This is a genomic window from Alkaliphilus metalliredigens QYMF, assembly GCF_000016985.1.
GTDB lineage: Bacteria > Bacillota > Clostridia > Peptostreptococcales > Natronincolaceae > Alkaliphilus_A > Alkaliphilus_A metalliredigens.
On the sequence record NC_009633.1, the window covers coordinates 692,056 to 1,153,428 of the forward strand.

The 461,373-nt window shown below is 36.9% G+C and carries 445 protein-coding genes, 7 tRNA genes, 8 pseudogenes, 9 riboswitches and 2 other annotated features (2 of these 471 cut by a window edge); of the genes and pseudogenes, 382 read left to right on the forward strand and 78 right to left on the reverse strand.

The window, feature by feature from the left end; all coding sequences use genetic code 11:
- The 6 genes from AMET_RS03270 to AMET_RS03295 form a co-directional block, all read left to right on the forward strand.
- Positions 1-548, forward strand: partial view of a response regulator transcription factor gene (locus AMET_RS03270; protein ID WP_011971789.1) — the 3' portion only. The gene continues 142 nt to the left of window position 1, outside the view; only the last 548 of its 690 coding nucleotides appear in the window; its start codon lies beyond the left edge, outside the window; the stop codon is at positions 546-548.
- A 65-nt stretch (positions 549-613) separates the two neighbouring features.
- Positions 614-1,060 carry a CBS domain-containing protein gene (locus AMET_RS03275; RefSeq protein ID WP_011971790.1) on the forward strand — a complete coding sequence of 149 codons (447 nt, stop codon included), beginning with the start codon at positions 614-616 and terminating at the stop codon, positions 1,058-1,060.
- Positions 1,061-1,161: 101 nt separating this feature from the next.
- Complete coding sequence (locus AMET_RS03280; protein WP_011971791.1) at positions 1,162-1,461, forward strand: hypothetical protein; 300 nt, start codon at positions 1,162-1,164, stop codon at positions 1,459-1,461.
- Between the two features lie 248 nt (positions 1,462-1,709).
- A complete protein-coding gene (locus AMET_RS03285) occupies positions 1,710-3,035 on the forward strand; it encodes a methyl-accepting chemotaxis protein (protein ID WP_011971792.1) in 1,326 nt (441 codons plus the stop codon).
- Between the two features lie 456 nt (positions 3,036-3,491).
- Complete coding sequence (locus AMET_RS03290) at positions 3,492-4,715, forward strand: M20 family metallopeptidase (RefSeq protein WP_011971793.1); 1,224 nt, start codon at positions 3,492-3,494, stop codon at positions 4,713-4,715.
- A gap of 24 nt (positions 4,716-4,739) precedes the next feature.
- Positions 4,740-6,128, forward strand: a complete 1,389-nt coding sequence (locus AMET_RS03295) for a YfcC family protein (RefSeq protein WP_011971794.1) — start codon at positions 4,740-4,742, stop codon at positions 6,126-6,128.
- Positions 6,129-6,294: 166 nt separating this feature from the next.
- Here AMET_RS03295 and splB read toward each other — a convergent pair whose 3' ends face one another.
- Entirely contained in the window at positions 6,295-7,305 is a 1,011-nt protein-coding gene (gene splB, locus AMET_RS03300; protein ID WP_011971795.1) for a spore photoproduct lyase, read from the reverse strand.
- 202 nt (positions 7,306-7,507) lie between these two features.
- Between splB and prdR the strand changes: the two genes are divergently transcribed.
- The 10 genes and pseudogenes from prdR to AMET_RS03360 all read left to right on the forward strand — a co-directional run bounded on the left by prdR (position 7,508) and on the right by AMET_RS03360 (position 20,320).
- Positions 7,508-9,271, forward strand: a complete 1,764-nt coding sequence (gene prdR / locus AMET_RS03305; RefSeq protein ID WP_011971796.1) for a sigma-54 dependent transcriptional regulator PrdR — start codon at positions 7,508-7,510, stop codon at positions 9,269-9,271.
- A gap of 379 nt (positions 9,272-9,650) precedes the next feature.
- A complete protein-coding gene (prdC, locus tag AMET_RS03310) occupies positions 9,651-10,937 on the forward strand; it encodes a proline reductase-associated electron transfer protein PrdC (protein WP_198135384.1) in 1,287 nt (428 codons plus the stop codon).
- A 44-nt stretch (positions 10,938-10,981) separates the two neighbouring features.
- Positions 10,982-12,871: a D-proline reductase (dithiol) proprotein PrdA gene (gene prdA, locus AMET_RS03315; RefSeq protein ID WP_011971798.1), complete on the forward strand. Its 1,890-nt coding sequence runs from the start codon at positions 10,982-10,984 to the stop codon at positions 12,869-12,871.
- A gap of 50 nt (positions 12,872-12,921) precedes the next feature.
- Positions 12,922-13,182, forward strand: coding sequence for a CBO2463/CBO2479 domain-containing protein (locus AMET_RS03320; protein WP_011971799.1), 261 nt, complete (start codon positions 12,922-12,924; stop codon positions 13,180-13,182).
- Complete coding sequence (gene prdB / locus AMET_RS24775; RefSeq protein ID WP_242661380.1) at positions 13,179-13,907, forward strand: D-proline reductase (dithiol) protein PrdB; 729 nt, start codon at positions 13,179-13,181, stop codon at positions 13,905-13,907. The genes AMET_RS03320 and prdB overlap by 4 nt, the downstream gene beginning before the upstream one ends.
- 87 nt (positions 13,908-13,994) lie before the next feature.
- Positions 13,995-15,239: pseudogene (gene prdD / locus AMET_RS26415) on the forward strand (proline reductase cluster protein PrdD).
- 2 nt (positions 15,240-15,241) lie between these two features.
- Positions 15,242-16,246: a proline racemase gene (locus tag AMET_RS03345; protein WP_011971804.1), complete on the forward strand. Its 1,005-nt coding sequence runs from the start codon at positions 15,242-15,244 to the stop codon at positions 16,244-16,246.
- 53 nt (positions 16,247-16,299) lie between these two features.
- Positions 16,300-17,175 carry a sulfite exporter TauE/SafE family protein gene (locus tag AMET_RS03350; protein ID WP_011971805.1) on the forward strand — a complete coding sequence of 292 codons (876 nt, stop codon included), beginning with the start codon at positions 16,300-16,302 and terminating at the stop codon, positions 17,173-17,175.
- A 236-nt stretch (positions 17,176-17,411) separates the two neighbouring features.
- Positions 17,412-17,616 (forward strand) — a binding site (T-box leader).
- Positions 17,617-17,667: 51 nt separating this feature from the next.
- Positions 17,668-18,462: a glutamate 5-kinase gene (proB, locus tag AMET_RS03355; protein ID WP_011971806.1), complete on the forward strand. Its 795-nt coding sequence runs from the start codon at positions 17,668-17,670 to the stop codon at positions 18,460-18,462.
- 145 nt (positions 18,463-18,607) lie between these two features.
- The gene (locus tag AMET_RS03360; protein WP_011971807.1) at positions 18,608-20,320 is read left to right on the forward strand and encodes a proline--tRNA ligase; all 1,713 of its coding nucleotides are present in this window, start codon (positions 18,608-18,610) and stop codon (positions 20,318-20,320) included.
- A gap of 149 nt (positions 20,321-20,469) precedes the next feature.
- On the opposite strand, the gene AMET_RS03365 is transcribed toward AMET_RS03360, so the two are convergent.
- Positions 20,470-21,321, reverse strand: a complete 852-nt coding sequence (locus AMET_RS03365; RefSeq protein WP_011971808.1) for a sugar diacid recognition domain-containing protein — start codon at positions 21,319-21,321, stop codon at positions 20,470-20,472.
- Between the two features lie 326 nt (positions 21,322-21,647).
- Here AMET_RS03365 and AMET_RS03370 point away from each other — a divergent pair, with 326 nt between their 5' ends.
- The 19 genes from AMET_RS03370 to AMET_RS03455 all read left to right on the forward strand — a co-directional run bounded on the left by AMET_RS03370 (position 21,648) and on the right by AMET_RS03455 (position 46,577).
- Entirely contained in the window at positions 21,648-23,255 is a 1,608-nt protein-coding gene (locus tag AMET_RS03370; protein WP_011971809.1) for a gamma-glutamyltransferase family protein, read from the forward strand.
- 91 nt (positions 23,256-23,346) lie between these two features.
- Positions 23,347-24,243 (forward strand): fumarylacetoacetate hydrolase family protein, encoded by an 897-nt coding sequence (locus tag AMET_RS03375; RefSeq protein WP_011971810.1) that lies wholly within the window; start codon positions 23,347-23,349, stop codon positions 24,241-24,243.
- Between the two features lie 104 nt (positions 24,244-24,347).
- Positions 24,348-26,579 (forward strand): DUF4147 domain-containing protein, encoded by a 2,232-nt coding sequence (locus AMET_RS27030; RefSeq protein WP_011971811.1) that lies wholly within the window; start codon positions 24,348-24,350, stop codon positions 26,577-26,579.
- 62 nt (positions 26,580-26,641) lie between these two features.
- Positions 26,642-27,877 carry an NAD(P)-dependent oxidoreductase gene (locus AMET_RS03385; RefSeq protein WP_011971812.1) on the forward strand — a complete coding sequence of 412 codons (1,236 nt, stop codon included), beginning with the start codon at positions 26,642-26,644 and terminating at the stop codon, positions 27,875-27,877.
- Positions 27,878-27,971: 94 nt separating this feature from the next.
- Positions 27,972-28,976 (forward strand): zinc-dependent alcohol dehydrogenase family protein, encoded by a 1,005-nt coding sequence (locus tag AMET_RS03390; RefSeq protein ID WP_011971813.1) that lies wholly within the window; start codon positions 27,972-27,974, stop codon positions 28,974-28,976.
- 239 nt (positions 28,977-29,215) lie between these two features.
- Positions 29,216-30,070: an FAD binding domain-containing protein gene (locus AMET_RS03395; RefSeq protein WP_011971814.1), complete on the forward strand. Its 855-nt coding sequence runs from the start codon at positions 29,216-29,218 to the stop codon at positions 30,068-30,070.
- A 12-nt stretch (positions 30,071-30,082) separates the two neighbouring features.
- Complete coding sequence (locus tag AMET_RS03400; RefSeq protein WP_041720300.1) at positions 30,083-30,553, forward strand: (2Fe-2S)-binding protein; 471 nt, start codon at positions 30,083-30,085, stop codon at positions 30,551-30,553.
- 32 nt (positions 30,554-30,585) lie between these two features.
- Positions 30,586-32,901, forward strand: a complete 2,316-nt coding sequence (locus AMET_RS03405; protein ID WP_011971816.1) for a xanthine dehydrogenase family protein molybdopterin-binding subunit — start codon at positions 30,586-30,588, stop codon at positions 32,899-32,901.
- A 158-nt stretch (positions 32,902-33,059) separates the two neighbouring features.
- Positions 33,060-34,301: a uracil-xanthine permease family protein gene (locus AMET_RS03410; RefSeq protein WP_011971817.1), complete on the forward strand. Its 1,242-nt coding sequence runs from the start codon at positions 33,060-33,062 to the stop codon at positions 34,299-34,301.
- Between the two features lie 301 nt (positions 34,302-34,602).
- On the forward strand, positions 34,603-35,838 hold the full coding sequence (locus AMET_RS03415) for a PucR family transcriptional regulator (RefSeq protein ID WP_011971818.1): 1,236 nt from the start codon (positions 34,603-34,605) through the stop codon (positions 35,836-35,838).
- A 182-nt stretch (positions 35,839-36,020) separates the two neighbouring features.
- Positions 36,021-36,971, forward strand: coding sequence for a DUF2877 domain-containing protein (locus AMET_RS03420; RefSeq protein ID WP_011971819.1), 951 nt, complete (start codon positions 36,021-36,023; stop codon positions 36,969-36,971).
- On the forward strand, positions 36,962-38,539 hold the full coding sequence (gene fdrA, locus AMET_RS03425) for an acyl-CoA synthetase FdrA (protein ID WP_012061955.1): 1,578 nt from the start codon (positions 36,962-36,964) through the stop codon (positions 38,537-38,539). The genes AMET_RS03420 and fdrA overlap by 10 nt, the downstream gene beginning before the upstream one ends.
- Positions 38,532-38,702: a hypothetical protein gene (locus AMET_RS24785; RefSeq protein WP_012061956.1), complete on the forward strand. Its 171-nt coding sequence runs from the start codon at positions 38,532-38,534 to the stop codon at positions 38,700-38,702. The genes fdrA and AMET_RS24785 overlap by 8 nt, the downstream gene beginning before the upstream one ends.
- Before the next feature lie 50 nt (positions 38,703-38,752).
- Positions 38,753-40,030 (forward strand): YlbE family protein, encoded by a 1,278-nt coding sequence (locus AMET_RS03430; protein WP_012061957.1) that lies wholly within the window; start codon positions 38,753-38,755, stop codon positions 40,028-40,030.
- 25 nt (positions 40,031-40,055) lie between these two features.
- Positions 40,056-40,859 carry a cyclase family protein gene (locus tag AMET_RS03435; protein ID WP_012061958.1) on the forward strand — a complete coding sequence of 268 codons (804 nt, stop codon included), beginning with the start codon at positions 40,056-40,058 and terminating at the stop codon, positions 40,857-40,859.
- Positions 40,826-41,749, forward strand: a complete 924-nt coding sequence (locus AMET_RS03440; protein WP_242661382.1) for a carbon-nitrogen hydrolase family protein — start codon at positions 40,826-40,828, stop codon at positions 41,747-41,749. The genes AMET_RS03435 and AMET_RS03440 overlap by 34 nt, the downstream gene beginning before the upstream one ends.
- Before the next feature lie 34 nt (positions 41,750-41,783).
- The gene (locus AMET_RS03445; RefSeq protein ID WP_012061960.1) at positions 41,784-42,971 is read left to right on the forward strand and encodes a CaiB/BaiF CoA transferase family protein; all 1,188 of its coding nucleotides are present in this window, start codon (positions 41,784-41,786) and stop codon (positions 42,969-42,971) included.
- Positions 42,972-43,222: 251 nt separating this feature from the next.
- Entirely contained in the window at positions 43,223-44,608 is a 1,386-nt protein-coding gene (locus AMET_RS03450) for a hypothetical protein (protein WP_012061961.1), read from the forward strand.
- A gap of 277 nt (positions 44,609-44,885) precedes the next feature.
- Positions 44,886-46,577, forward strand: a complete 1,692-nt coding sequence (locus AMET_RS03455) for a Na+/H+ antiporter NhaC family protein (protein ID WP_198135387.1) — start codon at positions 44,886-44,888, stop codon at positions 46,575-46,577.
- A gap of 106 nt (positions 46,578-46,683) precedes the next feature.
- Here the strand turns inward: AMET_RS03455 and AMET_RS24095 are convergent, their stop codons facing one another.
- Both AMET_RS24095 and AMET_RS03465 read right to left on the reverse strand, forming a co-directional pair.
- Positions 46,684-47,307, reverse strand: coding sequence for a hypothetical protein (locus AMET_RS24095; protein WP_012061963.1), 624 nt, complete (start codon positions 47,305-47,307; stop codon positions 46,684-46,686).
- Between the two features lie 211 nt (positions 47,308-47,518).
- Positions 47,519-48,979, reverse strand: coding sequence for an SLC13 family permease (locus tag AMET_RS03465; protein ID WP_012061964.1), 1,461 nt, complete (start codon positions 48,977-48,979; stop codon positions 47,519-47,521).
- A 615-nt stretch (positions 48,980-49,594) separates the two neighbouring features.
- On the opposite strand from AMET_RS03465, the gene gabT reads away from it, so the two are divergent.
- From gabT to AMET_RS03480, 3 genes are all read left to right on the forward strand, one after another.
- Positions 49,595-50,920 carry a 4-aminobutyrate--2-oxoglutarate transaminase gene (gene gabT / locus AMET_RS03470; protein WP_012061965.1) on the forward strand — a complete coding sequence of 442 codons (1,326 nt, stop codon included), beginning with the start codon at positions 49,595-49,597 and terminating at the stop codon, positions 50,918-50,920.
- Between the two features lie 111 nt (positions 50,921-51,031).
- Entirely contained in the window at positions 51,032-52,459 is a 1,428-nt protein-coding gene (locus AMET_RS03475; RefSeq protein WP_012061966.1) for an APC family permease, read from the forward strand.
- Entirely contained in the window at positions 52,456-54,147 is a 1,692-nt protein-coding gene (locus AMET_RS03480) for an aldehyde ferredoxin oxidoreductase C-terminal domain-containing protein (RefSeq protein WP_012061967.1), read from the forward strand. Before AMET_RS03475 ends, AMET_RS03480 begins: the two co-directional genes overlap by 4 nt.
- Positions 54,148-54,189: 42 nt before the next feature.
- Here AMET_RS03480 and AMET_RS03485 read toward each other — a convergent pair whose 3' ends face one another.
- Positions 54,190-55,932 (reverse strand): sigma-54 interaction domain-containing protein, encoded by a 1,743-nt coding sequence (locus tag AMET_RS03485; protein WP_012061968.1) that lies wholly within the window; start codon positions 55,930-55,932, stop codon positions 54,190-54,192.
- A 303-nt stretch (positions 55,933-56,235) separates the two neighbouring features.
- Here AMET_RS03485 and AMET_RS03490 point away from each other — a divergent pair, with 303 nt between their 5' ends.
- The 3 genes from AMET_RS03490 to AMET_RS03500 all read left to right on the forward strand — a co-directional run bounded on the left by AMET_RS03490 (position 56,236) and on the right by AMET_RS03500 (position 59,242).
- The gene (locus AMET_RS03490) at positions 56,236-56,982 is read left to right on the forward strand and encodes an undecaprenyl phosphate translocase family protein (protein WP_012061969.1); all 747 of its coding nucleotides are present in this window, start codon (positions 56,236-56,238) and stop codon (positions 56,980-56,982) included.
- A 203-nt stretch (positions 56,983-57,185) separates the two neighbouring features.
- Positions 57,186-58,307, forward strand: a complete 1,122-nt coding sequence (locus AMET_RS03495) for a PfkB family carbohydrate kinase (protein ID WP_012061970.1) — start codon at positions 57,186-57,188, stop codon at positions 58,305-58,307.
- Between the two features lie 11 nt (positions 58,308-58,318).
- Positions 58,319-59,242, forward strand: coding sequence for a pseudouridine-5'-phosphate glycosidase (locus tag AMET_RS03500; RefSeq protein WP_012061971.1), 924 nt, complete (start codon positions 58,319-58,321; stop codon positions 59,240-59,242).
- Positions 59,243-59,297: 55 nt separating this feature from the next.
- Here the strand turns inward: AMET_RS03500 and AMET_RS03505 are convergent, their stop codons facing one another.
- Positions 59,298-60,917, reverse strand: a complete 1,620-nt coding sequence (locus tag AMET_RS03505; protein ID WP_012061972.1) for a sensor histidine kinase — start codon at positions 60,915-60,917, stop codon at positions 59,298-59,300.
- A gap of 218 nt (positions 60,918-61,135) precedes the next feature.
- On the opposite strand from AMET_RS03505, the gene AMET_RS03510 reads away from it, so the two are divergent.
- The 8 genes from AMET_RS03510 (at position 61,136) to AMET_RS24100 (ending at position 70,046) form a co-directional block, all read left to right on the forward strand.
- Positions 61,136-61,531, forward strand: a complete 396-nt coding sequence (locus tag AMET_RS03510) for a DUF1292 domain-containing protein (protein WP_012061973.1) — start codon at positions 61,136-61,138, stop codon at positions 61,529-61,531.
- A 163-nt stretch (positions 61,532-61,694) separates the two neighbouring features.
- Positions 61,695-62,783, forward strand: coding sequence for an HD-GYP domain-containing protein (locus AMET_RS03515; protein ID WP_012061974.1), 1,089 nt, complete (start codon positions 61,695-61,697; stop codon positions 62,781-62,783).
- A 226-nt stretch (positions 62,784-63,009) separates the two neighbouring features.
- Positions 63,010-64,743: a phospho-sugar mutase gene (locus AMET_RS03520; protein ID WP_012061975.1), complete on the forward strand. Its 1,734-nt coding sequence runs from the start codon at positions 63,010-63,012 to the stop codon at positions 64,741-64,743.
- A 114-nt stretch (positions 64,744-64,857) separates the two neighbouring features.
- Positions 64,858-65,532, forward strand: coding sequence for a response regulator transcription factor (locus tag AMET_RS03525; RefSeq protein WP_041721354.1), 675 nt, complete (start codon positions 64,858-64,860; stop codon positions 65,530-65,532).
- A 7-nt stretch (positions 65,533-65,539) separates the two neighbouring features.
- A complete protein-coding gene (locus AMET_RS03530) occupies positions 65,540-66,952 on the forward strand; it encodes a sensor histidine kinase (protein WP_012061977.1) in 1,413 nt (470 codons plus the stop codon).
- Between the two features lie 93 nt (positions 66,953-67,045).
- On the forward strand, positions 67,046-67,606 hold the full coding sequence (locus AMET_RS03535; RefSeq protein ID WP_012061978.1) for a GerMN domain-containing protein: 561 nt from the start codon (positions 67,046-67,048) through the stop codon (positions 67,604-67,606).
- Between the two features lie 217 nt (positions 67,607-67,823).
- Positions 67,824-68,750, forward strand: a complete 927-nt coding sequence (locus AMET_RS03540; RefSeq protein WP_012061979.1) for an AEC family transporter — start codon at positions 67,824-67,826, stop codon at positions 68,748-68,750.
- 66 nt (positions 68,751-68,816) lie between these two features.
- Entirely contained in the window at positions 68,817-70,046 is a 1,230-nt protein-coding gene (locus tag AMET_RS24100; protein WP_012061980.1) for an S-layer homology domain-containing protein, read from the forward strand.
- On the opposite strand, the gene yyaC is transcribed toward AMET_RS24100, so the two are convergent.
- Both yyaC and AMET_RS24790 read right to left on the reverse strand, forming a co-directional pair.
- The gene (yyaC, locus tag AMET_RS03550; protein WP_012061981.1) at positions 69,988-70,521 is read right to left on the reverse strand and encodes a spore protease YyaC; all 534 of its coding nucleotides are present in this window, start codon (positions 70,519-70,521) and stop codon (positions 69,988-69,990) included. The genes AMET_RS24100 and yyaC overlap by 59 nt on opposite strands.
- A gap of 72 nt (positions 70,522-70,593) precedes the next feature.
- Positions 70,594-70,749 (reverse strand): aspartyl-phosphate phosphatase Spo0E family protein, encoded by a 156-nt coding sequence (locus AMET_RS24790; protein ID WP_012061982.1) that lies wholly within the window; start codon positions 70,747-70,749, stop codon positions 70,594-70,596.
- A 288-nt stretch (positions 70,750-71,037) separates the two neighbouring features.
- Here AMET_RS24790 and AMET_RS03555 point away from each other — a divergent pair, with 288 nt between their 5' ends.
- From AMET_RS03555 to AMET_RS26155, 37 genes are all read left to right on the forward strand, one after another.
- On the forward strand, positions 71,038-71,505 hold the full coding sequence (locus tag AMET_RS03555; RefSeq protein WP_012061983.1) for a COG2426 family protein: 468 nt from the start codon (positions 71,038-71,040) through the stop codon (positions 71,503-71,505).
- Between the two features lie 102 nt (positions 71,506-71,607).
- Positions 71,608-71,708: riboswitch (SAM riboswitch) on the forward strand.
- 175 nt (positions 71,709-71,883) lie between these two features.
- The gene (metK, locus tag AMET_RS03560) at positions 71,884-73,068 is read left to right on the forward strand and encodes a methionine adenosyltransferase (RefSeq protein WP_012061984.1); all 1,185 of its coding nucleotides are present in this window, start codon (positions 71,884-71,886) and stop codon (positions 73,066-73,068) included.
- 208 nt (positions 73,069-73,276) lie between these two features.
- On the forward strand, positions 73,277-73,849 hold the full coding sequence (locus tag AMET_RS03565; protein WP_012061985.1) for an RNA polymerase sigma factor: 573 nt from the start codon (positions 73,277-73,279) through the stop codon (positions 73,847-73,849).
- 356 nt (positions 73,850-74,205) lie between these two features.
- Positions 74,206-76,254 (forward strand): methyl-accepting chemotaxis protein, encoded by a 2,049-nt coding sequence (locus AMET_RS03570; RefSeq protein ID WP_012061986.1) that lies wholly within the window; start codon positions 74,206-74,208, stop codon positions 76,252-76,254.
- A 204-nt stretch (positions 76,255-76,458) separates the two neighbouring features.
- Complete coding sequence (locus AMET_RS03575) at positions 76,459-76,680, forward strand: DUF1659 domain-containing protein (RefSeq protein ID WP_012061987.1); 222 nt, start codon at positions 76,459-76,461, stop codon at positions 76,678-76,680.
- Positions 76,681-76,715: 35 nt separating this feature from the next.
- Positions 76,716-76,934 carry a DUF2922 domain-containing protein gene (locus tag AMET_RS03580; protein WP_012061988.1) on the forward strand — a complete coding sequence of 73 codons (219 nt, stop codon included), beginning with the start codon at positions 76,716-76,718 and terminating at the stop codon, positions 76,932-76,934.
- 59 nt (positions 76,935-76,993) lie between these two features.
- Entirely contained in the window at positions 76,994-77,158 is a 165-nt protein-coding gene (locus AMET_RS24795) for a YvrJ family protein (protein ID WP_012061989.1), read from the forward strand.
- 17 nt (positions 77,159-77,175) lie between these two features.
- Positions 77,176-79,440, forward strand: a complete 2,265-nt coding sequence (recD2, locus tag AMET_RS03585; RefSeq protein ID WP_012061990.1) for an SF1B family DNA helicase RecD2 — start codon at positions 77,176-77,178, stop codon at positions 79,438-79,440.
- 98 nt (positions 79,441-79,538) lie between these two features.
- On the forward strand, positions 79,539-80,267 hold the full coding sequence (locus AMET_RS03590; RefSeq protein ID WP_012061991.1) for a ComF family protein: 729 nt from the start codon (positions 79,539-79,541) through the stop codon (positions 80,265-80,267).
- A gap of 17 nt (positions 80,268-80,284) precedes the next feature.
- Positions 80,285-80,698, forward strand: a complete 414-nt coding sequence (locus tag AMET_RS03595) for a TIGR03826 family flagellar region protein (protein ID WP_012061992.1) — start codon at positions 80,285-80,287, stop codon at positions 80,696-80,698.
- 73 nt (positions 80,699-80,771) lie between these two features.
- The gene (flgM, locus tag AMET_RS03600) at positions 80,772-81,065 is read left to right on the forward strand and encodes a flagellar biosynthesis anti-sigma factor FlgM (RefSeq protein ID WP_012061993.1); all 294 of its coding nucleotides are present in this window, start codon (positions 80,772-80,774) and stop codon (positions 81,063-81,065) included.
- Between the two features lie 31 nt (positions 81,066-81,096).
- Entirely contained in the window at positions 81,097-81,591 is a 495-nt protein-coding gene (locus AMET_RS03605; RefSeq protein ID WP_012061994.1) for a flagellar protein FlgN, read from the forward strand.
- Positions 81,592-81,607: 16 nt separating this feature from the next.
- On the forward strand, positions 81,608-83,089 hold the full coding sequence (gene flgK, locus AMET_RS03610) for a flagellar hook-associated protein FlgK (RefSeq protein ID WP_012061995.1): 1,482 nt from the start codon (positions 81,608-81,610) through the stop codon (positions 83,087-83,089).
- 45 nt (positions 83,090-83,134) lie between these two features.
- Positions 83,135-84,091: a flagellar hook-associated protein FlgL gene (gene flgL / locus AMET_RS03615; protein ID WP_012061996.1), complete on the forward strand. Its 957-nt coding sequence runs from the start codon at positions 83,135-83,137 to the stop codon at positions 84,089-84,091.
- A gap of 40 nt (positions 84,092-84,131) precedes the next feature.
- The gene (locus AMET_RS03620) at positions 84,132-84,695 is read left to right on the forward strand and encodes a DUF6470 family protein (RefSeq protein ID WP_012061997.1); all 564 of its coding nucleotides are present in this window, start codon (positions 84,132-84,134) and stop codon (positions 84,693-84,695) included.
- 208 nt (positions 84,696-84,903) lie between these two features.
- A complete protein-coding gene (gene fliW / locus AMET_RS03625) occupies positions 84,904-85,392 on the forward strand; it encodes a flagellar assembly protein FliW (RefSeq protein ID WP_012061998.1) in 489 nt (162 codons plus the stop codon).
- Positions 85,392-85,619, forward strand: a complete 228-nt coding sequence (gene csrA / locus AMET_RS03630; protein WP_012061999.1) for a carbon storage regulator CsrA — start codon at positions 85,392-85,394, stop codon at positions 85,617-85,619. The genes fliW and csrA overlap by 1 nt, the downstream gene beginning before the upstream one ends.
- Before the next feature lie 181 nt (positions 85,620-85,800).
- A complete protein-coding gene (locus AMET_RS03635) occupies positions 85,801-87,000 on the forward strand; it encodes a flagellin N-terminal helical domain-containing protein (protein WP_012062000.1) in 1,200 nt (399 codons plus the stop codon).
- An 80-nt stretch (positions 87,001-87,080) separates the two neighbouring features.
- Positions 87,081-88,850 carry a tetratricopeptide repeat protein gene (locus tag AMET_RS03640; protein ID WP_012062001.1) on the forward strand — a complete coding sequence of 590 codons (1,770 nt, stop codon included), beginning with the start codon at positions 87,081-87,083 and terminating at the stop codon, positions 88,848-88,850.
- Positions 88,851-89,000: 150 nt separating this feature from the next.
- Positions 89,001-89,372, forward strand: a complete 372-nt coding sequence (locus AMET_RS03645; protein ID WP_012062002.1) for a hypothetical protein — start codon at positions 89,001-89,003, stop codon at positions 89,370-89,372.
- Positions 89,373-89,478: 106 nt separating this feature from the next.
- Positions 89,479-89,616, forward strand: coding sequence for a YjfB family protein (locus AMET_RS03650; protein ID WP_278184253.1), 138 nt, complete (start codon positions 89,479-89,481; stop codon positions 89,614-89,616).
- Positions 89,617-89,639: 23 nt separating this feature from the next.
- A complete protein-coding gene (locus AMET_RS03655) occupies positions 89,640-89,873 on the forward strand; it encodes a hypothetical protein (RefSeq protein WP_012062004.1) in 234 nt (77 codons plus the stop codon).
- A 305-nt stretch (positions 89,874-90,178) separates the two neighbouring features.
- Positions 90,179-90,598, forward strand: coding sequence for a hypothetical protein (locus tag AMET_RS03660; RefSeq protein WP_012062005.1), 420 nt, complete (start codon positions 90,179-90,181; stop codon positions 90,596-90,598).
- On the forward strand, positions 90,595-90,750 hold the full coding sequence (locus tag AMET_RS24800; RefSeq protein ID WP_012062006.1) for a YjfB family protein: 156 nt from the start codon (positions 90,595-90,597) through the stop codon (positions 90,748-90,750). Before AMET_RS03660 ends, AMET_RS24800 begins: the two co-directional genes overlap by 4 nt.
- 185 nt (positions 90,751-90,935) lie before the next feature.
- On the forward strand, positions 90,936-91,328 hold the full coding sequence (locus AMET_RS03665; RefSeq protein ID WP_012062007.1) for a nucleotidyltransferase substrate binding protein: 393 nt from the start codon (positions 90,936-90,938) through the stop codon (positions 91,326-91,328).
- Positions 91,328-91,639, forward strand: coding sequence for a nucleotidyltransferase domain-containing protein (locus AMET_RS03670; RefSeq protein WP_012062008.1), 312 nt, complete (start codon positions 91,328-91,330; stop codon positions 91,637-91,639). The genes AMET_RS03665 and AMET_RS03670 overlap by 1 nt, the downstream gene beginning before the upstream one ends.
- Positions 91,640-91,952: 313 nt before the next feature.
- Positions 91,953-92,129 carry a YjfB family protein gene (locus AMET_RS24805; RefSeq protein ID WP_012062009.1) on the forward strand — a complete coding sequence of 59 codons (177 nt, stop codon included), beginning with the start codon at positions 91,953-91,955 and terminating at the stop codon, positions 92,127-92,129.
- A 23-nt stretch (positions 92,130-92,152) separates the two neighbouring features.
- Positions 92,153-92,386, forward strand: coding sequence for a hypothetical protein (locus tag AMET_RS03675; RefSeq protein WP_012062010.1), 234 nt, complete (start codon positions 92,153-92,155; stop codon positions 92,384-92,386).
- 161 nt (positions 92,387-92,547) lie between these two features.
- Positions 92,548-93,408 carry an Rpn family recombination-promoting nuclease/putative transposase gene (locus AMET_RS03680; RefSeq protein WP_041720311.1) on the forward strand — a complete coding sequence of 287 codons (861 nt, stop codon included), beginning with the start codon at positions 92,548-92,550 and terminating at the stop codon, positions 93,406-93,408.
- A 189-nt stretch (positions 93,409-93,597) separates the two neighbouring features.
- Positions 93,598-93,795, forward strand: a complete 198-nt coding sequence (locus tag AMET_RS03685; RefSeq protein WP_012062012.1) for a YjfB family protein — start codon at positions 93,598-93,600, stop codon at positions 93,793-93,795.
- A 23-nt stretch (positions 93,796-93,818) separates the two neighbouring features.
- Positions 93,819-94,013, forward strand: coding sequence for a hypothetical protein (locus AMET_RS03690; protein ID WP_012062013.1), 195 nt, complete (start codon positions 93,819-93,821; stop codon positions 94,011-94,013).
- Positions 94,014-94,111: 98 nt separating this feature from the next.
- On the forward strand, positions 94,112-94,396 hold the full coding sequence (locus AMET_RS03695; protein ID WP_012062014.1) for a type II toxin-antitoxin system Phd/YefM family antitoxin: 285 nt from the start codon (positions 94,112-94,114) through the stop codon (positions 94,394-94,396).
- Positions 94,383-94,697 carry a type II toxin-antitoxin system RelE/ParE family toxin gene (locus tag AMET_RS03700; protein ID WP_041720313.1) on the forward strand — a complete coding sequence of 105 codons (315 nt, stop codon included), beginning with the start codon at positions 94,383-94,385 and terminating at the stop codon, positions 94,695-94,697. The genes AMET_RS03695 and AMET_RS03700 overlap by 14 nt, the downstream gene beginning before the upstream one ends.
- Positions 94,698-94,830: 133 nt before the next feature.
- Positions 94,831-95,595, forward strand: coding sequence for a transposase (locus AMET_RS03705; RefSeq protein ID WP_012062016.1), 765 nt, complete (start codon positions 94,831-94,833; stop codon positions 95,593-95,595).
- A 109-nt stretch (positions 95,596-95,704) separates the two neighbouring features.
- A complete protein-coding gene (locus tag AMET_RS03710; protein WP_012062017.1) occupies positions 95,705-96,154 on the forward strand; it encodes a hypothetical protein in 450 nt (149 codons plus the stop codon).
- A 1-nt stretch (position 96,155) separates the two neighbouring features.
- Positions 96,156-96,587 carry a ferritin-like domain-containing protein gene (locus AMET_RS03715; protein WP_012062018.1) on the forward strand — a complete coding sequence of 144 codons (432 nt, stop codon included), beginning with the start codon at positions 96,156-96,158 and terminating at the stop codon, positions 96,585-96,587.
- A 143-nt stretch (positions 96,588-96,730) separates the two neighbouring features.
- Positions 96,731-96,970 carry a hypothetical protein gene (locus AMET_RS26155; protein ID WP_012062019.1) on the forward strand — a complete coding sequence of 80 codons (240 nt, stop codon included), beginning with the start codon at positions 96,731-96,733 and terminating at the stop codon, positions 96,968-96,970.
- Positions 96,971-96,987: 17 nt separating this feature from the next.
- Here AMET_RS26155 and AMET_RS03720 read toward each other — a convergent pair whose 3' ends face one another.
- Positions 96,988-97,617, reverse strand: a complete 630-nt coding sequence (locus tag AMET_RS03720; protein WP_012062020.1) for an HD-GYP domain-containing protein — start codon at positions 97,615-97,617, stop codon at positions 96,988-96,990.
- 237 nt (positions 97,618-97,854) lie between these two features.
- On the opposite strand from AMET_RS03720, the gene AMET_RS24105 reads away from it, so the two are divergent.
- Positions 97,855-98,223, forward strand: coding sequence for a helix-turn-helix domain-containing protein (locus AMET_RS24105; RefSeq protein ID WP_012062021.1), 369 nt, complete (start codon positions 97,855-97,857; stop codon positions 98,221-98,223).
- A gap of 25 nt (positions 98,224-98,248) precedes the next feature.
- Here the strand turns inward: AMET_RS24105 and AMET_RS25520 are convergent, their stop codons facing one another.
- The gene (locus AMET_RS25520) at positions 98,249-98,398 is read right to left on the reverse strand and encodes a hypothetical protein (protein ID WP_157047142.1); all 150 of its coding nucleotides are present in this window, start codon (positions 98,396-98,398) and stop codon (positions 98,249-98,251) included.
- Positions 98,399-98,758: 360 nt separating this feature from the next.
- Positions 98,759-98,847, forward strand: a riboswitch (cyclic di-GMP riboswitch).
- A gap of 253 nt (positions 98,848-99,100) precedes the next feature.
- On the opposite strand from AMET_RS25520, the gene AMET_RS03730 reads away from it, so the two are divergent.
- The 4 genes from AMET_RS03730 (at position 99,101) to AMET_RS03745 (ending at position 101,552) form a co-directional block, all read left to right on the forward strand.
- On the forward strand, positions 99,101-99,295 hold the full coding sequence (locus AMET_RS03730) for a hypothetical protein (protein WP_012062022.1): 195 nt from the start codon (positions 99,101-99,103) through the stop codon (positions 99,293-99,295).
- A 92-nt stretch (positions 99,296-99,387) separates the two neighbouring features.
- Entirely contained in the window at positions 99,388-99,750 is a 363-nt protein-coding gene (locus tag AMET_RS03735) for a nucleotidyltransferase domain-containing protein (RefSeq protein WP_049765166.1), read from the forward strand.
- Positions 99,722-100,090, forward strand: coding sequence for a HEPN domain-containing protein (locus tag AMET_RS03740; protein WP_242661384.1), 369 nt, complete (start codon positions 99,722-99,724; stop codon positions 100,088-100,090). Before AMET_RS03735 ends, AMET_RS03740 begins: the two co-directional genes overlap by 29 nt.
- Positions 100,091-100,220: 130 nt before the next feature.
- Complete coding sequence (locus tag AMET_RS03745; protein WP_012062025.1) at positions 100,221-101,552, forward strand: YjiH family protein; 1,332 nt, start codon at positions 100,221-100,223, stop codon at positions 101,550-101,552.
- Here the strand turns inward: AMET_RS03745 and AMET_RS03750 are convergent.
- Positions 101,536-101,751: a hypothetical protein gene (locus tag AMET_RS03750; protein WP_157047143.1), complete on the reverse strand. Its 216-nt coding sequence runs from the start codon at positions 101,749-101,751 to the stop codon at positions 101,536-101,538. The two genes, AMET_RS03745 and AMET_RS03750, sit on opposite strands and share 17 nt — an antisense overlap.
- A 180-nt stretch (positions 101,752-101,931) precedes the next feature.
- Between AMET_RS03750 and AMET_RS03755 the strand changes: the two genes are divergently transcribed.
- The 4 genes from AMET_RS03755 to AMET_RS03770 all read left to right on the forward strand — a co-directional run bounded on the left by AMET_RS03755 (position 101,932) and on the right by AMET_RS03770 (position 106,117).
- Complete coding sequence (locus tag AMET_RS03755; protein WP_012062027.1) at positions 101,932-103,713, forward strand: flavocytochrome c; 1,782 nt, start codon at positions 101,932-101,934, stop codon at positions 103,711-103,713.
- 247 nt (positions 103,714-103,960) lie between these two features.
- On the forward strand, positions 103,961-104,464 hold the full coding sequence (locus AMET_RS03760) for a nitroreductase family protein (protein WP_012062028.1): 504 nt from the start codon (positions 103,961-103,963) through the stop codon (positions 104,462-104,464).
- 197 nt (positions 104,465-104,661) lie between these two features.
- A complete protein-coding gene (locus AMET_RS03765; protein WP_012062029.1) occupies positions 104,662-105,504 on the forward strand; it encodes a DegV family protein in 843 nt (280 codons plus the stop codon).
- 196 nt (positions 105,505-105,700) lie between these two features.
- The gene (locus AMET_RS03770) at positions 105,701-106,117 is read left to right on the forward strand and encodes a C-GCAxxG-C-C family protein (RefSeq protein WP_012062030.1); all 417 of its coding nucleotides are present in this window, start codon (positions 105,701-105,703) and stop codon (positions 106,115-106,117) included.
- A 77-nt stretch (positions 106,118-106,194) separates the two neighbouring features.
- Here AMET_RS03770 and AMET_RS03775 read toward each other — a convergent pair whose 3' ends face one another.
- A complete protein-coding gene (locus AMET_RS03775; RefSeq protein ID WP_198135388.1) occupies positions 106,195-106,995 on the reverse strand; it encodes an AraC family transcriptional regulator in 801 nt (266 codons plus the stop codon).
- Positions 106,996-107,187: 192 nt separating this feature from the next.
- On the opposite strand from AMET_RS03775, the gene AMET_RS03780 reads away from it, so the two are divergent.
- From AMET_RS03780 to AMET_RS03805, 6 genes are all read left to right on the forward strand, one after another.
- Positions 107,188-108,813: an FAD-binding oxidoreductase gene (locus AMET_RS03780; protein WP_012062032.1), complete on the forward strand. Its 1,626-nt coding sequence runs from the start codon at positions 107,188-107,190 to the stop codon at positions 108,811-108,813.
- Complete coding sequence (locus tag AMET_RS03785; protein ID WP_012062033.1) at positions 108,773-109,552, forward strand: electron transfer flavoprotein subunit beta/FixA family protein; 780 nt, start codon at positions 108,773-108,775, stop codon at positions 109,550-109,552. Before AMET_RS03780 ends, AMET_RS03785 begins: the two co-directional genes overlap by 41 nt.
- Position 109,553: 1 nt before the next feature.
- Positions 109,554-110,732 carry an electron transfer flavoprotein subunit alpha gene (locus AMET_RS03790; RefSeq protein ID WP_012062034.1) on the forward strand — a complete coding sequence of 393 codons (1,179 nt, stop codon included), beginning with the start codon at positions 109,554-109,556 and terminating at the stop codon, positions 110,730-110,732.
- 54 nt (positions 110,733-110,786) lie between these two features.
- Positions 110,787-112,019, forward strand: a complete 1,233-nt coding sequence (gltS, locus tag AMET_RS03795; RefSeq protein ID WP_012062035.1) for a sodium/glutamate symporter — start codon at positions 110,787-110,789, stop codon at positions 112,017-112,019.
- Positions 112,020-112,236: 217 nt separating this feature from the next.
- Entirely contained in the window at positions 112,237-112,647 is a 411-nt protein-coding gene (locus AMET_RS03800) for a DUF2721 domain-containing protein (protein WP_012062036.1), read from the forward strand.
- Positions 112,648-112,725: 78 nt separating this feature from the next.
- A complete protein-coding gene (locus tag AMET_RS03805) occupies positions 112,726-113,595 on the forward strand; it encodes a GNAT family N-acetyltransferase (RefSeq protein WP_012062037.1) in 870 nt (289 codons plus the stop codon).
- A gap of 144 nt (positions 113,596-113,739) precedes the next feature.
- Here the strand turns inward: AMET_RS03805 and AMET_RS03810 are convergent, their stop codons facing one another.
- Entirely contained in the window at positions 113,740-114,939 is a 1,200-nt protein-coding gene (locus AMET_RS03810; RefSeq protein WP_041720320.1) for an HD-GYP domain-containing protein, read from the reverse strand.
- A gap of 332 nt (positions 114,940-115,271) precedes the next feature.
- Here AMET_RS03810 and AMET_RS03815 point away from each other — a divergent pair, with 332 nt between their 5' ends.
- From AMET_RS03815 to thpR, 4 genes are all read left to right on the forward strand, one after another.
- Positions 115,272-116,126 carry an HDOD domain-containing protein gene (locus AMET_RS03815; protein ID WP_012062039.1) on the forward strand — a complete coding sequence of 285 codons (855 nt, stop codon included), beginning with the start codon at positions 115,272-115,274 and terminating at the stop codon, positions 116,124-116,126.
- A 180-nt stretch (positions 116,127-116,306) separates the two neighbouring features.
- Positions 116,307-116,972: a transporter associated domain-containing protein gene (locus AMET_RS24110; protein WP_012062040.1), complete on the forward strand. Its 666-nt coding sequence runs from the start codon at positions 116,307-116,309 to the stop codon at positions 116,970-116,972.
- Between the two features lie 132 nt (positions 116,973-117,104).
- Positions 117,105-117,671 (forward strand): hypothetical protein, encoded by a 567-nt coding sequence (locus AMET_RS03825; RefSeq protein ID WP_012062042.1) that lies wholly within the window; start codon positions 117,105-117,107, stop codon positions 117,669-117,671.
- A gap of 103 nt (positions 117,672-117,774) precedes the next feature.
- Complete coding sequence (gene thpR / locus AMET_RS03830; protein WP_012062043.1) at positions 117,775-118,323, forward strand: RNA 2',3'-cyclic phosphodiesterase; 549 nt, start codon at positions 117,775-117,777, stop codon at positions 118,321-118,323.
- A gap of 38 nt (positions 118,324-118,361) precedes the next feature.
- Here the strand turns inward: thpR and AMET_RS24115 are convergent, their stop codons facing one another.
- Complete coding sequence (locus AMET_RS24115) at positions 118,362-118,913, reverse strand: VanZ family protein (RefSeq protein ID WP_012062044.1); 552 nt, start codon at positions 118,911-118,913, stop codon at positions 118,362-118,364.
- 55 nt (positions 118,914-118,968) lie between these two features.
- The gene (locus tag AMET_RS03840) at positions 118,969-120,600 is read right to left on the reverse strand and encodes an MBL fold metallo-hydrolase RNA specificity domain-containing protein (protein ID WP_012062045.1); all 1,632 of its coding nucleotides are present in this window, start codon (positions 120,598-120,600) and stop codon (positions 118,969-118,971) included.
- A 375-nt stretch (positions 120,601-120,975) separates the two neighbouring features.
- On the opposite strand from AMET_RS03840, the gene AMET_RS03845 reads away from it, so the two are divergent.
- From AMET_RS03845 to AMET_RS24120, 5 genes are all read left to right on the forward strand, one after another.
- The gene (locus AMET_RS03845) at positions 120,976-121,662 is read left to right on the forward strand and encodes a hypothetical protein (protein WP_012062046.1); all 687 of its coding nucleotides are present in this window, start codon (positions 120,976-120,978) and stop codon (positions 121,660-121,662) included.
- Positions 121,663-122,090: 428 nt separating this feature from the next.
- Positions 122,091-123,074, forward strand: a complete 984-nt coding sequence (locus AMET_RS03850) for a TAXI family TRAP transporter solute-binding subunit (RefSeq protein WP_012062047.1) — start codon at positions 122,091-122,093, stop codon at positions 123,072-123,074.
- Between the two features lie 39 nt (positions 123,075-123,113).
- Positions 123,114-123,599 carry a DUF1850 domain-containing protein gene (locus AMET_RS03855; RefSeq protein WP_012062048.1) on the forward strand — a complete coding sequence of 162 codons (486 nt, stop codon included), beginning with the start codon at positions 123,114-123,116 and terminating at the stop codon, positions 123,597-123,599.
- Positions 123,596-125,551: a TRAP transporter permease gene (locus AMET_RS03860; protein ID WP_408626392.1), complete on the forward strand. Its 1,956-nt coding sequence runs from the start codon at positions 123,596-123,598 to the stop codon at positions 125,549-125,551. Before AMET_RS03855 ends, AMET_RS03860 begins: the two co-directional genes overlap by 4 nt.
- A gap of 233 nt (positions 125,552-125,784) precedes the next feature.
- Entirely contained in the window at positions 125,785-126,129 is a 345-nt protein-coding gene (locus tag AMET_RS24120; protein WP_012062050.1) for a MerR family transcriptional regulator, read from the forward strand.
- A gap of 146 nt (positions 126,130-126,275) precedes the next feature.
- Here the strand turns inward: AMET_RS24120 and AMET_RS03870 are convergent, their stop codons facing one another.
- Complete coding sequence (locus AMET_RS03870; RefSeq protein ID WP_012062051.1) at positions 126,276-127,142, reverse strand: aminotransferase class IV; 867 nt, start codon at positions 127,140-127,142, stop codon at positions 126,276-126,278.
- 155 nt (positions 127,143-127,297) lie between these two features.
- Here AMET_RS03870 and AMET_RS24125 point away from each other — a divergent pair, with 155 nt between their 5' ends.
- The 8 genes from AMET_RS24125 to prfB all read left to right on the forward strand — a co-directional run bounded on the left by AMET_RS24125 (position 127,298) and on the right by prfB (position 136,801).
- A complete protein-coding gene (locus AMET_RS24125; protein WP_242661386.1) occupies positions 127,298-127,723 on the forward strand; it encodes a flagellar protein FlaG in 426 nt (141 codons plus the stop codon).
- A gap of 59 nt (positions 127,724-127,782) precedes the next feature.
- Positions 127,783-129,459 (forward strand): flagellar filament capping protein FliD, encoded by a 1,677-nt coding sequence (fliD, locus tag AMET_RS03880; RefSeq protein WP_012062053.1) that lies wholly within the window; start codon positions 127,783-127,785, stop codon positions 129,457-129,459.
- 27 nt (positions 129,460-129,486) lie between these two features.
- Positions 129,487-129,870, forward strand: a complete 384-nt coding sequence (fliS, locus tag AMET_RS03885; protein ID WP_012062054.1) for a flagellar export chaperone FliS — start codon at positions 129,487-129,489, stop codon at positions 129,868-129,870.
- A 5-nt stretch (positions 129,871-129,875) separates the two neighbouring features.
- Positions 129,876-130,364, forward strand: a complete 489-nt coding sequence (locus AMET_RS03890) for a flagellar protein FlgN (protein ID WP_012062055.1) — start codon at positions 129,876-129,878, stop codon at positions 130,362-130,364.
- A gap of 1,113 nt (positions 130,365-131,477) precedes the next feature.
- Positions 131,478-132,011 (forward strand): ribosome hibernation-promoting factor, HPF/YfiA family, encoded by a 534-nt coding sequence (gene hpf / locus AMET_RS03895; RefSeq protein WP_012062056.1) that lies wholly within the window; start codon positions 131,478-131,480, stop codon positions 132,009-132,011.
- A gap of 228 nt (positions 132,012-132,239) precedes the next feature.
- Positions 132,240-132,851, forward strand: a complete 612-nt coding sequence (locus AMET_RS03900; protein WP_012062057.1) for a DUF5317 domain-containing protein — start codon at positions 132,240-132,242, stop codon at positions 132,849-132,851.
- A 111-nt stretch (positions 132,852-132,962) separates the two neighbouring features.
- Positions 132,963-135,662 (forward strand): preprotein translocase subunit SecA, encoded by a 2,700-nt coding sequence (gene secA / locus AMET_RS03905; protein ID WP_041720323.1) that lies wholly within the window; start codon positions 132,963-132,965, stop codon positions 135,660-135,662.
- Positions 135,663-135,690: 28 nt separating this feature from the next.
- A protein-coding gene (gene prfB, locus AMET_RS03910) for a peptide chain release factor 2 (protein ID WP_157047145.1) occupies positions 135,691-136,801 on the forward strand; the annotation gives its coding sequence in 2 pieces (ribosomal slippage) (positions 135,691-135,765 and positions 135,767-136,801; 1,110 coding nt in all).
- A 94-nt stretch (positions 136,802-136,895) separates the two neighbouring features.
- Here prfB and AMET_RS03915 read toward each other — a convergent pair.
- Positions 136,896-137,345, reverse strand: a complete 450-nt coding sequence (locus AMET_RS03915; protein WP_012062060.1) for a YaaR family protein — start codon at positions 137,343-137,345, stop codon at positions 136,896-136,898.
- Positions 137,346-137,523: 178 nt separating this feature from the next.
- Between AMET_RS03915 and AMET_RS03920 the strand changes: the two genes are divergently transcribed.
- From AMET_RS03920 to AMET_RS03985, 14 genes are all read left to right on the forward strand, one after another.
- A complete protein-coding gene (locus AMET_RS03920; RefSeq protein ID WP_012062061.1) occupies positions 137,524-140,721 on the forward strand; it encodes a DUF6240 domain-containing protein in 3,198 nt (1,065 codons plus the stop codon).
- 11 nt (positions 140,722-140,732) lie between these two features.
- The gene (locus tag AMET_RS03925) at positions 140,733-141,023 is read left to right on the forward strand and encodes an EscU/YscU/HrcU family type III secretion system export apparatus switch protein (protein WP_012062062.1); all 291 of its coding nucleotides are present in this window, start codon (positions 140,733-140,735) and stop codon (positions 141,021-141,023) included.
- A gap of 70 nt (positions 141,024-141,093) precedes the next feature.
- On the forward strand, positions 141,094-141,972 hold the full coding sequence (locus tag AMET_RS03930) for a flagellin N-terminal helical domain-containing protein (RefSeq protein ID WP_012062063.1): 879 nt from the start codon (positions 141,094-141,096) through the stop codon (positions 141,970-141,972).
- A 26-nt stretch (positions 141,973-141,998) separates the two neighbouring features.
- Positions 141,999-142,478: a flagellar export chaperone FliS gene (locus AMET_RS03935; protein WP_012062064.1), complete on the forward strand. Its 480-nt coding sequence runs from the start codon at positions 141,999-142,001 to the stop codon at positions 142,476-142,478.
- A 149-nt stretch (positions 142,479-142,627) separates the two neighbouring features.
- Positions 142,628-144,523: an LTA synthase family protein gene (locus tag AMET_RS03940; RefSeq protein ID WP_012062065.1), complete on the forward strand. Its 1,896-nt coding sequence runs from the start codon at positions 142,628-142,630 to the stop codon at positions 144,521-144,523.
- Between the two features lie 91 nt (positions 144,524-144,614).
- Positions 144,615-145,316, forward strand: coding sequence for a SurA N-terminal domain-containing protein (locus AMET_RS03945; RefSeq protein ID WP_012062066.1), 702 nt, complete (start codon positions 144,615-144,617; stop codon positions 145,314-145,316).
- Between the two features lie 109 nt (positions 145,317-145,425).
- Positions 145,426-147,612, forward strand: a complete 2,187-nt coding sequence (locus AMET_RS03950; RefSeq protein WP_012062067.1) for a Tex family protein — start codon at positions 145,426-145,428, stop codon at positions 147,610-147,612.
- Positions 147,613-147,662: 50 nt separating this feature from the next.
- On the forward strand, positions 147,663-148,967 hold the full coding sequence (locus tag AMET_RS03955; RefSeq protein ID WP_012062068.1) for an MFS transporter: 1,305 nt from the start codon (positions 147,663-147,665) through the stop codon (positions 148,965-148,967).
- Positions 148,968-149,065: 98 nt separating this feature from the next.
- On the forward strand, positions 149,066-149,560 hold the full coding sequence (locus tag AMET_RS03960) for a hypothetical protein (protein ID WP_012062069.1): 495 nt from the start codon (positions 149,066-149,068) through the stop codon (positions 149,558-149,560).
- Between the two features lie 59 nt (positions 149,561-149,619).
- Positions 149,620-149,741, forward strand: a riboswitch (FMN riboswitch).
- A gap of 176 nt (positions 149,742-149,917) precedes the next feature.
- Positions 149,918-150,508 carry an ECF transporter S component gene (locus AMET_RS03965; protein ID WP_012062070.1) on the forward strand — a complete coding sequence of 197 codons (591 nt, stop codon included), beginning with the start codon at positions 149,918-149,920 and terminating at the stop codon, positions 150,506-150,508.
- A 369-nt stretch (positions 150,509-150,877) separates the two neighbouring features.
- Positions 150,878-151,336, forward strand: a complete 459-nt coding sequence (gene tsaE, locus AMET_RS03970; RefSeq protein ID WP_012062071.1) for a tRNA (adenosine(37)-N6)-threonylcarbamoyltransferase complex ATPase subunit type 1 TsaE — start codon at positions 150,878-150,880, stop codon at positions 151,334-151,336.
- On the forward strand, positions 151,333-152,043 hold the full coding sequence (tsaB, locus tag AMET_RS03975) for a tRNA (adenosine(37)-N6)-threonylcarbamoyltransferase complex dimerization subunit type 1 TsaB (RefSeq protein ID WP_012062072.1): 711 nt from the start codon (positions 151,333-151,335) through the stop codon (positions 152,041-152,043). Before tsaE ends, tsaB begins: the two co-directional genes overlap by 4 nt.
- 6 nt (positions 152,044-152,049) lie before the next feature.
- A complete protein-coding gene (gene rimI / locus AMET_RS03980; RefSeq protein WP_012062073.1) occupies positions 152,050-152,496 on the forward strand; it encodes a ribosomal protein S18-alanine N-acetyltransferase in 447 nt (148 codons plus the stop codon).
- 26 nt (positions 152,497-152,522) lie between these two features.
- The gene (locus AMET_RS03985) at positions 152,523-153,149 is read left to right on the forward strand and encodes an ATP-binding cassette domain-containing protein (protein WP_157047146.1); all 627 of its coding nucleotides are present in this window, start codon (positions 152,523-152,525) and stop codon (positions 153,147-153,149) included.
- A gap of 42 nt (positions 153,150-153,191) precedes the next feature.
- Here the strand turns inward: AMET_RS03985 and AMET_RS03990 are convergent, their stop codons facing one another.
- Complete coding sequence (locus AMET_RS03990) at positions 153,192-153,371, reverse strand: hypothetical protein (RefSeq protein ID WP_012062075.1); 180 nt, start codon at positions 153,369-153,371, stop codon at positions 153,192-153,194.
- A gap of 486 nt (positions 153,372-153,857) precedes the next feature.
- On the opposite strand from AMET_RS03990, the gene tsaD reads away from it, so the two are divergent.
- Together tsaD and AMET_RS25525 are read left to right on the forward strand one after the other, a co-directional pair.
- The gene (tsaD, locus tag AMET_RS03995; protein WP_041721372.1) at positions 153,858-154,892 is read left to right on the forward strand and encodes a tRNA (adenosine(37)-N6)-threonylcarbamoyltransferase complex transferase subunit TsaD; all 1,035 of its coding nucleotides are present in this window, start codon (positions 153,858-153,860) and stop codon (positions 154,890-154,892) included.
- A 359-nt stretch (positions 154,893-155,251) separates the two neighbouring features.
- Positions 155,252-155,452, forward strand: coding sequence for a hypothetical protein (locus tag AMET_RS25525; protein WP_157047147.1), 201 nt, complete (start codon positions 155,252-155,254; stop codon positions 155,450-155,452).
- A 295-nt stretch (positions 155,453-155,747) separates the two neighbouring features.
- Here AMET_RS25525 and AMET_RS04000 read toward each other — a convergent pair whose 3' ends face one another.
- The gene (locus AMET_RS04000) at positions 155,748-157,670 is read right to left on the reverse strand and encodes an ABC transporter ATP-binding protein (protein WP_012062078.1); all 1,923 of its coding nucleotides are present in this window, start codon (positions 157,668-157,670) and stop codon (positions 155,748-155,750) included.
- 386 nt (positions 157,671-158,056) lie between these two features.
- Between AMET_RS04000 and AMET_RS04005 the strand changes: the two genes are divergently transcribed.
- Positions 158,057-158,701, forward strand: a complete 645-nt coding sequence (locus tag AMET_RS04005) for a redox-sensing transcriptional repressor Rex (protein WP_012062079.1) — start codon at positions 158,057-158,059, stop codon at positions 158,699-158,701.
- Positions 158,702-158,751: 50 nt separating this feature from the next.
- A complete protein-coding gene (locus tag AMET_RS04010; RefSeq protein ID WP_012062080.1) occupies positions 158,752-159,219 on the forward strand; it encodes a MarR family winged helix-turn-helix transcriptional regulator in 468 nt (155 codons plus the stop codon).
- A 41-nt stretch (positions 159,220-159,260) separates the two neighbouring features.
- Here the strand turns inward: AMET_RS04010 and AMET_RS04015 are convergent, their stop codons facing one another.
- Positions 159,261-159,431: a DUF362 domain-containing protein gene (locus AMET_RS04015; protein ID WP_012062081.1), complete on the reverse strand. Its 171-nt coding sequence runs from the start codon at positions 159,429-159,431 to the stop codon at positions 159,261-159,263.
- A 225-nt stretch (positions 159,432-159,656) separates the two neighbouring features.
- On the opposite strand from AMET_RS04015, the gene AMET_RS04020 reads away from it, so the two are divergent.
- Positions 159,657-160,472 carry an Asp23/Gls24 family envelope stress response protein gene (locus tag AMET_RS04020; protein WP_012062082.1) on the forward strand — a complete coding sequence of 272 codons (816 nt, stop codon included), beginning with the start codon at positions 159,657-159,659 and terminating at the stop codon, positions 160,470-160,472.
- Positions 160,473-160,726: 254 nt separating this feature from the next.
- Positions 160,727-161,980, forward strand: coding sequence for a Glu/Leu/Phe/Val family dehydrogenase (locus tag AMET_RS04025; protein ID WP_012062083.1), 1,254 nt, complete (start codon positions 160,727-160,729; stop codon positions 161,978-161,980).
- Between the two features lie 85 nt (positions 161,981-162,065).
- Here the strand turns inward: AMET_RS04025 and AMET_RS04030 are convergent, their stop codons facing one another.
- The gene (locus AMET_RS04030) at positions 162,066-162,263 is read right to left on the reverse strand and encodes a hypothetical protein (RefSeq protein WP_012062084.1); all 198 of its coding nucleotides are present in this window, start codon (positions 162,261-162,263) and stop codon (positions 162,066-162,068) included.
- Between the two features lie 621 nt (positions 162,264-162,884).
- Here AMET_RS04030 and AMET_RS04035 point away from each other — a divergent pair.
- From AMET_RS04035 to groL, 18 genes are all read left to right on the forward strand, one after another.
- Positions 162,885-164,573: an L-lactate permease gene (locus tag AMET_RS04035; protein ID WP_012062085.1), complete on the forward strand. Its 1,689-nt coding sequence runs from the start codon at positions 162,885-162,887 to the stop codon at positions 164,571-164,573.
- Positions 164,574-164,719: 146 nt separating this feature from the next.
- The gene (locus AMET_RS04040; RefSeq protein ID WP_012062086.1) at positions 164,720-165,433 is read left to right on the forward strand and encodes a FadR/GntR family transcriptional regulator; all 714 of its coding nucleotides are present in this window, start codon (positions 164,720-164,722) and stop codon (positions 165,431-165,433) included.
- Positions 165,434-165,715: 282 nt separating this feature from the next.
- Complete coding sequence (locus tag AMET_RS04045; RefSeq protein ID WP_012062087.1) at positions 165,716-166,504, forward strand: electron transfer flavoprotein subunit beta/FixA family protein; 789 nt, start codon at positions 165,716-165,718, stop codon at positions 166,502-166,504.
- 21 nt (positions 166,505-166,525) lie between these two features.
- Positions 166,526-167,752 carry an electron transfer flavoprotein subunit alpha/FixB family protein gene (locus tag AMET_RS04050; protein WP_012062088.1) on the forward strand — a complete coding sequence of 409 codons (1,227 nt, stop codon included), beginning with the start codon at positions 166,526-166,528 and terminating at the stop codon, positions 167,750-167,752.
- Positions 167,753-167,765: 13 nt separating this feature from the next.
- Positions 167,766-169,160, forward strand: coding sequence for an FAD-binding oxidoreductase (locus AMET_RS04055; RefSeq protein WP_012062089.1), 1,395 nt, complete (start codon positions 167,766-167,768; stop codon positions 169,158-169,160).
- Between the two features lie 162 nt (positions 169,161-169,322).
- Positions 169,323-169,694 carry an MTH1187 family thiamine-binding protein gene (locus tag AMET_RS04060; protein ID WP_012062090.1) on the forward strand — a complete coding sequence of 124 codons (372 nt, stop codon included), beginning with the start codon at positions 169,323-169,325 and terminating at the stop codon, positions 169,692-169,694.
- A 146-nt stretch (positions 169,695-169,840) separates the two neighbouring features.
- On the forward strand, positions 169,841-170,563 hold the full coding sequence (locus AMET_RS04065) for an ABC transporter ATP-binding protein (RefSeq protein ID WP_012062091.1): 723 nt from the start codon (positions 169,841-169,843) through the stop codon (positions 170,561-170,563).
- On the forward strand, positions 170,563-172,245 hold the full coding sequence (locus AMET_RS04070) for a putative ABC transporter permease subunit (RefSeq protein WP_012062092.1): 1,683 nt from the start codon (positions 170,563-170,565) through the stop codon (positions 172,243-172,245). The genes AMET_RS04065 and AMET_RS04070 overlap by 1 nt, the downstream gene beginning before the upstream one ends.
- Before the next feature lie 314 nt (positions 172,246-172,559).
- Positions 172,560-173,318 (forward strand): DeoR/GlpR family DNA-binding transcription regulator, encoded by a 759-nt coding sequence (locus AMET_RS04075; protein ID WP_012062093.1) that lies wholly within the window; start codon positions 172,560-172,562, stop codon positions 173,316-173,318.
- A 22-nt stretch (positions 173,319-173,340) separates the two neighbouring features.
- Positions 173,341-174,270, forward strand: a complete 930-nt coding sequence (gene pfkB, locus AMET_RS04080; protein ID WP_012062094.1) for a 1-phosphofructokinase — start codon at positions 173,341-173,343, stop codon at positions 174,268-174,270.
- A 5-nt stretch (positions 174,271-174,275) separates the two neighbouring features.
- Positions 174,276-174,731: a PTS sugar transporter subunit IIA gene (locus tag AMET_RS04085; RefSeq protein ID WP_012062095.1), complete on the forward strand. Its 456-nt coding sequence runs from the start codon at positions 174,276-174,278 to the stop codon at positions 174,729-174,731.
- 109 nt (positions 174,732-174,840) lie between these two features.
- The gene (locus AMET_RS04090) at positions 174,841-176,247 is read left to right on the forward strand and encodes a PTS fructose transporter subunit IIC (protein WP_012062096.1); all 1,407 of its coding nucleotides are present in this window, start codon (positions 174,841-174,843) and stop codon (positions 176,245-176,247) included.
- A 216-nt stretch (positions 176,248-176,463) separates the two neighbouring features.
- Complete coding sequence (locus AMET_RS04095; RefSeq protein ID WP_012062097.1) at positions 176,464-177,807, forward strand: PepSY domain-containing protein; 1,344 nt, start codon at positions 176,464-176,466, stop codon at positions 177,805-177,807.
- Positions 177,797-178,318, forward strand: coding sequence for a GNAT family N-acetyltransferase (locus AMET_RS04100; protein WP_012062098.1), 522 nt, complete (start codon positions 177,797-177,799; stop codon positions 178,316-178,318). Before AMET_RS04095 ends, AMET_RS04100 begins: the two co-directional genes overlap by 11 nt.
- 27 nt (positions 178,319-178,345) lie before the next feature.
- Entirely contained in the window at positions 178,346-179,236 is an 891-nt protein-coding gene (locus AMET_RS04105; protein ID WP_012062099.1) for a DNA-3-methyladenine glycosylase family protein, read from the forward strand.
- A 37-nt stretch (positions 179,237-179,273) separates the two neighbouring features.
- Positions 179,274-179,990, forward strand: coding sequence for a DUF554 domain-containing protein (locus AMET_RS04110; protein ID WP_012062100.1), 717 nt, complete (start codon positions 179,274-179,276; stop codon positions 179,988-179,990).
- Positions 179,991-180,277: 287 nt separating this feature from the next.
- Positions 180,278-180,562, forward strand: a complete 285-nt coding sequence (gene groES, locus AMET_RS04115; RefSeq protein ID WP_012062101.1) for a co-chaperone GroES — start codon at positions 180,278-180,280, stop codon at positions 180,560-180,562.
- Between the two features lie 82 nt (positions 180,563-180,644).
- A complete protein-coding gene (groL, locus tag AMET_RS04120) occupies positions 180,645-182,288 on the forward strand; it encodes a chaperonin GroEL (protein ID WP_012062102.1) in 1,644 nt (547 codons plus the stop codon).
- Positions 182,289-182,389: 101 nt separating this feature from the next.
- Here the strand turns inward: groL and AMET_RS04125 are convergent, their stop codons facing one another.
- From AMET_RS04125 to AMET_RS04135, 4 genes are read right to left on the reverse strand one after another with little or no spacing between them, the layout of a single operon-like run.
- Positions 182,390-183,538, reverse strand: coding sequence for a site-specific integrase (locus tag AMET_RS04125; protein WP_012062103.1), 1,149 nt, complete (start codon positions 183,536-183,538; stop codon positions 182,390-182,392).
- A 4-nt stretch (positions 183,539-183,542) separates the two neighbouring features.
- Positions 183,543-183,701 carry a hypothetical protein gene (locus tag AMET_RS25530; RefSeq protein WP_012062104.1) on the reverse strand — a complete coding sequence of 53 codons (159 nt, stop codon included), beginning with the start codon at positions 183,699-183,701 and terminating at the stop codon, positions 183,543-183,545.
- Positions 183,702-183,759: 58 nt separating this feature from the next.
- On the reverse strand, positions 183,760-184,218 hold the full coding sequence (locus tag AMET_RS04130; RefSeq protein ID WP_012062105.1) for an ImmA/IrrE family metallo-endopeptidase: 459 nt from the start codon (positions 184,216-184,218) through the stop codon (positions 183,760-183,762).
- Positions 184,219-184,238: 20 nt separating this feature from the next.
- Entirely contained in the window at positions 184,239-184,568 is a 330-nt protein-coding gene (locus AMET_RS04135; protein WP_041720332.1) for a helix-turn-helix domain-containing protein, read from the reverse strand.
- A 219-nt stretch (positions 184,569-184,787) separates the two neighbouring features.
- On the opposite strand from AMET_RS04135, the gene AMET_RS04140 reads away from it, so the two are divergent.
- From AMET_RS04140 to AMET_RS04175, 8 genes are all read left to right on the forward strand, one after another.
- A complete protein-coding gene (locus tag AMET_RS04140) occupies positions 184,788-185,000 on the forward strand; it encodes a helix-turn-helix transcriptional regulator (RefSeq protein ID WP_012062107.1) in 213 nt (70 codons plus the stop codon).
- Between the two features lie 33 nt (positions 185,001-185,033).
- Complete coding sequence (locus tag AMET_RS04145; protein ID WP_012062108.1) at positions 185,034-185,279, forward strand: helix-turn-helix domain-containing protein; 246 nt, start codon at positions 185,034-185,036, stop codon at positions 185,277-185,279.
- A 17-nt stretch (positions 185,280-185,296) separates the two neighbouring features.
- Positions 185,297-186,127, forward strand: coding sequence for a phage antirepressor (locus AMET_RS04150; RefSeq protein ID WP_012062109.1), 831 nt, complete (start codon positions 185,297-185,299; stop codon positions 186,125-186,127).
- Between the two features lie 150 nt (positions 186,128-186,277).
- A complete protein-coding gene (locus tag AMET_RS04155) occupies positions 186,278-187,198 on the forward strand; it encodes a hypothetical protein (protein ID WP_012062110.1) in 921 nt (306 codons plus the stop codon).
- A 5-nt stretch (positions 187,199-187,203) separates the two neighbouring features.
- Positions 187,204-187,458, forward strand: coding sequence for a helix-turn-helix domain-containing protein (locus tag AMET_RS04160; RefSeq protein ID WP_012062111.1), 255 nt, complete (start codon positions 187,204-187,206; stop codon positions 187,456-187,458).
- A 918-nt stretch (positions 187,459-188,376) separates the two neighbouring features.
- The gene (locus AMET_RS04165; protein ID WP_012062112.1) at positions 188,377-189,651 is read left to right on the forward strand and encodes a hypothetical protein; all 1,275 of its coding nucleotides are present in this window, start codon (positions 188,377-188,379) and stop codon (positions 189,649-189,651) included.
- Positions 189,644-190,168: a hypothetical protein gene (locus AMET_RS04170; protein WP_012062113.1), complete on the forward strand. Its 525-nt coding sequence runs from the start codon at positions 189,644-189,646 to the stop codon at positions 190,166-190,168. The genes AMET_RS04165 and AMET_RS04170 overlap by 8 nt, the downstream gene beginning before the upstream one ends.
- A complete protein-coding gene (locus AMET_RS04175) occupies positions 190,156-192,111 on the forward strand; it encodes an AAA family ATPase (RefSeq protein WP_012062114.1) in 1,956 nt (651 codons plus the stop codon). The genes AMET_RS04170 and AMET_RS04175 overlap by 13 nt, the downstream gene beginning before the upstream one ends.
- 906 nt (positions 192,112-193,017) lie before the next feature.
- Here the strand turns inward: AMET_RS04175 and AMET_RS04180 are convergent.
- A complete protein-coding gene (locus AMET_RS04180) occupies positions 193,018-193,452 on the reverse strand; it encodes a hypothetical protein (RefSeq protein WP_041720336.1) in 435 nt (144 codons plus the stop codon).
- 1,636 nt (positions 193,453-195,088) lie between these two features.
- On the opposite strand from AMET_RS04180, the gene hsdR reads away from it, so the two are divergent.
- The 5 genes from hsdR to AMET_RS04205 are packed head-to-tail and all read left to right on the forward strand — an operon-like array spanning position 195,089 to position 203,154.
- Complete coding sequence (hsdR, locus tag AMET_RS04185) at positions 195,089-198,349, forward strand: type I restriction-modification system endonuclease (RefSeq protein WP_012062115.1); 3,261 nt, start codon at positions 195,089-195,091, stop codon at positions 198,347-198,349.
- Complete coding sequence (locus AMET_RS04190; RefSeq protein ID WP_012062116.1) at positions 198,349-199,767, forward strand: class I SAM-dependent DNA methyltransferase; 1,419 nt, start codon at positions 198,349-198,351, stop codon at positions 199,765-199,767. Before hsdR ends, AMET_RS04190 begins: the two co-directional genes overlap by 1 nt.
- Positions 199,767-201,170, forward strand: coding sequence for a restriction endonuclease subunit S (locus AMET_RS04195; RefSeq protein WP_012062117.1), 1,404 nt, complete (start codon positions 199,767-199,769; stop codon positions 201,168-201,170). The genes AMET_RS04190 and AMET_RS04195 overlap by 1 nt, the downstream gene beginning before the upstream one ends.
- Before the next feature lie 2 nt (positions 201,171-201,172).
- Positions 201,173-202,483 carry an ATP-binding protein gene (locus AMET_RS04200; protein WP_207636412.1) on the forward strand — a complete coding sequence of 437 codons (1,311 nt, stop codon included), beginning with the start codon at positions 201,173-201,175 and terminating at the stop codon, positions 202,481-202,483.
- 5 nt (positions 202,484-202,488) lie between these two features.
- On the forward strand, positions 202,489-203,154 hold the full coding sequence (locus tag AMET_RS04205; RefSeq protein WP_012062119.1) for a retron system putative HNH endonuclease: 666 nt from the start codon (positions 202,489-202,491) through the stop codon (positions 203,152-203,154).
- A gap of 11 nt (positions 203,155-203,165) precedes the next feature.
- Here AMET_RS04205 and AMET_RS27265 read toward each other — a convergent pair whose 3' ends face one another.
- On the reverse strand, positions 203,166-203,258 hold the full coding sequence (locus tag AMET_RS27265; RefSeq protein WP_408626393.1) for an IS3 family transposase: 93 nt from the start codon (positions 203,256-203,258) through the stop codon (positions 203,166-203,168).
- Between the two features lie 222 nt (positions 203,259-203,480).
- Here AMET_RS27265 and AMET_RS04215 point away from each other — a divergent pair, with 222 nt between their 5' ends.
- The 7 genes from AMET_RS04215 (at position 203,481) to AMET_RS04240 (ending at position 208,510) form a co-directional block, all read left to right on the forward strand.
- On the forward strand, positions 203,481-204,071 hold the full coding sequence (locus AMET_RS04215; protein WP_012062120.1) for a putative immunity protein: 591 nt from the start codon (positions 203,481-203,483) through the stop codon (positions 204,069-204,071).
- A 705-nt stretch (positions 204,072-204,776) separates the two neighbouring features.
- Positions 204,777-205,733, forward strand: coding sequence for a DUF4268 domain-containing protein (locus AMET_RS04220; protein ID WP_012062121.1), 957 nt, complete (start codon positions 204,777-204,779; stop codon positions 205,731-205,733).
- A gap of 79 nt (positions 205,734-205,812) precedes the next feature.
- The gene (locus AMET_RS04225) at positions 205,813-206,376 is read left to right on the forward strand and encodes a hypothetical protein (protein WP_012062122.1); all 564 of its coding nucleotides are present in this window, start codon (positions 205,813-205,815) and stop codon (positions 206,374-206,376) included.
- Positions 206,377-206,451: 75 nt separating this feature from the next.
- The gene (locus tag AMET_RS26790; protein ID WP_278184233.1) at positions 206,452-206,580 is read left to right on the forward strand and encodes a hypothetical protein; all 129 of its coding nucleotides are present in this window, start codon (positions 206,452-206,454) and stop codon (positions 206,578-206,580) included.
- A 174-nt stretch (positions 206,581-206,754) separates the two neighbouring features.
- The gene (locus tag AMET_RS04230) at positions 206,755-207,141 is read left to right on the forward strand and encodes a helix-turn-helix domain-containing protein (protein WP_012062123.1); all 387 of its coding nucleotides are present in this window, start codon (positions 206,755-206,757) and stop codon (positions 207,139-207,141) included.
- A gap of 5 nt (positions 207,142-207,146) precedes the next feature.
- On the forward strand, positions 207,147-207,938 hold the full coding sequence (locus AMET_RS04235; RefSeq protein ID WP_012062124.1) for an ImmA/IrrE family metallo-endopeptidase: 792 nt from the start codon (positions 207,147-207,149) through the stop codon (positions 207,936-207,938).
- Positions 207,938-208,510 carry a hypothetical protein gene (locus tag AMET_RS04240; RefSeq protein ID WP_012062125.1) on the forward strand — a complete coding sequence of 191 codons (573 nt, stop codon included), beginning with the start codon at positions 207,938-207,940 and terminating at the stop codon, positions 208,508-208,510. Before AMET_RS04235 ends, AMET_RS04240 begins: the two co-directional genes overlap by 1 nt.
- Positions 208,511-209,029: 519 nt before the next feature.
- Here the strand turns inward: AMET_RS04240 and AMET_RS04245 are convergent.
- The 6 genes from AMET_RS04245 to AMET_RS04270 form a co-directional block, all read right to left on the reverse strand.
- Positions 209,030-209,371 carry a hypothetical protein gene (locus AMET_RS04245; protein WP_012062126.1) on the reverse strand — a complete coding sequence of 114 codons (342 nt, stop codon included), beginning with the start codon at positions 209,369-209,371 and terminating at the stop codon, positions 209,030-209,032.
- A gap of 2 nt (positions 209,372-209,373) precedes the next feature.
- Positions 209,374-209,718, reverse strand: a complete 345-nt coding sequence (locus AMET_RS04250) for a hypothetical protein (protein ID WP_041720339.1) — start codon at positions 209,716-209,718, stop codon at positions 209,374-209,376.
- 145 nt (positions 209,719-209,863) lie between these two features.
- Entirely contained in the window at positions 209,864-210,085 is a 222-nt protein-coding gene (locus AMET_RS04255; RefSeq protein WP_012062128.1) for a DUF2922 domain-containing protein, read from the reverse strand.
- Between the two features lie 62 nt (positions 210,086-210,147).
- Positions 210,148-210,372 (reverse strand): DUF1659 domain-containing protein, encoded by a 225-nt coding sequence (locus AMET_RS04260; protein ID WP_012062129.1) that lies wholly within the window; start codon positions 210,370-210,372, stop codon positions 210,148-210,150.
- A gap of 43 nt (positions 210,373-210,415) precedes the next feature.
- Entirely contained in the window at positions 210,416-210,751 is a 336-nt protein-coding gene (locus tag AMET_RS04265) for a hypothetical protein (protein WP_012062130.1), read from the reverse strand.
- A gap of 30 nt (positions 210,752-210,781) precedes the next feature.
- The gene (locus tag AMET_RS04270; RefSeq protein ID WP_012062131.1) at positions 210,782-211,141 is read right to left on the reverse strand and encodes a YcbK family protein; all 360 of its coding nucleotides are present in this window, start codon (positions 211,139-211,141) and stop codon (positions 210,782-210,784) included.
- Positions 211,142-211,295: 154 nt separating this feature from the next.
- Here AMET_RS04270 and AMET_RS04275 point away from each other — a divergent pair, with 154 nt between their 5' ends.
- The 5 genes from AMET_RS04275 to AMET_RS26350 all read left to right on the forward strand — a co-directional run bounded on the left by AMET_RS04275 (position 211,296) and on the right by AMET_RS26350 (position 214,439).
- Entirely contained in the window at positions 211,296-211,586 is a 291-nt protein-coding gene (locus tag AMET_RS04275; RefSeq protein ID WP_012062132.1) for a LexA family protein, read from the forward strand.
- Between the two features lie 216 nt (positions 211,587-211,802).
- Complete coding sequence (locus AMET_RS04280) at positions 211,803-212,105, forward strand: hypothetical protein (protein WP_012062133.1); 303 nt, start codon at positions 211,803-211,805, stop codon at positions 212,103-212,105.
- Between the two features lie 355 nt (positions 212,106-212,460).
- A complete protein-coding gene (locus tag AMET_RS04285) occupies positions 212,461-212,919 on the forward strand; it encodes a hypothetical protein (protein ID WP_012062134.1) in 459 nt (152 codons plus the stop codon).
- A 10-nt stretch (positions 212,920-212,929) separates the two neighbouring features.
- A complete protein-coding gene (locus tag AMET_RS04290) occupies positions 212,930-213,946 on the forward strand; it encodes a type II TA system antitoxin MqsA family protein (RefSeq protein ID WP_012062135.1) in 1,017 nt (338 codons plus the stop codon).
- A 211-nt stretch (positions 213,947-214,157) separates the two neighbouring features.
- Positions 214,158-214,439: a hypothetical protein gene (locus AMET_RS26350; RefSeq protein ID WP_041720341.1), complete on the forward strand. Its 282-nt coding sequence runs from the start codon at positions 214,158-214,160 to the stop codon at positions 214,437-214,439.
- Between the two features lie 191 nt (positions 214,440-214,630).
- On the opposite strand, the gene AMET_RS25535 is transcribed toward AMET_RS26350, so the two are convergent.
- On the reverse strand, positions 214,631-214,771 hold the full coding sequence (locus AMET_RS25535; protein ID WP_157047149.1) for a hypothetical protein: 141 nt from the start codon (positions 214,769-214,771) through the stop codon (positions 214,631-214,633).
- Between the two features lie 1,268 nt (positions 214,772-216,039).
- On the opposite strand from AMET_RS25535, the gene AMET_RS24130 reads away from it, so the two are divergent.
- The 5 genes from AMET_RS24130 to AMET_RS04320 all read left to right on the forward strand — a co-directional run bounded on the left by AMET_RS24130 (position 216,040) and on the right by AMET_RS04320 (position 221,799).
- Complete coding sequence (locus AMET_RS24130; RefSeq protein ID WP_012062136.1) at positions 216,040-217,074, forward strand: dCTP deaminase domain-containing protein; 1,035 nt, start codon at positions 216,040-216,042, stop codon at positions 217,072-217,074.
- A 3-nt stretch (positions 217,075-217,077) separates the two neighbouring features.
- Positions 217,078-217,512 carry a dUTP diphosphatase gene (gene dut / locus AMET_RS04305; RefSeq protein WP_012062137.1) on the forward strand — a complete coding sequence of 145 codons (435 nt, stop codon included), beginning with the start codon at positions 217,078-217,080 and terminating at the stop codon, positions 217,510-217,512.
- A 525-nt stretch (positions 217,513-218,037) separates the two neighbouring features.
- Positions 218,038-219,576 (forward strand): spore germination protein, encoded by a 1,539-nt coding sequence (locus AMET_RS04310; protein ID WP_012062138.1) that lies wholly within the window; start codon positions 218,038-218,040, stop codon positions 219,574-219,576.
- Between the two features lie 17 nt (positions 219,577-219,593).
- Positions 219,594-220,700 (forward strand): GerAB/ArcD/ProY family transporter, encoded by a 1,107-nt coding sequence (locus AMET_RS04315; protein WP_012062139.1) that lies wholly within the window; start codon positions 219,594-219,596, stop codon positions 220,698-220,700.
- Positions 220,684-221,799, forward strand: a complete 1,116-nt coding sequence (locus AMET_RS04320) for a Ger(x)C family spore germination protein (protein WP_012062140.1) — start codon at positions 220,684-220,686, stop codon at positions 221,797-221,799. Before AMET_RS04315 ends, AMET_RS04320 begins: the two co-directional genes overlap by 17 nt.
- 2,069 nt (positions 221,800-223,868) lie before the next feature.
- Here AMET_RS04320 and AMET_RS24815 read toward each other — a convergent pair.
- Together AMET_RS24815 and AMET_RS04330 are read right to left on the reverse strand one after the other, a co-directional pair.
- Positions 223,869-224,135: pseudogene (locus tag AMET_RS24815) on the reverse strand (transposase domain-containing protein); the annotation flags it as partial.
- 114 nt (positions 224,136-224,249) lie between these two features.
- Positions 224,250-224,483: a tyrosine-type recombinase/integrase gene (locus AMET_RS04330; RefSeq protein WP_041720344.1), complete on the reverse strand. Its 234-nt coding sequence runs from the start codon at positions 224,481-224,483 to the stop codon at positions 224,250-224,252.
- Here AMET_RS04330 and AMET_RS04335 point away from each other — a divergent pair, their 5' ends adjacent.
- The 5 genes from AMET_RS04335 to AMET_RS04350 all read left to right on the forward strand — a co-directional run bounded on the left by AMET_RS04335 (position 224,484) and on the right by AMET_RS04350 (position 227,595).
- Complete coding sequence (locus AMET_RS04335) at positions 224,484-224,876, forward strand: type II toxin-antitoxin system RnlA family toxin (protein ID WP_012062141.1); 393 nt, start codon at positions 224,484-224,486, stop codon at positions 224,874-224,876.
- A 29-nt stretch (positions 224,877-224,905) separates the two neighbouring features.
- A complete protein-coding gene (locus AMET_RS04340) occupies positions 224,906-225,295 on the forward strand; it encodes a hypothetical protein (RefSeq protein ID WP_012062142.1) in 390 nt (129 codons plus the stop codon).
- A 246-nt stretch (positions 225,296-225,541) separates the two neighbouring features.
- The gene (locus AMET_RS26795; protein ID WP_012062143.1) at positions 225,542-225,676 is read left to right on the forward strand and encodes a hypothetical protein; all 135 of its coding nucleotides are present in this window, start codon (positions 225,542-225,544) and stop codon (positions 225,674-225,676) included.
- A gap of 322 nt (positions 225,677-225,998) precedes the next feature.
- Positions 225,999-226,955, forward strand: a complete 957-nt coding sequence (locus AMET_RS04345) for a DUF4268 domain-containing protein (RefSeq protein ID WP_012062121.1) — start codon at positions 225,999-226,001, stop codon at positions 226,953-226,955.
- A 79-nt stretch (positions 226,956-227,034) separates the two neighbouring features.
- Entirely contained in the window at positions 227,035-227,595 is a 561-nt protein-coding gene (locus AMET_RS04350; RefSeq protein ID WP_012062144.1) for a hypothetical protein, read from the forward strand.
- 319 nt (positions 227,596-227,914) lie between these two features.
- Here the strand turns inward: AMET_RS04350 and AMET_RS04355 are convergent, their stop codons facing one another.
- Positions 227,915-228,301, reverse strand: coding sequence for a hypothetical protein (locus AMET_RS04355; RefSeq protein WP_012062145.1), 387 nt, complete (start codon positions 228,299-228,301; stop codon positions 227,915-227,917).
- A 210-nt stretch (positions 228,302-228,511) separates the two neighbouring features.
- On the opposite strand from AMET_RS04355, the gene AMET_RS25540 reads away from it, so the two are divergent.
- Positions 228,512-228,685: a hypothetical protein gene (locus tag AMET_RS25540; RefSeq protein WP_157047151.1), complete on the forward strand. Its 174-nt coding sequence runs from the start codon at positions 228,512-228,514 to the stop codon at positions 228,683-228,685.
- 1,095 nt (positions 228,686-229,780) lie between these two features.
- Here AMET_RS25540 and AMET_RS04365 read toward each other — a convergent pair.
- The gene (locus tag AMET_RS04365; RefSeq protein WP_012062150.1) at positions 229,781-230,086 is read right to left on the reverse strand and encodes a helix-turn-helix domain-containing protein; all 306 of its coding nucleotides are present in this window, start codon (positions 230,084-230,086) and stop codon (positions 229,781-229,783) included.
- Positions 230,087-230,580: 494 nt separating this feature from the next.
- Positions 230,581-231,186: a hypothetical protein gene (locus tag AMET_RS04370; protein ID WP_012062151.1), complete on the reverse strand. Its 606-nt coding sequence runs from the start codon at positions 231,184-231,186 to the stop codon at positions 230,581-230,583.
- A gap of 446 nt (positions 231,187-231,632) precedes the next feature.
- On the opposite strand from AMET_RS04370, the gene AMET_RS04375 reads away from it, so the two are divergent.
- From AMET_RS04375 to AMET_RS04455, 17 genes and pseudogenes are all read left to right on the forward strand, one after another.
- On the forward strand, positions 231,633-232,367 hold the full coding sequence (locus AMET_RS04375; RefSeq protein ID WP_012062152.1) for a helix-turn-helix domain-containing protein: 735 nt from the start codon (positions 231,633-231,635) through the stop codon (positions 232,365-232,367).
- Positions 232,368-232,461: 94 nt separating this feature from the next.
- On the forward strand, positions 232,462-233,367 hold the full coding sequence (locus tag AMET_RS04380; RefSeq protein ID WP_012062153.1) for a DMT family transporter: 906 nt from the start codon (positions 232,462-232,464) through the stop codon (positions 233,365-233,367).
- 88 nt (positions 233,368-233,455) lie between these two features.
- Positions 233,456-233,785, forward strand: a complete 330-nt coding sequence (locus tag AMET_RS04385) for a tRNA-binding protein (protein ID WP_012062154.1) — start codon at positions 233,456-233,458, stop codon at positions 233,783-233,785.
- 822 nt (positions 233,786-234,607) lie between these two features.
- Complete coding sequence (locus AMET_RS04390; RefSeq protein ID WP_012062155.1) at positions 234,608-235,387, forward strand: Cof-type HAD-IIB family hydrolase; 780 nt, start codon at positions 234,608-234,610, stop codon at positions 235,385-235,387.
- Between the two features lie 355 nt (positions 235,388-235,742).
- Positions 235,743-236,711, forward strand: a complete 969-nt coding sequence (locus AMET_RS04395) for a sugar kinase (protein ID WP_242661456.1) — start codon at positions 235,743-235,745, stop codon at positions 236,709-236,711.
- Between the two features lie 99 nt (positions 236,712-236,810).
- The gene (locus AMET_RS04400) at positions 236,811-237,206 is read left to right on the forward strand and encodes a VOC family protein (RefSeq protein ID WP_012062157.1); all 396 of its coding nucleotides are present in this window, start codon (positions 236,811-236,813) and stop codon (positions 237,204-237,206) included.
- A 391-nt stretch (positions 237,207-237,597) separates the two neighbouring features.
- A complete protein-coding gene (locus AMET_RS04405; protein WP_012062158.1) occupies positions 237,598-238,713 on the forward strand; it encodes an ABC transporter ATP-binding protein in 1,116 nt (371 codons plus the stop codon).
- A gap of 14 nt (positions 238,714-238,727) precedes the next feature.
- Entirely contained in the window at positions 238,728-239,798 is a 1,071-nt protein-coding gene (locus tag AMET_RS04410) for a glycoside hydrolase family 88/105 protein (RefSeq protein ID WP_012062159.1), read from the forward strand.
- Positions 239,799-239,917: 119 nt separating this feature from the next.
- Positions 239,918-241,243, forward strand: coding sequence for an ABC transporter substrate-binding protein (locus tag AMET_RS04415; protein ID WP_012062160.1), 1,326 nt, complete (start codon positions 239,918-239,920; stop codon positions 241,241-241,243).
- 52 nt (positions 241,244-241,295) lie between these two features.
- On the forward strand, positions 241,296-242,180 hold the full coding sequence (locus AMET_RS04420; protein WP_012062161.1) for a carbohydrate ABC transporter permease: 885 nt from the start codon (positions 241,296-241,298) through the stop codon (positions 242,178-242,180).
- Entirely contained in the window at positions 242,177-243,109 is a 933-nt protein-coding gene (locus AMET_RS04425) for a carbohydrate ABC transporter permease (RefSeq protein ID WP_012062162.1), read from the forward strand. Before AMET_RS04420 ends, AMET_RS04425 begins: the two co-directional genes overlap by 4 nt.
- A 5-nt stretch (positions 243,110-243,114) precedes the next feature.
- Positions 243,115-244,674 (forward strand): glycoside hydrolase family 28 protein, encoded by a 1,560-nt coding sequence (locus tag AMET_RS04430; RefSeq protein ID WP_012062163.1) that lies wholly within the window; start codon positions 243,115-243,117, stop codon positions 244,672-244,674.
- A 25-nt stretch (positions 244,675-244,699) separates the two neighbouring features.
- On the forward strand, positions 244,700-245,533 hold the full coding sequence (kduI, locus tag AMET_RS04435) for a 5-dehydro-4-deoxy-D-glucuronate isomerase (protein WP_012062164.1): 834 nt from the start codon (positions 244,700-244,702) through the stop codon (positions 245,531-245,533).
- Positions 245,534-245,629: 96 nt separating this feature from the next.
- The gene (kduD, locus tag AMET_RS04440) at positions 245,630-246,409 is read left to right on the forward strand and encodes a 2-dehydro-3-deoxy-D-gluconate 5-dehydrogenase KduD (protein WP_012062165.1); all 780 of its coding nucleotides are present in this window, start codon (positions 245,630-245,632) and stop codon (positions 246,407-246,409) included.
- Between the two features lie 101 nt (positions 246,410-246,510).
- Complete coding sequence (locus AMET_RS04445; RefSeq protein ID WP_330368682.1) at positions 246,511-247,548, forward strand: LacI family DNA-binding transcriptional regulator; 1,038 nt, start codon at positions 246,511-246,513, stop codon at positions 247,546-247,548.
- Positions 247,549-247,701: 153 nt separating this feature from the next.
- Positions 247,702-248,150 (forward strand): annotated as a pseudogene (locus AMET_RS27270) (mannitol dehydrogenase family protein).
- A gap of 33 nt (positions 248,151-248,183) precedes the next feature.
- Positions 248,184-249,428, forward strand: coding sequence for a glucuronate isomerase (locus tag AMET_RS04455; RefSeq protein ID WP_012062167.1), 1,245 nt, complete (start codon positions 248,184-248,186; stop codon positions 249,426-249,428).
- Positions 249,429-249,541: 113 nt separating this feature from the next.
- Here AMET_RS04455 and AMET_RS04460 read toward each other — a convergent pair whose 3' ends face one another.
- From AMET_RS04460 to AMET_RS04470, 3 genes are all read right to left on the reverse strand, one after another.
- Positions 249,542-249,826 (reverse strand): spore coat protein, encoded by a 285-nt coding sequence (locus AMET_RS04460; protein WP_012062168.1) that lies wholly within the window; start codon positions 249,824-249,826, stop codon positions 249,542-249,544.
- Positions 249,827-249,884: 58 nt separating this feature from the next.
- On the reverse strand, positions 249,885-250,124 hold the full coding sequence (locus tag AMET_RS04465; protein WP_012062169.1) for a hypothetical protein: 240 nt from the start codon (positions 250,122-250,124) through the stop codon (positions 249,885-249,887).
- Between the two features lie 86 nt (positions 250,125-250,210).
- On the reverse strand, positions 250,211-250,426 hold the full coding sequence (locus tag AMET_RS04470; protein ID WP_041720349.1) for a hypothetical protein: 216 nt from the start codon (positions 250,424-250,426) through the stop codon (positions 250,211-250,213).
- Positions 250,427-250,618: 192 nt separating this feature from the next.
- Between AMET_RS04470 and AMET_RS04475 the strand changes: the two genes are divergently transcribed.
- The 21 genes and pseudogenes from AMET_RS04475 to purD all read left to right on the forward strand — a co-directional run bounded on the left by AMET_RS04475 (position 250,619) and on the right by purD (position 271,632).
- Positions 250,619-251,713 carry an aldo/keto reductase gene (locus AMET_RS04475; RefSeq protein WP_012062170.1) on the forward strand — a complete coding sequence of 365 codons (1,095 nt, stop codon included), beginning with the start codon at positions 250,619-250,621 and terminating at the stop codon, positions 251,711-251,713.
- A gap of 15 nt (positions 251,714-251,728) precedes the next feature.
- On the forward strand, positions 251,729-252,127 hold the full coding sequence (locus AMET_RS04480; RefSeq protein ID WP_012062171.1) for a thioesterase family protein: 399 nt from the start codon (positions 251,729-251,731) through the stop codon (positions 252,125-252,127).
- A gap of 102 nt (positions 252,128-252,229) precedes the next feature.
- A riboswitch (purine riboswitch) is annotated at positions 252,230-252,331 on the forward strand.
- Positions 252,332-252,482: 151 nt separating this feature from the next.
- Positions 252,483-253,940 carry an IMP dehydrogenase gene (gene guaB / locus AMET_RS04485; protein WP_012062172.1) on the forward strand — a complete coding sequence of 486 codons (1,458 nt, stop codon included), beginning with the start codon at positions 252,483-252,485 and terminating at the stop codon, positions 253,938-253,940.
- 16 nt (positions 253,941-253,956) lie between these two features.
- Positions 253,957-255,489 (forward strand): glutamine-hydrolyzing GMP synthase, encoded by a 1,533-nt coding sequence (gene guaA, locus AMET_RS04490; protein ID WP_012062173.1) that lies wholly within the window; start codon positions 253,957-253,959, stop codon positions 255,487-255,489.
- Between the two features lie 150 nt (positions 255,490-255,639).
- Entirely contained in the window at positions 255,640-256,059 is a 420-nt protein-coding gene (locus tag AMET_RS04495) for a phage integrase SAM-like domain-containing protein (RefSeq protein WP_012062174.1), read from the forward strand.
- Between the two features lie 407 nt (positions 256,060-256,466).
- Positions 256,467-256,913, forward strand: coding sequence for a Csac_0668 family 2Fe-2S cluster-binding (seleno)protein (locus tag AMET_RS04500; RefSeq protein WP_012062175.1), 447 nt, complete (start codon positions 256,467-256,469; stop codon positions 256,911-256,913).
- 273 nt (positions 256,914-257,186) lie between these two features.
- Positions 257,187-257,984 carry a potassium channel family protein gene (locus AMET_RS04505; RefSeq protein ID WP_083760834.1) on the forward strand — a complete coding sequence of 266 codons (798 nt, stop codon included), beginning with the start codon at positions 257,187-257,189 and terminating at the stop codon, positions 257,982-257,984.
- 112 nt (positions 257,985-258,096) lie between these two features.
- Positions 258,097-258,771: a stalk domain-containing protein gene (locus AMET_RS24140; RefSeq protein WP_012062177.1), complete on the forward strand. Its 675-nt coding sequence runs from the start codon at positions 258,097-258,099 to the stop codon at positions 258,769-258,771.
- 301 nt (positions 258,772-259,072) lie between these two features.
- Positions 259,073-259,323 (forward strand): annotated as a pseudogene (locus AMET_RS04515) (GMP synthase (glutamine-hydrolyzing)); the annotation flags it as partial.
- 137 nt (positions 259,324-259,460) lie between these two features.
- Positions 259,461-259,562: riboswitch (purine riboswitch) on the forward strand.
- Between the two features lie 249 nt (positions 259,563-259,811).
- On the forward strand, positions 259,812-259,964 hold the full coding sequence (locus AMET_RS25545) for a hypothetical protein (RefSeq protein WP_157047152.1): 153 nt from the start codon (positions 259,812-259,814) through the stop codon (positions 259,962-259,964).
- Between the two features lie 65 nt (positions 259,965-260,029).
- On the forward strand, positions 260,030-261,205 hold the full coding sequence (locus AMET_RS04520) for a 5-(carboxyamino)imidazole ribonucleotide synthase (RefSeq protein WP_012062178.1): 1,176 nt from the start codon (positions 260,030-260,032) through the stop codon (positions 261,203-261,205).
- Between the two features lie 95 nt (positions 261,206-261,300).
- Positions 261,301-261,813: a 5-(carboxyamino)imidazole ribonucleotide mutase gene (gene purE, locus AMET_RS04525; RefSeq protein WP_012062179.1), complete on the forward strand. Its 513-nt coding sequence runs from the start codon at positions 261,301-261,303 to the stop codon at positions 261,811-261,813.
- A gap of 12 nt (positions 261,814-261,825) precedes the next feature.
- Positions 261,826-262,536 (forward strand): phosphoribosylaminoimidazolesuccinocarboxamide synthase, encoded by a 711-nt coding sequence (gene purC / locus AMET_RS04530; RefSeq protein WP_012062180.1) that lies wholly within the window; start codon positions 261,826-261,828, stop codon positions 262,534-262,536.
- Between the two features lie 13 nt (positions 262,537-262,549).
- Positions 262,550-262,792, forward strand: coding sequence for a phosphoribosylformylglycinamidine synthase subunit PurS (gene purS / locus AMET_RS04535; protein ID WP_012062181.1), 243 nt, complete (start codon positions 262,550-262,552; stop codon positions 262,790-262,792).
- Positions 262,793-262,805: 13 nt separating this feature from the next.
- Entirely contained in the window at positions 262,806-263,486 is a 681-nt protein-coding gene (gene purQ, locus AMET_RS04540; protein WP_012062182.1) for a phosphoribosylformylglycinamidine synthase subunit PurQ, read from the forward strand.
- Positions 263,479-265,695 (forward strand): phosphoribosylformylglycinamidine synthase subunit PurL, encoded by a 2,217-nt coding sequence (purL, locus tag AMET_RS04545; protein ID WP_012062183.1) that lies wholly within the window; start codon positions 263,479-263,481, stop codon positions 265,693-265,695. Before purQ ends, purL begins: the two co-directional genes overlap by 8 nt.
- The gene (purF, locus tag AMET_RS04550; protein ID WP_198135390.1) at positions 265,647-267,098 is read left to right on the forward strand and encodes an amidophosphoribosyltransferase; all 1,452 of its coding nucleotides are present in this window, start codon (positions 265,647-265,649) and stop codon (positions 267,096-267,098) included. Before purL ends, purF begins: the two co-directional genes overlap by 49 nt.
- Positions 267,085-268,128, forward strand: a complete 1,044-nt coding sequence (purM, locus tag AMET_RS04555; protein ID WP_012062185.1) for a phosphoribosylformylglycinamidine cyclo-ligase — start codon at positions 267,085-267,087, stop codon at positions 268,126-268,128. Before purF ends, purM begins: the two co-directional genes overlap by 14 nt.
- Complete coding sequence (purN, locus tag AMET_RS04560) at positions 268,116-268,772, forward strand: phosphoribosylglycinamide formyltransferase (RefSeq protein WP_012062186.1); 657 nt, start codon at positions 268,116-268,118, stop codon at positions 268,770-268,772. Before purM ends, purN begins: the two co-directional genes overlap by 13 nt.
- A complete protein-coding gene (gene purH / locus AMET_RS04565; protein WP_012062187.1) occupies positions 268,753-270,279 on the forward strand; it encodes a bifunctional phosphoribosylaminoimidazolecarboxamide formyltransferase/IMP cyclohydrolase in 1,527 nt (508 codons plus the stop codon). Before purN ends, purH begins: the two co-directional genes overlap by 20 nt.
- 93 nt (positions 270,280-270,372) lie before the next feature.
- Positions 270,373-271,632 (forward strand): phosphoribosylamine--glycine ligase, encoded by a 1,260-nt coding sequence (gene purD / locus AMET_RS04570; RefSeq protein WP_012062188.1) that lies wholly within the window; start codon positions 270,373-270,375, stop codon positions 271,630-271,632.
- 49 nt (positions 271,633-271,681) lie between these two features.
- On the opposite strand, the gene AMET_RS04575 is transcribed toward purD, so the two are convergent.
- Together AMET_RS04575 and AMET_RS04580 are read right to left on the reverse strand one after the other, a co-directional pair.
- The gene (locus AMET_RS04575) at positions 271,682-272,776 is read right to left on the reverse strand and encodes an NAD(P)-binding protein (RefSeq protein ID WP_012062189.1); all 1,095 of its coding nucleotides are present in this window, start codon (positions 272,774-272,776) and stop codon (positions 271,682-271,684) included.
- A 21-nt stretch (positions 272,777-272,797) separates the two neighbouring features.
- Positions 272,798-273,031, reverse strand: coding sequence for a hypothetical protein (locus AMET_RS04580; protein ID WP_012062190.1), 234 nt, complete (start codon positions 273,029-273,031; stop codon positions 272,798-272,800).
- Positions 273,032-273,338: 307 nt separating this feature from the next.
- Here AMET_RS04580 and AMET_RS04585 point away from each other — a divergent pair, with 307 nt between their 5' ends.
- Positions 273,339-274,136 carry a methyl-accepting chemotaxis protein gene (locus AMET_RS04585; RefSeq protein ID WP_012062191.1) on the forward strand — a complete coding sequence of 266 codons (798 nt, stop codon included), beginning with the start codon at positions 273,339-273,341 and terminating at the stop codon, positions 274,134-274,136.
- A gap of 209 nt (positions 274,137-274,345) precedes the next feature.
- On the opposite strand, the gene AMET_RS04590 is transcribed toward AMET_RS04585, so the two are convergent.
- The 3 genes from AMET_RS04590 to AMET_RS04600 are packed head-to-tail and all read right to left on the reverse strand — an operon-like array spanning position 274,346 to position 276,628.
- The gene (locus tag AMET_RS04590; RefSeq protein ID WP_012062192.1) at positions 274,346-275,176 is read right to left on the reverse strand and encodes a MetQ/NlpA family ABC transporter substrate-binding protein; all 831 of its coding nucleotides are present in this window, start codon (positions 275,174-275,176) and stop codon (positions 274,346-274,348) included.
- A 4-nt stretch (positions 275,177-275,180) separates the two neighbouring features.
- Positions 275,181-275,831: a methionine ABC transporter permease gene (locus AMET_RS04595; protein WP_012062193.1), complete on the reverse strand. Its 651-nt coding sequence runs from the start codon at positions 275,829-275,831 to the stop codon at positions 275,181-275,183.
- Positions 275,831-276,628: a methionine ABC transporter ATP-binding protein gene (locus tag AMET_RS04600; protein ID WP_012062194.1), complete on the reverse strand. Its 798-nt coding sequence runs from the start codon at positions 276,626-276,628 to the stop codon at positions 275,831-275,833. Before AMET_RS04600 ends, AMET_RS04595 begins: the two co-directional genes overlap by 1 nt.
- A 154-nt stretch (positions 276,629-276,782) precedes the next feature.
- Positions 276,783-276,894: riboswitch (SAM riboswitch) on the reverse strand.
- A gap of 159 nt (positions 276,895-277,053) precedes the next feature.
- Here AMET_RS04600 and AMET_RS04605 point away from each other — a divergent pair.
- Positions 277,054-277,359, forward strand: a complete 306-nt coding sequence (locus tag AMET_RS04605) for a YerC/YecD family TrpR-related protein (protein WP_012062196.1) — start codon at positions 277,054-277,056, stop codon at positions 277,357-277,359.
- Between the two features lie 100 nt (positions 277,360-277,459).
- Here the strand turns inward: AMET_RS04605 and dapG are convergent, their stop codons facing one another.
- Complete coding sequence (dapG, locus tag AMET_RS04610; protein WP_012062197.1) at positions 277,460-278,680, reverse strand: aspartate kinase; 1,221 nt, start codon at positions 278,678-278,680, stop codon at positions 277,460-277,462.
- Between the two features lie 299 nt (positions 278,681-278,979).
- Here dapG and AMET_RS04615 point away from each other — a divergent pair, with 299 nt between their 5' ends.
- The 6 genes from AMET_RS04615 (at position 278,980) to ligA (ending at position 289,166) form a co-directional block, all read left to right on the forward strand.
- Positions 278,980-279,171: a hypothetical protein gene (locus tag AMET_RS04615; RefSeq protein WP_041720358.1), complete on the forward strand. Its 192-nt coding sequence runs from the start codon at positions 278,980-278,982 to the stop codon at positions 279,169-279,171.
- Positions 279,172-279,282: 111 nt separating this feature from the next.
- The gene (locus AMET_RS24825; RefSeq protein ID WP_012062199.1) at positions 279,283-279,474 is read left to right on the forward strand and encodes a hypothetical protein; all 192 of its coding nucleotides are present in this window, start codon (positions 279,283-279,285) and stop codon (positions 279,472-279,474) included.
- Positions 279,475-279,839: 365 nt separating this feature from the next.
- The gene (locus tag AMET_RS24145; RefSeq protein ID WP_012062200.1) at positions 279,840-282,026 is read left to right on the forward strand and encodes a diguanylate cyclase domain-containing protein; all 2,187 of its coding nucleotides are present in this window, start codon (positions 279,840-279,842) and stop codon (positions 282,024-282,026) included.
- 260 nt (positions 282,027-282,286) lie between these two features.
- Positions 282,287-282,376, forward strand: a riboswitch (cyclic di-GMP riboswitch).
- Between the two features lie 214 nt (positions 282,377-282,590).
- Positions 282,591-284,627 (forward strand): methyl-accepting chemotaxis protein, encoded by a 2,037-nt coding sequence (locus AMET_RS24150; RefSeq protein WP_012062202.1) that lies wholly within the window; start codon positions 282,591-282,593, stop codon positions 284,625-284,627.
- A 221-nt stretch (positions 284,628-284,848) separates the two neighbouring features.
- A complete protein-coding gene (gene pcrA, locus AMET_RS04630; protein ID WP_012062203.1) occupies positions 284,849-287,023 on the forward strand; it encodes a DNA helicase PcrA in 2,175 nt (724 codons plus the stop codon).
- A gap of 160 nt (positions 287,024-287,183) precedes the next feature.
- Positions 287,184-289,166: an NAD-dependent DNA ligase LigA gene (ligA, locus tag AMET_RS04635; protein ID WP_012062204.1), complete on the forward strand. Its 1,983-nt coding sequence runs from the start codon at positions 287,184-287,186 to the stop codon at positions 289,164-289,166.
- A 240-nt stretch (positions 289,167-289,406) separates the two neighbouring features.
- Here ligA and AMET_RS26165 read toward each other — a convergent pair whose 3' ends face one another.
- A complete protein-coding gene (locus tag AMET_RS26165; RefSeq protein ID WP_012062205.1) occupies positions 289,407-289,580 on the reverse strand; it encodes a hypothetical protein in 174 nt (57 codons plus the stop codon).
- Between the two features lie 108 nt (positions 289,581-289,688).
- On the opposite strand from AMET_RS26165, the gene AMET_RS04640 reads away from it, so the two are divergent.
- Complete coding sequence (locus AMET_RS04640; RefSeq protein ID WP_012062206.1) at positions 289,689-290,369, forward strand: TIGR01906 family membrane protein; 681 nt, start codon at positions 289,689-289,691, stop codon at positions 290,367-290,369.
- 24 nt (positions 290,370-290,393) lie between these two features.
- On the opposite strand, the gene AMET_RS04645 is transcribed toward AMET_RS04640, so the two are convergent.
- Positions 290,394-290,807 (reverse strand): rubrerythrin family protein, encoded by a 414-nt coding sequence (locus AMET_RS04645; protein WP_012062207.1) that lies wholly within the window; start codon positions 290,805-290,807, stop codon positions 290,394-290,396.
- Positions 290,808-291,113: 306 nt separating this feature from the next.
- Here AMET_RS04645 and AMET_RS04650 point away from each other — a divergent pair, with 306 nt between their 5' ends.
- From AMET_RS04650 to AMET_RS04670, 5 genes are all read left to right on the forward strand, one after another.
- Entirely contained in the window at positions 291,114-291,329 is a 216-nt protein-coding gene (locus AMET_RS04650; RefSeq protein WP_012062208.1) for a FeoA family protein, read from the forward strand.
- A complete protein-coding gene (locus tag AMET_RS04655; protein WP_012062209.1) occupies positions 291,330-293,093 on the forward strand; it encodes a ferrous iron transporter B in 1,764 nt (587 codons plus the stop codon). It abuts the gene before it with no gap.
- 25 nt (positions 293,094-293,118) lie between these two features.
- Positions 293,119-293,766: an MDR/zinc-dependent alcohol dehydrogenase-like family protein gene (locus tag AMET_RS04660; protein WP_012062210.1), complete on the forward strand. Its 648-nt coding sequence runs from the start codon at positions 293,119-293,121 to the stop codon at positions 293,764-293,766.
- Positions 293,729-294,700, forward strand: coding sequence for a lysylphosphatidylglycerol synthase transmembrane domain-containing protein (locus tag AMET_RS04665; protein WP_012062211.1), 972 nt, complete (start codon positions 293,729-293,731; stop codon positions 294,698-294,700). Before AMET_RS04660 ends, AMET_RS04665 begins: the two co-directional genes overlap by 38 nt.
- Before the next feature lie 84 nt (positions 294,701-294,784).
- Positions 294,785-296,170, forward strand: a complete 1,386-nt coding sequence (locus tag AMET_RS04670) for a hypothetical protein (RefSeq protein WP_012062212.1) — start codon at positions 294,785-294,787, stop codon at positions 296,168-296,170.
- Between the two features lie 73 nt (positions 296,171-296,243).
- On the opposite strand, the gene AMET_RS25550 is transcribed toward AMET_RS04670, so the two are convergent.
- A complete protein-coding gene (locus AMET_RS25550) occupies positions 296,244-296,411 on the reverse strand; it encodes a hypothetical protein (RefSeq protein WP_157047154.1) in 168 nt (55 codons plus the stop codon).
- A gap of 95 nt (positions 296,412-296,506) precedes the next feature.
- On the opposite strand from AMET_RS25550, the gene AMET_RS04675 reads away from it, so the two are divergent.
- From AMET_RS04675 to AMET_RS24830, 16 genes are all read left to right on the forward strand, one after another.
- Positions 296,507-297,115 carry a hypothetical protein gene (locus tag AMET_RS04675; RefSeq protein ID WP_012062213.1) on the forward strand — a complete coding sequence of 203 codons (609 nt, stop codon included), beginning with the start codon at positions 296,507-296,509 and terminating at the stop codon, positions 297,113-297,115.
- 28 nt (positions 297,116-297,143) lie between these two features.
- Positions 297,144-298,127: an AIR synthase family protein gene (locus tag AMET_RS04680; RefSeq protein ID WP_012062214.1), complete on the forward strand. Its 984-nt coding sequence runs from the start codon at positions 297,144-297,146 to the stop codon at positions 298,125-298,127.
- A gap of 228 nt (positions 298,128-298,355) precedes the next feature.
- Complete coding sequence (locus tag AMET_RS04685; protein ID WP_012062215.1) at positions 298,356-300,515, forward strand: N-acetylmuramoyl-L-alanine amidase family protein; 2,160 nt, start codon at positions 298,356-298,358, stop codon at positions 300,513-300,515.
- 160 nt (positions 300,516-300,675) lie between these two features.
- Positions 300,676-301,197, forward strand: a complete 522-nt coding sequence (locus AMET_RS04690) for a DUF2179 domain-containing protein (RefSeq protein WP_012062216.1) — start codon at positions 300,676-300,678, stop codon at positions 301,195-301,197.
- Positions 301,198-301,272: 75 nt separating this feature from the next.
- Positions 301,273-302,271 carry a GerMN domain-containing protein gene (locus tag AMET_RS04695; RefSeq protein ID WP_012062217.1) on the forward strand — a complete coding sequence of 333 codons (999 nt, stop codon included), beginning with the start codon at positions 301,273-301,275 and terminating at the stop codon, positions 302,269-302,271.
- A 169-nt stretch (positions 302,272-302,440) separates the two neighbouring features.
- Positions 302,441-303,208, forward strand: coding sequence for a ribonuclease PH (gene rph / locus AMET_RS27275; protein ID WP_012062218.1), 768 nt, complete (start codon positions 302,441-302,443; stop codon positions 303,206-303,208).
- A 23-nt stretch (positions 303,209-303,231) separates the two neighbouring features.
- Positions 303,232-303,843, forward strand: coding sequence for an XTP/dITP diphosphatase (locus AMET_RS27280; RefSeq protein WP_012062219.1), 612 nt, complete (start codon positions 303,232-303,234; stop codon positions 303,841-303,843).
- 1 nt (position 303,844) lies between these two features.
- Entirely contained in the window at positions 303,845-304,318 is a 474-nt protein-coding gene (locus AMET_RS04710) for a YfcE family phosphodiesterase (protein ID WP_041720360.1), read from the forward strand.
- A gap of 269 nt (positions 304,319-304,587) precedes the next feature.
- Positions 304,588-304,661, forward strand: a tRNA-Gly gene (locus AMET_RS04715).
- A gap of 8 nt (positions 304,662-304,669) precedes the next feature.
- Positions 304,670-304,746: transfer RNA gene (locus tag AMET_RS04720), tRNA-Arg, on the forward strand.
- 42 nt (positions 304,747-304,788) lie between these two features.
- Positions 304,789-304,864: transfer RNA gene (locus tag AMET_RS04725), tRNA-His, on the forward strand.
- Positions 304,865-304,900: 36 nt separating this feature from the next.
- Positions 304,901-304,976: transfer RNA gene (locus AMET_RS04730), tRNA-His, on the forward strand.
- 4 nt (positions 304,977-304,980) lie between these two features.
- Positions 304,981-305,056, forward strand: a tRNA-Gln gene (locus AMET_RS04735).
- A 35-nt stretch (positions 305,057-305,091) separates the two neighbouring features.
- A tRNA-Arg gene (locus AMET_RS04740) sits at positions 305,092-305,168 on the forward strand.
- Positions 305,169-305,183: 15 nt separating this feature from the next.
- A tRNA-Arg gene (locus AMET_RS04745) sits at positions 305,184-305,260 on the forward strand.
- Positions 305,261-305,756: 496 nt separating this feature from the next.
- A complete protein-coding gene (locus AMET_RS24830; protein ID WP_157047155.1) occupies positions 305,757-305,912 on the forward strand; it encodes a hypothetical protein in 156 nt (51 codons plus the stop codon).
- A 2-nt stretch (positions 305,913-305,914) separates the two neighbouring features.
- Here AMET_RS24830 and AMET_RS27285 read toward each other — a convergent pair.
- Positions 305,915-306,397, reverse strand: a pseudogene (locus AMET_RS27285) (site-specific integrase); the annotation flags it as partial.
- 48 nt (positions 306,398-306,445) lie between these two features.
- Positions 306,446-306,544 (reverse strand): hypothetical protein, encoded by a 99-nt coding sequence (locus tag AMET_RS27290; RefSeq protein WP_083761087.1) that lies wholly within the window; start codon positions 306,542-306,544, stop codon positions 306,446-306,448.
- Here AMET_RS27290 and AMET_RS04750 point away from each other — a divergent pair, their 5' ends adjacent.
- From AMET_RS04750 to AMET_RS04825, 16 genes are all read left to right on the forward strand, one after another.
- A complete protein-coding gene (locus AMET_RS04750) occupies positions 306,545-306,796 on the forward strand; it encodes a hypothetical protein (protein ID WP_012062221.1) in 252 nt (83 codons plus the stop codon). It begins immediately after the preceding gene.
- 118 nt (positions 306,797-306,914) lie between these two features.
- Complete coding sequence (locus AMET_RS04755) at positions 306,915-307,139, forward strand: hypothetical protein (RefSeq protein ID WP_012062222.1); 225 nt, start codon at positions 306,915-306,917, stop codon at positions 307,137-307,139.
- Positions 307,140-307,303: 164 nt separating this feature from the next.
- Positions 307,304-307,477, forward strand: coding sequence for a hypothetical protein (locus AMET_RS25560; RefSeq protein ID WP_157047156.1), 174 nt, complete (start codon positions 307,304-307,306; stop codon positions 307,475-307,477).
- A 1,406-nt stretch (positions 307,478-308,883) separates the two neighbouring features.
- Positions 308,884-314,730, forward strand: a complete 5,847-nt coding sequence (locus tag AMET_RS04760) for an S-layer homology domain-containing protein (RefSeq protein ID WP_012062223.1) — start codon at positions 308,884-308,886, stop codon at positions 314,728-314,730.
- 481 nt (positions 314,731-315,211) lie between these two features.
- The gene (gene tnpA / locus AMET_RS04765; RefSeq protein ID WP_012062224.1) at positions 315,212-315,613 is read left to right on the forward strand and encodes an IS200/IS605 family transposase; all 402 of its coding nucleotides are present in this window, start codon (positions 315,212-315,214) and stop codon (positions 315,611-315,613) included.
- A complete protein-coding gene (locus tag AMET_RS04770; RefSeq protein WP_012062225.1) occupies positions 315,610-316,731 on the forward strand; it encodes an RNA-guided endonuclease TnpB family protein in 1,122 nt (373 codons plus the stop codon). The genes tnpA and AMET_RS04770 overlap by 4 nt, the downstream gene beginning before the upstream one ends.
- Before the next feature lie 699 nt (positions 316,732-317,430).
- Positions 317,431-320,574 (forward strand): HD domain-containing phosphohydrolase, encoded by a 3,144-nt coding sequence (locus AMET_RS24155; RefSeq protein ID WP_012062226.1) that lies wholly within the window; start codon positions 317,431-317,433, stop codon positions 320,572-320,574.
- Positions 320,575-320,868: 294 nt separating this feature from the next.
- On the forward strand, positions 320,869-321,141 hold the full coding sequence (locus AMET_RS04785) for a hypothetical protein (RefSeq protein WP_012062227.1): 273 nt from the start codon (positions 320,869-320,871) through the stop codon (positions 321,139-321,141).
- A 508-nt stretch (positions 321,142-321,649) separates the two neighbouring features.
- Positions 321,650-322,702 carry a C4-dicarboxylate TRAP transporter substrate-binding protein gene (gene dctP / locus AMET_RS04790; RefSeq protein WP_012062228.1) on the forward strand — a complete coding sequence of 351 codons (1,053 nt, stop codon included), beginning with the start codon at positions 321,650-321,652 and terminating at the stop codon, positions 322,700-322,702.
- Between the two features lie 143 nt (positions 322,703-322,845).
- Positions 322,846-323,334, forward strand: a complete 489-nt coding sequence (locus AMET_RS04795; RefSeq protein ID WP_012062229.1) for a TRAP transporter small permease — start codon at positions 322,846-322,848, stop codon at positions 323,332-323,334.
- A 15-nt stretch (positions 323,335-323,349) separates the two neighbouring features.
- Positions 323,350-324,636: a TRAP transporter large permease gene (locus tag AMET_RS04800; RefSeq protein WP_012062230.1), complete on the forward strand. Its 1,287-nt coding sequence runs from the start codon at positions 323,350-323,352 to the stop codon at positions 324,634-324,636.
- A 27-nt stretch (positions 324,637-324,663) separates the two neighbouring features.
- The gene (locus AMET_RS04805; RefSeq protein WP_012062231.1) at positions 324,664-325,455 is read left to right on the forward strand and encodes an HAD-IIA family hydrolase; all 792 of its coding nucleotides are present in this window, start codon (positions 324,664-324,666) and stop codon (positions 325,453-325,455) included.
- Positions 325,456-325,629: 174 nt separating this feature from the next.
- Positions 325,630-327,060 carry an NAD(P)/FAD-dependent oxidoreductase gene (locus AMET_RS04810; RefSeq protein WP_012062232.1) on the forward strand — a complete coding sequence of 477 codons (1,431 nt, stop codon included), beginning with the start codon at positions 325,630-325,632 and terminating at the stop codon, positions 327,058-327,060.
- A gap of 32 nt (positions 327,061-327,092) precedes the next feature.
- Entirely contained in the window at positions 327,093-328,358 is a 1,266-nt protein-coding gene (locus AMET_RS04815; RefSeq protein WP_012062233.1) for an NAD(P)/FAD-dependent oxidoreductase, read from the forward strand.
- Between the two features lie 2 nt (positions 328,359-328,360).
- A complete protein-coding gene (locus AMET_RS04820; RefSeq protein WP_012062234.1) occupies positions 328,361-328,774 on the forward strand; it encodes a DUF1667 domain-containing protein in 414 nt (137 codons plus the stop codon).
- Positions 328,775-328,813: 39 nt separating this feature from the next.
- Positions 328,814-329,521, forward strand: coding sequence for an MgtC/SapB family protein (locus AMET_RS04825; RefSeq protein WP_012062235.1), 708 nt, complete (start codon positions 328,814-328,816; stop codon positions 329,519-329,521).
- 177 nt (positions 329,522-329,698) lie between these two features.
- Here the strand turns inward: AMET_RS04825 and AMET_RS04830 are convergent, their stop codons facing one another.
- On the reverse strand, positions 329,699-331,696 hold the full coding sequence (locus tag AMET_RS04830) for a fructose-1,6-bisphosphatase (RefSeq protein WP_012062236.1): 1,998 nt from the start codon (positions 331,694-331,696) through the stop codon (positions 329,699-329,701).
- Positions 331,697-332,065: 369 nt separating this feature from the next.
- On the opposite strand from AMET_RS04830, the gene AMET_RS04835 reads away from it, so the two are divergent.
- Positions 332,066-332,866, forward strand: a complete 801-nt coding sequence (locus AMET_RS04835; RefSeq protein ID WP_408626394.1) for a DUF5714 domain-containing protein — start codon at positions 332,066-332,068, stop codon at positions 332,864-332,866.
- A gap of 11 nt (positions 332,867-332,877) precedes the next feature.
- Here AMET_RS04835 and AMET_RS04840 read toward each other — a convergent pair whose 3' ends face one another.
- Positions 332,878-333,795 carry a selenium metabolism-associated LysR family transcriptional regulator gene (locus tag AMET_RS04840; RefSeq protein ID WP_012062238.1) on the reverse strand — a complete coding sequence of 306 codons (918 nt, stop codon included), beginning with the start codon at positions 333,793-333,795 and terminating at the stop codon, positions 332,878-332,880.
- 443 nt (positions 333,796-334,238) lie between these two features.
- On the opposite strand from AMET_RS04840, the gene AMET_RS04845 reads away from it, so the two are divergent.
- The 21 genes and pseudogenes from AMET_RS04845 to fdhD all read left to right on the forward strand — a co-directional run bounded on the left by AMET_RS04845 (position 334,239) and on the right by fdhD (position 351,626).
- Positions 334,239-334,442 (forward strand): DUF1858 domain-containing protein, encoded by a 204-nt coding sequence (locus tag AMET_RS04845; protein WP_012062239.1) that lies wholly within the window; start codon positions 334,239-334,241, stop codon positions 334,440-334,442.
- A gap of 176 nt (positions 334,443-334,618) precedes the next feature.
- Positions 334,619-334,936 carry an ArsR/SmtB family transcription factor gene (locus AMET_RS04850; RefSeq protein WP_012062240.1) on the forward strand — a complete coding sequence of 106 codons (318 nt, stop codon included), beginning with the start codon at positions 334,619-334,621 and terminating at the stop codon, positions 334,934-334,936.
- A 158-nt stretch (positions 334,937-335,094) separates the two neighbouring features.
- Positions 335,095-335,277, forward strand: a pseudogene (locus tag AMET_RS04855) (hypothetical protein); the annotation flags it as partial.
- A gap of 24 nt (positions 335,278-335,301) precedes the next feature.
- Positions 335,302-335,703: an arsenate reductase ArsC gene (locus tag AMET_RS04860; protein WP_012062242.1), complete on the forward strand. Its 402-nt coding sequence runs from the start codon at positions 335,302-335,304 to the stop codon at positions 335,701-335,703.
- Positions 335,704-335,783: 80 nt separating this feature from the next.
- Entirely contained in the window at positions 335,784-336,857 is a 1,074-nt protein-coding gene (gene arsB / locus AMET_RS04865; RefSeq protein ID WP_012062243.1) for an ACR3 family arsenite efflux transporter, read from the forward strand.
- 40 nt (positions 336,858-336,897) lie between these two features.
- A complete protein-coding gene (gene arsD / locus AMET_RS04870) occupies positions 336,898-337,197 on the forward strand; it encodes an arsenite efflux transporter metallochaperone ArsD (RefSeq protein WP_012062244.1) in 300 nt (99 codons plus the stop codon).
- Positions 337,198-337,209: 12 nt separating this feature from the next.
- The gene (locus tag AMET_RS04875; RefSeq protein ID WP_012062245.1) at positions 337,210-338,097 is read left to right on the forward strand and encodes an ArsA family ATPase; all 888 of its coding nucleotides are present in this window, start codon (positions 337,210-337,212) and stop codon (positions 338,095-338,097) included.
- A complete protein-coding gene (locus tag AMET_RS04880) occupies positions 338,090-338,980 on the forward strand; it encodes an ArsA family ATPase (protein WP_012062246.1) in 891 nt (296 codons plus the stop codon). Before AMET_RS04875 ends, AMET_RS04880 begins: the two co-directional genes overlap by 8 nt.
- 78 nt (positions 338,981-339,058) lie before the next feature.
- On the forward strand, positions 339,059-340,135 hold the full coding sequence (locus AMET_RS04885; RefSeq protein ID WP_012062247.1) for a tungsten cofactor oxidoreductase radical SAM maturase: 1,077 nt from the start codon (positions 339,059-339,061) through the stop codon (positions 340,133-340,135).
- A 171-nt stretch (positions 340,136-340,306) separates the two neighbouring features.
- Complete coding sequence (locus tag AMET_RS04890; RefSeq protein ID WP_012062248.1) at positions 340,307-341,023, forward strand: molybdenum cofactor guanylyltransferase; 717 nt, start codon at positions 340,307-340,309, stop codon at positions 341,021-341,023.
- A gap of 366 nt (positions 341,024-341,389) precedes the next feature.
- Positions 341,390-343,951, forward strand: coding sequence for a molybdopterin-dependent oxidoreductase (locus AMET_RS04895; protein ID WP_012062249.1), 2,562 nt, complete (start codon positions 341,390-341,392; stop codon positions 343,949-343,951).
- 26 nt (positions 343,952-343,977) lie between these two features.
- On the forward strand, positions 343,978-344,658 hold the full coding sequence (locus tag AMET_RS04900; protein WP_012062250.1) for a 4Fe-4S dicluster domain-containing protein: 681 nt from the start codon (positions 343,978-343,980) through the stop codon (positions 344,656-344,658).
- Positions 344,659-344,730: 72 nt separating this feature from the next.
- On the forward strand, positions 344,731-345,408 hold the full coding sequence (locus AMET_RS04905; RefSeq protein WP_012062251.1) for a TorD/DmsD family molecular chaperone: 678 nt from the start codon (positions 344,731-344,733) through the stop codon (positions 345,406-345,408).
- 69 nt (positions 345,409-345,477) lie between these two features.
- Complete coding sequence (locus tag AMET_RS04910) at positions 345,478-346,554, forward strand: ATP-binding protein (protein WP_242661457.1); 1,077 nt, start codon at positions 345,478-345,480, stop codon at positions 346,552-346,554.
- 194 nt (positions 346,555-346,748) lie between these two features.
- Positions 346,749-346,958, forward strand: coding sequence for a twin-arginine translocase TatA/TatE family subunit (locus tag AMET_RS04915; RefSeq protein ID WP_012062253.1), 210 nt, complete (start codon positions 346,749-346,751; stop codon positions 346,956-346,958).
- Positions 346,959-347,004: 46 nt separating this feature from the next.
- Positions 347,005-348,027 carry a molybdopterin-binding protein gene (locus tag AMET_RS04920; RefSeq protein WP_012062254.1) on the forward strand — a complete coding sequence of 341 codons (1,023 nt, stop codon included), beginning with the start codon at positions 347,005-347,007 and terminating at the stop codon, positions 348,025-348,027.
- Between the two features lie 11 nt (positions 348,028-348,038).
- The gene (locus AMET_RS04925) at positions 348,039-349,274 is read left to right on the forward strand and encodes a molybdopterin molybdotransferase MoeA (protein ID WP_012062255.1); all 1,236 of its coding nucleotides are present in this window, start codon (positions 348,039-348,041) and stop codon (positions 349,272-349,274) included.
- Positions 349,271-349,762, forward strand: a complete 492-nt coding sequence (gene mobB, locus AMET_RS04930; protein WP_012062256.1) for a molybdopterin-guanine dinucleotide biosynthesis protein B — start codon at positions 349,271-349,273, stop codon at positions 349,760-349,762. The genes AMET_RS04925 and mobB overlap by 4 nt, the downstream gene beginning before the upstream one ends.
- Before the next feature lie 56 nt (positions 349,763-349,818).
- Positions 349,819-349,989, forward strand: a complete 171-nt coding sequence (locus AMET_RS04935; protein ID WP_012062257.1) for a twin-arginine translocase TatA/TatE family subunit — start codon at positions 349,819-349,821, stop codon at positions 349,987-349,989.
- 64 nt (positions 349,990-350,053) lie between these two features.
- Complete coding sequence (tatC, locus tag AMET_RS04940; RefSeq protein ID WP_012062258.1) at positions 350,054-350,773, forward strand: twin-arginine translocase subunit TatC; 720 nt, start codon at positions 350,054-350,056, stop codon at positions 350,771-350,773.
- 67 nt (positions 350,774-350,840) lie between these two features.
- Positions 350,841-351,626, forward strand: coding sequence for a formate dehydrogenase accessory sulfurtransferase FdhD (fdhD, locus tag AMET_RS04945; protein WP_012062259.1), 786 nt, complete (start codon positions 350,841-350,843; stop codon positions 351,624-351,626).
- Between the two features lie 153 nt (positions 351,627-351,779).
- On the opposite strand, the gene AMET_RS04950 is transcribed toward fdhD, so the two are convergent.
- Both AMET_RS04950 and AMET_RS04955 read right to left on the reverse strand, forming a co-directional pair.
- Entirely contained in the window at positions 351,780-353,888 is a 2,109-nt protein-coding gene (locus tag AMET_RS04950; RefSeq protein ID WP_012062260.1) for a polyribonucleotide nucleotidyltransferase, read from the reverse strand.
- A 404-nt stretch (positions 353,889-354,292) separates the two neighbouring features.
- A complete protein-coding gene (locus AMET_RS04955) occupies positions 354,293-354,901 on the reverse strand; it encodes a class I SAM-dependent methyltransferase (protein ID WP_012062261.1) in 609 nt (202 codons plus the stop codon).
- A gap of 297 nt (positions 354,902-355,198) precedes the next feature.
- Here AMET_RS04955 and AMET_RS04960 point away from each other — a divergent pair, with 297 nt between their 5' ends.
- Together AMET_RS04960 and helD are read left to right on the forward strand one after the other, a co-directional pair.
- Entirely contained in the window at positions 355,199-355,399 is a 201-nt protein-coding gene (locus tag AMET_RS04960) for a helix-turn-helix domain-containing protein (RefSeq protein WP_012062262.1), read from the forward strand.
- Positions 355,400-355,569: 170 nt separating this feature from the next.
- The gene (helD, locus tag AMET_RS04965) at positions 355,570-357,879 is read left to right on the forward strand and encodes an RNA polymerase recycling motor HelD (RefSeq protein WP_012062263.1); all 2,310 of its coding nucleotides are present in this window, start codon (positions 355,570-355,572) and stop codon (positions 357,877-357,879) included.
- A 131-nt stretch (positions 357,880-358,010) separates the two neighbouring features.
- Here helD and AMET_RS26800 read toward each other — a convergent pair whose 3' ends face one another.
- The gene (locus tag AMET_RS26800; RefSeq protein ID WP_278184235.1) at positions 358,011-358,145 is read right to left on the reverse strand and encodes a hypothetical protein; all 135 of its coding nucleotides are present in this window, start codon (positions 358,143-358,145) and stop codon (positions 358,011-358,013) included.
- Between the two features lie 288 nt (positions 358,146-358,433).
- Between AMET_RS26800 and AMET_RS04970 the strand changes: the two genes are divergently transcribed.
- On the forward strand, positions 358,434-358,679 hold the full coding sequence (locus AMET_RS04970; RefSeq protein ID WP_012062264.1) for a hypothetical protein: 246 nt from the start codon (positions 358,434-358,436) through the stop codon (positions 358,677-358,679).
- A 148-nt stretch (positions 358,680-358,827) separates the two neighbouring features.
- Here AMET_RS04970 and AMET_RS04975 read toward each other — a convergent pair whose 3' ends face one another.
- Positions 358,828-360,936, reverse strand: coding sequence for a polyribonucleotide nucleotidyltransferase (locus AMET_RS04975; protein WP_012062265.1), 2,109 nt, complete (start codon positions 360,934-360,936; stop codon positions 358,828-358,830).
- A 430-nt stretch (positions 360,937-361,366) separates the two neighbouring features.
- On the opposite strand from AMET_RS04975, the gene AMET_RS04980 reads away from it, so the two are divergent.
- The 10 genes from AMET_RS04980 to AMET_RS05010 all read left to right on the forward strand — a co-directional run bounded on the left by AMET_RS04980 (position 361,367) and on the right by AMET_RS05010 (position 370,519).
- Positions 361,367-361,882: an NUDIX domain-containing protein gene (locus AMET_RS04980; RefSeq protein ID WP_012062266.1), complete on the forward strand. Its 516-nt coding sequence runs from the start codon at positions 361,367-361,369 to the stop codon at positions 361,880-361,882.
- 403 nt (positions 361,883-362,285) lie between these two features.
- A complete protein-coding gene (locus AMET_RS04985; RefSeq protein WP_012062267.1) occupies positions 362,286-362,486 on the forward strand; it encodes a helix-turn-helix domain-containing protein in 201 nt (66 codons plus the stop codon).
- A gap of 104 nt (positions 362,487-362,590) precedes the next feature.
- The gene (locus AMET_RS04990) at positions 362,591-363,898 is read left to right on the forward strand and encodes an MFS transporter (RefSeq protein WP_012062268.1); all 1,308 of its coding nucleotides are present in this window, start codon (positions 362,591-362,593) and stop codon (positions 363,896-363,898) included.
- A gap of 238 nt (positions 363,899-364,136) precedes the next feature.
- Positions 364,137-365,753, forward strand: a complete 1,617-nt coding sequence (locus AMET_RS04995; RefSeq protein WP_012062269.1) for a SulP family inorganic anion transporter — start codon at positions 364,137-364,139, stop codon at positions 365,751-365,753.
- Positions 365,754-365,870: 117 nt separating this feature from the next.
- A complete protein-coding gene (locus AMET_RS26425; RefSeq protein ID WP_242661390.1) occupies positions 365,871-366,017 on the forward strand; it encodes a hypothetical protein in 147 nt (48 codons plus the stop codon).
- Positions 366,018-366,076: 59 nt separating this feature from the next.
- Positions 366,077-366,133, forward strand: a complete 57-nt coding sequence (locus tag AMET_RS27180; protein WP_242661458.1) for a hypothetical protein — start codon at positions 366,077-366,079, stop codon at positions 366,131-366,133.
- A gap of 80 nt (positions 366,134-366,213) precedes the next feature.
- Positions 366,214-366,459 carry a hypothetical protein gene (locus AMET_RS05000; RefSeq protein WP_012062270.1) on the forward strand — a complete coding sequence of 82 codons (246 nt, stop codon included), beginning with the start codon at positions 366,214-366,216 and terminating at the stop codon, positions 366,457-366,459.
- A 185-nt stretch (positions 366,460-366,644) separates the two neighbouring features.
- On the forward strand, positions 366,645-366,821 hold the full coding sequence (locus tag AMET_RS26805; protein WP_157047158.1) for an MEDS domain-containing protein: 177 nt from the start codon (positions 366,645-366,647) through the stop codon (positions 366,819-366,821).
- Positions 366,818-368,539, forward strand: coding sequence for an ATP-binding protein (locus AMET_RS26810; protein ID WP_207636413.1), 1,722 nt, complete (start codon positions 366,818-366,820; stop codon positions 368,537-368,539). The genes AMET_RS26805 and AMET_RS26810 overlap by 4 nt, the downstream gene beginning before the upstream one ends.
- 351 nt (positions 368,540-368,890) lie before the next feature.
- Positions 368,891-370,519, forward strand: coding sequence for an ATP-binding protein (locus AMET_RS05010; RefSeq protein WP_012062272.1), 1,629 nt, complete (start codon positions 368,891-368,893; stop codon positions 370,517-370,519).
- A 16-nt stretch (positions 370,520-370,535) separates the two neighbouring features.
- Here AMET_RS05010 and AMET_RS05015 read toward each other — a convergent pair whose 3' ends face one another.
- On the reverse strand, positions 370,536-371,231 hold the full coding sequence (locus AMET_RS05015; protein WP_012062273.1) for a response regulator transcription factor: 696 nt from the start codon (positions 371,229-371,231) through the stop codon (positions 370,536-370,538).
- A 322-nt stretch (positions 371,232-371,553) separates the two neighbouring features.
- Here AMET_RS05015 and AMET_RS24850 point away from each other — a divergent pair, with 322 nt between their 5' ends.
- The 28 genes from AMET_RS24850 (at position 371,554) to AMET_RS05150 (ending at position 397,711) form a co-directional block, all read left to right on the forward strand.
- Complete coding sequence (locus AMET_RS24850; RefSeq protein WP_012062274.1) at positions 371,554-371,730, forward strand: Spo0E family sporulation regulatory protein-aspartic acid phosphatase; 177 nt, start codon at positions 371,554-371,556, stop codon at positions 371,728-371,730.
- 260 nt (positions 371,731-371,990) lie between these two features.
- The gene (locus AMET_RS05020) at positions 371,991-372,410 is read left to right on the forward strand and encodes a nucleoside recognition domain-containing protein (RefSeq protein ID WP_041721401.1); all 420 of its coding nucleotides are present in this window, start codon (positions 371,991-371,993) and stop codon (positions 372,408-372,410) included.
- Entirely contained in the window at positions 372,407-372,886 is a 480-nt protein-coding gene (locus AMET_RS05025) for a nucleoside recognition domain-containing protein (protein ID WP_041720370.1), read from the forward strand. Before AMET_RS05020 ends, AMET_RS05025 begins: the two co-directional genes overlap by 4 nt.
- A gap of 61 nt (positions 372,887-372,947) precedes the next feature.
- Positions 372,948-373,064, forward strand: a riboswitch (FMN riboswitch).
- Positions 373,065-373,352: 288 nt separating this feature from the next.
- Complete coding sequence (gene ribD, locus AMET_RS05030; protein WP_012062277.1) at positions 373,353-374,453, forward strand: bifunctional diaminohydroxyphosphoribosylaminopyrimidine deaminase/5-amino-6-(5-phosphoribosylamino)uracil reductase RibD; 1,101 nt, start codon at positions 373,353-373,355, stop codon at positions 374,451-374,453.
- Between the two features lie 4 nt (positions 374,454-374,457).
- On the forward strand, positions 374,458-375,114 hold the full coding sequence (locus tag AMET_RS05035; RefSeq protein ID WP_012062278.1) for a riboflavin synthase: 657 nt from the start codon (positions 374,458-374,460) through the stop codon (positions 375,112-375,114).
- A gap of 85 nt (positions 375,115-375,199) precedes the next feature.
- Entirely contained in the window at positions 375,200-376,411 is a 1,212-nt protein-coding gene (locus AMET_RS05040) for a bifunctional 3,4-dihydroxy-2-butanone-4-phosphate synthase/GTP cyclohydrolase II (RefSeq protein WP_012062279.1), read from the forward strand.
- A 1-nt stretch (position 376,412) separates the two neighbouring features.
- Positions 376,413-376,874 carry a 6,7-dimethyl-8-ribityllumazine synthase gene (ribH, locus tag AMET_RS05045; RefSeq protein WP_012062280.1) on the forward strand — a complete coding sequence of 154 codons (462 nt, stop codon included), beginning with the start codon at positions 376,413-376,415 and terminating at the stop codon, positions 376,872-376,874.
- Positions 376,875-377,124: 250 nt separating this feature from the next.
- A riboswitch (molybdenum cofactor riboswitch) is annotated at positions 377,125-377,249 on the forward strand.
- Between the two features lie 125 nt (positions 377,250-377,374).
- Complete coding sequence (locus AMET_RS05050) at positions 377,375-378,238, forward strand: substrate-binding domain-containing protein (RefSeq protein WP_012062281.1); 864 nt, start codon at positions 377,375-377,377, stop codon at positions 378,236-378,238.
- Positions 378,239-378,252: 14 nt separating this feature from the next.
- On the forward strand, positions 378,253-378,945 hold the full coding sequence (locus AMET_RS05055) for an ABC transporter permease (RefSeq protein ID WP_012062282.1): 693 nt from the start codon (positions 378,253-378,255) through the stop codon (positions 378,943-378,945).
- Positions 378,945-379,652, forward strand: coding sequence for an ATP-binding cassette domain-containing protein (locus AMET_RS05060; protein WP_012062283.1), 708 nt, complete (start codon positions 378,945-378,947; stop codon positions 379,650-379,652). The genes AMET_RS05055 and AMET_RS05060 overlap by 1 nt, the downstream gene beginning before the upstream one ends.
- A gap of 91 nt (positions 379,653-379,743) precedes the next feature.
- Positions 379,744-379,950, forward strand: coding sequence for a Spo0E family sporulation regulatory protein-aspartic acid phosphatase (locus tag AMET_RS05065; RefSeq protein WP_012062284.1), 207 nt, complete (start codon positions 379,744-379,746; stop codon positions 379,948-379,950).
- 122 nt (positions 379,951-380,072) lie between these two features.
- Positions 380,073-380,492, forward strand: coding sequence for a CBS domain-containing protein (locus tag AMET_RS05070; RefSeq protein ID WP_012062285.1), 420 nt, complete (start codon positions 380,073-380,075; stop codon positions 380,490-380,492).
- A gap of 132 nt (positions 380,493-380,624) precedes the next feature.
- Positions 380,625-380,756, forward strand: a complete 132-nt coding sequence (locus tag AMET_RS26815) for a hypothetical protein (protein WP_278184236.1) — start codon at positions 380,625-380,627, stop codon at positions 380,754-380,756.
- 47 nt (positions 380,757-380,803) lie between these two features.
- On the forward strand, positions 380,804-381,151 hold the full coding sequence (locus AMET_RS05075; RefSeq protein WP_012062287.1) for a hypothetical protein: 348 nt from the start codon (positions 380,804-380,806) through the stop codon (positions 381,149-381,151).
- 187 nt (positions 381,152-381,338) lie between these two features.
- Positions 381,339-382,277, forward strand: coding sequence for an LCP family protein (locus tag AMET_RS05080; protein ID WP_012062288.1), 939 nt, complete (start codon positions 381,339-381,341; stop codon positions 382,275-382,277).
- 211 nt (positions 382,278-382,488) lie between these two features.
- A complete protein-coding gene (locus tag AMET_RS05085) occupies positions 382,489-384,213 on the forward strand; it encodes an MASE3 domain-containing protein (RefSeq protein ID WP_012062289.1) in 1,725 nt (574 codons plus the stop codon).
- A gap of 133 nt (positions 384,214-384,346) precedes the next feature.
- Positions 384,347-384,724 (forward strand): hypothetical protein, encoded by a 378-nt coding sequence (locus tag AMET_RS05090; RefSeq protein WP_012062290.1) that lies wholly within the window; start codon positions 384,347-384,349, stop codon positions 384,722-384,724.
- A gap of 474 nt (positions 384,725-385,198) precedes the next feature.
- Positions 385,199-387,406 carry a peptidase domain-containing ABC transporter gene (locus AMET_RS05095; protein WP_012062291.1) on the forward strand — a complete coding sequence of 736 codons (2,208 nt, stop codon included), beginning with the start codon at positions 385,199-385,201 and terminating at the stop codon, positions 387,404-387,406.
- Positions 387,403-388,878 (forward strand): HlyD family efflux transporter periplasmic adaptor subunit, encoded by a 1,476-nt coding sequence (locus AMET_RS25575; RefSeq protein WP_012062292.1) that lies wholly within the window; start codon positions 387,403-387,405, stop codon positions 388,876-388,878. The genes AMET_RS05095 and AMET_RS25575 overlap by 4 nt, the downstream gene beginning before the upstream one ends.
- A 295-nt stretch (positions 388,879-389,173) precedes the next feature.
- Positions 389,174-389,452 (forward strand): hypothetical protein, encoded by a 279-nt coding sequence (locus AMET_RS05105; RefSeq protein WP_012062293.1) that lies wholly within the window; start codon positions 389,174-389,176, stop codon positions 389,450-389,452.
- A gap of 1,260 nt (positions 389,453-390,712) precedes the next feature.
- Positions 390,713-391,537, forward strand: a complete 825-nt coding sequence (locus AMET_RS05115) for a type II CAAX endopeptidase family protein (protein ID WP_012062294.1) — start codon at positions 390,713-390,715, stop codon at positions 391,535-391,537.
- A gap of 455 nt (positions 391,538-391,992) precedes the next feature.
- A complete protein-coding gene (locus AMET_RS05120; protein WP_012062295.1) occupies positions 391,993-392,862 on the forward strand; it encodes a CPBP family intramembrane glutamic endopeptidase in 870 nt (289 codons plus the stop codon).
- Positions 392,863-393,068: 206 nt separating this feature from the next.
- Complete coding sequence (locus tag AMET_RS05125; protein ID WP_278184254.1) at positions 393,069-393,416, forward strand: HlyD family efflux transporter periplasmic adaptor subunit; 348 nt, start codon at positions 393,069-393,071, stop codon at positions 393,414-393,416.
- Between the two features lie 253 nt (positions 393,417-393,669).
- A complete protein-coding gene (locus AMET_RS05130; RefSeq protein ID WP_012062296.1) occupies positions 393,670-393,912 on the forward strand; it encodes a hypothetical protein in 243 nt (80 codons plus the stop codon).
- Positions 393,913-394,263: 351 nt separating this feature from the next.
- The gene (locus AMET_RS05135; RefSeq protein ID WP_012062297.1) at positions 394,264-395,805 is read left to right on the forward strand and encodes a radical SAM/SPASM domain-containing protein; all 1,542 of its coding nucleotides are present in this window, start codon (positions 394,264-394,266) and stop codon (positions 395,803-395,805) included.
- A 98-nt stretch (positions 395,806-395,903) separates the two neighbouring features.
- On the forward strand, positions 395,904-396,269 hold the full coding sequence (locus AMET_RS05140) for a response regulator transcription factor (RefSeq protein WP_012062298.1): 366 nt from the start codon (positions 395,904-395,906) through the stop codon (positions 396,267-396,269).
- Between the two features lie 337 nt (positions 396,270-396,606).
- A complete protein-coding gene (locus tag AMET_RS05145; RefSeq protein WP_012062299.1) occupies positions 396,607-396,804 on the forward strand; it encodes a hypothetical protein in 198 nt (65 codons plus the stop codon).
- A 91-nt stretch (positions 396,805-396,895) separates the two neighbouring features.
- Positions 396,896-397,711 carry a CPBP family intramembrane glutamic endopeptidase gene (locus AMET_RS05150; protein ID WP_012062300.1) on the forward strand — a complete coding sequence of 272 codons (816 nt, stop codon included), beginning with the start codon at positions 396,896-396,898 and terminating at the stop codon, positions 397,709-397,711.
- 16 nt (positions 397,712-397,727) lie between these two features.
- Here the strand turns inward: AMET_RS05150 and AMET_RS26170 are convergent, their stop codons facing one another.
- Genes AMET_RS26170 through istA form a run of 4 tightly spaced genes read right to left on the reverse strand, consistent with a single transcriptional unit; the run spans position 397,728 to position 400,561 of the window.
- Positions 397,728-398,000: a transposase domain-containing protein gene (locus AMET_RS26170; protein ID WP_083760840.1), complete on the reverse strand. Its 273-nt coding sequence runs from the start codon at positions 397,998-398,000 to the stop codon at positions 397,728-397,730.
- 48 nt (positions 398,001-398,048) lie between these two features.
- A complete protein-coding gene (locus tag AMET_RS05155; protein ID WP_041720379.1) occupies positions 398,049-398,237 on the reverse strand; it encodes a hypothetical protein in 189 nt (62 codons plus the stop codon).
- Positions 398,238-398,261: 24 nt separating this feature from the next.
- Complete coding sequence (istB, locus tag AMET_RS05160) at positions 398,262-399,005, reverse strand: IS21-like element helper ATPase IstB (RefSeq protein WP_012062302.1); 744 nt, start codon at positions 399,003-399,005, stop codon at positions 398,262-398,264.
- On the reverse strand, positions 398,993-400,561 hold the full coding sequence (gene istA / locus AMET_RS05165) for an IS21 family transposase (RefSeq protein ID WP_049765184.1): 1,569 nt from the start codon (positions 400,559-400,561) through the stop codon (positions 398,993-398,995). Before istA ends, istB begins: the two co-directional genes overlap by 13 nt.
- A 605-nt stretch (positions 400,562-401,166) precedes the next feature.
- On the opposite strand from istA, the pseudogene AMET_RS05170 reads away from it, so the two are divergent.
- The 4 genes and pseudogenes from AMET_RS05170 to AMET_RS05185 all read left to right on the forward strand — a co-directional run bounded on the left by AMET_RS05170 (position 401,167) and on the right by AMET_RS05185 (position 404,541).
- Positions 401,167-402,706 (forward strand): annotated as a pseudogene (locus AMET_RS05170) (IS1182-like element ISAme2 family transposase).
- A 353-nt stretch (positions 402,707-403,059) separates the two neighbouring features.
- Entirely contained in the window at positions 403,060-403,296 is a 237-nt protein-coding gene (locus AMET_RS05175) for a hypothetical protein (protein WP_012062305.1), read from the forward strand.
- 526 nt (positions 403,297-403,822) lie between these two features.
- Complete coding sequence (locus AMET_RS26820; protein WP_278184237.1) at positions 403,823-403,948, forward strand: hypothetical protein; 126 nt, start codon at positions 403,823-403,825, stop codon at positions 403,946-403,948.
- Between the two features lie 89 nt (positions 403,949-404,037).
- Positions 404,038-404,541: a hypothetical protein gene (locus AMET_RS05185; RefSeq protein WP_012062307.1), complete on the forward strand. Its 504-nt coding sequence runs from the start codon at positions 404,038-404,040 to the stop codon at positions 404,539-404,541.
- A gap of 271 nt (positions 404,542-404,812) precedes the next feature.
- Here AMET_RS05185 and AMET_RS05190 read toward each other — a convergent pair whose 3' ends face one another.
- Positions 404,813-405,457 (reverse strand): hypothetical protein, encoded by a 645-nt coding sequence (locus AMET_RS05190; protein ID WP_242661392.1) that lies wholly within the window; start codon positions 405,455-405,457, stop codon positions 404,813-404,815.
- Positions 405,458-405,605: 148 nt separating this feature from the next.
- On the opposite strand from AMET_RS05190, the pseudogene AMET_RS27295 reads away from it, so the two are divergent.
- A pseudogene (locus AMET_RS27295) lies at positions 405,606-405,809 on the forward strand (response regulator transcription factor); the annotation flags it as partial.
- Between the two features lie 340 nt (positions 405,810-406,149).
- Entirely contained in the window at positions 406,150-406,368 is a 219-nt protein-coding gene (locus AMET_RS05195; protein WP_012062308.1) for a hypothetical protein, read from the forward strand.
- A 738-nt stretch (positions 406,369-407,106) separates the two neighbouring features.
- On the opposite strand, the gene AMET_RS27300 is transcribed toward AMET_RS05195, so the two are convergent.
- Positions 407,107-407,316, reverse strand: coding sequence for a DUF6431 domain-containing protein (locus AMET_RS27300; RefSeq protein ID WP_408626399.1), 210 nt, complete (start codon positions 407,314-407,316; stop codon positions 407,107-407,109).
- A 251-nt stretch (positions 407,317-407,567) separates the two neighbouring features.
- On the opposite strand from AMET_RS27300, the gene AMET_RS05200 reads away from it, so the two are divergent.
- Together AMET_RS05200 and AMET_RS05205 are read left to right on the forward strand one after the other, a co-directional pair.
- Positions 407,568-408,110, forward strand: coding sequence for a CPBP family intramembrane glutamic endopeptidase (locus AMET_RS05200; RefSeq protein WP_012062309.1), 543 nt, complete (start codon positions 407,568-407,570; stop codon positions 408,108-408,110).
- Between the two features lie 1,005 nt (positions 408,111-409,115).
- Positions 409,116-409,559, forward strand: coding sequence for a reverse transcriptase N-terminal domain-containing protein (locus AMET_RS05205; RefSeq protein ID WP_012062310.1), 444 nt, complete (start codon positions 409,116-409,118; stop codon positions 409,557-409,559).
- Here the strand turns inward: AMET_RS05205 and AMET_RS05210 are convergent.
- Together AMET_RS05210 and AMET_RS27305 are read right to left on the reverse strand one after the other, a co-directional pair.
- Entirely contained in the window at positions 409,517-411,574 is a 2,058-nt protein-coding gene (locus AMET_RS05210; protein WP_012062311.1) for a recombinase family protein, read from the reverse strand. The two genes, AMET_RS05205 and AMET_RS05210, sit on opposite strands and share 43 nt — an antisense overlap.
- Positions 411,575-411,832: 258 nt before the next feature.
- A complete protein-coding gene (locus AMET_RS27305) occupies positions 411,833-412,186 on the reverse strand; it encodes a DUF5372 family protein (RefSeq protein WP_198135392.1) in 354 nt (117 codons plus the stop codon).
- On the opposite strand from AMET_RS27305, the gene AMET_RS05215 reads away from it, so the two are divergent.
- From AMET_RS05215 to AMET_RS05240, 7 genes are all read left to right on the forward strand, one after another.
- Positions 412,135-412,509, forward strand: a complete 375-nt coding sequence (locus AMET_RS05215) for a reverse transcriptase domain-containing protein (protein WP_049765188.1) — start codon at positions 412,135-412,137, stop codon at positions 412,507-412,509. The genes AMET_RS27305 and AMET_RS05215 overlap by 52 nt on opposite strands.
- 163 nt (positions 412,510-412,672) lie before the next feature.
- Positions 412,673-412,912: a hypothetical protein gene (locus AMET_RS05220; RefSeq protein WP_012062312.1), complete on the forward strand. Its 240-nt coding sequence runs from the start codon at positions 412,673-412,675 to the stop codon at positions 412,910-412,912.
- A gap of 604 nt (positions 412,913-413,516) precedes the next feature.
- A complete protein-coding gene (locus tag AMET_RS05225) occupies positions 413,517-416,822 on the forward strand; it encodes an insulinase family protein (RefSeq protein WP_012062313.1) in 3,306 nt (1,101 codons plus the stop codon).
- A 460-nt stretch (positions 416,823-417,282) separates the two neighbouring features.
- Positions 417,283-418,059 carry a helix-turn-helix domain-containing protein gene (locus AMET_RS05230; RefSeq protein ID WP_012062314.1) on the forward strand — a complete coding sequence of 259 codons (777 nt, stop codon included), beginning with the start codon at positions 417,283-417,285 and terminating at the stop codon, positions 418,057-418,059.
- A 39-nt stretch (positions 418,060-418,098) separates the two neighbouring features.
- On the forward strand, positions 418,099-418,257 hold the full coding sequence (locus AMET_RS25590) for a hypothetical protein (protein WP_012062315.1): 159 nt from the start codon (positions 418,099-418,101) through the stop codon (positions 418,255-418,257).
- Positions 418,258-418,440: 183 nt separating this feature from the next.
- Positions 418,441-418,848, forward strand: a complete 408-nt coding sequence (locus tag AMET_RS05235) for a hypothetical protein (protein WP_012062316.1) — start codon at positions 418,441-418,443, stop codon at positions 418,846-418,848.
- Positions 418,849-419,095: 247 nt separating this feature from the next.
- Positions 419,096-419,305, forward strand: a complete 210-nt coding sequence (locus AMET_RS05240; RefSeq protein ID WP_041720385.1) for a hypothetical protein — start codon at positions 419,096-419,098, stop codon at positions 419,303-419,305.
- A 97-nt stretch (positions 419,306-419,402) separates the two neighbouring features.
- On the opposite strand, the gene AMET_RS05245 is transcribed toward AMET_RS05240, so the two are convergent.
- Together AMET_RS05245 and AMET_RS05250 are read right to left on the reverse strand one after the other, a co-directional pair.
- Positions 419,403-421,172 carry a M3 family oligoendopeptidase gene (locus AMET_RS05245; RefSeq protein WP_012062317.1) on the reverse strand — a complete coding sequence of 590 codons (1,770 nt, stop codon included), beginning with the start codon at positions 421,170-421,172 and terminating at the stop codon, positions 419,403-419,405.
- Between the two features lie 71 nt (positions 421,173-421,243).
- Positions 421,244-422,785 carry a bifunctional GNAT family N-acetyltransferase/carbon-nitrogen hydrolase family protein gene (locus AMET_RS05250; RefSeq protein ID WP_012062318.1) on the reverse strand — a complete coding sequence of 514 codons (1,542 nt, stop codon included), beginning with the start codon at positions 422,783-422,785 and terminating at the stop codon, positions 421,244-421,246.
- 365 nt (positions 422,786-423,150) lie between these two features.
- Here AMET_RS05250 and AMET_RS05255 point away from each other — a divergent pair, with 365 nt between their 5' ends.
- The 4 genes from AMET_RS05255 (at position 423,151) to clpX (ending at position 427,801) form a co-directional block, all read left to right on the forward strand.
- The gene (locus AMET_RS05255) at positions 423,151-424,140 is read left to right on the forward strand and encodes a LacI family DNA-binding transcriptional regulator (protein WP_012062319.1); all 990 of its coding nucleotides are present in this window, start codon (positions 423,151-423,153) and stop codon (positions 424,138-424,140) included.
- A 455-nt stretch (positions 424,141-424,595) separates the two neighbouring features.
- Entirely contained in the window at positions 424,596-425,882 is a 1,287-nt protein-coding gene (tig, locus tag AMET_RS05260) for a trigger factor (RefSeq protein ID WP_012062320.1), read from the forward strand.
- Between the two features lie 47 nt (positions 425,883-425,929).
- Positions 425,930-426,514 (forward strand): ATP-dependent Clp endopeptidase proteolytic subunit ClpP, encoded by a 585-nt coding sequence (clpP, locus tag AMET_RS05265; protein WP_012062321.1) that lies wholly within the window; start codon positions 425,930-425,932, stop codon positions 426,512-426,514.
- A gap of 24 nt (positions 426,515-426,538) precedes the next feature.
- Entirely contained in the window at positions 426,539-427,801 is a 1,263-nt protein-coding gene (gene clpX / locus AMET_RS05270; protein WP_012062322.1) for an ATP-dependent protease ATP-binding subunit ClpX, read from the forward strand.
- A 144-nt stretch (positions 427,802-427,945) separates the two neighbouring features.
- Here the strand turns inward: clpX and AMET_RS05275 are convergent, their stop codons facing one another.
- Both AMET_RS05275 and AMET_RS05280 read right to left on the reverse strand, forming a co-directional pair.
- A complete protein-coding gene (locus tag AMET_RS05275; protein WP_012062323.1) occupies positions 427,946-428,470 on the reverse strand; it encodes a chromate transporter in 525 nt (174 codons plus the stop codon).
- A complete protein-coding gene (locus AMET_RS05280; protein WP_012062324.1) occupies positions 428,457-429,008 on the reverse strand; it encodes a chromate transporter in 552 nt (183 codons plus the stop codon). Before AMET_RS05280 ends, AMET_RS05275 begins: the two co-directional genes overlap by 14 nt.
- A 185-nt stretch (positions 429,009-429,193) precedes the next feature.
- Between AMET_RS05280 and lonB the strand changes: the two genes are divergently transcribed.
- The 5 genes from lonB to AMET_RS05305 all read left to right on the forward strand — a co-directional run bounded on the left by lonB (position 429,194) and on the right by AMET_RS05305 (position 435,576).
- Complete coding sequence (gene lonB / locus AMET_RS05285; protein ID WP_012062325.1) at positions 429,194-430,888, forward strand: ATP-dependent protease LonB; 1,695 nt, start codon at positions 429,194-429,196, stop codon at positions 430,886-430,888.
- A gap of 232 nt (positions 430,889-431,120) precedes the next feature.
- Complete coding sequence (gene lon / locus AMET_RS05290) at positions 431,121-433,472, forward strand: endopeptidase La (RefSeq protein ID WP_012062326.1); 2,352 nt, start codon at positions 431,121-431,123, stop codon at positions 433,470-433,472.
- Positions 433,462-434,088 (forward strand): ribosome biogenesis GTP-binding protein YihA/YsxC, encoded by a 627-nt coding sequence (gene yihA, locus AMET_RS05295; protein WP_012062327.1) that lies wholly within the window; start codon positions 433,462-433,464, stop codon positions 434,086-434,088. The genes lon and yihA overlap by 11 nt, the downstream gene beginning before the upstream one ends.
- Positions 434,089-434,202: 114 nt before the next feature.
- Positions 434,203-434,640 carry a type II 3-dehydroquinate dehydratase gene (gene aroQ / locus AMET_RS05300; protein WP_012062328.1) on the forward strand — a complete coding sequence of 146 codons (438 nt, stop codon included), beginning with the start codon at positions 434,203-434,205 and terminating at the stop codon, positions 434,638-434,640.
- A 75-nt stretch (positions 434,641-434,715) separates the two neighbouring features.
- Positions 434,716-435,576, forward strand: coding sequence for a shikimate dehydrogenase (locus tag AMET_RS05305; protein WP_012062329.1), 861 nt, complete (start codon positions 434,716-434,718; stop codon positions 435,574-435,576).
- A gap of 81 nt (positions 435,577-435,657) precedes the next feature.
- Here AMET_RS05305 and AMET_RS05310 read toward each other — a convergent pair whose 3' ends face one another.
- The gene (locus AMET_RS05310) at positions 435,658-436,542 is read right to left on the reverse strand and encodes a DMT family transporter (protein ID WP_012062330.1); all 885 of its coding nucleotides are present in this window, start codon (positions 436,540-436,542) and stop codon (positions 435,658-435,660) included.
- A gap of 150 nt (positions 436,543-436,692) precedes the next feature.
- Positions 436,693-436,953 (forward strand) — a binding site (T-box leader).
- Positions 436,954-437,138: 185 nt separating this feature from the next.
- Here AMET_RS05310 and trpE point away from each other — a divergent pair.
- The 7 genes from trpE to trpA all read left to right on the forward strand — a co-directional run bounded on the left by trpE (position 437,139) and on the right by trpA (position 443,661).
- The gene (trpE, locus tag AMET_RS05315) at positions 437,139-438,596 is read left to right on the forward strand and encodes an anthranilate synthase component I (RefSeq protein ID WP_041720388.1); all 1,458 of its coding nucleotides are present in this window, start codon (positions 437,139-437,141) and stop codon (positions 438,594-438,596) included.
- An 11-nt stretch (positions 438,597-438,607) separates the two neighbouring features.
- On the forward strand, positions 438,608-439,171 hold the full coding sequence (locus AMET_RS05320) for an anthranilate synthase component II (RefSeq protein ID WP_012062332.1): 564 nt from the start codon (positions 438,608-438,610) through the stop codon (positions 439,169-439,171).
- 89 nt (positions 439,172-439,260) lie between these two features.
- Positions 439,261-440,283 (forward strand): anthranilate phosphoribosyltransferase, encoded by a 1,023-nt coding sequence (gene trpD / locus AMET_RS05325; RefSeq protein WP_012062333.1) that lies wholly within the window; start codon positions 439,261-439,263, stop codon positions 440,281-440,283.
- Positions 440,280-441,065, forward strand: a complete 786-nt coding sequence (gene trpC, locus AMET_RS05330) for an indole-3-glycerol phosphate synthase TrpC (protein WP_012062334.1) — start codon at positions 440,280-440,282, stop codon at positions 441,063-441,065. Before trpD ends, trpC begins: the two co-directional genes overlap by 4 nt.
- Positions 441,058-441,672, forward strand: a complete 615-nt coding sequence (locus AMET_RS05335) for a phosphoribosylanthranilate isomerase (protein ID WP_041720389.1) — start codon at positions 441,058-441,060, stop codon at positions 441,670-441,672. Before trpC ends, AMET_RS05335 begins: the two co-directional genes overlap by 8 nt.
- Positions 441,669-442,871, forward strand: coding sequence for a tryptophan synthase subunit beta (gene trpB, locus AMET_RS05340; RefSeq protein ID WP_012062336.1), 1,203 nt, complete (start codon positions 441,669-441,671; stop codon positions 442,869-442,871). The genes AMET_RS05335 and trpB overlap by 4 nt, the downstream gene beginning before the upstream one ends.
- Positions 442,861-443,661, forward strand: a complete 801-nt coding sequence (gene trpA / locus AMET_RS05345; protein WP_012062337.1) for a tryptophan synthase subunit alpha — start codon at positions 442,861-442,863, stop codon at positions 443,659-443,661. The genes trpB and trpA overlap by 11 nt, the downstream gene beginning before the upstream one ends.
- An 86-nt stretch (positions 443,662-443,747) precedes the next feature.
- Here the strand turns inward: trpA and rd are convergent, their stop codons facing one another.
- Positions 443,748-443,906, reverse strand: coding sequence for a rubredoxin (rd, locus tag AMET_RS05350; RefSeq protein WP_012062338.1), 159 nt, complete (start codon positions 443,904-443,906; stop codon positions 443,748-443,750).
- Between the two features lie 204 nt (positions 443,907-444,110).
- On the opposite strand from rd, the gene AMET_RS05355 reads away from it, so the two are divergent.
- Complete coding sequence (locus tag AMET_RS05355; protein ID WP_012062339.1) at positions 444,111-445,226, forward strand: aminopeptidase; 1,116 nt, start codon at positions 444,111-444,113, stop codon at positions 445,224-445,226.
- Between the two features lie 79 nt (positions 445,227-445,305).
- Here AMET_RS05355 and AMET_RS05360 read toward each other — a convergent pair whose 3' ends face one another.
- Positions 445,306-446,052, reverse strand: coding sequence for an SIMPL domain-containing protein (locus AMET_RS05360; protein ID WP_012062340.1), 747 nt, complete (start codon positions 446,050-446,052; stop codon positions 445,306-445,308).
- Between the two features lie 364 nt (positions 446,053-446,416).
- Between AMET_RS05360 and AMET_RS05365 the strand changes: the two genes are divergently transcribed.
- From AMET_RS05365 to AMET_RS05380, 4 genes are all read left to right on the forward strand, one after another.
- A complete protein-coding gene (locus AMET_RS05365; protein WP_330368696.1) occupies positions 446,417-446,605 on the forward strand; it encodes a (2Fe-2S)-binding protein in 189 nt (62 codons plus the stop codon).
- A gap of 188 nt (positions 446,606-446,793) precedes the next feature.
- A complete protein-coding gene (locus AMET_RS05370) occupies positions 446,794-447,492 on the forward strand; it encodes a YczE/YyaS/YitT family protein (protein WP_012062342.1) in 699 nt (232 codons plus the stop codon).
- A 287-nt stretch (positions 447,493-447,779) separates the two neighbouring features.
- Positions 447,780-449,495, forward strand: coding sequence for a glycosyl hydrolase family 18 protein (locus AMET_RS05375; RefSeq protein ID WP_012062343.1), 1,716 nt, complete (start codon positions 447,780-447,782; stop codon positions 449,493-449,495).
- 105 nt (positions 449,496-449,600) lie between these two features.
- Positions 449,601-451,121, forward strand: a complete 1,521-nt coding sequence (locus tag AMET_RS05380; protein WP_012062344.1) for an ADP-ribosylglycohydrolase family protein — start codon at positions 449,601-449,603, stop codon at positions 451,119-451,121.
- Positions 451,122-451,123: 2 nt separating this feature from the next.
- Here AMET_RS05380 and AMET_RS05385 read toward each other — a convergent pair whose 3' ends face one another.
- Entirely contained in the window at positions 451,124-452,320 is a 1,197-nt protein-coding gene (locus AMET_RS05385; RefSeq protein ID WP_012062345.1) for an MFS transporter, read from the reverse strand.
- Positions 452,321-452,400: 80 nt separating this feature from the next.
- Here AMET_RS05385 and AMET_RS05390 point away from each other — a divergent pair, with 80 nt between their 5' ends.
- The 4 genes from AMET_RS05390 (at position 452,401) to AMET_RS05400 (ending at position 456,409) form a co-directional block, all read left to right on the forward strand.
- Entirely contained in the window at positions 452,401-452,688 is a 288-nt protein-coding gene (locus AMET_RS05390) for a CC/Se motif family (seleno)protein (protein WP_012062346.1), read from the forward strand.
- A gap of 390 nt (positions 452,689-453,078) precedes the next feature.
- Complete coding sequence (locus AMET_RS26180) at positions 453,079-453,225, forward strand: hypothetical protein (RefSeq protein ID WP_012062347.1); 147 nt, start codon at positions 453,079-453,081, stop codon at positions 453,223-453,225.
- Between the two features lie 20 nt (positions 453,226-453,245).
- Entirely contained in the window at positions 453,246-455,729 is a 2,484-nt protein-coding gene (locus AMET_RS05395) for a heavy metal translocating P-type ATPase (protein WP_012062348.1), read from the forward strand.
- A 233-nt stretch (positions 455,730-455,962) separates the two neighbouring features.
- The gene (locus tag AMET_RS05400) at positions 455,963-456,409 is read left to right on the forward strand and encodes a hypothetical protein (protein WP_012062349.1); all 447 of its coding nucleotides are present in this window, start codon (positions 455,963-455,965) and stop codon (positions 456,407-456,409) included.
- A 549-nt stretch (positions 456,410-456,958) separates the two neighbouring features.
- Here the strand turns inward: AMET_RS05400 and AMET_RS05405 are convergent.
- Positions 456,959-457,417: a hypothetical protein gene (locus tag AMET_RS05405; protein ID WP_012062350.1), complete on the reverse strand. Its 459-nt coding sequence runs from the start codon at positions 457,415-457,417 to the stop codon at positions 456,959-456,961.
- A 28-nt stretch (positions 457,418-457,445) separates the two neighbouring features.
- Entirely contained in the window at positions 457,446-458,006 is a 561-nt protein-coding gene (locus AMET_RS05410) for a hypothetical protein (protein ID WP_012062351.1), read from the reverse strand.
- A gap of 1,141 nt (positions 458,007-459,147) precedes the next feature.
- Here AMET_RS05410 and AMET_RS05415 point away from each other — a divergent pair.
- The 3 genes in view from AMET_RS05415 to AMET_RS05425 are tightly spaced (each overlapping or abutting the next) and all read left to right on the forward strand, a layout consistent with a single transcriptional unit that may run on beyond the window.
- A complete protein-coding gene (locus AMET_RS05415) occupies positions 459,148-459,585 on the forward strand; it encodes a hypothetical protein (protein WP_041720398.1) in 438 nt (145 codons plus the stop codon).
- Positions 459,555-460,253, forward strand: coding sequence for a response regulator transcription factor (locus AMET_RS05420; protein WP_012062352.1), 699 nt, complete (start codon positions 459,555-459,557; stop codon positions 460,251-460,253). The genes AMET_RS05415 and AMET_RS05420 overlap by 31 nt, the downstream gene beginning before the upstream one ends.
- Positions 460,250-461,373 carry the 5' portion of a sensor histidine kinase gene (locus AMET_RS05425; RefSeq protein WP_012062353.1) on the forward strand. The gene runs 280 nt beyond the window's last position, so the window shows 1,124 of its 1,404 coding nt (coding positions 1-1,124); it begins with the start codon at positions 460,250-460,252; its stop codon lies off the right edge, out of view. Before AMET_RS05420 ends, AMET_RS05425 begins: the two co-directional genes overlap by 4 nt.

Genomic DNA, 461,373 nt, shown 5'->3' on the forward strand with positions numbered 1-461,373 from the left:
TGATTATATTAGATATTATGTTACCCGGTAAGGATGGTTTTGAGATCTGCAAGGAAATTAGACTCACTAAGAATACGCCTATATTGCTGGTTTCTGCGAAAAAAGAAGATATCGATAAAGTTAGAGGGCTTGGTTTAGGGGCTGATGACTATATGACAAAGCCATTTAGTCCTAATGAACTGGTGGCTAGGGTAAGGGCGCATATTGCTCGCTTTGAAAGACTGACTTCAAATGAAGACATTCATAAAGGACTGATTCAGGTAGGTGAAATATCCATTGAACAATTATCACGGAGCGTTTTTGTCAATCAAAAAGAAACAAACTTAACCACTAAGGAATTTGATTTATTATATTTGCTTGCACAGAACCCACAGCGGGTATTTAGAAAAGAAGAACTCTTTGAAACCATTTGGGGATGGGATTCATTTGGTGATATTTCTACTGTGACAGTGCACATTCGAAGAATTAGAGAAAAAATAGAAAGAGATCCCTCCAATCCTAAATACATTGAAACCATTTGGGGCGTTGGGTATAAATTTAGGGCTTAGTATGGCGACGTTATTGGATCCTTGACTTATGAATTAAGTCTCATTTTATTAGGGAGGAACATGATATGAATATTGCTTTTTTTCTGACACCAAAAAGGGAGACCATTTATTTAACTGAAGATGCCACCATGAGGCAAGCATTAGAAAAAATGGAACACCATCGATACTCAGCAGTTCCAATTGTAGATCAAGCAGGAAGATATATAGAAACCATGACCGAAGGAGATTTGCTTTGGAAGCTAAAAAATACGAAAGACTTAACCCTGAAGGATACAAATAAAGTGAAAATAAAGGAAGTTTCAAAATATATGGATGTGAAACCAGTTTTGATTAATGCTAAGGTAGAAGACTTGGTACATTTAATCATCAATCAAAATTTTGTGCCGGTTGTAGATGATAATGGTGTGTTTATTGGCATTGTAAAAAGAAGCACAATCATCACTTATTTTTCTGATTTGATTGTTGGTAACTTTGATGATAAAATTGCTATGAAGCATTTAGCTTATGGGTAGTCACTAGACCATAGGGTGAATACCGTTGATAGCATCGGATTAGCATGTTATCTTTACATTCGTTTAAGGCGTTATTATTTGGGAAAAAGGAGGGACAATTGATGGATTTCATGATGAGTATGGTAAGAATTATGGTTATATTTTATATGGTCAGAATGATATTTAGTGCATTTTCAAGAAGAAAGAATGGTAGGGCTGAAGTAGAAAAAGAAAAGGATGCAGCTCATATTAATCGTGTCACAGAGGAACAGCAAGAAAAGACCGCCATTGAGACGGTATATGATAAAGTATGTGATGTGTATCTGCCTAAAGACAAGGCATATCAAGTGGTAGAACAAGAGGGGACACAGTATTTTTGTAGCTGGGATTGTCGACAACAGTATATTCATCAGAAAAATTAAAAAGATAAGATAAGACATAAAAAAAACTCTTAAGGGAGAATACATTCCCTTAAGAGGTTTTTTATGCTTTAAATTAAGAAACAGTTAATACTTTGTTTAATAGGAGTTTAGAATTATCCATTATAATTAAATTGTAACAAGATAAAAATAAGTAAAAGATCTGTGGGGAAATTGAACGAGGAGAATAGAGCTAGCCAATTAAATAATAGGTATTGGCTAAACACAAAAATAGTTTGGGGGAGTATAAGATGATAGAGTCAGCTAAGGTAAATCAGGAAGGATTAATTGAAAAGTTAAAAAGCAAAATGAATATTAGAGTTAAATTAATGGCAACGATTGTTGTACTAATTTCCATTGTACTTGTGATATGGACAGTTTTTACCGTAGGCTTTCAAGCCTATTTAATGCAGTATTTTAGTATCGGGATGTTCAACTTTGTTGCAGCTTTAACGAGTATTGCTTTCGGGGCATTGGGTTCTCGTTATATTGTACATAAATTTCTAAAAAAACCATTAGATGAACTCAATGAATTTGCAAATCGATTAACCAATAATGATTTTACAGCCCGAGTTGAACTGCAGTCCAATGATGAATTTCAATCCTTGGCGGAGTCTCTTAATTATGCGATTGATCATAGTAGACTTATTTTAAAGGATTCGGCTGAATATTCAAAGGAGTTAAACGCATCTGGAGAAAAACTATCTAGCATGTCCAATAAAATAGCAGATCAAATTAGAAGTGCTAATAGTAGAGTGCAAAATATCGTAAAGGGAATGGAAGAAAACAATGCCTCTATTGAAGAAGTGACCGCATCAACACACGAAGTTGTAGAAAAAACACGGGTATTTGTTAGAAAAGCCCAGGCGGGGCATCAATTTACCAAAGAAATCTCACAAAGAGCTAATCAATTAAGTAATAATGCTGAGGAGTCAGCAGAAATCACTAAAAAAATGTATGAGGAAAAACAAAGAGACATTGGTCATGCTCTTGAAAAAGGACAGGTGATTTTAGAAATTAATAAAATGTCTAGCGATGTTTCATCTATTGCACAACAGATAAACCTATTGGCACTCAATGCAACCATTGAAGCGGCTCGGGCAGGAGAGCATGGCCGTGGATTTGCAGTGGTAGCTGAAGAGATTCGAAAGCTAGCAGAACAGTCTCAAAACACTGCAGCAGGAATACAAGGGGTAACAGCAGATGTGGAATCATCTTTTCGTTCTATTTCACAGAGTACTGAAGATGCCATGGGTTTTATACTTGAAAAAATCTCTGAAGATTATGAGTTACTTAAACAAACAAGTAAACAGTATACTGAAGATGCCAACATGATGAATCAATTGGTGCAAGATTTTTCAAACAATAGTGAAGATACTTTGGTAGCCTTTGAAAATATTAATCAAGCCGTTGAAGCAGTTGCCACTACCGTAGAAGATGGATTCTTAAGCTCACATGAAATCTCTCAAGATATTGCTCAAGTTAGTGTAGCTACAGATGAAGTGACAATGATTGCCAGTAGTCAAAGAGAGCTGGGGGAATCGTTAAAAAAGATGACAGAGAAGTTTAAAGTATAAAACTGACGAGGAGTGAGCTAAAGGATGTTTTTTGATCCAAGGATGATGACAGTAATTAGAAATAGAAGATAGAAAATAAAAAAGAGAAAAGAGAAAAGAGAAAAGAGAAAAGAGAAAATGGAACAATCCCCTAGTAGTGAAAGGGGATTGTTCCATTTTATATGAAAATTTTAAAGAAAAGCAGCAGGAATGTCCGCCATAGTCCTGGCTATTGGTAGAATTCCTTGGAAGAGAGACATAAGTACTGACTTATATTACATAAGGTTAAGTATAGGGAGAAAACCAGATTTAGCCACTTATACTTTAACTTTTGAGCCAATTACTTAGTTTGTTTTATTCAAAAAGATTAGGGATGATCACCATGAAGTAGGACGTTGTATGTTACATGTGATTATATGTTTACACGTATAAACGCATGTAAGATGTAATCCATGAGATAAGGAGATGAAAAGGGTGATGGCAGTAGAAAAAACAAAGAAATTATCGGAATATTCTAACGCTTTCCAAGGGTTTGTAAGCAGTGCCGAGGTAGTTGAACTGACTAAAACACTAATCAGCATAGAAGGACATAAGGAGGTAGAGACCCAGGAGCTTGAGATTGCACTATGGATCCACCAATATTTTGAAGAACGAGGAATTGAAAGCTTTATGGAAATGGTGGAGACCAACCGACCCAATGTGTATGCATGCATCAATGGAGATGAGGATGAAGTGGCATTGATGCTAAGTGGTCATACGGATACAATTCCTGGATTTCAGATGAACTATGAGCCATTTGAACCATTTGTTAAGGATGGAAAGCTATATGGACGGGGTTCTGTAGATATGAAGGGTGGTATTGCAGCGATGATGGTTGCCCTCTTAGCCATAAAAAGGGGAAAAATACCTTTGAAAAAATCTGTGGTTTTTGCAGGGGTGATTGATGAGGAACAGGCGTCCAAAGGAACAGAGGACATTATCAAATCAGGGAACATGAAACCAGCTTTAGTTGTCATAGGGGAACCCACTCAATTAAATGTTGCCATTGCCCATAAAGGAATGGAGTGGATTGAGGTAACTTTTAAAGGTAAGGCAGGTCATGGGAGTCGTCCCTATGAAGGAATTAATGCTCTTTACACAGCAACATGTTTTATAGAGATGATCAGAAAGGAATTAGCACCAAAAATCGAAAAAAAGACCTATGCACTTTTGAGAAATGGAACGATTAATGTAGGTGTCATTGCCGGTGGAGATGATCCAAATATCATCCCAGATAAATGTGTTGTTAAAATAGATCGTAGGTGGTTGCCAAGTGAGACACTAGAAGGAATTTATGAGGAATTGAAGGAACTAGCAGAAAGAGCGGTAAGTGAAGTTGGAGGAAGTTTTTCTATGAGGAGCATGGAAGAAGAAACAGCTTCTTTAAAGAATACTCCCCATGCTATTGATGAAGCACATCCCTTGGTAATCGAAGCATTAAAGGTAGTAGAGGAAGTGACAGGCAAAAAAACCAAGGCGACTGATTTTCCAGGATGGAGTGACGCAGCACTTCTAAGTAGACACTTAGGGACAGAGGGCATTGTTTTAGGGCCGGGAAATATTCAACAGGCCCATGCAAATGATGAATTCTGTAGTATCGCTGAGATTTATCAGGCTGCAGAAATATATTACCGATTAATCATAAAGTTTTGTTGTGAATAAAAAATATAAAAAGGGGTGTTATCAATGAAAAAATTCACGATACCGCATACCTATGTATTGTTATTTTTTGTGATTGTAGTTGCAGTGGTCATGACCTATATTGTACCGGCTGGACAGTTTGATAGGGCGGAGGACCCCGATACGGGACGTATTTTTGTTGTTACAGATAGCTTTGAATATGTAGAGCAATCACCAGTATCTCCCTTTGGTTTATTTCAAGCGATTCCGAAAGGGATGGTTCAAGCATCCATGATTATTTTCTTTGTTTTAATGATTGGTGGGGCATTTGGAATCATACAATCCACAGGAACCATTGATGCGGGGATTGGGACTGTGGTAAAAACCATGGCGGGTAGGGAGAAACTCATTATCCCCATTGTTATGTTTATCTTCTCACTAGCAGGGGCGATGCTAGGGATCGCCGAGGAGGTACTACCCTTTTATCCAATTATGATTGCCTTAGCCATTGCATTAGGATTTGACTCTATCACGGGAACTGCCATGATCTTATTAGGGGCAGGAGCTGGATTTGCAGGAGCCTTTGCCAATCCCTTTACAGTGGGAATTGCCCAGGGGATTTCTGGACTTCCTTTATTCTCGGGTTTGGCCTTTAGAATTGTGGCCTATGTACTGATATTAGGGTCATCTATTATTTATGTTTACCGATATGCCACAAAGATTCAAGGAAATCCAGAGCTCAGCGCCACCCGAGAGGAAGACCAAAACAGAAGCTATCAGCTGGATTTAAATGATTTGCAAGAGATGACAGGAAAGCATAAGGCAGTAATGGCCGTTCTTGGTGTTGGAATGATCCTATTGGCATTGGGCGTGGGATTGTGGGGATTCTATATTAATGAGTTGACAGCATTATTCTTAGTGATGGGAATCACGGCGGGACTTGTTGGGGGACTCAGCATGAATGGAATCGCAGAAGAGTTTATTAAGGGAGCCCAAGATTTAGTCTATGGGGCATTGATTATTGGATTAGCGACTTCCATTATGGTTGTTATGCAAGAAGGAAATATCTTAGATACAGTCATTTATTCCTTGGCTAATCTTGTGCAAGGATTACCTACTGTATTAAGTGCAATTGGTATGTTTTTTGTTCAAACCCTAATTAATATTTTTGTACCTTCAGGAAGTGGGCAGGCAGCGGTATCGATGCCTATCATGGCTCCAATGGCTGATGTTGTGGGGATTACCAGACAAACAGCAGTGTTAGCATTCCAATTCGGAGATGGATTTACCAATGTCATTAGTCCTACATCGGGATACTTCATGGCAGCACTGGCCATCGGTGGAATCAGATGGGAAAAATGGGCGAAATGGATGTTCCCCCTCTTCTTAATTTGGTCAGCAATTGGAATCGTTCTTATTTCTATAGCAGTTCTGATTGATTATGGACCATTTTAACTTAATAGTATTGAACATAAGTAAATAGGAAATAAAGTAGGCAACCTGTACAAATTTACATCAAGAAGAGTGAGTCTAAACATATTATAGAAATGAAAAAATATTGAAACTCCCAGGACTAAAGTTGTGGGAGTTTCAGTAAATCTATTTATATGTACAACGTTAATTAAGTGAAATATTCAATCCTACCATTGGGAAATAAATCTTTGATGAGTCCTGTTAAATAGTCTCTCATATAATCACTTTTTTCCTTTGGATAAACATACTTAAATTGGCCATAGGGACCCCATTTTAACTTTCGAGATTCCTCATCTAAATTTAACTTCGTGTTAGGGAAACGCTGTAGGATAAGGTCCTTGGCTTTGGAGGTGAATCGATGTTGAATCAGTTCAAAGCCAATGGGCTTTTCATAATCCTTTAAAGCTAAGCTCAGTTCCTCAAGGAGATCCTTGTAGTCCTTTTCCCAATGGTCATAAAGCATAATTGGTGCAATAATAAAGCCTAGGGGATAATTGGCATGGGCAATTTTTTTTGCTCCTTCAACTCGTTCATGTGCGCTGGAAGTATGATGTTCGAAATTTTTAATCACCCATTGGGTGTTGATTGTAAATCGAAAAGTTGTATGACCATTATGAGGGAGCTTTAGGTAAGGATCAACATGATCAAATTTTGTAACCAGCCGTAGGCGTCCATGGGAGCTCTCTCCAAAATACGTAATGCACTTTTCCAAGGCTCTTGTAATATGATCAAGACCTACTGGATCAGTAATGCTGGCGGCCTCGAATGTTGTTATATTAGGCTTATTCCCATCTATATATTCTTGTATATTTTCAAGAATTTCTTCGATATTAACGAAAAGCCGCATATAAGGTTTTTCTCCCTGGGTTGTTTGTAAATAACAATATTCACAATGGCCTGGGCAGGAGCTTGATAAAGCAAATTGATAATCAGCCGATGGTTTACATTGTTGAAGCTTTTTCTGTTTTGACACCGTTAATAAAATTGTCTTTTTTGCTTTAACATAGTTCTTAACTGGGGAGTCGGTATCAATAGAGACCCGATTAGATTCGATAATGGGTACGCCAAGAGATTTTAAATATTGATAGGCTTCATTACCTAAAGGGTGCTTTAAAGCTTGGGGGTTAATGTAAGCAACTTCAGGAATAAATAGGTCCACAGAACAGCCCTCCTTAAAGGATATTGTGTTGAATCTTATTTGATATAATATTATTGTGTAACTTTAAGGAAACTTTATACGAAAAATACCTTGAAGCTTTATAAAATAGTGGTTATCATTGTATTATGAATAAGTATTGTATTTTATAAAAGAAGAGTATAGCCCTAAGAGGTAGATGCTACTTTAATCCTGGAGGGATTCCATGTTTTTTGATCAGTTAGATAATTATACTGTTAGGGATATTATGAGTACCGATGTTTTGAAAATCCATCATAGATCATCTAGAATGGAAGCCATTAGAAAGATGCTAGAACATAATGTAGAGGAGATTATTATATACAACGATGAAGAAAAGGTAGTAGGTGTGCTTACTTTCAAAGATATTATGAGACCTGTAAAATTTGAAAGGGACCTAGAAATCCAATTAGAAAGCCATGAAGTACAAGAAGTGTTGGATATAAGCGAAGGGGCCAAGGCAATTGAAGCGCGGAATTTAATGCGAAGAGAAAAAATAGGACGATTGCCTGTTACAAAAAATGATGAAGTGATTGGGATCGTTAGAACAAAGGATATTTTAGATAAAGTATATTCTAAAATTGATGAAATGCATGAGGCCTTAGGACATATTATACACAATCTTCATGAAGGGGTATGTGTTGTTGACAAGGATGGAATCGTAATGCTGTGGTCGGATACAGCAGAGAAACTTTATAGAGTAAAATCAAAAGAGCTTTTAGGGAAAAAATTGGAGTCGTTTTTTCCCACTGCTTTATTGCTTACAGTACTTAAATCTGAAAAACCGATTAGAAATGTTTATCACAGTCCTAGGGATAAAAGTTATGCGATTATAAGTGCAGTGCCGATATATATTAATGGTGAACTTGTGGCTGCGGTTTCAACTGATCGGGATATAACAGAAACCGCTAACTTATCTGTTGAATTAGAGACAACGAAGGAAAAGCTTGATTATTTACAGATGGAAGTAAATAAAATAAACGAAAATCAGTATTCCTTTGATAAAGTTTTAGGTAAAAGTCAAGTGATAAAAGAAAAAATAGATAAAGCGAAACAAGTAGCTTCTACCAATAGTAGCGTGTTGATTGGTGGCGAGAGTGGAACAGGAAAAGAAGTTTTTGCAAGGGCCATTCATCAGGTCAGTGGAAGAAAGGGACCCTTTGTAGCAATAAATTGCAGTGCCATACCAGAGAATCTTTTTGAAAGTGAAATTTTTGGTTATGAAGGAGGCGCTTTTACAGGTGCTTTGAATAAAGGGAAAATAGGAAAGGTTGAATTAGCTGAGAACGGGACGCTATTTCTAGATGAAATAGGGGACATGCCCTTATATATGCAAGCAAAACTCTTGAGAGTGCTGCAAGAAAAGCAGATTGTACGAGTTGGAGGAGAAAAACCTGTTGACGTAGATGTAAGAATTATTTCTGCCACCCATAGAAACTTGAAAACAATGGTGATGGAGGGTAAATTCAGAGAAGATTTATTTTATAGATTGAATGTGGTCAATATACAATTACCTAGTTTGAAATATAGGGTAGAAGATATACATATATTTTTAAATCAATTCATGGCAGAATTTTGTAAAGAAAATAACCTGTCTATTCCCAAAATTAGTATGGAGGTATTTCATACACTGATGAACTATGATTGGCCAGGAAACATTAGAGAGCTTAAAAATACGGTGGAACATTTAGTGGTATTTTCTAAAAATGGAGAAATAATAATGAGTAGCATACCAGAGCACATATTAGAGAAGATAGGAGATTCACAGTATGTAGATACTCCGGAAAACTATGATCTACAGGAAAATATAAAACATATAGAAACTGTTACAATTAGAAAGGCCATGGAGGTAGTAAATGGGAATAAAATGCAAGCGGCTAAGCTTTTAAATATTCCTAGGAGTACTTTATATTATAAAATAAAATTTTATAATATAAAGGAATATTTATAGATGAATGAGCGTGATGTTGTTTGTGTATAAACAAACTTTCGAGGGAAAGTGTCAGTCAGTTGACGGTAGTCAGCAGGTTGACACTTTTTGATTTTCATATGAAATTAGTATGATTGTTTAAATTTAGGGATTTATGCTGCTGAATTCAATTGATTTAAGTCGAAAATACGGAAAAATGTCAGTGAGCTGACGCATTTGTTAAAATATTATCTTAACGAATTTTTTCGTTGCGAAGCTAGTAGAAAAATGTAGAAAAATGTAATTCAATAATACCAATGGGTTCAGCTGTATCTATAGAAAAAAACAATAGTTGTTTTGGATTCCCATGAAAGTTGGCATAACAGTTGCAAGTATAGAGTGGCAGAAGGAGGTGAGGTAAATGAATATCGTCTTACCATTAAAACAACATGTAGGTGCACCGTGCAAGCCACTGGTGAAAACAGGTGATCTAGTCAAAAAAGGACAATTGATTGCTGTGCCAGAGGGCTTAGGTGCCAACATACATGCCAGTATATATGGAACTGTTGATCGTATTAATGAAGAATGCATTATCATTACTCCTGATAAACAGCAACCAGAAGCATATATAAAGATTAAGGAAACCAAGGACAATCTAAAGGCCATTGAAGAAGCTGGAATTGTAGGAGCTGGAGGCGCAGGGTTTCCTGCCCATATAAAACTGAATACGGATCTGAAGGGTGGATATGTTATTGTCAATGGTGCTGAATGCGAACCACTTTTAGCACATAACTTGAAACTAATGGAGGAAAGCCCAGAGGTCATTATTAGAGGGATTAAATATATCATGGAAATTACCAATGCAGCTAAAGGATATATCGCTGTAAAGTCAAAATATAAAAAGGCAGTCAGGGGACTCAAAAAAGCCTGTACAATTGAAACAGGTATAGAAGTTAAGTTCTTACCTGATATATATCCTTCGGGAGACGAAAGAGTGATTATAAGAGAACTTTTAGGTGTTGTATTAGAGCCTGGGAAGTTGCCATTAGAAGCTGGAGCAGTCGTGCAAAATGTAGAAACCATAAAGCATATTGTGAATGCCATAGAATTGAGAAAACCATTTATTACGAAAGACATTACTGTAGCAGGACGTGTGCAGAGTGGTAGAAAAGGCAAAGTCTTTTTAGATGTGGCATTAGGAGAACCAGTAGGTAAATATATTGAGCTTTGTGGCGGTTATGTAATGCCCTATGGCGAGATAACCCTAGGGGGACCCTTTACAGGTAGTGCCGGCAATGAAAAGACCCCCATTACGAAAACCTTAGGTGGCATTTTAGTTTCTATGCCTTTTCCACAAGAAACAAGAAAGATGGGGATCTTAGCTTGTGAATGCGGCGCTCAGGAAGAAAGATTAAGGGAAATTGCAAATGCTATGGGGGCAGAAGTCATAGCAGCAGAAAAATGCAAACGAATGGTAGAAATAAACGGAAGATATCGTTGTGATAAACCAGGGGAGTGTCCTGGTCAGGCAGAAAAGATTTTAAGTATGAAGAAAAAAGGAATACAAGTATTATTAACTGGAACCTGCGGCGACTGAACTAACACAGTGATGAATGTAGCTCCTAGGTTAGGAGTTCCCACTTACCACAGTACGGATCATGTACTTAGAGCAACAGGCGAAAGACTAATAAGAAGAACTGAAGAGTAAAAAGTAAAAAGTAATTTTAAACATATAGATAGGAGGCGATTTACATGGCAATAACTGTAGAAACTGCAAAGGAACATATGAATGATCTAGCGATCGTATGTTGTAGAACACAAGCAGGAACGATTATTGAAGCAAGTCATTTAGAAGACCCAGCAATTTTTGCTGACTTAGAGGATTCTGGTCTAATCACAATTCCCGACAACTGTTTGAAAATCGGAGAGGTATTGGGTGCAAAATTAGTGAAAACAATTGATTCCTTAGTTCCACTGACACCAGACTTGTTAGAAGATATACAAGTGATGGCAGCAGATGAAAAAAAGGTAGAAGAAAAAGTAGTTGAAGAAGCAAAATCTGTACCAATGGCTCAGGCTGCACCAGTAGTACAGACAATAGGTGGGGTTGTAAAGATTCATATAGGAGAAGGTAAGAATATTAACCTTGAAATACCAATTGGATTAGCCGGAGGTATGGCCACAAATAATCAACCTGCTGTAGCACCTGAAGCAAATACAACTACGGTAAAAGCAGAAGAAATGAATACAGAAGTTGGACAATCACAGGAAGCAAAAGAAATGAGAAGACTTGTTAAAAAGCATTTTAAAATTGACAAGGTGGCCTTTGGTCCTGAAACGAAAATTGATGGAACAACACTTTATATTAGAGAAAATGTGTGTGATGATGCTGTCAAGATCAGTGATCTTGTCACATCTATTAAGATAGATATCATCACTCCTGATGATTATGATAAATATAGTGAAACGATTATGGATGTTCAGCCTATCGCGACTAAAGAACCAGAAAACAAACTAGGTCAAGGGATTACCAGAGTGATCGATGGCGTGGTAGTAGTGGTAACGGGAACAGATGAAGCTGGTGTGCAAATTGGTGAGTTTGGATCCTCTGAGGGTGTCCTAAGCAAAAATATTATGTGGGGAAGACCAGGAGCACCAGATAAAGGTGAGATCTTCATTAAGACTGAAGTTGTGATTAAAAAGAATACAAATATGGAAAGACCTGGTCCATTAGCTGCACACAAGGTAACGGACTTTATCACACAAGAGGTTAGAGAAGCTTTAAAGAATGCTGATGAAAGTTTAGTTACTGAAAAAGAAGAATTAGTGCAATACAGAAGACCAGGAAAGAAAAAAGTAGTGATTGTGAAAGAAATTATGGGTCAGGGTGCAATGCATGACAACTTAATCCTACCAGTAGAGCCTGTAGGCGTTATTGGGTCAAAAGCCAATGTAGACTTAGGGAATCTTCCGATCATGCTTTCACCACTAGAAGTATTAGATGGAGGAATTCATGCACTAACCTGTATAGGGCCTGCTTCTAAAGAGAATTCTAGACATTATTGGAGAGAACCTTTAGTAACAGAAGTAATGAATGATGAAGACGTGGATCTTGCAGGTGTTATATTTGTAGGTTCACCTCAGGTTAACTCAGAGAAATTTTATGTTTCTGAAAGACTAGGAATGACAATCGAAGCCATGGACGTAGACGGTGCATTCATTACAACAGAAGGGTTTGGAAACAATCATATTGATTTTGCTAGTCATCATGAACAAATTGGTATGAGAGACGTTGCTGTAGTTGGTATGTCCTTCAGTGCGCAACAGGGTGCGTTAGTAGTAGGAAACAAATATATGAAGTATATGATCGATCATAATAAATCAGCTCAAGGAATTGAAAATGAAATTCTTTCAAATAATACATTGTGTAAAGAGGACGCAGTTAGAGCACTTGCAATGTTAAAAGCTGTTATGGCAGGTGAGGAAGTAAAAGAGCCTGAAAGAAAGTTTAATCCAAATGTAAAAGAAAACAATGTAGATATGATTGAACAACAAACAGGCAAAGAGCTTGAGTTAGTACCAAATGAGCAAATACTAGAAAAAAGTAAAAAAAGAATGGAAATCTACGAAGTAGAAGCGTAAGCAGCAACAAAGGCGTAAAGTAGTTACTCTATAAATGAAAAGGTGATTTCATGAAGTATGGCGATAAGATCATTTATATGGAAGGTATTATAGTAGAATTACATGATGGTTCTGTATCCATTGATTTTAAAGGTAGACTAGGATTTTTAAAAGTACCGATGCGTATGATCATCAATGATCATCCCTTGAAAATAGGGCAAGAAATAGGGTTGAATATGAGCTTTGTAGAGGTATTAAGTGAAAGCGTAAATGAAGAGTATGTTAGTAATATAGAAAAAAGAAAGAAAAAAGAAGAGGAGGCAAAAGGATGACTAATATGACAGTAGTAAAAGGTCTTCAGTCAGAAATATTTGTACCTATTACGCCGCCACCTGTTTGGACACCGGTAGAAAAAGAACTTAAAGATATGAAGGTGGCCTTGGTAACGGCAGCAGGAGTACACATGAAATCTGACAAGAGGTTTAATTTAGCAGGTGATTTTAGCTTCAGAGTAGTTGCTGGAGACGCACCAATAGAGGATATTATGGTGTCTCATGGTGGATATGATAATGGAGATGTCAACAAAGACATTAACTGCATGTTCCCAATCGATAGAATGAGAGAATTGGCAGAAGAAGGCTTTATTAAAGCGATCTCTTCTGTGAACCACGGTTTCATGGGTGGTGGTGGAGATCAAACGAAATTCAAGGAAGTAACTGGCCCTGAAATTGCGAAACAATTAAATGAAGAAGGTGTAGATGCAGTTCTTCTAACAGCTGGCTGAGGTACCTGCCACCGCTCTGCAGTTATTGTGCAGAGAGCGATAGAGGAATCGGGGATTCCTACAATCATTATTGCTGCTCTACCTCCAGTAGTTAGACAAAATGGTGCGCCAAGGGCAGTTGCTCCGTTGGTACCAATGGGTGCAAATGCTGGAGCACCAAATGACAAAGAAATGCAAAGAGGAATTGTAATGGATTCATTAAAACAGCTGATTGAAATTCCTAGTGCTGGTAAGATCGTACCATTGCCTTACGAATATGTTGCAAAGGTATAATAGATTAAAGTATAAAAAATAACGGGTCTACTACCTATTCTCTCTTTTGAGGGTAGGTAGACTCCCGTAACAAGTAAGGTGATCAATATGTCAACGGAAGAAAAAATTTTCAGAAGACTTGTCATAAAAACATATCATGTGGAAAATATCTGTGTAGCAGATAAAGTGACCATTACTGGAAAGTCCCTCACTATTTCTTTAGATAAGTTTGATAAAAAATTATCAAATTCCTCGTACATCAAGGGATTAGAGATTGAAATTATTGAGCCAGGTCAACATGACAGATGGACAAACAGTATTATGGATATCATTCCCATATCAACTAAGGTTTTAGGAAAACTAGGAGAAGGTACCACCCATACCTTGACGGGGGTATATGTTATGCTGACAGGAATCGATGAAATAGGTAAGCAGGTTGCCGAATTTGGATCTTCTGAGGGAATTTTGAAGGAAAAGCTTTATTTGAATCGAGCGGGGACACCTTCTCAAGGGGATTACATTGTATCTTTTAATGTCACCTTAAAGGCTGGAGAAGGAAGTAACAGAAGGGCAATTATGGAGACTCATAAATTATGTGATGTTTTCATTCAAGAAATAAGGAATGTACTTAAAACAATAGATAGTAAATCCCATACAGAAAAACATGTATTTTATGATAAAAGTCGATTCAATAAGAAAAAGGTTGCTATTGTCAAGCAAGTAGCGGGACAGGGTGCCATGTACGATAATCAAATATTGCCAAATGAACCCAGTGGATATAGTGGTGGAAGGTCGATGATTGATTTAGGCAACACACCCACGATACTGACTCCAAATGAGTATAGAGATGGAGCACTGAGGGCAATGACATAAAGAAGGTGATGAGATATGGGGATTGGACCATCCACAAAAGAAACAACGCTACATCATTTTAGAGATCCACTTTTAGATGTGGTTTCTAATGATGAAGATATCGATTTGTTGGGGGTTATTATCGTTGGAACTCCTCAGAACAATGAAGATAAAGAATTTGTTGGCAAACGGACAGCTACATGGCTAGAGGCTATGAGAGTAGACGGTGCCATTGTGTCGGTAGATGGGTGGGGAAATAGTCATGTTGACTATGCCAACACCATTGAAGAAATTGGTAAAAGAGGCATACCAGTAGTGGGACTGAGCTTTATTGGAACACAGGCAAAATTTGTAGTAGAAAATCAATATATGAATACCATAGTAGATTTCAATAAATCAGAAAAAGGCATAGAAACAGAAGTTGTAGGAGAGAACAATGCAGACTATTTAGATGCTAAAAAAACGTTGGCGTTTTTAAAGCTAAAAATGAGGGAGGGGTAACAATGAAGTTTAGTAATAGTATCCATACTGTTGATTCCCACACGATGGGAGAGCCTACTCGAATTGTAGTAGGAGGATTACCAAGAATCCCTGGTGCAACAATGGCAGATAAGAAATCATATTTAGAGAAAAATTTAGATTATATGAGGACCGCTTTAATGCATGAACCTAGAGGACATAATGATATGTTTGGTTCAATTATTACGACTACTACAGATGAAGAAGCGGACTTTGGTATTATTTTTATGGATGGTGGCGGATATTTAAACATGTGCGGTCATGGGTCCATTGGTGCAGCTACAGTAGCTGTAGAATCTGGTATGGTAGTTGTTGAAGAGCCTTTTACCCATATTACAATGGAATCTCCAGCAGGGTTAATAAAAGGAAAAGTTAAGGTGGAAAATGGAAAAGCCAGGGAAGTATCAATTGTTAATGTACCTTCTTTTCTCTACAAAAGAGATGTAGAAATTGAAGTGCCTCAAATAGGAAAAGTAACACTAGACATATCCTTTGGAGGAAGCTTCTTTGCCATTATAGATGCAAAACAATTAGGTGTTAAGGTAGAAACAAGTCAGTCAGATGTTTTACTAAAACTTGGCTTACAAATACGAGATATTGTTAATAAAACCATTAAGGTACAGCATCCAGAGAAAGCTCATATCAACACAGTGGATTTAGTTGAGATTTATGACGAAGCCTCTCATCCAGAAGCCCATTACAAAAATGTTGTTATCTTTGGACAAGGACAGCTAGACCGTTCCCCATGTGGAACAGGAACAAGTGCTAAATTAGCGACACTTTATGCTAAAGGAATGTTGAAAGAAAATGAAGAGTTTGTTTATGAAAGTATTACTGGAACATTATTTAAGGGAAGAGTATTAGAAACAACAAAGGTAGGAGAAATAGATGCGGTTATTCCAGAGATCACTGGAAGTGCATATATTACTGGATTTAATCATTTTGTAATCGATCCTGAAGATCCATTGAAATACGGCTTTTGTGTATAACTCATAAAGTTTTTTTAAGTAATAATTATAAATAATAAAAGGGGGCTTTAAAAATGTTAGCAAATGTTGTTTTAGGGATATTAGGACTTATGGCTGTATGGTTTTGTTTGGTTTGGTTGAAGGGCCTAAAGAAAGAAGAATCTGTGGCTCCGACACCTCATTTATTTACAGTAGGATTTGTAACGAATTTCTTTGATACCCTAGGGATTGGGTCTTTTGCTCCCACTACCGCTTGGTTTAAAGGAGCAGGACTTGTTAAGGATAGAATTATACCAGGAACATTAAATGTGGGACATACTTTGCCAGTAATTGTAATGTCATTTATTTTCATTCAAAGAGTAGAGGTTGAACCACTAACCCTTGCTTTAATGCTTGCTGCAGCGGTTATCGGAGCATACTTAGGTGCAGATATCGTGTCTGGACTACCTGAGAGAAAAGTACAGCTAGGAATGGGAATTGCACTATTAATTACAGCAGGTTTTATGTTATTAGGAAGACTTGATTTGATGCCAGCTGGTGGCGATGCCATCGGATTAAGTGGTACGCGTTTAATTATTGCAGTGGTTGCAAACTTTTTTCTTGGAGCTTTAATGACTTTAGGAATTGGTCTTTATGCACCTTGTATGGCACTAATTTATGCATTAGGAATGAGTCCAATCGTTGCATTTCCAATCATGATGGGTTCTTGTGCATACCTTATGCCAACGGCTAGTGTGAAATTTGTAAAAAATGGTGCATTAAATACTAAGGCTGCTGTAGGACTTGCACTTGGTGGAATACCAGCAGTATTTATTGCTGCATATCTAGTAACAGGGCTGCCGATGAATGTTCTTACGTGGTTGGTAATTGCTGTTATTTTATATACAGCGGTTACAATGCTTAGATCGGGAATGAAGCCAAGCGTAGAGGCAGAACCAGTAGGAAAATAAATAAGATAGATGTAAATAGAATAAATCATTTTGAGTGATGATCACCCCATTTTACAAATTTAACTTAGACCACCGGTTATTAATTTGTAAAGAGGGGTGATTTCAAAAAAAGAAGTAGATATTTGAATCAGACAGTTAGAAGTATAAATTACAAAAAATAGGATAAAAATTGCTTGACACTTGATATTATATTGTATATAATTTGTTTTAACTATAAAATAGTAAATATAATATGGATAAATACGTTGAAAGAGAATAGTAAAAAGAAGATGTTTCACAGAGAGTAAGGAGACGGTGAGAGCCTTGCAAACTATTTTTTTGAACCCGCTCTGGAGTATATAACTGATAAAGTTATTACGGCTGTAATCCCGTTATGATTATACAGAGTGAGTCTATTTGACTAACTAGGGTGGTACCGCGGGTAAAGTTCTCGTCCCTTCTATGGGATGAGGGCTTTTTTTGTTTTCAAAAAACAGAGAGGAGGGACAAAGGATGATAAGGGATTTAATAGAAAGCAGTAAAAAGATTGTCATAAAAATAGGGACTAATGCATTGGCAAATGATGATGGAACCATAAACATAAATCGTGTATACAACCTCAGTCAACAAATAAGCCATTTAATAAAGGAAGGCAAACAAATCGTGATCATATCCTCAGGAGCAAGGATTGCTGGCCTAGCAACACTAGGTAAATGGAAGCTTAAGGATGACATGCATTATAAACAAGCTCTTTGTGCTATAGGTCAAGTGGAACTAATGAATGCATACAGAAAGACATTTAGGGAACATGATATTCATATAGGACAATTACTGTTAAATAGAGAGGATTTTTATAATTATAAAAGAACGATTAACATAGGAAACACTCTATTTACATTACTAGATGAAGGCGTTATTCCTATTATTGATGAAAATGACACCGTAAGTGTAAAGGAAATCAAAACAGAAGATAATGATACATTAGCAGCGTATACTAGTAAGTTATGGAATGCAGATTTATTAATTTTCTTGGGTGATACTGATGGAATATACAATAAAAACCCAAAGGAATATACTGATGCCAAGCTACTAGAAGAGGTGGAAAATATTGATGAATTAGATAAAATGATACAAACTGGAGAATTAGATGAGATTGGAACCGATGACATAATTTCAAAAATGAATGCAGCGAAAACACTAAATGACTGCAATACTCCAGTGATCATAGCCAACGGCAAGGTAGAAAATATTTTATTAAAGTTATTAGAGGGAAAGGCAAAAGCCACTGTTCTTCGAGATATCAAGTAAAATAGTAAAAAATAGGTCGCAGCTTAAAAAAAGTTTTCCAATTGCATAGATTCGTATATGATAACTGTATGAAAACTAAATTTCCATTGTAATTAATAAATTTAGCTATAAAGACTAATAAATGAAAATAGAGGAGGAAGAAATAATGAGAATGTCTAAACTATACATGCCTACCCTAAGGGAAGTACCTTCGGAGGCTGAATTACCAAGTCATCAATTACTATTAAGAGCAGGGATGATTAGAAAGCTTGTAGCAGGAGTGTACTCGTACCTTCCATTAGGGTACAGAACATTGAAAAAGGTTGAACAAATTGTACGAGAGGAAATGGACCGTGCAGGTGCCCAGGAGGCACTGATGTCTGCATTACAGCCCAAAGAGCTATGGGAGGCAACGGGAAGGTGGCAAGCCATTGGACCAGAGATGATGAGATTAAAGGATCGTCATAACCGAGAATTCTGCTTAGGGCCAACTCATGAGGAAGTTATCACAGATTTAGTTAAGAATGAGTTGAAGTCTTATAAGCAATTACCACTAAATTTATATCAAATTCAAACAAAATATCGTGATGAAAAAAGACCGCGATTTGGATTGATGCGCTCTAGAGAGTTTATTATGAAGGATGCCTACAGCTTTGATAAAGATGAAGAAGGTATGAAGAAATCCTATGAAGACATGTGGAAGGGTTATGAACGTGTCTTCGACCGTTGTGAATTAAAGTATAAAGTGGTTGAAGGAGATGCTGGAGCCATGGGAGATAGTGAGTCCCATGAATTTATGGCCATGTCTCAGTATGGAGAAAGCCTTGTGGCTTACTGTGATCACTGTGATTATGCGGCTACAGACGAAAAAGCGACAGTTGTTTATGATGTAACGGAAAAAGACGAAGGATTATTAGAAACTGAAAAGATACATACTCCTAATACGAAAACCATTGAAGCATTAACAATGTTATTTGATTGTGATGCAAACCATTTTATTAAAACCCTTTTATTTGAAGCTGGAGAAAAGGTTGTGGCGGTAAGTATTCCTGGAGATCGAGATGTGAATGAGACTAAATTGGTTAATATGCTAAATATTCCAGGTCATGAATTAGTAATGGCCAGTGAAGCGACAGTCAAGCGTGTTACCGGAGCTGAAGTGGGTTTTGCTGGACCGATGAATCTAAAGGGCGAAGTCAAGCTCTATGTAGATGCACGGGTAAGTAAAATGAAAAATGTTGTGGTAGGAGCTAACGAAACTGACTATCACATTAAAAATGTCAACTATGGCAGAGACTTTGAGGGAGAGCTTGTGGAAGACTTACTGCTTGTACAAGAAGGAGATCTATGTCCAACCTGTGGAGAAACATTAAAATTAGACCGTGGAATTGAAGTGGGTAATATATTTCAATTGGATATGAAATACAGCAAGGGTTTAAATGCCACATTCCTTGATGAAAATGGTAAGGAACAGTATTTCTACATGGGATCATATGGTATTGGAATTGGAAGAACAATGGCAGCGGTCATTGAGCAATATCATGATGAAAAAGGCATTAAATGGCCATTAGCTTTGGCACCTTATCAGGTTGTTGTCACCATTGTAAATCCAAATAAGGATGAACAAAGAGAGTTAGGTGAAAAAATCTATAGTAAATTACTTTCTAAAGGGGTAGAAGTATTATTAGATGATCGTAAAGAAAGTCCAGGTGTGAAGTTTAAGGATGCAGAACTGATTGGTATTCCAATTCGTGTTGTTGCCGGCAAGAACGCGGGAGAAAACATTGTGGAGTTTGCACTAAGGGCAACGGATGAAAAGAAAGAAGTCGAAGCGGACGAAGTCGTTGAAATGGTCATGGATCAGTTAAAAGGATTATAAGGCGAAGGTGTAAGATGCGCAGCTTGTAAAGAAATAAATTGAATCACTTAGAATAAGTGAGTGATATTAAGTAATAAAAAAGCAGTCTCCTTTGATTAAGGGGCTGCTTTTTTATATAGTAGGAAAGTGGATACTACTAAAGGATAAAACTATGTCAGTTTTTTTACAAATACATCCACTGATGTGGTGATATTTTCAATTTCATGGGACAGAGATTGAATCACAGTAGCTTGTTGATGTGTAGCACTTGAATAGCTTGTAATATTATCAGAAACATTGGTAATTAATTCTTTAAGATTACTTAGAACATCATCCACTTGTCCAACGGAGTTTGCTGTATTGTCTGCAAGCTTCCGTACTTCATTGGCAACAACATTAAAACCCTTTCCTTCAGCTCCAATCCTAGCTGCCTCAATAGAAGCATTGATTCCCAGAATCGTGGTTTGCTTAGAGATTTTATGAATAAAATCAAGGATTTTATTTGTTTCCATAATTTCTTCTTGGGTTTTCTTTACCATTTCACTTAACTCCACAATGGTACTTGATTGCCCTTCTGAAGAGGCGGATAACTCCTCTAATCCAGCAGAAGATTCTTGAAGACTGGTATTAATATTGTTGGCCATTTGATTAAGGTCATCCATAAAGAGTTTACGTTCATATTCTATGACAATCATGTGAGAAGCAATCATAGCAATGGGTCTCATGTCAGTTGGATTACCTGATATGCCAATGGCACCGATACGTTGATTTTCAGTATCAATGGCCACGCTGAACCCTGGGCGGGTACCAGATAACTGCATGGTCATTTCCTCTGTTATAGCGATAAAATCAATTTTACCCGACATAATATCCTTAGCGCCTTCATGAATGGTACCCAGTCTTTCTGGTTGGGTAGTGGCAATGATGATACCCTTCTCTCCAAAAAAGTGAGCATTCTGGTTTGTTTCTTTTTGGATCAACTTCATTAGTTTTTGTGCGAAAATTGGATCAATAATTGACATAATAATAACCCCCCGTTATCATATATTTAATGTCGTGATCATTTCAGATATAATTTAAAAACAAAATTGTCATAAAACGATCATATATAACTTTAAATAGACAAAACATTTAAACTATTGTGTACATTCGACAGAAACATTATAATTCCTCTATTTTATCCTAAAGCAATCGATTTACTATGTGGATGTGAGGGGGGTTGGATAATCGATAAAGATGAAAAATAAAAGACCTTGCAGGAAGTTTGAAGGTATATCAAGAATATAGACCCAAGGTAGAATATTTCGTAGCTATTATTTCCTAGCTATAATTAGGGGAGTGAAAGGATATGCAATATGATGCATTACATTATCCATATCCATCTAAAAGAAATGTGGTCTATGGGAAGAAGGGAATGGTGGCCACATCACAGCCCTTGGCAGCCCAAGCGGGATTAGAAATCTTAAAAAAGGGCGGTAATGCCATTGATGCTGCCATTGCCACCGCAGCTTGTCTAACGGTTGTGGAGCCTACTTCCAATGGAATCGGTGGAGATGCTTTTGCATTAGTTTGGACAAAGGGGAAGCTCCATGGTTTGAATGCCAGTGGGCCTGCTCCTCGGAAACTATCTGTGGAGGCGTTGAAAAAAGATGGATACGAAGAAATTCCAAAGTATGGATGGATTCCAGTAACGGTACCAGGGGCACCATCAGCATGGGGAGAACTATCTCGAAGGTTTGGAAAGTTATCCTTATGTGAGGTGCTGGCTCCTGCAATCCAATATGCCAGAGAAGGCTATGCAGTTTCACCCACAACCAGTGAAGCGTGGCAGCGGGCCTATGACATTTATAAAGAACAGCTAAGGGGAGTTCAATTTAATCATTGGTTTGAAACATTTGCCCCTAAAGGCCAGGCCCCAAATCCAGGAGAAATATGGTCTTCGGAAGGGCATGCCCGTACATTGGAGTCAATTGCTCAAACCAATGGAGAGAGCTTTTATAAAGGAGAATTAGCGGAGGCCATTGTGACATTTTCTAAGGCCTATGGGGGATACTTACGAAGAGAAGACTTGGAGGCCTATCATCCGGAATGGGTAGACCCGATCAAAGTTAATTATCGGGGATATGATGTCTGGGAGATGCCACCTAATGGACATGGGATTGTGGCCTTAATGGCTTTGAACATTGCAAAGGGATTTGATTATCTAGAAAAAGAGTGTGTCGATACCTATCATAAACAAATTGAAGCATTGAAATTGGCCTATGCCGATGGTGAACAATATATTGCCGATGCCAGTAACATGAATGTGAAGGCGGAGGCATTGCTTTCCGAAGGCTATGGACAAGGACGGAGGGCGCTAATCGGTGAAAAGGCCATCCTGCCACAAGCTGGTAAACCGGCCCAGGGGGGGACTGTTTACTTAGCCACCGCCGATGATGAAGGAAATATGGTGTCCTTTATCCAGAGTAACTATATGGGATTTGGATCGGGTTTAGTGGTGCCAGGGACAGGAATTGCCCTACACAATCGAGGACATAACTTTGTATTAGATAAAGCCCATGTGAATTGCTTAGAGGGTGGCAAAAAACCGTATCATACAATTATACCTGGATTCTTAACCCAAGGAGAAAAACCCATTGGACCCTTTGGTGTCATGGGTGGGTTTATGCAGCCCCAGGGGCATATGCAGGTCATCATGAATACAATCGATTTTCATTTGAATCCCCAACAGGCATTAGATGCACCCCGGTGGCAATGGATCCAGGGAAAACGAGTAGATATCGAACCTCATTTTCCTAATCATATTGCACAGCAGTTGGCTAAAAGAGGCCATGAAATCAATATCCAATTAAATACGGGTAGTTTTGGTCGAGGACAAATTATATGGCGAACAGAAGAAGAGACCCTATGTGGTGGAACGGAAGCACGGACAGATGGTGCAGTAGTGGCTTGGTAGCAGAAGTTGATAAGGCAAGACTGAATCAGAGGAATTTTAACAATACAGTGAAGATGAATATAATATAAAATTATAGGGGAGAGGATTAACCATGTATTTCACAACATATATAGAGGATAAGGTAGAAAGAGTAGGAATATTGAATGATGAGAAAAGCAAGGTACTAGACTTAAGTAAAATAACAGTATTTCAAGAATTTGACCAGTTATTAAACTTAATAGAGGGCTGGAACCATGAGCTTAGGGAAGTAGCAAAGGAAGTCATCGACAATAAAAAATTATGGCAAGAACAAGGAACGGACATTTACAAGGTAAAGGTGATTGCACCGATCCCGCGATTGAAGAGAAATGTCATTTGCCTTGGACTCAATTACAAGGCCCATGTGGCAGAATCACAATCAGCTTTATCGGCAGGAATTAAGATGCCTGAGTTTCCTGTGTATTTTACAAAGATGTCTACGCAGGCCATTGGACCTCAGGAAGCAATTAATAGCCATCCACAAATCACCCAGGAGGTAGATTATGAAGTGGAATTGGCAGTGATTATTGGTAAGGGGGGCACTAATATTCCTCCTGAAGAAGTACAAGATCATATATTTGGATATACCATACTAAATGACGTCAGTGCTCGGGACCTACAACGTCGCCATAACCAATGGGTAAAGGGAAAAAGCTTAGATACATTCACGGTCATGGGACCATGGATTATGGAAAAGGAGACAATTTCCCTACCAGTAGAATTAGATCTCTATTCTAAAGTCAATGGAGAGATCAGACAGCACTCCAATACCAAGGATTTTATTTTTGATATTCCTACGGTGATAAGTGAATTATCAAAGGGGTTAACCCTAGAGGCAGGAGATGTGATTGCCACTGGAACGCCAGCCGGTGTTGGAATGGGATTCAATCCTCCAAAATATTTGAAGGCCGGAGATGTAGTAGAATGTTACATCGAAAAGATCGGTAGATTAAGTAATCCTATTATTTAAAAATTTCAAGGAATATTGAGTTGAAAATCTTTGTTTTGCCATATCTTGCTCAAATGAATGATGGAGTAGAAATTATTTGCAAAAGAATATGAGGAGGAATAGGGATGACAAAACCAAAGGTATATGTGACACGACCTTTGCCCACAGAAGCCTTAAGATTACTTAAGGAACGGTGTGATGTCGAAATGAAACGTGATTCAGAGAATCTATCGAAAAAAGAACTACTAGAAAAGCTTAAAAAGTATGATGCTATATTGGTTTCAGGAACAAAAATTGACGAAGAAATATGTGAAGCCATTCAATTTAAATGCAAAATATTAGCAAATTATGGAGTGGGCTATGACAATATAGATGTGGATGCAGCAACTAAGTACGGGATCTATGTTTCCAATAACCCTAATGCTGTAACCGAGGCCACAGCGGATTTAGCATGGGGGCTAATTTTAGCTACTGCAAGGCGGATTGTTGAATGTGACCAGTATATACGTTCTGGACAAAAAAACTGGGGACCTATCAATTTACTTGGTAGCCAAGTAAGTGGAAAAACCATTGGAATTATTGGAGGCGGTCGTATTGGTACGGCTGTAGGACAACGTGCAAAGGGGTTTAATATGAATATTATTTATACTGGCCCAAAGCCTAAAGCTACTTTCGAAGAGGCAACTGGTGGTAAATATGTTGATAAGGAAACGCTCCTAAGAGAAGCTGACTTTGTTTCAATACATGTGCCTTTACTTTCTTCTACCAAGCACCTTATTGGGACTGATGAGTTAAAACTTATGAAAGATACAGCTATATTGATAAACACTTCTCGTGGTTCATTAATTGATGAGAAAGCTTTGGTAAAGGCCCTTCATAATAATGAAATTGGAGGTGCGGGTCTTGATGTGTTTGAGCAAGAACCTGTAGTGGAACGTGATTTACTAGATATCAAAAAGGTTGTACTTACCCCTCATGTGGGTACATCTACTTTAGACACCCGGATAGAGATGGGAGAGACCTGTGCTAGAAATATTTTTTCAGTCCTCGATGGTAAAGCACCGCCAAACTGTGTTGTTTCTATTAAAACTGATGAGCATTCAAATAGCATTAGAGAAGATGCTTTAATTATCGTTGAAGAATCTATAAAAGCTGTCTTGCCAGAAGCCGCCGTGATAAAAGCATTACAAAAAAAGGATTTTACAGGTAATACAGTAGTGGTGGCTATCGGGAAGGCTGCTTGGAATATGGCTAATGCTACGAAAAACACCCTAGGAGATCGAGTTTCAAAGGGTGTTGTCATGACAAAATATGAACATTCCAAGGGACCCATAGAGGGATTTGAAATCATAGAAGCTGGACATCCAGTCCCGGATGAGAATTCGATTAGGGGTACAAATAAAGCGCTAGAATTAGTTGGAAATTTAACGAAAGAGGATGATGTCATCTTTTTAATATCTGGTGGTGGATCCTCTATATTTGAAAAGCCCATGGAGGGAGTAGACCTTGAGGATATTATGGATATCACCAATCAACTTTTAGGCTGTGGGGCAGATATTGTTGAAATTAATACAGTAAGAAAACGTCTTTCAGCAGTAAAGGGAGGGAAATTTGCATCCTTATGTGGGGATGCTAGTATATATGCCATCGTATTATCGGATGTAATAGGAGATCGGTTAGACTCTATTGCTTCTGGTCCAGCCTATCCAGACAGCTCCACCTCAAAAGAGGCCTTGGATATAATCAATCGGTATAAATTGGAAATTTCCGATCATCTAAGAGGGGTATTAAATATAGAAACCCCTAAAACCGTTGATAATTGTGAAACAGTTATTACAGGAAGTGTCAGTGCTCTATGTCAAGGGGCTGTAATAGGTGCCCAAAAGTTAGGATATAAGCCAATGATTCTCTCTTCTACTTTAGATTGTGAGGCAAAGGATGCTGGTAAGTTTATGGCAGCAATTGCTAGAGAAATCAAGTTAAATAATGGAAATCAAACTTTATTCACCCCCCCTTGTGCAATTATTGTAGGTGGAGAAACAGTGGTGCGTTTATTGGGCAATGGGAAAGGTGGAAGAAATCAAGAATTAGCATTATCTGCAGCCCTAGGTATTGAAGGACTTGAAGATGTCGTCATATTTTCCGTGGGATCAGATGGAACCGACGGACCCACAGATGCAGCTGGAGGAATTGTAGAAGGAACAACAGCAGAACGTATGAGGAAGATTAACATATCCCCCGAAATCTATCTAGATAATAATGATTCTTACCATGCACTTAAGGCAAGTGGCGACCTGATTATAACAGGATCTACAGGAACAAATGTCAATGACATAGCTGTTTTACTATGTAGATAATTGTTTTTAAGAGGAGAGACTAAAAGTGAAGAGTTGAAAATATCGAGCCAGGAGATGATTAAATGTCGAAACACGTGGTGGATGAAGCCCAAAGGTGTCTTCAGTGCAAAAAACCAGCATGCCGAAAGGGATGTCCTATAGATACGCCAATACCTGAGTTTATTAATTCATTATTAGGGGGAGATATTCGTGCATCCGGTGAAATGTTATTTAGGAATAATCCTTTATCTGTTATTTGTTCACTAGTCTGTCCCCACGAGAAGCAATGTGAAGGGAATTGTATATTAGGCAAGAAATCTAACCCTGTTCATATAAGCGCAATAGAAAACTATATTTCTGATTACAGCTTAGACATTATGGATTTAAAGCCTAAAGAAAAGCTAGAAGGCAATATCGGAATCATTGGGGCGGGACCTGCAGGAATCACAATTGCATTTATACTGGCTTTAAAAGGATATAACATCACAATTTTTGAAGCAAATGATAGAATCGGTGGGGTTTTAAGATATGGTATTCCGGAATTTAGATTACCTAAAGATATTTTGGAAAGGTTAAAATATAAGCTGGTGAGATTAGGTGTCACAATAAGACCCAACACGCTAATTGGTCCAGTATTGACAGTGGAAGACTTATTTAGGGATGGATTTGATGCTTTATTCATTGGTACTGGTGTATGGAAACCAAAGAAAATCAATATAAAGGGTGAAAGTTTAGGACATGTGCATTATGCCATAGATTATTTAAAGAATCCAGAAGTTTATGATCTGGGGGAAAAAGTATGTATTGTTGGTGCAGGAAATGTTGCCATGGATGTTGCTAGAACAGCATTAAGAAAAGGAGCAAAAGAGGTTTCCATCATGTATAGAAAGGGTACAGAGGATATGCCTGCCAGGGAGTATGAAATTCAGTATGCCAAGATAGATGGGGTCAAATTTGAACTTTTTAAAACACCGGTAGAATTTACCAAGCAAGGGGTGCGCTATGTTAAAACAGAAGAAAATAATGATGAGGGAGAGATCAATAACACACATAACCCAAGGGGAATATTTGAATGTGACTCCGTCATTGTTTCCATCAGCCAAGGTCCCAAGGCTAATGTTGTTTCTAATACCAAGGGAATCGAAATCAGTCATTATGGTTTGGTGATTACAGATGAACATGGAAGAACAACAAGAGAAGGTGTGTTTGCATCGGGAGATGTGGTGACAGGTGCCAAAACAGTAGTAGAGGCGGTTCGTTTCTCAAAAGAGGTTGCGGAAGTGATCCACCAATACGTTGCAAAAAAGTATGATTTATAAATAGACCATGATCGTTATTCACTTAATTGTTTTGCCCTCCCTTACATTGGGCATAAAGTAGATAAGAGTAATGTAAGGGAGGAATGTTTAGGTGATGAAAGCAATGGTAATTAGGGAATTTGGTGGGCCTGAAGTATTTAAGTTAGAAGAGGTATCAAAGCCAACACTGAAGCCAGGACATGTGTTAATTCGTGTGGAAGCTGCCTGTATGAACCCCATAGATGTTAAAATACGCGGTGGATTAGTCAAGGCCGCCACGGAAACACTTCCAGCAATTCTTCATGGAGATGTGGCCGGGGTGGTTGAAGCAGTTGCAGATGATGTAGAGATGTTAACGGTAGGAGATAAAGTCTATGGACTCGGTGGTGGCGTCAAGGGAACGGGAGGTGCATTAGCAGAATATATGCTAGTGGATGCGGATCTATTAGCCATCAAACCTAAAAATCTTTTTATGGATGAAGCAGCCTGTTGCCCAGTGGTGGCATTAACCGCGTGGGATGCTTTGGTTAACCGAGGAAAAGTTCAAGTTGGTCATCGGGTGTTGATTCATGGAGCAACCGGAGGCGTAGGACATATGGCAATTCAAATTGCTAAACATTTAGGGGCAGAAGTGTATGCCACAGCTTCTTCCGATGAAAAAATTAAAATAGCAAACAAATTAGGGGCTCACCATGTGATTAACTACAAAGAAACCTCCGTAGAGGAATATGTCAATCAATATACTGAGGGAAAAGGCTTTGACCTTGTATTTGATACGGTGGGTGGAGAGAATTTAGATCGTTCCTTTGAAGCGGCAGCAATGACGGGAACTGTGATCTCAACCAATACCCGTTCAACCCATGATTTAAGTATGCTTCATGCAAAAGGATTAAACCTTCATGTGGTATTCTTACTGTTACCTCTTTTACATGGAAGTGGCAGAAAAGAGATGGGATATACATTAAGAAGAATTAGTCAGTTGATCGAGCAAGAGATTATTAAACCCTTATTAGATGAAAAAACCTATGGTTTTTCTGAGGTAAGCTTAGCCCATAGACAGTTAGAAAGTGGTCAGGCCATCGGAAAAATAGCCTTGTTCAATGATCTTGCATCAAAATAACAATAACTTATTTGAGTTTTAGTCAACCCATTTTAGTAAGTCGAAACATCATAAACGAAAAGCCTATGCCAGGACAGATATTCTAGTCTATGGTATAGGCTTTTTTTTGGTGGAGAATTTTTGTGAAATTTCACAAAAATATAAGGCTAAAACCTTAAAACTTTATTAGATTATAACAAACCTATATCTTCATTGACAGTAATAAACATGTATCAATAGAGGAAATGGGGGTGAAGGGTATGAAAGCGTTTTCGTATTTCAAACCACAAACACTAAAGGAAGCCAGTGAAACATTACTGCGCTATGGAGAAGAAGCGGTTATTTTAAATGGGGGCTCGGATTTAGTGGTGAGGATGAAGGAAAACCTTGCAGCACCAAAGGCTGTTATTGACATTAAGGGAATTGAATCATTGCATGAAATCAAATATGATCAGCATACAGGATTAAGGGTAGGGGCTTGTGTCACCCTGAATCGAATGGCTCATGATGAAAATGTTGTGACACACTATCCTATTTTGGCAGATGCAGCTGAAATGGTAGGGTCAGGCCAAATTAGAAACATCGCCACAATGGCAGGAAACAATTGTAATGCGTCGCCATTGGCGGATACGGCTACACCACTTCTAGCATTAGATGCTTGGGTAATAATTTATTCAGTAAAAGGGAAACGAGTGGCTTCAATCCACGACTTTTTTAAGGGCGTTCGAAAGACATGCCTACAACCGGGAGAAATTGTGACAGCTCTTTGTATTCCATCATTTGAAAATATGAAGGGGGTTTTTAAAAAGGCTTCCAGAAGAAGGCATGTGGATTTAGCCACAGTCTGTACGTCGGTTGTCAAAGTTCATGATGAAATTCGAATTGCCCTAGGTGCTGTGGCACCCACACCCATACGAGCACGTAGGGCCGAATATCTTGCACGTGGAAAGCGGCTGAGTGATGATGTCATAGAAGAAATTGCTAGACTGGCTGCTACCACAGAAGCAACTCCTATTGATGATGTCAGGGGAACGAAGGATTATCGTGTCCATATGGTGGAGGTCTTAGTTCGTCGGAGCTTACAGGAACTCAGGGAGGAAGTAAAGGAAGGGTAGGAGGTGGATTGCGTGAAATATGAAATTCAATTTATATTAAATGATGAAAAAATAAGGCATGAGGTGAGATCAAACCAAACCCTATTACACATGCTACGAGAGGATTTTGATTTAACTGGCTCAAAGGAAGGCTGTGGACAAGGAGAATGTGGTGCTTGTACTATTTTAATAGATGATAAGCCTGTGAACGCCTGCTTACTCTTAGCCCTGGAGGCTGATGGACGGGTGATAACAACAATTGAAGGTCTATCTCAGGGAGATAGCCTAGATGAGCTCCAAAGTACATTTATCACTAATGGCGCTCTGCAATGTGGCTATTGTACCCCGGGAGTCATTATGATGGCCAAGGGATTACTGAAGGAGAACCCATCTCCCACCATAGAAGAGGTAACCGAGGGGATTAGTGGGAACCTCTGCAGATGTACAGGATATAAGCGGATTATAGAAGCCATCATGGAAGTGGTTGAAGGAAATCAAGAGTGAAGTGAATCAAGAGTGAAGGGAAAGGAGGGACCATGATGAAATATGTTGGAAAAAATGTGCCGCGAGTAGATGGTGTCAAGAAAGCAACTGGGGATTTGAAATATGTGGATGATATCAAAATGTCGAATATGTTGTATGCCGCTGTTAAGAGAAGTCGTTATCCCCATGCAAAAATTATCAATATTGATGTCAGTAAAGCAGAGGCACTACCCGGTGTAAAGGTAGTGACAACGGGAAAGGACTTTCCAAAACGTGTGGGACTATATTTAGCAGACAAAACATTTCTAGCGGTAGATCGTGTGAGATATCGTGGGGAGGCTGTGGCAGCTGTGGCGGCAGAGACTGAAAAAATTGCAAAGGAAGCCATAGAACTTATTGAAGTGGAATACGAGGTCCTGCCAACTGTCAGCTATGTATTAGATGCCATGAAGAAGGATGCACCTTTGATCCATCCAGAACTAGGAGAATACAAACATGTACCCATTTTTCGCACGATTCCCGGCACCAATATTAGTGAACATTTCAAATTGAGAAAGGGCAATGCGGCAGAGGCATTTGAAGCAGCAGATTTTGTCTTTAAAAATGAATTTTATGTGCCACATATTCAGCACTGTCCCATTGAAAATCATGTGGCCATTGCACAAATAGATCGATCTGGACATTTAACAGTCTGGGCAAGCTGCCAATCGCCCTATGCGGTAAGGATGGCCTTGGCCGATGCATTTGAAATTCCATTACATAAACTCAGGGTGATTTCACCAGCCGTAGGGGGAGGCTTTGGATCCAAGGCTGGAACGACCCTAGAGGGGATTATTATCCCATTAGCCATGAAGACCAAGGGGAGACCTGTGAAGCTAAGCTATTCCAGAGAAGATGAATTTAATAGCACCTATGTTAGGCAGGCCATGCATGCCAAATTCAAGACTGGTGTGAAAAAGGATGGTCAAATTGTAGCCATTGAAAATCAATTTGCCTGGGATGGCGGCGCCTATACTGAATATGGGGTGAACATCGCAAAATCTGCTGGATTTGCAGCAACTGGACCCTATGAAGTTCCTAATATTTCCTGTGATTCCTACGCTGTGTATACAAATAATCCAGTGGGGGGACCCTATCGAGGATTCGGCATGGCTGAAATCCATTTTGGTATTGAACAGAATATGGATTATATTGCCCATAGCCTAGGGATGGATCCAATTGAATTAAGAAAAAGGAACGCCCATAGACCAGGAGGAAAAACCGCCACCAATGCAGAGGTGGATGAGGCATGTGGATTAGTGGAATGTATTGACCGGGTGGTAAAGGATATGGAATATTACACACCATCAGAGCAACCGAAGGAATCCTATAAAGTACGGGCTAAGGGCTTGGCCTGTGGAATGAAGTCCCCTTCTATGCCAAACGACGCAGCTTCTTCTGCCATTGTAAGAATTAATGAAGACGGGACTGTCTATTTATCCGTCAGTGCACAGGACATAGGCCAGGGATCTGACACTGCTTTGACACAAATTGCAGCAGAGGTGCTGTCGATACCACCGGAAAAAATTGCGATTACAACTGGAGATACCGCCAATAATCCATATGAATGGCAAACCGTTGCCAGCCGGATTACGTACTCAGCGGGAAATGCCATTATTAAAGCCTGTGAGGATATAGAGGCCCAATTAATTCAACTGGCTAGTATCAAGCTGGGTATTTATCCACGGGATCTAAAGCTGGAGGATGAATGTGTGGTTTCAAGGATTTATCCAGAGCGAAAGATTCTGATTTCGCATCTGGCATTGGGATTAAAAATGCCAGACGGATCAGGAGTTCATGGACCCTTGATTGGGAGGGGATCCTTTGTTCCTGAAAACATCCGAAATTTTGATATGGAAACTGGTTTAGCCGATAATCCCGTGGTTTTTTGGACATATGGATGTTATGGGGTGGAAATTGAGGTGGATATAGAAACAGGAGAGATTAAGGTCTTACAGGTGGCAGCGTGCTTTGACGTAGGAAAGGCGATCAATCCTGATTTAGTCAAGGCACAAATTGAAGGTGCCATTGTACAGGGATTGGGTTCAGCACTTCTGGAAGAAATGCAATTACAAGAGGGTGAATTTTTAAATTCTTCCTTTATGGATTATAAAATTCCCACCTCAGGGGATATGCCTCAAATGAAGGTGAGTTTTATTGAAAACCCCCAAAGTGACGGACCCTTTGGTGCCAGAGGGATGGCAGAACCTGCCATGATACCGGCTGCACCAGCCATCGTCAATGCCTTCTACCATGCCACAGGGGTGAGGGTCAATGAAATTCCATTGACGCCAGAACGGGTGGTCAAAGCCCTAAAGGACTCCAAATGAGGGATCATGGTAAAATCGGAATAAGTTTTTATAAAATATGCAATAATAATTTCAACGAGTTTACCGATGTCTAAGGACATTTGAGATAAAAAAAGGGGGTGTGCCAGGGGATTTAGCTTAGTTTTCTAATTATCTAAGAGACGAAGGGAGGAGATTGTGTGTCGGATCAGGAAAAAAAGAAGGGTAAAAAGGATTTAAATGAATATTCAGCAGGGGAGGACTTATCATATCACTTTAATAAGGGGCAACAGGTATTACTAGGGTTACAGCATACTCTAGCCATGTTTGGAGCCTGTATATTGGTTCCTATTTTAACAGGACTGAGTATTTCTGTCACATTATTTTCAGTAGGTGTCGGAACGTTAATTTTCCATTACTTTACCAAGGGAAAAATTCCAGGGTTTTTAGGGTCTTCATTTGCATTTATATTACCACTGCAACTGGCAGCGGAACGAATGGACCTACAATATGCCCAGGGGGGAATTATTGGAGCAGGAATTGTCTACTTAATTGTTGGTTACTTGGTTCATATAATGGGACCTGAAAAAGTGTCCAGGGTCTTCCCTGCGGTGGTAACGGGACCGATTATCATGGTGATTGGACTGGGCTTGGCTCCGGTAGGAATCGGTATGTCCAGTGAGCATTGGCCCGTGGCATTGATCACCCTAGGCACAGCTATTGTCATTAATATTTGGGGACGAGGACTAATCAAGGTATTGCCCATTGTCATCGGACTTGCCGTTGGATATGTGGCATCCTTAGCCTTTGGCATAGTTGATTTCAGTACCGTTCAAGATGAAGCTCGGATATTAGCAATGCCAGGCTTTACCATGCCGAAGTTTAGTGTGGCAGCGATTCTACTGGTAACACCAGCGGCTATTGTATCGGTATTGGAGCATTTTGGAGATATTTTAGCAATTGGAAGTACCATCGGAAAAGATGTTAAAAAAGACCCAGGATTGCCTTCCACATTTTACGGTGGCGGTGTGGGAACCATCATTTCAGGATTTTTAGGGGGACCCTCCTTAACAACCTATGGAGAGAATATTGGTGTCCTGGCATTGACTAGGATTTACGCAACATTTGTGGTGAGCATGGGGGCTGTTTGGGCCATTGGTCTTGCCTTTATTCCAAAGGTAGAAGCCATCATTTTAACCATCCCTGTAGCTGTAATCGGTGGGATATCCGTATTACTCTACGGAATGATTGCTGGTATTGGTGTGAGAACAGTAGTAGAAAATAGAGTTAATTTTGTGAAGTCCAGAAACTTAATTGTAGCCAGTGTTATTTTAGTGCTAGGTGTTGGCGGGGCTTCCTTCAACGTGTTTGGCGTGGAGATGAGTGGTATGGTTGTGGCAGCACTTTCAGGGGTTGCTTTAAACTTAATCTTACCAGAATAGTGAAGTGAATTAAATCAGTAGTAGAAAAAGATAAAAAAGCAAAGTAAGACTGTTCAAAACCACTTAGATTCAAGGCGCAAGAAAGCCCGGCGACCCCAGCGTATATAATACGTAAGGGTGCAGGGCTTTTGAAGCAACGAAGAAGATAAGAGATTTTCAACAGTTTGAGCGACGTCACTTAGTGGTGTCGCTTTTTTAGTGGGAATATATCAGAGCTTCAAGCGATAAATATATAAAGAGAGAGGGGACAAGCAAGCTTAATAAAGTGAGCTGATGAATCTAAGGGATGAGGGGTGAACTAATGGAGGGATCATCGGGTATGACAGTGGAAGGATTATTGGGTTTGGAAGGAATGGCAGAAGCTAAAATACGAGCGGGTAGGGCTGGGGTACATAAAATGATTACTAAAATCAATGTGATGGAGGTTCCGGATATCATTGATTGGGTGGAGGAAGGAGAGTTTTTATTAACAACTGCGTACTCCATTAAGGATGATTTGCATAAGTTAAGGGATTTAATCTCTCAGCTCTCACAAAAAGGAATTGTGGGATTAGGAATTAAAACGAAGCGCTATATTGAATCAATTCCTGCGGATGTCATAGAAAGGGCCGAGGAATTGAATTTTCCCTTGATCGAAATCCCCTATGAAATTTCATATGCCACCATCATATCCAGGGGGTTAACAGAGATTATCAGCAATCAAAGAAATCTACTCCAACAAACAGAATTTTTTGAAGATCTCCTCTCCCGGGATTTGACCAAACATCAACGGGCTTTAGATCGAGGCACTTATTTTCAATTTGACAGTCAGCTCTCCTATACGGTGATTGTGATTAGCATCAATGAGAGGGCTGGATGCCATCAGTATAGCTTGGAGACCAGTAATGAACAGCATGGTATCAAACTGAAATTACTCAGGATTGTAAAAAATGTTGCGAAAAATCAAAAGAAAAAGGTGATCTGCGGCAATAAAAGAAATCAAATGGTTGTTTTATATGGGGCCAGTCCCAATACAGAGAGCATAATACAAAAAAATGAAGTGATGAATTATGCTGAAGAAGTCATGAAGCATGGTAAATTTGAAGCCATTGGATGTATTTCTATTGGAATCGGAAGAAACTATGATGTGACAAAGGAGATTTGGAAAAGTTATGAGGAGGCCAATAGAGCAGTAGAATGTGGAAGAGGAAGAGAATCTAGACAGGTGGTTCACTATGACGGATTAGGAATTTATCGAATTTTATCCTATGAAAACCTACATCCTGAGTTGATTCAGCTTTATCAGGAAGTATTAGAACCTCTTGTGAAATATGACGAAGATAAAGGAACAGAACTAGTGAAAACTGTTAAGATGTTTTTTAAATATAATGGTAATATCAAACGAATTTCCACAGAAATGTATACCCATTATAATACGATTGTCTATCGAATACAGCGCATTCAGGAAATTACACAAATGGACTTAGAGGATGATGATACACGATTAAATGTCCATCTTGCTTTGAAAATATTAGAAATGCAGTTGACACAGAAGTGAAAGCACATTGTCATATAATGCCCCAAGGGCAAGACTAGGCTAAAGGGAAAGAAGCGTAGTGTAAAAAACAAATATGCTTATGAATAATACACAAATGAGTGCAATGAAATTTAGGAAGTGTCCCTAATGAAAAAGCCATGTAGATCAGCTATCATTTAGGTAAAGAAAAGGGAATGAGATAGATGATTGCAGTAGAAATATGCCAGGAGATGAAAAAATCAATCGAATTAAGAAAGCTTAGGAAAGGTAGCATTCATTCGATTTTTCACCATGGGTTAAATGTGATCACACCCCTACAAGAGGTGATCACATTATTGAGTCATACCCAAGGAATGACTCCCTTGGCCTTAAAGATAAAAGGGAATAGACCATTTACCAGTATCGGTTTTAAAAGAGGTATGGCAGTCGATTTTGATAATGAAAAGCTTGTCTTTTACGATTTACAGCTTACCATCTTGATTAAAGGGGTTGCGGAGTGGAATCCCGCTCCTTGTTTTACCAATGAAGGGGATTCTTTAGCCAATGTGATGGAGAAACAAAGGTGGATTAAAAGCTATATTGATGGTAGAGAGAATGAAGAGGGAATGAGGGGAATCATTCTTGAAATGAGAAGATATATAGCAGGGGAGAAACTAAATCCTCAACTCAATGACTCCCAAGAGTTTATTTTCAAACGATTAATGCCCTTTCTTGAGGCAGTACAAGAAAGAAAGATCACAGAGTTGTCCAGATGTACTAAAAAGATAGTGGGATTTGGGCCGGGATTAACACCAGCTGTGGATGACTTTATTTCTGGAATCATGCTCACATTAATCTATTTACATCACTATTTAAATAAGGATTTACAGGAAGCCTATCAGATAAATGCAGAAGTGATAAAGGGGGTCCTTGGAAGAACAACTGTTGTCAGTGAGAAAATGCTAAAATTATCTGCAAAGGGGCAGACATCAGAAAGTGTGAGACAATTGATGGTTGCCTACCTATCAAAGGATGAGCATGAAATGTTCCACCATTGCATTGAAGAGGTCATGAGCTTGGGGAGTACATCCGGGACGGATTTCCTCTGTGGAATTGAGATAGCAAGTCAAATGATGCTGATGACAAAGGGAGGAGAAGAGGAATCGTGGAATTAAAATATGCTATTCGAAAAAATACATACTATGATTCAGTGACGTTAATGTTGATTACAAAGGAAGTTAAAAAGCTGCCAGGGATTCAAGAGGTGCTGGTGGGAATGGGCACTGAGCTCAATAAAGAGCTGGCAAGTCATTTGAGTCTTTCTAATAAAGAAATTCAAGGATTAAATCCTAATGATTTTTTTGTGACAGCCCTGGCATCAAGTGACCTGAGTATGGAGGCAGTTTTGAAGGAAGTTGACACCCTGCTAACAAAAAAGAAAACACAGGGGGATGGTGATTATAGGCCCCCTACCCTGGGAGCTGCTTTGAAATATCAACTAGATGCGAATTTAGTACTGGTTTCGATACCGGGGGAATATGCCTTCGATGAAGTGGAGAAGGCCTTACACCAGGACATTCATGTGATGCTTTTTAGTGACCAGATGTCCATGGCCGATGAAAGGAGGCTTAAGGAGATTGCTAAAGAAAGACAACTGCTAATGATGGGTCCAGACTGTGGTACTGCAATCATTAACCAAGTGCCATTAGCCTTTGCCAATGTGGTTAGAAAAGGAAATATTGGTATTGTCGGGGCCTCGGGAACGGGAATACAGGAGGTATCAATACTCATCCATAGGCTAGGAGAAGGTGTTTCTCAGGTGATTGGAACAGGAGGACGGGATTTAAAGAAAGAAATTGGTGGCATCATGATGCAGCAAGGCATTGAGGCATTACAAAATGATCCTGAGACCGGGGTCATTGTTCTGATTTCAAAGCCCCCAGATGAAGAAGTGGCAGAAAGGGTGTTGGCCCTGATAGCCCATAGTGAAAAACCAGTGGTTGTGAATTTTATCGGAGGACATTTAAATTTGATTGAAAAATATGGGCGAACCCCCTGCACAACATTAGAGGATGCTGCCCAGAAGGCAGTGGCGCTATTGAAAGGGCAGGCGCCAAGAGATTTTAACGGGTTTACTTTATCCCAAGAGAGAGTGAGCAAAATGGTATGTAATGAAGTCAAGGTATTTCATCATCAGCAAAGCTATATACGAGGCCTATACACTGGAGGAACCCTAGCAAATGAGACCATAAAGCTACTTAGTGAAGAATTAGGAGGCATTTATTCCAATAGTCCCTTGAGGCCGGAATATCAGCTTCTAAATGTTGAAGAGAGTTTTCAACACACCTGTTTAGATTTAGGGGAGGATGGGTTTACCAGGGGCAAACCTCATCCCATGATTGATCCATCTACTCGTCTTCAACGATTTGTAAAGGAAGCAAACGATGAGGAAGTGGCCATGATTTTAATGGATTTTGTATTGGGCTATGGATCCCATGAAGATCCCGTAGGAGAAATGCTACCAGTGATTATTGAAGAAAAAAGAAGACTCAATCAAAGGGGAAGGCATCTCTGTGTGATTGCAAGCATTTGTGGAACAGAGGAGGATCCCCAGGACTTAAAAAAATCTCAGCAACGATTAGAGGAGGCTGGAGTCCTGGTGATGCCCTCCAATGCACAGGCAGCAAGATTAGCATCATTGATCATGAAGAATCAGAACCTCAGGAGGGAAAATCATGTCTAACATTAACAAACTTTTCAAAAAGCAGTTAAAAGTCATTAACATAGGATTGGAATCCTTCCATCAGGATCTAAAAAAACAAGGGGTTCAGTCCATACATGTGGATTGGAGACCTACCGCTGGAGGCAATAAAAAGATGGTGGGTCTATTGGCAAGGCTCAAATAGATCATAGGGTTTGTACATTTTTATAGAAATGGGACATATCTTTAAAAGGGGTGAAGAAGTTGATTGCAGAAAAAATTGCGCAGGCCAATGAAGAGGCCATCAAAAGAATTTTAGCTGCACAGCCCACCTTGGTGGGAATCGGAACAGCGGAAGAAGACATTCCTGGTATGGCGAAAAAAACGATCTTACATGCGGGGCCTCCCGTGGCTTGGCATGACATGACGGGGCCTTTGCGGGGAGCCATTATTGGGGGGATTATCTACGAAGGACTGGCTTCCAATGAAGATGAGGCCATTTCATTGGCAAAATCTGGGGAGATTATTTTTGATGCCTGCCATCATCACCATGCCGTAGGACCCATGGCGGGTGTCATAACAGCTTCCATGCCTGTGTGGATTATTGAAAACAAATCACTTGGCAATAAGGCTTACTGTACTTTAAATGAGGGATTAGGAAAAGTGCTTCGATATGGGGCCTATGGTGTAGATGTGATTGAGCGATTAAATTGGATTGAAAAGACACTGGCCCCGCTACTAAAGGAAGCAATGGCCTTATCCGGGCCTATTGACTTAAAGACCATGATTGCACAGGTGGTACAAATGGGTGATGAAGGTCATAATCGGAATAAGGCCGGCACCTCCCTATTGATTAGGGAATTAGCGCCCTTTATCGTGCAAACTGAATTCAGCAAGGAAGAACAAGTAGATGTATTGAAATTCATCCATAGTAATGATCACTTTTTCTTAAATCTTACCATGCCTGCTTGTAAATGCACCATGGATACCATCGAAAACATTCCCTACTGCACCCTTGTCTATACCATGGCTAGAAATGGGACTGAATTTGGTATCAGAGTGGCGGGCTTAGGGCGGAAGTGGTTTAGTGCACCTGCGGAAATTGTAGAGGGGTTATACTTTCCAGGATTTAGTAAAGAGGATGCCAATCCTGATATTGGAGATAGTGTCATTACTGAAACTACTGGGATTGGGGGATTTGCCATGGCAGCAGCCATTCCAATTGTCCAATTTGTGGGAGGAACCCCAGAGGATGCCTTGAACTTTACAAAAAGTATGTACGAGATTACAGTGGCAGAAAACAATACATACAAAATACCTGTGTTGAATTTCAGAGGAACACCAACGGGAATTGATATTCAAAAAGTAATTGAAACAAGTATTCTACCTATTATTAACACAGGCATTGCCCATAAGGATCCAGGGGTAGGGCAAGTAGGGGCAGGGTTAGTACGACCGCCGATGAAATGCTTTGAAGATGCACTGGAGGCCTTTGTGAAAATGCTAGAGGAAGTTGGAGAACTAGAGTCGTGAACTAAAAATACAAGGGGGATTGACTATGAATATTTTAGATTTATGGAAAGATGTTAAAACCTATGACTTGACACAAAATTTAAGCCACTTGACACCACCTTGGCCAACATATGAGCCATTACAAATTAAATTTTTTAAAAGGTTGTCACCTCATGGTGCCAATGGACAGTTGATTACTACCTCAAACCATGTGGGTACCCATTTAGATGGACCATTACATTTTGACACAGCGGGAAGAGACATTGCATCATTGCCCCTAGATAAGTTAGTTGGGCCTGGGGTTGTGGTTGATTTATCTGATATTGCTGAGGATTATGGTATTTATACACCAAAGGATATTACAGACCGTGTTGAGGTGAAAAAGGGTGACATTCTGATCATTAATACAGGATACCATAAATATGGATGGGATCAGCCTGAGGCCGATGAGCGAAGATATATGCTCAGACATCCAGGACCCTCCATGGATTTTATTGATTGGATTAAGGAAATGGAAATTAAGTGGATCGGCGTAGACTGTGGATCTGCTGATCATCCCATGAATACAAAAATTCGTGAATGGGAGCCAGGGGAAGCCCTACAGGCGGATGCCTATCTGCAAGAAAAATATGGAAAGGCATTAGAGGAAATCTACTCATGGCCACAAACCTATCAGGCAATGCACACAAAGGTATTTCCAAAGCCCTATGAAATTATTCATGCTGAAAATGTAGGGGGACAGCTCAATGAAGTGCTTAACAGACGTCTCATTATCGGATGCTTCCCATGGAAATTTGTAGGGGGCGAATCCAGTATTTGTCGGATTTTGGCCTTCGATACGGAGTCGTAATGAAGGAGCATATTGCAGCCTGCGTTCAAATTGCCATTAAACCCAATGAAATTCAACGGAACATAGAAAAAGCAGCCTATTGGCTTGAGAGAGCTGCTAAAGAATATGAGGCGGAGTTGGTTGTCTTTCCAGAGAGTATTACCACAGGATTTTCACCTAATATGACTGTGGATGCGTTTTATGAAATTCTAGAGCCAATACCTGGGAGGCATACAAGGGACATCCAAAAACTAGCCAAGGAGTTAGGTACACATGTGGTCTTTCCTCTTTATGAAAGAGGAAAAAATAAGCGAGAGGTCTTTAACAGCTCTTTGATGATCGATGATCGGGGAGAAATCATCGGTAAATACCGCAAAACCCATCCCTTTCCAACGGAAAGAAAAGAGGGTGGTGGGTGGACTACACCAGGAAATGAAACTGTGGTGGTGGATACAAAACTTGGTAAAATTGGAATGATAATCTGCTACGATGGGGACTTTCCAGAGCTCAGTAGGGTATTAGCATTAAAGGGAGCTGAGATCATTACAAGACCCTCGGCTTTATTGAGAAGCTTTGAAATATGGGAGATGACCAATAAGGCAAGGGCCTATGACAATCATGTCTATGTTTTAGGGGTCAATGCAATTGGCCCCGATGCTGCTGAGAACTATTACTTTGGACATAGTATGATTGTGAGTCCCATTGCACAAACATTGGCCCAAGCAAGGGGAACTGAAGAGATTATTGCCGCTAAGCTTGATCCAGATCCCATTAAGTATGTAAGCTATGGCACACGCTCCCCCATGATATTTGATCACCTAGAGGACCGAAATGTTAAAGTTTATAGTGAAATATTACAGTCGGGGAAAAGTACATTTGAACCAACACGCCGAATTCCTTATCATAAATGAGAAGTAGAAACCATAATTGAGAGGAGGGTTGTTCATGAGAATGGCTTTAGAAAATATTAAAGTTCTTGATTTAACAAGGGTATTGGCAGGTCCCTATGCCACAATGGTTTTAGCTGATTTAGGAGCGGACATTATAAAAATAGAAATGCCAGAAATCGGAGATGATTCAAGACAATTTGGGCCCCATGTTGAAGGAGAAAGTGCCTACTTCATGAGCCTTAATCGGAACAAACGTAGCATGACCTTAAATCTAAAGACAGCAAAGGGCAGAGAGATATTATTACAGATGATTAAGGAAGTGGATGTCGTTGTGGAAAATTTTAGACCCGGTACCATGGAGAAACTTGGCCTAGGATATGAAGTGTTAAGAGACGTGAATCCAAAACTTGTGTATGCTGTTGCATCGGGATTTGGACATACAGGACCCTATCGTAAACGAGCCGCCTATGATGCCATAGTACAGGCAATGGGAGGACTTATGAGTATTACAGGACATCCAGGGAGAGAACCCACAAGGGTAGGGACTTCCATAGGAGATATTACTGCAGGGCTGTTTACAGCTATTGGAATCTTAACAGCATTAATGAATCGAAATGAAAGTGGAATGGGGCAAAAAGTAGATGTGGCCATGTTGGATTGTCAGGTGGCTATTTTAGAAAATGCCATTGCTAGACACGTGGTCACTGGAGAAATACCAGGCTTAGGAGGAAATCGTCACCCTGCCATCGTTCCCTTTGAAACATTTCAGACATCCGATGGAGAAATTATGATTGCTGCAGGTAATGATATACTTTGGGCAAAGCTCTGCATTGCCATGGAACAACCACGATTAATAGCTGATGAACGATTTAAAACAAATCCCCTAAGAAACCAATATTACGAGGAATTAAAACCTGTAATCAATGGGGTGATCCAGCTGAAGACAACAAAACAATGGCAGGAGATATTGGATGATGCAGGCGTACCCAATGGACCGATTAACCGGATTGATGAAGTGTTAGCAGATCCCCAAGTACAGGCCAGGGAAATGATAGTAGAGGTGGCACATCCTGTGGCAGGGAAATTAAAAATGCCTGGAATCCCCATTAAGCTCAGCGATACAGCAGGCCAAATCAGAAGACCATCTCCGATGCTAGGTCAGCATACAGAAGAAATATTAAAGGAATTATTGAAATATGATGAAGCACAAATCGAAGATCTTAAAGAGCAATCAATATTCTAAGAAGAAGTTGGGTCGTTACAAGGAAAAAGCATCAATCTTTGGTTGATGTTTTTTCTCTGTCTTTGTCTAGATGATGATATATTATGGTACATCATGGATTATAGAGGAAACAGGCGCATCTTTAGGGAGACCAAGGGAAAAATGATCTTTTAAAAGCCTAGGGTTGAAAATCAAGGGAGAGAATGAAGTAGGTAGCTTGTAAAAAACATAGTATTTCGATAAACTAAATAAAAAGAAGTGAGGGGGGGAGATTGTTTATCGATAATGTGATTTCACGACAAAAGGAAAAAGTAAGATCAAGAGAACAACAAGCAGAAATAGAAATATCAATGATGGAGCAGCTTAGGTTCTTTTTGCCCCTGGGGCTGATGCAAATGTTTATTAGCTTCACCCACTCATTGTTTAATGCAGCCTGTGCAAAGCTGCCTAATCCAGAAATTTATCTTTCGGCCTTTGCCATTGGGAAAAATGTCCTATTGTTAATTCAAAATCCTGTCTCAATGATTAAACAAACCGTAACGGCTTTGGTGGATGATGAAGCAAGCTATCTTAAAATAAGGAAATTTTTCTTAATGGCCACCACTGTCATTGTTTTATTTTTTGCTCTTTTTACCCTCTTAGGTGGGGCTCAGTGGATGCTAGCAAATGTCATGGGGATCAAAGGCCAAGTCCTAAAAGAGGCAGTAACAATACTCAAGGTATTTATTATTTTTCCTGTGGTGGTAGGGCTTCGGAATTTTGTCCAGGGTACCTCCATCAAATTCAGGATGACACCGGTGATCACATTAGCCGCCTTTATCAGGGTGATTTATGTGGCATTGCTCTTATTATTCATAGATAAATTACTTTGGATTCCTGGAGGAATATTAATAGCAGGACTATTTTTATCCTCCATCATTGTAGAAACCTTGGTGGTCTGTATCATCATGAAGATCATGGTTAAAAATCCAGCTAAAGAGTTTGAACAGATGAAACTTAATCAGATGCTCGATGGAGAAGAACGGGGAGTCATCAGTACCAGATTAATTATGAGTTTTTTTATTCCCCTGTCGGTCACTGCATTGATAAGAACCCTAGCACTTCCCATTATTGATGGGGGATTGGCCCGGACGGTAGCTCCTGAGGTAGCCATTTCATCCTTTGCTGTGGCATGGGGGCTGGGAATTATTATTTCTGGTACCTTGATGATGTTCCACCAAGTCCCGCTTAACTTTATCAAAAGTGAGGGGCATCGTGGGCAAATTCGTTCTGTAAAAAGATTTGCAGTTTATGTGGCCATGGTATTATCAATAGTAATAGGGATTATCGCATTTACCCCCCTGGGTGTTTATATCACACATGAACTCATTGGTGCCACAGAGGAGATTACGTTCTTAGCAGTGGATGCATTGAAAATTATGACGTTGCTTCCCCTGGTGATGACTGCCCGTCAGTATTATTGGGGTATTCTCATGAGGCAGAAGAGAACAAAGATCATTGGAAAGGGTAAAATCGTTAATGTGATTTCATTGACCACTGCAGTGATAATAGGCGCTTTAATCAACCCTGTTAACCCTGCCATCATTGGGATGATCGGCATGGTTGCAGCTGAATTCTTAGAAAGCTTATATTTATGCTATCAAACAGAAGGAAAATAAACGATTAATGAAAGCTTTCCTTACAGTTAACTAATGTTTAGTTGGTTATCTGTATGACAAAGATGACATGAGTGAGAAAAGCAAAGATACAGTGGATATTGAAATCCATCGTATCTTTTTTTCATTTATTCTAGCCCTTTACGTTAAAAAAACAAGCACTTATTGATTAAAACTGAATATACTAAAAGTGAGCCCTATTATACATAAATGGAGGTGATAAGGATAGGAAAGTCATAGGAGGTAGGGTATGAAATTCAGTATATGAGGAGGGAATCCAGTGAGATTGGACAAGATGCAATTGAAGGGAAAATGGAAGATCATTGGTATCATTGTTTTTGTATTATTACTGACGACCATCGTGACGGCTTCACCGGGAGGGGAAGCAAGAACTCACTATGGTATGCTTTCACTATTGCCACCAATAGTTGCCATTCTGCTGGCAATTATGACTAAGGAAGTGATTCCATCTCTTTTTATTGGCTTATGGGTAGCTGGAACCATGTTGGCCAGTGGTAATCCTATAGTTGGATTTGGTAAAAGCGTGGAAACATTATGGGAAAACCTGGGAGATCCCTGGAGTGCCAGGATCGTTTTAACCAGTTTAACCATGGGAGGATTAGTAGGAGTGATGCGTGTTGGTGGCGGCATCGATGCCGTGGTGCAATGGATTACCTCTAGAATCAAAACTGTGAAGGGTGCCATGATAGCTACACAGCTTGCTGGATTTATTATTTTCTTTGAGGATTATGTGAACACCCTTGTGGTGGGTACAACGATGGGTCCGATCAATGATAAACACAAGATTTCTAAAGAGAAGTTTTCATATATCGTGGACTCTACGGCAGCGCCTATTGCCTGTATTGCAGGGATATCTTCCTGGATTGCCTATATGGTAGGTCAAATTGGATCGCAATTTACCCAGCTGGACATATCCTATTCACCCTATCTAGCTTATTTTAGATCTATCCCATTTATTATATACAACATCATTGCATTGGTATTATTAACCTATGTCATTCTTTCGCAACGGGATATGGGACCTATGCTAGCGGCTGAAAGAAGGGCTAGAAGTACAGGTAAACTATTGCGGGATGGGGCGCAGCCATTGATTAATATGAATAAAGATGAACTTAAACCCGAGGAGAATTGTCCAAAAAGGTTGATTAACTTTATTCTGCCATTGGCATCATTAATCGGTTTGATTCTTGTACTAATGCTGACAACTGGAGGATGGCCTAAGGAATCATTTGCCACAGCCATGGGGGAATCTAGTAGCTCAGTGGCGTTGGTATGGGGTTCCTTTGGGGCCCTAGTGATTACAATTCTTTTTTATTGGGCCCAAGGAGTGGCACCTTTGAAAAGGCTTTTTTCAGGATATATTCAAGGGATGCAATCAATTTTTGTTGGGACATTGATTTTGATATTTGCTTGGGGGATTGGAGCAGCCATTAAACAGGTAGGAACGGCTGCATTTATCGTTGGTGCCACTGAGGGAATTTTATCACCTCAATTCATTCCAATTATCACATTTATAGCAGGAGCTTTGATTTCCTTCTCCACAGGAACTTCCTATGGAACCATGGCGGTATTGATGCCGATTGTTGCACCCTTGGTGCATGGAACCTCTATTTCAGCAGGAATGGATCCAATGACATTTATGATTCCAACCATTGGAGCTGTTTTTGCTGGGGCAGTATTTGGAGATCACTGTAGTCCTATTTCAGATACCACCATTATGTCCTCCATGTTTACAGGAGCCGACCATATTGACCATGTAAACAGCCAGGCACCCTATGCATTGTTAGCAGCAGTAGGGGCATTAGGAGGCTATATTGGTGTTGCCATTGGGCTTCCAGCAGTGGTTAATTTAATCATTGCAGCAGGGATCACATTGGGACTCTTTAGGGTATTGTCAAAGCCAATCATGGAACATGGGCAGGAACAGTTAAAAAGTAATATAAACAGCTAACAAATCTAAAGAGATTTAAAAAATTGAAAAACCAAGGAAATGGCAACTAGGAAATGACCTAGCTGCCATTTTTAATGCATAAAAAATAATCATAAACTAAACTAGATTATTCGTTTTTTTGAGATATAGAAATCAAGACATACAGTAGAACCTCCACTATCATATCAAATCTATGGGCCAATTTTTGATAATCTGCATTTGTAGTAGTGGAATAATACATGGCAGGTTCCTCATGAATTACCTTAGATTGATTGTGATGAAGCTGGGGACTTTCCTGAAGCTTGTCTATCAACTGCGCCTGATGATAACGCTTCATTATTGTGTGACGACAGCTTAGGCAGTGGATTTTGTGGTAATTTAAGTGGATAACAGGCTTTACGTTATCGATTTTTTTAACTTGAAAATAATTAACATAGCCATAGGCTGGGTCCCTCCGAATCCGTGGGATTCTGGTTTTTACAGGAAAAAGCAATAAATTTTTTGCTAAGGGTAATGGAACATAATACGTACAATTTAATCGTTTTTGCTGTTGCGTTCTCAATGATTTAAGGTCAATGGCATAATAACGAGCAATTGAATTTAAAACGGTGTCGATGGACTGTTTGAGTAATAATTCTTGTTGATTACTAAAAATCACCTTGGTACAATTACCGGAATGAAGTTCGTAAACCGGCAACAGGCAAGCAATTTCATGCTGGTTTTTTAAATAGTGATAGATTGATGATGCCAAAGAATCACACCTCCTTTTGTAATTTTGTAATTTAGTGGCACAATATGAAAATTCTATGCAATCATTATAACATAAATCAGAACATATGTTCTTAATATTTTTTAAAAATATTTGGTTGGTTCCTTAAATGAAAAAATAATTGAAAATAACGCAATAAAAATAAAGGAAACCCCTTTTGTAATGGGGTTTCCTTTATTTTTTGTTAAAACACCTAAAAAATAAAAGGTAAAACAAATCCAGATAAAACACCCTGAATCACGATGGAAAAGATAATCATGATTGCGCCGGCCTTAAACATATCTAAGGTCTTAAAGTATCCGGATCCATAGGCCACAGCATTGGGAGCAGCATTAGCAGGGAGTAGGAAGGCGAAGGAACTAGCAAGTCCTGCGGCCACTGCAAAGGCAATGGGATCCCATCCAAAGTTTAAAGCCAGGACGATGGCAATGGGAACGAAGGTAGTGGCTGTACCAGAAAGACTACAAAAGACTGTAATTCCTAAGCCTGTTGCCGCAGTAATAACTGCCATGGCAAGGCCTTCGGGCATCTGGCCCAGGCTTGAAGAGAGTAATCCTGCGATCCAATCTATGGTACCCGTAGCCTTTAATCCTGCCCCCATAGAGAGGCCGCCTCCAACAAGAAAGAGAACCTCCCATCCGATGAGTCCCTGTGCATGCTTCCAAGTCATAAATCCAATCTTTGGCGTCACAAGGATGATGGTTAGGAAGACCGCAACAATATAGATCCAATCCTTGGGAAGGGGAATAAAAGAGTCAAGTAGCCATAGGAATATGGCTGATGAAAATAAAATCATCACCTTCTTCTCTGTATTCTTTAGGGGCCCCATATCCTTCAGCTGTTTTTTCACTGCATCCAATCCACCTTCAACCACTTTAATCTCCAAGGGATAAACCTTCAATAAGACTAACCAGCTTACTGGAAGTAAAACAATGACCAAGGGCAGTGCCCGAACCATCCAGTCTAAAAAGGAAAGCTGAATTCCTGCTAGACTATGGAGTAAGGCAATGGCAATAGGATTGGCAGGGGTACCTGTTGGGGTACCCATCCCGCCAATATTGGCGGAAAAAGCAATGCCAATAAACAAAGCCTTTCCTAAATTACTTTTTAATGGTTTTGCTCCGGCCATGGTTAAAATCCCCGCAGCAATGGGGACCATAATAGCTGTTGTTGCGGTGTTGGACATCCACATAGATAAAAAGGCCGTCACAAACATGATTCCTAGCATTAAGCGACTTGTCTTTTCTCCCATCTTAGAAATGATGGTTAAACTTAATCTCTTATCCATACCAGAGCTTACCAATGCCCCTGCTAAAAGATAGCCAACAAGTACAACAGCATTTACGGGATGGGCAATTAAAGCTAAGCCGTTTGTAAGAGGGGTAATACCATAAAGTGCCTGCAAGAGGATAATCACAAGAGCGGTGACGCCAATGGGAATCGCTTCTGTCATCCAGAGGATGGCAGCGGCCAAAGCAATAAAGAGCATCCTTAATCCCTGGGACTCGAGCCCCTCTGGGGGTGTGATAAAAGAAGATAAAAAGACACCAACCATGATTACGATAAAAATGATCAACTTTTTTGTTTCTTCCGTTAAATGTCTTTGCTTAGATTTTTGTCGTATATCTGCTCTATTGATTTCTTTTGATAACATAAGAATCCTCCATTCATTTTAAGAGAGTCATCGTTCATATAAACTGATTATGCAAAAATAATGCCAGATGACATTTGGAAAAAGAAAAGACTTTGTTAAAAGCTGTACTCGTTGAAATGTAGCTGGTGGATAGTCAATTAAGCTCTGATTGTGTAAAAAGGAAGAAAGGATAGATCTGGTAGATTATACAGATGAAAAATTCCAACTGTTTGAATTGAATTTCTAGAATTCTAAAATTTTAGAAATTATTTTCGGATAAAAACTAAGAAATTCTAAGAGAAGGGACTGTATGTCCCTTTGTGTACATAGAAACTAAATTAATGGAAAACAACCTACTATAAGGGAAAAACAATTGAAAGAGAGGCATGAAGAGATGAATTATATCACTACATAAATATCTTGGCATCCTTCTTGCTTCTGTGGAGGTTAAGATGAAATTGAAATCTAAATGCAAAATAGAATAATCCATGTACAGGTTGAATAGGGATGATTATTATACAGGCAAAGAAAAAATAACAAGATGGTTAAGAAGAGAGGCTCAATGGAGAAGTAAGGTCTAGAACTAGCACATTAAGATATTAATCAATAATCATTAAAATCAAAGGGGGAAATGAAATGAGTGGACTAATTAAACCGGGGGCAAAGTCTCAAGAATTAATGGCATTGAGGGAAAAGTATGTGGCAAGGGGACCATATAACGTCACACCTCTTTTTGCCGAAAGTGCTAAGGGAGCTAGACTTAATGATGTAGATGGAAATGAATTAATTGATTTTGCTGGTGGCATTGGGGTTATAAACGTAGGACATTGTCCAGAGAAACTGGTTAATGCCCTAAAGGATCAATTAGATAAATTTATTCATACCTGCTTCCATGTGGCACCCTATGAGTCCTACATAAGATTGGCAGAAAAGCTAGCACAATTAACACCAGGGGAAGCACCCCAAAAGGTGATGCTAGCCAATAGTGGGGCTGAGGCAGTAGAAAATGCTGTCAAAATCGCACGTAAGTATACAGGAAAACAAGGTATTATCTCTTTTGATAGTGCATTCCACGGAAGAACCCTCATGACCATGTCCTTAACCAGTAAGGTAAGACCTTACAAGCATGGGTTTGGTCCCTTTGCACCAGAAACCTATAAGGTGCCCTATGCCAACTGTTATCGATGTCCTTACAACACAAGCTATCCTGAATGTGGATTTGCCTGTGTTGAAAGTATTGAAAAGTTCTTTGCCAGTGAAGTTGATCCTGATAATGTGGCAGGGATTATTGCGGAGCCGGTACAGGGAGAAGGCGGATTTGTGATACCTCCAATGGATTATTTTAAAGAAATTAAAGGGCTTTGTGATAAACATGGCATCCTATTGATTGCAGATGAAATTCAAACTGGTTTTGGGAGAACAGGAAAGCTTTTTGCAATGGAGCATTTTGATGTCAAGCCTGACCTGACCACCATGTCCAAATCCATGGCAGCAGGAATTCCATTAAGTGGTGTGGTGGGTAAAGCAGAGATCATGGACGCACCAGGAGCCGGTGAAATAGGTGGAACCTTCGCAGGAACGCCTTTAGGCTGTGTGGCATCACTAAAGGTATTGGAAATCATTGAGGAAGAGAATCTTCTGGAAAGAGCAACTTATATTGGCGGAATGATAGAGAAACGATTTGAAGAAATGAAGGAAAGGTATGACATCATAGGTGATGTTCGGTGCCTTGGAGCAATGTGTGCCATGGAATTAGTTAAGGATAGAGTCACAAAGGAGCCGGCTAAAGAAGCTACGGGTCAAGTTGTGACAAAGTGCTGGCAAAATGGAGTCATTGCCTTGGGAGCTGGAGTGCTTGGGAATGTCGTTCGAATTTTACCACCATTAGTCATCAGTGAAGAAGACCTGCATCGTGGACTAGATATTATGGATCGTGTCATTGGAGAGGTCAACAAAGGATAACATAGGTAGAGAGCTAAAAGCCAGGGGAGGCTTTTATCTCTCTGTAATTATCGGAATAGTGAGATAAATAAAAGAAATTTTTGTAAGACTAATAATTAAAGGAGGTAGGGTATGGGACAACAAGATTTTTCAAAGTCACTTTCTAAAAAAGATGTTATTGCATTGGCTTTTGGTGCTATGATTGGTTGGGGATGGGTTGTGTTAGCAGGACAATGGATACAAGCAGCAGGATCATTGGGGGCGATGCTAGCCTTTATGCTAGGGGGAGTTATGGTTGTTTTCGTAGGGTTGGTTTATTCGGAATTGACTTGCGCTATGCCTCAAGTGGGGGGAGAACACGTCTTTGCTTTTAGAGGGATTGGTACAGGAGCATCCTTTATTGCCACATGGGCAATTATTTTGGGATATGTGTCGGTTGTGGCCTTTGAGGCCGTAGCACTGCCGACTGTTATCGAATATTTAGTTCCCAATTACAAGATGGGATATTTATGGACCATAAGTGGTTATGATGTTTACCTGACATGGGTTCTTGTGGGGATGATGGGAACGATTTTTGTTGGATATATTAACTATTTAGGGGTTCAACCTGTGGCCTTTATGCAATCGGTTTTTACAGCTCTGATTGCCATTGTAGGGATCCTTTTCATGGGTGGCGCCTTATTTAATGGATCGACAGAATTAATGGACCCTCTGTTTATCGATGGATCTAAAGGAATTTTTGCAGTATTGGTGATGACACCCTTAATGTTTGTGGGATTTAATGTCATTCCCCAAGCGGTAGAAGAAATCAATTTACCCTATAATGAAATTGGTAAAGTATTAATTCTATCCGTAGTGATGGCAGTGGCTTGGTATGTGCTCATTATTTGGGGAGTGGGAAGAAGTTTAACCCCAGCACAAATGGCCAACTCCACCCTGTCAACTGCCGATGCCATGACAGCAGTTTTTAGAACTGATTGGGGAGGAAAAATATTAGTTTTGGGAGGAATCGGTGGCATTCTCACAAGCTGGAACGCCTTTTATGTAGGGGGAAGCAGAGCGATCTATGCCATGGCTAAATCAAAAATGTTACCGGGATTTTTAGGGCAGCTACATCCTAAGTACAAAACTCCAACCAATGCCATTATACTAATTGGAATTGTTTCTTGTTTCGCACCTTTGTTAGGTCGGCCGATGTTAGTATGGTTGGTGGATGCAGGTGGATTGGCAATTGTGGTAGCTTATTTACTGGTGTCCATCGCCTTTGTTTCATTAAGAAAAAATGAACCAGATATGCCACGGCCCTTTAAAGTAAATAGCGGCATGTTTGTAGGATATACATCTATTGTACTTAGCATTGGTTTCCTTATTTTATTTTTACCAGGAATGCCTGCAGCTTTAGTTTGGCCATATGAATGGATCATGGTAGGTGGATGGGCGGCGCTAGGCGCAATATTCTATTATAAAGCAAAGAAGGATTACGGTCAGGATGCTGCCCATAAATATATGACCAATAGCTTGGATACACTGATTGGCAAAAAGGGGGAAAGTAAAATATGAAAATCCTAAGAATTAATATGACTGCCCTAGAGTATATACCACAGGAAGTCCCTTTAGAATATATAAACCTAGGGGGACGGGGGTTGACCTCTAAGCTTTTATCAGAGGAAGTAGATCCAAAATCCTTTGCCTTAGGCAGGGATAACAAAATTATCATTGCCCCTGGACTATTAAGTGGCAGCATGGCACCTTGTAGTGGCAGGGTATCGGTAGGAGCAAAAAGTCCATTGACCGGGGGCATTAAGGAAAGTAATGCAGGGGGAACCATTAGTCAATATCTGGCAGGTCATGACATTAAGGCCTTGGTGATAGAAGGTCAACCCAGTGGAAAAAATTGGTGGGTTTTAGTGATTAATGGGGATGAAGTGAAGTTTGAAGTCAGAGGGGATTTACAGGGATTAGGAAACTATGAAACCATGAATCGATTAAAGCAGGAATATGACTCTGATTGTGGGATTATGTCTATTGGACCGGCGGGAGAGCAAGGCTGTACCATTGCAAGCTTAGCTGCAACAGATTTAGAGGGTAGACCTACACGTCACGCTGCTCGGGGAGGGCTGGGAGCCGTTCTGGGAAGTAAAGGAATCAAAGCCATCGTTATTGAAAAGCCTGAGAAGATGAATAAAAAAGGTGTTCATCAAGAAGCATTTAGGGAAACTGCAAAGGAACTAGCCAAAAGCCTAGTCAGTGGAAAGGCTGCTTTAACAAAATATGGCACTGCGGTATTGGTCAATGCAATCAATGAAGTGGGAGGACTGCCTACTAATAATTATAGGACTGGATACAACCAAGAGGCAGGACAAATTAGTGGAGAGACACTACATGAATTATGCCAGGAAAGAGGAGGAACCACTGGACATCCATGTCATAGAGGTTGTGCAATCCGCTGCTCCAATGTTTTCCATGATGCCCAAGGAGAATATGTCACAGCTGGATTAGAATATGAAACCATTGCATTACTAGGATCTAATTGTGGTGTCAATAATCTAGATGAAATTGCTTCCTTAGATTATATTTGTGACGATCTTGGATTGGATACCATGGACATGGGTGGTGCATTAGGTGTGGCCATGGAAGCTGGTGTGTTAGAATTTGGAGATTATGAGGCAATGAAAAAGTCCATCTTAAGCATTGTTACTGGAGGAGACACCCTAGGTAAAATACTAGGACACGGTGCTGCATTAACCGGAAGGGTTTTAGGGGTTGAAAGGGTGCCAGTAGTGAAGGGACAGACAATGGCAGCCTATGATCCGAGAACACTGAAGGGAACGGGAGTCACCTATGCGACAACACCCATGGGAGCAGATCATACAGCTGGCAATGCACTTCCTGGAAGAGGTGGAATCGACTGTAAGGACCCACAGGGACAGACGGAATTATCTAAAAAACTACAAATTATTTCAATGGTATGTGACATATTAGGGGTTTGTATTTTTGTCGGTCCCGTGGAGGAAAACATGGCTACATTCGCTTCCTTAACGTCTAGCTTCACAGGAAAGGAAATCTCTGTAGGCGGCCTGCTAGAAGAGGGTCGTAAAATATTGAGGACAGAGGTAGCCTTTAATGAAAAGGCGGGATTAGGTAAGGAAACAAATGATTTGCCAGGGTATTTTAGAACAGAGGCCTTGCCAAACAATGGATTAACCTTTGATGTTTCTTCTCATGAACTCAATGAGTTTAAATATTAGAATCATGTAAAGCATAATTAATTATGAAAACGCTTCAGATCATCATCTGAAGCGTTTTTTATTGATACCATATTGGTTTATTTTATTATAGAGTGTTGCCAAGGAGATCCCAAGCAGTTGAGCAACTTTTTTCTTTCCCTGGACCGTTGCCCCATATTCCAATAGACCCTTAGAAATTTTATCCTTTTCTAATTCGCTTTGAGATTCTCTTAGGGGAGTGATGAAAGACCGTGGCTCATGGGGGGGCTGAGGAGGAACAGCATGATCCAAGATGCGCTCTTTGATTTTTTTGGGTAGACAATCAATTGTGATCACATCTTCATCGATCATAGTAGCAGCAAAAACCAATACATTTTGAAGCTCTCTTATATTACCAGGCCAATGATAGTGCTTTAAAGATGTCACAGTTTCGGGTGTAATGATCAAACGCTTATGTAAACTTGCACTTAATCCCACAAGAAGGGCTTCAACTAAATAAGGTATTTCTTCCTTCCGATCCCGCAGAGGCGGAAGGCGGATTGGTATGATATTCAATCGGAAATATAAGTCAGAACGAAACTCATTTTTTCTGATTTTTTCTTCTAGATCAACATTAGTTGCAGCGATGACACGAACATTTACTTTTATTGTGGTGGATCCCCCAACTCGAGTGATTGCACCATTTTCAAGGGCCCGAAGTAATTTAGATTGTAGATCTAAATCCATATCACCAATTTCATCAAGAAAAAGGGTTCCCTTATTAGCTAATTCAAATAACCCGATTTTCCCACCCTTAGAGGCACCGGTAAAGGCACCGTCTTCATAGCCAAAAAGCTCACTCAAAATCAAAGTAGGAGAAATGGACGCACAGTTGATGGCCACAAAGGGGTGGTTTTTACGATAGCTGTAGTTATGGATGGCTTGTGAAAATATATCCTTCCCAGTGCCACTTTCTCCTCGGATGAGTATGTTAGTATCACTATTGGCAACCTTTTTACCTAGGGTAATGCAGCTTTTCATGGCAGGACTTTTAGCGATAATGTCATCGAAGGTTTTAGCTGCTTTGTGATGAGAGGCCACACTACTTTTCAATTTAGAAAATTGTGTTTTCCACTGGTTTACCTTTTTTGTAAGATGTTGTATTTCAGTGATATCTTTGGCTAACACAACACCTCCTAAAATTTTTCCACCTACAGAAACAGGATAAAGATCCACAAAATATTCTCTGTCCCCTTCCTGACGATAAATATTTTTCATGGCAACCCCTGTATTAACCGCATGAGAAATTTGAGCACCCTTTCTTACGGAATTTACTTTTTTTCCTTCGATTCCATTGGGTGAGACACCAGTTAAATGGGTATAAGCTTTATTAATTTTCTTAACAATGGAATCATGGTCACAAATTAAGACTGCATCGGATATGGAATTAATAAAGTAATCAAAAAAGGGTGTGGTAATTAAACTAAGAAAGTCATTGCTTCCTGAAGTGTTAATAAATCCAGCAATTTCAAAACCATCATTTAACACAATTGTATAGGGACTCAAGTGGTGACCCGATGAGTTAGAAATATTGCTTTCAAAGACAGTTGGGAAATTCTGATTTATCACCAGTTCCACCTCTAGATTTAATGGAATACCTTGGGTAATAATCTTGATAAGGGAGTTTTGGTCAAAGACGCCCATGTAACGATTCTTTGAATCAACCACAGGAAAAAAGGGAAGGTTTCCTTTGTTTAATAATTCCACACCTTTGTGAATTGTACTTTTTGAGCTAAAAACAAATTCATGAAAAGGATGTACGAGCATTTCAAAACCCCCATATTGATAGAATCCCATGATAAATGATAATAGATGCTTGTACTATTATCCTATTCTCTTTTTTCTGAATTATACCGTAAAATAAGTTGAATTTAGTGTGTTTTCAGATAACCTTTTAGTCAGAATTGGATTAGATAAAAATGATATTAACAGAAGGAATCATTAAAAAAAGATATTAAGTAGATCTTAAATTTATTAAGAATAACAGAATAGATTGAGGAGCTTTGCAAAGGATAAGAAAAATGTGCTATATTAAATATAGAAGCATCAACGGGGCAATAGGAGGAAAACATGGAAAGAATTGTACAAGGACTGATATTAGGGTTTGTCATTGTTCTACCAGGCATGAGCGGTGGAACGGTTTTTCTGATTTTTGGATTTTATGAGCAAATGGTTAAAGACTTTGCTAAGTTAAATATCAAACCCTACATGTCATTAATTGCTGCCATGGTGGTAGGGATATTTGTGGGAGGCATGGCTTTTGCATTATTTTTTGAGAGCTATCGAGATGCAACGGCGACGTTCTTGCTAGGATGCCTCTTAGCCTCCATTAGGAGTGTTTTAAAGGGCTCTAGTCGTATGCATCAGAAGGAGTTTATCGCTCTTGCTATTGGATTGGTGGTTGGGTTTTATGTGGGAGCTGAACCCATAGGTGTTTCAGGAACCATGGAGGAAGTGAGTTGGGCAATACTCCTATTGGGAGGAGCACTATCTAGTGCAGCCATGATTATTCCAGGGGTTCCCGGAAGCTCTGTCCTCATTATGTTGGGGATCTATGACAGTATGCTATTTTATATTAAAGAACTAGATATGATCAACCTACTGATCTTCGCTACCGGTGCACTGATGGGGTTATTTCTCTTGATTAATATTCTGGAAAAGCTATATGAAAGATATCGTAATCAAGTATCTTACTTTTTTGCAGGACTGATTGTGGCTTCATCAAGGGCTTTACTCCCCAGTTCATTGAGCATTGGCATTGTTCTATTATTTCTAACTGGATTTGGGATCGTTTGGTATTGGAGCTCGAAAAATTAGGAGTGAAATATGTGTAGGAATATGGGAACGGTTATAGGGTTAAGGGTGTTTTGATCTGATGATACTAAATATAGCTAGAATTCACTAGAGGAAAACCTCTGTGAATTCTAGCTATATTTTGTTTGTGACTTGCGGAAAATAGAAAGATGAGTTACAATAATTATAAACATAAGTTTAAAAAATAAACAAAGGTTGGTGGAAACGTGAAAAAAAACTGTACTGAACGGGAGAAAGAAATAGTAGAAAAAATCCAAAGGGATCCGATGATCTCTCAGCAAAAACTAGCAATGGAACTAGGGATTGCCAGATCTTCCGTGGCAGCTCATATTACAAACTTGATGAAAAAAGGGATTGTATTGGGAAAGGGGTATGTGGTATCTCAAGAACCCTATGTGTGTGTAATTGGAGGAGCCAACATTGACATACAGGGCAAGCCAATAGAGAAGCTGATTGAGAGAACCTCCAACCCAGGCCAGGTGGAAATGTCTGTTGGTGGGGTGGGAAGAAATATTGCCCATAACCTTTCTCTCTTGCAGATCCAAACACAGCTGATTACAGCCCTGGGAAAAGATGCTTATGGAGATCAAATTTTAATAGAAAGTAGAGCCGGTGGGGTGAGGGTAGACCATAGTCTCATACTAGAAGGAGAAAGCTCTGGGGTTTATTTAGCGCTTTTGGATGAGGCTGGTGAGATGAATTTAGCCCTTTCCCAGATGGATATATTTGAAAGACTAAGTCCGGGATTTTTAGAAGAAAAGAGACATGTGTTAGCCCATGCAAAAGTCATTGTAGTGGATACTAATTTAACAAGGAATGCGATTGAATATATCATCGGTGTGGCAGAGCGGGAGGGCATTCCTTTGTTTTTAGATACAGTCTCCATTGCCAAGGCTGAGAAGGTAAAGGATTTGGTTGGGTGCTTTCACACGATTAAACCCAATGTAATGGAGTTAGAAATGCTCACTGGACATCAGATTGAAAATGATGCAGATCTGAAAAAAGGAGCAGAGGCTTTGTTGGCTAAAGGGGTTCAAGAAGTGGTGATCTCTTTAGGAAACAAAGGTGCATTTTATCATGATGGTGAGAATTATGGACAGCTTTCAAGTCCTGAAATCCCAGTGGTTAGTACAACTGGGGCTGGGGATGCATTTGTAGCAGGATTGATTTATGGAACCATAGAAAACAAAAGTCTAAGGGAAAAGGTGTTGTGGGCAATGGGCTGTGGTGCCCTAACGGCTGCGTCACAAAATACGGTTAATCAAGAAATGAGTGTCCAATCAGTTGTTTTAATTAATAAAGAAAACGTCACTGAAAAATATTTTTAAGGAGTGAAGCAATGAAAAATGTAGAGAAATATTTAGAATATGCCCCTGAGGTTAAAAAAGCAATAGCAGAGGGGCGACCCATCGTTGCCCTAGAGTCCACCATTATCTCCCATGGAATGCCCTATCCCCAAAATGTTGAGACGGCAAAAAAGGTGGAAGACATGATCAGAGAAGGTGGTGCTGTGCCAGCCACCATCGCAATAGTAAAGGGAAAGATTAAGGTAGGACTAACAGAAGAAGAACTGATGTTTTTAGGTCAGTCCAAGGATGTTGTTAAGGCCAGTCGCCGAGACTTACCCCTTATTATTGCAAAGGAATTGAATGGTGCCACCACAGTGGCTTCCACCATGATTATAGCAGCCCTAGCAGGGATAAAGGTCTTCGTAACCGGTGGCATTGGAGGGGTTCATCGAGGGGCCCAAGAAACATTAGATATTTCTGCGGATTTAATGGAACTAGCCCAAACAAATGTGGCAGTGGTATGTGCTGGGGTAAAATCAATTTTAGACATCGGATTGACATTAGAAGTGTTAGAAACCCATGGTGTGCCAATCGTAGGCTATCAAACTGAAGATTTCCCAGCCTTTTATACAAGAAAAAGTGGCTATGGAGTGGACTACGCTGTGGCAAACGTTGAGGAACTGGCCCGTGCACTGAAGGCAAAGTGGGACTTAGATCTAAAGGGCGGTGTTGTGGTTGCCAATCCAATACCAGAGGCCTATGCCATGGACGAGGCACTAATCACCCAAGCCATTGATGAGGCAGTACAAGAAGCCGCGGCAAAGGGAATCCAGGGGAAGGAAACAACGCCATTTCTATTAACTAAAATAAAAGAAATAACAGAGGGTAAAAGCCTAGAGTCAAATATTGAATTAGTCTTTAACAATGCCAAAATAGGGGCTGAATTGGCAGTGGCTTTACACCGATTAAGTTAAGAGAAAAAGGAAGACAATAGACTATTGAAAAGCCATCATAATCTCCGATACTTTATTAGCCCTTTTGTGTAAAACTGACAGTAAAGTGATTCCCTTGGGCACTTCGTTTAAAGGAAAAGAGACCATTGTTTTGCTGAACCAGATTATGAACAATATGTAGGCCTAAGCCACTGCCGGTTTCTTTAGTGGTAAATCCCTTCTGGAAGATTTGATTTGCTAAATTGTCATCAATAAGAGGGACGTTATTAATGACTTCAAAAACGATGTCATCAAGTTCTTTTCGAATATTAACTGTTAATTTTTTTTGTGATGCCTCAACGCTCTCTAAAGCTTCAATGGCATTTTTCAAGAGATTGGTTAGGATTTTAGTAAGGGCATATAAAGAGACAGAGGGAACTTCCTCTAGCTTCACAGAGTGAACCTCCACCTCAATACCAGATTGTCTGGCAGTGGTAATGGCATTAAAAAGAGTGGACTCGATTTCAGGGATACCAATTTCATACTGACCATGGATCAGCTTACCCTCTCTACCTACTGTTTTCACATAATCTAAGGCATGGGTAGGATGGTCTAGTTCTAAAAGACCTTGGATAATTTGTAAATGATTTGAGAAATCATGCTTATACATGCGAAGTCTTTCATTCATCTGTTCTGTAAGTGTTAAACGATAATGGGTTACTTCTTTTTCACTTGCCAGCTTAGAAAAGACAATGAATGTCATAATAATCCAGAGTCCCGACAATAGACTAACAAAGGCAAGAAGACGAAAACTGCTACGCAGGCCTCTTTGGGTAGAAACAATTAACTCATCAGCAGGTACGGTGCCTATTAAAATGGCATCCATCTCCCTAACCGGTGAATAGGCAATGGCATGGGGAATTTGATTTAAATCAACCTCCATGACCCCATGTGAAGCATGACTAGAGAAAGCATCCCATACTTCCCCTGGCAACTTCTTTAGGGAAGAAGTAAATAGAGGGAGAGTAGGCTCTTGATAAAGTAAAATTTCACTAGAGGAACCTAGGGAGATATCAGCATAAAGAGATGTAAAAGCTTCCTGATCAATGATAATAAAAAAATAACCGATGACTGAATCTCCTGATATGGGGTAGATGGGTTCCATCATAAATAAAACATGCTCTTGGTCCAAACTGTTAAACAGGGAACCGGCTTCAACATAGTGCCAATTCTCTTGCCTACTAGCGTCTCGCATATATTCATAGTTTGGATCTGTTAAAAACACTGTTTCATCAAAATGTAAGGCTGTGTCAGATTTAATGAGTAGCCCCTCAGCAGAAATGGCAAAGGAGCTGTCGACTAAATAGCTACTTTCGCTGATTTCTAATGACTTTCTTTCAATAAAAGTAACAAAATTTTGACGATAAGAAAGGCCTATATTAGAAAATTCTTGGAACCCCTTTTGTACACCTAGTTGTTTCGTGAACTGATGTGCTAGCTGCTGAATATCATGTAAGTTCAAGTCAATGGATTGAGACACCTGAAAAAGGGTTTGTTCCATGGTTTCAAGCTTTTCTTCAGACACTGTATCCAATGTACGATTATAAATAAAAAATAAGTTCAAGAAAATAGGCGCATAAATTAATAATAAAAATAAAACCAATAAATGAATCGGTAGTTTCTTAACTTTGTTAAAAAAGTTGGCTATTGTGTTCAATATGTCACCTCCACATCTAAATAAAGCGGTTTGCTCTATATGTAATATACCATAGGAACAGGGTGTATACAATTGTTTCAGGTGAATATAGCCAAATCCTACTGGGGTAAAAAAGTTGAGGGTATTAAAAGAGTTTGGGCGTTACCCCTTATATTTAAGCAGAATAAAGTTTATAATAGAGTAGTGGTAAATAAATATTTTGAAAAAGGAGAATGAATATGACTCAAGAACATAATGGAAAAGGAAATTGCTGCGGAGGTGGACATCACCATCATCATGAACATGACCATGAGCCTTGTAATCATGAACATGACCATGAGAATTGTAACCATGACCATGATCATGAGGAGCCTAGAACCCTTTATTTAATGCTTGATGACAACAAAGAACTAGCTTGTACAGTTTTAATGGTATTTGACGTAGGAGAAAAAGAATACATTGCCCTGCTTCCAAAAGAAGAGGGAAAAAGTGATGAAGATCAAGATGTATTGTTATACGAGTTCAAAGAGGATGATGAGGGCCTTGAACTATTTAATATTGAAGATGATGCTGAGTTTGATGCCGTATCTCAAGCTTTTTTCGAGCTGGTTGAAGAAGAAGAGCAAGAAGAATAAGAAGAACAAGCAGAATAGTAGTCTTGCATGCCTTTAAACAAGGGTCCATCCTATGAAAACAGTATATTTGCTAAATTTCGGCAGGTAATATATAATGAAGCAATGAATAATATATTTAATACTGTTCCTATTAGGATAGGGTTTTGTGTAGGAGGGACCATAGGTGAGATATGTACCCATTGAATATGTAACGGAAGGTAGTTTTTTGGCACAGCCGCTTTTAAGTCCTAGTGGACAAGTACTACTGTCTAGAGGTGCTAGACTAACACCAGGAATTGTTGATAAAATCAAACGAGCGGGTTTTTACTCAATTTACATACTAGATAACATTAGTGACCAAGAAATAGAGGACATCATTAGACCAGAGGTAAGACAGCGAGCCATTAGTACATTTAGGCAACTAGCATTGGTTGCTGGACGAGATGGAAAGCAGACCAAGGGACAACAACGGGAGATGGAAAAAAACATTGTAGACTTAAATCAGCTGATGAAATCTGTGGTGGATGATATTTTTAATCAAAAGGATTTAGTCATGAATCTAATTGATATTAAAAATATTGATAGTTATACTTATTCTCATTCGGTGAATGTCATGCTTCATGCTGTCTTATTGGGAGTGGGGATGGATTTAAATCGAAACCAGATATATGATTTGGCAGCGGGGTCCATGCTACATGACATCGGAAAAATTTTTGTACCTGAGGATATTTTGAAAAAGCCCGGGGCCTTAAGCCAAGAAGAATATAAAATTATTCAGGAGCATACCAATCGAGGGTTTTCATTTTTAAAGGAGCATACGGAATTATCTGCTGTGGCACGAATTGTGAGTTTGCAGCATCAAGAGAGAGTGGATGGAACAGGATATCCCTTTAAGCTTAAGGACAAAGAAATCCATACATTTTCTAAAATCACGGCGGTTGCAGACGTTTATGATGCATTGATTTCGAATCGTCATTATCGAAGAGCATTACCTGTTAATGAAGCCTTAGAATATATCATGGGATCTGGTGGTAGTCTTTTTGATATCAAAATGGTGAAGGCCTTTGTGCAAAAGGTAAACCCATATCCCATTGGCACCCTTGTGAAGCTAAGCAATAGTTTAAAGGGAGTTGTGGAAGATGTAAATAGTCCCTTTTATTTACGACCCATTGTCAAGATACTTAGGGAAAATGGCCAAGAGGTTAAACCTTGGTTATCTGACCTGACAAAGGAGTACACACTAGTAATCGAAGACATTATTTATGAATTATAATATGAAGACGATAAATAGCGTAACAAAAAAACTTTGAGATCTCTCGAAGTTTTTTTGTTACGCTATTATGCTAATGATCGTATTGCGTAACTGATTATGGGTTAAACTGAAAAATGGTAGAAGGGATTTTGGAATTTTTGTTGAATTTGATTAGATACACTGATAGGGACATGATACTGAAGAAAAAGATAAATGATAATAAATAAAAAGATAGGGGGAAATTAGGATGGATTTACATACAATTCGAAACTATGAAACGTGGTTAACAGATCCTTATTTTGGAGAAGAAACACGTAAGGAATTACAGGAAATCAAAGGCAATGCAAAGGAGATTGAGGATCGCTTTTATAAAAACCTAGAGTTTGGAACAGCAGGACTCAGGGGAATTATTGGAGCTGGAACCAATCGCATGAATATTTATACTGTCAGAAGGGTCACACAGGGCTTAGCGGACCATATTAAAACCCAGGGGAAGGATGCCATGGCAGGTGGGGTTGTCATTGCCTATGATTGTCGTCATTTTTCAAAGGAATTTACCCAGGAAGCAGCCTTAGTCTTAGCAGCCAACGGTATTAAAGCCTATGTTTTTGAGGATCTACGACCTACGCCAGAGCTTTCCTTTGCGGTGAGACAATGTAAAGCTACTGCTGGAATTGTCATCACTGCCAGCCACAACCCACCAGATTATAATGGCTACAAAGTGTATTGGGATGATGGGGCTCAAATTAATACATTCCTAGCAACAAAGATAATAGACGCCATTGATCAAATACCAGACTTTAATACCATCAAACGGATCGAACAAAAGGAAGCTGAATTTTATGGGCTTTATCATGAATTGGGAAAGGAAATGGATGATCTCTATATAGAGGAAGTGAAGGCCCAATGCCTACGACCTGATCTCATCAAAAAAGAGGGAAAGGATTTCAAGGTGATCTTCACGCCATTACACGGAACGGCTAATTTACATATCCGACAGGTATTGAAGGAAGTAGGCTTTGAACAAGTGATTGTGGTACCAGAGCAGGAATGTCCAGATCCTAACTTTTCAACGGTGAAATCTCCAAACCCAGAAGAACGAGAGGCCTTTGCCTTGGCAATTGAACTGGCTGAAAAAGAAGGGGCTGATTTAATCATTGGAACGGATCCAGATGGGGATCGTGTGGGAGCCGTGGTCAAAAATAAAACAGGCCAATACATTGTACTGACAGGAAATCAAACCGGAGCCCTTTTAATACATTATATCTTGGATAATTTGAAGGATAAGAATGAAATTCCTGTAGACGGTAAAATCATAAAAACCATAGTGACAAGTGAGATGGGAACCAAGATTGCAGCCAATTACGGTGTAGAGATGCTGAACACCCTAACTGGATTTAAGTTCATTGCAGAACAAATAAAGGGATTTGAGTCAACGGGGAAGGGAGCATTTATTTTTGGATATGAGGAGAGCTATGGATACTTAAAAGGAACCTATGCCAGAGATAAGGATGCTGTGGTTGCGGCCATGCTGATTTGTGAAATGGCGGCCAGCTATAGAGAGAAAGACATGAACCTATATGACGGGCTCTTAGCTCTTTATGAGGAATATGGATATTTTGCTGAAGGGTTAAAATCCATTACCCTCAAGGGAAAAGAAGGTTTGGAAAAAATCCAAAGCATAATAGAAAAGCTGAGAAGTCAGCCAATTAAAAAAGTCGGTGACCGCAAAGTCTTAATCCTAGAGGATTATCTATTACAGCAAAGAAAAGACATGGTAACTGGAAAAGTGGAGACCATGATGTTACCACCATCCAATGTTCTCAAACTGAAACTAGAGGGAAATGCTTGGATTACATTGAGACCTTCAGGAACTGAACCCAAGCTGAAAGTATATGGAGCAGTTCAAGAAAAAACATTAGAAGAGAGTCATAAAAAGCTAGAAGAGATCATAGAATATATGTTAGAGGTAATTAAATAAAGCAGATAGAGTACAGAGGGGGAGAAGCGTAGTTTCTCCTTTTCTTTGTCAATACAATGGGAAATCATGGTTTCATATTATTTATGTATTGGAAACCTAGAGGGAGTGAAGACGATGAAAGTACTCATCATTGATGATGAAAAGCTACTGGTGAAGGGCTTGAGAAAGAGCTTCGAACAAGAGGGCTTTGATGTATCCGTGGCCTATGATGGTGAAGAAGCCCTCAGAGTTTTTGAAAGTGGAAGCTTTGATTTTATTATACTAGATTTGATGCTACCTAAAATTGATGGCATCACTCTCTGCAATCGAATACGGCAGCAGTCGGACGTCTTTATTATTATGTTAACCGCAAAGGACGGAGATATTGATAAAATTTTAGGATTAGAATTAGGGGCCGATGACTATATGACGAAGCCCTTTAATACCCGAGAGTTAATTGCTAGAATGCGAACATTGATACGAAGGCAAGAAAAAGGTGAAGTTAAAAAAGATGAATACCAGTTTAGGGATCTAATGGTAGACATCGGATCTCGTACTGTCAATCGGGGAGAAGAAGTGATTAATCTGACACCCAAGGAATTTGATATTTTGGTACTACTCATTAGAAACAAAGGAAGGGTATTTGGCCGAGAAGAAATTTTTCAGCTTGTTTGGGGAGAGCCCTGTTATGATACACGAACCATAGACGTGCATGTGAAAAACCTAAGGGAAAAGTTAAAGGATATTAAAACAAAGGGACCAATGATTGAGACAAAATGGGGCGTAGGTTATTACTTTAGGAAGGACTGATGATGCTGTGTTGTGGTCTTCGATCAAGCAAAAATTAATCGTCATTTATATTGTGTTGATTTTTATTCCCTTAGCATTGATTAATTATTTATCCATCGAGAATATGACAAGGTCTGTTCTACGGGAAATTGAGATTAATTCTCTGAAGACTGCCAATGTTGTCAGTAGTCTTAGTCGAAACTACTTTGATGACGCCATTGAGCTTAAGGGTGCCATTAGGCAATACAGTCCTTCTATAGAGGGACGAATCCTTGTGCTAGATAATCAGAAAAGAGTACTGGTGGACAGCTTTAGCATTTTTGAGAATGAACATATCGATAATGCAGAAATAAGAGCAGCCCTCAAGGGAGAAGAGCAGATTAACTACTATGAAATTGATAAGCGAATTTTACAGGTTGCTGTGCCTATTTTCACAGGAGCCGGGGAGGGACGTGTGGGATTAGGAGTGGTTTTAATCTCCACGGATGTTGAGGATGCATTTGTAAGCATTGATGAGTTTAGGAGACAATTGAGGGCCATTTCCATAGGTGCGGCCATTGTTGGGTTGCTGGTGGCGGCCTTTGCCAGTGTACAAATCGCCAAACCTATTAGTAGTCTCTCCAAGGCAGCGAAAAAAATAGGACAAGGGGAGTTAGGTAAGCAGGTAGAAGTAAAGGGACGAGATGAAATCAGTCGATTAGGTGAGAACTTCAACCAAATGAGTGAAGCCCTTTACCGTATGGATCAAAGTAAAAAACAGTTTATTGGAGATGTCTCCCATGAATTAAAGACGCCACTTGCTTCCATGAAGGCTCTCATTGATTCACTGCTCTATGGAGAAGACGACATCGAGATATATCGTGAATACTTAGGGGATATGGATTCGGAAATCGATCGATTGAGTAATCTGATACGCTCCTTGTTATCCTTAACGAAGATTGAAGGACAGGATTTAAACCTAGACACAGTGAATTTAGAGGCGTTGTTAAGGACTTCTATAAAGATCGTAAAACCCTTAATAGAGAAAGCCCAAGTGGAGATTAAAGTGGACTTCCAGGATGCTCCTATGATCATATGTGATGAAGAACGGATTAAGGAAGTTCTCATCAATTTGATTGATAATGGAATTAAGTATCGTGATGACCAAAAGGAAGTACAATGGATTGTCATTGAGGGACGCAAAGAAAAGGAAAGCTACGTACTTTATATTAAGGATAATGGATTAGGAATTGGAGAAGCACATCTAGAATTAATATTTGATCAATTTTATCGAGTAGACCTTTCACGCTCTAGAGAAACCGGTGGCGCTGGGCTGGGACTTTCCATCGTTAACCGAATTTTAGCTAGACATGACTGGACAATGAGGGCAGAAAGTCAATTAAATCAAGGCACATCCTTGATAATTGAAATACCTAAGACATCATTTAGCGATTCTTTATAATTTCTTTACATTTCTTTAGGGACTCTTCACACTAAAGGGGTATAATAAGAGTAAGTAACCGACAAGGCACTAATTTCAGAGGAGATGATGTAAATGAAAAGGATTTTTATAATACTATCAATTGTTTTACTGGTGATTACATTGGGGGCTTGTGCACAAAGAACAGTTGAGGAACCTCCGACTGATGATCCAAATAATGGAGATGTGGTGGTAGACCCAGATCCTCAAGGCGAGACACAGCTGGTTACTTTGTATTTTATGAACCAAGAGTATGTTTTAACAGGTGATGCGGATTTAGACATGGTAATCCCCGTGGAACGAGAAGTGATCTTTGGTGAGAAACCACTAGAAGAAGTGGTGGTAGCTGAATTACAAAAAGCCCCGGAGGATGAAGACTTAACCACTGTATTAGAAAACATCAGCGTATTAAGTGTTGAGCGAGTAGATGAAATCGCATACGTAAATCTATCCAGTGAAAACCTATCTGGAGGATCCATGACAGAGGTTGGATTGTTACAGCAGGTTATTATGACTTTAACAGAGCTTGAAAATGTAGAACAAGTACAATTTTTAGTAGATGGAAGTAAAAGAGAATCCTTAATGGGACATTTCCTAATCGAAGAACCAATTGGAAGAGAAGATATGGGGCAATAATAAAAAAACGATAGATGTAATGAATAAATATAAGAAGCCTAGTGATTTTACTAGGCTTCTTATATTTATATGCACTATGAGTCGATGCAGTGACATGGGCAAATTATATTTGTGAGAACACCGTAAATCTGATATCATATGATAAGTAGTAGGTGGTGAGGGCTATATAAAATTATCATTCCTTGTGACCTGTTGGAGGACTTTTAGGAGGACAATCATGGCTTTTATAAATACGTTTTATGAAATTTTTATTTTATTTATTTTAATGGCGGTTGGCTATGGAGCTAAGCGATATAATATATTAAACAATCAACTGGGAAAAGGCATTAGTAATCTAATACTAAATGTCACTTTACCTGCATTAATTATTAAATCCATGCAATTTGAGTTTTCTTCTGAGCTCTTAAGAATGAGTATGCAAATTATGTTGATCTCTTTATTAAGCTATGGCATTGCCATTGGAATTTCCTATGCTGCCACTAAAATGATGAAATCAGATGGAACCCAACGAGATGTATTTCAATGCATTCTCATTTTTTCTAATGTAGGATATATGGGTTACCCTGTTGTCAATGCCATATTTGGTGAAATGGGGGTCTTTTATACGGCACTCTTTAACCTACCCTTCAATTTTCTAATGCTAACCCTTGGAGTGGCATTACTTCGTCGTAGTGGTACTGGACATCAGAAAAAAACAGATATAAAGGCTATTCTTTCAAATCCTGCCATTATTGCCGTGGGACTGGGCTTTATTCTCTTTTTATCTCCCTGGACATTACCCTATGTGATCTATGGTGCATTAGATGGGTTAGGGGAGACCACAACACCCCTGGCGATGCTGGTGATTGGGTCGTTGTTGGCAGATATCCCCATAAAGGAAATGTTCAATGAAAAGAAGCTCTTAACTGTTTCTTTTTTTAGATTGGTACTCACCCCAGCAGTAGTCATGCTGGTACTCCACTTATTTGGAGTAGAGGGGATATTGCTAGGGGTACCTGTGGTGATTATGGCCATGCCAGCCGCAGCCAATATACCTGTTTTTGCAACGATTTACGAATCGGATTATTATTTAGCCTCCAAGGGCGTTTTAGTGACAACACTTTTATCACTTCTAACGATCCCCTTGTTGACATTAATGTTATAATGTTTAAAAGACAAAAAGTTAGATTTCAGAAAGTATTAGATCTAAGAAAAGGATAGGAGGGAAAACATGAACAAAAGGATGCTCAGTTTATTTGTCATGATACTTCTAACGGTCCAGTGGGTGACAGTTGGGGTGCAAGTAAATGCAGCAAACCCTAGTCATGAACAAATTAAAGAAATCATTGAAGAGGTGGCCCTGGAAAAAAATATCCCGGCTGTGATATTAAAGGCAATTGCAGACAAGGAAAGTAAATTCCGACAATTTACTGATAGCGGGGCGCCCTTTGTAAGTAATGGAAATACAGGGATTATGCAGGTGAATCGAGTTCACCACGGAACCTATGATGTCCAGCGATTAAGGGAAGATCTGCGTTACAACATAGAAGCTGGGGCAGATATATTACAAAGTAAATGGGATTGGAGTGTTGTCCCTACAATTGGAGATGGGGATCCTAATATTGTTGAAAACTGGTATTTCGCATTGTGGGCATATAATTCGTGGGATGGCAGAAATAACCCAAATATACATGGTAGTGGCGTATATCAAGAGGAGCTATTACAGCTGGTAAGGGAAAAGTACAATCAACCCGTTACTTCTATTGATTGGAGTTTGATTCCTAGAAGTGGCACACCATCAGGAGGAACACAAGTTGCAACCCCTGAAAAACATCACTATGCTGTGGCAGAAGAGAAGAAGGAAGAAAAGATTTTTGTGGTCACACGCTCTGGTGGAAATCGCTCCATCTTTAGAGATGTAGCGGATCATCAACAAGAAATGTACATAGAGTCAATTGTAAAAGAAGAAATTATGTCCGGTGTGGGACAAGAACTTTTTAAGCCCGATGATCTCATTACCCGTGAACAAGTAGCTAAAGTCATTGTAGATGCATTGGACTTAGAAGTGGTGGATGAAACAATGGCGGTATCTAAAATAGTTGACTGGCATGAAGTATCTGGATGGGCTCGAGACTTTATGTCAATAGTTTATCAACTGGAAATTATGACTGGATATGAGGATGGCACATTGAGGCCAAGTGATTTCGTCACCCGAGAACAAGCGGCAGTGATTTTAGCAAGTGGATTAAATACAAATACGATGATCATGACAGCTGAGCCCTATGAGGATCAAGAAAAAATCAGCCCTTGGGCCATAGACAGCATCAATGAATTAAAAACATTGGGAATATTGCAAAGAGATAACAGGCTACGACCTAAGGATTATATCACCCGGGCTGAGTTTAGTAAGTGGATTTATTATCTCCTGCGATATGACAGTGATGCATTAAGACTTCAGTAATTTGTTGCGCTAAATCCATGATTAAGCTGAGTCGGATATGGTGAATGGTTGAATTGATTTTCTCATCGTTTGGAGCAACAATTCCGATTAGTGAAAGATCACCAACAGAAGGTAGGGCTTTACCCACACCCTTGCCTGGAGCAATGGGACCTGGGCGGAGCGTTATGAATCCCACCTGTTCACTGTCACCAAGGCTTGCGTCGATGGCTAGAATAAAAGCATTTGGATGTTTCTGTTTGAGCATCGTAATTGTGTTTTTGAGGTTCAAAGCATGAATAGGCTGACCCAGAGTGCCATAAATGAGATGTGGAAAGTGCTTCTGTAATAGAAGACTACCCACTAAAGGACCTAGGGCATCGCCGATACAGCGATCGGTACCGATACAAAGGACAATAAATTCATCAGGGAGATTCAGGGATAAATAGCGGACAAACTGAGGAATCATCTGTGGATTTTTATAATGATAGCTAACCAAAAGAAACACCCCCTATATATGTTATATATATAGGGGGTGTTTGCAATTTATGACTAAAGGAGGGGGAATAGCTTATTCATTATTCAATAGATAATATTCTACAATCAATTCATCAAGCTCTTGACTCAAATCCACAATGTCATAGGTGGCCCTACCTTCATCTAATGAGCGACTAAGTTGTTCTTTAAGTTCTTCGATGCGATCTTTTAAATTATTAATATGATTCACCTAGTATCACTCCATTCTTATGGTTAAGAGCACCTACGGTGGACTTGGAACCCGCATACCAATATTTTACTGGAATGGTACGCTTGTCCATATTATACCACTAAATAAAGGGATTAAACATTACGTGGAGATTACCATAATATTAAATAAGTATTACAGAAACTTAAAGTAGATGCCTAGGGAAAAACAGTGGTAAATTAAATAGAAAACAGAACATAAAAAAACAAAATATAGGACTAGGACAAGTCTCTCAATGATAAAATATAATGGAGAGATTGAGGTGAAAAAATGGAGAGTGCTTTTCAGTGGATGACAAAGGAGTTGATGGTTCTTTTTATTGCGGCTCTGCCAATTATGGAGCTAAGGGGAGCGATTCCCATAGGGGTTTCCATGGGAATACATCCATTACACGCCACAATTTTAGGGGTTGTGGGGAGTTTACTACCAGTGCCTTTTTTATTATTATTCCTAGAGCCGGTTTTTGAAAAACTAAAAAAGTCCAAGTTTTTTTTCAAGTTTATTCAACGTACTGTGAAAAAAACCAGGAAGAGCAGTGAAAGAATTCGAAAATATAGTACATTAGGACTGGTACTGTTTGTGGCAATACCCTTGCCTACCACTGGGGTATGGAGTGGGTGCTTGGCGGCAAAACTATTGGCGGTTCCATTTAAGTATGCCATGCCTGCCATCGCAGTAGGAGCCTCCATTGCTGGTACGATTATGTTTATTCTGAGTTATATTGCAATAAAAATCTAATCCAGTCTTCAAGTGAAGTTTCATATATGTAAAAAAAATGTTGACATATATAAAACCCAATGGTATTATGTTTTCAGTGAGAAATTAAATAGAAATCTTGATGCCTTATCAAGAGTGATGGAGGGGAAGGGCCCGATGAAATCCGGCAACCATAGAGTGTATGGTGCTAAGTCCCTCAGAATTTTGGTTCTGAAAGATGAGGAAATATTGAAAGACAACCCTCTTCTGATGAGCCCATCATATTAAGAGGGTTTTAATTTTTTATATAGTTTCAGTTGAGTCGGGTATATTAATAGGGACTTGCGAAAGCCTAAGGACAGGGTATATGAATAGGCTACATAGACAACAAAGAAACAAAGAAATAGAGGAGGCTTATAAATGGGAAAAAGATTATTTACTTCAGAGTCTGTTACAGAGGGACATCCAGATAAGATCTGCGATCAAATTTCAGATGCTGTATTAGATGCGATTTTCGAGAAGGATCCAAAGGCAAGAGTTGCTTGTGAAACAAGTGTGTCCACAGGACTTGTATTAGTGGCAGGAGAAATTACAACTGATTGTTATGTGGACATCCCTAAGGTGGTTCGTAGAACCATTGCGGAAATTGGCTACACCCGTGCAAAGTTTGGATTTGACAGTGACACATGCGCTGTATTAACTGCCATCAATGAGCAGTCACCTGACATTGCCCAAGGTGTAAATGAAGCCTTAGAAAATAGAGCTGGAGAAGTGACCGATGGGCTAGAGTCCATCGGTGCTGGAGACCAAGGAATCATGTTTGGATTTGCCTGCAACGAAACACCTGAATTAATGCCCTTACCGATTTCATTAGCCCATAAGCTAGCAAAGCGCTTATCAGATGTCAGAAAGAACGGGACCTTGGATTACTTAAGACCTGATGGAAAAACACAGGTAACTGTAGAATATGATGGAGATAAACCCAAAAGAGTGGACACCATTGTTATTTCTACACAGCATAGCCCTGAAGTAGATCACAAAACAATTGAGAGAGACTTAATCGAGTATGTCATCAACAACATTGTACCAGCGGAATTAATTGATGCAAAAACAAGATATTTAATTAATCCAACTGGACGATTTGTCGTGGGTGGACCCCAAGGAGATGCGGGCTTAACCGGTAGAAAAATTATTGTAGATACCTATGGTGGATATGCCCGTCATGGCGGAGGTGCTTTCTCGGGGAAAGATCCAACAAAGGTAGACAGATCAGCTGCCTATGCTGCTAGATATGTAGCGAAAAACATTGTTGCCGCAGGCCTAGCTGATAAATGTGAAATTGAGCTGGCCTATGCCATTGGAGTGGCGCAACCGGTATCTATTTTAGTTGAAACATTTGGAACAGGAAAAGTAGATGAAGACAAGATGATCGAACTTGTCCACAAATATTTTGACCTAAGACCAGCTGCCATCATTAGAGACTTAGACCTAAGAAGACCAATTTATCGCCAAATTGCAGCCTATGGACACTTTGGACGTACCGATGTAGATTTACCATGGGAAAGAACTGATAAGGCTGAAGCCTTGAGAGCAGAAGTACTTTAATTAAGACATACAAGTAAAAAGCTTATTTCCTTTAGTGATTCACAGAGGAAATAAGCTTTTTTTCGTGATTTAAACTTATTCCATAAGGAATGCCACTGAATCAGTAGGGGAATAAGCCCCGTTCTCTCTTCGCCAAAAACTCACTGCAGCGCTACAATAGAACTACCGGTAATACTTGAAGGTGCACCTTCCAAAAGGAAGGGTTAAAGTGAATCAAGATTTTGAAGCAAGGGTGTTGGAGGCAAAGGCAGGAAACAGACAGGCAAAGGAATGGATTGTTTTTAAATTAAATCCCTTAGTGATCTCACACAGTGGTAGATATGGAGGATGTAAAGGATATGATGAGGATGCCATTCAGGATGGTCGTATGAAGATACTAGAAGCAATAGAGACCTTCGATTTAGAAAAGGGTGTTCCGTTTTTGGGCTATGTTGCATTAGCTGTACAACACTTTTATCAAAACAGGAGAAGGAAACAGCGAATTCATCTATCCCTGGATTCGCCTATAGGAAATGGAGTTGAAGAAGAAAATGGGACTTGGATTGACCTGATTGTAGATGAGTCAGTAGAGATTGAAGAAGATCTCATTAGAAAAGAGACCCATCAATGGATACATGAAAATATGAGTTGTTTAAGCCAAGGTCAGCAACAGGTGGTGAGGGACTTTTATTTTAATAAACATTCTTTAAAAACAATTGCAGCCAAAAGAGGGGTACATCCCATTACTGTGGCAAAGACAAAGGGGCTGGCATTAAGGAAGTTAAGACGTCAGGCTACGTAAAAACTCATTTTCTCTTGATTTTGTCATTCTGAACACAGTGAAGAATCTTGAATTTTAAACCTTCAAGACCCATTCGCTACGCTCAGGGTGACAATTCTTACGCAGTCTGACGTCTCCTAGAGATGTAATTTCATGAAAAAAGCTAAGGTAACTTCTGGGGATGTAAATAAAGGGTGATTTGGTAGAATTAACAATAGTTTGATTTATCTTAATTGACAGATATAACTATGTCTAATATAATTACACTGGCGTTTACGACAAAAATTGACAAATATTTACCAATTTCTACATTTTATCAAAAGAAGCATCGTCTGTGAATGCAACATTCATAAATTTTATGTAAAGGAGCTTACATTATGGAAAGTACAAAAAACGTAAAAAGAATCAGAAAAGGCTCAATCAAGATGAAGCTAGTTGTGATACCATTAATTGTATCATTATTAGCTGTAGGTGCCATTGGTTTTCTTTCTACACATTTCACTAGAGACAGTATGCTAGAACAGATGAGAGAAGATGGGTTTTATACAGCGGAACGGTTGATAGGAAGGATAGAGGACAATAATGACTCCTTGGAAAGCATGGATGAAGTACTAGAGGATCAAATCAGAGGGGTAGCTAATGTTGTCATGGGAAACAGAGCAATTATCAGCAATGAGTATTTGGTGGAGCTAGCAGCACAATTAGATGTACATAGAATTCACTATTGGTCTACTGATACCATGAAAATCGCATATACTGCAACCGATGGTTTTGTGGGTCTAGATGCCCCAGTGGAACATGTACTACATGATTTTCACGCCAGTGGTGCTGCTGAAATCATGGAAGAAGCAAGACAAAGTGCAGAGACAAATGAATCCTTTAAATTTGGCTATGTAAAAACACCAGATGGGGATGTTATACAGGTGGGGATCTCCGCTGATCGCATCCATGAGCTAACGGAAAACTTAAGTTATCAAAGTTTGGTAGAGGATTTAGCTGACAATGAGAAAGTCGTTTATGCACTCTTTATAGATAGAAACCTAGAGGCCCAGGCCCATAGTAATCGGGAGCGAATCGGAATCGAGCTTGACGATGAAGGTAGTATCGCAGCAGCAGTAAATGGGGAGTCCTACGCTTGGGAGTATTTCTATGAGGCAGCAGATTTGAATGTATATGATGTTTTACTGCCCATTGAGATTGAAGGACAGCATCTGGGTGCCATTAACATCGGATTTTCCATGGCGGAGGTTGATTCAGCAATCAGTAGAAATATAATGATGGTTGCAATTACAGGTATTGTTGCATTTATTATCCTTGGGATGGTACTTTTCACCCTATCTAATGATGCAGTAAAAACATTAAATAAGCTAAAGGATCAAATGGCATTGATGGGTAACGGCGACTTCACTAAGGATGTGTCTCAGGATATCATCAATAAAAATGATGAATTTGGAGAAATTGGCCATGCCATAAAAAGCATGCAAACCACCATCAAAGCAATGATTAGCAACATAGCCAACACCTCCCAGCAGCTGGCGTCTTCCTCGGAGGAGCTAACCGCCACCAGTCAACAGTCTGCCACCGCAGCAGATGAAGTGGCTAAAACAATCGAGGAAATCGCTGGAAGTGCAAATGAGCAAGCAAAGGACACGGAGAATGGTGTTTTAAAAACAGATGAACTCAGTAAGATTATAGAAGAAGATTTAAAGGATATGGAAGAAATAAATAACACCATAGAACAGTTAACCATCCTAAAGGATGATGGGATTGGAATCGTAAAAGAATTAACCAATAAAACAAACAATAGTGATCAAGCCATCAAGACAATTTATCAAAGTACTGTGGATACAAATGAAAGTGCAGAAAGAATTGGAGAAGCCAGCAAAATCATTGAAGGAATTGCAGAGCAAACTAATTTGTTAGCCCTAAATGCGGCTATAGAAGCTGCAAGAGCAGGAGAAGCGGGTAAAGGCTTTGCCGTAGTGGCTGAAGAAATCCGTAAGCTAGCTGAACAATCTACAGTTTCCGTAAATGAGATCGATGAGATGCTGAAAAAGCTACAGAGTAACTCTCAAAGTGCTGTAAATGTGATGGAGACCGTGCTATCTACCATTAAAGAGCAAGTAGAGAGTGTTTCCATGACAGAGGGTAAGTTTGACGGGATTGCTGAGCAAGTAGAGCGTGTCAGAGCAGTTGTGAAGAAGTCAACGGACTCCGTCAACGTAATGAACCTCACAAAGGATGAATTGGCAAATATCATGCAGAGCTTGGCCGCCGTTGCAGAGGAAAATGCAGCGGGAACAGAGGAAGCCTCTGCTTCAGTGGAGGAGCAAACAGCCTCTATGGAAGAAATAGCTAGTTCAAGCGAGTCATTGGCTCGATTGGCAGAAGATATGCAAGAGAGTATTAGTAAATTTAATTATTAAAAAACAAAGAGATTCTTAGGATTCACAGGAATAAGCTTATTTCCTTTTGCAACTTGCAAAAGAAGTAAGCTTTTCTTCTGTTTTAAATCCCATTGAAAGGCTTATTAGAACAAAGATAAGAGGTCCTCAATAAAAAAATTCAAAAATCAATGCTAACTTTTCCTTTCTTACGACAGTTACTAAGTAAGAAGGGAGGTGAGCAGGATGCCAATCAATATTATGAATGAAACCTCAAGAGTAAGACTTCGTTTTGTAGATCGAATTGATGAAGAGGGGAGAGAACGATTAGTCACAAGAACCTACAGCAATGTGAAGCCTGAGGCTGCCGATGAAGCTCTCTACAATGCTTCAGCAACCATTGTGGGACTTCAAAGCAAGCCACTGAAAACCATCATTCGAGCAGATGAAAAGGAGTTAGTGGAGTAATCTATCCTTAGGATAGAAATAAGGAGGTGAACTAGATGAATCAGGTATTAGCGTTATCCTTTATGAAGGGTGATGGCACAAAGCTAAGAATGACAGTGCCACATCCAAGGGAAGATGTAACAGGGGCAGAAGTGAAAACTGCCATGGATGAAATCATCGCAAGTGATGTCTTTGCTCCCGGTGGAATTGCCTTGACTGGTGTTGATGAAGCGAGAATTATTTCAACCCAGGAGGATGTATTGGAGTTAGTATAATTAGGAGCCGAGGGAGATTTTCCTCGGCTTTTACATTGTTGTAGAGGGGGTGAGAAAAAATGAATGATGTATTCGGTCATGTGGCCAACCTGGGATTCCCCATCGTTGTGTCGGTGTATTTATTGGTGCAAATCGAGGAGAAACTAGAAGGACTTACCGTGAGTATTCATGAATTAGCCAAGTCTATTGAGCGATTAACAATGAAAAGACCCGAGGGATTGTGATATAATGGAAGGCAAGAATGCGTGTAACAGGAGGAAGTGCTGTGGTTGAGCTAGAAGGACAGTTAGTGGAAATCATTTTTCAAAATGAATCCAATGGATATATGGTAGGGATTTTAGAGGCAAAAGAAGAGATCGCCACAATTGTAGGCTGTTTGCCTGCCATTAAAGAAGGAGAACAATTGGCTGTAAAGGGGAAATGGGCGGTGCATCCTGTCTACGGCAGACAGCTAGAGGTAGGGGAATACCGTCCCATTCAACCCTCCACAAAGGAAGGGATCTTAAATTACTTATCCTCAGGAGTCATCAAAGGCGTGGGAAAAAAGATGGCGGAGCGAATTGTGGATCTATTTGGAATGGATTCTTTGGAGGTGATTCAATATGCCCCAGAACGATTGAGGGAGGTAGAGGGTATTGGGCGAGCTAAGGCGGAGACCATCACCGAGACCTTTAGGGATCAAAAGGAGCTCAGGGAAATCATTCTCTTTCTTTCGGAGTATCATATCACCCCTAATTATGCAGTAAAGATACATAAAAAGTATGGAGATAAAACCATCGCCACTATTCAAGAAAATCCCTATCGGTTGGCGGATGAAATTGTTGGGATTGGTTTTAAAAGAGCCGATGCCATAGCTCGAAATATGGGGGTTCATCCCCATTCAAAATACCGAATTCATTCAGGAATTAAATATATGTTAAACACATTCCAAGGGGAAGGTCATACCTATGCACCGGGTGTTAAGCTAATCCAACGGGCAGAGGAGCTACTCAGGGTAGAAGAAGGTCAGGTAGAAGGCGCCATCCAAGAGCTTGCCCTGAATCAGGAAATACAATTAGAACGAATTGATGATGAGATTATCGTTTATTCTATGCCCTATTATTATGCAGAGTCTAATGTATGTAAAAAGCTCATCAGTTTAGCTCAAGTAGAGTTAGACCCCATCGAAATGGATATTGACGAAGAACTACAGAAGATTGAACAAGCAGAAGAGATGACACTGGCAAAGCAACAAAAAGAAGCCATCAAAGAAGCAATCGAGAATGGAATTTCAGTCATTACTGGAGGTCCGGGAACAGGAAAGACAACAACCATCAATAGTCTGATTAAGGTTTTCGAAAAGTTAGAGTTAAAGATGCTATTGGCAGCCCCCACAGGCAGAGCCTCTAAAAGAATGACAGAGGCCACTGGAAAAGAATCAAAAACCATTCACCGGTTATTGGAATTGGGATTTGGAGATGACCGTGAAGGCATGCTTTTTCAACGAAATGAAGATAATCCCCTAGATTGTCATGTCATCATCATTGATGAAGTGTCCATGGTGGATATTATATTAATGAATAGCCTAATGAAGTCCATTGCTAGGGGGACTCGGGTTGTATTAGTAGGAGATGTAGATCAGCTTCCCTCTGTGGGTGCTGGAAATGTACTTCGAGACATTATTGACAGCAAGGTTGTGAAGACCATTCGACTAACGGAAATTTTCCGTCAAGCCCAGGAGAGCATGATTGTCGTCAATGCCCATCGAATCAACCAGGGGCTCTATCCACAATTAAATGAAAAGCAAAAGGATTTTTATTTTATGAAACGAAATGCCAAGGAGGATGTTTTAGCCACCGTAGTGGAATTGGTGAGAGACCGACTTCCTAAGCACTATCAGTTTGACGCCCTACGTGATATTCAAGTGCTGACACCCATGAAAAAGGGGGAGACTGGAACACTAAATCTGAACAAAGAGCTTCAGGCAGCTTTGAATCCTCCAAATGTATCCAAGGCAGAGAAGGATCTCAAGGAAAAGATCTTCCGAGAGGGAGACAAGGTAATGCAAATTAAAAATAACTATACATTAAAGTGGCGCTGTCTAGATCCCATGGCTGAAGAACAAAAGGGGGAGGGTGTCTTCAATGGAGATATTGGATATGTCCAAAGCATCGATACAGAGGCGGAAGAGTTGGTCATACTATTTGATGACCAAAAACAAGTCAACTACAGCTTTACCCAGCTAGATGAATTGGAACTGGCCTACTCCGTCACCATCCACAAAAGTCAAGGAAGTGAGTTTCCCGTTGTAGTCATTCCCATTACATGGGGACCCCCTATGTTATTAACTCGAAATCTACTCTACACCGCAGTAACCCGAGCCAGATCCCTGGTGGTATTGGTCGGGGTGGAAAGCTATTTAAAAAAAATGGTGGACAACAATAAAATTATTGAGCGGTACTCTGGACTAGGGAGACGTTTGGGGAAATACTTTGAAATGCAGATTAAGGATGAAACTAAAATTTGAATATGATTATCCAGAATCAATGTACTGAGACTATAGATGCATTTCTTAATTAATTTTGTCGAAAAAGCAGGAAAAAAATATTTCAAGGAGAAATAAAGATGAAAGCATATTGGGGGGCCTTAATGGATCTAATGTATCCATTGGATGTCAGCTGCATTGCATGTAAAGAAAACCTATCAAATCAGACAAAGTATTATTTGTGCGATACCTGTTATGGTGAAATTGATTTTTTTCCAGAGCACTGCTGTCATCAATGCGGTAAGATCCTTTCAATGACCGAGGCAGTTGGTCTATGCCAAGCCTGTGAAAGCAAACCGCCTTCCTTTGAAAGAGCAATCGCTGTGTTTCAATACCAGGGGCATATCAAGCGTCTCATCTTTCGATTTAAATACGAACATGAACCCTATCTCAGTCGCATCATGGGGCAGATGCTAGCTGATAGCTATGAAAAAGAAGCCTTAGAGGTTGGTTTAATCATCCCAGTGCCATTGCATTATAAAAGACAAAAACAGCGGGGATTTAACCAAGCTGAGCTCCTAGCTAAATATATGAGTCAACAGGTGAAGCAGCCCTATGATCCAGATGTACTCATACGTAGTCAGGAAACCATCATCATGCATCATTTGACAAGACAACAACGGGAGGAAAATGTGAAACAAGCATTTATGGTAAAGAACCCTGGGTTAATCGTAAACCAAAAGCTCTTATTAATTGATGATATCGTGACCACCGGGGCGACGTTGAAGGCCTGTAGCCGAGTGCTGTTAGAGGCAGGGGCACAATCTGTAACAGCTTTGACTTTGGCACGAGGTGGGGGACAATCCTAGAGAAGGAGGAATAAAGAATGGATTTAAGAAATTGCAAACAATGTGGGAGAGCCTTTTCTTATCAGGGCATGGAAGTTTGTTCCCGATGCGCAAGCGATGATCAATCAGAATTTGCTAAAGTGAAGGAGTATTTATATGAGCATCCTGGAGCCACTGTGTCGGAGGTTTCTGATGAAACAGAGGTAAGTGAGAAGAGTATCCTGCGTTATTTACGTGAGAGTCGTATCGAAATCCGGGAGTCAGATAACTTGTACTTAGATTGCGAACGATGTGGAGCAGGCATTCAATCAGGAAAATACTGCGATTCCTGTGCTGGTGAAATGAAACGCCAGTTCACTGCAGCTATTACACCAAAAACAAAGCCTAAGGAAGAAACGACCACAGAGTCAAAAAATAGAATGTTCATAGCAGAAAGAAAAAGACAAAAATAACTTAAGAAAACCCTCACTTTAGCCGATACTATATGTGAAAGAAGGAAATCGGAAAAAGTCGAGGTGTTTTTTTATGAAAATTCACAGTAATCCAAATGTCATCCAGGCCATGAAGGTATATAATAAAACGGCCACTGAAAAGATTCAAAAGGGACAATCGGTACACCAGCCAAAGGATGAAATTGAAATTTCCACTAAGGGAAAGGAATTTCAAGTGGCATTAAAGGCCTTTAATGCATTGCCTGAAATTCGAGAAGAAAAGGTAAAGCTGGTTAAGGAACAAATGGAACAAGGGAGCTACAGCGTTTCTGGTAAAGAGGTAGCAGATAAAATGATTGATGGACTAATGATTGACCACAAAATTTAAGCGTAAGCTGAAGACGATCGAGGTGAATGGGATGAGTAAATCCATAGAACAGTTAAAAGAAGCTTTAATACAAGAGAACAAAATGTATGAGGCGGTTTTAGAAATGGCAGAAGAGAAAACAGAAGTCATTGTACAGGGTCAGGTGAAAGAGCTAGAAAAAATTACAGAACTTGAACAGCAATACATGGCAAAAATGGGCGCATTTGAAAAAGTGAGGCGTTCGATTTTTGCTAACATGAGTGAAGAATTAGGGATCAAAGAGCCTACCAGTGTTTCAGAGCTACTGCTATTTCTAAAGGAACCTGTTGGGGAGGAAATTGACACCCTAAGAAACAACCTGTTAGAAACCATAGAAGGATTAACAAAGGTGAACGAAAGAAATGAAAAGCTCATTCATCAAAGCTTAGAATATATTCATTTTAATTTAAAAATAATGACCGACTCCAATGGAGACGGCAATGAATACGGTCATAAAGCAAATGAAAAACAAAAAACAAAAACAAACTTCTTTGATATGAGGGTATAGAAAAGGTGGGAAAAGAATGCGTTCAACATTTTCGGGATTTAATACAGCCACATCAGGAATTTTTGCATCACAGCGGTCTTTAGATGTAGTAGGACATAATATTGCAAACGCAAATACACCGGGATATTCAAGACAACGACTAGAACAAGCTGCCAGTACCCCCATGAGTCTATATGGTGGAAAAGGAATGCTGGGAACTGGTGTGGATACCGTAGCTATCAAACAAATGCGAAGTGAATTTCTAGATTTTAAATATAGAGATGAAGTAAATGCATTAGGATATTGGGAAACAAAGGAGTATGGACTTGAGTTTATTGAGAGTATTTTCAATGAACCATCTGATACAAGTGTTGCCACTGTTACTGATGAACTTTTTGCTGGGTTTGAAGAACTGAGCAAAAACCCTGAGAGCATCACTGCAAGAACCGTAGTTCGAGAACGGGGAATCGCTTTTACCAACACAATGAACCAAACCTATAAGCAACTAGAGAAATTAGCTAAGGACGTGAATTCTGATATTAATGCCACTGTAAGTAGCATTAACAGCTATGCAGATCAGATTGCTGAGCTAAATAAGCAAATTTATCGATTCGAAGCAGATGGTAGTAGTGCTAATGATTTAAGAGATCGAAGGAATTTACTGATCGATGATTTGTCTAAGCTTGTAAATGTAGAGGTGCGAGATGTAAATGATGGATATGGTTCATCTAAAATGGTTGTGCAAATAAATGGACAACCCTTGGTAAATCATGATCAAGCCTATAAATTAGATGCCACCGCGACAAAATCCAGTACATTTGATGATGAAATTAACATGACTGAAATCAAATGGGCCAATGGCAGTGTGGTTAACCAAGATTCATTAAAGGGAGAATTAGGGGCTTTATTGACTTTAAGAGATGGAACAACCAAGGATAATAAAGGAATTCCTTTCTATATTGAGCAGCTTAATGATTTTGTCGGGAGTTTTGCAAAAGCAGTTAATGGTATTCATGAAGACGGACTCGACTTAGATGGAGATGAAGGCGTAGCATTTTTTACAGATGGCAATACCGGAGATCAAATTACAGCAAAAAATATTCAAATCTCCTTGGAGATTGATCGGGATCCTAGGAAGATTGCTGCCGCCACCATGGGGGAACTTGGGGAACCAGTAGTAGGAGATGGATCCAACGCTTTAAGGTTGACAGAGCTACGACATGCTCAAATGAGTTTCGATAACGGTGAGTTTAAAGGAACACCAGAGGATTTTATGATTTCCTTAATTGCCAACTTAGGGGTAAATACCCAAGAGGCTACGAGAATGGCTAGCAACCAAAGTATATTAACAAACCAGATAGATCGACAACGGCAATCAATTTCAGGTGTTTCCTTAGATGAAGAAATGGCCAACATGGTTCGTTTTCAACATGCTTACAATGCCTCAGCCAGAATGGTCACAACCATGGACGAAATGATTGACGTGATTATTAATCGAATGGGCACTGTGGGTAGATAAAACGCTTAAAATATGATCGATATATGATAGAAGGTGGAGAAGCTCATGAGGATTACCAATAACATGATGATTAGTAGTATGATGCAAAATCTAAATGGAAATTTACTTCGTATGGATCAGAAACAACTACAGGCGACTACTGGAAAACGCATTCACAAGCCCTCTGATGATCCTATCGGTATTTCCAGAAGTTTGAAGCTACGTTCGGATATCAAAGAACTAGAACAGTACAAAAAAAATGTAGATGACACCATTTCTTGGCTAGAGACCACAGAACTAGCGGTACATAATGTAGGTGCAGCCGTAGAACGACTAAGAGAGCTGACGGTGCAGGCTTCCAATGGGGTATTGACTGAAGACGAAACAAAAAAAATTAAGGCAGAAGTAGTAGAGCTAAAGAATCAAATTATTAGTCTGGGAAACACAACCTATGGCGGAAAATATGTTTTTTCCGGAAAAAAAACGGATCAAAAGCTTTTTAATGATGCTGGAGAGTATAATGTAAGTAATTTATCAATCGATCACGCTCCTGACGCAATAGATGATAAAATCAAATTTAATGTAGGTATGGGAGAAACGATTGAAATCAATGTAGTAGGATTTGAACTCTTCGGTGGAGATGAAGTATCACATGAAGATGATGTGGTAGGGGTAGAGGGTGGTGAACAAGCAGGAATTATTAAAATGATTGAAGACATCGAAGCAAAATTAGAGGCCGGGGATACTGCTGGTCTAACGGATGACCTTCAAAACATAGACATCTACTACGATCAATATTCAACCATACGATCAGAAATTGGAGCCAAAGTAAACCGCATGGAATTGGTTGAAAATCGAATTGTAGATGATCGCCTAAACTTGATGGAACTTCAATCTAAAATAGAAGATGCGGATGTGGCTGAAGTGTACATGCAGCTTATGGCGGAGGAGAATGTGTATCGTTCTTCATTGGCTATTGGCTCAAGGATTATTCAGCCGACATTGATGGATTTCTTAAGATAAAAAGACAAAAGAAGGTCTTAAAAAACCAGGAGGGGATGAAATGAATCTCCGAATTGATATGCAAAATGCTCAAATTGGAATCCAGCAACAAATGGGACAGCTAAACATTCAACAAAATCATTTTCCTATGACATTACAGCAAACAGAGCCTAAATTGAGTCTACAAACAGCTGATGCAGAGTTAACCATTGACCAACAGCGATGTTTTGCAGAGGTTGGGCTAAAAAATGACCGGCAATTGACGGCAACCTATGCACAAAAAGGAAATCGCACAGCACAACAAGCTATAGCTCGAATTGCCCAAGAAGGAAAACAAATGGCAAATATTCAAAATGGTAAGGTCATTGCACGACAGGCAAAGCAGTCACAGGGAACGCAACAAAGACAACTGAACTATGACATGGCACCCAAAAGTCGTCCTGATATCAATGTGACCCCAAAGGAAGTTCAAATTAACTTTCAAAAGGGTGAAGTATCAGTGAATGTCCAAAACCCAGGAGCCCAAATAGACTACCAGCAAGGGGATCTACAGGTCTATTTAAAACAGAAAGACTTTATTAATATCGAATATATCGGACAGAATTTAAATACGCTAGGGGGGTAAGGGGATGAAGCCCTTGCCTTTTTACTTTCTAATAAACGATTAATCTATAAAACTTTTATAGGCGTTAACGTAATCAAATCATTTCCAGAAATCCTTTCAAAGTGTCATCCTGAGCATAGTGAAGGATCTTGCAATAAAATGACAAATTATAGCTTAAGTTAACGCTAACGCTAACGCTAACGCTTTAAAACATAGAGGAGGAAAAAGAATGATATTACAAACAAAGCACTTCGGTGAGATTGAAATAAACCAAGAAGAAATTATCAGATTTCCAGATGGCATCCCAGGTTTTGATGACTACACACAATATATCTTTATTGAAAACCCTGATAAGGAAGTGCCCTTTCATTGGCTACAGGCTGTGGAGGATGGGGCACTGGCCTTTGTCATCACCAACCCTTTTTTATTTAAGCCTGATTATGACTTTGAAATCTCAAAAAATGTGGTAGAAAAGCTTAGCATAGAGGACCAATCAGATTTACAGGTGTACACTATCGTTCGTGTCCCAGAAAATATAAAAGAAATGACAGCGAATCTGAGGGCACCTCTAGTTATTAACACTAAAAACAAAAAAGGAAAACAACTGATGCTAGACAGTGAAGTTTATCATACAAAGCATTACATATTAGAAGAGATCCAAAAGATGCAGGAACAATCTAACCAAACATCTCCAGCAGCAGAGGGAGGTCGAGACTAATGCTAGTCCTATCAAGAAAAAACAATGAAAGTATTATGCTAGGCAAAGACATTGAAATAAAGATCCTGGGCATTGAAGACGGAAAAGTAAAACTAGGGATAGAAGCCCCCAAGGATGTAGAAATCTATCGCAAAGAAATTTACCTAGAAATCCAAGAAGAAAACAAAGCAGCCAGTGAACAAAAACAAGACTGGAGTCAATTGAAGGGATTGTTTACAAAAAAATAAAAAAAGACAAAGTTTTTTCATTTTCCCTATCAAGTTCTATATTTTTAAACCGATAACTATAATAAGAACAAAAACTTCTGATTTCTTACACGCCGGCAAAAAGAAAAAGAAGTTGGAGTATACTTAGTGATCTTATGGCAAGGATGCCAAAGACATAATAAAATTCAAGGAGGAATAACAAATGAGAATTAATAATAACTTAATGGCAATGAACACACATCGTCAGTTGGGTAGTGCACAAGCAAATGGTGCAAAGTCAATGGAAAAATTATCTTCAGGCTTTAGAATCAACAGAGCTGGAGACGATGCAGCAGGTCTTTCTATCAGTGAAAAGATGAGAGGACAGATTCGTGGTTTAGATCAAGCTTCTAGAAATGCACAAGATGGTATTTCTTTAATTCAAACAGCAGAGGGTGCTTTAAACGAGACTCACTCTATTCTACAAAGAATGAGAGAATTATCAGTACAATCTTCCAATGATACAAACGTGCAAGAAGACCGTGATGCACTACAAGCTGAAATGGATCAATTAGCAACAGAAATCACAAGAATTGCTGATAACACAGAGTTTAATACAAAAAACCTATTAGGTGGAGAGTTTGAAGGAAAATTCCATATTGGAGCTAACGAAGGACAAAACATGGAATTAAAGATTGCAGCGATGGATGCAGATTCTTTAAAAGTGCAAGGTGAAGTATATGAAGCACAAGACCTTGATAATGTAGATAATGTACAAATTCAAAGTAGAACGGGAGAAGATGTAACAGTTGAGTTTGCAGCTATACAAGTGGCTGATGGTGCTGCTGTAACGAGCACAACAGCAGCATGGAATACTGATGGAGATGTACTTACGGTTACTTTAGCTCAAGCAGCACCAACGTCTACTGGATCTACTGGTCTTGTTCAAGCAAGTGATCAAGATATTATGAATGCCATCAATGCGGCTGGAGGAGAGTATGGTCTTTCTGCAATAGCCAATGGAACCGTTAGTGGAACTGCTATAACAAATGGTTCAGCTGGTATAGCCGATGTAGATTTGAATAACTGGGAATTAGACGTGGAAGCATCAGCAGCTAGTGGTATTGATATTTCTAGCCAGGCAAAAGCAGATGAAGCAATTACAACCATTAATACAGCGCTAGAAAGAGTATCTAAAGAAAGATCTATGCTTGGTGCGGTTCAAAATAGACTAGAGCATACGATTTCTAACTTAGATAATGTATCTGAAAATCTACAAGCTTCTGAGTCAAGAGTTAGAGACGTAGACATGGCTAAAGAAATGATGGAATTAACTAAGCAAAACATTTTACAACAAGCATCAACAGCTATGTTAGCGCAAGCAAATCAGGCACCGCAGTCAGTTCTTCAATTATTAGGATAAATAAATATATACTAATAACAATCGAGGGTCAGGGGAGTATTTCCTCTGGCTCTTTTATTATTAAAATAGGAGGTGTTAAAATGAAGGAGAAAAGTAAAAATATTAAAGATGGAATTAAGAACTTTATAGAACAGGGCCACTATCAAGAAGCTATGAGTCTGCTACAAAAATATGAAAAAGTAGTACCTACGGATATTGATATATATAATTTAAAAGCCATGATATTTATATTAACAGGAGATCTAGAAAAAGCAAAAGAAATACTAGAAAATGGATTGAAAATAAAACCATTAGATTTTGATATTCTCTACAATCTAGGTTATATATATGAACAAAAAGGAGAATTTTTAGAAGCTTATTATTCATATACCACAGCCCAGTATAATGCTGAAAATCCTCAGCAAATTCAAGATGTTATACAAGCGTTAGAAGGAATAAAAGATTATTTTGCAGGTAGAAGTATTATTATAGAAGAAGATGGAAATAAAAAAATTAAAACGCAAGTACGTTATGGAACAAAAGTATTGGAGATGAAATTTGATCTTCAAAGAATAATAGAAAGAAAAACAATACTAGAGGCTATAACTAAGCATCTAGATATCAGCAATGAAAGAATTCTAGAAATAGAGTTTGGAACCGGCTTGATTAGTAAAAATTTAAATTTCTATGGATTTGATGTTACGGCAATTGATTCTAGAAAACTAGCGTTACTAGAGATCATTAGCAAGGAATGGCAGGACAATCTTTTTAATCCTAGACAGTCTAAAGCACAATTTTATCATAATAAATTAGAAGTAAAACATGTTGCATTGCTATCAGATTATGATGCAATTATATTAGTCCCGGAATCAGAGGCTTGGTATGAGCAATATGATCAAGAAGAACTATTTTATATGATAGAAAATATAATTAATAGAGTAAAGAAACAGGCATTTATTAGAATTCCTGATTTAAATATAGATAAATATAAACAGTTAGAACTTTTGATATTAGAAAAGGCTAGAAAGGCAGAAAAAAAAGTTAGGCTTATTAATATTCATGAAGAAAATGAATCATCAGAAAAAATCTTATTAATTGAGAATAAAGAAGAAAGAAAGTATTTTTCCATACCCATTGCCTTGGAGACCATTAATAGTAAATCTGATGTAATAGAAGTTGAAATAGAAAAATGTAGAGATAAATTTGCATTTGGATATGAAGAACATGGATGGCACCCATTTGTAGCATTAGCGCAGGAATATTTGGAAAAAGAAAATTTAACCTATGAAGAATCTATATTAAAGATGTACTATGAAAAGTTCCAGCCTCAAAATTTACAGCAAGCTCTTTTAGACCCTAAACATAGTCCTCTTAATCCCATAAATAAAGGCTGGATCGGTTATCCTTGGACTTGGAATACACGAAATAAAGTAATTATAGATCAAAAATTTGGAGAGACACGACCAGGAGGAAATCATTTCTTTGGCCCTAACTCCCATGAGTTTGGTAAAAACGAATTTCAAAGAATTATTATCAATTGTGAATTGATTAAATCTGTTGGATATCAGCCTGAAGGCTTTGCTGACGGTTACATTAGTGGGTATATGTTGAAAACTAAGGGGGATTATCGATTCATTGTTACCGAAGGTCAACATAGAATGGCAGCCTTAGTTGCCTTAGGGTATAAAACAATCAAATGTCGCTTTATTCAAAAAGAGGAATACCCAAGGGTTGTGAACATAAAAGATTCAAAACGATGGCCACAGGTTATAAACGGAGCTTACTCAAAGAAAGTGGCTGAGAAAATATTTAATATGTTTTTTGAGAATGATGGTAGGGAGAGAGCTAAAAGGATAGGACTATTAGATTAGGCGGGACAATGGGGACGGTTCGCGGGACAATGGGGACGGTTCGTGTTGTCACCTAAAAAGAATTATGCTAGAACAAGTATAATGAAATACTTTTGTCGCATCATAGAAATCTCGTAGAATAAATAATTAAAAGAGAAAGTTGGTGACCCAATGAAAAAAGAAGAAATAATAGTAATCAAAACCAGCTTAGAGTTACTAGAGACCATGGAAGAAGGCCTCGTCTATATCAAAGGAAAACTAAATGAACTAAAAACAGAGGAAACAATAAATGTTTTGCTAGACCTGACAAATGCCTTTGCCAGCATAGAGCAATCCATTAATCCAATCCTACTTAAATTAGAGAAGAATGATATGCCAATAAAGACAGATGTACTAAGAGATGCCTTAGATGTCATGATTAAGGAATATGAAAATACTAAAGGACAAAGAGCAGTGGAAATCATGCAGTTTACCCTAGAACCAGCCTTTAAGAACTGGAAGCGTGAAGTAGAAGAGACATTAAGACCCTACATTGTTTCCTAATAGTAGAGGCGAATTGATTCTCTGATAAAAGAAAGGAGTTGAACCCATGGACATAGCAGCACTATCAATGGGACTTAATCAAATGAAGATCTAGCAGGAAGCCAGTATATCCGTCATGAAAATGGCAATGGATGCAGGGAATGCCCCAGTAGAGGATTTGGCTAAAATACTAGATGCCAATACAAAGATGATGGAGCAATCCGTGAGTCCCAGTGTGGGAAGTAATCTAGACATCAAGCTATAATTCAAACCAATAGGAATGATAAAATGGAAGACCAAGAACAAGTGAAAAAAGAAATGGAACAGCAGCTAGAAAAGATAAAGTACAGAATCCAAATGTTAGACCTGATAGAAGAAAAGCTTTTTCAAATGAGGGAGCTAGCTCAAAGAGTAATAGATGAAGAATTGTCTAATGAAGAAATCGAAAACATCAATCAACAGGTGAAAACCTTAGAAAAGCAATTTAAACTCCTAAACAGTGAAAGCAATGGAATCTCTTAATATATAATAGAATTATGAATACCTGAAGACTCTGAGTAGGGTCTTTTTTTCTTGTTTTCTACGAAGTGTACCCTGAGTTAGAAGCAGTAGAAAAAAACCATTCTAAAGGCTAACCTAAGCCATCTATTTTCCTACCAGTCATAATGGAAGTACAATGGGGACGGTTCTTGCTGTCAACCTAGTCATGAAAACTGTTTAGAATAAATAATGGAAATAATAGAGTATAATGGGGACGGTTCTCGTTGCTAACCTAGCCGTGAAACCTGTTTAGAATAAATAATGGAAATAAGAAAGTAGGTGCCATAATGAAAGAGCAAGAAATAGAAGTAATCAAAAACACCTTAGAGTTACTAGAGACCATGGAAGAAGGACTTATGTATATCAAAGGAAAACTAAAGGAACTAAAAACAGAAGAAACCATAAATGTACTGCTGGATCTAACAAATGCCTTTGCCAGCATAGAAGGATCACTTAACTCAATTCTACCTAAACTAGAAGACAATAGCATTACAGTAAGGATGGATAAACTTAAGAATGCCTTAAATGTCATGATTAAGGAATATGAAAATACTAAAGGACAAAGAGCAGTGGAAATCATGCAGTTTACCCTAGAACCAGCCTTTAAGAACTGGAAGCGTGAAGTAGAAGAGACATTAAGACCTACATTGTTTCCTAATAGTAGAGGAAATGTATTCTCTGATAAAGGAAAGGAGATGAACCCATGAACATCGCAGCACTATCAATGGGATTTAATCAAATGAATATCCAGCAGGAAGCCAGCGTATCCGTCATGAAAATGGCAATGGATTCTGCGAAAGGACAGTCTGGGGATCTAGCTAAAATACTTGGCTTGATCATGATGGAAATCTTTCATTGATATAGAAGCTACAAATAAAAGATAAATTGTGAAGTTAAGCTTTGTATTCTGGGAACTTATCCATCTAATCGATGTTATGACTTTCTACTTTATGGTAGAATATTAAATAGGACATAGTATAGTAAATTTAGGGAAAATAGTTTGGAGCTTAACTATATAAAAACCTAAAGGATGGTGTTGTAATTATGGATAAAGATATTAGGTGGAAACAAAGATTTTCTAATTTCAAAAAGGCTACAGAACAACTTACTGAATTTATAGAAAAAGAAGAGCTAAATAAGTTTGAGGTTCAGGGACTCATACAGTGTTTTGAGTATACGTTTGAATTAGGATGGAAGACGATGAAGGACTATTTAGAAAGAGAAGGCTTTATTCTAAAAACTCCAAGAAACACAATACAAACAGCTTTTCAGTCTGAGTTAATAACTGATGGTCATACATGGATTGATGCCTTAGAAAAGAGAAATTTGATGGCCCATACATATGATGAAGAAAAAGCAGCAGAGGCTGAAATGCTAATTAAGGAAAGATATTATTATATTATTGTCGAACTTTGCAATAAACTGGAGGAACTGTGATGAATACAGGACTCAAAGAAGATGATTTAAAATATATAATTAATGTAATTAAAGATTTTGATGAAATAGAAAAAGCAGTTGTATTTGGTTCAAGGGCCGAGGGAAGCTATAAAAGGGGATCCGATGTGGATATAGCAATCTATGGAGAAGGGGTTTCGTTTGATACTATATCGACTCTTAAAGCTAAGCTTGAAGAAGAGGGGCCTTTACCATATTTTTTTGATGTTGTAGATTATTACAATTTGGAAAATCAAGATTTGAAGGAACATATCGATAGAGTGGGTAAGGTTATTTTTCCTGTGAACTTCTAGTACCAGGATCTCATGGGAGGTGGGCCAAGTGCCAGACAACCATTAAATACATTACCCGTAGGTTCAAATTCATTCGAGCATAGAATACAATAGAATAGTACAGTACAATAGGGACGGTACAATAGGGTACAATAGGGACGGTTCTCATTGACCATCCACAAATATTATTATCATAAGGGTAATCAATTTGCTTTGATTTTGAATGACCTCGATTGAAATCGAAGTAAGAATGGACAAACCATGAAATGCTACAAAATCAAATTTCGAATGAATTCGAAACTACGATATTTTCTAAAAGAAAGGAGCTAATACCATGGATATCGCAGCATTATCAATGGGACTAAATCAAATGAAAATCCAACAGGAAGCCAGTATATCCGTCATGAAAATGGCAATGGATGCAGGCAAGGCCCCAGTAGAGGAGCTAACAAAGATGATGGAGCAGTCAGTGAGTCCTAATGTAGGCAGCAATCTAGACATCAAGCTATAATTCAAAGCAATAGTAATGATAAAATGGAAGATAAAGAGCAAGTAAAAAAAGAAATGAAACAGGAACTAGAAAAGGTAAAGTACAGAATTAAAATCCTTGATTTGATAGAGGAAAAGCTCTTTGAAATGAGAGAGCTAGCACAAAGGGTCATAGAGGAAGAATTAACCGATGAAGAAATCGAAAACATCAATCAACAGGTAAAAACCTTAGAAAAGCAAGTGAAACTCCTAAACAGTGAAAGCAATGGAATCTCATAATATAGAATAGAATCATGAAAACCTAAAGGCTCTGAGAAAGGGTCTTTTTTGCTGTGCGGAATACCTCGTACCCCTTAGAATAAAAATAGCGATGGTTACAAATGCATGTTTTGTGGTAAAATAGAAATATAGAAGAAATGTTCTGACGGGAAGTGATGAAGATGAAATTATTAAGTCCAATGAATGATTTTGTATTTAAAGCTCTATTTGGAAGAGAAGATGCTACAAGTAAGCAATTACTGATAGAACTACTGAATGACACCTTAAGGGCAAAGGGAGAAGACTTGATTGCAAGTGTAAAGTACCTAAACCCATTTAATTATAAAGAGTACGAATTTGACAAATTGTCTGTACTAGATATTAAAGCTGAGACAGAAAAGGGAGAACGAGTAAACATTGAGGTTCAGGTAAAGCCAGAGGTAAGTTATAGAAAGAGAAGTCTCTATTACTGGGCAAAGACCTATGCAGAAACCATAGGGGAAGCAGAACCCTATGAGGAATTAAAAAAGACAATCGTTATTAATATCATGGATTATGACGCTATCCACGAAAGTAAAAAACTCCATACCCATTTTAAGTTATTAGAAAGAGAAGAACATTTTACCCTAACAGAAGATCTGCAAATTCATTATTTAGAGGTACCTAAGTTAGCAGAAGCAAAACAAATAGAAGCGTTAGAGGGAATAGAATTATGGATTGCTTTCCTAAAAGAAGCTGGGAAAGCAGGTAATGAGGAGAAGATTGAAAGGTTGAAAAGGAGGAGTGAGAGTATGAGTAAAGTAATAGAGTCCTTAGAAACTGTAAGTGCCGATGAAAAGCTGCTAGAAGCCTATAGAGCTAGAGAAAAGGCTAGAAGAGATGAAATTTCTAAGCTTGCTTATGCTAAGAAGCAGGCTAAAATTGAAACAGCGGAAAAAGCTTTCAGGAATGGTGCGGATTTAGATTTTATAGCAGAAATTACAGACATACCATTAGAAGAACTTAGAGAAATAGAAAAAAGAGTTAAATCACAACAAAATTAACTATATATTAGATACTAATAATGATATATATTTTAGAGAAAAATATTGGTAAACCTAGGGCTTATGGCTTTAGGTTTTATTTTTTAGCCTATTGGAAATCGATGGTGCCAGGAACTTAACTTATTACAATGATAATTATCAGTAACAAAATTTGTAGATAATTTAAAGACAATGAAAGGAGCTGAACCCATGGACATAGCAGCACTATCAATGGGACTAAGTCAAATGAAGATCCAGCAGGAAGCCAGCATGTCGGTAATGAAAATGGCAATGGATTCTGCTAAGGCACCAGTAGAGGATCTAGCTAAAATGCTAGATGCCAATACAAAGATGATGGAGCAATCCGTGAGTCCCAGTGTGGGAAGTAATTTAGACATCAAGCTATAATTCAAACCAATAAGAATGATAAAATGGAAGACCAAGAACAAGTGAAAAAAGAAATGGAACAGCAGCTAGAAAAGGTAAAGTACAGAATCCAAATGTTAGACTTGATAGAAGAAAAGCTTTTTCAAATGAGGGAGCTAGCTCAAAGAGTAATAGATGAAGAATTGTCTAATGAAGAAATCGAAAACATCAATCAACAGGTAAAAACCTTAGAAAATTAGGCTTTATAAAGCTTAGTGTATTTTAAATTTTATATTTATAATATATGCAAATAATGATATAATATGAATATATAGAAACGTTAAAAAGGGGTGAGATCATGGAAGCAAATATCAGACCATCATCGGATTTAAGAAATCACTATAACGAAATTGCTAAGCAGTGTAAAGAAACAAGAGAAGCAGTTATTATTACTGTAAATGGTCGTGGAGACACAGCAGTTCTGGGCCTACAGGATTACAAGCAAATGAGAGCTGAATTAGAATTGCTTAAAACACTTACAGATGCAGAAGAAGATGTGGTGAAAGGTAGAATAGGCTCAATGCAGGATTCCTTTGATGATCTTCGCGAATCTTTAATGAAGAGGAATAATGAAGATGTATAAAATTTTAAGAACGGATAAAGCAGAGGATCAGCTTAGAGACATTATATTCTATATTGCAGATGATTCAGGCGATGTGGAAGTTGCTCTTAAGTATCTGGATAAAATAGAAGCTGCTATCAATCGTCTACAGGAGTTCCCTAAATCAGGAAGCATCCCAAGGTATTCTATTTTAAAGAAGCGAGGATATAGAGTAGTAACAGTTGAAAAACACCTAGTCTTTTATAGGATAGACGAAGAGGAAGAAACAGTTATTATCTATGCGATCGTCGATGGAAGAAGAGAATATAGAAATTTAATATAAGGAGCTGAAAAAGCTCCCGGCTCTAGAGCAATTGCTTTAGGGCTTTTCTATGCCCAAAACAGTGAGTGCAATGGGGACGGTTCTCGTTGACGTGTATTTCAGAGCATGATATGTTTAAGTAGGGGTGGTAGATATGCCAAGGGAAGCAAGAGAAAAAAGTAAAACAGGAATTTATCATGTGATGGTACGAGGTATAAACCAACAGGATATTTTTGAAGATGATGATGATAGGCAAAGATACTTAGAAACGATTACAAGATATAAAAATGAGCTTGATTTTGAAGTATATGCATATTGTCTAATGAATAATCACGTTCATTTATTAATTCAAGAAAAAGAAGCAGAACTATCAAAGATATTTAAAAAGATTGGCACAAGCTATGTACATTATTTCAATTGGAAATATGAGAGAAATGGACATTTGTTTCAAGATCGATATAAAAGTGAAGTAGTAGAAACAGACTCATATCTTCACACAGTCATAAGGTATATACATCAGAATCCTGTGAAAGCAAAAATATCAGGTATAAACGAATATAAATGGAGCAGTTACAATGATTATATTGAAGGACATGGCATCAGCGATGTTGAATTTTACTTGGAGATGCTGGGAAAAGAAAAAGATATGGCGACAAGAAGATATATACATTATATGAATGAGCTTAGTGATGACCAATGTCTAGAGATTGTAAATACGTTAAGGATATCTGACGAAAAAGCAAGAGAAAGGATTAAAGAAATTGGCAATTTAAAAAACATATCAGACCTTCAAAAACTTGAAAAAGATATGCGAAATAAGATATTAGGAAAAACCAAGGAAATTGAAGGTATTTCTATCCTTCAGATTTCAAGAATAACAGGGATTACTAGACAAGTAATCAAAAAATCTCAGCAATGAGAATCGTCCCTAGTGCTGCGTAGTGCTGTGCTAGAAAAGGATAGAACATTTTTGTTTAGCAATCAATTGATTCGGGTATTTAGAAATAGCGAAGAAAAGGAGGCTAAGTATGGAAGGGAATATTGATTTTAATGTATTGATTCAAGAAATGGGAAAATGCTGTCTGACAGAAAATGTCTGTGAGACTTGTGATAAGGAGAAATGCTTGGTAGGCTATTGTAAGCAGTCTCTGTTGACTACCTTCAAACAGCAGGATGAATTTATAGACGGAGGAATGGATGACATTCCCTATGATGATTTGAAGGCATTTGATGAAGAGACATTAATCAACGCCATTGTCTTTACGCTAAACCAATGTAAAAATTGTCACTTATATCACGATGAGGACTGTATTATTAATATTATTCGTAGTGCAATGGAAATTGCTTTAATTGGGCAAGAACAGGACTATAAGGGAAGCACCCTTGTATACTTTACAGATTTACAATCTACAAATAAGGTAATAGCAGATAAAATCTACACTGCCTTTAAAGAAATTCAAGGAAAGAAGGAGAATTAAGATGGAAAAAAGAAGTTTAACAATTGAAAGCGTTATTGGAGAAACTAAGGGAACACCTTTAGAAAGAATGGTGAAGCAAAATTTTAATGGAGAAACCAGTGAGGTGGGCATATACATAGCCATGGCAAGACTTGCTCAAAGGGAGGGCTATCCAGAAATTGCAGAGGTATTAAAGACCATTGCGTGGGAGGAAGCTGAGCATGCAGGCAGATTTGCTGAATTAAATGGTGTTATTCAAACAGATTTATTTGAAAATATCAAGCAAATGCTAGAGGGTGAAACCTTTGCAAATCAAGGGAAAAAGGAAGCGGCTGAAAAGGCTGAGGAACTAGGCTTACATACAGCTAGGGATTATTTTAATGAGTCTGCCAAGGATGAAGCAAGACATGCAAGAATGCTAGAGGGGATGTTAGATCGATATCATCGTGAATAATTTTAAAATACTTCTTCGAGGATGAGTTGAAATGATAAAAGCCTACGCGTAGAATTGTTTCTAATACGCATAGGTCTTTTTGATTATTCCGAAGGACAGTGGAGGACAGTGGGAACGGTTCTCGTTGACGCACATTTCAGAGCATGATATGTTTAAGAAGTATATCAGACCTTCAAAAACTAGACAAAGATATGCGTAATAAGATATTAGGAAAAGCCAAGGAAATTAAAGGTGTTTCTATTCTTCAGATTTCAAGAGTAACTGGGATTACCAGACAAGCAATCAAGAAATCAAGAAATCTTAGCAATAAGAACCGTCCCGAATGTACTACGAATGTACTAATCAAGAAATCAAGAAATCTTAGCAATAAAAACCGTCCCTAATGTACTCTAAACCCTCATCAGCTCCAATTGCTGGTGTTTTTCTTGTATTCTTCATTTAGTAAATTGCTAAGCAAATCATAGCTCTTATCAAAAATATAAGGGTCTATTTCTTTACCCTTCATCCTCTTCATTAACTCCATTGTATCTTTAATTTTAAAGGGTCTATAAACCCTAGACTGTGTAATGGCGTCAAATATATCTGCTATTCTTATGATTCGACTATACAAGTGTATGTCCTCACCTGATTTTTCATCGGGGTATCCACTGCCATCCCAATTTTCATGATGATGTCTTAGTATTTTTCCTATTTCTATATTTTCTTTATTTCCTTTATTTTCACATACTATATTTCTAAATAACATTTCCGAGTAGAGAGCATGTTTTTTCATGACTTGCCATTCCTCATTTGTCAATTTATCTTCCTTGTATAAAATCGATTGCGGAATTTTACTTTTGCCCATATCATGAAATAATGCTGCTTTATATAACTTATCTTTGTCAACTTTTACCAATTCTATTGCCGTTGCTATCTTCAAAGATATATTGGCTACATTTACAGAATGTATAAAAATTTCTAAAGAGAAATTATGTTTTGGGATATTGCTATCTATACTTGATATTGATTTCTCTTTTATTTTGCATTGCATAATATGCCCCCCTTAATCATAAAGTAAGTATGAAATAAATTACCTCAATTTCTACTTTTTTAGACAATAAATCTTTTATAATTAACCATTTTCTACAATATTAGCTGTATTATGCCATTAAATACAATTTTAAATCATATTGGCACAGGTGTCAATTCTAAAAGAATTATTTATTAATTCTTTTAGTCCGTAGAAATGCAGATATTATCTGTATAAAGTTATTAATGAGGTGATAATATGTCAATTGATCTTAAATTAATAGGAAATAAAATTCGCAAGGAACGAATCTTGCTAGATCTAACATTAGAAGAATTAGCTGAAATACTAGATCTATCTCCTTCCTATATGGGATTAATTGAGAGGGGACAAAGGGGAGTCAGTATTGAGACTTTATATAAACTCTCAACAACCTTAAATGTGACGACAGATTATTTATTATCTCCTGCTGATGAAAAGGCATGTGATACTCGACTTTCATGTAATGTGCTTTATCAAAAAATATTGACGCATATAAAAAAATACAATACAAAAGAGTTAAAGTTCCTATTGGAGTTTATCGAATTAAAGAATAAGCATGATAGCCAGTTTTTGAAACGAGGGCTATAACGCCCTCCGTTTACTTTTACGTGTTTTACTTTGATTCCATTGATTCGACGAGTTTTTCAAGCACTTGATTTAACTCATATCCTCCACTAGTTATTTCTTCTTTCAGTTGAATCTTTACTTTTGTGTCATTGTGAATAAGCATCTTAAATAATAAGATAACATTTTCGGTCTGCATAGTATCACCTCCTATCAGGTAATACTATAAATTAAAGTTAATATTTACTAAAGTATTTTTCACAAAATACAAGATAGTGGGGACGGTTCTTGTTGACGTAGGCTAACAACGAGAACCGTCCCTGTTGTGTTGTACTGTTGTGTTGTAGTTCCGAGAATTAGTTGTGCTGTGTAGCCTGTATGCGCTTTGCAGAATTTTAATTGTTTTTCTAATTTTTTTGGAAAATAATGAAGGGATTAGTAATGTAATGTCGAATACTGTATTTACGAACAGGTCTACATCACTATTCAAATCATTTTTTACTAGGACCTAACTCCTATTAGATTTGTTCGCAAACTGAAAATTGTATAATATAAATATTGTTGATAAAGGCAAACTTATTGAAAAATAAGGACGCAAAGCTATGGATCTAAGGGAAGTTGTATTCCTATGATTGCCAGGTTGCCGAAATGTGAATTAGAAAGTATGGAAACTAAGTATGTTTTCTGAAAATGCACACATTAAGACACCTGTCTCCTTTATCTAGAGACGGGTGTCTTTTTGTGTGAAAATCAGTGGAAGTATGTATAAATTCAGTTTGTTGTTAGGAGAAAATTTTTGTAGAAAATTTAATATGAAGGTGAGTTAAGGTATTGTAACAAAGAACCGAAAAGAGGGGAGGGAGGATAAGGCTGGATTAAATTTAGCCTATATCCAATTTAAATGTCGTTAGGAACAATAAAGCATCACCAATACGGAAAAGGGCACATTGTAGGCGTTTTAGGATGTAAAGTTATAGTCAAGTTTAAAAATGCACTCGAGACAATAGAAGAAACATATGACATTAACACTTATTTAGAGTTACGAAAAAAAGAAGACAAGCAAAGAGAGCAGACAGTTACTTTGAAGGATAGATAAAGCGCTATATGAAGGGTCTTTTTTTACTGAAAAATATGGTACAATATAGAAAGAGAAATTTCAAATGATTTAGATGTGAAGGAGTGACCCTATTGATTATAGATCAAAGAAAACATATAGACGCACTAAGGAGTATAAGAAAACAGTTAGTGAAAAAATATGATCCTGATAAAATTATTTTGTTTGGATCTTTGGCAAAGGGTGTCATTCATAAAGATAGTGATCTTGATCTATGCGTTATAATCAAAACAAACCATAAGCGTTCTTTATTGCAAGATATGTACGTTAATATTGAGAGTGATATTTCCTTTGATATTGTTCTCTATACAAAAGAAGAATGGGAAGAAAATATAAAAGATCCAACTAGCTTTGCTTATAAAATTCTAGATGAGGGAGAGTTTTTATATGGTGGAGAGCAAGAGGTTTATGGATTGGTTGGAAAAATCTTCAAATGATATTAAAGCAGCTAGAATATTAAAAGAAAATGATTGTGGCTATGAACTAGTGGCATTTCATTCTCAACAAGCAGCAGAAAAGATATTAAAGGCATATATTATTAATAAAGCAGGAGTGATTATTAGCAGTCATAGTTTAGTTTTTTTATGTAAGGAAGCTTCGAAATATGAGGGAAGCTTTAAATATCTGATTAAAGACTGTGCTTTTTTAAATCAATATTATATAGAAACAAGATACCCTGCTGAAGATAATTTGGTTGTATCGGAAGAAGAAGTAGAAGAATGTATAAAAATTGCAGAGAATCTTTATATGAAAGTGAAAAAGGACTTGCATAGCTGAATAAATAATAACTGTTATGCACACTTTTCTAATAATATGATATAATACGATTGTGTAACAATTAACAATTAAGTGATTGCCCTTTAGGTTAAATAGCAAGCTTGTATCATAGTGAAGTGGAGGATTCTCAATGAATACTAATACAAGAACACATGTAGTGGACAGGCTCTATCGTTTATCTAACGTAGTAAAGTTTCTTGGTTGGAGTCTATTGGGAATTTTTATTTTTTTTGTACCCATTACTTTTAGTGGAAATAAAACAATACCGTTAGATCATTTAGTGACTAACATAATGGTGAGGGTTCCAAGTTTTGCACCTATATTTACTTTTGTAATCATCATGATAGGGAGTATACTACCCTTCTATGAAAAAAGCTGGAATAAGGATAAAGCCACTTTTGTATTATCAATTCTAAAACTCCTTGCAATTATACCAGGCTCAATGGTGATCTTTAACTTTGGCCCAGAATGGTTAATGAGGGAGGATATGTTGCCCTTTTTATTTAGAAGGGTGGTTATGCCCGTGGCATTAATTGTACCATTAGGTTCTTTATTTTTGACCTTTATTACTGGATATGGTCTACTAGAATTTTTTGGTGTGTTAATGAAGCCTATTATGAGGCCGGTTTGGAAGGTGCCTGGTGTGGCGGCAGTCAATGTGGTAGCCTCTTTTGTAGGTAGCTTTTCTGTGGGAATTTTTATGACCAATAGGCTTTTTCGAGAAGGTAAATATACAGTAAAAGAAGCGGCAATCATTACAACGGGTTTCTCAACGGTTTCTGCTACATTTATGGTGATTATAGCGAAGACACTGGATTTAATGTTTATGTGGAATGCTTTTTTCTGGAGTGCACTTATTATCACCTTCGTGGTGTCTGCCATAACAATAAGGTTGCACCCTTTAAAATCAATGGAAGATACATATATAACGGGAGCCGAGGCAAATCAATTAGAGTTTAATGAAAAGCTATTCTTAAATGCAATTAGAGAAGCCTTTAAGACTGTTGAAGGCTCCAATTCTATTTTGAAAAATATGATGATTAATTTAAAGGATGGACTTGAGATGTGCTTAAGATTAATCCCTGGTATTGTCTCTATTGGGCTCATATCCCTTATCCTTGTGAAAACAACAAATTTCTTTGATGTGATTGGATATATTTATTATCCACTGACTACTCTGCTAAAGCTCTCAGAGCCAATGCTAATTGCAAAAATAAGTGCCATAGCAGGGGCTGAGGTTTTTATACCCTCTGTTATTGTCGCTGCTGAAGAGGTAGGTTTAGCAACCAGATTTATTGCAGGTGTTGTTTCAATATCATCAATACTGTTTTTCTCTGGATCGATTCCCTGTATTTTAGCAACGGATATTGATTTATCTATAAAGGATATCCTGTTAATACTGGTACAGAGAACAGCCTTAACAATTATTTTAGTCACACCTGTTGCTATGATTTTGTTTTAGAAGGATTGTGATTTTCAAATGACACTAAAAAACCTTTTATAAATATAGACATTGTTTCTTCAAGAGGATAAGCGCCATCATGTAAGCACCAATTGTAAACCAACCCTCTAGCTGCTATAAATATGAATTCTAAAATCTCTTCAGAGGTAAAATCTGCATAATGATTGAAATATTCACCTCTTCGTTTAAAAATTTCCATAAGAATATCATGTAAATGAATGGGTAACTTGTAAATTGAGTCTCTTGTATGCATTAAAAAAATGAAAAGCGTGTTGACAAAAAAATAACATTGAATTATAATAAACTTATTCATTGAACTCGTTCTACGAATTGATTCTATGAATGATTATGATTTAAATATCTATTATAAGGGGGAAAAATGATGAGAAAAACAAAAAAAATGTTAGCAATACTGATGATACTAGCGATGTTTTTTACTGTTGTTGGATGCAGTGAAACAACAGATGCGCCAGCAAGTGGAGAGGGTCTATATACAGCTGGTACATATGTTGGAGAAGGAGAAGGCTTTGCAGGTCTAATTAAGGTAGAGGTGACAGTGGATGAGAATGAGATACAAGAAATTAAAATCTTGGAGCACAATGAATCCGCTGGAATAAGTGATAGTTCAATTGCAAACATTCCTACAAAAATCGTAGAATATCAAAGTCTTAACATTGATACCATATCAGGAGCCACAGGAACAGGTGCAGGAATATTAGAAGCAGTAGAAGCTGCTTTAGTACTGGCTGGTGCTGATATTGAAGCATTAAAGCAGGCTAAGGGCGAAGATACAGCCTCTGGGGAAATCATTGAAAAAGAGGCGGATGTGATTGTTATTGGAGGTGGAGGTGCAGGTCTTGCAGCTGCGGTTTCAGCAAGTGAGGAAGGAGCCTCTGTTATTTTAATTGAAAAGCTGCCTATGCTGGGTGGAAATACGATTCGTTCTGGTGGTGCATTAAATGTTGTCTATCCAGAGAGGCAAGAAAGACAGGGAATTGAAGACTCTGTAGATAAGCATTTTGAAGATACCTATCAGGGTGGAGATGAATTAGGTAACCCTGAACTAATAAGAACTTTAGTGGAAAACGCTTATCCAGCATTAAGATGGTTAGAGGATAAGGGATTAGAGCTTCAAGATGAAGTGTTCACTGTGTTGGGTGCTTTATGGCCAAGAAGTCACGAATCTGTTGATCCTTTAGGGTCAGGCTTTATTAGAGTGTTACAAACTGAGGCTGAAAAAAATGGCGTTGAAATCCTAATGGAAACAGCTGCTGAGGAATTAATTATAGAGGATGGAAGAGTAGTTGGGGTACTGGCTACATCAAAGGGTAACACTGTGACATTGAAGGCTAACAAAGGAGTCATTATGGCTACTGGAGGCTTTGCTGCTAATGTAGATATGAGAGTGAGATACAATCCTGACTTAGGAGCAAATTTACAAACCACCAATAGCCCAGGTGCAACTGGGGATGGAATCATTATGGGAGAAGCTGTAGATGCCAATTTACTAGGCATGGATTATATTCAGTCCTTACCATTGGGTGATCCTGAGACTGGAAGTTTAACTGGATGGGCTGGTAATGACGCTGCAAATTATCTCTTCATTAACAAGGAAGGGAACCGATTTGTAAGTGAAGCAGGCCGTAGAGATGTTATGACCAATGGGTTAATAGAGCAGACCGATAGTTTTATGCATATAGTAGTTGATTCTCAATCGATGCCTGATGGATCCAAGAATCATTTTAATGAGACCATCGAAGATCTAGTGGAACGAGGACAAACATTAAAGGCTATGTCTTTAGAGGAACTAGCTGAAAAAATGAATGTTGATGTTGACAACTTCACAGAAACAATAGCTAAGTACAATGAAGCGGTGGATACCGGCGTTGATGAATTTGAAAAGCATTTACTAGATAAAAAAATAGATCAAGCACCATTCTATGCCAGCCCACGTGTACCAACAGCACATCACACCATGGGTGGATTAGAAATCAATAATGAGGCACAGGTTATTGATATCAATGGGAATGTAATCCCAGGCTTCTACGCTGCCGGTGAGGTAACAGGAGGAATTCATGGTTCAAATAGACTCGGTGGCAATGCAATAACAGATATCATTACATTTGGTAGAATTGCCGGTAAGAACGTTGCTGGGAATTAGTGAGCAAAATAGATTGAAAAGCATCTAAGGTTGTCATGTTGAGAAACACTTAGGTTTGGAATACAAGAAAGTCCAGCATCCGAAGCGTATGTGAAATACGTAGGGGTGCTGGACTTTTGATGTAACGGAAAGATCAACGAATCAACCGTCCCTAGTGCTAAGGCCTAGTGCTAAGGCAAAAACTTTTAGTCCACTGCTAAATAGGGTATAATATAATAATAATCAATAAGAATAGGAGTGTGGCAAAATGAAAGAAATATTTAGTAGAAGAAGTATTAGAAAATATAAGGACCAACCTGTTGAGGAAGAGCAAATACAAAAAATGTTACGAGCAGCGATGTATGCACCTTCTGCGGGGAATGAAAAACCATGGCATTTTGTTATTGTAAAGGATAGAAATAAGTTAAATGATATCACTAGCTTTCATCCCCATACCCAAATGTTAAAGGAGGCACCACTAGGAATCATGGTCTGTGCAGATGTGAGTGATGTTAAATATGATGGGGCATTTTGGGTTCAGGATATTGCTGCCTCTGTACAAAATATCCTTTTGCAGGGAGAAGAATTGGGTCTTGGAACCTGTTGGTGTGGGGTGTATCCTAGGGAAGAACTTGTGGAAAGCTTTTCGAAATTAGCAGAGCTACCAGAACATATCATTCCAGTAGCTGTGATTGCTGTGGGTCATCCAGCAGAAGAAAGAGAAGTGAGGGAACGGTATAATCCAGATAGAGTACATTATGAAACGTGGTAAGAAGAGATTGATACTAAGCTGTAATTGAAACCCACAAACAACTCCTGTTCCCCACCACTGGATTTTACCTAGTGGTGGGTTTTTAAAAATAAAACTGATTCTATTGTTGCAAATACTAATCTTATGTTGCAGGATATATGGAAATGTATGGTATACTATAATCAAGTTTTAAATTATTAATGAACGGAGGGCTATCATTGAATAAAATTGCATTGGTGACTGACAGTACAAGTGATTTAAACTACGAGGAAGTTAAGAAGTACAACATTCATGTACTACCTTTAAAAATTGTTTATAAGGACAGGGAGTATACTGATCGGGTGGACATAACCCCTGATGAGGTTTACAGCAACATGGAGGTTGAGGTACCGACAACTTCACTTCCCTCTATTGAAGTGATTGATCGTCTTTTCGTCAAGCTTAAGGAGGAAGGCTATACCCATGTCATTGCAGTTACAATTTCTGCGGGTTTATCCGGTACATATAATAGTGTTAGACTGGTAAGTGAGAATCATCCTGAATTGAAGTTTGAAATATTTGATTCATTGGCATTAACCCTTGGAGCAGGAGCTATCGTATTAGCCTGTGGGGAAATGCTTAATGAGGGTAAAGAATTTGAAGAAATAGTCAAAGAACTTCCTAGACTCAGGGATAAAATAAGAGTTTACTACGTGTTAGATACTCTTAAGTATCTGATCAGGGGTGGGCGAATTGGAAAAGTGCCAGGAAGTATAGGGGAACTTTTAAATATGAAACCCATTATTTCAATTAATAAAGAGGGCGTTTACTATACACATTTAAAGGTAAGGGGTAGAAAGCAGAGTTTATCAAAGCTTTTTGCTATCGTGAAAGAATCACTTGAAGAACAAAAGGCAAAGGTTTGGGTTCTTCACGGTGGAGGAGAGAAAGAAGCACGGGAGCTTCATAAAAAGGTTTTAGAACTTGCTAATGCTAGCCAAGTGGGCTTTAGTGATATAAGTCCTGTTGCAGGAGTACATACAGGACCAGGTTTAATTGGTGTTACAATCATGACGGAGTAGATAGAAATAGATCCATTAACAGAGACTACCAGAAAGATAAGTGATATAGGGGCAGGTGTGTTGATTAGATATAAATCAATCAACCTGTCCCTAAAATTGTCTTTAAAGGGATAGTGGGGAGGGTCCTCGTTGTTCAGAAGTGTATCGGTATCCTTAGTGGGAATATGATAAAATAGGAATAAAAAGGGTGATAAACGTGCTGAAAGATGTAGCAAAAAAGTATTATCTGAATGGATATAATTGTGCAGAGGCCATGCTTTATGCAGGAGATGAATATTATCAGTTAGGATTAGATAAGAGCATATTTAAAGTAATGGCTGGGTTCGGTGGAGGGGTAAATACTGAAGACCTTTGTGGTGTGGTGAGCGGGTCCGTTGCTCTTTTAGGGGTTTTATTTGTGGAGAAAAATGCATACGGAAGTGAGCATATCAAAGAATTGACAAAAGAATTTATTGAAGCCTTTAAAAAAACAAAGGGAAGTATGAATTGTAAAGAACTAAAAGACCAATATCGAGATGAAAAAGAAAAATGTAGCTGTGTGGTTGAGTCAGGAGCAGCGGTTTTAGAAGAAATTATCAAAGGATTCCAAAAAACAAAGGAAACCACTATGTAAATATGAGTTAAACAAAAATAAGACCTCCGGGTCTTATTTTTGTTTGGGAGACAGTGCATCAATCCCATAGCTTGAAATTACAGTCTGATTCCCTTCTGATACTCCTTTCGATAACGACCAGGAGAAATATTTGAAAGTTTTCCAAAGGTTCGAATAAAATGTGCATTATTATGAAACCCAGCTTGTTCTCCCGCAGCCTGTACACTGCAACCATCCCTAAGAAGTGAACGTGCTTTAAGTATACGGTTACTGATAATATATTGGCCAACTGAAAAACCCGTTGCTGCTTTAAAAATATGGCATAGATGATACTTACTGATATAAAAATTCTCAGCAATAGAATCTAAACTGAGATCCTCAACTAAATTATTCTCGATATGTTTAAGGATAGGGGACACGCGCTTGAAGTCCGAATTGTCGGATGAATCAATTGGGTCATTATCTTCAAGTAGAGACCAAACTTCTAACAAAATATCAACAAAAACCATGTCTCTTTTTAAATCATCTCCAAAAGCATTAGATTTAGAATGACGACATTTTTCAAATCGTGATATCAAAGATGATAATTGATCTTCATTTAATTGGATACAACGGTTTGATTTGCTGAACTGTGAAAGTAGATTCGTCTGATTGGTAGATATAGAATAGAGTGTTTCTCTTGTGAAGTGTAGTACATATCTTTCATAGGATTTACAATTATCTGCAATCGTACGATGTAGTACTGTATCTTTAAGAACTAGCAACGTACCACGTTTCAAAGGGTAAAGATTACTTTCAGCAAAACAGCTTCCAGCATCAGTTAATGAAAGTAGGATTTCATAATTTTCGTGAAAATGATGACTTTGCATATACCATTCATTATCACGATTAAGATTCAAATTATAATCAAAGTTCATGTGGCACCCCTTTTTTGATAGTAGCACATATCTAAATTAATAGCAATATAAGCAAACAATATCTCAAATTATCGATAGAATGTGATTATTAATTGTTATATATTTAGAAGCAAACAGATGCAATTTTCAAAATAGATTGAATATTACGAAAATAATTTATTGGGAAGTGATCATATGGAAAGTAGTCTATTAAAACCTATGGATGAGGAATTAAGTGAATATTTAAGAGATGAATCACGGGTAATAGGAGCTGCAGAAAGTATTTCCTTTCCTAAAAGTCAACAAGAAGTCATCACGATTATAAATGAGTTATATTCAAAAGGAATTCCAATTACTGTACAAGGGACTCGGACTGGATTAGCAGCGGGGGCAGTTCCAAAGGGTGGACACATAATGAATCTTTCTAGGATGGATAGTATGACAGCCATGAGAAGTGATGAAGAGGGTCACTTTCATATAACCCTTCAAGCTGGTATGATCCTTTCACAACTGAGAAAACAGATTGAAGGTAGGAAATTCGATGTAGAAAAATGGAGTGTGGAATCAAGGAAAACGTTGGTAAAATTTCGCGAAGCCCCTGAACAATTTTTCAGTCCTGACCCAACGGAAGGATCTGCTACGATTGGGGGCATGGTTGCATGTAATGCATCGGGAGCACGTAGTTATTTATATGGATCCATAAGAAAACATATTACGGCACTGAAAATTGTCCTATATAATGGACACACCTTGTCAATTCAACGAGGAAATGTATTTGCCAATGGAAGAACACTGAACCTAGTGACTGATCAAGGATATGGATTTACTGTTCTGTTACCTTCCTATGAGATGCCAAAAACAAAAAATGCATCAGGCTATTATATTGAGAAGGATATGGATGCCATAGATTTATTCATAGGTTCCGATGGAACCCTTGGTGTGATTACAGATATTGAAATTAAGCTGTTACCACTTCCTCAAATCATGTGGGGAGTAAGTTGTTTCTTTGAAAAGGAAAAGGATGCAATTGAATTTGTGATAGCACTACGAGAACGACTTGATGATGTTGCTTCTATGGAATTCTTTGATGGAGATTCTTTAGAATTATTACGTAAGCAAAAAAATGAAAACCCAGCATTTTCTAAGCTGCCTGTAGTTGAAAAAAGAATGAATACTGCTATATACATCGAGCTTCATTGCGAAAATGAAAAATTAGCTATTGAAAACCTCACTAATGTTGGTCTATTGATGAGAGAATCAGGTGGATGTGAAAAAGATACTTGGGTTGCACGCAATGATGCAGACAGAGATAGTTTGCTTTTCTTCAGACACGCTGTACCGGAAAGTGTGAACATGCTGATTGATGAAAGAAAGAAAGAAGATCCTATCATAACAAAACTGGGTACCGACATGTCTGTACCCAATCATCACTTACGTCATATAGTGGGCATGTATCGCTCTATGCTAAACGAGCATGGACTACAATCGGCTATCTGGGGACATATCGGAGATAATCATTTGCATGTAAATATACTGCCCCATAATGAAGGGGATTATATAAAGGGAAAAGCGTTATACGCTGAATGGGCAACTGAGGTATCAAAGTTGGGGGGAGCTGTTTCTGCTGAACATGGAGTTGGTAAGCTTAAAGCAAATTTCCTGACAGTCATGTATGGACAAAATCACATTGATGAGATGGCTGAGCTTAAGGAAACATTTGATCCAAAGGGTATTTTGGGTACAGGGAATATGTTTACGCCACAAAAGGAGGTGGTCGTATATGAAAATTGTCGTATGCATAAAACAAGTACCATCGACTAATGAGGTTCGTCTTGACCCTGTGACCAACACGATTATGAGAGATGGACGTCAATCAGTAACAAATCCATTTGACACATATGCAATAGAGCAGGCCGTTCAGATCAAGGAGGAACTTGGTGGAGAGGTAATTGCTCTAAGCATGGGGATTCCAGCTACTGAGAGATTGTTGAGGGATGCAGCAAGTCGGGGAGTAGATAGTGCAATGCTTTTATCAGACAGAAGCTTTGCAGGAGCCGATACTTTGGCAACAGCCTATACATTGTCTCTTGGAATAAGACGGTTTCATGATATTGATTTGATTCTTTGTGGAAAAATGGCAGTGGATGGTGATACTGCCCAGATTGGACCTGAGCTAGCTGAGAATCTTGGCATTCCCCATATAACAGATGTTTCTGAGTTTATCAGTGTTTCTTCAAAGGATATTGTGTGTAAAAAAATAACGGATACTGGACACCAGGTGCTACGGGTTAAGCTGCCTGCACTTCTGACGGTTGTCAAGGATATTAATATGCCTCGTCTACCATCTATTCCAGGGATTATTTTTGGACTAACGGCACCCTTTGAATTGAGAGATGCCGAAGCTCTAAAGGCAGATCCTAAACGTATTGGATTATCAGGATCACCCACCCAAGTCGTAAAAACATATGTACCACAACGTCAAAGTGAGGCACAGCAGATTGAAGGGGATGCTAAAATCCAGGCAGATAGCATTGTAAAACTAATTAAGGAGGTGCAGTAGCATGTCGCAATTAACAATAAACCTGGAAAAATGTACTGGATGTGGTTTATGTATCAAAAGCTGTGCTACTGATGCACTTCATAAGGAGAATAACAAAGCTATGGTAAATGAGAATTGTACCCTGTGCGGAATCTGTATAGACAGTTGTCCCTTTGAAGCCATATCCATAGAGAAGGAAAATTTGGAGGAAGTAGATCTTTCACTATATGAGGGTATTTGGGTATTTGCAGAACAGCAAAAGGGAGAAATATTGCCAGTGGTATATGAGCTATTAGGTAAAGGAAAAGAGCTTTCTCTAGAAAAAGGATGTAAGCTCACAGCCCTAATATTTGCAGATGAAGTGCAATGTAATATACAGAAATTAATCTCCTATGGTGCCGACAGGGTTATCTTTTGTGAAGATGCTGCATTGGCTGAAAAGCTTGATGAAAACTATATTGAGTTATTTGATACACTCATTAATAAACATAAGCCTGACATCTTATTATTCGGTGCAACGGGATTTGGACGATCCCTTGCACCAAGGGTTGCAGCAAGAGTAGGTACGGGTTTAACTGCGGATTGTACCCTATTAGAAATAGATAAAGAAAGTGGATTGCTTCAACAAACAAGACCGGCTTTTGGTGGGAATTTGATGGCAACAATTATTTGTCCCAATCATAGACCACAAATGGCCACGGTACGACCAGGAGTATTGCTGCTACAGGAGGAGAATACATCAAATGAAGGTGAGGTCATAGCTGTTCCTATGCCTACCATAAGGCATAATCATATCGAAATACTTGAGGAAGTTCTGAGTGGAGAGATAAATACCATTGCTGATGCCAAAATAATCGTTTCAGTAGGACGTGGAATCGGGTCTCAAAAAAATATGAGTCTGGTACATAGATTAGCAGAGCTGATTGGTGGAAATGTTGGTGTAACAAGATCCCTAGTGGATATAGGTTGGAGCCAGTATGAAAATCAAATAGGGCAGACCGGATCTACAGTAGCACCTAAGCTTTTGATTGCCTGTGGTATCTCCGGTGCAATCCAACATCTTGCTGGTATCAGTAATGCAGAGACGATTATTGTAATCAATAGTGATCCTGATGCTCCCATATTTTCTGTTGCAGACTATAAAGTAGTTGGTGACTGTGTTGAAGTGATCAAGAAATTGATAGCGACCCTTGAGGACTAAAATGCTTTCTTCTCTATGAAATATTTAAATTTAATTATATAAGGGGGGAATTAAATGTTAACCATCAAGTTTGATATGACCCAAACACTTTTTATCGCTGTACTTCTATTGTTGTCCGGTAATTTTATTAGAAGCAAGGTTACATTTTTACTGAAGTATTGTATTCCAGGGCCTGTGATTGGAGGCCTCATCTTTTCGGTTTTAGCTTTGGTATTGCGGCAATTCGGGATTATTACATTTAGTTTTGATACCACATTACAACAATTCTTCATGAATTTATTCTTTACAGCCAGTGGATTTGGAGCCAGTATGATTTTATTAAAAAAGGGTGGGAGAATGGTAGTGATTTTCTTGGGCTTAGCTGCGGCATTGGCAATTTTTCAAAATATAACTGCTTTAGGTCTGTCTAAAATACTTGGTGTGGAGCCAATGATTGGATTAATGACAGGCTCAATTCCTATGACAGGAGGTCATGGAAATGCCGCTGCCTTTGCTCCTATTGCTGAACAAATGGGATATCAGGGAGCACTAACTGTTGCTGTAGCAGCTGCTACATTTGGTTTGGTTGCTGGTTCGATGCTGGGTGGACCCGTTGCCAATAACTTAATTGAAAAAAAGGGATTATTCGATAAAACAACACAACAAGAAAAAACAGAGGAAGTACATACTGAATCTGGGTCAACGGCAGTTGCAGCTATTTTAGAGAATAAAGCCCATCTATTTGATGCAAAAAGATTATCAAAAGGATTTTATTTAATTTTCATTGGTTTAGGGTTGGGTTCTATCTTGCATATTATTTTTAAAACAGCCCTACCAACGGTTACGTTACCAATTCATGTAATGGGTATGCTAGGGGGCGTCATCATGAGAATTACCTTAGACATAAAGAAAATACAAGTTCCGGAAGAAGAAATTGATACAATCGGAAATGTATGTTTGGGGGTTTTCGTTTCCATGGCTGTCTATACAATGAGATTATGGGAGCTTGCTGAATTGGCATTACCTCTTATCATATTATTATTCGCACAGGTGCTTTTGATATTTTTATTTGTCAGATTTATCACCTTTAATGTGATGGGTAGAAATTACGATGCTGCAGTTATTTGTGCTGGACATATTGGATTCGGAATGGGTGCAGTACCAGTATCTATGGCGAATATGAAAACAGTAAGTGACAAATTCGCATATTCTAAAATTGCATTCTTTGTTGTTCCTATTATAGGGGGGTTGTTTAGTAATTTTACAAATGCAGCCATTATCACATTTTTCATGAACGCCACAGGTTAATTGAAATGGAAGTAGCAGCCATTTAAAAGGTTAAAAACAAAATTTTTTTCACAAATATTCCCCTGAACACGAAGAATTAAACAAGTCGTGTAGGGGAATATTTTATTGAAAATAGAAGAAGCAAAACAAAGGGATATGATTGTTTTATGGTATAATATTAATGAATAAATAAATAGGATGAGGATTAATCTCAAAGAACAAGAATGGGGATGATAATTTGGAACTTACGTTGACAACACCTGCCCTACTTTTTCCAGCAATATCACTTTTAATGCTGGCGTATACAAACAGATTTATTGTTCTTGCACAATTAGCAAGAGATCTATATACCGAGTATAGAAAAGAACCCAATATTATTTTAAGTCAGCAGATAAATAATTTGAGAAGACGAATAAAGATTATCAGAAGCATGCAACTATTTGGTGCATTGAGCTTCTTCTTTTGTGTTATGAGTATGTTTTTAATATTCGCAGGGACCATGATTTTAGCCCATATAACATTTGGACTAAGTTTAATATTACTATTGGCTTCATTAGGGTTTTTACTAGCAGAATTACAAATATCCATTAATGCTTTAGACATTCAATTAAAAGATTTTGAAAGTGATATGAGTGAAAAAGTTAAATAAGTCCCGTAGAAGTTAAGTATGAGAAGGGTTAGATATGCTTAAAAATTTATTGGAAATGAACGGGTGTGAAGATAAGTGATGACTGTAATAACCAGAAATATAAAAAAAGAAGATAAAGAAGAAATTAACAAGTTAATTCAAGTGTTAAATAAGAGGGATGATCTAGGATATTCCATAACTGATGAATGGCTTGACTACGTGATACAGGAAGCAGGAGAAGGTATATTTGTGGCTGTTTATGAGGAAAAGCTGATAGGACTGGCTACCTGTATGATCAATCAAATGGATAAAACCCAGGCTGCAATTAATGTTGTTATTCATCCAGAATATCGAAGCCAAGGCTTTGGTTCTACCCTTTATTATAAAGTAATGAACTATGTAAAGGACAAAAAAATAAAGGCAGTGGAAACATATGTGAAGAAAAGATTGCATAATGCAGTGGGCTTTGCTCAGAAGAGAAATTTTGAAACAGTCCTGTACTCCTGGCATATGGAATTAGAATTGAATGAGGCCAACTTTCAGCTACTAGAGCGACAAAATATAGTATTTAGAAAAGCCATCATGTCAGATGATAAAAGCTATGCCCAAATCATAAACCAATGCTTTGGAGATGGATTAGATAACAGTGCATTAGGGCATCTATTAAGAGACCCTTCTATACGGGTTTACATGCTTGAAGGAGAAGGAGAAGTGATCGGAACAACTACCATGCAGCTGAGGGAAAAGTTATCCCTAGGATATATCTACGATGTGGCAATCATTGAACAGTACAGGGGACAAGGATTAGGAAGTTATATGTTAAAAAATTGTCTTGATGAGTTGAAACATAATCATATCAATAAAGCATCACTACTGGTAGCAGGGGGAAATAAAAATGCCCTAGCATTGTATGAAAGAGTAGGATTTAAAGAGGTAGATACAGATATGATCATGCAAAAAATCATTTAGAAATGAACTGAGGTCACCCATTGTGAGGTGACTTTTTTCAATGCTTTCAATAAATAAAAGTAATGAAACACTAAGCAGGGGAGGTTATATTTTATATCAACACAACCCAAACTTTAAATATGGAATTTCCTCACGTAACTGTCTCTATATAAACTCCACAAGATTATTATGAAACGTTTTAAGGGTAATATGAATAAAACGGTTATCCTCTGTTTTGATCAGCGTGCTAGAATCGATTCGATCGAATAGTACAATATCTCCTGTGAAAATTTCTTCTGTATTCACTCTGACTTTTTGACCAATAAAGTAATCATATATCCTATTTTCAAAAATGTAAAATACATTTAAATCCACTTCTTTTAAATGATTTAAGTGAATGAGATTGATGGCTCTCAATGGATTTTCTTGGTTATTCTGGGTATAGTAACCATATAAATGAGCAATGTAAAGAATTTTAGAAAATAAAGAGATTCTATTTTTCCTATATTGAGAGGGAAACCCTTTTCCATCCATCTGTTCATGGTGGTGAAGAATGGCCTTTTTAGAAAGGTCACTTAAGAAGCTTACATTTTTCAACATTAAATAACTGTGCTTCGCATGTTGACGGTATGCAGCTTGATCCTCCTCGGAAGTAGAATAGGGCTCATATCGAACTTCGGCTGGAACCTTTGAAAGTCCTACATCGGCCATCATACCACAAACAAAGAGCTCTTGATTTTGCTGATCGTCTAGATGTAACCATTTTCCAATCATATAACTGGTTATACCCATTTGATAGCAATGAATATATAAGGAATCTCCTACATTTTTTAGTTTATCCATCACTTGAAACACACTAACAGATTTTTCTATGATCTTCATGCTTTCCAATATTGACTGCTCTAATGTATTGGTTTCTTGATGTGTGTCTTCTGTCAGTGAGGCAAAGACTTCATTAAATCCTTGCTCCCATTGGGGTAAGGTTTTTTTAAAAAAATCCATGTCTTCTATGTCTAAGGAGTCAATAATTTCTCCAAGGGGCTGGTTTTTTTTACTTCTGATCTTGGTAGAGGTATTTTCAGTTGCCTTTTCCCCAAGGGTATCAGCTTGGATATTCATAAGATCAGACAATTGATCTGCTGTTACTTCTTTTTCAATTCTGACACTGATTGTCTCTATATTGTGTTGTTCTAATATTCTTTTCATTCTATCTGCTGTGGCGTTATCCTTTACCTTATAGTTTTTAGGGATAATAATATTTCCTTGAGGATTAAGAATTTCATTGCTAATAATCATATCTGGTTGTATGCTTATTGTGGGTATGGTAAATCCAAGGCTTTGTTGAGTATTAGATTCTTTTGTCACAACAATCATCCTTTCTATTTTGAAAAATTACATCAGAGTGTTACTGTAAATAGATTACATTATAATTTGCTATACTGAACAACTGATTACATTATAATCTTTTTAATGAGTTTATGCCATAGGCATAGAAAATTCAAAAAATAAATAGGTAAATTTCCCTATAATAAAGAACAAGAAGAGTAAAGTAGGGGGCTTATAATTTTCATTCTGACTTTAAAAGATAAGCCCAATAGGCTATATCTATCTTATATAAAGTCCTATACAATGTAGGTAACAATAGTCCTATTCAATTTGGAGAATAAATGGAAGGATTATAAGGGAGGAATACTTTAATGAGTATGAATCATATCGATATAGAAAAAATAGTGAATCATGTAGAAGATATACCGACATTACCTCACATGATTAATAAAATTATGGAGTTAACCGACGACCCTGAATCCACAGTACAGGATATTGAAAATCAAATTATGAAGGATCAAGGACTGACCACAAGGGTATTAAGAAGGGCTAATTCTGCCTACTATGGCTATCCTAGGAGGATTAGTAGCATCTCTCAGGCCACGGTGTTACTAGGATTTGAAACCATTAGGAACATCACCTTGTCCGATGCAGTGAAGGGTATTTTAGCAGAAGAGCTACCAGGCTATGGACTCAAGCAGGAGGACTTGTGGGTACAATCGCAATCCTGCGCCATGATTTCTAGACATATAGCAAAAAAGTTAAAATATAAACAGGCTGATGAGGTGTATATTGCAGGCCTCTTAAGGGATATAGGAAAGGTGATTTTAAGTCACTATTTAGGTGAACGATATCAATTGGTGTCGAAGCAAGTGATAGAAGGGAAAACTTTTTTAGAGGCTGAAGAAGAGGTGTTAGGGTTTCACCATGCTGAAATAGGAGCAAGGGTTGCAGAAAAATGGAATTTACCTGCTGATCTAGTGGATGCCATTGCATACCATCATACTCCTGAAAAAAGTGAAATGAATGCGATAACTACTTCAATCGTACACATTGCAGATGCGGTGACCATGATGATGGGAATTGGATTAGGTGTTGATGGGATGGCATATGGACTATCTCCCTATGCTATTGAAAAGCTAAGTTTAACAGAGGTGCAGGTGCAAGAAATTATAGGAGAGTGCATCGATCTGTTGGTTGATGAGAGTTCTTTTACCATTGATTAAAATGAATAGATCATATAGCTAAAAAGGTAAGGGGTGTCTAGATAGATGAGACACCCCTTATTGATCTTTTGAAGTAATTTCCATCTATAAAAAGATATTTATTCAACCTATTGCCAAACACTTTACAAGGGTCTATAATAAGGTTGCGATAAATATTATATACAGAGAGAAGATGGAGAAATGAGTACAGAAGGATTTAAAAAGAAACTGGTAAAATACGCTATGAATTTGGAGCTTATCATTGCAGTATGTATTGTGGTTGCAGTTATTGCTGGAATTGTAGTCTTAGCTAAACACCTGGCAGTCATAGCAGTAGCAGATGGTTATAACATCTATGAAACATTTAAAAAGTTCTTAAGTATAGCCCTGTTGCTGATCATTGGAGTCGAGATGGTATTAATGCTACTCTCTCATTCCACCAGTAGCATACTAGAATTAGTTCTTTATGCAATCACAAGAAAGATGTTGATTTACAGTGAAACCATGCTTGACTTAATCCTAGGGACAGTGGCCATTGCCATTGTGTTCGTTATCCGTAAATATTTAATGTCTAATAAATATAGAAAAGAAAGTAGCTATGAAGGTGCGATTATTTCTGCTGCATCCCCAATCCATGATTTGAACTTTGATTCAGATTTAGATATTCCTGAAAACAAAGGAACGACTGTAGGTGGATTGATATGCCGACTTTCTGAGGAAACATGTAATCCTGTGGAGGAAGGGGCAAAATATACAGTAGGTAATGTCACCATGAAAATACTCAAAATAAAGGATGGACTTATTGAAAAGGTTTTATTGACTGAGGATGAGGAAAAGGAAACGGAAACGGAAACTTCATCTCATTAATAGCCAGTGGCGTTAAAATTGAAAGATCCTGAAAAGGGTCTTTTTTTATTTTTACACCTAAAAAAAATGCCAATATCTGCCGATAAGAATTATACAAGCATATCAACTGTTGGAACAAAGGAGGTGGAATAGATGAAAATCAATAACATAACGAATAAAAGTCAATTTACGACTTCGACCGTGGCACCTAAAGAAAATAAACAGAAAAAAAGTAATCAAGCGAGTCTGAAAATACAGGATGAATACACGCCAGTTCAAAATGAAGTGAAGGAAGCTACCTATAAAAAACCGATTGTTAAGGTAGATGAATCCACCATTCAAAAGCTTAAGGAAGAAAGTGAAAGCGCACATAATCATCTTAGGGAAATGGTAAAACAGCTTTTAGAAAGACAAGGATTGACATTTAAAGACCTTGCAGGATTAGACGAAGGGGTTAAAATTGATGAGGAAACTCGTTTAGAAGCCCAGGCCATGATTGCAGAAGGTGGACCCTTCAGTCCTGAAAATGTAAGTGATAGACTCATAGCCTTTGCCAAAGCCATTTCGGGAGGAGACAAAGGAAAAATTGACATATTAAGATCGGCAATTGAAAAGGGATTTAAGGAAGCGCAAGAGATGCTAGGAGGAGAACTGCCTGAAATATCCCATACAACCTATGAATTAACCATGGAAAAACTAGATGCCTGGTTAGCAGAATAAGGAGAACAAAAAAAGATCCTGAGGGATCTTTTTTGTGTAAATAAGACTTGAAACTTCATAAAATGAAATTAATAAAGCTATTCTTTGATAACGGAGTGATCCTATGAGGGTTTTTATTGCAATTGAACTTGAAGAAGAAGTAAAGAAAAAGGTAGAAAAGATTCAAAAAAAGCTAAAGAGTTATGCTCAGAAAGGGAAGTTTACTGACCCTGGTAATTTTCATCTAACCCTACGATTCATTGGAGAGGTGGGTGAGGCTGAAATAAAATCAATCAAAAATGCCATTGAAAAAACAGCCACAAAGGAAGGGTTCTTTGAACTGGTCATGGATCAAGTAGGAAGTTTTCCTAAAAAAAACAAAGAAATTGTATGGGTGGGTGTAAAGGGGGAGTTGGATCGTCTGCAGAATCTTTATAAAGACCTTGAGGATGCATTGGAGGGAGAAGGGTTTTTAAAGGAAGGACGTCAATATAATCCACATATTACTTTGGGGCGAGAAATTGTTTTGAATAGACCACTTCCGAGTATTCAGGAGGAAATAAAAGTGATGGAGTCTATCCTTAGTGTGCAAAAGATATCCCTGATGGAGAGTGTAAGGATAAATGGCAAATTGGTTTATCGGCCTATTTACGTGAAGTCTTTAAGAGTATAAGGCGATTTAAATCGTTTTTGATCATAATAAAGGACCCTTTAATGCAAGGGTCCTTTTTCATTTGACCATTTTTTTGTAATAAATATGGCAAAGAGAATTAAAAGTGTGGCAAAGGTAATGCCAATTGCGTCTATGAACACATCAATTAAACTACTGACCCTGCCATCCACAAAGGATTGGCGAAATTCGTCTAGAGCGGCAAATACAGTGGTCAGGATAAAGGCGAATAAAACCGCTGTGGTAGACTTTTTTGTATATTGGTTGAACAAGAAGAAAATAGCGATGGTGAGACAGAAAAAGACAACCATATGAGCGATTTTTCTAAGAATAAACTCAATAATAACGGGATTTGCCTTTGCATAGACATAAAAGTCATTACTGGCAGTTTGAAAGGGTGTCAATTCATTTGAATCCATGGGAAGGCGTTGTGCGATGATTTCTGCCATCCTAATAAAGTAAACATCAAATCTCATGATAAAAGTGTTAAATTCCTTAAGAATTGGTAAAACCCGTAATCCAGGAATAGAAGACAAGTAAAAAATTCCCCCTATTATACCAATAACAATCATCCAAGCCTTCCATTTTTTCATTGGTGCTCCACCTTTCCGACTACTCTTGATCACTTCAAAAAAAGGGGGAATAATCCTATTCCCCTAATAACATGCTAATATCTAGAAGCTCTCTTTGTAAATCGAATAATTTGTTTCTAAGCTCATCATATTCTTTTTTTAATACTTTGTCATCCATAAAACGATCGGTTTTAGAAACCAAGCTTTCAAATTGATTATAAACCTGCTGCAGCTCTTTCTTTATGTTCTCTTTTTGTTGAACTGGCTCTAGCATTTCTCCTGAGAAGGCTTTTAAAACGTCATCCTCTATCTGGAAGGAATATCCCATGTTAGGAATAATGGTTGGGATATCAAACTTTTCTTTAATCAAAGAAGAAAGATTATCTAAGGAGGTGTCCTCACCATGGACCAAGAAAACTCTTTTGGGTTTCTTTTTAAAGTGACCAAGCCATTCAATAAGGTCTGTTTGGTCAGCATGTCCTGAAAAGCCCTCAATACTGTATATTTCAGATAAAACAGCGATTTCTTCCCCAAGAAGCTTTACCTTCTTTGCGCCGTCTTTCAGTATTCGACCCAAGGTCCCCTGAGCTTGATACCCTACGAAAATAAGACTGTTATTAGCCTTCCATAAATTATGCTTTAAATGGTGGCGAATTCGACCACCGGTACACATGCCGCTGGCAGAGATGATCACCTTGGGATAATTGGATTCATTTAATCGCATGGATTCCTTGTGGTCTCGGACAAAATGTAAATTTTCAAAATCCAATGGATTACTGCCACCAAGGATCAGCTTCTTCGTTTCATCATCAAAACAATAGGAATTCTTTTTAAAGACCTCAGTTGCAGAAATAGCCATGGGACTATCAATATAAATCGGGATACGCATAAAAGCATCTAATTCGTTATTGGCTTTGTAGTATTGACTTAATTCATAAATAAGCTCCTGGGTTCTACCTACTGCAAAGGAAGGGATAATAACTGTACCTCCTCTGAGGACAGTTTTATTAATGGTACTCATTAACTCATCCATTCTTTGTTCAACATTTTCATGGACACGATTTCCGTAGGTAGATTCAAGAATAAGGTAGTCCGCATCATCAATGATTTCTGGATCTCGGATCAGAGGCTTGTTTTTCATCCCTAAATCCCCAGAGAAAACAATTTTCACCGTATCTTTTTCTTCAGTAATCCACAGCTCAATAATAGAAGAGCCTAATACATGTCCTGCATCCCGGAATCGAACCGAAATACTTTCATTTAAATTAATCTTTTGGTTATAAAGAACTGAATCAAAATAGCGAAGACTTGAGAGGGCATCCTCTACTGTATATAAAGGCTTAATGGGAGGCTTACCAGATCTTTTACGCTTACGATTTTCCCATTCTACATCGGATTGCTGGATATGTCCACTATCGACGAGCATAATTTCCGACAAGTCCTTGGTTGCCTTTGTACAGAATATTTTACCATTGAAGCCTTCTTTGACTAATTTTGGAATCCGACCACTATGATCAATGTGTGTATGACTGAGTAAAAGAAAGTCGATCTCTTTAGGATCGTACTGAAAGGGCTCATAATTTAAGGCTTCTAATTCATTGCTACCTTGAAACATACCACAGTCTAATAGGATTTTGTGTTTGTCTGTACTAATTAAGACATTGGAGCCGGTCACAACCTTTGCGGCGCCGAAAAATTGTATTTTCAATTGAATTCCCCCTCGAGTTTAAAATATTATGCTTTATTATCTATACCCAAACTTAGGTGTAAACCTTCACAAAGAATGTGAATTTCAAAATATTTTTAACGAAGGGAGATAAAGGATTTTCATAGAAAACATCGAAATTAGAATGTATTATGTAAATACATGTAGAAATTCAGACAACAAACCAAGGTGGAAAAAATAAGAAGACAAAAACAAAAAAGGCTGATTGCCAATGAAAACCATTGACAGTTAGCCTTGTTATTTCTAAAATAAGAAGTAGAGAGAAAGTCTTTAAAATAGAAAATAACCGGCATTCATAGCATATAATAAAGTAGGGAGAAAGAGGATTTATTAAGTTCAAAAAGGGGGATACGATGGATGGTGAAAAATAGAAAGAGAAAAAGAAATAAACGGTTAGTTGCATTGTCCATGGTCGTATTTTTCTCATTATGGACTCTTTTTGTGTTATATCCTAATCCCTATCACCTTTTTGCAAGTGTCTATCGTATGTTCCGGCCGGCGGTTGATGCAGCAGCGGTAGCTGAATTAATGGAACGGGCTCCTGGGGACCCAGAGGAAATAGAGAGGTTTGTTTTGAAGACAATCCCCTATGAGTACAATTGGCAGACATTTGGAATGCCCTTTTACTTTCCTACTACACAGGAGGCAATGACGGTGGGAGCTGGAGATTGTAAGGTTCGATTTATTGTATTGGCATCGCTATTTGAAGCCATGGAGATTCCTTATCAACAAACATTTTCATTAAGTCATTTCTGGGTTTCCTATGAGGGAAAAACACAAAGTGGCATAGAGCAGGATCAAAATGCATTTTTAACACGAACAGAAGAAGGAATAAGGCTACAAATTCCTAAGGAGAATATTAAGGATTCTCTTAATGTACTATGGGAAGGATTTTGGGTATATATGCCTCTTCATAGAAAAATATTGTTCTTAATGGGATTCCCTTTAAGCATATTAGTGGGAGTTTTAACCAATAGAAGAATTGTGAAGAAAGTGAAAATAAAAACGGAAAATAGTGAACTGGGTGAAGCCATAAGCGTATAGTGAAATACCTATGAGTTAAGGGCAGTGATATGAAAATCCAGGGGGAATATAGGGATAATTGATGGAAAAAGAAAGAAAGATGTCATTTCAGTCCATTTTGCAATGAAAACAATTAAAGATATTTTATACATTTAATTGAATAAACATGAAATTTAAAAGATGAATCTTTGATAATTCAAGGAGTGTGAGTGCTGGCATAAAATGCATACCTATGAAGTAGATCTAAAATATTAGCTAATAAAGGGGTGGATTTTCCGACGAGGAAAATTTACCCCTTTTCATAATGCAAGAAATGATATATAATATTGCAAAACAGCAAAAAGTTAAAATGTAATGTAAAAAAAGAAAAATGACATGAATATAGTTACTTTATTAAGAAGAGCTAGTGTAGTCATTTTCACAAAAAACAAACTAATGGAGGGAAAAAAATGAGAAAATTAATCGCAGTACTATTAGTTACACTATTAATGCTGGTTGGGTGCGGACAACAGTCAACGGGAGGAAATGAGGGACAACCCGAAGAGAACTCAAATCAATTCGTGACTGTTGCAACGGGACCAACCAGTGGCGTATATTATCCAATTGGAGGCGCAATTTCAAACATTGTACAGCATGAACTGGGATATAGATCATCTGTACAATCCACTGGAGCATCGGTTGAAAACATCAACCTACTATTAAACAATCGAGCGGAATTGGCCATTACCATGGCTGATGCAGTATTGCAAGCATATCAAGGGTTTGGGGCCTTTGAGGATCAAGAACCAAAGGAAGAATTAAGGGGAATCATGAGCTTGTATCCTAATTATGTACAGCTTGTAACCTTAAAAAGCACAGGTATTGAAACATTTGAAGATCTAGTAGGGAGACGTGTAGGAGTAGGTGCACCAAACTCAGGAGTTGAGTTGAATGCAAGATTAATGTTTGAAGCACATGGGATGACATATGATGATATTCGACCTGACTACTTAAACTATGGGGAAGCCATCGATCAAATTCGAAATGGAATGATCGAAGCAGCCTTTGTTACAAGTGGAATTCCTAACTCAACGGTGATGGATCTTGGAACAACAAATGAAATCAAGATCATTCCAATTGAGGGAGAAGGAATGGAATATTTACAAGAGCACTACCCATTCTTCTCTGCAACGGTGATACCAGCAGGAACCTATGATAACACAGAAGATATTAATACAGGAGCCATTATGAATCTGCTACTGGTTAATGGCAGTTTAGAGGAAGAAGATGTATACAATATGACAAAGGGATTATTTGACCATATGGATATGATACACAATTCTCACAATGCAGCCAAAGAGAATATTAATCTAGAAAGTGCATTAGATGGAATGGTTGTGCCATTACATCCAGGGGCAGAACGATACTTCAGAGAAGTAGGTGCAATTCAGTAATGAAATTGAATCGGAAAGGAGGGGATTCCCTTCTTTTCTATGCTTAAATATAACATAAAAAGAATGTCTGTTATTTTAATCATTGTTCTTGTGATGATCCCAATCCTTTTGGTAGGACGAGGACAGCTTTCGCTTCAATATGAATTGAACATTATGGATCAAGAAAATGAACAAGTACTCAAAAGTAAGTTGGTTAGACAGGGAGATGAAATTGCTTTTTACTGGATTCACTCTGTAGAGCATACCTCGTGGGTAGAAATTTTCACCCTAGAGGGACAACAGTTAAAGCTACAAGAAATTAGACTACAAGGTTTCGGGGCAGGAATTCCTCACGAAAGAGGTCAAGTGACGAGGGTTGAAGGTGGGGAAATAATCATGAGTCAAATTGATGAAGATTATGAAAGTTATCAATGGATCCATTCCCATACTGCTACAGAGAAAATTACAATAAATGGACAAGTGTTTATTAGAGCTGGGTCCTTACCCCATCATGGGTTTATGAAAATGATAATTAAAGAGAGGTGATTATATTGACTGATGTAAATATGGAAGTAAAACAACAGGAGTTGTTAGAGAAGTATGATAGTGAATCGCGGTTTCGTGTTTTTACAAATAAAACAACAGGATTTTTAGTGAGTGCTTTTGCGGTTGCTATTTCCTTATATCATCTATATGTTTCATACTTTGGCACTCCTGTTACATTGAAGCACAGATCCTTACATGTGGCATTAATTGTTGCCCTAGGATTTTTTGTTTTCCCAGGCTTTAAAAAGGCAAGACGAGATAGAATGCCGTGGTATGATTTAGGCTTAGGGCTATTGGCTCTGGCACCGGCAGCATATATTTGGATAGACTATTTAGGGATTGTACATCGAGCGGGTATTCCAAATCAATGGGACTTATTTATGGGTGTAATTTTAATCGCCCTAGTATTAGAATTAGTTAGAAGGGTAACTGGACTGGCGTTACCGATAATGGGAATACTCTTCATGCTATATGCTATTTTCGGACAGCAGATGCCTGGATTTTTTGGACATAGAGGATATCAATGGCAGGAGGTGGTAAACCATCTCTTTGTTTCAACAGATGGGATCTATGGAACGGCTGTAGGGGTGGCCTCCACCTATATTTTCTTATTTATTTTATTTGGTGCCTTTATGGCTAAATCTGGAATGGGTCAATTTTTTAATGATATTGCCTTGGCATTAGCGGGACATACAAAGGGGGGGCCTGCTAAAGTAGCTGTCATCGCCAGTGGGTTTTTAGGGAGTATTAATGGTGCCGCCGTGGCCAATGTTGTGACTACGGGAGCATTTACCATTCCCCTAATGAAAAAAACAGGATATAACGATGAGTTTGCAGGTGCGGTAGAAGCATCGGCTTCTGTTGGCGGGCAGCTGTTACCACCAATTATGGGAGCGGCGGCCTTTATCATGGCAGAGGTACTAGGGGTACAATATCGCGTCATTGTCATGGCAGCCATATTGCCAGCACTACTTTATTATGTAGGTATTATTACTCAGGTTCAAATGAGGGCCAATAAGAAAGGATTGAAAGGGATACCAAAGGATCAATTGCCAAAGGTAAAGGATGTCATGAAGGAGCGAGGACATTTACTAATTCCTCTAGTATTCCTAGTCTATATGCTTTTCTTTAGTGGTAAGACAATTATTTTTTCAGCCTTTCTAACAATTATTGTCACCGTTATGGTAAGTATGCTTCGTTCTACCACACGGATGAATGCAAAGGACATCTTTGAAGCCCTTGATTCCGGAGCAAGATCAGCTGTGCCAGTGGCCGTAGCCTGTGCAGCTGTAGGACCTATTGTGGGAGTTGCCAGTATTACTGGATTTGGTTTGAGTATGGCTTATGCAATTGTTTCACTGGGAGGAACCAGCTTACTCTTTACATTGATCTTCACAATGGTGACCTGTATCATCTTAGGAATGGGGCTACCCAGTATTCCGGCTTACTTGATTACCGCCACCATGGCGGCACCTGCCCTAGTACAATTAGGGATTGAGCCCCTTGTGGCACATTTATTTGTATTTTATTTTGCTATGTTTGCCAATATTACACCACCGGTGGCCTTGGCTTCCTTTGCAGCAGCGGGTATTTCTGGAGGAGACGCCATGAAAACCGGATTTGAGTCCGTGAAACTTTCCATAGCTGGATTCATTGTTCCCTATATGTTTGTCTATAATAGTGGACTGTTACTTCAGAATACGACATTAGCCCAAGGGACAGTCGTGATTGTCACTTCTGTTATAGGAGTCATTATGTTGGGAAGTGCGGCGGAAGGATACTTTTGGGCAACGATATCCATTGTACCACGGGGTATCTTATTTGTAGCTTCATTATTATTAATTAGTGCTAATTTAGCACAGGATGGTGTAGGTTTATTGATCATTGCCCTTGTATTGTTATTTCAATGGAGGAAAGCAAAACAGCAACACCGTGAAGTGATATCAGTTTAGTCTAGTTGCCGTATAATAAACCCAATAATAATTTTTGAAGAACCTGTATAGGAAAGTATTAAGCTTTCTTAGCAGGTTTTTTAGCATAGATAAGAAATGATATCTGAGTTATTATAGAGCCTAATAAAAGCCTATCAACTAAGTAAATTGTGCCCTAGATTAAAGGATTATGAAATATTTGTCGAAATATAAAGATATAGGGATATTATATATAACATAATGGGGTGGATCAGATGGCTTATCATATTTGCAGTGTTTGTGGCAGCTTTTTTGAACAAAATGGGCAAAAAAAATGCTTGAAGTGTCTAAATAAGGATGAGGAGCAATATGAAAAGGTAAGGAGTTATATTTCAAATCACCAAGGAGCCAGTGTTCTAGAAATTGCCTCGGAGACTGGGGTTTCGGCTAAGACCATTTTACGCTTTGTGGATGAGGGTGGATTTATTGTTGTGTCCAATGAGAAAGGGGAAAATAGGGTGATTGCACCAGAAAAAGAACAAGATAAAGGGATGGGCTACTATGCCAGAAGAACCAATGAAAATGGAGGAAGAAGTCGAGGATACGGAAGAAAAAAATAAATTTTACGACGGCTTTCATCGCTTCGAAAATCCAGCATCCATACGTATTCCATATACGCTACGGTGGCTGGATTTTCCTGTACATTAAACCTAGGTTTTTGTAGGATTTTTACGTTGTGGAATTATGTTTTTTATGGTTATCCTAATTATTTGTGACAAGGTTTTGGGTAAAGATAATTCACAATATAAGTCTCAATCAATTGGTCGTATGCCCCTTGAAGCTGTTTCATTAATAGATGTTCTGAGGAGGTATACTTTTTTTCATTTACTGAAGCGATGGGTAAAACCTTTGGGGATGTGCCAGTCAAAAATAGGGCTTCTACCTTATCTAAAAAAGAGAGGGGGATGGGTTGCTCTTTGACAGTAAGCCCTAAGTTTTGCCATAGTGTGATGACACGACTTCTTGTAATGCCTACCAATACATCCTGAGCTGTGGCAGTATAGAGAATACCTCCTTTAATACAAAAGAAATTAGACCGACTGCCCTCGGTGATCTCCCCCTTTTGATTGACTAAGAGAGCCTCATAGGATTTTTGGCCCGCCATGGCTTCGTTGATTTTTTCTCTAAAAGTCTGAGCCACAACCTTTGCATTGGGGTTTTCTCGTTGGGCTTCATATAAAATTGTATGAACACCCTCTGAATAGGCTTGATGAGAGGGATAATGACTGGGAATGAAAAACAAAAATAAATGAGGTTGTTGCCTATCATCATCATTAAAAATGATTTTAATATTTTTATCGGGAAATTGGTTTAGTTCAATTAAGCGATGAATTTCCCTTTGTAGATTTTCTTGGCTATAGGGGAAGTTCAGACCTAGGAGTTCAGCTGAATGAACAAAGCGTTGGAAGTGCTCCTCAAAAAAGAGGGGAACGCCTTGAGCCACTCGTAGGACTTCATAGATTGTAGGGTCATGATGTATCTGTAGGCTCTGAAAGACTTCAATAGGACAAACTTCACCATTATGTAAAAAGTATGCTTCGCTGACTTGGTTTTGAAGTTGATTTGTTTGCATGAATGAATAACACCTCCATTTACTCCTATTATTGTATCATCTCCAGTGGATGGATTACTATGAGTCCAATAAATATTTATAAAACCACTTAAACTTTTTCGAATAATGACCGATATATCCTATATAGAAGGAAATTAGGAAGGAGCCTAATGATAATGAAGATAGAAGGAGTGAACCAGCAACACCATTTTTCAGGGCAGCTAAATACCAATCGACAAGGAAGTCAGCAAAGAGCTGCCATTGCCGTAGAGGAAATACAATCTAGACAAAAAAATCCTATGGATGAAACAAAATCTAAACAAAAAAATGTGATGGATGAAACACAATTTCGAGAAAACCCAATGAAGAAAGAAGTCGATCAAGAAAGGTTAATGCCAATTATTGACCAAGCAAACAAAAGCTTTGAGGCCTTTGATCGACGCTTTGAGTTCTCTTTTCATGAAAAAACAAATGCCATTATGATTAAGGTAATCGATCGTAACAACGATGAAGTCATCCGTGAGATTCCACCGGAAAAGCTAGTGAATATGATGGCAAATATGTTAGAGGTGGCAGGTCTGTTAATTGATGAACGGGCGTAGTGGGGTATTGGTTACAATAGGACTAATGAAGAGTAAGTAAGAGAGGGTGAGACAAAACTATGAGAATTGGTGGAATCGCGTCAGGAATGGATACAGAACAAATGGTTAACGATCTAATGAGAGCTGAAAGAATGAGAATGGATCGATTTTTTCAGCAAGAACAAACAGTGAAATGGCGTCAAGAAGCTTATAATGACGTTAATAAAACAATGGCTAACTTTATTTTAGATACAAGAAAAGCATTTGGTCTGAATACCACAAGCAATACTGGAAGTATTCAGAATCACTCAGCTAAAAGTTTTGATTGGGTAAAGCAGGCTACTGGTACTAATGAAAATATAGTGAAATCTACAGCTACTGCAAATGCCATGAGTGGATCACATAAAGTTGAGGTACAGCAGTTGGCTGAGGTGGCTTCTGTGAGTACTGTGGATTTGAAGGAAGCCGCAGTGGTAGACGATAGTGGCAAATTCATACAGGGTGGAGAAATCACTGTAACCGCAAAAGATGGTAGCAAAACTATTGAAATCACAACAAGTATGACAATGAGTGATTTAGTAAGAGAAATCAACAATGCAACTGCAGATGCAGGAGATTCAGAAGGTAAAAGCTTAGGTTTAAGAGCAGCTTACGATAGTAGTTTGGGACAAATGATGATTACAACTAGGGAAAGTGGGGAAGAACAGACAATTAAAGTCACCTACGATGAAGACGGCCTTTCGTCGAAAATGTTTAAAGTGAAAACTGATGACGCCGATATGCCCATACCAGGAACTAATCCCTTTGAAGATATATCTGGTACGAATGCAAAAATCCTATTTAATGGCGATAAAGTAGACAAAGCCACCAACAACTTCTCCATCTACGGCATCAACCTACAACTTCAATCCGTTAGCGATATAGAGGTCACAATCAACGTCGACACAGATGTAGATGGTATTTTTAATCAAATCAGTGATTTTGTGAACAGCTATAATGAGTTGCTTGATACAATGAATGGAGCCACTGGTGAAAAGCATTATCGAGATTTTCCACCATTAACCAAGGAACAAAAAGAAGGAATGACAGAGAAGGACATTGAGGCGTGGGAAGAAAAGTCCAAAAGTGGTCTCCTAAAAAATGATGAAGTCTTAACCCGAACATCTCAGAGTATGAGAAGTAGCTTATACCAAGATGTTAACTCAGGTATTGACGAAGATGGTAATCAGATCAAGCTATCTGGATATAGTCATATTACCCAAGTAGGGATTACCACTGGGAACTATCAAAGCGGTGGAAAGCTAGAGATTAATGAGGAAAAACTTAGAGCGGCCATTAATGAGAATCCAGAGGGGGTAATGGACCTTTTTTTCAAAAGTCCTTCTCCATTACCTAAAGATGCCACAGCAGAACAGAAAAAACAACACAAATCTGAAACCGGGTTAGTTCAACGAATTTATGATGATATGACTGCTGGTATGAAGGAGGTCATCCGGCACTCAGGTCCCGGTGAGGATTCATCTCTTTATCGGAATGTACAATCCAACATGCTCATTGACTTTGTGACAGAGCATAGTTCCATCAGTCGATTAGATAAAGAACTCACCACTGTTAATCAAAGAATTGCTAGAGAAGAGCAGATATTGGCCAGAAGAGAAGAGAGATATTGGCAGCAATTTACAGCCATGGAAAAGGCAATGTCACAAATGAATCAACAAAGTGATTGGTTAATGGCACAAATGTATGGCGGTCAATAGAGAGAGCGTAAATAGGAGGCAATTTAAATGGCAATGCAAAATCCATATCAACAATACAAACAAAATAGTGTAATGACAGCCAGTCCTCAGGAATTAACCCTAATGCTTTATAATGGGGCATTAAAATTTATTAATGTAAGTAAGAAGAATATAGATGAAAAGAACATTGCCAAAGCCAATGAGTCTATTCAAAGGGTTCAAAGTATTATTCAAGAGTTAAACATTACATTAGATATGAACTATGAAGTTTCCAAAAACCTAAGGTCCCTATATACATATATACTGGAGCGATTAGTGGATGCAAATATGCAAAAAGATATGAATGCATTGGAAGAAGCTGCACAGATGATCACTGAGCTTCGGGATACCTGGAAGGATGCTATGAAACAAGCCAGAGTAGGAAATCGGTGATTGACATGAATGAGGAAATTGTCTCATATCTAATCCGCCTTAGTGAAGGCAAAATGGTGTTGATCCAGAGGTTATTTGACTTAACAGATGAGCAACAGAGGACACTCAAGGAAGAAGAGATGGATAAGCTGAATGATTTGATTTTTCAAAAGAAAGAAATCATGGACAAAATAGATGTGCTAGACCTAGAGTTTATCAATAAACTGGAAAACTTAAAGAAATCCCTAGGAATTCAGTCTTTATCCGATGTGCAAGAGGAGCCTGTTGCGGGATTTAAGGTACTTAAAAGTAAAATTCAACAAGTCTATCTAATGATGGAGAAAATCCAACAACTAGATAAAGGAAACCAACAGTTAATGGAGTTGAATTTAACTAAAGTTAAAAAAGAACTTAAAAACATTAAGGTAGGAAAGAAGGCAACCAAAGAGTATGGAAAAGGGTATGGGAAGGACAGTATGGAGCCTCCTTCGATTTTTATTGATAAAAAGAAGTAAATGAGGTATAATGGATAAGTGCAATCGAAGGTCTGTGGTTGAAAGTCCATGCCAGTCGCAGGCAAAAGGACCCACGTAAGATAGCAAAAAAATGAACTATTGATCATGGTGCGGCTTAGAGGTAAGTCCTGCCGGCTCTTAAGTCGAGAGGGGAAGTAGTGAAAGTAACCCTTGAGCAAAACCTCCAGCAGGCGAGTGTGGGGTCAAAGACCAGGTCAGCTTCTGATGCATTTGAAAAAGCTTCTGATTTATAATCAGAAGCTTTTTTTGATGTCTACTATTCTATCCACATATGTCGTACTAGACAAAATGAGAATTACGTCGAATTCAGGAATTGAAATGAGTGTTGTTTCGACAATAAAATACAAAGAAATAGAAAGGCTAAGGTCAAAAAAGGACTTAAGTCTAATTCAGTAGAAAATCATAAAAACCGTGCAATTTGGGGAAAAAATAGATGTAATAATATTAATGATTGAAGGTTTAAAAAATTTGTATGCCAACTGATATTTTTTCGACAAAAAAACCTTATCCCCCTATTATTCACATCAATATGCACAGCGTATCTCTGTGAAAAGCAAGTTATCAACAGAGTTATCAACATTGTCCACAGGTTTGCTATAAACATATACACAGGCAAAAAAAACCTTGGGGAAAAGAATATCAAGGAGAAAAACCCTAAAAAGAGTAGAATAATTATATAGGACAAGTTATAATTATGCACCAACTGTAATAAAATGTATCAATGTACCCTGTTGTATGCAATGAAAAACATTGATTGGCAAAGAGTTTAGAATGTTGCAAATACTAAGATCTGTCAAGTAGTTGAGGAAGTAAGACTTTTGTCATAGATAAAAAGTATAAAAAAATTACAAAAAAAGAGAATAAATTTACATTGCACCTCCGTTACTATTATATGGGGAACTAAAAAAAATAGTACAAAAAACTGTAAGCTTCGTTTGACAAGCTTGCAACTGGGTAAAATAAAAATATTAACATTAATCAAACACCTTAATAAATCATTATATTTCCTGATATTAAAATATTGGGAGTTTTACAACTTTAAGTTGGTGCAGATCAACTTAAAAGTCTATAGAGGTGAAAGGAGCTGGAGTTATGAAAGTAATTGTAAGCGGGAAAAACGTTCAAGTAACTGATGCGCTTAGGGATATGGTTCAAACTAAGTTGGGGAAGTTGGACAAATATTTCAATAAGGAAGTTGAAGCACAAGCAACACTTTCAGTACAAAAATCAAGACAAATCATAGAAATAACAATTCCATTCGATGGATCTATTTTAAGGGCCGAAGAGAAAACTGAGGATATGTATGCTTCCATTGATGGTGTAGTGAATAAGCTCACTAGCCAACTTAGAAAACATAAAACAAAAATGGAAAATAAAACTAAAAAATATGAAACCATTCGATTCGAAAATATTCCAACCTATGTGGAAGATGTAGATTCTGATGAATCTAAGATTGTAAAAACAAAGCGATTCGCTATGAAGCCCATGCATTCTGAAGAAGCAGTATTGCAAATGGAACTAATTGGACATAATTTCTATATGTTTGCTAATGCTGAAACTGACGAAGTCAATGTAGTTTATAAAAGAAAAGATGGAAACTATGGTTTGATTGAACCAGAGTTTTAAATAAAAAAGTATATAAAAAAGCAACCGGATACATCGGTTGCTTTTTTAATGTTAAATTCTTTAATGAATTTTATTGGAAATTCAAAATAACAGCAGGAAAACAAACAAATATACAGAAAAGTATTATTAATGATAAAATGAGATTTAATTAAGAAGAAGTAAGCGGGAATATTAGCAATACACCGAAGATAAATCATGTTGCAGAAATCATTGGAGGGTGGGTACTAAATGATCGTAGAGGGACTACTTTTAGGCTTATTAGTTGGAAAGTTAAGGGGAGGTCAGTTTAATCGTTTGAATCAAGGTCTTTTTCGCATGCCGTTTTTTGTGTTATTAGCCTTTGCATTACAATTGGCATTGGGGGTGCTGATTTCACTTGGGCAACAATGGGCTATGGATAACCGTTTCTATATGTATATTTTTTCTTATTGCTTACTGTTTTTAGGATTGTTTTTAAATTTAAGCAGACGTTCCATGTGGTTGATTTTAATTGGAGGGATTTTAAATTTTACGGCCATCATGTTTAATCAAGGGAGTATGCCCATTGATGTAGTAGCCTTAGAGACACTAGGCTTTGAAAACATGATACAGTCTATTGAAATTGGTGCTGCGCCTCAATATATTCCCATCAGTCAGGTGCAGGGATTCATCGCCCATTTGGGAAAGGTGTGGACAACACCTAGCTGGTATCCTTTAAAACAAATTTTTAGTATTGGTGATGTCCTAATATCCCTAGGACTGTTTGCTTTTATTCAAGGGGCCATGAATGCACGAGGACGACATTCTTCCTCGATGATCCGTTTTGGGTATAAAGGAAGGCCTAGAAAGGTACAATCCTAAAGGGGAATTAATTTAGCAGGAGGCTTGGCAATGAATCTAGCATAAATAGAATTGTCATTAAATTTAAAGCATGTTACAATAGAACGATAAAATATTTTTTGAGTTGATAATATGATAACAATTGAGGTGGGAAAGTTGAAAAGATTATTTGAAAAAGTTTTTGGTAGTGAAAGTGAAAGAGAGATTAAAAAAATAGATAAGCTAGCAGATCGCGTTGAAGCATTAGATGAAGAATATAAAAAGCTATCTGATCAAGCGCTCCAAAGCAAGACAGCAGAATTGAAGGGCCGTTTGAGCCAAGGGGAAGCACTAGATGACATTTTACCCGAAGCATTTGCCACCATGAGAGAAGCTGCATGGCGTGTGCTAGGAATGAAGCACTATCGTGTTCAAATCTATGGTGCAATCATTCTACATCAAGGAAGGATCTCTGAAATGAAAACAGGTGAAGGGAAAACCTTGATGGCAACACTACCTGTTTATTTAAATGCCCTTGCTGGAAAAGGCGTTCATGTTGTGACTGTAAACGACTACCTAGCCCAACGAGATTGCGAATGGATGGGTAAACTTTATGAATTTTTAGGACTTTCTGTGGGTGTTATTGTCCATGGGATTACAATTGAGCAAAGACGGGCAGCCTATAACGCTGATGTGACCTACGGAACCAACAATGAGTTTGGTTTTGATTACTTAAGGGACAATATGGTGATCTATCAGAAGGATATGGTTCAGCGTGAACAAAACTATGCCATTGTCGATGAAGTAGACAGTATTTTAATTGATGAGGCACGGACACCACTGATTATTTCAGGGCAAGGTGAAAAATCCACTAAGCTGTATCATATTGTGGATCAATTTGTTAAAACCTTAAAAATAGAAGACGACGTGAGCTTAGATGAAAAAGCAAATTCTGTTACCTTGACAGAAGATGGCGGGACTAAGGCAGAAAAAGCCTTTGGGATTGAAAACCTAGCAGATATGAATAATATGGAGCTTTCACATCATATTAACCAAGCCTTGAAGGCCCGTAATTTAATGAGACTAGATAAAGATTATGTGGTTAAGGATGGGGAAATTATCATCGTTGATGACTTTACGGGACGTTTGATGTTTGGACGTCGCTATAGTGATGGGCTTCATCAAGCCATCGAAGCTAAGGAAGGACTACAGATTCAACGGGAATCTAAGACCTTGGCAACCATCACCTTCCAGAACTATTTTAGAATGTACAGGAAATTATCTGGAATGACAGGAACAGCGAAGACGGAAGAAGACGAATTTAGAGCTATTTATAATATGGATGTTGTTGAAATTCCAACCAATAGAGTTATCGTTCGTGATGACCAAGCCGATGGCGTATATAAGGGCGAGCAAGGGAAGTTTGAAGCGCTTGCAAAGGACATTGAAGGACGTTATAAAAAAGGTCAGCCGGTTCTAGTTGGAACGATTTCAATTGAAAAATCTGAAGAATTAGCAACCCTATTAAAGAGAAAAGGAATTCCCTGTGAAGTATTAAATGCAAAGCACCATGAGCGAGAGGCGGAGATTGTGGCCCAAGCCGGAAGAAAGGGAATTATCACCATTGCCACTAATATGGCGGGACGTGGTACGGATATTATTCTTGGAGGAAATCCTGAGTTTTTAGCAAAGCGTGAAATGAAAAAGCGAGGCTATGCAGATGAATTGATTGCCAATGCCACCAGTCATCATGAAACAGATGATGAAGAGCTACAAGCCGCAAGAAAAGTGTATAATGACTTGTTAGAAAAGTTTAAGAAAGAAACAGAACAAGAGCATAAAGATGTGATTGAAGCCGGTGGATTGCATATTATTGGTACGGAAAGACATGAATCAAGAAGAATTGACAACCAATTGAGGGGTCGTGCTGGAAGACAGGGAGATCCTGGCTCTAGTAAGTTTTATATCTCCCTTGAGGACGATTTAATGCGTCTTTTCGGTGGAGATAAGATGTTGAGCATTGTTGAAAAGATGGGTCTAGAGGATGACGAGGCAATTGAGCATGGCATGCTTTCTAGATCAATTGAAAATGCCCAAAAGAAGGTAGAGGGTAGAAACTTCGGTATTCGTAAGCATGTACTACAATATGATGATGTCATGAATAAACAGCGTGAAGTCATTTATGGTGAAAGAAAGAAAGTACTAGCTGGAGAAAGCCTGAAGGATCATGTACTGAACATGGCAAGAAATATTATTAATGAAGCCGTGGCCATCTATACCGCCGATGCTAAATATCCTGAAGAATGGGATTTAGTTGGATTGGGAGAGTACTTGGCAGGTATTTATATGCAAAGAGCAACCCTAAGCTTTGATAATATAGAAGAATTAACCGTTGAAACATTACAAGAACAAATTTATGAGACCAGTGAGAAACTGTATGAGGCCAAGGAAGAAGAAATTGAAGCAGAGCGTATGCGAGAGCTTGAGCGAATCATTGTACTGCAGGTAATTGATACAAAATGGATGGATCACATTGATGCCATGGATCAATTGCGTCAAGGGATTGGACTTCGGGCCATTGGACAGATAGATCCTGTGCGTGCTTATCAGGTTGAGGGATTTGATATGTTCAATGCAATGATCAACAGCATTCAAGAAGATACTGTTAAATATCTATTCAATGTAGAGCCTCAAGCGAAGGTTGAAAGAAAACAAGTGGCAAAGCCTATTGAAGCTAGCCATGGTGATGGGAATAGAAAAAAAGCCCCTGTAGTAAAGGAAAAAGAGGCTGGGAGAAACGACCCATGTCCATGTGGTAGTGGGAAGAAATACAAAAAATGTTGTGGAGAGTAAGGCATCTTCAAAATTAAGAGGTGAATGTATGTTAAATTTAGATATGTATAAGCAACAACTGTCAAAATTGACAGAAACAATAGAAGAAATGAGGGCTTCCCTTTGACATTGAAGGGAGCAGTCTGCTAGTAGAAGAGCTAGAGTCTAAAATGTCCCAGGAAAATTTCTGGGATGACCAAGATAAAGCCCAAGAGATTTTGAAGGAAGCAAAGATGGTTAAAGATCGAATCGAAGATTATCAAAGTGTCATTGATCAAACTGAAGAGGTTCAAATGATGATTACCTTTACTGAAGAGGGAGATCAGACCTTCGAAAAGGAATTAAAAGAAACCATCAATCAACTGGATGTCCGTGTGAAAACCATGAAAACAGCCACATTACTTCAGGGACAGTATGATAGATTCAGCGTAATCCTATCAATTCATGCAGGAACTGGTGGTTTAGATGCTCAGGATTGGGCAAAAATGCTGATGCGTATGTATAGCCGATGGGCAGAAGCTAAGGGATATGGAGTCGAAATCTTGGATTTAATTCAAGATCCAGAGGCGGGCATCAAAAGTGTGACCTTTCTGATTGAAGGAATCAATGCCTATGGATATTTAAAGGGAGAAAAGGGCGTACATCGTCTTGTTCGTATTTCACCCTTTGATTCATCGGGGAAGAGACATACGTCCTTTGCCTCGGTGGATGTCATGCCAGAGCTAGATGATTCCATTGAAGTGGAAATCAACCCAAATGACCTGAAAATAGATACCTATCGGGCCAGTGGAGCCGGCGGACAGCATGTCAATAAAACAGATTCTGCTGTACGGATTACCCATATTCCCACGGGTTTAGTGGTGCAATGTCAAAACCAACGGTCACAGCATAGTAATCGGGAAACTTCGATGAAAATGTTGAAGGCAAAGTTGATCGAACTCAAGGAACGGGAGCAAAAGGAAAAGATTGAAGATCTCCAGGGAGAATATAGCCAAATCGCCTGGGGCAGTCAAATTCGATCCTATGTTTTTAACCCATATAATCTTGCAAAGGATCATCGTACCAATACTGAAATGGGCAACATCCAAAGTGTGATGGATGGTGACATTGATTTATTTATTAATGAATATTTAACCTGGAGCTTAGGGCAATTGTCCTAAGCTCTATTTTTTTCGGTAATATTTCAATCCATGAAAAAACCCCAGGGGATCCAATAAATAGGATCCTGGGGTTTGGCTTGTCAGTATCGTATCACTACATAAACACATCTAATAGCATGCCACGGATATCGTCTAGACGCTTGATAATGGAAAGTCGATCGACTTCCTGCTTTAAGAAGTCCTGGGTAATACTTTCTAGCTCACGATCTACATTTTTCACAATAGAATAGACTCGATGACGACCACGGCGATCTAAAAAGTTCTGTTTTGAAAAGTGATGGGAATTTTTAACGGCTACGTCCATGAATTCCCGGACTAGTTTTTTATATTGAATCACATCGGATAAATGTAATTTATCGCTAATCCGATCTGATTGTACAGTGATTTCGTTGTATAATTTTTGCAGGTGATCTCGAACCTGTTCAGACTTAATGCCTTCCAATTTAGAAATAAATTCTTGCTTGGGAGCAGCCTTTGTTGATCGGGGAGATCCTTCGAGTTTATGTAATAATTCCATTGGATTGACACCATCAATTCGATTCATCTTTTTCGCTCCTTACATGATTCTGCTATAAAAGCTTCTTCTATTATACATTATCGGCTAAAGAGTCGAAAGACATTAGTAAAAATTGTGATCAAAATATGTAGTCCCTTCAATTAAAGAAAGTGACGAAATATGACGATAGAATACATGAGATTACAAAACAAGGAGCGATACAACTATGAATCCTTTTCATTTAGGAAAATCCCCAAACAAATTCATTTCAAATGCGTATCCACGGTCAATGACTCCCTTTAAAATCACGGGGACTTTAGTACAAAAGCAGGATCAGACCGTTACCATAGAATTAGGCAACCGTAAATTAATTGAGCTTCGACTAAAAAACGCCCTAGAGGGTAGGGTGGGAGATCAAGTTTCAATTGAGCGAAGCCAAATTTCAAATTCCAGGATTCTACATCAAGACAAGCAATCATCCCTTGGTAAAACCGAAGGGCATCAATATGGAGAACTGTTAAAGGAAATGAAAGTAGCAGCTACTGAAGAAGCATTGCAGGCAATCAAGAGGCTAGAGCAGCATGGATTGCCGATTAAACGGGATAATGTCCTTGGATTTATGACCACAACAAATCACCTAGATCAAATCGTACAGGGCCTAGATCATCAAACGGCCTTATATTTGATTGAAAAGGAAATGGATCTCGAGAAGGATTCTCTTCAACAAGTCGCCAAAGCCGTAAAGGAAGGGAAGCAGGAGAAGGAGGGATTTTCCTTTTTCAAGTTATTTGATAGGGGTAGAAATTTATCTACTGAGAAGGCTGAATCCATTGCCAAGGAGCTTTATGGAAGCAAGATGGGGAAGGATGTTACGGATATCATTAAAGCCCTTCATCAATCGGGAACTGAAGTGAAGAAAAAGACAATTAACCGGGTAAATGAAATCTTCATGAAGGTAAATGAATTAAAGGCAGGTGGAAGTGAAACCCTTGTGGATGCTGTGAAAAACAAGGTAGACGCATCCATTGATAGTTTATATAAACTGAAAAAAGCAGTGGTAAAAAATCATATACCCAGTGGTGAAAAGGTAGGTGGCGTCGCCACTAATACCTATGGGGCACTGTCTTTTAAGAATGGGCCGGTGAGTGAGCAGGCATTACAGGTAATGGAAGAAGAGATTGGCGGAATTTTAGAAGCAAATGGACTGAAAAATAATGGTGAAAACATAGATTTGGCAAAGAACTTAATCAAAGCCCAAGTACCAGTCACAAAGGAAAACATTGAAAAAATTAAAGACATGCAAAGAGATATTAGAGAAATCAGTGGCAAATTGAATTATGAAAAAACAGCTATTTTACTAGAATCTGGAGTGGATGTGGAAAAAGAAAGTCTAGAAAAACTCACTGAAAAACTTCGGCAGCTAGAAGCACAGATAGAAAGAACACCTGTAGAGCGGGCAGCACTAGAAGCCAAAGCCCATGAGATTATGAAGGATATTCAAGGGCTTCAGAAGCTGGAGGACAAAGACCTCATTCAGTTGTTAAAGCTAGATGCTGATTTCAATCTGGAGGAGTTAAGCCGGCTCTTGGATTCTAAGATGGGAGTAGGGGGCAAGGATTTACCTGAGGGAGTAGAAAAAGGGATGGAACGCATTTTTTCTGCTCATATCAATGTAATGAAGCCCTTACGGGACCTTCAATCTTTGAATTTTAATACCCTTGCCTTTCAAATGAAAAATCAATTGCCCCTCAGTTTAGAAGGATTGGCAAGAAGTCATCGAATGCTACAGGGTGAAGAAGTGACTTCTCTAAAGGAAGAGCAACTTCAAATGCCTCAGGAGATCAACAAAGAGACAATGAAGCAGGTAGAGAGTCATGTTAAGGAAAATGGTAATGAATTGGGTCTTCACGGGAAACTAATGAATATGGATGGAATCCAAGCTTTAATTAAGAACCAGCTCCCTCTCAATCAACAAAATATGCTGAGACTCTATGAAGCACAGCAGCAGTTCCAAGAAATACAAGGAGGACTTACCTCTCAAATGCTAATGAAAGGGGTCCATGCAGGCCTACAAATTGAAGTCATGGAATTACAAGAATTGGCTAGCTTTATACAAGAAAATGCGGTAGAAGCCTTAGGTGCATACTCTTTTATGGATGGATTGAAGCGGGTTCAAGTATTGGATATCCTGCATCAGATTGATATAGAAACACTAAACTTTCATCACAAGAACGCCTTGCCCATGACCATTGAGGCACTGGAGAAGAGTGCTCAATTTTTACGGGGTGAAAACAACCAGCAGGGGTTTATTGACGCATTAAAAGAGATTGGTGTAGAGACCCTTCCAACAAAGGAAATGCTGGATGGATATGAAAAGATGAAGACTTGGGAAATTGAACGGGCACTCAATGATCCTTATGTCAAGGAAGGACAGCAGTATCGGGAAATATTGCGAGCAGAACAGCATTTACATCGAATTACCCAGGGATTAAGTAAAGGCACTGTGGAGATCATGGAGAAGGCAGGTCTACCCTTGGAGAAAATGCCTTTAGAGGAAATTGTACAGCATTTGGAAAAAAATCAGCAGAAAGAAGTGTCCTCTGAAAAGGGTGGATTAAATCAGATGCTTGAAAAGCTCCAGCATGCAGGGGTAAATCGTGAGCATATTGTTTCATTATTATTAAAAAATGCCATCCCTCTGAATTTAAAGGAAGTCCAGAGTCTATCTCTACTCTTAAAGAACCAGGAACAGGTGGGACATCAAATCGGGGCTATGGTTAAGGAACTGGCAGGCAATCAACAAGAAGAAATAAAAGAAATCCATCATAAAATGCAGGATTTACTTCAAGAGATATCCAGTCAGGTTAAATCTGGAAAGGTACAAAATGAAAGACCCTATGAAAAGATTGCAGAGTTGATCAAGGAGCTAGAGGGAAAGCAGCATCTATTAGATGAACAGACAAAGGGACGGCTACAACAGACCAGTGATAAATTGTTAGAATCCTTAGAGATCCAAGGTAGGTTAAATAAAGAGGATATGGTTTTGCAGTTACCATTTTTAATGGAAAATCAATTTAAGAATTTACAGATCTATGTGATGAATCAGAAAAAGGGAAGCAAAAAAATTGATCCCAAGAACATGTCAGTTTTATTAAACTTCGACACAAATCATATGGGTAATATGAATATATATGTGGCAGTGAATGGAAAAAATGTTGTCATGAAGATGGGTGTCATCCAGGGTGAGGACCAGAAGCTAATCGAGGCCTATGAAAAACAGCTTCATGGTTTGTTTGAAGCCTTAGGATATGAATTAAAGGACCTATCCTATCGAGTAGAAAAAGAGCAACACATCTTAACAATGATGGATGAAGTGAATCAGGAGAATGGCGTGCAGCGGAATGCACTTGACATTCGGATATAAGAGGTGAGGGTATGGTAAAGAAAATAAAGGGAAAACAAGCGATTGCCTTGCAATACGATGTTGAACGAGACCATGCCCCTAGAATTACCGCTGCTGGACAGGGAATGATGGCTGAGCGGATACTGGAGAGGGCAGAGGAAAATGATGTTGCCATCTATCATGATGAGAGGCTGGTGAAGGAATTGATTGAATTTAAAGTGGGAACTGAGATTCCTACGGAGCTCTATGAGGTTGTTGCCCAGGTGTTGGTCTTTATTGAAAATGTAGATCAAAAGAAGGGCGCTCAAGGAAAAGATAAATAGCTGATAAATCATCCTAAAGAAAATGCTTTAAGTAGACGATATAGTATATGAAGAAGAGGGGGACGAACAAATGAGAATTAACAATAACATTCCGGCGCTTAGTGCCCATAGATTATTATCTAGAAATTCAGAGTTGAGCTCCAAAACATTGGAAAGGCTTTCTTCAGGAAAGCGAATTAACCGAGCATCTGATGATGCGGCAGGGATGGCGATTTCAGAAAAGATGCGCTCTCAAATTAAAGGTCTACGAATGGCCTCTAAAAATGCATTAGATGGCATTTCATTGATTCAAACCGCAGAGGGAGCCATGAATGAAATCCACTCCATGCTACAAAGAATGCGGGAGCTGGCTGTTCAAGGTGCCAATGGGATTTATGATGGGGATGACGTGAGTGCAATTAAAAATGAAATGAATGAATTAGTTGAAGAAATTGAAAGTATTTCAGAAAATACGAAGTTTAATGATAAAGCGATATTAAAGCATGAAGAAGATGCAGATTCACCAAAGAATAAAGTCCAATTACAAATTGGTGCAAATGAAGGTGAAGTGATGATATTTGACATACCGAATATGACAATTGGAATATTAGAGATAAGAATGGAAGCCGAACTGGATGAAAATGATGTAGAAATTGAAGATAGCATTAAGATAAAATTTACTAATAACGAAGAAGCCGCCAAAGCCATTACAACCATTGAATCTGCCATTAAAATGGTATCAGATGAACGCTCTAAACTTGGTGCCTTCCAAAATCGATTAGAGCATACGATTTCTAATGTAGACAACACAGCTGAAAATCTAACGGCGGCTATGTCACGAATTGAAGATCTGGATATGGCCCTAGAGATGTCTGAGTTTACAAAGCTAAACATCTTAATTCAATCAGGAACAGCCATGTTAGCCCAAGCCAACCAAAGACCACAGTCAATTCTACAACTACTAGGATAGTGGGAGAAGATAGAGGTGTATAAAAAATGATTGAAAAACAATATTTAGCCAACCGAGTTGCCACTGCTAATGATGTTCAGCTCATTGTGATTGTATACGAAGGATTACTAGAAGAGCTATTGGCCGGGGCCAGTGCCGCAGAGACTCAGGACAATCAAAAACTACGAATACATACAGAAAAGAGCCGTGAAATTTTAGCTGAGTTGTTGACGACCCTACAGGGGGATTCTGAGGTTGCCGCTGAACTACGGAAATTATATCTTTATATAAATCAATTGATTACCCAAGGGGTCAATCATCAGGAAAAAAGCTATTTTCAGCAGGCAATTCAGGTGCTGTCACCTCTTTATGAAGGCTGGCAGCAGTTAGCAGAGCCGGGTGTCCAAGAAGTTGATGAAATAAAACAAGAAAAGGGTCCTGCCATCGTATCGGGTATGACCTATGGAAAAGGACAATTAATGGATTATGTAGTGAATGATGAAACCAACCGGTGGAAAAAAGGATAGAATATCGAAGATTTTAAAGCTATTTAGTGAATTTTGCTAAATAGCTTACTTTTTTGGGGATAAGTATATGAGGGGTCTCATATTGAGGAAATAGAATCATGCAAAAAATAATAGAATGTGTTAAAATTCTATTATGGAGGGAAGAGAAAATGAACTTATATCCAATTAATCAGTATCGTGAAATGAAGGAGATGACTTTATTTATAATCTTGACCTTTACTAAAATCTCAGTTTTACATTATTTTATGGACTTAGACCGTGGATTATTTTTGGTGAGCCTGCAAAATCTTTTGCTTATTTTTTTCATTTATGGAATGGTAGCCTTATCTAGTTCGAGCAGACGTAGAAAAATATATTGGTATGTCAATTTCCTATTGTCATCGTTGTTTTTCATTGATGCAATGTACTATAGTCACTTTTATACATTAGTACCAGTACACAGTATTTATCAATTAGGACAATTGGGGCCTGTTTCCGCAAGTATCACTTCTTTAGTCAAACCCTATTACTTCTTGTTTTTTATCGACATCATTGGTATTTACATGGTGGATCGTCGCAAAGAAAAAGTACCATCCTTGAAATGGTCGAAAAAGCAAAGGATTGCCCTGGGTACCTCTGTTTTGATCAGTCTTCTTGCTGTTCTAGGTTTGAACTTCAGAATGGCAGAGGCAACCAATGGATTTTACACACCCCATAGCCTGGGTGTTATTAATTATCACCTTTATGATGGATTTAATTCATTTAGAAGAAATACATTAGATATAGTCAGGGCCAAGGGCGTCATTAAGCAGATTGAACAACAAGTGGTGGCGGAAGCCTCAAGTCCCAAAGGATTTAGACTAGCCCAAGGAAGAAATGTTTTTGTTATTCAAGCGGAGTCTGTTCAGAACTTTGTAATCAATGAAAGTATTAATGGACAACAAATGACCCCGGTGATGAATGAATTGATACAAAATGACAGTATTTACTTTAGTCGATATTATGAGCAGGTAGGATGGGGAAACACATCCGATGCAGAATTTATCTCCCATAATGGATTTTATCCTTCTACTAAAAGCTTTAGTTACCGAGCTTATGAAGAGAATGAATTTATCACATTGCCTAGTATGTTAAAGGACAGAGGATATGAGACTATTGCCTTTCATGGAAATGACGGAGATTTTTGGAACAGGGAGAACATCTATCCTTCCCAGGGGCTCGATGAATTCATTAGTCTAGAAGATTTTAGTGAAGATGAGATGATTGGAATTGGACTGAGTGATGGTGAAATGTTTAGACAATCATTACCCTATTTAAAGGGACGAGACAATCCTTTTTACTCCTTCTATATTACATTGACCTCCCACCATCCCTTTACCATGGAAGGACTTCAGGATCAGCAATATGAAGGATTAAATGTAGGTGCAGCCTATGAAGGTATGGTGCTGGAGGCTTATTTAGAAACGGTACATTATTTAGACTACGAAATAGGTAAATTTATTGAAATGCTCAAGGAAGCTGATTTATATGAGAATTCTATCATCGTCATCCATGGGGATCATCAGGGGTTAGATATGCGTAATGAAGAAGCCAATGAACAACTGACTGACTTCCTAAATCGACCCTATGAAGAAAAAGATATGTTTAACGTTCCTTTTATTGTTCATATTCCAAATGGTGGTATGCAGGAGGAAGTGACAACCGCCGGTGGACAAATCGATTTTTTTCCTACCATGGCCAATCTATTAGGAGTAGAAACTGAAATTCAAACATTGGGAAAGGATTTACTCAACATTACAGATGGATTTGTTGCTAAGCAAGTCCATGTGTCGAGAGGTTCCTTTATTGACAATGAAAAGATATTTATTATGTCCAATGACGGTCTATTTGAAAATAGTCGAGCATGGATGATCGAAACTGGTGAGTCTGTGGATTTAGAAGCATGTCGTGAAGGATATGAAAGAGCCATTGCTGAAATTGAGTTTTCTGAATATGTGATGCAAAACAATTTAATTCCACTGATTCGGGAAAAAGGATTACCATATGTACTTCAGCATCAGCCATAGCCAGTGTATGACAGACTAGATTTGAAATTTTTCAACAGATATGTTACCATAGAGATTATTCAAATAAAGCAAAAAAGAAGGGAGTTTTTCTGTGTTTACTAAAAAGAGTTTACTATTTATTGTTGTAGGGTTGATAGCGCTCCTAGTCATTGGATGTGCCTCAGAAGGAGAAAATTTGTCACAAGATCAAGGTGAAGTGGTGGCTACTGTCAATGGTGCAAGTATTACCCGAGAGGTATTTGAAAACACTGTTGAAAGAACAAAGTTAAACTATCAGCAGCAAGGTATTGAGTTTGAAGGAGAAGAAGGAGAAGCAATGCTAGTGCAGGTTAGAGAACAAGCACTAAACAGTCTACTTCAAGAGGAAGTATTACTTCAGGAAGCAAAGGAAAAAGGGTATGATGTTTCAGAGGAAGCGATAGAAACAGAATTAGAAAGTATGAAGGGACAATTCGAATCAGAAGAAGAGTTTGAAGCAGCCCTAGAATTTAACCAGTTTACAGAGGATGACCTTAGAAATATGTTAGCCAGCGAAATGGCAATTGAACAATTTTTACAAAATGAGTTAGAAGAGGCTCCTGCATCCGATGAAGAGGCACAGGAACTGTACGATCAATATGCAGCACAAATGAAAGAAATTGCAGAAGAAACTGGAGAAACTGAAGAAATGCCAGCATTTGAAGAGGTCAAAGAACAACTAAAGATGCAAATTGCTCAAGAAAACCAACAAGAACTGATGGCTCAATTAATTGATGGATTAATGGAACAAAGTGAAATTGAAATATTCCTGTAAGATCAAAAGCTAGTGTCCAAGGATACTAGCTTTTTTTTTCGTCTATACTCTTCAAGAGACAATCATGTTATAATATCGTTATTGTAGAAAGACATTAGGAGGAATTAAAATGGATATCAATAAACAACTGATGCAAGAGTTTCAATTGAAGCCTTTTCAGGTCAATAATACACTGCAATTGATAGATGAAGGAAATACCATTCCCTTTATTGCCAGATACAGAAAAGAACAAACCGGGGAATTAAGTGATGAAGTCTTACGAGATTTATATGACAGACTGATTTATTTAAGGAATTTAGAATCACGTAAAGGCGAAGTGCTTCGATTGATTGAGGAGCAGGGAAAATTAACGGAAGAATTAAAACTGGAAATAACCAAGGCCACCGTCATGCAAAAGGTTGAGGACTTATATAGACCCTATAAGCAAAAAAGAAGAACACGGGCCACAATGGCCAAGGAAAAGGGACTTGAGCCATTGGCTGAACAAATCTTAAAACAAGAAACCCTGCAGGGAACCATTGAAGCCCTGGCTGAGACATTTATAAATGAGGAACTAGAAGTACATACCATTGAAGATGCCATTAACGGAGCAAAGGACATTATCGCTGAAGTCATATCTGATAATGCCCAATATAGAGAGCGTACTCGGAATATGAGTTTAAGAAAGTCAATCATCAGCAGTGAGGCAGTGGATCCAGAGGAAGAAACCGTGTATGAGAAGTATTATGACTATAAAGAGTCTGTTGCTAAAATTGCAAATCATAGAATTCTAGCGGTTAACAGGGGAGAAAAAGAGAAGAAACTCAAGGTAAAAATGCTAAGTCCAGATGAGGAAATCATCGCCTATCTAAAAGATCAAGTAATCGTCAATACCAAGGCTGTCACTGTATTGTTACTTCAAGAAACCATAGAGGATGCATACAAACGATTGATAAGTCCGTCAATCGAGCGGGAAGTTAGAAACATATTAACTGAGCGGGCAGAAGAAGAAGCCATTAAGGTGTTTGGTAAAAATACAAAACCACTACTTTTAATTGCGCCGGTTAAAAATGTCAGGGTACTAGCCATTGATCCAAGCTTTCGAACTGGATGTAAAATTGCAGTCTTAGATGAGACGGGAAAGCTATTGGATTATACCACCATCTATCCCAATGCACCTCAAAACAAGGTTGAGGAGTCTAAAAAAGTACTAAAGGAATTAATCGAACAATACAACATAAATATCATTCCCATCGGAAATGGGACCGCATCAAGAGAAACAGAGTTTCTTGTGGCTGAATTATTGAAAGAGATTGATCATAAAGTATATTATACAATTGTCAGTGAGGCAGGGGCATCTGTTTATTCAGCATCTAAGATAGCAACAGAGGAATATCCAGATATTAATGTGTCCATAAGAGGGGCTATCTCCATTGGGCGGAGACTCCAGGATCCCTTAGCAGAACTGGTAAAAATTGATCCTAAGAGTATCGGGGTGGGACAATATCAGCATGATCTAAATCAAGGAAAATTAGGAGAATCCTTAAAGAACGTCGTTGAAGATTGTGTAAACAGTGTGGGGGTAGACCTGAATACTGCAACACCGGCATTACTACAATATGTGGCGGGAATTTCTTCTACAGTTGCGAAAAATGTTGTGGAATATAGAGAAGAAAATGGCAGGTTTCAAAATAGAAAGCAGTTAAAAAAGGTGAAGCGATTAGGGGACAAAGTATTTGAACAATGTGCAGGCTTTTTAAGAATTGATGGCGGAGAGAATCCATTGGATAACACTGCTGTTCATCCTGAATCCTACAAAACCACAATGAAATTAATTGAAAAACTCGGCTATACTAAAGAGGATATAGAACAAGGAAAGCTTAGAAACATTGAGGAAAAAGTACTGCAGTATGGAGAAAAGCAATCTCAAAAATTAGAGGATAAAGTAATGGAAATTGCAGGAGAATTAGAGGTGGGACATCTTACATTAAAGGATATTATGCAGGAGGTCAAAAAGCCCGGTAGAGATCCACGAGAAGAAATGCCTATGCCTATTTTTAGAAGCGATGTACTAAAGATGGAGGATCTGAAGCTAGACATGGTGATGACTGGAACAGTGAGAAATGTGGTTGACTTTGGTGCTTTTGTGGATATTGGAGTCAAGCAGGATGGCCTTGTACATGTTTCCCAGCTCAGCAATAAATTTGTCAAAAATCCAATGGATGTGGTTTCAGTGGGAGACGAGGTTGAGGTTAAAATTATTGGCATAGACGTAGAAAGAGGAAAGGTTTCCTTGAGTATGAAATTTGATAAATAATTGAGGAAATTGTATATTCAGAGTTTGAGTTGTGAGGAGGGGTCATCGATATGACTCAGGCAGAAAAAGTGAAAAAATTAGAGCGCTATCGATGGGTTGTTTGGGGCATATTGGTTGTTGCTTATGTGATTGTGTTTTTCCACCGATTGGCATTGGGTGTGGTGAGGCAAGATCTGGTAGATACCTTTAACATTACAGGAACAACTTTTGCAAATTTGGGGTCAATGTACTTTTATCCCTATATGTTTATGCAAATTCCAGCGGGTATTTTAGCGGACTCCCTAGGGGCCAGGAAAACTGTTACCTATGGGACCCTGTTGGCTGGTCTTGGGTCCATTATTTTTGGTTTGGCCCCAAGTATCCTATGGGCCTTTGTAGGAAGATTACTGGTTGGGTTGGGTGTTTCAGTGGTCTTTATTGCCATATTAAAAATTCAATCTCAATGGTTTAAGGAAAGTGAATTTGGAACGATGTCTGGAATGACATCCTTTGTGGGCAATTTAGGGGGTGTGATGGCCCAAACTCCCTTAGCACTGGTTGTGGCTGCTTTCACATGGAGGACAACATTTGTGGGAATTGGTTTGATTAGTTTAGTGGTTGCATTTCTTTGTTATTGGGTTGTGAGGAACACACCAGAAGAAATGGGACTTCCCTCTATTGCAGAGATCGAAGGAAAAGAAAGACCAAGTCAAGCACCACAAAGGCCCCCTATTGGAGAGAGCTTAGTGAGAGTGTTGACAAATCCCAGAACATGGCCAAGTTTTTTTATGTTCACAGGATTTTTTGGGGCATTCATTTCTTTGACTGGCGCTTGGGGACAAAGCTATTTAATAGAGGTTTATGACCTGCCTAGTACAGTAGCCCCTAACTACTTAATGGCTGCAACACTGGGTTTAGCAATAGGGAGCTTTGCTATTGGGAAAATTTCTGATGTCATGAAGAGACGTAAATTACCGATGATTGTCTTTGGGGCAATCTATACAATAACCTGGGGTATTCTTGTTTTTGTTAATGGAGGAAAACCCCCTATTGCCATGCTGTACCCTCTTTTCTTTGTGATGGGCTTTACTTGTTCTGCTTTTGTCTTAAGCTGGGCATGTGGGAAAGAAGTGAATCATCCCAGTATAGCTGGAATCTCCACATCTGTTGTTAATATTGGCGGATTTTTAGGATCAGCCATTTTACCTCCTATATTAGGGCGGGTTTTCGATGCTTATGGAGGCGTTTTAGAACCAACAGCATTGTTTCAGAGAGCCTTTATGTACTGTTTTGCCTTTGTAGCTGTAAGTTTTCTGTTTGCATTTTTGGTGAAAGAGACCCATTGTCGAAATATATACATTGAAAAAAAAGCGTAAAGTAATTTTTTGCTTTTAAAATAAAGGAATTTTATTCCTAATGATAGAATAGAAAAAGAGAGAGAAAAATTTTATGAAGAGTAAAAGGAGAACAAGGAATGGAGACAATGCCTCTTAATGCTATCCTTTTAGGGCTGATCCCCGAGGCCTTATTGTTAATTTATTTGGGGTTAATCTTAATAGGAGTTCGTCCAGATATGAAAAAGCTGATTTTTGCAGCCATAGTACAAGGAATTCTTGTGTACTATATTAGAAGGCATACGATGTTTGGTATCCACTTATTGTTACAATACGTCACATTAATTTTGTTGATATGGGCTGTGCTAAAGGTACATATTTTAGGGGCTGTGCTTTCTGCTTCAATAGGAGGAGGAATCAATATACTTATTCGAGGGCCAATGCTCCTGTTGATTCAAAGTATAACGGGGTTATCTTTAGGAGATATACTTTATAGGCCTTGGTTGCGCATATTTTCTTTTTATCCCCGCTTTATTATTCTTTCTATAATAATTTATTTATGTGTCAAATATAACTGTACCTTGGAAACGGAAATGAACTTCCTGCCAAAAATTAATGGGAAGATAAGGAGTTAAAATGCACATCATACTTGCTTTTTTACAAACAAGAAGGTATAATAATCATAATTAAATAATAAAATCTTCAGGGCAGGGTGAAATTCCCGACCGGCGGTTAGAGTCCGCGACTCAACATAATGTTGATTGATCTGGTGAAATTCCAGTACCGACAGTAAAGTCTGGATGGAAGAAGAGCAAGTTTTTTGCTATGATTTTTGAGCGCCTGAAGTTACTTTAGGCGCTTGTTTGTGTTCTGGAAAGAATCTTCTAGACTATAATCTTCTTCTTAATGATGCTCCTGAACCACAAGAAGCTACTTAGGGTACAAAAAATGAGGAGGCGTTTAAGATTCAAAATACAATCACGACCTTTGGGTTGAAAAAAACAAAATTAGATACAAGAACATTAGTAAAAATCTCCATTCTATCAGTAATGGCCTTTATATTGATGGTATTTGATTTTCCGCTACCTATTTTCCCACTATTTTTAAAGGTTGATTTAAGTGATGTACCAGCATTAATAGGAGGATTTGCATTAGGGCCGGTGGCTGGCGTATTGATTCAACTCATCAAGGTCTTTTTACACTTCATTGTTAAAACTTCTACTGGGGGTGTTGGGGAATTATCTAACTTTATTGTTGGAACAGCATATGTATTACCAGCAGCGATGATTTATCATATGAAAAAGGATCGATTCCATGCCATTGTAGGAGCCTTGGTAGGGACGATTTCAATGACCATTGTTGGCGTGCTTTCTAATTACTTCATTATTATTCCTTTTTATTCAAAAATGATGCCAATAGAAGCCATTGTAGAACTAGGTACAATAGTAAATAGTAGAATTGTAGACGTTTGGACATTAGTGCTTTATGGTATCACTCCTTTTAATATTTTTAAGGGATTACTGATTGCATTGATCACTATGCTAATCTACAAGAAAATTTCAGTGATTTTAAAAAATAACTAAAAGACAGTTGAAGATAACTTTATAATGAAATCCAGCCTATATCAGTGATGATATAGGCTGGATTTTACTTATTTTACCCTTGGGGGCTTTATCGTTATCATATGTTTCTTGAGGTCTTCTTCATCAAAATAGGACAATAGTAGGAGAAGAATTAAGAAAAGTGGAAATTATTATCTGATATAAAAACAAATTATGCTAAAATAGAGTTGAAGTGTTTATTTGTCGAAAATTTCTATGTGAATGGAATATTGCATACAGCAGAATACTGATAATAGAAGGTATCATCGTATTAGTTGATTGGAGAAGTGATTGTTTCTTCCATTGTATATAGGATTGAATATAAAATTTTGAAATAAAGTAGGTGTACAGATGATTTGTAAGGAAATTAAGAGTCTAAAAGAAATGGAAGCCCTAGGAGAAAAAATGGGTGCTGTACTTCGCCCGGGTAAGATTCTCTGTCTAAAGGGAGATTTAGGAGCAGGAAAGACCACATTAACACAGGCACTGGCAAGGGGATTGGAAGTCACGGATTACGTCACCAGTCCAACCTTTACCATCATCCATCAATACGAAGGGCGTCTTCCCCTATATCATTTTGATGTCTACCGAATTAACCATTTCACCGAAATGGAAGATATCGGATATGAAGATTATTTTTATGGAGAAGGGGTCTGTGTCATTGAATGGGCCACATTGATTGAGGAGATTCTTCCTGAGGATTGCTTATGGATAGAAATTCGAGTGGTTGGGGTCCAGGAGAGACAAATATGCTTTTATCCTGCCAATGAAGAGGATCTACAAATGATAGAGGAGTTGTTGAAATCATGAAGATATTAGCCTTAGACACATCATCAATTGTAGGGACAGTAGCCCTGTTAGATGGAGAAAAACTAGCCGGAGAAATTATCGTTAATTATAAAAGAACCCATTCCCAGCAACTGATGCCTATGATTCAAGATTTATTGGAAAGCTGTGCGTTAAAGCCCAAGGATATTGATGTTTTTGCAGTCTCCCTAGGACCAGGATCATTTACAGGTTTAAGGATTGGCGTATCAACCATGAAGGCCATGGCCCAAGCATTAGATAAACCAATAGTGGGAATTTCTACATTAGACGGACTTGCCTTTAATCTCTTATACAGTCAGGGAATTATTTGTCCAATTATTGATGCCCAAAGAGATATGGTTTATACCGCTTCTTATCGTTGGAGTGGAGAGGATTTTCAGCAGGTAAAGGATTATGAAATGATTCACATTGATGAAATGATCCAAAGGTTTGACGGTGAAACAGAGTCTATTATTTTTGTAGGGGATGCAGTGGAAAAATTAAAGGAACGGATTCAGCATTCCTTAAAGAAAAGAGCTGTTTTCCCTCCAGGAATGGTGGCCATGGCAAGAGCCTCAGCCATTGGAGAACTGGCTAGAAGGGCCGTAATAGAGGGAAGGGTACAAAAACCTGAGGATGTCATGCCTATTTATATGAGAAAATCCGAAGCAGAAAAACAGTTTGAGGCAAAAATGAAAGGCAGGGAATAAAATTTCATGAACCCAATCAGTGTTAGAAAAATGAATAGGCAAGATATAGAGCAGGTACTGATTATCGAAACACACTGCTTTGCTATACCCTGGACCAAAGGGGCCTTTGAAAAGGAACTTAAGGAAAACAAGCTAGCCAGATATGTTGTGGCAGAAGTCAATGAGAATGTGGTGGCATATGGGGGGATGTGGTTAATTATAGATGAAGGACACATTACCAATATCGCAGTTCATCCTGAGTACCAGGGACAAAAAATCGGAAAAGAAATTGTTTTGGGATTGATGGAGGTTGCAAAGGAAGCAAATTTATTGCGATTGACCCTAGAGGTACGAAAATCTAATTTAATTGCACAACAGCTCTATAGAGGAATGGGGTTTATTATCTCTGGGATCCGCCCTGGATATTATCATGATAATGGGGAAGATGCCATCATTATGTGGAAGGATTTATAGAGGTGATTCGAAAGGGAGGCAATGTCTTGATTAAATTAGATGGGATGACAATTACCCTTGAAGGACAAAGGGTTTTAAATGATTTTTCAATAGAGATTGCTCAAGGAGAGTGGATTCAACTTCAGGGGCCTCATGTCTGCCAGCTAGTAGTTAAGGCTTTAGAGGGGACTCTCCGCCCCACAGAGGGGCATTTCTATTATGAAGGAGTAGATACCCAATGCTACAGTGCTTCGCAGTGGGCTCACCTTAGAAAAAAACAGCTTATTATAATGAGTCCCAAAAAAGGGCTGATGAATCATTTTGATGTTGAAAAAAACATTCAAATGCAATTGAAATATGGTGGCGTTTATCCCACCAAATGGAAAAGACAAAGCCAAAGAGTGCTGGAGGAGCTAGAAATCCTCTCCCTACGGAATAGAGAGATTGAGACCTTGGGTTCATTGGAAAGGTGGCAGGTTAAGTTGGCTAAGGCCTTGGTGGCTAAGCCTAAATTCATCGTGATAGAAGGGGTGTATGAAGAACTGAAACAAGCAGAAATAAAGGAATTCGTGATTTTCTGCAAAGAAAAGATTCCAGTGGAAATTGGGGTTATATTTTGTACTGAAAACAGAAGTATAGGTGTAGATGAAAGTTTTAGACAGGTGAAACTGTAAAGGAAATCAGAATGATTTCTGACCTCCTTAGGTATTGCTGAATCAAGTTTGTTGATCTTGCCTATCTGTTTGTTCTCCTCGAGCACCTTGTTCAATGGCTAGAATAGCTAAATCGGTTGCATCAATGGCTTCCAGCATACCATCTGGCATCACATTCATTTCTCCTAGTTTTTGACTGTAGGTTTTACGGGTGGGGGCGGGACGACGATGACGACGAGGCATATAATCACCTCCTAAGTGACTGTGACAATAGTTTAAGTCAATGTAGTTAGGCAATCTTATGATTCCTTAGGATTATTACGAAGGAAAGGAATCACAATATTTCTAACTAAGTGACCAACGCGAAAGTTAAAGTATCAACTTTCGGTTGTCTACTTATGGATAAACAAACTAAGTGACTAACATAAAAGTTAAAATCAATGTAGTTAGGCAATCTTATGATTCCTTAGGATTATTATGAAGGAAAGGAATCACAATATTTCTAACTAAGTGACCAACACGAAAGTCAAAATACCAACTTTCGGTTGTCTACTTATATTCTGCTCAAAAAATATGAAAATCATCAACAAAATAATTGTCAAATGGCGGAAGTGATGGTTGCTGTGCGTCGATTAATTAAAAGAAATAGGATATAATAGGGTTACGTATTGGAGGGCAGCCAAAATGTCCTCATCATTAGGTCTCATTTTAATTGAAGGAGCGAAAAAAATGATACAAAAGAAAAATGAAGAGAAGATCATAACATTGGCCATTGAATCTAGCTGTGATGAGACTTCTGTTAGTGTGCTGGAAAATGGACGGACAGTTTTATCAAATGTGATTTCATCACAAATTGAACAACATCAGAAATTTGGTGGTGTTGTACCTGAAGTAGCCTCTAGAAAACATATTGAAAATATTAATCAAGTGATTGAGGATGCTTTAAGGGAGGCGGATATTTCCTTTGATGGGTTATCACATGTAGCCGTGACCCATGGACCTGGATTAGTAGGAGCGCTACTGGTAGGACTCTCTGCGGCGAAAGCAATTGCCTATGCAAGAGAAATTCCCTTAAATGCTGTTAACCATATTGAAGGGCATATCTATGCTAATTTTATCGAACATCCCACCTTGGAGCCACCCTTCATCTGCTTGATTGTATCGGGTGGGCATACACATCTTGTTCATATGACGGATTATGGTCAGTATGAAGTATTGGGTAGAACAAGGGATGATGCAGCAGGGGAAGCCTTTGATAAAATCGCCAGGGCATTAGGACTGGGTTATCCAGGAGGCCCAATCATTGATCAATTAGCCCGAGAGGGAAATGCCCAAGCCATTAATTTTCCAAGGGCTTATTTAGAAGTAGGGAGTTTAGACTTTAGCTTTAGTGGATTGAAGTCCTCTGTATTGAACTACATAAACTCCGAAAAAATGAAGGGCCATGAAATTGTACTGGCTGATGTGGCAGCAAGCTTCCAACAGGCAGTGGTTGATGTTTTGGTTGAAAAAGTCATTCGATGTGCCCTGGACAAGGGGGCAGCTCAGATCGTATTGGCTGGAGGGGTGGCAGCCAACAGTGGATTAAGGAGAGATTTAACAAAGGCCTGTGAAGAAAAGGGAATTAACTTGAAATATCCTTCTCTAGAGCTTTGCACAGATAATGCAGCAATGATTGGATGTGTTGGCTATTATAACTATATAAGAGGCTTAGAATCTAACTTAGATATTAATGCCATTTCTAATTTGAAAATAGGAGAATAGATGGCTGAATTTGCCATTATTACATAACATTGTTTGTATAATCCTTGCAATCCCTATGTTATAATCAAAGTGATAAAACGAGACTTAAGTCAGAGGGAAGCTTTGTTGATGTATAGAAAATTATGGTCTTTAATTTCCTATACATTGGGGAGTACAGAGGGGATTCCCCTCTGTCGTATTAAGGAGGGTGCTCAGGTCGTAAGACCGTCGAAGGGAACCTAGGGTTCCTTAGCGAAAACAAATATTGACGAAGTCAATTTTGTTCCTCTGAGTTATAGTGGCGTTTATTTAGAGGGATGTCGCGCTGAATCCGCCACGTATCATAGTGGGAATTCTAGCAATACACCCAAGATAAACTAATGTTGAAAACTTTAAAGGGGGTTGCCATGATGGAAAAGCTATCTTGGATGAGAAAAGTAGATAAAACCATGGACAATGGAGAATTGTTGGAACTAATGGATCATATGCATGCAGTAATTGATTCTTTATTAAGTGAAAAAGAGGATAATCAAAAAAAGATTAAATCTTTAGAAGCAGCATTACATAGCCTGAAGAAATAATCCATCCATACTTTAAAACCCCTAATTCCATCGAGGAATTGGGGGTTTTATTTAAGTGCGCCATGGGTTGTGAAGAAAGCATAAAGCGAATGCTAACAAGTTGTTAGATAAATAACTGTGTATAGTGTGGAGGGATTGTGAAGAAGTAGCAAATAAGCCAAATGATTCTGTGGATAAACTTGTGGATTCTGTGAATAACTTGTGGATGGATGTGGACAGAAAAAGTCTTATTCAAAATGTATGCACAGATTCCATGAAATATGCCTTTATTGAAAATATAAAAGAAATATTTTCCCTAGTTGTCAACGCTATTTTCCCATTCTTCATAAAGTTTTTCTAAGGATTGTTTCGTGGTTAGGGTTTCTTGGTGAACCTCCCGACTTTTTTGGGGATCCGTATAAATATCCTCTTGGCACATTAGGGATTCAAGGGCGTTAAGACGCTCCTCTAATTCTAAAATGTCGGTTTCTATTTTTTCACGCTGTTGAGTCTCCTGTTTTAACCGGTTGCGTTCATCTCGTTCTTTACGACGAACATCCTTTAAATGGGTCTTGGTCTGTTCTTGATAGGTGGCAGGTTCAGCCATTAGCAGCTGTTCCTTTTTCTTTTCTATATAATAATCATAATTACCATGGAAAACCTCGATCCCATTAGTAGAAAGCTCAATGACCTTAGTGGCGACGCGATTAAGAAAATAACGGTCGTGGGAGATGGCAAATACGGTACCATCATAGTCAACTAATGACTCCTCTAACACTTCCTTAGAGTCAATATCTAAATGATTTGTAGGTTCATCTAGAAGTAAGAAATTTGATTTAGATAAAATGAGCTTTAAAAGAGAAATACGAGAACGTTCACCACCACTTAATGTATCGACGGGCTTAAAGACATCGTCCCCATGAAACAGAAAGGAGCCTAAAAGGGTACGTACTTCTGTTTGGTCCAGTTTTTTGTGCTCATCCCAAATTTCATCTATAACGATTTTATCTAAATGTAAATTTCGTTGTTCTTGGTCATAGTAGCCAATATGCACCTGATGGCCCAATTTGAAATCACCAGCGCTTGGTACTGTTTCTTCTGTTAAGATTTTGAACAGTGTGGTTTTACCCACACCATTAGGGCCAATCAACGCCACTTTTTCCCCTCGGTAAAGATCAAAGGTTAGGTTTTCAAACAAGAGGTGTTCATCAAAGGATTTACATAAATTTTCAACAGTTAATACATCGTTACCACTTTTTATCTGGGTTTCAAACCTCATTTTAGCACGTTTTTGAAAGGCCTGAGGTTTTTCTACCTCTTCGATTTTTTCTAACTGTTTCTCGCGACTATGAGCCCGTTTAGCCAGCTTTTCCGTACCATGCTGTCTAAATCTCCGTACAATATCTTTTTGGCGGGAGACCTCCTCTAGATGGGCTTGATAGACCCTGTGTTGCTGTTCTTGTTCTTGGGCTTTCTTTTTTGTAAAGGTAGAATAATTACCAGTGTAGGTTTTTAAGCCTTGGTGTTCAATTTCAAATACCCGATTGACCAACTGATCTAAAAAATAGCGGTCGTGGGAAATCATTAAAAGTGTGCCATCGTAGTCTCTTAAAAAGCCTTCTAACCATTCCACAGCTCCAATGTCTAAATGGTTGGTGGGTTCATCCAATAATAGAATATCTGGCTTTGAAAGTAATAATTTCGCTAAAGCAGCTCGGGTTTTTTGTCCACCGCTCAATTGATAAATTGGTTGTTCAAATTCATCCTCGGTAAAGCCCAATCCTCGTAGAACACCCCTCACAGTACTGCGAAATCCATAACCATTTTCTCGGTTGAAATCATCTAAAAGTGTTGCGTATTGTGACATTGTTTTTTCTAACAGAGTAGATTGGCTAGGGTCATCCCCTAAGGACGCGATCTCCAGTTCCAAGGATCTGAGATGGTTTTCCATGTCAATTAAATAAGTGAAAACCGATAAACCTTCTGCTAAAATGGTATTTTGCTCATCTAATTGGTCACTTTGCTCTAAATGTCCAATTACCTTTGATTTTCCCAAATACAAATTTCCGTCATCGTAGGCAAGTTGACCAGTCAAAATTTTAAACAAAGTAGACTTTCCAGCACCATTGATGCCAACTAAGCCAATTTTATCTCCAGTATTAATGCTAAAGCTAATGTCTTTCAATATTACATCAATTCCAAATGATTTGGTTATATTATTACAAGATAAAATAATCATAATTTTTCCTCCTTAGTAAAATTCTCAGTGTATTGCTCAGACTCATATGAGTTAAGTTGGATTATATATCAATTGCGTACGTTTTATTTTAGCAAAAAATAAACATTCCTTAAAGTGTAATTGTAACACAATCATTGAGGTTGCATTGACACTTTAGGGAAATGTTGCTATAATAAGTGAAAAAACGTTAAAAGTCCAACGTAGTAAAATCACAATTGAGCTTCAGGACGGTGTGGGGCGCGGAAAAAGAAAGAATCATTTAGGTGATTGTTAAATGTCATAACATGATATACTGATATCAATAAACTAATGGTGAATAGTTTGAATATTTTAATATTAAAACATTAAAACATTTCAATAAAAAAATAATAGTGGGAGTAGATAATATGACTAGAGAATATAGCAACATTTCCATGGCGGTGATCCGTCGCTTACCTAAATACCATAGGTATCTAAAGGATTTACTAGATCAAGAAACTTATCGGATTTCATCAAAGGAACTAAGTAAACTAATAGGATTCACAGCCTCACAAATCCGACAAGACTTAAACTGTTTTGGTGGATTTGGCCAGCAGGGATATGGCTACAATGTAGAGGAATTATACAATGAGATCGGAAAAATTTTAGGACTGTATCAAAGTTACCCTACTGTTATTGTAGGTGCTGGAAATTTAGGGCAGGCAATTGCCAACTACACTAACTTTGATAAATTTGGGTTTAGTACTTTAGCGCTATTTGATTCAAATCCTAAAATGATTGGGATGCGGATACGAGACATTGCAGTACATGATGTGGATCAATTAGAGGAGTTTATTAAGAAAAACCAAGTGAGGATTGGTGTAATTTGTACGCCAAAGAAAGTAGCACAAGATGTGGCAACGAAACTAAGTGAGGCTGGAGTGCAAGGAATTTGGAACTTTGCTCCAATTGATATAAAGGTGCCTGAGGAAATTATTGTGGAAAATGTCCATTTAAGTGAAAGTTTATTTACACTTTCATTTTTATTAAGCCAAGAATTTGACCAAGAATAAAACCCAAAAACCTGGGTTTTTTATTGCATATTATAATAAAGGGTGATGAAATGGGAAGTTATTACTCGCAAATTTATGAATATACTGAGAAGGCAGTGAAGACTGTTTTGTCCTTGGATAGAAAAGGAATTAAGAATGATGGTGATCAGCTGACGATTAGTGAGCTTCTTTTGCTTAAGGAGATTGGTGAACAGAAAGAGGGGAAGATGGCAGAGGTAATGGAAGCGTTAGCCTTGGACCGGAATGTTTTCGCAACCATGCTAGGGAGAGTTCAATCTAGCCGGTATGTGACGAAAAAGAGGTGTCGATATGATGGAAGAGTGTATTTACTTATGTTAACAGATAAAGGAAAAGACACTGTCTATCAGATTTTTGAGAGGGAAAAAGGAAATTTATTTCATTTGCTTGGAGATTTTACATTTAATGAAGAAAAGGCGATTTTAAAATTTTTAGTAAAGCTAGATATGCTCCATAAGGAAAAGAGTAGCAATGGGACAGAAATAAAAATAACCCCTTGAGCAATTAGGTCATGGGGTTATTAATTACTTGTATTTAGAAATTATTGTGGTTGAGGTGCGTCTGTAGGACAAACGTTGGCACAAGCACCACAATCGATACATCCATCTTCTTCGATTACATAAATGTCATCTCCTGCTGTGATTACATCTACTGGACATTCTGGTTCACATGCGCCACAATTGATACATGATTCATTGATTTTATAAGCCATTATAATAGCCTCCCTATGTATATTTTATTTGGAACTTTAATTGTATTATAGCCATAAAAATGAGGACAGACAATAGAGAAACTCATTTTTTTATAAAAAAGGGCTAATTTATAATGATTATCAGTGTAAATTTTGTTATTTCAGAAAAGACTATGGTATGATAGAAGTGAACTCGTTATAGTCAAAAGATAAAATCTTTATAAGAAAAGAACAGGAGGTGGATTCATGGAAGTAATCGTTCTAGTGGGGTCCAGTGGTACGGGAAAGAGCTATAGGGCAATTCATTTAGCAAAGGAAAAGAAGATTAATTACATCATTGATGATGGCTTATTGATTAGTGGCAATAAAGTATTAGGTGGATTTTCAGCTAAAAGAGAACGGTCCAGGCTAGCAGCTATTAAAAGAGCTTTGTTTTTAGATGAGAAGCATCGAGATGAAATCATAAAGATCATAAAAAAAGAACAACCTAAAAGTATATTAATACTGGGTACTTCAGATAAAATGGTGGAAGCAATTGTTAAAACCCTAAGTTTTGGAACAATAAAAGAGCGGGTCTATATTCATGATATTTCTACAGAGGAAGAAATAAAAATTGCAATAAAACATCGGAAGTATGAAGGAAAACATGTGATTCCAGCGCCTACATTTGAGATTAAAAAACACTTTTCCGGTTATTTTCTCAATCCATTGAAAGTTTTCAGGAATTTCGGTAAAGAAGAACAACAGGAGTTGGAAGAAAAGTCTGTTGTGAGACCTACATTTAGTTATTTGGGAAAATATACAATTTCTGACCGCGTAATTGAAGAATTGATCTATTATGCATCTAGAAAAGTAATTGGAGTCTATCAAGTGCAAAGGATTGATATAAAAAACACAAACTCAGGACTGTTGATTTATGCAGATATTAAAGGGGTTTATGGGAATCCCATTAAATCTTTAGCGGAGTTAGTACAGAGTCAGATTAAGTATGAAATTGAGGAGATGACTTCCTTTCACGTACTTGCAGTCAATATTCATGTGAAAAGCTTGGTGATCCTATAGAAAAGGTTTACAAGCTTTCTTAGGATATGGTATAATGCTAGTGTGAGCTTCTGAAAGGGTTGTAGCCATCTGAATTAGCTGAAATAAGCAAATTTTTTTGTGTTTTTCCCATTAAATAGTTATTTTTTTAACACTACTTAAGATTTAGAATATTCATATTTGATTTTAAGGAAGCTTGGCTTTTTTAAAATAGAGTAACATCTAAGGTTATGCTTTGGTTTTAGAATTCACATATCTATAGGAGGTTATAGAAAATGTCTGAAAAAACACTTAATCCGTTTGAAATTGCACAGCAACAAGTAAAAGGTGCATGTGACAAGCTAGGGGTAGAGGATGCTGTTTATGAAATCCTGAAAAACCCAATGAGAGTAATGGAAGTGGCTATTCCAGTAAAGATGGACGATGGAAGTTTGAAATCCTTTGTTGGTTACAGGTCTCAGCATAATGATGCTGTAGGTCCTTTTAAAGGTGGCGTAAGATTTCATCAAGATGTAAACAGAGATGAAGTGAAGGCTCTTTCTACATGGATGACATTCAAATGTGGCGTTGTAGGTGTGCCATATGGTGGAGGAAAAGGTGGAATCACAGTAGACCCTAGAGATTTATCTCAAGGTGAGTTACAAAGATTGTCAAGAGGATATGCAAGAGCGATTGCACCAATCATTGGTGAAAAAGTTGATATTCCAGCACCAGATGTTGGAACAAATGGACAGGTTATGTCTTGGTTTATAGATGAATATCAAAAAACCACTGGTGAGTTTGCACCGGGCGTATTTACAGGAAAGCCTGTGGACTTTTATGGTTCCCTTGCTAGAAATGAAGCAACTGGTTTTGGTGTTGCGATTATGGCAAGAGATGCTGCTAAAAAAATTGGTCTATCATTAAATGGTGCGACTGTAGCAATTCAAGGATTCGGAAATGTAGGAAGCTTCGCAGCTATATACATGGTTGGTATGGGAGCAAAGGTAACGGCAATTTCTGATCATACTGCATGTATTTTCGATGAAAATGGATTAGATATTGATGCCCTGATTGAGTACGTAAAAGGAAACAAACAAGTACAAGGATTCCCAGGAGCACAAAAGGAATTGCATAGAGATGAATTATTTGGAATGGATGTAGATATCTTAATGCCATGTGCATTAGAAAACCAAATTACTTTGAAAAATGTAAACGATATCAAAGCTAAAATTGTAAGTGAAGGTGCAAATGGACCAACGACACCAGAAGCTGACAAAATTATGTATGATAAAGGAATCATTGTTGTACCAGATATTTTAGCAAATGCTGGTGGGGTTACGGTATCTTACTTTGAGTGGGTACAAAATCTAATGAGATACTCTTGGTCCTTTGAAGAAGTCCAAGAAAAACAAGAAAAATTAATGGTTAAATCATTCGATGATATTTGGACATTAATGCATGAGCATAATGTTGACATGAGAACTGCTGGATACATGATGTCAATTAAGCGAATTGCCACTGCTATGAAGTACAGAGGATGGTATTAGTATTATCGCTTCTAATGAATAAAATAAATTGAGGATATCATTTCCTTGAACCAATAAAAGAAGAGTAGACTGTCATTTTGACGGTCTACTCTTCTTTTATATTTTTTTTGTCTTTTGTACTTTTCTTGTCTTTTTTCTTTAGATGTTGAAACTTATCCTTATCTTCATGATATTCAATGGCTAACTTTCCGATCCGTTGACCGATTAATACTGAAATCCGATACACAAAGGGAATCAGTACAATGATTATCACAATGAGCAGTAGATACAAAAGTATGAGCATAGGGTAACTCCTTTCGAAATCATTGATTGGTATGTATTAAATTATAACATACTAAATTAATAGAAAATCATCGGTTTATGAAGATTCTACTTTGGGGGATCAGACCCTCATTAGTTTTTCTGATGTTTCAAATTTCCTAAGCCGGTGCACTAGAAATAAGGGGAAGTAGTGGGAAAACAAACAAATGCAAGAACAAATAAAAATCCTGCATATTATAGTTAAAAAAATAACGGGAAATAGTACCAACTAAATGGAAATTGCCAAGAATACATCAATTACAATGAAGTGATTGGAAAGTGTGTAACTATATAGAAGATTTCAGTGGAATATATGTAAATTTTCTGAACTAAGCAAGAATATTAAAAGAAGAGTTGAAATGAGTAGAATTATATAGTAAGATAGAGCGGTAAGACCATAGGATGACCCTACGAGATTACCAATAAATACCGCTTGAGAGATGTCACAAATTCAAGAAGGGAGGCTGCTATAAAAGAGATTAAGTGGTTGTGGAAGTCATTATTTAATTAAAAAGAACTATGTAAGAAAAAAATAATGGGTGTGAAATCATAGGGGAGACATAATACGCAAACGAAATAACAAAATGAATAAGGGGGATTTCAAATGTTACATGCAATACTCGCAGCACTACCAATCATATTAACCGTGGTTTTAATGGTGAAGTTTGCTTGGCCGGCTAAGAAGGTAATGCCAGTGGCTTGGGGAGTAGCAGCATTATTAGCACTTGGGGTGTGGGGAATGCCTTTTCAATGGTTAGCTGGAGCCACTGTATTTGGCGGACTAAGTGCCTTTAATATTTTAATTATTGTATTTGGAGCCATTTTATTAATGAATACACTACAAAATAGTGGAGCGATGAAAGTAATTAGTCAGGGCTTTTATGGTATTACCCCAGATAGAAGGATACAAGCAATCATTATTGCTTTCTTATTTACTGCTTTTATAGAAGGGGCAGCAGGATTTGGAACACCAGCAGCTCTAGCAGGACCATTACTAGTCGGGTTAGGCTTCCCACCGCTGGCGGCGGCCATGGTGGCATTGGTAGGAAATAGTACACCGGTTAGTTTCGGTGCAGTAGGAACACCAGTTATCGGTGGAGTCACATCTGTATTGGGCTCACCTGAAACCGTAGCTCAAATAGAAGCAGCAGGAATGACCACCGGAGAATTTATCCATCAAGTGGGAATCTGGTCGGCTCTGCCTCATGGAATCATGGGTGTTTTGATGCCATTAATCATCGTCATGATGCTAACAAAGCTATTTGGTGAGAAAAAGTCCTTTAAGGATGCATTTGAAGTAGCACCATTTGCTATTTTTGCAGGTCTTGCCTTTGTGGTACCATACATTTCAATCGCGGTATTATTTGGACCTGAATTACCATCTCTAGCGGGGGCACTCATCGCACTGATTATTGTGGTTCCTGCCACCAAGAAAGGTTTTTTATGTCCTAAAAACGTATGGGATTTTCCTAAAAAAGATAAATGGGATGCTTCATGGACGGGAACCGAAGAACTGGCAGCGACATCAGAATCAGAACCAGAAGATAAAAAACAAATGGGACTTATTACAGCATGGATGCCATATATCTTAGTATCGGTCATTTTAGTTGTCACAAGAATTCCAGCCTTTGGATTAAAGGATATCCTAACAAGCTATACACTTGGATGGCAAGGAATATTAGGGACAAGCTTGAATTACTCATTGCAATACTTGTATTTACCAGGAACAATTCCGTTTATTTTAGTAGCAATTATCACAATATTCATGCACGGTATGAAAACGGAAGAGGTTAAGGAAACTTGGGGAAAATCTATGAAACAGGTAGGTCCAGCGGCAATTGCACTTGGATTTGCCATTGCAATGGTTCAAGTAATGCTAAATTCAGGAAACAATGTTTCGGGGATGGCGGGTATGACTGTGACAATGTCGGTGGCGGCAGCATCTTTATTCCAAGGAGTATGGCCTTTATTTGCACCGTTTATTGGAATATTAGGGGCATTTATGTCCGGTAGTAATACAACATCTAATATCTTGTTCTCTGCTTTTCAATATAATGTAGCAGATCAAATTGGCGTTTCAAGACTAGTCATTTTAGGGCTACAAGTAGTTGGTGGCGCTGCTGGTAATATGATTTGTGTTCATAATGTCGTGGCAGCCTGTACCACCGTGGGGGTACTTGGTAAAGAAGGAGAGATTATCAAGATCAATGCAATTCCGGCATTTATTTATGCCATCGTAACAGGTCTATTTGCCTATGCTGTGATTCTGCTCTTTGGACCAACATTGTTTTAATTGCGATAAAGTGGAAAACGTTTACAGACAGAGAGCAGGAAAAAATCTTTCTCCTTAAAATTATATGTATTGTGTAAATATATAGTATAATACTACTAAAGGCATAAATTATACTATATATTTTAAGTAGATAGAGGAGTGAAGTAATGTTTCGACCGATCAAAAGTACAAAAGTATACGAACAAGTGGCAGAACAGATTCAAGATATGATTGTAAATGGTGAATTGCAAAAAGGTGACAAGCTTCCTTCGGAAAGACATTTAGCAGAAGAATTACAAGTGAGTAGGGCTTCTATTCGTGAGGCACTACGTGCATTGCAAATCATAGGATTAATTGACGTAAGACAAGGCGAGGGCAGTTATATTAACCATAGTTTTGAGAAATGTTTATTTCAGCCACTCTCCATTATGTTTATGCTACAGCAAAGTAAGCCAGAGGAAATTATTGAGCTAAGAAAGATCATAGAGGTAGAAGCCGCATATTTAGCAGCCAAAAGAGCTGATGATGAAGAAATAGAACAACTTAGAAGTCTCATTGAACAGTTGAAGATTTTAAAGGACCTGGATGACGAAGAGACCAGCGTCTCTGTTGATAAACAATTTCATTATTTGATTGCTAAATCTTCCAAAAACCAATTACTTGTAAATGTACTGAATGTCATTTCTGAGTTGATGGATAAGTTTATTAAAGACGCCCGAGGTATGATTTTAATCCGTGAGGAAAACAAGGAAGTATTAATTAACCAGCATGAAGCCATATTCAAAGGATTGGAAAACCGGGATCCTGATGCGACTGCCGGGGCTATGCAAGCACATATTAAATTTATTATGAAAGAATATTTAAATAGTCCAGTCGCATAAACAAATGAATCGATTTCAACCATAAAACAAAGCCCACTCCATATGCTATGTTTTGCCTTGAGGATGGAAGGAAAAAGCCATGCAAAAGTTGTTAAAAATTAAACTTATATTGCAATATTTAAAACATTGTGATAATTTAAGTTCATGGGAACTGGTATGACCACACTACCACGAGAGAGAAAACAGATAGAGTATAAAAAACATAAGTGAATCAATTAAAAGAAAACATTTCTCAACTCTATCGGTAAGACCATCATACCAAAATACGCAAGGAGGGATATTATGAATATTTTAGTCTGTATTAAGCAAGTTCCAGGTACGACAAAGGTAGAAGTAGATGAAAAAACAGGGGTTTTAAAAAGAGATGGAATTGATTCTAAGATGAATCCCTACGACTTATATGCTTTAGAGAGCGCGATGTACATTAAGGAGAAAGCTGGTGGTAAGGTCAATGTCATCAGCATGGGACCACCACAATCAATGGAAATAATTAGAGAAGCCTTCACAATGGGTGCTGACGATGGGATGCTTTTATCTGATAGAAAGTTTGCCGGTGCAGATGTATTAGCAACGGCGTATACGCTTTCCCAGGGGGCAAAGAAATTTGGGAATACGGATTTAATCATCTGCGGGAAGCAAACAACTGATGGAGACACAGCTCAGGTAGGACCTGAAATGGCAGAATACCTCGGCATTGCTCACGTAGCCAATGTGAGAAAAGTTCTTGAATTAAAGGAAAAATCAATTGTTGTAGAGGTGGATTTACCAGAGTCAGTTGAATTGGTTGAAGTGACATATCCATGTTTGATCACAGTAGAAAAAGGAATTTTTGAGCCTAGACTGCCATCTTTTAAGAGAAAACTAGCTACTCGAGACAAAGAAATTCAAGTGATTTCTATTAAGGATTTTGAAGACCAAAATGAAAAAAGGTATGGATTAAGTGGGTCTCCAACTCAAGTGGAGCGGATATTCCCTCCGGAGTCCAACGATGATCAGGAAATATGGAATGGATCAGGTCAAGAATTAGCAACTAAGATGCTGGATAAATTAGTAGAATTAAAATTTGTATAGAAAAAGGATAGGAGGGATCATATGGGACGATTGATTGTCAATCAAGAAAAGATAAAAAATGTAGAAGAGGCTATTAAGCTATGTCCTTTTAATGCCATTGAATCTATCAATGGGAAGGTGGAAATCAATGGAGCCTGTAAAATGTGTAAAATTTGTGTGAAAAAAGGTTATGACGGTGCTTTTGTATTTGTAGAAGATGACATGCCTAAGGTTGATAAGGATTTATGGAAGGGAATTGCAGTCTATGTAGAGCACACTGAAGGAGTCATCCACCCTGTGACCATAGAGTTGATCGGCAAAGCAAAAGAGCTTGCTGGAAAACTAAATTATCCTGTATATGCAGTTTTCATTGGTGCGGATATTCGTGATAAAGCAGAAGAATTATTGCATTATGGCGTTGATGAAGTTTTCACCTATGATCATAAAGCGCTAAAGCACTTTAGAATTGAACCCTATACTGCAGCCTTTGAAGATTTTGTAAACAAAGTAAGTCCTTCAACTGTTTTAGTAGGAGCAACAACAGTGGGTAGGTCATTAGCTCCTAGGGTGGCTGCTAGATTCAAAACAGGACTAACGGCTGACTGTACAGTGTTAGATGTAAAGGAAAATTCGGATTTAGTACAGATTCGACCAGCATTTGGTGGAAATATTATGGCCCAGATCATTACACCTAATCACAGACCACAATTTGCAACTGTAAGATATAAGGTAATGTCTATGGCAGAAAGAGTGAGGCAAGCATCTGGAAAGGTAACCCTATGCAAAATTGATGAAGAGAAGCTTGTTTCAGGCATTACGGTATTAGGAGTGGAGAAGAAAGAAGCAGAAACCAGTATCTCAGATGCTGAGGTCATTGTTGTAGCGGGCAGAGGAATCAAAGCTCAAAAGGACTTGCAAATGATTTATGACCTTGCGGATGCATTAGGTGGTCAAGTAGCTGTCACAAGACCTCTAATTGAAGCTGGCTGGGGAGATCCTAGAAGACAAATTGGACTCAGTGGACGAACAGTTAGGCCTAAATTAATTATTACTTGTGGCGTATCTGGTGCAGTTCAATTTACAGCGGGAATGAATAACTCTGAATGCATTATGGCAATTAATGAGGATGAAAATGCGTCAATTTGTAAGATAGCTCATTACAGTATTGTGGGAGATATTTACGATATCATACCTAAACTAATGGATAAACTAAAGAATTCTACTCAAGAAGGACTTGGAGTATTAATACAGGATATCAAAGCTGTTTAAGGAGGGATAATGGATGAGTTATAAAAAAGTTGATGAAAAAGACGTTGCTTTTTTCAAATCGATATGTGGTGAGGAACGAGTGTTTTTCGGAAAAGAAATCAATGAAGATTTTGGACGAGATGAGCTAGCAGAGGAACGGGTGATGCCAGAGGTATTGGTAGAACCTAGTTCAACTGAAGAAGTATCGGGAATTATGAGATATGCCAATGAAAACAACATCCCTGTGACACCAAGAGGGCAAGGGACAGGATTAGTTGGTGGAGCAGTGGCCATTCACGGGGGAATTATGCTTAATATGAGTAGAATGAATCAAATATTAGAGATAGATGAGGATAACTTGACATTAACCGTTGAACCCGGGGTATTGTTGATGGAAATCAGTAAATTTGTTGAGGAGCATGATTTGTTTTATCCACCGGATCCAGGTGAAAAGAGTGCCACCATTGCAGGGAACATCAACACAAATGCTGGTGGGATGAGAGCTGTAAAATATGGTGTAACCAGAGATTTTGTTCGAGGACTAGAGGTTGTTTTGCCAAATGGTGAAGTACTAGAAATTGGTGGTAAGGTTGTTAAGAATAGCTCGGGCTATAGTCTGAAGGATCTGATCGTGGGCTCCGAGGGAACCCTGGGAATTGTAACAAAGGCTATTTTAAAGTTATTACCGCTACCAAAAAAGGCCATCAGTTTATTGGTACCTTTTCCTAATTTGGAGTTGGCCATTGAAACGGTTCCTAAGATCATCAAGTCAAAATCTACACCTACAGCAGTTGAATTTATGGTTCGAGATACAATTATTGCAGCTGAAGAGTTTTTGGGGAAGAAATTTCCTGACAATTCAGCCGACGCTTACTTACTATTGACATTTGATGGCAATAGTAAAGAAGAAGTAGAGAGAGCCTATGAAGGCGTTGCCCACATTTGTTTAGAGGCAGGGGCTTTAGACGTGTATATCTCTGAAACTCAAGAAAGACAAGAGGCAATTTGGTCAGCAAGGGGTGCATTCCTAGAAGCCATTAAAGCATCAACCACACAAATCGACGAATGTGATGTTGTTGTTCCAAGAAATCATGTGGCAAAGTTTATCAGGTATACCAATGAGCTTCAAAAAGAATTTGATATTAGGATTCGAAGCTTTGGTCATGCAGGAGATGGTAACCTACATGTTTATATTTTAAGGGATGAACTGACCCAAGAAGTGTGGAAGGAAAAATTAAATGCAGTAATGGATTGTATGTATAGTCGTGCTAAGGAACTTAATGGACAGGTTTCTGGAGAACATGGCATCGGAATCGCAAAAAAAGCCTATTTAAGTGAATCACTAGGAGCAACACCATTGGCTATCATGGCTGGAATTAAAGCATCTTTTGATCCACGAGGGATACTAAATCCAGGCAAGGTATGTTAATCATAACGCATATAAAAGTCATCATGATGATGATAGAATAATAAGAAACAAATGACAGAGGACGCCTAACGATTGAATCGTTAGGCGTTTTTTGAGTGTCATAACAGTATCTATCCTTATGGAATTGTATTGAATCATTTTGATTACAGTGGAGGTGACTCCATGAAGTTGTATAAAGAAGGGAAAGTCGATATAATGGATATAATAAATGTAGAGGAAAAAGGAGGAAAGCAAATGGCAATTATGGAAATTACAGTGGTTCCCCTGGGAACAGGGTCTACTAGTATCAGTCAATATGTGGCATCCTGTCACCGGTTATTAGAAATAGAAGAAGGGATTAAATATCAATTAACACCTATGTCAACTGTGATTGAGGGAGATATAGAAAAGCTTTTTCAAGTGGCACAAAAACTACACCAGGTTCCTGCGGGAGAAGGAGCACAGCGGATATCAACCAGTATTAAAATTGATGACCGTAAAGACAAAGTGAGCACAATGGATGGAAAAATTGCTTCAGTACAATCAAAGCTGTAAAGGAATGATAGAGGGCATCTATGAGATGTCCTCTGTTTGCTTTTAAAGGGATTGGGAAAAGCTAGAAAATATAGAGCAGTCATAGTATACTATAAGAGGAATTGACAAGAATTGAGTAAGGGACAATGGAAGGAACGGTGACATTAATGTTGAAATTAGAAAAGGTGAGTAAAGCCTATCAAAAAGGGACTGTGAAGGCAGTTGATGATATTAGCTTTGAAGTGAAGCCTGGAGAGATTTTTGGTTTTCTTGGGCCCAATGGAGCAGGTAAAACCACGACATTGAAGATGATTGTTGGGCTCTTGAAGCCCGATGAGGGAAACATTTATATAGATGGAATGGATAATCAAGAAGAATCATTAGAAACAAAAAAAATCATTAGCTATGTGCCAGACACCCATGAGGTATATGAGCGGCTGACGGGTATTGAGTATTTAAATTTTATAGCAGATATGTACGCTGTTTCCAGGGAGGAACGGGTACAGCGAATCCAATATTATTTAGAAGTCTTTCAATTAAAGGAGGCAGTTAATGACCTCATTAAAAGCTACTCCCATGGAATGAAACAAAAAATTGTTTTAATCGGTGCGTTGATCCATGATCCTAAAATATTCATATTAGATGAACCAATGGTGGGATTAGACCCAAAGGCATCCTTTCAATTGAAGGAAATTATGCGGCTAAGATGTCAAGAGGGCAAGTCTGTTTTCTTTTCAACCCATGTTCTAGAAGTGGCGGAGAAGCTGTGTGATCGAATTGCCATCATCCGAAAGGGCGAGATTATCGCCTGCGGCACCATGGAAGAAATAAGGGGACAGCGGAAGCAACAAGAGTCCCTGGAAAATATATTCTTGGAGTTGACGGAGTAATGAATCAGTTTATTTCCTTATTGAAAATGCATATGAATGTGAATTTTAGTATTTCTGCCCTTAAATATAAATATTTCAAACAAAAAAATGATTTATGGCAGCCCTTGGCATTTATTGTACTATTTTTAGCTCTACTGCCACTTTACATCACATTGATACGATTCATTCAAGTGGCTTACACTATCTTTGATGAAATCAATCAATCCGGTGTGCTTTTGGTCATGGGTTTTTTAGGGGCTCAGATGCTTTTATTTATCTTTGGAATTTCTCATATCTTTGCTAAGTTTTACTATGCAGAAGATATTCAAAGGCTCATTCCACTACCTATTAAACCGATTCAGTTATTAACTGCTCGTTTTTTTACGGTAATGGTAAATGAGTACCTAACTGTACTTCCCTTTGTGCTGCCAATTTTAATTGTATTTGGAAGCAGAAGTGGAGGTGGGGTTCTTTATTGGCTTTATGCCCTGTTACTCTTTGTTACTTTGCCTATTATCCCCTTAGCGCTTTCAACTATTCTTGTGATGCTCTTTATGAGATATACAAATATCAAAGGAAATCGCGATTTGCTACGGGCGGCAGGTGGTATTCTAATGGTTATTTTCATATTAGGGATTCAAGTGATGATCCGATCCATGACAATTGATGTGCCCGTAGGAGATGAAGTGACCTATCTAGCGGAGCTCATGAAGCAGAATAATGTACTCATCAGACAAATGGGACTTGTGTTTCCACCGGCTATGTGGGCAGCCTATGCCTTGACAACAGTGGGAACAATCACAGGATTTCTTTACTTATTATTATTCATTGGTGTATCTGCCATTATATTTTATTTTATGCTGGTCTTTACCAGAAATTTCTTTTATGAAGGATTAATTGAAGGTCAAGAAATAGCAGTAAAGAAGAAAAAGTTGTCTGATGAAGGTATTCATAAGAAGCTAGGGAAGTTGTCACATCCAATTGTGGCAATGTTTGTAAAAGAGATGAGGCTCTTAGTTCGGACGCCTATTTTTCTGATGAATTCTATTGGGACTGTGATTGTGATTCCCTTTGCCATGGGGATTTCTCTATACATGTCTGGGGATATACTAGGGCAAATCTCTAGCTATTATACACCTGAAAACTTTCTAATCATTCATTTGTTAATGGCGGGATTCATTATTTTTATCAGTGCTTCTAATGGCCTTGCCCCAACATTATTTTCTAGGGAAGGAAAACAGTTTTGGATTGTGAGAATCCTTCCTGTAAAGATTGAGCACCAGCTAATTGGCAAAATTTTAAGTAATTTAGCTGTACAGCTTCTTGCGATTGTACTGCTATTGGGAGCCGCTTCCATTGTGGTTAATTTACAGGTACAAACTGTGATCATTGTCCTCCTACTAGGTATATTGGGGAGCATACCCATTACCCAATTGAGTATGTTCATTGATATTACAAGACCTGTACTAGACTGGGATAACCCTCAGCAGGCAATGAAACAAAATATGAATGTGTTTATATCATTATTGGCGGGAATGGCCTATCTAATTGGGCTAGGTATCATTGCGCGGATTCTGATTGCAATAAACCTAATGCCAATGATTGTATACCTTATATTTGCGGTTGGACTTATTGTATTATCAGGGATTTTATTCAAAAATCTGACAAATCTTACGTACAAAAGATATCGAGAGATATCGTGAAAGATAAAAAGATAAAAAGATAAGGCCAGCTATCCAGAGATAAAATGATGGATAGCTGGTCTTTTTTATATGAAAATTGAAGTTTGTAGGAGGAAATCATTTCTATCTCACAATATTGAGAATAAGGGATTATTAGGGAGTAAACTATAGAAAACGAAAACAAACAAAAATTGAAACGAAAATAAAAAAACATATTGACAGAAAAATCTGAAGGATATACAATTAAATAAACATAAAGAAACCGAAAACGAACATAAAAGTACATGCAAAATAATCCTAACAAAAAATAATGACAAACTAAAAGGGTGAAGCTTATGTTTGCTGAAGAGCGTAAAAAAAATATTGTAGAAGCCATTAACCAGGATGGTAGTGTTAAAGTTGGGAAGCTAGCGGACGTCTATGGTGTCACAGAGGCCACCATTAGAAGAGACCTACAGGAGTTAGAAGAAAAGAAGATGCTCCAACGTACTCATGGTGGAGCTGTTGCTATGGATAGTACAAAATATGAGCTGACAGTACTAGAGAGAAAAGATAGCTATTATCAACAAAAACTCCAAATTGGAATGAAGGCCGCTGAAATGGTTGAGGATGGTGACTCTATTATCATTGATGCGGGAACCACAACACTTCAGATGGCAAGGCACTTGAATAGAAAAAATATTACTGTAGTGACAAACTCTATGACAATTGCTGCAGAACTAGAGGGGAAGCCTGAAATTGAATTAATTATGATTGGAGGCATGGTTAGATGGAGCACCCATGCCTTTGTAGGACCTTTAGCGGAAGAAATGCTTGAAAAAATTAGGGTAGATAAAGTTTTTCTTGGCACCAATGGCATTACTTTGGATGATGGGCTTACCACACCAAATATGCTTGAAGCTAAAATAAAACAAATCATGCTAGCTGTATCTACAGAAAAAATTCTTTTGTGTGATAGCTCGAAGTTTAGTAGGAGATCCTTTTCAAAGATCTGTAAGGTACAAGAAATTGATATGATCATTAGCGATGGCATGGAAGTAATCAGAGACCAGAACAAATATAAGGAACTAGGAATAAAGCTATCAATCGTTTAGCTGTAGGTGTGGAGGTAAAATAATGATTATTACTGTAACAATGAATCCGGCAATTGACCGAACCATAGAAATCGCGGACTTTACCGTAGGAAAAGTAAATAGAATCGAAACCAGTAAAATTGACGTGGGAGGAAAGGGAATCAATGTCTCTAAGGTGATCCAAGAGCTAGGTGGACATAGCATGGCCACGGGATTTGTTGGGGGTGCCACAGGAGAAGAGATAAAGAAGCATCTTAAAGATAAAGGGATTCAATTTAAATTTATTGATGTAGCAGAAGAAACCAGAACAAATATAAAAATGGTAGATAGTCTAAAGGGTATTCAAACGGACTTTAATGAATCAGGAGCTCCGGTAGCAGAAAAAAATATAGTGGCTTTAAAAAAATGTATTGAAGAACTATGTAATCCTGGGGATCTGGTCATCATCGCTGGTAGTACTCCTTGTAATGTAAACCATGATATTTACTTGGAATTAACCCAACTCATTAAAAACAAAGGAGGAAAAGTATTACTAGATGCAGATGCAAATTATCTAATGGAAGGCATAAAGGCAACACCGTTTTTGATTAAACCCAACCTTGAGGAACTACAAAGAGCAATAGGAACCACATTAGAAGGTGTTGAAGCCATAGCCAAAGCAGGAAAAGACATTGTTAAAAGAGGCATCACACATGTCGTTATTTCCATGGGGGAAGAAGGGGCTTTGTTTATTAGAGAAGAAGGAACCATATGGGCTCAAGGGATTCAAGTTCCTGTGGGTAGCACAGTTGGGGCTGGTGATGCAATGGTGGCTGCAATGGCTTATGGGTTAGAGCAGGAGTATGACTATGAGAAGCTGGTACGTCTTTCAATGGCAGCTGGAACGGCGGCGGTTATGACCAAGGGAACTGAGTCAGCAGCACGAGAGAAAATAATTGAAATAGAGAAGCAGGTACAATTAATATCACTATAAGGAGTGTGTTTAAAATAAAAATTGTAGATTTGTTAAATGAAAAAGGAATTCAATTGAATTTGAAGGCAAAAAATAAAGAGGAAGTACTGAAGGAACTTATTGATATATTAGAAGCATCGGGACAATTATCCAATCGAGATGATTTTGAAAGGGCAGTTTTAGAGAGGGAGAATAACTTCTCAACGGGAATCGGCATGGGAGTAGCCATTCCCCATGGAAAGAGTAATGGGGTGAAAGAAGCATCTATTATATTTGGAAGATCAGAAAAAGGAATTGATTATCAATCAATGGATGAAGCACCGGCGTATATATTTTTCTTAATTGCCGTACCAGCGGATTCTAATAATGAACATTTAAATGTGTTAAGTCAGCTCTCTCGTTCATTAATGCACAGTGAAATTCGTGAAGGATTAAAAAATGCTAAAACAGCTCAAGATGTGATTGGTATATTTGAACAGTAAATAAATGAAGTATAGGGTAACAAGTAATATCTGAATTGTAAGGGAAAATGGGGTTGGATTTTATTCAAGTAAAAGATTTTCTTATAATATATTTTAAGGGGGAAGGGAAATGAGGAAAATAGTAGCTGTTACATCTTGTCCTACAGGAATTGCCCATACTTATATGGCGGCTGAAGCTTTACAAATTGCTGCCAAGGAGATGAATGTAGGAATCAAAGTGGAAACAAGGGGATCTGTTGGGGTGGAAAATGAGCTTACAGAAGTAGATATTGCTGAAGCGAACGCTGTCATTTTAGCTGCCGATGCTAATGTCCAACCAGAACGTTTTCATGGTAAGGCCATAATTGAGGTGGGTGTTCAAGATGCAATAAAGGATGCTAAGGGTATTATTGAAGCAGCTTTAGAAGCAGAAGCGCCAAAGGAAAGCTATAAGCAGCAAGTGAGTCAGGCCAAATCTAAACGGAGTCGTTCTAGAAAAGGACCCTATAAGCATTTAATGACAGGGGTATCCCATATGATTCCATTTGTTGTGGCAGGCGGAATTGCAATCGCATTATCCTTTGCTTTTGGGATCGAAGCCTTTCAAGAAGAAGGGACCTTAGCCGCAGCATTGATGAACATAGGTGGTGGTGGTGCCTTTGCTTTGATGGTTCCTATATTAGCAGGCTTTATCGCTTACTCTATTGCTGACCGACCAGGACTGGTACCAGGTATGGTCGGGGGAATGGTGGCAATACAAGTGGAGGCTGGATTTTTAGGGGGGATATTAGCTGGTTTTATGGCAGGGTATACTGTTAATTTCCTTAAACAACATATAAAGCTACCTAAGTCGATGGAAGGTTTAATGCCAGTACTTGTTTTGCCTTTATTTTCAACATTAATTGTAGGATTATTAATGATTTATGTTGTTGGAAAACCGGTGAATGCCCTCAATACAACAATGGAAAATTGGTTGCAGGCCATGTCTGGGACAAATGCAATTTTATTAGGATTGATTTTAGGATTAATGATGGCTTTTGATATGGGTGGGCCAATTAACAAGGCAGCCTATGCCTTTGCCACAGGATTGATTGCATCTGGTATAACAGCTCCCATGGCGGCGGTAATGGGAGCCGGTATGACACCACCTTTGGGTTTGGCATTGGCGACTTTGATTGCTAAAAATAAATTTACTACAGATGAGCGGGAAGCTGGAAAAGCAGCATGGGCATTAGGTGCATCCTTCATCACTGAAGGTGCGATTCCTTTTGCAGCAGCAGATCCTTTCCGAGTCATTCCATCAATCATGGCAGGATCCGCTGTAACCGGAGCATTATCAATGATGTTTAATGTTCAGTTGGCTGTTCCTCATGGGGGTATATTTGTTTTGCCGATACCAAATGCTGTTACTAATTTGATGGGATATATCATTGCTATTGTTGCGGGTACAGTGGTTACGGCCTTGACTGTTAGTGTATTAAAGCCTAGCATGAATGATGAAAATATGGAAAGTCCAGAGACTGGAAAAGCAGCATAGTATAGAAAAAAGTAAGTTAAGGCAGGATGTAAAAAAAAGGAAGCCATGAGAGCTTTCTTTTTTTGCGTGGAGGTAAAATGCCCTATGTATATATATAAATACAATATGCTACCTACAGGCAGAAAATATCAATTCAAGTCGAAAGAACACAATTGCAGAAATAAAAAGATTTGTGGTATGATATACAGTAGGAAAGCAAGGTAGGAGGAAAGACTAATGAATAAATTAAGCAAAGTAAAGAAGGCTGCATTGGTGACATTAGTCATAGCTAGTATTGCTGCAAATTTAATATTTTATAGTCAAGTTAATGTGCTGCAGTCAAAGGTTACCCAGGTTAATGCAGCTATTTCTGGACAGGTTGAGAGAAACATTCGAAGAAGCATGCGTTACACACAGGAATTAAGGGAAACTGAGAGTCCTGAAGCAATGGAAAATCTAAAAAGATCATTAGAAGAGCTTGGCCTAGGCTATACCCATTGGCTGGAGTTAAATCAGACAGAGAGAAGACCAAATACGAGAATGGCCAGGGGATTTGCTGGAGTAGAAGCATTAAGAAATACATTGGCACATCATTTGTACAATCAATATGTTCTCCAGGAAAATACACTAAGTGACTACGATTTTGAGGTACTAGATAGATCTCATGATCTCCTTGATCGCTTACTTTTGGCATATCACAATATCGAAAACAGATTAGACGAGTTGCAGGATCCTGAAATCAGTGATGGGGGATTAGGTCAAATCGTCAATAATATTGAGGAGATGGCAAAATTATACAGACATAGTCGTAGCCCAAACACACACCTTCAGTATCAAACATATGAAGAAATCGTAGAAATAGCAGAGGAATTTTTACCAATGTTAAAGGAGCATACATTACTAGAAGAAAATCAAGAAGTGAAAATACGAGAGGGTGTTCATTTTTATAAATTAGACTACACTGATGGCGATGAAATTGTGTATACCCTATGGATGGATGCTGTGGATGGAAAGATTAGAAATTATGAGCTAAAGCGTTTAGGCGATAAAAATGAAAATCTGACAAAAATAGAAGCACTACAGATGGCAGAAGAATTTTTAAACACTTTTTATACAGAAAATTTTTTAACGGAAGTATTTGAGATGAAGAATGGACAAGAGGATAAATTGATCTATGCCTTCCGATTTACAGCCATTCGAGAAGATGTAGAGATGATCAGTGATGCCTTAGACATACACATTAATGCGAAAACAGGTGAAATCGTTAAACTTAGTAATGACTTTATAGATTCCAATATACCTTATTACTGGATTGATGTTGCTCCTGAGGAAATCATAGAAAGTGAGGAAGAAAAGGAAGAATTGTCTATAATCGAATATAGAGGAAAGGCTCTTATTCGTTCCTTTGAAACTCGGTATCACCCTAGGGTCGTACACAGCTTTTTAGTCATTGAAAGAGAGCAGCCGATGCTGGCATTCTATGATTTGACCACCGGGAGACGCGTGTATCAGATGCATTACATTTATGAGGCAATGCAGAATGGAAATGGGAATAATGAGGAGAATCGTAATGAAAATTAGAGAGTTTCTTCCAGGGGACAGAGAAGTTATTCAAAGGACTCCATGTGAATATGTTTCGGAAGTATACTTTCACCTTACGAAGGACGGATGGAACTATTTCCTAGAAGAACGGCTATTAGATGAAAAAATACAAAAGGAATACACACCTTACTCAATTGGAAAGAATAATGAAGGGCAAATGACTTTTATTATAGAAGAGCAAGATCAATTAATAGGATACATGGAAATGGCCTATGATCAACATAGGAAGCTTTTGCAAATCTTAAATATCTATGTGACAAAAGAACAGCGTAAAAAAGGCCGAGGAAAGACATTGCTAAAGGCATCTAAGGGATATGCACGCTTTAACAAAGCCCGAGGTATTTTAATGGAAATACCCAATGATAATTATCCAGCTATTCAATTAGCCCTAAAGGCGGGATTTGAATTTACTGGTATTGACGAAATTTGCTACCGGAGAGATGGACACAAATCACAAGAGGTAGGACTTCGCTTTACCTTTCATTTCTAGCGCCAGGATTAAGTAGAGGAGCGCCGAATGAATCTAGATATTGTTTATGAAAAAGATCATGTGATTATTAAAGAAATTCATACATTTGAACCTAAACATACATTTGAATGTGGACAATGCTTTCGTTGGGAACGTGAAGAAGACGGCAGTTATACTGGTGTGGTGTATGATAAAGTGCTCAATGTAAAAAAAATAGGAAATGATGTCATACTTTATCCAACCAATCAATTAGATTTTGAAAACATTTGGATAGAGTATTTTGACTTGCATACGGACTATCAAATGATTCAAGAACATTTACAGGCAATAGATCCCGTGATGAAAAAGGCCATTGGGTTTGGACGTGGGATCCGAATTTTACGACAGGATCCATGGGAAACAATCATTTCCTTTATTATTTCGGCAAACAACAATATACCACGAATTAAAAGGGCAATCGACTTAATGAGCCGAGGATATGGACAGCCTGTTGAAGATTTTAGGGGAGGGGCAAATTATACATTTCCTGATGCAGCTACCCTCTCAAAGAGAACTGTAGAGGAGCTGTTGGCCTGTAATACAGGATATCGGGCACCCTATATTTTGAAAACTGCCCAACAGGTTAGCACTGCAAATATAGAATTTCAAAATCTAAAAAAACTAGATAGAGAGTCCTGTCAAAGGCAATTAATGACATTTAATGGTATTGGTCCAAAGGTGGCTAATTGCGTTCTCTTTTTTTCAATGGGAAAATTTGACGCTTTTCCTGTGGATGTATGGGTGAAACGTGTGATGGAAGCCTTATACTTTGAACAGAAAACCTCCCATGAGAAAATACAAGCCTTTGCTGAAAAAAGCTTTGGTGAGTACGCTGGATATGCTCAACAATATTTGTTTTACTACGCAAGAGAGCTGGGAATTGGGAAATCCAAAGCATAGGAAAGAGTATATACAAAAGAATATAGGGGGACTCAAAATGTTAGGGACGATTTATAATGTAATCGCAATCATTGTAGGGGCTTTGCTGGGTGTAATCTTAAGAAAAGGAATACCAGAGGGACACAAAAAAACAATTATGCAAGGGATCGGCCTCAGTGTAATGGTCATTGGGCTATCAGGTGCCCTGAAAACCGAAAATATCTTGTTGATGGTTTTTAGCATTGTAATTGGTGGCGTCATCGGAGAGGCATTGTGTATTGAAAAAAGGCTAGATGGGGTAGGAGACTGGTTAGAGTCAAAGGTAGGACAAAGAGGTGGTTCCGTTGCAAAGGCATTTGTCACTACAAGCTTGATTTATTGTGTAGGTGCTATGGCAATTGTGGGGGCATTAGAGAGCGGATTGACAGGCAACCATCAAACTCTTTATGCCAAATCATTGATTGACGGTGTTTCTTCTATTATATTTGCATCAACTTTGGGGATTGGTGTTATATTTTCTGCTGTGCCTGTGTTTTTGTATCAAGGGTTTATTGCCACTACAGCGGGATTGATTGAACCATTGCTAACAAATGCAGTGATTAATGAAATGTCTGCCATCGGTGGATTGTTAATTGTGGGAATTGCATTTAATATACTAGAGATCAAAAAAATACATGTGGGGAATCTGCTACCAGCTATTTTTATTCCTATTTTTTATGCAATATTACAACCTTATATGGTGCAGATTTCTTCTGTGGTACAGAATTTGTTCTAGGTCCATAACACTAAGAAAGATTTTATTTAGAAATCTTTCTTAGTGTTTTTTTTCTTTTGTTTTTTGAAATTTTTGTAAAATTTCCGAAAAACAATGATAATCAAAGAAATATTGACATAAAATGATTATATGGGGTGTAATGGGATATAATTACACATAGAGCAACTTGATTCATTATTACATTTTAGATACCATTGTAAATGTAATAATTAGCACTCGACTTTAGTGAGTGCTAATAACAAGTAAATTATAAAATAAAAATAAAATTTTTCTAAGGAGGGTTACTCATGAACATTAAACCATTAGGAGACAAAGTTGTTATTAAAAAGGTTGAAGCTGAAGACAAGACGAAAAGTGGGATTGTACTACCAGGAAGTGCAAAGGAACAACCACAAATGGCGGAGGTTGTTGCAGTAGGACCAGGCGGTGTGGTAGAAGGTAAGGAAATTATTATGGAATTAAAAGTAGGAGATAAAGTTATTTTCTCTAAGTACGCTGGAACAGAAGTGAAGCTTGATGGAGAAGAATACACTATTCTAAGACAAAATGATATTTTAGCAGTTGTAGAATAGACTACATAAAAAGTCAACTCGCTTCAGCAAGCTGAAGCATCGGGCAATATAAAAATGAAATTTTTTTGAGGAGGGTTTTAGTATGGCAAAAGAAATTAGATTTGGAGAAAAAGCACGTCGTTCTTTAGAGGCAGGTGTTAATAAACTAGCAGATACAGTGAAAGTAACATTAGGACCAAAGGGAAGAAATGTTGTTATTGATAAGAAATTTGGTTCTCCACTAATCACAAATGATGGTGTGACCATTGCAAGGGAAATTGAGTTGGAAGATGCCTATGAAAACATGGGGGCACAACTGGTTAAGGAAGTTGCCACTAAAACCAATGATGTTGCTGGAGACGGAACAACAACAGCCACACTATTAGCCCAAGCAATTATTCGTGAAGGCTTAAAGAACGTTGCAGCAGGTGCGAACCCTATGATTATTAAAAAGGGAATCCACAAGGCTGTAGACGCTGCTGTAGCAGAATTAAAGGCAGTTTCTAAGTCCATTGAAAGCAAGGAAGCCATCGCACAGGTGGGTGCTATTTCAGCAGCTGATGAGGAAATTGGACAGTTAATTGCAGATGCAATGGATAAAGTAGGAAAAGATGGTGTCATTACAGTAGAAGAATCTAAATCTATGGGAACGACACTTGATGTTGTAGAAGGAATGCAATTTGACAGAGGATACTTATCTCCATACATGGTAACGGATACTGAAAAGATGGAAGCTGTATTCAATGATGCCTATATACTAGTAACAGATAAAAAGATTTCCAATATCCAAGAAATCTTACCAATTCTTGAGCAAATTGTACAACAGGGTAAAAAGCTTGTGATTATTGCTGAAGATATCGAAGGAGAAGCATTAGCAACATTAGTGGTCAATAAATTAAGAGGTACATTTGAATGTGTTGCTGTTAAGGCACCTGGATTTGGGGATAGACGAAAGTCTATGTTAGATGACATTGCAGTTTTAACTGGGGCAACAGTGATTTCTGAAGAATTAGGCTATGACTTAAAAACAGCTACAGTTGATATGCTAGGAACTGCTAGAACTGTTAAAGTAGACAAAGAAAACACAACAATTGTTGAAGGTGCAGGAAATCAACAACTAATCAAAGATCGTGTATCTCAAATTAAAAAGCAAATTGAAGAAACAACTTCTGATTTTGACAAAGAGAAGCTTCAAGAAAGACTAGCAAAACTTTCTGGTGGCGTAGCTGTTATCCAAGTAGGGGCTGCTACAGAAACAGAATTAAAGGAAAGAAAGCTAAGAATTGAAGATGCTTTAAATGCAACAAGAGCCGCAGTAGAAGAAGGCATTGTAGCAGGTGGTGGTACTGCCCTAGTTAATGTGATACCAGCAGTAGAGGCATTACTAGAAGGATCACAGGGAGATGAAAAGACAGGTATTCAAATCATTAGAAGAGCATTAGAAGAGCCATTGAGACAAATCGCTGAAAATGCTGGATTAGAAGGTTCTGTCATTGTTAATAAAGTGATGAGTTCAGATAAAGGAATTGGATATGACGTATTAAACAATAAGTATGTGAATATGATTGAAGCGGGTATTGTTGACCCAACCAAGGTGACAAGATCAGCTTTACAAAATGCAGCTTCTATCTCAGCCATGCTATTGACAACAGAAAGTGCCGTTGTTGATATTGCATCAGAAGAGCCAGGAATGCCAGGCGGCATGGGTGGTATGGGAGGCATGGGTGGCGGCATGCCAATGATGTAATCACCTACAAAATTAAATAAGTTAAACACTAGCTTTGACGGTACTTCGGACCATGTAAAATAGTGTTTTGCCCACGGATTGCCCACGGATTTCAAAAAGTATTAACTTTCGTGGGCGATCTTAATTTTTTGTAAATACTTTTCATATTCCAGTACGGCTGTTTTCTGAAATTCAATTGTGATATGGGAATAAGTATCTAAGGTGATGGATACTGTGGAGTGGCCTAATCTTTCCTGTACTACCTTAGGATTGATACCAGCTTCAAGTAGCATTGTTGCATGTGTATGTCTCAGCATATGAAAATTAAAGTCAATTTTCACATCCCTTATTATTATTTCACTCACACGGCCTATGGCTTTAGTTATCACAACTTCTCCGTTTTCAAAAGTACAAATAAAATCATTTTCAGTATAATGCTTTCCATACTTTAATTTGTTCTTTTTTTGATTAATACTATGAGATTTTAAAATAGTAATCAATTCATTACCGATTGCGATTGTTCGATTACTAGACCTAGTCTTTGGAGGTTTAAACTCCCAGTTCTCTTTGCTAGCAGAATAATCAAGTCGTTTTGTAACGGATAACATCTGATTATCAAAGTCTATATCAGACCACTGTAGGGCAGATACTTCTCCTGCTCGTAGGCCAGTATGAAAAGCAATCATAAAAGGAATATAGTGGTGGGTTCCTTGGAGTCTTTCTGCACAACGATTGACTTCCTCTGGAGATAATGTTTTAATCTCTTTATCCATTTCTTGATCATCTCGCTTAGGTACTTTAACCCTAGTCATTGGATTGATTCTGATGAATTCCCATTCTACAGCCATCTTAAAAGCGGTAGATAATGTTGCATGAATCATAGAAATATAGTTTTTAGAATACGCTTTAGATTTTTTGGTTATAAAGTTTTGCAGGGCTTGAGATGTGATTTGCATGATCTTGTAATTCCCAAATGCAGGTCTAATGTGATTTTTAATGATATGCTGCCTAGCTCGTTGAGAGTTTTCTCGTAGATGAATTTCGATATAGTTTTCAATAAAATAGTTGAGATAATCAGAAAATGAAATCGTAGTAGGTTCAAATACACCTCCTGTATTTTCTAGTTCATCGATCGCTTTTCTTAGTGCAGAATGTGCTTCTGATTTCTTCTTAAATCCACCTGTTTCCTTCTGCTTACGGCTTCCATCTACTATACCTAAATCAATACGGTAAGACCATGTATTGCCTCTTTTTCTAACACTACCATTCACTTTTTTAACTCCTTTCGACTTTATATTTGTCTTGAATAAAGCGAATAAACTTTGAAACCTCCTCTGCAGCCTCTTCAGTAAGTTCAGCCCCTGGCTTTAGGTTGATGTGTAGTTCCTTTGAATCAACTAGTCTCTTTACTTCTTCCTTTTGCGTTAGACTCATTTTAAAATCACCTCCTTTCAAGAATGTATGTTCGTCATGATGGGTAAAAAAAATGCCATTAAAATTTTTTAAATATAACTAAAGGATCGAAATAAACAGTATAATTATCAATTTGATAATATAATCCGTATTTGTCCTTATAATGATTCAAAGCATCACTTATGTAATCCTCGGTTACATCTAGGTACTCAGCTAATTCGAATCGATTTCTAATACCATTTTCATAAGCACTAATTAAATCCATCATGCCAACTAGCTGTTCATATCCCCAAGCACGAGCTCTTTTTTCTTTCTGTACATTTTCTACCCTGGTTTTATCTCTTATGTCTCCAAATGTAGTAAAATAATGTCCTAACTCCTCTGCAAGAACCCCCTTTTTATCCTGAGCCGTTTTAATAGAAGTATTCAGGGTTATTGTATCATCAACATTTAACCCCTTAAGCCTTCCAATGCGAGTGTTTTCAAAAAGCTCTATATTCTCTTCTTCAACCATCTTTAATAAATCCTTATATTCCATTGGTGCCCCCCTTAAGATTATTACTTCTTTCGTCTAGACAATAAGAAGTCTATGTATTTATTTAAATCTTCTTCTTCATCGGCAGTCAGATCTACTCCATCTAAGTGTGCTGCAATCGTTGAAGCTTCCCTCTGGCTTCTGGCTTCCCCACTCACCATAGAATCCAATTCTTCAACTGTTATTCCAATTGTTTTGCATATCTTCATGACATTGTCAACAGACGCGTTTCCAATACCTCTATCAAGAATTGAACGCAATGTTGTATATGGAATATCTGCCTTTGCACTAAATGCTTTTATACTTAATCCTGTCTCTTCTATTAGACTTCGTAATATCTTTGCTCTTTCCACTAAAATTCCTCCTAAATATACGATGAACCGTATTCTTAATAACATCATACTATATTCCAAATTCTTTGTAAACATAAAAATGTACGAAATGTGGTGTTTTTTAAATTGATTTATATTGACAAAGTACGAAACTGAGTTTATAATCTAGGTAGCATATACGAAATTGAGTAATAAAATGAGGTGATGAATACGAAATTGAATTTGGAAGGAGGTGTTGAGATGTATAGAAATTTAGAAGCGGAAATGGTTAGAGAAGGGATATCGAGAAAAGACTTAGCAGAGTTACTAGAGGTTAGATATGCAACGATTATAGATAAGTTAAAGGGTAAATTTGGCTTTACACTTGATGAAGCCTTTAAGATAAGAAACAGTTTTTTCTCAGATCTAAGCTTTGAATATTTATTTGAAGTCACAACAACATCCGCTTCGTAAAATAGCTAAGGGAGAAGGAAGGGAGGTCTATCAATGGCAACGAAGAAGAAGGATCCAGATCGAGTTGTACCAATTAAAGCACTTTATACCGTAGAGGAAGTGTCCCATATTATTCAAACAAATCCCAACTATGTAAGTGAATTGTTTAAAGCAAAGCTACTGACACCACTTAAATTAGGTAGATATAAGGTAAGACATGAGGAGTTAATGACATTTTTAGAAAAGTGGCAGGGGCACGACTTAACAGATCCATTTAATATTAAAAATTTAGATTATTAATGAAGGAGGGGGAAAATATGAATAAACAGCTGCAGGTTTTTGAAAAAGAAGAATTTGGACAAGTAAGGGTTTTGAGGCAAGATGGACAGCCTTGGTTTGTAGGAAAAGACATAGCAGATAGCTTGGGGTATAAAAATCCAAGCGATGCACTTTTAAAGCATGTTGATGAGGAAGACAAGGCACTCGCGAAATGCGATACCCTTGGTGGCACACAACAAATGACGATTATAAATGAAAGTGGGTTGTACGGTTTAATTTTAAGTTCTAAGCTGCCAAATGCCAAAAGGTTTAAGAGGTGGGTGACATCTGAAGTGCTACCCTCTATACAAAGGCATGGCGTTTATATGACGCCAGACAAGATAGAAGAAGTGTTATTGAATCCAGATATGATAATAGGCCTTGCCACTAAGCTCAAGGTAGAGCAAGAGCTCAGTAAAAAACAGCAACAGATCATAGGGGAGTTAAAGCCTAAAGCGGATTATATGGATAAAATCTTGAAAAATAAAGGACTTGTCACAATCACACAAATCGCTAAGGATTATGGAATGAGTGGACAAGCAATGAATGATTTATTACATAGCTTGAGGGTTCAGTATAAGCAAAGTGGGCAATGGCTTTTATATAGAGCTCATCATGGAAGGGGCTATACCCACTCTGAAACCATTGACATATTAAGAAGTGATGGGAATTTAGATATCAAGATGAACACAAAGTGGACCCAGAAAGGACGATTGTTTTTATATGACTTGTTGAGAGAACATAATATATTGCCAACAATTGAAAAAGCCCCATTGGCTGCAACCAATAGGGGCATAGAAAAACAATTCATAGTTAGTATATCAATTTGAAATGAGAGAGGCAAAGGATTTCTATCGATTTAATGCTATCGAATGATGAAACTGACATAGCCCTAATAAAATGAAAACACTTACAAAAGAAATAGCGTTTTTAGAAGTCTAGCCAATGAATAAGTCGGAAGTTGAAAGGAAGGCGGTGACATGAACAGCAAAGGATGGATTAGTTTACATAGGCAGATGCAAAATCATTGGTTGTGGGATGATAAACCATTTTCCAAAGGGCAAGCATGGATGGATTTATTGATGATGGCCAATCATCAGGAAAATAAATTCTTACTAGGCAATGAGTTAATCAAGGTGGAAAGAGGCAGCTTTGTCACCTCTGAGTTAAAGATGATCAAGCGTTGGGGATGGTCAAAGACAAAGCTTAGAAACTTTTTTAAATTGCTTGAAGAAGATGAAATGATCATGAAAAAAACCGACAAAAAAAAGACCATATTAACCATATGTAATTACAATGAATACCAGACTTCGGAAAACCACAAAGAGACCATGAGAGAACCACAGGAAAACCAAGTCAAAACCACTAAAAAACCTCAAGAAAACACAAACAATAATGATAATAATGAGAACAAGGATAATAAGGATAGATCTATCTGTCAAGAAAATGAAGCCCAGAGAGAATCACAATTAAAATTCCCATTAGATTCTATTGAATATCGACTGGCTGATTTTCTTAGGAAGTGGATTAAGAAAAACAATGAATTAGCTAAGGTACCAGGGGATAGCCATATGGATAAATGGTCACAGCATATAGATTACATGCTTAGGCTAGATAATAGATCAGCAGAGGATATCAAAGAAGTGATTGAGTTTTGCCAGAAGGATGAATTTTGGATGACGAATATCTTAAGTACCGCAAAGCTTAGAAATAAATTTGACCAGTTATATCTTAAAAGTAGGCAGAAAAACCAACCAGCTATACATCCAGTGAATACTGAGGCGAAAATAAAAACGAAATTTCATCTTTCTAAAAGCAGAGGAGATAAATACACAGCAGATGAATTAGAGGAACGGGTTTTAGGGAATCAAAAGGAACGGCTAGTCAAGGTAGGGGAGTGATGCATATGGATGATTTGATCTATAACTATATGGCTCTACTAGAGGCCATTCTATCCACCGAAGAAGTGTTGCCGGATCTTATTCTTCATAAATATGGATTGTTGGAACTAAGCCCAAGAGAATTAAGGGAGCTGGAGGCCATGGAGATGAAAAGGTTATATAAGGAGAAGTGGACCTATAAGCAGATTGCTGAGAAGTTTGATATGACCGATAGTGGGGTTTATCGGAGGATGAAGGGGTTTAGGGGAGATTGTGAATAAAACAGACTAATATTAGAGAGAGAAGTTTTAAGTCAGAGATTGAAGGACTTAGAACTTTTTTATTTGATTGTTTTGTTGGATTTACTGTTTTATAGAAGGAATTGGTAAATTTATGTAGAAAGTTTGAGTAATAGTAGAAATAATTATGTGTTTAATGGCAAAGATTGGAGTTGAAAAATGAAAAATTAAACAGCAGATTTACTGGAAATGATTCTTTTCAACGGGGCAAAAGCAAATCGTTCTACTAGTTTATGATTTGAAGATAAGTAAATGTTACTGAACTTAAGTTTGTGAAGACTACTAAATATGGTATGAAAAGTGAACTTGTGTCGGTAATGCATCGTTAGCTGAAATTAGAGTATTTAATGTTAGAGCAGAATATGCTAGGAGAGATATATTATTGGAAAATAAAATTGATATAATTATTGAAATTTGAAAGTTTTGGGGAGATTTAACGGTAGATCGAATTTTCTATGATGTAGACAAAAGAGTTTTGGAACGGAGGAAGCAAGCAAATAACGAGTAATAATAAGTGCTTTTGAAAATACTGTTTAAATTTTTATATAAACGATTAAACAGTATATTTATTATCAATATCATAGGCGTTAGTGTAACTCAATCATTTCTAGAAATCCTTTCAAAGTGTCATCTGACTACTTGCAACCTAGACTTTTGAAATATTCTCAAGGGTATTCCTTTTTAGTCATAGATCCTTCGACTTCATTTCACTCCACTCAGGATGACAAATTATGGCTTAAGTTAACCCTAATGATATCAATATCAAACTTTTAAAGCTATGTGTTATCTGTTAGAATGAAAGTATCGGGCATAAACTACGCATAGTTTTTAATAATGGAAGTAAATTAATTTGTATTAAAAAAAAATTATGCACGAGAGAAAGAGAGAGGTACTATGCAAATGATTAATGAATCGTTTAACACAAATATCATTGATAGTAATGCAGATTCACCTATAAGAGGAATAGTTTTACAGAAACTTCGTGCTTTTAATAAGTTACTGGATGCATTATCTGAGAAAAATTTTGGAATAATGTGTGCTATTGAATATATAGATGACGTTATCGAGGTAGATAGTTCTGAACAACGGACTAAAATTACTGCTGAACAAGATAAATTAAATGTAAAATCCTTTTCTATGAATAGTCATCAAGTTATTAATTCAATTAGGATTTTCTTTGATAATTGGCGAGAAAAAACTATGAACTCAGAGAGTATAAAATTTGTTTTTTATACCAATACAGTTATTGCAAAAGAGAGAATGACAGCACTTTTAACGGAAAATAGTGTGAAACTACCAGAGAGACCAATTCTTAAATTGCTTATTGAAAAAGAGTATGACAAGGCACTTCCCGTATTTAAGATTATATTTAAAGATTATTATATTTCTCAACACGAACAAAATTTAAAAAAAGAAGAGAAAGAAAAAATTGAAATATTTCAACAAATAATTAATCAAGTTACTGATGAAGAATGGAAGTTATTTCTTAATTTAATTGATTGGAACTTTGAACAGGAAGATGAGAAGATCTTAATCGCAAGTGTTAAAGATAAAATTGGCAAGCTGTGTGATGAATATGATGTGAAACTTAGATACATAGATAGCATATTTAATGAAATTATGTCAATGATAGAAATGGGCACTTTTCAAGATGATTTTCTTAATAAAGTTGTTCATGTAGCTCAGTTAAAAGTTTTGTTTTTAGAAAAAGCTAGGATTGTACAAAGTGAAGAATATCTTGATCCAGCACACCAAAAATGGGATGATATTTGTTGTGAAGATATTAGAAATCTTAAGGAAAAGGTTGAATCAGTTTGTAATCAATACGGTGAGGATATTGAGGACTTACAAGATGATTATGTAGAAGGAGCATACGAACAAGAACACCATAATAATTTAAAAGCTGTTAAAGCCTTTAAATATAGGATATATAAATTGTGTGAAAGAGAAATTAGAAAAGCGATGAAGGTTTCAGATACTACTGATATGAGTAAAATCCAAATTGATAATTTTGTTAGTACAATGACTGATAAATGTGAAACTTTGATATCAGATAAAGCCAAAACGTATAATACTATTCCTTTTAAAGACCGAGATATGATAAGAAAGACAATTCTAATTTTATTTGAAGAGTGCTATTTAGCCTTTGATAAAGGAGGTACTGTGAATGGATAGCAAAAAAAGGTTGATGTTTTCCTTAGAAGAAGATTATTATTATATTACACTTAAAATATTACTTATTTTAAAGCACTATGAGTGCGACAAGAATCCATTCATTGATTATAGAAAGCTAAGTATCTTATTTGAAATTATTAAAGATGAAAAAACAAACCACTTTGTAGATGGTCTAATTAAGAAGAATTTTTCTGATATTAATTTGGTGGATAATGATCGAATTGTTGATATCGTTTGTAATTCCAAATTAAATGTTCCTGTAATAAAGAGGATACTACTTTTTCTTGAGTCAAAGGGAATTATTCAATTATTTAAGAATAGTAAAAAGAATAGTATAGATGTCAAGCTGATAAAAAATAGTGATGCTTTTGAAATGCTGGAGAGTGAAAATTTTAGTAATGATATGGAAAGAATCAGAATGATTAAAGAACATGTTCCTAATGCAAGATGGGTTAAATTTAGAACTTTAAAAGAAAAATTATTCGGTGGTAATGAGGTGATTAAATGGGACGATTAGCTATTAGAAAAGTTATATATAGTGGGGATAATTATTATTTTGAATCACCTCATTTAGATGATGGATTAGTAATTCTAGAAGGTCCAAATGGACATGGTAAAAGTACATTTATGGATTTGATTTATTATGGACTTGGTGGAAAAGTAATTGGCTTTGATAAGTCAGATAAAAATGCTAAAAAAAAGCATACTGAAATCTTTAACGATCAAAATAACTACATAGAGCTTTTAATTGAAATTGATGGTAAAGAATTTGAATTAACAAGATATATTGGTAATAATCAAATTACTGTTGTAGATTTTAATGAGACAGTAATACAGACTTCCATATCTCGTTTGCATCAAATCGAGCAACCAGTATTTTCGGATTGGATATTAGATAAATTAGGTATTAGTGTATTTGACATAGTACAAGGTACTAATGAGTTTAAATTAAATCTTTCGGATTTAATGAGATTAATATATCATGATCAATCAACTGATATTGACAAAGTATATAAAGACCCTGATAATTCAAATTTTATAACTGATTCATTAGAAATTCGTAAAGCTATATTTGAGGTGCTAATTGGAAAAAATTATAATGATTACTATGAAAGTTTAGGGAAATATAAAATTAAGTTTAAAGAATATGAAGAAGCAAAAGCTGTATTGGATAGTTATAATCACTTCCTTGATGAAATTAAGAATGATGATTTAGAAAATGTTATTCACATTGAAGAGAGAATTAAAGAGAATAATGATAGGATCAAGAAAATTGAAGCGGAACGAGAATTAGCATATGCATCAAAAAATAGTGTGAGTAAAACATTTGAAATAATTGATGACCAGAAAAAGCTTCTGTTTTCATACGAAGATGAAAAAGCATATTTAGTAAGAAATAAATTTGATATTAATAAGTTTGTAGATAAAATCATGTACTTAATAAATGAATCTCAAAAAGAATTAGAAGAGATTCAAAAAATAAGATTTGTCGATAAAAAACTCAAATTATTTAACCCTGATACATGTCCATATTGCCTTCATGAGGTTAAGAGACAAGAAAATAAATGTATATGCGGTAGTGAAATTGAAGAATCGGAATATGAAAAATTCTTTTATACAGATAGTGAATACTTGGAGATTATGCAGATTAAGCAAAAATCTATAAAGTCATTAATTGATTTATTGGAAAAGAAAAAAAATAGAATGGATTTTCTTGAAAGTCAAATACTGATTATGAGTAATAAAATTACTGAGGTAAGAGAGTACATAAATTTATTAAATAGAGATGTTCAATTCAACTATAACATTGCATTTATTAAAGAGTTAAATAAAAAAGAAAATGAAATAGAATCAGACATTATTGAGTTAAAACAAGCAAAAGAACTATCGTTTAAGAAAGAAAACTTGGCTAGCAAATGTAATACCTTACGAGTTCAAGTTGATTCTTTAAAGAATCAAACTGATAGATTATTAGCGTTGGCAAATGAGGATATTATTACAAAGCTAAATAGTTTTAGCGAACAGTATCTTGCTTTAATGAAACAAGCTGATGATAAGTGTTACAATGCGTATCTTGGGCAAGACTATATGCCAGTAATAAATCATAGTGAATATAGAGAACGAAGTTCTCAAGTATCAAAAAGATTAATGTACTTTGTTACACTATTACTTGAAAGTCTATCGAGTGATACGAATTTCCCACAACTTTTGTTAATTGATACACCAAGAAAAGAAGGAATTGACTTGGAGAACTTAATAAAGTGTATCTCTTTATTTTCTACTGCAGATGATGTTGATAAAAAGAAGAATAAGGGATATCAAATAATTTTAACAACTGGAATTGATGCATATCCTGAAGACGATAAGAAAAAAGTATTTTTGACGTTAGTGAAGGAGAAGAAATACTTATTGTCTGAAAAACAAATTGAGATTGAAGATAATGACAATATGAACACGTAAAACCGCTAAAAATCAACAAAAAACACGAGATACAAATCTATTGTTATTAGACAAGAGCAAATCAACCCCAGGGATCCTTTAAAAGTTTACGGATCTCAGCTATATGCTTCAAAGAACGCCCCAGCGACTGGAACAGTCTGTAGTATACCTAGGAGATCACTAAATTTATACAGTGAGTAAAACAGTGGCTTTTATGGACGTATGGGAATAATAAGCCACTGTTTTTTTGATGAAAAGATAATCTATGGTAAGAAATATTAGCTGCAGTCTGTGGAAGGAGCTAAGTAAGCGTAAATCCTAGCATACATTGCATTTTCTATCACAAGAAGTTTTGATATAATCATCACATGAATTGTGAAATGAGGTGATTATAATAAAGTCTAGTGTGCGAGAATAAAGAAAAATGCAGATACTTATAAATGCTCAAATTTCTAGCGGCAGACACAAATTCTGTGATATGACGAACAAGGTGTAATCTTACATAGCTTCAGATACTAGAAGAACCGCTTACAGGTTAAGCCACCATCGAAATCGACGATGATGTAGATTCTATACTTCTCAGCTCAGTGATAAGAGTACTTACAGATTATGTTTAATTCCCATTCATAACAGTGTTGAAGATGTGGTTCGGGTGGTGTGTCGTGCTCATGTTCGCCCGGCAAAAGTACACCGACGCGATTGAAGCGCTTCTCTGCGAAGGGGCAGATATAAAACAGAAAAAATGATTAAAGATAGGCCTTTTATCTTAACTGGGTAAGCGGCATTTTTATGGTAGCAAACTTTACTACACTTAACCATGTGCGTTGGCTATTATGCATTACGTCATTAATGCATATTTTAGTGTGGCAGATGAGTATATTATGCATTAAGGTTGTAAGGTTTACAATGTATGGGCACTAAACCAGACTAGAGGATGGCATCACAGGACCATAGATCTGCAAGGGAAGTGATTTTATTCTCTTGCTTTTTTAATACTTCAGAAAACTGAGGATGTCGAAAACAGTCTTCCCACACTGAAGATAGACAATAAGTAAGGGAAGTCTGTGGAAAGAGAAGAGATGCTGGGCAAGACAAGACCTGAGAGATAAGCTCCGATAGGCATGTGGGCAACAGTACAATAAAACAAAACAGAATAAGTTGTCCATCATGCCCCGACCCGAAAACGTCACTTTCACCAGTAGGAGTAGCAGTAGTCATTAACTTTGTGGGTATGTGGTCAGGCTCACAAGAAAACAACTGAAAAGGGCTGTCCATCATATCCACAATGTAAGTAGGGCTGGGAGCAGCCCAACCAATTGAACCACGGAGATAGACCTGTGCTAGATCTTTACAGACCCGCAAGATAGCCAGCCCACAACTATTCACTAAGTGTCGATTTCAGGAAAGGGGAGCGTTAGTTGCCGACCTTCAGGGGAAGCGTAATGGTGGCAACTATTTCTGAAATTCTGTACATTTAGGGAAAGTGGAATAGGGGTAGATTGCTCATAAGATAGACCCTAGGTAAAACTACCTCTATGTAACGTTAGTTGTGGGGCATGGGACCCCAGAGATGTCCTGGCTGGTACAGTCTACCGGTCCCCCTATTCATGCTACAAAAGAGGTAGTCTGTGCCAGTAAAGACCTAAAAGAATAACTAAAAATAGATACCCAAAAGAATGACCCAGTGACTGGAATAATCTTTTTTGCTCCATAGCTTAACTTTCATAGAAAAAGTTTATGGAAGGAACGGTAGTTATTGAGAGACCCTAAAGAGCAATCTTTTGAAGGATTAGACTCGATTAAATCAACCCTAAGGATCCTTTGAAAGTTTGCAGACCCCAGCTCTTTGCTACAAAGAACGGCCCAGCGACTGGAACAGTCTGCAGCGTACCCAGGAGATCACTAAATCAATACAATGAGTAAAACAGTGGTTTTTATGGACGTATGGGAATAACAAGCCACTGTTTTATTGAAGCCTAAATGAAATATAGGATAGGACATTAGCTGCAGTCTGTGGAAGGAGCGGAGAGAGTAGCCTGGAAGATAGACTGAGTGACTAGAAGAGTGAAGTGAGGTTCTTCGCTCTGAAGGAGTAATAAGAAAGACCGAAAATGTTTAATCGTAGATTAATAAAGTAAAACACCACATAAATCATGTGAAATAGATTTCTAAGGTGTTTATTATCACATTTCAGTATTATAAATGTAGAAGATATAAATATCTTCATTAAATAAAAAGAGCAAATTAAAAACCTTCATCTTGGTCTAAATTTCCTATAGTTTTTTCGTTATACGAAGTGAGAATATGATTTATTGTGTTGATGTTACAACTTTCTTCAATACATTTATAAATTATCACATCGCGCTGGTTTCTTAGATATAATTCATTATATCCAGCACACTTTAAGAATAAGTTTGTTTCTATCTCATTCAATTTAAAGCATATAGATATTCCAAGGACTGAATCCCTAGAAGGTTTTCGTCTACCGCCATATGTATGGCGTTGATAGAGAAGAAGTAAGTTGCAATCAGAGGGCTAGAGAAATCTGGTCCTTTTTTCGTGGTTTATTTATGCTTCTTCAAAATAAAGAAGTATTCAGAAAACGGGCCATGGGGGTACATAAATACGCAAAATTCGAATAGATGTGCCAAACAAAGAAGGAGTTTCGTGTATTTGTATGGAATTATATGAGTTAAAGATTTTCTAATTGATTTAAATGGTTCCGAGGGCTATATTATATCGGGAATCTAGTTAAATTGAAAAAATACTGCTTAAAGCTTTGAAAAATCAGAGTTGTTTCTTATTGGGAAATGTTTTTGTTATTATATGAGAATGCATATGCGAATATGTTTATTTTAGTATGTTTTAAGTACACTGTGAGGGTATATTATGTGCAAAATTAATATAATAACATGGAAGTACTGGTTAAGATATTTAGAGTTCTGAAATGCAATATAGGTGATATTGTATATTATGTCAAAGCAGAGGTGGATGTTTGATGAAATCAAATTTTGAGTTCTTGAATAAAACCTTCCCTGTATTAGCTAATTTGGGAAGCACAGCTGAAAGTTATCTCTACTCAGATGCAAATTCCAGTTTAATCAAGCTGGGATTATTCGGGGAAACTATTGTTAATCTAATGTTGAAGCTTGATCAGATGGAACCTCCGGAATATGACAATACACATGCGAACAGAATCAAGCTCTTAAAAAAGGAAGGCTTGATATCTCAAAATATTGACGATATAATCTACTCACTTCGAATAGCAAGAAATAAAGCTGTCCATTCAGGATATGATTCTTTTGAAGATTGTGTGATACTCCTTGAGATGGGACATAATCTTGCTATTTGGTTTATGCAGACCTATGGTGACTGGCAGTATGCTCCTGCTGAGTTTGTTCTGCCTGAAGATAATAGTCAGCAAGCAGATTTTGAAGCATTGCTAAAAGAAAAAGAAGAGCTTATTGCAGTTTTGACAGAAAAAGTTCTAAAGCAAAAACCTAGTAAGACCCTATCAAGTAAAGAAAGGTTGAAAAGGGCTGCTTCAGCATCTGAAATGATGAAGCTCTCTGAAAAAGAAACGCGTTATCTCATAGATGCACAACTTCGCAAAGTCGGTTGGGAAGTTGATACTGTCAATCTAAGGTATTCAAAAGGCACTAGACCTCAAAAAGGAAAAAATATTGCTATTGCAGAGTGGCCTACAAATTCAAGTGTGGGTGATCATGGATATGCAGATTATGTTTTATTTATAGGGCTTAAACTTGTTGGTATTATTGAAGCCAAGCGTATGTTTCTTGATATTCCATCGGTATTAGATTATCAGTGCAAAGATTATGCTAAGAATATTAAAGATGAGCATGCAGAATATATGATTGATAGCTGGGGCGAGTATAAAGCACCATTGCTATTCGCAACAAATGGCAGAAAATATCTAAAACAATTGGAAACGAAATCCGGCATTTGGTTTCTTGATGTGAGAAAACCAGCTAATATTCCAAAAGCACAGCAGGGTTGGATGAGCCCTGACGGTATTTTGGAATTGCTGGAAAAGGACATAGAGGCTGCAAATGCATCCCTCGAAGAGTTACCCTATGATCTTTTAAGGGATAAAGATGGGCTTAATCTTAGGGAATATCAGATTGATGCTATTGAAGCTGCTGAGAAAGCTATTATTGAAGGTAAACAAACAGCTCTTTTATCCATGGCTACAGGAACAGGAAAAACTCGCACTGTCCTTGGTATGATTTATCGTTTTTTGAAAACAGGAAGGTTTAAACGAATTCTATTCTTAGTAGATCGGTCTGCCCTTGGTGAACAGGCACAGGATGTGTTTAAAGAAGTTAAGCTTGAAGATTTGATGACACTTGATGAGATTTATAATATTAAAAATCTTGAAGACAGAATGATTGATAAAGAAACAAAAATTCAGGTGGCAACAGTTCAAAGCCTTGTGAAACGTATTTTAGATAACCAAGATGAAACAATGCCATCGATTATTGACTATGATTTGATTGTGATAGACGAAGCCCATAGAGGATATATCCTTGATAAAGAAATGGATGAAGATGAAATATTGTACCGCAATCAGGATGATTATATCAGCAAATACAGGGCGGTTATAGAATATTTTGACTCTGTAAAAATAGCGTTGACAGCAACACCGGCTCTTCATACCAGTGAAATATTCGGAAAACCTGTATACAACTATACTTATAGGGAAGCAGTCGTCGAGGGATATTTGGTGGATCATGATGCGCCACATACCATCGTTACAAAGCTCAGCAAGGAAGGTATCAACTATGAGAAGGGTGAGACGGTAGCCATTTATGACCCGGTCACTGGCGAAATCATGAATAGTGATGAATTGGAAGATGAGCTCAAGTTTGATGTGGAAAAATTCAATCGTCAGGTTATCACGGAGAGCTTCAATAGAACTGTTTTAATCGAAATATCAAAGGAGCTGGATCCTGAGGGAGAGGGGAAGACACTCATTTATGCCGTTGATGATAGCCATGCAGATTTAATTGTAAAGATACTAAAAGAAATTTTTGAGCCTTATGGTGTTGATAATGACGCCATTATGAAGATAACAGGCAGTGTTGGTGGTGGCAATAAAAAGAAGGTACTAGAAGCAGTCAAGAGATTCAAAAACGAAAAATATCCTAATATCGCAGTAACAGTAGACCTGCTAACAACGGGGATAGATGTGCCTGAGATTACAACCCTGGTGTTTATGCGCAGAGTCAAATCCAGAATCTTGTTTGAACAGATGATGGGACGAGCAACAAGACTTTGTCCTGAAATAGGAAAAACGCACTTTGAAATCTATGATCCGATTGGAGTATATGAATCTTTGCAACCGGTCAATACAATGAAACCTGTTGTTGCCAATCCAAGCACAAGTTTTGAAGACCTATTGACGGGACTTGAAGTACTGCCGACTGAGAAACAAATTAAGAACCAAATAGATATGATTATCGCCAAGCTTCAACGGAAGAAACGCAGTATGAATGAGAAGACCATGGCCCACTTTATAGATCTTTCTGGAGGACAAGATCCAACAGAATTTATTGGGAAAATAAAGGGGATGTCAGCGGAAGATGCCAAAGAGCATATAATTAAAAACAAAAAACTGTTTGACATGCTGAAGGAAGGAACTAATGATCCAAGAAGAGCCGTTGTCATATCAGATAAAGAGGATGAACTCTTAAGCCATACCCGTGGGTATGGTGAAGGGAAAAAGCCTGAGGATTATCTTGAAGAATTCAAGACATTTATCACCAATAACTTCAATAAAATTGTAGCACTTAATATTGTTTGTACTAGACCTAAAGAGCTTACCAGGGACAGTCTAAAAAGCCTAAAGCTAGAACTTGACAGACATATGTTTACAGAGCAGCAGCTTAATACTGCATGGAAAGAAGTAAAAAATCAGGACATAGCAGCGGATATTATCAGTTTTATTCGCCAGCAGGCCATAGGTTCAACTTTACTTAGCCATGAAGAACGTATTAAGAATGCAGTCGACCGCTTAAAGAAAAACCATGATTTCAACAAGATGGAACTTGGGTGGATAGAGCGCATTGAAAAGAACTTGCTCCTTGAGTCTATTTTGGATCAAGCAACCTTTGAAACGGGTTCATTTAAGACTGCAGGGGGATATAACAAGATTAACAAGATATTCAAAAACCAGCTGGATGATATCATTCAAGAGCTTAATGAATATTTATATGATGATGGAGGAAGTGTAGCCTAATGAATAATCAAGAGATTGTAGCAAAACTATGGAACCTATGCAATGTACTTCGAGATGACGGTATTACCTATCACCAATATGTGACGGAACTCACCTATATACTTTTCTTAAAAATGTCAAAGGAAACAGGCACAGATGGTCAGATCCCTGAAGATTACCGTTGGGATATTCTTATAAAAAAGCAAGGTGTGGAATTAAAACGCTACTATAATGAACTTTTAAATCATTTAGGTGAAGAATGTACTGGAAGAATTCGTGAAATCTATTCAGGCTCAAGGTCTAACATTGAGGAGCCAAAGAATCTAGAGAAGATTATTACTTCTATTGATGCACTGGATTGGTATTCAGCTAAGGAGGAAGGCCTGGGGAATCTTTATGAAGGACTCCTGGAGAAAAATGCAAATGAGAAGAAATCAGGTGCTGGCCAATATTTCACGCCACGAGTACTGATTAATATCATGACGCAGCTTATCGCACCACAAGCTGGTGAAAAATGTAATGACCCTGCTTGCGGTACTTTTGGATTCATGATTGCGGCCGATCGTTATGTGAAGGATCACACTGATGATCTTTTTGATTTGTCTTTGAAAGAACAGGAATTCCAGAAAAATAAAGCGTTCACTGGTTGTGAGCTTGTCCATGATACCCATCGTCTAGCACTTATGAACGCCATGCTTCACGATATCGAAGGTAAGATTCTATATGCAGATACCCTCTCCAACTTGGGCAAAGCCATGAAGGATTTTGATGTGGTGTTGACCAATCCGCCCTTCGGCACGAAAAAAGGTGGAGAGCGTACTACTCGAGATGATTTAACTTACCCAAGCTCCAATAAACAGTTAAATTTCTTACAACATATTTATAGAAGCCTTAAGACAAATGGAAAATCTCGTGCTGCTGTTGTTCTTCCAGACAATGTGCTTTTTGCTGATGGTGATGGTGCGTCGATCCGAGCAGATTTAATGGATAAATGTAATCTGCATACCGTTTTACGTTTACCTACGGGAATATTCTATGCTCAAGGGGTTAAGACCAATGTACTTTTCTTTACCCGTGGAAAGACAGAGAAAAACAACACTAAAGAAGTGTGGGTCTATGATCTGCGCACCAATATGCAGAGCTTTGGCAAGACAAAAGCCCTTAAGGAAGAGCACTTTGAAGATTTTATAAAAGCATACACATCAGAGGACCGTACTAAAGTTGAAGATGAACGATTCTCTTGCTTTACAAGAGAACAGATAAAAGTAAAAAATAATAGCCTTGATTTAGGCCTTATTCGTGATGATAGCATCTTAGATTATGATGATATGCAGGACCCAATTGAAAGCGGGGAAGAAGTTATTGCCAAACTTGAAGAAGCTGTTGATCTCATCCAGAGCGTTGTAAAGGAACTCCGCTCATTGGGAGGAGATGAGTAATGGCGAAGAAGAAACAGGTCTTACCAGTGGAAGAATTGTTGGAACAGGCACTCGTACCAAAAAGTGAGAAATCTAATGTAGTGCCGGAGAATTGGGTATGGACTAGATTAGGCAACGTTACTACTATTATTGGTGGAGGTACACCTCCATCTAGGGTGATAGAATACTATGAAAATGGTTCTATACCATGGATTAGCCCAGTTGATTTATCTGGTTATACAGATATCTATATATCTCATGGGAAAAAAAATATAACTGAACTTGGTTTGAAAAAAAGTTCAGCTAGACTTCTGCCCGAAAATACTGTTTTGTTATCATCAAGAGCTCCAATCGGTTATGTTGCAATTGCAGATAACGAATTATGTACAAACCAGGGGTTCAAGAGTTTTCTACCATCTCCATGTTATTTACCTAAGTATTTATATTTCTATTTGAAAAGTAGTAAGAAATTACTTGAGGCATATGCAAGCGGCACCACATTTTTGGAGTTATCTGGTAGAAAGGCAGCGATTGTTGAATTCCCTCTCCCACCACTCGCCGAGCAACAACGAATCGTTGACCGCATAGAAAGCCTTTTTGAAAAGCTTAATCAAGCAAAAGCGCTTATCCAGGATGCCCTCGATTCCTTTGAAAATCGCAAGGCAGCTATTCTTCATAAGGCTTTTAGTGGGGAATTGACGGAAAAGTGGCGTGAAGAGAATGGTGTGGGGATGGGAAGTTGGAAGAAAAAATCCATAAAAGAGGTAGTGAAATTTAGGGCAGGGTATGCTTTTGATAGTAAAAACTTTTCAAGCACTGGTCATCAAGTTATTCGTATGGGCAATTTATACAACGGCGTATTAGATTTAACAAGAAACCCAGTATATATTTCCCCGGACCTGATAGATAACTCTATAATAAAAAGATTTTCGATAAATGAGGGAGATATTCTACTTACATTGACAGGTACAAAGTATAAAAGAGATTATGGATATGCAGTTTTAATTAAAGAGAGTGAAAACTTATTGTTGAATCAACGAATTCTATCCTTAACCCCTGAGTCAATTGAAACAAACTACTTATTATATTATTTACAGTCTGATTTTTTTAGAGATGTATTTTTTAGCAATGAAACTGGTGGTGTAAATCAAGGAAATGTTAGTTCAAAGTTTGTAGAAAAGATTGAAATTCCTATTTTTTCTTCATTAGAACAAAAGGAGATAGTACGCATTCTTGATTATATTTTTGAAAAAGACAAAAATGCTAATCAACTATGTGACCTAATTGATAATATAGATCTTATGAAAAAATCAATTCTTGCTCGTGCATTTAGGGGGGAGCTTGGCACCAATAATCCAGAAGAAGAGAGTGCAATGGAATTGTTAAAAGACATTTTAAGTGGAAGTGCAGGTGAGTCAAGATGAAGATGGAGTACATTTATGTCCATGGCTATAAAAACTTGAATGATATTGAAATCTATTTTGAGCCACAATCATCAGTGAATTCTTTTATAGGCAATAACGGTAGCGGAAAATCTAATATTTTGGAAGTTATTGCAATTATCTTTTCCAGTGTATTGGATGATGTAAATCCTGATGGATTTGAATTCTGTCTTAAATATACTATAGACGATTACATAATTGAAATACGCAATACCGAAAAACTGTTGGAAATCTTAAAGAACGGGGAGAAAGTGTCAAAAAAAGATGTTAATCAAATTTTTCCTAAAGCTATATTTTTATATTATGCGGGAGAAACAAAAAGGCTTAAGCAACTTTCAGATGAGATTATTGATAAAAGATTCGAGAAGACCCTAAAGAAAGATGAAGAAATTGCTTTCAAATTTCTAACCTATTTATCGGTGGATGATTTTGGTCCTAGTCTTTTGTCCAATCACATTTTCAGAAATGATACCTACTATAATATTTGCAAATTGGTAGATATTAAAGATATTTGCCCACCGATAACAATAAATCTAAAAAAACCAAGTTGGAGTAAAAACGGAAAAGCAGATAACTTTTGGAATGCCGTAGGAGCTGTAGCAAAAGAATTAAATACTTTTGCACAAAAGGGAACATACTCGATAATCGATAATAACAGATCAAAAATTGTGATTGAAGATATTGAGAAACTTAAAGATGATAGTATTGGAGCCCTTGGATTATTTACAATATTTAAAATGCTTGCTCAAGCGGATGTGTTAGATGGCTTAGAATTTGAGGTAGTCAAAGGTAATGACAAATTTAGTTATACAGGTTTAAGTGAAGGTGAAAAGCAACTAAGCCAGCTTCTGTCAATCCTTGAAATAACAAAAGAATATAAAGCATTGTTTCTACTTGATGAATTTGACTCATATTTGCACCCAAATTGGCAAAGAAAGTTTGTTGATATTGTGAATGAAATTAATATAAGGGGACAAATTCTATTTACAACCCATTCACCTCTAACGTTAGGGAAAATGAGAAAAGACAATATTATTCTGTTAAAAGACGGGGTGGCATATAATCCGTCTAGTGAAACATTTAATCGAGATATTACTGAAGTATTAGAAGAATTAATGGATGTTAAGAAAAGACCTCCTGAGATTGAAAAGATGATTTTTGACTTTCGGGAGAGCGCTATGCAGAAAAATAAAGAGATGGCACATAACTTATATGCCCAATTAAAAGAAGTACTATCAGAAGATGACCCGTTTTTTATAAATGCAAAAATATCACTTGCAAGATTAGAGAGGTAATTGAGATGAAGTATATACACAAACAATCACAACCAGAAGCATTTTTGAGATATAAGCGTCAACGGGGAGCATCTTTTAAAGAGTTATCAAACAATAAGAATAGAGAAATAAAGAACTGCCTACGCGAATCTCTTTTAGTTGAGCAAGGATATATATGTTGCTACTGTGGTCAAGAAATCAGTTCAGACAATTCGGTTATTGAGCATTTAAAGAATAAGGATTACCATCCTAATCTTCAACTAGAATACAATAATTTAGTGTGTTCGTGTAAAGGTGGACAAGATAGAAGGGCAAGAAATCCACGATATCCTTTGTATTGTGATGCAAATAAAGGGAATCTGGATATATCCATATATCCAATTGATTGTATATGTGAAAGTAAATTTGAATTTGATGAAGATGGCAATATTTATGGCCTTGACGAAGCTGCGCGAGAGACAATTAAAGTACTCAATTTAAACAATGACAAACTGAAAAACCAAAGAAAACATGCAATAGATCCATATCGTTATAATGATGATGGAAATACTGACTGGATCGATGAACTTAACATGATTGCAGAAAGAGGCTTTGATAAAAAGTTCCTACCCTTCTGTTTTGTTATTCATAGCTATATAAAGAATTATAGGTTGAAATCTGAATTAGAATCTGATTTAATTTTCATAATTTAGCACCTAAAGTCTTATGCAACAAGCTTTTGAATGTGTTTTTCTTTGAATTGATACGGAGATAAATATCCCAGTAATTGATGTCTTCTCTTTCGATTATAAATCAAAGTAAAGAGGACGTTTTGAATACCATGCAGTTATAGATAAGGTAGGATATAAATGGGTGATAAATATGACAGAACAGCAAAAGAGAAAAATCAAATAGGAATATATCATATTATGTTAAGAGGTGTATTAGATAAAATTTAGCAATACTTAGGTAAACAAATGGCCCCGTGGCTCGTGGTTTAGAAATTAATGATTATATGTAATTTGAGAGGAATTAGTATATGTTTTCAGATGTGGAAATCAAATTAAAGAAAAGAAATAAAATTTTATTTTCCCGTGATAGTGAATGCTTGCAAGAGTTGATAAATCTAATCATATTACAAAATCATCGAACCCTTGTGATGTGGGCATTAGATTGTGCTAACATGACTTTGGGACAATTTGAAGCAAAATATCCCGAAGAAGGAAGACCCAGAATCTGTTTGGATCTTTGTGAGGCTTGGGCAAGGGGTGAAATTAAAATGCCCATAGCAAAACGTGCTATTTTAGGTTCACATGCAGTAGCTAAAGAAATTGATGATAAGGAATACGGTGCTCTTTGCCATGCAATTGGTCATGCTGGAGCTACAGTGCATGTAGAAACACACGCTTTGGGGCTACCTATTTATGAGTTGACAGCAATCGTCTTAAAATATGGAAAAGATAACTTTCCAAAACCAGTCAGTGAAAAGATAAATTACTATTATAATCAGTTACTGTATTGGCAAGATAATACCGATAATCTTGAAATTAATTGGGCAGGCTTTTTATTGGATGACACCGGTTCTAATAAGGAAAAATTATTAAGCGAGAAACGAAAGTTGAAGGAATAAAGATTATTTGTTTACATTCTTCTTAAGGTATTAGCGGTTTCTCTTAAATCAAATTTTGAGCAATGTTTTAGTAGGTTTATAATTCTACTATCTTCATTGCTTTTTTTAGTGTCCTCAACAAATTCAAACCAACACATAGGGATAATTGAAACAAGCAACAGACAATTATCATGGATATTAAAATAGGAAGAGGTATATTAGATAGGAACTAGTAATACTTATGGCAAACAAAACGGCCCCGTGGTTTGGGTTTCAGGCGAGGTTTCACGTGGTTTCATAGAAAATTTTGATATTTTTTACAAAAGAAGGTAAGAATCTTTCGGTTATCTATGACTACATAGCTTTAGTATATCAATTGTGTATATACGTTTTTAAATTAAATAATAGCTATAATTCATTTAAAATCCATACTTTACATTGATAGGTGCGTCAACTCTGCTATAATAAAGATGACATATATAGGGATTTATACCTGAATTATAATACTATATTGACGAATAATGCGACACAGGTACTGGGCTCTACTTTTGATAGATTTCTAGCATGTTTGAGTATTAACAGGGGTTATTATCGTAAAAAAGTCGTAAGTAGGTTATTTAGAAATATGTTGGAGAACACCTTTAGTATAGAAGATGATTGTCAATCAATTTGGTATGAAGTAGTTATCTAGAATTGAGATTTCGGAGAATGAATGGGGGAGATTTTATGAAAGGTCCAAACTTGGGAAAGATTGAAATTATTAATCCTCGGGAAGTATGGCTCAATGAAGAAAGAGATTTCACGCCATGGCTAGCAGAAAATGCACAAGCTATTTCAGAGGCTATTGGGTTTCCAATAATTATTGAACAAACGGAAAAAAGGGTAGGTAATTTTCAGTTAGACATTTTAGGGAAAGTAGAAGGAACAGAAAAGGTCGTTGTAATAGAAAACCAACTTGATTCAAGTGACCATAAACACCTGGGTCAGATTATTACTTATGCAGGGGGCTTGAATGCTCAAATTATTATTTGGATAACACCAAGCGTTAGGGAAGAACATAGAACAGCTATAGAGTGGTTAAATGAAATAAGTAATGATGATACCTCATTCTTTTTACTTCGGCCAGAAGTTATAAGGATTGACGAATCTAGGCCAGCAGTTAGATTTCGGTTAGAATCTGGGCCAAGTGACTTTGTACGTGGAATGCGTAGAGCAGTAGAAAATGAAGAAGGCCCACGTCATATATTTAGAAGACAGTTTTGGTCAGAAATGTTTGAGTACTTGTCAGAAAACGGACATCCTTGGGCAAAAGGACGTCGAACAACAAGTGATTCATGGGTTCCCTCCTCAATTGGGAAAAGTGGCGTAAATGCTAACATATCGATGGCTCAAGGTTCTCGTTTGCGAGTAGAAATATATTTAGGGCACCAAAACCCTAACCAAAATACAGAGTGGTATGAAATATTAGAAAATGTCAAACCAGAAATTGATAAAGTATTTGAAGATGAACAAATTAGCTGGGAGCCTTTAAAGAGTGCTAAGGCATGTCGAATTGCAGTGTACTATCACTATGATAAGGAAAAAGTTGAGAAGGATCAAGAGTATAGAAGTGTTCTATACAGTTGGGTTGATAAGAATCTTACCAGAATGAGGGCAATAGCTAAACAGTATCTTGTTGGATAGCCTTTGGGTCATGTGTGCAACTCCAGATAACAGAGATTTAGCATATATTTAATTTATGAATACATGAAAGGAGAATGAAATGGATTATTTAAGTTTAGGAGATGTAATCTTTAGCTTTGTGCTTGTTCTACTGTATATAATAATTCTATATTTAATCATTAAACAATCCTTTCGAGTGATTACTTTTGGTGATACCCTTGTATACATAAAAGAAAAAAATGTCCGTAGAAAAAAATATTACTTTGTCATGTTTATTAATGTAGCATTATCAATTTTATATTTAATGTCCATATTTAGAGAGATCCAACTAGATACAGATCTTGCATTACTCTATGGTTATTATGATATGCTGAAATTGAAGTTAATTTTAAAATGGAGCTTGAGCTTTATGCCTGTTTTAATTCTAATCCTACTATCACTATACTATGTACCTAAAGATCGCATTTCAGAAAGAGGTATTGTTAGTGACAAGTTTGCTTTTAGATGGGAAGAAATTAAGAAGGTTGAAATTGATAATAATACGGTGAAAATACACTATGATTATAGATTTATATTCTTTGACTTTAGCTTTATATACACTATAGATGATAGCACAGATGAAGTAATTGAAACCATTAATAATCATACAAATAAACAACAATGAAGAACACCGAGGTGCATAATATGCGAGATCAGAGCCGTCCATACTGAGTGCCTATCACCCGGTGTTTTCACAAGGTTGTATGGCCGTGAAAGTCAGTACAGCACCTTAATTGAGCATATTCTTGAAGAACAAGCAGTAACAACTGATGATTCTGCTAACTTCGGTTTCACAAGAGGCACGGATTACTATGTGAGGAATTTATAAGGGTAAATGAAACTACGATTACAAAACTTAACGAACTCAGACTTAACGCCATGGCTGAAGAATTTTAAAATGTAACAATTCATTACGGTATATATTTTAATTGACACGTATATAATATTAATGTAATATTATATTACAAATAGAAGGAATTTTAAAATAGGAAAGGTGATTAATATGCTAACCTTAGAAATGATAGGGTTCAGAATTAAACAAGCTAGGGAAGATAAAAAGTTAAGCCAAACACAACTTGTGGAAATGTTGGGTAGCTATGGCATTGCCATGAGTAGAGAGACATTAAGTAAGATTGAAAATGGAAGCCGAAGTATATCGGCATTGGAGATTAAGGGGATTTGTCAGGTCCTTTCACTAGAGGCAGAAGCACTGCTGGAAGAAGAACAAGAAGAGAACTTAGTGACTTTATTTAGAGGAAAAGAAAAATATGAAGATGCACTACCAGAAATTGAAGAAATTCAAGAAATGGTCAAAGGTTTTATTTTTCAAAAGAAACTTTATAATGGGGAAGTAAATACTAAAAAACGAACACCTATGTGGAGGTCGTAGTTTATATGAGGAATTTTATACAAAAAATTGGACTGCCAGATGAAAAGCTAAGATTGGAAATTAAAAAGCTGGCTCAAGAGGTAGCAATGAAGTTTTATCAACAGCCACAAAATGACATATTTGATATATTAGAAAACATGGCTTTGCTGGTACGAAAACCAATGGAATCCAAAAGCATTTCAGGTTTTACTGCTTTCTTGGAAGATCAATTTGTTGTTTTTCTTAATAGTAGCTATACACTGGGACATGAGCGTTTTTCCGCAGCCCATGAGTTATATCACCTTATTTATAATCAAGACATATTAAGAAGAGAAAAGGTCATATTTGATAACGAAGAAGAGGATGTACGGGCAAACATATTTGCGGCAGAATTTTTAATGCCAGAGGATTTTGTTAAAGAGATGTTTTACAAGCTTGTCAATGTAGCTCCAGAGGAAATAGAGCCCAAGCACGTTGTCAAGATGAATACCTATTTCAAAGTAAGCTATACAGCCATGCTGAAACGCTTAATACAGTTTCATTTATGTGACCCAAAACAATATGAGGAATTAAGAAGTATGTCCAGCATTGATAAAAAAGAGGAACTACAAAAAATAACACGTAATCAGGGGTATGATATTCATTTAATCGAACCATCCATGGTCAACCAAGTTTCAAAGGAATATCTAGAAATGGTAAAGGTAAATTATGAAAAGGGCCGGATCTCCTATGGTAGGCTGAAACATTTACTAGAATTTCTAGGAGAATCTCCAGAGAAATATGGATATGAAGAACCGGTGCAAGAGGATTATATCTAATGAAGAAGTATGTAGGGGCTATTTCAGATACTGATATTTTGATTAACTTGGCAAAGGTCGATGGATTTAATGTGTTAGAAAATTTATTCGAAGAAATTATCATACCTCACTTTATTTATGATGTTGAATTAAGAAAAAAGGCTGGTAAGCAATATGGAAAGATTAATACGAAGATTCAAGAGCCAAATAGTATATTTAAAGTGGTAGATAGAAAGAAGGATTTTGTTGTGAATAAGGCAGCGATTCCAATTATAGAGGAGTACAATGGAATTATGGGGCCCGGTGAAAGTGAATGTACCGGCTACGCTGCAGCCCTCGACATTCCCATTATTGTATCGGACAACGTGAGGGAGTTTAAATATTTTGATGAGGAATTTATACCGCTGACCCATAACAGCTTATTAGTATTAAATGTCCATTTTAAGCAGATGGAATTTTATGAAGGCCAAATAATCTTTAATGGAATTAATGAGACATTAACACAACCACTACCGTTATCTTTTCAAGAAGTTTGTCATAGAACAAAGAGGCAGTTTAATCAAAAGGGATGGAATGATTATTTAGGATTGTAGTGCATGCATTAATCGCATTATCATATGGGTGGAGTAGTGTCTTTATCTCTCTTATGAATTGACAGTATGAATCTATCGTTATTCACTTGGTGTAAGATACTCTGTGAGTAAAAATGTATAAAGCAATCCACTTAAATGGTAGGACGTATTATTGTTACTTAGTGTTTTTTTTACTGTAACCAGTTTGGGTCCAGGTGTATTTTGATGTCTCATATTGACTTTCTTTAAAAATAGTGCGAAATTCTTTATTGATAAAGAAAAGTGTGACAAAATTAAAGATACGATATCATATACATGGGAAAGAAGGCAAGGGAATAGGATTTATACGGGATACGTTGGAAAATGTGACCCGTGGCAGATAGCGTAGCCTATCTTAAATATGATATTCATTGCAGGACCATAGCTCAAAAAGCAGTCATAATCATACTAGATATGATAGTGATAAGCACGGCGAAAAGAAATCTCAATAATAAAAGATAAAGGAATTTCTCTCTGGCATCAACTTAACCATTGAGACAATCATCCTTTATCTTTATTTTTATCCCATTTGATTCGATATACTTCCTCTACTAACCCCCCGATGTTCTTCATACTGCTATATTTCACCAACACCTCAAAGCTAATTAGTCCCATGGTATAACATAGGGCAGTAAAGGGCTTAAAAGAGAGTGTATTCAACAGCCTATCGGAAAAACCATACAATAAAATGGTGACAGCCAAGGAGGAAATGATGATTTTTAGGATTAAAATATCCTCTGCTTTTTCTAAAAAGGTATCCACTAGATCCTTAGATAGCGCCCCAAGAAAACAAAAGAGGTAGATGAAGATGAAAAATGAGCATTCAGTCAATAATATATCCATGTCTATACCTCTTGTTTACAAGGGGAGTGAACATCACAGATTTTGTCATTGGATTTTAAAAAGTCATTGCTGTCCGTTTTGATCGCCTGGGAATTGCCATTTGTTTTACAAAGTCTATTTTGTAGGCTGGCAAGGGGCAGGAACAACAGATGAAATAAAATAAAGATAAGAAACAATAGGGTTACCTGTTCTGTATGAATGGCTCCCTCCATGGCGTACCCTCTAGCTTGTAAGGTATTATTATAAATCAAATAATAAACCAGTGTAGTGGTAAGCACCAGGAAGAAAATGAGTAGTGATAAAATTTTGGCAGATTGATTTCCTTTCTTTTTGATTTGGGTATTCATGAATCTTGGCACCTCCTTAAGGTATTTTGATGAAGTAATTTGTTTTAAACAAAGGACACGGAAATATAAATCCCATGTCCTCTGTGATGTTGATGAGTAAAGGAGAATATCACCCCCTTTAGCCTATGAAAACCTAATGGATAAACTAAGCTACCACTTCAAGCTCTGTTGTTGCAGTCTCAACGATGTAAGCACTATCCACCGCCACTAAGCTACCAGCAGCTGAGAAGACCACATCCTTTGCAACAATTAAATCCATGACAGCCTTCACCTGTGCTGCCTCAAGATCCTCTCTAGGGATAGAAACTCTCAGGCTGACTAAACGATCTTCATCGGTCTTAAAGACCATTCGTAAATACTTATCCAAGGACTACACCTCCTTTCTTTATGAAATTGGCGTTACTTTTCTAGGGTTAACCCCCAGAACCATTACCCTTCAACTAATTCACATCGTTCATTCATGTTGATGTTCTTGATGCTGTAAGGATAAAGGGAAGCCATCATGCCCGCCACTTCATAAACGTCATCTAAAAGAGATTCCACCTTGAAGTTGGCAATGGTTCTAGTCATGTAAGTCTCACTTCCTTCTGGATTCATGCCGGTGACAAATCGACATGAAGCACTTCTTCTTTCATCCATCTTTACAATTGCCATCTATTTCACCTCCTTTCGTATAGGCATTTCTTAGGGAATAACCCTAAAACGTAAAGGTTTTAACTATCTGATCTCCCTCGGGAAGTTCCTCATCGTAATCAATGGTAAATAGCTCTTCTTCAAATTCATCAGATTCCTCAAGAATTTCAACCATTTCTTCATCCTCTGGAGCTTCTTTACCTAACATAGAAAGCTGTAACGGGTCCAATGACACGGAAATCTCTTCATTGGGACGGAACTTTCTGAGGGCTACCAGGTTTTCATCATTCAATTCAATATCACTTAACACAATGGATATGGACTGGCTCCAGGTGTCAGCAGCTACTTTATTACTAATATCAATCTTTTTAATCTTAGCGATTAATGTCGTGGTCGGCACTGGCTCACCTCCTCTTTTAATAGATTATCCTTATCCACGCCAACGGGATTTTTCAGTGGTTCGAACATCCACATGGGTAAATGTCGAATAGATTCCAATCCCTGCAAAGCCTATTTTCTCTGCCATTTTTGCAATGGCCTCTGGAGAATGACCCGGCACCTGGATGTCTGCAGCACGACCTAATAAATGTTGACTGTTGGGGCTGCCACCAACTCTTTGATTGTGCTCTGGTGTTCTGTATCCAGAGGTTAAATTGATGGGTGCATTAACTTGGTTCCGAAGTTGCTGGAGCTTTTCAAGCAATTGATGGTCCAGTTTGACCAATTGGCTCCCCCCTCGGCATTGAAATTCTCGAAGCTGAAAGTTCTTTGCAATTTGAATTTGATTCATCCTGCGCCTCCTCTATTGGATTTTCTACATTATATCCCACGAATTTCCAAAATTCAGTAAAATGCAAAGATGTCTCTTTACAAACAAGGGAAATTTATGTAAAATAAGATTAGAACATATGTTCGGAAATGAAAATAAGGGGAGGGAATTGAAAATGCAGGAGAAAAAAGATAGAAAGCTAGCAGTTTTACTGGCCATTGATGAGTTTAATCATAAGAGAGGATATAGTCCTACGGTGAGGGAAATCGCCAAGCTGGTGGGGGTAAAATCTAGTTCCACTGTCCAAAAGTATTTGATGGATATGGAAGTCTGGGGAATGATTGAAAGACAAAGAACCCTCCCAAGGGCATTGGTAATCACAGATAAAGGAAAAGAAATTATTAAGGCTTATGAGATCGTCAGTGGTAAAAGTCCAGGAGTGAAAACAGTAATGAGCCTCGCTTGATTATCAATGAAGATGATTGAATTTGTGGTTAAAGTGACTTGATAGAGATGGAAGTTCGTGAATTGATGAAAGTAATAAGGATTTTATTGCTTTGGCAGATTCACTTGAGTTAGGAATTGGATTCCCCTGTTTTTTAGCCAGGAGAGTCAAGGTTGGTAGCTTAGGTATATGGTGCATTAGTATTAAAAAAATACATAAATAACGGGAGTGGATGAGATGGAGCGGGAAGAAAGAAAACTACAATATAAAAGAGTAAAAGAGCTAATAGATGACTTAGACGTTGGGGCAATGGACGATTGTTTTCAGGATGAGCCGAAAATAACATCAAAGGATATAATTGCCTTGAGGGAAAAAATTGAAAAATTAAAGGGACTTGTACTAGAAGCAAGGAATAGTGATGAAAAGATGGACCCCAACTATGATATTGAAGACTATGAAGGTCTGTTTAAGATTCTGGTAGCAAAATTCGAAATCTTTAGCAAAAAATATCAGTGTTTTTTAGAATATACTGATGAGTAGAGTTAATGATGATGAGAACGGGAAATCAAGGACCAAGGGAACAGGCCATTTAGGGGTCCATGAGAGATGTATTTACGGACAAAGTAGATTGAAAAAGAAGCTATAAAGAGAATGAATATAATAATAGGTAACAAGGTAACTCACTGAGTGGGCATAGATTTTTATACCGATACTTGGTGGGTTTTGTTTGTTGGAGAGTAGGCGATTCAGCTCTTTGTTGGAAAGTGGCCAATGAATAGTATACAATAGTAATGTAGGATCTATTAAAAGTCATCTAATGAAATTTACACAAATCAATACAAATTGGAATCAATTGATACCAAAAACCTTGACCATGATAATGGGGAGTGTTATAATGAAGATCAACAAAGCAAATGAAAAGAAACGTACTGAATCAAAATTACAAGTGCAGACTTATTTAGATAGACTTAAATATGCAATAGAGAGTGGAACTGTCAAAATCAATTTTCAAAAGAGTCGACAGATTGACAATATGAGAGATAAGAAATATACCAATCGATATACGATATCACAGCTGTTTCCAAATGAAGACGAGGTGGAAGTTCTTAAAAAAGAACTCGCTTATTTAACAGTTGAAGAATATATTGAAACAGTAAAGGATATTCGATTTCCAAATAAGTCTGAAATGCGCGTCTTTGGGAAAAAATACTTAGGTGAAGATGTGTATATCAAGATAAGAGTAGAGTTAATAAGCATAGCAGATGCCAGTGGCAATAGTTCTATTTTAGTGATGTCTTTTCATTTTTCTGAGAGAGATTTTAAAAAATCGAATTTTCCTTATGGGAAAAGTTGAGGTGAAAATAATGAAGAAAATTAAAAGTGAAAAGAAACTATGTTTAATGTGTATGGAAGAGCATGGAGTAGATACGGTAGAAGTGATTGATGAAGAAACGTATAAGTCAAAAGAAGTATCTTTTAACGCAACCTATGAATACTGTGCCAATGCTGATGAATATCTTGAAACAGAAGAAATGATCAAGGCAAATAGTCTGATGATGAAAGATGCATATCGGAAAAAGGTAGGTTTGTTGACATCTGATGAGATCATCAATATAAGGGCAAAGTATGGGTTAAGTCAGAAAGACTTCTCTGAAATTCTTGACTGGGGAAAAGCTACAATCACCAGATATGAAAATCATCAGGTCCAGGATCGTGCTCATGATGATGTGCTACGTAAGATCAATTCTGATCCTAAATGGTTCTTGGAAATGCTAGAAAGAGCTAAGGGTAAGATATCAGATAAAGCATTTAGCAAATATCACCATGAGGCCATTGAACAGTTTAAGAAAATGAAAAACCAGTATCAAATTGAAGTAATCAACACAATATATGCAAATTTTGAAGAACCGTTATATACTGGAAATGTAGAGCTAAATTTGGAGAAGGTTGTGGAGATGATCAACTATTTGGCATCGAAAGTTAGTAGTATTCATAAAGTAAAACTTATGAAGATGTTGTGGTATGCTGATATGCTCCACTTTAAAAGAACAGGAAAGGCTATCGGAGGTCTTGTCTATGGGGCATTACCAATGGGAGCTGTACCAAAAGGATATGAGGCAATTGTTTCACTTGAGGGAGTTCAATACGATACAGTATTATATGGTGAGCATATCGGATATAAATTTAAGCCGGTTCCTGGATTTGAGATCAAGAAATTAATTAAGTCAGAGATTGAAACATTGGATGAAATTATCTCTAAGTTTGGACATTTAAATACAGATGAAATTGTAGATATGATGCATGATGAGGAAGCGTATAAGTGTACCGAAGGCAACTGTATTATTCCATTTTCCTTTGCAGAGCAACTCTCAGTAGATTAATCTAAATTGCAACACATACTTTTGAGCTCATCACTTTAATGTGATGGGCTTTTTCTTTGTTAATAATTGTATCGTGCCTTGGAAAGTAAGGGTGCTAGGGAAACCTCAGGAAGAGTCCATATTAAAAAAATAGGTCTTGGTTATCGCTCCTTCCACAAACTGTTTGATTGAGGGAGGGTCCCAGGGGAAAACAGATTGTTCCAGTCGCTTGGTGGTTCTCAGGAGTCAAGGGGTCACCGCTCCCTCCAGAGACTGCAGTAATGAAAGTGATGCTAATCAGGCTGCAGACTCTTCTGGTCGCTGGGTCTATCTTTGGAGCAATGCCTCTCCGCTCCTTCCACAGACTACAGCTGAAGTATTAAGTAGAAGTAGAGGAAGTAGTGAGAGTAATAGCTTGTTATTCCCATACGTCCATAAAAGCCATGCTTCTATCTGGATGCTGGCGTGGATAGATGGGGCTGTATTCTGTCCTAGTCGCTGGGTTCGTTTCTAGGGTCTTCACTGCCGCTTCGCTCCCAAACTGTTTTGTTATTAAGTCATGCTATAGGGTTAAACAGATTGGGAACATCGCTGGGGAAAAGCGGGGGAGAGTAGTGCTTGTCTTCGTTAGTTTTAGTTCTGTGGATATGGTGGACAAATAAAATCACTTTGACCACATATAAACAGTGAAGGCTACTACTACGACTAAGTTAGGGTAGAGCCACAGGGTTTTGTTAGGGACAGGTCTTGTAAGAAAAACAGAGGCAGTGTATTCCTCATCAAGGGGGAGTCAGACACTGCCTCCTTGTCTTTAGGGTCCACAACCTTTTGCTTCCACTCATTCATCCAGGAGGCAATTTTTGTTTCACAAAATAAGCCACCTTCCTTGATTCCTTACAGCAAAATATTGTAACTTACGGGTCTTGGTTGCCGCTCCCTTCACAAACTGTTTTGACTAGGGAGATCCTTTAGGGAAAACAGATTATTCCAGTCGCTGAGAAGGTTCCTGGGGCTTGTCTCCACACACTGTCTCATTATGGAGACGGTACAGGAAGAAAGACAGACTGTTCCGATTACGGGTCACTCTTCCGGGTCTTTGATCCCCCAACTAACGTTCCATAGAGGTAGGAGCCATTTGGGGCTGACTTTTATAGAGTCTCCTACCACTATTACACTTTCCCTAAATGTCTTGTTTAAAAAACAGTTGCAAAGACCGCAACTGACGTTCCACTTTCTTTAAACGAACATTTAAGAAATAGTGTGGGGATAAGGGTCTGGCTTTGGGGTTTTTGAGGGTAATGCTTTAGGGTCCTGTAATGCGTTATTAAGTACATAGATTGCAAGCTAAAGGGTGTTGTAAAGACGAATATTTAGGGTTTATATGAAAGTCATATCTTCGGCCCAGTCTATTACCTAACGTCCATAGCTGTCCCTTGGTAAGTTTTGGGGGGGGCGTCTAGGTCCGTCTTTGAAGGCAATTTAGCTGTTGGGGTAGCGCTTATACTATTGACTATTCCAAAGGAAGGATACGATCTTATGGGTCGGTATAGACAATAGAGATGTGTAGCTGTTATACAAATCTTGTTGATGCAGGAGAAGAAAATCACTTCACCTGCTTAAATCCTTTAGAGATAAAATACTAAAGTCTTTATAATTATGTCGCAATTAGCTCTGCTACGGACACTGAGAAGCGTGTGGCCTTTATCGGTGGAAAACCAACTGTATAGTTGTTATATATGTCTACACCGATTCATGGTAAATTATTATTATAAAACTGGCAAGTAGGGGGTATGGTATTTACTAGTCATTTGATTTCACGATCACAATAGATTTTAGTTTCGATGTATGTTTTAGGAGAGAGTATAATTATTCTTTCTGTCATAATTTAAAGGTTTTTTTACTATTATGCAGAAAGATGTTATGATGCACCTAATATAAATTGTCACATAGATGGGATATCATAAAATAATGTGTTAGTGTTGAAGAGTGCATTAACGACAAGGTTTTGAGCAATGTCCCTACTCTTTCTAGACGCAATATATATATATATCAGTCACATAAGAGAGTTAAATAATAGAAAAGTTAATATATTTCTTATTTAAAGGAGGATTACCATGGAAGATAGAGCTAGTTTACCTGGATTTTTATCTGACAAAGATATTAAGAACTGTATTGATGATAAAAAAATAGTTATATGGCCATATGAACAAGAAGAAAACTTGACACCATTAGGTTATAACTTAACTCCGACAGAATTTATTTTTTCTATTAATAATAGACTATTAGTGAATATTCATAATGATAATAATGAAAAATATTGCTACATTGATGCTCATGATACAGTTTTAATCTTAACCAGGGAGACCGTTTGGGTATCAAGTGAAATTGCTGGGACATTTCACTCAAAAGTAGGTATTGTAACACAAGGTTTTGGACATATCTCTACTACATTGGATCCCAATTGGCAAGGTCCGTTACTAATATCGCTAAATAATCCAACCAGTCAAAAACTTAAATTTGTTATAGCTAAAGTTAGTAATCTGCAAAGTGAATGTGATAAATTATCATTTAAATATTGTTCATTTGTGACTTTGATTTTTTACAGGCTTGTTTCGGCTACAAGTGAAAAACATGATAATCCTTCTTGTAGATTCGATTTGTTAAATGACGTTGTAAAAGAACCAAAACAGTCTATATGGAGCAAAGTATTTTTTGGAAAAAAACATAAAATGCAGTATAATGAATTAAGAAAGTTCATTAGCAATATAGGTAATATAGATTTTATCAAGTTGGGTATAAAAGAAGAAAATGATGAAATTAATGTTGAAGATTTTAAGAAGAAATATGAGAAATTTACAGAAACGATTAACTTTTACACTGATGCTGCTCATGCTGTGAATAAAGAAATTATTGGTATAGAGAACATAAAGAGGACATTTAAAAGAATACTTTTAATTATTTTGTATCTATTTCCTCTTAGCGCATATTTGTACCTTGGCTGGAAATTTGGTATAAAGAATGAGAAACCTTCTACAGATGGCTACATGTTCTTAATATATCTAACAGCTACATCACCACTGTTAATTCAGGTTTTATTACCTATAATTAAAATACTATCAAAAAATATTTCATTTATGAAAGGAGAATAAAAGATGTTCAATATAAAAATTAAAAGAATTAATAACTTAGCAAAATTACCCGAGTATGCACATGATGGTGATGCAGGAATGGATTTGTTTTCTATTGAAGAAAAAGTTATTGATCCAGGGGGAGTTGCTTTGATACATACGGGGATTAAAATAGAATTACCCGAAAAAACTGAAGCTCAAATAAGACCTCGAAGTGGGTTAGCTTTAAAAAATTCGATAACTGTTCTAAATACACCAGGAACAATTGATGAAGGATATAGAGGTGAAATAGGAGTTATATTGATTAATCATGGTAAAGAAAGTTTCAAAGTAGAAAAACATATGAAGGTCGCACAAATGGTTATTAAACCAGTACTAAAAGTTAAAATTTTGGAAGTAGATGAGTTATCAGATACACAAAGAGCTGAAGGTGGATTCGGCTCTACAGGAGTTAAATAGAAGGAATGCTACATAAAATGCTCTAACAAGCAATTATAGAGCATCCATATTTACTAAAACCGACTTTATCTAGATTTAAAGAGGTAAAGGATTGAAAAATAGTGAGTGCCACTTGGGTGCCAATTTTTGAAAAAAGAACCCTAAAGTTAGCTACTGGCACAAAAAATCAAAAATGATAAACAGTGAAATTAAAATGGTTAGACATACTTACCTATAGTTAAAAATAGTCGAATACACAACTTCGAATCCCTCAAGGCGCGCCATTATGAAAGATTGAAATTTGAACGAATGTTAGGAGTTTATACTTCTAACATTTTTTGTTTTTTGCAAAACTTCTAACGTTCCTCTAACATTGAAAAAAAGTAGCCATTTTAAGAGCTGCATCTCTTGTATCTGAGGCATTGTTGTCATTTGAAATTCCCCCTAGGCTGTTGCTTTCTAGTAGGTTTAATATTCTCAGATGTATATTATGAAAATTAATATCAATAATATATACATAGTGATGAATAGTTGGAGTGATATATATTGGGTTTATTTGATAAGTTCAAAAGGTTAAAATCAAACTTTACTGGAGAGCCTAGGCCATATATTGAAGATAGTAGGCTTGTTTCTAAAAAACTTCATGATAATACTACTTATCTAGAAAATAGGTTCAAGGATTGCAGTGACATTACCTTTAGAGAGTTAAGAATAAATGCTGGTAGTAGCAAATCTGGGTTAATGCTTTTGGTTTTTACTGATGGGCTTATTGACAGTACACTCGTTAATGAAAGTATCATTAAACCAATTAATTTTGCCAATGGATTAAAGAAATCCTCTGATATAAATGTAGCGCTATTACAGGATATTATTTTAATTAACAGCATAAGAGTTACAAAAAAACTTGATGAAATCATTCATAGTATCTTATCTGGAGATACAGTGCTATTTATAGAGGGGTCTGATGAGGCTCTCTTATTAGATACACGAGGCGGAGAGTCAAGGTCAATAGAAGAATCTTCAGTCGAAAGTGTGATTAGAGGGTCCAAAGAAGGTTTTGTTGAGAATATTCGTACTAACACAGCAATGATTAGACGAAAACTTAAGGACCCTAATTTGAAAATTAAAGATTTGAAGGTTGGTTCCAGAAGTCACACTAGCGTAGCGGTAGTTTATATAGATGATATTGTTAATCAAGAAGTTCTCCAGTATACGTTAAACAAGTTAGAAGAAATTAAAATTGATGGCATTTTTGATTCTGGCTATATCGAACAATTTTTGGAGAACAACACCTTTTCAATCTTTCCTCAAATGCAAGTGACGGAACGTCCTGATAAGGTTTGTGGTAATTTATTGGAGGGTCGAATGGTTGTTTTAGTTGATGGGTCCCCTGATGCCCTCATATTCCCTGTGGGATTGGTCCAGTTGTTGCAATCTCCTGATGATTACTATGAAAGATTTATTTTCGCAAATATGGTACGCCTTATTCGATATCTAGGGTTTGTTATTGCCACAACTTTTCCAGCAATTTATGTTGCTGTTACTACGTTCCACCAGGACTTGCTCCCAGCAGACTTTATACTAGATATTGCAAAAACCAGGGTAGACGTCCCTTTCCCGCCAGTGGTAGAGGCTATGTTAATGGAAGGAACCATAGAACTTCTAAGGGAGGCTAGCGCTCGTCTTCCCTCTAAAATTGGTCAAACCATCGGTATTGTAGGGGCACTTGTGATAGGAGATGCAGCGGTAAGAGCACGTATAATAAGCCCAATGATGGTAGTGGTGGTAGCCATTACTGCTATTGGATCCTATATATTTCCACATTTTAGTACCTCCTATTCTATTCGGTTTATAAGGCTTCCTATGATTCTTATGGCAGCAACCTTTGGGGCCTTTGGAATCATTATTACCTGGACTTGGATCATTGCCCATATGTGTAAATTGAACTCCTTTGGCTATCCTTTTTTAGCACCATTTGCTCCCATTAATACAGATGATATGAAGGATGCGGTCCTCCGAGCACCTCTTTGGGGACTTAAAACCCGACCTACTCCTGCATCTAATAGAAACAAAAGAAGGAAATAGAATAGGAGGTAGTCTCCATGATTAGTAAGTATAGAAATGGGGAAATTTCATCAGGGCAAAGTTATATAATGATTATTAGTATGATGGTGGGGACTGGGATTTTGGGTCTTGCTAGATCTGCCGCTGCTATATCTCAACAGGATGCTTGGATTTCTGTTCTACTTAATGGACTAAGCATTGGTTTTATGGTAGGGTTGATCATTTTTGTAATTAGTAAATTTCCAAACTGTACATTTTTTCAGTACACTTCTTTTCTATTAAGTAAGCCCATTGCCTATGTAATTGTTTGTCTTTATGGTTTTTATGCGGTTTTAACTACTTCTGTGATTATTAGACTTTTATGCGAATTGATTGGTACTTGGTTTTTACCTAAAACACCATTGTTTGTGATTTCCTTCATTATTGTATTAACCCTTATCTATATTACAAAGGATGGACTAACCTCTGTGGGTCGCTTTAATGAAATTGTTGTTTTTTCTATTATTCCTTTTATATTCTTAATGTTCCCTTCTCTTTCCCAAGCCTCTTTACTAAATTTAAGGCCTGTAGGGGGAAGTGGATTTACCAATATTATTAAAGGAGTAATCCCTTCTTTTTACGCCTTTGCAGGTTATGAAGTACTCCTACTTATATATCCCTATATATCCAATAAGAATAAAAATAATTTAAAGTATTCTGTAGTATCTATTATATTTGTAACACTATTATATACCAGTATGGTAGCCAGTCAGATTGCCCTATTTGGCTATCAAGAGATCGCTGATATTTTATATACTTTTATTCATTACCTTGATGTTTTAGATTTTCCCATCATTGAACGAATTGAGATTTTCTTTACGTTTTTTTGGACTTTTTCAGTACTAGGCACCCTCACTATACAATACATAGCAGGATGTATCGCTTTTCAGTCTATCTTAAAGGTAAAAAAAATAAATACCTTTGTGTATTTTCTAGCACCAATCGTGTTTATTCTTTCTTTACTTCCTCAAAACTCTGTAAAGGTGGTATCCATCAGCGAAATAATAGGGAAAGCAAATATTGGATTTGGTTTTGTGCTTCCTATCTTGCTTCTACTTATGTATATACTAAAGGGAAAGAGGGTTAATCATGAAAAAGGTATGTAAACTACTATTGCTTATGCTTATATGTTTACTCTTATCCTCTTGTTGGGATGCAAAACAGTTAGATGATTTGTACTTGGTTTATGGTATTGGAGTAGATATTAGTAAAGAAAATCCAGAAAGGTATCTAGTTACTATAGTAGCTCCAACTGTCCATCCGGAAGCTAATGAACCTAAAATAGAAATCTCCAGCGAAGGAACATCCATTAGAAATGCTCAGGATAATATCCAAAACAAAGCAGCTAGACGTATTACTTTTGCAAATACCAAGATATTCTTTATTGGAGAAGAAGCAGCTAAGAAAGGCATTGGAAAACATATAGATTCTATGCTTAGGGATCCAGAAGGGCGAGGCACGATTAAGCCCGTAGTAGTTGAAGGTAGAGCTGTTGATTTAATGGATATAGATCCTGCAGGTATCCCTATAGTCAGCCTTTATGTATCCGATTTGTTACGACAAAGCAATGAGACTTCAACAATTCCCTTTATTACTTTGAGAGTATTTCATAATGCATTAAAAACCGATGGGATCGAACCTGTGATTCCTTTTATTAAGTATGGTAACAAACCTAGTGAATTTCTAGTTAATACGATTAGTTTGTTTAGACAAGATAAAATGATAGGAAAGCTTGAGGGAATTGAAAGCTTTGCCTTTATTGTACTAACGGGACAAGTGCAGGACGGTTTTATAACCCTGTCCTATCCCTTAGGAGATATAGATGAATATCCAGTCTTAACTTTAAGAGTTAAAAGTGGTAAAAGTAAAATTAAAACAGAAATCAAAGATTCTCGGCTACATATTTATCATGAAATTTCTTTAACTACTTATATTTCTGAATATACTTCTTCGGAATCAGTTTTTGATGAAAAAATCATTGAAGACATGGAAAAAGCTGCTAATCTTCATTTAGAAGCTATCTGTAAAAAGTTAATTAAGAAGTTACAAAATGAATATGAAAATGATAATATTGGGTATGGAAGATATGTAAAGGTAAACCATCCAGAGTATTTTGAAGCTGATGATTGGAATGAACAATTCGCTCATGCTGTTGTTCATGTTAAAGCTAATGTAAGAATTCAGATGGTGGGTACAGTACAATAGGATTTAATAACCTTGAACCGTACCTTATAATGACGTTTTTGCAGATGTTATCATTATTCATAAAATAAAGGTCAAGTGACTAATACTTTAAAAAGAGGTTATATCTACTTCGTAGTAACTTACGCTTATAGTGCATCCATATTTACTAAAAGCAACTTTATCTAGATTTAAAGAGGTAAAGGATAAAAAAAAATCCGTGCCACTTGCGTGCCACTTTTTACAAAAATAGAAAACAAAACAACTAATAATGCCATATGCGTAAACGCTCTAAATCTTATAATTCCAAGCTTTAGCTAAAAATGCAAAAAGTTTCAAAACCAACTCAATAGAATTGGTAAGGAAGAGGCCATGTAGCCTTATACAAAAGTATAAAAAATAAAAAGGTGATAACCTAATTAAAGACTATCACCTTCTATACTGCCCACGCACTTCCCACATTACATAAAAACCTATAAAATTCTCTAAATATTTATAGAGTTTAATAAAATATAAAATCGTTGAAATTTCAATTTTTAAAGGTGATATTAAGTAGTAATAAAAGGGGGGTAAAACCTGTAAAATACCCATCCTTTAGATGCCAATGATGTAAGAACACCCAACCGTTAAATATGATGAATACTGAGTTTGACGACCATATTCATCATCACAAATAGTAATTTTCCCACGGATTCCTCAAAAGAATTAATGTCCGTGGGAAATTTTGTTTTTTTGTAGATACTTTTCATATTCAAATGAGAGAACCACGGGAAAACCAGGTCAAAACCACTGAAAAACCTCGAGAAAACACAAATATGAATAATATGATTGGATAGAGCCGCCCTACCGATTTTTGAGAACCACGATGTGCACGATATGGAACCACCTTGGTACTGAGAGAGCCACTTATCTTTTTTGCAGAATATGCTCATTAAGATCCGTCGATACACTTGGATTGCTCAGCCCTCACGCTAGGTGACCCATAAGAGATATTTTCATGTTTACCGCATTTATTCCACGGTCTTATTTACAACGAGCCTCCAAAGGCATATTACTAGACATCAGAGACATCACCTTTATAATACTGCGTGCCTATGCAGTCAGGTCAAGGTGATGCCTAGCTGTAAGCCTAACATGCCTTCCCTCATTGTAAATAAGCTTTCGCAGTATAAACACTAGTTTGTCGAACTGCTGGACTGCATATAATCTTTAATGGATCCATCAGCAACAGGGTGGATCATTCTCAGCGTGAAGGTGGCTCAGTTTACCCGTTAAAGCGAATCAGCTTGAGCGTATCGATTGATCTTAAAATGAATAGTACTCACATAGTGATAGAGAATTAGATAAGTGACAAATCACTCGTTTGGCGACCTGTAATTATGTTCAGTAGAAAAATAACATCATTATTATGGGTGCATCAGGCAATGGCAAGCCATTTATCGATCGTGCATTAGCAAATAGTAGCCTGCCTTAATTACCACACCGTTAAGTATGTTCGTCCTCCTGATTTACTCGATGGATTAGCGATCACTAGGGGCGAAGTGCGAAGGCATATTTAAAAAATCATCAAGCGGTATAAAAACGTAAGTTTATTTATCCTTGATGAGTGGCTATTAGTGCCACTTAAAGGAGTGGAAGCTCGTGATCTCATTGAGAACATTGGGTCAAGACATTAAAATGGATCTACAATCTTTTGTTCACGATTCCTATTCGATCCATATTGATGGTACCGTCTCAATGCGAGAACGCCATGGATTGCAGGATAAGTAAAAACAAATAACATCATATGGCGGTCCATCAATGCCATATAGCGGTGGCTCTCATATGAACATAGTGGCTCTATTAGATGCACATGGTGGTACTCAAAAAGTACACGCTTGGTTCTATCTCATCATATTATTCAAAATAATAATGATAGATCTATCTGTTGTAACTGGTAAAATAAAAGGGAGAGATTTTGGCAAACAAAAACGGAGAATAATTTCCAATTTACTACAATAATGTAAGCGTAAAAGCCAACACACATGGTTAAGTCCAGTAAAGTTTGGTACCATAAAAATACCGCTTACCCAGTTAAGGTAAACGGTCTATCTTTAATCATTCTTTTCTGTTTTATGTCTGACCTCATTAGGTAGGAATTGTGCCCATGGTAACAGGGCGTCCAAGGCCTCTGGATCTTCAATGTCCAGGTTTGGAAGCTGTTCAAATAGGTATGTTAGATAATGAAACGGATTCAGCTTGTTGGCCTTAGCTGTTTCGATGATGGAGTAGCAGATGCCACTTGCCGTGGCACCCTTAGGCGACTTCGAGAAGAGGTAATTTTTTCTTCCTAAAACAAAGGGCTTAATGGCACGTTCGGCTAATTATCCAAATGTTAAGATAATTAGCCTTATCCTCATCTTTTAAAAATCCTCAGGATTTGATGCAGGCCGCATAATTTCGGTATTTGCATCACAAATCCTGAGGATTTTACTTTACCTCAATCCACACAGTTTTGCCAGTTCTTCTTCGCTGCATTCTTTCCATAATGGCTTTTCAGTAGCCTGTTTTGGTGTTTCAACAGATTCTAGTGCCTGTCTTATCATTTCCATGGATGGTTTTGCGTAGATTTTAGTAGTTTCAATAGAGGCATGGCCGAGAATTTTAGACACCAATGCCAGTTCAACACCATTTTGATATAAATCAGTTGCTCTAGTGCGGCGTAGCATGTGGGGCAAAGGATAAAAATTCCTGACTACGGAATACTTATCGATAGTACTTGTAGAGCTTTTGAAGGATATTTTAAAACTTTGTTGAAAACTATAGATATATCTAAAAATAGAGAGATGAAAAAGTCAGATTGGAACTCTGGCAATATTTTTGATGGGAATAGAAACTTGTTAAGTCAATATCATCATAAACTAAGTTTTGATGACAAAATTAAGAATGAACAATTAAACATTTTAAGCGAAATGTACTCTCTTATGAAAGATTTAAGAAATCCTATAAGTCATAGTGGACCACGACCTACTATTAAAATTCCCAATTATAACGATGGACTTGATCAATATAATGAAATAATCGACCTGATTAATAGAAGTTATACGCTGTTTATAAATTAATATTACTTTATAGAAAGGAGGATTTACTAATGAGTGCTTTTAGTTATGTTAGTAATTATTTAGAGTTCAATATACCTACTGATAATTTCAAAGCAATTTCAAAGCTTAATAAAGTTAAGTTTAAAAACAGAGATTGTTATTTCATTGAAGCAGTAAACAAGGTAAATCCTACCGATTATACAATTGAACTATTTGAAAAACTACGAAGTATATTAGAACCAAATAAATGTCTTTATGTTGATTTATCGGATATATATGGTTTGAAAAATAGCTCGTGGATTATGAAGTGGGAATTTATTATGAATGGTAACCAATTAGAAGATGAAAGGTTCTATCACGTTAAAGATTTAAAAAATATAGATCAAGAAGAATATATTATTGTAAAAGAATATATAAACAGCAAAATAGAAAATATTTAATCATATAAAACAAGTGGGATATCTAAAAATGGTATCCCACTTGTTCGTAGTTCAGACGATATTGTTCTTGTCATGCCTTCTATCAAAAGAAGGGGTGTTTCGTATCGATGTACTAAGTTGGGGTATTATGAATCAAATCAGCATGGGAAGTGATTTTCTTCTCTTGCTTTTTAAATACTGAATAAAATTGAGGGCTTTGAAAACAGTCTTCCCACCCTGAAGATAGACCATAAATAAGGGAAGCCTGTGGAAAGAGAAGTGATGCTGGGCAAAGACAAGACCCTAAAGCTAGACCACGATAGGGATGTGGGCAACGATACCACCAAACAAAACAGAATATTTAGTATATCAATTGTGTATATACGATTTTCAATTAAATAATAGCTATAATTCATTTAAAATCCATACTTTGCATTGATAGGTGCGTCAACTCTGCTATAATAAAGATGACATATATAGGAATTTATACTTGAATTATAATACTATATTGACGAATGATGGGACACGGGTACTGGGCTCTACTTTTGATAGATTTCTAGCATGTTTGAGTATTAACAGGGGTTATTATCGTAAAAAAGTCGTAAGTAGGTTAATTAGAAATATGTTGGAGAACACCTTTAGTATAGAAGATGATTGTCAATCAATTTGGTAATGAAGTAGTTATATATAATTGAGATTTCGGACAATGAATGGGGGAGATTTTATGAAAGGTCCAAACTTGGGAAAGATTGAAATTATTAATCCTCGGGAAGTATGGCTGAATGAAGAAAGAGATTTCACGCCATGGCTAGCAGAAAATGCACAAGCTATTTCAGAGGCTATTGGGTTTCCAATAATCATTGAACAAACGGAAAAAAGGGTAGGTAATTTTCAGTTAGACATTTTAGGGAAAGTGGAAGGAACAGAAAAGGTCGTTGTAATAGAAAACCAACTTGATTCGAGTGACCATAAACATCTGGGTCAGATTATTACATATGCAGGGGGCTTGAATGCTCAAATTATTATTTGGATAACACCTAGTGTTAGGGAAGAACATAGAACAGCTATAGAGTGGTTAAATGAGATAAGTAATGATGATACCTCATTCTTTTTACTTCGGCCAGAAGTTATAAGGATTGACGAATCTAGGCCAGCAGTTAGATTTCGGTTAGAATCTGGGCCAAGTGACTTTGTACGTGGAATGCGTAGAGCAGTAGAAAATGAAGAAGGCCCACGTCATATATTTAGAAGACAGTTTTGGTCAGAAATGTTTGAGTACTTGTCAGAAAATGGACATCCTTGGGCAAAAGGACGTCGAACAACAAGTGATTCATGGGTTCCTTCCTCAATTGGAAAAAGTGGCGTAAATGCTAACATATCGATGGCTCAAGGTTCTCGTTTGCGAGTAGAGATATATTTAGGGCACCAAAACCCTAACCAAAATACCGAGTGGTATGAAATATTAGAAAATGTCAAACCAGAAATTGATAAAGTATTTGAAGATGAACAAATTAGTTGGGAGCCTTTAAAGAGTGCTAAGGCATGTCGAATTGCAGTGTACTATCACTATGATAAGGAAAAAGTTGAGAAGGACCAAGAGTATAGAAGTGTTTTATACAGTTGGGTTGATAAGAATCTTACCAGAATGAGGGCAATAGCTAAACAGTATCTTGTTGGATAGCCTTTGGGTCATGTATGTAACTCCAGATAACAGGGATTTAGCATATATTTAATTTATGAATACATGAAAGGAGAATGAAATGGATTATTTAAGTTTAGGAGATGTAATCTTTAGCTTTGTGCTTGTACTACTGTATATAATAATTCTATATTTAATCATTAAACAATCCTTTCGAGTGATTACTTTTGGTGATACCCTTGTATACATAAAAGAAAAAAATGTCCGTGGAAAACAATATTACTTTCTCATGTTTATTAATGTAGTATTATCAATTTTATATTTAATGACCATATTTAGAGAGATCCAACTAGATAAAGATCTTGCATTGCTCTACGATTATTATGATATGCTGAAATTGCAGTTAATTTTAAAATGGAGCTTGAGCTTTATGCCTGTTTTAATTCTAATCCTACTATCACTATACTATGTACCTAAAGATCGCATTTCAGAAAGAGGTATTGTTAGTGACAAGTTTGCTTTTAGATGGGAAGAAATTAAGAAGGTTGAAATTGATAATAATACGGTGAAAATACACTATGATTATAAATTTATATTCTTTGATTTTAGCTTTATATACACTATAAATGAGAGCACAGATGAAGTAATTGAAACCATTAATAATCATACAAATAAACAATAATGATAACAATGAAGAGCACCGAAGTGCATAATATGCTAGAATCAAGGATACTAAAAATAGGAAGAGGCATATTAGATTAGATAAGATTAAGCAATACTTATGGCAAACAAAACGTCCCCGTGGCTTGTATGCTTTGTTAAATCCCTGATTTAACAAGGATTTAAAGGGGAATGGACTGAAAAGAGAAAAAACACTTAAGAGGAGACAAAGGATTTTAGAAGTTTAATTACTTCAGCACTTTGTCTTTTTTATAGCTACGAGGAGCATGCTAAATAAGTCTTGAGAGTAATGTAATAGTTCTGATTTGTACAAGGTGAACTTATAAAGAACTAAATAAAGCGCCCCAAAATATAATAGCAGCTAAGAATATTCCCAAAAATATTGTTATACCATGCCTTAAGTGCATATTTTTTATTTTTGTCAAACCAATATTTATAGGTATAGATATTACTAGTAAAACAACTAGTAAAAAAAAGCTAAATAAATCTAAATCTTGATTTTTATCCATTTGGATTCCTTTTATAAAAGCATAGACAGAAGTAATGTATGCAACCAGTAAGTGACTAAACTTATTATATCTTAAGTTTAATTTTATAGTGTCGCTAAAAAAATCAGTAAACTTATAAAATATTTTAGGTGAGAATAAGAACATTGTCGTTTGAGCAAATAAATAAATTGAAGAAATTATAAGAAATAATTTAAACATATCCAAACCCCCTTGTATTCTATTATGCCATAAGCGATGTCTTAGTCCAATTGCTTTCATAATTAATATTGTTGGTTTCATTCTAAACAATCAAACACTGTGATTTCAGCATCGAGGGCAGTTTTTACAAAACTTCCCTTTTTTATATGGCTTTTCAACTCAAGATATTATAATATATATATATTATGTTTGATAAATAGGGGGCATTTTATGATCTACATAGGGTTTTTAATTATATGTGTTATCTTTGGTATCTTTGGTGGAGCTGTAGCGGGTGAAGTAGGTCTTATTGGAGGAGCACTCTTAGGCGCTTTACTGATGATTTTTGCGCAACTCCAGGATATTCATAGAACCTTAATGGAATCAAAGGAAGAGAAAAATTAAACCAATCGATTTCAACTTGAAAGTTTGTACAAGGCCCATGGGATAACTGGCTACCAGCTGAAAACCACAGAAGATTTACTAAAGGTTCACGGAATTGGATTCAAGGCAGTTCAGGGATATGCCAGGCTTGATGATCTCCTAAGAATACTTTATGAGAAGTTATTTTTGAATTTCTTTAACGGCTTAGGGTTTAGAGTCCAGGGCTACTTTAGTTCCCAAGGGTATTTACTATGTTGAAGAGACTGAATGTCTCCTTAAAGAAGACCCTCAAGATGAATACTATCTTGTTTCTGGTGGACTTGTGGAAGCTATTAATAAGAATGGCTTAAAATCTGTCTTACGTACTTGGAGTGATGAAGAAACGAAGGGTTTGAAGTACTCAAAACCTAAAGTAAAACCTACTTGTGCTTTGAATATGAGGGCCAGGGGCATAACGGTGACAAAAAGGTACTTAGGGATCACTTAAGTTAAAATTAACGAGGCCTATATGGGACTGAATTTATAAGATTAGGAGTGTACCAATGATTAGATAGGATTAAAAATGAATTTTGGGGCAGACAATGGAAATTGGACAAACATATTAAAAAAATCAACAAAAAATATAAAAGAGAATCACTTTGTAACTGGTAAAATAAAAGGGGGGTAAAACCTGCAAAATACCCATCCTTTAGATGCCAATGATGTAACCCCAACTAAATATAATATGATATAGATACTGGATTTGACAGGTGTTTAACACCTGTCAAATCCACTCTGTCCAACCTAAGGTAGAATTTACTACTTTAGATTGGACACTTTATTTTTTGTAGGTACTTTAACCTTAATCATCGGATTCATACAGATAAAATTCCATTCAGCAGCCATTTAAATGAGGAGAGTCTTATTTATAAAAAAAATTTAAAAATACAAAACTATGCAAATAAAGAAAAAAGGACGGGCTGAGGTTCAAGCCTTATCTTTTACTTATAAAGAATAAAGTACCAAAATTGAAGGAAATATTCATTTATACATAGCACAGTGGCAATAATCACTTTATTTGCATATTATGTCCTTGCTAATTAACTCTGGAGGTGTTTGAGGTTAAAGGAGATGAACCTATCCATATTTTTGTTTGATAAATTCTTTAAAGCTTTCAATTTGCCGTCTTGCTTCCTCAGGTAAGCCCTCCTCATAATCATCTTTTCTACCTAAGACTCCAACAGGCTCTGGAATATTGGTTCTTTCCAGAAGGTAATCGATAGAAACATTGAAGAAGTCCGCTAGATTTTTTAATGTTGTAATGCTCGGCTCTCGAACACCACTTTCATAGTTACTAATCGTCTGTTGTGTGATATCAAATTGCTTTGCCAGCTGTATTTGGCTGAAATCTTTTTCCTGTCTGAGTTCTTTGATCCTAATCATTAGATCACTCCCTTCATGTAGGTGTTTTCTATATTGTACCACTTTGGTAGGAAAGCAGACAAGCAAGTAAAAGGGATGTTTTGATTGAATTCAAAATTTTCTGAGATAGGATAATAATGGGTGATGAAAAATGACAAAAAAGATATATTGCTGACGCATTAATAAAGACCATAATAGGCATGGTAGGAATGGAAAAATTGCACTGTATGAAAAATAAAGAAAGGGTAGCATAATTAAAAAATATAAGAGGAGACGACAGCTAGTGTTAGGCAATTAGAGAAGGGCCTGGGTATCGGTACGAATATTATTCAGAAGATTAAATAACGACGCGTCAAATAAAACGTCCCTGTGACTTACTGTGACTTAAAACGTCCCTGTGACTTATGAAATGAGATGGAATATCGAGGTGATGTTTTACCAGCATAAATTCTTTTAAACTGGTGTCATCTGTATAATAAATTATAAATCAGGATATTCTATATGAGTCTATCTGTTTATTGAAATTTAATAAACGTAAGAGCAAAGTCCATGAACATCTCTTGATTTTTAAAATAACCTGGCTTTGATTTTCCTCTATGCCCTTCAGTCTCCCATTTATCAAGTACGTCAAATTTCTTAAGCAGCCTTTGTAGATCTTGATAAGTTAAAATAAGATTGGATTCTTGTAGTTTTTCTTCTAACTCTGGATATTTAGTTACAATTCTATAAAGAAGACATGCCCCATGATAAATAGCTTCGGTTTCAATATTATTTTTCATTATTTCTATTATAGTTGTGATATTCTCCCTTACTACTTCTATGTCTTCTGGTAATGCTACAGTAGATTTAAAAGCTGTTTGAACCTGCATAGGATTTTTGGAATTCCTTATAGTCTCCATAACAAAAGGAAAGAGTTGCTTATTTCTAAGCTTTTCAATAATTTTAAAATAAATCATTTGCTCATTATTGTTTTTCTCCACTGCACCTTGAAAATTATGAAAGAATTCCTCAAGATTTCTAGGGTTTCCTATCATTCTTGTATAAACTTGTAAAGTCTTTTTATCAACTTCTTGTGCTTGGTCTATTAAATTTTGCATTTCACTTACAACTAAATAACTCATCCTAATCCCCCTTAAATATAGTTACCTAAATTCCACCTGCATTTTTATTAGCTTCACAGAACACTATTTCATGAAGAATTAAGGCTGTTACCTGTATATTGTAACATTGTTCAGCACCACCTTTCAATCTTCTCGATAAAGTATTCTTTTCAACTTTTTGATGAGAATAGTTATAAAACTCTGTAAGTTATCCTCCAACTAACTTAGAATATAATGTGGTGAACTGTATCATAAATGATCGCGGTTTTATTTGAAACCTAGTGATATAAACGTTTGTAATTAATAATATTTTGAGAATGTATAAAATAGGTCTTTAAGATATGACTATGATATAATGTAAATTAAAGAACGGACAGATTTTAAATAGGATATCATTTTTTAAAGAGCAATGATACTATTTATTTATTATAGAAAGAAGCAATAAAAGAGGCTGGGTGAGAAAAACGATGCAATCAAAAAAATTATTGTGCGAAACCAGGACATATACAGAAAAAACTTATACACATAATCATTGTTATAGTCAGCTAATACTTCCACTACAGGGCAGTTTATTTATAAAAACAGATAAGCATGAATTAAGCTTAGATGAAAATCATTTGTTTTTGCTACCCCCTAAATGTTATCATTCATTTAACTCAGATAGTATAAATCAGTTTTTAGTACTTGATATCCCAAGAGAAAATAGTCTGGTTTTATTAGAAGATACGTTTAAGTATGAAATGCATCAAGTTCTCGATGATAGATGGAAAGCAATTAGATATCTTCTGCTTGAAGAAACGCGAAACGCAAACAAAAGAGGACTATCTGACTTGGTGAACTATGCTTGCAATTTTCTACTAGATGAAGCAAGACCAATTTCCATACAGTATATTTATGATAACTTTCAGGAGCAAATATCAATCGATAAATTGGCAGCAATTGAGAATTTTAATGTATCCTATTATATTGAATGGTTTAATAAAAAAACTGGCATGACACCGAATGTATACATTCAAAAACTACGGTTAGAAAAAGCTAAAGAATATTTGATAGATACAGACTTAAGTATACTTATGATTTCCCAACTTGTTGGATATGAACAACAATCATCCCTTACCAGACTATTTATAAAGCATCAAGCATTGTCACCAAGTGCATATCGTAAAAAATACCGAGAAATGGGCAAAAGCTCCTCAATTTAAGTAAAGAACTTTATCCTTGTGTATTTTATAATGATTGTATGGATTTAGGTTTTAAAGTTCGTAGAGCATATAAATATTTTGGGAGGACAAAGTTATGGAACAATCGAAAATGAGAGCACAAGTATTTGTACTAATGGCAGCGATACTATGGGGAACCACAGGTTCCGCACAAGCTTTTGCTCCCCAAAACGCTACACCAATTGTAATTGGTGCATTACGTATGGCAATAGGGGGAACATTTTTACTTTTAGTGGCAAGAGTAAGAGGCGGATTTAAAACAAAGATAAAAGTGGATAAGAAATTACTAGTAATAGCATCTATATGTATGGCATTCTATCAACCTCTTTTCTTTTCAGGAGTATTTAAAACGGGTATTGCACTCGGTACAGTTTTAGCATTAGGAAGTGCACCTGTTTTTTCAGGTATTATTGAATATTTTATAGGAGAAAAGCTTAGTAAAAGATGGCTTATAGGTACGATACTATCTATTATTGGATGTACTTTACTTTTCGGTGGCCAAGATTCTATGAATGTGGACGTATTGGGCTCGAGTTTATCTTTAGGAGCAGGATTATCATATGCGATATATGTAAAAGTATCAAAAAAGTTATTTGAGAATTCACGAAGAGATGAGGTTAATGGATTAGTATTCTTTATAAGTGCAATAATATTATCACCAATTTTATTGATGAACGACTTAAGTTGGGTAATGTCTACACGTGGGATTATGACAACGCTACATTTAGGAATAGTAACAGCTGCCTTAGCATATACTCTATTTGCATATGGACTTGTTAATACTTCAACACCTAAGGCGGTTGCTTTAACATTGGCAGAACCACTTACTGCAGCTATGCTTGGGGTATTTATGTTTAATGAGATTTTTACAAGTGTTTCTATGATCGGTGGGTTACTTTTATTTTGTGGATTAATAATAAACTCTTATCCAGAAAAAGAAAACGTAAACGTAAAAGATAAAATGAAAGCTTTACAAATCTAGAGCGGTACGATATATAAAACCCAAAATTATTTTATTATAGGATGAGATTATTTATTAAATATGTATAGAAGAAAGAAGGTAATAGAATATGGCTACATTTGATGATTTTTTGAAGTTAGAGATTATAGTAGGAGAGATTATTAAAGTAGAATTTTTTGAAAAAGCTAAAAAACCTGCATATAAACTATGGGTTGATTTTGGTGAAGAAATTGGTGTAAAAAAATCTAGTGCTCAAATAACCGAATGCTATAAAAGGGAAGAGCTAATTCACAAACAAGTTTTAGGAGTTGTAAACTTCCCCCCAAGACAAATTGGTGAGTTCATGTCAGAAGTATTAGTATTAGGAGTATATGGGTCACAAGGAGTTGTGTTAATTCAACCAGAGCAGCCTGTTAAAAAAGGTGATAAACTAGGTTGATTTACATGATAATATTGTGAAACGTAACCGTCCAAACTGTGGAGCAAGCGGCTCTGTATACTAAAGGGCCTATCGTAACAAAAAATGATAGGTTCCTTCGAGTATATATAGCATGTGATCATACAGAAGGAAAATCTAGGAAATAATTGGGAAATAAAAAATTAGAAAATTATGAAAAAAGAGTTGATATATTTAGAATATTCGGTTATAATATAACTAAGAAGAAGCTCCCTTCTTCTTAGTATCCTTCTCTAGGAAACAGACCTTTCCGCTAGTAACAGGTCATCACTTTAAGTATTATAGGATGAACCGTGAAAAAGGTTAAGTTTAAGGTTAAGGAAAAAGTGTAAGTGTAAGTGTAAGTTTGATTAGATTTAGATTTTCAATTAGATTTAGTTTAGATTTAGATATTTAGATATTTAGATATTTAGATATTTAGATATTTAGATTTTAATTTCGAGTTTCAATTTGATTTTAATTTATTTCGCAACATGAACATGAATAACTTGCAACACTCCTATGGATACGTAAGCGTGTTAAAGAAATGAAAGAAGGTCTTTAATGGTAGTATGTGAAACGCAAGGAAACATAGTGAGGTCTGCGGAATAGAGAAGGATACAAATATTATGAATATTAAAAAAGATGATAGTAAACAGGTAATCAATAGGAATTGGTTACCTGTTTTGTTGTGATCATTTTTAAAGAGTGCAGGTTAAAATATGATTGAGGTTCATTTTCATTTGATTTGATTTTCAAAGCAACTTATTATATGATAAGGCTAGTAAATATCGTTTTAATTTTGAAGATGAGGAAGTGAATAAGATGAATAAAGAACGAAAAATCGTTTTCTTCGACATTGATGGAACATTATTAGATCATGACAAAAAGATGCCTGATTCTACTAAAAAAGCAATTAAGGATCTGAAGGATAAAGGAGTTTATGTGGCCATCGCCACAGGTAGAGCGCCTTTTCATTTTGAAGATATACGTGAAGAGTTAGGAATTGATACCTATGTAAGCTGTAATGGTGGGTATGTTGTTTTAGAGGGAAAAGTAATTTATAAGAGCATTTTACCAACGGAAGACTTAAGAGCCATTGAAAATCTAGCAATGAAGAGTCAACATCCGATTATCTATTTAAATCATCAGGATTTTAAGGTGAATATAGAAGGTCATCCAGCTGTAGAGAAATGCATGGCGGATTTGAAATTATCAGAACCCCTTTATGATCCTAATTTCATGAGTCAAAATGAAATATATCATGCAATACTATGCTGTCAAAAAGAAGAAGAAGCTATTTATATGAATCGTTCTGAGGATTTTGTGTTTTTAAGATGGCATGAGCAGGCATTAGATATTATACCAAAGGGATTGAGCAAAGCAAAAGGAATTGAGGCCATTTTAAAGGCATTGTCCTATGAGCGAAAAGATAGCTATGCATTTGGGGACGGTCATAATGATATGGAGATGCTAGAATTCGTTGGAACAGGTATTGCCATGGGAAATGCTTTAGCTGAATTAAAGCTAAAGGCTAATTTTGTAACTGAGCAAGTTTCAAAGGACGGTATTTTATTAGGATTGAAAAAGGTAGCTTTGTTATAAAATTATTCTAGCATTTGAAAGCCACTCGTAGATAAACGAGTGGCTTTTAAAAAAAAATAATAAAATAGACACAAAATGTCTGAATTGTAAGAAAAATGGAGCAAACTAGAAGATACCAAGGGAAAGGATATGAAAACAACTGATTATAGTGAATTTAATGTTTTGATATATCGAGAAAATTCCGTATAATGAAACTGAGGTCCGCATTGTGAAATACAATGCTGGTTCCTACAATTTTGTATTGATAACGAATATGGAAAAGAAGAAATAGGGGAGGTCATTAGAATGCGAAAAATAGCAAAGGATAAAGACATTTTATTAAGGCCATTCAGATGGAGTGATGATAGAAGTGGATATGGAAAGGGGAAAAGATAATATGGAGGTGATTACCTTTGGAGAGTCCATGGTTTTGTTTAATCCAGATTCTACGGGTCCTTTAAGATATGTTCACAATTTTAATAAAACAATTGCAGGAGCTGAGTCAAATGTAGCAATTGCTCTTGCAAGATTAAAACATCGAGTTGGATGGTTTTCCAGGCTGGGAGACGATGAATTTGGAAGATATATAGAAGCTGTCATCAGGGGAGAAGGTGTAGATGTCTCTAGAATTGTGACGGATCCCAGTAATAGTACAGGATTACTTTTTAAAGAGAGATTTGCTCATGTAAATCCTAAGGTGTATTATTATAGAAAGAATTCAGCAGCAAGCAATATTACATTTAAAGATTTAGATTTAGAATATATAAAATCAGCAAAGATCCTGCATGTTACAGGAATCACCCTAGCTTTGTCTCAAAGTGCTAGAGAAGCTGTCTATGAGGCGGTAAAGATGGCGAAAGCAAATGGGGTATTGATATCCTTTGACCCCAATATTCGACTGAAATTGTGGTCTGCCGAAGAAGCGAAAGTCGCTATATTGGAAATGATAAAGCTCTCTGACATTGTGTTTCCAGGTGTAGATGAAGGAAGGCTCTTGTTAGGAACAGAAGATCCGAAGGAAATGATAAAACAGCTCTTAAATATGGGATGCAGTACTGTTGCGGTAAAGCTAGGGAAAGAAGGATGTTATATCGCCAACAGACAGGAAGAAAAGATGGTAAGGGGATATGTAGTAGAACGACCCATAGATACCGTAGGTGCAGGGGATGGTTATGCCGCTGGGTTTTTATCGGGACTTTTAAATCAATTGAGTCTAGAGGAATGTGGGAAGTTAGCCAATGCTGTAGGGGCCATGGCAACCCTTGTAAGAGGCGATATGGAAGGGTTTCCCACTCTTTCTCAAGTCAGAGAGTTTATGGGGACGGATGAATATATTGATAGATAAAAAATATGATCCTAATACAAATTAACTGGTGTATTTGTTTTACTATGCCTTTTTAGAGGGAAATTCTATATAATAATAAATTCTGAAGGAGTGGATAGTATGTTAAGACTTGAACATGTAGGGATCTGTGCAGTAAATACAACCGTACTAAAAGATTGGTATGTGAAATTATTTGATTTCAAAATTGTTTACGATAACAAAAAACAAATGCCTACATATTTTTTATTAATGGAAGATAAAAGTATGTTAGAGATTTGTCCTGCTGACCAAGAAAGTCATAGCCTCAATAATAAGTACCAAGGAATTAGGCATTTATCATTTGGAACAGATAATATTGAAGAAGAGTACCAAAACCTTCTAACTCATGATGTAGAAATCATAGAAGTGTTGAAGGAAAATGCCAAAGGTATAAAAACAGCATTCTTTAAGGATCTAGAAGGAAACATAATACATTTTATACAACGACCTGAAGCCCTACACCAGGCATTGGTTTAGACGGAAGGAATCTGTAGTAGCTCTGAGATTTAAGTTAACTCATTACAAATTTGTGTACAATCATAAAAAAAACCGAATAAAAAAATAAAATATAAAATGCCACTGGTTGTTAAACTGGTGGTGTTTTTGATGGGAAAAATTGTAATATCCAAAAAAATAAATCGTTATTTTTTATACAAAGATGGATATTATTGTTGACATTATTTTGAATATTATTTATAATCTGAATTAGAAGGGTATGCACACGTGTTCTGAAATTTATATGTGATGAAATGTAAATAATAAATAGTAGGATTAAGAATGATATGTGTACTTAATTATTTTTTTTCAAGGAATGAAAAGGTTTTCATTTTAATTAATAAGGCTAAGTAGTTAGAAAAGGGGAGTGAATATGGCTAACGTAAAATTGAAAAGAATTGAGAAAGTATATCCCAATGGATTTAAGGCAGTACATGGAATTGACTTGGAGATTGAAGATGGTGAATTCATGGTTTTTGTTGGACCATCTGGCTGTGCAAAGTCAACGACACTTAGAATGGTGGCTGGATTAGAAGACATTACCGGTGGCGAGATTTGGATCGGAAATCAATGCGTTAACGAAGTTCAACCTAAGGATAGAGGAATTGCAATGGTTTTCCAAAACTATGCCCTATATCCCCATATGACTGCCTATGAAAATATGGCCTTTGGTCTGAAATTTGCAAAGACACCAAAGGATGAAATTGAAAAGCGTGTAAAGGATGCGGCTGAAAAGTTGGAAATTACTGATTTACTAGATAGAAGGCCAAAAGAAATGTCAGGTGGACAAAGGCAAAGAATTGCAGTAGGAAGAGCAATTGTAAGGAATCCTGAAGTATTCTTATTTGATGAACCACTATCAAACCTTGATGCGAAGCTAAGGGTTTCCATGAGAGTGAGGATCGCACAGTTACATCAGCAACTAAAAGAAGAAGGAAAGGCAGCAACGATGATTTATGTAACCCATGATCAAGTAGAAGCCATGACAATGGGAGATCGAATATGTGTATTGAATTATGGAGAAATTATGCAAGTCGATACACCTCTTAACCTATATAATAAGCCCACTAATAAGTTTGTTGCAGGTTTTATTGGAGCACCAGCGATGAATATATTTGAGGCAGAACTAGCCCAGGAAAATGGAAATACTGTGGTTCGAGTAGCCAGTAAAACAATCACATTACCAGAAGAAAAAGCCGACAAAGTCAAAGGACATGTAGGCAAGAAAATATGGTTTGGTGTTAGACCAGAGAACATCCATCTTTTCCAAGAAAAAGATGCAGATTATATAGATGGTGTGGTGTCAGTCATAGAACAAATGGGAAATGAAGAATTTATTTACTTTGAAGCTGAAGGAACACAATATATTTCAAGAATTAACTCTCATGATATGTTGAAAGTAACAAGAGGAAAAGAGCATTGCTTTAGCTTTGATATGAGTAAATGTCATCTGTTTGACTTTGAAACTGAAGAAAATATTTCTTTATAATAAGGAGTTTGGATATGAAAACCAATGACTTTATTAAAGTATATCTAGAGGGTTACAGCAAGTATAAAGAAAAATGGAATTATGAAGACGGTTGTGTATATAAGGGAGCTCTAGACCTATATAAAGCAACCAATGATAAAGAATATCTAAACTTTGTAAAAGCATTTATTGATGAATCTATTTCTGAAAGTGGAGAAATATTACGATATGAAATAGAAGAATTTAATATTGATAACATTAATACTGGTAAGGTTTTATTTGACCTATATGAAATGACAAGAGAGAGCAAGTATAAAAAAGCAGCCATGCAGTTAAGAGAACAATTACAAAAACATCCTAAAACAGAAGAAGGTAGCTTTTGGCACAAAAAAATATATCCTAATCAAGTCTGGTTAGATGGTTTATATATGGCAATGCCCTTTTACGCAGAGTATGAAAAGCTTTTCAATAAAAGCCAAGGATTTGAAGACATTCACAAACAATTTATGGTTGTGAGGGACAGAGTAAAGGATTTGGAAAGTGGACTTTATTATCATGGATATGATGAGAGTAAAAAAGAAAGATGGAGTCACCCCGAAACAGGATTATCACAAAACTTCTGGAGTCGAGCAATGGGGTGGTTTGTGATGGCCATGGTAGACACACTTGAAGTAATCGGTGAAGGAACACCATACTTCCTAGGGATCCAAGAGATGTTAAAAGAGTCAATTGATGCCTTATTGAAATATCAAGATAAACAGACATTTATGTGGTATCAAGTCATCGATCAAATCCATGGAGAAGGGAACTATCTAGAGACCTCGGGTACGTTAATGATTGCCTATGGTATTTTAAAAGGAGTAAGATTAGGGTTTTTACCTGAAGAATACCAGTCCTTTGGAAAGAAAGCTTTTACAGGAGTAATTGAAAAATACCTCGATACAAATACAAATCACTTAGGTGGGATTTGTGGTGTAGCAGGCCTAGGGAATACGCCATATCGTGATGGAAGCTATGAATATTACATGTCAGAAAAAATAATCGAAAATGACCCGAAAGGGGTAGGCGCCTTTTTAATGACTTATAGTGAAATGCTTAGGTCATGATTTTAGGAGATTGAAGCACACGTTAACATTGGCTAAATATAGGCATTCATCTGTGAAGAACCACTAAAATTGTATTGATGCATCAGCGATGCATTAAATAAATCTAAGGGGGAAATGAAATGAAGAGAATGGCAAAGACAGTAGCGATACTACTTGCATTAACGTTATTATTAACGGCTTGTGGAGGTGGCGACACACCAGCAGTAGATACAGGAGGTTCAGAAGAGCCAGCAGGTGTAGAGGAAGAGGTTGTTTTAAGATTTTCATGGTGGGGTGGAGATGAAAGACACGAAAAGACGTTAGAAGCAATTGCATTATTTGAAGAGAGGAACCCAGGGGTAAAAATTGAAGCAGAATATGGTGGATGGTCAGGATTCCAAGAGAAATATGCAACTCAGATGGCGGGTAATACAGCAGCTGATATTATGCAGGTTAACTGGAACTGGTTGTACATCTTCTCTAAAGATGGTAATGGTTACTATGATTTAAATGACTTAAGTGATTATGTTGATTTATCTAACTATGATCAAGCCATAATGGACCAAGTCACAATCAATAATAAGGTCAATGCACTACCACTTGGTATTGGCGCCAAGGTATTCTACTATAATGAAACTACATATGCTAAGGCTGGGGTCGAAATCCCCAAAACATTTGAGGACCTATTTGCAGCAGCAGATGTATTCAAAGAGCAGCTAGGAAATGAGTATTATCCAATTGATGTAGATGCATATGGTGCATTTTTAATGGTACTGTACTACCTTGAGCAAACAACGGGTCAACCATTTATGAATGAAAACAATGAAATAAACTACACAGAGGGACAACTGGTTGAAGCATTAGAATTCTATAATGAGATGGTTGAAAGAGGCGTAACCCCTTCAATGCAACAAAGAGCAGGTGCTGGTGATGTGCCTGTAGACCAAACCCCAAGTTGGATTCAGGGTAAATATGGTGGGACTTACGAGTGGGATAGTGCAATCAATAAGTTCCAAGCCGCATTAGAAGGAGAGCAAACAATCGTTACGGGCGATTATTTAAAAGATTTAGGTTCTTATGATTCTGCTTTAGCAAAGGTTTCCATGACATATGCCATTAATAAAGATACAAAGCACCCAGAAATCGCAGCACAATTCTTGAATTTCTTAGTAGCTGATCCAGATTCTGTAGCCCTTCAAGGAACGGCTAGAGGGATCCCTGCCAATAAAGCAGCTATTGAAACATTAGAGTCAATGGGAATGCTTTCAGGATTAACCTATGAAGGTAATGTAAAAGCGACCCAATTCTTAGGTAAAGGAATTAATCCATACTTTGAAAGTGGCGAATTACAAGACCTTTATAGAGAGCTTATTGACCAATTTGGATACGGAAGAATCAATGCACAACAGACAGCAGAAAGATTAATAAATGAAGTAAATTCCATGACTCAGGAATTGGCACAATAATAAGGTGTGAGGGAGATTCGTCTCCCTTTCTTTATCCTAGAAGGAGGCAAGTATGAAGGCAAACCTGAAAAAGTATGAAGGTTATCTGTATATAGCGCCATGGTTGATTGGAATTCTAGTGTTTACAGCTTACCCCTTCATCACATCATTCGTATTAAGTCTTACTGATTACAATTTAGTTGCTAGTCCTAACTTCATTGGTTTAGATAACTATAAAAGAATGATCAATACCCCTATGTTTTGGACGTCCTTTACCAATACAATTAAGTATGTGGTTTTAACAGTACCATTGAAGTTAGCATTTGCACTATTTATTGCCTACATTCTTAATTTTAAATTAAAGGGAGTTAACTTCTTCAGAACTGCTTATTATCTACCCTCGATTTTAGGTGGTAGCGTTGCCGTCGCAGTTTTATGGAGGTTTATATTTGCAGATACAGGTTTTGTTAACCTGATTTTAGGTACCGTAGGAGTCGATCCCATCAGCTGGCTTGGGGATCCAAGATATGCTGTATTCACCATCAGTTTACTGCGCGTATGGCAATTTGGATCTGCCATGGTTATTTTCCTAGCAGCATTAAAAAATATTCCAGAGTCTCTCTATGAAGCCGCAAAGATTGATGGAGCCACAAAGATGGCAACTTTCCTCAAAGTGACTTTACCAATGATTACACCCGTTGTATTCTTCAACTTTATTATGCAGCTAGTGCAAGCATTCCAAGAGTTTAATGGACCCTATATTATTACCGGTGGTGGGCCACTTAATTCAACCTATTTGTTCCCATTGTATATTTATGATAACTCCTTTAAGTATTTTAGAATGGGATATGGTAGTGCATTATCATGGTTCTTATTTGTGGTCATTATGATATTTACACTAATCACCTTTAGGTCTGAGAAGTATTGGGTGTATTACTCTGATGAGGGAGATGAATGATGAAAGCTAAAGTGGAAGCCCAAGAAAAACAAATACTTAATGACGAGATGAACATCGAAGAAAGAGATCGGATTTTAAGAAAACGAAGAATTAGAAAGAGTAAAATCAATGCAGGGTTGCGCTATACAGTTCTGGTTGCAGTTGGGATGCTTATGCTTTATCCACTGGTTTGGTTAATTGGGGCGTCATTTAAAACAAATGCTGAAATTTTCACATCGATTGGCTTCCTACCTAATTCATTTGATTTTTCAGGCTATGTTAATGGATGGAGAACATCAACACAATACACATTTGCAACCTATTTTATGAATACATTTAAAATTGTCATTCCAAAGGTTATTTTAACAATGATTTCAACGACGATCACTGCCTATGGATTTGCTCGGTTTAAAATGAAAGGCAAAAAAGTATTTTTCATGATCTTAATTGCAACATTGCTATTACCAAATGTCGTCTTAAGAATACCACAGTATCTAATGTATCGTGACTTTGGTTGGTTAAATAGTTATAAACCATTGGTTGTACCAGCGGCCTTTGCAACAGATGCATTCTTTGTCTTTATGATGATTCAATTTATGAGAGGAATTCCAAAGGATTTAGAGGAAGCGGCACGAATTGATGGGTGTAACTCATTACAGGTACTGTACTACATTTTAATGCCAATGCTAAAGCCAGCGATTATTTCTGTAGGACTGTTTCAATTTATGTGGACAATGAACGACTTTTTAGGACCATTGATTTACTTATCTAGTGTTGAAAAGTATCCTGTATCCATTGCCCTGAAGATGTCCATGGATGCCAGTGCATTGGTTCACTGGAATCAAATTATTGCAATGTCAGTGATCGCTTTAATACCATCATTAGTTGTGTTCTTTGCTGCACAAAGATACTTTGTTGACGGTATATCAACTTCGGGAATAAAGGGGTAGAATATATGAAGTTTGAGATCATATCAATCACATCCAGGACCGCTACAATAGAAGTTGTAGGTGACGAATGTGTTTTTGCAAAACATCCCTTTGAAATCTATATTAATGGTAGCTTAAGTGGAAAATCAAATAGGAATGTCACAACGATATCTGAACTTGAGCCAAGTACGGAGTATGAAATCTATATAAAGGATACACAGACCTTATCCCATAGTGGTGTCAAGGTCTTTAAAACAGAATATGAATCTGTCACATTGAATGTAAAGGATTTTGGAGCAACAGGAACCGGTGAAAAGCATGATACAGCTTCATTACAGGCAGCGATCATGTCTTGTCCACCTAGTGGGAGAGTGCTGATTCCTGAAGGAACATATTTAACAGCGCCCCTTTATCTTAAAAGTAATATTACTTTGGAAATACAAAAAGGAGCAAAACTACTGGGAAGCAATGTGAGAGAAGATTATCCCATATTACCAGGTACTACAAAAACCACTGATGGTAAAGATGAATTTTATTTGGGCTCATGGGAAGGTGATCCCATGGACTGTTTTGCAAGTCTCCTAACGGGTATTGGTGTCAATAATGTGAAAATTATTGGTAAAGGAATCATAGATGGCAATGCTTCATTTGATAATTGGTGGAAGGATGCAAAGAAAAAGCGTGTTGCATGGAGACCTAGATTGATATTCATAAAAAACTGTAGGGACATTTTAATTGAAGAGGTTACGGTTCAAAATTCCCCATCATGGACAATACATCCAATGTTTTCACAAAATTTACAATTGATTAACTTAAAAGTAATCAATCCTAAAGATTCCCCAAACACAGATGGGATTAACCCTGAGTCCTGTCAAAATGTAAAAATCATAGGTGTTGATTTTTCAGTTGGAGATGATTGTATTGCAATTAAATCTGGCAAGTTGTATTTAGGTCAAAGATTAAAAATTGCTTCCCAGGATATTATGATTCGAAATTGCCACATGAAATTTGGCCACGGAGGGATCGTAATTGGGAGCGAAATGGCAGGGGGCGTAAAAAATGTTTCTGCCATCAGATGTATCTTTGAAGAGACAGATCGTGGGATTCGAATTAAAACAAGAAGAGGGAGAGGTAAAGACGGGGTTATTAATGGCATTAATGCTGAAAACATTGTGATGAAAAAAGTTTTGACTCCCTTTGTGATAAACACTTTTTATTTCTGTGATCCAGATGGGAAAACAGAGTACGTTTGGAGCAAGGAAAAGCTCCCGGTAGATGAGAGAACACCGGTTGTTAAAAATGTTTACTTAAAGAACATGATTTGTGAAGACTGTGAGGTGGCTGCAGGGTTCATTTACGGATTACCAGAGTGCAAGATAGAGAACATTATACTAGAAGACATTAAAGTCAGCTTTGCATTAGATGCAAAGGAAGGATACCCTGCAATGATGAGTCACTTGGATAAGCAATTGAGAGCAGGATTCTTTATTGGAAATGCTAAAAATGTAAAAATTAAGAACTTCACTGTGGAAAATGGAATGGGTGAGCCATTTATATTTTCTGAAGTAGAAGCGTTATCTTATTAATAATAAAATACGAGGAGGAATAATTATGCTAGAGGTAAGGTATGCATCAAGTAATAAAGATGCGAAAAGTTACGATACAATGAGATTAAGAGAGGAATTTCATATTGATGGCCTTTTTCAGAAAGATGAAATTAAGATGGTTTACTCTCATATTGATCGGATTATTGCAGGATCAGTCTGTCCTGTAGAAAAGGAATTAAAGCTAGAAGTAGGAAAGGAAATTGGGGCTGAATATTTCTTGGAAAGAAGAGAGTTAGGAATCATCAATATCGGAGGAAGTGGAATTGTTACCCTTGATGGTGAAGTACAAGAGCTAGAAAAGGGAGATGGCCTATACGTTGGAAAGGGGATTAAGGATGTTGTATTTAAGAGTGTCGATCCAGGGAAGCCTGCTAAATTCTACATTAACTCAGCTCCAGCCCATGCGTCATATCCCACAGTGAAAATTAATGTAAAAGATGCCAGTCCTGTAAAATTAGGGTCAAAGGAAGAACTAAATCAGAGAACGATCTATCAATATGTACATCCAAATGTATGCCAGTCATGCCAATTATTGATGGGGATGACAATATTGGAAGACGGTTCGGTATGGAACACAATGCCTTGTCATACCCATGATAGAAGAATGGAAGTATACTTCTACTTTGATATGGATGATGATGCCATGGTATTTCATATGACAGGAGAGCCAAAAGAAACGAGACATATTATTATGAGAAATGAAGAAGCTGTTATTTCACCATCTTGGTCAATTCACTCAGGAGTAGGAACAAAAAAGTATACGTTTATCTGGGGAATGGTAGGAGAAAACCAAACCTTTACGGATATGGACCATATTAATAATAAAGATTTATTATAAGTGATTAAAACCATAGATAAGGAAGGAAATTGCTGCATTCTAATACTGATAAAATACAATAGCAATTTCATAAAGTTTTAAGGAGGAGGGGAAGGGATGAGAAATACAGAATATTTAATGGAACAATTTAGTTTGTCTGGGAAGGTAGCAATGGTGACCGGGGGAAATAGTGGCATTGGATTTGCTATTGCAAAGAATTTTGCAAGAGCTGGGGCAGACCTGTTTATTTATAGCCATTCCACGAGAAATATTGATGTCGTTAAAGCAGAAATCGAAGCCATTGGTAGTCAGGTGAAATTTGCCCAAGGAAATTTAGACCAAGAAGAAGATGCAATGGAAGCTGTAGAAAAATGTATTGAAGCCTATGGGAAAATAGACATTTTACTTAATAATGCGGGAACCATCCATAGAGCGCCTCTGTTAGAAGGGGATAACGAGGGATGGAAAAATGTGATCGATCTAAACTTAAGTTCAATATACTATCTTTCTAAGGTAGCTGCTAAGTATATGGTTGCAAATGGAAGGGGAAAAATCATTAACATTGCATCCATGTTATCCTTTCAGGGTGGGAAATTTGTACCATCATATACTGCTTCTAAGCATGGTGTAGCTGGGTTAACAAAGGCCTTTGCCAATGAATTAGCAGATAAAAATATTCAAATCAATGCCATTGCACCAGGCTACATTGAGACTGCCAATACAGCGCCAATTCGAGCTGATGAGAAGCGCAATGCGGAAATTCTTGGACGCATTCCTGCAGCTAGATGGGGAAAACCTGAAGATTTAGGGGCAACCGCAGTGTTTTTAGCATCTAATGCTTCTAACTATATGAATGGGCATGTATTATGTGTGGATGGTGGTTGGTTAGTTAGATAAGTTTGATATAATCTGATGTAAGAAGTATAATTAATTATGAAGCTTCGCTTATTATGGCTGAGGGAGAAGCTTTTCGAGGCTACGACTAATTATTTAAAGCAATGTTATTTATAGATAGAGGTGAAAAGATGAGTGTTACCATAAAGGATATAGCAAGATTGGCTAATGTTTCTCATACAACAGTTTCAAGAGCTTTAAATAATAGTTCTTTGATTAATAAGGAAACGAAAATTAGAATCAAAAAAATAGCTGAAGAAGTTCATTATACTCCTAATTATAGTGCTAGAAGCTTAGTATTAGACAAATCATATAATATTGGATTGTTTTTTCGGACAATTAATAGAGGAACATCATCTGGATTCTTCCAAGAAGCTGTCCGGGGAGTCAATGAGGTAATCAAGGGAGACTATAATTTAATTGTTAAGGGAATTGATGACTACGATGGGTTTAGTCGGGTGAGTCGGCAAAACTTTGATGGTGTCATTGTGATGAGCCAAAGCAGCAAAGATAATGCCTTTATTTATCATGTATTAAATAATTCGATCCCATTGGTCGTACTAAACAGAGAATTAAAAGAAGATAACTTGGTAAACATTCTATCTGATGATAAAAAGGGTTGCTATCGTGCAACGGAGTATTTGATTAAATGTGGTCATAAAAAAATAGCACTGATCGAAGGCAAAGAGGGTTTTGAATCAACTAAAGAGAGAAAAGATGGCTTTATAGAAGCCCTCTTAGATTATAAAATAACCATTGATAAGGAACTAATTGAAAAAGGAAATTACGATTTAAAGAGTGGATATGAAGCCATGATGAGGCTACTAGAAAAAAATGAATTACCCACTGCTGTATTTTGCTCAAATGATGATATGGCCTTAGGGGCTATGAAGGCTATAGGAGAAAAGGGACTCAGGATTCCAGAGGACATTTCCATAACCGGGTTTGATGATAATGTACACTCCGCATATTTGACACCAGCCTTGACAACTGTCAAAAAACAAGTAGAAGTCATTAGTAGAGAAGGTGCCCAATATCTGTTAAAAATCATTAATCGAGAACTAATAAAAAAGGAAACCATTTTTATTAATACAGATTTAGTGATTCGAGATTCAGTGAAAAATGTTGAAAATAAAGAATGAAAAATCTGTAAGGCTAAGTAAGGAAGTTGCATCTTCAAGGTGAAACACTAGGAAGTGGCTACCGGGGATGCATTCCTTATTTAAATAACCAAAGAGTAGAAATTTTTTTGCAAGTCAGTGCACACGTTAACAACAAAGGGTGCCCATACAGCTATGGTGCCAGTAGCCTACTTGTATGGTTTGGAAACAGTTAAGGAAACCGTTGAACACCATGTTGTTGGCAAATACGTTAAAGAAGTGGTATTCCAAGAGATTATGCCAACATTAGATCTACCTACTGATGAGCTTGAAGCTTTGCCAATGCAGTATTAGATCGATTTATCAATCCGTATATTAAGCATAATTTAATGAGTATCTCTTTAAACTCAATGTCTAAGTTTGAAACAAGGGTACTACCCTCTATATTGGAATATAAAAATAGAAAAGGTGCGCTACCGGAAAAATTAGTCTTTGCCTTAGCTGCTTTAATTACATTTCATAAGGGTGAGCGTAATGGAGAGGCCATTAATTTAGCAGATAATCCGGAAATATTAAGTCAATATGTAGCTCTTTGGAAGGAATATGATGGGTCAACAGAAGCCATCAAAAAAACGCTATTCTAAATAGAGGCGATATTATAATTAAGGGGGAGACCGATGAATATTACAGACAAGAAAATTTTAAAGGAAATTGTTCATAAACAGATGGAAAATCTAGAAGTCACTGACATGCATACACATATTTACTCAGAATCTTTTAATGAACTACTATTGTGGGGGATCGATGAGTTACTTACGTATCACTATTTGGTAGCTGAATATTTTAGATATTCAACAATGGATTATGCAGATTTCAAGCAACTATCAAAGCGGGATCAAGCAGACCTGATTTGGGATACTCTATTTATTAAGCATAGCCCTGTCAGTGAAGCCCAAAGAGGGGTACTCACAGTCTTATCTAAGCTAGGGTTAGATGTTGCTTCAAGAGATTTAGAATCTTATCGTAACTATTTTGACAATATGAGCACTTCAGACTATATTGATCAAGTATTTAAGATAGCGGGTGTGAAGGAAGTGGTTATGACAAATGATCCCTTTGACACCAGTGAAAAACAAATTTGGGAAACAGTAGGAAACAATGACGAACGATTCAAAGGGGCCTTGAGAATTGATCCACTATTAAATCAATATGATTTACAATATCTTCAACTTCAAAAATGGGGATATGATGTGGACTTCAGCTTAAATAGAAGAACCATTGAAGAAATTAAGCGATTCTTAAAGGATTGGATAAAGAAGATAGGCGCATTGTACATGGCAGTTTCCCTTCCACCATCATTTACTATGCCGGAGGACTCAACTCGATCAAAAATTGTTGAACAATGTATTATACCTATTTGTAGAGAGCTAAACATTCCATTTTCAATGATGATTGGTGTTAATAAACTGGTTAACTATGAACTCGGTTTAGCAGGAGACTCTTTAGGTAAATCCAACATACAAGTGGTAGAATATCTATGTAGAACATATCCAGAAAATAAATTTATGGTGACAATGCTTTCAAAGGAAAACCAACATGAATTAGCCATTACAGCAAGAAAGTTTAGAAATCTAATGATTTTTGGTTGTTGGTGGTTCTTAAACAATCCAAGCATTGTTGAGGATATGACAAGAATGAGATTAGAAACCCTGGGGCTTTCCATGATACCACAACACTCAGATGCCAGAGTATTAGACCAATTGATTTATAAATGGACACATTCCAGAAAGATTATTGCCAATGTGCTAGTAGATAAATATAGTGATATCCTAGAAAGTGGTTGGCATGTGACAGAGGAAGAAATCGAAAGAGATGTAGAAGATCTTTTTGTAAATAACTTTTGGAAATTTCTTGGGAAATAGTGAATACAGCTAAATACGGTTTCACCCCTTTTATAGAGCAGTAGTCTATTGATTGAAAAATCATTAGACTACTGCTCTTAAGGGTGACACCAATAGCTTAAGCAGAAAAAATTTTATTGCAATTCATTTTTCATTTGATTGTACTTTGTTTTGGCACTCTGTACATCTTGAGATTGGGCTTCTTTTGTTGGATACCAGCCTCTTTGACTCATAGAGTTAAAGATTTGATACTGAATCTCTTGGGAGTCTGTTAGACATTTTGTTAAATGCTGTCTTAAGTTAGAACAAGATGATTCTGTGATACCAGTATTGTATGCAGAAGTCACTTGCTTCTCAGAAGCCAACAAATCATTCATTAGTTCCTTTTCAGTAAAGCTTTTTTGATGAGTCATATTCATAAACAATTCGCCTCCTTAGATTAATAATATGAGCAATAAATAAAGTGTGGTGCAGATATTATTGGTGAGAGTTTAAATAATTTAATAACTCATTATAATGCTGCTTGTGTTTCTGTGCTCCTTGCTGGCAAAGGTTCTTTAATTCCGTATCACTACAATAGTCAGCATAGGTGGCAAATTTTTTGTTCATCAGTGACTCATATCCTAATTGATCTTCTAAGACTTTTAAGTTGTTTGAGTCCAGTTTTTTAGCACCTTGATTGTTTTGCATTCCTTGGTTGTTCGTATTCATTTCCATAAGCGCCCTCCTTCAGGTTTATAGTGAAGCCACACAGTCTTATTATTTGAAATTACTTGAAATATATAGCTGGTAAAACAAGGTGTTTATGAAAATTTATCATGTTCATCATTCGTGAAATCACCCTCATGCTGAGGACGACGTTTCATAAAGGTTTCTTCATCAGATACAGAAGCGGGATCTTTGCCAAAATGAAGGTTATCGGAAATGTCATGAAGTGGATATTCATGTCTTAACTCTGGAGAACTTTGACTATTATAGAAAAACCATCGATCGATAAAGCCTCTGTGTTTCTTTTCCATATGATCACCTCCTTTTGGTTTGAATTTCATTTTATTATTAAACCTCGTTTTAGTTTTCCACATTTACTTCTTTATCATTTCATTAATAATGCCCATATTTAACAAAAAAGATTAACAATCACAATAATTGGAAATCATAAGCAAATTCTTGTATAATAGAAGATAGAATATTATTTAAAGGAGGTACATTAGTTGATTTATAGAGAATATGGACAAACAGGAAAAAAACTTTCAGTGGTGGGATTCGGAGGCATGCGATTTGGTCCCGATGAGGATTATGGGGCACAGGTTGTGCAAAGAGCTAATTCATTAGGAATTAATTACTTTGATACCGCACCATTTTATTGCAATGATCGTAGTGAGGACATTTTTGGAAAGGCTTTTAAAAATATGCCTGGTCAATATTATGTTTCAACGAAGAGTAATGTCGGGAAAGAATCTACTGCTGATCAAGTGCGGTGGCGAATTGAAAATTCCTTAAAACGAATGGGAATTGATAAAATCAATTTTTTTCACATGTGGTGTATAATGGATTTAAATCAATACGATCGCGTCATGGCAAAGGGAGGACCCTATGAGGGTGCTTTAAAGGCAAAGGAAGAAGGTCTAATTGATCATTTGGTCTTCTCCACACACTGTAAGGGAAGCGATATCCGTAAAATCATAGAAGATGATGTTTTTGAAGGGGTGCTACTGGGGTACAATGTAGTCAATCATGCCTTTCGCCAAGAAGGGGTGCAAGCAGCACTAGAAAATAAGCTAGGTATTGTCACCATGAATCCCCTTGGAGGTGGACTGATTCCACAACACCAGGATTATTTCAGTCTTTTAAAAGAAAGAGAAGATGAAACCGTGAGTCAAGCCGCCCTACGATTTAATGCAGCCCAAGAGGGGATTACAGTTGTATTGGCTGGAATGGGAACCATAGAAGAAGTAGAAGAAAATGTAAAGATAGTAGACCATCCATTGACAGTGTCTAAAGAAAAGGTGCAAGAAATTAGAAGTAAAATCACGGAAAGTATGGATATGCTTTGTACAGCATGTGGATACTGTAATAAATGCCCTCAAAAGATTAATATACCTACATATATGGAAGCCTATAACCTTTCCATATTAAAGGATGACCAGGAGACAAAGCATCGATTAAACTGGCTTAGAGAGCAAGAAAAAATAAAAGAAGATGATGCAAAGACCGATGCATGTGTTGCATGCGGTATTTGTGAAGAGCTTTGTACCCAAAAGCTACCTATTATAGAGCGATTAAAGGAAATGAGCTTAAAATATTAGAGGAGGATGACTAAGATGGAGTTTAACTTAAAAGAAGGAATGGCAGCTCAGGTAGAGATTACTGTTGCTCAAAAGGATACAGCACAAGCCTTTGGAAGTGGCGGCGTAGAAGTATTAGCAACACCCATGATGATCGGATTGATGGAGAGGGCAGCTTTAACTGCAGTGGATCCTCACTTGCCTGACGGCTTTGCCACTGTGGGAACCCATTTAAATGTAAAGCATATGGGGGCAACCCCTGTAGGGATGAAGGCCTATGCTGAAGCAAAGCTCATTAAGGTGGAGGGTAAGAAGTTAACATTTGAAATCACTGCCCGTGATGAAGAAGAAAAAGTGGGCGAGGGGACCCATGAAAGATACATTATTCCCTTGGAAAAATTCATAGCAAGAGCCAAGGAAAAAGGCGAAAAGTAACGGGGTTATTGTTTGAAAATTCAAGCTCTTTACTTATTGGATACAATTGTTGACAACCCTATCAATATTTGATATGTTATAGACTATAAAAATCGACAAATTAATTACATTGTATAACACACTCATATAATGCCGAAAATAAGGTTCGGAAGTTTCTACCGGATGACCGTAAATCATCTGACTATGGGTGAAATTATTATAGGACAGTAAAATTGTGTAGAGCGGTTGTCTATATGATTTTGCTGTAGGGACATATATGCAAAAGTCCGCATAATGATTTCACTCCTAATGAGGATGAAATGATTACGTGGATTTTTTTATACAATAAAAAGAGAGAGAAGGGAGTTGTATTTCAATGGAAGATAAAATTGTAAAAGAAGGATTAACATTTGATGATGTTTTGTTAATTCCTGCAAAATCAGAAATTTTACCTAATCAAGTTGATATTTCTACTAGCTTAACAAAGAAAATAAAACTAAATATTCCTGTTATGAGTGCTGGGATGGATACAGTCACTGAGGCTAAAATGGCCATCGCAATGGCTAGAGAAGGCGGTATCGGAATTATCCATAAAAACATGACAATTGAAGAGCAAGCCCTAGAGGTGGACAAGGTCAAAAGAAGTGAGCATGGTGTCATTGTGGATCCCTTCTTTTTATCACCTGATCACCAAGTAGAAGATGCCTTAGAGTTGATGGAGCGCTATCGGATTTCAGGGGTACCCATTGTTGTGGAGGGAAAGCTAGTTGGGATCATTACCAATCGAGACATTCGATTTGAAAAAGATTATCAACGACCCATTAGTGAAGTGATGACAAAGGATTCTTTGATTACAGCATTAGAGGGGATTTCAATGGATGAAGCTCAGCAAATTTTGATGGCACATAAGATAGAAAAGCTACCCATTGTAGATCAAAATCACAATCTAAAGGGATTAATTACAATCAAAGATATTGAAAAAGCCATTAAGTTTCCCAATTCTGCTAAGGATGAGCAAGGAAGACTATTGGTGGGAGCTGCCGTTGGCGTCACTGCAGATATGATGGATCGGATCGATGCCCTGAACATGGTTAAGATAGATGTGATTGTTGTAGATACTGCCCACGGGCATTCAAGAGGGGTCATAGAAGCAGTCAAGAGTATCAAGTCAAAGTACCCTGAGCTACAGGTGATTGCAGGAAATGTAGCCACTGGTGGCGCTACTGAAGAGCTAATTAAAGCCGGGGCCGATGCAGTTAAAGTCGGAATTGGACCGGGATCTATTTGTACCACTCGAGTTGTTGCTGGAATCGGAGTTCCTCAAATCACTGCAATATATGATTGTGCTAAGGTGGCTAAACCTTATGGTATTCCAATTATTGCAGATGGGGGAATTAAGTATTCAGGTGAAATTCCAAAGGCCATTGCCGCTGGAGCCGATGTTGTGATGATTGGTTCACTATTGGCAGGAACAGAGGAAAGTCCTGGAGAAACCGTGATTTATAAAGGCAGAAGCTTTAAAATTTATCGAGGAATGGGCTCAGTTGCTGCCATGGAAAAAGGCAGTAAGGATAGATACTTCCAAGAGGATAATAAAAAACTTGTACCTGAAGGTGTTGAAGGAAAGGTACCTTATCGGGGAATGCTAAAAGATACAGTACATCAACTAATTGGTGGATTAAGAGCTGGAATGGGCTACTGTGGAACCGAAACCATTGAAAGACTTAAACTGGAAGGAAAGTTTATCCGGATTACGGGAGCTGGTTTAAGAGAAAGCCATCCCCATGATATTGTGATTACAAATGAAGCACCAAATTATAGCGTTCGTGATTAAGAAAGGGGTGTCCTAGATGAAGCAAGAGTTAGTATTGATATTAGATTTTGGTGGACAATATAACCAGTTAATTGCAAGAAGAGTAAGAGAGCATAATATTTATTGTGAAGTGGTACCTTACAAAATTACTGCAGAAGAAATTAAACTTAAAAATCCAAAGGGATTGATTTTAACCGGAGGACCCTCCAGTGTATATGGTGAAAGTACACCTCGATGTGAGGAGGAAATTTTTCAATTGGACATACCCATATTAGGAATCTGTTATGGTGGACAATTAATGGCCCATACATTAGGCGGTAAGGTCAATCGTGCTAAAAACAGAGAATATGGGAAGACCGCTTTACAAGTAGATGGCAACTCTAAGTTATTTAAGGAAGTGGCACAGGACTCAATTTGTTGGATGAGCCATACGGATTTTATTGAAACGGCACCAGCTGGATTTAAGATTACAGGAACCACTGCAGACTGTCCGGTGGCGGCAATGGAGAACCAAGAAAAAGCACTTTATGCAGTACAGTTTCACCCTGAAGTAGAGCATACTGAAAAAGGCAAAGAGATATTAAAAAACTTTTTATATGAAGTGTGTCATTGTCAAGGAGACTGGACAATGGAAAATTATATTGAAAAGGAAATAGAAGCCATTCGAAATCTAGTGGGAGACCGCAAGGTCCTCTGTGCTTTATCCGGTGGTGTAGATTCTTCTGTGGCTGCAGTGCTTGTTCATCAAGCAATCGGCGACAACCTAACCTGTGTGTTTGTTGACCATGGGTTACTTCGAAAAGATGAGGGGGACTGGGTGGAAGATATCTTTAGAAACCAGTTCGAGATGAATTTTATTCGTGTGAATGCAGAGGAACGTTTTTTAGGAAAATTGAAGGGTGTGACGGATCCAGAGCTGAAGCGAAAAGCGATTGGCGAGCTGTTTATCCGGGTTTTTGAAGAGGAAGCACAGAAAATTGGGGACTTTGATTTCTTAGTCCAAGGAACCCTATATCCAGACATCATTGAAAGTGGTACTGAGACTGCGGCGGTGATTAAAAGTCATCACAATGTAGGTGGCTTACCTGAGGATATGAAGTTTCAACTTATTGAGCCTTTTAAGTTTCTTTTTAAGGATGAAGTGAGAATCGCAGGTCTAGAACTGGGTGTCCCTGAGGAAATTGTATGGAGACAGCCATTCCCAGGACCAGGCCTAGCTGTGCGGGTGTTAGGAGAAATTACAGAGGAGAAGCTCCACATTGTTCGTGAAGCTGATGCCATTGTTAGAGATGAGATTATAAAGGCAGGGCTACATCGACAGATTTGGCAATACTTCGCCGTATTACCCAATATTATGAGTGTTGGGGTCATGGGAGACGAAAGAACCTATGCTCATACAATTGGCATTCGTGCCATTACAAGCTCAGATGCCATGACCGCTGATTGGGCTCGAATCCCCTTCGAGGTTTTAGAGAATATGTCTAGACGGATTGTAAATGAAGTTGAGGGTGCCAACCGTATTGTCTATGATATTACGTCTAAGCCACCATCAACAGTGGAGTGGGAGTAGGCTAAAGACATTCGAAATGTTGAATGATAGAGGATTATAAAGGTAGAGGATATAAAAATGGTGGTTTAGATTTTTGCTCAAATTTTGGGCTGTCTAAACCACCATTTTTTTAGTTTATCAACTTGAAAAATTTTATTAGGAGTTGGTAAAATGAAGAATAAAAATGGACTAAAACAGATTATTATGACAAAAAGAAGTGATTTAACTTACAAAGAATTAGAGGAAGACTATATTAAGGAGTGTAGGGTTAATAATCTTTCGGAGTACACTATTGATTTTTATGTTATTAGTGGAAGAACTTTTGGAAAGTTTGTTGATGTTAATGGATTGAAAGTAGCGGGAATTAAAAGAGATTTAATAGATGACTATATCTTACATCTAAAGGATACAGGAGTTAAAGATATTACAATCAATACTTATATTCATGGCATTTCACCTATAATAAAACACGGAATGGTATTAGGGATCATAGAAAAATTCGGTTTTAAGGATATTAAGACTACAGAACAAATTAAAGAAGTGTATACAGATGAGGAACCGGTGTATAGCAATTGTCAAAATTATAGGTAGGCTACTTAAAGGGGGATATTCCTCTAATAAAACTTAAATTTTATTGGCTGAGTATCGGCATTCGGTTAAAATAATCAGCGAGCATGAGGATGTAAGAGTTACAAGGGTGAGGCATAGTGGAGGATATGTAGAATATATCATGTATCCCCCCTACAATTGTATGGCATATGAGATGGATTGTTGTATTTTAAGCTTAAGCTATGTTAAACTCTGTTGTTGATTTTTATATAATTATGTAGCGAATTAGTGCTAGTCAAATTATATTGAAATTTCAAAGGTATTCAGTGGACTTGTGTAGAATGATATAGTGACACATAAGATGAAAAGGGCGACATAACCCTCATACAAAAGGAGATGATGGATTTATGAAGGAAAATAAAATAAATAAAAATTGCTGAGGATCTCAAATGGATTCTACTGGTCTAGTAGAAGAAAAAAAGTTATGTCGTAATTGTAACGAAGAAGGAACGAAAGTAAAAACGATTACAGTAAAGCATATGGTTATCGGTAGCTTGCTTCCAACAGTAACAGATGCTGACTATTATTTATGTACTAATGGAAAATGCGACATTGCTTACTATAGTTCTGAATCAGACTTGCAGATAAAAAAGGAGCAAGTCAAAGTGCCCATTTGGTTTAAGGAAGATGCGAATCCTAAATATATTTGTTATTGTAATCGAGTAACGGAAGCGCATATCATTAATGCTGTAAGAAATGAAGGAGCTAAAAACATGAAGGATATTATTAAGCTAACTAGTGCTATGAAGAATGGGAAATGTGAAGTTAATCATCCCACAGGAAAATGCTGTAGTCCCATAATTCAGGAAGTAATAAATAACGCTTTGGGAATTTGAAGAACCAGCAAATTTTAAGACGCACTTTCTATTCTATACGACATAAAATATTTGAAGAATGACTATATACTCAAAAATAGTACTATAGCCATTCTTCTTTTATTTTATAAAATATCAACATTTATCTTTAACAGAGCCTAACCTTAAAATACTATAGCTTAGTACAAAGAGTAGGATAGAAGTAAACCCTGCTTTTATTTTGCAGGTAATTCCATATATTTGTAGAATAATGAGGAAATAACAGGAAAATATAAGGTTTTACAAGACATAGAAATGGGTGATATTATGGAAGTTAGGTTTAAAGAGAATAAAAAACTGTATAAAATCTATGAGTATAGCATGGTGAGTTTAGCCTTAATTGTAGTTTCTATATTAATATTTGAGCTCATGTTTAATTTATCAGAATCAGCAAGTAGAGTGCTTTACCTACTGGATAATGCAATACTAGGAGTTTTCATAGTAGATTATATATTAAGATTGATAGTTTCAACAAACAAGAAAGTATTTATCAAGAAAAATGTATTAGATTTGATTGCTATAATGCCTTTTTCCTCTATATTTAGAGCTTTTAGATTAGCAAGGCTAGTAAGATTAGCGAGGTTATCTAAATTCAATAGATTGATAAGAGCAAGTGTTTGGCTAGGAAGATTCAAGGATAAACTCTTGGTTTTCGTTAAAACAAACGGTTTGATTTATATGATTGTGGTTACGATGCTTATGATATTAGTAGGTGCAACAGGTATATACTTATTAGGTGAAATGAGTTTTGTGGACGGAATTTGGTGGGCTTTTGTTACAGCCACAACAGTCGGTTATGGTGACATATCACCAGTGAGTTTAGGAGGACGGGTACTGGCAGGAGTATTAATGTTAGTTGGAATTGGTTTTATCGGAATGCTAACGGGAACAATTGCTACTTATTTTTTAGCTGGTGATAAAAGAGTCCAAAAAACATACAAAGATGAAATGCTAGATTTAGTTAAAGATAAATTGAATAATTTTGAAGAGCTAACATCCGATGATATTGATGATATTCATTTTGTGCTTAAAGGATTAAAGAATAAGAGTTGAAATACATAGTAGTTCACAATAGCTTTATTTCTTGATAGCTTCAAATTTCGACAATCTAAGCAGAAATGATTGTATAAGATGTAAATATAACTAAGAAGGGGTGTGTAAGTCTGTGAAAAAGTCGAAAAAATTAATTCTTTTAGTCGTTACAATTTTATTATTAAGTCTTGCTATGACAACCAGTGTCTTTGCATCGGATATCAAAGTAACGATAAATAACACATATTTAAATTTTGAACAACCACCAGTTGTTGAAAAGGGGAGAACGTTAGTACCTTTAAGAGCAATATTTGAAGCACTAGGTGCTAAAGTAGATTGGGAGGACTCCACTAGGACTATAACTGGAACCAAAGATTCTACTGTCGTAAGGCTACAACTAGGAAATAGCACTGCCACTGTAAATGGTACGAACATAACCCTACAAGTTCCTGCTACCTCAGTTAATGGACGTACTGTCGTTCCTACACGTTTTATTGCTGAAAGCTTAGGAGCTAATGTTGATTGGGACGGAACAACAAGAACTGTAATTATTACGACTGGTGAGAATATAAAAGAACCAACGCCACAACCAACACCTGAACCAGCACCAATATATTTAGGGCGGATTAATATCAATACTGCAAGTCTACAAGAATTACAAGAAATAATTCATATTAATGAAGTGAGGTCAAAGCAATTAGTAGAGTTAAGGCCATTTACTTCAATTAATGATTTAACTAAAATAAGTGGTATTGCTGATGTTAGACTTAAAGATATTATTGAACAAGGGAAAGCTTATGTTGACTAAAGGGATTATAGATTTGTTATAAGGAAGTGAGGTAATGCAACTAGAAGTATGGTGGTATACTCACTTGAGCAAAAATAGAACAGAATAGCCTACTACTTATTCCATGTGCGAGTAGGCATAATACTAGTTAATATACACCAATGGATATGGTCTATTCATTACACATCGCAGTAGGAATACATAAGCGTGGTTAGAACCGTATTTATAGTGCTACTGTGTATATAGCTATCAACTATCTCATGTTGAAAAGAAACAAACTGATATATCTAAACCGTAGTCTACTTAAAAATCGTAGACACCTTTGATAAACTCTATCAATCAATACTTCGCCGTATTACCGAATATTATGAGTGTTGGGGCCATGGGAGACGAAAGAACCTCAATTGCCATTCATGCCATTACAAGCTCAGATGCCATGACCGCTGATTGGGCTCGAATCCCCTTTGAGGTTTTAGAAAATATGTCTAGACGGATTGTGAACGAAGTCCAGGGAGCCAACCGTATTGTCTATGTATTACGTCGAAGCCTCCAGCAACTGTGGAATGGGAGTAGGCATTAAAACGAATTATTAAACCGTTAAATCGATTGAACATACGCATTAAGTCATATGAAATAATAAAATAACAAAATAATATTCGATTTTCTATTGACCTTTTAAATTCGATTTGGTATCATTAAGTTGTAATTAGCTCAGTCGAAAATTGAAGACTCATATAATGTCGATAATAGGGTTCGACAGTTTCTACAGGATCACCGAAAATGATTCTACTATGAGTGAAAGTGTACCTAGGGTTCCGTTCTTCTTATATGATACATGAGAGAAGAAGCAGGTCCGAGCGGTACAAGCATATCATATGCGACACCGAAGGGATAAAAGCCCAGGCGGATAGGTTTCACTTCGAAAGAAAACCTATCCGACTGGGTTTTTCTATGTGTATTTTTTTATTGCTAGTAAACTTATTGCATAAGAAATCGCATATTCCTAAATAATAAAAAATGAGTACATATCCGTTTTTCACATAAGGGGAGGATGGCATCCAATGAACAGAATACAAACATCTACATGGGATTTAGAAAGAATCTTGAAACTAAAAGAACATCAAACCAACTGTAGAGAAACCAGAGGGTGTACATCCCACAGTACATCTACTGGTATTTTTAATCATACTGAGATTTTTTTGTTACTACATTAATTAATGGCAGCTAAGTGTTCTTAGCTGCTTTTCTTTCACAAAAGTTCAATAGAAGGAGGGGGAAAATGCTAGAAAATGACATTAATCACATTAAAATAGGGATAATCGGTGGTGGTCAGCTAGGAAAAATGATGATCCTAGAGGGGCAAAAAATGGGTCTACAGTTTATTATATTAGATCCGGACTCTCATTGCCCAGCGGCCCCCATTGCAGATGAACAGATTGTTGCAGACTTCTATGATCAGGAGAAGATTGAAGCCTTAGCAGAGAGTTGTCATATATTGACCTATGAGTTTGAACATATCGATGCCGATGTATTGATCTCCCTCCAGGAGAAGGGTTATATGATTGAACCGGCTCCCCAAATTTTAAAGGTCATTCAGGACAAATATGAGCAAAAAAAACGACTAAGGGACAATGACATTCCTGTAGGAGATTTCAAAAAAGTGTATAGCATAGGGGACATTTACGAAGCCATTGAGGATTTCCAGCTACCAATCCTATTGAAAAGCTGTCGAGGTGGATATGATGGGAAGGGAAACTACTTGATCAATGATCTGGATGAAGTGGAATTGGCATATAAAAGCCTAGGTAATGGACAAGCTGATCTAATGGTGGAAGCCTTTGTTCCCTTTGAGAAAGAGATTTCGGCCATTGTGGCTAGGGGCATAAATGGGGAAATAAAGGTATTCCCAATGGCGGAGAACATTCATGTAGACAACATTTTGAATACAACCATATTTCCGGCTCAGATTAGTCAAAGGGCAGAAGACCAAGCTAAAGAAGTGGCTATGAAGACCATGGAAATGCTAAAAGGTGTAGGGGTATTTTGTGTCGAAATGTTTATAGACAAAGACGAACGTGTTTTAGTCAATGAAATTGCGCCACGGACTCATAACTCTGGACATTTCACCATAGAAGCCTGCGTCACCTCTCAATTTGCTCAACAGTTACGTTGTCTTTTAGGACTTCCCTTAGGGGATGTGGGACTACTGAGCTCAGGTGTTATGGTTAATCTACTAGGAGAAAACAAACAAAGGGGCCCAGCTAAAATGATTGGGGTAGCTGAAGTATTGAAAATCCCTGGGGTGTTTCTACACTATTATGGAAAGACAGAGACTTCTCCACAACGGAAAATGGGGCATGTAACCATATTGGGAAGTAGTATTGATGAGGCCATGGAAAAGGCAGTGGATGTGAGAAAGCTTTTGAGGGTGGTGTCTCAGGACAAGAATGATTAAAGTTTGGGTTGTCTTTACATCTTATAGAGTTTTAATTGTTTATAGATAATATAAGTAATTTTTTCAAATAAGAGGAAATGATAGGAGGTTTGTCTATGTTAGATCCAGTGGTGAGTATTATTATGGGAAGTGATTCTGACTTGCATGTGATGAAAGAGGCGGCTGAGATATTAGAATATCTTGAGGTTTCCTTTGAATGTCGTATCGTGTCTGCCCATAGAACCCCTCATGGAATGATTGAATTTGCACAGGAGGCAGAGGGACGAGAGATTCAAGTGATTATTGCAGGAGCAGGAGGGGCAGCCCATCTTCCGGGCATGGTGGCAGCGCTAACTACGTTACCAGTCATCGGTGTTCCTGTGAAAAGCAAGTCATTAAATGGTGTCGATTCCCTACATTCCATTGTACAGATGCCTCCTGGAATCCCCGTGGCCACAGTTGCCATCGACGGTGCAAAAAATGCAGGGATTTTGGCAGCACAAATTATTGCTTTACAGGATGAAAACATCAGGAAAAACTTAAAAAGATATAGAGTTGAACTAGAAAAAATGGTTCAAGACAAGGCAAATCGCCTAGAAGAAGTCGGTTATCGAGAGTATACTTTGTAAAGGGGTGTCGGCATGGAACAATTGGAAAAGTTAGAGATGCTTTATGAAGGAAAGGCAAAAAAAGTCTACGGAACACAAAATGTAGATCAAGTCATTGTTGAATATAAGGATGATGCAACAGCCTTTAATGGTGAAAAAAAGGGGACAATTGAAACAAAGGGTATTGTCAACAATCAAATGTCAGCCATTATTTTTGAAATGCTTACAACAATGGGAATTGAAAATCACTTTGTTAAGCTTTTAAGTGAACGAGAGATGCTTGTGAAGTCCGTCAAGATACTTCCAGTGGAGGTCATCATTAGAAACATTGCAGCAGGTTCCATGGCAAAAAGACTGGGTATTGAAGAAGGACATGTTTTAAAATCAACGGTGTTAGAGTTTTGCTATAAAAATGATGAGCTAGGAGATCCTTTGATCAACGAATATCACATCGAAGCATTGGGATTTGCAACTAAAGAAGAAATTGAAAGCATTAAAGCCATGACATTTCAGATAAATGAAATACTAAAGGAATTTTTCCTAACCAAGGACCTAAAGCTAGTGGATTTCAAGCTAGAGTTTGGATTATATAAAGGAATGGTTATTTTAGCAGATGAAGTGTCACCTGACACTTGTCGGCTATGGGATGTTCACACCAATGAGAAATTAGATAAGGATCGATTTAGAAGGGATTTAGGAAATGTCAAGGAAGCCTATGAGGAAATACTAAGAAGATTAAAATAAGGAGGCGTTAATAATGAAGGTAAATATATTTGTGACTTTGAAGGATAGTATTGCAGATCCACAGGGGAATGCCATCCATGGTGCCTTAAAGCAACTGGATTATAAGAATGTGGAGGATGTTCGAATCGGAAAGTTAATTGAAGTGGTCTTAGGAGATATTTCTAAGGAGGAGGCTGAAAAGCAGCTTCAAGAGATGTGTAAGAAGTTATTAACCAATCCAGTAATTGAAAATTATCGATATGAATGGGTAGACTAAGGGAGGGCTAAAAATGCGTTTTGGAATTGTTGTTTTTCCAGGATCTAATTGTGATATTGATTGTTACTATGTGTTAAAGGATGAACTTCAGCAGGAAGTTGAATATATATGGCATGAGGAAGAGCTTAAAGAAGGTTTTGATTGTATTATTTTACCTGGTGGATTTTCCTATGGCGACTATTTACGATGTGGGGCGGTGGCACAATTTTCTAAGGTAATGGAAGGGGTCAAGGTCTATGCCCATGCAGGTGGTTTAGTTGTGGGGATCTGTAACGGATTTCAAATCCTAACTGAAGCAGGATTATTGCCCGGGGCATTGGTTCGTAATAAGGGGTTGAAGTTTATTTGTGATACAACGCCTTTAAAGGTAACGGAAGCAAATAGTCCCTTTACCAATCAATATCAAAAGGGTGAAGTGATACAGATTCCAATTGCCCATGGAGAAGGAAATTATGTGGTGGATGAGGTCACACTAGCAGAAATGAAAACAAAGGGACAAATCCTCTTTACCTACGGTGAAAATCCTAATGGATCCACGGGGGATATTGCAGGAATCTGTAATGAAGGAAAAAATGTAATGGGGTTGATGCCTCATCCTGAACGGGCATCGGAAGCACTATTAGGCAATGTAGATGGCAAGAAATTTTTCCAATCAATCATGCATTACCTAGAGGGAGGGAAAAATAATGACTAATCAATATGAAGCAGTGGGCTTAAAGGCAAAGGAATATGAGGGAATCGTTGAAATGCTAGGGAGAGAGCCCAATGAGCTGGAATTGAACTTATATGGGGTCATGTGGTCAGAGCATTGTAGCTATAAGCATTCAAGATCAATGTTTAAGCATTTTCCAACCTCAGGGCCAAGTGTATTGCAGGGACCTGGAGAAAATGCTGGTATTGTCGATATTGGGGATGGATTAGCCATTGCCATGAAAATAGAAAGCCATAATCATCCTTCGGCAATTGAGCCCTATCAAGGGGCTGCCACTGGAGTGGGGGGAATCATCCGAGACATATTTGCCATGGGAGCAAGACCCATTGCACTTTTAAACTCCTTGAGATTCGGTGAGTTAGAGGGAGATGCAAGGGTGAAGTATTTACTAGAGGGCGTTGTGGAAGGAATCGCTGGATATGGGAATTGTATGGGCATCCCTACGGTGGGAGGAGAAGTGTACTTTAATCAATCCTATAGAGGAAATCCCCTGGTCAATGCCATGTGTGTCGGGCTGATAGAACATGATGCCATTCATCGTGGAACTGCATCGGGAGTGGGAAATTCCATTATGTATGTAGGGGCGGCTACGGGAAGAGATGGTATTGGCGGTGCTAGCTTTGCTTCTGCCACATTAACAGAGGAATCTGAGGAAAAAAGAGCAGCAGTTCAGGTAGGGGATCCCTTCATGGAGAAATTATTGTTGGAAGCTTGCCTAGAGCTATTAAAAACAGGATCCATTATTGGCATTCAAGATCTAGGGGCTGCGGGATTAGTCTCTGCCTGCTGCGAAACAGCTACCCGTGGAGAAGGGGGCATGGAAATTGATGTATTAAAAGTACCAAGGAGAGAGACAGGGATGGTACCGGTAGAAGTGATGATTTCTGAGTCTCAGGAGCGAATGCTCTTAATCGTAGAACGTGGCAGAGAAGAAGAAGTCAATGAAATTGTGAAAAAGTGGGGATTACACTCTGTGATCATTGGCCGAGTCACCAATGATGATAAATTAAGAATATTTGAAGGAGACAAAGTGGTGGGAGAAATACCGGCCGAGAGTCTAGATTCTTCAGGGGCACCAAGATATGAACCAGATTACGCACCACCAGCTGATTTAGCAGAGCTACAAAAACTAGACATAGAATCAATTCCAGAGCCTAGGGATCTCTCAAGTACACTCCGTAAGCTATTAGCCTCGCCAAATATTGCAAGCAAAGAGTGGATTTATCGACAATATGATCATATGGTGAGAACAAATACAGTGATAAAGCCGGGATCCGATGCTGCGGTCTTAAGAATACGTGGTACTAAAAAAGGAATCGCCCTAACAACGGACTGTAACAGTCGATATTGCTATTTGGACCCACGGGAAGGAAGCAAAATCGCTGTAGTAGAAGCAGCTCGAAACATCGTATGCAGTGGGGGGAAACCCATTGCCATTACAGATGGATTGAATTTTGGAAGTCCAGAGACACCTGAAGGATACTGGCAGTTTAGAGAAAGTGTTCTAGGACTTAGTGAAGCCTGCCGTGAAATGGATACACCAGTCATAAGTGGCAATGTGAGTTTCTATAACCAAACTGAAAAAGGAAGCATTCACCCCACACCAATCGTGGGAATGGTGGGGCTCATAGAGGATATATCGAAGACATGCACCATGGCATTTAAAGAAGCGGGAGACATCATAGTACTATTAGGCCAAACAAAGGCTGAGATTGGTGGCAGTGAATATTTGGCTTCTATTCATGGTCAGGAAAAAGGAAAGATTCCTCATTTGAATTTATCCTTAGAGAAACGATTACAAAAAGAGGTATTGGCATTAATCCAAGGTGATCTTGTACAATCAGCCCATGATCTAAGTGAGGGTGGTTTAGCAGTTGGGGTGGCAGAATGTGCCATTGCTGGGGGGATAGGAGCAAGGGTTGAAGTCAACACTGAGCTCAGAAATGACATTGTCTTATTTAGTGAGAGCCAATCGCGATTTTTAATGACAATAAAGCCAGAACATTTAGAAACAGTACAGGAAAGACTAAAACAATCAAACATTCCCCATGAGCAATTGGGAACTGTAATAGGAAATGAGCTGCAAATGCAGATCAATGGAAATGTTGTGGTCAAGGAGTCTATTGGAGAACTGGAAGAAATATGGAGAGGGGCATTGCAATGTTTAATGGAGTCCATGAAGATCGATTAAGAGAAGAATGTGGTGTGATCGGGATCTTTAATAGAGATGAAAAGCATTTAGCAAAGCAACTGTATTACGGACTTTATGCCCTACAACATCGGGGGCAAGAGAGTGCTGGAATTGCAACAACAGATGGCAAACAGACCCGTTGTCATAAGGGAATGGGTTTGGTGCCAGAGGTTTTCAATGAAGAGGATTTAAAAAGACTACCTGGAACCATTGGGATTGGACATGTACGCTACTCCACAGCGGGAGAAAGTCAAGCAGTCAATGCACAGCCCCTAGTGGCGAAGTATCGAGGGGGGAGTATTGCCCTGGCCCACAATGGGAACCTAGTCAATGCAGCTCTTCTGAGAAAAAAGCTAGAAGAAGATGGGGTTATATTTCAGACAACAATAGACAGTGAGGTGATTGTGAACCTTATTGCCCGTTATAGTCGAGATGGAATCGTGGAGGCCATTGAAAGAACCATGGATTTGATCAAGGGAGCCTATGCCCTTGTGATGATGACAGATAAGAGTTTGATTGGTGTTAGAGATCCCTTGGGATTAAGACCCCTTTGTTTAGGAAAAAAGGATGAGGGCTATGTGCTAGCATCTGAAAGCTGTGCTTTAGAGACCATAGGGGCCACTTTGATACGGGATATTGAACCGGGAGAGATGGTATTGATCAATGGAGATCAGGTTGAAAGTCATCGCATTGCCAAGGAAAAAAGTAGGGCTTCCTGTATTTTCGAGTATGTCTATTTTGCCCGTCCTGACAGCCAAATTGATGGGGTACATGTCTATGAAGCAAGAATTGAAACCGGAAAAATGTTAGCAAAGGAGCACCCCGTTGAGGCAGACATTGTCATTGCAGTTCCAGATTCATCTATTGCTGCTGCCTTGGGATATTCTAAAGCCTCAGGCATTCCATTTGTTGAAGGATTGATTAAAAATAGATATGTAGGTCGAACATTTATTCAACCAGATCAAGCTACACGAGAAGCTGCTGTTAACTTGAAGCTCAGTCCTGTCCGTAGTAACATCCAGGGAAAGAGAATTATTCTTGTGGATGACTCCATTGTGAGGGGCACAACAAGTCAACGAATCGTTAGGATGCTGAAAAATGCAGGAGCCAAGGAGGTTCATATGCGAATCAGTTCCCCACCGGTGGCCTATAGCTGCTACTTTGGTATTGATACCCCAGATCGTGAAAAATTAGTAGGAGCCACCCATACTGTAGATGAAATTTGCCGTAAAATTGGTGCCGATAGCTTAAGATATATTAGTGTTGAGGGTTTGGTTCAAGCCACAGGCCTTCCAAAGGAGCATTTTTGTTTAGCGTGCTTTAATGGACGTTATCCAATCGAAGTACCAGAGTCATCTAATGAAAAAATGTTTAAGAGATGGGAAGGTGATGGCAATGCCTAAGTTAACCTATGAAGAAGCCGGAGTCAATGTGCAAGAAGGACAAAGGGCTGTGAATCTAATGAAGGAATCAGTGAAAAGCACATTTACAAAGGGTGTGTTAGGAGACATCGGTGGTTTTGGAGGGCTCTTTGCCCTGGATCCAAGGGAGATGGAAAAACCCATTTTAGTTGCAGGGACCGATGGCGTTGGGACAAAGCTTAAGCTGGCCTTTATGATGAACCGACATGATACAATAGGAGAAGATTGTGTGGCCATGTGTGTAAATGATATTTTATGCCAAGGAGCCAAACCCCTCTTTTTTCTGGATTATATTGCAACAGGTAAACTCAAAGCGGAAGTGGTAGCAGAAATTGTACAAGGAATTGCCAATGGATGCAAGAAAGCAGGTTGTGCCCTAATTGGAGGAGAAACAGCAGAGATGCCAGGATTTTATCAAAAGGGTGAATATGATGTGGCGGGATTTACTGTTGGAATGGTAGAGGAGAAAAACTTGATTACGGGAAAAGAAATTAGCCAGGGAGACATCATGATTGGGATTTCTTCTAGTGGTGTTCATAGCAACGGATTTTCATTGGTTAGGAAGCTCTTCTTTGAAGACAAACAATATTCAGTGGATCAATATGTGGATGGCCTAGGGGAAACATTAGGAGAGGCCCTTCTCAGACCAACTAAAATATATGTTAAACCGATTCTAGAGGTATTACAGCAGGAGAAAATCAAGGGAATGGTCCACGTCACTGGAGGCGGTTTTTATGAGAATATTCCCCGGATATTACCTGAAGGAATCGATGCCAATGTTCATTTAGATACATGGCAGGCACCTCCGATTTTTCAGTTTATTCAACAAGAAGGACAAATCGAGCAAGATGAAATGTTCTCTACATTTAATATGGGGATTGGCATGATAGTAGTGGTTGAAAGGTCTGCTGGGGAAAAGGTAGTGCAGTTATTACAAGAGTTAGGTGAAGAGGCATCCATCATTGGTGAAATGGTAAGGGGAAGCAAACAGGTGGTACTATGTCAAAAATAAAAATAGCAGTTCTGATCTCAGGTGGAGGAAGTAATCTTCAGGCCTTAATCGAAGCCAGTCAAAGCTGGGAAGATTTAGCTGAAATCACTTTAGTGGTTTCTAGTCAAGAAGATGCCTATGGATTACAACGAGCTAGAAAATATAATATCCCCACCGTGGTTTTATCTAAAAAGAGATATGCTAGTGCAGAAGAACGTGAACAAAGACTTTTAGATTTATTAGAAGAACATTCAATTGATCTAATGGTGTTAGCTGGGTATTTAGCCATGGTGCCTCGAAGGATTGTTGAGAGATATGAAAATCGTATGATGAATATTCACCCATCCCTACTGCCAAGCTTTTCTGGAAAAGGATATTATGGGATTAAAGTCCATGAAGAGGCATTGGATCGGGGAGTGAAAGTAACGGGAGCAACTGTTCACTTTGTCAATGAGATCACCGATGGAGGACCTATCATTTTACAGAAAACCATTGAAGTCAATTTTGAGGATGACGCATTGACCCTGCAAAAAAGGGTTTTAGAGATAGAGCATGAAATACTGCCTAAGGCCGTGAAGCTTTTTGCTGAAGGAAAAATTGAAGTGATCAATAATAAGGTAAAAATAAATGGTGAGGTGAAGCCAAATGAAACGTGTATTGATTAGTGTTTCTAATAAAGAGGGGATTATTCCCTTTGCAAGGAAGTTAGTCCACCTGGGAATTGAAATTATATCCACTGGTGGGACTGCTACGCTTTTAAGAGAAGCGGAAATTGATGTGATGGAGGTATCAGAGTTGACTGGATTTCCTGAATGCCTAGAGGGAAGAGTCAAAACCCTACATCCTGTGGTACATGGAGGGATTCTTGCTGATCGAAGTAAAGACAGTCATATGAAGACCTTAGAAGAATTGAAGATCAAGCCTATTGATTTAGTGGTCATTAATTTGTATCCATTTAAAGAAACCATTCAAAAGAAAAATGTGACATTAGAGGAAGCCATTGAAAATATCGACATTGGTGGTCCCACCATGCTACGTGCGGCTGCTAAAAACTATCGCCATGTGACGGTGATAACGAACCCGGAGGATTATCATGCCGTGTTAGAGGAGATTGAAGCAAAGGGAAATACTGAAGAAACAACACGTTATGAACTAGCAAAAAAGGTGTTTCAGCATACAAGTCAGTATGACACACTGATTGCTGGTTATTTAGGTAAAGATGAACTGGTCTTTCCAGAACAGTTAACTGTTACCTATGAAAAGGTACAAGATTTAAGATATGGTGAAAATCCTCATCAAAAAGGAGCCTTTTACAGGGAAATTGGATGTGAAGAAGGGACCCTGGCCTCGGCAAAGCAACTACAGGGGAAGGAATTATCCTTTAATAACATCAATGATGCCAATGGTGCATTGGCTTTATTAAAGGAGTTCCAAGAGCCTACCGTGGTAGCCGTAAAGCATACAAATCCTTGTGGAGTGGCCTCGGCTAAAAATATTGACGAAGCATGGGACAAGGCCTATGCTGCAGACCCAACCTCAGTGTTTGGTGGTATTATTGCGGCAAATCAAGTCATTGACGCTGAAACCGCTACAAAGCTCCTTGAGGTCTTTTTAGAGGTGGTGATCGCCCCGGGTTACACACCTGAAGCCTTAGTATTATTCAAGCAAAAGAAGAATCTAAGGGTGTTGGAATTATCATCAATCCTAGCTGAACCTAAAGGACAGATGGATATGAAAAAGGTATTAGGCGGTCTACTGATACAAGAATACAATACAGGACTTATTGGTAATTTGAAGACTGTCACTGAGAAGGAGCCCACTACTGAAGAAATAGAGGATTTACTCTTTGCTTATAAAGTTGTGAAGCACACGAAGTCAAATGGGATTGTTGTGGTAAGGAATCAACAAACCCTGGCCATTGGACCAGGGCAAACCAGCCGTATTTGGGCATTGGAAAATGCCATTGGAAATTGTATTCATCCATTAGAAGGCAGCGTATTGGCCTCGGATGCTTTCTTTCCTTTTAAGGATTGTGTAGAAGTCGGGGCAAAGGCCGGTATCAAGAGTATCATTCAGCCAGGAGGTTCCATGAGGGATCAAGAGTCTATAGACGCTTGTAATGAACGTGGGATGGCTATGGTATTTGCGGGAGTGAGGCATTTTAAACACTAGATAGATCGTTTGCTTAATGATTTAATAAAAAATGCACAGGCTAGGGTTTCGCCTATGAATAACGCCAATAGATTGTGAAGGAGATGTTGATTAATGAAGGTTTTAGTGATTGGTAATGGGGGACGTGAGCATGCAATTATCTGGAAGCTCAACCAAAGTCCTGATGTAAAGGAAATATTCTGTGCCCCAGGCAATCCTGGGATCGGTAAAATTGCAAAAAATGTTGATATTGATCCTGATGATATACAGAAACTCGTCGAATTTTCCCGGGAAATAAATATTGATTTAACAATTGTGGGACCAGAAGCACCTTTGGTGGAAGGAATAGTGGAAGTCTTTCAAGAATCAGGTTTAAAAATCATTGGTCCCAGTAGTCATGCAGCTCAGTTGGAGGGAAGTAAATCCTTTGCAAAGGCGTTTCTCAAAAAGTATAAAATTCCTACGGCACTGTCCCATGAGGTGACTGATCTTGCGGAAGGGAAAAGTATATTATCTAACTACACATTTCCTGTTGTCATTAAAGCAGATGGATTGGCCGGGGGTAAGGGTGTGTTCATTTGCCAAAGTGAAGGTGAAGCCATAGAACAGCTACGGTTGTTGCTAGAAGAGAACGTGTTAGGGAAAGCGGGGCAAAGGGTTGTTATCGAAGAGTTTTTGGAAGGAATAGAAGTCTCTATTCTATGCTTTGTAGATGGGAAAACCATTAAGCCAATGATTAGCAGCCAGGATCATAAACAGATTTTTGAAGGTAATCGAGGACCTAATACCGGTGGTATGGGGACTTGTGCACCTAATCTACTCTATACAGAAGAAATTGCCAAAAGGGTAGAAAAAGAAATCTTGATGCCAACACTAGGAGGAATTCAAGCAGAGGAGATGGATTATCGGGGGATTATATTTGTGGGGATCATGCTCACAAATGAGGGACCAAAGGTGTTGGAATATAATGTGCGCTTTGGTGATCCTGAAACCCAAGTCGTCTTACCCTGTCTGAAGACGGATTTATTAAGCATATTTTTGCATGTGGAGTCTGGGCGGTTGGGAGAGCTGGAAATACAGTGGCAGGATGCCTATGCTCTCTGTGTTGTTTTAGCTTCAAAGGGCTATCCTGAGGACTATGAAAAGAACAAAGAAATCACAGGAATAGAAAAAATAGAAGATGAGATACTACTTTTTCACAGTGGAACTGTGGAAAGAGAAGGAAAGCTATACACCAATGGGGGACGTGTACTAGGTGTCACAGTGGTGGCGGAGAACCAGAAGGTTGCACAAAAGAAAGTGTATGAAAATATTGATAAAATTCACTACCATGGCAAGACATATCGTCGTGATATAGGACAAGTCATATTGTAGTTTGAATCATAATAGTATAAAACAAAGTAGGGGTGATCTGAGGTCTCCCCTACTTTGGTGTTGTCAGCCGAATCCAAGGCTTTAGTATGGTACTCAGATGCTGTAGAAGGTTAATTTGGGTTGTAAAGAGTTTATTGCCTAATTGATTATTTAGGGCACCCACAAAGTAATCATAATCTTGGTTGCTCATCTTTTCTAATGCTCTCCGCAATACCAGGGAACTTTCATAGCTTTTTATCAGATGATGTGACAGCTTTTCATATTGTCCCATACCTGCTAAATCCTGGGCTGCATAGATACCGGTTAAAAGAGAAGAAAACTGACCAAACCCTAAAAATGGCATCAAGGAACAAAAACAGTTTCCTGTAAAAAAGGTATTGCCAATCCGCCCATGCTCACTACGGCCAATAATATAATTTGTCACGTTGAATTCATCCACGGGTGTAAGGGATGAAAATCCCTCCTTTTGTAGTAGTTTCTGGAACCTCTCCCATAACTGGTCTAAGTCTTGTACTTCGTTTTCTGGGTAGTTAGGGAAGGCAATGGTTGCATTGGCTTCCTCATGGGACAATGGAATCAGATAGGCATATCCCTTAGGAGCAACATCGTGATTTAACCAAGCATACACTGTGTTGACGTCAAAGGAGCCCCGGTAGATGGAACCCTTTAAACGGACAGTTAAGTCCTGGCGGTAATTCCCTAGTTTCATGGGATAGGAACCATCCCCAGGAGACATGATCACATGTGAATATGTAGCAAGTAGATCCTCATAGGTAGAATCTGAATTAAAAAAGAAATTTGAAGTGACTTGTTTAGATAATTGTGATTCCCAGGCTAAGGGATGACGACCCCGAATAGATGAAAAACCAAGATTACCTTCTATTGTGGCGCGACTTTTTTCTGAAATTAAAACAAGTTTTTTAATATTGGCAGTAGGTTGTAGGAAAACATGATGTTTTTCTGATAGATAGGCAACCGAATCTTGAATGGGACGGTTAAGAATATCCAATACAATTTCACCATTAATAAAACGGTCACCAACACATCTGCGATTTTCATAAATATCCGGATAGATGCCATGCTGTTCTAACGTGATGGCACAGCTTAAGCCTGATAAACCAGCCCCCATAATAGCAACCTTCAAAGAACTCACCTCATTTATAAGTTATTCAAATTTCTTAGTCGTATTGTCGACATTTGTTGTGTCTTGTCCTAAAATATGGGGTAACTCATCTCCATAGAATAAACTACTATCAAAATAATCCACATTACGAATCATGTCTAATGGCATCACATAACCCAGCTGATGATTTTCAGTTATTTTATATTTTTTTCCTAAATAACTGGCATCTAGTTTTAGCTTGAAATTTTTGAATCGGTCTCTATTATGATGTTTCAATTTTTTACCTCCTCACGATTAATATGATATTGAGATATAGTCCTTCTATCAGTATGTGTTAATAGAGAAAAATTACAGAATGAAATGATATCCTAATTTACCTTGTTTATGAAATGTTAACAAAGAGAAAAAAGCGACAATCTAAAAATGATATAAGATTTTAAAGGATAATGTGATTTAATGGAGAACTAATTCAATATAGCAATTCAATCATTGAAGTAAAATTGATCATAATTTAAGGGAAAGTCAAAGGACTTCCCTTGAGTTAAGTCGGGTTTTCACTTCAAATCAGATAGGAGTGAACAACATGAAAATTGGTATTATCGGTGCAGGAGCAGGGGGAACTTCGATTTTCAAGTCTTTAAATAAGCTAGAGAAAATAAAGGTCGTGGGGATTGCGGATATTAATGTGGATGCGCCAGGGATGAAATTAGCACAAGAGCTAGGGATATACCATAGTACAAGTATTGAAGCATTACTACAAAAAGAAATGGATTTACTTATTGAGGTGACTGGAGTACCCGCGGTTCAAGTGCAAGTAGACCGTCACAATATTAATGGAGCTAGGGTAGTAGCTAGTGATGTGGCGCAATTAATGATGCTTTTAGTGGAGACAGAAGAGGGATTAACGGAGCAGTTGGAGAATCAACTAAAGGAAATTAATCACTTAAGCCATGTGACACAAAAAGGGGTTGCTAAAATGCAAGACAGCATTGATAATACCACTAATTTAAGTGCTGTGCTTGATACCTTTGCTCAAAATACCATTGAACATGTAAAGGAAACTGACCAAATCATTCGATTTATTGAAAAAATCACACAGCAAACTAACATCCTCGGGTTAAATGCTTCTATTGAAGCTGCTAGAGCTGGAGATCAAGGAAAAGGATTTGCCGTGGTGGCCAAGGAAGTTCAAAAGCTTGCCAATAACAGTCAGGAATTTACACAAAAGATTGGAAGTATTTTAAATAAAATTAAGGAAGAGGTATTTGCTGTTTCTACTGAAATTGAATCTTTACATCATGTTGCCCAAGAGCAAAAACAAGTAGGAGAAGATTTAGCAACGGCAATTGATAGCCTATCTAATAATATTAAAAATAATTAAAGCTGTTATTATATAAAAAGAGGCAGGGGATGATTGAACACCCACTACCTCTTTTATTTAAGCACTTGAAATTTTTAATACAGAATAGTTAAAGATTTTAGTTCTTTTCTATAATTCCCACTCCAACTGATTAGGTATAGGTGAATCTTAATATAATTAACAATTCCTAAGATATTCGAGGGTTTGAGTTAGAGTAAACAAAGTAAAGGTTAAAAAGCGGGCACAATAGCACCTTTATACTCACTCTGGATAAAATCTCTAACAGCAGAGCTGGTGAGTACTTCAACCAATTTCTGGATTTTTTCTTCTGATTCATTTCCAGGAACAATAGTTACAATATTGGCGTAGGGTGAATTTGAATCCTCCAAAAGCAAGGAATCATTTACAGGATTTAAGGATGCTTCTAAGGCATAGTTAGTGTTAATAATAGCAGCATCAACATCATCTAAAGAACGAGGGATTTGTGGCGCTTCAAGGGCAATGAATTTAAAGTTTTTAGGGTTTTCACTAATGTCATGTTCTGTAGCTAATAAATCTGTGTCATCATCTAATTGAATGACTCCATAATTAGCTAACAATAAAAGTGCTCTCCCGCCATTGGTTGGATCATTAGGAATTGCAATGGTAGCGCCATCTTGCAATGCTTCTAGGGAATCTACTTTTTTAGAATATAATCCTAAAGGTTCCACATGGGTTTTTGCAACATCCTTTAGTTGAATATTGTTATTCTCAGCAAATGTCTCCATATAAGGAACATGCTGAAAAAAGTTGGCGTCAATTTCGCCATCGTGTAAAGCTAAATTAGGTGTTGTGTAGTCTGTAAACTCAACAATTTCTAAGTCGACGCCCATATCTAATAGAATAGGCTTAATAAAATTTAAAATTTCAGAATGGGGGACAGGTGTGGCACCAACCCTTAACTTGACAGTCTCAGGAGCCTCATCTGTTGAGACAACCTCATCCTTTGCCTTTGTGGTGCATCCAACAATCAACGTAATAAGTAATAGACCAATAATTGATAAAAATAAACGTTTTTTCATTTCACTACCTCCTAGATAAATTTTTGGAATAATAATTTCCTGTAATTTGTACAATTTGAACTAGTAAAATAAGCAGAACCACTGTCCAGATCATTACTTCTTTATTATAACGATGAAAACCATAACGAATGGCTAAATCACCTAATCCCCCCCCTCCAACAGCACCTGCCATGGCAGAATAACCGATGACGTTCACAATCGTAATTGTAATTCCTAAAACAATAGAAGGCATGCTCTCGGGGATGAGTACTTTATAAATGATTTGGAATGTACTGGCTCCCATTGCTTGAGAAGCTTCAATCACTCCTTTATCAACCTCCAACAAAGCATTTTCAATAACCCTTGAAAAAAATGGAATGGTTGCGATAGTTAAGGGAACAACGGTAGCAGTGGTACCAATGGAAGTTCCGATTAACAAACGTGTAAAGGGAATCAGGGCAATCATTAAAATAATATAGGGAAAGGAGCGTCCCATGTTAACAATATAGGATAAAACTTGATGAATCCCAATATTCTCCATAATATGTCCTCTCCTTGTGACAACAAGTAAAATGCCTAAAGGTGTACCAACTAAAACGGCAAATAATGTTGACAGGGAAACCATATATAAAGTTTGATGGATTGCAGGAATGAGTAGCATGATTAATCTTTCCATTATAAATTCCCCACCTTTACATTGCTAAAAAAGTCTAAAGGGATTGATTGATCCCTTTGTGAAGAACGACTCCCAAGTAATAAGTTTGTGTACGGATGCCTTGGGTCATTAAAAACTTTTGTGACAAGTCCTGTTTCAACAATCTCGCCATCCTTTAGAACAGCCACACGATGACATACCTGTTTGATGACCTCCATTTCATGTGTAATCAATACAATGGTAATGTTTAGCTTTTCGTTGATTTCCTGCAGGAGATTTAGAATACTCCTACTTGTGATCGGATCTAGGGCAGAGGTGGCCTCATCACTTAATAATATCTTAGGATTAGTTGCTAGGGCCCTGGCGATGGCAACCCGTTGACGTTGACCACCACTTAGTTGTGATGGATAATGCTTGGCTTTATCTTCTAACCCCACTAAGCAAAGTAAGTGTCCCACCCTTTCCTTGATATCAGATTTTTTCATGCCTATGAGCTCAAGGGGGTAAGCAATATTTTGAAATACGTTGCGGCTACTGAGTAGATGATAATTTTGAAAAATCATACCAATGTTTTTACGTACATTTCTTAGTTGGGTAGAAGTAAGTTTCGTTAATTCAATGTGATCGATAGATACTTCTCCGACAGTTGGCCTTTCGAGTAGATTGATGCAGCGTATGAGGGTTGATTTACCTGCTCCACTCAAACCAACGATACCAAATATATCTCCCTTCTCAACGGTAAAATTAATATCCTTCAATGCTTGTACATTACCTTCTTTAGATTCGTAAAGCTTACTTAAGTTACTTAACTGAATCATTCAATCACCTCGCTAAAGTTTTAATTTCATAAAGCAAAAAGAGTAGAACCGTGTGCATAGTAGAACTTTTACTCATATAGCAAAAGAGTATTTTTGCAATAAAAAAGCCACTTTCGCATGAAAGAGGCACCATTAAAAAATAGAGTAATGTCCTCTCTCATCTTTCAACACATAAGTGTTGTTGGAATTAGCACCTTCGAATTGCAAAAACAATTCGTGGTTGCCGGGTTTCATCGGGCCAGTCCCTCCACCTCTCTTGATAAGAGTATAAATCGATATTCAATTTAAAAACAACTATAATATAATTTTCATAGTATGTCAACAAAAATAATAAAAAAGTTTAAAGTAATAAAATCAAAAGAGAAAAGGATTCCCTGGAATAAAGTAGAATAATTAAAGTAATCTATAAATTTGAGGTGAATAGTATGTCCCATCAATCTAGAATTAAGGATGAATTTGCCGACTCTTTGTTTGAGGCTATTTTAAAGCTTGAAACCATGGAAGAATGCTATCGTTTTTTTGAAGACATCTGCACAATTAAAGAAATACAGTCTATTTCTCAACGGCTTGCGGTGGCCAAGCTCTTAAATGCTGGTAAAACCTATAATCATATCGAAGAAAAAACAAAGGCCAGTACAGCAACCATAAGTAGAATCAACCGCTGTTTACATTATGGAGCAGATGGATACAAAATGATATTAGAAAAGTTAGCAGACGAAAAAAAGGAGTAAACTGGTTTTCTTCTTAGAACAAAGAAAAAGCAGGCAATAACACACAGAGGTGTGTTATTGCCTGCTTTTGTTGATGTATAAAATAGGGTTTTGAGGTTTCCTAGCAGTCTAAATGAAAGGCTGAATGAAGTGCATTAACAGCTTTTTTAGCATCTGATTCATCAACAAGACAGGAAATTGTTGAATGAGAATCGGAGCTTTGTAGAATCTGTATATCTTCTGAAGATAACGCACCCACAATGGTAGCCATGACACCAGGAATCCCTGTGATTCGATTACCAACAACGGTTACCTTGCTACAATGTGTTCGTATTTCATGTGAAAAATTCAACTTCTTAAGTTGAATTTGCACAATATTGATCTGCTCTGTACTAATTGTAAAGATTTTTTTGTCTAGAAAAAAGTTAATCATGTCAATGCTTACTTTAGACTCCGCCAAGGTGGACAATAACAAACTATCGTGGGCCAGGTTATTTTCCATGTGAACTGAGACCTGTGAAATGCCATCCTTATGTGTGATGGCTGTTAAAAGATTTTTCTTTGGTTGGGAACAGTACAAAGATTCTTTGTCACCTGTGAAGGAGTGAATTCTAGTCCCTGGATGCTCCGACATGGTATTTCGAATATTCACTGGAATATTCTTTTTTTGAGCAATTTCTACGGCCCGAGGATGAATGACCTTGGCACCCTTTTCAGCCATTTGAAATACCTCATTGTAGTTCACTTGGTCTAGAATTCTAGCTCTTGGAACGACATTTGGGTCAGCTGTCATAATGCCATCGACATCTGTATAAATCTCTACATACTCTGCATTTAAGGCAACTGCCAATGCAGTGGCTGTTGTATCGCTACCGCCTCGACCTAGGGTAGTCACTTCACCCGAAGCTGTGGCCCCTTGAAATCCTGGAACAACAACAATATAATCCTTTTCTAAATAAGAAAGTGATCTCTTCTCATCAATAGCAATGATTTCAGCGTTACTAAAATGATCATCAGTCAAGATCCCTGCTTGGGCACCGGTTAAAACAATTACTTTTTCTCCTAATGCCTCTAATGCTGAGCCTAGAAGGGTGGCAGAAATAATTTCACCACATGACATCAGTAGATCTAATGTTTTAAGACTACAAAGCGGATTTTCTTCTAAAAGCAAGTTTCTTAAGGTATCAGTGGCATAGGCATCACCTTTACGACCTAAGGCTGACACGACTACCACGATGTTTTTCTGTTTTTGTTTTGTTTGCAAAATTTTATTAATTACTTGTGTTCTCCGCTCTTTAGTTGAAACGGAGGTACCCCCAAATTTCTGAACAACAATGTTCACAAAAATCACCCCATATTATTATGAAATTTCATTTCTAAATGAATCATACTATTAAAATATGCTTTCATCTTATTAAATGTTTATGGATTATGTCAATAAAAATTTAAATTTCAACATGCACAATAAGATTGTACCCTTCATAGGATAAAATCACACGAGAAAAGTGAAGTAAGCGGGTAGGGTTGATACAAAAGAAATACATTCATTAATAGAGAGGCACCTTTATGATCACTGACACATAATATGTAGTGAAACAATGAAAGTTAGAAGTAAACACTTTCATGAAGGAGGTGAAGTACATGTCAGAGGTAGCGAGCACAAACGTTTTAGGTGGTTTGTTTGGGAGAGACAGTAGTGTGTTGTTTTTCTTCCTACTACTGGTGGTGATCTTCTGTAGCTGTGGTATATTTAAGGGCGCAGGTGACAGCTTGTTATTCTTCTTCCTATTATTAGCAGTATTATTTGGAGGAAGACAATTATCATTTTGTTAGTTAAAGGGTAGGGTATCCTACCCTTTTTCATGTCACCAAATAAAAGTGAAAGTCATACTATAGATAATGACACTAGGAATAGTGGAAAATCTATTGAGGAAGGTGAAATATATGTCTGAGGTAACTAGTGGTAGTAGATTTGGAGGATTATTTGGGACGGATTCAAGTTTGTTGTTTTTCTTTTTGTTGCTGGTTTTAATATTCTGTAACTGTGGTATCTTTAGAGGATCGGGGGATAGTTTACTATTCTTCTTCTTGCTATTGGTAGTACTCTTTGGTGGAACAAGACTATTTGGTGTGTAAATCGGTGTCAAATGTGATAAAATGAATAAGACCAAATAAGAAGGGATCTAGATCCCTTCTTATTTGTTTAAGCGCTATGAGTCGATGCGATAGCATCAGACGAATTTTTGTATGACTTCTAATTAAAAAATTGAAAAGCCATACAAATTTCGCTAAAAAATAATCTTTGGAAAAGGTATAATATAACCGGACATGTATCTGACAGCCTAAAATAGAAAAAAATCTTTTGGCTAGGTATTAAGTCCTATGTTGCTTAACAAACAATAGGTAATATTTACTGTGTATTACTTGTTAAACCAACTGTAATCATATAGAATATATTTATTGAGTTGATTCTAAGAATTGATAGGATAAGAGGTGGATCTATGACAAGCCCCAGAATTTTAATCGTGGAAGATTCCCGAATGCTTGCACTGGATATACAAGAAAAATTAAATCATTTAGGGTATACTGTCATAGGGACGGCGGCCACAGGAGAAGAGGCTATTTCTTATGCCCAAACACAGTCACCAGATTTGGTGTTGATGGATATTTTTCTTAAGGGAGAAATGGATGGCATTGAAGCTGCAACTAAAATACAAGGACAACTTAAACTGCCAATCATTTATTTAACCTCTTATTCAGAGACGAAAATTTTAGATAGAATCAAGGCAACAGAGTCCTATGGTTATTTAGTAAAACCAGTTAAGGAGAGTGTGCTTCATACGAATATTCAAATGGCCCTCTATAAAGCCGATATTGAACGAAAGCTTCGAGAAAGTGAAATAAAGTATCGTGCATTATTTCAAAACATGATGGATGGCTTTGGATATTTTCAAATTGTGATAGATGAGAACAACCACCCAGTGGATTTTATTATATTAGAGGTGAATAGAGCCTTTGAAAGATTAATGACAACCAGCCGCAGGAAAATTATTGGGAAAAGGGGTACCGAAGTATTTAAAGGAATGGTTGAGTCAGACTTTGATTGGATCGAAGAGTGTGGACGTGTTGCTTTAAATGGAGAAACGGTTCATCGGAAGGAAAGATACTTTGAGAATTTAAAAAAATGGATCTCTTTTGCTATATCAAGCCCTAAGGCTGGGGAATTTATTATTATTTTTACAGATGTTACTGAGCAAAAACAAATGCAAGAGAATTTTCGAGAAGGGAAGGATAGGCTAGATAGCATTCTCAATTCCATTGAAGACGCCATTTGGTCAGCAGATCCAAAAACCTTAGCCCTACGCTATCTCAACCCAGCAGGAGAAAAGGTGTTTGGTAGGCCTGTACGAGAATTGTTGGATGAAGGCAAACAGTTTATTTTTGAAATGGTTTTTCCTGAGGATCAAGAAATAATGAAGGATGCATTAGAACAAATATTCAAGACTGGAAGCTGGGATGTTGAACTTCGGATTGTACATCCTGACGGACAGGTGAAATGGATTCGAGATAGAGCGTGGATTGTAAAGGATCAATACGGTCAAACGGTACAGATTGATGGGATTGCCACAGATGTGACCACCAGAAAGTTAAATCATGAAGAAATTCAGTACTTGAGCTTTCATGATAAGTTAACAGGGCTTTATAACCGGGCATACTTTGAGGAAGAATTTAAACGATTAAATAAATATCGACAGCTCCCCTTAAGTATTATTGTGGCAGATGCCAATGTGCTAAAACTAGTTAATGATGCATTTGGACATAAAACGGGAGATGACGTGTTAATTAAAATCGCAGAAGTATTAAAGGATTCTTGTCGAGAAGAGGATCTGATCTTCCGATGGGGAGGAGATGAGTTTGCCATCTTACTACCACAAACTGAAGAACGGGTAGCCCTAGATATTTGCAAGCGAATACAAGAAACCTGTGATGATTTGAAGAGTGAACCGGTTAAAATTAGTATCTCTCTGGGAGCTGCGACAAAAACAAAGATAGAGCAAGATGTGAATACTGTGATTAAAGAGTCAGAAAACCGTATGTATCACAACAAGCTAATCAGAAGTAAGCAAGTAAGATATGAAATCATTAATTCGCTGCTGGCTACATTGGTTGAGAAAACCAGTGAAACAGCAGGACATATGGATAGACTACAAGTCATGGGGGTTGGATTAGGGAAGCAAATGAATCTGTCCCAAGGAGAATTAAAGGAACTACAGGTATTGGCAAAAGTACATGATGTTGGAAAGGTATCGATTCCTACTTATATACTAGAGAAACAGGAAGACCTAACAGAAGAAGAAATTGAGCGTATAGAAAAACACCCGGAAATTGGTTATCGAATTGCCAATGCAACTTCTGAACTAGCCACCATTGCAGAAGGGATATTATCTCATCATGAACGATGGGATGGATTGGGATATCCAAGACAATTAAAGGGAACTCAAATTCCGCTTCTAGCAAGAATTATCGGAATTGTAGATTCATATGATATCATTTGTCATGGAACCGCTCATAAACAGGGCGAAGGAGAAAATGTGGCCCTTCAAGAAATTATAAAAGGAGCAGGCACCCAATTTGATCCAGATTTAGTAGAAGCATTTGTTAAGATGATGAAGAGTAAAACCGATTAGGTTTTACTCTTTTTATTTGTATTTACTTCTATAAAGTGAAATTGATGAGTAGACTCAATATATTTTTCTTTATTTGTTATTATATTTGTATAATTTTATAAAATAATGTAGAATGAAGAAGGAATTGTTAAAAGTATGTCGAAATTGATTTATTAGAGTTAAGAGTTAATACTTTGGCTTTATTAATGCAGAACACTGAATAGGTATTAACTATTATTAGTAATATCGTTTAACTAAAAACTACATAATACCAACGATAATGTTGGTAAGGGCAAACTTATTGAAAAATAAGGGCGCAAAGCTATGGATCTAAGGGAATATTATATTCCTATGATTGCCAGGTTGCCGAAATGCAAACTTGTAAGTATAAAGATTAATATGCTTTCTGAGTATTTATGTATTGCGACACCTGGCCTTTTCCTAGAGGCCAGTTTTTTTGTGGAAAAAAGGAAGAAAGTAAATCAGTTTTCAGCATAGAAGCATAGAAGCATAGAAGCATAGAAGCATAGAAGCATAGAAACATAGAAACTATAGAAATGAAAATCATAGGAGGAATAAAAAAATATGGCTAACACAAAGAATAAGGGCAGAAGGTACTCAATCAAGTTAAGATTAATCGTTTTACCATTAATCGTTATATTTATTGCTATTTTAGGTATTGGGGTTAGATCTTCTCTTCTAATAAAAGACAGCTTACTGGATCAAATGCGAAGTGATGGCTTAGAACTTTCACATCTAGCTGCTGCACAATTAGAGACAGCCACTGTTTCTTTGGAAACAGTTAATACAATGATAGAAAACAATATAAGCGCAGTTGCTAGAAATGTAATCTCCAATCAAGATAATATGAGCAACAATACATTAACCCAACTGGCAGAGAGTTTAGATGTTCATGAAATTAATATCTTTAGTCAAACTGGTGAAATTATTTATTCTAACCTTAATGAAAACATAGGTTGGATTGCAGATGAATCACATGCTTTGCATCTTATGCTGAGGGAAGGAAAAGTTGAATTAATGGAAGAGATAAGAGAAAGCACTGTCTCTAATGACTACTATAAATATGGATACACAGTAAGTCCTACAGGGGATGTAATACAGGTAGGAATTCTCGCAAATGTGATTCATGACTTATCGGAAAGTTTTAGTTATCAAAGCACTGTTGAAAATTTAGCTAAAGAGGAAAATATTGTTTTCGCTCTTTTTGCAGATAAAAGCTTAAGGGCTATGGCTCACAGTGATCGGGAGAGAATTGGACTTGATCTTAGTGATGATGAAGGAATTCAAATAGCAGCTGGAAATGGAGAGGTTTATACATCGGAATATACTTATTTAGGAATAGAAGTATATGAAGTATTGGTTCCTGTTTGGATAAATGGGGAACACGTAGGGGCGATCAATCTTGGGATATCTATGGACAATGTATATGCTGCAGTATCGAAGAATACTGTACAAGTAGGCATTTTGGGATTGATCTCCTTTTTGGTAATTGGCAGTATCTTATTTGTAATGTCAAACTATGTAATCAAAATAGTCAATGTCGTAAAAGAACAGTTGAATGTAATTGCTTCAGGAGATTTAACAACTGAGTTTTCGCAAAAACATCTTAATCTAAAAGATGAATTTGGAGAAATGATCGGTTCTATCATTGACATGCAGACATCTATCAAGGCAATGATAGAAAATATAGCCACCACCTCTCAGCAGGTAGCAGCGTCTTCACAAGAGCTCACAGCCACTAGCCAACAGTCAGCTACAGCAGCAGATGAAGTCGCTAAAACCATTGAAGAAATGGCTAAGGGTGCCAATGATCAAGCCAGGAATACAGAACAGGGAGTAGAACATATTAACGGATTGGGTCAGTTAATAGAAGAAGACCAGCAACATATTACAGAGTTGAATAAGTCTAATAGTGAAGTAACTAAGTTAAAGGATGAAGGATTAGAAGTATTAAAGGATTTAGTAGAAAAGACAAACCTTAGCAATAAATCATCGGAAGAAATACATGAAACGATTGTAGAAACTAATAAAAGTGCTGAAAAAATAGAAACTGCAAGTGATATGATTAAAAGTATAGCTGAACAAACGAATCTACTGGCGTTAAATGCCGCTATTGAAGCAGCTAGGGCAGGGGATGCAGGTAAGGGATTTGCAGTGGTGGCAGAGGAAATACGAAAGCTAGCAGAACAATCTTCTAAATTTACAGAGGACATAGGTATCGTGATACAAGAGTTAACGAGTCGAACAGGAAAAGCAGTAGTGATCATGCAAGAAGTTGAAAAACTAGGGGAATCACAAACAAAGAGTGTAGAATTAACCAGTGATAAATTCAAAGGTATAAATGATGCAGTAGAGCGAATGGGTGGCATTACACTAGAAATAACCCGTTCTGGTAAAGGCATGGAATCTAAGAAGAACGAAATTATAGAAATTATAGAAAGTCTATCTGCTATCGCACAAGAAAATGCAGCAGGAACGGAAGAAGCCTCAGCATCGGTGGAAGAACAAACTGCATCTATGATTGAAATAGCTAATGCCAGTGAATCATTAGCACGATTGTCGGAGGAAATGCAAGAGAGCACTGCCAAGTTTAAGTATTAAAAATAGGAATACCTGAGTGCCATAAGAAGCCTAGGTATATTTCAAGTAAGAACAAGCACTTGATTTGACCTGAATCTAGTAGAAATCTTTGTTAAAACCAGTAAGAGTAAAACCAATTAGGTTTTACTCTTTTTATGTTTGTCTGTACTCCTTTATTGAAACCATGTGCTAAATCATGTAAGATAGAGTATAGAAAACAATAGTTTGAAGGGAGCAACAAAATGAATTTAACTCACTTAAATGATGAACAGCGAAAGGCAGTAGAGCATACAAAGGGGCCACTACTTCTATTGGCAGGGGCAGGATCGGGGAAAACCAGAGTACTCACCCATCGAATTGCCTACCTAGTAGAAGAACTAGGTGTTTCCCCATATCATATTTTGTCTATCACCTTTACCAATAAAGCAGCCCGTGAAATGAAGGAGCGTATTCATCAGCTCCTGGGAGATGGTTTTCGGGACTTATGGGTCAGTACATTCCATTCCTCCTGTGTACGGATTTTAAGAAGTGAAATTGACAAGCTTGGGTATAGTAAAAACTTTGTTATTTATGACACCACAGATCAACAGATTGTCATCAAAGAGTGTTTGAAAAAATTGAATTTAGACGATAAGATGTATCAACCCAGAGCTGTATTGGCGGAAATTGGAAAGGCCAAAGATCAACTAATGGGACCCAAGGAATTTCAACAAGAGGTTCAGGGGAGGGACTTTAGAAAAGAAAAAATAGCAACCATTTATGAAATGTATCAAAACAAGTTGAGAAGTAATAACGCCCTAGACTTTGACGACTTGATTATGAAGACAGTTCAATTGTTTTTAACACATCCACCGGTTTTAGCTTTCTACCAAGAAAAGTTTAAATACATATTGGTTGATGAGTTTCAGGATACAAATATGGCTCAATATACATTGGTCAGCCTATTGGCTAAGAAACATCATAATCTTTGTGTTGTAGGAGATGATGATCAGTCAATCTATGGATGGCGTGGTGCTGATATTCGCAATATATTAGGATTTGAAAAGGATTTTCCTAATACCAGGGTTATTAAATTAGAACAAAATTATCGATCCACTAAAAATATTTTATCTGCAGCCAATGCGGTGGTGGCTAAAAATTCAGAACGTAAGGACAAAAAACTTTGGACAGATAATATTCCAGGAGAGGTCATTCAGTATTATAAGGCCAGCAATGAATATGATGAGGCAGGGTATATTACCAATGCAATTGATGAAATGAAGGAAACGGAGACGCGTTCCTACAACGATTTCGCCATTTTATATCGAACAAATGCCCAATCCAGGACATTAGAGGAATTGTTAATGAAAAAGGCAATCCCCTATCGATTACTGGGAGGAACACGATTTTATGATCGAAAGGAAATTAGAGATATTTTAGCTTACTTGAAAATCATTGAAAATCCTGTGGATGATGTCAATGTCAAACGAATTATCAATGTACCCAAGCGGGGGATTGGGTTAAGGAGTATTGAAAAGCTAGAAATACATGCGGACGAAAGAGAGTCAAGCTTCTTTAATGCCCTATTGGATGTAGAACTGATGCCGGATCTCTCTACCCGGGTGAAGGTACAATCAAGTAAATTTACTCAAATGATTACGAGCCTACGAGACATAAAGGATGAAGTGCCTGTAACAACCATTGTTAAGGAAATATATAAGCAATCAGAATATATTGATGAACTGCATAAGGAAGACACAGTGGAAGCTAAGGGACGGATTGAAAACTTAGAGGAATTTCTCTCCTTAACCAAGGATTTTGATGAAAATGCAGAAATAAAAACATTGGAGGAATTTCTAGCTAGGACCTCTCTAGAAACCTCCTTAGATCTAATGGATGAGGACGAAGCAGCTGTTGTGCTCATGACACTTCATAGTGCCAAAGGACTTGAATTTCCAGTGGTCTTTATACCTGGAATGGAGGAAGGGATCTTTCCGTCATCCATGTCCCTACAAGAGAATAATGAGGAAGAGGAGCGCCGGCTCTGTTATGTGGGAATTACCAGAGCAATGGAAAAGCTTTATTTAAGTCATGCAATGATGAGGACATTATACGGTAGAACCAATGCCAATGCAGTTTCTAGATTTATTCGAGAAATTCCAGAGGAACTCATCACCATGGAAAAACCCTATAATCGGCAGCAAGAAGTTCGAAAAATGCAAACTTCACCCCTATTTAATGGAGGCGGAATGTATCAAAAACCCGTTAAACAGGAAAATATAACAGGGGAGATTAAAACAGGAATGAAAATCAAACATCCAAAGTTTGGTGTGGGAACAGTGGTTGCCGCATCAGGAGAAATGTTGACAATTGCTTTTCCAAATGCAGGGATCAAGAAAATTTCTACTGCCTTTACACAATTAGAAGTGATTAAATAACTTGAGTCGTGTCATACTTTCAAATCAATTCGCTAAATATATTTAATTTTCATCGGAAGATAGTGTGAAAATTGTACAAGCTAATATAGAGAACATGTTTTTAACAATATACAATAAGTATGGATATGTAGTTAGGAATATAGGTGAAAGAGGGAAGCATATGGATCAAATGAAGGAAATGGAGCAATTAGTAAAGCAGTTAAATGAGTATAGCTACAAGTATTATGTATTAGATCAACCAATTGTCAGTGATAAGGAATATGATAGTCTTTATGATCAACTGATAGAATTAGAAGAGAAAACAGGACATGTTTTATTAGACTCACCGACACAGCGGGTGGGTGGGGAACCCTTGAAAAAATTTCAATCTCACCAGCACGTCGCCCTACTGTGGAGCTTAGATAAAGCCAAGACTGCTGAAGAATTGGTTGCTTGGGAACAACGAATTAAGAAAAAATTAGAATCAAACCATGAAATTGAATATATTGTAGAGTACAAATTTGATGGGTTAACCCTAAATTTAACCTATGAAAATGGAGAACTGGTTCAAGCAGCTACCAGAGGTAATGGCGTCGTAGGAGAATCTATTATTGAACAGGTGAAAACAATCCAAGCGATTCCCTTAGGAGTTGATTTTAACAATAAGATGGAAATTCAAGGGGAAGGCTTAATGGCAATATCTACACTGGCCCAATACAATAAAACTGCTAAAGAGCCTTTGAAGAACCCTCGAAATGCTGCGGCCGGAGCTCTGAGAAACCTAGATCCCAAGGTTACAGCTAAGCGGAAACTGGGTGCTTTTTGCTATAGCATAGGGTACTATGAAGGAATGGAATTTGAAACCCATATACAAATGATTGATTTTTTGAAAAAAAACCGATTTCCTGTCAGTAACTATATAAAATCATGTAAAGGAATTGATCAAGTAATTGAGCAAATCCGTGAAGTTGAAGCAGGAATGAAAGAATTAGATTATTTAACCGATGGGATTGTAATCAAGGTAAATGATTTAAGGACAAGAGAAATTTTAGGATATACCCAAAAGTTTCCTAGATGGGCCATTGCATATAAATTTGAGGCCCAAGAGGTCACAACAAAGTTAGAAGCCGTACTATGGCAGGTAGGGAGAACTGGAAAGCTCACACCGGCCGCCCAATTAGAGCCTGTAGAAATTGCTGGTGTAACCGTCAGTAGGGCGACCCTAAATAACTGGGAGGATATTCAACGAAAAAAGGTTAAGGTGGGTTGTCAAGTATGGTTAAGGCGATCCGGAGATGTGATACCTGAAATCATGGGTGCAATAGAAGAAACCTGTGAGGAAGCAGTGGAGATTGAAAAACCTCAGCATTGCCCTGCCTGTGATAGTGAAATTGTCCATAGGGGAGTTCATATCTTTTGTCCTAACTCCCTATCCTGTAAGCCTCAGCTTGTTTCGAGAATCGTTCATTATGCAAGTCGAGATGCCATGGACATAGAGGGATTTAGTGAAAAAACCGCGGAACAGCTGTTTGAAGCTTTGGGATTAAAGAACATTGCTGCGTTATATGAGCTAAAATATGAAGATTTAATTCAACTGGAACGATTTGGAGACAAAAAGGCAAAAAATTTATTGGATGCCATAGAAGAAAGTAAAACCTGTAAGCTAGACGCTTTTATTTATGCATTAGGCATTCCTAATGTAGGCAGAAAAACAGCTGCTGACCTAGCCAATTATTTTGGTGACTTAGAGAAGATACAGAGAGCAAACTATGATGAATTAGTGGTTCTGCCTGATATTGGAGGGATTGTAGCCCAAAGTATTGTGGGTTTTTTTGAGGATGAGAAAATCATAAAAAGTATAGAGCTGCTACTGGCAGAAGGGATCAAACCGCAGCACAAGATGAAAAACAGACAGGAAAGTATTTTTTCTGGAAAGACAGTTGTGGTAACAGGAACCTTAGAGAATTATGGACGGAAGGAAATTCAAACACTTTTAGAAGAACAAGGTGCGAAGGTTTCGGGAAGTATTAGTAAAAATACGGACTTTGTTATTGCAGGGGATAATGCTGGATCAAAACTAAAAAAAGCCCAAGAAATCTTGGAATCTGGCGTGGAGACAAATTTACAAATTTTAGACGAAGCTGCCTTTGAAGCGTTGTTATAAAAATTCGTCTTATGCTACCGCATCGACTCATAGCGCACTTAGATTTTAAACGGGTATTGTTTAAAATCTCAAGTGCTTAAATAAATTCGTCTGATGTTATCGCATCGACTCACAGCGCACTTAAATTTTAAATGGGTATTCTTTAAAATTTTAAGTGCTTAAAATGGAATATGGGTTGGAATAAAATCCAACCCACATCACACCTTCAAGCTATGATTTTATGTCAGATTTACTTGAACCCTACCAGAAGTATCTGCCACCAAACAGCACAACAAGAAGCAAGAAGAAGAATAATAAGCTTTCTCGGTTGTCAGCTGTCCAGAATCCACAACGGCAGAAGATTAACACTAACAGTAGGAAGAAGAACAATAAACTACTTTGACCTCCAAACAATCCTGCTTTAGCTTCAGCCATATTTGTCACCTCCTTATAATGAGGATTTATTAACCTTTGGTTATTTCATCATATGAACAAATGCTTTAGATGGTGATAAATGAAAATAAAAAATAAATGGGGAATCGAATGATGAGAAAAATAGTTTATTTTATAATTGGTATTTTATTGTCCATTGTGGTGCTCTTAACATCTGTTCAAATCATGGCGTTTAATTTAAACCACTTTGAACGCTCCTTTGAAAGATTCAATGTTCCAGAAGTAACTGGAATGGAAATAGATCAGTTAATGTATACCATTGAAGACGTATTAGAGTATTTTGAAGACGAGCGACCTCTATTAAATACCAGAGCCATTGTGAGAGGGCAAGAACAGGAAGTGTTTGGTGAAAGGGCAGTTCTTCACATGATTGATGTGAAGGCACTTTTTATAGGTGGGAGAATTGCTAGAAATGTAGGATTAGCACTTATGCTTTTATTAACTGGAGTTATGATCATAAAAGATACAAAGTGGAAGGTTCACCTAGGTAAAACGGTTTTTATTACAGCAATAGGAAGCTTTTTAATGCTATTATTATTACTGCTCTTAATGTATGTTGATTTCTATAAATATTTCACGTATTTTCATTTGATCTTTTTTGATAACGATTTATGGATTCTTGATCCTAAAACAGAAATTTTAGTTCAAATGGTTCCGGAACCTTTTTTCTATGATACAGCAGTCAAAATTATTTTGATTTTTCTAGGGGGTCTATCGGTCTTGGGTGGACTGGGCTGGTGGAGTCAAAAGAAATACGCAAAAAAACCCTAGGAGGAAAGCCTCCTAGGGTTTTCACTATTTTATTGAAGTTTTTCGGGGATCAGTAAGTTTTTTTAGTAGATTCAAATAATTTTTTTCATGTTCAGCTTCAATTTTACCTACCTCATGAAAAAAAGAAGCAATTTCATCTAATTCTTCTTGTCGTGCTATTCGTTCAAACTCTTTGTACATGGTGGTCCATTCATAGTGTTCACTTTGAGCAGCCATCCTTAAATTAGTCACTGAGTCTTGAACACCATTTAAAAATTCGAAGATAATTCGACCATGCTCTTCCTCCTGCTTTGCTGACTCTTGGAAAACGTCTGCTACTTCATTCAGGCCCTCTTGTCGTGCAATCTTAGCAAAAAAAGCATATTTATTCCTAGCTTGGCTCTCACCAGAAAAAGCAGTCCAAAGGTTTTTTTCGGTTTGTGTTCCTTTCAAATTCATTTATCTCACCCCTATAGTTGTTTTCCTAATTAATCGATACATGATAGATTCTACTAAATATTGTAACATACTTTTACGAAAAGTAGAATGAGAGTATCAGTGAATCTGTTTTAGCAGGGTAATCAAACAGCTAAGTGTTAAGCTGCCTAGAAAAGAATAAGAGAAATAATGGAATGGGCAATGATGTTTTGAGTAGATAGACAAGGGTATAATAAAAAAAATTTAGAATGATTGACACAAAAAAAACCAAGTGATATACTGAAAACAACAAAATAATGAAAATCATTATCATGAGGGGGAATACATATGTCTCTATACAATTACCATATAAAGCAGCAATGTGTTGTTGAACAATTACCTGCAATTGGGTTGCTGAAATCCTTAGGGATGAGAGTGGGATTAACTGTGTCCATCGTTTCAAAACAGCCATGGGGAGGACCTGTTATTGTTCAGGTTGGGAAGAGAAGTATTGCTATTGGGAAGGATGTAGCAGAACAGATTGTCGTGAAGGGGGTAGCTTAATTGGGGTGTCATGAAGTTGAAGAAAAAATACAACGTGGATCGGAAGATGGACTAAGGGTCCTCTTAATGGGAAATCCTAATGTGGGCAAAAGTGTCATCTTTTCAAAGTTAACAGGAAAAGAAGTGCTAGCAGCAAACTATACTGGAACAACGGTGAGTTTCACCAAGGGTAATATACATTTTGGAAATAAGAAGGGAACGCTGATTGATGTGCCAGGGACTTATTCATTAAAGGCTACCTCGCCAGCTGAAGAGGTGGCAGTAGATTTAATGAAGGAAGGTGCAGATGTAATCATTTTTGTGCTAGATGCCACAAATCTAGAGCGGAACCTTAGTTTAGCATTACAAGTCAAGCAATATGGAATCCCTACTGTATTTGCTCTTAATTTAGGAGATGTAGCAGAGCATAAAGGAATAACCATTGACACACAAAAGCTAGAGGCAGAATTGAATGCACCTGTGATTCCAACCATTGCCACTCGAAATATAGGATTAAAGAATGTTTTAGAAAAGGCCTGGGAAGTTGCTTTACATAACTTAAGTGATGATAATGAGTATTGCTTGCAGCACGAAGATACTTGGGAAGAAGCGACTAGAATTACTAAGGCAGTTGAAAGCTATGAATATAAGGAACCTACCTTATGGGATCGGATAGAGGATTTGACTTTAAAACCATTTCCAGGTATTCCAATTGCAATGTTAGTTTTAGTACTATCACTTGGTTTCGTTGTAGGTGGAGGAAAGGCTATTAGAGCTACTATTTTTCTTCCTTTACTTAATAATTTTTATGCACCATTTATGATGAATCTTGTATCGAATTTTGTCCAAGAGGGAATGGCTTTTAATATTCTAGTGGGAGACTACGGTGTTTTGATTAAAGCAATTGAGTGGCCCTTTGCCTTGATTTTGCCCTATGTCACCCTGTTTTATATTGTTTTGTCATTTTTAGAGGATAGTGGATATTTACCTAGACTAGGAGCTTTAGCTGATGGCGCACTTCGGAGAGTTGGAATTCAAGGTGGTAATATTATTCCATTTATAATGGGATATGGTTGTGCTGTGCCTGCGATTCTAGGAACAAGATCAGCCACTAGCTTCAAGGAACGTCTGACTGTCAGTATGCTGGTTTCACTAGCAGTACCATGTGTAGCACAATCGGGAGCTTTTTTTGCCCTTTTGGGAGATCAGTCAATTGTTGTTTTGATTGCAACGTATTTAGTTTCTTTTGCAGCGATTGTAATAGGTGGAATGATTTTAAATCGAGTGATTCCTGGAAAAATTGATCCCATATTGTTGGAAATGCCTAATCTTTTAATGCCTAATATAGGAGCGTTACGAAAGAAGATATGGATTCGAATAAGAGATTTTATGATTGAAGCAGAAGTACCGATGATTCTTGGGATTGCCTTTGCAGCATTTATTGCAGAGACTGGTGTACTCAATGCTGTGAATCATTTTGTTGAACCCTTGGTTGTGGGTTGGTTAGGGTTACCTGCTGAAGCAAGCTTAGGATTAATGCTTGGGGTTGTGAGAAGAGAGTTAGCTGTATTACCACTATTAGAGCTTGACCTGACCACAGCTCAGCTGTTCGTCGGTTCGGTAGTGGCGCTATTTTATCTACCCTGCTTGTCTGTTTTGGCAGTGTTGATTAAAGAGTTTCGCTTGAAGATCGCTCTAGGGATTGCTGGAGCCACCATTTTTATTGCTTTCTTTGTGGGGGGACTTATTAATCATTTTATTAAATTCTTTGGAATTGTTCTATAATATTGAATATTAAGGTGTGACTAGAATGATTATAGTTCGTGTGATAACAAAATTATTTGAAAGATTAATTGTAGTCTTTCCATTAGGAGCCCATGTATTATTTAGGTTATATTATTGTAAAATTGTAAAAAGAGAAATGCTACTGGGAGAAGTAACAGAGTCAGATCAAGTGCTTTGTATTGGTGGTGGGCCAATTCCCGCCACCGCATTGGAAATCGCCAGACAAACGGGAGCTCGTGTAAGCGTAATTGATAATGACCCAAGGGCTGTGAAAATGGCTCGAAGATTTGTCCGTGAATTGAAATTAAATGAAGCAGAAAGAATAGAAGTGATGTTTGGGGATGGAAAGCGGATCGATGCAAAAGGGTATACCATCGTACACATCGCTAAACAAGCATATCCTCATGACCAAATTTTAAAGAATATATTAGGTCGAGCCCCTGGGGGAGCAAGAATTTTAGTGAGATGTGAGCAGAATGAGATCAAGCAATTTCATGCCCATGTTCCTGAGATGACCTCCTGCAACAAAGGGCAGTGCATTTTTCATAAACATTCACAAAGTCAACGGGCTACCATCGTATATACCAAGGAACAGAGGAGGGATAAGATTGAAGAAACTCCTTTCTCTTTTGACTATGTTAGGCATTATCATAATCATCGGTCGGTGGGTTGATTGGCAAGGTTTCGTATATACCTTTAATCAAATAAGCCTGCCAAGATTAATTCTTGCATGTTTGCTTCAGCTCATTACCTTGGGATTAATTTCTTTTCAATGGATTAAAATGGGACAATACCTTAACTTGAGAATCTGTTTTTGGAAAATGTTAGACATTAATTTGACAGGCACCTTTGTTGAAAGTATCACCCCCTCAGTAAAAGCAGGAGGAGAAGCCACAAAGGCCATGATGCTGTGTTCTCAATTTAAACACTCTATCAGTGAAGCAGTCAGTTTAGTGGGATTACAAAAAACTATCAGTTCAATAGGTTTTATGATCATGAGTGGCATGAGTGTGTTGTGGTTTTTATTATTCACAGGTATTCCCATGGCGGACAAGAAGATCGTCGGAGGAACGTTCATCCTATTTGTACTATTTATCACGACATTATTATGGTTGCTGATGTCGTCTGAAATCCATTGGCTCTGGGCTAAAATACCGATAAAACAAGAAAAGCAACTGAAACTAATGCAAATTGTAAATGAGTTCCAAGGAAATTTCCGAAATGCTTTAAGGGACCGACGTTTTTTTGCTATTCAATTAATGTTATCATTGGGAATTTGGAGTTTGTTTGCAGTAAAAGCCTATTTAATAGGCCAGGCATTGGGGCTAGAAATAGGCTTCTTTGCCATTGCTTTAACAACCTATATTTCGTATATGGTGGCCATGGTACCATTAACCCCTGGAGGGATAGGTACATTTGAGGGTATGGCGATTCTACTGATGGGATCCTTAGGGGTACCCACAGCAAAGGCAGCAGCCTTTGCCCTCATATTGAGATTTGTGACTTTTTGGTTTGTTTTTTTACTTAGTGCCCTTTATCTACTTATAAAAAATGCAATTAAGATAATTACTAAAAATAGCACTACCGACGCACCATCACCCTATTAATTCATAATATGAATGAATAGGGTGATTTTTTTCTACTAAAAAAAGCTCCCTATGTTGAAGAAACAAAGAGAGGGAGGAGAGAAAATGGTAGAGCTGAATTTAGTACATTGGATTTATATTGTAATGGTATTTATCGTATTGATTACATTAATTATGAGAAAAGACATTGCAATTCCCTGTATTATAGGGGTGTTTTTGATTGGTTTGGCAGCAAATCTTGGCGTAGCAGGAGCAGTAGGTGGTATTTTTACTTCATTTATGGTATCTGCATCAGAATTATTAAATATTATTATGGTTATATCAATCATTGTGGCCATGTCGAAGCTGCTTGAAGAGCTTGGAGCCAGTGAATTAATGGTAAGGCCCATGACAAAGCTAATCAAAACACCTGATCAGGCTTTTTGGTTTATTGGTATTGTTATGCTGATTACATCTTGGTTTTTCTGGCCGTCTCCTGCCACACCCTTGATTGGAGCGGTATTACTACCTGTAGCCTACAAGGTTGGGTTACCAGCCATGGGTGCAGCCATGGCCATTAATTTATTTGGTCATGGGATTGCACTGTCCACAGATTTTGTCATTCAGGGAGCACCGACCTTAACAGCCAGTACATCCCATGTGGATATTACAGAGATCATGATGGGTGGATTACCACTTTTTGCAGTGATGTCTATTGTAACTGTTACCATGGCCTATATTATGTTGAAGAGAGACATGAAACGAGGGATTCTAAAGGCCAGTGAGGTTGTGGAAAATATCGATGCTACCCCAAAGGAGTATAAAAGAACAGCCCGATTGGGAGCCATACTAGTACCCTGTGCATTCACCCTGACAATTGTTGCTATGTTTATGTTAAAGTTAAGGGGGGGATCTGCCACTGCACTTGTTGGAGGAACAGCTGTATTGGTATTGGTTATTATATGTATTGCAGAGTACAAAACAGAGGCCCTCAATGAAATTACGAAATATATAAAAGAAGGCTTTATTTTTGGAATGAAAATATTTGGTCCCATTATACCCATTGCGGCATTCTTTTATATGGGATCCATGGGTTCCTTTGTACGGGTTATGGGTGAAAATGTATTGCCAGCGTCCTCCCAAGGGATCTTAGCAGATGTAGGGAGACAGCTGGCGGCCACTGTGGCAATGAATAAACCAACAGCGGCAATTATGGAAATGACAGTGGGTGTCATTACGGGTTTAGATGGTTCGGGTTTTTCAGGAATTGCATTGTCGGGTTCAATGGCTCGGGTCTTTGGTACAGCTGTAAACGGAAGTGTAGCAAAATTAGGGGTGCTAGGACAAATTGGCGCGGTGTGGGTCGGCGGAGGTACCATCATTCCTTGGTCTGGTTTAATTGCAGTAGCAGCAATCTCCGGAGTTTTACCAATGGATTTAGCTAGAAGGAATTTTATTCCAGTAATGACTGGATTAATCGTCACCACCATTGTAGCAATGTTCTTAATATAAACAAAAAAATGGCTAACTGTGGGATTGTACACGGTTAGTCATTACTTACATAATTTAAATTAAAAGGACGATACTAAAATAAATCATGCAGTTCAGATTCTGTGGTTTTTGAATGACTTTCTTTCTTATCTCTAAAATAGGCGCACCCTTGGTGACTTGAGTCAGAAGTTGTTGTAACATGTGTTAACATGCAATTTCCTTCGCTTTCATGCATACAGGAGCTTGTACAATAGATAGTCATGAAAGTCACCTCCCTAATGATAGTTTGAGTCAGATCGTGGAATGAATACCTTGAAATTATTGTAATGAAATATATTAATTGAGAGGCGGTAAATTATGTTTTTTGAAGATTACACAATAACAGGAGTTGTTTACCATATTGCACCCATTAATGATATAAAAAAGATACTCCAAGAAGGGATTAAATTTGATGACAAAAGTAGCTACCACAGTAAATATTTTGAATTTCATCAGATGTTTGATGACATGAAATCTTCTGACATACCTTTATGGGTTCAAAGAAAAAAAGCTATTTTTGCTACACTGAATTATAGAAAAGAACCACATTTCCATTCTCATACGGTCCTAATGGCCTTGAAGGTTGATCCTAAGAAATGCTGGATTGCCAATGAAAACTCTGCGAATCAATTGTACGAGCCATTTATACTCCAAGATATAGTGTGCTTCCGTGGGGCTCATGAGTATATTCAAACAAAGGGAAGACATTTAGTTGATACTTATTGGCAAGAGTCCATAAGTTTTACAGATAATCTAGACCATCGGTTAGACTTGATAAATGGATATGATGCAGAGGTATTGATTATGCATGATGTGCCACCTGAGGATATTCAGTTATTATATATCATATCGGATCATCGGCTATTAACCATCAAACAGTGGCAGGGTATATTTTGCGATTCGAATCAGAAAAAAGATATGGTATAATATTGTTAGTTATATGAGGGGGAACGCTATGAAGATCGGAAAGGTACCTACAGAAATATTAAAGGAAGTCATCTTTTCAAATATTCAGCATAGACGGTCTGAAGTCTTGGTGAGACCTTCTATTGGAGAGGATTGCGCAGTTGTGGATTTTGAGGAGTACGTCTTAGTCATGAGTACAGATCCCATCACAGGAGCCGGTAAGGATATTGGAAGCTTAGCCGTACATATTTCATGCAATGATATTGCTTCTAATGGTGTGGCACCCTTGGGAATCATGTTAACGATTTTAGCACCACCAAATACAACAAAAAAAGAGTTGGCCTTGGTCATGGAGGAAGCAAATCGTGCAGCAGCATCCGTTGATGTTGAAATTATTGGAGGACATACAGAGATTACAGATGCGGTTAATCGAATGGTCATTAGTAGTACAGCCATTGGGAAACAATTGAAGAAGGAAATGACAGTTTCATCCGGTGCCCAAGTGGGAGACATTGTGCTCATGACAAAGCATGCAGGGCTAGAAGGTACGGCCATTATCGCAGGGGATTTAGAGGACAGGCTTTTAGGAAAAATTTCTAAAGAAACACTTCAAAGGGCCCAAGACTTTGGAAAAGACATTAGTGTGGTGAAAGAAGGGGTTTTAGCAGGACGGGTTGGCGTTACAAGTATGCACGATGTAACTGAAGGAGGCATTTTAGGTGCACTCTGGGAAATGGCAGAGGCCTCAAATCTAGGTATTAAAATTGAAGCTGATAAAATTCCAATTCGAGAGGAGACAAAGGAAATTTGTCACCACTTATCCATAGATCCATTGAGACTGATCTCTAGTGGGGTTATGGCAATGACAGTGGTGCCATCTAAGTTAGCGTTGCTAATGAAAACATTAAGGGCTGAAGGCATCCTAGTGACCCAGATAGGTACAATAGAAGTGGGAGAACGTGTACTTCTTAAAGAGAACATAAGGGAAGAATTACGGCCACCAGATGTGGATGAACTTTATAAGGTGATTTAGTTGGTATTTTGTCATGAAGCAAAAATAATATTGATAAAAATAGGCCAAAAGGTCTAGTTTTTTTCGTGGAAATACAGGAATTAATTACATGTTCATTACAATTAACCAGATATGTTGACATAAGATTTGGCGCAATGATATAACTAGTATATCGGCATGTAGTAATAGTAGGACTAAGAGAAGATAATGTCGAAAGAGTCATAAAACTGATTTAGGAGGGGCAAGAAAATGAAGAAAATTCTTTTATTTATGATGATTTTTCTGACATTAATGACATCCTTTGCTTTTGCCAATGAAAGCCTTCCACAGCAAAGAATGACCATGGATGGACAGAGCACAAACTTCTATATTGTACAATTAGCTTTAGGTGGAAAAAAGGTTTCTTCTGATGTGCCTCCTGTAATTTACAATGACAGGACCCTGGTGCCAGTGGCAATTATCTCTCAGCATATAGGTGCTGATGTGAAGTGGGATCCAGAGAAGTATCAAGTAACGATTACTAGAGAAGACAGAGAAATTGTTTTAACCATAGATAGTGCCACGGCAACTGTCAATGGAGAAAAGAAACAATTACCCGATGGCGTACCTGCTAAGATTATTACCCACCAAGATCGTGGTAGAACATTTGTCCCTATTGGATTTATCAGTGGTATGCTAGGATTAGAAGTGAAATGGGATAATAACACAAGAACAGTAGCCATAAATGAAAAAGAAAAGAGTAAGGAAGAAGAAGTAAAAGAAGAAGTAAAAGAAGAAGTAAAAGAAGAAGTAAAAGAAGAAGTGAAAGAAGAAGTGAAAGAAAAGGAAAATACAGTGGTTGCTAAGGACTTTAATGTCGTGACGAAAAATGGGGTTCCAGAGATCCGTATTAAAACGGGAGAAAAGGTTCTACATAACGAATTAAGGTTAGTTAATCCCGATAGACTGGTAATAGACTTTAAAAATACAAAGCTTGCTTTAGATGACCAAAGTAAATTAAATGTAGATAAAATGGTAAGAATCGACGTAAATAATACTGTGTTGAAGGAAGTTCGCGCTTCCCAGTTTGAAGTTAATCCTGATACAACTCGTGTGGTAATGGAGCTTAAAAAAGCGATAAACCATGAAATTATATATGACCAATCTACTGGTGAAATGGTAATTCGTTTTATCAATCAAGTGAATCATGTAAGAATTGATGACATGAACATGAAGAAGGTTGTTGTTATTGAGGGTGGAGCTATTGATGATTATAATGTGATGCATCTACATGATCCAGAACGATTGGTGATCGATGTTAAAGGATCTGTTCTAGACCCTAATATGAAGCTTCCTACTAGGAAACCTGATGACAAGGTGATTGCTGGGATTCGAGTTGCACAATTTAAACCAGATCATCACTATCAAGCAGATGATCAAATTGTGAGAACGGTAATTGACCTGAAGGAGAAGAAGAGTACAGATGAATTTTATTTTGAAGTCAGAGAAAATCAATTGATTGTACATATAGAAGGCAAGCCCTTTGAAAGTATTATTTATGAGGAAACCGGCTGGACTGCCTCAACACTTGTTTTACGAGGCGACAGAGAAACAGACTATCGGGTGACGAAAAACCAAGGTTCCGATCGATTGAATATTACTGTGTCAAAGAAGGATTTCAATAAAGAAATTTCCAACATTACAATACAAGATCATATGATTAAGGAAATTAATTTGTTTGAAAACAACGCTGATGAATATGTGTTTGAAATTGTGTTGCAACAGGGGGTAGAACATGTTATCATGTCCAATAATCCAGCTAAAGATCTAGTACTTGTGCTAAGGAATGAAGAGGCTCAATACCGCCAACGCTTAGTTGTCATAGATGCAGGCCATGGGGGAACGGATCCAGGGGCGATATCACCAAATTTAAAGCTTAAAGAAAAGGATGTCGTATTGGATGTAGCCCAAAGGCTCAACAAGTTTTTAATGGATGCAGGCTTTAGGACTTACATGATTCGAGACAATGATACCTTTGTGGGCTTATATGATAGAGCTGAGATTGCCAATCAGCTTCAGGCAGATTTATATGTGAGTATACATGCCAATGCTGCAGCCAATACCGCAATTAATGGGACTGAGACGTTTTATCATAAAGGGGCACAGACAACGGAAAGAGAGACCCTGAGTAGACGAATGGCCCAGCTTCTCCAAGAAGAAATAGTAAAAGAGCTACAATCTACAAATAGAGGGGTGAAAACAGCAAACTTTGTGGTTGTAAGAGAGACCACTATGCCAGCTGTATTACATGAAATTGGATTTTTAACCAACCCTAATGAAGAAAGTAAGCTCAACACTTCAGCATATAGAGAAAAGACCTCCCAAGCAATGTACAGGGCAATTGCACGTTATTTTGAAGAAGTACAATAAGCAAAATATGAGATTAAAAGAAATGGTTCCTAGATTTATTGGGAACCATTTTTTTAAGCGGTTCAAATTTTAAAAAAGGATCAATAATAATGGGACTGTGATTAAAATTGTCCCACTAGTATAATAAATATATAGAGGTGTATTTTAAGGAGGAATTGAGATGGAATTAGTTTTAGGATATCTATTTATTTTTGTGGCCAGGGTAACAGATGTTGGTATGGGTACTGTACGAATGATTATGGTAGTCAAAGGAAAGCGTATCCAAGCAGCGGCTATTGGTTTTGTAGAGAGTATTATCTATATATTAGCCATTGGCAAAGTTTTGGAGGCCTTAGATAATCCGGTGAATATATTGGTATACGCAACTGGTTTTGCAGCAGGGAACTATGTGGGGATTTATATAGAGGAGAGAATGGCTTTGGGGAACATCATTGCACAAGTGATGTGTGATCATAATGTCATGCAACTAGTTGATCTGCTCAGAGATGCAGGCTTTGGGGTTACGGTGGTAGAAGGCTATGGACGAACGGGGATTCGACACTTATTGAATGTTTCATTGCAACGCAAAAATTTATCTAAACTTTACAATGTATTAGATACTCATGATCACAAGGCATTTATTACAGTAACCGATGCTAGGTCCATTCGGGGTGGGTACTTTACCTCAGTAAAAAAGAAATGACGAATAGTTCGAGGACTTCTCTAATATAATTGTAGAAAAAGTGGAATGGATTATATTAGAGGGGGACGAAAAGTTATGAAATTTAGTAGAGGGATTACCTTTGTACTATTATTGACAACGATATCATTATCATTATTAACTGCCTGTGGAAACCCATTAGCAAAACTAGTGGGATGGGAAACTGTTGAAGAAGTGCATTATGTAGTAGATCAACCATGGAGTCAAGACAATGAACTAAGAGAAACGGTACTTTATTATAGAGACGATAAAGGCTTACTGATTCCTGTCATGAGAAGAATTCCCTGGCAGGAGGGGATTGCAAAGGCAGCTCTAGAACAGCTGGTAGATCAGCCTGTACTTCGAGACGATTTAGCCACCATAGGATTGCTACCAGTATTGCCACCGGGAACTGAAGTCATAGGGATCTCCATCAATGAAGGGCTTAGCAAAGTGGATTTTAACGAGCAACTTCTCGCTTATCAATCAGAAATAGATGAAAATGCGATTGTGAAATCAATTGTGTACACCCTGACTGAATTTGATAGTATAGACCAGGTTCAAATTATGGTAAATGGAGAAATGCTAAACAAATTAACCTATGGAGCCAAAGTCAGTAATCCAATAGAACGAGGAAATATTAATTTAACCGACTCTATGGACCCAGAAAGTGTACCAGTTACCCTATATTATAAGGGAACAGTCAATGGAGAAGATGACTTTTTTATACCCATCACACGAGGGCTAAATGTATTAAAAGCAGATACAAAATCGGTTTTGACAGCCCTAGTAGAGGGGGCACCAGTGGGAAGTGGATTGCATAGTGAAATACCTTATGGCGCTAGTATTAATGATGTTTATGTGAGGGATGGAATTGCATATATTGACTTTACAGAAGAGATTAGAAACGTTCCAGTCAACGAAAAACATCAACAGTCCTTAGTCTACGAATTAGGGCTGACCCTAAGGGAAGTAGAACCAAGTATTCATCAAGTGAGAATTCTATCTGGGGGTAAAGAGGTAGAATTAGGTAGCAATGTGAGTTTGAACATACCACTACATTCAAATAAATACTAAACACAAAGAAGTCTAAGGAACCCTTGGACTTCTTTTAAAATGTAATTATGGTTATTAAAATATAAATACTGGACAATATAATGGTGGAAGATCAACACTTGGTAAAATTCCCTAAGCAATAAAAATATGGTACAATAAAAGAAGAAGAAAAGAGAAAGGAAGATGTATTTTGAGTCGAGTAGATGGAAGAAAATTTGATGAATTAAGACCTGTAAAATTCACTAAAAATTATACAAAGCACGCACAAGGGTCAGTCCTTGTTGAGATGGGAGAGACTAAGGTGATTTGTACAGCCATGGTTGAGGAGCGGGTGCCTCATTTTTTAAAAAATTCTGGAAAAGGATGGGTGACTGCAGAATATTCTATGCTACCTAGCTCCACCAACACAAGAAAGATCAGAGAATCAAGTCGTGGAAAAATAGAGGGAAGAACCCAAGAAATTCAAAGACTGATTGGACGAGCTCTTCGTTCTGTTATCGATCTAGAGGCCCTTGGAGAGCGTACAATCTGGATTGATTGCGATGTGATCCAAGCTGATGGTGGCACAAGAACAGCCTCCATTACAGGGGCGTTTATTGCATTAGTAGAAGCAATTAATTCAGTAAAAGAAGCAAAGAAGATTACATACATACCAATCAAAAACTATGTATCGGCCATTAGTGTTGGGATTGTTAACGATCAGCCTGTATTGGACCTTTGCTACGAAGAGGATTCTAAAGCAATGGTAGATATGAACATTGTCATGACTGATATGAAAGAGTTTATTGAAGTTCAAGGAACCGGAGAAGAAGCACCCTTTTCCCGAGACAGTTTGATGGAGCTCTTGAGACTAGGTGAAGAAGGAAACGCCCAACTGATTGCTTTACAAAAAGAAGTCCTAGGCAGCTTAGCTGAAGAGATCGGTAAAAATGATAAAGACGTGACTGGAGAAAAATAGGAAACAAGTTGAGGTGAAAAGAAATGAAGCATCAAATTGTTGTCATTGCTACGGGAAATAAACATAAGCTTGAAGAAATTCAAGAAATTCTTAAAACATTTCCCATAGAAATTAAATCCATGAAGGATGTTGGACTAGAAGGGTTAGAGATTATTGAAGATGGTGTGACATTTGAAGATAATGCAAAAATCAAAGCCAGAATCATTATGGAAAAGACGGGATATGTAACCATCGCTGATGATTCTGGACTTGAGGTAGATTACTTAAATAATGAACCAGGCGTTTACTCAGCACGATTTGCTGGAGAAAATGCCACGGATCAAGAGAATAATGAAAAACTTTTAAAACTCCTAAAGGACATACCAATGGAAAGTAGAAAAGCAAGATTTGTGTGCGCCATGGCAGCTATTTTCCCAAATGGAGAGGAAATTGTTTTAAGAGGAGAATGTCCAGGAGTAATAGATACTGTACCTAGAGGAACCGGTGGATTTGGATATGATCCCCTCTTTATCGTACCGGAATATCAGTTAACCTTTGCGGAATTAGGCGCAGAAAGAAAAAATGAAATCAGTCACCGGGCAAGGGCTCTAGAAAAAATGAAAATTTTGTTAGAGGACAAGTTAGGAAGTGAATAAAGTGAAGATCGGTGTTTTAGGAGATAGTCATGGTGGGTTTGAAAACATAGGCCTAGCCATGAAGCATTTAGGTCATGTCAATCTAATCATTCATACAGGAGATCATTATAGGGACCGAAGTTATATAGAAGAAAATTATCACATTAAAACAATAGGTGTATCGGGAAATTGTGATCAAGAGGGGCCTGATGAAGTGGTTCAAATAATCCATGGGAAAAAATACTTTATCAGCCATGGGCATATTTATGGTGTGACACATGGTATCAATGGTATATTCTATAGAGGAAAAGAGCTAGGGGCTGATGTGGTTATTTTTGGACATACCCATGTCCCTTTAAACGTAAAAGAAGAAGGCATGATTATATTAAACCCTGGAAGTGTAAGCTCACCAAGGGGAGATAGTCAAAAAAGCTGTGCTCTAATGGAGATCGGAGCGCATCGCCATTTGAAAGTTTCCCTAATAGAGTTAGAATAGTCAGAATGTAAATTCAATGTAATCATTAAGACCAGGCAACACATTTTATTCTTGATTAATGAGTTGGACCAGTAAAAAATCAGTAAATCAGTGTATAATTCATCTGGTTTTAGCACATCCTGTATAAAGGATAGAAAATTCCATTGACATATGAGTCGTTTTTATGTATAATGAACCTTGTTGTTTAATGATTATTTAACAATTTATTGACAAAATGATAACTATATGATAGTATAATCAAATGTCAGGAAAAACAACTGGAGATTTATGCGGGTGTAGTTTAGTGGTAGAACTTCAGCCTTCCAAGCTGATCGCGAGGGTTCGATTCCCTCTACCCGCTCCAATAAAAATGTGCTCATAGCTCAGCTGGATAGAGCAACGGCCTTCTAAGCCGTAGGCCCGGGGTTCGAATCCCTGTGGGCACGCCATTAAATAAACAACAAAATGAATATGGTAAACAATATGATATGGCGGGTGTAGTCAAGTGGTTAAGACACAGGATTGTGGTTCCTGCATGCGTGGGTTCGAACCCCATCACCCGCCCCATTTCACAAAAGGCAACGATATAAACAATATAATATGGCGGGTGTAGTCAAGTGGTTAAGACACAGGATTGTGGTTCCTGCATGCGTGGGTTCGAACCCCATCACCCGCCCCATCATTGGGATATAGCCAAGTCGGTAAGGCAACGGACTTTGACTCCGTCATCCGCAGGTTCGAGTCCTGCTATCCCAGCCAATTCATCCAGAGCAGAGTCAAGTCTGCTCTAAAATGTGCTCATAGCTCAGCTGGATAGAGCAACGGCCTTCTAAGCCGTAGGCCCGGGGTTCGAATCCCTGTGGGCACGCCAAGTATAAAAAAATATGCGCCTTTAGCTCAGCTGGATAGAGTTGCAGACTTCGAATCTGAAGGTCGGGGGTTCGAATCCCTCAAGGCGCGCCAGTGATTGCAAGACTTTCAGAGAATGTATAATTCTTTGGAAGTCTTTTTTACTACTACTTTACTACTACTAGAGAAAAAAGACAAAAATTAACCATCAAAATGAGGTTTTGACGGTTGTAGATTTATTTTTCTAAAGTCCTTCATTACTGAAGGATTTTTTTGTTTTCAAATAAGAAGTCAATTTTAGATGCCGCAGCTTTCTTAACTTCGGGCATCACGTGAGAATAAGTATTAAGGGTTAATGCTATATCAGTATGTCCTAAGAGCTTTTATACTACCTTTGGATGTTCATTTATTTCTAACAACCTGGTAGCATACGAGTGCCTATTATGGAGAGCTCTCCATAAGAGACATTATGTAGAGTCAATTTTTATGGGGAGTAATTACAGTTGTTTGGTTAAATACTCGCATTTTATGTTTAATCACTCACCATAATAAACAGCATCTTTTACAGTCAGGGGTAAACCTCATTTATATACGGGATTTTCTTGGGCATGTGAACTGTTCAACAACTGAAGTTTATGCTAGAGCTGACAGTGAGATGAAAATAAAAGCAATAGAAAGTGCATATATTGACTTGGTACCAGATTCTGCTCCTAAGTGGGAAGAAGATGGGGATCTAATGAGTTGGTTAAATTCACTCTGTGATTAATATTATGGGGAGTGATTAAGGAAAATGTCATTGTAATTCAATGACTTGCTAAGGGCACTCCCCATAATATCTAACTCTACATAATGACGCAAGGCATGGAAATTAACATTCTCTAAACCAGCTTTTTTTACAAGACTTTTAAATTTCCTATCAAGATTTCTAGCATCTATAGGTTTTCCTAATTCGGTGCAGAAAACAAGATTATAACTATCATCATATATACCATTTGTAAGTTGTTCTTCTTGAAGTTGTCTTTCTTTATGCAGTTTTAGTTCCTTTATAACGTTATGAGGTAAGGGAATAGACCTTCTCCCTGCTTTTGTTTTAGGCTCTTGAAATATTGTCTTTGTTTTAGGGCCATCCTTATTATCGAAATCTTGAACCCTTTTAACTGTTTGATTTATGTTAATTATTCCCTCTTCTAAATCTATATCTTGCCATCTTAGAGCTAGGAGCTCATCCTGCCTTACTCCGGTTCCTAATGCGACTACAAATGCTGAACTAGCCTGTCCTCATCTAAAGTATCAAGGAAACTATTCTGCTCTGCCCCTCTCAAGCTTTTCATTATAAAGGTTTTGCAGGTGATCTGGGCGCAAGTTTTTAAGATGCCAGTTTCCAATGGAGGGTATGATATGAACCCTAACGACCTGTTCATAACTGCCAAATGTACAATAACGTTAGGAATCAACGGGAAAATAGCCGTATTAAAAAATAGGTATGAAACAGAGTTACCGTGGACAGAGGTACACTTTGAAAAGGAAACAGGATTATTATTAGAAATCCAAAAGGAAACAAGTGAGATATTTGGCTATACATTCAGATGGGATACAGATATACCAAAAGATTTTACGGAGGTACAAGTAGGAATCCCATGGGATGATTAAATAGAGAGAGATAAAAGAATGAATCAAATAACGAGCTAAGTTCTATAGACTAAGTTTGGTATATATATAATGATGACAAGCATTGAAATTAAGAGGATTGAAGGAGGGAGTATAGGGTTTGCAAGATATAAGATTACAAAATCCCCAGCAAGTGCGTAGGCTTCTGAATAGGAAAATCAATCAACTGTTAAAAGATGAAATAGAAACTGGTAAAGCTCGGTGCATTGGCTACTTATCATCTATTTTGCTTAAGTCTATTGAAGTGGAGGAACTAGAAACTAGAATTCTTAAACTAGAAGAAGTGGCTGATAATCCAAAAAAGCAGTATAGTAGGAAGTATTAATTATATTCAGTGGCTAAATGTCTCTAATAATCAACTGATTGGGTTAGTGTAGAGGTAATGTCAGGAAGAGTTCCAGTTCAGACAATGATAAAGTTGAGAATAGAAGAACCTGGAGTGCTACTGAAGAATTTTTAGAAAAGGTTTCTTCGTGGAGGCTGTAGAGGATGAGATTAAATAATAGACTACAAAAATTAGAACATAAGCTTATTGACGTTGGTAATAAAGGGCTGTGTGTTATTTTTACTTGGCATGATGATGTTGTAGTATCATGGAAAGGAATAAAAGAAAGATATACAAAATTAAAAATTAAATTCATAACTTACTCACCTGGGTATTGATCATAAATAGTAAAAACTGATAAAACAACTATAGTGCTTAGACATAGATACATAAGAACAGAAAAAAGCCAATACAAGCTAATAATGGCCTGTAGGGGCTTTTTTCATATGAGTATATAAAGGTATGAAAACACGTTTTAAAGCCTATAAGACTAATGCGGCGCCATATAATTCATTTTGTACTTCTAAGGTTACTAAAATAATATTTCTTGTAGAATGACACGAAACTTATTGCATGTTAGTGGTTCTAAATAAAGTTAAATTACACTAACTGCAGAAGGAAAATGTTGTTTTAGGCAAAGTGTTTATTTGAAATAGTGCGCCTTATTTTCATAATTATGTAAACAACTGTTACAATTGAGATGTAAGTATTGGCGCATAAGATGTAACGTAGGTATGACGAAAAGGATTATTTCACTCTATTACAATTTTTTGCACAAAAACAAGGTTTTTGTAGAATATAAAAGGAAAATACGTTTTTTTATAGAATGTACACGTTAGGGTATACATAATGTCCAAAATACAAAAATGAGAGGATCAAGCTAGTAAAAGAGTTAGGGAAGATGGCAAGATCTCTATAAATCAGTATATTCGTCAAAAGTCTAAAGAAGGAGAGTGGATAAATGCGTTTTCCAGTATGCTTTTGTTTTTGAGATTTTCATCTTTGTCTTGTTTAAAACAATTAAGAATAAATAATCTGACATCCTTAGTAACTGTATCTGATTCTCTTACATACTGCTTTCTTACATCAGGACGTGCAGAGCCGTCACAGTACTTTTTTACTGTTTGTCTTGAGACACCTAATCTCCAAGCAATAGAGGGCTGGGATTCACCTTCAAGATCGCTCTTACGATATCTTTGTACATGTCCATTTCAACCTTCACACCTTTCATCCTCCTGTCAAAACATATCACTATATTTTACAGGAAATTTATGCTAGGTGGTAAACTAATTCAGTAGCGAAATGGCTCTAAGTGGTACACTAATATAATATCATTCACACGAAGTGTACCTGAGTTAGAAGCAATAGCAAAAAACCACTCTTTAACTTATTGCGATAATGACTATTGAACAACGGTGTTTGGCCACCAACTTACTAATAGTGCCACACTTCGGTTTTCTCCTGCTAGAATTTATAAGAACCAAAAGAAAACTTTAGAATTACTTAAGGTTGCCTTAAACTTGTTAGATGTCGAAAAATGTTATTATTGTAGTGAAAGAGTCAAATTATGCTTAAACATAGCAACTAATTACCTTTACACAATCTTGAAGAAGGTTGGCATGAATATATTAATTGCTTATTAGTGAAATCTACTATGCAAGAAATTATAAGGAAAAAGTATTGGGATGTAATATTCACATAAATAAACAAATCTAGAACGTTAAAGTGAAAAGGAGGATAATCTATGAATTGCAAAAAAAAGTACGAAAGAAGCATTTCACTATTTCTAACCATTCTTATGGTGATATCATTAATGGTTTCCACAAGCGCACAACCAAAACTATCTGACATTGCAGGACATTGGGCAGAAGGAACAATCAGGTTTATGGAATCGGAGGACATTATAGGAGGATATTCAGATGGTACATTTAAGCCCGACAATAATATAACACGAGCAGAATTTGCTACAATAGTTGTAAAGACGTATGACCTTCAAGGCGAAGAGGGAAAGATATTTAAAGACACTAAAGGTCACTGGGCAGAGAGTATTATAGCCACAGCAAATTATCATGGTATTGTTGGAGGATACGATGAAAATTCATTTGGCCCCGATGACTTTATAACACGTGAGCAGATGGCTGCCATGATAGTTAATGCTACTGAAATTTCCGATATAGATAGCAGCATAGTGTTTAGAGATGACAACGAAATTTCATCATGGGCAAAAGAACATGTAGATAAGGTAGCAACAGTAGGATTAATGGGAGGTTATTCAGACAATACATTTAGACCTCAAAGGAATGCCACTAGAGCTGAAGCAGCAACGGTTTTAAATAATGCAATGAATTTACTGAACGAAGAAGAAAAGAGTACCGTTTTTAATAAAGCAGGGGTGTACGGAGATGAAGATAAAACAACAGAAATTTTCAATGACGTGTTTATTAAAGCCAACGGAGTTACCCTTGATAATTATGTAATCCATGGGAATTTAACTATAACAGAAGAAGTTGGTGATGGTGAAGTTACTTTAAACGACGTAGACGTAAACGAAATTATATATGTCAACGGTGGTGGAGCTAACTCAATTTATATAAACGGAGGAAGTCATAAAGAACTAGTAGTTAATAACACTCCAACAAAAATTGTTAGAGTGGTAGTAAGTAATTTAGGTAGAATTAACCTAGAAATTTCAGAGGAAGCAGTAGACCAAGAAGTTATATTAGAAGGTCCATTTAATAATGTATCAGTAAAGGGAAACAACAATACTGTTACTACACAAGGTAAAACTACCGTAGAAGAAATCAACGTTTCAAAAGAAAGTTCTAATGCTACGTTGCAAGTAAATAAAGATACTATAATAGAAAAATTAATACTTGATTCAAAAAGCACAGTTAACAATGAGAAAGACACTATAAAAGATATTTCGGGGTCAGAAATGGCATCTTCTAGTATATCAAATACAGTGGAAAGAGAGAGAAGCGGCGGAGGAAGCAGTGGAGGAAGCGTTACGACCCCATCATATTCTTTAAATATTATTGCATCTAAGGGTAATGTGACAGGTGGGGGAAGTTATACAGCAGGGTCTGATATTACACTTACAGCTGAACATCATGCTGGGTATGAATTAGCATACTGGGTGGAGGACGATGAAGTTATAAGTAGTGACTTAACATTTGAATACACAATGCCATCATCAAACACAACAGTAACCGCCTATTTTGTAAAAGAGGGATACATTCCAATAAGAACATCGGAAGATTTAGATGAAATTAGAAATAACTTAACAGGAAACTATCATCAAATAGCTAATATTGATTTAAAAAACCAAGAATGGACACCTATAGGTCCAGGAATAGATATGGGAAGGGGCCTGCCTGCTAAAGATTCAACATTTACAGGAACCTTTAACGGCAATGGATTCAATATAGAAAACCTTAGTATAAAAAAGGAACCAAATTTTGACGGAATAGAAACAACGGAAGATATCGACAACTTATTCTTCGTAGGGTTATTTGAAGTGGCTATGGGGGCAGATTTCAAAAATATTAACCTGATAAATGTAGAATCAGAGGGTCTTATAGTAGGGTCTTTAGCAGGGTCTTTAATCCAAAGTAATATAAAAAATGTCCACGTTACAGGAAATGTTCATGGTGGAGGCGCAACAGGTGGGTTATCAGGACTTACAGAAGATTCAACTATAGAAAATGTGTCCTTTAAAGGAAATGTCAGTGACAATGTGTCTTGGGAGGTTCCTGAAAACATTGTAAAAGGTGTTGGAGGTTTAATAGGGTATGCAGGAGAATCTACAATATTAAAAAGTCTTACATCTGGTGAAGTAGAAGGGGATATCTATATAGGTGGACTTATTGGATATTCATATATATCAGTAATAAATAGTAGCGAAAGTAATTCTGACATATCAGGAAATAAGTACACGGGTGGACTAATAGGAAGAATGTATGAAGGAGAAATCAACGGTAGTCACTCAGAAGGCAATATTTCTGGAGAAGAATTTGTTGGAGGATTAGTAGGAAGTATATATAGTTATAACGATAACAAAGCATTTATAAAAGACAGTCATGCAAGTGGAGATGTAGAGGGATTAGATAATGTTGGAGGATTAGTAGGAATATCCCAAGGAGTCATAGACAGTAGTCATGCTACTGGAGATGTTATCGGAGGGCAGCAAGTCGGAGGTTTAGTAGGAAGAAATACCAGAGAAGTCACTAACAGTTACGCCCTAGGAGTAGTTAGAGGGTACAATGAAGTGGGTGGGTTGGTAGGAAATAACAGTAGTGCTAATAGTAGCGTAATAGGAAGTTCAGCTAAAAATATTAGTATAGTCAGATTAGAAGGTGATGAAACATCCTTTGGAAGAGTTGTAGGATTCAACGAAGGAACATTAGAAAACAACTACGGAAATACTAGTATGTTAACTCCTTACGAAGGTGCATTTGATACAGTAGGAGATGACGATATAAATGGACAGAATAGAGATTTCAGCCAGATGTATAAAGTAGAGTTTAGCATTTCGGGAGGAACTGGGGATATTGATGCAACCGTAGATGGTAATATCATAAACTCGGGGGACAGTCTATATAAGTATACAACTGTTGAAATAGAAGTAAGACCTGAAATCGGTTACAGAGTTAAAAACTGGAAAATCAATGGAGAAGATATTGGGGATGTAGGAAAAACAAACAAAACACTACAAATAGATTCCGATTATGATACAGAAGTCATACTGGAAGTAGCGCCAAATAACGATATAACATTTACAGAACAACCGAAAAACGGTTTTATAGAAGGAGAAGGTAGTTACGAAGAAGGAGAAGTTGTTAACCTTAAAGCTACACCTGATGCAGGGTACGAATTAGCTTATTGGGTAATAGATAATGAGGTTGTGAGCCATCAACCAAACTTTGAGTATACAATGCCTTCAAGTAATAAAGAAGTAAGTGCGTACTTTGTAAAAGAAGGGCACTTACCCGTAAGAACAGTAGAAGAGTTAGATAATATCAGAAACAATTTAGATAAGAAGCATTATCAAGTAGCAGATATAGACTTACAAGGTCTTGATTGGGTACCTATAGGTGTGTACGATGAGTTAAAAGACGCACCACCAGAAAAAGAAAACGCATTCAATGGGACGTTCGATGGAAGTAACCATACAATATACAATCTAACAGCAGTAGAAGACGAAGGTCTTACACCAGAAGAAAAATACGCAGGAGAAGGAATACCGTTGGCAGGCTTATTTGATGCAGCCGTTGAAGCAACATTTAAAAACATAAATATAATAGATGCTAGTACGGGAGGATTCATATCAGGGGCATTAGTAGGGTATTTAGCAGATAGTACCATAGAAAATGTACACGTTACAGGAAATATACAGGGGCATGTTATAACAGGAGGAATAATTGGAATAATGGAACGGGGAGAAATACGTGGAAGTTCCTTTATAGGCAACGTAGAGTGTACACCAGGCGATATAGGACAATCAGGAGGCATACTGGGACTTGGGGAAGAAGATGTTACAATTATAGACAGCTTCTCCGAAGGAACTGTTACAGGACGAAGAAACGTAGGTGGTTTAGCAGCTTCTATGAGAGACGGGCATATAGAGAATAGTTACTCGAAATCTACTATTAGTGGGACTGAAGACACAGGTGGTTTAGTGGGACTAGCTGACGGAACCGCAGTAATAGATAGCTATGCAGAAGGAGATGTTTATGGCGTTTCAAGCGTAGGAGGTCTAATAGGTAGAGTCTCCGCAAATGACGGCAGAATGACTGTTGATAGCAGTTATGCTACAGGAAACGTAACGGGTATACACAGAATAGGTGGTTTAATAGGTAATAATAATGGTGAAATTAATAATAGTCACGGGTATGGCGACGTCGAGGGTGACCGTTATATAGGCGGTTTAGTAGGGGATAATCAATGGAAAATTAAAGATAGTTCTGCATCAGGAACAGTTAGTGGAAACTATTTTGTCGGAGGGATTCAAGGCATAGGTAGTAACATAGGGTCATTAGAAAACAGCTCAGCTAAAAATCCTAGTATAATAAGATTAGAAGGAGAAGAAACTTCCTTTGGTAGAATTGCAGGAAGAAACGAACTTAATTTAGCAAACAACTATGCTAGAGTAAATATGGTAGAGCCATTCGAAGGTGCATTCGACATTACAGGATTAAATACGATTAACGGAGAGAGTGTAGACTTTAACGCAGAATATAAAGTTGAATTCAGAACCACAGGAGGAAACGCAACAATCGAAGCAACTGCCGAAGGTAGTAGTTTAAGCTCAGGAGATACAGTACAGAGTCTTAAAACAGTCGTATTTAACGTAACGCCAGAAAATGGTAACGAAGTCGTTAGTTGGAAAATAAACGATGTGGATATAGGTAACGAGGGACAAACAACCAAAGAAATAGTTGTAGCTTCTGACATTGACATTGAAGTCATAATTCAAGAACCAGACCCTTCATACAGCGTTAATTTCAGTTCACAATACGGAGAGGTTACTATAGAGGCGATAGTAAATGGTACTAACATAGGGGACGGGGACAGAGTAACCGTTGGAGATACAGTAGAATTTGCAGTAAACTATCCTATTAAATACGAAGTAGAAGACTGGGAAGTTAATGGGGTAAGTACTGGAGTAGACAGTAACGAATACCAACTAGAAATTACAGAAGATGTTACAATAGAAGTGATACTAAAAGAATTACCAACACACCAGATTAGCTTTTCTGTACAACCTAATGATGGAGCTACAATAACTGCCGAACTGGAAGACTCAACTAAATTAAGTTCAGGAGATGGAGTTCCAGAAGGAGCTATAGTAACCTTTAAAGTTGAACTTAATGATAATTATATAATATATGGTTGGATGGTAGGTACAGACACAGTAGGGATTGGTCAAAAAGAAATTCAACTATCTATAGAAAGTTCGACAATGGTAAATGCACTACTAGAAGAAGCGCCTGAGGAAACTCAACCTATAGCACATACTGAAGTAGAATTAATTGTAGGGAACACATTTAATGAGAGTTACACAGCAGGAAACCTAATAACAGATGCTGTCAATAACACTGTAACAGATGAGGTTTACGGAAACATCGCCTTTTTACCAGGAAATATTATGGACACGGTAAGCAGCATTAGTCCAGGACCTGTGTATGAAAAAGATTTAATTGAAATATACACAATGTTTATCGGTATCAACAATGTAGTAACAGGGGAATTAAAAGGACAAGACATTAAAGATTTTCTACTCACAGAATCACAAAAATCCAATAATGCACCTGTGCAGGTTTCAGGAATAAAGTACGATGTTTTTATAGGAGATGAGGGTACAGTTACAGATGTAGAACTATTCATGATGGACGGGGAAGATTTAGACTTAGACGAAACTTACAAAGTAGCATTTTGTTCTAACGAATACGAGGAGTATAACTTAGACGGTAAAATATCAAACAAAGCTACCACTTCAGATACAATAAAGGATATACTAATAGACTATGTAGAAAATCTTTTAAATCCTATACCAGCTTCTTTAGGGGATACTAGGATTAAGGTAATATAAGACAGGTAAACTCATATTGAAAAACCAAAAAGGGCTGTTGCACTAAGTAATTAGTGCACAGTTCCTTTTTTGATATATATAAAATCCCAGGCTGCAAAAATATGGAGGTTTAATGGTAAACGGTAAATAATGCGTTTACTTTGTACTTTCGAAGTACGTTGAAACAGGATTTGAAGAGCTTGATCAGGAGAAGCTACCACGCTTACTGGAATTAAAATATCACTCAATTGCAGATGCAGTAGAGGAGCTTGGTGGAGTGCAGAAGATAGAAAAAACTTTTATGGCTTTTCAGAAACATTTGTATAAGAAAAAAGCATCATAGTAGTACATTGCCGGGTGTATTAAAGTATCTTTATCTTAATACAACAAGAAGTCCCCTATCCTCTATAGGTGGGGGATGAATTGTTGTCCCTTGAGCCGCGACCTAATATATGGTATAATATACATAATTAGTCATATCCCATATAAAGAAGGTGTACTCATGGAATTAGATAATAATAATCACTCGGTATTCTTGATGTACTATCATCTTGTTTTGGTGGTAAAGTACAGACGCAGGGTAATTGATCACCCTATTTCTGAAGAACTCAAAGCCATATTTGTCAAAATTGCGTCAAATTATAATATCACCTTACAGGAATGGAACCATGACATAGATCATATACATATTTTGTTCAAGGCACACCCTAATTCACAACTATCAAAATTCATCAATGCCTATAAAAGTGCAAGTTCAAGACTCGTGAAAAAAGAGTATCCTGCCATAAGAGAAAAGCTATGGAAGGAGTATTTCTGGGCCAGGAGTTTTTGCCTATTGACCACTGGGGACGTATCGGTAGAAGTGATAAAAGGATATATTGAAAGCCAAGGTGAAAAGTCATGAACAAAGCCTATAAGTATCGAATCATTCCAAACAGAGAGCAAGAAGAACTCATCAAGAAAACCTTCGGATGTGTTCGATTTATCTACAATCAAATGCTTTCAAATCGAAAAGAAATATATGAAAAGTATAAACATGACAAGCTAGCATTGAAACAACAAAAATATCTCACTCCCGCCAATTATAAGGGTGAATTTCCATGGCTAAAAGAAGTAGATAGCCTGGCACTTGCAAATGCCCAACTCAATCTAAATACAGCCTATGGTAATTTCTTTAGAGATCACTCAATTGGATTCCCAAAATTCAAAAGCAAGCATAGAGATAAAAAAAGCTATACAACCAATAATCAAAAAGGAACCATCAGACTGGTGGATAACAGTCATATTCGGGTGCCCAAATTAAAAGGTGTAAAGATAAAGATGCACAGACAATTACCTGAAGATTCAGTGATTAAGTCTGCTACCATTAGTGAAACGGCTACAGGGAAATATTATATATCCATACTTGTGGAGTTTGATATACAAATAGATTTAGTCATGGCAACTAAGGAAACAACACTAGGATTAGACTACTCTTCAAAAGAACTATATGTAGATAATGAAGGAGACATAGGCAACTATCCTAGATATTATCGCCAAGCCGAAGCAAAGCTTAAAAAAGAACAAAGAAAGCTATCTAAACGTAAAAAAGGTAGCCAAAACAGAGAAAAGCAACGTCAAAAAGTAGCTAAACTTCATGAAAAAGTAGCAAATCAAAGAAAGGACTTCTTACACAAGAAATCAAGGCAGATAGCCAATGCCTATGATGCAATCGTGATAGAAGATCTAAATATGCGAAGCATGGCACAAGGATTAAAACTTGCTAAGTCAACTAATGATAATGGATTTGGTATGCTAAGAACATTTTTAGAATACAAGCTCAAGGAACAGGGAAAGCAACTTGTGGTCATTAACAAATGGTATCCCTCTAGTAAGCTTTGTCGATTTTGTAATAGAGTCAATAGGGACTTGACACTTTCGGAGCGTGTTTGGACTTGTTTCTGTGGAGAAGTAATTGAGAGAGATATAAACGCTGCAATCAATATAAGGAATGAAGGATGTAGAATAATAGGCGTAGCCTAGAATAGATGAAGAAACCGTTGGGCAGACGGAGTTAGCTTGGTAATTATATCAGCATGAGCTGATACGTCCCAAGAAGCCCCCACCTCTAAGTGTTAACGTAGGTGGTGGGAGTATGTCACAATCACTACATAGATATTCTACTACAATACTACTACTACTATAAAAAACTATAATTCTCTATAATACTAAATACAAATAATAGATTGCGAAATACTTGAAACAAGCGCTTATGATGCGTTATAAATCTCAATGATACAAAGAACCTCAAACTTCGAATCTGAAGGTCGGGGGTTCGAATCCCTCAAGGCGCGCCAAGCAAAAGCCTGTAATCGTAATGATTACAGGCTTTTGTGTTTTTTGACACTATGTGTAGAATACTACGAAGTATGCCACTTTTAATTAAATGTCACTATTTGGCATAAAATGTGTATACAATTTTTTAGGGTTTTTGATGCATCTTGAACAACACGATTTAAATCATGACTATAAATAAATGTAGTTTTATGTAGAAATTTAGAAGGAAACCACGAAATTATATAGAATTATAATATTAAATGCTAGGCATATAGAACTATAGAATTATAGACATGGGATTGAAGACCTGATGCTTACGTTTTTTAAATTTTATGTGTATACTACAATGGTTAAAAAGACGGGATTGGTTTGAATTTTGGATAGGTTTTAAGGAGGTTGCGTAAAATGGAAAAATCATCATATAAAGAAGTTAATTTAAAGAACATTTCAATTAGAAAAATTATAATTATATCTTTCGTTATATTGCTAACAACCACAGTTGGGATCATTAGTTACATAACGTTTTCAAGTTGGAGAGAATCAGCAAATGACACCATAATAAGAATGGCCGATGACTTGAATCGGGAAATAGTTAGTCAGATCGAGACATTTATGAAGGGTCCTAAGCAAATGATTGAGGTGAATCGGAGACTGATAGAAAAGGGTATTGTCGATATAGATAATGAGGCTAATCGAGAAATGTTTTTTGTTAATGCCATAAATAGTCATGATGGTGAGGGTGTATATAGTTTTAGTTACGGAACTGAATCAGGAGAATATTATGGTGCCCGTAAAAATAAAAAAAATGTCGTGGAAATAATGAGGAATAATGAAGAAACTGGAGGTCACTCATGGTATTATTCTGTAACGGAAAATACAACGGCAGGAGAACTTGTGTTAGAGGCGGGTAAATTTGATTCTAGAACCAGAGCTTGGTATAAAGCAGCAAAAGAAACAAAGGGACTGGTATTCTCTCCGATTTATAAACACTTTGTTATGGATGACTTGACAGTGTCCTTAGCTGCTCCCATTTATAGTGAAGAAGGAGAACTACAGGGTGTCTTAGGTTCTCATATAACCCTTTCAAGAATCAATTATTATTTAAAAGAAATTGTAAAGGCTAACAATGCCTTTGCAGTTATTGTTGAAAAGAATTCAGGAGAGTTGATTGCCAATTCTTTAAATTTAGCGAATTTCAAGACTTCTACAGATGGTGATTTTGAAAGATTGCCAGTGAATGAGATTGATAACAAAGCAATCGTGCAAGCCTATAATAATTACATGAATGGTGATGTAGATCATATTAAAATAGATTATGAAAAAGATCGGCTGCATATAAAGTATATTGAATATCAAGATGAAGGTTTAGACTGGCTAGTTATTACTGCAGTGCCTGAAAGTATTTTGGTAGCAGACATTATGGATACTATTGAAACTGCTTTTATATTGACCATTTTGGCTCTTTTTATATCAGTATTGATTTTCTTGAAACTGACTAAAAAGTTTATCGATCCGATAAATAGTTTAATTGATACCCAGAAGAAATTTGCCAGTGGTGATCTGTCAACAAGGGCAACTATCGAAAGAAATGATGAAATCGGAATGGTTGCTAAATCATTTAATCGTATGGCCAATACCATATACGACTTTATCAATACCCTTGAAGAGAAAGTAAAAGAAAGAACATGGGAACTTGATGTTTCAAATCGAGCCTTGGCAGAAAACAAAGATCAGCTACAGTTGATTCTGGATTCAACGGCGGAAGGAATATATGGAATCGATTTAAATGGAGACTGTACATTTATTAATGATAGTGGTGTAAACATATTAGGATATAAGGACCAAACTGAGCTGATCGGGAAGAACCTGCACTTACAAATACACCATAGTCGCAAAAATGGCACTCCTATGACCGTAGATGAATGTAGCGTCATCAAGGCATTATTAGAAGGAAAAGGAACCCATGTGGATGATGAGGTGTTTTGGAAAAAAGATGGCACATGGTTTAGCGTGGAATACTACTCATATCCCCAATATCTAGAGGGGGAGATTGTAGGAGCTGTAGTAACCTTTATGGACAATACAGAGCGTAAGAAAATGGAACAAATGATATTTAATGAAAAAGAGCAGTTTAAAACGACGCTACTATCCGTGGGAGATGGTGTCATTTCCACAGATAAGCAAGGTAAAGTTACTGTGATGAATTCAGTAGCAGAAAAACTGACGGGATGGACACAGGTGGAAGCTTACGGGAAGCCCTTGGAGGAAGTACTAAATATCATAAATGAATTGACTAGAGAAGTCTGTGAAAATCCTGCAAAGAAAGTGCTAGAAACAGGGAATATTATTGAAATGGCTACTCACACCATGCTGATTTCAAAAAATGGAGATGAAATACCAATAGAAGATAGGGCTGCCCCAATAAAGGATCGTGATGGGAATATAACTGGTGTTGTTATTGTATTTATGGATTATACAGACAAAAAAGAAAAGTTAATGCAGATAGAATATCTAAGCATGCATGATCATCTCACCGGGCTTTACAATCGTCGGTATATGGAAGATGCCATTAGTCGATTAGACACAGAGCGGAATTTGCCTCTGACTATCATGGTTTTGGACGTAAATGGTCTCAAACTTGTTAATGATGCTTTTGGCCATGAAATGGGAGATCAGCTTCTAAAGATAATTACTAGGGTAATGAAAGATGTTTGCAGAGCTGACGATATAATAGGGCGAACTGGGGGAGATGAATTTTTGATAGTTCTTCCTCAAATAGATGGAATACAAGCTCATAAGATAAAAAAAAGAATTAAGGAAGCGGCTTCTACTGAAAAATTGGATTCCTTGATTGTCTCGGTAGCCATAGGGTATTCAGTGAAAATCAATAGCCATGAAAGCGTGGAAAGTATCATGATTAGTGCAGACAATCAAATGTACAAAGATAAATTAAAATACGGAAAGCTCATGAGAAGTCAGACCATTAAGAGCGTGATTGACAACATCAATTTGAAATATGACCAAGAGCAAATTCATATAGAAAGAGTATCTAAGTACTGCCAGGCAATTGCAACAGCAATGAGTTTTAGTGAAAAAATGATAGGGCATTTAAAAACTGCTGGGGAATTGCATGATATTGGAAAGATAATCGTGCCACCTGAACTCTTAAATAAGGCGGAAAAACTAACGGCGAAAGAGTTTGAGGTAATCAAAAGGCATCCGGAAGTTAGCTATCAGATACTAAAGTCGGTAGAGGAGTATACTGCATTGGCAGAAGATGTATTGTATCATCATGAACGATGGGACGGGACGGGGTATCCTCAAGGGTTGAAGGGTCAAGATATTCCGCTAAACGCTAGAATTATTACTGTAGCCGATGCCTATGAGGCAATGACTGCAAAACGGGCATATCAACAAACAAAAAGCAAAGATGAAGCGATAGTGGAACTTGAAAAGTATGCAGGTACACAGTTTGATCCTGATATTGTTAAGGTATTTGTTGAAAAGGTCTTAGGTAAAGAAGGTGAAGGTGAGAAATGGAACAAATAATTGAGGGGACTATATAGGTTTACCGGAAAAGACATCTAGTTTGTAGATGTCTTTTTTTTGAAGACATTGCGGTTGTACTATGGGGATGTCAGCCCTTTTAATGCTTCGGTGGTTGACACAAAAACCATATAGAGGTATTTACCTACGATATAAAGGGTATAGATAGGATATTTATTTTTGGAAAAATATAGTTGACTTATTTGTTAATTATATGGTAACATATATATGAAAGTGATTATCATTTTCACTACGTGAGGATGAACTCACTTATATATTACATAGGGGGGAATGGTTATGATGGCTAATATGATTATGCCAAAAAAGAAAGTATCTTTAATACTTTCAGTACTCATTATTTTATCATTATTTAGTGTGACGGTAGTTTTTGCACAAGTAGAACAACTGGAAATTATGGGGGAGATGGCTCATGAATTAGAGGAAATTGCTCATGAATTAGAGCATGTTTATGAATCTTTACAATTGATGTCCTATACATTAATCGGAATTTTACTTTTATTAGCAGCACAGGTAGGAATTCAATATGCAGAGTTTAAGAAAAAAAAGTAATATTTAAATAAGATGAAACAGTAAAAAAGCCTTAGTTAAATTTGAGGCTTTTTTATTGTTTTTGCAAAGTACAAAGTACTTTACAAAGGAAAAAAGATATGATAAGATATGAATTATGAATTGTGAAACATGGTAAATATAAAATATTACTACTTTAAGCAAGGGGAATTGCGAGAAAATTACGAAAAACAGAATAGTACTGACGGGAGAATTGGAGTGTCAACAATAGATAGCACGATATCAACTATGTGTTGTTTAATTGTTGGTTTTTTTGTGCCATTTTGAAGGAAAATGAAAACGTTTACTCAAGTGATTCATGTGTTCAACAGGCTTATATTTAAGAGATGATAAGGAGATTCTCAAGGGATATCTCAGGCTGTATCAAGTCTAAGTGAAAACGATTTTTAATTGACACTATCCATAATCTGACTGGATTGACAAGTCAAACCCCAAGTTGTATTATGATAGAGGATATTTAAAATATATTGTAAAAAAAGGGGGAAATTTAATGAAAAAGTTTTGGACAATCTTACTAGTACTAGCTATGACTTTAACCTTAGCGGCATGTGGTGGCAACGAAGCTGATGCACCTGCTGGTGATGTGGATGCCGATGCACCAGCCGCTAATGGAGAAAAGAAAGTGATTATGGTAAGTACAAAATTTGTTGATGATGAGCAAACTGCTATATCATTGAAAAAAGTAGTTGAAGATATTAATGAAAGAAGTGAAGGTTCACTAGAATTACAATTGTTTACAGGTGGTATTTTACCAATAGGTAAAGATGGTATGGAACAGATCGTTCAAGGTTCTGACTGGATATTGGTAGATGGTATAAACTTCTTAGGAGACTATGTGCCAGACTATAATGCTGTAACTGGACCATTTTTATACCAAACCTTTGATGAGTACTTGGCTATGACACAAACTGATTTAGTTCAAAATCTTAATGAGCAACTAGAGCAAGATCACGGTGTAAAAGTACTTTCTCTAGACTGGGTATTTGGATTTAGAAGTATGATGACTAACAAACCAATCCAAACTCCAGATGATATGAATGGATTAAATATTAGAGTCCCAACCAGTCAATTATACACATATACCATAGAAGCAATGGGTGGTAACCCTGTTTCAATGCCTTATCCAGATACGTATGCAGCAATTCAACAAGGTGTAATCAATGGAGTAGAAGGTTCTATCATGACTTATTATGGAACGCAACAATATGAAAATGTTAAAGAATACTCTTTAACAAACCATTTACTAGGTGTTTCTGCAGTGACAATTTCACCTAAGCTTTGGGATGCTTTAACTGAAGAACAACAAACAATTATTGCAGAAGAGTTCCAAAAGGGTATGGAAGAAAACTTAGTTGAAACCATTAGATTAGAAAAAGAGTATGAAGTTTTATTAAAAGAAGAAGGCGTGAACTTCCACGAAGTAGATGCTGACGCTTTCCTTAGAGCTGCAGCTCCAGTTTATACAAAGTTTGATAGATGGACTCCAGGTATCTATGAAGAACTAGTAAAAGAATTAGAAATCATAAAAGAAAATTTAAAGTAATTTATCTTGTTGTTATATAGCAAGTAAAAAAGTTGGAAGGAGTAAATCTCCTTCCAACTTTAAAAAAATATAGTTTATAATCATGACAAATAAGCGTCATCGTTTGATATTTTAAAATAGTATTAATCTTATAGGAGGTAGCCATGAATAATTTGTTGAAAAGATTTGGAAAAGATTTTGAACTTTATGTAGGGAGCTTTTTCTTATCGATAACCTCAATTATCGTAATTATGAACGTATTTACTAGATACTTTTTACGGTTTACATATAACTGGGCAGAAGAGGTTGCTGTAGGGGCATTTGTCTGGACTATATTCTTAGGTTTTGCTAGTTCTTATAGAAGTAAGAATCTCATAGGTGTAGAAGTGTTAATGAAGTTGTTACCTAAAAAGGGAAGAACTGTAGTGGAATTTTTCACTGCTATGATGGTAACTATTTTATCTAGTATTATGTTTTACTTTAGTTATAAGTATGTAGCGGGATCTACAAAGATTACTGCAGCCTTAGAGCTGTCTTATTCATATATATATATATCCATGATCATTGCTTTTGCCCTTATAACCCTATATTCAATTTATTTTTTAGTACAAAGTTTCAAAAAAATATTTTCAGATGAAAATGTTGAAAACTAGGAGGTGAAATAATTAATGGAAGCTCTTTATCCAGTTATCGTGCTATTTATTTTGTTTTTTCTAAATATACCAGTGGCATTTGCTTTGATGGGTTCTTCACTATTTTATTTTATATTCATTAATACTTCTATGCCTATGGAAATGATCATTCAACAGTTTGTCACATCAGTAGAATCTTTTCCGTATTTAGCAGTGCCATTCTTTATTATGGTAGGTTCTGTAATGAATCATTCGGGAATAAGTGAAGCATTAATGGACTTTGCGGACGTTTTAGTAGGACATACTAAGGGTGGATTAGCTCAAGTTAATGTATTACTAAGTGCATTAATGGGTGGTATTTCAGGGTCTGCAAACGCAGATGCAGCTATGCAATCTAAAATATTAGTCCCTGAAATGGTGAAAAAAGGTTTCTCAAAACCATTTTCAGCTGCAATCACTGCTGCCTCATCGGCAATAAGTCCGGTAATTCCACCAGGAACAAATCTGATTCTGTATGCATTGATTGCAAATGTTCCAGTAGGCAATATGTTCTTAGCTGCATATATGCCAGGTATATTGATGGCTACGGCTTTAATGATAACTGTTCATATTATTTCAGTAAAAAGAAATTATAAATCCAGTAGAGATAAAATGCCATCTTTTTCAGAAATTTTTAAGCAATTAAGAAAATCAATTTGGGCACTGTTTATTCCTTTTGGAATCATTATGGGAATGCGATTTGGTATGTTCACTCCTACGGAAGCAGGAGGAATCGCAGTATTGTTTTCTATACTGGTAGGGTTTTTCGTGTATAAAAGATTAAAATTAAAACATATGCTGCCAATATTAATGGATACAGTAAAGGGTACTGGTGCAGTTATGATTATCATCGCAAGTGCTAGGGTATTTGGTTATTATCTTACATTAGAAAGAATTCCACAAATGATAACTGAAACACTTGTGGGTATGACAGATAGTGCTTTTGTATTATTAATGGTAATAAACATACTGTTATTATTTGTAGGAATGTTCATTGAAGGCGGAGCAGCATTAGTCATATTAGCCCCGTTGTTAGTACCGGCAGTTAGAATATTTGGTGTAGATCCTGTACATTTTGGAATTATATTTATTGTAAATATAATGATTGGTGGATTAACCCCACCATTTGGATCGATGATGTTTACCGTTTGCTCTATTGTAGATGTTAAATTAGAAGACTTCATAAAAGAAGTGTGGCCTTTCCTAATCGCATTAGTCGTCGTACTAATACTAGTGACTTATTCTCAAGGTATCGCATTATTTACGCTAAACTTATTTGGATAAGCTTAGAAAGATAGGGGGAGGTAAAAATTGGATATTCTAAAAGAGAAAACTGTATATCTATTAGATATGGATGGAACGATCTATCTTGGAGATGAATTAATTGATGGCTCAAAAGAATTTCTTGAAACGATAAAAAAGCAGGGGAAAAGATATATCTTCCTTACAAATAATTCGTCAAAAAGCAAAGAAACATATGTAGAAAAGCTAAATAATTTAGGCATACAAGCTTCACAAGAAGAAGTATTTACTTCAGGAGAGGCTACGACGATGTACTTGAAAAAAGAAAAAGAAGGCGCTAATATTTATTTACTAGGAACGAAGGCTTTAGAAGAAGAGTTTAAAAGAGAAGGATTCATTTTAGAAAAAGAAAGACATAAAAACATAGATTATGTCGTATTAGCTTTTGATACCACATTAACTTATGAAAAATTATGGGCAGCATGTGAATATATATCTGAAGGGGTAGAGTACATAGCCACACATCCAGACTTTAACTGTCCTTTGCCTAATGATAAGTTCATGCCAGATGCAGGTGCAATGGCTGCATTAATAGAAGCTTCTACTGGAAAGACGCCAAAAGTAATCGGTAAACCCAATAAAGAAGTGGTAGAAAGCATTGCCTCGAAATATGGTTTAAAGAAAGAAGATATGGTAATGGTAGGAGATCGACTATATACAGATATTAAGACTGGAAAAAATGCAGGCATAGCCTCTGTATTAGTTTATTCTGGTGAAACGAAAGAAGAAGATTATAGAAAAAGTGAAACCAGAGCAGATTATGTGTTTAACTCTGTAAAAGAGATGATAGACTTATTATAATATAGAAACAAAGTACCATATATAGAATAATATAATTACAAAAATATATTTTGGCCGAGAATAGGAGAGCCGTGGAACTTAATCTATTTTAAATAGATTGTGGTGACGCGGCCTTTTTTATTTAAGGATTTTCGTGTTTATGGTTTATAAGATTTGAAAAGGGAGGAATAAACAATGTATGATATTACAGTCATAGGAGCCGGTATAACGGGGACTTTTATAGCCAGAGAACTTTCAAGATATCAATTAAGGGTGTTACTGGTTGATAAGGAAAATGATATCGCCAATGGAACAACAAAGGCAAACAGTGCCATCGTTCATGCAGGATATGATGCCACAGAAGGAACATTAAAAGCTAAGTTAAATGTAAGAGGAAATGAACTCTATGAAAAGGTATGTCAGGAGTTACATGTTCCATTTAAAAGAATAGGATCTTTAGTTTTAGCCTTTAATCAACAGGAGGTGGAAACTGTACAAGAATTATTTGAAAGAGGCATCAAAAATGGTGTTCCTCAAATGGAAATATTAGATAAAGAAAGTGTTTTAAAGCTTGAGAACAATTTAAGTGAAGAGGTAGTGGGTGCACTCTATGCCAAAACAGGTGGAATCGTTGGACCATGGGAATTAGCCATTGCATTAGCAGAAAATGCATTGGAAAATGGGGTAGAGTTGCTACTTAATAGTCCAGTAACTGATATGAAAAAAATAGCAGGGGGTTACTGTATTACAGCTGGGGATAGAAAGATAGAAAGTAAAATCATTATAAATTGTGCGGGAATTCATACTGATGATATTAATAATATGATAAATAGCCCAAGCTTCGAGATCTTACCTAATCGAGGTGAATACAATTTATTTGATAAATCAGTAGGAAACGTAGTGAATAGCGTGGTTTTTAGATGCCCTTCGGAAGCTGGTAAGGGAGTATTGATTATGCCTACAGTTCATGGCAACTTACTGGTTGGTCCAACATCAGAATATGTAGAGAATAAAACTAGCGTTGAGACGACCTTTGAGGGACTCACTTTTATTAATGACCATACGAAACATACATTGAAGGAAATAAGCTTCCAAAATGTGATTACTTCCTTTACGGGATTAAGGGCAAAGACCAGGACCCAGGATTTTATTATTGAAGAATCAAAGGAATCTCAAGGATTCTTTAATGTAGCAGGGATTGACTCTCCAGGCTTGACAGCTGCTCCTGCCATCGCGGAGTATGTCATAGAATTAGTAAAAGCAAGAATAGAGAATCTAGAAATTAAACAAGATTTCAATCCAAATACAAGACCCAATATTCACTTTATGGAGTTGCCTGATAGTGAGAAAGCAAAGCTTATTGAAAAGGACCCTAGATTCGGAAGAATCATTTGCCGTTGTGAAAACATTACTGAAGGAGAAATTGTAGATGTGATTAAAAGAAAGGCAGGAGCAACAACATTAGATGGAGTAAAGAGGAGAGCGAGACCAGGTTCAGGAAGATGTCAGGGTGGATTCTGTGCTCCCAGGGTCATGGAAATTCTTGCGAGAGAGCAAGGGACTGACGTTGCAGAGGTTGTAAAGGATGGTCTCGGTTCTTATATATTAACAGGAAAAACCAAGTAGTAAAAATATATAGATGGGTAGGAGGAAACATTTTGTTACAATATGATATTGTCGTAATTGGTGGAGGTCCTGCGGGGCTTGCGGCTGCCATAGAGGCACGAAAAAATGGAGTCAAAAAAATATTAATAATAGAAAGAGACAGAGAATTAGGTGGTATACTACAGCAATGTATCCACAATGGGTTTGGGCTCCACATTTTCAAAGAGGAATTGACTGGTCCAGAATATGCAGAACGGTTTATCAAAGAGCTGATTACCATGGACATAGAATATAAACTAGATACAATGGTCCTAGAGGTTTCAGATAGTAAAGTGATTACAGCCATGAACGCAACAGATGGAATACTTCATATACAAGCTAAAGCAATAATATTAGCAATGGGTTGCAGAGAAAGAACCAGAGGGGCCATTAGAATACCTGGAACCAGGCCGGCAGGGGTTATGGCAGCTGGAACGGCTCAGCGTTTTGTTAATATTGAAGGTGATATGATTGGAAAAAGAATCGTTATTCTTGGTTCGGGAGATATTGGACTCATCATGGCAAGACGTCTAACTCTTGAGGGGGCTGATGTACTAGCTGTTGCAGAGTTAATGTCATACTCAGGGGGATTAACAAGAAATATAGTTCAATGTTTAGAGGATTTTAACATCCCACTTTATTTAAATCATACAGTAGTCAATATTGAAGGACATGACCGAGTAGAAGCTGTAACCATTGCACAGGTTGATGAAAAGTATAAACCAATCAAGGGAACAGAAAAGAGGTTTGAATGTGATACGTTACTACTGTCTGTAGGACTGATTCCTGAAAACGAACTCTCTAAATCCGCAGGGATAGCCCTTGATAATGTTACGGGAGGTCCAATTGTAAATGAATCTATGGAAACATCTGTTGAAGGCATTTTTGCCTGTGGTAATGTTGTTCATGTTCATGATTTAGTAGATTGGGTTACGGAAGAAAGTAGAAGAGCCGGTAGTAGTGCTGCTAAATATATAAAAGGGCAGATACAAAGTAATTGTAAAACCATCAAACTCAAGGGGATAAATGGTGTACGATATGTTGTTCCTCATCAAATAAGATTGGATAATATAGAACAAACAGTTGAATTGATGATGCGTGTAGATAATATCTATAAAGATATAAAATTTGTTATTAAAAGTAATGGAGAAGTCATAAAAGAGGTAAAACGAAAACATGTTGCTCCTGGAGAAATGGAAACCATTAAATTAGACCTAAGTAAATTTACGCCAGGTGATTGTGATGAAATGTATATAGAAATTGTTGAAAAGGAGGCATAACCATGGAAGAAAAAGATATGATTTGTATTGTTTGTCCCTTAGGTTGCAAGTTAAAGGTGACTAAGAGTGATATAAGTCAAACAGGATACGCTGTTGAAGGAAACAAGTGTTTCAGGGGTGTGGATTATGGTATCAAAGAAATGACAAATCCCACAAGAGCATTGACAACAACTGTCGTTATATCCGATGCTTCTGTAAAAAGACTGCCAGTTAGAACATCTGGAACAATTCCTAAACCTCTAATCAAACAAGCAATGGTCTTAATTAATAAAGTCGAGGTTAAAGCACCAATCAAAGTAGGAGAGGTTATCATTAAGAATATTCTAGATACAGGAGTAGACATAATCGCCTCTAGGAGCATGTGTCAAAATTCAGAACATGAGGATTTGTTAAAAGCCTGTTTCCTTCAAGGATAAATTCTTATAGAAATAAGCAATATAAAGGAGTAGAGATTATTGATAAGCGATGGGGAGATTGTTTTAAGACTAATTTTATCAGCCATAGCAGGAGGTATTGTTGGCATGGAAAGAGAGGCCAACAATCGTCCTGCTGGACTTAGAACCCATGTATTAGTTACTTTAGGCTCTACCCTTATTATGCTAATATCTATGTATGGCTTTCAAGGACTCGGTGCGGATAATAGTGGTGGGGAGCCTGCTAGATTAGCAGCACAAGTAGTGAGTGGAATCGGATTCTTAGGAGCAGGAACCATTATGAGAACGGGAAATGATATTCGAGGCTTAACGACTGCTGCCAGTATTTGGGTTTGTGGGGGTGTAGGATTAGCTATCGGAAGTGGTTATTATGTAGGCGGGATTGCAACGACAATCATCGTCATGTTTACCTTAAAAAGTTTGGGTTTTATACAAAGTAAGTTATTAAAAAGCCAAAATAAATTATTAATTGTCCAGGGTAAAGAGCGGGCTGGGTTAATAGGTAACATAGGACATATATTAGGTAAAAATAATATTAATATTAAGTATATTAAGGTTAATAATGAAGATAACATTGAAGAAGATGAAGGTTATATGATAGAAATTAGATTTATGGTGAAGTTACCATCTAAATTTATAAATGAACGTTTTTTTGATGAAATTTTAGATGTACCTGGAGTAGACAATGTAATATGGGAAGGCGATTTAGAAGAAGCTTTTCTATACTAAATCCCAACCATCAGATATTATTTGTCAAATGGTAATGATGTTCATAAACCAAGGAATATTATAAAAGCGCTAATAGTAGAATAACTAAAAAAAGGGCTGTAGGGGATGAAATCTCCTACAGCCCTTTTCAGGAAAGTGCTTAGACAGCTTTGCTGTCGAATGTGGTTTCAATGGTAGTTACCTCTGCTCTTTAATCAATCCCGATCTGTAAGCATCCAAAAGCATTTCCAAATCCTTAACCTGGAACTTCAGTTTTTCACCGTCATCTGTATCCCGCACCCTTTTTCTTTCAACTTCCTTTTCTAACACCATTGTAGTAGAATGAATATCCTTCTCTTCTTCAATGGCTTTCTGGGTTGATTCGAATGGGTCATGGGATACTAGTAAAAGGCCGTATGAATTATAGATCAGTGTATAGCCTGCTATTCCAGTAGTACCTTGATAAGTCCTGGAAAAACCTCCGTCAATCACTAACAGTTTTCCATTTGCTCTTATGGGACTTTCACCTTCTTTGAGTTTAACGGGCACATGACCATTAATGATATGGGACACATCTGGATTGAGACCAAACTCCTCAAATATGATTCTACACATCTTCTCATTATCCTCTAGCTTAAAATAGGGATCTTTTTTCTCAACATGGGTTTCCTTATCATTTATGAAATATCTTTCGAAGGTGGTCATCTTATCTTTACCAAAGAGGGGGGAATCTGGTCCAGTCCATAAATACCAAGTGATATCCATACCATGCTGTTTTGCTATCGGATTATTCTTACGGAAATATGCTTCTCTTACTAAAATCTCTAACCTGTCGAAATAAGCCTTTCCGCTGTAGGAGATCCCGGATGAATCTATTGTTACTTTTTTAAAGCTACCATCTTCATTCATTGGAATGCCACCATGATACATCAGGTTTGAATTGAATTTTAAATACATACTACCATTTGAAAAGAGAAATCTCACATGTCTTTGGAGCTTTTCACTGTTTAGAAATGATGATTTTAACTTTTCCATTAATTCTTTTTCTTCGATAGTAAGTTTATAAGGATTTTTAGGGTTGATAGTTGGAAAATTAGAATCCTTTAGTTTATATATCTTTCCATCTATGTCAACTGTCCCATCTTCATAATTAATTTTATTTAATAAAAGTCTGTCCTCCATAGAAAAATGTGGTCGTCTATTAATGATTTCGCCTTCTAATTTAAACTGTATGATAGAGATCGCTTTATGCATCTTTGCAATAAGCTTTAAATCATTTTCGGTGTAAATGATATCGCTTTTAATTTTAGGCTTAAAAGCAGTGCAATCATCATCTTTATAAAAATCTAAAGCGAAGGTAGCTAAGGGAAGTAAGTTGATACCATATCCATCTTCGATGGTATTCAAATTGGAATATGTGGCGCATATTCGAATAAGGGTTGCAATACAAGCCTCACTTCCGGCTGCGGAGCCCATCCATAATACATCATGATTTCCCCATTGAATGTCAACGGAATGATAATTCAAAAGCGTGTCCATAACAATATCTGGACCAGGACCTCTGTCAAATATATCCCCTACAATATGAAGTCTATCTATCACCAATCTTTGAATCAGCTTTGACATTTCAATGATAAATTCATCGGCCCTTCCAATGCGAATGATGGTTTCGATGATTTCATTGTAATATTCTTCCTTGTCTAGCTCCTTAGGACCTCTGTGCATGAGTTCCTCAATTATGTATGCAAAGTCCTTTGGCAGAGCCTTCCTAACTTTCATACGGGTATATTTAAAGGCTGCCTTTCGACAGACCTCTACCAGTCTAGAAATGGTAACTTTATACCATTCTTCAATATTTTCTTCCTTCTTATGAATAAGATCTAATTTTTGTTCTGGATAATAGATCAGTGTTGCAAGGCTTTTTATTTCCGTCTCACTCAACAGATCACCAAAAACTTCTATTATCTTTCGTTTTATATTTCCAGAGCCATTTTTCAACACATGATTAAAAGACTCATATTCTCCATGAATATCAGACAAAAAATGTTCGGTACCCTTAGGGAGGTTCAATATAGCTTGTAAATTGATGATTTCAGTACTTGCTGAAGCGATAGTGGGAAATTCCTTAGACAAAAGTTTTAAATATCTCAAATCGCTGCCGAAATCTTGAATTACATCATTATTAGAATATACCATATAACACAACTCCTCATTCATCAAAAGTTCATATTAAATTATAACATTACTTTCCACATGATTGCTAATAATTAAACTATAAAGCGGGGTGAGTTGATGATGTTATTATCAAGGATAGCAGATATGCACTAGATGCATAGCCTCTTTACTAGAAATACCAAATATTGATTACAATAAGTTAATATACTTAACATCTAAATTATGATATAATAAAATGTAACATAAACGCTTGCCCAAGCGGAACAAAAAGCAGTTTTGAATCTTTTGATTCAGAACTGTTTTTTTTTACCAATAGTAAACACTCGTTTAAATAATTACATACTTATGTTACGATATAAAAAATATAGCGTAATAAAGGAGGCCATAACTATGGAAACAGAAAAAATAAGCTCTATTAGTAGTTGCTGAGGACCTTCCCATGAAGGTGTTGGTCAACACCAAGAAGAGAGTCAAGAGAATTGTCTTGTTTGTGGTGAAAAGCTAGCTTATTTAGAAATAGGCAAAGTGCTTAGATGTATGGACTGCGGTAAGCAAGAATTAGGCTATGTCCATTGTGCAAAGGGGCATTATATTTGTGACCATTGTCATGGAGAAAAATCCTTCAATATCATTTTAGGTTTAATTGCCTCTGCAGAGGGAATAAACCCATTATTAATAGGAGAACAAATCATTAATGAAGCCCCCATACCAATGTTGGGCTGTGAACATGCTTGGGTTGCAGCGGGCTCACTATTGGCTGCTATAAAAAATCACGGGGAAATTGATGTCACAGAAGAGCAACTAATAGAAGTCTTAAATAGAACAAAAAAACAAGCCATAGGAGCCTATTGTGGCTTGACAGGAATTTGTGGAGTAGCCCCAGCTATTGGTGCTGTCTATAGTGTTATTTTAGGAGCAGCCTGCCCTAAAAATGAAGAGACAGCAGCTACCATGCATGTGGTTTCAAAGGTTATTGAAGCCATAGCTAATGAAACAGGTCCCTGCTGTTGTAAAAACTTTGTACATACAGCCCTAAAGGTTGCCTGTGATTATTCGGAAAAATATCTTGAAATACAGCTTCCATCTACTCATGATATTGTTTGTCAGCACAGTGATCGACATCCCCATGGGTGTAGAGAGCAGCAATGTAGCTACTACTCTAATCAAAAGGAAGCCAAGAGAACAGTATAGAATTAAGTATGCTACTCATTAGAAGTCTCACCATTTTTAAAATACTGACAAACAAAACTTTGGAATTCGGCTTCTAATGGAGAGGGAGAACGATGCTTATGATAGACAAAATAAAAGTTTCTTTGTAAATTTAGGTCTTTAATTCTATGGGCACTTAATAGATTATACTTAATCTCATCTTCAACAGCCTTACTAGATAGGAAGGAAACCCCCAAGCCTCTACGGATACATTGCTTTATGGCCTCAGTATTTTCAATAAAAGCCACTATTTTTAGATCGGATACAGCAAAGCCCGTTGTATTCAACGACTCTTCGAAAAGAGCTCTAGTACCAGAACCCTTTTCTCTAAAAATAAACTTTTCCTTCAATATATCTTGAAGGGTGAGTTCAGCATGAGAATGATTATAGGGTTCGGTGTAGGGAGTAACGAACAGTAGTTCATCATGATTTAGTTCCACATATTGAAGCTGTTTATGAGGGATATTGCGTCCGATAATGCCGAAATCAATTTCTCCATTGATAATACCATCTACTACCTGTTTTGAGTCATAGTGGCGCATGGTAAAGGTAACATGAGGATACATTTTATTGAATTCACATATGAGATCTGGAATAATATATTGTTCTGGGATTGTGCTGGAAGCAAGTTCAATATTACCTGATATTTGCCCTTCAAACTCCCCAAGCTTAAATATGGCCTTATGCTTCAAATTAATCATACTGATAGCATAGTCATACAATAAATCTCCAGCCTTGGTAGCTGTAATTTTTTTGTTTGAACGATTAATAAGTATTGTGTTGAGTTGTTTTTCTAAGTTTGAAATATGACTGCTTATGGTAGGTTGGCTTAGATATAAATGCTGTCCTGCCTTTGAAAAGTTCTTGAACTTTACAACGGCGACAAAGGCTTCTAATTGTTTGAAATCCATTGTGATTCCTCCTATTTCATAATAAAATATACTTGTGAGGATAAAGCATAAAAGTTTTAGATATCCTAATTTCTATTTTAAGCTTAATTTCATGTGATGTATAATGGTATTGGAAAAAATAATCATACAGTGTGAGTCAATAGAAAAATGAAATAGAGCCACCTATGGAAAAACAATAGTAACATGTATTTTAATTGTATCTTAGGCTCATCTAGGATAGACCTATTTGTCTGATACCACAATTCATATAGAAGATTTCAATAGTTGGGTTCAATGTGATAATAACTTCCTATGACTATGTTGATTAATTGCAATTGATTACTCTCATAATAATTGATAGACTTATAAATGTAGTATCATTAACAAATGAATGAACATGACAATCATATTTTGTAGCCATTATTGTTCATGGACAAATTGCCAGAAAACAAGGAGGATATTCGATGAAAAAAGTAACGGAAGATATGACAATTGCAGAAGTATTAAAAATGGATAGAGAAGTGGCTGGTATTTTTATGAAATACGGACTACATTGTCTAGGATGCCCTGGAGCAACTATGGAAAGTATTTCCGATGCAGGAAACGTACATGGTATAGATGTGAGTTTACTCATAGCTGATCTAAATAAACACTTTGAGTCTAACTAAAACAAAAATCACATAGAAAATTGAGAAAGAAGCTATCTTAACGTTACGTTAAGATAGCTTCTTTACATAAGTTAACAAAAAATTAACAGTGACATTATTGACAAAAAAACAAAAAATGAATATACTAAAAACAAACACATAGATAAGTATCTATATAAAGGGAAAAGGTGGAATATATGGACGATCAAGTAGAAATACTAAAAGCTTTGGCAGATAAAAATAGACTGCTCATTATAGAGATGCTTTCCTGTGGGGAGCTGTGTGCCTGCGATATTATGGATGGACTAGCGTTAACACAGCCAACAATTTCACATCACATGAAGATTCTACAGCATGCTAAGCTTGTGAAGAGAAGAAAGGAAGGGAAATGGGTATTTTATTCGATTAATCAAGAAAAAGTCGATGAACTCCAGGGCTTTCTTAAACACCTAACGTCATTTAAAGAAGACTGTGTTTGTAAAGGAGCTACTCAAGAAAGCTGTTATTGTAGATAAACGTTAAACAATTGTAATGCATATGATATCAATGAAGCCCAAGGATGAGGTGAAATTTGATGAAAATTACCGTAGATCAAGAGGCAATTGAATATATTTTACAACATGGAGAATCTGCAACTATAAGATACAGTAAAAAAGGCTGATGCCATTCTGGGGTAGTGGATGTACCGGTAATATATCTAGGCGAGCCCCAAGATAATCTGGATGATTATTTAAAGTATGAATTAGAAAAAGTGACGCTGTATTATCCTAAAAAGTTAGAGACTGAAAGACAGGAAATACTCATCTCTGTTTCAAAACTATTTAGATGGAAAAAACTAACCCTTGAAGGGTACTAGAGAAAGATACAAGGAGGAATAGTGATGAAAAAAAAGGTAGCATTTGTATGTGTTCACAATTCTTGTCGTTCACAAATGGCAGAGGGGTGGGCGAAAAAGTTAGGCAGTCATGTACTGGAAGTATACTCAGCTGGAACAGAAGACTATCCAGAAGTAAAGCCTGGGGCAGTTCAAGTAATGGAGGAAGCAGGAGTCGATATGAGTGAACACAGTCCTAAGCTATTAACTGATATTCCAGAAGAAGTTGATTATCTGATTACCATGGGATGCAATGTCGTGTGCCCCTTTGTACCATGCAGTCACAGTGAAGATTGGGGACTTGAGGATCCCTCTGGTGGACCAACGGAAGGTTTTAGAAATACAAGGGATCTGATTAAGGCAAAGGTAGAGGACTTCATCAAAAGAGTAGAAAATAACGAAATATAAAGACGCTTAAGTAAATCAATGCAACATAGACTTTTTATTTTTAAAATGATGTAGAAAATATTTTTTAGGAGGAGATATTGATGGGCAATGAAAATGTTGTTCAAGAGGGAAAAGGGATTGGTTTTTTTGAGAGATATTTAACTGTGTGGGTAGCTGCATGTATTGTTGTTGGAGTGGCGATTGGCCAATTAATACCAGCCGTTCCAGAGACATTAAGTCGATGGGAATATGCCCAAGTGTCTATCCCTGTAGCAATTCTAATTTGGTTAATGATTTATCCCATGATGCTAAAGATTGACTTTACCAGTATTGTAGAAGCCACTAAAAAGCCTAAGGGTATCATTGTCACCTGTGTTACCAATTGGTTAATCAAACCATTTACAATGTATTTAATTGCGGCTTTCTTTTTTAAGATTGTATTCCAAAATTTGATTCCAGAGAGTTTAGCCAATGATTACTTGGCAGGTGCAGTGCTATTGGGAGCCGCTCCTTGTACTGCAATGGTATTTGTTTGGAGTCATTTAACAAAGGGCGACCCAGCCTATACATTGGTACAGGTAGCGGTTAATAATATTATATTACTATTTGCCTTTACACCTATTGTTGCGGTTTTACTAGGAATCACTGACGTCATTGTTCCCTATGACACATTGTTTTTATCTGTTGTTTTATTTATTGTGATTCCTTTAGTTGGAGGCTATTTATCTAGAAAATATATTGTACAAAGTAAAGGGATAGAGTATTTTGAAAATGTATTTCTTAAGAAATTTGATAATGTAACGATTGTTGGGTTATTACTAACATTAGTGATTATCTTTACCTTTCAAGCAGAGGTTATATTAAGCAATCCATTACATGTGTTATTAATCGCCATACCATTAACCATTCAGACGTTCTTTATCTTTTTCTTGGCCTATGGATGGGCAAAGGCGTGGAAATTGCCCCACAACATTGCTTCACCTGCTGGAATGATTGGTGCAAGTAACTTCTTTGAATTGGCAGTGGCAGTAGCCATCACACTGTTTGGTTTGAACTCAGGAGCAACCCTAGCAACGGTGGTCGGTGTTTTAGTAGAGGTGCCAGTCATGTTAACATTGGTTAAAATTTCCAACAGAACAAGACACTGGTTTCCTGAGGTAGCAAGAGAAAATTAAATATAATCATAAAAGAATATAATTGAAAGGATGAGTATAAATGAAAATTGAAATCTATGATCCGCCAATGTGCTGTTCCTCAGGAATCTGTGGACCGAGCGTTGATGACACATTAATCAAGTTAAACGAGGATATAGAGCTTTTAAAAAAGGAGTATCCTGATGCATCTGTAGAAAGATATATGATTACACAGCAACCCTTGAAGTTTAGAGAGAATGAAGCAGTTTTTAAAATGGTAAAGGAAAAGGGAAAAGAGATCCTACCCATTACAACGGTTAATGGAAAAATCATTAAATACAGTGGATATGCAACTTATGAGGAAATTCAAACACACCTATAGGAGATGAATAACATGCAAACAAAATTCATGCTTTTTTCTGGTAAGGGTGGGGTCGGCAAAACTTCAATGGCTTCCACAACTGCAGTGCATTATGCAGAAAAAGGTAAGAAAACCCTAATTGTTACAACGGATCCTGCAGCTAACTTATCCGATGTATTTGAGCAGGAAATTGGACATAAAGTCACCCCTATTAATGGAGTGAAAAGTCTTTATGCAATGGAAATAGACCCAGACAAAGCAACAGAGGAGTACAAAGAAAGATCCCTCGCCCCTATGCGAGAATTATTTGATGAAGATTTAGTGAAGGTAGCGGAAGAGCAGTTAAGTGGACCGTGTACAGAGGAAATGGCTGCCTTTGATAAGTTCATTGATTTTATGGATACTGATGAATATGAAGTGATTATTTTTGATACAGCCCCTACGGGTCATACCATTCGTTTATTAGAACTACCGGTGGATTGGAGTAAGCATATAGAGGAGAGTGCCAAGGGCAGTGGACAAACTTGTATGGGACCTGTGGCATTGATCCAGGATAGTAAGAAAAAGTATGATGATGCCATTGCCATATTAAGAGATCGGAGTCAAACTGAATTTGTCTTTGTGATGCAGCCAGAGGAAACCTCTCTAGAGGAAACCCAAAGATCTTCAAAGGACCTTGCACAAATTGGGATTCACACAACAAAGGTGATTATTAACGGATTAATTCCAGAAGAAGAAACCATAGTGCCTTTCTTTAAAGGAAAATATGATCGCCAACAGAAGGTAATTGACAAATCTAAGGATCTCTTTAGTGATCTGATGATTCAAACCATGGAGCTATTTGATAGTGAGCTAAAGGGTGTAGAGATGTTTATAAAAAGTGCAGAGAAACTCTTTGAAGGAAGTGATACCAATGAATAAATTCTCTACTAAACTCTATCCAATAGATGCAGAGAGAAAGAACATCTTCTTTTCAGGAAAGGGGGGTGTTGGGAAAACTTCAATGGCCTGTATTACTGCGGTAGAAACAGCTCAAAAAGGCTATAAAACCCTATTATTGACCACGGACCCTGCTGCCCATATTGGGAATGTATTGGATCAGCCCGTTGGGGACAAAATTGCTGCTGTAGCAGGTATCGATAATTTATACGCCGTAAAGATTGATCAAAAAAAAGCAACAGAAGAGTATAAGGAAAATATCTTAAAGGATGCAGAAGTAAAATTTGATCCAACCACAATTATGGCCATGAAGGAAGAATTAGACTCTCCTTGTACGGAAGAAATGGCATCCTTTCAAAAATTTGTTGAATATGCCAGTGGAGATGACTTTCAGGTGATTGTAATTGACACAGCTCCTACGGGTCATACCCTAAGGCTATTAGAACTGCCTATGGACTGGAGCAAGCAAATTCAGTTAAAAGCAGGAGCATCTGTTGAAGTCAGTGATGAGGATAAACGGCAAAAAGAACGGTTCGATAAGGTTATTAATATGATGAAGGATGAAAAAGTAACTACATTTGCCTTTGTGATGTACCCTGAAAGGACACCAATAATCGAAGCCTACCGTGCATCAAAGGAGCTAGAAACACTAGATATTAAAACACAGCTAGTGGTAGCCAACTTAATCATCCCAGAGGAGCAAGCCCTGACGCCTTTTTATCAAAAGAGAAGAAAAATGCAGCTAGGGTATATTGAAGAAATGAAGGAAACTTTTAAGGATGCTACACTTTTAGAAGTGCCTATGTTTGGTGAAGAGATCAAAGGGTTGGATCTGTTAAAAGAAATTGCAAATCAAATATTTTAAGGGGTATTAACGTAGGTAAGTCATCATATTTGTAAAAAGATGACTTACCTTGTTTCGCTTAGAAAAGGGGGAAAACAGATGAAAAGCTTAGGATATAAAGTACAGCAAATAGAGACCAATACAATTAAAAAGATATACTTAGAGTTGACGGATCGATGCAATTTAGATTGTTCTATATGTTACAGAAAAGGCTGGGGAATCTCCCCAAAGGACATGGAACTGAGGGTACTAGATAAATTTATTAAGGATATTGAGGGAATCGAAGGGATAGAAACAATTGTCCTTGGAGGAATAGGGGAACCCACCTATCATGGTGACATTCTAGACATTTTAGAAAAACTGAAGGGGTATAATCTTCATATGACAACCAATGGAACGCTGCTCACTGAAGACTTAATGAAAAAAATGATTGAGACTGTACATACGATTACTGTCTCTGTTGATGGGATGCAAGAAAAATTTAAGGAAATCAGAGGTATAGAATTAAATTTAATTGTGGAGAGCCTTAAGAATTTAGAAAAATTAAAGCAACAGATGAACTCTCCATATCCGAAGGTAGAGCTGCAATTTGTTGTATCTAGAGATAATATAAGTGATATATATAAGGTTGTCCAATTAGCCAGTGACTTGAATAGTAGCCGTTTAATTATATCTAATTTGATTCCCCAGGGAGAAGATCATAAGGATAATATTGTGTATGAAATTTACCCCACGGAGGAAAATAAAAACCTTTTAACTAAAATTCGCAATTATGCTTTGGGCAAGGGGTTGAATATTCATATTCCAGCCATGGCTTTGAAGACGGAGCGTTCTTGTAACTTTATTGAAGACATGACAACCTTTATTACCTCCACTGGAGAAGTAACCCCTTGCTATAGACTGTCTCATGATGGTGATGAGTATGTGTTTGGAAGGGATAAGAAGGTGAAAAAGTATTCCTTTGGGAATATAATGGATACGCCTTTATTAGATATATGGAATAATGAAAGATATCATCAGTTCAGATATACCCTCCATAATAATTTATACCCTTCCTGTATGGATTGTGACTTAGTAGAAGGATGTGAATTGCCAAGAGAATCAGAAGATTGTTTTGGGAATACAATAAGTTGTAGTGATTGTTTGTGGGGGAGGAAGTTTGTTGTTTGTCCTTAATATTGTTTTGTCTTTATAGAAGCGAAGAAAAGATTATAGATTAACAAAAACAGTTGAATAATAAAATGAGTCATGGCATAGTAGTGAAATGTCATGGCTCATTTTATTTATTATATAAAAAACGTAAAGAGATTGATTGAGATAGAAATAATTGAAACAATGTAATTTCTCTTGTCTAATAATATTATTTTTGATAAAGTATTGTTAAAGAAACAAAACCATTTGATACCCAATAATAAATCCTTAGTAGGAATGGATGATGAATATATGATGAGGAAAGATATTTCCGCAGTGGTGTTAGCAGGGGGAAACAGCAAAAGAATGGGACAAAATAAGGCGCTACTCAAACTGGGAGAAAGAACCATGATAGAGGTGATTGTGGAAAATTTAAAACCACTATTTAGTGAGATCATTGTGGTGACAAATAACTCAGAGCAGTACCCAATGCTTAAAGGGGTTCGGTTTGCTCCAGACCGAATACAAATGGTGGAAAAGAACTCTTTAATAGGGTTATATACAGGTCTTTGGGAAGCGAAAAATGATTGTATTTTCGTTGTTGCCTGTGACATGCCTCTTCTAAATACAGCTTTGATGCAGTATATGATTGAAAATCTAGAAGGGGAGGACATACTGATCCCCTATTTAGAAGGACATTACCAACCGTTGCATGCAATTTATGGTAAAAAATGCTTGGAGCCTATGGAAATGTTATTAGAAAAAGGGGACTATAAGATATTGAATTTTTTTGAGAAAGTTGTTGTGAAACATATAGATGAAGCACATGTAAAGAGGTTTGATCCTTATTTACAAAGCTTTTTAAATGTGAATAATCACAAGGAATATCAAGATTTAAAAGAGCGTTGCTTTGATGAAAAGAGTGAAGGTTGAGTCGCATTAGGGTGAATTTTGTGTTAATTTGTCGCAAAAAACTTGTATAGAAGATAAATAATTGTTATAATGAGATTAGTTAAAAAAATAACTACCTAATAATCAATATCATTTAATCAAAGACACTTGTATACTTTCAACACGTGAACTACTTATTTAATTAGCCAACTAAACCTTTTAAAAAGTTTATAATCTAAAACGATAAGGTGAAAAAGTAGTTCTGTGGTGAATATTTTTGTCTCAATCCATTGATACATTTCAATGTGTCTATTTCAACTGGAAGCGTGTTTAATCTTTCTTCCTAACTGATATAGGAAGATAAATATATCCTTATATTTATGAATAAGGTAAAAGGAGGTTGGTTTAATGAAATTAACAAGAAGAACCTTTTTGGGCAGTTCAATCGCTTTGACAATTGCAACAGCTTTTGGATTGTCAGGCTGTAGCAAGAAGCCTGAGACATTACAAGAAACAGAAGGAACTGGCGTAGAGGTTCAAAAGTTGGCCGAAGGTCAGTGGAAAGCCAGTGGGTGTTTAGGGTGTACCTCTTGGTGTGCAAAGCAAGTCTACATGGTGGATGGAAGAGCCATCAAAATTCAGGGGCATCCTGACTCGAAGGTTCATGGTGCAAACGATTGTCCCCGTGCACATTTGGCTGTTCAACAGGTCTATGATGCTGATCGAATCAAACAACCAATGAAACGAACGAATCCTAAAAAAGGGAAAAATGAAGATCCAGGATTTGTACCTATTTCTTGGGATGAGGCAATGGAACTTTTTGCAGATAAAATCATGGAATTAAGAAACAATGATGAAACCCATAAATTTGGTCTGTTCCGTGGAAGATACACAAACATCAATGATTTGTTCTATGGAAATTTACCTAAGATTATTGGGTCACCCAATAATATTTCCCATAGTTCTATTTGTGCAGAAGCAGAAAAATTTGGACCCTACTATACCCAAGGTTACTGGAATTATAGGGATTATGATGTAAGAAATACAAAATATATTATTTGCTGGGGAGTAGATCCACTGTGTTCTAACCGTCAAGTATCCCATTACTTAAATGTTTTTGGTGAACTACTTGAGAAGGGTGTTAAAATCGCTACCATTGATCCAAAACATTCAGCTACTGCTGCTAAGTCTCATGTTTGGATGCCAGTGAAACCAGGTCAAGATGGTGCATTAGCTACGGCTATGGCCCATGTGATCTTAACAGAAGGATTATGGTCTAGGGAATTTGTTGGTGAGTTCAAGGATGGTGAAAACCACTTTGTTGCTGGTAATACTGTAGATGAGGATAACTTTGAAGAAAATCATACCTATGGAATTACCAAGTGGTGGAACTTAGAATTAAAGGATCGCACACCGGAATGGGCAGAAGCCATTTGTGGAGTAGATGCAGCTACCATTAGAAAAGTAGCTACTGACTTTGCCAATGCGGCACCACAAGCCCTTGTATTTATGGGTGGTGGATCAAACATGCAGGTTCGTGGGGGATACAACTCCATGGCAGTCCATGCATTAAATGGATTAGTTGGATCTGCTGAACATGAAGGCGGTACCATTACAGGAAGAAGTCCGAAGTTAAATGGATTTACAAAGCCTGATGACTTTATGGATGAAATGGCTCAGAAAAATACTAAGATGCAAAAAATAGATCAAAGGGGATATAAGGAATTCCCAGCACTAAAGGATGGAAAATCCGGTGGTGGTGTGGTAACAAATCGAGTTGCTGATGCAATTTTAGCAGAAGATCCTTATTTGCCTAAGGTCATGATTGGATACTTCTGTAACTTTAACTATTCCTGTACAGAAACTGAACGTTGGAATAAGGCCATGGAAAAGATTGAATTCTTTGCACACTGTGTCACCCACTATTCTGAAATGGGACATTTTGCAGATTTATTACTACCATCTACCCATCATATGTTTGAGCAAATGAGTGCTGCAGCTCAAAAGGGTAATGGGTTTACACACCTGTGGATTGCTGAAAGATTAATTGAACCATTCTATGATGTGAAAAATCCGGAGTCAGAAATACCATGGATGTTAGCAGAAAAATTAGAAGAAAAAGGCTTTGGAAATTTAATGGATTACTTGAAAACCTTTAAAGATCCAGAAACAGATAAAGAACCTACAAATGGATTGGAACTAGAGTTACATGCTTTCAAAATCCGCACCCAACCAATTTGGGATCCAGCTGAGTATGCAGAAACTGGAAATAATGGAACGAAATATAATAGCTGGGATGAGTTTATTCAAGCAGGTATTTGGAACTCTGATGCTTATGAATTTAAAAAACTATGGAGTAACATGCCGACAGAAACAGGGAAATTTGAATTCTATAGTGAAACATTAAAGAAAGCTTTAGCTGGACATGCAGAAAAACACAATACAGATATTGATGATATTTTAGCTACATGTAAATATGATGTTGTAGGAGAAAGAGCCTTTATTCCTCATTATGAAGAGCCTTATATGGTAGGAACTGAATCTGAATATCCCTTTGCATTTATTGACTCTAAGTCTCGATTAACTAGAGAAGGTAGAGCTGCTAACTGTTCGTGGTTCCAAGAATTTAAGGATGTGGATGCTGGAGATGTTAAATGGGGAGATTGTATTAAAATGAACCCTGAAGATGCAGCAAAATTGGGACTACAGGATGGGGAGTTGGTTAAAGTTACTTCACCGACAGGTGAGATGACTACTACCCTAAAAACATGGGTTGCCCTACGACCAGGAACTGTACAAAAGAACTTTGGTCAAGGACATTGGGCCATGGGACATGTTGCTGCTGAAGATTTTGAGGGACGAGTAGCACGTGGTGCAAATAGCAATGACATGATACCTTCTGAGTTTGAACGCTTAAGTGGGTCAACGGCATACTATGGAAGCTTTAGAGTTCGGATCGAAAAGGCATAGAAATCGAAAAAGTGGAGGTGTTGTAATTGGCTAAATGTGGAATGGTCATTGACCAGAGAAGATGTACAGGTTGCGCAGCTTGCTCAATTGCCTGTAAAAATGAAAACAATGTACCCGATGGGATTTATTGGTCTCATTATATTATGGAAACCAAGGGTGAATTCCCCAATATAATACAAAATTATATTTCAACCCTATGTAATCACTGTGAGGATGCTCCCTGCGTGACAGCTTGTCCAGTGAATCCTAAGGCAATGTATAAACAAGATAACGGTATTACAATGCATGATGAAGAGACCTGTATAGGATGTCGTGCCTGTGAAACTGCATGTCCCTATGGTGTCATTTATTACAATGATGAAGAACCTTTTGGGAAATGGCGTTCTGGCGATGGTGCTGAATTAACGGAAAAAGTCGGGGGAAATGTGATTCCATACTATAACCCTGATCGTGCAGCAAGCTATGCTGGGATCAGAAGAGGGAATAAAGTAGAAAAGTGCACATTCTGTGATCATAGAGTTGCCAATGGTGAGGAACCATACTGTGTGGATGCTTGTCCTTCAAATGCCAGAACATTTGGGGATTTGGATGACTCAAGTAGCGAGGTAAGCAAACTACTGGCAAACAATGATAGTTTGGTGCTACAACCAGAAGAAAACACAAAACCACAAGTATACTATATTAATAAATTTGACGTTAAAGAATAATGGTTAACTTGGTGAGAAACAGGAAGTACTCCTGTTTCTCACCAAAATTCTTTTAGAAATGAGGGAGATACCGTGGAAAATTTTCAAGTTCATGAACAGTTGAGATGTGCCATGTACAATTTGTTAGCACAGTGCTATAAAATGCCAGAAATAGCATTGAAGGAAGAAAAAGTAATTGAAACATTGGGAGAACTTTTACCCCTCATAAATGATGAAGCTGCTAACTATGTAAAGGAAATGATGGTTGAATTAAGCCAAGAAGGAAAACTAGAAGAAATTAAAAAAGAGTATCTAAAGTTATTTGTGGGACCTAAAACGCTTTTGGCCCCTCCTTATGGTTCTTTATATTTAGAAAACAAAGGGCAGGTAATGGGTCCATCAACCCATGATGCAATGAGAATGTATCATGAAGCCGGCTTAGAGAAAGCAACAGATTTCAGAGAGCCTCCAGATCATATTCGTGTTGAATTAGAATTCATGTATTATTTAATTGCAAATGTAATCGAGTCCTGTGAAGATGGAAATTGGGATGGGGCAGAGAAATATGTTCAGCTACAATTAGAATTTTTGACAAAGCATATCGGTAGTTGGGTAAGACCTTTCACACAAAATGTAAATCAAAATGCCAAAACCAAGTTTTATCAAAACTTAGGATTAATCACAGAAATTTTTATTAGACAAGAGTGTGTGAAGGACAGTCTAGCCATGAAGGAAGAATTTATTGAACTTAAGCAGTCATCTAATAATTAGGAATACCACAGTAAGTAAGATGTTATCAGGAAGAAGCAAATTCAGATGAGGAGGTAGAAGAACTTGTTAATGAAATATTTGATGCAAAAGTTGATCATAGAAAACTATTCCAGTATTGATAAGAAACGCTGCCTTTATCAGCGGAATCAAGCTGAACCCTGTCGCATCTGTCAAGATCATTGTCCTTCGGAAGCCATTTCTTTAACAAAGAGCTGTGTAGAGATTGATGAGGAGGTTTGTAAAGGATGCGGTATATGCAAAAGCACTTGTCCTTCTCAAGCCATCACATTAAAAGAGTTTGGTGAGGAAAAGAATTTACAAAATCTCAATCCAAATGAAGTCGTATTGATAGGCTGTAAGCAAGAAACAAGTGAAGGAAATATTTTGTTTCCTTGCTTAAATGGGTTGCATAAAGAATATTTAGTGATATTGATGTTGCTTATGAAAGGCAAAAGGATATACTTTAATGTAAGTCAGTGTGAGAATTGTTATATTGAAAAGGGGTGTCACTATTTCATCCAAGCCTTAACAAAGGCAGAAACCGTTATCAATGGCTTAGGAATGGACGCTAACATATCTCTTATTTATCACAAGGAAGATTTGCCAAGCTATACAACCCAGGTAATGTCTAGGAGAGAACTATTTACCCTATTCAAGGATGGATCGGTGCATATGACCTTAGACGCAACCAGTAGCATCTTAGGGAAAAATAATGTTAAGGATTTTAGAACTAGAAACCTATTAGTTGATATGCTGAAGGAAGAAAATGATTTAAATAAAGAAGCACCACATCATTTTGAATCACTCTTTACAACCTGGAGTCTAGATTCCAAATGCAATGGGTGTGGTCTATGTGAAGCAGTGTGTCCATGGAAGGCATGGCAGATAGAGCGGTCAGATGAGGTAAATATCAGTCATCATGCAAGACGGTGCAGATCCTGTACTCTTTGTCATGAACTATGCCCTCAGAAAGCCATTAACAAGGATGCTTTTTCTTTAAATTTACTAGCGGGGGCGGCAGTAAAGACAACGATTCCTCTGGTCAAATGCCATAATTGTAATAAAAAATATGTTCAAAAAACAAGTGAACAGCAATTGTGTAATACTTGTAGTAAAAGGAAAAAATTGAAAAAGTCTGTTATATAAAGAAATGGGAAAATAACAAAGAAACTCTGATATAATAAATGAAATGAGCAAGTCACCTTCTACGACGGTCAAAGTAGAAGAGTTTGGACAAGGTTTTGTCCAGTCAATTTGTAAAGAAGGATGAAGTGTGTTGAATTGGGAGGAAAATTTGTTCAAGCTAAAGAATGATATTGCAAGTAATGAGGAGGTAAAATATGTTTGGTAAATTAGGAATGCCTGAATTAGTGTTAATTTTTGCTGTTGCCCTTGTCATCTTTGGACCTTCAAAGCTACCTGAAATAGGGAAATCTCTTGGGAAAAGCATTAAGGAGTTTAAAAAATTCTCAAAGGAAATGAAGGATGATCTCTCTCTAGAGGAAAGGGAGACAAAAGATAAAGATACAGTGAAGGTCAAAGAAGAGTAACCAATACGATGACTGATGGGTTGATCCCTAAGAAAGGGAGGATAAAATGAAAGTTGTTAAAACGGAAGAAGCAGTGGGAATGGTATTAGGCCATGATATAACAGAAATTGTACCCGGCGCCTTTAAGGGAGTGGCTTTTAAAAAAGGGCATGTGATTAAGTCTGAGGATATCGAAAGGCTACTACGAATTGGAAAAGAACATATTTATATATTTGAAATGAAGGAAAATGAAATTCACGAAGATGAGGCAGCCATTAGCCTAGGAAAATTAGTGTGTGGGGAAGGAATTCACTTTACAGAGCCCCGTGAGGGGAAGATCAATATCCTTGCAAAGGAAAAAGGTCTTTTAAAGATTGATCGAGATTTATTGGATGCTGTCAATGACTTAGGGGATATTTGCTTGGCTACAATCCATGGGAATCGATCCATTGAGAAGGATGGACTGATTGGTGGGTGTCGTGTGATTCCCTTAACGATCCACAAGGAGAAAATAGAATCAGCAGCAGAAATTTTAAAGGACAAGAAACCCATGCTCCAAGTAAAGCCATTTAAGAGGCTGAAAACCGCTGTCATTGTCACTGGAAGTGAAGTGTATAAAGGAAGAATAGAAGATAAGTTTGGTCCGGTGATTGAAAAAAAGATCGCTGCCTTTGATTCCGAAATTATTGATAAGACGATTGTTCCAGACGAGCTAGATGTCATCAAAGATAATATATTAAAATGCAAGGACATGGGGGCTGAACTCATTATTGTGACTGGGGGCATGTCAGTAGATCCCGATGATAAAACACCAGGAGCCATTAAGGCAACGGGAGCAGATATCATCGCCTATGGCACACCGGTTTTACCGGGAGCCATGTTATTGTTTGCATATTTAGATGGTGTTCCAGTATTTGGATTACCAGGATGCGTCATGTTTGCCCATACAACAGCCTTTGATATTTTACTGCCAAGGGTGTTTGCAGGAGAAAAAATTGTGCGCAAAGACATTACCCGTATGGGATATGGTGGGCAGTGCTTAAAATGCGAAGTTTGCACTTTCCCAAATTGTCACTTTGGGAAGTATTAAGGAGGAAGTAAATGCGAACTAATATTTCGTTAGAAGAAGCATTAGAAATATTATTAAAGGAAAGCAATCAAACGGAACCGATTCATGTGCCATTGATGGACAGTTTAGGGAGCGTCTTGGCGGAAGAGATCCTGTCAGATATGAACATGCCTCCCTTCGATAAGTCCCCTTTAGATGGATATGCTGTTTGTTCAGAGGATATAAAGGGAGTATCAAAGGAAAATCCCATTAGGTTAAACGTAATTGATTTTGTCCCAGCAGGATATGTATCGGAAAAAACCATCAGTAAGGGACAGGCAATACGAATTATGACAGGTGCGAAAATACCTGAGGGAGCCGATGTGATCATTCGATTTGAAGACACAGACTTTACTGATGATTCAGTAACCATATATACTGCCTATTCTACTGGAAGCAATATTAGTAAAATGGGAGAAGATATGAAAATTGGAGATAGCGTAATCCAAGAGGGAACCGTAATAGACGCCCCAGAGATCGGAATACTAGCTACATTAGGAAAAAGCTTTGTACAGGTGTATCGTAAGCCAAGAATAGCCATACTGTCAACTGGAGACGAGCTAATCGATATACAACAACCATTAGTAGATGGGAAGATTAGAAATAGTAACTCTTATACAGTTGCTGCTCAAATAAAGAAGGTGGGAGCAAAGCCACTAATGCTAGGTATTTGTGATGATGGCATTGACACCATCGTTGAAAAACTTAAGTCTGCCTTAGGCTGGGCAGATATGATCATCACAACGGGAGGGGTTTCCGTAGGGGACTGTGATCTAGTGAAGGAAGCATTTCAAGAGGCCGGAGCAGAAATGTTGTTTTGGAGAGTTAGAATGAAACCTGGAACACCAATTGCTGTAGCTAAATATGGAAATAAGCTGATCTTTGGACTATCGGGAAATCCTGCCGCTGCTTATATTACCTTTGAACAATTTGTTCGCCCTATTATTTTGAAACAAATGGGAAGACAAAAATATAAGTTAATGGAAGTCGAAAGTATATTAGAAAACGGATTTACGAAAACAAGTAGTCAAAATCGCTTTGTTCGAGCTCATACATTTTATCAAGATGGGAAATATTATACCCAGTTCCCAGAAAAACACAGTTCAGGGGTACTTTCTAGTCTATCTGGAACAAACTCTTTATTTTATGTTCCATCAGGGACAGGTCCTCATGAGGCAGGAGATAAAGTAAAAGTGCAACTATTAGACCACCCGGAGGTGTTAAAATGATACCAGTATTTTCAATTGTAGGAAAGAACTCAAATACAGGCAAAACAACGGTTTTATGCAATATTATTGGAGAGTTAAAAGCTAGGGGTTATCGAGTTGCTACCATTAAACATGATGTCCATGGCTTTGATATTGATCATCCAGGCAAGGATACATGGAAGCATGGGCAAGCGGGGTCAGATATTGTTATGATCTCATCTCCAGAGAAGTTTGCCATGATCGAAAAGGTTCAAGAGGAATATACCTTAGATGAAATCCTTGAAAAAATAACCAATGTGGATATTGTCATCACTGAAGGATATAAAAGAGAAAACAAACCTAAATTAGAGGTATTTAGATCAGCGGCAGCGAAGGAACTTTTATGTGAAGAACATGAGCTATTCGCTCTTGTTACTGATGTGTCCTTTGAAAAGAGTATTCCCCAGTTTAGTTTTGAAGAAATTTCTCAACTGGTTGACTTGATTGAGGCTAGGTTTTTACAGAAATAAAAGGTTAAATAAGAATGAAAAAACCACATCTAGTATAAATAAGGGGAGGGATTTTGATGTTTGGTAAATTAGGAATGCCTGAATTAGTAGTGATTTTAGTGATTGCTCTTGTGATATTTGGTCCAGCAAAGTTGCCTGAGATTGGTAAAGCCTTCGGAAGAGGGATATCAGAATTTAAAAGTCATGCGAAAAAGATTTCAGAGGATGTAGACGAAGACGAAAAATAAGAAGAAAGGTGCTACTTAACGTAGTGCCTTCTACGTTTTTTGTTAACGTAAGGGAGGATTTTACATGGAAGACATGCGAATGTCATTGATTAATCATTTAGATGAGCTAAGAAAAAGAGTCATCATCATCAGCTTAGCAATTATCGTGGGTTCTTTAGTGAGTTATGCCTATATTGACTTGATTATCGACCTGATTGTAAAACCAGCAAAGAATCTAGAATTTATTTATTTAAGCCCTCCTGAATTGTTTTTAGCCTACGTAAAAATTTCCTTAGCTGTAGGGGCCATGATTGCCTCACCAATTGTACTCGTACAAATTTGGTTGTTTATAAAACCTGGGCTGAAGAAGAGAGAGCGTAAATATTTACTTTTTGCACTGTTTATGGGAATTGTATTTTTTGCAATGGGAACTAGCTTTGCTTACTTTATTATTATACCTATGACCATTGATTTTTTTGTGAAAATGGCTGTTGATGGGATTGCCCCGTTATTTTCCTTTGCAAACTATATTAGTTTTTGTAGTTCTTTGTTATTTTCATTTGGCTTAGTTTTTCAATTACCCCTATTAATTATATTATTAAGTCAACTGAATCTGGTATCGTCAAAAACCTTCAAAGGCTATAGAAAAATATTTGTGTTACTCATCTTCATTGTGGCAGCAGTGCTAACACCACCAGATGTTGTATCTCAAGTATTGATGGCGGGACCAATGATTTTATTGTATGAATTTAGTGTGATGATAGCTGTGATTATTGAAAAAAGAAGGCGAAAAAAGAAGAAATAAATAAGTAAAATAGAATCAAATCAAATAAGGAAAACAAACATGACAAAGGATCAAAGGACGGGATGAAATGGATTATATTAAAACAGTCACAATTCAAAAGGTCAATAATCAGGCAATGGAATCCATGGAAGATACAGTGGTTGTGGAATACCCTTTTACAATTTTTATAAATGGTGAAGAATTTATTACCTTATTATGCTCTCCAAGTGGACTTGAATATTTAGCCGTAGGATTCTTGGTTTCTGAAGGTATTATCAAGTCAAAGAAGAATATAGAAAAAGTAGTCTTAGACGAAGAAAAAGGCCATGCCTATATTGATTTGATTAGTAAAACCGACTTTGCTGAGAAGCTATCTGGTAAGAGAACAGTGACCACTGGATGTGGAAAGGGTACAATTTTTTATAATGTATTGGATTCATTAGGGACACATTCTATTAAAAGTGATATGAAGGTGAAGGCGGAGTCGATTTTAAACTTATCGAGTCTGTTAAATCAAAACTCCCAGTTATTTAAGGAGACGGGAGGGGTCCATAGTTGTGCTCTTTGTAGTGAAGACGAAATAGTCATGTTCCACGAGGATGTTGGCAGACATAATGCCTTGGACAAAATTGTGGGAGAGGCATTTTTGAAGGAAATTAGTCTAGAGGATAAAATACTGATTACCAGTGGGAGGATTTCTTCAGAAATGATTATCAAAACTGCAAAAAGAAAAATTCCGATCTTAGTATCCCGATCGGCACCAACAGATCTTTCCGTAGGAATTGCAAAGGAGCTGGACCTGACACTCATTGGATTTGCAAGAGCTAAAAGAATGAATATTTACCATGGAGAAGATAGAATCCTAATCCCTTAAGAGGGCTTTAAATAGTAGTAGTCACAATTTCCAACCTGAAAAGTAGAAGCATTACTTTCAAAGTCATTTAAACCCCTGTAATGTTTATCATTACAGGGGTTTAAATTATTTTTCATTGGATTTTCATTCAATTAAATATTCTTAAGCAATCACTTATTCAACTTTATTTGGAGCTTCTTTTTCTGGTTTTGGCAATAAGGCCTTTCGAGATAGGCCTATTTTTCCTTGGGGGTTAATCTCCATTAACTTAACTTCAATTAGGTCACCCTCAGCAAGGACATCTGCAACCTTAGCCACTCTTTCGTGGGCAAGATTAGAGATGTGAACTAATCCTTCTTTGCCCGGTAATATTTCTACGAAGGCACCAAAATCCATGATTTTGATTACTTTTCCTGTGTACACTTCGCCTACAACAGGGTCTTTAACGATGAGTTCGATCATTTCTAATGCCACTCTAGCAGATTCTTGATCCGGTGCCGCGATATAGATTGTCCCATCATTTTCAATATTAATCTTAACACCAGTCTCATCAATAATCTTATTAATGACCTTGCCACCGGCACCGATTACTTCTCTGACTTTGTCAGGATGAACTTTTAACTTAGTTACCTGAGGGGCATAGGCAGATAATTCAGTTCTAGGGCTGGTAATGGCTTCCTTCATCTTATTTAAAATATGGGTTCTTCCAATTTTAGCCTGGGCCAGGGCTGTTTCCATAATGTTTCTATCGATTCCTGCTATTTTAATATCCATTTGCAGGGCAGTAATACCATTTTCAGTACCTGCTACCTTTAAGTCCATGTCTCCTAAGGCGTCTTCCATCCCTTGGATGTCAGAGAGGATGGCAATTTGGCCTTCCTCTTTAATCAGTCCCATGGCGATTCCCGCTACCATACCTTTAATTGGCACACCGGCATCCATTAAGGAAAGGGTGCTACCACAAACACTTGCCTGGGAAGAAGATCCATTGCACGCAAGAACTTCTGAAACCAGTCGAATGGCATAAGGAAAATCCTCTTTGCATGGAATCATTGGTTTAAGCGCTCTTTCAACTAAGGCACCATGACCAATTTCTCTTCTGCTTGGACCCCTCATGAATCGAGTCTCCCCAACACTATAGGGAGGGAAGTTGTAATGATGCATATATCGCTTTTCATCTTCTTCACCGAGACCATCAATCCGTTGTGCGTCTCTTAAGTCCCCTAGGGTCGTAACCGTTAATACCTGTGTTTCACCCCTGGTGAATAAGCCTGTACCATGGGTTCTTGGTAAGATACCTACCTCGCTAGATATGGGTCTGATCTCATCTAGTTTACGATTGTCCGGGCGAATACCCTCGGAAGTAATCATTTTACGTGTTTCTACTTTAATTTGTTTTGACAGGATCGTATTAACTTCTTTTGAACGACCTTCGTATTTTTCCTCAAAATAGTCCAGGGCTTCAGCGGAAATAGCCTTGATATTTTCATTTCGCTCTGTCTTATCAACGGTTTTAATGGCATTTGCTAATTTTGTGTCTAAGAAGCTTACAACCTCGGCCAAGAGCTCCGAGTCTGTTTCCTTAACAATGACTTCAGATTTAGGTTTTCCTACCTCTGACACAATGTGTTCGATAAAAGTAACTATTTTTTTGATTTCTTCATGGGCAAACATAATGGCATCTAAGATTTGAGCCTCTGTTAATTCATTGGCCCCGGCTTCGATCATCATCACTGCATCCTTGGTCCCAGAAACGATGAGCTCTAGCTCACTAAGTTCTTTTTGTTCGCTGGTGGGGTTTACAATATATTCACCGTCAATCATACCAACTGAAACAGAAGCCGTAGGTCCCATAAATGGAATATTAGAGACAGATAGGGCAATTGAAGAACCGATCATTGCGCTAATATCAGGGGGACAATCTTGGTCTACGGATAAAACAGTGGCAATCACTTGGACATCATTATGATATCCCTTTGGGAAAAGGGGTCTAATGGGTCTATCAATTAACCTAGCAGTTAATGTTGCTTTTTCACTAGGTCTGCTTTCTCTTTTGATAAAGCCACCGGGTATTTTGCCAACAGCATATAATTTTTCTTCGTAATCACAGCTCAATGGGAAGAAATCTAGTCCTTCCTTAGGCTCCTTAGATGCACAAGCCGTAACTAAAACAAAGGTATCTCCGTATTTAATCATACAAGACCCCTGGGCAAGCTCAGCTACTTTACCAAGTTCAACAACAAAAGGTCTGCCTCCAAGCTCCATTTCAAAAGTTCTTATCATGTAAAATCACTCCATTTTCTTATTATTTTCAGTTCTATATGTAATACTCTTGTCCACTAAGTAGATAGAGAATATAAAAAATCATTATTTTAAACCTTTTCATGGGTAGGTTTATGATTTCCTTCTTCCAATATTTTATTGTTTCAATTATAACGATTTATAATCTAGGTATATTATAACAAAGTAAAATAGATAAAACAAATAAATTTACAACTCCAATGATTGAAATATGAATAAAGAAGCCATTGCTAACTAAGAAATTCCATGGGATTTTCCATTGAGAGAGAGTTTAGCTTTAAAGCGAATTACAAAAGCCTTGCTATTAGGGGGTGAAGGATGATAAAAAGCACTTATCCATTGACTTAGATAAGTGCTTCTCAAGTTATTTAATTCATTTTTTAGGACTAGTTTTTTTTACACACTGCAACCATCAGATAATACTTTTGATCCGGCTTAGGAATTTCTATTGTTCGATCAATTTGATGATACATCGTTAAATTGCTGAAAGGTTTAAGAACTTCTATGAATTCTTCCTCTTTATATTGATAAACATGAAAAGGGGAAGCACAAGGCTGATGTTTACCCTTGCCAAATGGAGTAGAGATAACCAGGGTACCACCTGGCTTGAGAAGATTATATAGATTTTTGACAAAAACCTCGTCTCCCTGGAAGTGTTCAATGGTCTCAAAGCTAATAATGGTATCAAAGGTTCCATAGGTTTGATAGAGGTTTGGGTTTAATGCATCATCAACATAGTAGGAGGTTTCCATAAAGCTATAATGTTTTTTTGCATAATCAATCGCTTCCTCCGATAGATCAATGCCTATTAGCTCGTCAATACGAGGATTTTGCTTTATAAGCATTTCGCTGCCATAACCCACCCCACAGGCAATGTCTAGAACTCTTCCTGTACAAAACTGCTTTGCAAACTGATATCGTGCAATATGTTCAATTAACATGCCATTTTTAGGATTCATCATTTCGGGTATCACTCTTTCTCCTGTGTATTCCATGTTTTTTTTCCTCTCTACAATGTATTTAATTATAATAGTCTATAATTTAACTATATTATAGCAAATGATATCATCTATATCAAATTGAAACGCAATTAAACTTGTTAAAATAAAAGTAATTATATATACTAATAATAGAATGAAATTTCAAGGAGGCTGAGAACGGTAAAGATACTGCTGAGATAATTAAAGATGAAAATGCAATTGATTATTCTTATACATCGAGATGGATGTTAAATATACAACCCTAATTGAAGGTTATTGTAAATAATTTGATTTAAAGAAAGGAAGGATAGAATGGATAAGGAGTATCAAAGGGAAGATGAGATTATGACCATAAGTGAGGTTGCTAAATATCTGAAAATTAGTGAAGTAACAACCTATAAATTTGTTCAAGAAGGAAAAATACAAGGGTTTAAAGTAGGAAGACATTGGCGAGTGAAAAGAAGTGATTTAGTAGAATTTATTGAAAAGCAAAGACGAGTCGAGCCCACTTAGTTTTCTACATCATATAAGATTTATAAAAAATAGGGATAGATTCTTTTAAGAGGATCTATCCTCAATTTATTTTTTATAGTTTAGTTAAAAATTGTACTATAAGTAAAAAAATTACAATTAATAATAAGGATTTCAGCAATACTAAGGGTGTTCAAGAAAGGAGCAACAGCATGCCTGTAAAAAATCATCGAGATTACAACAAAGAAGTAGAACGATTAGCATACACGAAAGAATATATCAAGGAGACACTCAATGCCACAGCGGAATATAGAGATCTCTATAAAGATAATATTAAAGATGCCATGGTAAACCTAGACTATCTAGACAGTAGTCAAAGCTATATCAGTGTTTTGATTAATACAAAATTCATAGAGATGGCAGATAGAAATTTTGATAACCTAAAAAGAATTAAGGATAAACCCTACTTTGCTCGAATCGATTTTAAGCCCAATGAAAGAGTAGAAGTGGATAAAGTATATATTGGAAAAACCTCACTGATGCGAGCGGAGGATGAAGTTCCTTTAATTGTGGATTGGCGTTCTCCCATTGCTAACATTTATTATGAAGGGCGGATCGGAGAGACAAGCTATGTAGCAGAGGGTGGTATACAGGAGGGGGAACTTCTTCTTAAAAGGCAATTCACCATTGAAGATGGTGAACTAAAAAATATAATGGATATTGATATTATGACCACAGATACATTTTTACAAGCCTCGTTAGAAGCTAATGCAGAGGAAAGATTAAAGGATATCGCCTCCACCATTCAAGCGGAGCAAAATCGTGTGATTCGAGCTGACATGAGTCTGCCATTGATTGTCCAAGGGGTTGCAGGCAGTGGTAAAACCACCATAGCCCTTCATAGAATCGCTTATTTTATTTATACCTATGAAAAAACCTTTGATCCTGAAAATTTTATGATTATTGCTCCCAATAAACTATTTCTTAATTATATCTCTGAAGTATTACCTGAATTAGGAGTGGGAAATGTAAAGCAAACGACCTTTATAGACTTTATGGAGGCGCTAGTTGGGAAAAAGTATAAAATGCTAGACGCCAATGAAAAATTAATGGCTTTAATTCATGGAGAAAAAGCTTCTGAAGGGAATAAATTAGAATGGTTAAAATGGGCAGCCGCCTTTAAGGGATCTATGGAATTTAAGGAGCTATTGGATCACTATATTAGAGACGTAGAAAAAGAATATATGCCAAAGGAAGATTTTGCACTACATGGACATGTCATTATTCCTAAGGAAGCCATATACCATATGTTATTACAAGAGTTTAATTATCTTCCCATTTATAAACGTACAGATGAACTTAAAAAGACATTAAGAACTCAGTTGAAGGATTTTAAGGAAAAGATTTTAAAGGAAACAGAGGAAGATTACGATAATGAGATTGAAAATATACGGTGTCGGATGGAGCCCTCGGAAGAAAGAAGACAAAAGGTCCTTCCTCTTATAGAAAAACGGGACGCAGAATTACAAGCCATAAAGAAAGATGTAAAAACCCTTGTGAACAACTATATTAAAGGCTTCCCTAAAAAAGATTTATTTGAACATTATGAAAGGCTAATGACTGACGTAACCTTAATAGAAAAATATGGACAAACAATGCTACCCGCTGGAGGAGCTCAGTATTTATGTCAACAATCCAAGGCATTGTTAGACAAAAATAAGATAGAGCTAGAAGATTGTGCACCATTAGTTTATTTAAAATATCGTATATTTGGATTTAAGGAAAAACTCGAAATCAATAGTGTTGTCATAGATGAAGCCCAGGACTTTAGCTTGTTTCAATTTTATGTATTGAAGGAGATTCTAAACACCAATATGTTTACCTTATTAGGGGATATTTCTCAAGGAATTCACTCTTATCGTGGGATACAGAATTGGGAGGATGTAATCGAGAAAGTTTTCAATGAAAGAAAATGTAATTATATAACCTTGGTACAAAGCTATCGAACGACCATTGAAGTCATGAATCTAGCAAATTCAGTGATTGCTAAGCTTATGAATCCTGGTGTTGTCCTGGCTAAGCCGGTAATTAGACATGGAGAAAAGCCTGAGATAAGGGCGTTTACAGAAAAAGAAGCATTATTAAAAAATGTACAAGAAAAGCTGCAGGAACTTAAAGGTGCGGATTATAAATCAATGGCGATTATAGGCAAGACGAAAAAAGAATGCCAAGAAATCAAAATGTATTTAGATAAGCATCAAAAAATTCACACCAGAGTACTAGATGAAAAAGAAGAAAATTATGATGCAGGGATCATGTTAGTACCCGTTCATTTAGCAAAGGGATTAGAGTTTGATGCAGTGTTGATAGCCAATATAGAGGAATGCTATCAAGAAGAGGAGTTAGATATCAAGCTTCTCTATGTTGCCATGACAAGAGCGCTACATAAACTTGATGTATTTTTTATGAAAGGTAAAATCCCTGTTTTAGATGATACCCCTCATGAGTTGTATATAAAATAATGATTAAAGTTGGATTGTTTATTGATTAAATGAATGGATGATAAAAGACACAGAGGGTTACCTTAGCCGGTGCCCTCTTAGTCTTTTAAGCACTAAGAATTTTAAAGAAGCGGTAGTGTTTCTGTTTGGAATTATAAATATTTTTCTACTTCTTCGGTAGTAAATTGTTTGATACATTCTCCTTCATTAGCTCGACAAGTTGCCTGCTGCTGATGCCCCCTCAACCAAGTGAGTAAAAGGTAATCTATTGTGTTTTGTTTACTCATTGTCATCTCTCCCTTTAAAATCATATTATTCGAATGACATGATCCATTTCAATTATAACCATTTATAATTTAATGGTATTATATCAAATAAAATGAATTTAAACAAATTCAATAACAATAAAGCTTGTTTAAACTATATTTATTAGATATAATACAAAAGAAGATGAATGGGTTTAGTATCACTTCACTTCATTCATTATAGTTCAATGGGTCCTACTGTAAGGGTCTAAATCGGGGGATACATGGCCACATAAAATTAAAAACTATGATGGACAGGAGGCAATATTAATGAATATTGAACAAATGACAATGGAAAAATTATTAGAGGCCTGGACAACAATTTCTTATAGGCTATTTAGTGGGCAACAAGATGAGAAAGCCCAACTTATTCAGCAGAGAAGAAATTTGATAAATAGGTTGCAAGCTAAAGGAGTGACAGATATCCAAATTGATGGGATGGGTAATGATCACTATGTGTTGGAATATCGTTATCATGGTAATAAAGTAAAGAATAAATTTTTCATCAATCAGTAGGAAAAAGGTAAGCATCGAATTCGATGCTTACCTTTTTTAAACGTTAAAAAAGTAGCTCTACTTGAGAGCTACTTTATTTTCATTAACCAAAGATTGATTAACCATGGTTTTATAGGTTTTGTTATATGACTTGAGAAAATGAAAGTACCTATTCAATTTTTTTTGGTGCTTCTTTTTCTGGCTTTGGCAATAGCGCTTTTCGAGATAGGCCTATTTTTCCTTGGGGATTAATTTCCATTAATTTAACTTCAATTAGGTCACCCTCAGCAAGGACATCAGCTACCTTAGCCACTCTTTCATGGGCAAGATTAGAGATGTGAACTAATCCTTCTTTGCCCGGTAATATTTCTACGAAGGCACCAAAATCCATGATTTTGATTACTTTTCCTGTGTACACTTCGCCTACAACAGGGTCTTTAACGATGAGTTCGATCATTTCTAATGCCACTCTAGCAGATTCTTGATCCGGTGCCGCGATATAGATTGTCCCATCATTTTCAATATTAATCTTAACACCAGTCTCATCAATAATCTTATTAATGACCTTGCCACCGGCACCGATTACTTCTCTGACTTTGTCAGGATGAACTTTTAACTTAGTTACCTGAGGGGCATAGGCAGATAATTCAGTTCTAGGGCTGGTAATGGCTTCCTTCATCTTATTTAAAATATGGGTTCTTCCAATTTTAGCCTGGGCCAGGGCTGTTTCCATAATGTTTCTATCGATTCCTGCTATTTTAATATCCATTTGCAGGGCAGTAATACCATTTTCAGTACCTGCTACCTTTAAGTCCATGTCTCCTAAGGCGTCTTCCATCCCTTGGATGTCAGAGAGGATGGCAATTTGGCCTTCCTCTTTAATCAGTCCCATGGCGATTCCCGCTACCATACCTTTAATTGGCACACCGGCATCCATTAAGGAAAGGGTGCTACCACAAACACTTGCCTGGGAAGAAGATCCATTGCACGCAAGAACTTCTGAAACCAGTCGAATGGCATAAGGAAAATCCTCTTTGCATGGAATCATTGGTTTAAGCGCTCTTTCAACTAAGGCACCATGACCAATTTCTCTTCTGCTTGGACCCCTCATGAATCGAGTCTCCCCAACACTATAGGGAGGGAAGTTGTAATGATGCATATATCGCTTTTCATCTTCTTCACCGAGACCATCAATCCGTTGTGCGTCTCTTAAGTCCCCTAGGGTCGTAACCGTTAATACCTGTGTTTCACCCCTGGTGAATAAGCCTGTACCATGGGTTCTTGGTAAGATACCTACCTCGCTAGATATGGGTCTGATCTCATCTAGTTTACGATTGTCCGGGCGAATACCCTCGGAAGTAATCATTTTACGTGTTTCTACTTTAATTTGTTTTGACAGGATCGTATTAACTTCTTTTGAACGACCTTCGTATTTTTCCTCAAAATAGTCCAGGGCTTCAGCGGAAATAGCCTTGATATTTTCATTTCGCTCTGTCTTATCAACGGTTTTAATGGCATTTGCTAATTTTGTGTCTAAGAAGCTTACAACCTCGGCCAAGAGCTCCGAGTCTGTTTCCTTAACAATGACTTCAGATTTAGGTTTTCCTACCTCTGACACAATGTGTTCGATAAAAGTAACTATTTTTTTGATTTCTTCATGGGCAAACATAATGGCATCTAAGATTTGAGCCTCTGTTAATTCATTGGCCCCGGCTTCGATCATCATCACTGCATCCTTGGTCCCAGAAACGATGAGCTCTAGCTCACTAAGTTCTTTTTGTTCGCTGGTGGGGTTTACAATATACTTACCGTCAATCATACCAACTGAAACAGAAGCCGTAGGTCCCATAAATGGAATATTAGAGACAGATAGGGCAATTGAAGAACCGATCATTGCGCTAATATCAGGGGGACAATCTTGGTCTACGGATAAAACAGTGGCAATCACTTGGACATCATTATGATATCCCTTTGGGAAAAGGGGTCTAATGGGTCTATCAATTAACCTAGCAGTTAATGTTGCTTTTTCACTAGGTCTGCTTTCTCTTTTGATAAAGCCACCGGGTATTTTGCCAACAGCATATAATTTTTCTTCGTAATCACAGCTCAATGGGAAGAAATCTAGTCCTTCCTTAGGCTCCTTAGATGCACAAGCCGTAACTAAAACAAAGGTATCTCCGTATTTAATCATACAAGATCCCTGGGCAAGCTCAGCTACTTTACCAAGTTCAACAACAAAAGGTCTGCCTCCAAGCTCCATTTCAAAAGTTCTTATCATGTAAAATCACTCCATTTTCTTATTATTTTCAGTTCTATATGTAATACTCTTGTCCACTAAGTAGATAGAGAATATAAAAAATCATTATTTTAAACCTTTTCATGGGTAGGTTTATGATTTCCTTCTTCCAATATTTTATTGTTTCAATTATAACGATTTATAATCTAGGTATATTATAACAAAGTAAAATAAATAAAACAAATTAATTTGCAACTCCAATAATTGATATTGGTTAATGATATAGAATATTCACAGAAGAAATGAAGCGGAGGGCATTTATAACAATAAAACAGAGGTAAGGGAGGTAAATAAGAATGGAGATTATGGGAACGAGACTTTTTCTTTATAACCTCTATTAACTATGTTAAAATAGTTAAGTGATTTTTAACCACCCATTAAAATAATGATAATAAGAGAAAGAGGTAATAAGTTGAAGTTAATCAAGAAACTAATCCATAGAGATGTAAAAAAACTAGAGGGAAGAATATTTGAAAGAAAGGCAGCTCGAGGAATTATTCTAAAGGATTCGAATATTCTCCTATTGTATACAAAAAGATATAACGATTATAGCTTTCCTGGTGGGGGGGTTGATCCTGAAGAAGATTTAATGACTGGTCTCAAAAGAGAGCTTGCTGAAGAAATCGGGGCTAAGAATATCGAAGTCATCAGTGAATTCGGATATATTGATGAATACAGACCTCATTATAAACCTGAGTATGATTTGATTCATATGCTATCATATTTCTATGTTTGCAAAACTGATGATTTTGGAGATGTAGATCTTGAAGATTATGAATTAGCAAATGGCATGTCTTCCATTTGGATTGATATCCACGAAGCCATTAAGCACAATAAAGAAGTCATTGCTAACCAAGAAACATCTATGGGATTTTCCATTGAAAGAGAGACATTAGCTTTAGAGAGAGTTGCAGAAATGTTGTTATAAGGGGATAGAGATTAATAAAAAGCACTTATCTATTAGCTTGGATATGTGCTTTTAAATTATTGCTTTTATTTTTTCCTCTCTTGCAATCATATGGTTAAATTATAATAGTTTATAATTTAACCATATGATTGGAAACTATGTCAAGTTGAACGATAACTAAACTTGTTAAAATACAAGTAATTATATATACTAATAATAGAATGAAATCTTAATCGAGAGTATAAGTAATCTATCCTTCTAAATAAAGAGGGCTACAATTCAGTGAGAGCAAAGCTCCGTGAATTCAGTCGGATTTTATAAAAAGTAGAAAAGATGATGAAAGAAATGATGTATGATACTAAACATTTCCTATAAAAGTTAAAGGACATCGCAAATAATTTGATTTGAAGAAAGGAAGGATAGAATGGATCAGGAGTATCAAAAGGAAGATGAGATTATGACCGTAAGTGAGGTTGCTAAGTATTTGAAAATTAGTGAAGTAACAACCTATAAATTTGTTCAAGAAGGAAAAATTCAGGGATTTAAAGTAGGCAGACATTGGCGAGTGAAAAGAAGTGATTTAGTAGAATTTATTGAAAGGCAAAAAAGAGACGAAAGAATTTAATTTTCTAAATCACATAAAGTTTAAAATAATAGGGATAGGTTTCTCTCCACTGTTTTGCAGTGAGAAAAATCTATCCTAATGCATGTGTAATTGGGGGAAATAAGATGAGTAAAAAAGCATTAACACAATCTAAGCCAGTATCCTCTTCTGGATTTTATGGATGGGTAATTGTAGGGATTGCTGCCCTAGGGCTTTTCTTTTCCGGTCCAGGTCAAACCTATTCCGTGTCTATTTTTATTAACTCATATGTAGAAGACTTTGGCTGGAGTCGATCTCAAGTTTCAAGTTATTACTCCATGGCTACATTATTGGCAGGATTGTTACTGCCCTTGATTGGAAGAGCCATTGACGCTGCTGGACATAGAAGGCTAATCACCATTATTTCTACGCTATTGGGAATGACCTGTCTGTGGATGAGCTTTATTAATCAACCCATGATGCTTTTCATCGGATTCATTATGCTTAGATTATTTGGCCAAGGCTCCATGACGTTGATCCCTTCCACTCTTGTGCCTCAATGGTTTGTAAGGCATAGGGGAAAAGCCTTAAGTTTAATGGCTATCGGGGGAGTGGTGGGTTCTGGCCTTTTACCTCCTCTAAATAATTGGTTGATCACCTATATGGGTGCAGGCTTTGCATGGCGCGTTTGGGCTGTTTTATTAATAGGCGTGATGGCCCCTCTAGGGTGGCACTTCGTAAGAAATCAACCAGAGGATATGGGGGAGGTTCCCGATGGTAATAAACAACTTGAAGATGAAAATAGTGACCTAAGGTATGTGACTAGGATTTCAACCAGTGAAATATCTTGGACTTTAAAAGAGGCCATGAAAACCAGGGCCTTTTGGTTCATGCTTTTTTGCATGGTGGTACCCTCTATGATTAATACGGGAATCACCTTCCATATGGTCTCCATTATGGAGACAAAGGGATTTTCTTCTTCATTTGCTGCCTGGATTTTGAGTATCGTTGCCATGACACAGTTTCCATTAACATTTGTGGCTGGATATGTGGTGGATAAAGTGAAAATTCGATATGTAAAAGGAGTTAATTTTGTTGTTTTTTTAGGGGCTATGGCGATGCTTTTATATAGTCAATCTAATTATTCCTTAGTTATTTACGCTGTGGTTCACGGAATATTTGTGGCCTTCGACTCTGTCAGTACAGGGGTTCTATGGCCTAATTATTTTGGGAAAAAAAACTTAGGAAGCATTCGTGGATTTGCCATGACGGCCATGGTTATTGGTTCAGCATTAGGGCCATTACCCTTTGGTTATGCCTATGATCTCTTTAATGGTTATTGGGAAATCCTATTGCTTATGATGACTTTTCCTATATTAGCCAGTGTAGCAGCACTACTTTCTCCAGCGCCTAAGTACAAAGAAGAAAATGCTAAGATAGACTCAAATATATAAATTAATTTGTATATTTAAAAATATATAGCTTGCTGATTTTACTGATACTTGATATAATACAATCTTGTGGCCAGTAATTAATAATAATTATTAAGTAAATATAAAATTGACTTTAGAAAAAGAACGCACAGTAATGAAAAACTTTGGTATTCATACTCATAGTTAACCTTCTCTGTTCAATGTCCAGGGATTTTTTTATGGGTAATATAATATAAGTGAAAAATAAGGAGATGGTTTCATGGTTCATATGTTTCAAAGAAATAAAAAAAGTATGTTGGTTCATTGGGTTAAGCTGTCCGGTCTGTTTGGAAAAAACAAAACAATAATTAAGGATGAGGTGCTATCTGGATTAACAGTAGCACTTGCACTGATTCCAGAGTCAGTGGCATTTGCTTTTGTGGCGGGAGTGAGTCCTATTTTAAGTTTGCAAACTGCTGTCATGATGGGACTTGTAGCGGCTATTTTCACAGGAAGACCTGGTATGATCAGCTCATCAACCGCTGCAATTTCGGTTGTATTTGCTTCGTTAATCGCATTACATGGTTTGGAGTATCTTTTTGCTACTGTCATTCTAATGGGGATCATTCAAATCGCAATTGGGGTCTTGAGATTAGGAAAGTACGCAAGGATCATACCCTATCCAGTGATGCTTGGTTTTCTTAATGGATTATCTATTGTGATGTTTTTAGCCCAATGGGCACAGTTTAAAGTAGACGAAGTCGTCATGGTTAATGGTGTTGAAATGGTAAAGAAGGTTTGGATGCCTTCTACGGATCTGATAATTATGCTTTTGTTTGTGGTATTTACCATGGCAATTATTTACTTTGTTCCTAAGTTTACTAAAGCGGTTCCATCAAGTTTAGTGGCGATTATTGTCATGACAATCATTGCAGTTGTTTTAGATAAAAGTGGTTATCATTTAAGAACTGTACAAGATTTTGCTGGGATGGAGCTAAAGGGCGGATTGCCTAAATTTTATATCCCTCAAGTTCAGATCAGCATAGATATGCTTAGGGTTATTTTTCCCTATGCATTAGTTGGAGCACTTGTAGGATTAACAGAGGCAGTGCTGACCCTCAGAGTTATTGATGAAATGACAGATACCAGAGGGAAGACCAATAAAGAATGTGTGGCACAGGGTATCGCCAACACAGTAAATGGATTTTTTGGCGGAATGGGTGGAGATGCCATGATCGGACAGTCCATTATCAATATCAAATCAGGTGGTAGGACGAGATTATCTGCAATCGTAGCTCCAATGGCACTATTGGCATTTATCATGTTTGGTTCAGCCCTAATTAACGCAATTCCCCTTGCTGGTCTTGTGGGCGTTATGTTTATGGTTGTAGTGGGAACATTTGAGTGGCAAAGCTTAAAGTATGGAAAAAAGATACCTAAGCAAGATGTTGCAATTATCCTAGTCGTTACTATAGTGACAATATTTGTAGATCTAGCAACAGCTGTCATTATAGGAGTCGTATTATCTGCATTGATGTTTGCCTGGGAAAAAGGAAAAGTGATCTATGTAAATGTTGAGAATGATGAGAATGGTTCTAAAACATATAAGATAAATGGATCCATATTCTTTGGCTCTGTATTAAATTTTAAAGATTTATTTGACATTAAAAATGACCCAGATGATATTATCATTGATTTTAAATATGCCAAAGTAATGGATCACTCTGCTATTGAAGCAATCAACTCTATTGCAGAAAAATATAATAGTTTAGGAAAAAAATTAACTTTAGTACGTTTGAGTGAAGATTGTCAGGTGCTTTTCAAAAATGCGGAAACAATCACATGTGTTAATATAGAGACTTCCATAAATCTACAATCTCAGCATCATTATGTTTAAAAAAGTAGATGTATAAGAAATAATCATAATTTGAAAAATTGTATGTGGGTTTAAACTTGTTTAAACATAGAATGTTGTATATACTAAAAAGAGAGAAAGCTCTTGAGGAGGATGTTAATGAAAGGGCTGTCAAATCAGAATACACACATAAAATCAATGTCTACTAAAACAGAGAACGCATTTGATGATAGGAAGTGTAATCTGAAGTGGAATATTAATAGAGATGGTGAGAAGGGTATCATTATCGAGGTCACAGTATACTAAAAGATGAGTGAAGTTAACACATATAGTTTTGTACACAGGGGAAAATACCAGGGTTTAAAATTGGACGTCACCGGCGTGTGAAGAGAAGCGATCTGGTAGAATTAGTACAAAAGTAAATAAGCTCGAGAGAATCTAACAGATATCTTCCTTCATAATGATAGGGTATGATCTAATATTATAGAGGAGGAAACAAAAGATGGAGATTAATGATCAGCGTTCAGTAGAGGAAGTATTGCAAGCATGGGTTAATCTTTCTTATAAACACTTTAATGGGAAAGAAAAAATCAAGGACAATGGTGAAGAACGTAGACAAATAGTAGATAGACTGAAAATAAAAGGAATTGATAGTATTGTCATAGAGGGTATGGATAATGAATCCTATCGTTTAACATATAATGAGCATCACAAAAAAAGAACGAAAAAAGTTATGATACAAAAATAAGGTACTACAACGAGGATAGATCATTTTAAAATGATCTATCCTCGTTTTTTATGGAGAGAACATGATTTTTCCGGTAAACTTTTTAAAGGAATTTTAAGGGAAATAGAGAAGGGATACATGTAAGAAATGATTAATTTACAATAAATTACAATGAATTACAATAAATTTACAATTGGGAGGTGGAAATGGTAATGGAGCAGCTGTCTAATGAATTTCAGGGACTAAGCTTTGGAGATCATATTTGCTTACTATACAATGATATGGATGGGTACAGAAAGATTGCTATTGATTACATCACCAAAGGTTTATCAAATAATGAAAAGGTAATATGTCTAACCACGATTATTCTAAGGATCTGTTGATTGAAGATTTTCAAAATATAAATATTGATGTAAATCAGTATATAGTCTCAGGTCAGCTTGTCATTTCAAATGGTAAGAACATATACTGGGAGACTACTGATTTCGATGCCAAGAAAACAGTAGCCTACTGGAAACAGAAAATAGCGGATATTAAAAAAGAAGGGTTTAGGGGTGTCAGAATACTGGCGGAGATGATGTTTGCACTATATGAAGAAGACGGTATGAATAAGTTGATGGAATATGAGCTCAAATACAATGAATTAGGCGTAGGAGATAATGAATTATATTTATGTGCTTTTGATAAAAGTCAATTCCCTGCCTATGTCTTAGAGGATATGGTAAAAAAACATAATGTACTAATCAATGTTAAGGAATTAATTAAGCCAAACCCCTATTATATAAATTACAAAAAACAACTAGAAGAATATACGGATAAAATAACAATGAGAAAATACTTATCCTTAGGCCTAAAGAATAAACACAAACCCATAAGTACCAGTCATTCTAATGAGAATAGGGGAGAGGCAATTTTAAAGCATGTGCTAAAGTCTACGGGAGATGGTATTTGGGAATGGAATGTTGAATCTAATCAAATATATTTAAACAAAAGCTTTTTACATACACTGGGGTATCAAAATGATCAAAGAACAACAAAGGCTGAGGATTTAATCAAGTTGATACATCCTGAAGATCGTTATGGTTTCAAAGAACAAGTAAAAAAATGTTGTGATAATAAAATAGAATATATTGATTATGAAATCCGGGTTAAAAGTAAAAAGGGAGAATGGATATGGTTTCGCATAAGAGGTACAGTCATAAAGAAGGATGCAGCTCATGGCAGTTCACTTAAGATGGTAGGAATGTTTATTAACATTACAGAAAGAAAAATAATAAGAAATGAGTTAAATGAAAAGATGCACTTTGAAAAGCTGAGGACCGATTTTTTCTCAAACATCTCACATGAGCTCAGGACACCCCTAAATGTCATTTTAGGAAGCTTACAGCTACAGGGCTTATATATAGCCAGTGAGAATACTAGCAAATATAAAAAAGAGTACAGTAAAGCTAACAAAAGGATGAAGCAGAATTCTTATAGGTTACTGAGATTAGTCAATAATATAATCGACATAACAAAAATTGATTCTGGGTTTTATGATATTAACCTGGAAAACTACGATATCAATATGCTCATAAGAGAGATTGTATTGTCAGTTGAAGACTATATTGAGAATGCAGGTTTACAGATAGAATTTAAGGCTAATACAAATCAAGCAATCATTGCATGTGATCCTGAGAAAATTGAAAGAATCATGCTAAATCTTTTGTCTAATGCCATAAAATTTACTGAGGCTGGCGGAAAAATAGTCGTCACTGTGAAGATGGTGCAGAACAGGATATTTATGTCTGTTAGGGATACAGGAATAGGAATTCCCCAAGAAAAGATAAATAGCGTATTTGAACGATTTAAACAAGTCGGCTCTTATAGCCATAGGAAAAATGAAGGGAGTGGCATAGGTCTTTCTCTTGTGAGGTTATTAATAGAAGCCCATAAAGGGAAGGTTACTGTAAGGAGTAAGTTAAATGAAGGTACAGAGTTTATAATTGAACTACCCAATGAAATTATAACGGAGGAAATATATGTTAAAGAAGAAGTGGTGACTAGGAGAAAGATGAATATTGAAAGATTAAATATTGAGTTTTCCGATATATATGGCTAGCTCAATTATCGTGAAGTATACATAATGAAATGATATCCAGTATAAGTGATCAACACAATTTAGTTTGTTAAATTGTGTTGATCACTTAGTTGTTTCATCCAGCGAAGCGTCTTAGACGCTCTTTTTAGATCCTAAAAAGGATATAACTGAAGCTTATTAAATAAGTAAGGGTGAAGTTGTACATTTTACAAACAGTGGTGTATGGTGGTTAAAGTAAAAAGAGTAGGGTAAAATGGAAAATGAAAAATGAAAGTAAAAAATAGGAAATGTGCAGAGAATAAGTAGAACCCTCAACAAAGGGATAATCATAATTGCGTTTTAAAGGGGTAAAGAAAGGGGCTTTGAGAGTATATGAATAAAACAAGAAAAGAAAAATGTAGTGAAAAAGATGAAGTATATTTAGAGCGGGCGCGTTCAAATGAAAGTGAATTCGTAAGAAGCATAATTCATGAAATTAGAACGCCCCTCAATAGTATTATCGGAATGGCAGAGCTAATGAGCATAACAGATTTAACATTAGAGCAACAAAACTATATAGAAACAATCCAGCTCTCGGGTCAAATTTTAATAAATACAGTTAATGATTTTCTAGAGTTATCTAAAATGGAGTTTAAAGGATTGACAATAGATGATGAAGTCTTTGAGCTGAATGAATTAATAGAAGATGTATTGAAGATTATGGATGAGAAGATTAAAAAGAAAAAGCTTCGGCTTAATAAAAAGGTAGATTTACTTTCTGAATTTCATGTAAAAGGAGATAAGCTTAGGGTACAACAGATTTTGTTGAACCTCATTAGCAATGCAGTAAAATTTACTGAGGAAGGAAAGATCGAAGTTATTTGTGAGATAGCCCATGAAAGAGAAGAGATCGTCGAGATTCAATTCGAAGTAATTGATACAGGTGGCGGGATTGCTCCCGAGAGCATCGATATAATTTTTGATCCATTTACTCAAATCAACAGAACTGAATCCCATGAGGGTACAGGATTAGGATTGTCCATCTGCAAAAAACTAGTAGAGCTAATGGGTGGAGAAATTGGTGTAGAGAGTCAGTTAAGGAATGGCACACGATTCTGGGTTAGGATTCCCTTAAAAAAGGCTGTAAATGTTCTAAAAGAAAAAGAGAAACTTGATTACAATTTTTTAAATAAAAACAGTCAAATTCTTAAACAAGAGCAGGTCGATAGTAAGAAAAGAATTCCCACAATACTGGTAGCTGAGGATGATTTATTAAACCAAAAAATAATTTCGGCTCAATTAAAGGTCTTAGGATATGACTTTGAGATTGTGAGCGATGGTGGAGAAGTCTTAAGGGCTCTTGGGAAAAATCATTATGATTTAATTTTAATGGATTATCATATGGTAGGGATAAATGGACTCAAGACAACTGAAATGATTCGAAAAATGGAAGAGAAAACCCAAAGACATACGATGATTATTGCGTTAACTGCCAGTGCAATAGCAGAGGCGAAACAAGAAGGAACCAAACGAGGAATGGATGACTACTTAAGTAAACCGATAAATTTAAACGAGCTCAGTGAAAAACTTAACAAACACTTGCGGAGGGCTCAAGACATACACATAAAAACGGCCAAGGATTCGGCAGCCTTTTCTCCTGAAGAACCCCAATATGACGCTATTGATGTTCGTTTGCTAAAGGAAATTTTAGAAGACAACAATGATTTATTATATGAAATAATAAAGGAGTATTTAGCTGAAGCAAAAGAGAAAATCAAGCTTTTAACAACCTACATTGCTTCAGAGAATAAGCAAAATATCAGGTATATTGCACATAATCTCAAATCCTCCAGTGGATATATGGGAGCTGAAAAATTATGTGGGTTAGCAAAAGAAATGGAGTTCATTGCCAATAAGGAAACAAATTCCATAATGGAGATGAATGTGAAGCTTGAGGAAATTAAAAGTGAATTTTTAGTTGTAAGTGGCCAGCTGGAGGGCTTGTTACATGGAAAAACCTAGTGTCTATACATAGACACTAGGTTTTTCTTAAGCGATACCCCACACCCCTGATGGTTTCAATTAGCTGGTTATCTGAGTCGTCTAACTTTTTTCTAAGAGATGAAATATGCATATCAATGACCCGTGTTTCCGAAACAAAGGATTCGCCCCAAAGTTTTGTCAAGAGGTCATCTCTTGAGAAAACTTTTCCTGGATGAGTTACGAATAAAAGTAACAATTCAAATTCTGCAAATGTCAAACTGATAAGCCCATCGTCTTTCTTCACTTCTCTAGTGGTAATGTCTAATGTAATACCCGAAATAGATCTACTGGTGTTATGGGAACGAATTGTATTTTGAGCTCTACGCAAACAGACATTTATTCTTGCGATGAGTTCTCTTTTATGAAAAGGCTTTGTAATGTAGTCATCAGCCCCCATTTCAAGAGCAATGACTAAATCTAACTTATCATCATTACTAGTCAAAATGACAACGGGAATATCACTATGAATCGAATGGGAGCGAACGGTTTTTAAAAGTTCTAATCCATTGCAGTCAGGCAGAAATAAGTCTAAGATGATTGCATCAATATCTTTATGATTAGATAAGAGATCTAGGGTCATAGCACCATCTTCTGCAGAGAGTACCTGAAATTGATGTTGCTCCAACGTATGTCTAATGAGTCTTTGTGTTGTGGGATCGTCCTCCACCACGAGAATGCTTTTGTTTTGCATAGCCTTCCAACTTTCCTGATGAAATTTTCGCTATAAGGATACCATTAAGTTTAGTTCAGCGTAAAGGTGGTGTTTAAACAACTTGATTTACGTAAGCTGATTGGAATGATATTGCAACATACTACATTATATATTATTCGCATTATATTCCTAGGGTATCCACACTATTTTTACCATATGTTTACGCTAAATTTACAAAATAGTACAACAAATTTACATAGATGGGATAAGATGAAATTATAATGACAATAGTCATTGCAAATTATTAATCGGCCAATACTTAGTAAAAATAGTTGGATTAAAACTAAGGGGGAGATTACTGATGAAGAGAGAAATAGAACTAGAACAAAAGATAAAGCTACTGAAGAAGGAATTGTCGAAATATACAGAGAATAAAGACGTTTTTTTAACTCCAAAAATGTTGAATATCAGTAAAAAAATTGACGAATTCATTATTAAATACGGTAAATTTGAAGATGAAGAAGAAGAAGAGGATTAACAATACATGAAAAATAGGATTATCTTAGAAAAAAAAGACCTTTGAGCACGGTATTGTGTTTGGAAGTCTTTTTTATTTTGTAAAACTTGTATTATTGATGCGGCTATTTTAAGTGCCACATCCGAGAAAAATTTAAAAAGCTAGAAGGAAATAAGCAATTGATATAGAATAATACAATGTTATGCAAAAATGCCGACCAATGGCATATAATGAAACTAGAGAAATGTCAACATGGAAGAAGGAGTAGATGTTTTGTGCTAATGGATTCAGTGAAGGTCGGATTTAAAAAAGGAATTGAAACCACATGGATGCTAGCTAAGGTCATCGTTCCTGTTTACTTTATCATTACTTTTTTGCAGTATACTCCAGTCATCGATTGGATAGCAGAAACATTCAGACCCATAATGGCGCTTTTTAATTTACCAGGAGAAGCTGCAATTATTTTAGTCTTAGGGAATGTTTTGAATCTTTATGCTGCAGTGGGAGCCATGAGTGTGATTCAGCTCTCTACCCTAGAGATTACTACTATTGCAATTATGCTTTCCTTTTCGCATTCACTTTTAATTGAGACAGCGGTGACTAAAAAGCTAGGAATTGGTGTCACAAAGGTTGTTTTAATCAGGGTGGGGTTAGCAGTGGCAACAGGAATCGTGTTCGGAAGGGTGGGGATGTTACTATGATGGAGATATTGAAAGAAGCTGCCTCGGGAAGTTTTAACTCGGTTTATAAGATTGCCATTATTATTATGCCCATTATGATTACATTACAGATTTTAAAGGATTATAAAGTACTGGATAGGATCACAAAACCCTTCGGATTTTTATCTAAAATATTTAAAACCTCCGATGAGTCAGTTTTACCCCTGCTGGTAGGATTGATATTTGGCCTTTCCTATGGTGCAGGTGTCATTATTCAGACTGCTAAGGAAGGAAATTTATCTAGACGTGACTTGATATTAATTACAGTGTTTTTAGCCACATGTCATGCTGTTTTTGAAGATACGCTGATTTTTGTGGCAGTAGGAGCAAATGGGTTTATTTTGTTGGGGGTTAGAATTGTGGCAGCCTTTATACTAACCTATATTTTATCTAGAAGGTCTGGGCTAGGAGAAATAAAGACATCTGAATCATTAGAAGAAGTAAAGTTGTCAGCCTAGTTTTACTGAAAGTAATTGTTGACAACATAAAAGAATCATGATATTTTAAACTTAAATTGAATATAATCTTCAGGGCAGGGTGTAATTCCCGACCGGCGGTAAAGTCCGCGAGCCACAATGTGGTTGACTTGGTGAAACTCCAAGACCGACAGTAAAGTCTGGATGGAAGAAGAACAGTATATGTAGTGTATCACTTTACCCTTAGGGGAAAAGTGTATATATTATGCTATTGATTGCTATTTCAAGCTCTGAAGGAAACCCTTCAGAGCTTTTTAAGTGCTTGAAATTTAAGTGCGCTATGAGTCGATGCGATAGCATCAGACGAATTTTTTAATGAAATATTGTTAATAGCTAATAATAGTTAAAGGAATACATATTGCTCCTAAGGACGAAGTCAGATTTGAAGCATATGTGAAAACAAGGATAGGATGATCCATAGTCAGTAATCGGAAAATGAGGTGTTCAAGTGCACAACCAATATATGAGAAAAGCCATTGAATTAGCAAAAAAGGGGACTGGACACACAAATCCCAACCCATTGGTAGGGGCAGTCATCGTAAAAAACAATAAAGTGATTGGTGAAGGCTACCATCATTATTATGGAGGCCCACATGCAGAGGTTGATGCTTTTAACAATGCAACTGAAGATGTGAAGGGGGCAACGATGTATGTCACCCTAGAACCATGCTCCCATTATGGGAAAACACCACCCTGTGCAAAAGCCATTGTAGAGAAGGGGATTGCCCAAGTGGTAATTGCCATGAGAGATCCTAATCCACTGGTGGCGGGAAATGGGATTGGGATTTTGAGAGAAAGTGGAATTGAAGTCATATCAGAAGTTTTGGAGTCTGAAGCAAAAAATCTAAACGAAATTTTTGTGAAATATATCACCACTGAAATGCCCTTTTGTATTTTAAAAACCGCCATGACATTAGATGGCAAGATTGCCACTGCCACAGGAGATTCTAAATGGATCACCAATGAGGAGTCAAGACAATATGTTCATGAGATCAGACACCAGGTATCTAGTATCATGGTAGGCATCGGTACAGTTTTAGTAGATGATCCACAATTAACAACCCGATTGCACAATCAAGAAGGCTCAGACCCCATTCGAGTGATTGTAGATACTGAGGCTAAAACGCCACTATGGGCTCAGGTGTTACAGCTTTCTTCGAAGGTGAGAACAATTATTGCAACAACTGAAAAGGCTGACCCTAATAAAATAAAAGCCCTGGAAGAAAAGGGTGCTGAAGTCATCATAATCCCTCTTAAAAATAATCAAGTGGATTTGAAGTGTTTGATTCAACAGCTAGGGGCTAAAGGAATAGATAGTGTCTTGATTGAAGGGGGAGCCACTTTAAATGACAGTGCATTGCAGGAAGGAATCGTAGACAAGGTTGTTTCCTTTATTGCACCTAAGATAGTAGGTGGCGCCAAGGCCAAAACCCCAGTAGGGGGAGACGGAATTAAATATATGAAGGATGCAATTCAGTTAACAGATATTCAAGTAAGAAAATTTGGCCAGGATATTATGATTGAAGGATACTTAGGAAAGGGAGAATAGACCTATGTTTACAGGATTAATAGAAGAAATAGGAACTGTTGAAGCTGTGAGAAAGGGCTCTAAATCAGCCCAGTTGACCATTAAAGCCAAGCAAGTGGTAGAAAGAGTCAAACTAGGGGATAGTATCAGCACAAATGGTGTTTGTTTAACGGTGGTGGAATTTGGGCAAAATGGATTCACAGTGGATGTTATGCCGGAGACCATGAGAAGAAGTAATCTTAAAAATGTAAAGCATGGTAGTTCTGTGAATTTAGAAAGGGCACTTAAGCTTGGTGACCGATTAGGTGGGCATATGGTTTCAGGACATATTGATGGTGTGGGAATCATTCAAGGAATAGAAGAAGAAGATAATGCCACATGGGTGACCATTAAAGCGCCTATTGGGACTCTAAAGTATGTTATTGAAAAGGGCTCCATTGCCATTGATGGAACAAGCTTAACCGTGGCTTATGTGGATCAAGAAACACTTAAAGTGTCCATTATTCCACTGACTCGAGACGAGACGACATTGTTAAGCAAAAAAGTGGGAGAAGAAGTCAATTTAGAATGTGATATGGTTGGAAAATATATTGAACGGTTGACGATGTTTAAAGAAGCAGGAATGAAGGAGCAAACAAGCGCCATAGACATGAATTTTTTACAGGAAAATGGATTTGCTTAAGGAATCAGAAGAAAATAATGAGTGAAATAGACCATTATATTGACCGGTTATTTTCTGGGAGAGGACTAAGAGAGGAGTGTATAAATTGAATAAATTTAATACTATAGAAGAGGCTATCGAAGAGATCAAAGCAGGTAAGATGATTGTTGTGGTGGATGATGAGGATCGAGAAAATGAAGGGGATCTTTTGATGGCGGCGGAAAAAGCCACCCCGGAGACCATTAACTTTATGGCTAGGTATGGGAGAGGACTCATATGCACACCCATGACTAAGAGTGCATTACAGAAATTGAATATTTTTCCCATGGTAACGGATAACACGGATCCAAAGGAAACAGCCTTTACTGTTTCTGTTGATTCAGTTGAATGCACAACGGGTATTTCTGCCGGTGAACGGGCTTGTACGATACTGAAGCTAGTTGACCCAGGGGCAACGGCTAGGCACTTCACAAAGCCAGGGCATATTTTTCCTTTAGTAGCCAAAGAAGGTGGGGTACTAAAAAGGGCAGGACACACAGAAGCTGCTGTGGATTTGGCTAGAATGGCGGGGCTTGACCCTTCAGGAGTGATTTGTGAAATCATGAATGAAGATGGAACCATGGCCAGGGTGCCAGAACTGATGGAATATGTTAAGGAACATAATTTAAAGATTATCACCATTGCTGATTTAATTTCCTATAGAAGTAAGCATGAAAAATTGGTAGAAAAAGTTACTGAGGCAGTCCTGCCAACTAAATATGGAGATTTTAAAATGGTGGGTTATGAAAATAAGCTCAATGGAGAGCACCATTTAGCCCTGGTTAAGGGTGATGTATCGGGTGGGGAACCTGTGTTGGTAAGGGTGCACTCTGAGTGTTTAACAGGAGATGCCTTTGGTTCATTAAGATGTGATTGTGGTGAACAGTATGCTGAGGCTGCTAAGAAAATTCAAGATGAAGGCAGAGGAGTACTGTTGTATATGAGGCAAGAAGGCCGTGGGATTGGATTAATCAATAAGATTAAAGCCTATGCACTTCAGGATGAGGGGATGGATACAGTGGAAGCCAACCTGGCTCTGGGGTTCCCGGAAGATATGAGAGACTACGGTATCGGTGCTCAAATATTAGCGGATCTAGGGATTGAAAAAATTAGAGTGATGACAAACAACCCTAAAAAACTATCTGGTATTACGGGTTACGGCATCGAAATTGTTGAAAGAGTGTCGATTGAAATGAATCATAATGAAAGAAATGAATTCTATTTAAAAACCAAGAAAGATAAAATGGGACATTTATTAAATATGGAGGAGGAAAAGTAAAATGAGAGTATACGAAGGAAAGTTAATTTCAAAGGGACAAAAATTTGGCATTATTGTGGGAAGGTTTAATGAGTTTATAGGAGGCAAACTGTTATCAGGAGCTATAGATGCCTTAAAAAGACATGGCGTGGATGAAGAGAATATCGAGATCGCATGGGTGCCTGGAGCATTTGAGATGCCTTTGATAGCAAAAAAAATGGCGAAGTCTCAAAAGTATGATGGTGTCATTTGTTTAGGAGCAGTGATTAGAGGTGCCACACCGCATTTTGACTATGTATCTAGTGAAGTCACTAAGGGTGTTGCCAGTGTATCACTGGAAACAGAGGTACCAGTGATTTTTGGTGTACTGACAACAGATACGATCGAGCAGGCTATTGAAAGAGCCGGTACTAAGGCAGGAAACAAAGGCTTTGAAGCCGCTGTAACTGCTATTGAAATGGCTAATTTATTAAAAGAATTTTAATTATCGAATACAGTCTGATTGTTATAGCATCAAGATGAAAAAGGTGTTTCTTTTGCTCAAAATTGAGAAAAAGAAACACTTTTTTTCATCTTTGTAAATCGCTACCAACAAATAATAATTTGTTACTTCTTTAGGAATTCTAATTACAATGGACGCAAAACAAAGTGAGAGTTGTTTTTTTGACTGGTGAAAATATTGACACTCCATTAAGGGGTAGGGTATGATTAGAATAGATAGAAAGACTAATGAAATGATATTAATTCTCCGAGCTTATGACTCCTAATAGATCAATGGTCTGATGGAGTGCAAGCCTGTAGGGTATTGTTGGAAACAATAATGCCTCCCATAGCGGAAAGGAGTGCGCAAATCTAATGCGACGCCTTTTTAGGCGCTTTTTTATAGACTAATAAGGTGTATTTTGTTATTTTTCTGAAATGCTCTTGAAAAAAGTTTTGTTACCAGGAGCAATATAATTGGGAACTTTTAGGGGGATTAAAGCGATGGAAATAAGAAAATGGCATGTTTTACTAATGACAGTACTCTTGGTGGCAATGACTGTGATTGGCTGTAGTCAGGGAGCCATAGATGATCATAAAGAAAGTGGTCAATCTACAGGAAATAGTATTCTTTTAGCGACAACAACCAGTACAGAAAATAGTGGTCTGCTAGATGATATTTTACCTATCTTGACTGAGGATACAGGTGTTGAAGTCAAAGTAGTGGCGGTTGGAACGGGACAGGCACTTCAAATGGGGAAAGATGGAGAAGTTGACGTAATATTGGCTCATTCTAAAAAGGCTGAGGATGAGTTTGTCCAAGAAGATCATGGAATCCAACGGTTTGACGTGATGTACAATGATTTTGTATTAATTGGACCTAAGGATGATCCAGCGGATATTGGAGTATTGGCAAAAAATGATATCCTAAAAGCCCTCTCCATTTTTCAGAATACAGAGGAAACATTTCTTTCAAGGGGAGATGACTCAGGGACCCACAAGATGGAGCTGCAGTTATGGGAAACCTTAGGGATTGACCCTAAGGGACGATGGTATGTATCGGCGGGACAAGGTATGGGTGCTGTCATTCAGATGACCAATGAAATGCTGGGTTATACCTTGTCTGATCGAGCGACTTATCTGTCTATGAAGCATAACTTAGACTTAGATATTATACTAGAAGGCGATGGAATGCTTTTTAATCAATATGGTGTGATTGCAGTGAATCCCAATAAGAATGTTCAAATTAATTATGAGGGTGCAATGATTTTGATAGAGTGGCTTTTGTCTGAAAAGGGCCAGGGATTAATCGGTGAGTTTGGTCAATCAGAGTTTGGTCAGTCTTTATTTATACCTAACGCCAAGTAGTAGGGGGGAGCTAGATGGGACAAATACTAGAAGGGACAAAAAGTGCATTGATGCTCTTATTATCCTTTGATCGAGAGATTTATGGAATTGTTGGACTATCCTTATATGTTACATTGACAGCCAGTATAATCTCTAGCTTTGTGGCAGTACCCCTGGGTATTTTGCTGGCTGTTAAGGATTTTCCCATGAAGCAGTTTGTTGTTAGATTTGTCTATACTATGATGAGTCTACCTCCAGTGATTGTGGGATTAGTTATCTTTTTATTGTTTTCTAGAAGTGGTCCTCTCGGTGTGCTTAGAATTATCTATACCCCCACAGCCATGATTGTGGCACAAATTTGTCTTGTGATGCCGATCATTATAGGGATTGTCTATAATGGTACCAAGGAAAAAGGGAGAGAGATTCAGGAGGTAGCTGAAACATTGGGAGCCAACAAAATGCAAACCTTAGTCCTACTGATTAAGGAATTGCGTATCAATATCTTCGCTGCTATTGTGACTGGTTATGGTAGAGCCATATCAGAGGTAGGGGCTGTCATGATTGTAGGGGGAAATATTAGAGGAGATACACGGGTGATGACAACAGCCATTGCCATGCTCAAAAGCCAAGGAGACTATGAAACAGCCATTGCCATTGGTATTGTGTTGTTATTACTATCATTTTTAATTAACTCAATTCTATATAAACTTCAGCAGGAGGAATCATAATGCAACTACAGATCAAAGGCCTACAAAAATCATATAAGGGGCAAACTGTTCTTTGTATTGAGGAGTTAACAATCCCCCAGGGTAGTTTTTTCGGGATTATTGGACCCAATGGGGCGGGTAAAAGTACTTTGATTAAAATGATTGCAGGACTTATTGAGCCTACCAATGGCTTAATTGAATATAGTGGCGCTAGCATCACCGATGAGATTAAACAAAAAATGACATTGGTTTTTCAAAAACCTTATTTATTGCGGACTACGGTCTTTAACAATATTGCTTATCCATTAAAAATAAGAAAGATAGAAAAAGAAGAAATCCAAAGACGAGTGGACCGCTTGCTAAGAGATATGGAGATAGAGCATTTAAAAGATCAAAAAGCATGGACGCTCTCAGGAGGAGAAGCCCAAAAAGTTGCCTTAGCCAGAGGGATCATTTTTAGTCCAGAGCTTTTACTATTAGATGAGGCAACGGCTAACCTGGACCCAACATCCGTTCTCATGCTGGAAAAACAGCTAAAGGCGTTTTTCCATGAAAACAAAACCACAATTATTATGATTACTCACAACCTTTATCAGGCAAAGCGCCTTTGTCATGATGTTGCCTTTATGAAGGATGGAAAAGTGATCGAGGTAGGGAATCAAGAAAAAGTAATGAACTATCCAGAAAGTCATCATACCAAAGAGTTTATTTGTAATGAAAAAATATAATCATATAATGATCTTTTAACCTTTACACAGAACTTACGTTCGGATAGAATGGACATAGGGTTGATAGGGTTGAACATTGGGGGGGATGGATATGGAAGGACCAACAATAAAGGAATTAGATGAATTATCTGAAATGATAGAAGCAATGCGAATTAAGCTTAATTATATTATCCGATGTGATGATGAACTAGAGATCACACATGAAGCAATGGAGATGAGTCAACAGCTGGATAAAATGCTTAACAGCTATGAATGCTTAAAACGATCCATTAATGAAAAACATAGAAAAAATCAATGAAATATGATATAATATAAGCGGTGTAAGTACTAACATGACTTACACCGCTTATATTTGTAAGGCTAATTTCAAGTATTAGACTAAGAATAAGAAGTACTAAAGAAGAGCAAGGGGGAGAATAAATGAAAGTAGCATTTTTTCTAACGCCCAAGAATGAAATTGTTTGTGAAAATATCGATGCCACCATGCGCCAAGTATTAGAAAAAATGGAATATCATCGATATTCAGCGATTCCATTAATAGATAAAGAGGGAAGATACGTAGCTACAATTACAGAGGGTGACATACTTTGGGAATTAAAAAATAAAGCAGACCTAACATTTAAAGAGACAAATAAGATATTCATTAAAGATATTCCAAAGTATGTAAAGAATAGAGCCGTTTCAATTAATGCAGACATTGAAGATCTATTAGACCTTGTATCAAATCAGAACTTTGTTCCTGTGGTGGATGACAATGATGTATTTATTGGGATTGTTAAGAGAAGTGATGTAATCAATTACTGTTATAAAAACTTAGTGAAGATTGAAAGTACAGAATAAAATATAGATAAATTCGGCTAGTATTTAGGAGGATTAGAAATTCTTCTGGATACTAGTCCTCTTTTATTTGAGGAACAATTCATATAGAGATGAATACAATAATTAATATACTCTCTAAAAGAGGTGACGGGTATGTGCAAATTAGAAGAAGTGCGCAGAACTATATTACTCATTATATTCATCGCAATAGCGATTATTTTTATTGCTGACTTAGAAGACATTCCAGGACCTGCTGTACCTAGTCTACCAATCATCATTCCATAATATAAGGTGGAATAAGGGACAAATACATAAGGGGGAGGAGGAAATGAATGTTTTCACCAGACCAATTGAATGAATTAATAAAGGAAGTTATGATAAATCAACAAATGGGGAGCAATGATAATCCTAATCAAAATAAACATAAGTATAAACATGAAGAGCAACAGAATAAAAGTCAGTTCAATATCACCCCATCTCAAGCACTGGTGGTTTTAGGCCTTTTAACCGGTGCACTGCAGGTGGTATCCGTTTTAGTGGATCGGGAGCAATCTGTTCAACTGGTTTTATCTGGATCCCTAAAAAAGAAGGAACAGTCAGAATTAGAAAAAGTAATGGGGCAAATTGGACATCTTCCCTTTGATGAAGTCGTGAAAGCAATGATGGGGAGGTTGAAATAAAATGAGACTTAATTCATAGGACTTTTCATTCTTATGTATGAAGTCTCATTTTATGATTAAGCAGTATAATCTGTGCAATGATGAGAGCGTATCTCGTCAATGTTTGACAAAAAAACAAGGATTGCTTATACTTAGTTTTGAGAATGAAATATCATCATAACTTCAGTACGTGAAGGGAGAAAGTGCCGTGAAAAAATGGCAATGGGCTGTGGTAGTTAGTTTGTGCTCTATCATTGTGGTAACAATGATTTATGGTTACAGCATATATAGAGGATATAAAAATACACTCAATCATATATCGGTTATCAGTGAAAACGTTGATATTGAGCAAGGGGAAGAATTCTATAATCAAGATGAACTAGAGTCCTTTGTGATGTTAATCTATGGAATTAGTGCCCGTAAACAACTAGGGGATATGGGGAGATCAGACACAATGATGCTGGCTTTAGTAGACCCTAATGAAATGGAGATCAGCCTTATCTCTATCCCTAGGGATGCATATGTTCAAATCCCAGGGTATCGAATGGATAAAATCAATGGGGCCTATCCTAGGGGAGGCTCAGAGTTGATGATGAAAACCATCGAAGAATGGCTAGATATCCAAGTAAACAGCTTTGCTTCTATTAATTTCCAAGGTTTTGTTGATTTGGTAGATTTGGTTAATGGGATCAAAGTGGAAGTGTCAAGAAAAATGGAATATGATGACCCTGCAGATGGGACAAGGATTCGATTATATCCAGGAGAGCAAGTGTTAGACGGAAAAAATGCCCTGGACTTTGTGCGCTTCAGACAAAGTAATGATGGAAGACATGCCAGTGATTACGATAGAATGTTAAGACAGCAGGAGGCACTACAAGCCTTAGCAGGGAAAAAGACTTCAGTTCGAACACTGACTAGGGCCTTTGACATGATGAACATCTTAAGTGAAAATGTACAAACCTCTTTAACGCCTGGTGAATTAGAGAAATTAATTCGCATCTTTTTATCCTTTAAACCAGAGGACTTACAAACTACCTCTATTCAAGGAGAGGGATACTATCACAATGGCGGATGGTATGAACGAGTACCACAGACGGAAGTGGAGCGAATTCAAGAGATTATTCGAGGATTTTTAAGTATAAATTAAGTAGAGAAGAGCATCTTCCAAGCCGGGTAAGGAGGATGTCTTTTTTTAATTGATATTCATTTTTGATAATCCCTACAATGGGCTTATTGCCTGAAATAAAGACGCCTTCAACGATCAATATATTTTTTGTTTAATAATGATATTTTACTTGCCAAATCAATATTAAAGAGGATTTTCAGAGAAAATGTAGAAATGTGGAGAAGTGAGGCTTTTGTATAGAATAGACAATGAATTTAATGGGGTGATGCTTTTGTTTAGTGTAAAGGAAAAAAAAATAGAGCTGGATCAGCAATATATGAAGCTTATATGGCTCTGGGTGGGTTTATTAGCTACATTTCATTTTGTAGGTGTATTGGGGGAAAAGTACTACACTGTTTTAGAAATCAATTCCTTTATATACCATCATACATATTTGGAGTTTATTAGTATTATCATTTCATTTATGATCTTTATTGTAACCTACTACACCTATGATAAAAACAAACGTGCAAGGTTACTGATTTTTTTTCCTATGTTTTTCATTGTTGGAATGATAGACTTTTTTCATACAATGGTTTATGAGGGGATGACAGGTTTTTTTGTAGAGAGTAATGCTCCTATGGCAACCACATTTTGGATAATAGGTAGGTTGATCTTTGCCATGGGGATGCTGGGTGCTGCTTTAGTGCCCTATCAATTGAAAACCAACTATAAAAGAGTGTATTTTGTTTTAGTAAGTATAGGCGTTTCTGGACTTGTATTTTATTTAGTCGCTTATCAGATTCATTTATTCCCAGCTTTGTTTATAGAGGGGCAAGGGCTAACGCCATTGAAAGTTGTCTTGGAATACTTTATAATGGCCCTCATGATAGGAGCAATATTTTTATATATGAGGGACTATCAGAAAACAAAAAACCTAGTTTTTATATATGTGATCGCAGGATTGTCCTTTGGAATTTTTGCTGAAGCATCCTTTACCCTCTATAAGAGTGTTCATGATACATACAACTTCATGGGACATATTTACAAGGCAATTAGTTCATATTTGATTTTTAAGGGTATTTTTATTTATAATTTAGATGCACCTTATTTAAAGCTAGCTGAAGCTCGAACAAAGCTAATAGAATATACTGAAAACCTTGAGGAAATAGTTGAAGAAAGCACCCAAGAGGTAAAGAAAGTCAATGAAAAAGTCCTAGAGGACTTGGAGTATGCCAGAAGAATTCAACAGTCATTACTGCCGGAGAAAGAGCTACTCATTGATGGTATCGCCTTTTCTTCAGAATATATCCCTTGTAGTAACTTGAGTGGTGACTTATATGATGTTTATAAAATTAATGACGACTGTATCGGTATTTTCATCGCAGATGTAGCGGGGCACGGTGTGTCTGCGGCCTTGATGACCATGTTTATAGAAAGAGTGCTGGTTTCTGATACCATCAATACAATTCAGGGGATTGAGGACTCTTGCGAAAAGCCCTTGATGAATCTATATAATGTGTTTAATGAATCTGATTTTCCCGATGAAATGCACATTGCGGTTTTTAATGCAATCTATCATATTCCAACCAAAACATTATCCTATTGTACAGCAGGGATGAATTCTGTGCCAATGGTGGTGAGGAATAGTGGAGAAGTAGAAATGCTAGATCAAAGTCAGGGATTCCCTATCTGTAAGCTTGGAGATTTCTTTCATCCCCAATATGTAAAAGCTGAAGCCCGACTGGAAGAAGGAGATCGAATCTTTTTCTACACCGATGGATTGGTGGAAAATTTTAAAAGCCATACATTAATCCAAGAAAATACATTGAAGAAAATGTTGTATGAGAATAAGCATTTATTAGGACCAGAGTTGAAGATGAAAATAAGTCGAGAGATCTGTAAGAGAACCCAGATAGAAGAAATTGAGGACGATATCACTTTTTTAATTATGGATATTTTACAGTCTAAAAGATAAAGATTGATTAAAGGATAAAGGATTTAAGAAAGGCTGGTATCCTCCTTGAAGAAAAAAGACACCACATATCCTGAATAGAAAGACCACCTTAGATGAAAAATAAAAGCAAGGTTCATCATAAGGAGGAATCAAGATGATAATAGAAGGTTTTTTTGAAAACATTAAAAATGCAAATCAAGTTGTGAGTGTGCTTAATGAGTTACAAGTAAGAGCTTATGTAGATATAAAGGATGATGATAAGGAAGATCAAAACGTGATGAGAAATGTGGCAGGAACAGAGACTGGAACCAGCTTGTCGGAGCTGACTCTGAATTCAGGTAATGGAGATTTGGATGCCAGTAAAGCCCCAATAGCTGCTGCGGACCCAATGGCAAGCGGTATGGCAGGCTTTGAAGAGATCACTAATCAAAACTATAAAGTAACAGTAGAAGTTGGGGAAGAAAAAATCAACCTAGCTATGGAAACCATTGAAAAAATGGGAGGGACATTAGACGATCGTAATGTGTATTAAATTGTGTAAATATTATAGATATGTAATAAAACCAAACGGCTGTGTTCACAGTCGTTTTTGCTTTATATTAATTTAATGTAATGAGTTTTTAAATGTAGTCTTGTATCAAGTTATGTTTTAGAAGAACTGAAGCTACTGTATTGCTTTGCAACTCCTCTGAAAGTGGATGATGAAATCATAGGATATGTAAAATTAGTTTCTTTAGAATAAAAAACTACCTGAACGGGTAGTGGTATTCTCGGAACGTTGATGGTAAAATAAGTACAAATATACATATTTAGTAAAAATATACCTTGTTATACATACTGTAAATCATTATATTTATGGAAGGAATAAACATGTAAATAATATTTCTAAATACCATATTACAAAATAATCTGCAAGTAGTAAAAACAACCGAGTAGTAATGATAACCCATAAGATTGAAGCGGCAAATAAAGAACAAATAATAAATATGGAAATAAAGGTGATCAGATGTTCAAAAAATACCATTGCATAAAACAACACGATATAGCCGATTGTGGTGCAGCTTGTTTAGCCACCATTTCAAAAAACTACGGTCTGAAAATACCTATCACAAAAATTCGTGAAGTTGCTGGCACTGATAAGCAGGGAACCAATGCCTATGGAGTCATCAAGGCAGCAGAACAACTAGGTTTTAGTGCCAAAGGCGTAAAAGGTGACCAAGAAGCGTTTTTTAGCGAGTTTCCACTGCCTGCTATTGCCCATGTTGTAATGGAGGGTTCACTATTACACTATGTAGTGATACATAAAATCACAAAAAAGGAAGTGATCATTGCCGACCCCGGAAAGGGCATAGTCAAATACACTCCAGAAGAATTCTTTAAGCTATGGACAGGAGTGTTAATCATATTAATCCCCAGTCCTCAATTTCAAAAAGGTAATGAAACAAAGGGCCTATTCAAAAGATTCTTTGGCATATTAAAGCCACAGAAAAAATTAGTCATCAATATTTTTTTTGCATCCATTGTATACACTATACTAGGTATAATCGGTGCTTTTTACTTTAAAATTTTGATGGATGACATACTAAGATACAACCTAACCAAGACCCTACATATCATAACGGCAGGAATCATTATATTGAACATTTTCAAAATACTCTTGAATGCCTTTAGAAGTCACCTACTTTTATACCTAAGTCAGAGGATGGATATCCCCTTAATACTGGGCTACTATCAACACGTGATAGATTTACCCATGAGCTTCTTTGGAACAAGAAAAGTAGGAGAAATCATCTCAAGATTCATGGATGCCTCAAAAATAAGAGAAGCCATATCAGGGGCCACACTAACCATCATGATAGACACCCTAATGGCAATAGCTGGTGGCATCATACTCTATACCCAGAATGCTTCTCTATTTGGCATAGCAGTGATCATGCTTTTTTTATACGGGATACTAGTAGCTGTATTTAATAAACCTATAAAAGAAATCAGCCAAAAAGAAATGGAAAACAACGCACAGCTTACATCATATCTAGTAGAAAGCCTCAATGGCATAGAAACCGTAAAAGCATTCAATGCCGAGAGACAAGCTAAAACAGAGACAGAGACAAAGTTTGTAAAGCTCTTGAGAAACATACTAAAAGCAGGTACCATCTACAATTTACAAGGCTCACTAAGCAATGCAGTGGGCACCATTGGTGGCATAATCATACTATGGGCAGGCGCATACAAAGTGATACAGGGTGAAATAACTGTAGGACAACTACTGGTATTTAACTCACTCTTAGCTTACTTTATAGATCCAGTAAAAAATCTCATTAACCTCCAGCCCATGATGCAGACAGCCATAGTAGCCTCGGACCGACTGGGAGAAATACTAGATTTAAAACTAGAAAAAAGTCCAGAAGAAAACAAGAAAGTGAGCCCCAAGACACTAAAAGGTGAAATCCAATTCAAAAACGTAGACTTTAGATATGGCACAAGAGAGCTTGTACTAAAAAACATCGGCCTAACCATAAAACCAGGAGAAAAAATAGCACTAGTAGGTGAAAGCGGCTCAGGAAAAACAACCCTAGCAAAACTACTAATGCATTACTATACAAACGAAAAAGGCGACATCCTAATAAATCAATATAATATAAAAGACATAAACATAGAAAAACTAAGAGAAAGAATAGCATACATATCCCAGGACATATTCATGTTCAGCGGAACAATTAAAGAAAACCTATCATTAGGAAACAAAGACATCACCCTAGAAGAAATGATAGAAGCAGCAAAACAATCAAGCGCCCATGATTTCATCAATCAGCTTCCCTTAAGATACGACACCCTGCTAGAAGAAAATGCAACCAACCTATCAGGAGGACAAAAACAAAGACTAGCCATAGCAAGGGCACTGCTAAAAAATCCAGACATACTGATCATGGATGAAGCAACCAGTAACCTAGACTCCATAACAGAAAAAGCCATAGAAAAAACCATAGCAGGATTCAACCAAGAAATAACAACCATCATCATTGCCCATAGACTCAGTACCATCATGCAGTGCGATACCATCTACGTCCTAGACAAAGGCGAAATAATAGAAACAGGAAGCCATGAAGTCCTCATGGACAAAAGAGGCAAATACTTCAACCTATGGAAAGAACAACTACCAGAATACCAAGAAACCAACCAAACCAACCAACAGTTAGGAGAAAGTACAGTATGAAAGGAATCGTACAAAACCTAAACGACATAACAGATAGCAGAGAGCTACTAGAAAGCCGCCCCCATCCCTTTACAGTCATATTCATATACCTACTAATCGGGCTGTTGGCAATCGCATTTATCTGGACCTACATAGGGGAAATAGACATCGTTGTAAAAGCCAATGGCGTAGTAAGACCAAATCAAAGAATAAGCACCATTAACAATATCGTCCCAGGTAAAGTCAAAGAATTATACATAGAAAATGGGAAGACAGTAAAAAAAGACGACATACTCTACACAATAGATCATACCGAACTAAAAAATAAACAAGCTTTTATAGAAGAAGAATTATCCAGGAAAAAAACAGAGCTAAAAAATCAAAACATCTTTAAACAAAGCATCATAGAAAACAAAAACAGCTTTAATCAGCAAGAAAAAGATCAAGAAGTTCATTACTACAAATATATAAAATATCAAGCAGAGCAAGGGCAGACAAAAGAAAATGTAAACCTAATCATCAGTAAAATAAATACTACACAAACTATACTACAAAACACACAAACACTTTTGACTGCCATAGAGAATAATGAAAATAAATTTGAAGATACAGAAAACGAATACTACATCAAATTTCTTGATTACAGCCTTAATCTAAAAGACCTGCAAAAAGAGGTAGACAAGAAAAAGATAGACCTTGAAATACAAGAAAAACTACACCAATCAGGTGCTGTATCCCAAATGGACTATAAGAATGTGAAAGACATGCTAGAAAAAATGCAATTAGAAAAAAAACGATTTGAAAACAGCACCCGATTAAGCCTTAAAACAAGCATGGAAGAAAACCAAAGACTGTTAAATCAGCTAGAAATACAATTACAACAAATTGCACCAGGAATAGTTGAACAAATAGAAAACCATCCAGACATAGCAGCAGCAAACCATAGAACAGAAAATATAATAGCAATAAATGAGACTATAAAATATCTAGAGGCAGAAATCAACCAACTACAAAATAATCTTAAGGGCATAAAGCTAGACATTGAAAACTCTATTAGTAAAGCCCCAATAGATGGACATATAAACATCATCACAGACATCAACCAAGGGGATAATATACAAGCAGGAACACCAATAGCAACCATTATTCCATATGATGACAGCAATTATACAGTACGAATATATGCATCCAACGAAGACATCGCAAATATAAACATAGGAGATAAAGTGAAATATAACTTCATGGCATTACCCTATAAAGAATACGGCGAATTGACAGGCAAAATTACAAGAATAGCAACAGATACAAAAACAACTCAAGAAGGTAACACAAGCTACTACCTAGTAGAGTCAGATATAGAAACAAGAGCCTTAATTAGCTACAAAGGTGAAGAAGCTGATATAAAAGTAGGGATGGTATGTGAAGCCAGGGTAGTAACCAAAACAAAGAAAATACTTCATTACTTGCTTGAGAAGATAGATTTAAGATTGTAAAGATGAGTAAAGTAGGATGATAAGCATTGCTAATTAGAATTTTAAGAATGACTAATTTGTATTGTATTTCCTGCAACACATAAAGCTTGCAGCTATCTCAAAGCAAAGCAGGCGATAAAACCTTTTGATGAGAGAAAAGGTTGTGTAGGAGTAGGGATTATAATAAATAAACTAAAAGAGCAGATTTACATAGTTCAATATTTTGTTCAGAAGTTTTCCGCGGAATGGATGGATGAGGTATTGGTATTTACTAAAGAAAAGTGAATCTGTAAAAAATTTAAAGGAGGAATAAAAAATGTTTAAAGAAATGACTCAAAAAGAAATGATGATGCTTGATGGGGGAAAAAGAAGAAGTTCTACAAGACATGAAAGAAGTGGTGGGTATAGTAGAGTTACTGATGAAGCTAGACAATCTCATATCAACGTTGTCGTAGGTGCTGCAGTTTCTGCAGTTTTAGGTGGTGCTGGTGGTGCTGCATTTGGTGGATCTGTTGGGAGCGGAGTATTAGGGGGTGGAGTAAGTGGAAGTATAGGGTCTGGTATAGCAGATACAATAGTTAATAAGCTAAATTAATAATATCAAGATTGTATCTATCGCCTATTTTTAAAATGAGTTATAACTTGAATTAATGTATGTATTAATCATTAAGGGAGAGAAATTTTTACTGAAATGTATAAAGTAAAAATTTCTCTTCAACACTTATTCTATATTTAATATGAGCGAATAAAAAATAATGTTTTTTATTTAAACCAAAAGACACTATAAAATCTTTGATTAGGAATAATTTGAAAGCTTGAGGCGTCTTTAAAATTATCTCTAGTATACTAAGTAAGATAGGTCTTGCTAGATATCAGTATCATCGGATATGTCAAAAGACTATGTATTAAATAGAAGTGGTTTTAAAATAATATATTGAAGGAGATAACAATGAAAACAAGAAAATTATTATTAATTTATACTATTTTTTTTGTGATTTATGGTTTTGGATTTAGCTTTGTTATTAATTACCCGGATCTATATTCATTACATTACATGTGGTTTGCTGTTGTTACAACAATAATACTGCTTATTAGTATAAGACTATTCAAACTTATTGATGATAGAATAACATGTTTGGAAGAAAAAATAAAGATTAATAAAAATACTCAGAACTAAAAAGAGTAAGAATTTTATCCTAATGAGGATTAGAGAGACTGCCAAGGGGACGGGGTTTCTAATGAACGGAAGAGACGTTTGAAGTGCCCCTCCCCTTAACCAAAACCAATATGAAACACAGTACAATAGTGGTTATTAGAGGAGATATTAAGTTTAGCTAGGCACTTCGTGCAGGTAAATAAGTAACAAGCAAACAGTGACAAATTTGACTTGATGTTTTATAACTATAAGAATTGTCTTCGCAATCAAGGGTCGCAATCAAGGGGACGGTTCTGTTGATTAATGATTGAAATTTAAGATTGTAGATGTTGTACAGACTCTTATCTCAATCACTTAATCGAAAGAACCGTGCCTGTAATTCTTTAACTATGAGTATTGATTAGGGGCTTTGTTTAATTTAATCAAAGTATTTTATGATTTAATAAGATTGTGGCATTGTCCCCAAAAGTTATTTACAAAAAACAATAGCTTCTTTATTACTGTATGAAAATGAAATTTATAAAAGGAAAAAGCTCAACTCCAATAGTAAATTTGCTTGAGCTTGCTGAAACATTGGGGAATGAGGTGGAGACTCTACTCCACCTGATTAAAATCTCACTACGTAAATACTGTATTTACGTGGAATATAATATTTCGTAATTAGTCCAAACAAAGGTAACTAAGGAGGGATACTTAATAATGAATAAGTTTAGCAGTTCGGTAAAAAATGGTTTTTTCCTATACTTTCTGATTGTTTTAAGTTCAAATTTATTCTACTTTTCAACTCGAAATATAGGGCTTAGTAGATTAATACGTGTTCTTATAATTCAATACTTTTTCTACCTACTAATACCAATTACCTGTTTAATGTTAAATAAAAAAATTATTAAAAAAGATTTGAGGCTCAATAAAATAAACTGGAAGCAATTTAGATTAATTTTTTTGATTTCGATATTAGCAGTACCTATATCGACTTATTTAAACAATGTGGTGTTGGTTGTACTAAGTCTATTTGGGGACTATACAAGAATTCAACGGTTAATAACTGACGTCACATCTTTTTATACTCTAATAGCATCAATATTTATCTTTGTCATAACACCAGCAATCTGTGAAGAAACAATGTTTCGCGGATTTCTTATGAATGAGTTTAAATCAATAGGTGTTAGAAAATCAATTATTTTAACCGCAGTTCTATTCAGTATATTTCATCTTGATATAGAGTTTTTACTGGGGGCTACTTTTATAGGGATTATATTTGGTTATCTAGTACATATAACAAATTCCCTATATGCTGGAATAATTGCACATGGCATCTTTAACTTGACAGGATCATTATTAAAATTTCTTCTACTTAATGGAAGTTCTGACATAGCTGGTGATATTGTTATTTGGAAGGAGATCATTCCTGTTATTTTATTAGGTATAATGCCATCCTGTGTATTTGTTGCGCTTAGTTGGCTACTTATAAAAAAATTGATAGAAACAGTCAACAATACTCCACAAAATTTTGAGGTTGAGTGAGACGTAATGAATACGTAGCAACTGTAATCCATGAGGTTGAAGCAGTAAATGAAAAACAATTACTAAATAAGAAAACACAGGTGATAAAATGCTAAAAAAATACACTTGCATAAAACAACATGATACAACCGATTGTGGTGCAGCATGTTTAGCCACCATGAAACCAAAGGGGACGGCAGACTGCGTAAAAACTCAAATCTCACTTAAACATACCACTATATATTGCGTCTAATTCCAAACCAGCCAATAGATAAAGTGGTTAATTTAACTGTGTAAGTAATTTTTAAGCAGTCTGATGGTTCTTGCAGTATACAGAAAAATAAACAACTCAAAAAATTTACAGTATAACAACGTAATGACAGATAGTTTACCCAAGAAATATGCAAAATAAATCAGCGAAATCATTAATTGAAGCATATTAGAAACCAATAAACAAAAAAACAAGGAGAATCCCAATGAAAACATATATCAAAACCACCTGGCAGATTACCAAATACATCTTAATCCACTTTGTAATAATAATGCTTTATAACTTTGGCGCCGGCGCCTTTTATGGAGTGAAAATGGCAATGAATGACCAGCTTGATGAGATTGAATCAGGCATTGAAGCCTTTTTAGCACCTCACACATCCATATCCATAATCATTGCTGCCATAGGCGCATTTCTGATTTACCGTTATATAATGAAAAGAAAAAACCTCAACCTATATGAAGAATGTCGGTTCAAAAAGCTTAGCAGAGGACAAACCCTAGCATCCCTTTCAACAGGCGTATCCATATTATCTTTAAGCCTGCTGATTCTTGGAATGACTAGCTTTATGTTTCAAGAATCACTAGATACCCATATTAATAATACACATTCACTGATCAGCGTGCATCCATTATTGCTTATCATAAGTGTAGGCATTGCCGCACCTTTTATCGAAGAAATACTATTTCGAGGTTTGGTATTTAGAGAATTGGAGCAAAAAAGCACAATCGCTATAACCATTATCATTCAAGCCATCATTTTTGGTGCATATCACTTAAATCTAGCACACGGCATCATGACAACAATAATGGGTATATTTTTAGGACTATCTCTGTATTGGACAGGCTCCATCTGGGCTCCGATTTTGATACATTTAACTAACAACTTACTGAGCGTAGTCTTAGACCTGCTGGGATATGGTATCTTTATTGAAACATACCCTCTGGCAGATAAAGCTATTTGCGGAACAGCAGTTCTTATAGTTCTCCCCCTAAGCATCCTGTACTTATATCGTAGCCGTATCACATGGGAACCGAAGAAAGTAGATGAGAAAACAGAGATCGAAAAAATATAAGCATTCCTAAAGGAAGCTGCTCAACTTCAGAATAACAATAAATATAAAATTAATATACTAAGAAGACTAAATAATGATAGATATAGAAGCGGGAAAAGAAATAAAACTTGAAAACATATTATCATTGAGAAAAAAATAACCCAGATGGAAATACAATTACAACAAATTGCACCAGGAATAGTTGAATAAATCTAATAGCAACCATCATTCCATATGATGACAGCAATTATACAGTACGAATATATCCATCCAACGAAGACATCGCAAATATAAACATAGGAGATAAAGTGAAATATAACTTCCTAGCATTACCCTATAAAGAATACGGCGAATTGACAGGCAAAATCGCAAGAATAGCAACGGATACAAAAACAACTCAAGAAGGTAACTCAAGCTATTACCTAGTAGAGTCAGATATAGAAACAAGAGCCTTAGTTAGTTATAAAGGCGAAGAGGCTGATATAAAAGTAGGGATGATATGTGAAGCCAGGATAGTAACCAAAACAAAGAAAATACTGCATTACTTGCTTGAGAAGATAGATTTAAGATTGTAAAGATGAGTAAAGTAGGATTATACTTCCTGCAATACATAAAGCTTGTAGCTATCTCAAAGCAAAGCAGGCGATAAAACCTTTTGATGAGAGAAAAGGTTGTGTAGGAGTAGGGATTATAATATATAGTAACAACAAGACAGAGTTACATAATAAATATTTCATTCAGAAATTACCGCGGAATGGATGGATGAAGTGTTGATTTTACTACAAAAAAGTAAATCTGAAAATTAAATTTAAAGGAGGAGTTTAGACTATGAAAAACAAAAAAGGACTTGAAGTAGGAGTAGAAATGACGGATGAGGAGCTTATGAATTTAGTAGGAGGCTTTGAAAGCGCAACTAGTATAGACGTCCCATATTTATTTCTACCCATTACTCGACCATTTCCAACAAAAGGTGGTATTATTGTAACTCCATTATATGGGATACAACCAACGCCAAAGTACGGAATACAGCCATTATATGGAATACAACCCATTGACGTTAAATCAATTTAGCCAACAAATGCTAGAATAGTAGGATAGTTGAATAAATTTTTTTCAGGCGGTGTAAAAAATTTGTAGATAAGCAAAAATAAATACTCCTTTTGGCAAAGAACAAACAAATAAATCTATGTCAGAAAGGAGTATTTTTTAGAAAAAATTACTTCAGGCAACTAAAGGTTAAGTGTGTAAGCTTGTTGATGTATATGTATATAGGAATTAATCTATCGCTATTATAGTTAAAGATTTACGTAAGAAGAAATTCGTACAAAAGAAAACTTAAGATAGAAAACCTAAGCTATAAAAAAGTGTATTAAAATATCAAATAAAAAATTAAAATAACAAGGATATAAGGAGAAATTAGCTATGGAGTTGAAACCAATAACAGCAGTATGGGAAATAACGATGGGGTGTAATATGAGATGCAAGCATTGTGGTTCTAGCTGTGAACATCCATTAGAAGGAGAATTAAATACAGATGAAGCTTTAAAGCTGTGTGATGAAATGGGAGAACTAGGATTTCAATGGATAACCCTATCTGGCGGTGAGCCTACCACAAGAAAAGACTGGCATTTAATAGCAAAACGACTCAATGATAATGGAATTATACCTAACATGATAACAAATGGTTGGACCATGGATGAGGATATTGCAGAGAAGGCTGCAAAAGCAGGTGTAAATACTATTGCATTTAGTGTGGATGGATTAAAAGAAACCCATGACGATATAAGAAGACCTGAGTCCTTTGATCGGATTGTGAATGCAATAGATATTGTTCGTAACAAAGGGTTAAATTGCTCAATAATTACAACCATAAACAAAACAAATATCAATGAATTATGGGGAATGAAAAAAATATTTGATAGCAAAATAATAAATGGATGGCAGCTGCAAATAGCACTTCCTATGGGTAATATGGCAACAAACAATGACCTGATAGCCCAACCTTATCATGTTGATGCAATAATAGATTTTGCATATGAAGCTTCTTGTGATAGTGATATAGAGATCCAATTGGCAGATTGTATAGGGTACTTTAATAAAAAAGAAATTGAGGTAAGAACAAAATATCGCAATTTAGATTCTTATCAATGGAAAGGGTGCGGAGCAGGAAAATATAGTATGGGTATTCTTCATAATGGAGACATATTGGGGTGCACCTCCATAAGAGACAGAAGTTTTATTGAAGGAAATATAAGAAAAACACCTTTAAAACAGATTTGGAATGACCCTGATAAATTCAGCTGGAATCGAAAAATGAAAAAAGAGCAATTAACAGGACTTTGCAAAAAATGTGAGTTTGGAGATCTGTGTTTTGGAGGCTGTGCTAATACACGACTAATCTTTGGTGAAAGTATTTATTCCGAAAATACCTACTGTTCATATAATAACGCTATAAAAAAGGCTGATGCACAGTTATCAAAAATAGAGGATATAGAAGAATTAATTAACAAGGCAAAAAAGTTTAGTGATAATAAAAGCTTTCAATTAGCACAATTAATGCTAGAAAAAATCATTCATACAGACCAAGAAAATGAGGAGATTTTAAATTTGTATGGATACGTTTCCTTTATGCTACATAATTACTCTGAGGCAAAAATTATTAATGAAAAATTACTTAAGCAAAGACCGAATGATCCCTATGTCAATAAAGGATATGGACTATCTATTGCAAAACTTGGGGAAGTTGAAGAAGGTATAGTGTACTTGAAGAAAGCCATAAAGCTGTCAGATGAAAATTTTATGGACCCCTACTACGATCTTGCCGTGATATATATGGAGAACAACAAAAGAGAAGAAGCTATCTCAACTTTAGAAGAAGGCATGAGTAGATCCAATAAATTTACTAAAGATTGTAAGGTTTTATATGAAGAACTTGTACATTGTACCTTAATTCCAGGGGAGTAAAAATCTCTTCTGAATTAAAGCTCGTTTTATAGAGAAAAATTATAGTCTTGAATAGCATAAGATTATGAGTAGGCAACTCTACTAGGGGTGAGATATCAGTGATTATACAGGATAAGAAAGAAGAAACGTCAAATAAAATCCCAAGTGACTATGAAATCAAAAAGACTATATTTTTTGGGCTGCTTTTAACCAACGAAAAATATAACCTGACCATAAGGGAAACTCAAGTAATATTTGAAAAATATTATAGCAGTATTAATAACAACAAAATAGCCAGAAAATTAAATGTTTCACCACAAACGGTTAAAACCCATATCAAAAACATCTATAATAAACTAGGTGTTAATAGTTTAGAAGAATGCAAGGACTTGTTGAATGAAATATTAGGGAAAAGCCCAAAAAACTATGATAAGTATTTAAAGAGCTTTTTAGAGAAAGAGAAAAAAATTTCAAAGGAGGGGTAGAAAAATCACCCCTGTTTTTAGCCGGAGGGGGATGAATCTACCCCTTGATTTATGGTAAAATTTAGACAATAAGAAGAACTGCTTTAGATTCTATCTTAGATTGTAACTTCCTGTTATACATATTATTTCAAGCTGTTCCCATAGCTAAGTAAATAAGAAAACCTTTTGATGGGAGAAAAGGTTGTGTAGGACGGGGATTATAATATATAGAAACAAAAATACGGATTTACATAGTAAATATTTTGTTCAGAAGTTTACCGGGGAATCGATGGATGAAGTGTTGGTCTTTACTAAAGAAAGTGAATCTGAAAATTAAATTTAAAGGAGGAATTTGAAGATGCTAAAAGAGATGACACAGGAAGAATTGATGATCGTTGATGGTGGATGGAAAGATGCCATTTTTGAACGTGTGACTGGGGTAACCACAGATGAAGCAAAACGAGTCGTTGTAGATACCGTAATAGAAAACTTAAAAAATCCAAATGCAGTTAAACCTGTTAGGAGTGAACATAACTTTAGATATGGCGGCTGGTAAAATCTATAGTTTGATTAACAGAGAGGACATCGCTACTAGTAGGCGATGTCCTCTCTAAATCAAGGAAAGGAGAAAAGTTTTGAGGAATTTCATGAAATCTCTAGGATTGATTACACTTTTTATAGCAGTACCAAGGGTTTTACTTCATATTCTAATTAACGAGGCTGTTAAAACATTGGTACATAAAAATGAGTATATGGATATTAATGTTGCAAAAGATACAATTATTCAAGTAATGGATATGCTGACACCTATACTTATTATAATTAGTACAATACTATCATTTTTCGTGTACTATTTAGTGTGCAAAGTACAAAAAGAAGATATGTTTGACATATGCAATTTTTCCAAAATATCGGTTACAAAGACTATTGCTTTAGTTATTGTAGGAATTACTATGAACTTAGTACTTGGACTCGTTGCCTCATTCGTTTTTCGCATAGGCATTTTTGGAAAAGCACAAATGGAATACAGTATCATTTTAAAAGAACGAATGAACGGAGATTTTTTAGTAGACTTAATTACTGCAGGAATTAATGCTCCATTTATTGAAGAAATGCTATTTAGAGGATTAATTTTTAAAGAACTTAAAAAAAACATGTCCGTTGTATGTGCGGTAATAATACAAGCGATTTTATTCAGTATATACCATAGAGAGTTGATTCAAAGTATGGGTGCTTTTTTTGCTGGGGTTTTATTATGCTTAGTATATATATGGTTTAAGTCAATTTGGGCTCCCGTTATTATTCATATGACACATAATTTATTTGTTATAATAGTGTCAAATATAGCTGGTGATAGAGTGATGAGTAGTTATATTCCTTATATTTCATCAATAATATTAATTTTAACAATTGTATATATCTATAAAAATAGAATAGTTGAAGATAACATCCCTATGTGTTAGGATAATTGCTACTTTATTATTCTGTTTTAGAATTCAGATTTCCATGACATTCCTCAGCCAACTGATCTGACCACAGCAATAAATGTTCCAATGAAGATTCGTTTTTCAAGCGTGTGTTTGGTAATTCTTCAAATAGATACGTCAGATAATTGAATGGATTTAATCCGTTCAATTTAGGCGTTTCAATTATGCTATAGATTATGGCACTTCCCACTTGTAACTGGCAAGTGTTTTTGGAGAAATTTTGGCAAATAGTTTTCCATAGTAATTTCCAAATCTCTCCATACACTACTGCTTGTAATTTATCTTATAATCACTGAACTTTATTAAACGAATATTAGTTTTTATCTCTTATGACTTTTCTGATTTGCTCATAAATATCTTGCTCCGTATACTCGAAAATATGACCTTCATCATCTTCTACAGGAGATCCATACTCATTTAATAATTCCTGCTTTAAGCCATCAGAGATAGTTATCCTTCTGCTAAACAAATACTTTTTTAAATCTTTCTCTCTTAACAACATAATCACAATCGCCTCCTTCATCTATTAAAACAATGATTCTCGATGTTCTAATCTATAGCTCTTACCTGTCATATTAAATAGCTCACATCTGTAAGTGATTCTATCTAACACTGCCGTGGTTAAAGCGGGGTCCCCTAATAACTCGGTCCAATCTTCAAGCCCTTTGTTGGAGGTAATAATTAACGATGTTTGTTCATGAAGGGCTGATATTAATTGGAAAAACAAGTTCGCTTCTTCTCTTGATATGGGGAGGTAACCTAGCTCATCGATGATCAGAAGACTAGAAGATAAAACATTGTTGATTTTCCCTTTGCTTTTTCTTGATATCTCCTGTGTTTTTAAACAGTGCATCAGATTGTCCATGGTGGTGAAGCTAACCTTGTAGCCCATCTCTACAGCCTTGTACCCTAATGCAATACACAAGTGGCTTTTACCTACCCCTGGAGGGCCTAAAAGTATTAGATTATACATTCTATCTATCCAGTCCATCTCAATAAGACTATTGATTTGTCTTTGGGTAATCGATCTTTGAAAGGTTAGATCGAACTCTTCTATTGTCTTAAGTACCGGAAAGCCTGCAGCCTTAACTCTGCGTTCCTGGGCCTTTTTCTCTCTGAGATCGACTTCGTTTTCTAATATTGACAGTAAAAGATTCTGATATGAAATGTTGTTTATGTCAGCATTTTCAACGATGGAATCTGCATTGGTATTTAAGTAGTTCAATTTGAGTTTTTTAGCGTGATCCTTTATTGATTCTAATTTTTCCATTTTCTTTTATCCTCCTTCAGGGCACTCATGTATTCTCTAATATCTCGTACTTGAGGCTTTAAATCCTGATATTTTGAAGGAGTAGTTATGTCAGCTTTAAAGTACTTCTTATTTAGTTGTCTGTTTTCTTCAAGTTTTAAGTACTGTATGGCATCCTTCAAGAGCCCTGCGCTAAACAATTTCCTTTCAATACAGTAGCTTAATGCCCTTTGAACAATTGATTTGTCTTGGTTTTTTACTGTATTCATTATTAGGGCAAATTGATCTTTAAAGTGTCTTGGCTTCTCTATTTTTAATACATCAACAAATTCATTAGCCTTTTCAGTATGGTCTAAGCTTTTTAACACTTTGTTGTAGATTTCATGACTTGTACAGTGTTTACTCTCATTCCTATCATAGTGCTCTATTTTCACTAATTTTCCTTTATCCTGACTGATTTTATGTTCAATAATTAACTGTTCTGTATCTTGGTTCTTAATTTCCATGGTATCTTTCTTAATAATTAATTTAACCTCTTTCCCTGGAGAATAGGTTCCCGTAGGGACTTGGTATCTATTTTGCTTGTAAAAAACTGTATTGTTTTTTCTAACGAGATAGGTTAAACTATTTGTATTAGTTGTGTTTACAAATAGAGTGGGTATTGGCTTTAAGTGTTCCTTTTCCAGGGCAAACACTTCTGCCGGTACCTTCTTTGTTGTTTCATGGACTTTTTTATTACCTCTTCTTTCTAACCATTTCAGCGAATCATCATTAAATGAGTCAATATCTACAAATGTTCTATTCTTTGCAAAATTATACTTGGCATATTTCACTACGGCTTCAATTTTCCCTTTACTCTGTGGGTCATAACCCCTGCAAAGGTACACTTTAAACTTAAGGGAATTAATATAGTTTTGAAATCCTTCTGTGTATATGATATCTCCATGATTTTCTGATACCACTAGGACTCTGTCCTGGTCATAAACAACCTCCTTAGGCATTCCTCCAAAATATTCAAAGGCTTTATTATGGGCCTCAATGAATGTCTGGGTAGTAAAGGGCTTGTCTATCCAATAGATGTATTTATGTCTGGAATGGGATAAAACCATACCAAAGCAATATACTTTGATTCTTGTTTTGTCAGGTTTATCTAGCCATATTTGGCCCAGGTCAACCTGTGCTTGATATCCCATAGGAAGCTCATCCACCTCCTCAAATTGCCTTGCTGAAACTACTTTAGGGAGCTTATGTTCTTCCCTTAAGTGATTGACATATAGTCGTAAAGTTCTATCCTTAAAGTCCAGCACATGATATTTTTCCTCTAGCCAATCATATATTTGAGCACTTGATAAATCCCTATGTTCTCTAATCCATGCTAAGACTTCGTCCTTATATTTGTCCACCTTCCTTTCTCTAGATTCAGTTCTTTGTCTTAAGCTTGCAAATTCATCTGGTGTCATATCCCAATATTTATGTACTGTTTTATAGTCGATCTCCAGCCTCCTTGCTACCTGTGATTTATTCAGTCCTTTGGACTTGTATCCTTGGATTTCAGCAAACATATTCCACTCCTTCAATTTCATTCCTCCTCTGGTGTCACTAGCTAACTAATTCTACCAGAAGGGATATTATTATTGTAGTAAATTGGAAATTATTCTCCGTTTTTGTTTGCCAAAATCTCTCCCTTTTATTTTACCAGTTACACCACTGCACTCCTGCGAATTTGAGGATTGCCAATAGGAGTATTAGGTTTAATATTTAGCATCAATAAGTAGAAAGTCATCTAATAAGAAAAAAGCAAAAATAGGCATCATTTTATCCTCATAGGGTTATTGCTAACCGTAATTAATGCAGGTGTTGGAGTATATTTATATACGCAGGAGCTGATTTAAGCTTATATAGAATAATGAGATAAACATTTTTCAGGGGTAAAAGATAATGAAATATAGGAAAGACAAGAAAGAGGAGGTACTGGTGGCGCTGTCGCAACGAAATCCAATCAAGGGGACGGTTCGGGATCAGTGAAAAAGTCTCTTATAAAGAGTTAATAATATGATACTAGCTTTTGCTTGAAAACGTATAAAAACTAGTGAAAGTATTGAATTCACTAGTTTTGATCAGATGAAAACCCCCATATATGGTATAATATAAGTACGACCAAATACAACCAATAGGGGGTAATATGCTTCGACTAAAGCCAAAGCAAATATCTTTTCACTCATCATTATATAATAAAATACCAGAAAATCATATACTAAAAAGAATAGATTCAGTAGTAGATTTTAGCTTTATCAATGGTTTACTAGAGAATAGCTATTGCAAAAAATTTGGACGACCTGCGAAAGAACCGGAATTGATGTGCAAGTTACTTTTTTTGCAGCATTTATATAATCTATCAGATGAAAAGGTCAAAGAAGAAGCGAGTTTAAACCTAGCATATATGTACTTTATTGGTATTAATCCAGAAGATTCTCTTCCGGATAAAAGTCTTTTATCTAAATTCAGAACACAACGACTTGGACAGTCAACGCTAGATGAAATCACCACAGAAATCGTAAGACAATGTGTAGTAAAAGGAATCGTTGAGGGAAAGAGTGTAAGTATTGATGCTACCCATATAGAGGCGAATACAATAAAGAAAACTCCAGAACGATTAATGAAGCATTTAGGAAGAAAAATCATCAAGACATATGGAGAAGAAACATCCCAAGATCTAGAAGGTATACCTGAGGTGCCAGACTATAAAGAAATTACAGATCATAAAGAGGCAAAAGCTGCAATGAAAGAATACCTAGAAATTGTAATTGATCAAGCAGAGAGAAATATATCTACTAACGAGCAAAAAACAGCAGAAGTAATTAAACAGGCTAAAGATATATTAAATGATCCCAAGTTTATCAATCAAAAAGGGATACGCTCATTAATAGATGTAGATGCAAGAGTTGGACGTAAAAGTAAAACGCAAGATTTTTTTGTTTAAAACGGAATTTATTATGACAACAGATGAACGAATTATCACCTCGATAAATACAGCCGATGGAGCGTATCCAGATGGTAACCATGTAAAAGAAATGCTGGACCAAACAAAGAAAACCGGCATAGCTGTTGAAGAAGTTTATGGAGATAAAGCATATTTTAGAAAATCAATATTAGATGATATAAAAGAAATGAAAGCAAAAGCTTTCATACCAGTTAGTACATCCGCTTACAGAATTGATGAAAGTGAGTATACATATAACAAAGACTCAGATGAATGGCAGTGTAGTCAAGGAAATACAACCATAAATAAAAAGCATTATAAATATAAAAGTAAAGCAAGAGAAAGAGCAGGTTATAAATACTATTTTGAAATGAGTCAATGCAAAGCATGTCCTAAACATGATGAATGTGCTAAAAAAAGCGCCAGAAAAATACTTATAGTAGGTTTAAATGCTTCAGAATTTTATGAAATATCGCAGTATCAGAAAACAGATGAGTTCAAGGAACAATATAAAAAGAGAGCTTCTATTGAAGGTAAAAATGCCGAACTCAAAAGATTTCATGGGCTACATCGAGCAAGAGGATATGGTTTAATAAGTGTGTCAAAACAATCAAAGCTAGCTGCAATAGCGGTAAATATTAAGAGGATAGCAGCAATAATCTCCTCTTTTTTATCTAATTTTAAGGGTATTTTTGAAATGACAGACTATTTTTCGGATTTGTCGAAATTTCTTGCGATTTAACGAAAAAAAGGACCAGTTTTTCACTGGTCCCGGATGGTTCTGTTGATTAATCGTTAAAATTTAAGATTGTAGGTATTGTACAGACTCTTATCTCCATCACTTAATCGAAAGAACCGTCCCTGTGATTTCTGTGATTTTCAAAGCTTGTAGCTATCTCAAAGCAAAGTAAGCGATAAAACCTTTTGATGAGAGAAAAGGTTGTGTAGGGTAGGGATTATAATAGATAAACTAAAAGAGCAGATTTACATAGTTCAATATTTTGTTCAGAAGTTTTCCGCGGAATGGATGAATGAGGTGTTGGGATTATTAAAGAGAAGTGAATCTGTAAACAAAATTAAAGGAGGAAATTGAATATGTTTAAAGAAATGACTCAAGAAGATCTTTCTGTTATTAATGGTGGAGGGAAATTAGAAGTAACCACTACTATGGGTGTTTTTGCTGCAGTGCTAAGTGGAGGAAATGGGTATGTGGTAGCTGGAACAGTATATGCGGCTGATAAATATTATGATCATGTAACGAGTCCAGACTATGCAGATAGCTGGAAAAAGTCGTCAAATGCTGATTTAATAAATGCTCACCCAAATAATTAAGGGTTATTAAATTGGGAGAATTCATTCAATAGATATATTCTGTGTAAATATTGTATGGTCTCTTAGTTGATGTTTACAGTATAGGATCAAGTGAAGTTGATTTTTGACTTCACTTGATTATTAAATCTCTACAATGTTTATATTATTTAAAATAATTAATAATTGCAAGGAGTGCAAAGATGAAAGAAATAAAAAAAGTACACATAGGTATGATTATATGTTTCATCAGCTATGGTATTGTTCAATTAATAGCTTCCTATTTTGTTCTTAGTACTGAATTGTTTCATATATTATGGATAATTATAATTTTTTGTTTAAGCAAGTTAAAGAAAATAATTTTTAATTATAAAAATATTAAAGAAAAATATTAGAAATCTTGGGAGAATAGAATTAATTAAATCAACTATATATCTGGTTTCAATATCTATCATAAATGTTCCACAAGACAAGGGTAAGCTTTGTTTGTCTTACTAATTCGGAAGTTAATGGGGGATACACAAGAAGGAGAGACAGAAGAGAAGAAAATATGTCAGCAGAACAAGCGCACCGGGAAGGGCAAATAATTGTTGCAGGAGTAGCTGCTATCATAACGGGGGGGAAAGTTTGGCATGGTCTTGTTGCTGGTGGTGCAGCAGATTTAATGACTAGATAAGATAAAGGTGAAATACTAAAGCCTGCTCTTCTTCAAAAAAGGGCAGGCTTTATAGAACAAAATGAAAAGCATTTCTAAGGAGGATAGATATGAAAAAGTTATATTTCAGGCAGTATCTTGTTAACTACATAAAATTCAATATAGTATTCTTTATTGCAACTACCTTGGGACTTGACTTAAAAATTTGGGCTGTTTTAGCAATAGCTGGTGTAATCACCTCTAAAACTAATACGGATAGAGATTTGGACACAATCAGAAAAACTATTGAAGTGTCAGAACTAACCGAACAAATGATGAAGGTAGTTCAACAGGAAAGAGTTTTACAGCAACTTCCAGTAGAAAAAGTTCAGGAAATATGCGAACTTTACCTGACACAATATACCATTGAAAAGAATAAATTAAAGAGGCATGGTAATGGAACGCTAATCCAGGCAAAAACATGGGATAACAAAATAATCATTAAAATAACAGCCTTTAACGAAACAACAGAGATTGTGATTCAGGCAAGACCACGAAGCTGGTTTGCAGCTATTGGCAATGGATACAACTACAGAACCGTGAAAGAACTGAAAAAACTTATAGAGAACGAGTAGCTTAAAATGAGGTAAATCATCTGTGCTAGTGAAGGGGTTGGAAAATAACTGAATGAAAAGCCCAAGGACGGAATTGTTAATAACATTTTAATTTACAAGGGTGGAGTGATATGTTTTAGATAAAAGTATGTCGAATTTCTTGTCAACTCAACAACTGAATACATTCACAGCCAAGTCATATCAGAGCTTTACTTGGGGAATTCCGCTGCGAAAGTTCAGTTATTGATTATAGTATTCAATATATTAAGATTACACCAGTTTATAAGTTTGATTAAGCTACCCAATCCTTATTGAGGAAGCCCTGAGCAGATTCTTTAATTGTAGAATAAATTTTAGCACTTTCGAAGCTCAATACAAAACTGTCAAATATTAATTCTTTTGTAATTTGAACGCCTACAGCTTTTTTGATCAATTCAAGTTTGTTCTGCTCCTTTGAATACAGGCGATAGCCTATTGGTATACTTAAGTACTTCGCTTTATCTTGGTAATATAAAGGAATATTCAACACCACAGATACAAAGCAATGACCATTAAGATATTTGGTTCCATTCTTTTTTGTATGGTCAAAATGTTTAACATAACAATCAAATTTAGCACCGTATTTTGCTTGAAGAGTATCATCAATTGTTATAAATAAGGTGTTCTGTCTTAATTTTTCTGGTATCAAGGATAAAGCGATAGAAACTGTGATAGTGGTTAGGGCTTCTATTGGAAATTTTGAATAGGATAAAAAGTAATATATTGAATTCAGCACCTTATCGGTGTGTTTCTTGATGAAACTATCATAAACAAATTGTATAGATCTTACTTCTTCTGTGCAGAGGATTCCCATAATGAGCCAGTAGAAAATATCAAAGCTCCGCTTCTTGAAAACTGATCTATACTGCATTAAATATTGGTGTAATGTTTGTTTCATCGAATTACTGGAAATACTAATCATATCAGGCGCCTCCTAGGGGTTTTGATTTATGCTAAGATTAGTACTCCTAGGATTAAGGTGTCTGATTTTGTTATTTTATGGAATTATTTTTGAATCACTACATTACTTGTAAAGTGGTGTTAATAACAATAAAATAGCCAGAAAATTAAATATTTCACCACAAACGGTTAAAACCCATATCAAAAATATCTATAATAAACTAGGTGTTAATAGTTTAGAAGAATGCAAGGACTTGTTGAATGAAATATTAGGGAAAAGCCTAAAAAACTATGATAAGTATTTAAAGAGCTTTTTAGAGAAAGAGAAAAAAAATTTTAAGGAGGGGTAGAAAAATCACCCCTGTTTTTAGCCAGAGGGGGATGAATCTACCCCTTAATTTATGGTAAAATTTACATAATAAGAAGAACTACTTTAGATTCTATCTTGGATTGTAACTTCCTGCTATACATATTATTTCACGCTGTTCCCATAGCTAAGTAAATAAGAAAACCTTTTTATGGGAGAAAAGGTTGTGTAGGGCGGGAATTATAATATATAGAAACAAAAATACGGATTTACATAGTAAATATTTTGTTCAGAAGTTTACCGGGGAATGGATGGATGAAGTGTTAGTCTCTACTAAAGAAAAGTGAATCTGCGAAAAACAAATCAAAAGGAGGAAATTGAATATGTTTAAAGAAATGACGCAAGATGAAATGATGAAGGTTGATGGAGGAGTAAAACAATGGGCTATAGACTTTATTAAGAGTTATGTGCTTGCAGAAGGGATTAACTGGGTTCGTGATAACAGAGCCGAAATATGGGAAAACTTCAAGAAAGGGCCTTCTGCTGATGATCCTATGAAACAAACTGATTTTTACAAAATATTTAGCACTACTATTCAATAAAGTAGGAAAGCAAAAGATTGATTTAAATGTGTGTGACTGCTATCGTAGGCTGACCGGAATCAGACGGCCAATACTGACCGAAAGCTGCCGGATTTTGCAATCGGAGAACCCCATCCTCCCGGAAAGGAGAAAAACGGTCAAGATCAAAAGAAAGTTCAACACTTTGAGGGCATCCACGTTATGCGATTTCTCCACCGCTAACTAGGTTGACCATGTGATTGACAATGATGGGCTTTTGACTTTGCACTCCATAGATCAGGCAGCGAGTGGCTACTTTGTTAATGAGACGAACTACGCCACCGGAATAGGCATAGATGGGTATCCAGTGCTCCTTCTGAAAAAATATCCCGGTCTGTCCTGTCCCGGCTTGTCGGAAACTATCAATGACAATGGCGTTACCTACATCCTTGTATAATGTATTTAGATTGATAAAGGTAACTGATAAACCTTTAAAGCCTGCAAGATCATACGCTTAGGTGTATAATCTACTGATTAGATAGAGGATATCGTTCGCTCCTTGAAGCCCAGACTTCGCACTTGAAAGACTGACATTTCTGTCTGATAAGCTGATTACGGATCCGTTGTTTATGATAATCTAAAAATACCCCACCATATTAGTTGAAAAATGCCCCAGAGGAAGTACAATTAACCCTATGAAACTTCATAGGAGGGGCTAAGGGGATGATCCCTTTAGTGCAAAAACAAGAAATTATATTAAAACATTTTAGAGAAGGGAAATCACAGAGGAATATTCACAGGGAAATAGACATTTCTCGAAAGACGATCCGGAAGTTCGTGATGGGTCTTCAGGCAATTTTGACACTGAAGCCGTCGGATGCGTAACACCTTCTCTTGAAGGCCTCCGTTGGTCTTCTCGGTCTCACGAACCTTGCGATTTCGGCTTCCAAGGACTTTTCTTGGGTCGATTGGCAGCAGTGACAGATAAATAGCTCCAAACTCCTAAAAGAATACTGGTTTCCAGGGTGTTTATTCAACTCGTATTCTGTTAGAATTATCATAGGAGTTGTGTGAGACGTCCCTGAGACTTGCTAACGGAAGCAGTCTATCGAACAGGGGCGTCTTTCTTTTTTCAAAAATTGTTATGGTCATTATATCCGTCAATTCTTGGTCAGGCAAGTTCGTCAGCAAACGGTCATTTGGGGCCGTCTTAAACACTTAAAGAAGAAGGGGAGTCATTAATGTTTCGTGAGAATATGATAAAAAAAATAAGGAAAAAATTTTTAGGTATTCATAACTGGCTGATTAATTTAAGTCCAATGATATTTGTACCTCTTATGACAGTATTTTCATATCTAATACTCTTTTCGTTTATTCCCGTTCTGCTGTTAATAGAAAAAAAATTTGGCTATCGCGGTACTTTTAATAATGACAGTATTGATGTATTCCATAATGAGGGGCTCCTTTTAGTTATCCTTCTTACAGTAGTTCTTGCTCCTATAGTTGAAACAGCAGTATTTCAAATGGTTCCAATTAGGTATCTAAGAAAAACTAACTTTTTAAAGGAAAAGCCTATGATAACAATATTGATATCAGCAGTTTTTTTTGGATTAGGACATACCTACAATATCATTCGTGTGATTGAAACATCATTAATTGGGATAATACTAGCGTATTCATATTATATATACCTAGAAAAAAACTACTATCCATTTTGGATTGTTACATCTATACATGGATTAAGGAATCTAATGACAACTATTCTTCTACTCATTAGTACATAAGAAAATCAAAGGGACGGTTCGTGCGCCACGAAGGGTGCACCATATAGCGGGTGGGAACCCCGCTGAGAAAGATTTAGCAAATCACTCATAGCGAGTCTTGGACATCATCGGGTAACCTATGATGTTAAGCGTAGACAGCAAGTTAGTAGGCCGAAAGCGAAAGTTGAAGGGATTGAGCCTCGAAATCCCCATTGGGAAGGTTAATACTGTGAACCGAGTAGAAAACAACATCAATATATTCGCTAAGCGAGAATATATTGGCTTCCCCGGGGTCAGTGACCTTGGCATGATAAACATAGTTATGGTGCGTCAACGTGGGAGACCCTGTTAGCTCTTTACACAGAGAAAGTAGGACTAACCAAGCGATAACAAAGCAAGGAAGTCCAATGCAGCAGGGAGTCGGATTACTGCATAGTGTGCGACTTGAAAGTTGCAATTAGAATTGTACATGAGTACTACCACATCCATCCCGTGGTATTCCTACCGATAAATGCCTAGTAAGTAATGAATGGTGTAAAGCAATCGGGACAATGCGAAAACAATAGTAGTCACAACTATTCTATTGCTAGGAAAAGATGTGCATGGTTAACAAATGTGAATTGCCGTAAGAATCGTCAGCGATAAAAGGTGAAATGTGAATGATACACCTTAACCAAAATGGTACGAGGGCAGGGACACAGTAATTACTATGGTACTGTGTTGGGAAGGACAGAGAACCTCCGGTTTATAGGCAGAATCTAAACACATCATAATTATTCTAATTGCGGAACAAGGTAAACCTTATGTGCTCCTGAAAAGGTAGGCAAATCGTAAGAGATGTACAATGCCCAGAAGGTAGAGGATACTGGAAAAAGCGAAAGTCTTAGTGTAATGCTGAGGATAGGGATTCAAAATTTGTCCCACTTGAAAAAGGGCAGACTTCCAGTGCGTATCGATTACATGAAAGATAAGGAATCTATGAATGCATCAGGTTCAACGACACGAAAGTGAGGACAATGTAGACGTATGAAAATGAAATGGAGTCAAATAGACTGGAATCAAGCAGAAGAATACGTTAATAGACTACAAATCAGGATTGTAAAGGCAACATTGGAGAACAAATGGAGATTGATTAAAAGACTACAGTATTTATTGACTCACTCATTCTACGCAAAAGCAATAGCTATAAAAAGAGTGGTGACAAACAAAGGTAAGAATACACCAGGAATTGATGGTGTGTTATGGAAAAACGATGGAGATAAGACAACAGCAATACAAAAACTTGAGGTAAGTTCGTACCATGCAAACCCTCTTAAAAGAATATATATTGAGAAGTTTGGTAAGAAAGAAAAACGACCTCTCGGTATACCCACGGTGAATTCATACTGCACACCTCCCAAGACTGTTTTTGGTTTTGAAAAGGTTCTTCAGAGACCCTGTGTCATTTTTGACAAGTGTCCCGACTTTTGAACCCATTCTCTCAATTCTTTTTCTTTTTGTTTATCTAATTGAATATTCCAAGGCCAACCTGGAGCGAATTTTTTTGCCTCTAAAATACCATGTTTAATCCAGTAATAGACGACACCAGGTGCGACATTGAATTGTTCGGCTACATCTTTTACAGATAACCCTTGCTGTTGCATAGAAAGCCTTTTTATCTTGTGTGAATATCGAATCCACTTGATGGAATCGACTGTAAACAATTTTCCTTCTGGTGTATGGTGGCCGGATTCGTTGAAGTAATCTGCAATTCGACTGTCAGTCATTGTATCAGATAATTTTCGGACCAGTTCTACCGTTTCTGGCGTGTGTTTGCGAGCCATTGATTTCGGCAGAGGTTTTGTAGCATTAATTTCTTCATGAGATTGATTTCTCCATCGTAGACCCAGCCGAATATCAGATTGTCTTGCTTCTGCAAATATAGTGATATCTTCAAGGAGCATCCGCAATATACGTTTTCGATCTTTAGCTGTAGTAGTAGCTGCATACCAAATACGAGGCAATTCTTTTGCCAAAGAAAGAATTTGAGCTTTATCTTCTTCAGTAGGTTGCCAACTTTGACGAGATTTGTATTGTGCATATTGCTCTTGAATTTGCGCTAACTCTGTAAGTTTTTCGTTCCATCGAGCTTCGAGGCTGCGTGCAACTAAACGATTTTCAGGCTCTACTTGCTGGTACTGGCGTTCTGCACGGTTAGCTTCATACTTTGCACGTTCCAAAGACAAAGACCATCCTTTATCGGCATCATCTTCTCCTTTTAACAGTTTATCCGTGACTTTAAGGGCAAGGTCCAATTCTGCTGGTTGAATGATTTGCATAAGCCTGGTTGTGACAACTTGATCGATTATTGTAGCTGGAACTGTGGTGCATGTAGCTCGAAGACCATGCTCCCACCTTCCTTTACATTCATATACAGGATAAATACCACCATTGCCCGTATAGCGAACAGTCATGCGCCGGCCACATTTCCCACACAGCACCACACCCTGAAGTAGAGCAGTACCTTCTCGAGCTGGACCACTTCGCTCAAGATTGGTACGATTATTCTGCAGCTGTTTGAGATTTTTTTCGTAGTTTTCCCATGTAATATAGGCCGGATGATGATCAGGGATAAGGACTTCCCATTGTTCCATAGGTAGACGAATGGTATGGTGGATAAATAACCCCTGAGGATCTACACTCTTCTGATCATGATAGCGCCCATATACATAAGCTCCAGCATAGCTTGGATTATACAAAATTCCGAGAACTCGGCTGTGGGTAAGAGTTCCCCAAACAAGTTTCCCAGCCCATGCGCCTCCATAAGCTCGTTTAGGAAAACGAAGCGTGTTTTTAGCAAAAAACTTGACGACACCATAAGCACTGCCACTGGCTTGAAAAGCGTGGAAGACATTGCGCACAGCAATTTGGACCTCTTCGTCAGGATCTAGAGCTGTTTGACCATCAATATCGTAGACATAACCTACAGGTAGCGGAAAACGCAGTGTACCCTTTTTAGCTTTATTCTTCTTCCCACCGAGCATGCGGGAACGAAGAAAATGCAGTTCAGCTTCACTCATTGTCCCTTTGAATCCAAGAATGAGACGGTCGTTAAAATCGCTAAGATCATAGATGCCGTCTTCATCCACTACAATTGTGTTGAATAGCGCACAGAGTTCCAAAAGCCTCAGGAGATCTGCACAAGAGCGTGCTAGTCGGGAAATCTCGAGACCAAAAATGGCTCCAACTTGACCCAAAGAGACTTGTGCGACGAGTTGCTGAAATCCCTGTCGAAGGGATCGCCCCGAACCTGAAATTCCAAGGTCTTCGTCGATGATCTGAATTTGTTCCTGGGTCCACCCAAGGTTTAAAGCTTTCTCCTGAAGTGCATATTGGCGTTGGGTGCTCTCTTGATTGTAACGAACTTGGGTCAAAGTTGATTGTCGGATATAAACAATCGCCATTCGATTCAAGTGTTCTGCTCTCACTTTCGATGTTGATATCATTATGTTCTTGTTCCTCCTTATGCATTGCAGCCAGACAAGAACGAACTAAATTTGCAACAATAGTAACAAGTTCGTCTGCCCTACAAACATCATTCCCTACTAAAGCTATTAATGTTGAACTAGACATCATAAGCATCCTTTCTACAAATCACAGTATTTATTGAGGACAACGAGTGTAGTATTTGTGACGTACCCTCTTTGAACTCTAAGGTGGAAGTATTTTCAATTCATTAATAGCATTAGTAGCCATAGTAAGATTTATTCCTCTTGCTTAGATTTGTCAAAAAGATTTACGGATACTTCTAAGCTTTGAAGAAGTTGAGCTAATTCTTTTAGGGTGAATGCATCAAAATGAGTCATGTGAGAATCCAGCTTGTGTATTTGCCGATCCGTCCAAGACTCAGGGACACATATGACACCAGAATCCGTACGCAAAGAATATCTTTGCAAACCGTTGAATTTTTTTACTTCAAGGATGTCATAATTTTGTCCACATAAAGGATGAAATGGATGAGTAATTGTAAGACTTCCTAAAAGGGGATTGAGTTTTTGTGTAATTCGTGCTGACCCTGCCTGCCTATGAAGATAAGTTAATACAATCTGCCCTGACAAAGATACTAAATGCCATATATGAGCGAGATTTCTTAGAGTGCTCTTTTGGATTTAGACCCAATCGAGGATGTCACGATGCATTGAAACTACTAGATAAAATAATAAACAAAGAACATATTAAATACGTAGTGGATGCGGACATCAAAGGATTCTTTGACAATGTAGAACATGGATGGATGATGAAATTCATAGAGCATATGATAGAGGACAAAAATCTAAAAAGACTCATAGCAAGCATGCTTAGAGCAGGAATAATGGAAGCAGGAATTAAGTACGACACACCTCAAGGTATAATGTGCACGCTTGTCAAGACACGAAATTGAATTTCCTAAGATAAACCTTCCTCCCTTCGTGTGTTAACGCTATGCAGCGATTTTCTGTGTAGAATAATACATTTCACTTGGTGTTTGATGGGTTTGTTTCTTGATTTAAGGTGGGAAAGTTGAGTTAAATATATTGCTTATGAAGACTTGAGGGAGGGATAAAATGATCAAAGACATTTTTCTATACATTATAAAAAATAGAATTATAGAAATGCGACGTGGAAATATGAAAAAAATTGATATTGTTAAAAAAGTATTTCAGTTTATTTTAATAATATGTATAGTTATTGTATGGTTATATATGACAGCAGATTTAATGATTGGTAGATTAGGAGTAAGTGGATTTATTGGTTTTTCTGCTATAGCATTGTTTGGTCTTATAAATTATTTTTATAAATCATAGGCGTTAACCTAAGCAATATTTTGGAAATTACTTTCGAGAAAAAAGTATTCCTGTAGTATTTTTAACGTTGTTTTTCGCTGATGCTTATTATCCTAAACACCCGATAGAATTGTAACCTAGTTACAGCTCTATCGGGAATTTAAGTTACGCCACAAATACAACGATAAAATAGATGATAAGGCATAAAAATACGCCTGAATTTTAACGTTTAGACGTGTTTTCATAGTTTTAATTGTCAAACTCAGGATATATCTTCCAGGCTGTTAAGCAGTTTAAAAAGTAATTAGAAAAAAACTCTCGCGGAGAGTTTTTTTCTATGCGCGCACAGTATGGATTATTACTCATGAATAAAAGCCTGATACAGGGACTGGTAGTGTCAACTGTTATCTTAAGATAAAAGGGGGGGGGTAACATGAGTTCAGGATATAAAGTAGATGAATAGAATAAAAACTACCCGATTAGGTAGTGGTATTTTGAGGGAAAATATAGTAAAATAAGTATTAAAATATATAAAATGGTAAAAAAATACGTTGTTTGTATACTCAACAGCACTAAAGCTAACTTATCCAATAAAAATAGCTAATGTTAACGAGGAGGAAATGAAATGGAAAAAATGTTAAAAGCAATTGGTCTTCAAAGAAATATTGCATGGATTTTATTACTTGCTATGGTACTTTCATTTGTACCGATACAGGTTCACGCAGAACAAGGTTATGAAGTTAACAAAGTGTATAATGGATTTCAGCTTATGGAGGAAAAATATGTAGAAGAGATTGATAGCCAAGCAAGGCTTTTTCAACATATGCAAAGTGGTGCGCAACTAATTCATTTAGATAATGATGACAGTAATAAAGTTTTGAGTATCAGCTTTAGTACACCGCCATCAGATGATACTGGGATCCCTCATATTTTAGAGCACTCTGTACTAAACGGTTCTGAAAAGTTTCCTGTGAAATCACCGTTCATAGAAATGAATAAACGTTCTTTAAATACTTTTTTAAATGCCTTTACTTATCCAGAGCATACTTCCTATGTGGCAGCCAGTAGAAATGATAGGGATTTCAGAAATTTATTGGATATGTATTTAGATGCAGTATTTGCTCCGAAAGTTTTGAAGGAAGAAAAGATCTTTATGCAGGAAGGTTGGCATTTTGCGCTGAAAAATTTCCAAGACGAGCTTATCTATAATGGAGTTGTTTACAATGAAATGAAGGGAGTTTATTCTAATCCCTTTAGTGTTTTGTCTAGGGAAAATCAGAAGTCGTTGTTTCCCGATACTCCCCGTGCCTATAATTCGGGAGGTGTGCCAGAAATGATTCCACAGTTATCCTATGAAGCATTAATCGATTTTTATGACACTTATTATCATCCATCTAATAGCTATATTTATTTGTATGGAGATTTAGATTTGCAGGATACCTTGAAATTTATCAATGATGAATATTTAAGTACATTTCAAAATAAGGAAATACAATCTTCTGTTTTGAAACAAAAGTCCTTTACTGAAAGAGCTTATCATACGATTGAATATACATTACCCCAAAATACAGATGTTCAAAATAAAACCTATTTAAGCTTAAATTATGCTGTAGATGAAACTAATAATAAAGAGACCACGATAGGATTTTCTATTTTAAATGCGTTATTAATGCAAACAGAGTCTTCACCATTACGAAGTGCACTGCTACGAGAAGAAATGGGAATTAATGTATTTGGTAGCTACAATTCTACGGGGTTACAGACTAGCTTCAGTATTATTATTGAAAATGCAAATGATCAAAAAAGCCAGGATTTCGAGGAAATTGTTCAACAAACATTAGAAGAAATAGTTAGAAATGGAATCGATCGTGAACTCATTGATGCTATATTCAATACGCTTGAAATTTCCATGCGCACAGAAGCGTCTAATGCCAACAGAGGGCTTGGATATCACGATGCGGTTTTAAACACATGGCTATATGACCATGATCCAACATTATATCTTTCCTTTGAGGATACATTAAATAGTATTAAAAATAAAATAGATGAAAACTATTTTGAAAATCTAATACAAGAATATTTACTGGATAATACCCACAGCTCTTTAGTGATGATGAAGCCTGTAGCTGGTCTAGAAGCAGAAAAAGGAAGGGCGTTGAAGGCAGAATTACAGCAAATAAAAGACAACTTTTCAGAAGAAGAAATACATGCGTTAGTACAACAAACAAAAGCATTGGAGAAATGGAAGGAGACACCCAATTCTGAAGAAGCAATACAAACCTTACCTAAATTATCGTTAGATGATTTACAGCAACAGCAGGAAATCGTTAAATTAAATGTTGAGAAACTAGAGGAAGTTACAATTTTATCACATCCATTATTTACAAATGGAATTGCATATGTGAACATGTATTTTGATACCACGAAAGTACCACAGGAGCAAATACCGTATATTTCTTTGCTAACTAGACTACTTGGGAGTATAGATACAGAGAACTACAGCTATCAGCAGTTATCTAATGAAATGCATAATCGGTTAGGAGGATTAAATTTTAGAACGAATGTTGTTTCGAATTTCAAAAATAATCATGAATATTCTCCGAAATTAATCATGTCCATGTACACTGTTGTAGATGAGCTAGAAAATGGGTTTGCAGTTTTAGAGGAAATGATGCATAATGGAAAGTTTGAAAATGTAGATAGGATCAAGCAGTTAGTAGGTCAGTTAAAGACGGATATGGAATCTAGCTTAAATAGTAATGGAATTGCTGTGGCACAAACACAATTGGTAAGGAAACAGTCTCAGGCAAATCAATATGAAGCCAGCATAAGTGGGATGGATTTTTATTTCTTTCTGTGCGAAATTGAAGAGATGTTAGAAAGTAACCCCAAAGCAGTTCTAGAAAACCTAAAGGAAATAAATCAGTTAGTGTTTCAAAAGGAAAACTTACTTGTTGGAATTACTGTAGATGAAGATGAATATGAAATCTTTAAAAAAGCATTTTTGCCATTCCAAGCAACATTAAAGACGGTAGATGAACCATGGCAGACCTATAGCTTTACTACGCCTAGTGGAAATGAGGGTATTATTAATGCAGAGCAGCTTCAAAGTGTGGTAAAGGGAGCGAATTTCAAGGACTTAGGATATGAGTATAGTGGTAAAATGGATGTCCTTACACAAATTCTTTCTACTGAATATTTATGGAATCAAGTGAGGGTTTCTGGTGGGGCTTATGGTAGTAGTATATATATCGGCGATACAGGAGAAGTGCTCCTTTATTCCTATAGAGATCCTAACTTAAAAGAAACATTAGATGTTTTTGATGCCATACCAAGTTTCTTGCGGCAATTTGACGCAGATGAGGAGGAAATGCTGAATTATATTATTGGAACCTTAGGAGAATACGATCCTCTATTAAGTCCACAGAATAAAGGGGCAATGCAGGATATGCTCTATATGACACAAAGGACCCATGGGGATGTAGAAAAGATCAAAGAGCAGATTCTACAAACTACAGCAGAAGATATAAGGAATTTTGCACAGATGATGGAGGATGTCCTAAATCAAAACCAATATGTTGTGGTAGGCGACGAGACGAAAATCCAAGAAAATGTACACTTATTTGATAGTGTGGTTAATGTTTTCGGTGAAAAATCGGGAGCGGAACAGCAGATTGAATACTTCCCAGCTATAGAAACTTTTAAAGAATTCGGGGTAACTTTAACAATAGATAATGAAAATTCTGAAAATCCCATAGCTATTGTAGAAGTAGAAAATATTAAGTTATTGTTTTATGTGAATACAACATTGATTGTGATCAACGACTATGAACATCATTTACAAGGAGAAATCCGATCCAAGGATAATGAAATCTATGTACCGGGAGAAGTATTTGAGATATTTTTTTATATGCTTCAGCAGGAGCAATAGAATATAAATATTAATACATCCACCGTAAATTTCATGAAAAGTTCTTAATCTATACAGACAGTTTCATCATTCGTCAAATCCTATAAGCAAGTAATGGAGATCAAAACGGCTGTGATTACAGTCGTTTTGATCTCGTTAATTGGTAATATTTTTTTCGTCTATAATCTATATCGAAAAAATGATGTATATGAAATAAAAGTATAACTTTAAAGAAAATGATCTTTATAAGTAGAAAAATTACCAAATGGCCATGATTTTGCAAACAAGGACAGATTATTTATGTCTTAAAAAAACTGAAGCTACCATGCAAGTTATGGCGAATTATGTAAAACGATTTTAGAAGGAATAAATTAAAGTTTGTCTAATGTAGCTCTGATGTAGAGTGAAAAGCAGCCACATGTATAATACCAGATATTGCTCTGTAGTATATGACAAAATAGAATAAAGGCGGAAAATTAATATGAAAAAGGAAGTGCAGGAGTCATGGAAGAGGTGTGAGGAGATCGGATTATCACCCCAAATTTCAATTCCACGTATAATATTACGTAATGAAAAAATAAAATTATTATTAAATGAAAATAAACTACTTGTTTCAAGCTTTAGAGATGCTGTTGTATGTATTAAAAATATTTTTAAAGAAGAGTATGCTTTTTTTCTTGTCGATCAACAAGGAATCTTATTAGCAACTGAAAGAAGTGGCCAAATAGGAAGAGAAAAAGAAATGTTGCAAATTAAGCCAGGGATATCCTTTGTAGAAGAAAGCTACGGGACCAATGCTATTTCTATGGCAATACAATTGGAAAAACCTGTACATATGCGCCCAGAAGAGCACTATAGTGAACATTTAAAAGGTTTGTATTGCTTTGCAATTCCTCTGAATGTGGATGATGAAATCATAGGATATCTAGATGTGTCCACAATAAACCAAAAAATTACAGAAGAAATGATTACGATTACGGAACTACTACCCTATAAAATAATAGAAGAATATAAAAAGCAAATAAAAAATATAGAGAAAGCGTTTAAAAGAGAATCATCAAAATTAACAACGAAACAATTACAAATCTTACAACTGATGATAAAAAGTTATACCGAAGACGAAATTGGAAAAGAGCTGCATGTGAGTATCAATACAGTAAAGTATCATAAGAAAAGCATTTTTAGCAAATTGAATGTACGTTCTAGTAGAGAAGCTATTATTAAAGCATTACATGTAAAAGTAGTTTCTTTAGAATAAAAAACTACCTGAACGGGTAGTGGTATTCTCAGGACATTGATGGTAAAATATACATATTTAGTAAAAATAGACAAAAAGAAACTAGTCGTAACGATAATCCATAAGATTGAAGCAACAAATGAAGAACAAATAATAAATATGGAAATAAAGGTGATTAGATGTTCAAGAAATATCATTGCATCAAGCAACGCGACATAGCCGATTGTGGTGCAGCTTGTATAGCCGCCATCTAGGTATCATTATCATAGGATATGTCAAAAGACTATGCATTAATTGAAGTGCCTCCCTTTTAGTACGCACTTGGGGTAGGGTTAATTAACAATGTTTTTTTATAATATTAGATGCATTGTTTTTAAAGACTTGGGGACTTGAGGTGATAAAATGACCAAAGACGTTTTTCTATACATTTTTTTAGCAGTCTTATTCTTACCGCCACTTCTTTTGTTTATTCCTATAGGATTTTCTATTATGTTACTGCTTGTTCCACTGATTCCATACTTAATTTCGATGGAAGTGATTGAAAAACTGAGAGAGCGTTTATTTTCATTTTTTTTCGTCGAAAAGGAGAACAAAGAAGATGATGTTAAAGAAGCAAGTGGAAAATCAGAAGAAAATACAAAAATGTTGAAATGCTCGTCATGGATAGATCGCTATGGACTAATAGTAGTACTTATCGTGTCGATAACAATCATAATCCGATGGGATGGATGGGTGATGGCGTTTGGTCAAATGGCGTTTATATTTTTGAGTGGATTTGGAGTACTTACTCTAAAAAAACCAAAGAAATAACCATTATAAGAGAGTGTTTTAAAAGCAGCAATTAGGCCTGAGCACATAAAAAATAATAGACAGCGATAACTGCTCTACCTGAATTTGTTGTACTTTTTTATAAAATGGTTCGGGATACTGTGGACCGGTACTTTTTCAACATTGGAAGCCCCAATAGAGTTGCGCTACGCTTGATTTTTAGGTTCTTTTAAAAATTTGTATCTACTTCAGCGGAATGTGAGTTCAATATCAGGAGGTGGACTATACAATGAAAAATAAAACAATATTAATTCTAACGATTATTATTACTTATGTTATAACTAGAATTATATATTTTAAACTTGGTTTTGATTATAATGTTTATACAGAGAGCTTTGCGATAGGCAAGTTTCTAGTAGATGTAGGAATATACACTGTAGTATTCATGGGTGCTTACCAATGTATTACTTTTTATAATAAAAGATACCTTAGCAAATAACAGATACCCTTATATAAGGGTATCTGTATGGGATGTTAAAACTTGTGGGTTTGTCGATGATCTGACGACTGTTATTTACAGCCGTTTTGATTTATTATTAACTTAATGCAATAAATTGTTCAATATCTCGTTCTACAAGCTTTAGTGAATTTCTCCAAAATTCTATAGAAGTCACATCAATTCCTACCATTTTCCCTACATCTATAATAGGAAGTTTGCCTGTGGCTGTTAAAAGCTCATTATACTTAGGGATAAAAGCATCACCTTGTATTAAGTATTCTGCATATAAACCCTTTGCAAATAATAATCCAAAGGCGTAGGGAAAATTATAAAAACTTCGACTGCCACTATAGTAATGGGGCTTATTAACCCACATATAGGGATGAAGTACACGATGGTCTAACCCATCTCCATAGGCTTCCTTCTGTGCCGAGACCATGAGTTCCTTAAATTCTTTTACTGATAAGGAATAATCCCTTCGTTTTTCAAAAACAGCTGTTTCAAATAGATAACGGCTATAGATGTCCACAATCACCTGACCAGCGGAGGAAATGGATTCCTCTAGTAGGTTTAATTTTTCCTCATCATTTGCTTCCTTTAGGGCGGCGTTGACCACAACGGATTCAGCGAAAATAGAAGCAGTTTCCGCAATCGGCATGGGGTAGTTACTATTTAAAATACTTTCATCCTTTAGGCAATAACCATGGTAGGCATGACCCAATTCATGGGCAAGGGTGGTAACATCACTAAATGTTCCTGTAAAGTTAGCTAAAATACGGCTTTCCTTAATGGGATGGAGGTTGAAGCAAAAGGCCCCACCACGCTTTCCTTGTCTTGGTTCTGCATCGATCCATTGGCTTTCAAAGGCATGATGGGCAAAGTCTGCTAATTCATCACTAAAGGATCTAAAGTTTGTAACAATATAGTCTCGAGCCTCTTCGTAGGAGAATTTTTTATTCACACTGCCCATGGGTGCCAGAAGGTCATAAAAGGGAAGACCACCTTGGTGACCTAATAGAGCCGCCTTTCTCCGATAATAACGTTGAAAGCTAGGAAGACTTTCCCTCATGGCCTCAAGCATTGTATCTAATACATTTGACTCCATGCGATTTTGTATCAGGGTTTCAGCTAGAGGAGAATCATAGCCTCTGAGTTCAGATAAGGTAAAGACTTCGCCCTTGATACCATTTAGTGCAGCTGCCGAAGACTCTTCTATGTCACCATAGGCTTTTAATTCTGCCTCAAAGGCACTTTTTCGAACTGATACATCTGAATCATGGGACATATTTCGAACCACGGGTAAGGGCAATTTTTTAGTTTCACCATCTACGTTGATCTCAATTAGTAAAGTGGAGGTTAACAGTTCCTGTAATTTAGACCAGGCCTTAGAGCCTGTATTTTTCATTTTAGAGATGAGTATTTCTTCTTCATCACTTAATAAATACTGATTTTTGTCATGAATTTCACTGAGGAAGAAGTGGTGTTCTTTCAATGTATCAGAAGAAACAATGAGCTCTGATAGGTTGTCTAAACCACCTATCCACCTCTCAAAGGTTACAATTGATTTTGTGAGTTTGGTTTCTTTTTGCTGCAAGCTATCGAGCACTTGTTGTGCCTGATTGTTTTTAGCATCTACGCTTAATGTAAGCACTGTAAACGCATATAACTTAGAAAAAACGTGATCCAATGCTTGGGATTGATTAATGCCTTCTTCTAGTTTCGAGATGGCATGTTCATGGGTTGTCAGCTCTGTTTGAGACCATTGGTCCATGGTTTCAATAAAATTGTCAACCTGCTTTAAATCCCTTTTAAATTGCTCGTCTTCAAACGATTGATAAAGCTCCTTTAAACTCCAATACAAATTCATTGATAAAGAACCTCCTTAAAATAAGATGAGACTTAATACATGGGGAGTTTGAGTAATGCATCCAAGATAAATTACTCCCTTTTTTTAATGATCACATCATATAAATCCTTTCGTCTGCTTTTAATGTGGTTAACCGTACCAGAACGTCGATGCCTTCTTAGTATCTCAAGATCCACATCACCCACAACCACGGTTTCAATATTAGGGCTACACTCCCCTACAATGCCATCCCGTGGGAACGCAAAGTCTGAAGGGGTGAAGATACCTGATTGGGCATATTGAATGTCCATGTTAGGGACATGAGTTAGATTCCCAACAGTTCCAGCTGTGACAATGTATACTTGGTTTTCAACAGCTCGGGCTTGAGAACAATATCGTACTCGTAGATAACCCTGGCGTTCATCGGTACAGAAGGGAACAAATATGATGTTAGCACCTTCATCTGTGACGAAACGACTTAATTCTGGAAACTGAATATCATAACAAATCAAAATAGATATTTTCCCACAATCAGTATCAAATACTTTGACTTCATTACCAGCCTTGATACCCCACCATCGTTGCTCATTTGGCGTAATGTGAAGCTTATACTGTTTATCGATGGTACCGTTTCTTCTAAATAAGTATGCGACATTATAGATGTTTTCATCCTCTTCAACAAAATGAGATCCACCGATAATATTGACATTGTATTTTACTGCCAAGTGAGTGAAAAGACGAATATAATCCTCTGTATAGGTGCTCAATCTACGAATGGCTTCACTAGGGCTTTTTTCATCTAAAAATGACAAGAGTTGTGTTGTAATAATCTCAGGAAATACAGCGAAATCAGATCCATATCCTGCACTGACATCTACATAGTATTCACATTGGTTGGCAAATTCCTCAAAAGAATCAATTTTTTTCATTTGATATTGAATGGAGCAGATACGGACAGGGAAAGAAGTTTTGAATTGTCTTCTACTTTTGGGTTGATAATCAACATTATGCCATTCCATTAAAGTCGCATATTTTAAAGAATCCGCATCATCTGGGAGATATTTTGTATTGATACGCTTTAGAGAGAAACCATTCATGATTTGAAAGGTCAATACGGGATCATAAAGATTACGATCTTCGACTTTTTCAACATATTCCCTAGGTGTCATTTCCTTTGCATGGAGATGATAGTGAGGAATACGCCCCCCTATGATGATACTCTTCAAATTAAATCTTCTAGCTAATTTTTTTCTAGCCTCGTAGAGTCTTCTTCCAATTTTCATGCGGCGGTAATCAGGATCCACCATGATTTCAATACCATAAAGGTTGTAGCCTTCATAATCGTGGTTTGTAATGTATCCTTTATCAGTAATTTCATCCCAGGTATGCTGGTCATCATATTCATCGAAGTTGATGATCAAACTAGAGCAAGAGCCGATGATTTTGCCATCGTACTCAACACAAAATTGTCCCTCCGGAAAAATACTGAAATGGCTTTCTAAATGTTCTTTTTTCCAAGGACTCATATTGGGGAAACATTTTTTTTGAAGGGCAATGATTTTGTCAAAGTCACCAGGTTTGATGTTTCGTAGAATGATTTTATTTTCGAATTTTGATAAATCTAAGTCAGACATGATTTCATTCCTCTCATTTGTAATTAAAGTCATTTAAGTAATCATAAAAGTTCGATCACTTTTCTTTATACCCCTATCATAGCGCATCTATTCATATTAACATAATAAAAAAAGAAAAAGGGGGCGGGTATTTAGACCCCGTGGGAAATTAATGATTAGCAGGACCAATGCGATCATAGAGATGTTTTGAATAAATATTTCCAAAGAGGGGATGATTTTAGTGAGTCAATTATGGATACAAATAGAAATGAGTAAAACGATAGTGTCAAGACAAAATCTTCATTGAATTAGTTCGATGAAGATATTGACATTTTAAAAAAATTGAAGTAAACTTAATAGTTAAAATAGTCATGGAGGGGAACTTGATGATATTCAATATAAAGGATGTGGCAAAAAAGGCTGGGGTCTCTATTTCTACAGTATCTAGAGTGGTTAATGATAGTAAAGTAGTCAAGGAAGAAACAAAACAAAAAGTATTAAAGGCGATTGAGGAATTAGGGTACAAACCAAATGCAATTGCAAGGAGTTTAAAAGTAAAGAATACAAAAACCATTGGTATATTGATTCCAGACATTTCAAACCAGTTTTATCCCGAAGTTGTTAGGGGAGTTGAAGATATTGCTAACATTTATCACTATACAATCTTTTTATGTAATACGGACTTAAATGCAGAAAAGGAAATGCAATATTTTAATGTGTTAACAGAAAAGCAGGTGGATGGTTTGATTTTAATGGGTAATGCGTTGTCTGAAGAGCTTTTTCAGACAATAAAAAAACTCAAAATTCCCACAGTGTTAATTGGGACAGATTATGAGGACCTGCCCTCTGTCACCATTGATAATGTGAAAGCAAGTCAAGAGATGGTCAACTATCTAATTAAGAAGGGTCATGAAAGGATTGCCATGATTACAGGAAAGCAAAGAGATCCTGTCATAGGGGTAGATCGATTTGAAGGATATAAAAGGGCATTGAAAGAAGCGAAACTTACATATAATGAAAAACTCGTGGTTGAGGGTGGGTATCGGTTTAAAAGTGGTTATGACGGAGCTAAAAAGCTTCTTGCATTAGACGAGCCTCCTAGTGCTATCTTTGTAGCCAGTGATGAAATGGCTATTGGTGTCATTCGTGCGGCCCATGAATTGAATATTTCCATGCCTGAAACCTTGGCAGTCGTTGGTTTTGACAATGTTGATATGTCAGGAAAGGTTTATCCAGCCTTGACAACCATTGCTCAACCTATGTACGAGATGGGTGCCATCGGAATGAGGGTATTAACTAAAATTATCAATGATACTCCTTTGGAGGAAACAAAAATATGTTTAGACTATAGCTTGATTGAAAGGGAAAGTAGTTAAATCATGGAACAAAATGTCGCTTTCCTCGTCTAACTACTATAAAGAAGGGATTATGATTACGTATTTCATAATCCTTATTTTTTGGGCAATCTGTTAATTTTGTGAAAGTGATTACAATTAAAAAGGTAGCAGTATTATTGATAAAACCGGAACTGAAAATACAGGGGAAATAAAATAATAAATCCATCTATTTTATTGACAACATAGGTTAAATTATGTAGTATTAGAATGATAGACATATACTTTTAACCATCCTATAGATGATCTTATGGATGTTTTTTTATGGTGTAATCGTGATTGATAGTAATAGCGTCAAATGTTTGGTATAATAACAAAGGGAAATTCTGTGTAGGTTGTTAATGTTTCTATAAAGATGGTAAGAATATAGAAAGATATGGATGAATTCATGTAATATTTTAAAGAATAAAATTAACTATACAAGAGGAGGGTCACTAATGAGTGCCGAAATAATGAAAAAAGAAGATAATAAAATTACATTAAAGATCGTGGTAGGAGCAGACCAATTTGAAGTAGCAATTAACAAAGCTTACAATAAAATGAAGTCTAGCTTTAATATACCTGGATTTAGAAAGGGAAAAGTACCTAGGAAGTTAGTTGAACAAAGATATGGTGTTGAGGTTTTCTTTGAAGATGCAATGAACATCGTTTTACCAGATGCCTATGAGGGAGCTTTACAAGAGCTGAATATCGACCCAATAGATCGACCAGAATTTGATTTTGGAGAGATAAAAAAGGGTGAAGATGTTGAATTTACAGCAGAAGTACAAGTTATGCCTGAATTTACCGTAGAGGGATATAAAGGTATAGAAGTAGAGAAAAACGAGTATAATGTACAAGAAGAAGATGTTCAAAATGAGTTAAATAAACTCACCGAACAAAATGCAAGGATGATTGCTGTAGAGGATCGTCCAGTTCAAGATGGAGATATGGTAGTGATTGACTATAAAGGATTTGTAGGTGAGGATCAATTTGAAGGTGGAACTGCTGAAAAACAAAGTTTAACCATTGGATCAAATCAATTTATACCTGGTTTTGAAGAACAATTAATTGGAGCAAGTATTGGGGATGAAATCAAAGTGAAGGTGACTTTCCCAGAAGAATATCATTCAGAAGAATTAGCAGGAAAAGAAGCAACATTCGAAGTAATGGTACATGAGATCAAAGAGAAGGAATTACCTGCATTAGACGATGAATTTGCCAAGGATGTATCTGAGTTTGATACACTAGCAGAATTGAAGGCAGATTTGAGTACCAAACTAGAAGAAAGCGCAAAAAAACGCACAGAACAAGAATACAGAAATAATGTAATAGAAGCGGTAGCAAATCAAGTAGAGCTTGAAATTCCAAATGCAGTTATTGAAAGACAGATTAATAATATGCTATTGGACTTTGACTATCAACTAAAATATCAAGGGATGACTCTTGAAAGCTATTATCAAATGACTGGAACAAAAGAAGAAGACTTAAGAGGTCAGATGAGAGAAGATGCTGAAAAACGAGCAAAGCAACAATTGGTACTTGATAGGATCAGTGAAATGGAAAAAATTGAAGCCACAGAGACAGATGTAAGCGAAGAGCTTGAAAGGATGGCGACTCAATACAAGCAAGAGCTTGATAAGTTAAAATCCAACTTAAGAGATCAAGATTACACTTCGATTAAAGAGGGTATTATAGTAAGGAAAACAATTGACTTACTAGCTGAAAATGCAAAAGTTTCTTAAGTTTGATAATAGAAGTTGTTTAAATTTAATATTGGGAGGGGATCATTATGGCTTTAGTGCCTGTTGTTGTTGAACAAACCAGTCGGGGGGAAAGATCCTACGACATCTTTTCAAGGCTTTTAAAAGAGAGAATTATCTTTTTAGGGGATGAAATAAATGATGTGACTGCTAGTTTGCTTGTGGCACAACTCCTGTTTTTAGAAGCAGAGGATCCAGACAAGGATATTCAAATCTATATTAATAGTCCTGGAGGATCTATTACCGCTGGTATGGCGATTTATGATACAATGAATTATATCAAACCTGATGTTTCTACAATCTGTGTTGGGATGGCAGCCAGTATGGGCGCATTTCTGTTGGCTGCTGGTGCAAAGGGTAAAAGATTTGCACTACCAAATGCTGAGGTAATGATTCACCAACCATTAGGTGGGACCAGAGGTCAAGCAGAAGACATTCGTATTCATGCAGAGAGAATTGTTAAGTTAAGAGATACCTTAAACAAAATTCTAGTTGAAAGAACAGGCCAACCGCTAGAACGTGTTCAGAAGGATACAGATAGAGACTTCTTCATGGAAGCAAAGGAAGCAAAAGAGTATGGAATCATTGATGAAGTGATTAGTTCAAGGAAATAAAGGGAGATCGAAAGAGGTGTAAAAATGTCAAGATTTGAAGAAAAAAAACAATTGAAATGCTCCTTTTGCGGAAAGTCCCAAGACCAAGTACGTAGACTGATCGCTGGACCCAATGTGTATATTTGTGATGAATGTATTGAATTGTGTCAAGAAATCATTCAAGAAGAATTTGAAGAAAATGTAGAAATGGACTTGGTGGATTTACCAAAGCCTAAAGAAATTAAAGATATCTTAAATGGATATGTAATTGGGCAAGAAAAAGCAAAAAAAGCATTGGCAGTTGCTGTTTACAATCATTATAAAAGAATTAACACAGACACAAAGACTGATGATGTGGAATTACAAAAGAGTAATATTATGATGCTAGGACCTACAGGATCAGGAAAAACCCTATTGGCTCAGACCCTAGCCAAGATTTTAAATGTTCCCTTTGCCATTGCTGATGCCACTTCTTTAACAGAAGCGGGATATGTGGGAGAGGATGTAGAGAACATTCTTTTAAAGTTAATTCAAGCAGCAGATTATGATATTGAAAAGGCTGAAAAGGGAATTATCTATATTGATGAAATAGATAAAGTGGCCCGTAAGTCTGAGAATCCATCCATAACAAGGGATGTCAGTGGTGAAGGTGTACAACAGGCACTACTTAAAATTCTTGAAGGCACAGTGGCCAGCGTACCGCCTCAGGGTGGTAGAAAACATCCCCATCAAGAGTTTATTCAAATTGATACAACCAATATACTGTTTATTTGTGGAGGCGCCTTTGATGGGATTGAAAAACTCATTCAAAAACGTACTGGAAAAACCTCCATGGGATTTGGTGCAGACGTAAAAAGTAAGGTAGTGAAAGATATTGGAGGCCTACTAAAGCAAATTCAACCAGAGGATCTACTGAAGTTTGGATTAATTCCAGAATTTGTGGGTCGATTACCAGTGATTGTGACCTTAGACCAATTAGATGAAGCTGCTTTAATTGAAATACTAACTGAGCCTAAAAATGCCCTTGTCAAGCAATATAAAAAATTGTTTGAAATCGATGGTGTGAACGTAGAATTTGAAGGCGAGGCATTGAAACTGATTGCTGAAAAAGCAATTGAAAGAAAAACGGGTGCTCGTGGACTAAGAGGTATTGTTGAAGGTTTAATGATGGATATTATGTATGATGTGCCATCTAGAGATGATATCGAAAAAGTCATTGTCACAAAAGATACAGTTGTGAACGCAAGCTTGCCAACAATTATACTAAAGGATGTTAAGAAGGATGATTCTGAGGAAACTGCCTCATAAAAGGGAGTTTTAGCAATACATCTAGGATAGAAAAAGATAAAAAAACGCTGGAAATCCTTTGATTTCCAGCGTTTTTTTATCTTTTACGAAATTCAATTTTTCAGAGTCCTGCGTTTGAAGTCAAGTGTGCTAGTGCTATTTTGCTTAAAGAGAGTAAAATAAAATACCTAATAGTCCCGATAAAAAAATGACAGCAATGGGGTGAAGTTTGGTTTTGTACAGCACTCCTAAGGCGATTAAACCAATGAGAAGTGTTCTGAGATCGTCTATGGAATTTTGAAAAAGTGAAACACAGGCAGCTCCGATTAAGCCAATGACAGCAGGTCGAATTCCTGAAAAAACTTTATCAACAATAGGAGATTGTCTGAATCGAATGATTGCCCTGGCTATAATGGTGACAATAAAAAGTGAAAAACTAACGACACCTAGGGTAGCAACGATTGAGCCGGGTACACCGAACAACTTATATCCTACAAAAGTAGCGGTGTTGATGGCAATGGGTCCCGGTGACATTTGGGAAATGGCGATAATATCAATAAACTCACTGTGGGTCAGCCATTGGTGAATGATCACAACTTCTTCTTCAATTAAGGGAAGCATGGCATAGCCACCGCCAAAGCTAAAGGCTCCTATTTTAAAAAATGTTAAGTATAAACTAAGATAGCTCATTTTTATTTTCCTTTCTTTGCTGAGTGAGGCCTAAGAGCCCACATATAATCACAACATAGATTGGATGCACCTGCAAAAATACAATAAGGGTAAAGGAACCAAGAATAACTAAATAATTGAATGTTTTCTTTGAAATGGACTTAGAGAGTTTGACCGCAGCCATGAATATTAAGGAAACAATTGCAGGCCGAACACCCCTGAAAAACAACTGAATACTATGAATATCTTTGATTTCATTGTAAAAAATGGCTAAAATGATAATCACAATGAGAGAGGGCAGTGCAGTACCCACAAGGGTAAAAAGGGCACCAATAAAGCCCAAGAGCTTATATCCAACAAAAACAGCGGTATTAACAGCAACCGCACCGGGTAAACTTTGGGCCACTGCAATAATATCAAGAAATTCATCATCATCAATTAGCTGGGCTTTTTCAACAATTTCTTTCTGAATAATAGGAATCATTGCATAGCCACCACCAAATGTAAAAGCACCTACTCTGAAAAAAATCCAAAACAACCTAAAATAATCTTTTAGCATAAAACCCCTCCCATTTACAAAAAGGCAAATTCCTTGCTTTTGCATACATCTCATTATAGCATAATTTTAAAATTTACCAAAAAATTTTCCTGTTTCTACTTGCCTAGGAAGGTTTTGAACCACAGGATAAAATAGAAGTCGATGCACATACTATGGTTACAAATGCTAAGTGAGGAGGGGAAAATTTGCCTAATGTTTTTTTCATGGTCCAGTTCTTTTTTGCAATTGTAATTGGACTCTATTTCTTTAATTTATTAAAAAGTCAACAGGGTAATAAAAGTGCAGTTGAACGAGAATCAAAAAAAGAACTAGAGAAACTGAGAGAGTTAAGAAAGCGTTCCTTAACAACTCCTTTATCAGAATATACAAGACCATCGTCTTTTGAAGATATTGTAGGACAAGAAAATGGATTAAAGGCATTGCGAGCTACTTTATGTAGTCCAAACCCACAACATGTGATTATCTATGGACCCCCTGGAGTTGGCAAAACGGCCGCCGCGCGGGTTATGTTAGAAGAAGCTAGAAAATATAAAAGTTCGCCATTTAATCAAGAGTCTAAGTTTATCGAAATGGATGCCACCACTTTGCGCTTTGATGATAGAGGAATTGCAGATCCATTAATGGGTTCGGTACATGACCCGATTTACCAAGGAGCAGGACAATTGGGACAAGCAGGTATTCCGCAACCAAAGCCTGGTGCAGTGACCAAAGCACATGGCGGAATGCTGTTTTTAGATGAAATCGGAGAGTTGCATCCGGTTCAAATGAATAAGCTATTAAAGGTTTTAGAGGATCGAAAAGTGTTTTTAGAAAGTGCATATTATAGTGCGGAGGACGAAAATGTCCCTCCATACATTCACGATATATTTCAAAATGGATTGCCAGCAGACTTTAGATTAGTAGGTGCCACAACGAGGATGGCTCAGGATTTACCACCAGCATTGAGATCTAGATGTGTAGAAGTTTATTTTAGACCATTATACAAAGAAGAGATTGGGCTAATTGCAATCAATGCCTGTAAAAAAAGCAAACTTGAAATTGAAGAAAGAGCAATAGAAGAAATAAAAAAGTATGCTACAAATGGTAGAGATACGGTTAATATGATCCAAATTGCAGGAGGCGTTGCAATAACAGAAAATAGGAGAAAAATACAAATTGCAGACATACAATGGGTAGTTGAAAGTGGTCATTATAGTCCAAGACCAGAAAAAAAGGTCGGTTCTCAATCCAGTGTAGGCTATATTAATGGACTGGCAGTCTATGGACCTAATATGGGAATGGTTATCGAAATTGAATGCTCTGCCATTGCTATACCCAGAAAGGGAAAAGGACGGATTATCACCACTGGAATTGTAGATCGAGAAGAAACCAATACACCGGGTAGAACAGTAAAAAGAAGGAGCACTGCTCTGGATTCTGTAGATAATGTGTTAACTGTTATTAGAAAATATTTAAATGTGGATCCTCGAGACTACGATATTCATTTAAATTTTCCAGGTGGTATACCCATCGATGGACCATCAGCTGGAATTACCATGGTAACAGCTATCTTCTCAGCCATAAAGAACCTATCAATTGATTCACAGTTGGCTATGACAGGTGAAATATCCATTCGGGGGAAGGTAAAGCCTGTTGGCGGAATTACTGCGAAAATTGAGGCAGCAAAAGAAGCCGGATGTACCCGGGTTCTGATTCCAAAGGATAATTATCAAGAAAGATTTAAAGAGTTTAAGATAGAAGTGATACCTGTTGATACAATAGAAGAAGTGGTTAGACTTGCAGCAGTGGAAACGAAAGAGGAAATTGATAAACAAACGAACCCAAACATCCCTCTAGTAGCAGCCCTAGGAAGTGAAATTCAGAACTTAAAAAGCAGATAAGTTTAAATCTTATCTGCTTTAAAATGCGAATTAATGAGGTTAAGACAAAAAGGTTACTGTTTCAAGTGATAGATTCACTAGAATTAGGGTAAAATATTGAAAAGTAGTGAACAAAGGGATATAATGATAGTCAACTGCTAAAGATAGTTGGTATTTATTTACATATAGTACTAACAAGCGTATTAAACTGTTTTACGATATTGTAAGAAACATAAGAAAAGGAGATGATAATATGGCTGAAAATAAAATGACAACAAAAGTCAGTCAATTGCCACTTATACCGTTACGGGGTTTGACTATTTTTCCTTATATGGTCCTTCATTTTGATGTGGGAAGAGAAAGATCAATCCATGCATTAGAAGAGGCAATGGTTAATGATCAATTGGTTTTTTTAGCTTCTCAAAAAGAAGCAGACATAAACTTACCAAGCGCTGATGATTTTTATAAAGTTGGAACAATTTCTAAAATTAAGCAAATGTTAAAGCTCCCTGGAGATACAATTCGGGTACTGGTGGAAGGAATTACCCGGGCTGAAATTAAGGGAATTGTTAAAGAAGAGCCTTATTTTTTAGTAGAGGTCGAGGAGCAAAACTATCAGGAAGAAATTACAAAAAATAATGAAACAGAAGCTTTGATGCGAAGTGTGCTAGATAGCTTTGAAGAATACATAGAGGTAAGTAATAAAATATCTCCAGAAGTATTGATTAGTTTGTCTGAAATTGAGGAACCAGGAAGATTAGCCGATACAATTGCTTCTAATATGGCCTTAAAGCCACCTCAAAAACAGGAGATTTTAGAAGCTTTCAATCCTAAGGAAAGATTAGAAACACTATATAGAATCTTGCTTGAGGAAATTGAAATCCTTCAAATTGAGCAAACCATTAATACACGTGTGAAGAAACAGATTAATAAAGTACAGAAAGAATATTATTTAAGAGAACAAATGAAAGCCATTCAAAAAGAATTAGGAGAAGACGAAAATGTGGTAGAGGAAGCAGATGACTATCGCCAAAAGCTTAAAAAACTGAAGCTTCCTAAGGAGAGCCATGAAAAGGTACAACGGGAAATCGATCGTTTGCTAAAATTATCCCCCGCTGCAGCTGAATCTGGTGTGATTCGAAATTACATAGATTGGATACTGAGTCTCCCCTGGAATAAAGAAACAAAGGATCGCTTGGATTTAAAAAAATCTGCAGAAATATTAGATGAAGATCATTATGGACTTGAAAAGGTTAAGGAACGTATTTTAGAATACTTAGCAATTCGACAATTAACGAAGTCTATGAAAGGTCCCATCGTTTGTTTAGTAGGACCGCCGGGTGTCGGGAAGACCTCAATTGCAAAGTCTATCGCGAGATCTCTAAATCGAAAGTTTGTCAGAATGTCATTAGGTGGCGTGAGAGATGAAGCTGAAATCAGAGGACATCGAAGAACCTATGTAGGAGCAATACCAGGAAGAATTATCTCCTCTATGAGACAAGTGGAATCAAAAAATCCACTTTTCCTACTAGATGAAATAGACAAACTAGCAGGTGATTTTAGAGGAGACCCAGCAGCAGCTCTGTTAGAAGTATTAGATCCAGAACAAAACGATGATTTTACGGATCATTATTTAGAGATGCCCTTTGATCTATCCAAGGTTTTGTTTATTACAACGGCCAATAGTTTGGATACCATTCCGAGACCTTTATTGGATCGAATGGAGGTCATTCGAATTGCTGGGTACACGGAAGAAGAAAAGGTAAAAATTGCTGAAAAGTATTTAGTGCCTAAGCAATTAAAAGTACATGGCTTAAAGAAAAATCAGATTAATATTTCTGAAAGGACGATTCGAGATATCAGTAACTATTATACACGAGAATCTGGTGTCAGAAGTTTAGAGAGACAGGTTGCCAACCTTTGCAGGAAAATAGGAAAGCGTGTGATTGTAGAAAAACTTCAATCAGTACGAATCACACCAAGGAATCTCAAAAAATATCTAGGCAGTCCTATTTATCGTTATGAGATGATCAATGAAAAAGATGAGGTGGGTATTGTAAGGGGATTAGCTTGGACATCTGTAGGCGGTGAAACATTGTCTGTTGAAGTGACACCGATGCAAGGAGATGGTAAGCTTGTGTTAACAGGTCAATTAGGAGATGTTATGAAGGAATCTGCTAGGGCGGGATTAAGTTACATTCGGTCTAGAGTAAATGAATTAAAGATAGATCCTGATTTTCATAAAAAGATAGATATCCATATTCATATTCCTGAAGGCGCCATTCCAAAGGATGGACCATCAGCGGGAATTACCATGGCCACCGCAATGATTTCTGCCTTGACAAATATTCCAGTATCTAAAGATGTGGCAATGACAGGAGAAATCACTTTGAGGGGACGCGTGTTGCCAATTGGTGGTGTAAAGGAAAAAGTATTGGCAGCAAATCGAGCCGGTATTAAAAAGATTCTATTACCCATTGACAACAAAAGAGATATGGAGGATATTCCTGACAATGTCAAGCGGAAACTGTCATTCGAATTTGTTTCCCATATGGACGAGGTACTAGAGCATACATTAAAAAGGGGCGAACAAAATGAAAATTAAAACATCGGATATTGTGATGAGTGCAGTGGCACCCAAACAATATCCTGAAGAAGGATTACCAGAAATTGCACTAGCAGGACGATCAAATGTTGGTAAATCTTCTTTGATTAACACAATACTAAACAGAAAAAAATTAGCTAGAGTCAGCTCTAGCCCTGGAAAAACCCGTACCCTTAACTTTTACTTGATTAATAAGGAATTTCATCTTGTGGATTTGCCGGGCTATGGTTATGCAAGAGTCTCTAAGGGAGAAAAAAGTTCTTGGGGAAAAATGTTAGAGACCTATTTATCCAATCGACCTAATCTTTATGAGGTCGTACTGTTAATAGATATTCGACATGAACCCAGTGAGCAAGATCAACAGATGTATCAATGGATTAGGCATTATGGATATGGAACCATAGTGGTTGCAACTAAATCCGACAAAATAGCAAGATCACAGCATCAGAAGCATTTTAAAATGATACGAGATACCTTAGGCATGTCACCAGAGGATCGTTTGATTCCAATCTCTTCATTAAAAAAACTAGGCATTGAGCAATTATGGGGTGCATTAGAAGATATATTTGTGGAAAATGAATTACCGATCACAATAGAGAAAGAAGCGCCAAAGTAGTTTACTACTTTTGCGCTTTTTCCTTACATGGTTTATTAAAGCTTTAAGAGATGACTTTAGGAGAGGTATCACTTCTGACCGATAATCCTAGAGTATAAAGGGAGGAGAAAAGCGATGAAGAGAGTTCTAATGCTACATGGAATCAACCATAATATGTTTGGAAAAAGAGATCCTAAGCAATATGGTACCATTACACTTAATGAAATTGATGAGAAAATGCAAGCACTTGGTAAAGAACTAGGTGTTGAGGTGGTAAGCTTTCAAACAAATCATGAAGGCACCATGTGTGAACGGGTACATGAAGCATACTTAGAAGGTGTAGATGCTGTCGTCATCAATGCCGGTGCATGGACTCATTATAGTTATGGACTCAGGGATGCCCTTGGGATTTTGACAGTACCTATTGTTGAGGTTCATATGTCTAATATTCATGCAAGAGAAGAATTCCGTCATCATTCTGTATTTGCTGAAATTGCTAAAGGTCAAATCTCTGGATTTGGTTTAGATAGTTACCTTATGGGTTTAAGGGCTGCTGTAGGAGCAATGGAGTGAGTGGAGTACTAGATAAAAGTAAAGGATATTGTGAAGAGGATGCACAATTTAACAGTAAAGAAGGAGTGAGATATAATGGAATTCAAAATAAGCGGATACACAAGATTAGTAGGGTTGTTGGGCTATCCAGTAAGACATAGTCTTTCACCTCTTATGCACAACATGGCTTTTCAACATTTGGGATTAGACTATGTCTATCTTGTTTTTGAAGTAAAAGAGGATAATTTAAAAGAAGCAGTGGATGCCATGAAGACATTGGATGTAGCTGGATTTAATGTAACAATGCCTAATAAACAAAAGATTATTCCTTTGCTAGATGAGATATCGGAAGAAGCAAGACTGATAGGCTCAGTAAACACCGTAGTAAATAAAAATGGGCATTTAAAAGGCTATAATACCGATGGAAAAGGGTATGTAATGGGTTTGGCTGATGAAGGGATTTCTCCTGAAGGGAAAACAATCGTTATTGCTGGTGCAGGCGGTGCCTCTAAAAGTGTAGCGATTCAACTGGCCCTAGAGGGTGCAAAGGAAATTACAATATTAAATCGTACTGTAGAGGCAGCAGAAGAAATTTGCAATATTATTAACAAGAATATACCAACTTGCAAGACATCAGCAACAGGATATGAGGATAATGAATTAAAACAACAATTAAAAGAAGCAGATTTGTTTATCAACTGTACAAACCTTGGGATGGGTTCTCATGAAGAGAAGAGTATTATTTCAAGTACTGACATACTACATCCAGATTTAATCGTATCAGATGTTGTTTACGCTCCTCCTAAGACGAAGCTACTGCATATGGCGGAAGAGGTGGGCTGCAAAACAATAAATGGATTGGGAATGATCATTGGACAGGGGGCTCTAGCTTTTAAGCTATGGACTGGTGAGGATATGCCCATAGAATATATCAAGAGAATCATTCTTTCTAAGTGAGTAGAGATAATGCTTTAGTATAGAAAAGGAGATGAGAACATGCTCATCTCCACTAATGAGAGGAATGCAACTATCTGCCTACTAGTGACTCAAGCTTTTTTGCTTCTTAAATAGAATAGCCCAATCTACTTCTGAAATCATCATACCAGATAAGATAAGTATACTTCCAAATATACCTCGAGAACTTAATATTTCACCAGCTAAGAGGTAGGCAAATAAAGCCGCAAAGACTGGTTCTCCTGTATAGATTAAGGCGGTATGGGTTGGAGAAGTAAATTTTTGCATGGTATTTTGTATAATGTAGGCCCCGGAGGTAGCCAGGATTGCTAAAATAAAAATAGAAGTCCAAACTTCAGTTCCCCTAGGAATAATGGGGCTTTCTAAGGAAAAGGTAAAAATAGAGCTTAATATCCCAACCGTGGCAATTTGTATAATACCTAGGGCGATAGAATCTACTTTCACTGTATATTTACCAACCGCAAGGATATGAAAGGCAAACATGAAAGCACAAACTAAGGTATAAATATCCCCAATGTTTAAGGCGAAATGTGCATCCAATGTTAAGAACCCTAAGCCAATGACAGCGCAGATGACTCCTAGGATGGCCTTGTTATGGGGTCTTTGTTTTAATAATAAAGCTGAAAATATTGGAACGATTACCACTGCAAAACCTGTAATAAAGCCAGATTTTGATGCGGTTGTATAATTTAAACCAATGGTCTGGAAGGCGTATGCCGTAAATAAAATCAAGCCGATTAAAACACCATATTTTAAGGTTGTGCGGTTGATTTGTCTCATGTTTTTATAAAAAACAAGGGAAGATAGAGCCGCTGCCAAAATAAAACGAATGGCTAGGAAATTATAGGTAGATAAATGATCTAAGGTATTTTTAGATAGAATAAAAGAAGAACCCCATACAATTGTAACCATTAGTAACGCTAAATCGGCTTTTATTTGTTTTGTCATGTATATACCCCTCTCTATTAAGACTGGATAACCTAATTCTACAATACTTTTTCAAAATACAAAAGTAAAAATATTTAAGAATAAACTTTTTTGTTTTTTTAAATTGACAAACATTCAGAAATATAGTAGAATTTAGAAAAATAAATTTTATTAAATTCTATGATTGGAAATAGTAAGTAAGTGCTTATGCTAAAGCGAGCTGGGGGTGGTGAGAGCCTGGTGCGGATAGACTTATTGAATGGTTCCATGAGAAGCAGTGGGAAATTATTGAGAGTATCACTTGCCGTAGGTCTCACGTTATAGAGACAGGGTATCGAAGTAGATAAGACTATTTCCGTACCTGAAAAGAGTGGGATAGTTTATACTATCTAAAATGGGTGGCAACACGGAATATAACATTTCGTCCTGTAATAGGGATTGAAGTGTTTTTTTATTACTTAATTTTCTCTATTAAGTTTGTTGAAAACCATTTTAGATAGGATAACATCCAATACAGGTGGCAACACGGAATGAAAAGCATTTCGTCCTTAATTATAGGGATGATGTGCTTTTTTTTGTTTAATCATATTAAAAAAATTCTTAGGAGGAGGAAAAAAATGATCTATCCAAATTTAAAAACATTCGAGAAAGTAAGCAAAGGGTATAATATGTCAACCATTTATGAGGAAATACAGGGTGATATGGAGACACCTATTACCCTATTTAAAAAACTATGTAAAGAGAGCAATTGTTATCTTTTGGAAAGTGTAGAGAGAAGTGAAAAGAAAGGAAGATATTCCTATGTTGGAAGAGACCCATTTATGACAATAAAAGGCCACGGTGATGAAGTTGAGATTTTTCAAAATAATAAAATTTCTACTGAAAAGGGCATTCCCTTGGAGATTGTAAAATCCATTATGAAGGCATATAAGACTCCTTTTATGGATGGTATGCCAGATTTTAGTGGCGGGGCAGTGGGTTTTATAGGCTATGATACCATCAGAAATTATGAATTGCTTCCAAATGTAAATGAAGAAGATATAAAAATTCCAGAGATACATCTTTTACTGACAAAGGAAGTCATCGTCTATGATCATCTGAAGCACAAAATTATAATTTTGGTCAATATAGTACTAGAGGGAGACAACTCAAAAAGCTATGAAGCAGGGGTCAAGCGGTTGAAGGAAATCAAAAAACAAATATTTCAAACGCCAATACCTGAAGAAGTATTCTCAAAAAATGCAAAGGAAAAAATCAAATATAGCAGTAATGAAACCAAGGAAAGCTTTATGGGAAAAGTATTGAGGGCAAAGGAGTATATACAAAATGGTGATATATTTCAGGTGGTGTTATCTCAAAGGCTACAAGTTGAAGTGAAAACATCTCCTTTCCAGATTTATAGAAATCTAAGAAGTATTAGTCCATCACCCTATATGTTTTATATCAATTTTGAAGAATATCAGGTGGTAGGTGCATCCCCTGAGTTATTGGTAAAGGTCAAGGGAAGTAAGGTTGAAACCTGCCCCATAGCAGGGACCAGACCCCGTGGTAAAACCAGTCAAGAGGATGAAAGGCTGGCTAAGGAGTTACTTGAGGATGAAAAGGAAAGAGCAGAGCATTTGATGTTGGTGGATTTAGCACGAAACGATATTGGGAAAATAGCTAATTTTGGAACCGTGGAACTAAAGGAATATATGGAGGTTTATTACTATTCCCATGTCATGCATATTGTTTCTATCGTTACGGGGAGTTTACAAGAAAAGAAAGATATGTATGATGCGTTGATTTCTTGTCTTCCTGCAGGAACCTTATCGGGAGCTCCTAAAATAAGAGCCATGGAGATTATAGATGAACTAGAAAATAAAAAACGGGGAATCTATGGGGGCGCAGTAGGTTACTTTGGATTCGATGGCAACATGGATATGTGTATTGCCATAAGGACTCTCTTGATTAAAGATCGTATTGCGTATTTACAGGCAGGGGCAGGAATCGTTGCAGATTCTAATCCAGAAGCAGAATATAAGGAAACGCTTAGAAAATTAGACGCATTAGTAGAAACCATAAAAATAGCATAGGGGGATGAAAAATGATTGTAATCATTGATAATTATGATTCTTTTACCTACAATTTATATCAATATATTGGAGAGATTAATCCAGAGGTAATGGTATTTAGAAATGACAAGGTAAGTCTAGTGGAGTTGAAGGAGATGGATATTTCTCATATTATTATTTCTCCTGGTCCAGGATTTCCAACGGATACTGGTATATCTAAAGTAGTTATTAAGGAATTGGGGATTAAAATCCCAATATTAGGGGTGTGTCTCGGACATCAAGCAATTGGAGAAGCCTTTGGAGGGAAAGTTGTCCATGCTAAAAGAGCCATCCATGGGAAAATATCATTAATTCAACATAATCAAGATGATGTGTTTGAGGGGATTGAAAAACCCTTAAAGGCTACTCGGTATCATTCTCTTGTGGTGGAGGTAGATAGCTTCCCAGAAGAACTTGAGATTACTGCCACAAGTGACGACGGAGAAATTATGGGACTAAAGCATAAAAAACATCCCATATTTGGTCTTCAATTTCACCCTGAGTCCATTGCTACAGAAGGTGGAAAAAAGATGATTAGGAATTTTTTAAATATATAATATGTGTTAGAACTTAATATAAAGTTCTCTAAAAATAGATCTTTATTTAATCATATTTCAAAAATATAAGAATGATAGGGGTGATGATTATGATGATGCAGCAGGCCATTGATAAGGTAATCAGACGACAGGATTTAGCCGAGACTGAAATGATGGCGGTGATGCAGGGCATTATGGAGGGTAAGGTTACGGATTCTCAAATCGGAGGATTTTTAACTGCCCTAAGGATGAAGGGCGAGACCGTAGAGGAGATCACAGCAAGTGCTAAGGTCATGAGAAGTAAGGCTTTGGTGGTGGAGGTGAATCAACCCCATAGTATTGATACCTGTGGTACTGGAGGGGATCAAGCCAATACCTTTAATATTTCCACAGCAGTAGCCTTTGTGGCGGCAGCAGCAGGGGTAACTGTGGTAAAACATGGAAACCGCTCAGTATCCAGCCAATGTGGCAGTGCAGATGTGTTAGAGAAGTTGGGTGTGAATATTGACTTAACACCAAAGCAGGTTGAGACATGTGTGGAACAGGTAAATATGGGTTTTATGTTTGCTCCTAAATTTCATCAGGCCATGAAATATGCAGCGGCAGCCAGAAGAGAGTTGGGGGTTAGAACGATCTTTAATATATTGGGTCCCTTAACCAACCCCGCAAAGGTAAAGGGACAGGTTTTAGGGGTATTTGACGAATCTCTGACGGAAGTAATGGCCCAGGTACTAAAAGAGTTGGGTGTGGAGAGAGGGATGGTGGTCCATGGTCTAGATGGTTTGGATGAAATAACCACAACCACCAAGACAAAGGTAAGTGAATTGAAGAATGGAATGATTTCTAATTATGTGATTGACCCAAGACAATTTGATATCCCGTTAACAGATAAAGAGGATTTGGCGGGAGGAGATGCCGAAAAGAATGCCTCAATTATTCTCAATATAGTAAAGGGTGAAACAGGAGGTAAGCGAAACATGGTATTAATCAATGCTGGAGCCGCTATATATGTGGGAAATGCCGCAAACTCCCTGCAGGAAGGCATAGATCGAGCAGCGGAAGTCATTGATATGGGTTTGGCTCTAGATAAATTAAATCAGCTGATTAAATTAAGTCAGGAGTTGAAAGTATGATTTTAGATAAAATTATACGCTATAAAAAAAATAAAGTAAAAGAGGAGAAGGTAGCGGTTCCTCTTGGAGAAATAATGAAACAAATAGAGGATATGGAAGAGGCAAGAAACTTCAAAGCTGCCTTGGTTGGCAGAGAGAGCATAAGCATGATTGCAGAAGTTAAAAAAGCATCGCCTTCAAAGGGAATCATAAAAAAAGATTTTAATCCTGTGAAAATAGCAGCTGAATATGAAAAAAATAGGGTGGATGCCATATCGGTGTTGACAGAGGACCAGTTTTTCCTAGGGGATAATCGTTATCTTCAGGATATAAGGAAGATGACTACGATACCACTACTGAGGAAGGACTTTATGATAGATGCCTATCAAATTTATCAATCAAAGGCCTTAGGAGCAGATGCCATACTATTGATTGCAGCAGCATTGACGAAAAAAGAAATGATAGCATTTCAAAAGATAGCTGCAGAGATTGGAATCTACTCCTTAGTAGAGGTACACAATAAAGAAGAATTAGAGATGATATTAGAGACAGGAGCAGAAATCATTGGGATTAATAATAGAGATTTAAAAACCTTTGATACGACCCTTGATAGGACGGCGGAGCTACTCCCCTTCATTCCAAAGGATAAAATTGTTGTCAGCGAAAGTGGGATCAAAACAAATCAGGATATGAAGCTTTTGAAGAACTATGGTATTAATGCAGTACTGATGGGGGAAGGCTTAATGAGGGCAGACTCCATAGGAGAAAAGCTAAGGGAGCTTAGGAGTGGTTTATGTGACTAAGATAAAAATATGTGGGTTAAAAAGAGCAGCGGATATCACCTATGTCAATTTACTAAAACCTGATTATATAGGATTTGTTTTTGCTCCTAGTGGTAGACGGGTAACGAAGGAGGATGCTAAAGAATTGATTGCGAGTCTAGATAAAAGTATAAAAAAGGTAGGGGTTTTTTTAAACCATTCAGTAGAAGAAGTAAAGGTGATTGCTAAGGTTTGCAGCTTGGATATATTGCAATTTCATGGTGATGAGGATATGGATTATTGTAGACAGTTCCAGCAGAATGTTTGGAAGTCTTTTAGAATAAAGGATGCAAATAGCTTTAAAGAGATGGAAGATTATCAGGTCAATGGTTATTTATTAGATACCTACCATAAGACTCAATATGGAGGAACGGGAGAGGCCTTTGATTGGGGATTATCTTCTCATTTGACTAGATTAAACAGGGATAAGTGTGTGATCTTAGCTGGAGGATTAAATCCTGAAAATGTAAAAGAAGCAATTGAACAAATACAGCCAGCAGTAGTGGATGTAAGCAGTGGTGTGGAGACCCATGGATACAAGGATTTTGAAAAAATGAAAAAGATGATAGAAAGGGTGAGGAAAGTATGATGAAAGTAAAGGAACTACCTAAGAAATTTGGAAAATTTGGAGGACAATTTGTACCAGAAACCTTAATGAATGCACTCATTGAATTGGAGAGACAGTTTATACAAACCAAGGAAGATGATGAATTTCAGGAAATGTATCGGTACTATGTAAGGGAGTATTCCGGAAGACCGACACCTCTATACTATGCTGAAAATTTGACCAAAAAACTGGGGGGCGGGAAAATTTATCTTAAACGGGAGGATTTAAATCATACCGGGGCCCATAAGATTAACAACGTGATCGGACAGGTGCTATTGGCAAGGAAGATGAAAAAAAAGCGTATCATAGCAGAAACTGGAGCCGGGCAGCATGGTGTTGCTACTGCAACTATATGTGCAATGTTTGATTTAGAATGTGTTGTATATATGGGAGCAGAGGATATTGAAAGACAGGCGTTAAATGTATTTAAAATGGAGATGCTAGGGGCCGAGGTCGTTTCTGTCACATCTGGAACAGCAACCCTAAAGGATGCCACCAACGAAGCCATAAGAGATTGGGTGGCAAATGTAAAGGATACTTATTATGTAATCGGGTCAGTTGTAGGACCACACCCCTATCCCACTATGGTCAGGGATTTTCAGAGGATTATTGGTGATGAAGTGAAGGAGCAGATATTAGAAAAAGAAGGAAGACTTCCAAATTATTTAGTGGCATGTGTAGGAGGCGGAAGCAATGCCATGGGTCTTTTTTATCCCTTTTATGAAGATGAAGCTGTGGCGTTGTATGGAGTGGAGGCAGCAGGGCTAGGTGTAGAGACGGATCAGCATGCTGCCACCATCACAAAGGGGAGCATGGGAGTTATTCACGGTATGATGACTTATCTCCTACAGGATGAACAGGGGCAAATTACACCGGTACATTCTATCTCAGCAGGTTTGGATTATCCAGGAATCGGGCCAGAGCATGCCTATTATCATCATACTGGTAGAGCAAATTATGTAGCCATTACTGATGAAGAGGCATTAGAAGCATTTCAATTACTAACAAGGCTAGAGGGAATTATTCCAGCACTAGAGAGCGCCCATGCTATTGCTTACTTAATGAAGCTAGCACCCAAGACAAAAGGCGATGATATTATTGTTCTTAATCTTTCGGGACGGGGGGATAAGGATATCCACACCATTTCAAAATTATTAGGGGGAAATAGAGATGATAAGTAGAATAACCAATAAGTTGCAGGCATTAAAAGAGTATGATGAGAAGGCGTTGATAACCTATGTTACTGCTGGAGATCCAGATTTAGAGACAACATTTGATTTGGTATTGGCAATGGAGAAGGCAGGAGCAGATATAATAGAGTTAGGGATTCCTTATTCAGATCCTTTAGCTGATGGTCCCGTCATACAGAGGGCATCTCAAAGAGCATTAAATGCTGGGGCTAATATGGAAGCTATTTTTGAATTGGTCATAAAATTAAGGGAAAAAACACAAATTCCCCTGGTGTTTTTAGTCTATTATAACTGTGTGTTTAAATATGGTCTAGAGACGTTTTTAAATAGATGTCAGGAAATCGGCATAGATGGATTGATTATTCCAGATCTTCCTCTAGAGGAGAGAAGAGAACTACAAGTGATGATGCAACAATATCCAATGGACCTAATCCCTTTGGTTGCGCCTACATCTGAAGATAGAATGAAGGAAATTGTACAGGATGCTGAAGGATTTATTTACTGTGTTTCTTCTACTGGAGTTACAGGAAAAAGAAATAGTCTTGCAGGAAATCTGGAAGGCTTTATGCAACAATTAAGAACCTATACGGAGATCCCTTTGGTCATAGGTTTTGGTATATCAAATTCTGAGATGATGGATAAATTAAAAAACATATGTGACGGTTTCATTATAGGTAGTGCTGTGATAGAGAAAATTGAAGCGGGTTTAGAGGATAGAAGCTCAGTGGAAAGGGTTTCTAAATTTATTGAAAAGTTATATGAATTTAAAAACTTAGGTTGAAAATCTTGAAGTAGAATTTTCTGTTAAAACATACAAAAGAAGAGACTCTAGGGTCTCTTCTTTTGTGATTTATATGTATAATTCAGTTATTCTTCTAGCTCGAACATGTCCTTGCCAACACCACATACAGGGCATACCCAATCCTCTGGTACATCCTCCCAAGTTGTTCCAGGAGCAACTCCTGCATCAGGATCTCCTAGCTCTGGATCATAAACATAGCCACATGGAATACAAACATATTTCATAATAACATTTCCCCTCTCTTATAGATATTTCCTACTTAAACAACAGTTATGTAGGCTACTTTCATTATACCCTAATAAATGAAAACATAAACAAAAAAGAAATAAAATCCTAAAGAACTCATCACCACATAGACTACCATAAAATAACTTTAATATGTTATAATAAATTTAGATGATTCCAAAAATTCCTAAAGGAGTGATTTTATGCGTGATTCTAGAGTAGAGAAGTTAGCTTATAATTTAATTAATTATTCTGTAGACCTTCAACCAGGAGAGAAGGTTCTGATTGAAGCGGTGGGTTTAGAGTATCCTTTGGTACAAGCATTAATTAGAGAAACATATAAGATAGGAGCATTGCCCTTCGTTACTATCAAAGAACCTAAGTTTAACAGAGAATTACTATTGGGCGCCAGTGAAGAGCAAATAGAGCTAGTGGCTAAATATGAATTAGAAAGAATGAAAGACATGGATGCCTATATTGGAATCCGAGCCGGTAACAATACCGGAGAAATGAGTGATGTACCAGGTGAAAAGCTAAAAATTTATTCAGAGAAGCTTGTTGGACCAGTACATATTCAGGAAAGAGTAGGCAATACCAAGTGGGTTGTGCTGAGATATCCCAATGATTCTATGGCTCAGGCAGCCAATCAGAGTACTGATGCCTTTGAAACCTTCTACTTCAACGTATGTAATTTAGATTATGCAAATATGGATAAGGCAATGGATGCACTGGTGACTTTGCTAGAAAAAACAGATCAAGTACATATTGTGGGGGAAGGAACTGACCTAAGATTCTCCATCCAAGGAATGGGAAATGTTAAATGTGCAGGGAAACGTAATATACCAGATGGAGAAGTGTATACGGCACCAGTAAGAGATTCCGTTAATGGACATATTACCTACAATACACCAGCCCTTTACCAAGGATTTACCTATGAAAATATTCGATTTGTATTTAAAAATGGTAAAATCGTCAATGCAATCTGCAATGATACGGAAAGAATCAATGAAATATTAGATACCGACGAAGGCGCAAGATACATTGGAGAGTTTGCCATTGGTGTCAATCCCTATATACTAACCCCAATGAAGGATACATTGTTTGATGAGAAAATCATGGGGAGCTTCCACTTTACCCCTGGAAATGCCTATGGAGAAGCAGATAATGGCAACCGTTCATCAGTTCACTGGGACCTTGTATCAATCCAAAGACCTGAATTCGGTGGTGGAGAAATGTACTTCGATAGCGTGTTAATCCGTAAGGATGGGATATTTGTTTTAGATGAACTAAAGGGATTAAATCCTGAAAATTTAAAGTAGAAAGCATAGATGCACAGTAAAAAGAGGAGACAACTACCATGATAGTTGTCTCCTCTTTTACTGTGAATTTATATAATCTCTAATATCTATATTCTACTTGAAGCTGAGCACTGATTTCTAAATCTCCTGCTGAAATAGGTGTATTCATAGCAGATTCAGTTCTAGCCATATCAGCGGTTTCATAGTTTTTGTAAATGACACCATCATGACGACTCATTTCTGTAATGCGGTGGGGCTTGTTGATTTGAACATTAATGGGTTGAGCAAGAGCCGTTGCCTTTTGCTTAGCATCTTGTAGGGCTTGTTGTAGCGCTTTTTGATAGTGTGGATTTGTGTCATCAACGGCAAAACGAACTGAATTAATATTGTTTGCTCCAGATTCCGTAGCTAGATCAATGATTTCTCCTACTTTGTCAATGTTCTTAATTGTCACTTCCACCATGTTTGTGACTTCATAGCCTGTGACAATTGACTCATTTTTTGTTTGATCGTATCGGTGTTGAGGATAAATATTGTATCCAACGGTTTTGATGTCATCCTCAGGAATACCAGCCTTATTTAGAGACTTCATAATCCCATCCATTAAACGAGTATTCTCTGTTTGAGCTTGTTTTGCATCAGTATTGGAAGTGTTAACCCCTAAGTTAATGTAGGCAATATCCGGTTTGACCTTGACGATCCCACTGCCATTTACCACAATAGCAGCATTAGAATCATTCATGGCTGATGCTGTCGTGTTTTGGGACCAAGATGTATAAAAATAAGCCCCCATAGTTAAAACCGTGATCATAAGTAAAGTCGTTGCTCTCAATAAGTTTTTTCGCATAATTTACATGCCTCCCAGTGTTTTATTTTCTTTTTAAATAATACCCAACCTTATAAGCAGGAAACCATAAGTAGATAGGCATTTACTAGTTTAGACGGAAGCAATAGAAAAAAAGTTCCTTAAATAACATAGCAAGATAGAAATACTAGTAAGGAGATGGGTAACATGTAAAATAAGGTTTTAATCATCATCATAGGGGTATTTCTAATAAAGTAAGATGAAATATATTTAGGCTATTTTGATAATGTATCGAAGGTTAAAGGATATTTAGTTTAGAGATCGTTGTAGTATACACGGAAATTATGAAGTTCACATTAACTGGTAAAGGAAGATGACAGTGGAACAAAATATCAATACAGAAATAATGGATAAATTGACAAAGGTTTGCTTATGTAAGGCGATACCAAGATCTAAAATTAAGAAAGCAATTGCAGAAGGGGCTAGGACAGTAGCAGCAGTTAAAAGAGTCACAGGAGCTGGATCTGGGAATTGTTGTGGAAGAAGATGCACCCCAAAGATTGAAGAAATACTAGGGGACTATCAAGAAGTGTAGTGAACTTAGGTAAAAACCATGACATTCCCTAGGAAATAATCATGGATTGAGGAGTCCCTAAGGATATCAGTAATATCATTAGGCTTTTGCTGACAAGCCATTGCAAAACAAAAGCAAGGAATATATAATAGACATAGAAAAGTATTTCGGTAATCTAAAAATTAATGAAGAAAGAAAGAAGGGTCTATGTGAATCAGACTGTAAAGAATGAATGGACACAGCTAATGAAAAAGATGCCACTTTTATTTTTTGGTTTCTTCCTCTATGCATTGGGGATTTTAACAAGTGTATATGCAAATCTGGGAATGAGTCCTTGGGGTGTTTTTCATATGGGCATTTCAAATTACACACCATTTACACTGGGACAGGTAACACAGCTATTTGGTTTGTTGATTTTAGTGATTTCCTACTTAATGGGCGTGATGCCAGGGCTGGGTAGTATTTTTAATATGATTTTTATTGGGGCTTTTATCGATTTGATTGAGCTATTAGGCATTTTGAGAACACCCGGAACCTTGATGGGACAAATTATCATGTTATTAGTAGGTGTTTTTATATCTGGATGGGCAACGTACTTTTACTTACAGGTACATCTGGGGGCTGGACCACGGGATGGTCTAATGGAAGGGCTTGTCAGAAAACTACAAAAACCAGTTTGGAAAATTCGTGGGGTCATTGAATTCACGGTTTTATCCATTGGATTTTTATTAGGGGGCCCAGTTGGATTGGGGACACTGGTGACTGCAACAACAATTGGGTTTTCTGTTCAATTTGCTTTTAAGATTGGAAAGTATGATCCTAGGTCTGTGCAGCATACGAATTTGACTGAGTTAATGACTAAATTAAGTGGACATAAATTGCCAGAAGAAACAGTGGGACACAAATAAAATTCGTCTGATGCTACCGCATCGACTCATAGCGTACTTAAATTTAAAACGGGCTTTGTTTAAAATTTCAAGTACTTAAATAAATTCGTCTGATGCTATGGCATCGACTTATAGCGCAACCTAGGCTCTTGGTCCTCCAAGGGCCTTTGGTTTAACTTGATGATACTTGGAAGTAAAGTGTCATTACCAAAAGGTAGTAAAACTTCATTCTTTTAACTTGATGGAGACTACGATATAATGAAATTGACCAATATTGTACAACCTGACAGGTGAGGAGTGGGAAAAGTATGCGTGTGATAAGAGTAGGTTTAATTCTACTGATCCTCTTAGTTGTAAGTGGTGCATCTCTTTACTATTTAGTTGAAGGAAATCCATTTCAAGGAGAGACGGGAATGAGCTCTTATGATTTGATTGTAGAAGATACCCCCTTGGAGGACAGTGTCATCATAGAAGAACAAGAGGTTTATCTGCCATATGAACTAGTTGAACAGTGGCTGACTCAAAATGTTCAATTACAACTAGATGAAGAAACCGAGAAGATTGAAATGATGATACAAAAAATTGCCTTTAGCTTTGAAAATCCAAGAATCGATGAATTTGTCAAGAAAGAACCTGTTAATTTGAATTTTTATACTAAAAAAATTGATGGAAAGTTTTATGTACCAATTAAATCCCTGGCACCACTCCTTGGCATTAGCGTTGTTTACAATGAAGAGAACGGTGTGGTCATGATAGATCTATTGCATAGAGATCCTGTGATAGGAGCCCTTAGTTCCAAGGCTTCATTGCGACAAGAACCAAGAAGACTCAGTAAACGGAAGGTTTCTTTTAATGAAGAAGATGTAGTTCGAATTTATAATGAGGTAGAAAATTATTATTATGTGCGTACTGAAAAAGGTGCATTAGGGTATGTTTCTAAGGCTGAGGTAAGGGTGGTTGATGAGATTGAACAATCTGAAAAGCACCATGTATTTAATATAAAACAACCCTGGGAGCCTGTGGAGAATATTGGGTTGGTATGGGATTATATTGGAAAAAGAAGCCCAGACCGAAGTCATGAAAAAAGAATCTCTGCAGTGGATGTATATTCTCCTACATGGTTTAGAGTAGTGGATGAGAAGGGAACAATTGAAAACAAGGGTGACTTTTCATATGCAAGAGATCTCACCCATGAGGGGTATGAAATTTGGGCATTAATCACCAACAGCTTTGATCCCGATTTAACAAGTAAGCTGTTAGGGGATCAAGGCGCTCAAGAGCAGATTATCCGACAATTGCTAATTTATAGTGCATTGTATGACCTAGGTGGAATCAACATAGACTTTGAAAACATTCATTATGAAGATCGAGATCGACTCACTGACTTTGTTGATAAATTCACAGATTATCTTCATGAACAAAACCTAGTGATATCCATAGATGTGACAATCCCATCCATGAGTTTGAACTGGTCTAAGGTTTATGATCGTGAGAGGTTAGGACAAATAGTAGACTATGTGGCAGTGATGACCTATGATGAACACTGGGCAGCAAGCCCTAAGAGTGGTTCGGTTGCTTCTATTGGGTGGGTAGAACGAGGGATTCGAAGTACATTGGAATTGGTTCCTCCAGAAAAGATATTGTTGGGGTTACCATTTTACACAAGGCTATGGGAAGAAGTGCCACAGGCCAATGGGAGCATTAAAGTATCCTCTAAGGCATACGGCATGAATCGTATCATGGAAATTTTGATGGAAAATGAGGCTAGTATCATATGGAATGAAGAAACTGGACAGTATTATAGTGAATTTCAACAAGAGGGAAGTACCTTCAGGGTTTGGCTAGAAGATCAACGCTCCTTAGGACTCAAGACAACTTTAGTCCATAAGTATCAACTAGCTGGAGTTGCAGCTTGGAGAAAAGACTTTGAGGTAGCTCCAGTCTGGGAGACAATCCAGTTAATTTTGAAAGAATCCGTAGCACATGAACAAATTGTTTATGAAATGCTCCAGCCTTCAAATTAATGTACTATCTCTAAATAGTAGAATTGAAGGAAAAACACTGTTATTAAAGAATATAATCATTAGTGTGGAAAAAACATAGAATTAAAATCGAAAGGGTGCCAATTTATGCATATGAACTTCTTAGAAAAACTCTATGACTTTTTAATGGAGAAAACAGATATGCCTGATTTTATGAGCCATGGTGAAAAACTCCATTTGGTCCCCTTATCTAATATAGAGTATCGTAATAAAATTAGGGGAACCATGATTAGTCTAGCCATTGGAGATGCCATTGGAAGTCACTTAGAAGGACAATACAGCAAGGAGATTGAACAAATTAGTCACTTTTTAAAGGGAGAAAAAACTGCTATTTCTTTAAATACCACAAATATAACTGAAAGCACTATCTTGTTCAGTGAATCATTAATTATTAATCAAGGTTTTCATCCAGAGGATTTTGCAAACCGACTTATCCGAAGTCCAATTATTCCAATTGGAAAAACAATGAGTGCATTTGTGTCTAATTATCGAGATCGTAGAATGTTCTGGTATGAAAGTGGTGTCGCCTCTGCAGGAAATGGTGCAGCCATACGATGTGCGCCAGTTGCCCTTATTCATTACGGTGACTTTGAAGGGTTAAAATTTGTAGCAGGCATACAGGCCTTTATTACCCATAACGATCAGATGGCTCTTGCCTCAAGTATTCTAATGAATACAGCTCTTGCCCACTTGTTAAATACTGAGCCCTACACATTAGATAGAAAAGAAGAGAAGCTAAAGTTTTTGGAGGTTTGTGCAAAGGGTATCAAAGGAATAGAAACCCAGTTATATCCCTCTAACCATTCTGATGAAGTTGCTAATTTATACATCCGTCTTGCAAGGGATCTACCGGAAGCACTAGAAGTGGACATGGGAATAGAAGCGTTTAAAAATCGTTGGGGAACAGGGGCTTATGCATTAGAGTCAATACCTTTGGCATTATATTTATTTTTAAAGAGTCCCGATGACTATGAAAAGATACTCAAGGATTCATTGATGTGCAATAGGCCAGATGCACTATCAAGTCTGACTTTGATGCTGGCTGGTGCATATTTAGGGTTTTCAAATATTCCAAAAGGCTACCTTCAAAAACTAAGAAATTTTGAAGAAATGCTGACCTTAGCTGATCGTCTCTTTGAGCTATCCTTAAAAAATAAAAGTAACAATCCATATCGACGTATGCTTGAAAATATGAGTGAAGAAAAATCTAAGGATGAATTAGACCAATTGCTTTGGCTAGCAATAAAGTGTAGCCAAGAGAAGAACTATGAGGAAGCAGTGAGTCATTTTGAAGAGCTAACAAAGAAAAACCCTGATGTTAAGAAGCAAGAGAAAATAAAGATGAATATCATTGAAGCCTATGAAGGATTAGGAACGAAGTATTTAGAGAATGATGCATTTGAAGAGGCATTAAAATGCTTTAAAAAAGCACTCTTTTATGATTTAAATAACCCAAGTATTTTATGTAATTTAGCATTATCCTATTTAAATTTAGATGATTTAAATAGGGCGGAAAAATATGCTCGTAGAGCTGTAGAAGTCGCTCCAGAGTACGAAATTGGAAAACAAGTGTGGGAAGGAATCAAGAGTCTATCTAAAAACAACTAAACTCATTTAGCACCTTCATTATTTTGATCTAATGTCTTAATTGCAGGCAAGAAAATTAATCCACTGATGACTACGGTAGCAATGCCGTACATAACCCAAGGCAGTACAGATTCGGTAATGCCATAGAGATCAATGAGTCTTCCGCTAGCAAAGGTACCAAAGGCGGCTCCAATTCCTGAGGCTAAATTTGCCACACCAAAGTAAGCGCCAATCATTTTAGGGTCAGCAATCAAGCTAGTGACACTATCTAAAGTAGGCATCATAAACATCTCTCCAAGGATAAAAATAATGGCACATAAGACTAAAAAATAGAAACTGTTGGCCCAACCGATCAAGGTCACGCCACTGCCTACTAATATAGAACCAATACAAATAGAGAGTTTTGGGGAAATTTTATTTAAAAACATCTGTGAAATAAAAGGCTGAATGAGAATAACGGTGACACTTGTAATGGTCCATATTGTCCCGATAATATTAGTATTATCCAGAATAGCTTCTCCTCTCAAGGGAAGTAAAAAGTTTAACTGCGTATGAAGTGCCCACAGAAAAATAGAGACAAAGGTGAAGTTCATGAAGGTTCTATTCTTAAATATTTCAATATAACGATTAAAGGGAAGCGGTGGACAGGGTTCTTCCCCACAATTGGTAGGTAAATAAATCCATGAAATAATCATTAAAACAATATAGATACCTGATGCAATATAAAAATTTCGATTTACAGCTGAAAGAAGAACGAAAATACCAGCAACACTTGTGCCAGCATGGGCAGCCACACCCCGCATAGAAAAAGCAGTGGTGCGGTTTTCCTCTGAAGCGATATAAGAAATTGCTGACTTGACAGTAGGAACATAGATTCCAGTACCAATGCCGTTTAATGAAGAAAACAGAATCAAAGGATAGAGGGTATGGACCGAACCTAATCCAAATAAGGCAATAGCTTGGCAGGCATTACCGATTACCATGGCCAGTTTATTGCCCAAGCGACTAGAAATAAATCCTGCAACAATACTTCCCAGTTGAATAAAGAGAGAGCCGGCACCGATGACTAAACCGATCTGTGTGGGATTTAACCCCTTCTGCCCTCGAAGTAAAATGGGGAAAATGGGGACAATGATATAAGCTGCTATATGTATAATGAGGATAGAAGCTAGTAAAAACCAAATATCCTTTTTAAATTTTAAATGTGGAATACCATACATGGGCAAATCTCCTTAGATGATTATATAATCTAGTATGGCCCAAAGTAGTATGATTCATAAAAAAAAGGAGGGCGAATAAATTGGAATTAATAATGGATTCAAATACCTATGAATTTGTTTTAAAGAAGGGAAAAGTGATCAGGGTGGATGCTGTGATCCCAAAAGGTTGTTGTGGTGGCATGGTATTTCCAACAGTAGAAGTAGGGAAACCCGTAAAGTCGGAATTATATCATGAACTTTCATTAGATGAAGTCACGGTTTATGTCAAGAGAAGCATTGACTTTAAGGATGATCGGGTAAAAATCATATTGAAAAAGACATTGTTCATCAACAACTTAGAGGTTGAGGGTGCGAAGGTGGGTATTTAGTTAAATTAAGAAGAAAAAATTCCTTACCCTAGAGATGTGACTTTAAAGGTCACATCTCTAGGGTAAGGAATTTTTTATATAATAGGAAAGTTCTCTTTCCTATTATATAAAAAATAGGGGTTGTAGGGGATGAAATCCCCTGCCCGCTTTCAGGAAGGTGCTCAGGCTGTAAAACAGCCGTCGAAGGAAACCTAGGGTTTCCTAGCGAAAGCGTCGAAGACGCTCTTTTTATAAGGATGATGCCCATGGTGGGAAAACTGTAATACAAAATAATCGTATTATAAAAAAAGATTGACCATTATACCCCATAGGGGTATAATGGATGTATGAAGACACATTATTTTAATTGGTTTGTGAATCGCTTATAAAACGTTCAAGGAGGGTATATATATGGGAGATTTATTTGTTGTTGCATTGGTAGCTGGAATGATATTTTTTATGATAAAAAGAGGCGGCTGCTGTGGAGGTCATGACAAAAGTAAAGAAAATAAAAGCTGCTGTCATATAGATAATAAAAATGTAAAAGATGAAGAATAAACCAGAAGGGAGTTTGAAAAATGACACAATCAAGTAATATTGAAAAAGTAGTATGGAAAATTCAAGACATGTCCTGTAGCAGTTGCTCTCTTAGTATAGAGAAGAAATTAAAAGCAACAGAAGGCGTACTCAATGCCAGTGTGAATTTTGCTGCTGAAAAGGCTAACGCAGCCTTTGATAAAGAAACAACTAATATAGAAGAATTAACAAAAATAATAGAAGATTTAGGATATGGAGCCATAGTAGAAACTGATGAAAAAGAGACGGAAAAAGTGACATTAAAGGTTAGTGGAATGACTTGTACTGCTTGTTCCAGTGCTATCGAAAAAGGCTTGAATAAAATGGAGGGAATACGATCCGCAAGTGTGAACTTTGCAGTAGAAAAAGTGACAGTCGAATATGAGCCTACAAAAGTGAGAATGTTAGACGTGAAGAAAAAGGTTTCGGAACTTGGATATGAGCTAATATTGGAAGCGGATCATGAAGATGATGGTGTAGATGAAGATGAAGTAAAAATCTTGAAAACAAGAAAAACCATGATGATCTCCATTGGCCTATCAAGTTTGATTATGACCCTTATGGTGATTCATATGTTCGTTAGACATATTCCAGGATATGTACCCATAGTAGCCTTATTGGGGTTACCAATTGTATTTGGAACAGGTTGGCATGTTCATGTTGGAAGCTGGAAGGCACTCAAAAATAAAAGTCCTAATATGGATGTGTTAGTCACACTAGGGTCCCTACCCCCTTATTTGATTGGTTTGATGGCACTTTTCTTTCCATTACAATCCTTTATTGAAATGGCCACAACCATTATGACTTTTCACTTAATTGGAAAGTACCTAGAGGTTCGTGCAAAGGGGAGAGCTTCACAGGCCATTAAGAAGCTCCTGGAAATGGGAGCAAAGACAGCAAAGATTATTGTTGATGGAGAAGAAATAGAAGTCCCTGTGAAGGATTTACAGGTAGGCGACATCATGGTGATTCGTCCTGGGGAAAAGGTGCCGACTGATGGGGTTGTTTTTGATGGCAATGGATTACTAGATGAATCCATGGCTACAGGAGAGTCTATGCCTGTGAAACGCCAGAAGGGTGATGAAGTGATTGGTGCAACCATCAATAAACAAGGATTATTAAAGGTTAAGGTAACAAAAGTAGGAAAAGATACATTTCTCTCTCAAGTTGTTAAAATGATGGAGGAATGCCAAGGTTCTAAGGTACCGATACAAGAATTTGCAGATCGTATCACAGGATATTTTGTGCCGGCAATCATTGTGATAACAATTGGAACCTTTATTTCATTCAATGTATTTCCAGAGTTTCACTTAGGAATTGTACGGTGGGGGGCAACATTTTTACCCTGGGTCAATCCTGATCTCACACCTCTTACATTATCCTTCATTACAGCCACTGCTGTTTTGGTGATCTCTTGTCCTTGTGCATTAGGATTGGGAACGCCAACTGCTTTAATGGTAGGTAGCGGTATGGGAGCAGAGAGGGGAATTTTGATTCGAAATGGTGAAGCCATACAAACATTTAAGGATGTAAAAGCCATTGCCTTTGACAAAACAGGAACCATTACAAAGGGTAAACCAGAGGTAACAGATATTGTCCTGGTAAAGGGAGTCCAAGAAAAAGACTTCTTATATTATGCGGCTACCATAGAAATAGGCTCAGAGCATCCCCTAGCTCATGCCATTGTAGAAAAGGCAAAGAATGACAAGATTAAATTAGGAGAAGTAATAGACTTTAATGCAATTGTGGGTATGGGTGTCGTGGGAAATATAGATGGGGAAAGAATCCTTGTGGGTAATAGAAAATTAATGAAAGACAATGAAATCCCCTATGAGGACTATGAAGAAGAGCTCATTAGATTAGAAGAAGAAGCAAAAACTGCCATGTTGCTTGCCAAAGGAAATCAATTTTTAGGTATTGTGGCAGTGGCAGACCCCATAAAAGAAGACTCTGCACGAGCCATAGCAGAACTAGAAAGTATGGGAATTAAGACGGCTATGATTACAGGTGACAATAGAAGAACTGCTGCAGCCATAGGTAAAAAAGTAGGGATCAGTCACGTGATCTCAGAAGTAATGCCTGACGGTAAGGTAGAAGAAGTGAAGAAATTACAAGAACAATATGGTGTGGTGGCTATGGTAGGAGATGGGATTAATGATGCGCCTGCATTGAAGCAATCAAATGTAGGAATTGCCATCGGAACCGGTACGGATATTGCCATCGAAGCTGCTGATGTGACCCTAGTCAGAGGAGAACTAAGTGGCATTGTATCTGTCATTAAATTGTCTAAAGCCATCTTTAGAAAAATCAAAGAAAATTACTTCTGGGCATGGTTCTATAACGCCGTATTTATTCCAGTAGCAATGTTTGGCTTGTTACATCCAATGATTGGAGCCGCTGCCATGGCTGTTAGTTCTTTAAATGTAGTATATAATTCACTAAGGCTGAAAAAAGTGGACATTGAACCAAGCTACCAAAAGGCATAAAACAGAAAAAAAGCACATATATATTTTAATGTTCCCCCTTTTTAATCATAGAGAGAAGCATGGTTAAAAATAACAGCCCTTGGAGAAAAACCAAAGGCTGTTATTTTGCTTGAAAATAGAATTGTTATAAAAAAGAGAAATGATGGGAAAATAAAATATAAATCTTCATAAGTTCTTCATAAGTGGCAGTTATAATGAGGATATACTAAATAAGCCTTGAGAGGAGAATGAAAATGAAGAAAAGAGTTTTACTGATAACAGGTATTGTAACAATTGCAATTGCATCTATAGGAGGTATGTCCTTTGCTCAAGAGAGTAATGGATTTAGAGTAGGAAGTAATCCACTATCAATGATGAGACAATCACAGACTGGGGAAAGAAACAACAGAGGTTGTCAAGGCGATAACAATATGATTGCGATTATGAGAGAAAATGGTTTTGAGGAAATGGCAGGATATATGGAAGATGGTAACGTTGAAGAAATGAATCAATGGATGGATAATTTATCCCAGGAAGACTATGAAAATATGCTTGAAATAATGAATGAAAATGGATATGGACCTATGAGTCAAATGATGGAGTCCCTTGGTAGAGAAGGTATGATTGAAATGTATCAATCTATGGGTAGTAGAAGTGGAAGTAAATTTGGAAGAATGGGACAAATGATGAGAAAATTTTAATCAAAAAACCATATATCTCACATTCCGCTGAATGTGTATTTATTTTTCACTAATTATTGATTTATGTAAATTAAATCCCTTTATTTGAATTAAAGGAAATTTGTAACTGTGATATTTTTAAATACTTTCAAATTTTTATTCTGATTTTAGAATATTTATAAGGTAGTAATGAATAAGTACTCTTTAAGCGGAATGCAAGGGAAAACTTAGAATTTAAACGTTTTTATCCTTATGTATCCACAGATTTTTACACCTACACGGTGCGTTTTGGTGAAGATTTTCTCACCTTCTTTTTCGGATCGATGGTCAAGCCTTTAGTCAACCATCTTGGGTGCCACAATCTCAAGTTTTTAAAGCAACATATAATCAAGGATATCATCAACACTAATTTTTCAACAGGTACGTATTATTTACCGTTTACTTTGTATGGTTGGCAGAGCTACTCCCATTTTAACAAAGGAAGAAAAAAATTTACTCACCTCTATAAGATTTTTGAACGTTTTCGTTATATAAATAAAAGAGATGAAGGGTTTTAACCCTTCATCTCTTTTATTTTTCTATAATCGCTCCTGTTACGAAATCAATTTTTACTCTTTCATTATACCCTTCATATTGTATAATCCATCTAAGATATTTTGTAATATCAATTTTAGATGAACTAATGACTGTAGGGGATACGTCTAAATAAATATGCTCCGGTTTAAAACCATTATCTTTTGCGATTGATTCAGCTGTAGTTTTTGACACCCCTTCGTCTTGAAAAACTAAAAAAGGTTCATCATGATTTTTGACAAATATTAAGTAGCATTCTTTTAGAGTATCAAATTTTAATCCATAATAAATATTATAATATGGACCACTTTGTCTATCTAATAAATCGATATTGTATTTTTTTGCAGTGTTCCTTGGTTTTATTTCATCAAAGTAGTAGCTATAACTACTATAACTAACAACAAGTATACTAATGATTAAAAATAAGATTAGTGATGCTTGTATATCTTTTTTCATTTAACTTCACTTCACTTCTTTATAAATTTTATTGAGGAACTACTTTAAAAGTTGCCCATATTTTGTTATTATTTAAATCACTATTCCAATTTCTATAGATTCTAGAAGAACTCCAAAGATCATGAATTGAATAGTATCTAGTATTCATCTCATCATAAGCATATCCGACTAGAGTGGTATAGTGTAATCCGTAGTGATCATTATCATAATATAATATTGTTCCAGGTCTATCGTTATTAACCTCAGTAACAATAAATGAATTAAAGTTGCTATCTTGAATATTGAAATTTCTTGTTACAGATGCTGTATACCCCTTATGTGAAAAATATTCTTCAAGTCCATTATTATACGGCCCATAAGGAGACGTTGCATGTTCATCTGTTCTGGGGACTTTAAATGATCCCATATAATAATATAATAATTCATATACCGTTTGTTTACTTTCAAATGTGATTAAGTTACTATATCCATTATTATCCCAATACTCTATAATATTTAACCCTGATACAGGTCCACATGCGGGTGTTGTACCACTATTTTTATTATTAGGAACGCCATCTATATAAGCTTCGCTTGTCCAAAATGACATAGGACTATATATAGAATCAGTTAAAGTTTGATCCACTGCTTCCAGTGTGTTATACTGAATTTCTATTTCGCTATTTTTAGTAAAGTATTCTATGCTTGTAAAATCATCTTCAGTATAAGCAGGAACAATCCCCTCTTTAATTAACTTAATTCTATTTTTAGTTTTTTCAGTATTACTATTTTTGCTTTCTAAGTATTTATCAAGATATCCTTCATATGCTGATTCTCCTAAAGCAAACTCTATAACGTTAGAATTATCCAGGTCAGAAATTATATAACCTATGGTACTATTTTCGTTAGCAATTAGATGTAAGTTATAAGCTTTATTACCTGAAGAATCATATAATTCGCTTATGAAATTAGATTCTGCATCAAAGCAAATTCTAAAGTCCTCAAAGTTAGATGCGATGTAGTTCTTTAACTCCTCAGATGATGTTACTTCTTCACTAAATTGCTCATCTAAATAACTTTCATTTTTCTCAAACGCAAATACACTAGTAATTAAAAACTCTAGTTAATCCATAGCTATAATAAGTACGATGAAAGTATATACAGTATAACATGTAAAAAAAGAAAAAATGTAAAAAATTGTAATGAAACAATGTTGTAATAAAATTGTAAATTATCTGAAAATTGTATATTTTTATTAAATATTACATAAATTCAAATCTTTATAAGAAGAAAAGAAAGAAAAAAGTCGAAAATAGTATTAGTTGGAAAGTATAATACCATTTAAGGGGGAGATTTTCTTGAAACGTAACTGGGAGGTAGACGAGTTGATCGAGCATTTTACTTTTTTACCAAATGAGTGATGGTAGAATATAAATAGGACAAGTTAAATTGAGTTTTCTTTCATGTTTGATATATGGTTCAAGTGTCAAAAGCACATAGTTTGATTTTTTTACACCATATGCTGTACCAATTATTTTGACTAGCTACATTATATGGTATGAAAAATATAGAAACTTACTCTTGACACTCTAATCATATATAATAAATAAACAAACAAAGGAGACGAAATTTATGGGAAAGCAAAACAAACATTATGATGCTGAATTCAAACAGGATGCAGTTAACTACTATTATCCTCAGGTAAAACAGGAGACCAAGTTGCAAAGAAATTAAAAATAGCAAAATCTACTTTGAGCAAGTGGATCCGGGATGCAAAAAATGATGAAGGTATTGTCCAACATCGTGGATCTGGAAATTACAGCTTTAAAAAGCGAAAGCCTTCAAAACAGAGTATTCGCAAGCAAGAAATAAAGAAAGTAAATTATCACGACATCACTTTTGAAGTAAAGAGTCAAGAACGTCGTAGACGCGGCAGACCTTCAAATGACGGTGCTACAGATATTCAAGGCTATAAATACTTTTTAGAAATACAGTTAAAATCCAATGCTGATCGCATTCGTAGAGCGATTGAGGAAAATTGTTGTTTTGTATTATGTTCTAATGACCTTACATTAAGCGCGGAAGATATACTTAGAGAATACAAAACCCAAGACATTGTAGTATTGTTGGAGAAAACCACTCATGTTGAGGTGATGATATGGAAGCGAATAAAAAAAGAGTACTCATAGTAGAAGACGAAAAAAACATTGCAGATGTTATTAAAGCATATTTAGAAAAGGAAAAATATGAGGCAATTGTGACACATAACGGTAAAGAGGCCATTGACATTTTTCAACAGCAGTCATTTGATTTTGTTATATTAGATTTAATGCTACCGGGTCTGTCGGGTGAAGAAATTTGTAATAGGATCAGACTACAGTCTGATGTGCCAATATTAATGCTAACTGCAAAGGTGGAAGAAACTGATCAAATCCATGGGCTAGACATAGGCGCAGATGATTATATGACAAAACCCTTTAGTCCCAAAGAGCTTATGGCCAGGGTGAGGGCAATAATGAGAAGAACCAGTAATGAAGGGGTTAGGGCTCATCTCATTGAGTTAAATGGGGGAGATTTAAAGGTTGATATAAGGGGCATGGAGACACGAAAAAAAGGAGAACTAATGGATTTGACCGCAACGGAATTTAAACTACTCTCTATTTTTATTCAGAATAGTGGCAAGGTATTTAGTCGTGAGGAATTGGTTTTAAAGGTTCTGGGCTATGATTATGTAGGCTATGATCGGACGATTGATGTTCACATTAAAAATGTAAGACACAAGATTGAGTGTGAGCAATATAAATACATTGTAACTGTCTACGGTGTTGGATATCGGTTTGTGAAGGTGTCAACATGATCAATAAACTAAGGACACGACTGACACTATTAATATTAGGAGGTACTATCTTTTCAATTTTACTAGTCAGTCTCATTACAAACTTTACACTGTTTAATCGATTTGACCAGTACAGAAAAAGCCAGCAAGAAAATCAATTAGAGGAAGTCATCCAGTTAATTACGGAATCCTATCGATTAAACAATGGTTGGACACAAAATGCACTAGATAACATCTTAGTTTCGCCCTATTTAAATCGATTGGATTTGCTCATTAAGGATGAGGGAGAGAATGTAATTTTGAATCATACCATGGGAGCAGGTATGATGAAATATCACAATGAAATGATGGGAAGAATGCGGAGACGAACTCGATCTCCTATGATGGATGATTTAATAAATCGCGAAGATTATCAAGTTCGGTCATATCCTTTAAGCGTAGATAATCAAAAGATAGGAAGTGTGGAAATTGGTTATGTAGGACCCTTTACAGTTTCAGAAAGGGATGTTGAATTTACCCGTGGAATGAATAAATCGATTATGTATGCAGCCATTATTTCTATATTAGTAGCACTAGTCTTAGGGATCTATTCAGCCAAGGGCTTTCTTAAGCCAATTTTGTTAATTACAGAGGGGGCAAACAATCTAAGGTGGGGAAAGTTAGATACAAAGGTAGAAATTGATAATCAGGTTATTGAACTCCAGCAACTTTCTCAGTCAATTAATCATTTGGCTACATCCTTAGAGGAACAGAAAATACTACGGAAACGATTGACCTCAGACATTTCCCATGAACTGAGAACACCTTTGACCATATTACAAAGTCATATTGAAGCCATCCGAGATGGTATTTGGGAACCCACAGAAGAAAAGTTGAGCATATGCAAAAATGAAGTCGACCGATTGATTAAGCTAGTAGGGGAATTGCAGAATCTAACGGATATCGAAAAACATCAAATAGACTTACAGTTAGAGAACTGCCAATTATCTAAGGTCATTGATGAAGTGTTTGATGGATTCGCATATCAATTCCAACAAAAGCAGATTATGTTCAAGCGGGAGATTCAAGGGGATATCTATATGAATATAGACCCTGATAAAATGAAACAGATCATAATCAACCTCTTATCTAATGCATTGAA

Bases quoted from the DNA above. Each gene is read 5' to 3' on its own strand.
- AMET_RS04920 (WP_012062254.1), top strand. From the start codon at position 347,005: ATGAAAGTTGTTAAAACGGAAGAAGCAGTGGGAATGGTATTAGGCCAT.
- AMET_RS05375 (WP_012062343.1), top strand. From the start codon at position 447,780: ATGCGTGTGATAAGAGTAGGTTTAATTCTACTGATCCTCTTAGTTGTA.
- AMET_RS04455 (WP_012062167.1), top strand. From the start codon at position 248,184: ATGAATATTACAGACAAGAAAATTTTAAAGGAAATTGTTCATAAACAG.
- AMET_RS05195 (WP_012062308.1), top strand. From the start codon at position 406,150: ATGTTTAAAGAAATGACGCAAGATGAAATGATGAAGGTTGATGGAGGA.
- AMET_RS04315 (WP_012062139.1), top strand. From the start codon at position 219,594: ATGATTAGTAAGTATAGAAATGGGGAAATTTCATCAGGGCAAAGTTAT.
- hsdR (WP_012062115.1), top strand. From the start codon at position 195,089: ATGAAATCAAATTTTGAGTTCTTGAATAAAACCTTCCCTGTATTAGCT.
- AMET_RS04670 (WP_012062212.1), top strand. From the start codon at position 294,785: ATGGTAGAGCTGAATTTAGTACATTGGATTTATATTGTAATGGTATTT.
- AMET_RS04230 (WP_012062123.1), top strand. From the start codon at position 206,755: ATGCTAACCTTAGAAATGATAGGGTTCAGAATTAAACAAGCTAGGGAA.
- AMET_RS24115 (WP_012062044.1), bottom strand. From the start codon at position 118,913: ATGAAAAAATGGAAGGCTTGGATGATTGTTATTGGTATAATAGGGGGA.
- AMET_RS05245 (WP_012062317.1), bottom strand. From the start codon at position 421,172: ATGAATTTGTATTGGAGTTTAAAGGAGCTTTATCAATCGTTTGAAGAC.
- AMET_RS03740 (WP_242661384.1), top strand. From the start codon at position 99,722: ATGGATTGGTTGGAAAAATCTTCAAATGATATTAAAGCAGCTAGAATA.
- AMET_RS04100 (WP_012062098.1), top strand. From the start codon at position 177,797: ATGAAAATTAGAGAGTTTCTTCCAGGGGACAGAGAAGTTATTCAAAGG.
- AMET_RS04365 (WP_012062150.1), bottom strand. From the start codon at position 230,086: ATGATTAGGATCAAAGAACTCAGACAGGAAAAAGATTTCAGCCAAATA.
- AMET_RS04415 (WP_012062160.1), top strand. From the start codon at position 239,918: ATGAAGAGAATGGCAAAGACAGTAGCGATACTACTTGCATTAACGTTA.
- AMET_RS04145 (WP_012062108.1), top strand. From the start codon at position 185,034: ATGGCAACGAAGAAGAAGGATCCAGATCGAGTTGTACCAATTAAAGCA.
- flgL (WP_012061996.1), top strand. From the start codon at position 83,135: ATGAGGATTACCAATAACATGATGATTAGTAGTATGATGCAAAATCTA.
- AMET_RS04075 (WP_012062093.1), top strand. From the start codon at position 172,560: ATGTTTGCTGAAGAGCGTAAAAAAAATATTGTAGAAGCCATTAACCAG.
- AMET_RS03785 (WP_012062033.1), top strand. From the start codon at position 108,773: ATGAAAATTGTCGTATGCATAAAACAAGTACCATCGACTAATGAGGTT.
- AMET_RS04020 (WP_012062082.1), top strand. From the start codon at position 159,657: ATGGAAGTAATCGTTCTAGTGGGGTCCAGTGGTACGGGAAAGAGCTAT.
- aroQ (WP_012062328.1), top strand. From the start codon at position 434,203: ATGAAGAGAGTTCTAATGCTACATGGAATCAACCATAATATGTTTGGA.
- AMET_RS03350 (WP_011971805.1), top strand. From the start codon at position 16,300: ATGTTAGCAAATGTTGTTTTAGGGATATTAGGACTTATGGCTGTATGG.
- AMET_RS03700 (WP_041720313.1), top strand. From the start codon at position 94,383: ATGAAGATGTATAAAATTTTAAGAACGGATAAAGCAGAGGATCAGCTT.
- AMET_RS05155 (WP_041720379.1), bottom strand. From the start codon at position 398,237: ATGTTGTTAAGAGAGAAAGATTTAAAAAAGTATTTGTTTAGCAGAAGG.
- AMET_RS03370 (WP_011971809.1), top strand. From the start codon at position 21,648: ATGCAATATGATGCATTACATTATCCATATCCATCTAAAAGAAATGTG.
- AMET_RS04010 (WP_012062080.1), top strand. From the start codon at position 158,752: ATGGGAAGTTATTACTCGCAAATTTATGAATATACTGAGAAGGCAGTG.
- AMET_RS03790 (WP_012062034.1), top strand. From the start codon at position 109,554: ATGTCGCAATTAACAATAAACCTGGAAAAATGTACTGGATGTGGTTTA.
- prdR (WP_011971796.1), top strand. From the start codon at position 7,508: ATGTTTTTTGATCAGTTAGATAATTATACTGTTAGGGATATTATGAGT.
- AMET_RS04925 (WP_012062255.1), top strand. From the start codon at position 348,039: ATGCGAACTAATATTTCGTTAGAAGAAGCATTAGAAATATTATTAAAG.
- AMET_RS04140 (WP_012062107.1), top strand. From the start codon at position 184,788: ATGTATAGAAATTTAGAAGCGGAAATGGTTAGAGAAGGGATATCGAGA.
- AMET_RS26815 (WP_278184236.1), top strand. From the start codon at position 380,625: ATGTGCAAATTAGAAGAAGTGCGCAGAACTATATTACTCATTATATTC.
- AMET_RS04955 (WP_012062261.1), bottom strand. From the start codon at position 354,901: ATGGAATACACAGGAGAAAGAGTGATACCCGAAATGATGAATCCTAAA.
- AMET_RS03745 (WP_012062025.1), top strand. From the start codon at position 100,221: ATGAATACTAATACAAGAACACATGTAGTGGACAGGCTCTATCGTTTA.
- AMET_RS03365 (WP_011971808.1), bottom strand. From the start codon at position 21,321: ATGTCAATTATTGATCCAATTTTCGCACAAAAACTAATGAAGTTGATC.
- AMET_RS04215 (WP_012062120.1), top strand. From the start codon at position 203,481: ATGTTTTCAGATGTGGAAATCAAATTAAAGAAAAGAAATAAAATTTTA.
- AMET_RS03670 (WP_012062008.1), top strand. From the start codon at position 91,328: ATGAATACAGGACTCAAAGAAGATGATTTAAAATATATAATTAATGTA.
- AMET_RS04385 (WP_012062154.1), top strand. From the start codon at position 233,456: ATGGCTACATTTGATGATTTTTTGAAGTTAGAGATTATAGTAGGAGAG.
- tig (WP_012062320.1), top strand. From the start codon at position 424,596: ATGAGTGCCGAAATAATGAAAAAAGAAGATAATAAAATTACATTAAAG.
- AMET_RS04650 (WP_012062208.1), top strand. From the start codon at position 291,114: ATGTCTCTATACAATTACCATATAAAGCAGCAATGTGTTGTTGAACAA.
- AMET_RS04845 (WP_012062239.1), top strand. From the start codon at position 334,239: ATGAAAAAAGTAACGGAAGATATGACAATTGCAGAAGTATTAAAAATG.
- AMET_RS04290 (WP_012062135.1), top strand. From the start codon at position 212,930: ATGAAGAAAATTAAAAGTGAAAAGAAACTATGTTTAATGTGTATGGAA.
- AMET_RS03520 (WP_012061975.1), top strand. From the start codon at position 63,010: ATGGATTTACATACAATTCGAAACTATGAAACGTGGTTAACAGATCCT.
- AMET_RS04400 (WP_012062157.1), top strand. From the start codon at position 236,811: ATGTTAAGACTTGAACATGTAGGGATCTGTGCAGTAAATACAACCGTA.
- purD (WP_012062188.1), top strand. From the start codon at position 270,373: ATGAAGGTTTTAGTGATTGGTAATGGGGGACGTGAGCATGCAATTATC.
- AMET_RS03280 (WP_011971791.1), top strand. From the start codon at position 1,162: ATGGATTTCATGATGAGTATGGTAAGAATTATGGTTATATTTTATATG.
- AMET_RS03465 (WP_012061964.1), bottom strand. From the start codon at position 48,979: ATGTTATCAAAAGAAATCAATAGAGCAGATATACGACAAAAATCTAAG.
- AMET_RS24805 (WP_012062009.1), top strand. From the start codon at position 91,953: ATGGATATCGCAGCATTATCAATGGGACTAAATCAAATGAAAATCCAA.
- AMET_RS04175 (WP_012062114.1), top strand. From the start codon at position 190,156: ATGGGACGATTAGCTATTAGAAAAGTTATATATAGTGGGGATAATTAT.
- AMET_RS05010 (WP_012062272.1), top strand. From the start codon at position 368,891: ATGAATAAAACAAGAAAAGAAAAATGTAGTGAAAAAGATGAAGTATAT.
- AMET_RS04260 (WP_012062129.1), bottom strand. From the start codon at position 210,372: ATGGCAATTGTAAAGATGGATGAAAGAAGAAGTGCTTCATGTCGATTT.
- AMET_RS24850 (WP_012062274.1), top strand. From the start codon at position 371,554: ATGAAGAGAGAAATAGAACTAGAACAAAAGATAAAGCTACTGAAGAAG.
- AMET_RS04105 (WP_012062099.1), top strand. From the start codon at position 178,346: ATGAATCTAGATATTGTTTATGAAAAAGATCATGTGATTATTAAAGAA.
- AMET_RS05115 (WP_012062294.1), top strand. From the start codon at position 390,713: ATGAATAAGTTTAGCAGTTCGGTAAAAAATGGTTTTTTCCTATACTTT.
- AMET_RS03675 (WP_012062010.1), top strand. From the start codon at position 92,153: ATGGAAGATAAAGAGCAAGTAAAAAAAGAAATGAAACAGGAACTAGAA.
- AMET_RS03695 (WP_012062014.1), top strand. From the start codon at position 94,112: ATGGAAGCAAATATCAGACCATCATCGGATTTAAGAAATCACTATAAC.
- AMET_RS03385 (WP_011971812.1), top strand. From the start codon at position 26,642: ATGTCGAAACACGTGGTGGATGAAGCCCAAAGGTGTCTTCAGTGCAAA.
- lon (WP_012062326.1), top strand. From the start codon at position 431,121: ATGGCTGAAAATAAAATGACAACAAAAGTCAGTCAATTGCCACTTATA.
- trpA (WP_012062337.1), top strand. From the start codon at position 442,861: ATGATAAGTAGAATAACCAATAAGTTGCAGGCATTAAAAGAGTATGAT.
- AMET_RS05000 (WP_012062270.1), top strand. From the start codon at position 366,214: ATGGAGATTAATGATCAGCGTTCAGTAGAGGAAGTATTGCAAGCATGG.
- clpP (WP_012062321.1), top strand. From the start codon at position 425,930: ATGGCTTTAGTGCCTGTTGTTGTTGAACAAACCAGTCGGGGGGAAAGA.
- AMET_RS04585 (WP_012062191.1), top strand. From the start codon at position 273,339: ATGAAAATTGGTATTATCGGTGCAGGAGCAGGGGGAACTTCGATTTTC.
- AMET_RS04235 (WP_012062124.1), top strand. From the start codon at position 207,147: ATGAGGAATTTTATACAAAAAATTGGACTGCCAGATGAAAAGCTAAGA.
- AMET_RS04860 (WP_012062242.1), top strand. From the start codon at position 335,302: ATGAAAAAAAAGGTAGCATTTGTATGTGTTCACAATTCTTGTCGTTCA.
- AMET_RS03710 (WP_012062017.1), top strand. From the start codon at position 95,705: ATGGAAGGGAATATTGATTTTAATGTATTGATTCAAGAAATGGGAAAA.
- AMET_RS04200 (WP_207636412.1), top strand. From the start codon at position 201,173: ATGGAGTACATTTATGTCCATGGCTATAAAAACTTGAATGATATTGAA.
- AMET_RS05050 (WP_012062281.1), top strand. From the start codon at position 377,375: ATGGAAATAAGAAAATGGCATGTTTTACTAATGACAGTACTCTTGGTG.
- purS (WP_012062181.1), top strand. From the start codon at position 262,550: ATGAAGGTAAATATATTTGTGACTTTGAAGGATAGTATTGCAGATCCA.
- AMET_RS04810 (WP_012062232.1), top strand. From the start codon at position 325,630: ATGTATGATATTACAGTCATAGGAGCCGGTATAACGGGGACTTTTATA.
- AMET_RS25545 (WP_157047152.1), top strand. From the start codon at position 259,812: ATGAACAGAATACAAACATCTACATGGGATTTAGAAAGAATCTTGAAA.
- AMET_RS04750 (WP_012062221.1), top strand. From the start codon at position 306,545: ATGAACCCTAACGACCTGTTCATAACTGCCAAATGTACAATAACGTTA.
- AMET_RS04460 (WP_012062168.1), bottom strand. From the start codon at position 249,826: ATGAATATGACTCATCAAAAAAGCTTTACTGAAAAGGAACTAATGAAT.
- AMET_RS03815 (WP_012062039.1), top strand. From the start codon at position 115,272: ATGAGTATGAATCATATCGATATAGAAAAAATAGTGAATCATGTAGAA.
- AMET_RS05305 (WP_012062329.1), top strand. From the start codon at position 434,716: ATGGAATTCAAAATAAGCGGATACACAAGATTAGTAGGGTTGTTGGGC.
- AMET_RS03405 (WP_011971816.1), top strand. From the start codon at position 30,586: ATGATGAAATATGTTGGAAAAAATGTGCCGCGAGTAGATGGTGTCAAG.
- AMET_RS03435 (WP_012061958.1), top strand. From the start codon at position 40,056: ATGAATATTTTAGATTTATGGAAAGATGTTAAAACCTATGACTTGACA.
- AMET_RS05105 (WP_012062293.1), top strand. From the start codon at position 389,174: ATGTTTAAAGAAATGACTCAAAAAGAAATGATGATGCTTGATGGGGGA.
- AMET_RS04005 (WP_012062079.1), top strand. From the start codon at position 158,057: ATGACTAGAGAATATAGCAACATTTCCATGGCGGTGATCCGTCGCTTA.
- AMET_RS05225 (WP_012062313.1), top strand. From the start codon at position 413,517: ATGGAAAAAATGTTAAAAGCAATTGGTCTTCAAAGAAATATTGCATGG.
- AMET_RS04605 (WP_012062196.1), top strand. From the start codon at position 277,054: ATGTCCCATCAATCTAGAATTAAGGATGAATTTGCCGACTCTTTGTTT.
- arsD (WP_012062244.1), top strand. From the start codon at position 336,898: ATGAAAATTGAAATCTATGATCCGCCAATGTGCTGTTCCTCAGGAATC.
- AMET_RS04970 (WP_012062264.1), top strand. From the start codon at position 358,434: ATGAATATTGAACAAATGACAATGGAAAAATTATTAGAGGCCTGGACA.
- AMET_RS26820 (WP_278184237.1), top strand. From the start codon at position 403,823: ATGTCAGCAGAACAAGCGCACCGGGAAGGGCAAATAATTGTTGCAGGA.
- AMET_RS04055 (WP_012062089.1), top strand. From the start codon at position 167,766: ATGAGTTATAAAAAAGTTGATGAAAAAGACGTTGCTTTTTTCAAATCG.
- AMET_RS25575 (WP_012062292.1), top strand. From the start codon at position 387,403: ATGAAAGGAATCGTACAAAACCTAAACGACATAACAGATAGCAGAGAG.
- kduI (WP_012062164.1), top strand. From the start codon at position 244,700: ATGCTAGAGGTAAGGTATGCATCAAGTAATAAAGATGCGAAAAGTTAC.
- purL (WP_012062183.1), top strand. From the start codon at position 263,479: ATGACTAATCAATATGAAGCAGTGGGCTTAAAGGCAAAGGAATATGAG.
- AMET_RS03870 (WP_012062051.1), bottom strand. From the start codon at position 127,142: ATGCAAACAAATCAACTTCAAAACCAAGTCAGCGAAGCATACTTTTTA.
- AMET_RS04025 (WP_012062083.1), top strand. From the start codon at position 160,727: ATGTCTGAAAAAACACTTAATCCGTTTGAAATTGCACAGCAACAAGTA.
- AMET_RS03730 (WP_012062022.1), top strand. From the start codon at position 99,101: ATGTCGTTAGGAACAATAAAGCATCACCAATACGGAAAAGGGCACATT.
- csrA (WP_012061999.1), top strand. From the start codon at position 85,392: ATGCTAGTCCTATCAAGAAAAAACAATGAAAGTATTATGCTAGGCAAA.
- AMET_RS04330 (WP_041720344.1), bottom strand. From the start codon at position 224,483: ATGCTACGCCGCACTAGAGCAACTGATTTATATCAAAATGGTGTTGAA.
- AMET_RS04040 (WP_012062086.1), top strand. From the start codon at position 164,720: ATGTTTCGACCGATCAAAAGTACAAAAGTATACGAACAAGTGGCAGAA.
- AMET_RS25540 (WP_157047151.1), top strand. From the start codon at position 228,512: ATGATCTACATAGGGTTTTTAATTATATGTGTTATCTTTGGTATCTTT.
- AMET_RS05075 (WP_012062287.1), top strand. From the start codon at position 380,804: ATGTTTTCACCAGACCAATTGAATGAATTAATAAAGGAAGTTATGATA.
- dctP (WP_012062228.1), top strand. From the start codon at position 321,650: ATGAAAAAGTTTTGGACAATCTTACTAGTACTAGCTATGACTTTAACC.
- AMET_RS04060 (WP_012062090.1), top strand. From the start codon at position 169,323: ATGAAGTTGTATAAAGAAGGGAAAGTCGATATAATGGATATAATAAAT.
- AMET_RS03760 (WP_012062028.1), top strand. From the start codon at position 103,961: ATGAAAGAAATATTTAGTAGAAGAAGTATTAGAAAATATAAGGACCAA.
- AMET_RS04225 (WP_012062122.1), top strand. From the start codon at position 205,813: ATGGATTATTTAAGTTTAGGAGATGTAATCTTTAGCTTTGTGCTTGTT.
- AMET_RS04770 (WP_012062225.1), top strand. From the start codon at position 315,610: ATGAACAAAGCCTATAAGTATCGAATCATTCCAAACAGAGAGCAAGAA.
- AMET_RS04280 (WP_012062133.1), top strand. From the start codon at position 211,803: ATGGAGCGGGAAGAAAGAAAACTACAATATAAAAGAGTAAAAGAGCTA.
- AMET_RS04505 (WP_083760834.1), top strand. From the start codon at position 257,187: ATGGGTGATATTATGGAAGTTAGGTTTAAAGAGAATAAAAAACTGTAT.
- AMET_RS24110 (WP_012062040.1), top strand. From the start codon at position 116,307: ATGAGTACAGAAGGATTTAAAAAGAAACTGGTAAAATACGCTATGAAT.
- recD2 (WP_012061990.1), top strand. From the start codon at position 77,176: ATGCGTGTAACAGGAGGAAGTGCTGTGGTTGAGCTAGAAGGACAGTTA.
- AMET_RS04425 (WP_012062162.1), top strand. From the start codon at position 242,177: ATGATGAAAGCTAAAGTGGAAGCCCAAGAAAAACAAATACTTAATGAC.
- istB (WP_012062302.1), bottom strand. From the start codon at position 399,005: ATGGAAAAATTAGAATCAATAAAGGATCACGCTAAAAAACTCAAATTG.
- AMET_RS05065 (WP_012062284.1), top strand. From the start codon at position 379,744: ATGGAAGGACCAACAATAAAGGAATTAGATGAATTATCTGAAATGATA.
- pfkB (WP_012062094.1), top strand. From the start codon at position 173,341: ATGATTATTACTGTAACAATGAATCCGGCAATTGACCGAACCATAGAA.
- AMET_RS24145 (WP_012062200.1), top strand. From the start codon at position 279,840: ATGACAAGCCCCAGAATTTTAATCGTGGAAGATTCCCGAATGCTTGCA.
- AMET_RS03535 (WP_012061978.1), top strand. From the start codon at position 67,046: ATGAAAAGGATTTTTATAATACTATCAATTGTTTTACTGGTGATTACA.
- AMET_RS05320 (WP_012062332.1), top strand. From the start codon at position 438,608: ATGATTGTAATCATTGATAATTATGATTCTTTTACCTACAATTTATAT.
- AMET_RS03490 (WP_012061969.1), top strand. From the start codon at position 56,236: ATGGAAAGAATTGTACAAGGACTGATATTAGGGTTTGTCATTGTTCTA.
- helD (WP_012062263.1), top strand. From the start codon at position 355,570: ATGCCTGTAAAAAATCATCGAGATTACAACAAAGAAGTAGAACGATTA.
- AMET_RS04850 (WP_012062240.1), top strand. From the start codon at position 334,619: ATGGACGATCAAGTAGAAATACTAAAAGCTTTGGCAGATAAAAATAGA.
- AMET_RS05275 (WP_012062323.1), bottom strand. From the start codon at position 428,470: ATGAGCTATCTTAGTTTATACTTAACATTTTTTAAAATAGGAGCCTTT.
- AMET_RS04355 (WP_012062145.1), bottom strand. From the start codon at position 228,301: ATGTTTAAATTATTTCTTATAATTTCTTCAATTTATTTATTTGCTCAA.
- AMET_RS05095 (WP_012062291.1), top strand. From the start codon at position 385,199: ATGTTCAAAAAATACCATTGCATAAAACAACACGATATAGCCGATTGT.
- AMET_RS04390 (WP_012062155.1), top strand. From the start codon at position 234,608: ATGAATAAAGAACGAAAAATCGTTTTCTTCGACATTGATGGAACATTA.
- AMET_RS03395 (WP_011971814.1), top strand. From the start codon at position 29,216: ATGAAAGCGTTTTCGTATTTCAAACCACAAACACTAAAGGAAGCCAGT.
- AMET_RS05175 (WP_012062305.1), top strand. From the start codon at position 403,060: ATGTTTAAAGAAATGACTCAAGAAGATCTTTCTGTTATTAATGGTGGA.
- AMET_RS03635 (WP_012062000.1), top strand. From the start codon at position 85,801: ATGAGAATTAATAATAACTTAATGGCAATGAACACACATCGTCAGTTG.
- AMET_RS05070 (WP_012062285.1), top strand. From the start codon at position 380,073: ATGAAAGTAGCATTTTTTCTAACGCCCAAGAATGAAATTGTTTGTGAA.
- AMET_RS04375 (WP_012062152.1), top strand. From the start codon at position 231,633: ATGCAATCAAAAAAATTATTGTGCGAAACCAGGACATATACAGAAAAA.
- AMET_RS03290 (WP_011971793.1), top strand. From the start codon at position 3,492: ATGGCAGTAGAAAAAACAAAGAAATTATCGGAATATTCTAACGCTTTC.
- AMET_RS04190 (WP_012062116.1), top strand. From the start codon at position 198,349: ATGAATAATCAAGAGATTGTAGCAAAACTATGGAACCTATGCAATGTA.
- AMET_RS03420 (WP_011971819.1), top strand. From the start codon at position 36,021: ATGATTGCAGTAGAAATATGCCAGGAGATGAAAAAATCAATCGAATTA.
- AMET_RS03525 (WP_041721354.1), top strand. From the start codon at position 64,858: ATGAAAGTACTCATCATTGATGATGAAAAGCTACTGGTGAAGGGCTTG.
- AMET_RS03930 (WP_012062063.1), top strand. From the start codon at position 141,094: ATGAGAATTAACAATAACATTCCGGCGCTTAGTGCCCATAGATTATTA.
- AMET_RS03720 (WP_012062020.1), bottom strand. From the start codon at position 97,617: ATGCAATGCAAAATAAAAGAGAAATCAATATCAAGTATAGATAGCAAT.
- AMET_RS03960 (WP_012062069.1), top strand. From the start codon at position 149,066: ATGGAGACAATGCCTCTTAATGCTATCCTTTTAGGGCTGATCCCCGAG.
- AMET_RS04410 (WP_012062159.1), top strand. From the start codon at position 238,728: ATGAAAACCAATGACTTTATTAAAGTATATCTAGAGGGTTACAGCAAG.
- ribH (WP_012062280.1), top strand. From the start codon at position 376,413: ATGAGAGTATACGAAGGAAAGTTAATTTCAAAGGGACAAAAATTTGGC.
- AMET_RS03955 (WP_012062068.1), top strand. From the start codon at position 147,663: ATGACTCAGGCAGAAAAAGTGAAAAAATTAGAGCGCTATCGATGGGTT.
- AMET_RS04275 (WP_012062132.1), top strand. From the start codon at position 211,296: ATGCAGGAGAAAAAAGATAGAAAGCTAGCAGTTTTACTGGCCATTGAT.
- AMET_RS04405 (WP_012062158.1), top strand. From the start codon at position 237,598: ATGGCTAACGTAAAATTGAAAAGAATTGAGAAAGTATATCCCAATGGA.
- AMET_RS04595 (WP_012062193.1), bottom strand. From the start codon at position 275,831: ATGGAAAGATTAATCATGCTACTCATTCCTGCAATCCATCAAACTTTA.
- AMET_RS25590 (WP_012062315.1), top strand. From the start codon at position 418,099: ATGGTAAAATATACATATTTAGTAAAAATAGACAAAAAGAAACTAGTC.
- AMET_RS04050 (WP_012062088.1), top strand. From the start codon at position 166,526: ATGGGACGATTGATTGTCAATCAAGAAAAGATAAAAAATGTAGAAGAG.
- AMET_RS04830 (WP_012062236.1), bottom strand. From the start codon at position 331,696: ATGGTATATTCTAATAATGATGTAATTCAAGATTTCGGCAGCGATTTG.
- gltS (WP_012062035.1), top strand. From the start codon at position 110,787: ATGTTAACCATCAAGTTTGATATGACCCAAACACTTTTTATCGCTGTA.
- prdA (WP_011971798.1), top strand. From the start codon at position 10,982: ATGGCAATAACTGTAGAAACTGCAAAGGAACATATGAATGATCTAGCG.
- AMET_RS04760 (WP_012062223.1), top strand. From the start codon at position 308,884: ATGAATTGCAAAAAAAAGTACGAAAGAAGCATTTCACTATTTCTAACC.
- AMET_RS04370 (WP_012062151.1), bottom strand. From the start codon at position 231,186: ATGAGTTATTTAGTTGTAAGTGAAATGCAAAATTTAATAGACCAAGCA.
- AMET_RS04875 (WP_012062245.1), top strand. From the start codon at position 337,210: ATGCAAACAAAATTCATGCTTTTTTCTGGTAAGGGTGGGGTCGGCAAA.
- fliD (WP_012062053.1), top strand. From the start codon at position 127,783: ATGAGAATTGGTGGAATCGCGTCAGGAATGGATACAGAACAAATGGTT.
- AMET_RS24825 (WP_012062199.1), top strand. From the start codon at position 279,283: ATGTCTGAGGTAACTAGTGGTAGTAGATTTGGAGGATTATTTGGGACG.
- AMET_RS03415 (WP_011971818.1), top strand. From the start codon at position 34,603: ATGGAGGGATCATCGGGTATGACAGTGGAAGGATTATTGGGTTTGGAA.
- AMET_RS04500 (WP_012062175.1), top strand. From the start codon at position 256,467: ATGGATTCTACTGGTCTAGTAGAAGAAAAAAAGTTATGTCGTAATTGT.
- mobB (WP_012062256.1), top strand. From the start codon at position 349,271: ATGATACCAGTATTTTCAATTGTAGGAAAGAACTCAAATACAGGCAAA.
- dut (WP_012062137.1), top strand. From the start codon at position 217,078: ATGTTCAATATAAAAATTAAAAGAATTAATAACTTAGCAAAATTACCC.
- AMET_RS24120 (WP_012062050.1), top strand. From the start codon at position 125,785: ATGGCTTATCATATTTGCAGTGTTTGTGGCAGCTTTTTTGAACAAAAT.
- AMET_RS05210 (WP_012062311.1), bottom strand. From the start codon at position 411,574: ATGATATCAACATCGAAAGTGAGAGCAGAACACTTGAATCGAATGGCG.
- AMET_RS03855 (WP_012062048.1), top strand. From the start codon at position 123,114: ATGCTTAAATATAACATAAAAAGAATGTCTGTTATTTTAATCATTGTT.
- flgM (WP_012061993.1), top strand. From the start codon at position 80,772: ATGAAAATTCACAGTAATCCAAATGTCATCCAGGCCATGAAGGTATAT.
- AMET_RS24100 (WP_012061980.1), top strand. From the start codon at position 68,817: ATGAACAAAAGGATGCTCAGTTTATTTGTCATGATACTTCTAACGGTC.
- AMET_RS03655 (WP_012062004.1), top strand. From the start codon at position 89,640: ATGGAAGACCAAGAACAAGTGAAAAAAGAAATGGAACAGCAGCTAGAA.
- AMET_RS04975 (WP_012062265.1), bottom strand. From the start codon at position 360,936: ATGATAAGAACTTTTGAAATGGAGCTTGGAGGCAGACCTTTTGTTGTT.
- AMET_RS04785 (WP_012062227.1), top strand. From the start codon at position 320,869: ATGATGGCTAATATGATTATGCCAAAAAAGAAAGTATCTTTAATACTT.
- AMET_RS04065 (WP_012062091.1), top strand. From the start codon at position 169,841: ATGTTGAAATTAGAAAAGGTGAGTAAAGCCTATCAAAAAGGGACTGTG.
- AMET_RS03935 (WP_012062064.1), top strand. From the start codon at position 141,999: ATGATTGAAAAACAATATTTAGCCAACCGAGTTGCCACTGCTAATGAT.
- AMET_RS04250 (WP_041720339.1), bottom strand. From the start codon at position 209,718: ATGAATACCCAAATCAAAAAGAAAGGAAATCAATCTGCCAAAATTTTA.
- AMET_RS04420 (WP_012062161.1), top strand. From the start codon at position 241,296: ATGAAGGCAAACCTGAAAAAGTATGAAGGTTATCTGTATATAGCGCCA.
- gabT (WP_012061965.1), top strand. From the start codon at position 49,595: ATGAGTGGACTAATTAAACCGGGGGCAAAGTCTCAAGAATTAATGGCA.
- AMET_RS05060 (WP_012062283.1), top strand. From the start codon at position 378,945: ATGCAACTACAGATCAAAGGCCTACAAAAATCATATAAGGGGCAAACT.
- AMET_RS05035 (WP_012062278.1), top strand. From the start codon at position 374,458: ATGTTTACAGGATTAATAGAAGAAATAGGAACTGTTGAAGCTGTGAGA.
- guaA (WP_012062173.1), top strand. From the start codon at position 253,957: ATGAAGCAAGAGTTAGTATTGATATTAGATTTTGGTGGACAATATAAC.
- AMET_RS25530 (WP_012062104.1), bottom strand. From the start codon at position 183,701: ATGAGTCTAACGCAAAAGGAAGAAGTAAAGAGACTAGTTGATTCAAAG.
- AMET_RS05250 (WP_012062318.1), bottom strand. From the start codon at position 422,785: ATGTCTGACTTAGATTTATCAAAATTCGAAAATAAAATCATTCTACGA.
- AMET_RS03850 (WP_012062047.1), top strand. From the start codon at position 122,091: ATGAGAAAATTAATCGCAGTACTATTAGTTACACTATTAATGCTGGTT.
- AMET_RS04245 (WP_012062126.1), bottom strand. From the start codon at position 209,371: ATGGATATATTATTGACTGAATGCTCATTTTTCATCTTCATCTACCTC.
- AMET_RS05405 (WP_012062350.1), bottom strand. From the start codon at position 457,417: ATGAAAAAAGATATACAAGCATCACTAATCTTATTTTTAATCATTAGT.
- fdhD (WP_012062259.1), top strand. From the start codon at position 350,841: ATGGATTATATTAAAACAGTCACAATTCAAAAGGTCAATAATCAGGCA.
- AMET_RS03295 (WP_011971794.1), top strand. From the start codon at position 4,740: ATGAAAAAATTCACGATACCGCATACCTATGTATTGTTATTTTTTGTG.
- AMET_RS04155 (WP_012062110.1), top strand. From the start codon at position 186,278: ATGAACAGCAAAGGATGGATTAGTTTACATAGGCAGATGCAAAATCAT.
- AMET_RS05235 (WP_012062316.1), top strand. From the start codon at position 418,441: ATGACCAAAGACGTTTTTCTATACATTTTTTTAGCAGTCTTATTCTTA.
- AMET_RS04935 (WP_012062257.1), top strand. From the start codon at position 349,819: ATGTTTGGTAAATTAGGAATGCCTGAATTAGTAGTGATTTTAGTGATT.
- kduD (WP_012062165.1), top strand. From the start codon at position 245,630: ATGAGAAATACAGAATATTTAATGGAACAATTTAGTTTGTCTGGGAAG.
- AMET_RS03375 (WP_011971810.1), top strand. From the start codon at position 23,347: ATGTATTTCACAACATATATAGAGGATAAGGTAGAAAGAGTAGGAATA.
- AMET_RS25525 (WP_157047147.1), top strand. From the start codon at position 155,252: ATGTTGAAAACTTTAAAGGGGGTTGCCATGATGGAAAAGCTATCTTGG.
- AMET_RS03575 (WP_012061987.1), top strand. From the start codon at position 76,459: ATGCCAATCAATATTATGAATGAAACCTCAAGAGTAAGACTTCGTTTT.
- AMET_RS03345 (WP_011971804.1), top strand. From the start codon at position 15,242: ATGAAGTTTAGTAATAGTATCCATACTGTTGATTCCCACACGATGGGA.
- AMET_RS04895 (WP_012062249.1), top strand. From the start codon at position 341,390: ATGAAATTAACAAGAAGAACCTTTTTGGGCAGTTCAATCGCTTTGACA.
- purH (WP_012062187.1), top strand. From the start codon at position 268,753: ATGAAACGTGTATTGATTAGTGTTTCTAATAAAGAGGGGATTATTCCC.
- AMET_RS04430 (WP_012062163.1), top strand. From the start codon at position 243,115: ATGAAGTTTGAGATCATATCAATCACATCCAGGACCGCTACAATAGAA.
- AMET_RS04285 (WP_012062134.1), top strand. From the start codon at position 212,461: ATGAAGATCAACAAAGCAAATGAAAAGAAACGTACTGAATCAAAATTA.
- AMET_RS26180 (WP_012062347.1), top strand. From the start codon at position 453,079: ATGGGAGATTTATTTGTTGTTGCATTGGTAGCTGGAATGATATTTTTT.
- AMET_RS05205 (WP_012062310.1), top strand. From the start codon at position 409,116: ATGAAAATGAAATGGAGTCAAATAGACTGGAATCAAGCAGAAGAATAC.
- groL (WP_012062102.1), top strand. From the start codon at position 180,645: ATGGCAAAAGAAATTAGATTTGGAGAAAAAGCACGTCGTTCTTTAGAG.
- AMET_RS04840 (WP_012062238.1), bottom strand. From the start codon at position 333,795: ATGGATTTCAAACAATTAGAAGCCTTTGTCGCCGTTGTAAAGTTCAAG.
- AMET_RS04915 (WP_012062253.1), top strand. From the start codon at position 346,749: ATGTTTGGTAAATTAGGAATGCCTGAATTAGTGTTAATTTTTGCTGTT.
- arsB (WP_012062243.1), top strand. From the start codon at position 335,784: ATGGGCAATGAAAATGTTGTTCAAGAGGGAAAAGGGATTGGTTTTTTT.
- AMET_RS03510 (WP_012061973.1), top strand. From the start codon at position 61,136: ATGACTCAAGAACATAATGGAAAAGGAAATTGCTGCGGAGGTGGACAT.
- AMET_RS05130 (WP_012062296.1), top strand. From the start codon at position 393,670: ATGAAAAACAAAAAAGGACTTGAAGTAGGAGTAGAAATGACGGATGAG.
- AMET_RS04350 (WP_012062144.1), top strand. From the start codon at position 227,035: ATGGATTATTTAAGTTTAGGAGATGTAATCTTTAGCTTTGTGCTTGTA.
- AMET_RS04070 (WP_012062092.1), top strand. From the start codon at position 170,563: ATGAATCAGTTTATTTCCTTATTGAAAATGCATATGAATGTGAATTTT.
- AMET_RS03665 (WP_012062007.1), top strand. From the start codon at position 90,936: ATGGATAAAGATATTAGGTGGAAACAAAGATTTTCTAATTTCAAAAAG.
- AMET_RS25550 (WP_157047154.1), bottom strand. From the start codon at position 296,411: ATGACTATCTATTGTACAAGCTCCTGTATGCATGAAAGCGAAGGAAAT.
- AMET_RS03570 (WP_012061986.1), top strand. From the start codon at position 74,206: ATGGAAAGTACAAAAAACGTAAAAAGAATCAGAAAAGGCTCAATCAAG.
- AMET_RS03445 (WP_012061960.1), top strand. From the start codon at position 41,784: ATGAGAATGGCTTTAGAAAATATTAAAGTTCTTGATTTAACAAGGGTA.
- hpf (WP_012062056.1), top strand. From the start codon at position 131,478: ATGAAAGTAATTGTAAGCGGGAAAAACGTTCAAGTAACTGATGCGCTT.
- AMET_RS04220 (WP_012062121.1), top strand. From the start codon at position 204,777: ATGAAAGGTCCAAACTTGGGAAAGATTGAAATTATTAATCCTCGGGAA.
- AMET_RS04345 (WP_012062121.1), top strand. From the start codon at position 225,999: ATGAAAGGTCCAAACTTGGGAAAGATTGAAATTATTAATCCTCGGGAA.
- AMET_RS03990 (WP_012062075.1), bottom strand. From the start codon at position 153,371: ATGCCTCGTCGTCATCGTCGTCCCGCCCCCACCCGTAAAACCTACAGT.
- AMET_RS24800 (WP_012062006.1), top strand. From the start codon at position 90,595: ATGAACATCGCAGCACTATCAATGGGATTTAATCAAATGAATATCCAG.
- AMET_RS03825 (WP_012062042.1), top strand. From the start codon at position 117,105: ATGAAAATCAATAACATAACGAATAAAAGTCAATTTACGACTTCGACC.
- AMET_RS24795 (WP_012061989.1), top strand. From the start codon at position 76,994: ATGAATGATGTATTCGGTCATGTGGCCAACCTGGGATTCCCCATCGTT.
- AMET_RS26155 (WP_012062019.1), top strand. From the start codon at position 96,731: ATGATATGTTTAAGAAGTATATCAGACCTTCAAAAACTAGACAAAGAT.
- yihA (WP_012062327.1), top strand. From the start codon at position 433,462: ATGAAAATTAAAACATCGGATATTGTGATGAGTGCAGTGGCACCCAAA.
- AMET_RS04465 (WP_012062169.1), bottom strand. From the start codon at position 250,124: ATGGAAATGAATACGAACAACCAAGGAATGCAAAACAATCAAGGTGCT.
- AMET_RS04800 (WP_012062230.1), top strand. From the start codon at position 323,350: ATGGAAGCTCTTTATCCAGTTATCGTGCTATTTATTTTGTTTTTTCTA.
- AMET_RS05280 (WP_012062324.1), bottom strand. From the start codon at position 429,008: ATGCTAAAAGATTATTTTAGGTTGTTTTGGATTTTTTTCAGAGTAGGT.
- AMET_RS05380 (WP_012062344.1), top strand. From the start codon at position 449,601: ATGCATATGAACTTCTTAGAAAAACTCTATGACTTTTTAATGGAGAAA.
- AMET_RS04395 (WP_242661456.1), top strand. From the start codon at position 235,743: ATGGAAAGGGGAAAAGATAATATGGAGGTGATTACCTTTGGAGAGTCC.
- AMET_RS04015 (WP_012062081.1), bottom strand. From the start codon at position 159,431: ATGGCTTATAAAATCAATGAATCATGTATCAATTGTGGCGCATGTGAA.
- purM (WP_012062185.1), top strand. From the start codon at position 267,085: ATGGCAATGCCTAAGTTAACCTATGAAGAAGCCGGAGTCAATGTGCAA.
- purF (WP_198135390.1), top strand. From the start codon at position 265,647: ATGGAGAGGGGCATTGCAATGTTTAATGGAGTCCATGAAGATCGATTA.
- AMET_RS05055 (WP_012062282.1), top strand. From the start codon at position 378,253: ATGGGACAAATACTAGAAGGGACAAAAAGTGCATTGATGCTCTTATTA.
- ligA (WP_012062204.1), top strand. From the start codon at position 287,184: ATGGATCAAATGAAGGAAATGGAGCAATTAGTAAAGCAGTTAAATGAG.
- AMET_RS03890 (WP_012062055.1), top strand. From the start codon at position 129,876: ATGAATGAGGAAATTGTCTCATATCTAATCCGCCTTAGTGAAGGCAAA.
- AMET_RS03925 (WP_012062062.1), top strand. From the start codon at position 140,733: ATGGTAAAGAAAATAAAGGGAAAACAAGCGATTGCCTTGCAATACGAT.
- AMET_RS05150 (WP_012062300.1), top strand. From the start codon at position 396,896: ATGAAATCTCTAGGATTGATTACACTTTTTATAGCAGTACCAAGGGTT.
- AMET_RS05355 (WP_012062339.1), top strand. From the start codon at position 444,111: ATGCGTGATTCTAGAGTAGAGAAGTTAGCTTATAATTTAATTAATTAT.
- trpD (WP_012062333.1), top strand. From the start codon at position 439,261: ATGATGATGCAGCAGGCCATTGATAAGGTAATCAGACGACAGGATTTA.
- AMET_RS04640 (WP_012062206.1), top strand. From the start codon at position 289,689: ATGATGAGAAAAATAGTTTATTTTATAATTGGTATTTTATTGTCCATT.
- AMET_RS04990 (WP_012062268.1), top strand. From the start codon at position 362,591: ATGAGTAAAAAAGCATTAACACAATCTAAGCCAGTATCCTCTTCTGGA.
- AMET_RS05420 (WP_012062352.1), top strand. From the start codon at position 459,555: ATGGAAGCGAATAAAAAAAGAGTACTCATAGTAGAAGACGAAAAAAAC.
- AMET_RS05185 (WP_012062307.1), top strand. From the start codon at position 404,038: ATGAAAAAGTTATATTTCAGGCAGTATCTTGTTAACTACATAAAATTC.
- AMET_RS05145 (WP_012062299.1), top strand. From the start codon at position 396,607: ATGCTAAAAGAGATGACACAGGAAGAATTGATGATCGTTGATGGTGGA.
- AMET_RS04380 (WP_012062153.1), top strand. From the start codon at position 232,462: ATGGAACAATCGAAAATGAGAGCACAAGTATTTGTACTAATGGCAGCG.
- AMET_RS04030 (WP_012062084.1), bottom strand. From the start codon at position 162,263: ATGCTCATACTTTTGTATCTACTGCTCATTGTGATAATCATTGTACTG.
- AMET_RS04795 (WP_012062229.1), top strand. From the start codon at position 322,846: ATGAATAATTTGTTGAAAAGATTTGGAAAAGATTTTGAACTTTATGTA.
- AMET_RS04950 (WP_012062260.1), bottom strand. From the start codon at position 353,888: ATGATAAGAACTTTTGAAATGGAGCTTGGAGGCAGACCTTTTGTTGTT.
- groES (WP_012062101.1), top strand. From the start codon at position 180,278: ATGAACATTAAACCATTAGGAGACAAAGTTGTTATTAAAAAGGTTGAA.
- AMET_RS03920 (WP_012062061.1), top strand. From the start codon at position 137,524: ATGAATCCTTTTCATTTAGGAAAATCCCCAAACAAATTCATTTCAAAT.
- AMET_RS26805 (WP_157047158.1), top strand. From the start codon at position 366,645: ATGGTAATGGAGCAGCTGTCTAATGAATTTCAGGGACTAAGCTTTGGA.
- guaB (WP_012062172.1), top strand. From the start codon at position 252,483: ATGGAAGATAAAATTGTAAAAGAAGGATTAACATTTGATGATGTTTTG.
- AMET_RS04685 (WP_012062215.1), top strand. From the start codon at position 298,356: ATGAAGAAAATTCTTTTATTTATGATGATTTTTCTGACATTAATGACA.
- purE (WP_012062179.1), top strand. From the start codon at position 261,301: ATGTTAGATCCAGTGGTGAGTATTATTATGGGAAGTGATTCTGACTTG.
- AMET_RS04495 (WP_012062174.1), top strand. From the start codon at position 255,640: ATGAAGAATAAAAATGGACTAAAACAGATTATTATGACAAAAAGAAGT.
- AMET_RS25560 (WP_157047156.1), top strand. From the start codon at position 307,304: ATGAGATTAAATAATAGACTACAAAAATTAGAACATAAGCTTATTGAC.
- AMET_RS04470 (WP_041720349.1), bottom strand. From the start codon at position 250,426: ATGGAAAAGAAACACAGAGGCTTTATCGATCGATGGTTTTTCTATAAT.
- AMET_RS03805 (WP_012062037.1), top strand. From the start codon at position 112,726: ATGACTGTAATAACCAGAAATATAAAAAAAGAAGATAAAGAAGAAATT.
- tnpA (WP_012062224.1), top strand. From the start codon at position 315,212: ATGGAATTAGATAATAATAATCACTCGGTATTCTTGATGTACTATCAT.
- AMET_RS04090 (WP_012062096.1), top strand. From the start codon at position 174,841: ATGAGGAAAATAGTAGCTGTTACATCTTGTCCTACAGGAATTGCCCAT.
- AMET_RS03620 (WP_012061997.1), top strand. From the start codon at position 84,132: ATGAATCTCCGAATTGATATGCAAAATGCTCAAATTGGAATCCAGCAA.
- AMET_RS03605 (WP_012061994.1), top strand. From the start codon at position 81,097: ATGAGTAAATCCATAGAACAGTTAAAAGAAGCTTTAATACAAGAGAAC.
- AMET_RS05220 (WP_012062312.1), top strand. From the start codon at position 412,673: ATGATCAAAGACATTTTTCTATACATTATAAAAAATAGAATTATAGAA.
- secA (WP_041720323.1), top strand. From the start codon at position 132,963: ATGATAACAATTGAGGTGGGAAAGTTGAAAAGATTATTTGAAAAAGTT.
- AMET_RS04000 (WP_012062078.1), bottom strand. From the start codon at position 157,670: ATGATTATTTTATCTTGTAATAATATAACCAAATCATTTGGAATTGAT.
- AMET_RS04445 (WP_330368682.1), top strand. From the start codon at position 246,511: ATGTTATTTATAGATAGAGGTGAAAAGATGAGTGTTACCATAAAGGAT.
- AMET_RS05255 (WP_012062319.1), top strand. From the start codon at position 423,151: ATGATATTCAATATAAAGGATGTGGCAAAAAAGGCTGGGGTCTCTATT.
- AMET_RS04205 (WP_012062119.1), top strand. From the start codon at position 202,489: ATGAAGTATATACACAAACAATCACAACCAGAAGCATTTTTGAGATAT.
- AMET_RS03595 (WP_012061992.1), top strand. From the start codon at position 80,285: ATGGATTTAAGAAATTGCAAACAATGTGGGAGAGCCTTTTCTTATCAG.
- AMET_RS04270 (WP_012062131.1), bottom strand. From the start codon at position 211,141: ATGAATCAAATTCAAATTGCAAAGAACTTTCAGCTTCGAGAATTTCAA.
- AMET_RS27280 (WP_012062219.1), top strand. From the start codon at position 303,232: ATGAAGCATCAAATTGTTGTCATTGCTACGGGAAATAAACATAAGCTT.
- AMET_RS03680 (WP_041720311.1), top strand. From the start codon at position 92,548: ATGAAATTATTAAGTCCAATGAATGATTTTGTATTTAAAGCTCTATTT.
- AMET_RS04960 (WP_012062262.1), top strand. From the start codon at position 355,199: ATGGATAAGGAGTATCAAAGGGAAGATGAGATTATGACCATAAGTGAG.
- AMET_RS03940 (WP_012062065.1), top strand. From the start codon at position 142,628: ATGAACTTATATCCAATTAATCAGTATCGTGAAATGAAGGAGATGACT.
- AMET_RS24130 (WP_012062136.1), top strand. From the start codon at position 216,040: ATGGAAGATAGAGCTAGTTTACCTGGATTTTTATCTGACAAAGATATT.
- AMET_RS04880 (WP_012062246.1), top strand. From the start codon at position 338,090: ATGAATAAATTCTCTACTAAACTCTATCCAATAGATGCAGAGAGAAAG.
- AMET_RS03755 (WP_012062027.1), top strand. From the start codon at position 101,932: ATGATGAGAAAAACAAAAAAAATGTTAGCAATACTGATGATACTAGCG.
- AMET_RS04820 (WP_012062234.1), top strand. From the start codon at position 328,361: ATGGAAGAAAAAGATATGATTTGTATTGTTTGTCCCTTAGGTTGCAAG.
- AMET_RS04665 (WP_012062211.1), top strand. From the start codon at position 293,729: ATGTTAGGCATTATCATAATCATCGGTCGGTGGGTTGATTGGCAAGGT.
- AMET_RS03485 (WP_012061968.1), bottom strand. From the start codon at position 55,932: ATGCTCGTACATCCTTTTCATGAATTTGTTTTTAGCTCAAAAAGTACA.
- AMET_RS04660 (WP_012062210.1), top strand. From the start codon at position 293,119: ATGATTATAGTTCGTGTGATAACAAAATTATTTGAAAGATTAATTGTA.
- AMET_RS04680 (WP_012062214.1), top strand. From the start codon at position 297,144: ATGAAGATCGGAAAGGTACCTACAGAAATATTAAAGGAAGTCATCTTT.
- AMET_RS05200 (WP_012062309.1), top strand. From the start codon at position 407,568: ATGTTTCGTGAGAATATGATAAAAAAAATAAGGAAAAAATTTTTAGGT.
- AMET_RS04590 (WP_012062192.1), bottom strand. From the start codon at position 275,176: ATGAAAAAACGTTTATTTTTATCAATTATTGGTCTATTACTTATTACG.
- AMET_RS04160 (WP_012062111.1), top strand. From the start codon at position 187,204: ATGGATGATTTGATCTATAACTATATGGCTCTACTAGAGGCCATTCTA.
- proB (WP_011971806.1), top strand. From the start codon at position 17,668: ATGATAAGGGATTTAATAGAAAGCAGTAAAAAGATTGTCATAAAAATA.
- AMET_RS04910 (WP_242661457.1), top strand. From the start codon at position 345,478: ATGAAATATTTGATGCAAAAGTTGATCATAGAAAACTATTCCAGTATT.
- trpB (WP_012062336.1), top strand. From the start codon at position 441,669: ATGATGAAAGTAAAGGAACTACCTAAGAAATTTGGAAAATTTGGAGGA.
- metK (WP_012061984.1), top strand. From the start codon at position 71,884: ATGGGAAAAAGATTATTTACTTCAGAGTCTGTTACAGAGGGACATCCA.
- AMET_RS05240 (WP_041720385.1), top strand. From the start codon at position 419,096: ATGAAAAATAAAACAATATTAATTCTAACGATTATTATTACTTATGTT.
- AMET_RS05310 (WP_012062330.1), bottom strand. From the start codon at position 436,542: ATGACAAAACAAATAAAAGCCGATTTAGCGTTACTAATGGTTACAATT.
- AMET_RS04240 (WP_012062125.1), top strand. From the start codon at position 207,938: ATGAAGAAGTATGTAGGGGCTATTTCAGATACTGATATTTTGATTAAC.
- AMET_RS04690 (WP_012062216.1), top strand. From the start codon at position 300,676: ATGGAATTAGTTTTAGGATATCTATTTATTTTTGTGGCCAGGGTAACA.
- AMET_RS03390 (WP_011971813.1), top strand. From the start codon at position 27,972: ATGAAAGCAATGGTAATTAGGGAATTTGGTGGGCCTGAAGTATTTAAG.
- AMET_RS03705 (WP_012062016.1), top strand. From the start codon at position 94,831: ATGCCAAGGGAAGCAAGAGAAAAAAGTAAAACAGGAATTTATCATGTG.
- AMET_RS04035 (WP_012062085.1), top strand. From the start codon at position 162,885: ATGTTACATGCAATACTCGCAGCACTACCAATCATATTAACCGTGGTT.
- AMET_RS24155 (WP_012062226.1), top strand. From the start codon at position 317,431: ATGGAAAAATCATCATATAAAGAAGTTAATTTAAAGAACATTTCAATT.
- tsaE (WP_012062071.1), top strand. From the start codon at position 150,878: ATGATTTGTAAGGAAATTAAGAGTCTAAAAGAAATGGAAGCCCTAGGA.
- AMET_RS04615 (WP_041720358.1), top strand. From the start codon at position 278,980: ATGTCAGAGGTAGCGAGCACAAACGTTTTAGGTGGTTTGTTTGGGAGA.
- AMET_RS04110 (WP_012062100.1), top strand. From the start codon at position 179,274: ATGTTAGGGACGATTTATAATGTAATCGCAATCATTGTAGGGGCTTTG.
- AMET_RS26425 (WP_242661390.1), top strand. From the start codon at position 365,871: ATGAAAGGGCTGTCAAATCAGAATACACACATAAAATCAATGTCTACT.
- AMET_RS03285 (WP_011971792.1), top strand. From the start codon at position 1,710: ATGATAGAGTCAGCTAAGGTAAATCAGGAAGGATTAATTGAAAAGTTA.
- AMET_RS04885 (WP_012062247.1), top strand. From the start codon at position 339,059: ATGAAAAGCTTAGGATATAAAGTACAGCAAATAGAGACCAATACAATT.
- AMET_RS03580 (WP_012061988.1), top strand. From the start codon at position 76,716: ATGAATCAGGTATTAGCGTTATCCTTTATGAAGGGTGATGGCACAAAG.
- AMET_RS05120 (WP_012062295.1), top strand. From the start codon at position 391,993: ATGAAAACATATATCAAAACCACCTGGCAGATTACCAAATACATCTTA.
- rd (WP_012062338.1), bottom strand. From the start codon at position 443,906: ATGAAATATGTTTGTATTCCATGTGGCTATGTTTATGATCCAGAGCTA.
- flgK (WP_012061995.1), top strand. From the start codon at position 81,608: ATGCGTTCAACATTTTCGGGATTTAATACAGCCACATCAGGAATTTTT.
- AMET_RS03475 (WP_012061966.1), top strand. From the start codon at position 51,032: ATGGGACAACAAGATTTTTCAAAGTCACTTTCTAAAAAAGATGTTATT.
- AMET_RS03480 (WP_012061967.1), top strand. From the start codon at position 52,456: ATGAAAATCCTAAGAATTAATATGACTGCCCTAGAGTATATACCACAG.
- AMET_RS03715 (WP_012062018.1), top strand. From the start codon at position 96,156: ATGGAAAAAAGAAGTTTAACAATTGAAAGCGTTATTGGAGAAACTAAG.
- pcrA (WP_012062203.1), top strand. From the start codon at position 284,849: ATGAATTTAACTCACTTAAATGATGAACAGCGAAAGGCAGTAGAGCAT.
- purQ (WP_012062182.1), top strand. From the start codon at position 262,806: ATGCGTTTTGGAATTGTTGTTTTTCCAGGATCTAATTGTGATATTGAT.
- AMET_RS03500 (WP_012061971.1), top strand. From the start codon at position 58,319: ATGAAAAATGTAGAGAAATATTTAGAATATGCCCCTGAGGTTAAAAAA.
- AMET_RS24105 (WP_012062021.1), top strand. From the start codon at position 97,855: ATGTCAATTGATCTTAAATTAATAGGAAATAAAATTCGCAAGGAACGA.
- clpX (WP_012062322.1), top strand. From the start codon at position 426,539: ATGTCAAGATTTGAAGAAAAAAAACAATTGAAATGCTCCTTTTGCGGA.
- AMET_RS03645 (WP_012062002.1), top strand. From the start codon at position 89,001: ATGAAAAAAGAAGAAATAATAGTAATCAAAACCAGCTTAGAGTTACTA.
- rimI (WP_012062073.1), top strand. From the start codon at position 152,050: ATGAACCCAATCAGTGTTAGAAAAATGAATAGGCAAGATATAGAGCAG.
- AMET_RS05360 (WP_012062340.1), bottom strand. From the start codon at position 446,052: ATGCGAAAAAACTTATTGAGAGCAACGACTTTACTTATGATCACGGTT.
- AMET_RS24125 (WP_242661386.1), top strand. From the start codon at position 127,298: ATGAAGATAGAAGGAGTGAACCAGCAACACCATTTTTCAGGGCAGCTA.
- AMET_RS24150 (WP_012062202.1), top strand. From the start codon at position 282,591: ATGGCTAACACAAAGAATAAGGGCAGAAGGTACTCAATCAAGTTAAGA.
- AMET_RS04695 (WP_012062217.1), top strand. From the start codon at position 301,273: ATGAAATTTAGTAGAGGGATTACCTTTGTACTATTATTGACAACGATA.
- AMET_RS03360 (WP_011971807.1), top strand. From the start codon at position 18,608: ATGAGAATGTCTAAACTATACATGCCTACCCTAAGGGAAGTACCTTCG.
- AMET_RS05015 (WP_012062273.1), bottom strand. From the start codon at position 371,231: ATGCAAAACAAAAGCATTCTCGTGGTGGAGGACGATCCCACAACACAA.
- AMET_RS04675 (WP_012062213.1), top strand. From the start codon at position 296,507: ATGTTTTTTGAAGATTACACAATAACAGGAGTTGTTTACCATATTGCA.
- AMET_RS03780 (WP_012062032.1), top strand. From the start codon at position 107,188: ATGGAAAGTAGTCTATTAAAACCTATGGATGAGGAATTAAGTGAATAT.
- AMET_RS05135 (WP_012062297.1), top strand. From the start codon at position 394,264: ATGGAGTTGAAACCAATAACAGCAGTATGGGAAATAACGATGGGGTGT.
- AMET_RS05395 (WP_012062348.1), top strand. From the start codon at position 453,246: ATGACACAATCAAGTAATATTGAAAAAGTAGTATGGAAAATTCAAGAC.
- tsaD (WP_041721372.1), top strand. From the start codon at position 153,858: ATGATACAAAAGAAAAATGAAGAGAAGATCATAACATTGGCCATTGAA.
- AMET_RS03915 (WP_012062060.1), bottom strand. From the start codon at position 137,345: ATGAATCGAATTGATGGTGTCAATCCAATGGAATTATTACATAAACTC.
- AMET_RS03690 (WP_012062013.1), top strand. From the start codon at position 93,819: ATGGAAGACCAAGAACAAGTGAAAAAAGAAATGGAACAGCAGCTAGAA.
- tsaB (WP_012062072.1), top strand. From the start codon at position 151,333: ATGAAGATATTAGCCTTAGACACATCATCAATTGTAGGGACAGTAGCC.
- AMET_RS04985 (WP_012062267.1), top strand. From the start codon at position 362,286: ATGGATCAGGAGTATCAAAAGGAAGATGAGATTATGACCGTAAGTGAG.
- AMET_RS04165 (WP_012062112.1), top strand. From the start codon at position 188,377: ATGATTAATGAATCGTTTAACACAAATATCATTGATAGTAATGCAGAT.
- AMET_RS03845 (WP_012062046.1), top strand. From the start codon at position 120,976: ATGGTGAAAAATAGAAAGAGAAAAAGAAATAAACGGTTAGTTGCATTG.
- AMET_RS05190 (WP_242661392.1), bottom strand. From the start codon at position 405,457: ATGAAACAAACATTACACCAATATTTAATGCAGTATAGATCAGTTTTC.
- AMET_RS04600 (WP_012062194.1), bottom strand. From the start codon at position 276,628: ATGATTCAGTTAAGTAACTTAAGTAAGCTTTACGAATCTAAAGAAGGT.
- trpC (WP_012062334.1), top strand. From the start codon at position 440,280: ATGATTTTAGATAAAATTATACGCTATAAAAAAAATAAAGTAAAAGAG.
- AMET_RS27030 (WP_011971811.1), top strand. From the start codon at position 24,348: ATGACAAAACCAAAGGTATATGTGACACGACCTTTGCCCACAGAAGCC.
- AMET_RS03555 (WP_012061983.1), top strand. From the start codon at position 71,038: ATGGAGAGTGCTTTTCAGTGGATGACAAAGGAGTTGATGGTTCTTTTT.
- AMET_RS05090 (WP_012062290.1), top strand. From the start codon at position 384,347: ATGATAATAGAAGGTTTTTTTGAAAACATTAAAAATGCAAATCAAGTT.
- AMET_RS04195 (WP_012062117.1), top strand. From the start codon at position 199,767: ATGGCGAAGAAGAAACAGGTCTTACCAGTGGAAGAATTGTTGGAACAG.
- AMET_RS05025 (WP_041720370.1), top strand. From the start codon at position 372,407: ATGATGGAGATATTGAAAGAAGCTGCCTCGGGAAGTTTTAACTCGGTT.
- AMET_RS03275 (WP_011971790.1), top strand. From the start codon at position 614: ATGAATATTGCTTTTTTTCTGACACCAAAAAGGGAGACCATTTATTTA.
- fliW (WP_012061998.1), top strand. From the start codon at position 84,904: ATGATATTACAAACAAAGCACTTCGGTGAGATTGAAATAAACCAAGAA.
- AMET_RS05385 (WP_012062345.1), bottom strand. From the start codon at position 452,320: ATGTATGGTATTCCACATTTAAAATTTAAAAAGGATATTTGGTTTTTA.
- tatC (WP_012062258.1), top strand. From the start codon at position 350,054: ATGGAAGACATGCGAATGTCATTGATTAATCATTTAGATGAGCTAAGA.
- AMET_RS03320 (WP_011971799.1), top strand. From the start codon at position 12,922: ATGAAGTATGGCGATAAGATCATTTATATGGAAGGTATTATAGTAGAA.
- AMET_RS05230 (WP_012062314.1), top strand. From the start codon at position 417,283: ATGAAAAAGGAAGTGCAGGAGTCATGGAAGAGGTGTGAGGAGATCGGA.
- purN (WP_012062186.1), top strand. From the start codon at position 268,116: ATGTCAAAAATAAAAATAGCAGTTCTGATCTCAGGTGGAGGAAGTAAT.
- AMET_RS26165 (WP_012062205.1), bottom strand. From the start codon at position 289,580: ATGGCTGAAGCTAAAGCAGGATTGTTTGGAGGTCAAAGTAGTTTATTG.
- AMET_RS03950 (WP_012062067.1), top strand. From the start codon at position 145,426: ATGGATATCAATAAACAACTGATGCAAGAGTTTCAATTGAAGCCTTTT.
- AMET_RS04995 (WP_012062269.1), top strand. From the start codon at position 364,137: ATGGTTCATATGTTTCAAAGAAATAAAAAAAGTATGTTGGTTCATTGG.
- AMET_RS04095 (WP_012062097.1), top strand. From the start codon at position 176,464: ATGAATAAATTAAGCAAAGTAAAGAAGGCTGCATTGGTGACATTAGTC.
- AMET_RS03660 (WP_012062005.1), top strand. From the start codon at position 90,179: ATGAAAGAGCAAGAAATAGAAGTAATCAAAAACACCTTAGAGTTACTA.
- AMET_RS04170 (WP_012062113.1), top strand. From the start codon at position 189,644: ATGGATAGCAAAAAAAGGTTGATGTTTTCCTTAGAAGAAGATTATTAT.
- AMET_RS04645 (WP_012062207.1), bottom strand. From the start codon at position 290,807: ATGAATTTGAAAGGAACACAAACCGAAAAAAACCTTTGGACTGCTTTT.
- AMET_RS24785 (WP_012061956.1), top strand. From the start codon at position 38,532: ATGTCTAACATTAACAAACTTTTCAAAAAGCAGTTAAAAGTCATTAAC.
- AMET_RS03750 (WP_157047143.1), bottom strand. From the start codon at position 101,751: ATGGAAATTTTTAAACGAAGAGGTGAATATTTCAATCATTATGCAGAT.
- AMET_RS05365 (WP_330368696.1), top strand. From the start codon at position 446,417: ATGGATAAATTGACAAAGGTTTGCTTATGTAAGGCGATACCAAGATCT.
- AMET_RS04320 (WP_012062140.1), top strand. From the start codon at position 220,684: ATGAAAAAGGTATGTAAACTACTATTGCTTATGCTTATATGTTTACTC.
- AMET_RS04340 (WP_012062142.1), top strand. From the start codon at position 224,906: ATGAGTGCTTTTAGTTATGTTAGTAATTATTTAGAGTTCAATATACCT.
- trpE (WP_041720388.1), top strand. From the start codon at position 437,139: ATGATCTATCCAAATTTAAAAACATTCGAGAAAGTAAGCAAAGGGTAT.
- AMET_RS25520 (WP_157047142.1), bottom strand. From the start codon at position 98,398: ATGCAGACCGAAAATGTTATCTTATTATTTAAGATGCTTATTCACAAT.
- AMET_RS05020 (WP_041721401.1), top strand. From the start codon at position 371,991: ATGGATTCAGTGAAGGTCGGATTTAAAAAAGGAATTGAAACCACATGG.
- AMET_RS25535 (WP_157047149.1), bottom strand. From the start codon at position 214,771: ATGAATGAGTGGAAGCAAAAGGTTGTGGACCCTAAAGACAAGGAGGCA.
- AMET_RS05400 (WP_012062349.1), top strand. From the start codon at position 455,963: ATGAAGAAAAGAGTTTTACTGATAACAGGTATTGTAACAATTGCAATT.
- AMET_RS04150 (WP_012062109.1), top strand. From the start codon at position 185,297: ATGAATAAACAGCTGCAGGTTTTTGAAAAAGAAGAATTTGGACAAGTA.
- AMET_RS03900 (WP_012062057.1), top strand. From the start codon at position 132,240: ATGATCGTAGAGGGACTACTTTTAGGCTTATTAGTTGGAAAGTTAAGG.
- AMET_RS03540 (WP_012061979.1), top strand. From the start codon at position 67,824: ATGGCTTTTATAAATACGTTTTATGAAATTTTTATTTTATTTATTTTA.
- thpR (WP_012062043.1), top strand. From the start codon at position 117,775: ATGAGGGTTTTTATTGCAATTGAACTTGAAGAAGAAGTAAAGAAAAAG.
- fliS (WP_012062054.1), top strand. From the start codon at position 129,487: ATGGCAATGCAAAATCCATATCAACAATACAAACAAAATAGTGTAATG.
- AMET_RS03685 (WP_012062012.1), top strand. From the start codon at position 93,598: ATGGACATAGCAGCACTATCAATGGGACTAAGTCAAATGAAGATCCAG.
- purC (WP_012062180.1), top strand. From the start codon at position 261,826: ATGGAACAATTGGAAAAGTTAGAGATGCTTTATGAAGGAAAGGCAAAA.
- AMET_RS03640 (WP_012062001.1), top strand. From the start codon at position 87,081: ATGAAGGAGAAAAGTAAAAATATTAAAGATGGAATTAAGAACTTTATA.
- AMET_RS04130 (WP_012062105.1), bottom strand. From the start codon at position 184,218: ATGGAATATAAGGATTTATTAAAGATGGTTGAAGAAGAGAATATAGAG.
- AMET_RS05410 (WP_012062351.1), bottom strand. From the start codon at position 458,006: ATGTCATTTTGGACAAGCGAAGCTTATATAGATGGCGTTCCTAATAAT.
- AMET_RS04520 (WP_012062178.1), top strand. From the start codon at position 260,030: ATGCTAGAAAATGACATTAATCACATTAAAATAGGGATAATCGGTGGT.
- AMET_RS04480 (WP_012062171.1), top strand. From the start codon at position 251,729: ATGGAGTTTAACTTAAAAGAAGGAATGGCAGCTCAGGTAGAGATTACT.
- AMET_RS04045 (WP_012062087.1), top strand. From the start codon at position 165,716: ATGAATATTTTAGTCTGTATTAAGCAAGTTCCAGGTACGACAAAGGTA.
- AMET_RS03590 (WP_012061991.1), top strand. From the start codon at position 79,539: ATGAAAGCATATTGGGGGGCCTTAATGGATCTAATGTATCCATTGGAT.
- AMET_RS26800 (WP_278184235.1), bottom strand. From the start codon at position 358,145: ATGAGTAAACAAAACACAATAGATTACCTTTTACTCACTTGGTTGAGG.